433 protein-coding genes, 4 tRNA genes and 6 pseudogenes (1 of these 443 only partly in view) are annotated in these 461373 nt (G+C 64.9%); 249 read left to right on the top strand and 194 right to left on the bottom strand.

The features are described 5' to 3' along the window. Both OG874_RS42095 and OG874_RS42100 read left to right on the top strand, forming a co-directional pair. Positions 1 to 259, top strand: the 3' portion of a protein-coding gene (locus OG874_RS42095; protein ID WP_330252587.1) for a cupin domain-containing protein. Its footprint begins 140 nt before the window's first position; only the last 259 of its 399 coding nucleotides appear in the window; its start codon lies off the left edge, out of view; its stop codon occupies positions 257 to 259. Positions 260 to 270: 11 nt separating this feature from the next. Beyond that, complete coding sequence (locus tag OG874_RS42100) at positions 271 to 1290, top strand: zinc-dependent alcohol dehydrogenase family protein (RefSeq protein ID WP_330252588.1); 1020 nt, start codon at positions 271 to 273, stop codon at positions 1288 to 1290. Between the two features lies 1 nt (position 1291). Here OG874_RS42100 and OG874_RS42105 read toward each other — a convergent pair whose 3' ends face one another. The 3 genes from OG874_RS42105 to OG874_RS42115 are packed head-to-tail and all read right to left on the bottom strand — an operon-like array spanning position 1292 to position 2409. Further along, a complete protein-coding gene (locus OG874_RS42105) occupies positions 1292 to 1432 on the bottom strand; it encodes a hypothetical protein (RefSeq protein WP_330252589.1) in 141 nt (46 codons plus the stop codon). A 3-nt stretch (positions 1433 to 1435) separates the two neighbouring features. After that, entirely contained in the window at positions 1436 to 1660 is a 225-nt protein-coding gene (locus OG874_RS42110; protein ID WP_330252590.1) for a hypothetical protein, read from the bottom strand. 35 nt (positions 1661 to 1695) lie between these two features. Beyond that, positions 1696 to 2409: an HNH endonuclease family protein gene (locus OG874_RS42115; protein WP_330252591.1), complete on the bottom strand. Its 714-nt coding sequence runs from the start codon at positions 2407 to 2409 to the stop codon at positions 1696 to 1698. A 701-nt stretch (positions 2410 to 3110) separates the two neighbouring features. Between OG874_RS42115 and OG874_RS42120 the strand changes: the two genes are divergently transcribed. From OG874_RS42120 to OG874_RS42135, 4 genes and pseudogenes are all read left to right on the top strand, one after another. Next, positions 3111 to 3983, top strand: a complete 873-nt coding sequence (locus tag OG874_RS42120; RefSeq protein WP_330252592.1) for a haloalkane dehalogenase — start codon at positions 3111 to 3113, stop codon at positions 3981 to 3983. A 256-nt stretch (positions 3984 to 4239) separates the two neighbouring features. Next, complete coding sequence (locus OG874_RS42125) at positions 4240 to 4578, top strand: hypothetical protein (protein WP_330252593.1); 339 nt, start codon at positions 4240 to 4242, stop codon at positions 4576 to 4578. Next, positions 4551 to 5384: an RNA polymerase sigma factor gene (locus OG874_RS42130; RefSeq protein WP_330252594.1), complete on the top strand. Its 834-nt coding sequence runs from the start codon at positions 4551 to 4553 to the stop codon at positions 5382 to 5384. The genes OG874_RS42125 and OG874_RS42130 overlap by 28 nt, the downstream gene beginning before the upstream one ends. A gap of 208 nt (positions 5385 to 5592) precedes the next feature. Continuing rightward, a pseudogene (locus tag OG874_RS42135) lies at positions 5593 to 5760 on the top strand (thioesterase family protein); the annotation flags it as partial. 48 nt (positions 5761 to 5808) lie between these two features. Here the strand turns inward: OG874_RS42135 and OG874_RS42140 are convergent. Continuing rightward, positions 5809 to 6477 carry a phosphate signaling complex PhoU family protein gene (locus OG874_RS42140; RefSeq protein WP_330252595.1) on the bottom strand — a complete coding sequence of 223 codons (669 nt, stop codon included), beginning with the start codon at positions 6475 to 6477 and terminating at the stop codon, positions 5809 to 5811. A 92-nt stretch (positions 6478 to 6569) separates the two neighbouring features. Here OG874_RS42140 and OG874_RS42145 point away from each other — a divergent pair, with 92 nt between their 5' ends. From OG874_RS42145 to OG874_RS42165, 5 genes and pseudogenes are all read left to right on the top strand, one after another. Next, positions 6570 to 7373, top strand: a complete 804-nt coding sequence (locus OG874_RS42145; RefSeq protein ID WP_330252596.1) for a transglutaminase-like domain-containing protein — start codon at positions 6570 to 6572, stop codon at positions 7371 to 7373. 122 nt (positions 7374 to 7495) lie between these two features. Further along, positions 7496 to 7891, top strand: a complete 396-nt coding sequence (locus OG874_RS42150; RefSeq protein ID WP_330252597.1) for a nitroreductase/quinone reductase family protein — start codon at positions 7496 to 7498, stop codon at positions 7889 to 7891. Positions 7892 to 7973: 82 nt separating this feature from the next. Beyond that, positions 7974 to 8177, top strand: a pseudogene (locus OG874_RS42155) (ionic transporter y4hA); the annotation flags it as partial. A gap of 225 nt (positions 8178 to 8402) precedes the next feature. Then, the gene (locus OG874_RS42160) at positions 8403 to 9143 is read left to right on the top strand and encodes a hypothetical protein (RefSeq protein WP_330252598.1); all 741 of its coding nucleotides are present in this window, start codon (positions 8403 to 8405) and stop codon (positions 9141 to 9143) included. A gap of 174 nt (positions 9144 to 9317) precedes the next feature. Continuing rightward, positions 9318 to 9527 (top strand): hypothetical protein, encoded by a 210-nt coding sequence (locus OG874_RS42165; protein WP_330252599.1) that lies wholly within the window; start codon positions 9318 to 9320, stop codon positions 9525 to 9527. 318 nt (positions 9528 to 9845) lie between these two features. On the opposite strand, the gene OG874_RS42170 is transcribed toward OG874_RS42165, so the two are convergent. Continuing rightward, a complete protein-coding gene (locus OG874_RS42170; protein WP_442943223.1) occupies positions 9846 to 10151 on the bottom strand; it encodes a DUF5313 family protein in 306 nt (101 codons plus the stop codon). Positions 10152 to 10291: 140 nt separating this feature from the next. On the opposite strand from OG874_RS42170, the gene OG874_RS42175 reads away from it, so the two are divergent. From OG874_RS42175 to OG874_RS42185, 3 genes are all read left to right on the top strand, one after another. Next, positions 10292 to 11317, top strand: a complete 1026-nt coding sequence (locus tag OG874_RS42175; protein ID WP_330252600.1) for a DUF418 domain-containing protein — start codon at positions 10292 to 10294, stop codon at positions 11315 to 11317. Positions 11318 to 11560: 243 nt separating this feature from the next. Continuing rightward, complete coding sequence (locus OG874_RS42180) at positions 11561 to 12040, top strand: hypothetical protein (RefSeq protein WP_330252601.1); 480 nt, start codon at positions 11561 to 11563, stop codon at positions 12038 to 12040. 11 nt (positions 12041 to 12051) lie between these two features. Next, complete coding sequence (locus tag OG874_RS42185; protein ID WP_330252602.1) at positions 12052 to 12207, top strand: DUF6131 family protein; 156 nt, start codon at positions 12052 to 12054, stop codon at positions 12205 to 12207. A 5-nt stretch (positions 12208 to 12212) separates the two neighbouring features. Here the strand turns inward: OG874_RS42185 and OG874_RS42190 are convergent, their stop codons facing one another. The 4 genes from OG874_RS42190 to OG874_RS42205 all read right to left on the bottom strand — a co-directional run bounded on the left by OG874_RS42190 (position 12213) and on the right by OG874_RS42205 (position 15524). After that, positions 12213 to 12941, bottom strand: a complete 729-nt coding sequence (locus OG874_RS42190) for a VIT1/CCC1 transporter family protein (RefSeq protein ID WP_330257649.1) — start codon at positions 12939 to 12941, stop codon at positions 12213 to 12215. Between the two features lie 19 nt (positions 12942 to 12960). Then, entirely contained in the window at positions 12961 to 14553 is a 1593-nt protein-coding gene (locus OG874_RS42195) for a GMC family oxidoreductase (protein WP_330252603.1), read from the bottom strand. A gap of 103 nt (positions 14554 to 14656) precedes the next feature. Then, positions 14657 to 15202: a YdcF family protein gene (locus OG874_RS42200; RefSeq protein WP_442943225.1), complete on the bottom strand. Its 546-nt coding sequence runs from the start codon at positions 15200 to 15202 to the stop codon at positions 14657 to 14659. Between the two features lie 55 nt (positions 15203 to 15257). After that, positions 15258 to 15524 carry an AfsR/SARP family transcriptional regulator gene (locus tag OG874_RS42205; protein ID WP_330252604.1) on the bottom strand — a complete coding sequence of 89 codons (267 nt, stop codon included), beginning with the start codon at positions 15522 to 15524 and terminating at the stop codon, positions 15258 to 15260. A gap of 196 nt (positions 15525 to 15720) precedes the next feature. Here OG874_RS42205 and OG874_RS42210 point away from each other — a divergent pair, with 196 nt between their 5' ends. Beyond that, positions 15721 to 16722: a zinc-binding dehydrogenase gene (locus OG874_RS42210; RefSeq protein WP_330252605.1), complete on the top strand. Its 1002-nt coding sequence runs from the start codon at positions 15721 to 15723 to the stop codon at positions 16720 to 16722. Between the two features lie 119 nt (positions 16723 to 16841). Next, positions 16842 to 17771, top strand: coding sequence for a class A beta-lactamase (gene bla, locus OG874_RS42215; protein ID WP_442943226.1), 930 nt, complete (start codon positions 16842 to 16844; stop codon positions 17769 to 17771). Here the strand turns inward: bla and OG874_RS42220 are convergent, their stop codons facing one another. Continuing rightward, positions 17772 to 18788: an AraC family transcriptional regulator gene (locus tag OG874_RS42220; RefSeq protein WP_330252607.1), complete on the bottom strand. Its 1017-nt coding sequence runs from the start codon at positions 18786 to 18788 to the stop codon at positions 17772 to 17774. It abuts the gene before it with no gap. Positions 18789 to 18884: 96 nt separating this feature from the next. Between OG874_RS42220 and OG874_RS42225 the strand changes: the two genes are divergently transcribed. Then, on the top strand, positions 18885 to 20420 hold the full coding sequence (locus OG874_RS42225; RefSeq protein ID WP_330257651.1) for a flavin-containing monooxygenase: 1536 nt from the start codon (positions 18885 to 18887) through the stop codon (positions 20418 to 20420). On the opposite strand, the gene OG874_RS42230 is transcribed toward OG874_RS42225, so the two are convergent. Beyond that, positions 20410 to 21639 (bottom strand): FAD-dependent oxidoreductase, encoded by a 1230-nt coding sequence (locus OG874_RS42230; RefSeq protein ID WP_330252608.1) that lies wholly within the window; start codon positions 21637 to 21639, stop codon positions 20410 to 20412. The genes OG874_RS42225 and OG874_RS42230 overlap by 11 nt on opposite strands. A 95-nt stretch (positions 21640 to 21734) precedes the next feature. Between OG874_RS42230 and OG874_RS42235 the strand changes: the two genes are divergently transcribed. Continuing rightward, positions 21735 to 22190, top strand: coding sequence for a MarR family winged helix-turn-helix transcriptional regulator (locus tag OG874_RS42235; RefSeq protein ID WP_330252609.1), 456 nt, complete (start codon positions 21735 to 21737; stop codon positions 22188 to 22190). Here OG874_RS42235 and OG874_RS42240 read toward each other — a convergent pair whose 3' ends face one another. Further along, on the bottom strand, positions 22191 to 22604 hold the full coding sequence (locus OG874_RS42240) for a VOC family protein (protein ID WP_330252610.1): 414 nt from the start codon (positions 22602 to 22604) through the stop codon (positions 22191 to 22193). It lies immediately after the preceding gene. Positions 22605 to 22697: 93 nt separating this feature from the next. On the opposite strand from OG874_RS42240, the gene OG874_RS42245 reads away from it, so the two are divergent. The 3 genes from OG874_RS42245 (at position 22698) to OG874_RS42255 (ending at position 26220) form a co-directional block, all read left to right on the top strand. Continuing rightward, a tRNA-Met gene (locus OG874_RS42245) sits at positions 22698 to 22771 on the top strand. 500 nt (positions 22772 to 23271) lie between these two features. Further along, complete coding sequence (locus OG874_RS42250) at positions 23272 to 24669, top strand: nucleobase:cation symporter-2 family protein (protein ID WP_330252611.1); 1398 nt, start codon at positions 23272 to 23274, stop codon at positions 24667 to 24669. Between the two features lie 408 nt (positions 24670 to 25077). Next, entirely contained in the window at positions 25078 to 26220 is a 1143-nt protein-coding gene (locus OG874_RS42255; protein ID WP_330252612.1) for an alpha/beta hydrolase, read from the top strand. A 7-nt stretch (positions 26221 to 26227) separates the two neighbouring features. On the opposite strand, the gene OG874_RS42260 is transcribed toward OG874_RS42255, so the two are convergent. The 5 genes from OG874_RS42260 to OG874_RS42280 all read right to left on the bottom strand — a co-directional run bounded on the left by OG874_RS42260 (position 26228) and on the right by OG874_RS42280 (position 31053). Continuing rightward, positions 26228 to 26968: a TetR/AcrR family transcriptional regulator gene (locus OG874_RS42260; RefSeq protein WP_330252613.1), complete on the bottom strand. Its 741-nt coding sequence runs from the start codon at positions 26966 to 26968 to the stop codon at positions 26228 to 26230. A 218-nt stretch (positions 26969 to 27186) separates the two neighbouring features. Continuing rightward, positions 27187 to 28098 carry a cutinase family protein gene (locus OG874_RS42265; RefSeq protein ID WP_330252614.1) on the bottom strand — a complete coding sequence of 304 codons (912 nt, stop codon included), beginning with the start codon at positions 28096 to 28098 and terminating at the stop codon, positions 27187 to 27189. Positions 28099 to 28540: 442 nt separating this feature from the next. Beyond that, on the bottom strand, positions 28541 to 29044 hold the full coding sequence (locus OG874_RS42270) for a hypothetical protein (protein ID WP_330252615.1): 504 nt from the start codon (positions 29042 to 29044) through the stop codon (positions 28541 to 28543). Then, a complete protein-coding gene (locus tag OG874_RS42275) occupies positions 29041 to 30084 on the bottom strand; it encodes a DNA polymerase III subunit beta family protein (protein WP_330252616.1) in 1044 nt (347 codons plus the stop codon). The genes OG874_RS42270 and OG874_RS42275 overlap by 4 nt, the downstream gene beginning before the upstream one ends. 60 nt (positions 30085 to 30144) lie before the next feature. Next, entirely contained in the window at positions 30145 to 31053 is a 909-nt protein-coding gene (locus tag OG874_RS42280; RefSeq protein WP_442943479.1) for a cation diffusion facilitator family transporter, read from the bottom strand. 433 nt (positions 31054 to 31486) lie between these two features. Here OG874_RS42280 and OG874_RS42285 point away from each other — a divergent pair, with 433 nt between their 5' ends. Continuing rightward, complete coding sequence (locus tag OG874_RS42285; RefSeq protein ID WP_330252618.1) at positions 31487 to 32782, top strand: sensor domain-containing diguanylate cyclase; 1296 nt, start codon at positions 31487 to 31489, stop codon at positions 32780 to 32782. 15 nt (positions 32783 to 32797) lie between these two features. Here the strand turns inward: OG874_RS42285 and OG874_RS42290 are convergent, their stop codons facing one another. Further along, a complete protein-coding gene (locus OG874_RS42290) occupies positions 32798 to 32971 on the bottom strand; it encodes a hypothetical protein (protein ID WP_330252619.1) in 174 nt (57 codons plus the stop codon). A gap of 25 nt (positions 32972 to 32996) precedes the next feature. Here OG874_RS42290 and OG874_RS42295 point away from each other — a divergent pair, with 25 nt between their 5' ends. From OG874_RS42295 to OG874_RS42330, 8 genes are all read left to right on the top strand, one after another. Continuing rightward, positions 32997 to 33497, top strand: a complete 501-nt coding sequence (locus OG874_RS42295) for a CGNR zinc finger domain-containing protein (RefSeq protein WP_330252620.1) — start codon at positions 32997 to 32999, stop codon at positions 33495 to 33497. 184 nt (positions 33498 to 33681) lie between these two features. After that, a complete protein-coding gene (locus OG874_RS42300; RefSeq protein WP_330252621.1) occupies positions 33682 to 34761 on the top strand; it encodes a sugar ABC transporter substrate-binding protein in 1080 nt (359 codons plus the stop codon). Positions 34762 to 34915: 154 nt separating this feature from the next. Next, positions 34916 to 35686: an ATP-binding cassette domain-containing protein gene (locus tag OG874_RS42305; protein ID WP_330252622.1), complete on the top strand. Its 771-nt coding sequence runs from the start codon at positions 34916 to 34918 to the stop codon at positions 35684 to 35686. Positions 35687 to 35759: 73 nt separating this feature from the next. Beyond that, positions 35760 to 37001, top strand: coding sequence for a sugar ABC transporter permease (locus OG874_RS42310; RefSeq protein WP_330252623.1), 1242 nt, complete (start codon positions 35760 to 35762; stop codon positions 36999 to 37001). 27 nt (positions 37002 to 37028) lie between these two features. Continuing rightward, positions 37029 to 38225 (top strand): ROK family protein, encoded by a 1197-nt coding sequence (locus tag OG874_RS42315; protein ID WP_330252624.1) that lies wholly within the window; start codon positions 37029 to 37031, stop codon positions 38223 to 38225. Between the two features lie 23 nt (positions 38226 to 38248). Then, positions 38249 to 39034, top strand: coding sequence for a maleylpyruvate isomerase N-terminal domain-containing protein (locus OG874_RS42320; RefSeq protein WP_330252625.1), 786 nt, complete (start codon positions 38249 to 38251; stop codon positions 39032 to 39034). A 383-nt stretch (positions 39035 to 39417) separates the two neighbouring features. Then, complete coding sequence (locus OG874_RS42325; protein WP_330252626.1) at positions 39418 to 39744, top strand: Rv3235 family protein; 327 nt, start codon at positions 39418 to 39420, stop codon at positions 39742 to 39744. 56 nt (positions 39745 to 39800) lie between these two features. After that, positions 39801 to 40439, top strand: coding sequence for a class I SAM-dependent methyltransferase (locus OG874_RS42330; RefSeq protein WP_330252627.1), 639 nt, complete (start codon positions 39801 to 39803; stop codon positions 40437 to 40439). A 194-nt stretch (positions 40440 to 40633) separates the two neighbouring features. Here OG874_RS42330 and OG874_RS42335 read toward each other — a convergent pair whose 3' ends face one another. The 3 genes from OG874_RS42335 to OG874_RS42345 form a co-directional block, all read right to left on the bottom strand. Beyond that, positions 40634 to 41497, bottom strand: coding sequence for a class I SAM-dependent methyltransferase (locus OG874_RS42335; RefSeq protein WP_330252628.1), 864 nt, complete (start codon positions 41495 to 41497; stop codon positions 40634 to 40636). 44 nt (positions 41498 to 41541) lie between these two features. Continuing rightward, positions 41542 to 41832 (bottom strand): hypothetical protein, encoded by a 291-nt coding sequence (locus OG874_RS42340; RefSeq protein WP_330252629.1) that lies wholly within the window; start codon positions 41830 to 41832, stop codon positions 41542 to 41544. Between the two features lie 379 nt (positions 41833 to 42211). Beyond that, positions 42212 to 42676 carry a nuclear transport factor 2 family protein gene (locus OG874_RS42345; RefSeq protein WP_330252630.1) on the bottom strand — a complete coding sequence of 155 codons (465 nt, stop codon included), beginning with the start codon at positions 42674 to 42676 and terminating at the stop codon, positions 42212 to 42214. 110 nt (positions 42677 to 42786) lie between these two features. Between OG874_RS42345 and OG874_RS42350 the strand changes: the two genes are divergently transcribed. Continuing rightward, positions 42787 to 43797, top strand: coding sequence for a helix-turn-helix domain-containing protein (locus OG874_RS42350; protein ID WP_330252631.1), 1011 nt, complete (start codon positions 42787 to 42789; stop codon positions 43795 to 43797). 310 nt (positions 43798 to 44107) lie between these two features. Here the strand turns inward: OG874_RS42350 and OG874_RS42355 are convergent, their stop codons facing one another. The 3 genes from OG874_RS42355 to OG874_RS42365 all read right to left on the bottom strand — a co-directional run bounded on the left by OG874_RS42355 (position 44108) and on the right by OG874_RS42365 (position 48282). After that, a complete protein-coding gene (locus OG874_RS42355) occupies positions 44108 to 46573 on the bottom strand; it encodes a beta-glucosidase family protein (RefSeq protein ID WP_330252632.1) in 2466 nt (821 codons plus the stop codon). A 93-nt stretch (positions 46574 to 46666) separates the two neighbouring features. Then, positions 46667 to 47272, bottom strand: coding sequence for a TetR/AcrR family transcriptional regulator (locus OG874_RS42360; protein ID WP_330252633.1), 606 nt, complete (start codon positions 47270 to 47272; stop codon positions 46667 to 46669). A gap of 107 nt (positions 47273 to 47379) precedes the next feature. Further along, positions 47380 to 48282: an SGNH/GDSL hydrolase family protein gene (locus OG874_RS42365; protein ID WP_330252634.1), complete on the bottom strand. Its 903-nt coding sequence runs from the start codon at positions 48280 to 48282 to the stop codon at positions 47380 to 47382. Positions 48283 to 48921: 639 nt separating this feature from the next. Here OG874_RS42365 and OG874_RS42370 point away from each other — a divergent pair. Together OG874_RS42370 and OG874_RS42375 are read left to right on the top strand one after the other, a co-directional pair. Continuing rightward, on the top strand, positions 48922 to 50301 hold the full coding sequence (locus OG874_RS42370; protein WP_330257652.1) for a cytochrome P450: 1380 nt from the start codon (positions 48922 to 48924) through the stop codon (positions 50299 to 50301). Between the two features lie 311 nt (positions 50302 to 50612). Beyond that, a complete protein-coding gene (locus OG874_RS42375; RefSeq protein WP_330252635.1) occupies positions 50613 to 51131 on the top strand; it encodes a phosphatase PAP2 family protein in 519 nt (172 codons plus the stop codon). A gap of 22 nt (positions 51132 to 51153) precedes the next feature. On the opposite strand, the gene OG874_RS42380 is transcribed toward OG874_RS42375, so the two are convergent. Further along, positions 51154 to 52083 carry a glycoside hydrolase gene (locus tag OG874_RS42380; RefSeq protein ID WP_330252636.1) on the bottom strand — a complete coding sequence of 310 codons (930 nt, stop codon included), beginning with the start codon at positions 52081 to 52083 and terminating at the stop codon, positions 51154 to 51156. Between the two features lie 36 nt (positions 52084 to 52119). Here OG874_RS42380 and OG874_RS42385 point away from each other — a divergent pair, with 36 nt between their 5' ends. The 3 genes from OG874_RS42385 to OG874_RS42395 all read left to right on the top strand — a co-directional run bounded on the left by OG874_RS42385 (position 52120) and on the right by OG874_RS42395 (position 53758). Further along, complete coding sequence (locus OG874_RS42385; RefSeq protein ID WP_330252637.1) at positions 52120 to 52290, top strand: alpha/beta fold hydrolase; 171 nt, start codon at positions 52120 to 52122, stop codon at positions 52288 to 52290. A 148-nt stretch (positions 52291 to 52438) separates the two neighbouring features. Then, positions 52439 to 53263: an alpha/beta fold hydrolase gene (locus tag OG874_RS42390; protein WP_330252638.1), complete on the top strand. Its 825-nt coding sequence runs from the start codon at positions 52439 to 52441 to the stop codon at positions 53261 to 53263. Between the two features lie 87 nt (positions 53264 to 53350). Next, positions 53351 to 53758, top strand: a complete 408-nt coding sequence (locus OG874_RS42395) for a hypothetical protein (RefSeq protein WP_330252639.1) — start codon at positions 53351 to 53353, stop codon at positions 53756 to 53758. On the opposite strand, the gene OG874_RS45005 is transcribed toward OG874_RS42395, so the two are convergent. Beyond that, positions 53745 to 54185 carry a peptide deformylase gene (locus tag OG874_RS45005; RefSeq protein WP_442943480.1) on the bottom strand — a complete coding sequence of 147 codons (441 nt, stop codon included), beginning with the start codon at positions 54183 to 54185 and terminating at the stop codon, positions 53745 to 53747. The genes OG874_RS42395 and OG874_RS45005 overlap by 14 nt on opposite strands. A 581-nt stretch (positions 54186 to 54766) precedes the next feature. Further along, positions 54767 to 55138: a DUF6188 family protein gene (locus OG874_RS42400; RefSeq protein ID WP_330252640.1), complete on the bottom strand. Its 372-nt coding sequence runs from the start codon at positions 55136 to 55138 to the stop codon at positions 54767 to 54769. Positions 55139 to 55227: 89 nt separating this feature from the next. Here OG874_RS42400 and OG874_RS42405 point away from each other — a divergent pair, with 89 nt between their 5' ends. Then, positions 55228 to 56013, top strand: a complete 786-nt coding sequence (locus tag OG874_RS42405; protein ID WP_330252641.1) for an alpha/beta hydrolase family protein — start codon at positions 55228 to 55230, stop codon at positions 56011 to 56013. Positions 56014 to 56152: 139 nt separating this feature from the next. Here OG874_RS42405 and OG874_RS42410 read toward each other — a convergent pair whose 3' ends face one another. Together OG874_RS42410 and OG874_RS42415 are read right to left on the bottom strand one after the other, a co-directional pair. After that, complete coding sequence (locus tag OG874_RS42410) at positions 56153 to 56368, bottom strand: DUF397 domain-containing protein (RefSeq protein WP_330252642.1); 216 nt, start codon at positions 56366 to 56368, stop codon at positions 56153 to 56155. Then, positions 56365 to 57240, bottom strand: a complete 876-nt coding sequence (locus OG874_RS42415) for a helix-turn-helix domain-containing protein (protein ID WP_330252643.1) — start codon at positions 57238 to 57240, stop codon at positions 56365 to 56367. Before OG874_RS42415 ends, OG874_RS42410 begins: the two co-directional genes overlap by 4 nt. Positions 57241 to 57558: 318 nt before the next feature. Between OG874_RS42415 and OG874_RS42420 the strand changes: the two genes are divergently transcribed. The 5 genes from OG874_RS42420 (at position 57559) to OG874_RS42440 (ending at position 60913) form a co-directional block, all read left to right on the top strand. Beyond that, on the top strand, positions 57559 to 57864 hold the full coding sequence (locus OG874_RS42420; RefSeq protein WP_330252644.1) for a hypothetical protein: 306 nt from the start codon (positions 57559 to 57561) through the stop codon (positions 57862 to 57864). Beyond that, positions 57864 to 58202, top strand: a complete 339-nt coding sequence (locus OG874_RS42425; RefSeq protein ID WP_330252645.1) for a hypothetical protein — start codon at positions 57864 to 57866, stop codon at positions 58200 to 58202. The genes OG874_RS42420 and OG874_RS42425 overlap by 1 nt, the downstream gene beginning before the upstream one ends. Positions 58203 to 58288: 86 nt before the next feature. Continuing rightward, entirely contained in the window at positions 58289 to 58474 is a 186-nt protein-coding gene (locus tag OG874_RS42430) for a hypothetical protein (RefSeq protein ID WP_330252646.1), read from the top strand. Then, positions 58471 to 58653, top strand: coding sequence for a hypothetical protein (locus OG874_RS42435; RefSeq protein ID WP_330252647.1), 183 nt, complete (start codon positions 58471 to 58473; stop codon positions 58651 to 58653). Before OG874_RS42430 ends, OG874_RS42435 begins: the two co-directional genes overlap by 4 nt. 229 nt (positions 58654 to 58882) lie before the next feature. Then, positions 58883 to 60913 (top strand): CocE/NonD family hydrolase, encoded by a 2031-nt coding sequence (locus tag OG874_RS42440; RefSeq protein WP_442943227.1) that lies wholly within the window; start codon positions 58883 to 58885, stop codon positions 60911 to 60913. Position 60914: 1 nt separating this feature from the next. Here the strand turns inward: OG874_RS42440 and OG874_RS42445 are convergent, their stop codons facing one another. From OG874_RS42445 to OG874_RS42455, 3 genes are all read right to left on the bottom strand, one after another. Beyond that, on the bottom strand, positions 60915 to 61490 hold the full coding sequence (locus OG874_RS42445; RefSeq protein WP_330252649.1) for a TetR/AcrR family transcriptional regulator: 576 nt from the start codon (positions 61488 to 61490) through the stop codon (positions 60915 to 60917). A 204-nt stretch (positions 61491 to 61694) separates the two neighbouring features. Further along, positions 61695 to 62912, bottom strand: coding sequence for a L,D-transpeptidase (locus OG874_RS42450; RefSeq protein WP_330252650.1), 1218 nt, complete (start codon positions 62910 to 62912; stop codon positions 61695 to 61697). Between the two features lie 131 nt (positions 62913 to 63043). Then, the gene (locus tag OG874_RS42455) at positions 63044 to 64591 is read right to left on the bottom strand and encodes an LCP family protein (protein ID WP_330252651.1); all 1548 of its coding nucleotides are present in this window, start codon (positions 64589 to 64591) and stop codon (positions 63044 to 63046) included. A 194-nt stretch (positions 64592 to 64785) separates the two neighbouring features. Between OG874_RS42455 and OG874_RS42460 the strand changes: the two genes are divergently transcribed. Then, positions 64786 to 65442 carry an SDR family NAD(P)-dependent oxidoreductase gene (locus OG874_RS42460; protein ID WP_330252652.1) on the top strand — a complete coding sequence of 219 codons (657 nt, stop codon included), beginning with the start codon at positions 64786 to 64788 and terminating at the stop codon, positions 65440 to 65442. 149 nt (positions 65443 to 65591) lie between these two features. Then, on the top strand, positions 65592 to 66689 hold the full coding sequence (locus OG874_RS42465) for a serine hydrolase domain-containing protein (protein ID WP_330252653.1): 1098 nt from the start codon (positions 65592 to 65594) through the stop codon (positions 66687 to 66689). 6 nt (positions 66690 to 66695) lie between these two features. Here OG874_RS42465 and OG874_RS42470 read toward each other — a convergent pair whose 3' ends face one another. The 3 genes from OG874_RS42470 to OG874_RS42480 form a co-directional block, all read right to left on the bottom strand. Beyond that, positions 66696 to 67244 carry a YceI family protein gene (locus OG874_RS42470; RefSeq protein ID WP_330252654.1) on the bottom strand — a complete coding sequence of 183 codons (549 nt, stop codon included), beginning with the start codon at positions 67242 to 67244 and terminating at the stop codon, positions 66696 to 66698. Between the two features lie 97 nt (positions 67245 to 67341). Next, positions 67342 to 68478: an LLM class flavin-dependent oxidoreductase gene (locus tag OG874_RS42475; protein WP_330252655.1), complete on the bottom strand. Its 1137-nt coding sequence runs from the start codon at positions 68476 to 68478 to the stop codon at positions 67342 to 67344. A 99-nt stretch (positions 68479 to 68577) separates the two neighbouring features. Continuing rightward, positions 68578 to 69288 (bottom strand): TetR/AcrR family transcriptional regulator C-terminal domain-containing protein, encoded by a 711-nt coding sequence (locus OG874_RS42480; protein WP_330252656.1) that lies wholly within the window; start codon positions 69286 to 69288, stop codon positions 68578 to 68580. 53 nt (positions 69289 to 69341) lie between these two features. Here OG874_RS42480 and OG874_RS42485 point away from each other — a divergent pair, with 53 nt between their 5' ends. Both OG874_RS42485 and OG874_RS42490 read left to right on the top strand, forming a co-directional pair. Further along, entirely contained in the window at positions 69342 to 70799 is a 1458-nt protein-coding gene (locus OG874_RS42485; RefSeq protein WP_330252657.1) for an MFS transporter, read from the top strand. A gap of 183 nt (positions 70800 to 70982) precedes the next feature. Then, complete coding sequence (locus OG874_RS42490; RefSeq protein ID WP_330252658.1) at positions 70983 to 71783, top strand: hypothetical protein; 801 nt, start codon at positions 70983 to 70985, stop codon at positions 71781 to 71783. Here OG874_RS42490 and OG874_RS42495 read toward each other — a convergent pair whose 3' ends face one another. Next, positions 71784 to 72362: a TetR/AcrR family transcriptional regulator gene (locus OG874_RS42495; protein WP_330252659.1), complete on the bottom strand. Its 579-nt coding sequence runs from the start codon at positions 72360 to 72362 to the stop codon at positions 71784 to 71786. Between the two features lie 54 nt (positions 72363 to 72416). Between OG874_RS42495 and OG874_RS42500 the strand changes: the two genes are divergently transcribed. From OG874_RS42500 to OG874_RS42520, 5 genes are all read left to right on the top strand, one after another. Continuing rightward, positions 72417 to 73289: an alpha/beta fold hydrolase gene (locus tag OG874_RS42500; RefSeq protein WP_330252660.1), complete on the top strand. Its 873-nt coding sequence runs from the start codon at positions 72417 to 72419 to the stop codon at positions 73287 to 73289. 278 nt (positions 73290 to 73567) lie between these two features. Then, positions 73568 to 74437, top strand: coding sequence for an NAD-dependent protein deacetylase (locus OG874_RS42505; RefSeq protein ID WP_330252661.1), 870 nt, complete (start codon positions 73568 to 73570; stop codon positions 74435 to 74437). Positions 74438 to 74505: 68 nt separating this feature from the next. After that, entirely contained in the window at positions 74506 to 75345 is an 840-nt protein-coding gene (locus OG874_RS42510) for a DUF72 domain-containing protein (RefSeq protein ID WP_330252662.1), read from the top strand. An 83-nt stretch (positions 75346 to 75428) separates the two neighbouring features. Then, positions 75429 to 76268 carry an alpha/beta fold hydrolase gene (locus OG874_RS42515; protein ID WP_330252663.1) on the top strand — a complete coding sequence of 280 codons (840 nt, stop codon included), beginning with the start codon at positions 75429 to 75431 and terminating at the stop codon, positions 76266 to 76268. Positions 76269 to 76651: 383 nt separating this feature from the next. Next, positions 76652 to 77110, top strand: coding sequence for an SRPBCC family protein (locus OG874_RS42520; protein ID WP_330252664.1), 459 nt, complete (start codon positions 76652 to 76654; stop codon positions 77108 to 77110). 287 nt (positions 77111 to 77397) lie between these two features. Here the strand turns inward: OG874_RS42520 and OG874_RS42525 are convergent, their stop codons facing one another. Together OG874_RS42525 and OG874_RS42530 are read right to left on the bottom strand one after the other, a co-directional pair. Further along, the gene (locus OG874_RS42525; RefSeq protein ID WP_442943481.1) at positions 77398 to 78027 is read right to left on the bottom strand and encodes an MBL fold metallo-hydrolase; all 630 of its coding nucleotides are present in this window, start codon (positions 78025 to 78027) and stop codon (positions 77398 to 77400) included. Next, positions 78021 to 79106, bottom strand: a complete 1086-nt coding sequence (locus tag OG874_RS42530; protein WP_330252666.1) for an S-(hydroxymethyl)mycothiol dehydrogenase — start codon at positions 79104 to 79106, stop codon at positions 78021 to 78023. Before OG874_RS42530 ends, OG874_RS42525 begins: the two co-directional genes overlap by 7 nt. 296 nt (positions 79107 to 79402) lie before the next feature. Here OG874_RS42530 and OG874_RS42535 point away from each other — a divergent pair, with 296 nt between their 5' ends. Then, the gene (locus OG874_RS42535) at positions 79403 to 81091 is read left to right on the top strand and encodes a tetratricopeptide repeat protein (protein ID WP_330252667.1); all 1689 of its coding nucleotides are present in this window, start codon (positions 79403 to 79405) and stop codon (positions 81089 to 81091) included. Positions 81092 to 81213: 122 nt separating this feature from the next. On the opposite strand, the gene OG874_RS42540 is transcribed toward OG874_RS42535, so the two are convergent. Together OG874_RS42540 and OG874_RS42545 are read right to left on the bottom strand one after the other, a co-directional pair. Beyond that, the gene (locus OG874_RS42540) at positions 81214 to 82542 is read right to left on the bottom strand and encodes an MFS transporter (protein WP_330252668.1); all 1329 of its coding nucleotides are present in this window, start codon (positions 82540 to 82542) and stop codon (positions 81214 to 81216) included. A gap of 55 nt (positions 82543 to 82597) precedes the next feature. Then, entirely contained in the window at positions 82598 to 84031 is a 1434-nt protein-coding gene (locus OG874_RS42545) for a metallophosphoesterase (protein ID WP_330252669.1), read from the bottom strand. Positions 84032 to 84134: 103 nt separating this feature from the next. Here OG874_RS42545 and OG874_RS42550 point away from each other — a divergent pair, with 103 nt between their 5' ends. From OG874_RS42550 to OG874_RS42570, 5 genes and pseudogenes are all read left to right on the top strand, one after another. Next, positions 84135 to 84596, top strand: a complete 462-nt coding sequence (locus tag OG874_RS42550; protein WP_330252670.1) for a hypothetical protein — start codon at positions 84135 to 84137, stop codon at positions 84594 to 84596. A 66-nt stretch (positions 84597 to 84662) separates the two neighbouring features. After that, complete coding sequence (locus OG874_RS42555; protein ID WP_330252671.1) at positions 84663 to 86294, top strand: hypothetical protein; 1632 nt, start codon at positions 84663 to 84665, stop codon at positions 86292 to 86294. Positions 86295 to 86490: 196 nt separating this feature from the next. Continuing rightward, on the top strand, positions 86491 to 87789 hold the full coding sequence (locus OG874_RS42560; RefSeq protein ID WP_330252672.1) for a glycosyltransferase 87 family protein: 1299 nt from the start codon (positions 86491 to 86493) through the stop codon (positions 87787 to 87789). A gap of 221 nt (positions 87790 to 88010) precedes the next feature. After that, positions 88011 to 88340 (top strand): hypothetical protein, encoded by a 330-nt coding sequence (locus OG874_RS42565; RefSeq protein ID WP_330252673.1) that lies wholly within the window; start codon positions 88011 to 88013, stop codon positions 88338 to 88340. Positions 88341 to 88465: 125 nt separating this feature from the next. Continuing rightward, positions 88466 to 88741: pseudogene (locus OG874_RS42570) on the top strand (UTRA domain-containing protein); the annotation flags it as partial. Here OG874_RS42570 and OG874_RS45010 read toward each other — a convergent pair. From OG874_RS45010 to OG874_RS42600, 7 genes are all read right to left on the bottom strand, one after another. Beyond that, on the bottom strand, positions 88637 to 88984 hold the full coding sequence (locus OG874_RS45010; RefSeq protein ID WP_442943229.1) for a hypothetical protein: 348 nt from the start codon (positions 88982 to 88984) through the stop codon (positions 88637 to 88639). The pseudogene OG874_RS42570 and the gene OG874_RS45010 overlap by 105 nt on opposite strands. Beyond that, a complete protein-coding gene (locus tag OG874_RS42575; protein WP_330252674.1) occupies positions 88981 to 89571 on the bottom strand; it encodes a F0F1 ATP synthase subunit B family protein in 591 nt (196 codons plus the stop codon). The genes OG874_RS45010 and OG874_RS42575 overlap by 4 nt, the downstream gene beginning before the upstream one ends. A gap of 4 nt (positions 89572 to 89575) precedes the next feature. Next, entirely contained in the window at positions 89576 to 90079 is a 504-nt protein-coding gene (locus OG874_RS42580; RefSeq protein WP_330252675.1) for a F0F1 ATP synthase subunit B, read from the bottom strand. 6 nt (positions 90080 to 90085) lie between these two features. Beyond that, on the bottom strand, positions 90086 to 90343 hold the full coding sequence (locus tag OG874_RS42585) for a F0F1 ATP synthase subunit C (protein ID WP_330252676.1): 258 nt from the start codon (positions 90341 to 90343) through the stop codon (positions 90086 to 90088). A gap of 54 nt (positions 90344 to 90397) precedes the next feature. Further along, on the bottom strand, positions 90398 to 91072 hold the full coding sequence (atpB, locus tag OG874_RS42590; protein WP_330257654.1) for a F0F1 ATP synthase subunit A: 675 nt from the start codon (positions 91070 to 91072) through the stop codon (positions 90398 to 90400). A 110-nt stretch (positions 91073 to 91182) separates the two neighbouring features. Next, positions 91183 to 91587: a hypothetical protein gene (locus OG874_RS42595; protein ID WP_330252677.1), complete on the bottom strand. Its 405-nt coding sequence runs from the start codon at positions 91585 to 91587 to the stop codon at positions 91183 to 91185. 536 nt (positions 91588 to 92123) lie between these two features. Continuing rightward, the gene (locus tag OG874_RS42600; protein WP_330252678.1) at positions 92124 to 93626 is read right to left on the bottom strand and encodes an FAD-dependent monooxygenase; all 1503 of its coding nucleotides are present in this window, start codon (positions 93624 to 93626) and stop codon (positions 92124 to 92126) included. A 92-nt stretch (positions 93627 to 93718) separates the two neighbouring features. Here OG874_RS42600 and OG874_RS42605 point away from each other — a divergent pair, with 92 nt between their 5' ends. Then, complete coding sequence (locus OG874_RS42605) at positions 93719 to 94372, top strand: TetR/AcrR family transcriptional regulator C-terminal domain-containing protein (RefSeq protein WP_330252679.1); 654 nt, start codon at positions 93719 to 93721, stop codon at positions 94370 to 94372. A 223-nt stretch (positions 94373 to 94595) separates the two neighbouring features. Here the strand turns inward: OG874_RS42605 and OG874_RS42610 are convergent, their stop codons facing one another. After that, positions 94596 to 95849 (bottom strand): serine hydrolase, encoded by a 1254-nt coding sequence (locus tag OG874_RS42610; protein WP_330252680.1) that lies wholly within the window; start codon positions 95847 to 95849, stop codon positions 94596 to 94598. A 110-nt stretch (positions 95850 to 95959) separates the two neighbouring features. Here OG874_RS42610 and OG874_RS42615 point away from each other — a divergent pair, with 110 nt between their 5' ends. The 3 genes from OG874_RS42615 (at position 95960) to OG874_RS42625 (ending at position 97576) form a co-directional block, all read left to right on the top strand. Further along, the gene (locus OG874_RS42615) at positions 95960 to 96235 is read left to right on the top strand and encodes a DUF2277 domain-containing protein (protein ID WP_330252681.1); all 276 of its coding nucleotides are present in this window, start codon (positions 95960 to 95962) and stop codon (positions 96233 to 96235) included. Positions 96236 to 96380: 145 nt separating this feature from the next. After that, positions 96381 to 96986: a ClpP family protease gene (locus OG874_RS42620; protein ID WP_330252682.1), complete on the top strand. Its 606-nt coding sequence runs from the start codon at positions 96381 to 96383 to the stop codon at positions 96984 to 96986. After that, positions 96983 to 97576, top strand: coding sequence for a ClpP family protease (locus OG874_RS42625; RefSeq protein ID WP_330252683.1), 594 nt, complete (start codon positions 96983 to 96985; stop codon positions 97574 to 97576). Before OG874_RS42620 ends, OG874_RS42625 begins: the two co-directional genes overlap by 4 nt. On the opposite strand, the gene OG874_RS42630 is transcribed toward OG874_RS42625, so the two are convergent. Both OG874_RS42630 and OG874_RS42635 read right to left on the bottom strand, forming a co-directional pair. Beyond that, positions 97573 to 97959, bottom strand: a complete 387-nt coding sequence (locus tag OG874_RS42630) for a helix-turn-helix domain-containing protein (protein ID WP_330252684.1) — start codon at positions 97957 to 97959, stop codon at positions 97573 to 97575. The two genes, OG874_RS42625 and OG874_RS42630, sit on opposite strands and share 4 nt — an antisense overlap. A 121-nt stretch (positions 97960 to 98080) precedes the next feature. Further along, positions 98081 to 98317, bottom strand: a complete 237-nt coding sequence (locus OG874_RS42635) for a hypothetical protein (RefSeq protein WP_330252685.1) — start codon at positions 98315 to 98317, stop codon at positions 98081 to 98083. Between the two features lie 120 nt (positions 98318 to 98437). On the opposite strand from OG874_RS42635, the gene OG874_RS42640 reads away from it, so the two are divergent. Next, a complete protein-coding gene (locus OG874_RS42640; protein WP_330252686.1) occupies positions 98438 to 98593 on the top strand; it encodes a hypothetical protein in 156 nt (51 codons plus the stop codon). 74 nt (positions 98594 to 98667) lie between these two features. Further along, entirely contained in the window at positions 98668 to 99528 is an 861-nt protein-coding gene (locus OG874_RS42645; RefSeq protein WP_330252687.1) for a 3-hydroxyacyl-CoA dehydrogenase, read from the top strand. Between the two features lie 44 nt (positions 99529 to 99572). Here OG874_RS42645 and OG874_RS42650 read toward each other — a convergent pair whose 3' ends face one another. The 3 genes from OG874_RS42650 to OG874_RS42660 form a co-directional block, all read right to left on the bottom strand. Further along, complete coding sequence (locus tag OG874_RS42650; RefSeq protein WP_330252688.1) at positions 99573 to 100721, bottom strand: AI-2E family transporter; 1149 nt, start codon at positions 100719 to 100721, stop codon at positions 99573 to 99575. 150 nt (positions 100722 to 100871) lie between these two features. Further along, positions 100872 to 102197 carry a phosphatase PAP2 family protein gene (locus OG874_RS42655; RefSeq protein WP_330252689.1) on the bottom strand — a complete coding sequence of 442 codons (1326 nt, stop codon included), beginning with the start codon at positions 102195 to 102197 and terminating at the stop codon, positions 100872 to 100874. A gap of 65 nt (positions 102198 to 102262) precedes the next feature. After that, the gene (locus OG874_RS42660) at positions 102263 to 104002 is read right to left on the bottom strand and encodes a sensor histidine kinase (protein ID WP_330252690.1); all 1740 of its coding nucleotides are present in this window, start codon (positions 104000 to 104002) and stop codon (positions 102263 to 102265) included. A gap of 307 nt (positions 104003 to 104309) precedes the next feature. Between OG874_RS42660 and OG874_RS42665 the strand changes: the two genes are divergently transcribed. After that, positions 104310 to 105182 (top strand): NAD(P)H nitroreductase, encoded by an 873-nt coding sequence (locus OG874_RS42665; RefSeq protein ID WP_330252691.1) that lies wholly within the window; start codon positions 104310 to 104312, stop codon positions 105180 to 105182. Between the two features lie 280 nt (positions 105183 to 105462). Here OG874_RS42665 and OG874_RS42670 read toward each other — a convergent pair whose 3' ends face one another. The 3 genes from OG874_RS42670 to OG874_RS42680 all read right to left on the bottom strand — a co-directional run bounded on the left by OG874_RS42670 (position 105463) and on the right by OG874_RS42680 (position 107878). Beyond that, a complete protein-coding gene (locus OG874_RS42670) occupies positions 105463 to 106272 on the bottom strand; it encodes a DUF1460 domain-containing protein (protein WP_330252692.1) in 810 nt (269 codons plus the stop codon). A 92-nt stretch (positions 106273 to 106364) separates the two neighbouring features. After that, positions 106365 to 107657 carry a hypothetical protein gene (locus OG874_RS42675; RefSeq protein ID WP_330252693.1) on the bottom strand — a complete coding sequence of 431 codons (1293 nt, stop codon included), beginning with the start codon at positions 107655 to 107657 and terminating at the stop codon, positions 106365 to 106367. Then, on the bottom strand, positions 107657 to 107878 hold the full coding sequence (locus OG874_RS42680; protein WP_330252694.1) for a hypothetical protein: 222 nt from the start codon (positions 107876 to 107878) through the stop codon (positions 107657 to 107659). The genes OG874_RS42675 and OG874_RS42680 overlap by 1 nt, the downstream gene beginning before the upstream one ends. A 275-nt stretch (positions 107879 to 108153) precedes the next feature. Here OG874_RS42680 and OG874_RS42685 point away from each other — a divergent pair, with 275 nt between their 5' ends. Genes OG874_RS42685 through OG874_RS42700 form a run of 4 tightly spaced genes read left to right on the top strand, consistent with a single transcriptional unit; the run spans position 108154 to position 112261 of the window. After that, positions 108154 to 109461, top strand: coding sequence for an ABC transporter substrate-binding protein (locus tag OG874_RS42685; protein ID WP_330252695.1), 1308 nt, complete (start codon positions 108154 to 108156; stop codon positions 109459 to 109461). A 2-nt stretch (positions 109462 to 109463) separates the two neighbouring features. After that, positions 109464 to 110309, top strand: a complete 846-nt coding sequence (locus tag OG874_RS42690) for a carbohydrate ABC transporter permease (protein ID WP_330252696.1) — start codon at positions 109464 to 109466, stop codon at positions 110307 to 110309. After that, the gene (locus tag OG874_RS42695) at positions 110306 to 111160 is read left to right on the top strand and encodes a carbohydrate ABC transporter permease (RefSeq protein WP_330252697.1); all 855 of its coding nucleotides are present in this window, start codon (positions 110306 to 110308) and stop codon (positions 111158 to 111160) included. The genes OG874_RS42690 and OG874_RS42695 overlap by 4 nt, the downstream gene beginning before the upstream one ends. Before the next feature lie 12 nt (positions 111161 to 111172). Beyond that, the gene (locus tag OG874_RS42700; RefSeq protein WP_330252698.1) at positions 111173 to 112261 is read left to right on the top strand and encodes an ABC transporter ATP-binding protein; all 1089 of its coding nucleotides are present in this window, start codon (positions 111173 to 111175) and stop codon (positions 112259 to 112261) included. A 264-nt stretch (positions 112262 to 112525) separates the two neighbouring features. Here OG874_RS42700 and OG874_RS42705 read toward each other — a convergent pair whose 3' ends face one another. Both OG874_RS42705 and OG874_RS42710 read right to left on the bottom strand, forming a co-directional pair. Next, positions 112526 to 113155 (bottom strand): hypothetical protein, encoded by a 630-nt coding sequence (locus tag OG874_RS42705; protein WP_330252699.1) that lies wholly within the window; start codon positions 113153 to 113155, stop codon positions 112526 to 112528. A 285-nt stretch (positions 113156 to 113440) separates the two neighbouring features. After that, complete coding sequence (locus OG874_RS42710; protein WP_330252700.1) at positions 113441 to 114208, bottom strand: helix-turn-helix domain-containing protein; 768 nt, start codon at positions 114206 to 114208, stop codon at positions 113441 to 113443. A gap of 104 nt (positions 114209 to 114312) precedes the next feature. On the opposite strand from OG874_RS42710, the gene OG874_RS42715 reads away from it, so the two are divergent. Together OG874_RS42715 and OG874_RS42720 are read left to right on the top strand one after the other, a co-directional pair. Further along, entirely contained in the window at positions 114313 to 115263 is a 951-nt protein-coding gene (locus OG874_RS42715; RefSeq protein WP_330252701.1) for an alpha/beta hydrolase, read from the top strand. A 98-nt stretch (positions 115264 to 115361) separates the two neighbouring features. Further along, positions 115362 to 115547, top strand: coding sequence for a hypothetical protein (locus OG874_RS42720; protein ID WP_330252702.1), 186 nt, complete (start codon positions 115362 to 115364; stop codon positions 115545 to 115547). Positions 115548 to 115860: 313 nt separating this feature from the next. Here OG874_RS42720 and OG874_RS42725 read toward each other — a convergent pair whose 3' ends face one another. Both OG874_RS42725 and OG874_RS42730 read right to left on the bottom strand, forming a co-directional pair. Beyond that, complete coding sequence (locus OG874_RS42725; protein WP_330252703.1) at positions 115861 to 117081, bottom strand: NADH:flavin oxidoreductase; 1221 nt, start codon at positions 117079 to 117081, stop codon at positions 115861 to 115863. After that, positions 117078 to 117656: a TetR/AcrR family transcriptional regulator gene (locus OG874_RS42730; protein ID WP_330252704.1), complete on the bottom strand. Its 579-nt coding sequence runs from the start codon at positions 117654 to 117656 to the stop codon at positions 117078 to 117080. The genes OG874_RS42725 and OG874_RS42730 overlap by 4 nt, the downstream gene beginning before the upstream one ends. A gap of 174 nt (positions 117657 to 117830) precedes the next feature. On the opposite strand from OG874_RS42730, the gene OG874_RS42735 reads away from it, so the two are divergent. Next, complete coding sequence (locus tag OG874_RS42735) at positions 117831 to 118463, top strand: glyoxalase (RefSeq protein ID WP_330252705.1); 633 nt, start codon at positions 117831 to 117833, stop codon at positions 118461 to 118463. A 96-nt stretch (positions 118464 to 118559) separates the two neighbouring features. On the opposite strand, the gene OG874_RS42740 is transcribed toward OG874_RS42735, so the two are convergent. Further along, positions 118560 to 119051, bottom strand: coding sequence for a lipase family protein (locus OG874_RS42740; RefSeq protein WP_330257655.1), 492 nt, complete (start codon positions 119049 to 119051; stop codon positions 118560 to 118562). A 179-nt stretch (positions 119052 to 119230) separates the two neighbouring features. Then, complete coding sequence (locus OG874_RS42745; protein WP_330252706.1) at positions 119231 to 119869, bottom strand: TetR/AcrR family transcriptional regulator; 639 nt, start codon at positions 119867 to 119869, stop codon at positions 119231 to 119233. A gap of 161 nt (positions 119870 to 120030) precedes the next feature. Here OG874_RS42745 and fabG point away from each other — a divergent pair, with 161 nt between their 5' ends. Continuing rightward, positions 120031 to 120786 carry a 3-oxoacyl-ACP reductase FabG gene (gene fabG / locus OG874_RS42750; protein ID WP_330252707.1) on the top strand — a complete coding sequence of 252 codons (756 nt, stop codon included), beginning with the start codon at positions 120031 to 120033 and terminating at the stop codon, positions 120784 to 120786. Positions 120787 to 120815: 29 nt separating this feature from the next. On the opposite strand, the gene OG874_RS42755 is transcribed toward fabG, so the two are convergent. After that, entirely contained in the window at positions 120816 to 120995 is a 180-nt protein-coding gene (locus OG874_RS42755; RefSeq protein WP_330252708.1) for a hypothetical protein, read from the bottom strand. A 130-nt stretch (positions 120996 to 121125) separates the two neighbouring features. On the opposite strand from OG874_RS42755, the gene OG874_RS42760 reads away from it, so the two are divergent. Beyond that, positions 121126 to 121584, top strand: a complete 459-nt coding sequence (locus OG874_RS42760; RefSeq protein WP_330252709.1) for a MarR family winged helix-turn-helix transcriptional regulator — start codon at positions 121126 to 121128, stop codon at positions 121582 to 121584. Between the two features lie 177 nt (positions 121585 to 121761). Here OG874_RS42760 and OG874_RS42765 read toward each other — a convergent pair whose 3' ends face one another. Genes OG874_RS42765 through OG874_RS42775 form a run of 3 tightly spaced genes read right to left on the bottom strand, consistent with a single transcriptional unit; the run spans position 121762 to position 125701 of the window. Further along, positions 121762 to 123183 (bottom strand): aspartate ammonia-lyase, encoded by a 1422-nt coding sequence (locus tag OG874_RS42765; RefSeq protein WP_330252710.1) that lies wholly within the window; start codon positions 123181 to 123183, stop codon positions 121762 to 121764. Further along, positions 123183 to 124238: an asparaginase domain-containing protein gene (locus tag OG874_RS42770; RefSeq protein ID WP_330252711.1), complete on the bottom strand. Its 1056-nt coding sequence runs from the start codon at positions 124236 to 124238 to the stop codon at positions 123183 to 123185. The genes OG874_RS42765 and OG874_RS42770 overlap by 1 nt, the downstream gene beginning before the upstream one ends. Continuing rightward, on the bottom strand, positions 124235 to 125701 hold the full coding sequence (locus OG874_RS42775; RefSeq protein WP_330252712.1) for an amino acid permease: 1467 nt from the start codon (positions 125699 to 125701) through the stop codon (positions 124235 to 124237). Before OG874_RS42775 ends, OG874_RS42770 begins: the two co-directional genes overlap by 4 nt. A gap of 159 nt (positions 125702 to 125860) precedes the next feature. Here OG874_RS42775 and OG874_RS42780 point away from each other — a divergent pair, with 159 nt between their 5' ends. The 6 genes from OG874_RS42780 (at position 125861) to OG874_RS42805 (ending at position 131154) form a co-directional block, all read left to right on the top strand. After that, positions 125861 to 126538: a FadR/GntR family transcriptional regulator gene (locus OG874_RS42780; RefSeq protein ID WP_330252713.1), complete on the top strand. Its 678-nt coding sequence runs from the start codon at positions 125861 to 125863 to the stop codon at positions 126536 to 126538. Between the two features lie 147 nt (positions 126539 to 126685). Beyond that, positions 126686 to 126895 (top strand): hypothetical protein, encoded by a 210-nt coding sequence (locus OG874_RS42785; protein WP_330252714.1) that lies wholly within the window; start codon positions 126686 to 126688, stop codon positions 126893 to 126895. Between the two features lie 85 nt (positions 126896 to 126980). Continuing rightward, a complete protein-coding gene (locus OG874_RS42790) occupies positions 126981 to 127259 on the top strand; it encodes a hypothetical protein (protein ID WP_330252715.1) in 279 nt (92 codons plus the stop codon). 82 nt (positions 127260 to 127341) lie between these two features. Further along, positions 127342 to 127587, top strand: coding sequence for a hypothetical protein (locus tag OG874_RS42795; protein ID WP_330252716.1), 246 nt, complete (start codon positions 127342 to 127344; stop codon positions 127585 to 127587). Then, entirely contained in the window at positions 127584 to 129926 is a 2343-nt protein-coding gene (locus OG874_RS42800) for a linalool dehydratase/isomerase domain-containing protein (protein WP_330252717.1), read from the top strand. The genes OG874_RS42795 and OG874_RS42800 overlap by 4 nt, the downstream gene beginning before the upstream one ends. Before the next feature lie 121 nt (positions 129927 to 130047). Further along, on the top strand, positions 130048 to 131154 hold the full coding sequence (locus OG874_RS42805; protein WP_330252718.1) for a GAF domain-containing protein: 1107 nt from the start codon (positions 130048 to 130050) through the stop codon (positions 131152 to 131154). Between the two features lie 109 nt (positions 131155 to 131263). Here OG874_RS42805 and OG874_RS42810 read toward each other — a convergent pair whose 3' ends face one another. Beyond that, complete coding sequence (locus tag OG874_RS42810) at positions 131264 to 131437, bottom strand: hypothetical protein (protein ID WP_330252719.1); 174 nt, start codon at positions 131435 to 131437, stop codon at positions 131264 to 131266. 242 nt (positions 131438 to 131679) lie between these two features. Between OG874_RS42810 and OG874_RS42815 the strand changes: the two genes are divergently transcribed. After that, a complete protein-coding gene (locus OG874_RS42815) occupies positions 131680 to 132930 on the top strand; it encodes a cytochrome P450 (protein WP_442943230.1) in 1251 nt (416 codons plus the stop codon). 154 nt (positions 132931 to 133084) lie between these two features. Here OG874_RS42815 and OG874_RS42820 read toward each other — a convergent pair whose 3' ends face one another. Together OG874_RS42820 and OG874_RS42825 are read right to left on the bottom strand one after the other, a co-directional pair. Further along, positions 133085 to 134326: a styrene monooxygenase/indole monooxygenase family protein gene (locus OG874_RS42820; RefSeq protein ID WP_330252720.1), complete on the bottom strand. Its 1242-nt coding sequence runs from the start codon at positions 134324 to 134326 to the stop codon at positions 133085 to 133087. Between the two features lie 78 nt (positions 134327 to 134404). Continuing rightward, entirely contained in the window at positions 134405 to 134545 is a 141-nt protein-coding gene (locus tag OG874_RS42825; protein WP_330252721.1) for a hypothetical protein, read from the bottom strand. 279 nt (positions 134546 to 134824) lie between these two features. On the opposite strand from OG874_RS42825, the gene OG874_RS42830 reads away from it, so the two are divergent. Together OG874_RS42830 and OG874_RS42835 are read left to right on the top strand one after the other, a co-directional pair. After that, positions 134825 to 137425: an AAA family ATPase gene (locus OG874_RS42830; protein WP_330252722.1), complete on the top strand. Its 2601-nt coding sequence runs from the start codon at positions 134825 to 134827 to the stop codon at positions 137423 to 137425. 129 nt (positions 137426 to 137554) lie between these two features. Continuing rightward, positions 137555 to 137707 (top strand): hypothetical protein, encoded by a 153-nt coding sequence (locus OG874_RS42835; RefSeq protein ID WP_330252723.1) that lies wholly within the window; start codon positions 137555 to 137557, stop codon positions 137705 to 137707. Between the two features lie 91 nt (positions 137708 to 137798). On the opposite strand, the gene OG874_RS42840 is transcribed toward OG874_RS42835, so the two are convergent. Continuing rightward, positions 137799 to 138461 (bottom strand): TetR/AcrR family transcriptional regulator, encoded by a 663-nt coding sequence (locus OG874_RS42840; RefSeq protein ID WP_330252724.1) that lies wholly within the window; start codon positions 138459 to 138461, stop codon positions 137799 to 137801. A gap of 137 nt (positions 138462 to 138598) precedes the next feature. Here OG874_RS42840 and OG874_RS42845 point away from each other — a divergent pair, with 137 nt between their 5' ends. From OG874_RS42845 to mhpA, 5 genes are all read left to right on the top strand, one after another. Continuing rightward, a complete protein-coding gene (locus tag OG874_RS42845) occupies positions 138599 to 139732 on the top strand; it encodes a VOC family protein (RefSeq protein WP_330252725.1) in 1134 nt (377 codons plus the stop codon). Beyond that, positions 139729 to 140664 (top strand): fumarylacetoacetate hydrolase family protein, encoded by a 936-nt coding sequence (locus tag OG874_RS42850; RefSeq protein WP_330252726.1) that lies wholly within the window; start codon positions 139729 to 139731, stop codon positions 140662 to 140664. Before OG874_RS42845 ends, OG874_RS42850 begins: the two co-directional genes overlap by 4 nt. An 11-nt stretch (positions 140665 to 140675) precedes the next feature. Then, entirely contained in the window at positions 140676 to 142565 is a 1890-nt protein-coding gene (locus OG874_RS42855; protein WP_330257657.1) for an acyl-CoA synthetase, read from the top strand. Continuing rightward, the gene (locus tag OG874_RS42860) at positions 142562 to 142918 is read left to right on the top strand and encodes a DoxX family protein (protein WP_330252727.1); all 357 of its coding nucleotides are present in this window, start codon (positions 142562 to 142564) and stop codon (positions 142916 to 142918) included. The genes OG874_RS42855 and OG874_RS42860 overlap by 4 nt, the downstream gene beginning before the upstream one ends. Positions 142919 to 142980: 62 nt before the next feature. Then, complete coding sequence (gene mhpA / locus OG874_RS42865) at positions 142981 to 144486, top strand: bifunctional 3-(3-hydroxy-phenyl)propionate/3-hydroxycinnamic acid hydroxylase MhpA (protein WP_330257658.1); 1506 nt, start codon at positions 142981 to 142983, stop codon at positions 144484 to 144486. A 166-nt stretch (positions 144487 to 144652) separates the two neighbouring features. Here the strand turns inward: mhpA and OG874_RS42870 are convergent, their stop codons facing one another. The 4 genes from OG874_RS42870 to OG874_RS42885 form a co-directional block, all read right to left on the bottom strand. Next, positions 144653 to 145750 (bottom strand): hypothetical protein, encoded by a 1098-nt coding sequence (locus tag OG874_RS42870; RefSeq protein WP_330252728.1) that lies wholly within the window; start codon positions 145748 to 145750, stop codon positions 144653 to 144655. Between the two features lie 59 nt (positions 145751 to 145809). Further along, entirely contained in the window at positions 145810 to 146244 is a 435-nt protein-coding gene (locus OG874_RS42875) for a hypothetical protein (RefSeq protein ID WP_330252729.1), read from the bottom strand. A 142-nt stretch (positions 146245 to 146386) separates the two neighbouring features. Continuing rightward, positions 146387 to 146605, bottom strand: coding sequence for a hypothetical protein (locus OG874_RS42880; protein ID WP_330252730.1), 219 nt, complete (start codon positions 146603 to 146605; stop codon positions 146387 to 146389). A gap of 1202 nt (positions 146606 to 147807) precedes the next feature. Continuing rightward, the gene (locus OG874_RS42885) at positions 147808 to 148080 is read right to left on the bottom strand and encodes a hypothetical protein (RefSeq protein WP_330252731.1); all 273 of its coding nucleotides are present in this window, start codon (positions 148078 to 148080) and stop codon (positions 147808 to 147810) included. Between the two features lie 87 nt (positions 148081 to 148167). On the opposite strand from OG874_RS42885, the gene OG874_RS42890 reads away from it, so the two are divergent. The 3 genes from OG874_RS42890 to OG874_RS42900 all read left to right on the top strand — a co-directional run bounded on the left by OG874_RS42890 (position 148168) and on the right by OG874_RS42900 (position 152557). After that, positions 148168 to 149454, top strand: coding sequence for a hypothetical protein (locus tag OG874_RS42890; protein WP_330252732.1), 1287 nt, complete (start codon positions 148168 to 148170; stop codon positions 149452 to 149454). Positions 149455 to 149970: 516 nt separating this feature from the next. Then, positions 149971 to 151083, top strand: a complete 1113-nt coding sequence (locus OG874_RS42895) for an IS630 family transposase (RefSeq protein ID WP_330252733.1) — start codon at positions 149971 to 149973, stop codon at positions 151081 to 151083. A gap of 142 nt (positions 151084 to 151225) precedes the next feature. Further along, positions 151226 to 152557: a hypothetical protein gene (locus OG874_RS42900; RefSeq protein ID WP_330252734.1), complete on the top strand. Its 1332-nt coding sequence runs from the start codon at positions 151226 to 151228 to the stop codon at positions 152555 to 152557. A gap of 642 nt (positions 152558 to 153199) precedes the next feature. Here the strand turns inward: OG874_RS42900 and galE are convergent. Both galE and OG874_RS42910 read right to left on the bottom strand, forming a co-directional pair. After that, a complete protein-coding gene (gene galE / locus OG874_RS42905; protein ID WP_330252735.1) occupies positions 153200 to 154168 on the bottom strand; it encodes a UDP-glucose 4-epimerase GalE in 969 nt (322 codons plus the stop codon). Beyond that, positions 154169 to 154372, bottom strand: coding sequence for a hypothetical protein (locus tag OG874_RS42910; protein WP_330252736.1), 204 nt, complete (start codon positions 154370 to 154372; stop codon positions 154169 to 154171). Between the two features lie 9 nt (positions 154373 to 154381). On the opposite strand from OG874_RS42910, the gene OG874_RS42915 reads away from it, so the two are divergent. The 3 genes from OG874_RS42915 (at position 154382) to OG874_RS42925 (ending at position 157697) form a co-directional block, all read left to right on the top strand. Next, positions 154382 to 154576: a hypothetical protein gene (locus tag OG874_RS42915; RefSeq protein ID WP_330252737.1), complete on the top strand. Its 195-nt coding sequence runs from the start codon at positions 154382 to 154384 to the stop codon at positions 154574 to 154576. Continuing rightward, a complete protein-coding gene (locus OG874_RS42920; RefSeq protein WP_330252738.1) occupies positions 154573 to 155028 on the top strand; it encodes a deaminase in 456 nt (151 codons plus the stop codon). Before OG874_RS42915 ends, OG874_RS42920 begins: the two co-directional genes overlap by 4 nt. Before the next feature lie 449 nt (positions 155029 to 155477). Then, entirely contained in the window at positions 155478 to 157697 is a 2220-nt protein-coding gene (locus OG874_RS42925; protein ID WP_330252739.1) for an MMPL family transporter, read from the top strand. 469 nt (positions 157698 to 158166) lie between these two features. On the opposite strand, the gene OG874_RS42930 is transcribed toward OG874_RS42925, so the two are convergent. Further along, positions 158167 to 158826, bottom strand: coding sequence for a TetR/AcrR family transcriptional regulator (locus tag OG874_RS42930; RefSeq protein WP_330252740.1), 660 nt, complete (start codon positions 158824 to 158826; stop codon positions 158167 to 158169). A gap of 114 nt (positions 158827 to 158940) precedes the next feature. Between OG874_RS42930 and OG874_RS42935 the strand changes: the two genes are divergently transcribed. After that, the gene (locus OG874_RS42935) at positions 158941 to 160530 is read left to right on the top strand and encodes an MFS transporter (RefSeq protein WP_330252741.1); all 1590 of its coding nucleotides are present in this window, start codon (positions 158941 to 158943) and stop codon (positions 160528 to 160530) included. A gap of 143 nt (positions 160531 to 160673) precedes the next feature. On the opposite strand, the gene OG874_RS45015 is transcribed toward OG874_RS42935, so the two are convergent. Next, positions 160674 to 160799, bottom strand: a complete 126-nt coding sequence (locus tag OG874_RS45015; RefSeq protein ID WP_442943232.1) for a hypothetical protein — start codon at positions 160797 to 160799, stop codon at positions 160674 to 160676. Between the two features lie 15 nt (positions 160800 to 160814). Then, a pseudogene (locus OG874_RS45020) lies at positions 160815 to 160934 on the bottom strand (alpha/beta hydrolase fold domain-containing protein); the annotation flags it as partial. A 62-nt stretch (positions 160935 to 160996) separates the two neighbouring features. On the opposite strand from OG874_RS45020, the gene OG874_RS42945 reads away from it, so the two are divergent. Next, positions 160997 to 161125: a hypothetical protein gene (locus OG874_RS42945; protein ID WP_330257659.1), complete on the top strand. Its 129-nt coding sequence runs from the start codon at positions 160997 to 160999 to the stop codon at positions 161123 to 161125. Between the two features lie 4 nt (positions 161126 to 161129). On the opposite strand, the gene OG874_RS42950 is transcribed toward OG874_RS42945, so the two are convergent. Continuing rightward, entirely contained in the window at positions 161130 to 162134 is a 1005-nt protein-coding gene (locus OG874_RS42950; protein ID WP_330252742.1) for a LacI family DNA-binding transcriptional regulator, read from the bottom strand. Between the two features lie 138 nt (positions 162135 to 162272). Between OG874_RS42950 and OG874_RS42955 the strand changes: the two genes are divergently transcribed. The 8 genes from OG874_RS42955 (at position 162273) to OG874_RS42990 (ending at position 169584) form a co-directional block, all read left to right on the top strand. After that, complete coding sequence (locus OG874_RS42955; RefSeq protein ID WP_330252743.1) at positions 162273 to 163298, top strand: sugar ABC transporter substrate-binding protein; 1026 nt, start codon at positions 162273 to 162275, stop codon at positions 163296 to 163298. Then, the gene (locus OG874_RS42960) at positions 163295 to 164269 is read left to right on the top strand and encodes an ABC transporter permease (protein WP_330252744.1); all 975 of its coding nucleotides are present in this window, start codon (positions 163295 to 163297) and stop codon (positions 164267 to 164269) included. Before OG874_RS42955 ends, OG874_RS42960 begins: the two co-directional genes overlap by 4 nt. A 10-nt stretch (positions 164270 to 164279) precedes the next feature. After that, a complete protein-coding gene (locus OG874_RS42965; protein WP_330252745.1) occupies positions 164280 to 165053 on the top strand; it encodes an ATP-binding cassette domain-containing protein in 774 nt (257 codons plus the stop codon). Positions 165054 to 165146: 93 nt separating this feature from the next. Continuing rightward, complete coding sequence (locus OG874_RS42970; RefSeq protein ID WP_330252746.1) at positions 165147 to 165368, top strand: hypothetical protein; 222 nt, start codon at positions 165147 to 165149, stop codon at positions 165366 to 165368. Positions 165369 to 165441: 73 nt separating this feature from the next. Next, on the top strand, positions 165442 to 165834 hold the full coding sequence (gene rbsD, locus OG874_RS42975) for a D-ribose pyranase (RefSeq protein ID WP_330252747.1): 393 nt from the start codon (positions 165442 to 165444) through the stop codon (positions 165832 to 165834). A gap of 113 nt (positions 165835 to 165947) precedes the next feature. Further along, positions 165948 to 169013: an alpha-mannosidase gene (locus OG874_RS42980; protein WP_330252748.1), complete on the top strand. Its 3066-nt coding sequence runs from the start codon at positions 165948 to 165950 to the stop codon at positions 169011 to 169013. 2 nt (positions 169014 to 169015) lie between these two features. Beyond that, positions 169016 to 169264, top strand: a complete 249-nt coding sequence (locus OG874_RS42985) for a hypothetical protein (RefSeq protein ID WP_330257708.1) — start codon at positions 169016 to 169018, stop codon at positions 169262 to 169264. After that, the gene (locus OG874_RS42990; protein ID WP_330257660.1) at positions 169219 to 169584 is read left to right on the top strand and encodes an IclR family transcriptional regulator domain-containing protein; all 366 of its coding nucleotides are present in this window, start codon (positions 169219 to 169221) and stop codon (positions 169582 to 169584) included. The genes OG874_RS42985 and OG874_RS42990 overlap by 46 nt, the downstream gene beginning before the upstream one ends. A gap of 136 nt (positions 169585 to 169720) precedes the next feature. Here the strand turns inward: OG874_RS42990 and OG874_RS42995 are convergent, their stop codons facing one another. Further along, positions 169721 to 170251, bottom strand: a complete 531-nt coding sequence (locus OG874_RS42995; protein ID WP_330252749.1) for a class IV adenylate cyclase — start codon at positions 170249 to 170251, stop codon at positions 169721 to 169723. Here OG874_RS42995 and OG874_RS43000 point away from each other — a divergent pair. After that, positions 170237 to 170989: a hypothetical protein gene (locus OG874_RS43000; RefSeq protein WP_330252750.1), complete on the top strand. Its 753-nt coding sequence runs from the start codon at positions 170237 to 170239 to the stop codon at positions 170987 to 170989. The genes OG874_RS42995 and OG874_RS43000 overlap by 15 nt on opposite strands. On the opposite strand, the gene OG874_RS43005 is transcribed toward OG874_RS43000, so the two are convergent. Further along, on the bottom strand, positions 170973 to 171509 hold the full coding sequence (locus OG874_RS43005; RefSeq protein ID WP_330252751.1) for an NUDIX hydrolase: 537 nt from the start codon (positions 171507 to 171509) through the stop codon (positions 170973 to 170975). The two genes, OG874_RS43000 and OG874_RS43005, sit on opposite strands and share 17 nt — an antisense overlap. A 353-nt stretch (positions 171510 to 171862) precedes the next feature. Further along, positions 171863 to 174415, bottom strand: a complete 2553-nt coding sequence (locus OG874_RS43010; protein ID WP_330252752.1) for a cytochrome P450 — start codon at positions 174413 to 174415, stop codon at positions 171863 to 171865. A gap of 132 nt (positions 174416 to 174547) precedes the next feature. Between OG874_RS43010 and OG874_RS43015 the strand changes: the two genes are divergently transcribed. Together OG874_RS43015 and OG874_RS43020 are read left to right on the top strand one after the other, a co-directional pair. Beyond that, the gene (locus OG874_RS43015) at positions 174548 to 175825 is read left to right on the top strand and encodes a glycosyltransferase (protein ID WP_330252753.1); all 1278 of its coding nucleotides are present in this window, start codon (positions 174548 to 174550) and stop codon (positions 175823 to 175825) included. Then, a complete protein-coding gene (locus tag OG874_RS43020; RefSeq protein WP_330252754.1) occupies positions 175822 to 176583 on the top strand; it encodes an ABC transporter permease in 762 nt (253 codons plus the stop codon). Before OG874_RS43015 ends, OG874_RS43020 begins: the two co-directional genes overlap by 4 nt. Positions 176584 to 176600: 17 nt before the next feature. Here OG874_RS43020 and OG874_RS43025 read toward each other — a convergent pair whose 3' ends face one another. Further along, entirely contained in the window at positions 176601 to 177491 is an 891-nt protein-coding gene (locus OG874_RS43025; RefSeq protein WP_330252755.1) for an AraC family transcriptional regulator, read from the bottom strand. 153 nt (positions 177492 to 177644) lie between these two features. On the opposite strand from OG874_RS43025, the gene OG874_RS43030 reads away from it, so the two are divergent. The 12 genes from OG874_RS43030 to OG874_RS43085 all read left to right on the top strand — a co-directional run bounded on the left by OG874_RS43030 (position 177645) and on the right by OG874_RS43085 (position 193214). Next, a complete protein-coding gene (locus tag OG874_RS43030; protein ID WP_330252756.1) occupies positions 177645 to 178493 on the top strand; it encodes an SDR family NAD(P)-dependent oxidoreductase in 849 nt (282 codons plus the stop codon). Between the two features lie 59 nt (positions 178494 to 178552). Continuing rightward, on the top strand, positions 178553 to 178747 hold the full coding sequence (locus tag OG874_RS43035) for a ferredoxin (RefSeq protein WP_330252757.1): 195 nt from the start codon (positions 178553 to 178555) through the stop codon (positions 178745 to 178747). A 9-nt stretch (positions 178748 to 178756) separates the two neighbouring features. Beyond that, positions 178757 to 180001: a cytochrome P450 gene (locus OG874_RS43040; RefSeq protein WP_330252758.1), complete on the top strand. Its 1245-nt coding sequence runs from the start codon at positions 178757 to 178759 to the stop codon at positions 179999 to 180001. A 39-nt stretch (positions 180002 to 180040) separates the two neighbouring features. Then, positions 180041 to 181213: an amidohydrolase family protein gene (locus OG874_RS43045; RefSeq protein WP_330252759.1), complete on the top strand. Its 1173-nt coding sequence runs from the start codon at positions 180041 to 180043 to the stop codon at positions 181211 to 181213. Then, complete coding sequence (locus tag OG874_RS43050; protein ID WP_330252760.1) at positions 181210 to 182445, top strand: M24 family metallopeptidase; 1236 nt, start codon at positions 181210 to 181212, stop codon at positions 182443 to 182445. The genes OG874_RS43045 and OG874_RS43050 overlap by 4 nt, the downstream gene beginning before the upstream one ends. Beyond that, positions 182435 to 183607 (top strand): M24 family metallopeptidase, encoded by a 1173-nt coding sequence (locus OG874_RS43055; RefSeq protein ID WP_330252761.1) that lies wholly within the window; start codon positions 182435 to 182437, stop codon positions 183605 to 183607. The genes OG874_RS43050 and OG874_RS43055 overlap by 11 nt, the downstream gene beginning before the upstream one ends. Beyond that, positions 183600 to 184556, top strand: a complete 957-nt coding sequence (locus tag OG874_RS43060) for an enoyl-CoA hydratase/isomerase family protein (protein WP_330252762.1) — start codon at positions 183600 to 183602, stop codon at positions 184554 to 184556. Before OG874_RS43055 ends, OG874_RS43060 begins: the two co-directional genes overlap by 8 nt. Further along, positions 184517 to 186979, top strand: coding sequence for a CaiB/BaiF CoA transferase family protein (locus OG874_RS43065; protein WP_442943234.1), 2463 nt, complete (start codon positions 184517 to 184519; stop codon positions 186977 to 186979). The genes OG874_RS43060 and OG874_RS43065 overlap by 40 nt, the downstream gene beginning before the upstream one ends. A gap of 143 nt (positions 186980 to 187122) precedes the next feature. Further along, positions 187123 to 188772 carry an MFS transporter gene (locus OG874_RS43070; protein WP_330252764.1) on the top strand — a complete coding sequence of 550 codons (1650 nt, stop codon included), beginning with the start codon at positions 187123 to 187125 and terminating at the stop codon, positions 188770 to 188772. Positions 188773 to 188798: 26 nt separating this feature from the next. Beyond that, positions 188799 to 190472, top strand: a complete 1674-nt coding sequence (locus OG874_RS43075; protein ID WP_330252765.1) for an FAD-binding protein — start codon at positions 188799 to 188801, stop codon at positions 190470 to 190472. 236 nt (positions 190473 to 190708) lie between these two features. Further along, the gene (locus tag OG874_RS43080) at positions 190709 to 191815 is read left to right on the top strand and encodes a terpene synthase family protein (RefSeq protein ID WP_330252766.1); all 1107 of its coding nucleotides are present in this window, start codon (positions 190709 to 190711) and stop codon (positions 191813 to 191815) included. A gap of 118 nt (positions 191816 to 191933) precedes the next feature. Then, the gene (locus OG874_RS43085) at positions 191934 to 193214 is read left to right on the top strand and encodes a diguanylate cyclase domain-containing protein (RefSeq protein WP_330252767.1); all 1281 of its coding nucleotides are present in this window, start codon (positions 191934 to 191936) and stop codon (positions 193212 to 193214) included. 33 nt (positions 193215 to 193247) lie between these two features. Here OG874_RS43085 and OG874_RS43090 read toward each other — a convergent pair whose 3' ends face one another. Together OG874_RS43090 and OG874_RS43095 are read right to left on the bottom strand one after the other, a co-directional pair. Next, positions 193248 to 193649 (bottom strand): DUF302 domain-containing protein, encoded by a 402-nt coding sequence (locus tag OG874_RS43090; RefSeq protein WP_330252768.1) that lies wholly within the window; start codon positions 193647 to 193649, stop codon positions 193248 to 193250. 14 nt (positions 193650 to 193663) lie between these two features. Beyond that, positions 193664 to 193933 carry a metal-sensitive transcriptional regulator gene (locus OG874_RS43095; protein ID WP_330252769.1) on the bottom strand — a complete coding sequence of 90 codons (270 nt, stop codon included), beginning with the start codon at positions 193931 to 193933 and terminating at the stop codon, positions 193664 to 193666. A gap of 237 nt (positions 193934 to 194170) precedes the next feature. Here OG874_RS43095 and OG874_RS43100 point away from each other — a divergent pair, with 237 nt between their 5' ends. The 12 genes from OG874_RS43100 (at position 194171) to OG874_RS43155 (ending at position 205406) form a co-directional block, all read left to right on the top strand. Continuing rightward, positions 194171 to 194827, top strand: a complete 657-nt coding sequence (locus OG874_RS43100; protein ID WP_330252770.1) for a GntR family transcriptional regulator — start codon at positions 194171 to 194173, stop codon at positions 194825 to 194827. 160 nt (positions 194828 to 194987) lie between these two features. Next, a complete protein-coding gene (locus OG874_RS43105; protein WP_330252771.1) occupies positions 194988 to 195725 on the top strand; it encodes a PIG-L deacetylase family protein in 738 nt (245 codons plus the stop codon). Further along, positions 195722 to 196510: an NAD(P)-dependent oxidoreductase gene (locus OG874_RS43110; protein WP_330252772.1), complete on the top strand. Its 789-nt coding sequence runs from the start codon at positions 195722 to 195724 to the stop codon at positions 196508 to 196510. Before OG874_RS43105 ends, OG874_RS43110 begins: the two co-directional genes overlap by 4 nt. Further along, positions 196507 to 197214 (top strand): 4-carboxy-4-hydroxy-2-oxoadipate aldolase/oxaloacetate decarboxylase, encoded by a 708-nt coding sequence (locus OG874_RS43115; RefSeq protein WP_330252773.1) that lies wholly within the window; start codon positions 196507 to 196509, stop codon positions 197212 to 197214. Before OG874_RS43110 ends, OG874_RS43115 begins: the two co-directional genes overlap by 4 nt. Next, the gene (locus OG874_RS43120; RefSeq protein ID WP_330252774.1) at positions 197211 to 198302 is read left to right on the top strand and encodes a 4-oxalomesaconate tautomerase; all 1092 of its coding nucleotides are present in this window, start codon (positions 197211 to 197213) and stop codon (positions 198300 to 198302) included. The genes OG874_RS43115 and OG874_RS43120 overlap by 4 nt, the downstream gene beginning before the upstream one ends. 24 nt (positions 198303 to 198326) lie before the next feature. Further along, positions 198327 to 199292, top strand: coding sequence for a VOC family protein (locus OG874_RS43125; protein ID WP_330252775.1), 966 nt, complete (start codon positions 198327 to 198329; stop codon positions 199290 to 199292). A gap of 139 nt (positions 199293 to 199431) precedes the next feature. Beyond that, the gene (locus OG874_RS43130; protein ID WP_330252776.1) at positions 199432 to 200766 is read left to right on the top strand and encodes an MFS transporter; all 1335 of its coding nucleotides are present in this window, start codon (positions 199432 to 199434) and stop codon (positions 200764 to 200766) included. A gap of 40 nt (positions 200767 to 200806) precedes the next feature. Then, entirely contained in the window at positions 200807 to 201724 is a 918-nt protein-coding gene (locus OG874_RS43135) for an amidohydrolase family protein (RefSeq protein ID WP_330252777.1), read from the top strand. A 7-nt stretch (positions 201725 to 201731) separates the two neighbouring features. Next, positions 201732 to 203090: an MFS transporter gene (locus OG874_RS43140; protein ID WP_330252778.1), complete on the top strand. Its 1359-nt coding sequence runs from the start codon at positions 201732 to 201734 to the stop codon at positions 203088 to 203090. A 365-nt stretch (positions 203091 to 203455) separates the two neighbouring features. After that, positions 203456 to 203827, top strand: coding sequence for a type II toxin-antitoxin system RelE/ParE family toxin (locus OG874_RS43145; RefSeq protein WP_330252779.1), 372 nt, complete (start codon positions 203456 to 203458; stop codon positions 203825 to 203827). Continuing rightward, positions 203824 to 204153, top strand: a complete 330-nt coding sequence (locus OG874_RS43150; protein ID WP_330252780.1) for a helix-turn-helix domain-containing protein — start codon at positions 203824 to 203826, stop codon at positions 204151 to 204153. The genes OG874_RS43145 and OG874_RS43150 overlap by 4 nt, the downstream gene beginning before the upstream one ends. A 74-nt stretch (positions 204154 to 204227) precedes the next feature. After that, the gene (locus OG874_RS43155; protein WP_442943482.1) at positions 204228 to 205406 is read left to right on the top strand and encodes an IS701 family transposase; all 1179 of its coding nucleotides are present in this window, start codon (positions 204228 to 204230) and stop codon (positions 205404 to 205406) included. A 1066-nt stretch (positions 205407 to 206472) separates the two neighbouring features. Here the strand turns inward: OG874_RS43155 and OG874_RS43160 are convergent. Next, a complete protein-coding gene (locus OG874_RS43160; protein ID WP_330252781.1) occupies positions 206473 to 207441 on the bottom strand; it encodes an acyl-ACP desaturase in 969 nt (322 codons plus the stop codon). Positions 207442 to 207636: 195 nt separating this feature from the next. Here OG874_RS43160 and OG874_RS43165 point away from each other — a divergent pair, with 195 nt between their 5' ends. The 8 genes from OG874_RS43165 (at position 207637) to OG874_RS43200 (ending at position 217041) form a co-directional block, all read left to right on the top strand. After that, positions 207637 to 208731 (top strand): radical SAM protein, encoded by a 1095-nt coding sequence (locus OG874_RS43165; RefSeq protein ID WP_330252782.1) that lies wholly within the window; start codon positions 207637 to 207639, stop codon positions 208729 to 208731. Continuing rightward, entirely contained in the window at positions 208728 to 209990 is a 1263-nt protein-coding gene (locus OG874_RS43170) for an ATP-grasp domain-containing protein (protein ID WP_330252783.1), read from the top strand. Before OG874_RS43165 ends, OG874_RS43170 begins: the two co-directional genes overlap by 4 nt. Positions 209991 to 210016: 26 nt before the next feature. Beyond that, positions 210017 to 211270, top strand: a complete 1254-nt coding sequence (locus OG874_RS43175; RefSeq protein WP_330252784.1) for an ATP-grasp domain-containing protein — start codon at positions 210017 to 210019, stop codon at positions 211268 to 211270. After that, on the top strand, positions 211261 to 212049 hold the full coding sequence (locus OG874_RS43180; protein ID WP_330252785.1) for an SDR family oxidoreductase: 789 nt from the start codon (positions 211261 to 211263) through the stop codon (positions 212047 to 212049). The genes OG874_RS43175 and OG874_RS43180 overlap by 10 nt, the downstream gene beginning before the upstream one ends. Then, positions 212036 to 212614, top strand: coding sequence for a histidine phosphatase family protein (locus tag OG874_RS43185; RefSeq protein ID WP_330252786.1), 579 nt, complete (start codon positions 212036 to 212038; stop codon positions 212612 to 212614). The genes OG874_RS43180 and OG874_RS43185 overlap by 14 nt, the downstream gene beginning before the upstream one ends. Continuing rightward, entirely contained in the window at positions 212563 to 213813 is a 1251-nt protein-coding gene (locus tag OG874_RS43190) for an MFS transporter (RefSeq protein WP_330252787.1), read from the top strand. Before OG874_RS43185 ends, OG874_RS43190 begins: the two co-directional genes overlap by 52 nt. 368 nt (positions 213814 to 214181) lie before the next feature. Next, positions 214182 to 215642, top strand: coding sequence for an amino acid permease (locus tag OG874_RS43195; protein ID WP_330252788.1), 1461 nt, complete (start codon positions 214182 to 214184; stop codon positions 215640 to 215642). Next, a complete protein-coding gene (locus OG874_RS43200) occupies positions 215632 to 217041 on the top strand; it encodes an FAD-binding oxidoreductase (RefSeq protein ID WP_330252789.1) in 1410 nt (469 codons plus the stop codon). Before OG874_RS43195 ends, OG874_RS43200 begins: the two co-directional genes overlap by 11 nt. 34 nt (positions 217042 to 217075) lie before the next feature. On the opposite strand, the gene mgrA is transcribed toward OG874_RS43200, so the two are convergent. After that, entirely contained in the window at positions 217076 to 218119 is a 1044-nt protein-coding gene (gene mgrA, locus OG874_RS43205; RefSeq protein WP_330252790.1) for an L-glyceraldehyde 3-phosphate reductase, read from the bottom strand. 217 nt (positions 218120 to 218336) lie between these two features. Between mgrA and OG874_RS43210 the strand changes: the two genes are divergently transcribed. From OG874_RS43210 to OG874_RS43225, 4 genes are all read left to right on the top strand, one after another. Further along, positions 218337 to 218639 carry a DUF1330 domain-containing protein gene (locus OG874_RS43210; protein ID WP_330252791.1) on the top strand — a complete coding sequence of 101 codons (303 nt, stop codon included), beginning with the start codon at positions 218337 to 218339 and terminating at the stop codon, positions 218637 to 218639. A 1-nt stretch (position 218640) separates the two neighbouring features. After that, on the top strand, positions 218641 to 219624 hold the full coding sequence (locus OG874_RS43215) for an LLM class flavin-dependent oxidoreductase (RefSeq protein ID WP_330252792.1): 984 nt from the start codon (positions 218641 to 218643) through the stop codon (positions 219622 to 219624). A 144-nt stretch (positions 219625 to 219768) separates the two neighbouring features. Next, positions 219769 to 221064: a cytochrome P450 gene (locus OG874_RS43220; protein ID WP_330252793.1), complete on the top strand. Its 1296-nt coding sequence runs from the start codon at positions 219769 to 219771 to the stop codon at positions 221062 to 221064. Beyond that, positions 221064 to 221255, top strand: a complete 192-nt coding sequence (locus OG874_RS43225) for a ferredoxin (protein WP_330257662.1) — start codon at positions 221064 to 221066, stop codon at positions 221253 to 221255. Before OG874_RS43220 ends, OG874_RS43225 begins: the two co-directional genes overlap by 1 nt. Positions 221256 to 221312: 57 nt before the next feature. Here OG874_RS43225 and OG874_RS43230 read toward each other — a convergent pair whose 3' ends face one another. Together OG874_RS43230 and OG874_RS43235 are read right to left on the bottom strand one after the other, a co-directional pair. Then, positions 221313 to 221492, bottom strand: a complete 180-nt coding sequence (locus OG874_RS43230; protein WP_330252794.1) for a zinc-binding dehydrogenase — start codon at positions 221490 to 221492, stop codon at positions 221313 to 221315. Between the two features lie 95 nt (positions 221493 to 221587). Next, the gene (locus tag OG874_RS43235) at positions 221588 to 221740 is read right to left on the bottom strand and encodes a hypothetical protein (protein WP_330257709.1); all 153 of its coding nucleotides are present in this window, start codon (positions 221738 to 221740) and stop codon (positions 221588 to 221590) included. Here OG874_RS43235 and OG874_RS43240 point away from each other — a divergent pair. From OG874_RS43240 to OG874_RS43250, 3 genes are all read left to right on the top strand, one after another. Beyond that, positions 221711 to 222136 carry a sugar phosphate isomerase/epimerase family protein gene (locus OG874_RS43240; RefSeq protein ID WP_330252795.1) on the top strand — a complete coding sequence of 142 codons (426 nt, stop codon included), beginning with the start codon at positions 221711 to 221713 and terminating at the stop codon, positions 222134 to 222136. The two genes, OG874_RS43235 and OG874_RS43240, sit on opposite strands and share 30 nt — an antisense overlap. A 134-nt stretch (positions 222137 to 222270) precedes the next feature. Next, a complete protein-coding gene (locus OG874_RS43245; protein ID WP_330252796.1) occupies positions 222271 to 222732 on the top strand; it encodes a VOC family protein in 462 nt (153 codons plus the stop codon). Between the two features lie 33 nt (positions 222733 to 222765). After that, a complete protein-coding gene (locus OG874_RS43250; RefSeq protein ID WP_330252797.1) occupies positions 222766 to 223596 on the top strand; it encodes an SDR family oxidoreductase in 831 nt (276 codons plus the stop codon). 114 nt (positions 223597 to 223710) lie between these two features. Here the strand turns inward: OG874_RS43250 and OG874_RS43255 are convergent, their stop codons facing one another. From OG874_RS43255 to OG874_RS43290, 8 genes are all read right to left on the bottom strand, one after another. Beyond that, complete coding sequence (locus tag OG874_RS43255) at positions 223711 to 224478, bottom strand: MerR family transcriptional regulator (protein ID WP_330252798.1); 768 nt, start codon at positions 224476 to 224478, stop codon at positions 223711 to 223713. A 90-nt stretch (positions 224479 to 224568) separates the two neighbouring features. After that, positions 224569 to 225471, bottom strand: coding sequence for an alpha/beta fold hydrolase (locus tag OG874_RS43260; RefSeq protein ID WP_330252799.1), 903 nt, complete (start codon positions 225469 to 225471; stop codon positions 224569 to 224571). Beyond that, a complete protein-coding gene (locus OG874_RS43265; protein ID WP_330252800.1) occupies positions 225468 to 225662 on the bottom strand; it encodes a hypothetical protein in 195 nt (64 codons plus the stop codon). Before OG874_RS43265 ends, OG874_RS43260 begins: the two co-directional genes overlap by 4 nt. Positions 225663 to 225730: 68 nt before the next feature. Next, entirely contained in the window at positions 225731 to 226990 is a 1260-nt protein-coding gene (locus OG874_RS43270) for a cytochrome P450 family protein (protein ID WP_330252801.1), read from the bottom strand. 23 nt (positions 226991 to 227013) lie between these two features. Then, positions 227014 to 228279: a cytochrome P450 gene (locus OG874_RS43275; RefSeq protein ID WP_442943235.1), complete on the bottom strand. Its 1266-nt coding sequence runs from the start codon at positions 228277 to 228279 to the stop codon at positions 227014 to 227016. A 751-nt stretch (positions 228280 to 229030) separates the two neighbouring features. Beyond that, on the bottom strand, positions 229031 to 229930 hold the full coding sequence (locus OG874_RS43280) for a formylglycine-generating enzyme family protein (RefSeq protein WP_330252802.1): 900 nt from the start codon (positions 229928 to 229930) through the stop codon (positions 229031 to 229033). 441 nt (positions 229931 to 230371) lie between these two features. After that, positions 230372 to 230698 (bottom strand): hypothetical protein, encoded by a 327-nt coding sequence (locus OG874_RS43285; RefSeq protein ID WP_330252803.1) that lies wholly within the window; start codon positions 230696 to 230698, stop codon positions 230372 to 230374. Between the two features lie 17 nt (positions 230699 to 230715). After that, positions 230716 to 232581 carry a hypothetical protein gene (locus tag OG874_RS43290; RefSeq protein WP_330252804.1) on the bottom strand — a complete coding sequence of 622 codons (1866 nt, stop codon included), beginning with the start codon at positions 232579 to 232581 and terminating at the stop codon, positions 230716 to 230718. Positions 232582 to 233465: 884 nt separating this feature from the next. On the opposite strand from OG874_RS43290, the gene OG874_RS43295 reads away from it, so the two are divergent. From OG874_RS43295 to OG874_RS43305, 3 genes are all read left to right on the top strand, one after another. Continuing rightward, positions 233466 to 235040: a DUF2235 domain-containing protein gene (locus OG874_RS43295; protein WP_330252805.1), complete on the top strand. Its 1575-nt coding sequence runs from the start codon at positions 233466 to 233468 to the stop codon at positions 235038 to 235040. Between the two features lie 477 nt (positions 235041 to 235517). Beyond that, complete coding sequence (locus OG874_RS43300) at positions 235518 to 236120, top strand: hypothetical protein (RefSeq protein ID WP_330252806.1); 603 nt, start codon at positions 235518 to 235520, stop codon at positions 236118 to 236120. 879 nt (positions 236121 to 236999) lie between these two features. Next, the gene (locus OG874_RS43305; protein WP_330252807.1) at positions 237000 to 237344 is read left to right on the top strand and encodes a hypothetical protein; all 345 of its coding nucleotides are present in this window, start codon (positions 237000 to 237002) and stop codon (positions 237342 to 237344) included. Between the two features lie 698 nt (positions 237345 to 238042). Here OG874_RS43305 and OG874_RS43310 read toward each other — a convergent pair. The 4 genes from OG874_RS43310 to OG874_RS43325 all read right to left on the bottom strand — a co-directional run bounded on the left by OG874_RS43310 (position 238043) and on the right by OG874_RS43325 (position 242878). Continuing rightward, complete coding sequence (locus OG874_RS43310; RefSeq protein WP_330252808.1) at positions 238043 to 239080, bottom strand: AraC family transcriptional regulator; 1038 nt, start codon at positions 239078 to 239080, stop codon at positions 238043 to 238045. 23 nt (positions 239081 to 239103) lie between these two features. Next, positions 239104 to 240186 carry an alpha/beta fold hydrolase gene (locus tag OG874_RS43315; RefSeq protein WP_330252809.1) on the bottom strand — a complete coding sequence of 361 codons (1083 nt, stop codon included), beginning with the start codon at positions 240184 to 240186 and terminating at the stop codon, positions 239104 to 239106. 48 nt (positions 240187 to 240234) lie between these two features. Next, the gene (locus tag OG874_RS43320) at positions 240235 to 241293 is read right to left on the bottom strand and encodes an alpha/beta hydrolase (protein WP_330252810.1); all 1059 of its coding nucleotides are present in this window, start codon (positions 241291 to 241293) and stop codon (positions 240235 to 240237) included. A gap of 106 nt (positions 241294 to 241399) precedes the next feature. After that, complete coding sequence (locus tag OG874_RS43325) at positions 241400 to 242878, bottom strand: flavin-containing monooxygenase (RefSeq protein ID WP_330252811.1); 1479 nt, start codon at positions 242876 to 242878, stop codon at positions 241400 to 241402. 163 nt (positions 242879 to 243041) lie between these two features. On the opposite strand from OG874_RS43325, the gene OG874_RS43330 reads away from it, so the two are divergent. The 5 genes from OG874_RS43330 to OG874_RS43350 all read left to right on the top strand — a co-directional run bounded on the left by OG874_RS43330 (position 243042) and on the right by OG874_RS43350 (position 248254). After that, positions 243042 to 243317 carry an AraC family transcriptional regulator ligand-binding domain-containing protein gene (locus OG874_RS43330; protein ID WP_330252812.1) on the top strand — a complete coding sequence of 92 codons (276 nt, stop codon included), beginning with the start codon at positions 243042 to 243044 and terminating at the stop codon, positions 243315 to 243317. A gap of 379 nt (positions 243318 to 243696) precedes the next feature. Further along, a complete protein-coding gene (locus tag OG874_RS43335) occupies positions 243697 to 244578 on the top strand; it encodes an alpha/beta fold hydrolase (RefSeq protein ID WP_330252813.1) in 882 nt (293 codons plus the stop codon). Between the two features lie 344 nt (positions 244579 to 244922). Continuing rightward, positions 244923 to 246878: an acetate--CoA ligase gene (gene acs / locus OG874_RS43340; RefSeq protein WP_330252814.1), complete on the top strand. Its 1956-nt coding sequence runs from the start codon at positions 244923 to 244925 to the stop codon at positions 246876 to 246878. A 198-nt stretch (positions 246879 to 247076) separates the two neighbouring features. Beyond that, the gene (locus OG874_RS43345; RefSeq protein ID WP_330252815.1) at positions 247077 to 247622 is read left to right on the top strand and encodes an RNA polymerase sigma factor; all 546 of its coding nucleotides are present in this window, start codon (positions 247077 to 247079) and stop codon (positions 247620 to 247622) included. Then, entirely contained in the window at positions 247619 to 248254 is a 636-nt protein-coding gene (locus OG874_RS43350) for a hypothetical protein (RefSeq protein WP_330252816.1), read from the top strand. The genes OG874_RS43345 and OG874_RS43350 overlap by 4 nt, the downstream gene beginning before the upstream one ends. Positions 248255 to 248663: 409 nt before the next feature. Here the strand turns inward: OG874_RS43350 and OG874_RS43355 are convergent, their stop codons facing one another. The 5 genes from OG874_RS43355 to OG874_RS43375 all read right to left on the bottom strand — a co-directional run bounded on the left by OG874_RS43355 (position 248664) and on the right by OG874_RS43375 (position 253499). After that, positions 248664 to 249605: an alpha/beta hydrolase gene (locus OG874_RS43355; RefSeq protein WP_330252817.1), complete on the bottom strand. Its 942-nt coding sequence runs from the start codon at positions 249603 to 249605 to the stop codon at positions 248664 to 248666. Then, positions 249602 to 250492: a flavin-containing monooxygenase gene (locus tag OG874_RS43360; protein ID WP_330252818.1), complete on the bottom strand. Its 891-nt coding sequence runs from the start codon at positions 250490 to 250492 to the stop codon at positions 249602 to 249604. Before OG874_RS43360 ends, OG874_RS43355 begins: the two co-directional genes overlap by 4 nt. 187 nt (positions 250493 to 250679) lie before the next feature. Then, positions 250680 to 251837: a saccharopine dehydrogenase family protein gene (locus OG874_RS43365; protein WP_330252819.1), complete on the bottom strand. Its 1158-nt coding sequence runs from the start codon at positions 251835 to 251837 to the stop codon at positions 250680 to 250682. 75 nt (positions 251838 to 251912) lie between these two features. After that, positions 251913 to 252929 (bottom strand): AraC family transcriptional regulator, encoded by a 1017-nt coding sequence (locus tag OG874_RS43370; RefSeq protein WP_330252820.1) that lies wholly within the window; start codon positions 252927 to 252929, stop codon positions 251913 to 251915. A 78-nt stretch (positions 252930 to 253007) separates the two neighbouring features. Next, positions 253008 to 253499, bottom strand: a complete 492-nt coding sequence (locus tag OG874_RS43375) for a VOC family protein (protein ID WP_330252821.1) — start codon at positions 253497 to 253499, stop codon at positions 253008 to 253010. 555 nt (positions 253500 to 254054) lie between these two features. Here OG874_RS43375 and OG874_RS43380 point away from each other — a divergent pair. The 5 genes from OG874_RS43380 (at position 254055) to OG874_RS43400 (ending at position 258199) form a co-directional block, all read left to right on the top strand. After that, positions 254055 to 255263 (top strand): cytochrome P450, encoded by a 1209-nt coding sequence (locus OG874_RS43380; protein ID WP_330252822.1) that lies wholly within the window; start codon positions 254055 to 254057, stop codon positions 255261 to 255263. 240 nt (positions 255264 to 255503) lie between these two features. After that, positions 255504 to 255920, top strand: coding sequence for a phenolic acid decarboxylase (locus tag OG874_RS43385; protein ID WP_330252823.1), 417 nt, complete (start codon positions 255504 to 255506; stop codon positions 255918 to 255920). Positions 255921 to 256162: 242 nt separating this feature from the next. Beyond that, positions 256163 to 256621 carry a class I SAM-dependent methyltransferase gene (locus OG874_RS45025; RefSeq protein WP_442943237.1) on the top strand — a complete coding sequence of 153 codons (459 nt, stop codon included), beginning with the start codon at positions 256163 to 256165 and terminating at the stop codon, positions 256619 to 256621. A 445-nt stretch (positions 256622 to 257066) separates the two neighbouring features. Then, entirely contained in the window at positions 257067 to 257201 is a 135-nt protein-coding gene (locus tag OG874_RS43395) for a hypothetical protein (RefSeq protein WP_330252824.1), read from the top strand. 353 nt (positions 257202 to 257554) lie between these two features. Then, on the top strand, positions 257555 to 258199 hold the full coding sequence (locus OG874_RS43400) for a nuclear transport factor 2 family protein (RefSeq protein ID WP_330252825.1): 645 nt from the start codon (positions 257555 to 257557) through the stop codon (positions 258197 to 258199). A gap of 309 nt (positions 258200 to 258508) precedes the next feature. On the opposite strand, the gene OG874_RS43405 is transcribed toward OG874_RS43400, so the two are convergent. Genes OG874_RS43405 through OG874_RS43420 form a run of 4 tightly spaced genes read right to left on the bottom strand, consistent with a single transcriptional unit; the run spans position 258509 to position 260002 of the window. Then, the gene (locus OG874_RS43405) at positions 258509 to 259501 is read right to left on the bottom strand and encodes an NAD-dependent epimerase/dehydratase family protein (RefSeq protein ID WP_330252826.1); all 993 of its coding nucleotides are present in this window, start codon (positions 259499 to 259501) and stop codon (positions 258509 to 258511) included. Next, entirely contained in the window at positions 259498 to 259710 is a 213-nt protein-coding gene (locus tag OG874_RS43410) for a nuclear transport factor 2 family protein (protein ID WP_330252827.1), read from the bottom strand. Before OG874_RS43410 ends, OG874_RS43405 begins: the two co-directional genes overlap by 4 nt. A 34-nt stretch (positions 259711 to 259744) precedes the next feature. Then, the gene (locus OG874_RS43415; RefSeq protein ID WP_330252828.1) at positions 259745 to 259870 is read right to left on the bottom strand and encodes an SDR family oxidoreductase; all 126 of its coding nucleotides are present in this window, start codon (positions 259868 to 259870) and stop codon (positions 259745 to 259747) included. A 3-nt stretch (positions 259871 to 259873) separates the two neighbouring features. Continuing rightward, complete coding sequence (locus OG874_RS43420; protein ID WP_330252829.1) at positions 259874 to 260002, bottom strand: hypothetical protein; 129 nt, start codon at positions 260000 to 260002, stop codon at positions 259874 to 259876. A 520-nt stretch (positions 260003 to 260522) separates the two neighbouring features. Here OG874_RS43420 and OG874_RS43425 point away from each other — a divergent pair. After that, on the top strand, positions 260523 to 260939 hold the full coding sequence (locus tag OG874_RS43425; protein WP_330252830.1) for a nuclear transport factor 2 family protein: 417 nt from the start codon (positions 260523 to 260525) through the stop codon (positions 260937 to 260939). Beyond that, the gene (locus OG874_RS43430) at positions 260936 to 261484 is read left to right on the top strand and encodes a nuclear transport factor 2 family protein (RefSeq protein WP_330252831.1); all 549 of its coding nucleotides are present in this window, start codon (positions 260936 to 260938) and stop codon (positions 261482 to 261484) included. Before OG874_RS43425 ends, OG874_RS43430 begins: the two co-directional genes overlap by 4 nt. Positions 261485 to 261513: 29 nt before the next feature. Here OG874_RS43430 and OG874_RS43435 read toward each other — a convergent pair whose 3' ends face one another. Next, positions 261514 to 262392: a helix-turn-helix domain-containing protein gene (locus tag OG874_RS43435; protein ID WP_330252832.1), complete on the bottom strand. Its 879-nt coding sequence runs from the start codon at positions 262390 to 262392 to the stop codon at positions 261514 to 261516. Positions 262393 to 262650: 258 nt separating this feature from the next. Between OG874_RS43435 and OG874_RS43440 the strand changes: the two genes are divergently transcribed. The 16 genes from OG874_RS43440 (at position 262651) to OG874_RS43515 (ending at position 282051) form a co-directional block, all read left to right on the top strand. Further along, complete coding sequence (locus OG874_RS43440; protein WP_330252833.1) at positions 262651 to 263082, top strand: nuclear transport factor 2 family protein; 432 nt, start codon at positions 262651 to 262653, stop codon at positions 263080 to 263082. A 15-nt stretch (positions 263083 to 263097) separates the two neighbouring features. Then, entirely contained in the window at positions 263098 to 263970 is an 873-nt protein-coding gene (locus OG874_RS43445; RefSeq protein ID WP_330257664.1) for an MlaE family ABC transporter permease, read from the top strand. After that, positions 263970 to 264824, top strand: a complete 855-nt coding sequence (locus OG874_RS43450; RefSeq protein WP_330252834.1) for an ABC transporter permease — start codon at positions 263970 to 263972, stop codon at positions 264822 to 264824. Before OG874_RS43445 ends, OG874_RS43450 begins: the two co-directional genes overlap by 1 nt. A 3-nt stretch (positions 264825 to 264827) precedes the next feature. Then, entirely contained in the window at positions 264828 to 266144 is a 1317-nt protein-coding gene (locus tag OG874_RS43455) for an MlaD family protein (protein ID WP_330252835.1), read from the top strand. Continuing rightward, positions 266141 to 267178 (top strand): MCE family protein, encoded by a 1038-nt coding sequence (locus OG874_RS43460; RefSeq protein ID WP_330252836.1) that lies wholly within the window; start codon positions 266141 to 266143, stop codon positions 267176 to 267178. The genes OG874_RS43455 and OG874_RS43460 overlap by 4 nt, the downstream gene beginning before the upstream one ends. Positions 267179 to 267185: 7 nt before the next feature. Beyond that, positions 267186 to 268238: an MCE family protein gene (locus tag OG874_RS43465; protein WP_330252837.1), complete on the top strand. Its 1053-nt coding sequence runs from the start codon at positions 267186 to 267188 to the stop codon at positions 268236 to 268238. Continuing rightward, the gene (locus OG874_RS43470; protein ID WP_330252838.1) at positions 268235 to 269350 is read left to right on the top strand and encodes an MCE family protein; all 1116 of its coding nucleotides are present in this window, start codon (positions 268235 to 268237) and stop codon (positions 269348 to 269350) included. Before OG874_RS43465 ends, OG874_RS43470 begins: the two co-directional genes overlap by 4 nt. A gap of 16 nt (positions 269351 to 269366) precedes the next feature. Continuing rightward, positions 269367 to 270488: an MCE family protein gene (locus tag OG874_RS43475; RefSeq protein ID WP_442943238.1), complete on the top strand. Its 1122-nt coding sequence runs from the start codon at positions 269367 to 269369 to the stop codon at positions 270486 to 270488. 23 nt (positions 270489 to 270511) lie between these two features. After that, entirely contained in the window at positions 270512 to 271759 is a 1248-nt protein-coding gene (locus tag OG874_RS43480) for an MlaD family protein (RefSeq protein WP_330252840.1), read from the top strand. Between the two features lie 45 nt (positions 271760 to 271804). Beyond that, positions 271805 to 272482, top strand: coding sequence for a hypothetical protein (locus OG874_RS43485; RefSeq protein ID WP_330252841.1), 678 nt, complete (start codon positions 271805 to 271807; stop codon positions 272480 to 272482). Positions 272483 to 272614: 132 nt separating this feature from the next. Further along, the gene (locus OG874_RS43490; RefSeq protein ID WP_442943483.1) at positions 272615 to 273745 is read left to right on the top strand and encodes a cytochrome P450; all 1131 of its coding nucleotides are present in this window, start codon (positions 272615 to 272617) and stop codon (positions 273743 to 273745) included. A gap of 53 nt (positions 273746 to 273798) precedes the next feature. After that, on the top strand, positions 273799 to 274635 hold the full coding sequence (locus OG874_RS43495; RefSeq protein WP_330257665.1) for a mycofactocin-coupled SDR family oxidoreductase: 837 nt from the start codon (positions 273799 to 273801) through the stop codon (positions 274633 to 274635). Between the two features lie 14 nt (positions 274636 to 274649). Next, the gene (locus tag OG874_RS43500; protein WP_330252843.1) at positions 274650 to 275654 is read left to right on the top strand and encodes an NAD-dependent epimerase/dehydratase family protein; all 1005 of its coding nucleotides are present in this window, start codon (positions 274650 to 274652) and stop codon (positions 275652 to 275654) included. Between the two features lie 36 nt (positions 275655 to 275690). Continuing rightward, entirely contained in the window at positions 275691 to 276695 is a 1005-nt protein-coding gene (locus OG874_RS43505; RefSeq protein ID WP_330252844.1) for a LacI family DNA-binding transcriptional regulator, read from the top strand. A 176-nt stretch (positions 276696 to 276871) separates the two neighbouring features. After that, complete coding sequence (locus tag OG874_RS43510; RefSeq protein WP_330252845.1) at positions 276872 to 278329, top strand: aldehyde dehydrogenase family protein; 1458 nt, start codon at positions 276872 to 276874, stop codon at positions 278327 to 278329. A 446-nt stretch (positions 278330 to 278775) separates the two neighbouring features. Continuing rightward, complete coding sequence (locus OG874_RS43515) at positions 278776 to 282051, top strand: protein kinase domain-containing protein (RefSeq protein ID WP_330252846.1); 3276 nt, start codon at positions 278776 to 278778, stop codon at positions 282049 to 282051. Between the two features lie 233 nt (positions 282052 to 282284). Here OG874_RS43515 and OG874_RS43520 read toward each other — a convergent pair whose 3' ends face one another. Beyond that, positions 282285 to 285752 (bottom strand): D-arabinono-1,4-lactone oxidase, encoded by a 3468-nt coding sequence (locus OG874_RS43520; protein ID WP_330252847.1) that lies wholly within the window; start codon positions 285750 to 285752, stop codon positions 282285 to 282287. Between the two features lie 526 nt (positions 285753 to 286278). On the opposite strand from OG874_RS43520, the gene OG874_RS43525 reads away from it, so the two are divergent. Together OG874_RS43525 and OG874_RS43530 are read left to right on the top strand one after the other, a co-directional pair. Beyond that, positions 286279 to 290643 carry an nSTAND1 domain-containing NTPase gene (locus OG874_RS43525; RefSeq protein WP_330252848.1) on the top strand — a complete coding sequence of 1455 codons (4365 nt, stop codon included), beginning with the start codon at positions 286279 to 286281 and terminating at the stop codon, positions 290641 to 290643. Between the two features lie 91 nt (positions 290644 to 290734). Next, positions 290735 to 291160 (top strand): DUF4231 domain-containing protein, encoded by a 426-nt coding sequence (locus tag OG874_RS43530; protein WP_330252849.1) that lies wholly within the window; start codon positions 290735 to 290737, stop codon positions 291158 to 291160. A gap of 94 nt (positions 291161 to 291254) precedes the next feature. On the opposite strand, the gene OG874_RS43535 is transcribed toward OG874_RS43530, so the two are convergent. From OG874_RS43535 to OG874_RS43545, 3 genes are all read right to left on the bottom strand, one after another. Next, positions 291255 to 292346 carry a serine/threonine-protein kinase gene (locus tag OG874_RS43535; RefSeq protein WP_442943239.1) on the bottom strand — a complete coding sequence of 364 codons (1092 nt, stop codon included), beginning with the start codon at positions 292344 to 292346 and terminating at the stop codon, positions 291255 to 291257. Between the two features lie 821 nt (positions 292347 to 293167). Continuing rightward, positions 293168 to 293542: a fluoride efflux transporter CrcB gene (gene crcB, locus OG874_RS43540; protein WP_330252850.1), complete on the bottom strand. Its 375-nt coding sequence runs from the start codon at positions 293540 to 293542 to the stop codon at positions 293168 to 293170. Continuing rightward, a complete protein-coding gene (locus OG874_RS43545) occupies positions 293539 to 294060 on the bottom strand; it encodes a fluoride efflux transporter FluC (protein WP_330252851.1) in 522 nt (173 codons plus the stop codon). The genes crcB and OG874_RS43545 overlap by 4 nt, the downstream gene beginning before the upstream one ends. A gap of 417 nt (positions 294061 to 294477) precedes the next feature. Between OG874_RS43545 and OG874_RS43550 the strand changes: the two genes are divergently transcribed. The 4 genes from OG874_RS43550 (at position 294478) to OG874_RS43565 (ending at position 297746) form a co-directional block, all read left to right on the top strand. Next, positions 294478 to 295380: a hypothetical protein gene (locus OG874_RS43550; protein WP_330252852.1), complete on the top strand. Its 903-nt coding sequence runs from the start codon at positions 294478 to 294480 to the stop codon at positions 295378 to 295380. 363 nt (positions 295381 to 295743) lie between these two features. Then, complete coding sequence (locus OG874_RS43555; protein WP_330252853.1) at positions 295744 to 296229, top strand: GlcG/HbpS family heme-binding protein; 486 nt, start codon at positions 295744 to 295746, stop codon at positions 296227 to 296229. 21 nt (positions 296230 to 296250) lie between these two features. After that, entirely contained in the window at positions 296251 to 297021 is a 771-nt protein-coding gene (locus OG874_RS43560; RefSeq protein WP_330257666.1) for an endonuclease/exonuclease/phosphatase family protein, read from the top strand. After that, entirely contained in the window at positions 297018 to 297746 is a 729-nt protein-coding gene (locus tag OG874_RS43565) for a deoxynucleoside kinase (protein WP_330252854.1), read from the top strand. The genes OG874_RS43560 and OG874_RS43565 overlap by 4 nt, the downstream gene beginning before the upstream one ends. Before the next feature lie 8 nt (positions 297747 to 297754). Here OG874_RS43565 and OG874_RS43570 read toward each other — a convergent pair whose 3' ends face one another. From OG874_RS43570 to OG874_RS43590, 5 genes are all read right to left on the bottom strand, one after another. Then, positions 297755 to 298594, bottom strand: coding sequence for a hypothetical protein (locus tag OG874_RS43570; RefSeq protein ID WP_330252855.1), 840 nt, complete (start codon positions 298592 to 298594; stop codon positions 297755 to 297757). Further along, positions 298591 to 299346 (bottom strand): hypothetical protein, encoded by a 756-nt coding sequence (locus tag OG874_RS43575; RefSeq protein ID WP_330252856.1) that lies wholly within the window; start codon positions 299344 to 299346, stop codon positions 298591 to 298593. Before OG874_RS43575 ends, OG874_RS43570 begins: the two co-directional genes overlap by 4 nt. A gap of 479 nt (positions 299347 to 299825) precedes the next feature. Next, complete coding sequence (locus tag OG874_RS43580) at positions 299826 to 300353, bottom strand: NUDIX hydrolase (protein WP_330252857.1); 528 nt, start codon at positions 300351 to 300353, stop codon at positions 299826 to 299828. 29 nt (positions 300354 to 300382) lie between these two features. Continuing rightward, complete coding sequence (locus OG874_RS43585) at positions 300383 to 302422, bottom strand: hypothetical protein (RefSeq protein WP_330252858.1); 2040 nt, start codon at positions 302420 to 302422, stop codon at positions 300383 to 300385. Between the two features lie 374 nt (positions 302423 to 302796). After that, the gene (locus tag OG874_RS43590; protein WP_330252859.1) at positions 302797 to 303648 is read right to left on the bottom strand and encodes a hypothetical protein; all 852 of its coding nucleotides are present in this window, start codon (positions 303646 to 303648) and stop codon (positions 302797 to 302799) included. A gap of 549 nt (positions 303649 to 304197) precedes the next feature. On the opposite strand from OG874_RS43590, the gene OG874_RS43595 reads away from it, so the two are divergent. The 3 genes from OG874_RS43595 to OG874_RS43605 all read left to right on the top strand — a co-directional run bounded on the left by OG874_RS43595 (position 304198) and on the right by OG874_RS43605 (position 308626). Next, positions 304198 to 304731: a universal stress protein gene (locus OG874_RS43595; protein WP_330252860.1), complete on the top strand. Its 534-nt coding sequence runs from the start codon at positions 304198 to 304200 to the stop codon at positions 304729 to 304731. A gap of 290 nt (positions 304732 to 305021) precedes the next feature. Then, positions 305022 to 305477, top strand: coding sequence for a hypothetical protein (locus OG874_RS43600; protein ID WP_330252861.1), 456 nt, complete (start codon positions 305022 to 305024; stop codon positions 305475 to 305477). A gap of 152 nt (positions 305478 to 305629) precedes the next feature. Further along, on the top strand, positions 305630 to 308626 hold the full coding sequence (locus OG874_RS43605) for a tetratricopeptide repeat protein (protein WP_330252862.1): 2997 nt from the start codon (positions 305630 to 305632) through the stop codon (positions 308624 to 308626). Between the two features lie 90 nt (positions 308627 to 308716). Here OG874_RS43605 and OG874_RS43610 read toward each other — a convergent pair whose 3' ends face one another. The 3 genes from OG874_RS43610 to OG874_RS43620 all read right to left on the bottom strand — a co-directional run bounded on the left by OG874_RS43610 (position 308717) and on the right by OG874_RS43620 (position 312318). After that, positions 308717 to 308878 (bottom strand): hypothetical protein, encoded by a 162-nt coding sequence (locus OG874_RS43610; RefSeq protein ID WP_330252863.1) that lies wholly within the window; start codon positions 308876 to 308878, stop codon positions 308717 to 308719. Positions 308879 to 308952: 74 nt separating this feature from the next. Then, entirely contained in the window at positions 308953 to 310692 is a 1740-nt protein-coding gene (locus OG874_RS43615) for an esterase/lipase family protein (RefSeq protein ID WP_330252864.1), read from the bottom strand. Between the two features lie 975 nt (positions 310693 to 311667). Next, positions 311668 to 312318: a fatty acid desaturase gene (locus tag OG874_RS43620; protein WP_330252865.1), complete on the bottom strand. Its 651-nt coding sequence runs from the start codon at positions 312316 to 312318 to the stop codon at positions 311668 to 311670. 1139 nt (positions 312319 to 313457) lie between these two features. Here OG874_RS43620 and OG874_RS43625 point away from each other — a divergent pair. Genes OG874_RS43625 through OG874_RS43640 form a run of 4 tightly spaced genes read left to right on the top strand, consistent with a single transcriptional unit; the run spans position 313458 to position 317083 of the window. Then, positions 313458 to 313937 (top strand): XRE family transcriptional regulator, encoded by a 480-nt coding sequence (locus tag OG874_RS43625; RefSeq protein WP_330252866.1) that lies wholly within the window; start codon positions 313458 to 313460, stop codon positions 313935 to 313937. Beyond that, positions 313934 to 314431 carry a regulator gene (locus OG874_RS43630; protein WP_330252867.1) on the top strand — a complete coding sequence of 166 codons (498 nt, stop codon included), beginning with the start codon at positions 313934 to 313936 and terminating at the stop codon, positions 314429 to 314431. Before OG874_RS43625 ends, OG874_RS43630 begins: the two co-directional genes overlap by 4 nt. After that, positions 314428 to 315633 carry an MAB_1171c family putative transporter gene (locus OG874_RS43635; RefSeq protein ID WP_330252868.1) on the top strand — a complete coding sequence of 402 codons (1206 nt, stop codon included), beginning with the start codon at positions 314428 to 314430 and terminating at the stop codon, positions 315631 to 315633. Before OG874_RS43630 ends, OG874_RS43635 begins: the two co-directional genes overlap by 4 nt. A gap of 22 nt (positions 315634 to 315655) precedes the next feature. Beyond that, complete coding sequence (locus tag OG874_RS43640) at positions 315656 to 317083, top strand: cytochrome P450 (protein WP_330252869.1); 1428 nt, start codon at positions 315656 to 315658, stop codon at positions 317081 to 317083. Between the two features lie 816 nt (positions 317084 to 317899). Here OG874_RS43640 and OG874_RS43645 read toward each other — a convergent pair. Next, positions 317900 to 317981 (bottom strand) — tRNA-Leu (locus tag OG874_RS43645). A 385-nt stretch (positions 317982 to 318366) separates the two neighbouring features. On the opposite strand from OG874_RS43645, the gene OG874_RS43650 reads away from it, so the two are divergent. Continuing rightward, the gene (locus OG874_RS43650; RefSeq protein WP_330252870.1) at positions 318367 to 327726 is read left to right on the top strand and encodes a fatty acid synthase subunit beta domain-containing protein; all 9360 of its coding nucleotides are present in this window, start codon (positions 318367 to 318369) and stop codon (positions 327724 to 327726) included. A 92-nt stretch (positions 327727 to 327818) separates the two neighbouring features. Next, positions 327819 to 328259: a holo-ACP synthase AcpS gene (acpS, locus tag OG874_RS43655; RefSeq protein ID WP_330252871.1), complete on the top strand. Its 441-nt coding sequence runs from the start codon at positions 327819 to 327821 to the stop codon at positions 328257 to 328259. Between the two features lie 67 nt (positions 328260 to 328326). Here acpS and OG874_RS43660 read toward each other — a convergent pair whose 3' ends face one another. Both OG874_RS43660 and OG874_RS43665 read right to left on the bottom strand, forming a co-directional pair. Then, positions 328327 to 328569, bottom strand: coding sequence for a hypothetical protein (locus OG874_RS43660; protein ID WP_330252872.1), 243 nt, complete (start codon positions 328567 to 328569; stop codon positions 328327 to 328329). Between the two features lie 43 nt (positions 328570 to 328612). Further along, complete coding sequence (locus tag OG874_RS43665) at positions 328613 to 329299, bottom strand: TetR/AcrR family transcriptional regulator (protein WP_330257667.1); 687 nt, start codon at positions 329297 to 329299, stop codon at positions 328613 to 328615. Between the two features lie 245 nt (positions 329300 to 329544). On the opposite strand from OG874_RS43665, the gene OG874_RS43670 reads away from it, so the two are divergent. After that, complete coding sequence (locus tag OG874_RS43670; RefSeq protein ID WP_330252873.1) at positions 329545 to 330795, top strand: hypothetical protein; 1251 nt, start codon at positions 329545 to 329547, stop codon at positions 330793 to 330795. Between the two features lie 512 nt (positions 330796 to 331307). On the opposite strand, the gene bcp is transcribed toward OG874_RS43670, so the two are convergent. Beyond that, positions 331308 to 331778 carry a thioredoxin-dependent thiol peroxidase gene (bcp, locus tag OG874_RS43680; RefSeq protein ID WP_330252874.1) on the bottom strand — a complete coding sequence of 157 codons (471 nt, stop codon included), beginning with the start codon at positions 331776 to 331778 and terminating at the stop codon, positions 331308 to 331310. A gap of 94 nt (positions 331779 to 331872) precedes the next feature. On the opposite strand from bcp, the gene OG874_RS43685 reads away from it, so the two are divergent. Beyond that, positions 331873 to 332094 carry a DUF3618 domain-containing protein gene (locus tag OG874_RS43685; protein WP_330252875.1) on the top strand — a complete coding sequence of 74 codons (222 nt, stop codon included), beginning with the start codon at positions 331873 to 331875 and terminating at the stop codon, positions 332092 to 332094. A 58-nt stretch (positions 332095 to 332152) separates the two neighbouring features. Here OG874_RS43685 and OG874_RS43690 read toward each other — a convergent pair whose 3' ends face one another. Together OG874_RS43690 and OG874_RS43695 are read right to left on the bottom strand one after the other, a co-directional pair. Further along, a complete protein-coding gene (locus OG874_RS43690) occupies positions 332153 to 332449 on the bottom strand; it encodes an excalibur calcium-binding domain-containing protein (protein ID WP_330252876.1) in 297 nt (98 codons plus the stop codon). 164 nt (positions 332450 to 332613) lie between these two features. Next, entirely contained in the window at positions 332614 to 333591 is a 978-nt protein-coding gene (locus OG874_RS43695; RefSeq protein ID WP_330252877.1) for a pirin family protein, read from the bottom strand. A 57-nt stretch (positions 333592 to 333648) separates the two neighbouring features. Between OG874_RS43695 and OG874_RS43700 the strand changes: the two genes are divergently transcribed. Next, positions 333649 to 334113 (top strand): MarR family winged helix-turn-helix transcriptional regulator, encoded by a 465-nt coding sequence (locus OG874_RS43700; RefSeq protein ID WP_330252878.1) that lies wholly within the window; start codon positions 333649 to 333651, stop codon positions 334111 to 334113. Between the two features lies 1 nt (position 334114). Here the strand turns inward: OG874_RS43700 and OG874_RS43705 are convergent, their stop codons facing one another. From OG874_RS43705 to OG874_RS43715, 3 genes are all read right to left on the bottom strand, one after another. Continuing rightward, on the bottom strand, positions 334115 to 334426 hold the full coding sequence (locus OG874_RS43705; protein WP_330252879.1) for a hypothetical protein: 312 nt from the start codon (positions 334424 to 334426) through the stop codon (positions 334115 to 334117). Positions 334427 to 334526: 100 nt separating this feature from the next. Next, entirely contained in the window at positions 334527 to 335141 is a 615-nt protein-coding gene (locus OG874_RS43710; protein WP_330252880.1) for a transglycosylase SLT domain-containing protein, read from the bottom strand. 557 nt (positions 335142 to 335698) lie between these two features. Continuing rightward, on the bottom strand, positions 335699 to 336169 hold the full coding sequence (locus tag OG874_RS43715) for a MarR family winged helix-turn-helix transcriptional regulator (RefSeq protein WP_330252881.1): 471 nt from the start codon (positions 336167 to 336169) through the stop codon (positions 335699 to 335701). A 76-nt stretch (positions 336170 to 336245) separates the two neighbouring features. On the opposite strand from OG874_RS43715, the gene OG874_RS43720 reads away from it, so the two are divergent. After that, on the top strand, positions 336246 to 336620 hold the full coding sequence (locus OG874_RS43720) for a cupin domain-containing protein (protein WP_330252882.1): 375 nt from the start codon (positions 336246 to 336248) through the stop codon (positions 336618 to 336620). 143 nt (positions 336621 to 336763) lie between these two features. Here the strand turns inward: OG874_RS43720 and car are convergent, their stop codons facing one another. The 3 genes and pseudogenes from car to OG874_RS43735 all read right to left on the bottom strand — a co-directional run bounded on the left by car (position 336764) and on the right by OG874_RS43735 (position 341462). Continuing rightward, positions 336764 to 340276, bottom strand: coding sequence for a carboxylic acid reductase (car, locus tag OG874_RS43725; protein WP_330252883.1), 3513 nt, complete (start codon positions 340274 to 340276; stop codon positions 336764 to 336766). A gap of 144 nt (positions 340277 to 340420) precedes the next feature. Continuing rightward, positions 340421 to 340647, bottom strand: a pseudogene (locus OG874_RS43730) (VOC family protein); the annotation flags it as partial. 47 nt (positions 340648 to 340694) lie between these two features. Next, a complete protein-coding gene (locus OG874_RS43735; RefSeq protein ID WP_330252884.1) occupies positions 340695 to 341462 on the bottom strand; it encodes a pirin family protein in 768 nt (255 codons plus the stop codon). A gap of 418 nt (positions 341463 to 341880) precedes the next feature. Between OG874_RS43735 and OG874_RS43740 the strand changes: the two genes are divergently transcribed. Continuing rightward, entirely contained in the window at positions 341881 to 345189 is a 3309-nt protein-coding gene (locus OG874_RS43740) for a protein kinase domain-containing protein (protein WP_330252885.1), read from the top strand. Positions 345190 to 345345: 156 nt separating this feature from the next. Beyond that, positions 345346 to 345690 (top strand): DoxX family protein, encoded by a 345-nt coding sequence (locus OG874_RS43745; protein ID WP_330257668.1) that lies wholly within the window; start codon positions 345346 to 345348, stop codon positions 345688 to 345690. A gap of 166 nt (positions 345691 to 345856) precedes the next feature. Here the strand turns inward: OG874_RS43745 and OG874_RS43750 are convergent, their stop codons facing one another. Both OG874_RS43750 and OG874_RS43755 read right to left on the bottom strand, forming a co-directional pair. Further along, complete coding sequence (locus OG874_RS43750) at positions 345857 to 346408, bottom strand: dihydrofolate reductase family protein (RefSeq protein ID WP_330252886.1); 552 nt, start codon at positions 346406 to 346408, stop codon at positions 345857 to 345859. Between the two features lie 212 nt (positions 346409 to 346620). Then, positions 346621 to 346872 carry a hypothetical protein gene (locus OG874_RS43755; protein ID WP_330252887.1) on the bottom strand — a complete coding sequence of 84 codons (252 nt, stop codon included), beginning with the start codon at positions 346870 to 346872 and terminating at the stop codon, positions 346621 to 346623. Between the two features lie 104 nt (positions 346873 to 346976). Between OG874_RS43755 and OG874_RS43760 the strand changes: the two genes are divergently transcribed. After that, positions 346977 to 347162, top strand: coding sequence for a hypothetical protein (locus tag OG874_RS43760; protein ID WP_330252888.1), 186 nt, complete (start codon positions 346977 to 346979; stop codon positions 347160 to 347162). A gap of 98 nt (positions 347163 to 347260) precedes the next feature. Here the strand turns inward: OG874_RS43760 and OG874_RS43765 are convergent. Next, positions 347261 to 347333, bottom strand: a tRNA-Lys gene (locus OG874_RS43765). A gap of 349 nt (positions 347334 to 347682) precedes the next feature. On the opposite strand from OG874_RS43765, the gene OG874_RS43770 reads away from it, so the two are divergent. Continuing rightward, positions 347683 to 348864 (top strand): L,D-transpeptidase, encoded by a 1182-nt coding sequence (locus tag OG874_RS43770; protein WP_330257669.1) that lies wholly within the window; start codon positions 347683 to 347685, stop codon positions 348862 to 348864. 49 nt (positions 348865 to 348913) lie between these two features. Here OG874_RS43770 and OG874_RS43775 read toward each other — a convergent pair whose 3' ends face one another. The 14 genes from OG874_RS43775 to OG874_RS43840 all read right to left on the bottom strand — a co-directional run bounded on the left by OG874_RS43775 (position 348914) and on the right by OG874_RS43840 (position 365653). Continuing rightward, positions 348914 to 349216, bottom strand: a complete 303-nt coding sequence (locus OG874_RS43775; RefSeq protein ID WP_330252889.1) for a hypothetical protein — start codon at positions 349214 to 349216, stop codon at positions 348914 to 348916. A gap of 261 nt (positions 349217 to 349477) precedes the next feature. Further along, complete coding sequence (gene idsB, locus OG874_RS43780; protein ID WP_330252890.1) at positions 349478 to 350509, bottom strand: geranylgeranyl diphosphate synthase IdsB; 1032 nt, start codon at positions 350507 to 350509, stop codon at positions 349478 to 349480. A 17-nt stretch (positions 350510 to 350526) separates the two neighbouring features. Then, a complete protein-coding gene (locus OG874_RS43785) occupies positions 350527 to 351873 on the bottom strand; it encodes a cytochrome P450 (protein ID WP_330252891.1) in 1347 nt (448 codons plus the stop codon). A 13-nt stretch (positions 351874 to 351886) separates the two neighbouring features. Then, entirely contained in the window at positions 351887 to 352930 is a 1044-nt protein-coding gene (locus OG874_RS43790; protein WP_330257670.1) for a terpene synthase family protein, read from the bottom strand. Between the two features lie 49 nt (positions 352931 to 352979). After that, positions 352980 to 355202 (bottom strand): cytochrome P450, encoded by a 2223-nt coding sequence (locus OG874_RS43795; protein ID WP_330252892.1) that lies wholly within the window; start codon positions 355200 to 355202, stop codon positions 352980 to 352982. A gap of 335 nt (positions 355203 to 355537) precedes the next feature. Continuing rightward, on the bottom strand, positions 355538 to 356374 hold the full coding sequence (locus OG874_RS43800; protein WP_330252893.1) for an alpha/beta fold hydrolase: 837 nt from the start codon (positions 356372 to 356374) through the stop codon (positions 355538 to 355540). A gap of 310 nt (positions 356375 to 356684) precedes the next feature. Beyond that, the gene (locus tag OG874_RS43805; protein ID WP_330252894.1) at positions 356685 to 358082 is read right to left on the bottom strand and encodes a hypothetical protein; all 1398 of its coding nucleotides are present in this window, start codon (positions 358080 to 358082) and stop codon (positions 356685 to 356687) included. Between the two features lie 199 nt (positions 358083 to 358281). Beyond that, positions 358282 to 359418, bottom strand: a complete 1137-nt coding sequence (locus OG874_RS43810) for an FAD-dependent oxidoreductase (protein WP_330252895.1) — start codon at positions 359416 to 359418, stop codon at positions 358282 to 358284. A gap of 3 nt (positions 359419 to 359421) precedes the next feature. Beyond that, positions 359422 to 360210: an amino acid ABC transporter ATP-binding protein gene (locus tag OG874_RS43815; RefSeq protein WP_330252896.1), complete on the bottom strand. Its 789-nt coding sequence runs from the start codon at positions 360208 to 360210 to the stop codon at positions 359422 to 359424. After that, positions 360207 to 361118, bottom strand: coding sequence for an amino acid ABC transporter permease (locus OG874_RS43820; RefSeq protein WP_330252897.1), 912 nt, complete (start codon positions 361116 to 361118; stop codon positions 360207 to 360209). The genes OG874_RS43815 and OG874_RS43820 overlap by 4 nt, the downstream gene beginning before the upstream one ends. After that, entirely contained in the window at positions 361118 to 362056 is a 939-nt protein-coding gene (locus tag OG874_RS43825) for an ABC transporter substrate-binding protein (protein ID WP_330252898.1), read from the bottom strand. Before OG874_RS43825 ends, OG874_RS43820 begins: the two co-directional genes overlap by 1 nt. A gap of 91 nt (positions 362057 to 362147) precedes the next feature. Next, entirely contained in the window at positions 362148 to 363647 is a 1500-nt protein-coding gene (locus tag OG874_RS43830) for an aldehyde dehydrogenase family protein (RefSeq protein WP_330252899.1), read from the bottom strand. A 56-nt stretch (positions 363648 to 363703) separates the two neighbouring features. Continuing rightward, positions 363704 to 364978, bottom strand: coding sequence for an NAD(P)/FAD-dependent oxidoreductase (locus OG874_RS43835; protein WP_330252900.1), 1275 nt, complete (start codon positions 364976 to 364978; stop codon positions 363704 to 363706). Further along, complete coding sequence (locus tag OG874_RS43840) at positions 364979 to 365653, bottom strand: haloacid dehalogenase type II (RefSeq protein WP_330252901.1); 675 nt, start codon at positions 365651 to 365653, stop codon at positions 364979 to 364981. It lies immediately after the preceding gene. A gap of 164 nt (positions 365654 to 365817) precedes the next feature. Between OG874_RS43840 and OG874_RS43845 the strand changes: the two genes are divergently transcribed. Beyond that, positions 365818 to 366471, top strand: a complete 654-nt coding sequence (locus OG874_RS43845; RefSeq protein ID WP_330252902.1) for a GntR family transcriptional regulator — start codon at positions 365818 to 365820, stop codon at positions 366469 to 366471. A gap of 79 nt (positions 366472 to 366550) precedes the next feature. Here the strand turns inward: OG874_RS43845 and OG874_RS43850 are convergent, their stop codons facing one another. Continuing rightward, positions 366551 to 367342 (bottom strand): DeoR/GlpR family DNA-binding transcription regulator, encoded by a 792-nt coding sequence (locus tag OG874_RS43850; RefSeq protein WP_330252903.1) that lies wholly within the window; start codon positions 367340 to 367342, stop codon positions 366551 to 366553. A 79-nt stretch (positions 367343 to 367421) separates the two neighbouring features. Here OG874_RS43850 and OG874_RS43855 point away from each other — a divergent pair, with 79 nt between their 5' ends. Genes OG874_RS43855 through OG874_RS43865 form a run of 3 tightly spaced genes read left to right on the top strand, consistent with a single transcriptional unit; the run spans position 367422 to position 370050 of the window. Further along, positions 367422 to 368072: a hypothetical protein gene (locus OG874_RS43855; RefSeq protein WP_330252904.1), complete on the top strand. Its 651-nt coding sequence runs from the start codon at positions 367422 to 367424 to the stop codon at positions 368070 to 368072. A 57-nt stretch (positions 368073 to 368129) separates the two neighbouring features. Further along, on the top strand, positions 368130 to 369434 hold the full coding sequence (locus OG874_RS43860) for an MFS transporter (protein WP_330252905.1): 1305 nt from the start codon (positions 368130 to 368132) through the stop codon (positions 369432 to 369434). 37 nt (positions 369435 to 369471) lie between these two features. Continuing rightward, positions 369472 to 370050 (top strand): AAA family ATPase, encoded by a 579-nt coding sequence (locus OG874_RS43865; RefSeq protein WP_330252906.1) that lies wholly within the window; start codon positions 369472 to 369474, stop codon positions 370048 to 370050. A gap of 279 nt (positions 370051 to 370329) precedes the next feature. On the opposite strand, the gene OG874_RS43870 is transcribed toward OG874_RS43865, so the two are convergent. From OG874_RS43870 to OG874_RS43880, 3 genes are all read right to left on the bottom strand, one after another. Next, positions 370330 to 372165, bottom strand: coding sequence for a recombinase family protein (locus tag OG874_RS43870; protein WP_330252907.1), 1836 nt, complete (start codon positions 372163 to 372165; stop codon positions 370330 to 370332). A gap of 83 nt (positions 372166 to 372248) precedes the next feature. Next, positions 372249 to 372416, bottom strand: coding sequence for a hypothetical protein (locus tag OG874_RS43875; RefSeq protein WP_330252908.1), 168 nt, complete (start codon positions 372414 to 372416; stop codon positions 372249 to 372251). Positions 372417 to 373790: 1374 nt separating this feature from the next. Next, a complete protein-coding gene (locus tag OG874_RS43880; RefSeq protein ID WP_330252909.1) occupies positions 373791 to 373976 on the bottom strand; it encodes a hypothetical protein in 186 nt (61 codons plus the stop codon). A gap of 203 nt (positions 373977 to 374179) precedes the next feature. Between OG874_RS43880 and OG874_RS43885 the strand changes: the two genes are divergently transcribed. Together OG874_RS43885 and OG874_RS43890 are read left to right on the top strand one after the other, a co-directional pair. Further along, positions 374180 to 374647, top strand: a complete 468-nt coding sequence (locus tag OG874_RS43885) for an NUDIX hydrolase (RefSeq protein ID WP_330252910.1) — start codon at positions 374180 to 374182, stop codon at positions 374645 to 374647. Positions 374648 to 374788: 141 nt separating this feature from the next. Then, positions 374789 to 375577 carry a carbohydrate kinase family protein gene (locus tag OG874_RS43890; protein ID WP_330252911.1) on the top strand — a complete coding sequence of 263 codons (789 nt, stop codon included), beginning with the start codon at positions 374789 to 374791 and terminating at the stop codon, positions 375575 to 375577. Here the strand turns inward: OG874_RS43890 and OG874_RS43895 are convergent. The 3 genes from OG874_RS43895 to OG874_RS43905 are packed head-to-tail and all read right to left on the bottom strand — an operon-like array spanning position 375574 to position 378058. Continuing rightward, a complete protein-coding gene (locus OG874_RS43895; RefSeq protein ID WP_330252912.1) occupies positions 375574 to 376227 on the bottom strand; it encodes a hypothetical protein in 654 nt (217 codons plus the stop codon). The two genes, OG874_RS43890 and OG874_RS43895, sit on opposite strands and share 4 nt — an antisense overlap. 5 nt (positions 376228 to 376232) lie before the next feature. Further along, complete coding sequence (locus OG874_RS43900; protein ID WP_330252913.1) at positions 376233 to 377378, bottom strand: radical SAM protein; 1146 nt, start codon at positions 377376 to 377378, stop codon at positions 376233 to 376235. After that, positions 377375 to 378058 carry a hypothetical protein gene (locus OG874_RS43905; protein WP_330252914.1) on the bottom strand — a complete coding sequence of 228 codons (684 nt, stop codon included), beginning with the start codon at positions 378056 to 378058 and terminating at the stop codon, positions 377375 to 377377. The genes OG874_RS43900 and OG874_RS43905 overlap by 4 nt, the downstream gene beginning before the upstream one ends. 196 nt (positions 378059 to 378254) lie before the next feature. Here OG874_RS43905 and OG874_RS43910 point away from each other — a divergent pair, with 196 nt between their 5' ends. Further along, a complete protein-coding gene (locus tag OG874_RS43910) occupies positions 378255 to 379697 on the top strand; it encodes an XRE family transcriptional regulator (RefSeq protein ID WP_330252915.1) in 1443 nt (480 codons plus the stop codon). On the opposite strand, the gene OG874_RS43915 is transcribed toward OG874_RS43910, so the two are convergent. Next, positions 379694 to 380512, bottom strand: coding sequence for an alpha/beta hydrolase (locus tag OG874_RS43915; protein ID WP_330252916.1), 819 nt, complete (start codon positions 380510 to 380512; stop codon positions 379694 to 379696). The two genes, OG874_RS43910 and OG874_RS43915, sit on opposite strands and share 4 nt — an antisense overlap. Before the next feature lie 499 nt (positions 380513 to 381011). On the opposite strand from OG874_RS43915, the gene OG874_RS43920 reads away from it, so the two are divergent. From OG874_RS43920 to OG874_RS43935, 4 genes are all read left to right on the top strand, one after another. Next, positions 381012 to 381836: a DNA adenine methylase gene (locus tag OG874_RS43920; protein ID WP_330252917.1), complete on the top strand. Its 825-nt coding sequence runs from the start codon at positions 381012 to 381014 to the stop codon at positions 381834 to 381836. Further along, the gene (locus OG874_RS43925; RefSeq protein WP_330252918.1) at positions 381833 to 384142 is read left to right on the top strand and encodes a DGQHR domain-containing protein; all 2310 of its coding nucleotides are present in this window, start codon (positions 381833 to 381835) and stop codon (positions 384140 to 384142) included. The genes OG874_RS43920 and OG874_RS43925 overlap by 4 nt, the downstream gene beginning before the upstream one ends. Before the next feature lie 574 nt (positions 384143 to 384716). Next, on the top strand, positions 384717 to 385520 hold the full coding sequence (locus OG874_RS43930; RefSeq protein ID WP_330252919.1) for a hypothetical protein: 804 nt from the start codon (positions 384717 to 384719) through the stop codon (positions 385518 to 385520). 9 nt (positions 385521 to 385529) lie between these two features. Further along, positions 385530 to 386021 (top strand): hypothetical protein, encoded by a 492-nt coding sequence (locus tag OG874_RS43935; protein ID WP_330252920.1) that lies wholly within the window; start codon positions 385530 to 385532, stop codon positions 386019 to 386021. Positions 386022 to 386504: 483 nt separating this feature from the next. On the opposite strand, the gene OG874_RS43940 is transcribed toward OG874_RS43935, so the two are convergent. Further along, entirely contained in the window at positions 386505 to 387299 is a 795-nt protein-coding gene (locus tag OG874_RS43940; protein WP_330252921.1) for an SDR family NAD(P)-dependent oxidoreductase, read from the bottom strand. A gap of 245 nt (positions 387300 to 387544) precedes the next feature. On the opposite strand from OG874_RS43940, the gene OG874_RS43945 reads away from it, so the two are divergent. From OG874_RS43945 to OG874_RS43965, 5 genes are all read left to right on the top strand, one after another. Further along, entirely contained in the window at positions 387545 to 388738 is a 1194-nt protein-coding gene (locus OG874_RS43945; RefSeq protein ID WP_330252922.1) for an NAD(P)/FAD-dependent oxidoreductase, read from the top strand. Then, positions 388735 to 389655, top strand: coding sequence for an RNA polymerase sigma factor SigJ (gene sigJ / locus OG874_RS43950; RefSeq protein ID WP_330252923.1), 921 nt, complete (start codon positions 388735 to 388737; stop codon positions 389653 to 389655). Before OG874_RS43945 ends, sigJ begins: the two co-directional genes overlap by 4 nt. 674 nt (positions 389656 to 390329) lie before the next feature. Beyond that, positions 390330 to 391427 carry a PIN domain-containing protein gene (locus OG874_RS43955; protein ID WP_330252924.1) on the top strand — a complete coding sequence of 366 codons (1098 nt, stop codon included), beginning with the start codon at positions 390330 to 390332 and terminating at the stop codon, positions 391425 to 391427. Between the two features lie 548 nt (positions 391428 to 391975). Beyond that, positions 391976 to 392284, top strand: coding sequence for a hypothetical protein (locus OG874_RS43960; protein ID WP_330252925.1), 309 nt, complete (start codon positions 391976 to 391978; stop codon positions 392282 to 392284). After that, positions 392271 to 392810, top strand: a complete 540-nt coding sequence (locus OG874_RS43965) for a type II toxin-antitoxin system RelE family toxin (protein WP_330252926.1) — start codon at positions 392271 to 392273, stop codon at positions 392808 to 392810. The genes OG874_RS43960 and OG874_RS43965 overlap by 14 nt, the downstream gene beginning before the upstream one ends. A gap of 176 nt (positions 392811 to 392986) precedes the next feature. Here the strand turns inward: OG874_RS43965 and OG874_RS43970 are convergent, their stop codons facing one another. Continuing rightward, positions 392987 to 393652, bottom strand: coding sequence for an epimerase (locus OG874_RS43970; protein ID WP_330252927.1), 666 nt, complete (start codon positions 393650 to 393652; stop codon positions 392987 to 392989). Between the two features lie 291 nt (positions 393653 to 393943). On the opposite strand from OG874_RS43970, the gene OG874_RS43975 reads away from it, so the two are divergent. Then, complete coding sequence (locus OG874_RS43975) at positions 393944 to 394525, top strand: hypothetical protein (protein ID WP_330252928.1); 582 nt, start codon at positions 393944 to 393946, stop codon at positions 394523 to 394525. Positions 394526 to 394845: 320 nt separating this feature from the next. Then, positions 394846 to 395151: a hypothetical protein gene (locus OG874_RS43980; protein ID WP_330252929.1), complete on the top strand. Its 306-nt coding sequence runs from the start codon at positions 394846 to 394848 to the stop codon at positions 395149 to 395151. 575 nt (positions 395152 to 395726) lie between these two features. Here OG874_RS43980 and OG874_RS43985 read toward each other — a convergent pair. The 3 genes from OG874_RS43985 to OG874_RS43995 form a co-directional block, all read right to left on the bottom strand. Then, positions 395727 to 397247 (bottom strand): serine hydrolase domain-containing protein, encoded by a 1521-nt coding sequence (locus tag OG874_RS43985; RefSeq protein ID WP_330252930.1) that lies wholly within the window; start codon positions 397245 to 397247, stop codon positions 395727 to 395729. A gap of 266 nt (positions 397248 to 397513) precedes the next feature. Beyond that, the gene (locus tag OG874_RS43990) at positions 397514 to 397870 is read right to left on the bottom strand and encodes a nuclear transport factor 2 family protein (protein ID WP_330252931.1); all 357 of its coding nucleotides are present in this window, start codon (positions 397868 to 397870) and stop codon (positions 397514 to 397516) included. A gap of 9 nt (positions 397871 to 397879) precedes the next feature. Next, complete coding sequence (locus OG874_RS43995; RefSeq protein WP_330252932.1) at positions 397880 to 398611, bottom strand: SDR family oxidoreductase; 732 nt, start codon at positions 398609 to 398611, stop codon at positions 397880 to 397882. A 135-nt stretch (positions 398612 to 398746) separates the two neighbouring features. Between OG874_RS43995 and OG874_RS44000 the strand changes: the two genes are divergently transcribed. Next, positions 398747 to 399568, top strand: a complete 822-nt coding sequence (locus tag OG874_RS44000) for a helix-turn-helix transcriptional regulator (RefSeq protein WP_330252933.1) — start codon at positions 398747 to 398749, stop codon at positions 399566 to 399568. A 125-nt stretch (positions 399569 to 399693) separates the two neighbouring features. On the opposite strand, the gene OG874_RS44005 is transcribed toward OG874_RS44000, so the two are convergent. Beyond that, positions 399694 to 400371: a hypothetical protein gene (locus tag OG874_RS44005; RefSeq protein ID WP_330252934.1), complete on the bottom strand. Its 678-nt coding sequence runs from the start codon at positions 400369 to 400371 to the stop codon at positions 399694 to 399696. A 213-nt stretch (positions 400372 to 400584) separates the two neighbouring features. On the opposite strand from OG874_RS44005, the gene OG874_RS44010 reads away from it, so the two are divergent. After that, complete coding sequence (locus OG874_RS44010; protein WP_330252935.1) at positions 400585 to 402588, top strand: hypothetical protein; 2004 nt, start codon at positions 400585 to 400587, stop codon at positions 402586 to 402588. Between the two features lie 163 nt (positions 402589 to 402751). Here the strand turns inward: OG874_RS44010 and OG874_RS44015 are convergent, their stop codons facing one another. After that, positions 402752 to 403018: a hypothetical protein gene (locus OG874_RS44015; RefSeq protein WP_330252936.1), complete on the bottom strand. Its 267-nt coding sequence runs from the start codon at positions 403016 to 403018 to the stop codon at positions 402752 to 402754. Here OG874_RS44015 and OG874_RS44020 point away from each other — a divergent pair. Next, a pseudogene (locus tag OG874_RS44020) lies at positions 403002 to 403316 on the top strand (aromatic-ring hydroxylase C-terminal domain-containing protein); the annotation flags it as partial. The gene OG874_RS44015 and the pseudogene OG874_RS44020 overlap by 17 nt on opposite strands. Positions 403317 to 403476: 160 nt before the next feature. Here OG874_RS44020 and dmpG read toward each other — a convergent pair. The 3 genes from dmpG to OG874_RS44035 are packed head-to-tail and all read right to left on the bottom strand — an operon-like array spanning position 403477 to position 406262. Next, positions 403477 to 404487, bottom strand: coding sequence for a 4-hydroxy-2-oxovalerate aldolase (gene dmpG, locus OG874_RS44025; protein WP_330252937.1), 1011 nt, complete (start codon positions 404485 to 404487; stop codon positions 403477 to 403479). Then, positions 404484 to 405446 (bottom strand): acetaldehyde dehydrogenase (acetylating), encoded by a 963-nt coding sequence (locus OG874_RS44030; RefSeq protein ID WP_330252938.1) that lies wholly within the window; start codon positions 405444 to 405446, stop codon positions 404484 to 404486. The genes dmpG and OG874_RS44030 overlap by 4 nt, the downstream gene beginning before the upstream one ends. A gap of 9 nt (positions 405447 to 405455) precedes the next feature. Next, positions 405456 to 406262 (bottom strand): 2-keto-4-pentenoate hydratase, encoded by an 807-nt coding sequence (locus OG874_RS44035; protein WP_330252939.1) that lies wholly within the window; start codon positions 406260 to 406262, stop codon positions 405456 to 405458. 71 nt (positions 406263 to 406333) lie between these two features. On the opposite strand from OG874_RS44035, the gene OG874_RS44040 reads away from it, so the two are divergent. Beyond that, on the top strand, positions 406334 to 407083 hold the full coding sequence (locus OG874_RS44040) for an IclR family transcriptional regulator (RefSeq protein WP_330252940.1): 750 nt from the start codon (positions 406334 to 406336) through the stop codon (positions 407081 to 407083). Positions 407084 to 407128: 45 nt separating this feature from the next. Here OG874_RS44040 and OG874_RS44045 read toward each other — a convergent pair whose 3' ends face one another. The 3 genes from OG874_RS44045 to orn form a co-directional block, all read right to left on the bottom strand. Continuing rightward, positions 407129 to 407464, bottom strand: a complete 336-nt coding sequence (locus OG874_RS44045) for an alpha/beta fold hydrolase (protein ID WP_330252941.1) — start codon at positions 407462 to 407464, stop codon at positions 407129 to 407131. 213 nt (positions 407465 to 407677) lie between these two features. Next, positions 407678 to 407753, bottom strand: a tRNA-His gene (locus OG874_RS44050). Between the two features lie 78 nt (positions 407754 to 407831). Then, on the bottom strand, positions 407832 to 408449 hold the full coding sequence (gene orn, locus OG874_RS44055) for an oligoribonuclease (RefSeq protein WP_330252942.1): 618 nt from the start codon (positions 408447 to 408449) through the stop codon (positions 407832 to 407834). 477 nt (positions 408450 to 408926) lie between these two features. Here orn and OG874_RS44060 point away from each other — a divergent pair, with 477 nt between their 5' ends. After that, positions 408927 to 410729 carry a helicase HerA-like domain-containing protein gene (locus OG874_RS44060; protein WP_330252943.1) on the top strand — a complete coding sequence of 601 codons (1803 nt, stop codon included), beginning with the start codon at positions 408927 to 408929 and terminating at the stop codon, positions 410727 to 410729. A gap of 137 nt (positions 410730 to 410866) precedes the next feature. Further along, complete coding sequence (locus tag OG874_RS44065; protein ID WP_330252944.1) at positions 410867 to 412510, top strand: S8 family peptidase; 1644 nt, start codon at positions 410867 to 410869, stop codon at positions 412508 to 412510. A gap of 4 nt (positions 412511 to 412514) precedes the next feature. Here the strand turns inward: OG874_RS44065 and OG874_RS44070 are convergent, their stop codons facing one another. After that, positions 412515 to 413609: an FAD-dependent oxidoreductase gene (locus OG874_RS44070; protein WP_330252945.1), complete on the bottom strand. Its 1095-nt coding sequence runs from the start codon at positions 413607 to 413609 to the stop codon at positions 412515 to 412517. Positions 413610 to 413662: 53 nt separating this feature from the next. Here OG874_RS44070 and OG874_RS44075 point away from each other — a divergent pair, with 53 nt between their 5' ends. Beyond that, positions 413663 to 414106, top strand: a complete 444-nt coding sequence (locus tag OG874_RS44075; RefSeq protein ID WP_330252946.1) for a MarR family winged helix-turn-helix transcriptional regulator — start codon at positions 413663 to 413665, stop codon at positions 414104 to 414106. Between the two features lie 23 nt (positions 414107 to 414129). Here the strand turns inward: OG874_RS44075 and lysA are convergent, their stop codons facing one another. From lysA to OG874_RS44095, 4 genes are all read right to left on the bottom strand, one after another. Next, positions 414130 to 415473 carry a diaminopimelate decarboxylase gene (gene lysA, locus OG874_RS44080; RefSeq protein ID WP_330252947.1) on the bottom strand — a complete coding sequence of 448 codons (1344 nt, stop codon included), beginning with the start codon at positions 415471 to 415473 and terminating at the stop codon, positions 414130 to 414132. Between the two features lie 239 nt (positions 415474 to 415712). Further along, positions 415713 to 416516, bottom strand: a complete 804-nt coding sequence (gene cmrA / locus OG874_RS44085) for a mycolate reductase (RefSeq protein ID WP_330252948.1) — start codon at positions 416514 to 416516, stop codon at positions 415713 to 415715. A gap of 317 nt (positions 416517 to 416833) precedes the next feature. After that, positions 416834 to 418864 carry an NADPH-dependent 2,4-dienoyl-CoA reductase gene (locus tag OG874_RS44090; RefSeq protein ID WP_330252949.1) on the bottom strand — a complete coding sequence of 677 codons (2031 nt, stop codon included), beginning with the start codon at positions 418862 to 418864 and terminating at the stop codon, positions 416834 to 416836. A 51-nt stretch (positions 418865 to 418915) separates the two neighbouring features. Next, complete coding sequence (locus OG874_RS44095) at positions 418916 to 419458, bottom strand: PadR family transcriptional regulator (protein ID WP_330252950.1); 543 nt, start codon at positions 419456 to 419458, stop codon at positions 418916 to 418918. A gap of 285 nt (positions 419459 to 419743) precedes the next feature. Between OG874_RS44095 and OG874_RS44100 the strand changes: the two genes are divergently transcribed. Further along, positions 419744 to 421072: an MFS transporter gene (locus OG874_RS44100; RefSeq protein ID WP_330252951.1), complete on the top strand. Its 1329-nt coding sequence runs from the start codon at positions 419744 to 419746 to the stop codon at positions 421070 to 421072. A 36-nt stretch (positions 421073 to 421108) separates the two neighbouring features. Here the strand turns inward: OG874_RS44100 and OG874_RS44105 are convergent, their stop codons facing one another. Beyond that, complete coding sequence (locus OG874_RS44105; protein ID WP_330252952.1) at positions 421109 to 421927, bottom strand: thioesterase family protein; 819 nt, start codon at positions 421925 to 421927, stop codon at positions 421109 to 421111. A 234-nt stretch (positions 421928 to 422161) separates the two neighbouring features. Here OG874_RS44105 and OG874_RS44110 point away from each other — a divergent pair, with 234 nt between their 5' ends. After that, the gene (locus OG874_RS44110; RefSeq protein WP_330252953.1) at positions 422162 to 422641 is read left to right on the top strand and encodes a hypothetical protein; all 480 of its coding nucleotides are present in this window, start codon (positions 422162 to 422164) and stop codon (positions 422639 to 422641) included. Positions 422642 to 422699: 58 nt separating this feature from the next. Here the strand turns inward: OG874_RS44110 and OG874_RS44115 are convergent, their stop codons facing one another. Both OG874_RS44115 and OG874_RS44120 read right to left on the bottom strand, forming a co-directional pair. Beyond that, positions 422700 to 423368, bottom strand: a complete 669-nt coding sequence (locus OG874_RS44115) for a hypothetical protein (protein WP_330257671.1) — start codon at positions 423366 to 423368, stop codon at positions 422700 to 422702. Positions 423369 to 423491: 123 nt separating this feature from the next. After that, positions 423492 to 424112, bottom strand: coding sequence for a TetR family transcriptional regulator (locus tag OG874_RS44120; RefSeq protein WP_330252954.1), 621 nt, complete (start codon positions 424110 to 424112; stop codon positions 423492 to 423494). 256 nt (positions 424113 to 424368) lie between these two features. Between OG874_RS44120 and OG874_RS44125 the strand changes: the two genes are divergently transcribed. From OG874_RS44125 to OG874_RS44135, 3 genes are read left to right on the top strand one after another with little or no spacing between them, the layout of a single operon-like run. Continuing rightward, complete coding sequence (locus OG874_RS44125) at positions 424369 to 425427, top strand: ferredoxin reductase (protein ID WP_330252955.1); 1059 nt, start codon at positions 424369 to 424371, stop codon at positions 425425 to 425427. Positions 425428 to 425447: 20 nt separating this feature from the next. After that, positions 425448 to 426632: a fatty acid desaturase family protein gene (locus tag OG874_RS44130; protein WP_330252956.1), complete on the top strand. Its 1185-nt coding sequence runs from the start codon at positions 425448 to 425450 to the stop codon at positions 426630 to 426632. A 42-nt stretch (positions 426633 to 426674) separates the two neighbouring features. Next, complete coding sequence (locus OG874_RS44135) at positions 426675 to 426953, top strand: hypothetical protein (protein ID WP_330252957.1); 279 nt, start codon at positions 426675 to 426677, stop codon at positions 426951 to 426953. Here OG874_RS44135 and OG874_RS44140 read toward each other — a convergent pair whose 3' ends face one another. Further along, a complete protein-coding gene (locus tag OG874_RS44140) occupies positions 426954 to 427490 on the bottom strand; it encodes a DUF4254 domain-containing protein (RefSeq protein ID WP_330252958.1) in 537 nt (178 codons plus the stop codon). Between the two features lie 438 nt (positions 427491 to 427928). On the opposite strand from OG874_RS44140, the gene OG874_RS44145 reads away from it, so the two are divergent. Then, on the top strand, positions 427929 to 428207 hold the full coding sequence (locus OG874_RS44145; RefSeq protein ID WP_330252959.1) for a hypothetical protein: 279 nt from the start codon (positions 427929 to 427931) through the stop codon (positions 428205 to 428207). Positions 428208 to 428676: 469 nt separating this feature from the next. Here OG874_RS44145 and OG874_RS44150 read toward each other — a convergent pair whose 3' ends face one another. Beyond that, the gene (locus OG874_RS44150) at positions 428677 to 429849 is read right to left on the bottom strand and encodes an epoxide hydrolase family protein (RefSeq protein WP_330252960.1); all 1173 of its coding nucleotides are present in this window, start codon (positions 429847 to 429849) and stop codon (positions 428677 to 428679) included. Positions 429850 to 429952: 103 nt separating this feature from the next. Here OG874_RS44150 and OG874_RS44155 point away from each other — a divergent pair, with 103 nt between their 5' ends. Further along, positions 429953 to 430528 carry a CGNR zinc finger domain-containing protein gene (locus tag OG874_RS44155; protein WP_330252961.1) on the top strand — a complete coding sequence of 192 codons (576 nt, stop codon included), beginning with the start codon at positions 429953 to 429955 and terminating at the stop codon, positions 430526 to 430528. A 670-nt stretch (positions 430529 to 431198) separates the two neighbouring features. Here OG874_RS44155 and OG874_RS44160 read toward each other — a convergent pair. Beyond that, positions 431199 to 432053 carry an MBL fold metallo-hydrolase gene (locus OG874_RS44160; RefSeq protein ID WP_330252962.1) on the bottom strand — a complete coding sequence of 285 codons (855 nt, stop codon included), beginning with the start codon at positions 432051 to 432053 and terminating at the stop codon, positions 431199 to 431201. Positions 432054 to 432128: 75 nt separating this feature from the next. Next, entirely contained in the window at positions 432129 to 432743 is a 615-nt protein-coding gene (locus OG874_RS44165; RefSeq protein ID WP_330252963.1) for a nuclear transport factor 2 family protein, read from the bottom strand. Between the two features lie 171 nt (positions 432744 to 432914). Here OG874_RS44165 and OG874_RS44170 point away from each other — a divergent pair, with 171 nt between their 5' ends. Then, on the top strand, positions 432915 to 433337 hold the full coding sequence (locus OG874_RS44170; RefSeq protein ID WP_330252964.1) for a winged helix-turn-helix transcriptional regulator: 423 nt from the start codon (positions 432915 to 432917) through the stop codon (positions 433335 to 433337). Between the two features lie 66 nt (positions 433338 to 433403). Here the strand turns inward: OG874_RS44170 and OG874_RS44175 are convergent, their stop codons facing one another. Continuing rightward, a complete protein-coding gene (locus tag OG874_RS44175; protein WP_330252965.1) occupies positions 433404 to 434492 on the bottom strand; it encodes a GlxA family transcriptional regulator in 1089 nt (362 codons plus the stop codon). A 94-nt stretch (positions 434493 to 434586) separates the two neighbouring features. Here OG874_RS44175 and OG874_RS44180 point away from each other — a divergent pair, with 94 nt between their 5' ends. The 3 genes from OG874_RS44180 (at position 434587) to OG874_RS44190 (ending at position 436189) form a co-directional block, all read left to right on the top strand. Continuing rightward, complete coding sequence (locus tag OG874_RS44180) at positions 434587 to 434988, top strand: YybH family protein (protein WP_330252966.1); 402 nt, start codon at positions 434587 to 434589, stop codon at positions 434986 to 434988. Between the two features lie 83 nt (positions 434989 to 435071). Beyond that, positions 435072 to 435752 carry an HD domain-containing protein gene (locus OG874_RS44185; protein WP_330252967.1) on the top strand — a complete coding sequence of 227 codons (681 nt, stop codon included), beginning with the start codon at positions 435072 to 435074 and terminating at the stop codon, positions 435750 to 435752. 242 nt (positions 435753 to 435994) lie between these two features. Then, positions 435995 to 436189: a hypothetical protein gene (locus OG874_RS44190; RefSeq protein WP_330252968.1), complete on the top strand. Its 195-nt coding sequence runs from the start codon at positions 435995 to 435997 to the stop codon at positions 436187 to 436189. Positions 436190 to 436597: 408 nt separating this feature from the next. On the opposite strand, the gene OG874_RS44195 is transcribed toward OG874_RS44190, so the two are convergent. Continuing rightward, on the bottom strand, positions 436598 to 436909 hold the full coding sequence (locus OG874_RS44195) for a hypothetical protein (protein ID WP_330252969.1): 312 nt from the start codon (positions 436907 to 436909) through the stop codon (positions 436598 to 436600). 456 nt (positions 436910 to 437365) lie between these two features. Between OG874_RS44195 and OG874_RS44200 the strand changes: the two genes are divergently transcribed. From OG874_RS44200 to OG874_RS44210, 3 genes are all read left to right on the top strand, one after another. After that, positions 437366 to 438319, top strand: a complete 954-nt coding sequence (locus OG874_RS44200; RefSeq protein ID WP_330252970.1) for a helix-turn-helix domain-containing protein — start codon at positions 437366 to 437368, stop codon at positions 438317 to 438319. Beyond that, positions 438309 to 438515 (top strand): DUF397 domain-containing protein, encoded by a 207-nt coding sequence (locus OG874_RS44205; protein WP_330252971.1) that lies wholly within the window; start codon positions 438309 to 438311, stop codon positions 438513 to 438515. The genes OG874_RS44200 and OG874_RS44205 overlap by 11 nt, the downstream gene beginning before the upstream one ends. Before the next feature lie 209 nt (positions 438516 to 438724). Then, positions 438725 to 439396, top strand: coding sequence for a DUF4389 domain-containing protein (locus OG874_RS44210; protein WP_330252972.1), 672 nt, complete (start codon positions 438725 to 438727; stop codon positions 439394 to 439396). Between the two features lie 37 nt (positions 439397 to 439433). Here the strand turns inward: OG874_RS44210 and OG874_RS44215 are convergent, their stop codons facing one another. From OG874_RS44215 to OG874_RS44225, 3 genes are all read right to left on the bottom strand, one after another. After that, the gene (locus tag OG874_RS44215; RefSeq protein WP_442943484.1) at positions 439434 to 440297 is read right to left on the bottom strand and encodes an ABC transporter ATP-binding protein; all 864 of its coding nucleotides are present in this window, start codon (positions 440295 to 440297) and stop codon (positions 439434 to 439436) included. Between the two features lie 127 nt (positions 440298 to 440424). Further along, the gene (locus OG874_RS44220; protein ID WP_330252974.1) at positions 440425 to 441258 is read right to left on the bottom strand and encodes an ABC transporter permease; all 834 of its coding nucleotides are present in this window, start codon (positions 441256 to 441258) and stop codon (positions 440425 to 440427) included. Next, the gene (locus OG874_RS44225; protein WP_330252975.1) at positions 441251 to 442078 is read right to left on the bottom strand and encodes an ABC transporter permease; all 828 of its coding nucleotides are present in this window, start codon (positions 442076 to 442078) and stop codon (positions 441251 to 441253) included. Before OG874_RS44225 ends, OG874_RS44220 begins: the two co-directional genes overlap by 8 nt. Before the next feature lie 196 nt (positions 442079 to 442274). On the opposite strand from OG874_RS44225, the gene ectB reads away from it, so the two are divergent. Next, the gene (gene ectB, locus OG874_RS44230; RefSeq protein ID WP_330252976.1) at positions 442275 to 443531 is read left to right on the top strand and encodes a diaminobutyrate--2-oxoglutarate transaminase; all 1257 of its coding nucleotides are present in this window, start codon (positions 442275 to 442277) and stop codon (positions 443529 to 443531) included. Here ectB and OG874_RS44235 read toward each other — a convergent pair whose 3' ends face one another. Next, positions 443532 to 444200 (bottom strand): L,D-transpeptidase family protein, encoded by a 669-nt coding sequence (locus OG874_RS44235; RefSeq protein WP_330252977.1) that lies wholly within the window; start codon positions 444198 to 444200, stop codon positions 443532 to 443534. It abuts the gene before it with no gap. A gap of 238 nt (positions 444201 to 444438) precedes the next feature. Here OG874_RS44235 and OG874_RS44240 point away from each other — a divergent pair, with 238 nt between their 5' ends. Continuing rightward, positions 444439 to 445032: an Rv1733c family protein gene (locus OG874_RS44240; protein WP_330252978.1), complete on the top strand. Its 594-nt coding sequence runs from the start codon at positions 444439 to 444441 to the stop codon at positions 445030 to 445032. A 135-nt stretch (positions 445033 to 445167) separates the two neighbouring features. Beyond that, positions 445168 to 445371, top strand: a complete 204-nt coding sequence (locus tag OG874_RS44245; protein WP_327099590.1) for a cold-shock protein — start codon at positions 445168 to 445170, stop codon at positions 445369 to 445371. Positions 445372 to 445434: 63 nt separating this feature from the next. Here OG874_RS44245 and OG874_RS44250 read toward each other — a convergent pair whose 3' ends face one another. Further along, a complete protein-coding gene (locus OG874_RS44250; RefSeq protein WP_330252979.1) occupies positions 445435 to 446070 on the bottom strand; it encodes a hypothetical protein in 636 nt (211 codons plus the stop codon). Between the two features lie 227 nt (positions 446071 to 446297). Here OG874_RS44250 and OG874_RS44255 point away from each other — a divergent pair, with 227 nt between their 5' ends. The 5 genes from OG874_RS44255 to OG874_RS44275 all read left to right on the top strand — a co-directional run bounded on the left by OG874_RS44255 (position 446298) and on the right by OG874_RS44275 (position 453887). Continuing rightward, positions 446298 to 447002 carry a response regulator transcription factor gene (locus OG874_RS44255; protein WP_330257672.1) on the top strand — a complete coding sequence of 235 codons (705 nt, stop codon included), beginning with the start codon at positions 446298 to 446300 and terminating at the stop codon, positions 447000 to 447002. Further along, the gene (locus OG874_RS44260) at positions 446980 to 448500 is read left to right on the top strand and encodes a sensor histidine kinase (protein ID WP_330252980.1); all 1521 of its coding nucleotides are present in this window, start codon (positions 446980 to 446982) and stop codon (positions 448498 to 448500) included. Before OG874_RS44255 ends, OG874_RS44260 begins: the two co-directional genes overlap by 23 nt. Positions 448501 to 448563: 63 nt before the next feature. After that, on the top strand, positions 448564 to 450558 hold the full coding sequence (locus OG874_RS44265; RefSeq protein WP_442943242.1) for a glycosyltransferase family 39 protein: 1995 nt from the start codon (positions 448564 to 448566) through the stop codon (positions 450556 to 450558). Between the two features lie 26 nt (positions 450559 to 450584). Beyond that, the gene (locus OG874_RS44270; protein WP_330252981.1) at positions 450585 to 451523 is read left to right on the top strand and encodes a UTP--glucose-1-phosphate uridylyltransferase; all 939 of its coding nucleotides are present in this window, start codon (positions 450585 to 450587) and stop codon (positions 451521 to 451523) included. A gap of 327 nt (positions 451524 to 451850) precedes the next feature. Next, complete coding sequence (locus tag OG874_RS44275) at positions 451851 to 453887, top strand: ArnT family glycosyltransferase (protein WP_330252982.1); 2037 nt, start codon at positions 451851 to 451853, stop codon at positions 453885 to 453887. Positions 453888 to 453926: 39 nt separating this feature from the next. On the opposite strand, the gene OG874_RS44280 is transcribed toward OG874_RS44275, so the two are convergent. Beyond that, a complete protein-coding gene (locus tag OG874_RS44280; RefSeq protein ID WP_330252983.1) occupies positions 453927 to 454373 on the bottom strand; it encodes a hypothetical protein in 447 nt (148 codons plus the stop codon). Between the two features lie 239 nt (positions 454374 to 454612). On the opposite strand from OG874_RS44280, the gene OG874_RS44285 reads away from it, so the two are divergent. From OG874_RS44285 to OG874_RS44295, 3 genes are all read left to right on the top strand, one after another. After that, positions 454613 to 455773, top strand: coding sequence for an ROK family transcriptional regulator (locus tag OG874_RS44285; RefSeq protein ID WP_330252984.1), 1161 nt, complete (start codon positions 454613 to 454615; stop codon positions 455771 to 455773). Positions 455774 to 456074: 301 nt separating this feature from the next. After that, positions 456075 to 457418 carry an LLM class flavin-dependent oxidoreductase gene (locus tag OG874_RS44290; protein ID WP_330252985.1) on the top strand — a complete coding sequence of 448 codons (1344 nt, stop codon included), beginning with the start codon at positions 456075 to 456077 and terminating at the stop codon, positions 457416 to 457418. Further along, positions 457415 to 461248, top strand: coding sequence for an ABC transporter ATP-binding protein (locus tag OG874_RS44295; protein ID WP_330252986.1), 3834 nt, complete (start codon positions 457415 to 457417; stop codon positions 461246 to 461248). The genes OG874_RS44290 and OG874_RS44295 overlap by 4 nt, the downstream gene beginning before the upstream one ends. Positions 461249 to 461373: the final 125 nt, after the last annotated feature.

Consider the following 461373-nt stretch of genomic DNA (forward strand, 5'->3'; position numbering starts at 1 on the left):
CGGGTTGTCGTCGGCCGTGACCTATTTGCGCAGTGCGCAATTCGACAGCGACCCGCATCCGGCCCCGGCCGAGCAATGGGTCGTGATGCTGCGGGGCGTGATCGAGGTGACGACGAGTGACGGTCGCCAGCGGCGCTTCGGCCCCGGCGATCTCGTCCACGTCGCGGACACCGACGGGCATGGGCACGTCACCGTCGGTGTCGGGGATGCGCCCTTCGAAGCGCTGTTCGTGCCCGCCACAGTTACTGCCGATCACTGAGAGAGCAGATCATGAATGCCGTTGCCTACCACCTCGATCCAGCGCACGGTCTGGATGGGTTGACCGTTCGCGGGCAGGATGTGCCCCAGCCCGGGCCGAATCAGGTTGTCATCAAGGTGCGGGCGGCTTCGCTCAACCGGCGTGACCTGATGCTGATGGACGGTAGCTATCCGCTGCCGGCTACCCCGGGCATCATTCCGCTGTCCGATGGTGTGGGGGAGGTTATCGCTATCGGCGACAATGTGACTCGCGCCGTGCTCGGCGATCGGGTGAGTGCGGCGTACTTTGTGCGCTTCATCAATGGGCCGCAGCGGCTGGCGCACGTCGCCGAGCAGTACGGTGCCAACTACAACGGCATGCTCGCCACTTACGCACTGGTCGAACAGGATTCGGTGGTGCATGTCCCCGAACATCTCACCGATATCGAGGCGGCCACGCTGACCTGCGCTGGAGTCGTCGCCTGGGCCGCGCTGACCGCACCGGTATCGGTGGCACAGGGCGAGACCGTATTGACCGTCGGCACCGGAAATGTCGCGCTGTTCGCCGTGCAGCACGCGAAAATGCTGGGTGCCCGGGTTATTTCGATCACCTCCGGCCCGGAGAAGGCCGAGCGGCTGCGCAAGCTCGGTGCGGATGAGACTGTCGACCGCAGCGAGACGCCCGACTGGGACGAGAAGGTTCTCGAACTCACCGACGGCCTCGGCGTCGAACATGTGGTGGAGGCCGTCGGGCTGCCCACGCTGTCGAAATCGGTGCGCTCGGCCGGGTACAACGCGATGATCACCATGATCGGCGCATCGCAGCTGCCCAAGGGACAGCCGCTCGAGAACCCGTTCGTCGGACCGTATCTCGCGATCCGCCGGATCGCCGTCGGCAGCCGCGACCAGTACGAGGCGATGAACCGGGCCATCACCGAACACCGCATGCGCCCGGTCATCGATCGGATGTTTCCGCTCGACCATGCGGTGGCGGCGTACCGCTACTTCCGCGATGACAATCCGTTCGGCAAAGTCGTCATCACGATGCCCTGATTCAGGGGCAGCCGCTGAGTTGCCGCGTCATGGTGTCCTTTTCGGCCTGGGTGTCCCAGAGCCGATAGGCCGCCTCGACCTGGATCTGCCTGGTCACGTAGGTGCAGCGGTACGCATTGCTGGGCCTGGCCGAATTGGTCACGGGTCAGGCCTCGAAGGGCACGATATTGCCCGTCACGTCACGGATTCCGGCGGCGGCTTCGATCGCGGCCGCCAGCTCACCGACATCGGCCCAGGTGCGCGGCGGTTCCGCCTCGATATTGCCGATGGTGTACCAGGTCTGGGTCTCGCGGTAGCGGACCAGGCCCTTGCCCGTCTCGTCGACGGTGACATCGAGCTCGCCGGAGACCGTTCCTTCCTCTGCGGTCATGACGGCTGCTCTGGCGGAAAGCTCGATGATGTCGGTTATTTGAACTCTCCTCGACGGACGCAGTCATCGACTGCGGTGCGCAGTGCGGTGTGTTCGGCGGGATCAACGGTCAGCGCATACTTTACTTTGATCTTGACGTAGTGCTCGAGATAGCCACACCGGAAATTTCCCGGCGGCAGGTAGTTCGCGGCGTCCTGGTCACCCTTGGATCGGTTGGCCGAGGGGTCGGAGGCGATCAGGTTGACGGCGTCGTTGGCGATGTTGCGGCGGGTATTTTCGTCGAGCTTGGCCGCGCCCGAGCGCCATGCCTCGGCGAGTGGGACGATGTGCTCGGCATCGACGGTGGCCGGGTCGGTCATCCACTTGTAGGGCTTGAGTTTTCCGGTCTTCGAATCGAGGAATCCGTACTGGTCGCGCCAGCCGCCGTCCTTGCCGACGGTGAGTTGGCAGGTCTTCGGGTCGAGCTTGACCGAGCCGCTCGCGTCCCGAAGCATCATCACGTCTCGGGTGGTGCATTTGCTGTACTGGGTGTACTCGGTGCCGAAGCCGTGTTCGGGCGTGTTGGTGTCCCAGTGTGGGAATTTCTCCCGGCTGTAGCCGTCCATCGATGCCTCCGGCGCGTCGACCAGTTGGCCGAGCAACGCGGTGATGTCCTTACCGGAAATCGTTGCGGCACTTGCCGAACCGGGTGGTTGGCCGCCGTTCTTGCCGGTCCATTCGTCGAAGAAGGAATAAGCGACTGCGGCCACTACGGCCAGGACAACGGGCGCACAAACAGCGAAAACGCGACGCGTGGTGCGGGACGAAAACCACTTCACAGAGATCGAACTTCCTAGCCTCGCACCGATGAATTTGTCGGGCGTCAAGCTACCTGCGGCTGATCGTCCCGTATCTGATTGTGGCGTATGACGTTCAGCACATCCAGTGGAACGACGTTATGTGTGGCAACGGGTTCGTGCCCGGCACACGCAAAACCACCCCTGAGTCGCCGTGCCGGCGCCGACTCAGGGGTGGTCGTGTCACGAGGAGCTTTCCGCGGTCGAGTGAACGGGCCGGGTGTCCAGTCCGGTTTATCCGTTCGCACGGCACCACGAGACTGATGAGGGGAGTCTCGTCAAGCCGTTTCGTGCCGCGGGTGACTTCTCGTGACGGTCTGTGGGAACTTCATTGTTCTTACGTAGACAGACAGTAGATGAAGCTGGATTCCTTTGCAAACGCTTTACCTAAGTCTGAGAATCTCCTGAATGGTGGAAGATGCTGGTGGAATAAGTACTATTGATCTACGCAAAAAAGTTGACCTGCGGTTGTGTGCCGGTCGGTCGGGGGAGGTCGCGGAAACTGGCCGCGCGGACAGTGGCGAGCGTCACATCGAATGGCGGTCACAGCGGGTCCCGAGCCTGTGTCGAAACCGGGTGAAGGCAGAAAGCCGGACCACGGAAGGACACCCATCATGGCTACCGTCGACGTTCTCGACTCGTTCATCAACTACACCGATACCGGCGCTGGTCCGGTGCCGGTGGTGTTCCTGCACGGCAACCCCACCTCATCGCACCTGTGGCGCAACGTGATCCCGCACGTCGCCGCGCAAACCCGGGTGCTCGCACCGGATCTGATCGGCATGGGCGCGTCCGGAAAGCCGGACAGCGACTACCGCCTCGCCGACCAGGCTCGCTATCTGGATGCCTGGTTCGACGCGCTCGGCCTCGATCAGGTCGTCATCGTCGGCCACGACTGGGGCGGAACGCTCGGCATGCACTGGGCCGCACGGCATCCCGACCGCATCCGGGGCATCGCGCTGATCGAGACCTTCCTGCGGCCGATGCGCTGGGACGAACTCCCGCCGCTGGGTGCCGAGCTGTTCCGCAAGTTCCGGACGGCCGAGGGGGAGCGCATGGTGCTGGCGGAGAACATGTTCATCGAGTTCAACCTGCCGAGGGGGGTTGCCGATCTGTCGCCGGAAGATCACGACGTTTACCGTGCACCATTCCCGACGCCGGAATCGCGCAAGCCGATGCTGGCCTGGTCGCGTGAGTTTCCGCTCGACGGAGATCCCGCTGATGTGGTTGTGCTGGTGCAGAACTATGACCAATGGGCCGCGCGGACGCCGGAGGTCCCGAAGCTCATCATGGCGCTCGACAACGGCGTCGGTCTCGGTTCGCCGGAGGTGATCGCCTGGGCCGCCGACACTTTCGCCAGTGCGGAGGTCGTGTCGGTCGGCGAAGGTGGACACCACGCGCCGGAGGACCAGCCCGATGCGATCGGGACGGCCGTGGCGACCTGGTTGCGCGCGCACTCGCTGACGACGGCGGCCGCGGCGGTGTGAGTGGGCGCGGTCGGTGCGGGTGTCGAGGTCCGCGGCGCTGGGGCCTTCCGCGAGCCCCACGGATCCGCGCTGTCACCGATCGGGCGTGGTCGCCGCACCCGCGGCTGATCCGAGGCCGCGCACCACGCCCCACCCCGCGCGCTTGCGCGTGATCGGATCACGCCGAAGGATTGAGCGGTGGAATCCGAGCTACCGATGTCCGAGGCAGCCTCCGCGCTCGAAGCGCTCGAAGCGCTCGAAGCGCTCGATGTGGACGGTGCTGTCGACGAGCATGCTGGCGCTGACGAGTCAGCTCGCACGCAGGGTGGTGCCGTCGCTAATAGATCGGCTGGTTCGCGGGGTGGTGCCCGCATTGACGGATCGGCTGGCGCGCGGGACGGTGCCGTCGCTGATGGATCGGCTGGCGCGCAGGGTGGTGCCGTCGCTGATGGATCGGCTGGTTCGCGGGGTGGGGCCGTGGTTGATGGATCGGCTGGCGGGCAGGGCAGTGCCGCAGCCGACGAGTCAGCTGGTGTGGAAGGTGGTGCCGCCGCAGACGGATCGGCTGGTGTCGAGGGTGGCGCGGCGGTGCGGGCTGTCGAGCGGGAGCTGGTAGATCGGGCTGTTGCCGGTGATGCGGTAGCGATCTCGGATGTGGTTCGGCAGCTGCAGGATCCGCTGTATCGGTTGGCGTTGCGGATGGTGTGGCGGCCAGCGGAGGCCGAGGATGCGACGCAGGAGATCCTGTTGCGGGTGGTCGGCAATCTGGCGACCTGGCGTGCTGAGGCGAAGCTGCTGACCTGGGCCTATCGGATCGGGGTCAACTATCTGCTGAACCTGCAGCGGCAGACGCCGCAGGAGGCGGCGCAACTCAGCCTCGATGCCTATCGGGACGGATTGGCGGACGGACTCGCGGCCGAGGACTATCGCGGACCTGAGGCCGAGGTGCTCTCGCACGAGGTGCGGCTCAACTGCACCCAGGCCATGCTGCAGTGCCTGGCCCGCGACGAGCGGGTGGCCTTCGTACTCGGCGAGGTCTTCGAACTCGGCTCCGCCGATGCGGCGTGGATTCTGGAAATCACCGCACCCGCGTATCGAAAGCGGTTGGAGCGGGCCAAGAAACGCATCGGCACCTTCCTGAATTCGACGTGCGGGGTGACAAATCCGGAGGCGTTCTGCCGCTGCTCCCGGCGGGTGGACAAGGCGTTGGCGCTCGGGCGCGTCGATCCGAAGCGGCCCGCGTTCGCCCGACATGCGGTCAGTCCGGGTGGTCGCAGTGTCAGCGAGGCCGAGGAGCAGATGATCCGCTTGCACGACGCCGCCGCGGTGATCCGGATCCATCCCGACTACGCGGCACCCCGGGCCAAGATGGCCGCGATCGCGGGGCTGCTGAGTTCGGGTCGCTTTCCGCTACTCGACTGAACAGCTTCTCGGCCGGATCAGGCGTTGGCGGTGAATCGCACGCCGCTCAGTCCTTCGGACAACGTCTACAGCCGAGCGGCGAGGCCTGCATCGTTGGCTACCTTCATCGGGTCTTGATTCATCGACGAGGAGCGGACACCGACGATCACACAGCTGACGCCGGCCTGTGCCCTCGCGCCTACAGACCCGCATATCGAGGAGATCGCCCATGACTTCGACCGTCACCGCATGCCATGCGTTCGACAGCGCCATCGCCCTGACTCCGGACGGCGACGGAAACTTCGGCGGGCGTACGACTCCGGAGTACGCCAACATGGTCGGCCCGTTTGGTGGCATCACCGCGGCCACCATGGTGAGCGCGGTGCGACAACATCCGTAATGCCTCGGTGACCCGATCTCGATCACCGTCAACTAAGGTCGCAGCCTATTCGGTGTTCGAAGGTTGGGCGGTGGGTGGGATTCCGGTGTCCAGGAAGCGGATCAGGCGGTCGATGCGGGCGGTGTGGTCGATGCAGCGTTCGAAGTGGTTGCCGACCATGGCGATATCGATGGCGGCTTCGGTGTGGTGGGTCAGGGTTGGGTTGGCCAGGGCGGAATGCAGTTGCTGGTGCAGTTGATCCATCGCGGGGCCGCTGGATTCGGGGGTGGGGGATTGGTGTCCGGTGGCGACCGATTCGCCCGCGAGAGCGGTGCAGTGTGCGGCCAGGCGGCCCATGGTGGTGAGAATGTCCATGAGGGGTTGGGGTGCAACGGGTTCGGGATGGCACTTGTAGACCTGGTCGGCGACCCGGCTGATCAGCCAGCCGATCCGGGACAACTCGCTGGCGATCTGGGTCGCGGTGACGACGTGGCGCAGGTCGCGCGCGACCGGCGCCTGCAGCGCGAGCAGCACCACGGTCCTGGCCTCGCAGGCCGAGTACATCTTCTGTAGCTGCTCGTCGAGCGCGAAGGCCTCATAGGTGGCGGCGAGGTCGGCGTCGCCGAGCGCGGCGGTGACGCGCTCGGCGGCATCGTGGGCGAGCCGACACATCAGCGTCAAATCATTGGTCAACGCGATGAGCTCGCGAGTGAACTGGGTCCGCACTCGGCACATTGTCGCCTATCGAGGCGCCGTCGAGTACACAAATCTCGAGTCGTTCACACGGTTGGCCGGAATGTGTGGCCTTCGGCTGGCACGATTATGAGGTGCAGCGCGATGTCTCGGCCCACCTCGACATCGGTATCGCCGCGCCGACCACCCTCGAGTTCCAGGTCGCCGCCGCCAGGCAGCCGGGGCTCGAGCTCAACGAGTCGCTGGTGTTCGAACTGGACGGTCGCACGATCTGGCCGCAGGAGATTTCCGGTCCGCACGGCTCCCGCATCCACAAATTCGATTCCGGCACAGGCAATCTGCAGGTGCACTACCGCGCCACCGTGCTCGGCACCGCGCATCCGGAACCGGTCTCCGACTACGATCTCGCGCTCTATCTGCGCCCGAGTCGTTTCGCCGAGTCCGACAAGCTCTTCGGCTTCGCCGCCGCCGAATTCGACAGTGCCGCAGCGCCTGCCGAACTCGCCGCCGCGGTGACCGCCTGGGCCCGCCGCCGCATCCGCTACATCGCGGGCAGCAGCGACCCCACCGACGGCGCGGTGGAGACCCTCCTATCCGGCGCGGGCGTCTGCCGCGACTACACCCACCTGATCGTGGCCCTGTTACGCGCGCTGAAAGTGCCCGCCCGAATGGTGGCCGTATACGCGCCGGGCCTGTTTCCGATGGATTTCCATGCCGTCGCCGAGGCCTACGTCGATGGGATGTGGCGTGCATTCGACGCCACCGGCCTCGCCCCGCGCTCATCACTGGTCCGAATCGCCACGGGCAGAGACGCTTCCGACGCCGCGTTCATGGACAACCACGGTGGCGAGGTCTTCGTGAACAACATCTGGGTCAACGCGATCATCGAGGGCTTCCTGCCATTCGACAATGGCGTCGACCCGGTCTCGATCGTCTGACCCAGACCTGGCCCGACCGCAACGCTCAGGGTCCCATTGCCCACCGCGCACCGAGTCCGACACCGCGCCGACTCGTACCGTGGATGCTGGCGGTCGCACCCCCAGCGGTCTAGCGTCGAAGTATGCCGAATGCGCGAGATACCAAGCATCGACTGGTCTCGACAATGCAGCGACGTGTGGGGAATCCCATACTGCGCAGGCTGCCCACCCAGCAGTTGCTAGAGACCATCGGACGCAAGAGTGGTCAGCCACGCATCACGCCGATCGGCGGCCGCCGGGTCGGCAACGAATTCTGGCTCGTCTCCGAATTCGGCGAGCGCTCGCAGTACATCCGAAATATCAAGGCGAACAACCGAGTTCGACTTCGCCTGCGTGGCCACTGGCACACCGGCACCGCGCATTTGGTGCCGGATGATGATCCGCGCGCCCGCTTACGGTCCTTGCCCAAGGCCAATAGCGCTGCCGTCGCCCTGTTCGGTACAGATCTGCTCACCGTTCGGATCGATCTGGACGACTGACCGTAATCGAATGCGGACCCGCTGACGCGATGGAGTCATGATCGGTGCGTCGACTTCCCGCTGGACCGTATTCGTTCCTCTCCTAGCCGCGATCGCCCTGGCCGCCACCTGGGGGCGATCTCTGCCGGGTGCCGGGGTGGTCGTGGTGGTAGCGGCGCCGATGTTGCTCGCGCTGACGGTCGTCGTCGGTGTGCTCACCGTGGTGCCGGGTCGGGCGACCTTGCTGCAGGGCGGTGTCCACTTGGCCCTGTTCTCCGCCTTTGTGTTTCTCGCCGCCAGTCCATAGCCGTTGTGATCGCGGGCCAGACCCCGCGACGACGACCAGCGCGCCCAGTCCGGTGCGGTTCGGTCAGGTGCTCGATGATCTCGTCGAGGCGGTCGGGCGGCGTCGAATGAGCCGCTACCTGGGCGAACACGCGCCGCGAAAGCTGATCTTTCGCAACCCGACTTCGGTAGCCTGCCAGCAGAGCTTTTCGTGAAGGTAGGACCTACTCGGAACGAAGGCGGTGCGATGGTGGAATCCGGCGGCGGTACACCCGGGGGTAATCGCGGTACCGACAACACGCTCGTCATAACTATCGCGGCCGTCATCGCCGCCGTGCTCGCGCTGGTGGTCGCGACTGCCTTGCTGCTGCGCTCGAATCAGGATTCGCAGAACGACACACCGAAGCCGTCGGCCACATCCACCGCGAAATCCACCTCGGTGACCACTGTCCGGCTCGCCCCCGCGCCCCCGATCGTGCCGCCCAGCAATCGTTCGACGACCTCTGCGGCGCAGCCGGCGCGCAAGCGTGGTGACGACTGCTCGCACGACAACATCATCGCCCGATGGGACCTGCGCAACGAGCAATGGGTGTGCGTCCCCCAAGGGCAGGGCGGCGATCCGCACCGGGTCGGCGACGACTGCTCCCATGACGGCATCGTGGCGCAGTGGGGTCTGGCCTCGGACGGTCGCTGGATCTGCATCCCACAGGAGCAGGGCCGTGACGAACATCAGATCGGCGACGACTGCTCGCACGGCGGCATCGTGGCCCAGTGGGGCTTGACTTCTGATGGTCACTGGATCTGTATCGCGCAGGACCGGGGCTTCCCGGAGACCTCAGTGGTTCCGCAGAACCCGGTGCCCAGCACCGTCCCGGAGAGCGCGGTGCCCAACCCGCCACCGGTCCCGGAGAATCCGTTGCCCGAATTGCCGCAGCTGCCCGCCCTGCCCGGCCTGCCGGGCCTGCCCGCCCTACCCGGCCTGCCGTGATTGCGCAGGTGCGGCGGTGAAATTCGTTCGACACAGCTGAGATGCTCGGTTGGTGATTGTTGTCCCCGAATTCTTCGCCGATCGTCTCGCCAGGATGGAGCCCGCGGCCCGGGCCTGGCTGGACGGTCTGCCCGAACTCGCGGCCCGCTGGCGGGCGACATCGAATTCACCACCTTGTCTCTGCTCTGGAACCGTCGATCGGAATCCACCCTCGACGACCGCTTCGCCACGGTCGTCGATATCGCCGGACTCGATCCGGACCGTGCCCAGGCTTGGACCCTGGTGCGCGCGGTCCAGAACTGGCTCTGGTTCGTCGAGGACGAAGACACCGAAGACTTCGGCTGGCCCGCCGTCCAGGCCATCGCTCCGTGGGCCCTGCGCTGACATCCGCGATGCACCGAAAACGACTCCGCCAACTGACCCGCCCAGCAGACGCGCCCTGGCGAAACTGCCTGCGCGCCAAGCCGACCGAGACCAGACCGCCCAACTTCCCAACTACTCGCCGCCCGGCCCCTCGCCGCTACCGGTGAACGTGGCAGCCCGGCCCGACGGCGGTCGCTCGATATCGGTCTGAGCTTGCAGTTCCAGCCGAACCCGGCGATTTCGAGCTGTGTCACGATTGTCGCGGATTTTGGCTGCAACGCAGCGGACGCCCGCTGCCGCGCACTCGCACTCGTCGGCCAAGGGTGCGGCGGCGCCGGCCTATCCAGCGAAGGCCGGCAAGACGTAGCGCTGGACGAGCGCGCGTTCGGCGGCGGGATCGGTTGCGGGCCAGTACAACAGCGCGAGCAGCACCGCCAGCAGCACCATCGACCCGCGCAACCACAATTCCCCTGGAAAGAAAAGGAATACGGCGAACAGCGGCGTGAACGGCACCAGGCCACGCACGATATGCCGTGGCGTCGCGTACTTGCCGGTGAGGTCGTTGCGCACCCACTCGCGCAACGAATCCGGCAGCCGACGCCCGACGGCGTAGCCGATCCACTGGATGGGATCGGGTCTCCTCATGCGTGCACTCCTCGTGATGTAGCCGGGTCGCTCGCTCGCCGTGCGGCCTCGTTGACCCGGGTCAGTACTTCGCGCAACTCCTCCGCGACACCGCATCCGATGAGCGGGATCCGGGACGGGGTCCTCGATAGCGTGGATGCATGAATCGCGACGGTGCGCACCGGCGCATCCACGAGCTCGACGCCGCGCGCGGCTTCGCGCTGTGCGGGATTCTGGTGGTCGATATCTGGCAGCTCACCGATATGCGGGCGACCATCGGGCCCGGCACCGTCGATCCGGCTCGGCATGTGCTGTCGGTGCTGTTCGAGGGCCGGTTCTTCCCGATCTTCTCGTTCCTGTTCGGACTGAGCTTCTCGCTGTTCCTCGACCGCGCCGCGCAACTCACCGCGCGTCCGCGCGTAGTGCTGGTCCGCAGGCTCGTCGCACTCGGCATATTCGGTCTGATCCACCACGTGTTCCGGCCGGGTGAGGCGCTGTTCCCGTACGCGATCGTCGGGTTGGTGATTCTGCTGCCCGCCTCGGGTCTGCCGCGCTGGGTGCTGTTGTTGGCCGGGCTGGTCGGCACGATCGGGGTGGCCGTCGCCCTCGGTGGCGGACTAGGGCTGGTACCCGGCCTTTTTCTGCTCGGCTTCGCCGCCGATCGCTTCGGCCTTGCCGACAACCTGCGCGAGCACGGCTGGTGGCTCGCCGTAGTGTTCGCGCTGGCCCTGCCCGCTGCCCTGGTGGCGGGAGTCTGGGAGTACCGCACGCCCTATACAAACCTGTGGACCGGCAGCGCGGCACCGGTGGCCGGACTGCTCGGCGCGCTCGCGTATCTGACCGGACTGCTGCTGTTCCTGCGTACCGAAACCGGCGAGCTTTTCGCGGAGGTGCTCGAGCCGATGGGTCGCATGGCGCTGACCAATTACGTCTCGGCGACCACCCTGATCCTCGCCGCTGATCCCTGGCTCGGCCTGTCCGATTCGAACCATTACGGCACACTGCTCGGCTTGGCCGCCGCGATCATCGCGGTACAGGCCACCGTCAGCTACTACTGGCTGCGCTGGTTGCGCTACGGTCCGCTCGAATGGGTCTGGCGGTGTGTGACCTGGTGGCAGCTGGTGCCCAATCGCCTGACGCGCCAGCAGCGCTGGGAACTCTCACAGCCCTATGGGCGCAGCCGCTAGGGAAATCTGTTTCGGATTGATCGGCTGGAACTCGGTGTCGCACTGGACGATGCGGGCGCCGACTGGCCGCGACTGCTCGACGGCGCGAGTGTCGTTGTCGCCGTGGTGGTCGGGCTGCGGCAGCTCGCCTCGACCTCGGGCGACGCTGGGCAAATGTCCGAACCGCCGCGCCGGGTGCGTGTTTAACTGTCGAATTACCGGGCATAGCGAAGTTGTAATGTAAACCAGCGCAACGGGATTGTCATGATCATTATCATCGGGCTCGTCGTCCTCATCGGCGCGGTAGTTATCGGCGTCGCTGGAGTGGCGGCCAATACGGGCGAAGTTCGTACGTCAACCAGCGATTTCGGAGTATTCGACTATCACTTCACCGCCTCCGCGGGGGAACTTTTCCTCTACGGAATGGCGATCGGGGCGATCGGGATGCTCGGACTCAGCCTGCTGCTGGCAGGTGTCTGGCGCAGTTCCCGCCGCAATAGTGTGGTCCGCCGCGAGCTGCGGCAGTCGCGCCGCGAGATGGCGGCCAAGGATAAGGCGGCGCAACGGCCACCCGCCGGAGCACCACCCGCTGCCAAACCGTCTGTCACCAAACCATCCGGCCCGACGGCGACCACGCCGCCGAGCGGAAAGTCGGTGTGGAGCTGGAATCGGTTCATGCGCCGGCCCACCGGAACGGCGCCGGTCGAAACATCCGGCCGCACCACGGTGAAGACGACCAAGTAAGGAAAACGACCATGATCGTCCTCGGATTGATACTCCTCATTGTCGGCTATCTGCTGGGTATTTCACTGCTCACCACCGCAGGAATCATCCTGCTGCTGATCGGCGCGATTCTCGCGCTGGTCGGATCGGTGGGCCGCCCGGTCGGCGGCCGGCGGCACTATTACTGAATGAGTCACACCCCGGCGACGTCCGCCAGCTGTCCGATGCCGTAGGTCACCGCCATCGCCAGCGCACCACCGATCACCACGCGCAACACCGCGCGTGCGCGGTTACCGCCACCGAGGCGGGCGCTGATCGACCCGGTGATCGCCAACGCCGCCAGCACGGCCGCGAACGTCACCGGGATGCGGGCGGTGGTGGGCGGCAGGATGATTGCCAATAGCGGCAGCAGTGCGCCGAGGGTGAACGAGATGGCCGAGGAGATGGCCGCCTGCCACGGATTGGTCAGATCCCGCGGATCCAAACCGAGTTCGGCCTCGGCGTGGGCGCGGAACGCGTCGTAGGCGGTCAACTCCTCGGCCACTTGACGCGCTGTCTCCGGTGACAGCCCCTTCGCTTTATAGATGTCGGCCAGTTCGGCCAACTCGTACTCCGGTTCTTCCTTGAGTTCCCTGCGCTCCTTGGCGAGCAGCGCACGCTCCGAATCCCGCTGCGTGCTGACCGAAACGTATTCGCCGACCGCCATCGAGAGCGCGCCGGCGGTCAGTCCGGCGATGCCGGCGGTGAAGATGGCCGAGGCGCTGGTCGTCGCCGCGGCGACACCGACGACCAGACCCGCGGTCGAAACGATGCCGTCGTTCGCGCCGAGCACCCCCGCGCGCAACCAGTTCAGCCGGGACGCGAAGCCTTTGACATGCGGTTCGTGCGGATGCGACGCACCGCTTCCGGAACCGCCGCTCATCTCGTCCATGAGGCGCAGACTATGCCAAACTCCGCAAAGTATCAGCTAGTCGAATGGCCAGCGCCACGATCGTCAGGGTCGGATTGGCATGGCCGGTGGTCGGGAATACCGAGCTGCCCGCGACGAACAGATTCGCCATCCCGTGCACCCGGCAGTCGGGGTCGACCACGCCCGTACTCGGGTCCGCCGACATCCGGGTGGTCCCGGTCGGATGCGCCCAGTCGGTGAGCAACGGCGCCTGCGTGCTGTCCGCGCGGGCCCACTCGTACAGCGCGGGTGCCGGATATCCCAGCCGCGCGAATTCCTCGACCGCCAGCGTCGCCGCCCGGCGCACGGTGTGATCCTCCTGTGGATTGACGCGCCAGTTCACCCGCGCCAGCGGTACGCCGAGCCGATCCGTGCGCTCGGCCAGGGTGACCCGGCTGCGCGGATTCGGCAGCTGTTCGACCATGCAGCGCAACTCGATTCGATCGAGTTTGTGCGGCAGCCCCGTGTGCTGGATGAGTCTGCGCCGCGCGCCGGCCAGCAGCAATCCGGGATTGGTCATCGCGACTCGCGCGTCATGCCGGTCGCCGCGACCGCGCAGCAACTGCTTCACCGACTCCCACGGATCGTCCTCGGCGGGGACCTCCTGCAGCCACAGCGCGCAATTGAGCAGCCCCTCGGCCTCCTGGATCTTCGGTGACAATGCCACGCCGTGCAGAAAAGTGTGCTTGCCGTGCGGGTTCTTCACCACGTATTTGCCGAAGCGCTCCAACGCACTGTCGGCCACGGCTGGATTCAGCTCACCGACCGCGCCGCAGCGGTGGTCCATCAGATAGCGACCGACCATATCGTGCCGATTGCCGATGCCCTCGGGCACGATGCGCCGAGAAGCCAGCAGCAGTCGTGGATTTCCGATACCGCCGGTGGCCAGCACGAAAGTCGTCGCGCGTACCGTTCGCGGTCGCGGATCGGTTCCGGCGACCTGGAGCGAAACCACCCGCGAGCCTTCGGGATCGGTGTCGATATGGGTGACGGTGGCATCGACCAGCACCCGGACATTCGGTGCGACAAGATCTTTCACATGCGCGCCGAACCGCTTGCAATCGAACGGATCCGCCGGATCCCGGCTGATCTGCCAGAAGTACGGGCGCAATCGGGTCGGGTCGAGGGCGTGCGCGGGCCGGGTGCGACCGGCCAGCTCCCAGAACGCGTCATCGGTGAATCCGCTGCCATAGCCGATCCCGATATGGTCGGCCGCGCGCGCCAGCACCGGCTCCAGCGCCACCGCGTCGATCGGCCAGCCGGAGCCGGAAACCCAAGGGCGGCTGCGGAAATCGAGGTCGTCGAGCAGGCCACAGCGTCCGCTCCAGGTATGGGAGGCGCCGCCGAGGATCCGGTCGCCCGCGGCCCGATCCGACTGCGCCCGGCGCGCGCCCACATTCTCGATATCGGCGAGTGCGTCGACCTCCTCGGTCGCGGTCCGACCGCCGCTCTCCAAAACCAGTACGCGCAGGGGTGATCCGGCCAGCTCGGTCGCGATGGTCAGCCCGGCGGGCCCGGATCCGATAATGACAACATCGGCGGCCAGGTCGTCGTCACCGACCGCTCGCAGCTCATCGATTCGCACGGCGGTCCTCTCCCAACAACCGTATCCACCCCGCTGTCGCGTCCGTTACGACGCGCGCGGGGCTCATCAACTGTAGGAGACCGGGCAGCCGTTCGTTTCCGCTTCAGCAGCCTCGGCTGAAGAATGCCCGCACATAGCCCGCGGACTGCCGGATGTACATCCAGGTCCAGAATTTCACGCCGCTCTCGCTCGGGCTGGCCACCATGGTCAACTCGCCGTCGAAGCATTTGCTCACGATGTACCTGGCCCGGGACACATGCGGGGTGTAGGTCACCACGATGATGTGGTGCCAACCGTAAAGCCGTGCCCGTCGCCTGATCTCACGCGCCTCGCCGTCGGTCGTCCAGGGATCCGGTACGAAACAGCTGACGGTGAACTCGAATCGGGGCGCGCAGTACCGGTCCATCACCGAATCGTCTTCGCCGGTGGATCGTGATATCAGCAGCTGCGGCGCGTAGCCGCGCTCGGCGAGATCGAGGCCGAGTTCGAAACGTTCATACGCGGTGCCGCCCAACACCACGATCGCGTCGGCCGGACGCAACGGATCGGTCTGCGGATACACATACACCGGCAGACCCGCCACACCGAGGACTGCGACCAGGGCGAGCAGTGCACCGAATAGCAAACCAGCTCGTCGTAGGCCGGGCACGATTCCGACGATACCGAAATCCGCCCGGAGCAGCGCGCACTCCTCGACGCGTACATCACCGCATTCCAGAACGCCGACGCCGCCGCCATCGAGCGGCTACTGCCAATCGCCACTGCTCGAGCCGGGTGCGCTGCCGGTCGGCGAACGGACCGGCCAAACCGCTCAGCGCAGGGCCACGCCAGCGGGCCAGCGCGTCGATCAAAGCCGTGCGGGCCGCGTCCGGGGTTTCGGCGCGTTCGGCGGTCGCCACCAGGGCTTCGACCGCCTCGATATCGGTGGCGCCCGGTGCGATCCGCAGCGCGTAACCGTCGCCGACCGACACCAGCAGCCGGGAAGTCGGTCACCGCCGCGGAATTGATCGAAGGGATCTGGGGCGAGGATCCGGTGCCACGTGCGATCGCCGCGCTGCGCCCGGCGCTGATTCGGACCGGTTACCGATTACCCGCGAAAGATCGGGCGGGGATATTTGAGCACTCGCGCTCGGTGCTGTCCAGCCGCCGCCGATAGGGTAGCCGAATGTGCCGGATTCGGCACGGACAGTGCGGCTGTCGGGCCGGACCTGCGGATGGCTCGGCCTGGTCGAAAAGGACGGTGTCATGCGCGGTTTCATCACCGACCCGGCGGCGCGCGGCGGATTGCGGCTGGCGGACGACTTGCCCGAACCGGATCCGGCGGCCGACGAGGTGGTCGTAGCGGTTCGCGCATACGCCGTGAACCATGATGAAGCCAATCTGATCGCTCGCCGTCCCGACGGCTGGCGGCCCGGTCAGGATGTCGCTGGTGTAGTTGTCCGAGCGGCCGCCAGTGGTAAGGGGCCGGCCGTTGGCGATCGAGTGGTCTGCTATCTCGATTGGGAGGGTTGGGCCGAGCGCGTTGCGGTGCCGGTGCACTGTACGGCCGTGCTCGACGACCGCGTCTCCTTCGAGGCCGCCGCGGCCCTGCCCATCGCCGGCCTGACCGCATTGCGGGCATTGCGGGTCGGCGGCGCTGTGCTCGGCCGACAGGTCCTGATCACCGGCGCGACCGGTGGCGTCGGCCAGTACGCGGTGCAGTTGGCCGCTGCCGCGGGAGCCAGGGTGACCGCTTTGGTCAGCAGCCCGGAACGGGAGGCCGAGGCGCGTGCCCTGGGTGCACGGCATATCGTAACTTCCCTGGATGACGCAGGATTGGGCCCCTTCCATCTGATCCTGGATGGCATCGGCGGCCCCATCACCGCGCAGGCCATCCGCCGGATAGCCCCCGGCGGACACCTGGCCTGGTACGGAAATATCGGTGGCGCAGCCGAATTGAACCTGGCCGACTTCTACGCCCAGGGCTGGAACGCGCATATCGTCGGCTTCATCAGCCCGGTCCCCGAGGAGACCAAGGGTGAAGACCTCGGCATACTCGCCGATCTGGTCGCCGATGGTCGTCTCACGCCACTCATCGGCCTGACGCTCGACTGGGCGCAGACCGCGGACGCGTTCGAAGCCTTGGCCGCGCGCACCTTGCGCGGCAAGGCGGTACTGCGAGTGACGTAGTTCGCCGGACTCGTCAATGCGGCCTCGGGGCTCTACGCTGCGACGATATCGGTGGGGATATCGACTTTCGGCCGCGTCGGTCTTGGACAGTCGTGCCAGGACTGTGCTGTCGTGTCGCCATGACAAAGATCGGTAGGAGCGGATGGACCTCGACGCGCGTGAGATCCGTCGTGCTGACCATGGTGACGTTGCCCTTGATCGGCGCGTGCGGGTCCGAAGCGAATGATCCGGCTCCGGTAGCGCCGACCATGGCGGCCGCTTCGGCCCAGTTCACCGGTATCGAGCAGCAGCATCAGGCCCGGCTCGGTGTGTTCGCGGTCGACACCGCTTCGGGAAAGACTGTCGGTTACCGCCAAGACGAGCGGTTCGCGATGATGTCGACGTTCAAGACGCTCGCGTGCGCCGCGCTGCTGCGCGAACATCCGCTCGCCACTGGCTATTTCGAGCAGATCATCCACTTCACCCAGGCCGATGTCGCGGCCGCGGGTGGCTCGGCGGTCACCGGCACCCGGATCGAGACCGGTATGTCGGTGTCCGAGTTGTGCGATGCCGCGATCACCCGCAGCGATAACGCCGCGGGCAATGAACTGCTGAAACTGCTCGGCGGCCCGCAGAGCCTGACGCAGTTCCTGCGGTCCATCGGCGACCAGGTCTCCCGGCTGGATCGCTGGGAGCCGACGCTCAATACCGCCATTCCCGGTGACGAGCAGGACACCACCACGCCCGCGGCGATCGCGGCCGACTATCGGGCACTGACCGTCGGTGACGCACTCGGCGCGCCGGAGCGCGCACAGCTGACGGCGTGGCTGGTCGCCAACACCACCGGCGACAGTCGCATTCGCGCCGGCCTGCCCGCCGGATGGAAGACCGGCGACAAAACCGGCACCGGCGACTACGGTTCGGCCAACGATGTGGCCGTCACCTGGCCCGCCGATAGCGCCGCACCGATCGTGATCGCCGTGCTGACCACCCATACCGCGCCAGATGCCAAGGCGGACAACGCATTGGTCGCGGAGGCGACCAAAGAGGTTGTGGGACAGCTGCGATAGCTACGGCCGATGGTGCGCGCCTTCGCGGCGAACCGCAGTAGGTGTTGTGCCCCACCATCTTCGGCAGCACCGGGTGAACGTGGCCTGCTCGGACAGGCCGATCAGCGAGGCGACCTGACTCATCGGCATATCGGTGGTGGTCAGGTAGCGGCGGGCCTCATCGCGGCGCACGGTGTCCAGGATGCCGGCGAACGAGCTGCCCTCGGCGGCGAGGCGACGTTGCAACGTGCGCGGGTGGATCGTCAAAAGCCTTGCGACGGCGGCGATTTCCGGGGGAGTCGTGCCAAGTAGCTGTTGGGCGGCGGCGCGCACCTTCGGCACGATCGAGGCGTCCGCGCCGCCGGACTGTTCGGCCAGAAACGCCATGGCCAAGCGGTGCAGATTCTCATCGCCGCCGCTCAGCGGGCGGGTGACCAGATTGCCCGGCACCCGCAGCACCGCCGCGGGACGTTCGATCCGTACCGGCGCGCCGAAGCATTCCTCGTAGACGGCGATCGATGCGGCCGGGCGGTACGGCAACTCGACCGAGCGCAGCCCGTAGCGATCGTCCGCCAGCCGCTGGATGGTGCGGTGCACGAAGGCCAGCCCCAGGTCGGTGCCCTGGACGGGTGTCGGCAGGCCGGGCTGGACGCCGTAGCGCACTGCGACGACGCCGCGATCGCCATACGGGTCGGGCTGCAGCGTCAGGCTGAGGGAGCGCGCGTGCAGGAACAAGTAGCGCGACGAGCATTCGAAGACGTCGGTCAGTGTCGGTGAATTCCGGATGGCCAGCGCCAGCGACCCCAGCATGTCGAGGTCTTGACGCTGCGAAATGCGCAGCCCCAGATCCGCACAGTCGAGCCGATGGGCCGCCAACTCCAGTACTGCGGCGACCGCCTGATCCGGCACCAGCAGATCGTCGGCGTCGAGCGCCGCGATCGGCAGCCCAACGGCGGTGGCGAACTCCTCCGCGTTCCCGCCGAGCTCGGCCACCGTCGCGCGAAACCCACGCAGCCCTGCGGACCGAATCACCGACATGTCGCTCAGAATCAAATACTTGTCGTGCAAAGTCAAGAATTCAGTCCTAGGTCCTCGCAGACTGGAGCAATGAGACCAGCATCGCGCAGCGATTCGATGAGGGGTGGTGGCCGGGTGGCAGGTGGGCCGGAGACTGCCGTAGTTCCGGAGCACCTCGATGTCGTGATCGTCGGCGCTGGGCTATCCGGCATCGGCGCCGCGTATCGCCTGCAGACCGAATGCCCCGGCCAGACCTATGCCGTGCTGGAGGCGCGCGAGTCGCTGGGCGGGACCTGGGATCTGTTCCGCTACCCCGGAATTCGCTCGGATTCGGATATGTTCACCCTCGGCTACCCGTTCAAGCCGTGGCGGGATGCGAAGTCGATCGCCGACGGTCCGTCGATCCTGCGCTATGTCGAGGAGGCGGCCGCGGAGTTCGGTATCGACCGGCACATCCGGTACGGCAGCAAGGTCATCGGTGCCGACTGGTCCACCGAGTCGGCGCGCTGGACGCTCACGCTCGAACAGCGCGCCGGGGACGACCTGGTACATCGCACCCTGACCTGCAATTTCCTGTATGCCTGCGCCGGGTACTACAACTACGACCAAGGTCACGCGCCGGAGTTTCCCGGAATTGATTCGTTCACCGGGCAGGTCGTCCATCCGCAGTTCTGGCCCGAAGAACTCGACTACGCAGGCAAGCGCGTCGTCGTCATCGGCAGCGGCGCCACCGCCGTGACGCTGGTGCCCGCCATGGCCGATCAGGCCGAGTCGGTGACCATGCTGCAGCGCACGCCGACCTGGATCAGTGCCGTCCCCGGTCGTGACAAGCAAGCCGACAAGATCCGCGAGTTGCTGCCACCGAAGTTGGCGCACCGGGTGATTCGCACCAAGAAGATCCTGTTCAGCATCGGCTTCTACCAGTACTGCCGCCGCCGTCCGCAGGCGGCTCGCAAATTGCTCACCGGCTTGACGACCCGAATCCTCAAGGATGAGCAGGCCGTTGCCGAACACTTCACCCCGACCTACGACCCGTGGGACCAGCGCCTGTGCGCCGTTCCCGACGCCGACTTCTTCAAGGCGATGAAGAAGGGTAAGGCGCAGGTCGTCACCGATCACATCGAAACCTTTGTGCCCGAAGGGATCCGGCTCAAGTCCGGCCGAGTCCTGCCGGCCGATATCGTCGTCACCGCGACCGGGCTGCGGCTGCTGGCCTTCGGCGGCATCGCATTGCGGGTCGACGGTCGGGCGGTGAACCTGTCGGAGCAGTTCGTCTGGCAGGGGGCCATGCTCACCGGCGTGCCCAACTTCGCCGTCTGCATCGGCTACACCAATTCCTCCTGGACCCTGCGTGCCGACCTGACTTCCCGGCTGGTGTGCAAAGTCCTGAACCATATGGACCGCAAAGCTTATGCCGCGGTAGTGCCGAAGCCGGACGGCAAGCTCGACGAGCGTCCGCTACTGGATCTGGCCGCCGGCTATGTGCAGCGCTCGATCGCGGACTTTCCCCGGCAGGGCGACCGGCATCCGTGGAAGGTACGGCAGAACTACCTGCTCGACTCCGCCACCACGATGCGCACCAGTCTGTCGAAGACGCTGGCGTCGACACCGAAGTCTGCGGTGCGTCAGCGTGATCTGACGGTCAGTCGCTGAATTGCCGTGCCACCGGCTGGGTCTCCCAGCCGACGCGGTAGTCGAACATCCAATTCAACGGGGCAACACCAGATTTGGCCGCCTTCTTCAGGAAGTACGGGGTCAGCAGCCGAACTATGAGTCGGCCCAGGCCATTCGACGCTTTGTCGCCGCTGGTCTGCGCGCCATAGGCGACGACCCGCTCCACCCGCGCCCTGCGGCGGTCTTCGTAGGCCGCTAGGGCCGCGGCGGTGTCCGGGATATCGCGCAGGCAGATCGCCAGTGTCACAGCATCTTCCACGGCCATCGATACGCCCTGACCGGAAGAGGAGGCCACGGCGTGCGCGGCATCGCCGACGATCACCATGTTGTCGTTGTGCCACTGCCGGACCGTCGGCATGTCGTACTGGTTGAACGCTGGGACGAAGGTGTCGTCCGAGGTGGCGGCGACGATGCGGGCCGCCGGGCCGCGATCGGCCGATAGCAACGCGACGAGCTGTTCGCGCCACTGTGCCGACGTGGTGTGCGCGGTGCCTGAAAGTTCCTGTGCACTGGGCATATTGGCGAACCACCAGATCTCGCCGTCCGGTGCGACGAAGCAGCCGAAGAACGCCTTCTTGCCGAAGACCATGTTGTAGATGCCGGGACGCAGGCCGAGTTCGCGGTGCAGTCCCCGATCGGTGACGAAGCCGCCGAGCCCGTAGATGCCGAGGAAATGCGCCTTCGGTGCGGCCGGATCGATGATTTCCCTGGTGCGGGAGCGGATTCCGTCCGCGCCGATCAACACGTCGGCCTCGATCGTGGTGCCGTCGGCGAAGCTCGCGCGTACGCCGTCGGCGGTCGCGGTGGCGTCCACCAGCCGCTTGTCGTACTCGAATCGCACCCCGCGCCGGGTCGCCTCGGCATTGAGTGCCCGGTACATATCGCGCCGCTTGATGCTGTGGGTGACCGTGCCATCGGGGAGTGTGCCGCCGATCGGCATATCGGTGATGTGCTTGCCCGCGCTGGTCGAGAACGACAGCGTGGCGGTCGGATATCCGATATCGGTCACCACGTGCTGCGCGTCGAGCAGGGCCAGCGCCGACAGCCCGTTCACCGCCACCGTCAGGAATGCGCCGATCTGTTCGGCCGCGGCCTCCTGGTAGGCCTCGCACACGATCGGCTCCACTCCCGCCCGCTGCAACGCCATCGCGGTGACCGGGCCGGCGATCCCGCCGCCGATGATCAGTGCCTTCTTCATGGTGTGTCTCCCGAATCTCTCTCGACTCCGATGTATCTTGATTGTCAAGACATAGGTAGTTTGACTATCGAGAGGTTTGAATGTCAAGAGAAAATTTGAGCGAGCTGGTCGAGCAGGCCGGACGTGCGGCGCAAGCGCTACAGGCGGCCGTGGACGGGGTCGATCAGGCCGCCGCCGCGGTACTCGGCGTCAACCGCACCGACCTGCGCTGCCTGGAGATTCTCTGGCAGGGGGAGTCGACCCCCGGTGAACTCGCCGCCGAACTCGGCCTCACCAGCGGCAGCGTCACCACCATGCTGGACCGCCTGGCGAAACTCGACTACGTCGCGCGCCACCCCGAACCCGGCGACCGGCGCAAGGTCAAGATCCGCATCACCGACGCCGCGACCGCCGAGGTCATGCAGATCTACGGCCCGATCGCCCAAGAGGGCGCGACCGAGGTGGCCCGCTACAGCGACGCCGAACTCCGCACCGTCATCGACTACCTCCGCCGCGCCCGCGAACTCCAGGAACGCCACCGAACCCGAATCGCGGATCTCCCCAAACGCTGACTACTTGCGAACAATCAGCTCCAGCGCGATATTGTCCGGATCCCGGAACTCCAGGATGTAGCTGACCCCGATGTCCTTGATCTCCTCCCGCGCCACCCCGCATGCGTCGAGATGTGCTGCGGCAGCCTCCAATTCGGCCAGCGACCCCAGCGGAAACGCGAGGTGATCCAGCCCAACCCGATTCTCGTCGAAGATGTCGTTCCCCACCGGCCGCAACCCGATCATCCCGTGCTCCATCCGATAGATCACCCCACCGAACAAGAACCCCAACCGCTCCCGAGTCGCCGCATCCGCGTCCGTGGGCACCTCGAGCGCCACCGGCCACCCGAACACCTTCTCGTAGAACGCCCGCGACCTCCCGATATCGCAAACCGTAAGTCGGACATGAGCAATGGCGCCGGTAGTAATCGTCATGCCCCCATGCTGGCACCACACCCCCGTTACCCGCCGGTCCCAACGCCCGTTTAGGTGATCCGCCCACGCATGCTGTAGCGTTGCTCCTACCGACGCGGGGTGGAGCAGCTCGGTAGCTCGCTGGGCTCATAACCCAGAGGTCGCAGGTTCAAATCCTGTCCCCGCTACAAGCGGCCCAGGCCAGAGGGTTTTCGAACTCTCTGGCCTGGGCCATTTTTCGGTCCACTAGACCTTTACTCGACTTTTTGGCCTGGGAACACGGCGTCCTGGATGGTCGCGGCCAGCGTTTACTCGGCCGCCCTCTTGTGGCGTAGGTGTTCAGGGTTTCGGTCGGATTTGCGTGTCCGACCTGATCGGCGACCATGACGGCCGACAATCCGGCGTCCAGGCCGAGGTCGATCAGCAGCTTGTGCAAGGAGTGGCCGGTGATGGAGTCAACCAAACCGGGGGCCGTCCCGCGGGTGGATGGAGCGTCACATGGTTGCATCACGTCGACTCGCAATAAGCGTGGGGCGACAGTAGAGAAAGAGGCAATTAGCCGAACCAACAATGTGGTGTAGCGACGAGGGACCGAAGACTGGGCATACCTACGGTAGTCACACTCGAGTGAGGCCTGTCACATTTCCGTGTAGCGGAACATCATTTCCGCGGTCGGAGAGGATGAGGTATGGGGATGTTGACTTGGCGTCGCGGCCGGGCGGACAGTGGACGACCGGAGGATGCAAGACACTCGCCGGGACAGTTGGCCGCCTACGGAGCCCAGCACATTCTGACGATGTACGGGGGTGTGATCGCGCCACCGCTCATCGTCGGCGGCGCGGCCGGGCTATCCGCCGCCGACATCGGATTACTGGTGACGGCGGCCCTATTCGTATCGGGCCTCGCCACGCTGCTGCAAACCCTCGGAATCGGACCGTTCGGCAGCCGATTGCCCATCGTGCAGGGGGTTTCCTTCGCCGGCGTATCGACCATGGTGGCGATTGCCACCACCGGCGGGTTACGTCCGGTATTCGGCTCCATCATCGTCGCCGGGGTAATCGGCCTGGTGCTGTCATCGTTCTTCGCGCAACTGGTGCGATTGTTCCCCGCGGTGGTGACGGGCACGATCATCACCGTGATCGGCCTTTCACTGATGCCGGTCGCCTTCAACTGGGCAATGGGCAACAGCTCCGCCGCACCCGACTACGGTTCCCTGGCCAACATCGGATTCGCCGGCCTGACGCTGCTGATCATTCTGGTGATCAGTCGCCTGTTCCAGGGCGCGTTGTCGCGACTGTCGATTCTTATCGGGCTGGTGCTCGGTACCGTCATCGCGGGGTGCGCAGGCAAGGCCGATTTCTCCGACGTGGGCGACGCCCGCCTGGTCGCGCCGCCGCAACTGCTGCACTTCGGGGCGCCGACCTTCGAAGTCGGGGCCATCGTCGCGATGACAATCGTGATCCTGGTGACCCTGATCGAAACCACGGCCGACATCCTCACGATCGGTGAAATCGTCGGAACCGACGTCGATGCCAGGCGCGTGGCGGACGGGTTGCGAGCCGACATGCTGTCGACGACGGTTGCGCCGGTCTTCGGATCCTTCACCTGCAGCGCATTCGCACAAAACGTCGGCCTGGTCGCACTGACCGGAATCAAAAGCAGGTTCGTAGTGGCGACCGGCGGCCTGATTCTCCTGCTGCTCGGCCTGCTCCCGGTGGTCGGCGCGATAGTCGCCGGAATTCCGTACCCGGTACTCGGCGGCGCCGGACTCGTGCTCTTCGGATCGGTTGCGGCGAGCGGGATTCGCACCCTGTCCCGGGTGGACTACCAGGACAATCTCAACATGATCATCGTCGCGGTCGGCATCGGCTTCGGCCTCATACCCGTTGCGGCACCGGAATTCTGGGACGCCCTCCCCGAAAGAATCGCCGTGGTCCTGAACTCCGGAATCAGCGCCGCCGCAGTCGCCGCCGTCCTGCTCAACCTGGCCTTCAACGAATGGAAATTCGGCAAACGACCGGGTTCCTCCGTCCTCGCCGCAGCGGTCGACGAACGGGACCGGCTCGACAACGACGTCAAGCCATAAGCACCCGGTCCGCACACGGTGACGCGATGGGCACAGTTAACTCAACATTCAGTGTTCCCTGATCGAACCGGCGATTAGGCCGAAAAATGGGGTGCTGGTGGAAGGCGCAGAGACAGTCAAGCAGGTGTTCCGGAGCATTTCTACACGTCTCCGGACCTTCCTGAGGGATACCCGCACACCAACATGTGCTTGGCCAGGCGCGGCGCTTGTGGTTTGAGACCTTGCTGGAACAGATTGCCCTGAGTGCCAACAGAACGTGCGCCAATGATGGTGTCAGACAACGAGATCGGACTGGCAGACGGTTCCTGAAGGAACGGATTCAGGAACCGTATCCGGATCGATCGCCCGTGGCTCCGGCGCTCACGTATGCTATGCGGAATAGTAGTTCCGTTTGTAGGGAGTCCACCGATGCGCCACATTCGAGCGGCCTTGCTCGTCGCCGCCATCATGATCGTTCCAACGACCGTCGCGTGTGGCGGCACCAGCGACACCGCCGCGCCCGAGGCACCCGCGGTCGCGAAGGACTGCCCGAGCAGTCCGATGCCGGCCAACCCTGCCGGCGGCAACGGCCCGGCTGCGGCAGTCGCGACCCCCACGATCGTCGTACCGGTCGATACGAGCACCAGTACCGTCCTCAGGCCGGGCACGGCTGCGCAGATCCAATGCGGACGCACGCCGGTCACCACCCACTCCGACCTCACATATGCCACGGTGCCCTTGGTCGATGGGCAGGGCAAGCAGCTGGCGATGGACATCCAGGTCCCGCAAACGGCCGGCCCGAAGCCGCTGGTCGTGTACGTGCCCGGCGGCGGGTTCGTCATGGCCGACAAGGGCGGAAACCTCGCCCTGCGCACCTTCGTCGCCGAGGCCGGGTACGTCGTCGCGAGCATCCAGTACCGGGTCCAGCCCGATGGTGCGACCTACGCCGACAGCATCTCCGACGTCAAGGCCGCCATCCGTTATCTGCGGGCACACGCCGCCGAATACGACATCAACCCTGGCTCGGTCGGCGTCTGGGGCGACTCCGCCGGTGGCTATCTGGCCGCCATGACCGGCGTCAGCAACGGCGACAAACGCTACGACATCGGCGCCGATCTGGACCAAAGTAGCGACGTGCAGGCAGTGATCGACAAGTTCGGTGCCGCCGACCTGTCACGAGTCCAGGCCGATTTCGACCCTGATACCCAGCGGGCCATGGCCCCGCTACTCGCCTCGACTGCCAGGTATGTCAACGGGCCTACCAGCACAGCATCTCTGGCAGATGACCCGGCGGCCGTCGCGCGTGCGAACCCGATCACCTACATCAAGCCGAACGACCCGCCGTTTGTGATATTCCATGGCAGCGTGGACACCACCATCTCGCCGAGCCAGACCCTCGAACTCCACAACGCGCTGCGTGCCGCAGGCGTCGACAGCACCCGTTATGTGGTCGAAGGTGCCGCCCATGGTGATGTGGCGTTCACCGGAAGCCCGCAGAACTCCCTGCAGTGGACCACGCAGGACGTCGCCGGTCGGCTCGTGGACTTTCTCAACCAGCACCTCGAACGATAAGCCGCGGTCAATTTCCTGGGGAGCCGGACATTCGCTCGCGCCGTTGTCGCTCCAGAGCGGCAATCTGCTGATTGGTCAGTCCGGGCTCTGGTAGCGGGGTCGGCGCCGCCCGCGCAGGTTGCAGACTGTCCATCAAGAAGCCGATCATCCGTCGATACAACCGGGGATGACTCGGCCCACCGAATTCGACCGAGGTCTGCACAGTCATCGACAACAGGAGCAGATCTCCGGCGACGAGATCCGCGCGCACCAGGCCGGCATCGCGGGCTCGTTGCACGAGCCGCTCGAGATGCTCACCGGTGCGATTGTGGCTGTCCTCCACCAACTTCGCCAGACGATGCGGCGTGCGAGGACGCGACCAGCCCAGGGTCTCGCTGTAGGACCCGCTCAGCAGCTCCCGAAGGCCACGATCGGGAGCCAGCGTCATGACCGACTTTTCCAGGAACCCAGCGATGCCGGCCCAAGGGTCGGGATCGAGGCTGGCGTCGAGTGCCTGCTGTTCGGCGCGCGCGAACTGCGGCTCGTACACCACATAGATCAAGTCGTCCTTTGTCGCGAAGGTCCGGTAGACCGTCCCCACGCCCACCTCGGCCGCCTTGGCGACGTCGGCCAGCGCGGCGTTGCAGCCATGTTCGGCGAAAACGTCCGCGGCGGCAGTGAGAATTCGCGCGAGATTGGCTTGTGCGTCGCGCCGCAGCGGCCCCGTGCGGGCGGTGCTCCCGGGACCAGCAGCGCGCGACGGGCTCATCCGCCCGATGCTACCGGTTGCTCGGTAAACCGATGATGCTAGATCCGTCGCCACCAGCTACTTCCGATGCAAGGTTTCCGGTGAAAGGGGAACGGCCCGGAACGTGGTGTTCCGGGCCGTTTTTCGCTGCTGTTCGGAATCTTGGCTGGGCTCAGGATTTCGAGCCCGGTCAGTGGTGCGTTCGGGTCTGCGCCACCCAGTAGGTGGGCGGCGGGTGATCAGTCCCCGGCTGCCTCGATCAGGTGTTGGTGCAGCCAGGTCAGGGGGGTGGTGCCGCCGGGGCCGATCGTGTATTGCGGGTAGCTCTGGTGGATTCCGGACTTCAGGAAGTCGTCGATTTGTTGTTTGCGTTGTTCGTAGGCGGAGTTGTTGAGTTGGTCATGTAGCAGGCCGAGACCGCCTGCGGCGAGGGCATCGGCGATGAGGTTGCCCGCCTGCTGCTGGTAGGAACCGAACTGGGCGGGGTCGGGGTTGGAGATCTGGGCGAAGAATCCGGCGATGCGAGCGGCGAAGTCGCCGTCGGGGGTCGCGCAGTACAGATCTCCTGCGGCGCAGAAGGTGTAGGTCTTCGAGGCGAGCCAGCCGAAGCCGCCGATGCGCGGACCACCGGCGCCGGAGCCCACGACGGGCGGGCCGATCAGGTTGTCGGCGGGGGAGCGGCGGGGGTCGGAGATCAGCCCGACCAATGCCACGCGGTTCGGTGATACCACACCGAGCCCGGTACCGATCTCGGCTGCGAGATCACCGGCGGCGTCCGCGCCCTGGCTATAGCCCACCAGCGCGAATCGTGTTGCGCCACAGCGCTGGGCCATCGCACTCACCAGGCCGCGGGCGTTGTCGAGGGCTTCGCGTTTGGAGCGCCCGTACACCTCGCCTTCCCAGGGGAACGCGGTCGCGGTGTAAGCGACGTAATCGGTCCAGACGTCTCCCGGCAAGCCGTCGGCGACCGAGGCGAGCATCCCTTGGCCCGGGTCGGACTTCGACGTTTCCCAGGTGCCGGGAACCGCCACGACATACATGTCGGGGCACTGCTGCGGGGCAGCGTGCGCGGTCGATGTCACGCCGATCGGAAGGACGGCGGTCACCAATACCGCCGCGCATGCGGCGGTGTTCTTCCATCGAGAAAGCATCCTGTACTCCTGGGTGTCACGGCCGAGCGCGGGGTACCAGTCGGCGAAGGCTACTTCGCGAGTGTAAATGGCGGGTCGGCGTAGCGCTGGCGTTGCCAGTGGTCGGCGTGTACAACAGGAGTCCGATCGGGCCATTCGCCGGCGGGGACTTCGGGTGCGGCTCGACCAGATCTGGCCGCCATGCAGGGGGTCGTGTGGATTCACTCCACGGCACACTTTTCGAGCGAAGTTGTCGGCCTGCCGCGCCACTGTTCTCTGCACTGAGAATATGCCGGCACCGCCGTGCTGGCGTTGGAACTCCGGAACCGGACCCGCTCTATGGGCGTGAAGCGTCCCGACTCGCGGAGATGTCCAGCAGCCGAACCGCATCGGGCAGGGGTGCGGCGGCCGCGGACACCGATCCCTGCCGCGCTGAATAGCTGAATTCGCCGCAGCAGAACCGTCAGCTACGGCCATCCGGAGCCGACGCTCGGCGTTCGGTCGACCGCGCCCGAATCGCGGCCGCGACTTCCTCCACCGCCTGCCGTACGATCGCGGCGTAGGCGTCCTCGCCGAGGGTGTCCGAACAGGCACGGGCCGAATCGATCTCACGCTGAGCGGCCTCGAAAGAACTCAGCCGCCGATAGTTGTCGGCGAGGTTCAGGTGTAGCGACGGGTAGAACCCGCGAACGTCGATCCCCGGCGAGTACCGCTGTGCGCGGTCGTTCGAGAGTGAGTCCGCGGCATCCAGCGCTCGGATATCCCAGGCGAGCGCCTGCGCCGCATCGTCATACAGATCGGCCAAATAATGTGCCAATGTGCACCGATGCAGCGGATCACCTTGCGGCCCAATAGATTTCCAGATCGCCAACAGCGCATCCCGTGCCGCGGCCGCAGACCCTGCGCGTCCGAGCTCGACCGCGCGAGTGATAGCGGCCATCGTCTCGTCCGAGGTAGAGCCGGTCATGAACTGTGCTCCTTCGTATCAACCATGGCTGTCGGCATGACGAGCGTGGTGAGATCCCCATCGGTCGCCGACCGAACGACAACGGGCTGATCCGGCCCGGCGATATCGAGCATGATCTCCGGCCCCACCGACCCGACGAGCGCGGGTCGCAATGTGGCGGACGAAAAGGCAAGTGCGACAGCCGATCCGGTCACTCGCGCCGGGAGCCGCGCACCCGGACCGGCCGCGACCCCGGTCTGATCGATCGAGCAGGCGAGCACCGCGTCGCCCTCGAAGGCATCGAGCAGCAAGTCTCGCGCCATCACAACCCGCGTCCGAACCGGTGCCAGGCCCGTCAACACAGTCCGATAGTTCGGAAATACCTCGTCTATCGTGCGGCACCGCCGCTCCACGCCTCCGCCCGCAAGCATCAGCGCGCCAGCGCCGGGCTCGACCTCCACCTCATGAACCTCACGCAGCCACGAACTCACTTCCCCGAGCCCGCCCGCGTCGACAACCACCGACCACTCGGGACCTGCCCGCACCGGCACCACACTCCGTGTCGACAACCGATACCGATCTGTCGCGGTCAACGTCACCGCCCCCGCGGCCGCCTCCACTAAAACCCCACCGAGCACCGGTATTTCACCCCCGACAGCCGCCGCGACCCGCACCTGCTCGACCGCCTCCGCAAATACCGCCCCCGAAAGCACAACGCGCCCTCCGAGCACCTGCCGCACCGCCCGCGCGACCACCGCCGCCTCCCGAGCCCGCGCCTCCAACTCCACCACATGCGCATCGAGCAACCGCCTCGCCCGATCGGTATCACCCGACAAGATCTCCGAAATCACCTCGAGCGACACCCCGATCCCCCGCAGCCGCCGGATCAACACCGCCCGATCACCCTGCGCCGGGCGGTAATACCGATACCCGGTCACTTCATCGACGCGAGCCGGAACCAACAGCCCGCAATCGTCATAGAACCGCAGCGCACTGGGGGTGAGCCCACACGCCCGCGCCAACACCCCGATCGTCATCAACTCACCATCGAAACCTGTCACCAGGCCATCATGGAGCCTCAGGTAACTCGAAGGTCAACACCGCGATCGCGCGGACCTCGCTCAGGACCGATGGACAGGTCCGTGGGATTCGGCGCAGTGCAGGTCGGCGCTGTGAGCGTCGGCGTCGGCGCTGTGGTCGACCTGCAATGTGGTGTGTTCCAAGGCGAATTCGTCGTGCAGGGTGGTTTCGATGTTGGAGCGGACCGCGTGGCAGTCGGCGTTGTCGTCGACGAGGACGTGGGCCGATAGCGACGGCTGGCCGGAGGTGATCTGCCAGACGTGCAGGTCGTGGACCTCGGCCACCTGGGGGATCATGACGATGCGGGCGCCGATGGTGTCGGGGTTCAGATGCGCGGGCGCGGCTTCGAGGAAGATGCGGCCGGATTCGCGGACCAGATTCCAACCGGCCTTGGCCATCAGGGCGGCGACGACCAGTGCGGCGATGGCGTCGGCGCGGGCGAAACCGGCGAGCCAGACGACCGCGCCCGCGATGGCGGTGCCGATGAAGGCGTAGAGGTCGTTGAGGATGTGCTGGAAGGCGCCTTCGACGTTCAGGCTGGTGCGGTTCGCGCGGCTGATGCTCCAGGCGGCGGCGATATTGACGACGATGCCGAGCAGTGCGGTGACCAGCACGAGCGGGCCGGAGACGTCCGGGGGATGGATGAGGCGCTTGATGCCTTCGTAGGTGAACCAGGCCGAAAGCAGCAGCAGTGTAATGCCGTTGGCTTGCGCGGACAGGATTTCCGCGCGCTTGAAGCCGTAGGTGTATTGGCCTTGCGCTGGGCGTTTGGCGAGGCGGATCGCGATCAGGGCCAGGACGATGGATGCGGCGTCGGTGAGCATATGCGCGGCATCGGAGATCAGGGCCAGCGAGTGGGCGAGGATGCCGACGGTGACCTCGGCCGCCATGAACACCACGATCAGGCCGAGCGCGATGGTCAGCCAGCGGGGGTCGGAGTCCGCGGACACGCCGTGGTCGTGATTGTGCGCATGTCCGCCGCCGGTGCCGTGATCATGGGAGTGGTCGTGGTCGGCTGCGGCCGGCGGAACGGTCGGCTGCGCCGATTTGCTCGACGGCACGCACTGATCTCCCATGGTCGAACGTCCTCTCCGCTTGAACTAGCTGCCGCTGCATAGAGTAGCTCATTGTGCAGACATGCGCATGTCTGCATGTCGGCTCATCGAAGATCGGCCACGAGAGCGGGATGATCACACACGCCCGAGACCGATCACCCCGGCTACTATGCGGACTGCACCTTTCGGGTGATCGACAACAGCACATCCGGCGGGGCGGGCTGGCGACCCGAGTCCGAGCGCGACCAGTACGAGATGCTGGGTCGGTCGCTCGGCTTGGCGGGGCGTGGGCCGGAAGGTCTGATCGCGGCGGCGGCAGGGGGTTCGAGTGGGGTTGCGTGAGCTGGCGGTGCGCTGGGCGGATGCGCTCGATGGCGTCGTGGCACCGACCCGTACTCGGAACCAGATCGAAGGCCTGCTCGCCGAACTCGCCGATGTGCTTCTCGCCGCGGTGCGCGGGACGATCGATGGGAAGGTCGCCAAGGACGCCGCCGCGGTGCTCGTCGCGGCGAATTACCGTGACCCGATTGCCCTCAGCCGATCCGTGCAGGTTATCTGCTGGGATATGGTGCGTGAAATCTGTCCCACTGGAACCGAATCCGAGTACGGGGCGGTCCGCGAGCGTGCCATAGTGGTCGCCGCCGACTTCGCCGCGGGTTTCACCTCAGCGCTGCGGAGCGCGGTGCTAGCGGAGCAGGAAACCACACTCGCAGCGGCACTTTCGGCCGCGCAGGAGGCTGAGGTGCGAAGGCAGTTGTCGGAGGCCAGGTTCGAGGCGGTCTTCGCGGGAGCATCGGTGGGTATCGGCACCATCGACGCCACCGGTCGGGTGCTCGACGTGAATGCGGCGCTTGCCGAAATGCTGGGTCAGCCGGCATCTGTCATGCCCGGACGCTCGGTCGCCGAGATCTTGGGACCCGCGAATATCGGTGACGCCTATGCCGAATTCGAACGGCTGCTCAACGGCGGCGCCGACCGCTTCCGGCTGGAGACCGACCACCTGCGGCCCGATGGCACCATCGCCAGCATCGACCTATCGATGTCGGCGGTGCGCGACAGCGGCGGTCGGGTCCACTTCCTGATAGGCATCGCCGTCGACGTGACCGAACGCAAGAAACTCGCCGATCGGCTGTGGCACGACGCCAACCACGACAGCCTGACCGGGTTGCCGAATCGGGTGCTGTTCTTCGATCGGCTCGCCAATGCGACTCCGCCAGTGGGGCTTTGCTACCTGGACCTCGACGGGTTCAAGGAAGTCAACGACGTATGGGGACACACCGTAGGTGATCGGGTGTTGCGCGATGTCGCGCAGCGGCTGCGGGAATCCGTCGAGCCGGCCGGTGGGCTGGTCGCGCGGATCGGTGGTGACGAGTTCATCGTGCTGGTCGAAAGGTGTACCGGCGCAGACCAATTGGCATTGATCTCCGGTCTGCTCCTCGATGCTCTTGCCGCGCCGATCCAGCTTGCCGGGCGGGCGGTGGTAGTGGGCGCGAGCATCGGAACGGTTTTCGTTTTGGGCCGGCCGACCGCGATCGATGAACTGATGCACGCCGCCGACACCGCGATGTACCGCAACAAGTCGGCGGGTGCCAGATCCGCGCGCGGCCCTCGCGGTCGCGACTGAACGCGGCGAGCGCCGTCAATCGCAGTGGGTTCCGCAGGCGGTCAAAGTGCTGGTGCCCGCGGTCGCGACTACTGAGCCGTGCTCGCTGACCAGCCATTGGCCGCAGACGCAGCGCAGGTAGCGAACGGAGCCGTGCGCGGACACCACGGTGGGGGACGGCCAGGAGCAGGAGGGGCAGATAGCGATCATGCGACCAGCCTGATGTAATGACTTAGTGCATTTCAACCCTTACGGAGGCGCGGCGGCCGAAATCGCCGCGCGACTGGTGAACGCGGACCCGAACCGGGATCTGCTGCAGCTGCTCGCCGAATCCGGCTACCAGCCGCTCGGCGCGCTCGATGCCAGTCAGACCGCCGAACTGCGTCGGTGGATCGCTCGGCTCGACGAGGTCTTCACCGCCCCCACGGTCGACCTGCTCAACGCCCTGCTGGCCGAGACGACCAGCCAGCCTTACATCTCCACCCACGATGGCCGATCGCCACACCTGCACTACGCCCGGGAAACCGCGCCCATCGACGAGCGGGTCAAGGCATACACCGCCGCTGGGCTGGCCGAACTGTTCTGCGAGGATCCGGGCCGGATCGGCCGCTGTGCTCGCGATGGCTGTGACCTGGTCTTCGTCGATACCTCGCGCAATGGCAGGCGTCGCTTCTGCTCGACACGGTGCTCGAACCGAGTGCATGTAGCGGAGCATCGAATTCGCCACTCGGCCTGAACGATTCGGACCGCCCAGAACCGGGGCCGAGCCTGCTGTGGCCGGATTGTTATCGCAAACAACAAATATCTTCGCGAATCCGCTGTGCGCCGCGTCACAGTGGAATATGTTGCATCGAACAACATTCGCTCAAGCTCGACTGCCCGGCACGTTCGGGCGGTGGTTCCACGAAAGGCTCACCCTGATGCGTAAGGGGATCCTCGGCATCGCGGCCGTATCGGTCGCGCTTCTCACCTCGCTCACTGCCTGCGGGGATGACAACAAAGACTCCGGTGGGGGCGCCAAGATCGGCGTGATCCTGCCGGACAGCAAGACCTCCGCACGGTGGGAGACGGCGGACCGCAAGTATCTGCAGGCGGCGTTCGACGCGGCGGGCATCAAGGCGGACATCCAGAACGCGCAGGGGGATAAGAACGCCTTCCAGACCATCGCGGATCAGATGATCACCAATGGGGCCTCGGTCCTGATGATCACCAACCTGGACAGCGGCACCGGTAAAGCGGTGATCCAGAAGGCGAAGTCGCAGGGCGTGACCGTCATCGATTACGACCGGCTGACGCTCGGCGGCGGCGCCCCGTTCTACGTGTCCTTCGACAATGTGAAGGTCGGCAAGCTGATGGGGGACGGGCTGGCCAGATGCCTCACCGATAAGAAGGCGGTCAACCCGGTCGTCGCCTACCTCAACGGCGGACCCACCGACAACAACGCGACGCTGTTCAAGAACGGTTACGACAGCGTGCTGAAGCCGAAGTTCGACGCGGGCGAATATGTGAAGGGCCCGGACCAGGCCGTCCCGGAGTGGGATAACACCAAGGCGGGCACCATCTTCGAGCAGATGCTCACCGGCACACCGAATCTCGGTGGCGTGGTCGCGGCCAACGACGGCCTCGGCAATGCCGCGATCGCGGTGCTGAAGAAGCAGAAGCTCAACGGCCAGATCCCGGTCACCGGCCAGGATGCCACGGTGCAGGGCCTGCAGAATGTGCTCGCGGGCGATCAGTGCATGACCGTCTACAAGGCCATCAAGCTGGAGGCCGACGCGGGTGCGAAGCTGGCGATCGCGCTCGCGAAGGGTGAGAAGGGCGAGGCCAACAGCACCGTCGACGATCCCGAGGCCAACGCGAAAGTGCCCGCGGTACTGCTGGAGCCGAAGGCGATCTTCAAGGAGAACGTGAACGACGTCGTCGCGGACGGCTATGTCAGCAAGAGCGAGCTGTGCACCGGTGAATTCGCCAAGCTCTGCGCGGATAACGGGGTCCGCTAGCGACTGCTTGCAGGTCGCTCGAAAGGGTCCGCTAGCGACTGCTTGCAGGTCGCTCGAAAGGGCCAGCTAGCTAGCTGATCGTGTTGCCCCGCCCCTTCCGCGTTCGATGAGGGGACCGCGGAAGGGGCGCCCCAATTGTTGAGGAGCTCCACCCATGCCGGATACCCCGGTCATCGAATTACGCGGGATAGAAAAGAGTTTCGGTCCCGTCCACGTCTTGCACGATGTCGCGTTCGCCGTGTACTCGGGCGAGGTGACGGCGCTGGTTGGCGATAACGGCGCCGGCAAGTCGACCCTGGTCAAGTGCATCGGCGGCACCCATCCGATCGACTCGGGTGAATTCCTGTTCGAGGGCAAGCCGGTGCATGTGCACAACCCGCGCGAGGCCGCCGATCTCGGCATCGAGATCGTGTACCAGGATCTCGCGCTCTGCGACAACCTCGACATCGTGCAGAACATGTTCCTCGGCCGGGAGAAGAAGCACGGTCTCGTCCTCGACGAGTACGGGATGGAGGAATTGGCCGGAAAGACGTTGGCGGGCTTATCGGTCCGCACGGTCAAATCGGTGCGTCAGCAGGTGGCGAGCCTGTCCGGCGGCCAGCGCCAGACCGTCGCGATCGCGAAAGCCGTGCTGTGGAACAGCAAAGTGGTGATCCTGGACGAGCCGACGGCAGCGCTCGGCGTCGCGCAGACGCAGCAGGTGCTCGAGCTGGTCCGCCGGCTCGCCGACAAAGGCCTTGCGGTGGTGTTGATCTCGCACAATATGAACGATGTCTTCGCGGTCTCCGATCGAATCGCCGCGCTCTACCTCGGCCGGATGGCGGCCCAGGTGCGTACCTCCGACGTGACGCACGCGCAGGTCGTCGAACTGATCACGGCGGGCCGCAGCGGAAGTCTCGGCCTCGGAAACGGAGTAAGCGCATGAGCGAACGAAGTGAGCGAATCATGTGTCAGCGTGCCTCGCGCATGCTGGAGCCGAGTGCTAGCGAGGCGCAGGCATGAGCGACGTGGTGATGGATAAGGTCGAGGCCACGTCCTCGCCGGTGACCGAACTGGTCAATTCCTATGTCGGCCGGGTGCGCGGCGGCAATATGGGCGCACTGCCCTCGATCATCGCGCTCGCCGTGCTGTCGGTGGTGTTCTGGATCGCGCGCCCGGTCTTCATGACCCAGGGCAACTTCGCGAATCTGTTCACCCAGGGCGCGGCCATCGCGGTCATCGCCATGGGGCTGATCTTCGTGCTGCTGCTCGGCGAGATCGACCTGTCGGCCGGATTCACCAGCGGTGTCTGCGCGGCGGTGCTCGCGGTGCTGCTCACCGATAAGGGATGGCCCTGGTATGCGGCGGTGCTGGTCGCGCTGCTCACCGGCGTCGCCATCGGCCTGACCATCGGGACGATCGTGGTGAAGATCGGCATCCCGTCCTTCGTGGTGACGTTGGCCGCGTTCCTGGCCTTGCAGGGCGTCGCGCTGAAGATCATGGACAACGGCCGCAATATCTCCATCCACGACGAGACCATCGTCGCCATCGCCAATAAGAATGTGCCGCCACTGCTCGGCTGGGTCATCTACGCGGTGCTGCTCGCGGGATTCGCGGTAATCCAGTTCCGAAAGCTACGGGCCCGCACCAAACTCGGGCTCACCGGTGAGACCGGACCGGTGATCGCGCTGCGCATCGCGGCGGTGGCGATCGTGGGCGGTGCGGCCGTGCTGATCCTCAACGACGAACGCAGCCGCAACCCGGCGCTGCACTCACTCAAGGGCATGCCCATCGTGGTGCCGTTGATCATCGCGCTGCTGCTGCTGTGGACGTTCGTACTCAACCGCACGTCCTTCGGCAGACATATCTACGCGGTCGGCGGCAGCACCGAGGCGGCGCGGCGCGCGGGCATCCCGGTCGATCGGATCAAGATCGCGGCGTTCGTGCTGTGTTCGACGATGGCCGCGGTCGGTGGGCTGATCGCGGCCTCGCGCGCCAACTCCGTCGACCCGAATACCGGTGGCAGCGATGTGTTGCTGACCGCTGTCGGAGCGGCGGTGATCGGTGGCACCAGTCTGTTCGGCGGACGCGGGCGCATGCTCGACGCGGTGCTCGGTGCGGCAGTGGTCGCGGTGATCAATAACGGAATGGGCCTGATGGGCTACAGCGCGGGCACCAAATTCGTTGTGACAGGATTCGTCCTGCTGCTGGCGGCGGGGGTGGACGCCCTGTCGCGTAAGCGTGCGTTGCCAGGTAGTTGACCGAGGACCGGGAGGAGGTTCGCCCGAATGAGAGCTGCACCTTCCCCGGACGAGATCCGGCGGCAGAACCTTGCCGTGCTACTGCGGCATGTGCACCTGAGCGGACCGGTGTCGCGCGCGGTGCTCGCGGAGCGAATGGGGCTCAACCGCAGCACCATTCTGGCGTTGACCGCCGACCTCGCCGCGGCCGGTCTGGTCAGCGAGGAGCTGCCCGGCCAGACGGGTAAGGCCGGGCGGCCATCGTTGGTGGTGCGTCCCGAATCGGAACGGGTGTACGGGCTGGCGTTGGATGTGGGCGCGGACCGGCTCGCGGTTGCCAGGGTCGGGTTGGGTGGGGTGATTCTCGATCGTCGGGAAACACCCCGTCCCAGCGGCACATTCGATCCGAATGACGTGATCACCGCATTGGCCGCCTTGGCGGAGAACATGATTCGCGAATCCGGGCCCGAGACCGTATGTGTGGGTGTGGGAGTCGCGTTCTGCGGGATGGTGCGCGAGCAGGACGGTGTCGTCCGGTACGGCCCGAATATCGGCTGGGTCGATGTGCCGGTCGGTGCGCTGCTGTCCGAGCGGCTCGGTCTGCGCGTCGCGGTCGGCAACAATGCCAACCTCGGCGCGCTCGCCGAATGCGAACGCGGCGTTGGGGTCGGCATCGCGGACATGATCTACCTGCACGGCGAGGTGGGCATCGGCGGCGGCATCATCATGGGCGGCAAGATGCTCGGTGGTGAGGGCGGTTACGGCGGCGAGGTCGGGCACATGATCGTCAATCCTGGTGGGCGGGCCTGCACCTGCGGTTCGCGCGGCTGTCTGGAAGCCGAGGCGGGCGAACTCGCGTTGATCGCGGCCGCCGGGCGCACCGATCTCACCGGCCGCGCGGCGGTCGAGGCGATTGTGGATGCCGCCGCCCGCGGCGACGCCACCGCCCGAGACGCATTGCACCAGATCGGTGATTGGCTCGGCTACGGCGTCGCCAACCTGGTCAACATCTTCAATCCCACCATGGTCATCTTCGGTGGTGTGCTGCGCGAGATCTACCTCGCCTCCGCCGCCCAGGTTCGCAGCCGACTGGCGGTGAACGGCCTGCTCGCCGTCCGCGAGCGCGTCCGGTTGCGTACGTCCGCCCTCGCCGACGACGCCCCCCTGGTCGGCGCCGCCGAACTCGCCTTCGCCGATGTCCTCACCGACCCACTCCAAACCTTGGCCCGCATCTCGCGTCGCTGATCGTCGCTTGGCAGGATCAGGAGATGACCGACCTCATCGCCGCGTTCCGTCGCGAACGGGACGCCGTTCTGGACTTCTGTGCCGGGCTCACGCCGCAGGAGTGGGTGGAGCCGAGCCGGGCCGAGGGCTGGCGGGTGCGTGATGTGATCGCGCATCTCGGCGCGGAGTGTCACCTGAACTTCACCGCGGATGTGCTGGCGGTCGTGCGCTCCCGAAATATCGAGCGGCTCAACGATGATTTCGTTGCCCGACGGGCCGACTGGGAGATCGATCGAGTGGTTGGGGAATTCGCGACGTGGAGTTCGCGGGTCGCCACGGTGGCGCGCGCGACCGGGCGGCGGCCGCTCGCAGCGATCCGTATCCCGATCGGCGAACTCGGTTCCTACCCACTGCGTTTGCTGCCGTCGATCCTTACCTTCGACTTCCATGTCCACCTTCGCCATGACATCGCACCCGCGCTCGGCAAGGAGATCCCATCGACCGATGCGGGGCGGATGGGATCGGTACTGGAGTGGATGCTGCCCCTATTGGCGAACTTCGGGGCGCGTGATCGGATCTGGTTCGATCGGCCGATCGGGTTGAGGCTGACCGGAGACGGCGGCGGTGCATGGCGACTCGAACCGGCCGAGGGCGGACGTTTGTACGTGATTGCCGGTTCCGATGACGATTCCGCGACGCAAATCACCAGTGCCGCAATCAATTTCCCATCCTGGGCGACAACGCGGACCTCGTGGCGATCGCACGAGGTGAACATCGCGGGGGATTTCGAGTACGCCGAACGCTTCCTCGATTCGATCAACCTGGTCTGATCTACGCCCGAGGCACCCGGCCGCCGGGTCCCCGATCCGGGTTCGGCGGTGCAGGTCCAGCCGGTTGCCGAGCGGTCGCTTGGGTGGTTTACCTGCGGAGATATCCGTGCGATGCTTTCGCGGTCGAGCGTGGGGGTTGTGGTTCGAATTCGGGGGGCTGCATGGAGAGACATCCGTCGGGGCTTTCGTATGCGCCGAGGACAGAGCCGCCGTTGTTGCCATATCGGCCGGGCGGGCGTAGTGCGCGGAGAGTGGATTTGCCGCGGGCGGCACCGTGTCGGACCGGGATTACGGGGCGGCATGATCAGACCGGGCGGTCCGGGCCGCCGGGGGTGCGGCGGGCGCTCGGCGCGGGGCATGCCGCAGCGCCTCCGGTTGTCGAATTGGATTCGACTGCACAGCAATTCGTCGAGCGGGCGCTGCGGCTGGCATTGGAGACACTCGACCACCGACGGCCGGTCGCCCACCTCGCCACCATGGCTACGCCCGGTGTGGTCGCCGCGGTGCGGACGCTGGTCCGAGCCGACCTCGCGCCCGGCCGCACGCTAGGCGCCGCGGTGCTGTTCCGGGTGGATCTGATGATGGTCGACGCCGCGACTGCGGAGGTTTGCGCCTCCTATGACCGCGGCCGACAGCATTTCGCCATTGCCGCCCGGATCGCTCACACCCGCGCGACGGGTTGGCGGCTCACCGTCTTTCGCGTGCGCTGAGTCGCTCACCGATTCCCGGTTGTAAAAAGAATACGTACGTCCGTATGCTGACTGAGGTGGGCGACATCAGACACGGCTATGACCAAGTGGCAGATCACTACACCGACGAACTCGCGGATGAATTGCGGCACAAACCACTCGACCGCGGCCTGCTCGACGTGGTCGCCGAATTCGCCACGGACGGGGTGGTCGCCGATATCGGTTGCGGCCCTGCACATGTGGCCGCATATCTTGCCGCCCGCGGTGTGCGCACCATCGGGATGGACCTCTCGCCCGCCATGTGCGCGGCGGCGTGCCGAACCACCTCGGTGCCGGTCGGCGCGGCCGATATGACCGCACTGCCGGTGCGCTCCCAATCGCTGGCAGGCTTGGTCTGCCTGTACGCGGTCATCCACTTGAACGATGACCAGCGTGCCACTGCCTACGCGGAGTTCGCCCGGGTGCTGCGTCCGGGCGCGCACGCCCTCATCGCATTTCACACCAGCGACCCGGACATCCCGGTCGGTGGCGTCAAGACGATCACCGACTGGTGGGGCCACGAGGTCGACCTCACATTCCACTATCTCGACCCGTCCGCCGAGACCGAGGCCATGTCTGCGGCCGGTCTCGTCCTCGGGGCCCGCCTCGACCGCGAACCGCATCGCGACACCGAGCGTCCGAGCCGAGGTAGCTACCTGCTGGTTCAGCGGCTCTGATGCGTCGGCGGTAGGCCGGTTCGGTCGAACCGCATTCGGGCGGAGAGGCGGATTGTGCCGCGAGCATTGCTACTCGATGTGCAGGGTACGGCGACGGATTGTCGCGCGACCCTCTACGGGAGGCGCGCTGTATCGAGACGGGAGGCGCGCTGTATCGAGACCAACTCGACTGCTGAGCGTTTCGGGCGAAATCGCTATGCGGTTCGGGTGGCGCACAGCACGTGGGGTGGGATGGTTGCCGATTGCGGTGTCGGGATGCCGAGATACCCTGCGATGAGATGCGGTGCGCCGCGGTCGTTGATTTGGTCGAACCCGTTCTCCCGCAAGATGTTCGCGATCTCGTCGGCCGTGAAGAAGCTGAGCCAGGGCTCGCCGATGGCGGCGACGCGGTCGGCTCTGGCCGTGCGCTGGACCGTATCCTCGGGCCCGGAAGCCGCAGCGGGATACAGGTAGTCGAATATCAACTGCGTCGGAGTGGCCTGGCCCGCGACGAAACGCAATGTGTCGAGGATCGTCTCCTCGGTCAGGTACATGATGACGCCGAGCCAGACGAAGACGGCCGGTCGACTCCGGTCGAAGTCGGCGGCGGCCAATCCCGCTGCGAGCGTTTGACTTTCGAAGTCGACGGGTGCGAAGGTCAGCGACACCGGGATCTCGATGCCCGCCGACTCGAGCCGTTCGCGCTTCCACGCCTGGGTATCGGGATGGTCGACCTCGAACACGCGCACATCCGGGTACGGGTTGCGGTAGGCGAAGGTATCCAGTCCGGCACCGAGGACCACCACCTGCCGGGTGCCTGCGGCGACGGCATCGGCAATGGTCTCCTCGGCGAAGCGGGCGCGGGCGGCGAGGAACATGCGGCGGCGCCGTCGCAGCGCGCCGTCGGTGTCGTGCTCCTGGATGATCGCGGTATGGAGATCGGCGAGTTCGTCGGGCGTTACGCCCGCGATGCGGATGGCCAGCGGATCGGTGAAGATCCGTGGTTCGCTCGCGATCTGGTGGTAGGCGCGCGCATAAGCGGTGGCGAGGGCGGTGCGACTGGGCTGACCGAGTTGCATACCGCCGAACCTACGTCGGCTTCGTGCGCCGCGCCACCACGGAACTATGCCTCGGTGATGATCAGCGAGGTGGCGATCGGAGCCAGCACCTCGACCAGGTGCGTGATCGGCGGACGGAGATCGGCCAGAATCCATTCGTGTGTGACGCCGTTCACCGCACCGATGAGTGCGCTTGCCGCCCAATTGATTCCGCCATGCACGCGGATGCCGGGGCCCGCGATGGAAAGGAGCAATACCTCGATCACCGCCGCCCAACGGTGGCGGCGTTCGCGGCGGTGCTGTTCCATGCGTTCGCTGACGGCGCGGCCACCGTACTGCCTATCCGCGATGGTCATCGCACCACGGTATCGGTCAGCCCATGATGGCGTTTCCGCCGAACGCGTCCTGCGCGCCGTAGAAGAGCATGAAGACGTAGTACAGAACCGTCGAGATCGGTTCGTTCTGAACGGACATATTCACTCGGTGCTTTCCTGCAACTGCCCGGCGCCAACCGGCCGGTTCGGTATTTCTCGGAAGTTACGGCATATGACGCCTCTCGGCACCCGTAGTCACCGTTCTTCTCGCTCAGCGGCACGACTGTGGTCGCATCGAAGCCTGGTTGCGACCGACGTCACATATGTGCGGCGGTCCCAATTATGTGAGACGGGGTGGTCTCACAGTAGGCGAAGGGGCTGTGAATTGATCAATCCGCTGACGGGTCGCGCCCGGCGAACATCATTCTTCGGCAAGCCGATCGGCGTGAAGTAGTCGATCGGTGGCAGTGCCCGCCGCGAACATTTTCTCGGCGCGGCGGGTGTCCATGTATTCGCGTACGCGGTGGATTAGGCCGGCGCGCAGTTCGAAGATGAAGCAGTAGTTGTTGTCGTAGTGGTTGCCGTTCATCAGGGTTGCGCGCATGCGCTCTTCTAACACGACCGTTGTGTCGGTGGCGGTGATGGCGGTGAAGTCGACGCTGCGGTCGGCGACGAAGATGGTGGGGAATTCGGTGGCCAGGAAGTGCACGATGCGATCTCGGCCGATGAGGTGACTGGTTCCGTCGAGGGCGCGGGCGGTCGGATTATCTGGTGGCGCAAGCCATTCGGCGTCCGGGGTGAATACCGCGGCGATGCGGTCGGGGTCCTGGGTCGCGAATTCGCGCCAGGCTCGCATGATCAGGTCTGTGCTCGTCTGTGCGTCCATGTGGCCAATCCTGGGTGGTCGGCCGCCGTCGATCGCGCCATATCCGGACATGCTGGTGACATGTCCGGATATGTCTCGTCGGTGGGCTGTCCCGGGTGCAGACTCGTGGGATGGGATCGTTCCAGGGCGTCATCACGACCGGCATCTATTGCTTGCCGCCGTGCCCTGGGCGGCCACGGTCGGAGAACGTCGTCACCTTCACGTCGGCGGCGGGCGCCGAGGCGGCAGGCTTTCGGGCCTGTCACCGCTGCCGGCCCTACCGGGGTGAACGAAGGCCGGTCAGCGCATCCGAATTGGTCTGCCGGGCTGTCGATCTCATTGCCGCAGGCGCGCTGGACGACGGTAACGAGGCGGAACTGGCCGCGCGGCTCGCGGTTTCGGAACGTCACCTGCGTCGGATGTTCCACGAGCAGGTCGGGGCGACGCCGGATCAGCTGGCGCGTTCTCGGCGTGCGCATTTCGCGCGGCGGCTGCTGGACGACACCGATCTGTCGGTCACCGATATCGCCTTCGCCGCCGGATTCGGGAGTCTGCGTCAGTGCAACCGAGTGATGGTCGCGACGTTCCGGGCCACACCGCTGGAATTGCGCAAGCGGCGGCGCAAGGCCGATCGCCTGGTCGCCGATGGGGGTCTCGCACTCAGGGTGCCGCTGATCGAGGGCACGAATATCGATCGGCGATTGGCGCAACTTGCCCGTGATGCCGTCGGCGGCATCGAGCACGCCACCACGACGCGCTACCGGCGGACCGTTGAGATGGACGGCAATCCGGGCGTGATCGAAATCAGTTCGGCCGCAACCGATAGCGCGCGACTCATCGTGCACGTGCCGCGGATCGAAGGGTTGATCCACCTCGTAGCCCAGGTCCAACGACTGCTCGCCGGTCACCCATGGGATCCGTATGAGGCCGCCATACGCGATATCGTGGGGGCCGCCGATGTCCTCGACGAGATCGTCACCACATACGGGACACCGGTAGCCGGGCTCGGACAGTTCGGGTTGGCCTATCTCTTCCCGACACCGAACATCCTCGCCACCGCCGACCTCAGCGCCACCGGTCTCGATACCGCTGGCGCACAAGCGATCCGGGCCTATCGGAACCGGCTCGCAGTCGCGAACTAGCCGGTGGTGTCCTCCTGGCACGGGATAGGGCGCACCGTCGAGCGGTCGAGGTCCACAAGGCCAAGACAGCCAAGCAGATCGCCGGACCGATATCGATGCAAGGCGACTCGGAATGCCCCGGCGCGACATGGGGTCGACCAGGACGACCCGAAGATTTACCAAACTCCGTCGAGCAGGCAGATCCTGAACGAGCTACGCCCCTGCGTCGAGGGGGGTGACAACCGTCGGTGCGGGCAACGAGGCACTGTGTATGCCCGGACCATGGCGACGGAGGAGAACCCCGAGGCAGGCCGAGTTTCCGGACGCGTCCTCAGAGCTGAATGGCGGTGGTGAGGCGGAGATCGGCGACCGATCGACCGGTCAACAGGTTGTAGGCCGTGGTGGGCAGCACCCAGTTTTCTGTTGTCTCGTCCCAGGATTCGGCGGCTCTGCGGGGGACGAGGATTCTCGCCTCGATGGTCTCGCCCGGCTCGGCTTCGACGACCGCGAAGGCGGCCAGTCGCCGATCCGGTGCCGGGTCCTGGTCGGCGAAGAGTTCGGTGCGCGCGGCGATATACGTCTGGATTGTCTCGCGGCCGCGACGTTCGCCGGTGTTACGCACGTGGACGGTCAGCGTGCCGAGGAGCTCGCCGGTCGAATCAGGGGTGAAGGCGGCGGACTCGTACTGCCATGTCGTGTAGCCGAGTCCATGCCCGAACCAATAGCCCGGCGCGGTCGAAAGCCGTTGCCAGGCACGGTATCCGATGTAGATGTCCTCTTCGTAGGCAAGGGCCCCATCGGTGGGTGTGACATTCAGGACCGGCGAATCATCTTGGGACGCAGGCCAAGTGGTAGGCAGCCGCCCGCCGGGTTCGGCCCGCCCCAGGAGCACATCGGCGAGTGCCGCACCGCCTTCCTGGCCGGGGAACCAGGTCAGCAGGATCGCCGCCGCGTCCTGGGCCCACGGCATCTGCACGGGCGAACCGGTATTCACCACAACCACGGTGTGTGGATTGGCCGCGATGACCCGTGCGACGAGTTCATCCTGACGGCCGGGCAGAGAAAGCGATGTGCGGTCGAAGCTTTCGCTCTCCACCTCCGGGGTCGTGGCCACGACCACCACCGCCACATCTGCCGAAGCCGCCGCCGCGACAGCTTCGTCGAAGAGCGCATCCGGATCGATATTGGGCTCCTGGTGGCCGAGCGCGAACTTCTCGAAGGCGATGGGCATCTCGGGCAGCATCGTCACGGTATGGGTGAGACTCACCGAAACCGGCTGTCCCGCAGTGAGTTCGACCTCGATCAGCGTCTCGGGCGGTGCGAGGAAGGCGGCCAGTGGATCACCGTCGGGGACGATGGCCTCGTCGAAGTAGGTCTTATTGCCGACGGTCAGCCGGAACGGCCCGATGCCCGCGATGGCCAGGGTGTGGGTTCCGGTCGCCCGAGGCTTGAATGTGCCGGTGACAACGACCGACTCGAGTTCCCCGACCGCGATCCCATCCGGGAATTCCCCGACCCATTCGATAGTGCCCTCCGGCAGTGGATGTTCGCCGAGCAGGCGGCCACCCGCGCCGTGCAGCCGAACCCGCAGGTCGAAGCCATCCTTGGCGGCGGGAATCTTGATCCGTGGATCTGCGCCGAGGGCGTAGACCAGTTCGGTTCGGTCGTCGAACAATGCCCGCAGCCCCGCCAGTGGCGATACCGTGTGCGGCGGGAAAACCTGGGCGCTACCGCCGCCGAGCGCTCTGGCCTGATCGGCGGCGTGGCCGATCAGGGCGATGCGCCTCGGCCGTCGCAGCGGCAGGATGTCGTTCTCGTTGCGCAGCAACACGATCGAGCGCTGCGCGATCTCGTGCGCCAGCGCCTCGCCATCGATCGGCGCGGGCAGTGCGGCTGCGGCGACCACCGGCGGCGCGTCGGTCAGCACTCCGACGCGAGCGGCCAGCCGAAGCATATGCCGTGTCATGCGCTCGACCGTCTCCGCTGGAACCTGTCCGGCGCGAACGGCTTCGGCCAAGGCCGGTCCGAAGACGGTCCGCGGCCCCGGCATCGCGATATCGAGTCCGCCGTTCGCCGCGCCGACGGTGTCGCGGGCGGCGGTCCAGTCGGAGACGATCGCACCGTCGAATCCCCATCGCTCACGCAAGATCTCGTTCTGCAGTGGGCCGTGTTCGGTCATCGTGGTGCCATTGACACTGTTGTACGCCGCCATCAACGCCCACGGCTTCGTCCGCTCGACCACGGCCTCGAATGGTGCGAGATACAGTTCGTGCAAGGCGCGCTGGGATACCCGCACGTCGACGGTGAAGCGGTCGGTCTCGGAATCATTGGCCACGAAATGCTTCGGCGTCGCGGCCACGCCGCCCTCCTGCACACCGGTGACGTAGGCCGCGCCGATCTCCCCGGTCAGCAGCGGATCCTCCGAATAGCACTCGAAGTGCCTACCGCCCAACGGACTTCGGTGCAGATTGAGTGTCGGTGCCAGCAGCATGTGTACACCCTTGCGCCGCGCCTCCTGCGCGAGCAGCCGCCCGGCCCGCCGCGCTAGCGCCGGGTCCCACGTCGCGGCCAGCGCCGTCGGGCTCGGCAGGGCGATCGAGGGATCCTCCGGACTCCAGTGCACGCCGCGCACGCCGATCGGGCCGTCGGACATCACCAGCGAATCCAGGCCGATTTCGGCGATCGCGGGCAACGTCCACATGTCCTGCCCCGCGAGCAGACGGCATCGGGCATCCAGATCCAGTGCGGCCAAAGCCTTTTCGACCGTTGCCTCGCGGTCGGCATGGTGGTTCACCATGATGGTCGACTCCCTTGTCTCGTATGACGCGCGGCATCTACCTCGAAGTATGCTGGAATGACCTAATGCTCGGTAGGTAATGTTATCAATGCGTTATTTGAGGTTCTCTGGGCGAATCAATCGCAGGAAGGTGCGCAGTAGTGCCGGCATGTCTACCTCGTCCGGCGACAGCAACCATTGCTGCTGCAATCCGTCCAGGACGGCGATGAGCAGCGTGGCAGCCTCTTGATGGGAGACGCCGCGCGGCGGGTCACCATCCAGATCGCGTTCGAGCATGGTGGTCAGCATCCGTCGGGTCTGCGCGTAGCGATCGATGAAGTAGTCGCGCGCGGGATGGTCCTGGGTGACGCTCTCGGCCGCCAGCACGGTGAACGACTGCACGATGCCGGGGCGCTCGGCATTGCGCTCCACCAGGTCGGCGAGGAAATCCAGGGTCGTCGCGCTGCCCTGTGCGGTGGCCAGCAGGACGTCGAGATCGTTCTGGTCACGCAGCGCCAGCACATTCGCCAGCAGGTCCTGTTTATTGGGGAAGTAGTGCAGCACGCCCTGCTGGCTGAGTCCGACCCGCTCGGCGACGATCGCGATGGTCGCCCCCTGGTAGCCGCGTTCGGCGAAGACCTCGAGGGCCGCCTGCAGGATCGCCGCGCGCCGATCCTCATGACCGGCACGACCCTGCGGGCGACCGGCGGCCCGTGTCATGCGCTGCGCTCTTCTACGTCCATCATTTGCAGGGTAGCGAACCGCCGTTGACATCAGTGTGAAGCGCCGACGCGCGTGCCGTGCCGACGGTGACCGGACGCGCCGCGTTATCGCAGTGCGGCGACAACCTGTTTCGCGATGTTCTCCTCACCAAAGGTGTTGGGGTGCAAGGGAACGAACGATGGAGTCGATAGCGACGGGATCAGGCCGTTGATCCACTGCTCCTCGGGTGCCGCGCACATATCGTGGCCGATGCTGGAGGTCGCGGTATCGACGAAAATCGCGCCGTGCTCGGCGGATACCTTGCGCAACAGTGCATTGAGGTTGACCAGCACGGCCTGGAGGTAGTCGGCGTCGCGCGGCCAGGCGGGCTGTTGTGCGGGGCAGGCGCCCGGCTGCGAGGCGGTGGGGTATCCGACGATCACCACGGTTGCTTGCGGTGCGCGCGAACGGATTTCGTCGATGGCGGTGCCGTATACGGGTGCCAGCGCGGTGGTCCGTTCCGCGAAGGTGTCGACGCCGTCCGCGGTGAAGGCGTCCGCGCAGGATGTGCCGTTGGGCTCCGGCAGGAGATTGCCGCACAGCAGCGCCTGCTTCGCCAGGCCGATGTCGTTGCCACCCATCGTCATGGTGACCAGCGTGGTGTCGGGCGTGAGGGCATCGAACTGCGGCGCTGCGGCTCCGCTGACAATGCCGCGCTGTGGTTCGGTGAGTTCATCCAGTGTGGCCCCGCCGCAGGTCACGTCCTTGAAGGTCGCGACGCCCAGCTCCTTCGCGACCAGCGACGGATAGTTGACCGCCGAGCGTAAACATGTGGTGATGTCGGCTTGTGGAAACACCCCCGCGCCCGCGGCGAAGGAATCACCCAGGGCGACATAGTGGACGCCCTCGGCCGGATCGGCGGTGGCTTGCCCGGCAATTGCCACGCTCGCCCCGAGCGTCATCGTGGTGGCGATGACCGCCGGTCCCACCTTTACGAGCAGGTGCTTCCAGCTGTCAAGAACTTGCATTGTGTCTCCTCGTGAACCCATGACCGGATGAATTCGGGGCGAAGCCCGGGAAGTAACTCACCCCGAGGTTCGGACCCGGTATCACGTCCGGCCTATGCGGGCAGAGTCTAGCCATGATCCGGTAATTGTGAATAACTTCTCGCGAACTTCTTGGACGGCCGCCCAGGTTGTCTGCGTGCCGTGGGCCCCGGAACCTCGGGGCATGTTGGGAGGTGGGGGATTTCGCCGCCCAGGGGGCGAGCGCCTCGCGTTCAGTGGCCATACGTCTAGATGGGGCACTGTTGAGTTCCTCACTATTCGGCCGCTACCTGCGAAAAGCCCGGCGGCGCCGGGCATTCGGGTTGACACCACCCGGTCCCGTTGTCTACCGTCGCTATTGTTCGCGCTGAGTCATCGCCCGCCTCGGCATTCGTGGTGGACCGCCGTTCATGCGGCTTCGCCATATGTTTCGACTGCGGGGAGGCTGTCGTTATTGCCGCACATTCGTCGACGTTCGTCGCATTCACGGAGAAATACGGCGCACCGTTCTTCGCGCCTCGGGAATAAGACCCCTGCGCCCTTTCGTGAACGCCAAGACTCCACCAGTTCATTTCGACGTTAGGCGCCAGGTTGTCCGTCTCGATCTCACCCGCCAAGTCCGTGGACGAGCTCCCGGGTCCGAGCCGATGGCCGTTGCTGGGGAATCTCCCGCAGATGCGCCCATCGCTGCTGCACCACCAGTTCGACGAGTGGTGCGATGAATACGGCCCGCTCTACCAGCTGCGGATGCCGGGGCGACGGATCGTTGTCGTCAGCGATCCCGACCTGAATCGGGAGATCCTGCGCGACCGCCCCGGTGGGTTCCGGCGGCAGTCGGCGATCGAATCGGTCATGGACGAGATGGGATCCAACGGATTGTTCTCGCTGGAGGGTGACGCGTGGCGGCTACGCCGTCGGCTGGCCATGCCCGCCTTCAACGCCGCGCATCTGCGCAGCTTCCATCCCACCCTGGAGACGATCACCGGACGGCTGCGCCGACGCTGGGAACAGCACTCGCCCAAGGACATTCGCGGCGATCTGACGCGATACACGGTAGATGTCACCGCCAAGCTGACCTTCGACTACGACATCAACACCATCGAGCAGTCCGGCGACATCATCCAGCGGCACCTGGAACTGATCTTCCCGCTCATCAACCGGCGGATCAACAGCCCGGTCCCGTACTGGCGCTACGTCAAGCTCCCCGGCGACCGGGCACTGGAGCGCGCGTTGGCCGCACTGCGCACCGACCTGGCCGCCGTCATCGGTCGAGCGCGCGCGAATTCGCCGCAGCAGCCGACCAATTTCATCGAGGCATTCCTGCTGGCGCAGGACGACAGTGCCTCCTTCACCGATGACGAGCTGTTCGCCGAGGCGCTCACCATCCTCATCGCCGGTCAGGACACCACCAGCAATGCGATGGCCTGGCTGCTCTACCACCTTGCGGGCAATCCCGCTGTGCAGGAACGGATTCGGGATGAGGTCACCGAGATTCCCTCGGCGCTGGGCCGTCAGCCCTACCTGGAAGCCGTAGTCGTGGAGTCGATGCGGCTGCGCCCGACAACCCCCATCGTCGGCCTGGAGGCCGTCAAGTACTACATCCGGGCCGCGAAGCAGCATATGGGGGAGATGGCCCCGAACGAGGTCATCGGCTACGGACTCGCGGTCACCCTGCCATGGATCCTGGGCCTCAGCTTCGGCCGCACCAACACCGCCGCATCCCACCCCATGGGCATCTCCAATGTGCCGGGACCCCGAAACCCGCTGTACTGGAACGGTGCTCGGCTCGAGACGATCTACCCGATCTCGCTCCTGATGCACGGCAACCCGCTGAACTTCACTTGCATCGGCTATCAGGGCGGGCTGCATTTCGGCGTCCTCGGCGTCCAGGACAAGCTGCCCCCGATGGCGTACCTCACCGCCGCCATGGATGTCGCAGTCGATGAACTCGCCGATCTGCTCCTGCCGGACGAGGTTCGCACACCGCTCGCTGCGGGGTGAGGTGATGTCGAACTACGCCGTGGCGATCATCGGCTCAGAATTCAGCTGGGCCCCAGTCGATTACGCACCGGACTGAGGCCGTTGACCGTGGTCAGTCGGGCAGACGGTTACTCGGTGGGCCGGGTGAACTCGCCGTCTTGCATGCCTGCTGTGAAGGCATCCCGCTCGCCGTGTACGAACACCAGTGCAGCGCCAGGTATCCGGTGCGAGTTCGGGGCTGGCCTGCCCAACTATGGACTGCTGCAACACTTTCCGGGAACAGGTGCCGATCACGGTGCAGTCCCCGATGGCGTCGAGGCAGAATGGGCGCGGTGGACCTGGATATCCTGAGATTGCTCGCCCGGCATCGAACGCCGGTGTTGACCACGATCGCGCAGTGGGCAATGGACATCGGGACCAACGACTTGATTCTACTGCTCGCGGGACTGGCGATGCTCGGTGTGGTGATCGCCGGACGCTGGTGGCAGCAGGGGATCGCGATCGGCGCCTCGGTATTGGTGGCGCAGGCGTTGGCCAGAGGATTGAAGGGCATAATCGCGCGGGCGCGGCCTCCTGCGGACCTCGCGGTGGTCCAGGTCGGGGCGTTTTCGATGCCGTCGACAGTAGCTGCGATGACCGCAGCCCTCGCGGTGGCCCTGTACTCCATCGTGCCCTGGCGAGTAGGTCATCGGCGCCCGGCAGCGGGACTGCTCGTGACGTTTGTCGTGCTGATCGGATTCGCGATGGTCTATCTCGGGGCGCATTGGCCGACCGACGTGCTGGCCGGATGGAGCGTGGGGATGGTCGTCGGCGTCGCCGTCGTCCGGCTGACGCGAACGATGAGTCGCTAGGACGTCGGGGGCGATGTCGATTTCAGGGGGCGGATTGTGGGTCGTGTTCGCTGAAGATGGTGGCGTGACGGAGAGTTCCCGACAGGCCGGGTAGTTCGCGAGGTGTGGTCCAGGTGCGGAAGGTGTCGCGGCTGTCGCTGTAGAAGTACTTGCCTTCGGTGTAGGCGTCGAAAAAGATGCGCCAGCCACCATCGGGGAGTTGTATCAGCGACTGCCCTTCCCTCGGCGCGCCCCACCCGGCCCAATCACCTATTCCGACAAACACATACGGCCCCAGCGGGTTGTCGGCGACCGCCAATTCGATGTATTTGGTGGTTTCGTTCTTCGTGAACGCGAAGTAGCGGCCGTCCACGACCACCACGGTTGTGTCGATATAGCCGATCGCGGTCGTATCGAGCGGGTTCGGCGCCAGACCTGCCATCCGGGCCGGCGCACCCCACGACCGCAACGACACATCGGTGGCCGTCATCAGGAATGGGGTGAAACGCAGCCCGTTGGACATGGACACGATCACGTTGACGCGCCCATAGACGTCGACGAACCACTCCGGAGCCCAGCACGCTTCCACACCGAGCATCGGAATCGTGTAGTCGTACAAGTACGTCCAGGTGACACGGTCAGTACTGCGGGCGAATCCGATAGTGTGGCCGTCCCCGGACGCGGTGTAGGTCAGGTAGTAGTCGTCATCGACATTGCGGAAGATGCTCGGGTCACGCATGATCCCCGACGGCGGTCGGTAGGCGGGACCGCGTAACAGCCGGAATTTCGTCGCATCAGTCGATTCGTAGACATACAGGTCGGTTTCGCTACCGTTGGTGAAACCGGTCATCGTGTACCGCACCGCCGACGACGACGGCGCGGCGGCCGCGTTGCGACTCGCCCACCCTAGGCTCAGAGGCAGATTCGCCGACAGCACCAGCAAGGACCGGCGGCACATCTTCGGCGTCGTCATCGCAGCGATTATCCCTGCTTGTTCGCTCTCGATTCGATGACACGCCACAAAGCGGCCCTGCACTTCCCCGGCCACACCGATCTGCTCACCAGCCTGGCCGACACGGCAGCCACCTTCCGCGGCGTCGAAATCCCCGACACCGGCCACTATCTGGCCGAGGAACAACCCGGCCGAGTCGCCACCGCCCTGCTGGACTTTTTCGATTGACCCGCAGGCCCGACAATCGACGCGCTCTAGTGGTCGTCACTAGGCCGCGCAGCGCCCTGGCCTGGCGCGACCAGGTGGAACACCGTGTCAGTGGCCGTGTCAGACCGGCGTCAGGGTGGTGTCAGGTCAGGCGCTGATAGTTGCTGCCATGACGAAGAACAGCACTTCCTCGAACAGTTCGAAGTGGACCGGCATGGTGGCGGTCGACGATACGGCCCTGGCCGTCACCGACACCGGCGGTCCCGGTATCCCCGTGGTCTACCTCAATGGCCAGTTCGCCACTCAGGGGTACTGGCGCAAGGTCATCGCCGACCTCGGTCCCGGTTTTCGGCACATCACCTTCGACGAGCGGGCCCGCGGCAAATCGGAGAAGTCGGCCGACTATTCCTTCGCCACGTGCGTGCGCGACGTCGATGCCGTGCTGGCGGCCAGGGGGGTGGACCGGGCGCTGGTGGTGGGCTGGTCCTACGGGGCGTACGTCGCGGCGCACTGGGCCAGCCGGAATCCGGACCGTGCCTTGGCTGCGGTCTTGGTCGACGGCGCGTGCCCGTACGACTGGCTCGACGAGGCCATGGAACAGCGGATCCGCAAGCTGTTCAAGCGGTTGAGCTGGATCCTGCCGCTGCTGCGCCCGACAGGCCTGACCCCGCGGCTGACCGCCGAACAGCAGGCGAACAGCAACATCGAGCTCGGCAGGATCTCCCGCGAGCGCGAGCTGGGCCCCGTGCTGGACAACATCACCGTCCCGGTGCGGTACGTGGTTGCTTCGGGGACGTCCTTCGGAAGCCGCGGTGATGAGCAAGAACGGATACGCACCAGCCTCGATGCGGTGACCGCCCGCAACTCGAACATCCAGATCAGCGCGAAGGTCGCCAGCAACCACGGTGCCATCCTGCGCAAGGACTTCCGCGCCGTCGCCGAGGCCGTACGTGAGACGGCAGCGGCCCATGACCAGGAGGTTTCGCCGAGCTGAGCAATCTAGATACCACCCCCGACCGTATTTCACCATCCGTCCGTTCAATTGAATTGCACCACAACAGATTTGAAGGAGCACACCACCATGTCCAGCACCCTTACCGACCAGGACAAGAGCACCCTGCGGACCGCCGCGTACGGTGCCGTGTCGCTGATGGCCGCCGCTGATGCCACCGGCAAGCCCCACAAGGTCGCCACGAACGGTTCCATCGCCCTGTACTCCGCGACCGGCCCGATCGGGCACGTGCTCGCCGCGAAGTCGAAGGACATCAAACTGAAGGGCAAGTCCGTCGCCGAACTCGCCGATCACGTACTGCCGGCCCTGACCGCCGCCATGAGCCTGCTCGAAAAGCAGGACCCGGCAGAAGCCGACAACTTCCGCAGCACCGTCCTCGTCGCCATCGAAGCAGCCACCCGGACCCACCACGGCCAGCCCAGCCCCACCCTGGCCGAGATGTCCCGCAAAATCACCGAAGCCCTCAACGCCGCCTGATCGGACGCCCGGTAAGTCCGGAGACGTCGAGCCCATACCGTTCAGCTCCAACGGGACCGAGACGGACGAACCGCCGTCGGAATTCATGGGCAACTCGGCATCGCAAACCGCCCAAGTGCTCTCGAAACTCACGAACATAGCTCCAGGTTTGGCCGGTCTGTCGGTATTGCTCGACTGGGATGGGTTTGATACCGGCGCGCATTCGCGAGGTGTACAGGATGTCGTCGAGGTGGTCGATCTCGTGTTGGATCAGCCTCGCGATCGCGTCTCGGTATTCACGGGTAATCAGTTCCCCTGTGAGAGTGGTTGATTCGACGACTATGCGCAGTGGTCGTGGTACCAGACCACGGACGTCGAAAAAGCTCAGGCAGCCCTCGTACCGCTCGTCCTGTTCATCGGAGCGGGCCACGATCTGCGGGTTCAGCAGAACCTGACCCGGAAGTTCCCTGTGACCGACAGACCGGTCTCATGGCCGCCCTGGCACGCAGCTTGCTGATCACCTCCTGATTCGTCGGGTCGTTCGACGAGCTGGCCAGTTGGCGGACAGCTCGGGGTCGATCACATTCCGGAAACCGTTGCGTCGCTTCTCACTTTGCGGCTCGGGTGAGAAGATCTTCGCTGCGTCCCCCACCATCGTGAACTGCGACCGATAAGAATCACTATGGGTCTGCCGAGCGCATCAAGTGGTAGCGGTGTGTGGTCAGTTGGAGACGGCATCATCATCCGCGGTGGCCCAGACCCACTCGCGCCCCTCCGCCTGGTGAACACTCAGGCCGGAGCAGGGCCGGCACTGACCACAACTCATCGAACAATGGGAAGAACACCACACCGATCGCGGCAAAGCTCCCGCCAACATCAAGGGCTGGCTGAAGACGAAGAATATTCTTCCGCAAGACAACTCGGCACTGGATGAACGTATTCGAGATGCTTCGGTGAAGGCAGGCGAGAGCGACGACGTCTCGCTGCACGAGGATCTGCGGAAACTCGCATCGGTACTCGGGAGGCCGATCAGTCGGCCGTCCAAATTGCCAGCTCACCATTCGGCATACATACGACCCGATAACCGTTCGGACCTACGAGTGTCCATGCCTCGTATTCCTTATCTGCCGGGACCACGAGCCGGTTCCCGGAGTCCAAGTCGATGGTCAGAGTTCCTGAAGAATTCACGACAGCGGAAGTGATCGCGCCGCGAAGGATGGGTTCGAGATCGCTCTGCGAACCGCCCCCGTTCGCGAGCGCAACAGACCATCGGTCGCCTCGGCTGGATTCGATCTCCATATCTCCCTCGATCTGGAGTTCGAATCCGCCGCCGGTCGAGACCTCGACCATGTACTCGCTGGCAGCGACCGAGACGCGCTGTCCGGTTATCGGCAATTCCATTACCATCCTTGTGGCTTGGGGAAAATGTCGCACGAGACGATGGACAGCCTGTGGTCGACGCCAGGGGCTGGGTGAAGGGGAGCTGACCGGTGCAACGCCTCGAATTGAGTTCTGTGGACGGTATCCGGCTGGACTTCGCGGTCCACCACTCCACGGTCGAGCCCCCACTAGGAGTGGTGCTGTTAGTGCATGGCATCACGGTGGACATGGACGAGGGCGGGGGCATGTTCGTCCGGTTGGCGCAGCAGTTGGTGTCGCAGGGGTTCGATGTCGTGCGGTTCTCCTTCCGAGGGCACGGTGCGAGCGGTGGAACTCAGCAGGGTGTGACGATCGCCGGTGAATGCCTGGATCTGCAGGCCGCAGTGACCGCGGTCCGCGAGCGATTCGCTCGGCAGCAAATGTCGATTGTGGCGGCGAGCTTCGGTGCCGTGTCGACGGCACTGTCGCTGTCGTGGCTCGACGATCTCTATCGGTTGGTGCTGTGGAATCCGGTGCTGGATCTGCGGCGCACGTTTCTGGTTCCGGAGTTGGCGTGGGGCGAGGAGAATTTCGGCGCTGTTGGGCGGAAATATCTGGCCGACAATGGTTTTCTGCTTGTCGACGGTGAGTTCCAGCTCGGCCGTGTCCTGTTCACTGAGTTCGCGCTTTACCAGCCGCTGGACGACTTCCTCGCAGCAGACGTGTCGACGCTGATCGTGCACGGCGACCACGACACGGCAGTGTCGTATGACGTCGCTGCCCAGGCCGCGCGATCACGATCACATACCACGCTGTGCACGATTGCCGGGTCGGACCACGGATTCGACTCGCGGGCGCGCGAAGACCAAGCGATCAGCACGACCGTCGACTGGCTGCTCGAACAGTCGATGTCGTGACGAGCGTGAAGCTCTCGCAACTGTATGCGCCGATCCGAGCCATGGGGCAAGAACGCGGCGCGCACTCTATGTAATGGACACGGCCCCAGTCCATTACGTATTGGACTGAGGCCGTTGGCCGTGGTCAGTCTGGAAACTGCTACGTGGTGGGCCGGGTGAATTCACCGTCTTGCATGCCTGCTGTGAAGGCATCCCACTCGCCGGGGGTGAACACCAATGCCGGGCCGTTGGGGTTCTTCGAGTCTCGGATGCCGACGTGCCCGGCTTGAAGCCAAGCTACCTCGACGCATTCGTTTCCCCCGCCGCCGCTGTGCGACGACTTGAACCACTGCTTGCCGGATAGGTCGATGGTCATTGTTCGTGTCTCCTTGCTATCTTTCTCATTCGATCCCTGGACTGTTGCTCGTCCAGCGCCGCGTGCCGGAGGGTTTCGTGGAGTGCGCGAAAGTGCTTCACATCGTCGCCGTCTTCGAAGAACATCGAAGTCACAACAGCTTCGGTGTAGACCACGGATGGCTCGTTGTCCGGGAAATTGAGGATGATATGGGGCGTTACCACACTCCCGGTTGGGATACCGGCCGTGAACGGCACGACACGCACCGACACGTTGTCGCGGGTACTCAGATCGGCTATGTGCCGCAGCTGAGCACCCATTATCTGGCCAGAGCCGACGAGGGAATACAGAACATTCTCGTGCAACAAGAATTCGGCACGAACCGCCAGGTGCGGACGAGTGAGTATCCTCGCCCGCTGTATTCGGAGATCCACCCGGTTGTTGATCTCGTCCATTGAGTCATCCGGCTGGTGAAGCCGTTCCACGGTCCGGGCATAGTCTTCTGTTTGCAGCAAACCAGGTACGATAATCGGTTGATAGAACCAGGATTCCGACGCGAATGACTCCAGCTCGAGGTACGTCTTGAACACTGGCAACATCAAATCTCGATAGTCCTGATACCACACCTTCGTATTGAATTGGCCCGCAAGAGCTTTCAAGTACTGGGTCCGAGCGTCGGGCAGGCAGTAGTACCGGCACAGGTAATCGACTTCCATATCCCTGACCTTCGTATACTGCCCCAGTTCGATCCGACTCAGCGTGGCGCGGCTGATCCCAGTCGCCGCCGCTACCTGGTCGAGCGTCAAACCTCGCGCCTGGCGCGCGTCTCGCAGCGCCCGCCCCAACTGACGACGCGGCAGTGTCGTGCCGCGGAGGTCTGCTTTGCTCGGCATAGTTGCCCCCTGCTTTCTCAACCAATGCACCTGTTGTTTCTCAGTCTGAGAATCAGCCTTGATGGCCCTCGAGAATCATGCTGGGCGTTTGCGCCTCTTCTCTGAACGTCTCACACAGAGTCTCCACGCACCGACCGACGCGCGCAACCATATCGGCACAGCCAAGCAACGCGGAAGCCAACAGCCCGAACGGGTTCGGGCAGGCGGCGTTGGACTGCGAGGTTATTCCCGACGAGCGAAGGCATCAGAACGATGACTAACAAGCAAGTGGCAGAACCAATTACAGGGCAATCCCAGAGGCCGAAGGCAATCGGATTCGTGCGTGGTGACGTGTCCGGACTGGCGGCACCCAGGCACGCGAGCGCCGTCACGAAGCATGCCCGGCTGCTGGGCTATGAGTACGTTTACACGGTGCGGCCTTCCCGGGGCACCCCCGATCCGATCGGTTACGCGCTCGGTATTGCGGCGGGGCCGGATGTGGTGGCGATCGTGGTCTTCGACTTGGCCCACGTCGACAACCAACCGGCGCGAGTCTGCGAGGACTTCGACCTCGAAACCGTTTGCCCCGCAACCACATGGCCACGCGCCACGCGCCCGGTCGCAGTCGAGGCGGGGGCGGCGTGATGCGCGAGGAGAGCACGATCGTGACGCCGCCCGGGGTGTGCGGGCACGCCGATATCGAGTTGGCGCATGAGCAGATGCGCAAGCACCGCGCCTGCCGCCTCGGGCGGTGCGTGTGGAAGGCGGCGGCTTATTACACGCTGGTGGATGCGGGTCGACTCGCGCCGCAGTCGCTGACTCCGCGTGAGCGGGCGGCTGCGCGGGGGATCGAGTTCCCGCCGTTGGGCGGCGAGCCGCTCGCACTCGGCGGGCCGACGCAGCGAACTCTGCGCGAGGTGCTGGACCGGCTCTCGGAGTTGGCGTTACCGGTTCCCGGTGCGAATGTCGGCGGCCACGGGTAGCGCCGGTGTCCGGGACGGGCGAGCGTCATACGGAGGTGGACGGCTGGCTGGCGACCTGGCGGCTCGAGCGCCACTGCATTCGAATAATGCTGGTACGCAATGCATCCGAACTGCTGATATCGGTCACCACCCCGGCCACCGCGCCGGACCTGGTGCAGATGCGCGAGCAGTTCCCGAAGCTGTCGCGATTGTGGGATGCGATACGACACGAGTATTGGCTGGAATCGCTTGCACCCCAAGAGCATTCACAGGGCGGAAAGGCAGTCTGGTGACATCGGATCCGGTCTCGCCCCGGGCGCGGCTGCTCACGAAGCGGGCCGCGCGAGCGGGCTACTGCTTGATGCGCGATCCCCGGTCACCGTATGCGTGGACCTTGCTGGACGCCGAGGACGGTACCTGCGTCCACTCGGCGGCGACGCTCGACCTGATCGAACAATGGCTCTCCGAGTAAGGAACCTGCTCGACAGCCTTGATCTGAAATCGGGTCCGCATGCCGCGCAGTCTGTTCGGCAGTACGCGGGGAGAATGCCTGGCAACTTATCTGCGGTTGACCGGCCTTGGTCTGCTGCACAGCGCGTTGTGATGTGTCACGGTTGCACACCAACAGTGATGCACGTTACTGTACCGACTCGTTGATGGGAACGAAGTAGTTCCTCATTGCCGGGAGGGTTTGGGCAAGCATGATCCGACGTCGACGTCCGATTAAGGCAGTCGCTGCCGCGATAGCCACGTTCACCGTGTTTGCCGGGGCCGTGGTCGCGGCGGCGCCGACGCAGGCGACGCAGGGGCTCGACGCCCAGTTCACCGCCACTCATGCAGGGCCGCAACAGTATCCGAATGTCTACATCGATTGGGACGTCCCGATCACGATGAGCGACGGCACGGTGCTGAAGGCGAATGTCTACCACCCGGCGGACGCGGCCGGACGCCCGATCGCCGAGCCGACGCCGACCATAGTGAACCTGACGCCCTACACCAAGCTGATGGCGAATATCGCCGACTCCGTACTGGCCATCCCGGGACTGGCGGATCCGCTGATGCAGGCGCTGCACGGCTTCGATCTCTCGGCCTACGGTCTGAGCGGAATCAGTGATGTGGCACAGGCATTGGCGGGCGGCACCGCGCGCACCTTCGCGGTGGATCGCAAGCTGGTGCAGAGCGGCTACACCCAGGTGGTCGTCGATGTTCGCGGCACGGGTTTCTCGCAGGGCACCTGGCAGGTGTTCGGCGAGCGCGAGCAGGAGGACGGCGTCGAGGTCGTCGACTGGGCGGCGGCGCAGCCCTGGTCCAACGGCAGGATCGGGATGAGCGGCATCTCCTACTCGGCGATCAACCAGTTGCATACCGCCGAGCGCAAACCAGCTGCGCTGCAGGCGATCTTCCCGATCGTGCCGGGCAGCGATCTGATCCGCGACGTGGCCGCGCCGGGTGGCGCGCTCGGCATCGGATTCATCCCCGAATGGCTGCTCGCGGTCGACGGCACGAAGTTGATTCCCGATGTGGTGTCGATGCTGGCCGGAAAATTCGACTGGACCTGGCTGGCCGATCGCGTCCGTGACCCGTTCACCTTCTTCAACATGATCATCATGGCGCTCGGCACACAGAGCGTGGATCAGATTCCGGCGGAGCTGAACTCGGTGCTCGACGACCAGAGTCCGTTGCGCACGGCGTGGATCGGACATCCCGAGCGCATCGATGTGCCGACCTTCGTCTACGGCGGCTGGCAGGATATCTTCGCCTACTCCTCGCCCCGGGTCTACAACGCGATCAAGGTCCCGGACAGCCAGAAGAAGCTGGTGATGGACAACAACTATCACGTCACCACCGGTTCGGGCATGGGTGACGACGGTGGGCCCGCCGCGCTGGACGTGCTGCAGCGCGCGTGGTTCGACAAGTGGCTCAAGGGCATCGACAACGGCATCGATGGCTACGACCAGGTGACCCTGTGGCAGCAGGGCGGCGGATGGACCCACAGCTCGGCGTTCCCGCGACCCGATTCGGATTACCACCGTATGTATTTGAACGCGGCGGCCTCGGGTACCGCACCGGGCAGCGCCTACGACGGCAGCCTCACCACGGAACCGGGCAACCCGGCACGGATTTCGATCGCACCCGGCTTGACCACACTCTGCTCGCGCGACGGTGCGCAGGGCACGGCGGGCATCCTGCCGCTACCCGATATCTGCACGAAGGATTCGCGGATCGCCGAGTCCAACGGGCTGACCTTCACCAGCGCACCGGTGAACGTCGCGACACCGATCTCCGGTCCGATCGCCATCCACCTGAACACGGTCCTGGACGCGACCGACGGCTACTGGACGGTGACGCTGAACGATGTTGCGCCGGACGGACGTTCGACCCAATGGACGCACGGCCAGCGCACAGCGTCGCTGCGCGCGGTGGACGAGAGCAAGGCCACCCGCTCGGCCAACGGCGACTACACCGATCCGTATCCGTATCTGACGCTGGACACCCGCGAGCCGATCGTGCCGGGCCAGCCGACGGTCATCGATATCGGGCTGGTCGCCACCGACGGTGTGCTGCAACCGGGACACCGGCTGCGCGTCGATGTCTACGCGGGGAACTTCCCGAGCAGTCTGCCGTTGCGGCCCTTGCTGAACGAGAGCGGGCTGCAGCCCCAGCACATCGAGCTGGATCCGAATCAGCCGAGCTGGGTGAATATTCCGGTAGACGGCGATCCGGGCTGGTGAGTCAGGAGCCGAGCAGTACGAGCGCGGCGCGAGTCAGGGTGGGAGCCAAGGCCGGTAGATCCTGCGGGCCCGATTCGATCAGGGTGGCCCGGACCCGATCGTCGATACCGCCGAGCAGCACGTCGAGCAGTCCGGGATCGGGTTCGGCGTGAACTTCGCCCGCGCGCATGCCGATTCGCGCGGCGGCGATCATCCGGTAGCCGAACATGCGATGGGTGCGGGCCCGGCGCGCGATGAGTCCCGGTCCGGCGGCGAGGGTTTCGATGTGCAGTGCGCGCGCCGCCGCAGGTTCGGCCGCCAGGAATTCCAGATAGGTCTCCAGCGTCGTGCGCACCAGTTCGACGAAGGTGTCCGCGCCCGACTCGGTGACCACGCGGTCGAGCTCACGGGTGATGACCTCCACCGCGAAATCGAATGCGGCGGTGAAGCATTCCTCTTTGCTCTCGAACAGCACGTAGAAGGTTCGCCGGGCGACCCTGGCCCGGCCGACGATATCGGTGATGGTGGTGGGGCCGTAGCCCAGCTCCGCGACCGCTTCCAGCGCGGCGATGTAGAGCCGCTCGCGCTGTGACGTCACGACCTCGTCCCGGCTCAATCGGTGCGGCCCTCGAGGAAGGCGGCCGGGAGAAGCGCTGGTCAAGACGGTCATAGTGTCGATGATTCTGCCACACGGGGCACTTTCGCCCGGAAATTCCGGTGAGACGCAGAAGGTGAACCGCTGCTACCACCCGCGGCTGCACGAAACCATGGTCGTCGCACCGTAACTCAGGCGCTGGGTTGCTCAGTGCAGCGCGCTGCCCTGCAGCCACTCGTCCCACGGCACGCCCCAGTCGCCGTTCTGCCAGACCTGGAGTGGCGCGCCGCCGGTGTTGCGGACTTCCACGACGTCGCCGGGGACCGCGAAATTGAAGAACCACTGGGCATTGGCCGGACTGAGATTGAGGCAGCCGTGCGAGGTATTCGTATTGCCCTGGGCCCAGACGCTGGAGGCCAGCTCGTGCAGGTAGATGCCATCGGTGCTGATCTTGGTCGCCCAGTTGATGGACTCCTTGTAGCCGAGCCGGGAGTTGACCGGCAGACCGAAGGTCGAGGAGTCCATGATCACCGGGTTGGCCTTGTCCATCACCGTGTAGATGCCGGGCTGGGTCCAGAAGGTGATCGTTTTACCCCCCACGACCTCGCTGCCGCCCATGCCCATCGAGGTGGGCATGGTGCGGATCAGGTTGCCGTTCTCGAAGACCTGCACCTGTTTGGTGTTGTCGTCGGAGATCGAGACGTGCGACGGGCCGATGGTGAAGGTGGTCTTGCTGTCCTCCTGGCCATAGAGGCCGCCGCCGAGGTCGGCGCCGTAGATATTGGCCGCGACGGTCACCTTGGTGCCCGGCGCGTAGTACTGCTGCGGCCGCCAGTGCGCGTTGCGCTTGTCGAGCCAGTACCACGAACCCTCGACCGGTGGGTTGGTCGTCACCGAAAGACGCTTCTCGGCGATCGCCTTATCCGGAACGTCCTCGTCGAAGTGCGCGACGACCACGGTGCCGACGCCGAAGGTGCCACCGTCGATCAGGGGGTTGCCCGCGGTGGTGGTCAGATACGCCTTGGTCTGGTTGTGCGGCGCCAGTGTGGTGAAGGTCGAGGTGATCGGGCCGACGCGGCCGGTGATCGTGAGGGCTTGCGCGGTGATCGTGTAGGTGTGTCCGTAGCCGAGCGAGTCGGTGGGCTTCCACGCCGTCTTGTCGGGGGTGTAGATGCCCTCGATCGACTTGCCCGTCTCGTTCGTCAGGCTCACCGCGGTCAGCACGCCGTCGCCTGCGGTCACATCAACAGGCGAGAGCGGATCGACATCGTCGCCGCCGGTCGTCGGTGTGATGGAGATCGCAGGGGGCAGTGGCCCGGCTGGGCTGGTGGCGGGTTCCGACTTGGACGAACACCCGGCCGCAACGAGCGCCGTAACCAACATAAAACCCGCAGCGGCTCTCAACCGGAAGCGGCGACTCGACATGATTCTCCTGCTGTTTCGCCGTGCGTTCCCTGCGGCGCATCTAACGACGTACTGGCCCGTGCCGTAGTTTACCGGCCATTTCGCGGGTATTTCGCCGCTGACCGTGTGACCTGCGCCGATCCCGCCCGCACTCAGTTGACGCAGGGCACAGTGCTGCCGATGGTGGTCGCGACCGGCTTGCCGGAGTCCGGCACTGGCTCGGCCGAGGTCGTCGTCGCGGTCGATGACGTGGTCGGGGTGAGTCCGGCGGGCATAGTGAAGTCGCTGCCGATGACCACGGTGATGTGACCGGGTTGAATATTCGGCGATGCCGTGGCGGTGAGGCCGAGGGTGTCGGCCAGCTGCGCGGCGTCGGCGTCCGCGCCGGAACCATAGGTGATCGCGGAGGTCGCGCCCTCGGTGTAGGTGCCGGTGCCCACGGTGCCCTTCGGATAGCCGCGCTTGGTGAGTGCGGTGGAGAGCTGGGCGGCCCGGCCGCCATAACCGCTCGCGTTCTGGACATCGACGATGCTGGTCGGGGTGTGGACCGGGGTGGTCGGCGGTGCCTCGACGCCGAATGCGGCGCGGACTTCCTTCTTGATGGCGGCCGGATCGACGATATTGACGTCCTGACCGTCGATAGTGTCGTAGCGCAGCACCGGCAGGGTCCGGAACTCGACCGAGATCGAGCCCGCCGAGCCGAGGTCGCGGGCGAAGTCGAGCAGATTCCAGCCGTCGGACAGCACGATATCGCGGTGCGCCACATCCATCAGGCCCGAGAGCGTGCCGATATTGGTCAGGGTGCCGGTGTCCTTCAACGATTTGGCGACCGAGGTGAGGAAGGCCTGCTGGCGGTGGGTTCGGTCGAGGTCGCCGTTCTCCAGGCCGTGGCGCTGGCGTACGAACGACAGCGCGTTGGCGGCATCGAGGTGCTGTGGACCCGCCGGGAAGACCGCGCCGGAGTAGAAGCTGTCGTTGACGGCGTGGTTGAGGCAGACATCGACGCCGCCCAGCTTGTCCGCCAGGTCATAGAAGCCGACGAGCGATATCTCGGCGAAGCGGTCGATGGGAACGCCGACCAGGTTGCGCACCGTCTGCACGATCGACGCGCGGCCGGCCTCGCGGCCCGCGCGTTCCAGGGCGACCTTGTCCTTTTGGCCCGCGTTCTCCAACTTGGTCTCGGTGGCGGCCTTCTTCAGGCCGTAGGCCTCCTTGATCTTGGCGTGGTCGTAGCCGGGGATGCCGGAGACCGCGACGTAGTCGTCGCGCGGAATGGAGAAGGCGACGATTTTGTGCATATCCGCCGGAATGTGCAGCAGGATGAGCGAGTTCGCGTTGTATCCGCCGTTGTCGCCGTCGCCCGCGTGCAACTGGTCCAGGATGTCCTTCGGCAGGTCCTTGCCGTCGAGATCCTTTCGGGTGTCCAGGCCGATCAGCAGGATATTCAGGTCGCCACCGAGGGAGTGTGGCGCGTCCTTGCCGATCGCATCGGTGTGGGTGAAGCCGTTGTCGAATTCGTTCTTGGCCGACCAGGCGAATCCGGTGCCGGATAGGACGGCGAGCGCGGATATCGAGGCGAGGACGCGGACCGCGATCTTCGCCGCTCGGCGGCCGCGATGGGGTGCCGGAGCCGCGCGCCGATGCTTGACAGGACGGGCCTGGGCCGTGATCTTGGGGAGTTCGACGGTGTCGTCATCCATGGCGACGGCCCTCGTCCCGGATCATTTTCGCCGCCTCAACATTCGTCTCGACTAGTTCGGTACCGCGCACGTCCGGGTCCTAACCGCTAACCGGCTGGTTGCCACGTCAGCTGATCCAGTGTTACCGGCTCGGCGTGGGTGAGGCAAGAATCGGACATTGTGACCTGCGCTGATTCACCTCTAGGGTCATGATCATGACTGCTCCCGTACTTCTCGTTCTCGGTGCCGGCCCCGGTGTCGGGCTATCGGTCGGCCGTCTTTTCGCGCATGATGGATACGTGGTTGTGCTGGCCTGCCGACTGCTCGAGGAGGCCGAGCCGTTGGCGGAGCAACTCAGGACGGAAGGCTTCGATGCCCATGGTGTCGATGTCGATTTGGCAGATCCCGCTGATGTCAATCGTATTGTGACCGAGGCGGGGGAGCGGCACGGTCGGATCGACGTGCTGCACTTCAATCCGAGCATCTTCCGGCAGTCGGATCCGTTGCGGTTGACCGTCGCGGAGTTGATCGAGGACTTCACCATCGGTGCCGCGGCCCTGCTGCCGGCGGTACAGGCCGCCCGGCCGTTCTTCGCCGCTGGCGCCCGTGTGCTCGTCACCGGAAGCGCTGCGGCCGACAAGCCGTGGAATCAGGCCGCGTCGCTCGGTGTCCAGAAGGCGGCGGTGCGCAATCTCGTCACCAGCCTGGACACCACCCTGGCGCCCGAGGGTTTTCGCGCGGTCGCGGTGCAGATCAACGGCGTCCTCGCCGAGGAGGGCGCGTTCACTCGGGGCCGTGTTGCGGAGGCTTTGCACGCCGCCGCCGTACGTCCCCTTGACGAATGGACACCACACGTGACCTATGACGGCTGATGCCGCGAAACGCGCCGATCGGCAACGACACGCCGGTTCCGAATTCCCTTCGAGCCGAACGGGTTGCGCACGGGTATCTCCGTGCGCACCGAAGGGGCGGCCGAGCGGGCCGTGGCGATGCAGGATTGCTGCGGTGGCTCGCGGTAGCGATGGCATTGGTTGCGGCACTGGCGATTTCGCTGTTGCCGAATTTCGCGACGTGCTCCGCGGCCCCCGTCGAGGTGTTGCAGACCCGGCTGGATGATCTGGTCCGATCGACCGCCGTTCCCGGTGCGCAGCTGGTGCTGACCGCCGATGGCAGTGATACCCAGATCGACAGCGGCGTCGGCGATCTCGGGACGGGTACTGCCTTTCCGGATAATGCGCAGGTCAGGATCGCCAGTAATACCAAGACATTCGTCGCGACGGTGGTGCTGCAGCTGGTGGGGGAGGGCCGAGTGCAGCTCGACGCCCCGATCGAGCGTTATCTGCCCGGCGTGGTGCGCGGTCCCGGTGGGGATGGGAATCTGATAACCGTCCGAAATCTGTTGCAGCACACCAGCGGTATTCCCAACTACCTCCCCCGGTTGGACATGGATTCCGTTGCGGCGTTGCGGCAGTACCAGACCGCGGATCAGCTGATCCGGCTCGGCTTGGATGCGCCCGCGGAGTTCGCGCCCGGTTCGCACTTCAAATACTCCAATACCAACTATCTGCTGGTCGGGAAGCTGATCGAGCAGGTGACCGGCAGGCCGGTGGGTGTCGAGGTGACCAAGCGCATCCTGGTGCCGCTGGATCTGCGCAACACGTACTGGCCCGCGTTCCCAGTGGAGAACGTCATTCGGGGCCCGCACCCGCGTGGATATCAGTACTTCGACGGAAACCGGGTCGATATCACCGATATCGACCCGGGCTGGGGCCTATCCGACGGCGCACTGGTCTCCACGGGCGCGGACCTGAACCACTTCTTCGCGGCCCTGCTGGCAGGAAGGCTGCTGCCCCCGGCGGAACTCGCCGAGATGCAAGGAACCATCCCGACCGACAACCCGGCCCTCGGCGACGGTGTCGGCCTCGGCCTGTTCCATCGCACCAACCCCTGCGGCATCGCTATCTGGAGCCACGGCGGTGTGATGGACGGCTTCTTCGTCTTCGGCGGCTACACCCCCGACCGCGCGATCACGGTCAGCCTCAACCAAGTTCCGCCGCTGTTCGGGTTGGTCCACAAGGCGCAAATGGACGACTTGGTGGACGCCGCGTTCTGTGGGTAGTGCCGATCAGGCCTGCAGGCCGACCTCGATCTCCAGGGTGAGGGTGATCTTGTCGCCGATGACCGCGCCGCCGTCGGGGAGCGGCATATCGATGGTGATACCGAAGTCGCGGCGATTGATGACGGTCTTGACCTCGAAACCGGCGACCGGGCCCTGGCCCATGCCGGGGTTGACGCCGAGGAACTCCACGTCGAGGGAGACCGGGCGGGTGGTGCCGCGGATGGTGAACTCACCGTCGACGACGAAATCCTGGCCGTTGACCCGGAATCCGGTCGACTTGAAGGTGGCGATCGGGAAGTCGGCCGCGTGGAAGAAGTCGGCGGTGCGCAGGTGCGCGTCGCGCTGCTCGTTGTCGGTGGTCACCGAGTCGACCAGGATCTCGGCTTCGGCCGAGGCGCTGCCGTCCTCGTTGATGACCAGCTTGCCGGAGAAGTCGGCGAAGCGGCCGCGAACCTTGCTGACCATCAGGTGACGCACGGTGAACCCGAGGTTGGAGTGGGCGGGATCGATGGCCCAGGTGCCGGCGGTCAGAGCCTTTGCGGTGGTGGTCGACATTGTCGGTCTCCTCAGATAGTTGATATTTCAATTACTTGGATGTGAGCGGGTATTCAGTTCTGGCACTACATGATCGGTGCGCCATTGCACCGAATGATCAGCCTCCGAGCGATTGCGCGAAAGGCGCGGGATCGTCGCGATCCGACGGATGGTCGCGCCGGCTTGTCTTATCAGCGACCAGCGACGCGTGCGTCGGAGCATCCGGGACATGGGCCGGTCGCAATGCGTCGAACTCCTTGCGCAGCACCGGAACTACCTCTGCGCCGAGCAGATCGAGTTGCTCCAGCACCGTCTGCAACGGTAGACCCGCGTGGTCCATCAGGAACAGCTGTCGCTGATAGTCGCCGAAGGTTTCGCGGAAGGTCATGGTCTTCTCGATGACCTCTTGCGGACTGCCGACGGTCAGCGGTGTCTGCTCGGTGAACTCCTCGAGTGACGGGCCGTGGCCGTAGACCGGTGCGTTGTCGAAGTAGGGGCGGAACTCACGCACCGCGTCCTGAGAGTTCTTGCGCATGAACACCTGTCCGCCCAGTCCGACGATCGCCTGGTCCGCGGTGCCGTGGCCGTAGTGTTCGAAGCGCCGCCGGTACAGCTCGATGAGCCGCTGGAAGTGCTGCTTGGGCCAGAAGATGTTGTTGGCGAAGAAGCCGTCGCCGTAATACGCGGCCTGCTCGGCGATTTCGGGGCTGCGGATCGATCCGTGCCATACGAACGGCGGTACGCCGTCGAGCGGACGCGGCGTTGCGGTGAACGACTGCAACGGAGTTCGGTACTGTCCCTCCCAGTCGAGGACATCCTCGCGCCAAAGCCGGTGCAGCAGATGGTAGTTCTCGATGGCCAACGGGATGCCGTCGCGAATGTCCTTGCCGAACCAGGGGTAGACCGGACCGGTATTGCCGCGGCCGAGCATCAGATCGACCCGGCCGTCGGCCAGGTGCTGCAACATCGCGAAGTCCTCGGCGATCTTCACCGGGTCGTTCGTGGTGATGAGCGTGGTCGCGGTGGACAGTTGCAGCCGCTCGGTCTGCGCGGCGATGAAGCCGAGCATCGTGGTCGGGGACGACGGCACGAACGGCGGATTGTGGTGCTCACCGGTGGCGAAGACATCGAGGCCGACTTCCTCGGCCTTGCGTGCGATCGTCACCATCGCCTTGATGCGCTCGTGCTCGGTCGGGGCACGACCGGTCGTCGGGTCGACCGTCACATCGCCGACGGTGAAGATTCCGAACTGCACGACGCCTCCTCTCGGGAAAGTCTGACACCTATTTGGTGGATATGGCAACCAACAGGGCCGTGTAGTCATCTATTCCCGAGGCCGCGCATATGACGGTGATCACTTGTGCGGCTGGTGTAGCCGCGACTCCAGGCCATCCAGCACGCACAGCAAACCGAAATCGAAGGCCAACGCGCGGGCGGTCTGCTGGTCGGCGGGGATGGTTTCGCGATAGTCCGCGAGCATTTCGGGGTAGTCGGCGCCCAATTCGTCCATGGCCTCGATCACGATCTCGGGGTCGATACCCTTCTCGCCGAATGCCTTCGTGGCCGTGATCTCCGGAATGACCTGGCCGAGTACGTAACTCGTCAGAGTGCTGCTGGCGAGGTAGACGTCGACGCCGGTGAACCCGGCTCCGATGAACGTGCGGCGCAGTTGGTCACTGAGCGCGAAGGCCTTCGGGCCGACGCTCGGCATGGTGCCGATCAAGCTGGTGACCCACGGGTGGTCGAGCATGGTGGCGCGGAAGTTGTAGGCGAAGGTGGTTGCCACCTCGCGCCACGAGGTCTGTTCCGGATCCGGGATTCCCATCAGCCCCCAGATCTCGTCGAGGGCGAGTTCCAGCAGTTCATCCTTGTTTCGGACGTGCCAGTAGAGACTGGTCGCGCCCGCGTCGAGTTTCGCGCCGAGCTTGCGCATGCTCAGCGCGCCCATGCCCTCGCTGTCCAGTAGCTCCAAGGCGGCGGCGACGATCTGGTCGCGGCGCAGTCCGGCCGCCTTGGGCTGGCGCGGCTCGCGGATCCACACCGAGGAGAACTGCTGCTGTGTCACGGGCTCAGCATAATTCTCTCGCACACTGTGCGATTCTATCGTACGGTGTTCTAGTGGAATCGAACGTTGTGCGAGACCCTCGCCGCTGGTGGATCCTGGGGGTCCTCTGTCTGTCCCTGCTGGTGCTGATGATCGACGGCACCGTGCTCAATATCGCTATCCCGTCGCTGATCCGCGAACTCGACGCGACGCCGTCGGACGTCCAGTGGATCCTCGACGCCTACGTGCTCGTCTTCGCTGGACTGTTGCTCACCGCGGGCAGCCTCTCCGACCGGTTCGGGCGGCGGCGCATGCTGATCCTTGGCCTCGCGCTGTTCGGCGCGGCCTCGCTGGCGGCCGTGCTGGCCACCGAACCGTGGCAGGTGGTCGCGGCCCGCGCGGCGATGGGTGTCGGCGGTTCGCTGCTGATGCCCTCGACCCTGTCCATCCTGATGACCACCTTCGCCGAGGACGAGCGGCGCAAGGCGATGGCGGGCTGGTCCACCGTGGCCATGGTCGGCATCGTCCTCGGACCGACGCTGGGTGGCTTTCTGCTGCAACACTTTTGGTGGGGCTCGGTGTTCCTGCTCAATATTCCGGTCGCGGTCCTCGCAATTGTCGCCGCACTGGTGTTGATGCCGGAATCCACCGGTGAGCAGCGGCCGGTCGACCTCGTCGGGGTGGTGCTGTCCATCGTCGCGCTCGGCTCGACGGTCTACGTGATCATCGAACGTGAGTGGAATATCCCGATGATCGGGCTCGCCGTTGTCGCGGCGCTGGCGTTCGTGGTCTGGGAGAGCCGGTCCGCGCATCCGATGCTGCCGCTGGCGGTATTCCGCAATCGCGACTTCACCGGAACCTGCTTGACGTTGTTGCTGATGGTGTTCGGCATGGGCGCGATCATGCTGATGCTCACCCAATACCTGCAGTTCGTGCTCGGCTACGGGCCGATGAAGGCGGGTCTGGCGCTGCTGCCGTACGCCGTGGCCGCCGCGGTGTGCAACGGTCTCGGCGCGACCCTGGGCAAGAAGTTGAGCAATAAGACGCTCATTGTCTCGGGTCTGCTCGTCATGGGCGTCTCCTTCGCCATCCTCGCGGTCGGCTCCGGCTACGGGGTGGTCCTGATCAGCATGCTGGTCATGGGAATCGGCGGTGGTCTCGCGGGTCCGGCTGCCTACGCCGCGATCATGAGCGCGATTCCGCTCGAGCACGCGGGCGTCGGCTCGGCCATGAACGACACCCTGCAGCAAGTCGGCATGGCGATCAGCATCGCGATCCTGGGCAGCGTCCTGGCCGGTGTCTTCACCTCGCACATGCCCGACGACGCGCCGACCGCCGCACGCGAATCCATCGGCGCTGCTTTCCAACTGGGTTACGCCGAACCGGCCAAGGAGGCGTTCACCGCCGCCATGTCCACCGGTGCCTGGATCAGTGCGGGATTCAGCATCGCCGCGGCGTTGCTGGGACTGGCGCTGCTGCGGACGCGCCCCGCGCCGCAGGTCGACACGCCGGAGGAGGTAACCGTGTCGTAGCTCGTTCTCGATTTCCGTCTCGAATCCACTCGCCTGAGGCCGTCGGCTCGGCTAGGCTCCCCTCGATCTCCTTGCCGCGCATATGAGTAGATTGCACAGGGAGCATCTCGAGCGCGGGGAGAGTCGAGCCTCGGCGCGGGTGGCGCGGAGGGCGAAAACCCTGATGACGGAATGGAATACCGAATGAAGCTTTGCGATAGCACTGCGGCGGCGATCCTTGTCATCGGTGCCGTGACCCTGGGCGCCGGAGTCTCGCATGCCGAGCCGGTCGACACACCCGCGCGGCAGGACATCACCTACTCGGTCAAGCTGGTCGACAAGACGGTCGTCGCCAGCTTGCGCGGCGGCACCTTCACCCTGTCCAAGGCGGTGGGCAGTGAGCTGACGGCAGGCGGCGACGGTCGACTGGTCGACAAGGACGGCACGCTGGTCGACAAAGACGGCAAGGCCGCCGATATCGCCGACGTGGTCGACGTGGTCGACCTCGCCGATAGCGACGGCCACGTCGTCGTGACGCTGCCGCTGCAGTTCCGGGTGGCCGATACCGAAATCCCGGTCACGCCGGTGCTGCAGAAGGACGGCACGGTGCTGGAACTGGCGCCGCAGAAGCCCGCGGGGCTCGACATCTCCCAACCGCTGGCCGTCAAGCCGGTGGCCTCGGTGGTCGAAAACCAGCGCGCCCGTGACGAATTCGCCACTCAGTTCGGTCTGGCCACGGCGGTCGGTACTTTCGTCGGCACCGCCATCGGCGCGGTTGTCGGCTGCGTCATCACCATTGTCGCCGGGTGCATCGGCGGGTTCACTGTCGGCGCGGCCATCGGCGGGATCATCGGCACGGTGATCGGCGGTAGTCCCATCCTGGTCACCTCCGGTGTGGATTACGTCAACACGATGTTCGCGCCGGACGGCACCACCCGGTTCGCGGACAAGCCGACGACGACCAAGCCCGCGCCGACTCCGACCCTGACGCCCGCGCCGAAGTAGTCACACCTTGTCGCTGGCCAGTTGGCAGGTCAGCGTCTGGCCCACGGCGTGCAGCGGTGCGGTCGAGCGGAGGGTGCGGCTGAGGATGAACGCGCCCTCGAGTGCACTCAACAGCGCGAGGGTGAATCGGTGTGCCTCGGCCGCATCCAGTCCGCGGCGGGTGAAGTAGTCGGTGCACTCGCGCACCCATGAGTCGATGACCTCGGCCGCGACCGCGCGCAGCGCGGGTTCGCTATCAGCGATCTCGCCCGCGATCGTGACGACCGGGCACATATTGATCCACCCGGCCTGCTCCATCTGCTCGGCCGCCGCGACGAACGCGGCAGGCACCGCCGCGCGCAGATCCTCGTGCGGATCCATCAGCAGCGGCAGCAACTGGATATACGCCGCGCCCGCGGCGCGCAGGGCCTCGGCCGCGATCTGCTGTTTGCCTTCCGGAAAGTGGTGATACAGCGAGCCCATCGGCGCGCGCGCCAGTTCGCTCACTTGCTTCACCGTCGTCGCGCCGTAACCCTGTCGGCGCATCAACTCGGCCATCGCGGTGCGAATCCGGTCCCTGGTTGACAGCTCTGCGTCCACAACGTAAGACTAGAGCACACGCTCTAGAGCGACTACTCTAGTGGAGGTTCGCTGATGCCAACTGTCGATATCGCCACCGGTCGAATCCATTACGTCGAACGCGGCGACGGGCCCGCGGTGGTGCTGCTGCATGGGCTGTTGATGAACCACACACAGTGGGATCAGGTGATCGACCTGCTGCCCAGTGGTTTTCGCTACGTCCTGCCGGACCTGCCACTCGGCGCGCATCCGATACCGATGCATCCCGACGCTGACCTCTCGCTGCGCGGACTGAACCAGATCATCGCGGATTTCCTTACCGCGCTCGACCTGCGCGAGGTCACCCTGGTGCACAGCGACTGGGGTGGCGGATTGTTCCTCACCGCATATGGCTTGGATGAACGTGTCGGCAGGATCATCGCGTTGCCGTGCGAAGCGTTCGGCAACTTTCCACCCGGGTTACCGGGGAAGATGGTTGCCGTCGCGGTGGCATTGCCGGGCGGGATCCCACTTGCCCTGCGGCAGTTGCGAATTCGCTGGTTGCGTAACTCGCCGCTGATGATGGGTTGGATGGCGCGGCGGCCGCTAGCGGATGAGGTTATGCACGGCTGGACCGAACCGGCGTTGCGCGACAAGGCGATTCGACGTGACCTGCTGAAGTACGCGAAGTCGGGGTTCCCGAAGTCCGAGCTGATCGCGAACACCGAAGCACTGCAACGCTTCTCCGGTGACGCGTTGATCCTGTGGTCGTCCGCGGGCAAGGTCATGCCGCGCGAACACGGACGTAGGCTCGCGGAACTGCTCCCCAAGGGCAAGCTGGTCGAGATCGACGACGCCTATGTGCTGTCCATGCTCGACCGTCCGGACGCGGTCGCCGCCGCGATGTCGTCATTCCTGACCGGCGCCGATTCCTCACCCGACCCGCGCCACCGCGTCGTCGAAAGCTGAATCGAATCCTGGCCTCCCAACGGGCTACCGGTCCCGCGAAGGGCGCGAGACCGACCGCCTGACCGGTGGCCGCCTGGCGTCATTCCTGATCCGCCGATTCCTCGGCTGGTCACGAAGTCGGTGAGGTCCGATAGCGCCACACGGTTCCGGTGCTGCACCGAGGCGAGTCAGATGGTGGCTGTTCGGCGGGGTGGTGACTGGTTCCTCGAAGGGGTGGGTGGGCGACTGACGGGTGGTGGGCGGGGTGTCGGTTGGGGAGTGCGCTTAGTCTGAATCGCATGTCCGTTTCGAATCTCGGCCCGTCTGCCGCGGGCGCAAGTGATGAGCGGCTGCGTGACTTGGTCGGTGGGCGGCGGGTGGCGGTTTTGACCGGGGCCGGGGTATCGACTGATAGTGGGATTCCGGATTATCGGGGGCCGGATTCGCCGCAGCGGACGCCGATGACTTACCAGCAGTTCGTGGGGGATGCGGGGTTCCGGCAGCGGTATTGGGCGCGTAACCATATCGGGTGGCGGGCCATGGACGGGTCTCGGCCGAATGCCGCGCATCGGGCGTTGGCGCGGCTGGAGCGGGCGGGTGTCGTCAGCGGGTTGATCACGCAGAACGTTGATTTGCTGCATACCAAGGCGGGTCATCGGCGAGTCATCGATCTGCATGGGACCTATGCGCGAGTGCGGTGTCTCGGCTGTGCAGCGCTCATCTCGCGGATGACCTTGGCCGAGCGGTTGGAGGCCGCGAATCCCGGGTTCGCGGCGTCGGCAACGGCGACCGGGGTGGAGGTGGCGCCGGATGCCGACGCGGTGGTCGCCGATACCGCGAGCTTCCGGATGGTGGACTGTGCGCGTTGCGGCGGCATGCTCAAACCGGACATCGTGTACTTCGGGGAGAACGTGCCCAAGGAGCGCGTCGCCGCATCGTTCGACGTGGTCGACGCGGCGGACGCGCTGTTGGTCGCGGGGTCGTCGCTGACAGTGATGTCCGGGCTGCGGTTCGTGCGGCACGCGGCGAAACAGGGCAAGCCGGTGGCTATCGTGAACCGCGGCCGCACCCGAGGCGACGAACTCGCCACGCTCACCGTCGACGCTGGATGCGCGGGCACGCTGACCACGCTGGCGGACGCCCTCGGCGCGATGCGCATTCCCGCCTGATCAGCTCACCCGAAGTGGCGGGTCCACTGCCGGGACGCCCGGGCGGCGGGTGCGTTAGCGTCGCTGGCATGCGGCTTCACGTGGGATGTGCGATGTGGACGCACGCGGCATGGCAGGAACAGCAACCGGCGCCGGGGGAGCGGCTGCGACATTACGCCTCGTGGTGCACTGCGGTAGAAGGCAATACGACGTTCTACGCGACACCGACGCGCGGCACTGTCGAATCGTGGGCGAAGCAGACCGGCACGGAATTCCGGTTCGTCATCAAGCTGCCCAAGCCGATCACGCATGAACGCAGGCTGCACGGCGCCGAGGCCGAGCTGCGGACCTTCCTGGACGCGATGGAGCCGCTCGGCCCGCGAATCCATGCGCTGTGGGTGCAATTGCCCGGCTCGTTCGGCCCGACCGACCTCGGGACGCTCGCCGGATTCCTGCGCGCGCTGCCCGAGTCGTACCGATCCGCCGTCGAGGTCCGGCATCCCGCATTCTTCGAGAATGAAAGCGCCGCACGGCAATTGGAGCATGTGCTCGCCCGCGTCGGCGCCGAATGGGTGCCCTTCGACACCACCACGCTCTTCGACGGACCGGCCGAGAGCGCCGCCGAGGCCGAGGCGCGCGCGAAGAAGCCGCGAGTGCCGCGCCGGACCGGAGCCCTGACCGAGTTCCCGATCGTGCGCTATCACGGCCGCGACTCGACCGAGCGCACCGTCGCGGGCTGGCAGCCCTGGCTCGGCATCGTCACCGAGTGGCTGCGCGAAGGCCGCTCGCCGACGGTGTTCCTCCACACCCCGGACAACGCCGCCGCCCTGCATCTTGCCCGTCGCTTCCACGATGAGGTCAGGGCGCGGCTGCCGGAACTCGAGCCGCTACCCGAGCCGATTCCGACGGAGCCGATGACTTTATTCTGAATATCTCAGATAGGTAACAACGCCTAGCTTCCACTCGGTTACCCTGGAGGGTGTTGCCCCACTCGTACCGAGGAAGGAAACCGATGAAGCAGGCCACCGAGTACGCCACTGACATCGTTACCCTGCGCGGTGGGGCGGGCAAGCTGGCCGCCTGGGAATCCACTCCGCCGGACGGTGTCGACACCCGCGACACAGTGCTCTTGGTCCCCGGCTTCACCGGCTCCAAAGAGGACTTCGAGGCCATGCTGCCGATTCTGGCGGCGGCTGGATTCCGTTGCGTCGCTTACGATCAGCGCGGTCAATGGCAGTCCGACGGTCCCGATGATGTGTCGGGATACACGATGGACAGCTTCGCCGAGGACCTGATCGCCGTCGTCGACCAGATCTCACACGGCACGCCAATTCACTTGCTGGGCCACTCATTCGGCGGCTACGTCGCGCGCGCCGCCGTGGCCGCCCAGCCCGATCGTTTCCGGAGTCTCACCCTACTAGCCTCCGGTCCCTCCTCGACGTCCGATATCAATTTCGCCCCACCGCAATTGGTCGCCCAACTCATCGAAAGCGGTGGCCAGCAAGCACTCTGGGAGCAGATGAGCCAGAGCATGGCGGCCTTGGTGCCACCGGCCGAACTCGAATTCCTGCGGAACCGGATCTTCGCCACCAGGAAGGCGAATATGGTCGGCATCATGCGCGTCATGGAAGGCTGGACCGACTACACCGCCGCGCTGCGCGCCACCGGCCTCCCGATCCTGATCGCCTACGGTAGCTCCGGCGATCTCTGGCCCCCGAGCGTGCACGAACGCTACGCCGAGGAACTCGGCGCTCGCACAGCGGTTTACGACGGTGTCGGCCATCTCCCGAACGAGGAACGCCCGGCCCGAGTGTGCGCGGATCTGGTCGCTTTCTGGACCGATTCCCACTGATTCTCAGCCGCCTGCGCGGCCCGCGCCGGCCAGGATCGGATCGGCTGGTTGCTCGGCGGTGCTGTCACCATCGGCGGCACCGGAGTGTCGGCCAGCGCAGTTGTTGCGCGGTCGGCAGGGTTGGTTCTGGCGATGTGGTCAGTAGGAAGCTCACGTCGTCGGCGGTTCGGTGATGTCGGCGATAGTGCGCGCCGGGCGAGTGTCAGCCAGCTCTGGTCTTCGCCCCGGAGAACGGGGTGCCTTCGTCTGTGGCGCTCGGGATGGCGAATTCGACAGCTCGCTAGCTTGATTGGGTTGTCGCACACCTAGTGGGCTTCGCGCACTGGGTACAGCCTGTGTCCTGGGACGTGCCTGTCTCAGAAGGCGCCTGCTAGCGTGCAGGCATGCAAGATAGCGTGACGGTTCGAATGGCGGCGCCTGCGGATGAGATCTGGGGGCTGATCAGCGATATCACGAATACCGGGAAGTTCTCGCCGGAGACCTTCGACACCGAATGGCTCGGCGGGGCAACGGCTCCCGCTGTCGGGGTCAAGTTCCGCGGGCACGTCAACCGCAATGGCTGGGGGCTGAAGTATTGGACGGTCTGCCGGATCGTCGCCTGTGAAGCGGGCCGCGAGTTCGCGTTCACCGTGCTCGGACCCGGCGGGGTGGATGTGAACACCTGGCGCTACCGGCTCGAACCGGTCGAGGGTGGCACCGACGTCACCGAATCGTTCCACCTGAACCCCAAACTCCTGCCGCTGCGGCTGTACTGGCTGGTCGCCGGCCGAGCCCGCGGCAAGACGAACCGCAACGGCATGCGCGAAACCCTCGACCGCATCAAGGCCCACGTCGAGCAGTAGCCCACATACAGCCGCACCCTCTCTCTCGACCTTCGCATGCCTTTGGCTCATACAAGGGGCGCGAAGCCCGACACTGAGTGCGAACCTTGCTCGGTGCTGCCCTGGTCGGCCGCCGCCCGTGTCCGCCCTCCAGCTGACGGCTGAGGCATCCCGAAGCGAACAGGCCCGTCTCTATCGAGGGTGGTGGGTCCGCCGGAACCGACAGACCACCCCCATTGGCGTGCGGCGTTCCGCAGCGGCAAGGGTTGGGTTCGGGGCCAGCGGCGGCGGGGCTGGGTGCGGGGGAGTCAGTGGCCGCGGGCGATCCAATCGGCCAGGGATGGCTTTTCGGTGCCGATGGTGGTGCCGTCGCCGTGGCCGGTGTGGACTGTTGTTTCCTCGGGGAGGGTCAGTAGGCGGTTTCGGATGGAATCGATGATGGTGTCGAAGTCGGAGTAGGAGCGGCCGGTGGCGCCGGGGCCGCCGGAGAACAGGGTGTCGCCGGTGAACAGGGCCTTGGCTTCGGGTAGGTGCAGGGAGACCGAGCCAGGGGAGTGGCCCGGGGTGTGCAGGATATCGATGTCGGTGCCCGCCACCGTGATTCGTTCGGCATCGGCCAGGGACGTGTAGTCGACGTTCGGGTGGGTCATGCGCCAGAGGGGGTCGTCGCCGGGGTGCAGCAGGATGGGGGCGTCGAGTCGCTCGGCGAGTTCGGGTGCGACGGTGACGTGGTCGTTGTGACCGTGGGTGCAGACGACCGCGAGCACATTGCGGCCGCCGACCGCATCGATGATGGCGTCGGCGTCATGTGCCGCGTCGACGACGACCACATCGGTGTCGTCGCCGATCAGCCAGACGTTGTTGTCGACGTCCCAGGTGCCGCCGTCGAGGGAGAAGGTGCCGGAGGTGACGACTCGATCGATGCGCAGGCTCACCAGACCACCACCGAGCGCAGCACTTCGCCCGCATGCATCGCGCTGAAGGCCTTTTCGACCTGATCCAGGGCGATGCGTTCGGTTACGAAGCGTTCCAACGGAAGTCGGCCCTGCAGGTACAGGTCGATCAGCATCGGGAAGTCGCGCTCGGGCAGACTGTCGCCGTACCAGGAGGATTTCAGTGCGCCGCCGCGGGAGAACAGGTCGATCAGCGGCATGTCGATGGTCATATCCGGCGTCGGGACGCCCACCAGCACCACCGTGCCGGCGAGGTCGCGGCCGTAGAAGGCCTGCTTCCAGGTTTCCGGGCGGCCGACCGCGTCGATGACGACGTCGGCGCCGAAACCTTCGGTGAATTCCTGGATCTGCTCGACGACATCGGTGCTGGTCGCGTCGATGGTGTGGGTCGCGCCGAATTCCGTTGCCCAGCTGAGCTTCTGGGGATCGCGGTCGATGGCGATGATGGTCCGTGCACCGGCCAGCCGCGCACCCGCGATGGCGGCATCGCCCACACCGCCGCAGCCGATCACCGCGACGGTGTCGCCGCGCGAGATATTGCCGGTGTTCATCGCCGCGCCGATGCCCGCCATCACACCGCAGCCGAGCAGTCCGGCGACGGCCGGATCGGCGTTCGGATCGACCTTGGTGCACTGTCCTTCGTGCACCAGCGTTTTGTCCACGAACGCCCCGATGCCGAGTGCCGGACTGAGTTCGGTGCCGTCGGTGAGGGTCATCTTCTTGCTCGCATTGTGGCTGGCGAAGCAGTACCACGGGCGGCCGCGCTTACACGCGCGACATTCACCGCAGACCGCGCGCCAGTTCAGGATAACGAAATCGCCTGCGACGACATGGGTTACGGCATCGCCCACGGTCTCCACGATGCCCGCGGCCTCGTGTCCGAGCAGGAACGGGAACTCATCGTTGATGCCGCCCTCGCGATAGTGCAGATCGGTGTGGCACACCCCGCAGGACTGGATGCGCACGACAACATCGTGCGGCCCGGGGTCCGGGATGACGATATCGACGATCTCGACCGGTGCGCCCTTGCTACGGGCGATGACGCCACGCACGGTTTCGGACACGAATCCTCCTTGGAGATGGTGCTCGGGGTGAGCCGCTCGATGCGGTGCCGGGTGAACAGGCGGGGGTTATCGATGGCGAACACCGGTGCGCGCTCGTAACCGACGGTGAACGACTCGATGGACGGGTCGTCGTCGAGGAAGCGCACCGCGTCGGTCGCTCGGCTGTGGCCTGCGAAATGCGGCATTCGTCGCCATCGGTCAATTGAACCGCGCGGACCCGCTCCGCGCCTACGAATCGACGGGGACGCCGGTCATCAGCCGGACGTCTTACCGCCACGCGTGGCACGATCGTCAGCATGACCGTGGACTATTACGACCTCGGCAAATACACACGTCCAGTGACCGCCACACCCGCCGCGCAGGTGTGGTTCGATCGCGGGCTGATCTGGACATATGCCTTCAACCACGAGGAGGCCGTGCGCTGTTTCGCGCGGGCGCTGGAACAGGATCCGGGGTGCGCGATGGCCAGTTGGGGGCTGGCGTACGCGCTGGGCCCGAATTACAACAAGCCGTGGGAATTCTTCGACGAGACGGAGTTGGCCGATACCGTCGCGCGCGCGCATGTCGCGGCGCGGCGGGCGGTCGAATTCGCGGATGCGGCGGCGCCGGTCGAGCGCGCCCTGTCCGACGCGCTGACCGCCAGGTATCCGCGCAACGCGCCCGAGGGCGACGGTTCGGTATGGAATGCCGACTATGCCGCGGCGATGCGCGGAGTCTACGAACGTTTTCCGGATGATCTCGACGTGGCGACGCTGTTCGCCGACGCGCTGATGAATCTGACACCGTGGGCACTGTGGGATCAGCGCACCGGTGCGCCCGCCGTAGGGGCGAGCACGATCGAAGCCGAGGCCGTGCTGGAGCGGGCGTTGGCGAGTCCGCGGGGCCGGACGCATCCGGGTGTACTGCACCTGTACATCCATCTGATGGAGATGTCACCGACACCGGAAGCCGCGCTGACGGTGGCCGACCGACTGCGCGGCCTGGTGCCCGATGCGGGCCATCTCGAGCACATGCCATCGCATCTCGACGTGCTGTGCGGCGACTATCGCGCGGTCGTCGCGGCCAATTCGGCCGCGATCGCCGCGGACGAGAAGTACGTGCGCGAAGCAGGGGAGATCAACTTCTACACCATTTACCGCGCGCACAATTATCACTTCAAGATCTACGGCGCGATGTTCCTCGGTCAGTCGGCGACGGCATTGGAAACCGTTGCACAGCTGGAGAATTCCATTTCCGAGGAGCTGCTGCGGGTCGAGTCGCCGCCGATGGCGGACTGGCTGGAGAGTTTTCTGTCCATGCGCGTGCATGCCCTGATCCGTTTCGGAAGATGGGCTCAGATCATCGACCTGCCGGTGCCGAAAGACCAAGCGCTGTACTGCGTTACCACCGCGATGCTGCACTACGCCAGGGGTGTCGCATACTCCGCCACCGGAAATCTGGAGCGCGCGGTCGAGCAACAACAGCTGTTCCGCGCGGCACTCGACCGAGTCCCGGAATCGCGGACCCTGTTCAACAACACCTGCCGCGATATCCTCGCCGTCGCCGCGGCCATGCTGGACGGCGAACTCGAATACCGAAAAGGCAACTACGACAACGCCTTCGAAGCCTTCCGTCGCTCCATCGACCTCGACGACAACCTACCCTACGACGAACCATGGGGCTGGATGCAGCCGACCCGCCACGCCTACGGCGCCCTGCTCCTCGAACAAGGCCATATCGCCGAGGCGGAGGCCGTCTACCGCGCCGACCTCGGACTCGACGACACCCTGCCCCGCGCCTCCCAACACCCCGGCAATGTCTGGAGTCTGCACGGATACCACGAATGCCTGGTGCGCCTCGGCAAGACCGGCGAGGCCCGCATCATCGCCCAGCAACTGAAACTGGCCGCCGCCGTAGCGGATGTGCCGATCGAGGCATCCTGCTTCTGCCGTTTGTCGGCGGTGGCGAGCGATCATTGCTGCGCGGTTCCCACTCAGGAAAGTTGATTCCCGAAAGGGTCGAATGGCTACGCTCGATCGGATGATCCTTTGCCACGTGACCCGTTGATTGCGCCGATCCGCACGCGCTCGCGACCTTCTGCGTCGAGCGCGAACGCGGAATCTGACGGTCAGCGAGTAGCTTCAGTCACTGAATCCATTGGCGCCGTGCGGATCCGGGACCGCAAGGCCAACACGCCGAGCGCCGAGCCGATCATGGCGAGACCGACGACCCACAGTCCGGCACGCTGCGTGCCGGTGAGGTCTTTCAGCCCGCCGGTGACGTACGGCGCGACGAACCCGCTGATATTGCCGATCGAGTTGATCAGCGCGATACCGCCCGCGGCCGCCGCACCGGTGAGAAATGTGCTCGGCAGCGCCCAGAACGTCGGCAGCGCGGCGAGCACTCCGACCGCGCACACGGTGACGGCGACCATGGCGGCCAACGGGTTACCTAGATACAGCGCCACTGGAATCGCGAGCCCACCGATCAGCGCGGGCAGCGCCACATGCCAGACCCGCTCGCCGGTCCGATCACCATGTCTGCTCCACACCACCATCACGACGGCGCCGATCGCATAGGGCACCGCGTTGATCAGACCGCGCTGCACCACCGAATAGTGTGTGCCGTACTGCTGTTGGAATCCGTTGATAATGGTCGGCAGGAAGAATCCGAGCGCGTACAGACCGTAGACGATGCCGCCGTAGATCAGGGCCAACCCGAGTATCCGCCGATGAGTCAGCGCTTTGCGCACCGTCCAATGTTCCACCTGCGCCGCCTGCTCGGCTTCGAGTTCCGTGGTCAGCCAATCGCTTTCCGCAGGCGTCAGCCACTTCGCCTGCGCCGGACGGTCGGTGAGAAAGAACCAGGTGACAACCGCGAGCACGATCGCGGGCAGCCCCTCGACCAGGAACATGAATCGCCAACCGCTGAGCCCGAATACGCCGTGGCCGTACTGGATGATCAGACTCGATACCGTCGAGCCCAACGCGGTCGAAATCGGCACCGCCGTCATGAACAACGCGACGATCTTCGCGCGCTGAGTCTGCGGAAACCAATACGTCAGATACAGCAGGATGCCGGGAAAGAATCCGGCCTCGACCACGCCGAGAGTGAATCGCAAGACATAGAGCCACGTTTCATTGGGCACGAACGCCATCGCGGTGGCGACCACACCCCAGCTCACCATGATCCTGGCGATCCACCGGCGCGCCCCGAACCGGTGCAGGGCCAGATTGCTCGGCACCTCGAGCACGAGATAGCCGATGAAGAAGATGCCGGAGGCGAAGCCGAACGCCGTCTCGGTCAGTCCCAGATCCGTCTTCATACCGCTGGGCCCGGCGAACCCGATATTGACCCGGTCCAGGTAGTTGATGAAATACAACAGCCCGAGAAACGGCACAAGTCGAATCGTGACCTTGCGCAACGTCGCGCGGGACACCTCGGTCGTTCCAGCCATTCGCGAACTCTCGACCCCCACCCGCCCCGGAGTCAAATTCCGCTGCTGGGAATGCCTAGCCGAGTTCGCGCTCGGCGGCGGTGGTCCGAGATGCGCAAAGGCCGGAGAAGTCGCGAAGCACAACGTGATTGCGGTCCGCGCAGCTGCCGAGAGCATGATCGGGGTGCAGTCCGAGATACTGACGCCGGGTGCGAGTGCTCCAGCGTCGGGCGGATTCGGAGCGGGTCTTGTAGAAGTTCACCGTGTAACCGCCCTCGTAGATGCGCAGCAGCATATAGCCGCCCGGATACTCCTTGGTCGCGGCGACTTCGAGGAATTCCACATCGATGCCGAGATCGGGACGGCCGCGCCGATTTCGGTGGGTATGGCCGCTGTGTTGCAGAAATACGCCAGGGGCGTCGCGATAGAGGGCGTGCAGCGCGGCCGCGTTCGCGCGATCGAGGACGAAACCCGGTCCGCCCGGATTGCTCACCGCCGCATACGAAGTCACCGGATGATGCCCGAAGATCAGGGTGGGGCGGTCCGGATCCGCGGCCAGGAGTTCACGCAGATGCGCCAGCTGTGGGGCCACGATGGTGCCGCCCGAGCCGCGCAATCGGGTGGTGTCGAGGCCGATCAATCGCAGGCCGCCGGCGTAGTACTCGACCAGCCGCTGGCGGGCGTGGAATACCGCACCCCAATGGTCGAGCCGCTGCCCGTCCCGCTCGTGCGGTTGATCGTGGTTGCCGCGGCAGACGAAGTAGTCCCGGCCCAGGTCACCCCAGGTATCCAGATGCGCACGCACCGCTAGTGACTGCTCGCGTGTGCCGGTATCGGTGAGGTCGCCCGCGACGATCAGCTGATCGGCCGCGCGATCGGGGCTGCGCAGGTCGTCCAAGAGCGCGCCGAGCATCAGCTCCGGATAATGCGCGGTGTCGTGGCGCAGCCCGGTGGGCAGCCCGGCCAGCACCAACCCGCTGATGTGCTCGCCGTAGTGCACGTCGTTGGCCAGCGCGATGGTGCGTAACAGCCGACCCGGCGGCGGTGTCGCGGTGGTGAATTGGCCGGTGGATTCCGGTGTGCCGGATCGCCTCGTGACCAGCGTGCGAGCCGTGACCGCACGGCAGCCGTTCGAGTAGGCCTCGAACCGGTAGGTGCGCCCGGGCTCGAGCCCATCGACCTCCGCGTAGTGGTACGCGGTGGGGCGGGAGTCCAGGTAGCGGGGCCTGGGCGTCGCGCGGCTGTCGGCCGCGGCGATGCGCACCTCGGTATCGGTTTCGATGGGCCGCAACCGCCCGTGGCGATCGCGTATCCGCGTGGTCCAGGTCATGATCACCGACCGATCGGTCACGGTGACCACCTCGAGATCGGTCGCCAGCACCGAATCGCGCTGCGGGCGTGGAATATCGGCGCCGCGCGGTCGGGCATACCGCGGCGTCAGCACGGCCGCCGCCGCGGCCCCGGCCGTCACATTGGCCAGCCATACGGTTCGAAGTCGTGGTTCCAGCATGGCGACCTCCGTCCACCGGTACAGCCGAACAGTACGGTCGCCAGCTGAACGCCCAGGTCCACCGACATGACGAGTCAGCCTCCGATAGCCGGACATTGGACAAATGGCGGCGGATTCGGAGGATCATGACGCCATGTCATCGGATCTCACCGCGTTCGTTCGCGGGCTGCCCAAGGCCGAGTTACATCTGCATCTGGAGGGGACACTGGAGCCGGCGTTGAAGTTCCGGTTGGCCCAGCGCAATGGGATAGAGCTGGCCGAGAAGACGGTCGAGGAAGTCAAGCAGACCTACAAGTTCCACGATCGACCAGTTGGCCGACGCGGACACATCTGTCGACGCCCCTTGAGCGAACCGACTGGTCGCCTGTTTGCTGACATCGACTCGTCGCGCCACAGCAACCTCGACGGCCGAACAGGGTGGTCACCGCGTCACGCGGCCGCGTTGGCGGGTTACTACATCGTCGTTAAATCGAAACCACATTGCGTGTGTCGCGAGCGGCGCGCCGGGTGTATACCCTCCAATGGCAAATTGAGAGTTTCGCTGGCAACGGTCTATCGACTATGAATGTCTGGTGCCGTTCCCACGCGTGATCACTTGTCTGCCGTCGAATCTCTCCCGTGGGGAGTCGATTTGACCATCCAACATCCTATTGAGGACGAGGTCGGGCAGCTCGCGAGACGGGTCGAAAAAGCCCGAGGACGACTGGCCTACCAGTTCGATCCCGCGCTGACCGAAGCTCTCTCCGAGGACGAACTGGTCGCCGAACGTGAGCTTGCCGAAAAGATTCGCGGTGAGGATCGCGCGCAGCGGTGGAAACAGGTTCAGGCCGCGGCCTCCGCGGCCGACCGCGCCAGGCAGACCACGGAAGCGATCGAGAAGGCCGACATCAGAGATCTATTGGTAGCCCGCAAGGCAATTGCGGCGCAGCGACGGGAGTCCAGCCCACACGCCAAGCTGGCGTCGCTGTACCGGCACCGAGGATGGTCACTGCGCGCGCTGGCGGGCGTGGTAGCGGCGGGCATGCTGTGGTCCGCGGTCAACGTACAGCACAACATCGCGCCGGGCGGGCCGGGCGATCCGCTGTACTGGTTCAGCTACCTCATCGAGGCGATGATCAGCGTCTGCCTGATCATCATCATGGTCGGCACCAACAAGGTGGCCGAGTGGGGTGTCATCGATAACCGCAGGCAGGTCGCCTCGGCCGAAATCGCCCTGCTGACGCTGACCGTCACGCTCAACACCTACCCGTACCTGCGCGCCGGCGAATGGTACGACACCGGTGTGCACGCCGTCGCCCCGGTGATGATCGGCGTCGCCCTGCTCATCCACGACGCCGCGAGCGCACGCTACGGCCTGGCCATCTACCGGGCCACCGAGCAGGTTCGCGAGCTGCCCGATCCGGCCGAGCAGATCCGGAGCAAGCTGCCCACGATCACGACCTATCGCGCGAACGCGCTTGCCGCCCTGGTGTCCTCGGAGTCGGACCGGGAGTCCGCGGAGCCGGGCGACGAGGCCGCGGCGGCCGCGGCTGATGCGGAACACGACGCCGAGGTCGAAGGAATCGTCGAGGCCGAAGAGGTCGAGGTCGAGGAGTCGACGGACGGTGTCGCGGCGGGGGACGCTGTCACGCAGGAATATTCCAACGAACCCCGCCCCGAGAAGCCGAGTAATACCAATGGCCGTCCCGTGGCCGAAAGCGGTCGCGCGCCGGGCAATCCGGGCGCGGCACCGGAGCCGCGGCCGGCCCCGGCCAAGGCCGTCCCCCGTCCCGTGGTCGCCAAGGAACCGGCCGCGCCAGTGGTCGCGAAGAACAACCCTTTCGCACCGGCGGTTACCGATAAGCCGGTCGCACCCGCCGCGGAGACCAAACCGGTGGCCAAGATCGAGAATCGACCCGCGAGCCCGCAGGCGGCCAAGCCGCCCGCCCGCAAGGCGGCTCCGGCGCCCGCCGAGAAGCCAGCGCCGCCCGCCGAGAGCAAGCCGGCCGCGGTGTCGCCGCTACGCCGGTCCGCCGGGTCCAGCGCGCCGGTCACCGCGGTGACGCGCAAGCCGAGCCCGCTCGACGGCAAGAAGGACAGCAGGACGACCGAGAACGCTCGGGGTAAGGTCAACCCGCCGTCCGAACCGGATTCGCACCTGCAGGTCGTTCGCACGCCGGATATCCACGACACCGGTCAGTTCCGAATCGCCGAGATGCTCGAACAAGAACTTGCCGAACTGCAGGCCGAGCGCAGGCGGGCCAGGGCGAGCAGACAACGCTGATGTCCGCGCTTGCCTGCCCCGAAACTTCGGGGCATGATGCAGGCTCGGTCATTAGATACGGTAATAATTGGCGATCGCTGTGTTGCGTCAGGTGTGGGAACGAAGGGATGAATCGGTCCAGTGATGAGGTCTTACCGCCCAGCAGGATCCGGCACCACATGTTGGGCCACGGCGCTGACCCGTTCGTAGCGCGTCGGTGCGAGACACCCGGAAGCTGGAGTTTCCGCGTACGGGCCCAGCACTAGTCATCCTCGCCGGAAGCGCCCTGCTGTCGGTGATCCTGTTGTTCACCACGATCGACCCCTTCCTCGACAAGGGCGGTTTCCTGGCCGGTGGGCTCGACGTGCACATCTATCGCGACGGCGCGTTTCGCATCGTGCACCACATCCCGCTGTACACCGAACCGACGATGCGTGGGCTGCTCTATACGTACACGCCGTTTTCCACCATCGCGTTCGTACCCATCTACCTGGTTCCCTGGGGGGCCGTCACGAACACCTGGCTGGTGTTCAACCTCTGCGTGCTCATTGCCAACGTGCTGGTCAGCTGGCGGTTGCTGGGTTATCGGATCAACGCTCGGCTGGCGCTGATCAGCGTTCTGCTGGCGACCACCTGCGTCTTCATCGAGCCGGTCCGTCAGACGCTGTACTTCGGGCAGATCAACCTGGTGCTGATGCTGCTGGTGCTGTTGGACGCGTCCCGGGAGGACGGCGGCAAGCTGCGCGGCCTCGGCGTCGGCATCTCGGCGGGCATCAAACTCACGCCGATCTACTTCGTCGCGTATTTCGTGGCGCTGCGGCAGTGGCGTTCGGCGATCACCGCGTGCGTCACCTTCCTCGGCTCGGTCCTCTTCGCCGGGATCATCCTGCCCGTCGATTCCCGCGAGTATTGGACCGCGACGTTCTTTCAATCCAACCGGATCGCGGTGGACAACCACCCGGCCAACCAATCCATCCGCGGCTTCATCGCGCACGTGCTGGGCGGGCCGGCGCCGATGTGGTTGTGGCTGCTCATCGCGGGCTCGATCGCGATCGCGAGCCTGATCGTCACCACGGCGCTATATCAACGCGGTGAGCGGCTGCTGTCGATCACGATCGCCGGTCTCACCGCCTGCGCGGTATCGCCGTTCTCCTGGGGACACCACTGGGTGTGGTTCGTGCCGCTGCTGGTCTTCCTGGTGCACAAGGCGCAGGACCGGCGACGCTGGTGGGTCGCCGCGGCGATTCTGTTCACCGCGACCGCCGCGTGGACCTACCACTGGAGCGCCAGCTGGGTGTCGATCGGAGTGTTCCTGCTGCCGCCCTGGTGGCCGATCACCAAGGTGATGATCAATGGCTACGTCATCGCCTATCTCGCGGTGCTGATCGGCGCGTGGATTCACCTGCGCCGAGACGGCTGGTCCATCGGCGAGCGTACGGCCGAGCGCTCGATCCGGTTCCCGCTGCTGCGACGGCGCACCCCCGAGACACCCTCCTGCCCGACGCCTTGTCCATGACCAATATCAGAACCCGGCTTTACCAGCGCTTTAGCTGCCACGACCCGCGGAAATAAGACGCTTGCCGGGCCGGTCGGCCGGAGTTACGGTTGGCTCTTGCGAAACGAAGCAATATCGGTCACCAGAAAGTTGCCGCACCTACCCTTCGAGTCATTCGACGGAGCGGCGCCACTTCGATGTCGCAGGCATATTTCGTTCGCTCGGGCCGGAGGTTTCCCATCATGACGAAGAAGAGGTCCCAGACCGCGCCCATGTTCACGGTGACCATGGTCAACGCTATCCATCAGGACATCGACGGCTATGGCGACAGATGGGTCGCCACTATCGACCACGGAAATATGCGCGCCGACTGGATCGCCGCGGCGGTTGCCAAGGATGCGCGGACCGTCCGGATCTGGTGCGACGACTGCGGAGCCAGCGTGCATCTGTGCCCGGAGATCCGCGACCACCTCCCCGACGACGTGCGCAAGGCACTCGCCGCGGCCTGGGAGCACTACCACCCGACGCACCACGCGTGGTCGGCATCGGATCAGGCGAACTCGAGGACCTGACACAACGGGCGGGCGCAGTGCGCGCACCGTCGCTCGCCCGGCGTACCCGAGCCGGAACAAGCAGCACTTCGGCATGGTCCGGCTCGGTCTCGAATATCGACGTGAACCGGGCTCATACCGGCGCGGTGGCCCCCACCGCCGCCCCCGGCTACCTCGACCAGAACTTCGCCACCATCACCCCCAATCACTACCTCAGCGAGGTCGCCCCCCTGGTCCGCGGCGAACACGTCGTCGAGGCAGTACAGGGCACCCGCGACGACTGCAAACTGCTCCATATCCGCCGTACCGAACCCTGCCTACAAATCCGCCGCCGCACCTGGTCCGCCCACGCGCTGGTAAGCGTCGCGCGCCTCGTACACCCCGGCTCCCGCAGCCGCCTCGAAGGCGCGTTCGGGGCTTAATCCAGCTGGGCGAGAAAGGTTTCGGCGTCGTTGGATGACCCGCTGCGCCTGGGACTCCACGACGTGCCCGAGCGTCGAGACGCTGTCGATCCGCACGGCCGATCGACCGTCGCGGTGCGCGGCGGTGACGAACAGCCGTAGTTCGGGGGCGAACTCGACCGTGATCTGTGCAGTGGTCACACCCTCAGCATGGCAGTGCTCGAGGTTTGACCACCGAGATTCACTTTGACCACCGAGATTCACAGAGCCCAGGGTTGGGCGCGGCGTCGGACCGGCGGCTCCGCGTTCGCCATCGCCTCGAGGTCTTCGAGGAATTTATCGATGCTGTCGGCGGCGACGTGGGTGGAGCCGATCTCGAGGCGGACCTTTTCCTCGGTGCTGTCGAGGACGGAGGCGGTGAGATCAGCCTTCAGGTCGCGGATCAGTTGGGTGCGCATCTGCGCGATCTGATCGCGGCCCTGGCTGCGGACCCTGGCGACTTCGGAGTCGGCGAATTCACGCATTTTCGCGATGATGCGTTCGGCGTCGGTGCGCGCGTCCTCGCGGATGTGCTCGAGTTCGGCCTGGGCATCGGAGACCGCGTTGTCGTAGGCGCGCTTGGCCTCGACCAGTCGCGTCGCCGCCGCTTCGTTGTCGTCGATCTGTTTCTGAATGTTGTTCTGCGCCTTGGCCATCAGCCGCCCGACCGGCGGCGCGACATATTTGACGATGACGAAGACGATAACGGCGAAACCGAAGAGCTGGCTGAAGAAGATCGGCCAATCGAAGCTGATGTGAAAGATGCCGGAGTCTTCGGTCCCCGCGGCGACGATGCCGGTGGTGAGGTTCATATGTCTACGCTCGCTCTGAATGGTGGCCCGCGCTGGAACCGGCGCGTCGATCCTTGATGCCGAGCACTCGACCGGCCAATGTTTCGGCGAGTGGTTCGACGGCCTCGCGCAGCTCCGCGGCAACCTGATCCGCCTGCGCCCGCAGTTCCGTCGCGGACTCCGCGACGATCCTGTCGGCCTCTTCCTGTGCCTCGCTTCGCAACTGATCGAGGATCACTCGACCCTCGGCCCGTGCCTGATTCCTGATCACGACCGCTTCACCGCGCGCCTGCGCGACGGCCGCTTGATATTTGGCTTCGGCATCGGCGAACAAGGCTTTTGCTTCCTTGTTGTCGACCACGGTCTCCGCGACTCTCGCCTCGCGTTCCGCCAATACCTTGCGTATCGGCGGAACGACGAACAGCCACATGACTCCGAGCACGATCAGGAAGATCAGCAGCTCGGCGAAGAATGTGCCGTTGGGAATGAGGAAATTCCCCTCGGCAACAACATCCTCATCCGGAGTCATGCTGTATTACTTACCGGGAGTGGCGAAGACGAACAGCGCCATGAAGGCCAGATTGATGAAGTACGCCGCCTCGACCAGACCGACGGTCAGGAAGAAGTTAACGCGGAGGCGACCCTCGGCTTCCGGCTGACGGGCAACGCCGTTGATCAACGCGGCACCGGCGAGTCCGTCACCGATACCCGCGCCGATGGCGCCGCCGCCCATGATGATGCCGCCGCCGATGAGCGCGCCCTGGACGATGGCCGCCGTTGTTGCGTCTGCCATGTTTCACTTCCTGTTCTCTTACCTGAATACCTGAGGTCGATCGGCGGCGCCGATCTAGTGGTGTTCGTTCTCCAGCGACATCGACTGGCTGAAGTAGAGGACGGTCAGCAGCGAGAAGATGAATGCCTGGATCGCTCCGACGAAGAGGTCGAAGAGTTTCCAGACGGCATTCGGACCCCAGCTGATCCAAAATGGGAACAACGCGATCACCGAGACCATCACGCCGCCCGCGAACATGTTGCCGAACAATCGCAACGACAGCGAGAGCGGTTTGGCGACTTCCTCGATGACATTGATGAAGACCATCGGGCCCCAGCCGGTGTGGCCCTTCAGCAGTGCCTTCGCGTGACCACCGGGACCGCGCCGATATACACCGGCGCCCTGGTACATGATGAACACGAACAAGGCGAGCGCGTAGACGAAATTGACATCCGATGCGGGCGGCGCGATCAATTCGCCGTGCCCGTACTGCACCGGCAGGATCGACAGCCAGTTCGACAGCAGGATGTAGATGAACAGCGTGACGGCCAACGGCAGCGCGAACGGCGCGACCTTCATGCCGATGGCGGTTTCCACCTGGTTGCGCATCTGGATGGTGACGGTCTCGAAGAACAGCTGCACACCGTTGGGGACGCCCGCGGTCAGCTTGGCCCGCAGGTAGAACGCCAGGGCGAGCACGATCGCGGCCGCGATGGCGGTCGAGATGATCGTGTCGACATTGAAGTCCATTCCCCACAGATGTGCGACCGCATGTTCGCCGACCTTGATTTTCGGCTCTTCGGGCTGTTCCTGTGCGAGGACGGGAACGGTCAGTTGCGCTAGGGCAGCAAGTTGATTCGTCATGACTGCTGGCGAAGCTCCTTCACTTCGGGCAGGACCGTAACCAGCACCAGAATCACTTGAAAGACGGCCAAGCCGAAGAAGATTCCGATGCCATTGGGTCGCGCCAGGAAAGCCAATAACAGCGAACCTGCCGTTATGCCGATCAACCGGACGGCGGAGGACAGGAACAGCCCTTGCTTCTTCGGTTTTTCCGCATCGGCGACCAGGTTGACAGTTACTCTGGTGAGTTGGGCATTGATCCAGCCGAGCGCCAGCCCGATGCCGATGAACATGCCGAGCAGCAGTCGATCGAGCATCCCGGTGGCCGCCAGTGTCAGCACCGCGACGCCGATTGCGAAGACAGCCGCACGGCGCGTTCGGAGTGCATTGACATCCACTGCGACACCGCCTTCGCCGGTCATCCCACCTCGGTGTGGGGTCTTAATTGATCGATAGCATACACATTAACAACCCTTTTGGAAGGCAACGTTTTTGATCTTTCTCCGGCGAGATTTCGAACGATGTCCATCGGACGACAGTGTCACATCGGAGACCACAAGATCAACCAACGGCCCTGGCTCGTGTCGAGATAAATCGGACAAAACGGTCACTCCAACCGCTTTCCGCTATTCCTCGGCTTATTCAAGCTTGATACCTAATTTCGGTCATGTTTTCGTAAAGGAATACCAAAGCGACGGCCATTTCGCCGAGTTGGAGTCGGCTCGCGACATCGAAGCGTGCGATCGCCGCGATATCTGCATACCGCATCCGGGTCGGACCTGTTGATAGCTGGCGCGCTGCCCCTCGGGCGGCGTTGTGCGGGTACCGGGCCAGCCGCAGGACGAGGGCGCCGGGCCGTTGGCTCGGCGCCCTCGTGGCGGTGGTTCGGGTGACGTCGAGGCCGGTGGTGGTGGGGGATGCGTGGTAGGTCGAGTTGGTGGGGCAGGGGCCGGGGTGATTATCGAACAGTTGGTTGACCTGTGGATTCGGTGGCGCCGACCCAGGTGGTGAGTGCTTCGGCCAAGCCTGCGGTGGTGGGTTCATCGGTTGCCCATGCGATGTAGCCGTCGGGGCGCAGCAGGACGGCGCCGGGCGCTGGGATCGCACCGAAACCGGGGATGGTCCAATGCTCGGCGCGGCCGACGGCGCTGATGATCTCGACCCGGTCGTGCCATTCCGGGAGCGCCGCAACGTCGTTTCCATCCAGCACCAGCAGGACCGGGCGGCCCGCGCGCAGCAGCTCGTGGACCCGAGTGTCGCCGTCCGCGGTGGTGAGGTCGGCATCGGGGACGCGGCGGCCGATGAGCGGGTGCTCGCCCTTGATGTCATAGCGGATGTCGAGGGCGGTGATCATGAGGCCGAGGCGCTGGCGCACCTGGTCCATATCGATCAGGTCGCTCATGATGTCGCGCAGCGCGTCGGTGTGCGGGCCGGAGCGCGACAGCGCGGTCTGGGCGCGGGTGTTGTTCAGGACGCGCGCCGCGATGGGGTGGCGTTCGGTCTCATAGGTGTCCAGCAGTTCGTCGGATGCGTTGCCGTGCAAGGTGGCGGCGAGCTTCCAGCCGAGATTCATGGCGTCCTGCAGGCCCATATTCTGGCCCTGGCCGCCTGCCGGGTAGTGGATGTGCGCGGCGTCCCCGGCCAGGAAGACCCGGCCGACGCGGTAGCGGTCGGCTTGGCGGGCGGCGTCGCCGTAGTGTGTGACCCAGCGTGGGCTGTGCATGCCGAAGTCGGTGCCCGCGATCTCCGTGAAGTTGGCGCGGAAGTCCTCGAAGGTGAGTTCGGTGCCGCGTTCGAGGACGAGGTCGTGCCGCTGCACGACGAGTCGGAACCAGCCGGGTTCGAATTGCACCGCGGAGAAATCGCCCGCACCACGGCGGTGTCCGAAGAAGGGCTGTGCGGGCGGATCGCTCAGCTCGACATCGGCGATCATGCCGGTCATGGTCGTATCGGTGCCGACGAAGTCGATGCCGGCGAGCTTGCGCACCGCGCTGCGGCCGCCATCACAGCCGACCAGGTAGGCGGCCCGGATACGGCGGGGATTCGGGCCGCCGATCTCCACCTCGACACCCGACGCGTCCTGCCGGAAGCCGACGACCGGCGAGGCCCACTGCACGGGCGCGCCGAGTTCGGTTGCGTGCCCTTCGAGTTCGCGCTCGACCACCGACTGCAGGACGGCGAGCGTGTACGGGTAGCGGGTATCGAAGTCGGCGAAATCCAGTGGCAGCCCACCGAAGTGCCCGGCCTGCATGGGGCGGCCCTGCAGGAGCAAGCCGTCGAGCAGGCCGCGCTGGTCGAGGACCTCCATGGTGCGGGCGTGGATGCCGCCCGCGCGGGATTCACCGGTGCGCGCCGGAAGTCCATCGACCAGCGCGACGTCCACCCCGGCCAGGCGCAGTTCGTAGGCCAGCATCAGTCCGGTCGGTCCGCCACCGGCGATCACCACATCGGTCGTTTCCATATCCGTCTCCTTAACAGCGTTAAGCGGCTTAACGTTGTTAAGGAGACCAGAACATTGTTAAGCTGTCAAGGAGTCGAACGAAGGAGGTGGAAGTGAAGATCGATGCCAAGGTGATCGCCGAGGCCGCGTTGGGGTTGCTCGACGAGGTCGGTCTCGACGGACTGACCATGCGCAAGGTGGCCGCGGCCCTGGATGTGCAGGCGCCCGCGTTGTATTGGCACGTCAAGAACAAGCGCGAACTGCTCGATGTGATGGCTCAGCGTGTGTTCGTCACCGCGGTCGACGGAGTCGAAGCGCCACGGCGCGGGGAAGACTGGCAGGACTGGGTCATGGCGCTGGCCGGGCGGTTACGCCGATCGATGCTGCGTTATCGGGACGGCGCCAAGGTACTGGCCGGGACCTACGTCAGCGACGAAGCCATGTGGCGGACGGTGGAATTGACATTGCGCACGCTGGAAGATGTGGGTTTCGCGCTGGTCGACGCCCAGCGCGTCTTCCCGATCCTGCTGCATTACACGGTCGGGTTCGTGATAGAGGAGCAGGCCCAGTCCGGCGCGGAGTACGCCGACGGTAATCCCTACGATCGCGCGCGACTCGAGCAGGCTGTCGATGCCGAGCGTTACCCGCGAACCGCTCGCATGGTGGCCGAACTCTTCGACGCCGATGCCGACGCGGAGTTCGAGCACGGCCTGCGCGTCATCCTCGCCGGAATCCTCGCCACCCGAACGGTTTCCGAGCCTTCGTGACGCGGTCGCTCAATGGCCGAAGCGGGCAAGGCCGTCGGCGAGGTTGGTGATATCCATGCGTCGAGGACCTGCTGGCGGACATCAGGGCATTCAGTGGTGGTGATGCGGTCGACGATCGCGCGGTCTTTGAGGACGGTGTCGTTGAGCCCGCCGTTGCGCGCGGCCCAGTCGTGCACGGTGGCGTTGAAGCCGACCTCGGCGCGCGTGGGTTCCTGCGCGGCGACTACGGGCGGAACAGTTGGTCGGTGGGGGCGAGGGGGTCGATGGTGTTGGAGATCTGGGCTACCAAGTTCCATGGGCGGTTGGTGTCGGTGGTGGCCTTGCCGTTGGTCAGGATGGCTCCGGAGAGTCCGCGTGCGGGGTCGGCCCAGCCGTATTGCGTGGTCAAACCGCTTCGACCGAAATGGGATCGGGTGTTTCGGCCGAATTTCGATCTGCGGGCGCCGAGTTCGAAGCCCGCTCGGCTTACCCGGCCCGCCAGGCCGGGGAGCCGGTTCGCGGGCTGGATGGCTGCGCGCAGGGTGTCGGGTTCGATGATCCGGATGCCGTTCGATTCGCCACCGCGGGTGAGGATTTCGTAGAAGCGGGACAGTTCGCAGGCGGTGGTGACCAGGTTGCCCGAGGGGAGTTCGGCGGTCAGGAAGGCCTGGTTGGAGGATTGCGAGGCAGCTCCGCCTATCCGGCTGCCGAGTGCCTTGCGGGCCAAGAAGGTCGACATGCGCGATGGCGCGGGGCCGGTCTGCACGCTGGGGACGACCTTGTCGACATCCTCGGGTCGGACCCCGAAGTTGGTCCAGCGGAAGTCCAAGGGTTCGAGTACCTGCTCGGCGAGGTGGTCGCGCATCCGCTTGCCGGTCGCCCGCTGCACCAGCAGGCGTTGAATCAGCCCGCCGGTCAACGCGTGGTAGACGCGGAACCGGTCCGGCGGCCAACTCGGCGCCAGGTCCGCCAGCGCTCGAACTGCCGACTCTTCGTCGACGATCGCCTTGAATCCCTTGTGCGGCGCGGTAATAAACGGCACACCGGCCGAATGCGAGAGCACCTGGCCGATCGTAATCGTCGCCTTACCGTTCGCCGCGAACTCCGGAATGTAGTCGCACACCGGATCATTCAGCGCGAACGCACCCTGCTCGACGAGCATGAACATCAGCGTCGCGGCGACGCCCTTCGCGGTGGAGAACCCGCAGAACGGCGTCTCCGGGGTGGCAGGCACCTTCACCGCATCCGGATCGTCGCCCGGCGCATTGCCCCAACCGTGCCCGATGGTCCGGTTCAACACGATCTTCCCGTTGCGTCGCACACAGGTCTGAATCGCCGGAGTCGTCCCCAGCCGATACCACGCCTGCACCGAGGCCCACAGCGACTCGACGTCCCCGCGGGTCAACCCGGCATCGCCCGGATCGTCCTCATGTCCGACCGTCGTCACCGCGTCCAGATCCGCGGCGACCGTCACCAACGTGCCAGGGGGTACCTTCACTCGGCCAGCATATCGACGCGGAATTTTCGCCGGCCGGCCTGCGGACCCGGGTGGCATTCCTGGACCTCAGACGAGGTGGCCATCGGCGGTAGCCGCGCTAGCCTCGGAATATGTGCCGAAATATCACCGCTCTACGCGGGCTGGAGCCCGCGGCAACGCCGGAAGAAGTGCATGCGGCGGCCCTGCAGTACGTCCGCAAGGTTGGCGGGCTGTCGAGCATCTCCGAGGCCACCCGCCCGGCCATCGATGCCGCCGTCGCTGACATCGCGGCCGCGACGATGCGCCTGCTCGACCAGTTGCCGGACCGCAAGGTTCCGCCCAAGACCATCCCGCCGCTGCGCCGCCCCGAGGTCCAGGCCCGGATCCACGCCCACACGCACGACTGAGGCTGGTTCGCGCACACCGATCGGGCACCTCGCAGGTTGCGCCGTGTGCGCGGCGGCCAATAGGTCTGCGCTCGGCTGCTGTCAGCAGATCTGCTGAGGGCAGCGTGGGGGGATTTCGCGGGGGTGTGCGGTGCACGGTGGAGTCATGGCTCACGATGACAAGACACCGATGTTCAGTTGGCGCGCCAGGGAGCAGCTGCTCAGCAGGCGGATCCTGGTGCTGGACGGCGCCCTCGACGACGACAACGGGACGCTGCTGATGACGCAGCTGCTCACGCTGGCGGCCGAGGACGCCGATGCCGGGATCTCGTTGTGGATCCATTCCCCCGGTGGTTCGGTGCCCGCGATGCTCGCCATTCGCGATGTGATGCGGCTGGTGCCGTGCGAGGTGTCTACCCTGGCGCTCGGATTAGCGTGCAGCGCAGGGCAATTCCTTTTATCCGCGGGTACTCCGGGGCGGCGGTTCGCGCTGCCGCACGCCAGGGTGCTGATGCATCAGGGATCGGCCGGAATCGGCGGCAGCGCGGTCGATGTCGAAGTGCAGGCCGATGACCTGCGCTACACCGTGGCGACGGTACTCGGCATCATCGCCGGCGATACCGGGCAGCCCTACGACCGGATCTATGAGGATTCGCTGCACGACCGCTGGTTCAGCGCGACGCAGGCCAAGGAGTACGGCTTCATCGACCACATTGTCGACTCGTTCGGGCAGATCGTGCCCCAGCGCCAGCGGATAGGGATCTCGGCATGACCTACACCATTCCCAATGTGATCGCCCAGCATCCGCGCGGCGGCGAGCGGATCACCGATATCTACTCGCATCTGCTCGCCGAGCGGATCGTCTACCTGGGCACTCCGATCGACGCGGGCGTGGCCAACGCGCTCATCGCGCAATTGCTGCATCTGGAGTCGGAGAGCCCGGAGCAGGAGATCAATCTGTACATCAACTGCGAGGGTGGCGATCTGTCCGCGATGCTCGCGGTGTACGACACCATGCAGTTCATCAAAGCGCCGGTGCTGACGACCTGCGTCGGCCAGGCCATCGCGGTCGGTGCGGTCTTGCTGGCCGGCGGCGCACCCGGTCGGCGAGCCTTGCTGCCGCACGCCAGGGTGGTGTTGCATCAGCCGGCCGCGCGCGGTCAGGGTGCGATTCCCGACCTGATCCTGCAGGCCGATGAGCTGGTGCGGATGCGCGCGGAGATCGAGTCGATCCTGGCGCGGCACACCGGACAGTCGGCGCAGCGACTGCGCCACGACACCGACCGGGATCGGGTCTTCACCGCGCAGGCGGCGGTCGACTACGGTCTCGTCGACCACGTGCTCGGATCGCGCGCGATCTAGGCCGCCACTGCCATGAGCGTGGGCGTGGCACCGGCCCGCGGCGCGGACGGCCGAGCGAACAGGGGGCGAGGATGGGCGCGCAATTCGTCGGCCACCTGTTCGGTCAGGCCGAACAGTGTGGTGCCGAGGGCTCCGGCCAATGCGGCGATCATCTCGCTGGACGGCTCCTTGCGGCCGCGCTCCACCTCTGAGAGGTACTGCGGCGAAATGCCCGCTCGCCCAGCGGTTTCGACGAGCGTCTCGCGTTGTTCCCGGCGCAGCGTGCGCAACCGTTCGCCGAGTACCTCACGCCACAGCGGCTCCGGTTGAGCCGCCGGCTCGGTGTGCCGAGGCCGGTCGTCGCGTCCGCCGGGGATCGAGTGCAGTCTCGGATGCTCGGTCATATCCAGAGCGTACGACCGCGGCCACCGATCCTGCCGATCATTACGCTCTGGGCGGACAAGCGCCGCGCATGGCAAAGGCCCTATGTCCGGTGGACATAGGGCCTTTCGCGTCAAGTGTAGATCAGGGCAGCGGGATCCACTGGCCGAACAGCCAGAATCCGTGTCCGGCGGGCTGCTGATCACGCTGATCCTGATGCTGGTCGGAGCGCTGATCATGGCCGTTCTGCTGTTGCTGGGGCACCGGGCGCTGCTGATCCTGGCCCGGGTCGGCGCTCGCCACACCGGCGCCCACACCCAGCAACCCGACCAGAACGCCGCCCGCGATCGCACCCTTGGCCAGCTTCGACTTGATCTTCATCCACGTTCCTCCTGTTGTCGGGCCTCGATCCGAGACCATCGACCCGTTCGAACCGGACCGACAGGACCCATCCTCTAAGCCGAACATTTGCCTACCCTCGATCGTCGCTGTGAGTTAGCTATGTTCGACCACGCGGGGTATCCATGGCTGGGCGGCAGCCATGCGACGATGCAGGCCATCGAGATTCGCGCCCTCGGCAACCCGCGCAAGGCGGTGCCGGGCAGCCTGCCCGGTGAGGTCCTGCGCCAACGCCATCCGGAGTTCCCGTATATATGACCGTGGACGTGATGCTCGACGCCAGCGGCTGGTACGACTAGGACCGTGTTGCGGGATCGACAGGAAGGAAAGCAATGACCATCGAGATCCGCCGGGTGATGGTCCTCGGGACCGGGGTGCTCGGTTCGCAGATCGCATTCCAGAGCGCGTTTCACGGGTTCGACGTCACGGCATACGACATCAGCGACGAGGCCCTCGCCGGTGCCCGCGACCGTATCGCCAAGCTCGCGGCGACCTATCGCGACGAGGTGCCCGGTGCGGGTGACGGCAAGGCCGAGCAGACCGAGGCGGGCATCGTGCTGACCGCCGATCTCGCCGCCGCGGTGCAGGATGCCGACCTGGTGATCGAGGCGGTGCCGGAGGTCCTCGCCATCAAGGAGCAGACCTACCGGCAACTGGGCAAACTCGCGCCGGAGCGGACCATCTTCGCCACGAATTCATCGACGCTGCTGCCCAGCGATATCAAGGACTTCACCGGCCGCCCGGACAAATTCCTGGCCCTGCACTTCGCGAACCTGGTGTGGAAGTTCAACACCGCCGAGGTGATGGGCACGCCCGACACCGATCCCCAGGTGTATCAGGCGGTCGTCGATTTCGCCGCCGCGATCGGCATGGTGCCGATCGAATTGCACAGGGAGAAGGCGGGCTACGTACTCAACTCACTGCTCGTGCCGCTGCTCAACGCCGCGATGGCGCTGAGCGCGGGCGGCTACGCCGAACCCGAGGCGGTCGACAAGACCTGGCGGATCGGCACCGGCGCACCGGTCGGCCCGTTCCAGATGCTCGACATCATCGGACTCACCACCCCGTACAACATCCTCGCCAACGGCGACGAGGACGCACAGCGCCTGGCCGCCTGGCTCAAGACGACCTACCTCGACAAGGGCAAGCTGGGCATCGCCACCGGCGAGGGCTTCTATCGCTACTCCGCCTAGATCAGCGGGGCACGACCACGGAATGCGTACCGCCGCCCCGGGGACTACTCCGGGGCGGGTTCGGCCTTGTCGGAAACCTTGGGCGGCGCGGTGATCACGTCGATCTGCTCGCCGATGTAGCGCAGCACCACCGCGGCGACGGCGGCCACCGGGACCGCGAGGAAGGCGCCGACGATGCCGTAGAGCGCGCTGCCCGCGGTGACCGCCACCAGCACCACCACGGCATGCAGCTGCATGCTGCGACTCTGCAGAACCGGTTGCAGCACATTGCCTTCCAGCTGCTGTACCGCGATGATGATGCCGAGCACGATCAGTGCCGTGGTGAGGCCATTGGCGACCAGTGCGACCAGCACCGCGAGCGCCCCGGCGACGAACGCGCCGACGATCGGCACGAATCCGCCGATGAAGGTCAGCACTGCGAGCACGAATGCCAGTGGGACATCGAGGATTACCAGTCCGGTGCCGATGCACACCGCATCGATCAGACTCACCAGCGCCTGAGTGCGGATGAAGCCGCCGAGGGTGGCCCAGATCCGATTCAGCACCTGCTCGAGGTGCCGGCCGCTGCGGCTGCCGAGCACGGCATGCATCCAGGGCAGCAGCCGCGGGCCGTCCTTGACGAAGAAGAACACCAGCACCAGCACCAGGAACAACGTCACCAGTGTCGAGGTCGCGGTGCTCACGCCGCTGAAGACGCCGGAGGCGATCTGCTCCGAACTGGACTTGAGCCGCTGCACGATCGCGTCCACCGCGGATTCGAGCTGCTCGTCGCGCACCCGCAGCGGCGGGCCCTGCAGCCAGTCGCGCACCCGGTTGACACCCGCGGTCGACTTGTCGGCCAGCTCCGGTGCCTGGTCCACGACCGAGGGGACGATCACGGCGATGACACCGGCGAGTAGTCCGAGGAATCCGAGCACGGTGACCGACGCCGCCGCGCCCGGCGGGAAGCGATGCTCGGTGAGCCAGCGGGTCGGCGGCCACAGTACGGTCGCGATGATCAGTGCCAGCGCGACCGGCAGCAGCACCACCCAGAGTTTGGCGATCAGGAGTCCGAGTACCCAGGCCCCGGCCGCGATCGCCACGATGCACAGCGACCACTTGGCCAGCCACATGACCCCGGCGCCGATCACGTCGCCGCGGTCGCGGGCCTTCTTGCCGGAGTGGATCTTCTCGATGTCGTCCTGCTCGCTCACGCCGCAAGTCTGGCACGGGAGCCGCCCTCGAGCGGGGATTGTGCGGCCGCTTTCCCGAATCAGGCATCAACGCGGTGGTTCGCGGACCGGGTTCATCGTCACTGGGGCACAACGGGTTTCGGCACCGGTGCGCGGCTTCGAAAGCGATGGCTAGCGGCTCAACACCTTTTCGGGCACATCCTGGTCGGCGAACCAAGTCCGGTAGAACGTGAACGCCAGTGCGCCGAAGACGCCGAGCAGCGCGACGCCGAACGGAAACGGGTAATTCGCCATCGGCACTGCGAGATAGCGCACGCACAGCAGCACACCCGCGAACGTGGCGATACCGAAGGCCACCACCTGCGCGCGGCCGCGGTCCCAGCCCCGGTCCGGATCGCGCAGAACGGACTCGACGGTCAGGCACAGCGTCGCGCCCGCAACGAGATCGACGCCGTAGTGCGCGCCGAGGCCCAGCGTCGCGATGAGAGTGCAGACCAGCCAGAACGCGCCGCCCCAGCGCAACCACAGCGGACCGCGCCGGGAATGGATGAATAGCGACAACGCCCACGCGGTATGCAGTGACGGCATGCAGTTACGCGGTGTGATGCCGTCGAACGGCATCGACTCGACCGAGAATGGCAGTGCCGGAACGATATTCGGCCAGACCTCCGCCAGTTCGAAGCCCTGCCCCTCCGGCCCGAATGCGAGCACCGGCCCCACCACCGGGAAGACCACATAGCACAGTGGGCCGACAACGCCGAGCGTCAGGAACGTGCGCACCAGGTAGTGCCGCGGCCACAAACCCGCGGTCACCCCACGCAATTGCCATGCGGCGACCACGATCGCCGCGACCGGCAGCTCGAAATACACCCACCGCACCACACCCAACGGCACCGGCCCCGCCGCGTCCAGCGCCTGTCCGACCAGCCACGACGGATTGCCGAGCGCCCGATCCGCCAGTTCCGCATACGGATCCAGCACCATCGGGCAGGCCCACGCGGTGATGTCCAACCAGATCTCGCCGACCTTCGTCGCCAGGATCAGCAGCGCACCGAGTGCTATTGTCCGCAAGGCCGTTTCGCGTCGCTCGCCGCTCCACCGCACCGCAGCGATCACCGCCAGCGCGGTCAGCACGATGGTCGGACCATTGCCGACGGTGAACGGCCGCCCCTCGATCGCCCGAATGACCACAAAGATCAGATCGATGCCGATCGCCGCCGCGAGAGCGTTCACCCGCACCTGCGCCGAGACCCCGATCAACGCGAGCAGAAATCCGGCCCACGGCGTGGTCGCCGACTTGGGCCGCCCGAAATAATCCCAGGCAAGACTGGTCAGCGGCCCCAACGCGTCGATGTGCACGGACATGAGCTGCCCAGCGATCAGCACGGTCACCGCAACGGCGATGCTGCCCCAAATCAACAACGATCGATCCCGGCGCGCGCCCCCCATTTGATCCGGAGGTGAGACCGAACTTTCCTGCGCGTCGTGAATCAACATTCAGACATCGTAAACACCATGTGAACACAACCGTGCGGGCCGATTAACGGATGCCTACGGCGGTATCACGGCAACGGCGCTGACCACCGCAAGACCGTGCCACCGAATTCGCCCTTGTCCACGCTGAAGCTGCCGCCCGACTGCTCGGCGCGCATCGCCAGATTCGCCAGCCCGCCCATCCGCGCGACGTCATCGGGCACGCCGATACCGTCGTCGGTCACCTCGATGGTGACGTCGTCGCGGACCCGGAGCTGGATCGACACCGTGGTCGCCAAGGCATGGCGTACCGCGTTGCTGACGGCCTCGCGCAGTACCGCTTCGACGTCCTCGGATAGCGGCGGCGCGAGCACCGAGACCGGCCCGGCGAGTCGAATTGTGGTGCGCAGCCCGCTGTCTCCGATCATGTCGGCGATGACGCCGTGCAGGCGCTTGCGCAGCGTCGCGGCATCTGCGGTGGTGCTGCTGCCGTGCAGGTCGAAGATCGAGTGCCGGATGTCCTGCACGATCGACTGGATGTCCTGAATGGTCTCGGTGAGCCGAGATTTCACCTCGGGGACGCGGGCACGCTGGGCGGTGCCCTGCAGCGAGAGCCCGACCGCGAAGAGTCGCTGGATGACGTGGTCGTGCAGATCGCGCGCGATCCGGTCGCGGTCGGAGAGCACATCCAGTTCGCGCATCCGCCGCTGGGTGGTCGCCTGCCGCAAGGCCAGTGCGGCTTGATCGGAGAAGACGGCCATCATCGACTGCCCGGCCTCGTCCAATTGTTGCGCGCCCGGGGGTTGCACGGTGGCGAGCACGCCGATGACGGTGTCCTCGGCGCGTAGCGGCAGGATCAGCGCGGGCCCGAATTTCGATGGCTCATAGAAGACTGGCCGGAAGCGCAGTTCGTCGACCGCGACGACCTGGCCGGATCGGAAGGCTTCACCGGAATTCGATTCGCCCATCGGGATGCGCTCGCCGAGCAGTTCCTCGGCGCCGACGCCCGTGGCGGCGACCACCACCAGTTCGGTGATGTCCTCGGTGGGGATGTCGGGGTCTTCGGGCAGGGCGAGGAACGTGCAAGCCGACTGGGTGAGGGTCAGGGCCCGATCGGCGACCAACTCGAGTGCGGCGCCCGGTTCGCCGCCCGCGAGCAGTTCGGTAGCGACATCACGGTTGGCCTCGAGCCATTGCTGGCGGATCCGGGATTGTTCGTAGAGGCGGGCGTTGGCGATGGCGATGCCCGCAGCGGCGGCCAGGGCTTGGACCACGACCTCGTCGTCCTCGGTGAATTCCTGGCCGCCGGATTTCTCGGTGAGGTAGAGGTTGCCGAACACTTCGTCGCGGACCTTGACCGGAACGCCGAGGAAGGTGTGCATCGGCGGATGGTGGGCGGGGAAGCCGACCGAGGACGGATGGTTCGAAAGGTTGGTCAGCCGAATGGGTTTCGGCTGTTCGATGAGCAGGCCGAGCACACCATGACCGCGCGGCAGATCGCCGATCATGACTCGGGTCCGGTCGTCGATGCCCTCGTAGACGAATTCGGCGAGCAGGTCGCTGGTCTTATCGGTTTCGCGCACGCCGAGTGCCCCGTATTCGGCGTCGACGAGTTCGATGGCGGTGTGCACGATCGAGCGCAGGGTGTTGTCGAGGTCGAGTCCGGCGGTCACCACCAGCATCGCCTCGATCAAACGGTCCATCTGATCGCGCACACCGACGATCTGGGCGATGCGGTCCTGGACCTCACCGAGTAGCTCGCGCAACCGCAGCTGCGACAGAGTTTCGGTGACGGGGGTCTGGTCGGGCAGCGCCGACGCACCTTCCATATCCTGTATTTTCGCATGTCCGGGGGTGCGCCGACGCGATCTCGGATTGCCTGGGTATCTCATTCCCGCTTCGCGGGCGTGTCGAGTTTCGAGGCGAGCACCGCGCCACACGGTTGTCGAGCAGTGACTTGCCCGCGCCGACTTCGCGAATGGCCTGGACCAGTTCCGCCAGCCTACTGAGCGGACCGGGGCGGCGTGGGGGACTTGTTCGATCGGCGTCGGAAGTCCCGCCAAATGGGGTCGTCGTGCCCTTACCGGTGGCATCGCGTCGGTGGGAGCGTGTGCCGAAAGGGAAGGGACGACGACAATGGACCGCGGAAAGTCCGATGATCACATCGTGAAGGCGGCGTTGGCGTTGGCGGTGCGGGCGCCGTCGGTGCGCAACAGTCAGCCGTGGCGGTGGCGGATCGGGGATCGCTGTGTGCACCTGTACTCGGATCCGACGCGAGCGACCGATTCCGATCAGCGTGACCTCGTATTGAGTTGTGGTGCGGCGCTGCATCATTTGCGTATCGCGTTGGCGGCACGTGGTTGGTCGGCGGTGGTGCGTCGGCTGCCGGATCCGGCGCAACCGGACCATCTGGCTTCGATCGAGCTGGTCCGGCATCGGCCGACTCCCTACGATGTCGCGCTGAGTGATGCCATCACCCGCCGACGGACCGATCGCAGGCATTTCAGCTCCTGTCCGGTGCCGCCGGGATACCTCGGGCTGGTCACCGAGCGCGCCGCGGTACTCGGGGCGATCGTGCGGCACGCGACCGACTGGCCGCGCGACCGCCTGGTGCAAACGATGAGTGCCGGGGCCCAGCGGCATGCGGGGAACCCGGACCATCGACCCGAGCCGACCGACGAGACATCCGAACCCGATTTCGCCGAACTGCTCGTGCTCGGCACCGCGAGCGACGATCGGCTCGCCCGACTGTGCGCCGGCGAGGCGTTGAGCGCAGTGCTGCTGACCGCGACCAACATCGGCTTGGCCACCTGCCTACTGACCGAACCACTAGAGCTCCCGGCGCTGCGCCACCGGGGCCGCGTCGGCGTCCTCGACGGAGGCTATCCCCAGGCCGTGATCAGAATCGGTTGGGCGCCAACAGGTGCCGAGCCGCTGCCCGCGACGCCGCGTCGGGCAATCGAGGATGTGCTCGATCCCTTCGACGCCACCGAGGCGACGGTCTACTGAAACGAGGTCCATCGACCCCGAGGACAGGTGCAGCCGGACGCCGTCGAACACCCAGTGCCACGGCTGGATGTCGCGCACCAACGGCGCCCGGCTGTCCCGGCGCACGACCGCCGACACCGTCGCATGGTTCGGCACGGAACCTATGGAGGTGGGCTGTTGCCGGTCACGTCGTCGAGTGTCGTCCGGCGATGCGCCGATCGATATGGGCCTTACGCCTGTCTTCGAAGGTCCATCGTCGCGAACCAGACTCGGGCACCGGACCATCGGCGACGCGGAGCGGCTATTGCGGGCGCAGGACGGTGATGCCGGGGGTGGAGCGGACGTAGTCGGTGAAGGGGGAGTCGACGACCTTGTTGTTGGTGGCGAGGGAGGAGGCGTTGCGGAAGACCGGGCCGTTGGGGGTCATGACGAAGATGCCGACGTGGGTTACGTCCAGGCCGGGCTGGTCGGTGTATGCGCCGATGTAGTCGCCGGTGCGCAGTTGGGCGATGACGGTGTCGTCGACCGCGGCACTCGGGAGGTAGGTGATATCGCGATCGACCACCGGTAGGCCGGGAAGATACTGTCCGCCATCGGCTTTCGCGTTGAGGTGTTTGGTGACGGTTACGGCGGCGGGGCTCAGTAGCGCGGTGATGTCGGTGGCGGCGATGCGCCCGGTATGTGACCAATCGCTGAAGAAGTGTTTGCGCTGGCGGAAATCGACGCGGCCGTCGGTGTAGCGCGTCTCGATCAGGTTCGCCACGAACTGGTCACGATCGGTGGACCTGCTGAGCGCTTCGACATAGTCGAGGTAGGTGAAGCAATCCACCCGCCGCAGATCGATGACCAGCTGTTCGGGCTGGTTCGCCGAGCCGACGAGCATATCGGCCCCATACGGTGTCCCGAGGAAACGCCCCGACAGCAGTTCGATCAACTCGCCCTTGCTCCGCGCGCCCGGTGTCGCGGCCCGCAACGCCAGCAGCTCATCGATCTTCGCCACGCTGACGTCATCGATATTCGCACTCGGCGCACCGAGCGCCGCGGGCAGCGTAGGCGCGGCGACGCCGATGAGCGCCGACAGGACGAGCAGCACGCGAGCGATGATGCGCAAGAAACCTCCAGCGGGGTGCATGGTCACTGCCACCGTAGTCCCAGCCCGGCGCTCCCGGTACCGAACCGGTGCGGTGTCGGGCCGACTCGAAGTCAGTCCCAGGTCTGCACGGCGTCGTACCGACGGCGCATCTTACGTCGGCGGTAGAACACCTCGTCGATCGATAGCGATGCCGTGTGGGGCGTGACGACCCGCAGGCGGATGTCCAGTCCGAGATCCTTGATGCGGTGCTCCAGATCGATGCGACGCTCCATGGGCAAGGTGGACCACATGGTTTCGAAGCGCACGCGGACGTCGGTGTCGCCGGCCGCGACCAGCCGCAGCATTACGGGCCAGAAGTGGGTGTCGGTGGCGATACCGGGCAATGCGGCGACCATCGCGTCACTCAGCTGGGCGAGCATTGATACGGCTCGTTGCTGGATTCCGGCGTCGGCATGCTCGACCAGGTTGAACAGTCCGCGCCACAACTCGGATTCGATGCGGCCGTTGACGCTGCCGACGAGCCCGGCGATCGCCGCATCGTTCGCGATGATCGGATTCGCGGCCAAAGTGTCCAGGGCCCAGGGGCTCAGGTGCCCGACGAAGGTCAGCAACTCCGGCGCCGCGCCGGCCCGGAGATAGGTCGCGACGAGATTGCCGATCAATTCAGTGGATCCGACGCTGAACAGAATGTCGCCGATCGCGGCGATCAAATCCGGTTCACAGCGCGCGAACACCGACAGCGCCGCCAGTTGCAGGGCGGTCGAACCGACGAGTACGGAGTGCAGCATCCGGGGCGCCCGTTGCTGCTGGCCGACCAGCAGGTGGCGCAGGATGGCGCTCACGCCCGTGACGGAATAGGCATAGGCGGAGGAGAAGATCAGGCCCTCGTCATCGAGTACGCCCTGCTCGATGGCCGCGACGATTTCTGGGGTGGCGAAGGCCGCGAGGAACGGCCCGGCGGTGATGTAGTCCTTGCGGCGCAACATCTCGTTGAGGATGCGCACGATGGGTTCCGGCGGCGCCACCGCGGCGAGCTGGCCGACGGTGCGCGGATCCATGTACTGCGCGCAGTTCGCCACGTAGGCGGGCGCGAGCATGACGACCGTCTCGGCCGCCTTCTTCGGGTGGTCGACGCCGACCGCGCCCGCGGCGCGGCCGGTCATCATCGGCGGCACGAGGCGCTGCACCAGCGGCATCGAGATGCGCAGCGGAATGAGCGGCACCAGTTTGCTGATCCGCTGAAAGGTCTCGTTGTGCTGATCGAAGATCAGGCCGGCCATCCGGTCCTGCAATTCGTGCAGGTTCTCACCCCCCAGCCGCTCCAGGTGGGCCAGGCGTTCCAGTGGGGCGTGCAATGTCCGGGACAGCAGGACGATCTGGGCGCCGGTTACCAGGTCCGTCATCAGCTGAGCCGACTACCGAACATGATCCGCTTCGTCACCGCGCGAAACGGCCGGGGCAGGGCACCGACCATCTCATCGATGGCCTCGGTGAGCGCGGCCGTCTCGAGCTGCTTGGCCGCGTGGAACATCGCGAGCAGCTCGGCGGCCTCTGGCTCGGTGATCAGGGCCAGCGCCGCCAGCGGCCCGTGTAGTTCGCGTTCTAGATCGGATCTGGCGGTCATACAACTACTCGATTCTTCATCTGTCGCAGCGTCGATCACATAGGAAAGCCACGAGCTTAGGTGCGGCGGTCGCACGACTTGCCAACCGTAAAGAATTCGTTATCCAAAGATCTTTACAATATTTTTCAGAGGGGTGAATTCCTTTTTATTTGTGGCACAAGACAACTCGCGCACTTCCCGGTGTCGGGAAGCGTGCGTTCGATCTGCTTCCCGGTGAGGGCATGATGGACCAGGTGTCGGCGTATCCACACCTGTTCCCACGCAGGGAATCTCGCATGCCGACATCCGGCCTGACGCGCAGGTCCTTCCTCGGCGCGGCGGGCCTCGGCGCGGTCGCGCTCACCGCGGCATGCACCGGCTTCGCCACCACCGGAAGTGGCGGCATGCTCTTCCTGTCCACGCAATTCCGGCCCGCCGACGAGGCCGAACGGTTCCGCGATCTGCTCGGCAGAACGGCGCCCGGCGTCAGCTACGTGACCATCGAGGAAAGCCCATTCGCGAGCCAGGTGCGCAGCCAGGTCGGGGCGGGCTCGACGCAGGTCGGCCTGCTCGGCGGTCTGCACGGCGATATCGCGCCGCTGGCCGACGGCTACCTGCAAGATCTCACCGGATTGCTCGCCGACCTCGGCAACCGCGGCTGGCCCGCCGCCTACCTGCAACTCGCGCGGGCCGGTACCGACCGGACGTGGTACATCCCTTGGGCCACAGCAAGTTACGTGCTCGCCGCGCACGCCGATGCGCTACAGCACCTGCCCTCCGGCGCGGACGCCGCGGCACTGACCTATGACCAGTTCCTCGACTGGGCGATCGCCGCGCGCCGCGCCAACGGCAACCGGCCGATGCTCGGCCTGCCCGCTGGTCCGAAAGGCCTGCTGCACCGTTTCACCCAGGGCTATCTGCTGCCCTCGTTCACCGGCGGTCAGATCACCACGTTCCGGTCGGACGCGGCAGTGACGGCATGGCAGTACTTCCGTGAACTGTGGGCCAATTGCGCGCAGGCGAGTACGAACTACGACTTCATGCAGGAGCCGCTCGGTAGCGGCGAGGTGCGCATGGCGTGGGACCACGTCGTGCGCCTCGTGCACGCGCCCGAGCGTGACCCGCAGGACTGGCGCATGCTGCCCGCACCGCGCGGCGGGCACGGCCTCGGCTATATGGCCGTGGTCGCCGGGCTCGCGATTCCCAAGGGCGGCACCGATCCCGAGCTCGCGCAGCGCACGATCAGCGCGCTCACCAAGCCGCAGACCCAGATCGAGCTGCTGCGCTCCAACGGGTTCTTCCCATCCGTCGATACCGTCATCCCGGACGATCTGCCACCGGCGACCAAGCTCGAGGCCGACGCCGTACACCGGCAGCAGCAGGCGCCGGGCGCGATCCTGTCGCTGCCGCCGGTCGGGCTCGGCCAGCGCGAAGGTGAGGTGAGCAAGGTGTTCAAGGACAGTTTCCGCTCGATCGTGCTCGACGGAGCCGATATTCGAGCCACCCTCGACCAGCAGGCTCGGGTGCTGCAGGGCATCCTCGACGAGTTGAAGGTGCCGTGCTGGGCGCCCGATCCCGTCGCCGACTTCTGCCGAGTGGGGTAGGTATGCGCGCGCGATTCGGTTCCCCCTGGCTGTTGCTGCTGCCTTCGATCGTGCTGCTGGCGGCGCTGTTCGGCTGGCCGCTGGTGCGGGCGGTCGTCGACGCGTTCAGTAACGATCAAGGCTTCACCCTCGACCACTGGCGGCGCTTGTTCGATGACCCGTATTTCCTTACGGCGCTGCGCAATACGCTGCTGCTGATCGTCATCGTGGTGCCGATCCAGTTGGTGCTCGCGGTCGGGATGGCACTGTTGATGCAGGCGCGGCCGCGATTCGCGAGCGGGCATTTCTATCTGTGGTGTGTGCCGCTGGCGATCTCCGAACTGGCCGCGGGTCTGGTGTGGCTGTCGATCTTCGGCAATCGCGGGTATCTGAATTCGCTGCTGGTCTGGCTCGGACTGTCGCAGGACGGTGTGCAGTGGCTCAACTACCAGCACACCGGCACGATGCTGCTCGCCGTGGCGATCGCCGAGATCTGGCGGGCGACCTCGCTGGTCTTCGTCATCGTGGTGGCGGGCGTGCAGATGATTCCGCGGGACTATGACGAGGCCGCGCAGGTGTTCGGCGCCAACTTCTGGCAGCGGCTGCGGCATGTGACGCTGCCGCAGCTCGGGCCGAGCCTGCAGGTGGCGCTGATCCTGCGCACCATCCTCGCGCTGCAGGCCTTCGCCGTCGCGCAGGCACTCACCGGACGCGACTTCCCGCTGCTGGTCGGCGAGACCTACGAGTGGTACTCGAACCTGCAGAATCCGGCGGTGGCCAGCGCCGTTTCACTGGTGGTACTGGCGATCTCGCTCGGCACCGCGGTGTTCTATCTGCGGACGGTCCGGGCGCCGGAGGGGTCGCGATGAGTGAGCGGGTCGTGTTACCGCCGATCGACCGTGCGCCGCTGCGCAGGCGGCGGTGGCGGGCCATCGGCGTGCAGGTGGCGTGCATCGCGGTGACGCTGTTCATGGCGCTGCCGATCGTCCTCATCGGCCTGGCCGCGGTGTCCTCGCGCGACGCGCTCAACGACTTCCCGAAGCCGCTGCTGCCCGGCGAATTCTCCACCGAGACACTGCATTCGTTCTTTCGAGCCACCGGAACCATGCCGGCGCTGGGCAACTCGGTGCTCGTCGGCATCTATACGGTGTTCTGGTCGCTGGTCATCGGCGCGCCCGCCGGATATGCGTTGGCCCGCAATGCCTTCCGCGGCAAGGACACCTACCAGGTGTTCATCCTCTTCGTGCGCGCACTGCCGATCGTGGTGCTCTCGGTGCCGCTGGCCACGATGTTCCTGCGCCTCGACGTCTACGACACGGTCTTCGCGGTGACACTCGTGCACACCACGCTCGCACTGCCGACGACCGTACTCATCACGGCGAGCATCTTCGTCGCGGTACCGGCCGATCTGGAGGAGGCCGCCCGGGTCTTCGGCTGCACGCGCTGGCAGGCGGCCCGCAAAGTCGTTGTGCCGATGGCGCTTCCGGGACTCGCGGCGTCGTCGATCTTCACCTTCGTATTGTCGTGGAACGAGATCCTCGGCGCGACGATCGTGACGCTCGGGCACCGCACGCTGCCCGCTCAGGTGCTCACCACACTCGGCGAGGCGTCGACCGCGTACCGCTTCGCGGGCGGGTTCGCGCTGATCATCCCGGCGCTGGTGTTCATCTTCGTGATGCGGCGCTACCTGGTGAACATGTGGGGAACGACGTTGAGATGACAGGGGTTTGTGATGGCTGAGGTGTTTCTGCGGGATCTGGTGAAGACCTATCCCGGCGGTACGGCACGCGCCACCGACGAGGTCTCGCTCGAGGTCGACGACGGCGAATTCATGGTGCTGCTCGGACCGTCCGGCTGCGGCAAGACGACCCTGTTGCGCATGATCGCGGGATTGGAACTGCCGGATTCGGGGCAGATCGTGATCGGCGGCAAAGACGTCACCTACCTCGAACCACGACGGCGCAACCTGTCGATGGTGTTCCAGTCCTACGCCGTATTCCCCAATAAGAAGGTCGCCGACAACATCGGCTTCGGCCTGCGCGTACACGGCGTGCCCGCCGAAGAGATCCGCCGCAAGATCGCATGGGCCGCGGATCTGCTGCAGCTGACCCCGTACCTCGATCGGTATCCGGCGAAGCTGTCCGGCGGACAGCGCCAGCGCGTCGCGGTGGCGCGGGCTATCGTGATGGACGCCGATGTCCTGCTCATGGACGAGCCGCTGTCCAATCTGGATGCGCTGCTGCGGCTTTCGTTCCGCGCCGAATTGAAGAAGCTCGTCGGCGAACTCGGCACCACCACGATCTACGTCACGCACGACCAGGTCGAGGCGCTGTCACTGGGTGACCGTGTCGCGGTGATGCGGGACGGGGTGATCGTGCAATGCGGTCCGCCCACAGCGGTATACGACGGTCCGGCAACCGAATTCGTCGGTGGGTTTCTCGGTAGCCCACCGATGAACTTCCTCACCGGGACCGTCGAGGTGGGCGATGCCGGAGCGCGCATCGACCTCGGCGGGCAGTGGGTGCCCGTCCCGGCTTCGTTCTCGTCGTTCGACGGTAAGAAGCTCAACCTCGGCATCCGCCCCGAAGCCATTGCCGTGGGCGAGGAACACCCCGACGCGGTACGTGGCGAGCTCCAAGTCCTGGAACCGCTCGGCTCATCGACCCTGCTGACGACCGAAGTCAGCGGACAGACCGTCAAGATTCAGGCGCAGCCGAGTTTCCGGGCCGACCAGGGCGACACACTGAACCTGCGCCTGCCACCGCAGGCGTGCCGCTGGTACGACCCGGAAACCGGCTTATTGCTGGAGACTTCAGCGTAGATATCCGGTACAGACTTCGCCGTGACTGATCAATTGGACGGCCGAATATAGGCGGCTTTCGCCGCCCCGCTCTGCGGACATTATTTCGGTCGAAGAATTATCTCGACCCACTGCTTCCAGCGCGCGTTTGGCTTGTCGCAGAATAAGGCAGTTCGGCGAACAAATACTGTGAATGGCGAGCGCGCGCTGAGCCTGCCCCGGGGTGAGTTCACCGGGGTCGGTGAAACAGTCGCCTATGTTGGAGATGATCGGTCGCATGATCGGCTAACCAACTCTTGCGGGAACAACAGCTGCGTCGGCCAACCTACCCCGACCGACGGTAAGTGCCACCAGACCGACATTGCCCACCATGGTAATCAGCGGACCCGCGACAGAGGAGAATTGATACCCGCTGGCCAAGAGCACGCCGAACACGCCGAGGAAGCCCGCGAAGGCATTGGCGGCGAACATTTGCCAGGTCTCTTCCTGGGGTTTCGACCATGCGTGCCGCAGCGTGGGTATGGTGGCGATCACATTTGCGCACACGGCGAGCAGCGCGCCGAAAGCCTTCTCGGTCACACCCACGGTGACCAGCACACATGCGATCGACGAGAGCAGACACGCCACATCGATGGCGTCACCGGGCCGCAAGCTGACCCCACGCATTATGGCAACGGCGATGACCGCGGCATTCATGATTGCCGCCGCGGCATTGATACCGGCGGCGAGATGGGCGCCCTCGAGATAGGCGACCACCGCGAATACGGTATTGGCCGTGCACCACGCCGCCCACGACGCAAAACGCGGCCGCGTATCACCGTCCAGAATTCCCGCCAGATATGCGACGACACCATACATCGAGATGCCGACACTGATAAAAGCCACCGACGAGCTCAGATTCCACAACTCACTCACGTGCAACATCCCTCACACTTTTACGCAGACATGCGTAAGACAGCCCAGAATTGGTTATTCGATCCGTATGCGAACACACCGAAGGAGACAAGTCCGGTGCGACGGTGGGAGCCGGGATCTGCCTGGGGCAAACGCTTCGGGATCAATTGTTCGTGCGCGGTCGCCCGTATCATCACATGACGGTTGCGCCGTCACAAATCCAGAACGCACGCCGCAACGAATATTAACCTCGGTAAACTGCCACTTAACAGGCCCAACACAAACGGAGACCGGTGTGACTAGCGCTTAACCCAGATCGAAGCGGGGGCCGGTGCGCAGCAGCGTGGTGACGGACGCTCCGAACATGCGATGGAAGGTTTCGCTGAGGTGGGACGGGGTCGCGAAACCGGCGTCGGCGGCACACCGGGTGAGATCGCGGCCGCCTGCGACGTCCCGGAGTGCGTGCATGACGCGGGTCCACCGCTGATAGCCGCGGAATGTGGTGCCGCACTGCTGGGCGAACAAGCGCAGGAAATGGGAAGTGGACAGGCCCAGGTTCGCGGCGATCGTCTCGGCCCGGAAGGTGCGATTCGGGTCCCGGCGAATCGCGGCGGCGACCGACTCGATCCGCGGATCGGCGGCCGGTGCGCGACCACCGATGGCCCGCGCGAAGATTCGGTCCGGATCCACGTCGGCTCGACGGCACTGCTCGACGAGCTCCCGTTCCCGTCGGTGGCCGAGACCGTACGGCCCGGCGATAGCCGTCATCTCCTCCGCGATGGCTGCCGCGGGCGCACCCGCGGGGTCGACGAACAGCAGCAGGATCCACTCCTCGGGCGCGTTGACACGGTGCACCGCGCGAGCGGGAGCGAACGAGCTGCCGGTGCGTATCTCCCCGTGTGTCGCGGTATCCAGGACGAACGGCCCGTCCAGACCGACGCTGAGCACCGGAACCGAGACCGAATGCAGGTCGACGCCGAGTTCCGGGCCGATATACCCGGCATGACCGGGTCGCAGCCACACCATCGGCGATGTTGCCGGACCGCATATTTCTGAAAGCGCACCCACGGTCACACCTGCCAGGGTATCGCTACGCCGCTCGCAGGACAGCGGCCGAGGAGTATCACGAGTAGCCCGGAGGGCACATCATGCGAGGCAAACTTCCACGGAGAGTCCGGTTGCTGGCCGCACTCACGCCCGATCCGGACTGGGATTCGATCACCGCGGATCAGCTCATCGAATTGCGCGAAGTAGGTAACCGCAAACGGCGGTCCGCGCTCGGCAGGCTCGCCACCGGCCGGCCCGATCGTGGTGCGCGAATCACCACACACGCACTCGATCTCCCGGGGCGTCGGCTGGACGTCCGTGTGTACCAGCCCGATCGGGGAGGTTCGGCGCTGCCGCTGATCATCGCCTTCCACGGTGGTGGATTCATCGGCGGCGCACCGGACCAGGACGACTGGCTGCTCAGTCACCTGGCGGCCAACTGTCCGGCCGTGGTCGCATCGGTCGACTATCGACTGGCGCCCGAGCACCGCGTGCCCGCACAGGTCCAGGACGCCTACGATGCCGCACGTTGCCTCGTCGAGTTGGCCCCGGTGTGGGAAGCCGATCCCAGTCGGATCGCTCTGCTGGGTTCCAGCGCGGGAGCCACGCTCGCGGCTCTCACCGCGATCGAGGCGGACGAACTCGGGCTGCCGGTGCGCGCCCAGGTACTGATCAATCCGCAGCTCGACTGGACCGACCAGGTCTTCGAGTACCCCTCGTTCACCGAGAACGCGGACAGCCCCACCGCGACACCGGCCAATTGCCGTGCCGTGCAGCGCTTCGCGCTTCCCGAATCGTTCGACGCCCGTGTGATTTCACCGGTGGCAAGCGACAACCTCGGGGGACTCGCCCCGGTCCTCATTCACGCCGCGGGTCTGGATCCGCTGGAAGATCAGGCTCCGGCCTACGCCGAGCGCCTGCGACAGGCGGGAGTCGAGGTGACGCTGACCCGCTACCCGGAAGCGGTGCATTCCTTCCTGAGCATGCCGGGACTGGTGCCCGCGGCCCGGCCCGCACGCGCCGAGATCCTCGCCCATCTGCACAGCCACCTGCTGGTGCGCTCGGACACACCGACGCGGTAGGAACCGCTGGGCCACAACGAGATCGACGAATACAGGAGCGCCATGACCAACTGGACCCGGTCAATGAGGCGGCCGTTCACGAGGGCATCGACCGCCTGATGGCGGGCCGCACGGTGGTGCTGGTCGCGCACCGTCTACGCACCGTCCAACGCGCTGACCGTGTCGTCTTCCTGGATGGCGGCCGGATCGTGGAGGAAGGCAGCCACGACGACCTGCTCCGCCGCGGCGGCGGACGCTACGCCGATTTCTGGGACATCTCCATGACACCGGTAGCGAGTGAATGATTCGGTAACCCGCGCCGGGCGCGAAATGCATGGTTGCTTACACACGGAGACCCCAGCCGTAGCTGGGGTCTCTCGTGGTCACGCCGACCGGTGTCCGAGTCGCTTACCTCTGCACCCCGGCCTCGATGAGAGAGCCTGTCACATTCGCCGGGAATCGGCCAACCGAGCGAGATCCATACCATGCACGTGCATCTGTACGACCGGAGTCACGGCACGTAACCAGGCAAAATGATCTCCCTGTGCTATTTCATATAACGAAATGGTAACATTGAAACCGGTCCGTGACCGAACCGTTCGACTCCAGCCGACCCCGTCACTCGCTCACCCGGGCGCCGAGGTCGCTCGGCGACACCTGCAGCGGTTCATGCGGCTGGTCGGGACGAAATACGCAGCGGGTGCCGGTGTAGATCGTCGGCATGCACTCGTTGCAGTGGGTGCATGCCGAGCGGGTGGACTCCTCGGATTGGATGCGGCGCAAGAGATTCGGCTCGCGCAGTAGGGCCCGGCCCATGGCGACGTAGTCGAAGCCCTCGGTCATCGCCAGCCGCATGGTGTCGAGGTTGGTGATGCCGCCCAACAGAATCAGCGGCATCGACAGCTCCCGGCGGAACTGACGCGCGCGCTCCAGCAGGTAGGCCTCCCGATACGGATACTCCTTCAGGAAGGCCCGCCCGACCACGCGGAAGCCCCATCGGGCCGGAACGGGAAGGACTTTCGCGAATTCCCGCCGGGGCGCGTCGCCGTGGAACAGCAGCATCGGGTTCAACAGTGAACTGCCCGCGGTCAATTCGAGGGCGTCGAGTGCGCCATCGGCCTCCAGCCACGCGGCCACCTGCACCGACTCGGGCACCGTCAGACCGCCGGGGACGCCGTCCTCCATGTTCAGCTTCGCAATCACCGCGAGCCGGTCCCCGACGGCTTCCCGTACCGCGCAGGCGATCTCGCGGGCCAGTCGGGCGCGTCCGGTCGTCGAGGCGCCGTAGCGATCGGTGCGGCGGTTCAGTCGCGGACTCAGAAACGAGCTCACCAGATAGTTGTGCCCGAAGTGGATTTCGACCGCATCGAATCCGCTCTGTTCGGCCAGCCGGGCGGCATTCGCGTGCGCGGCGACGAGCTCCCGAATCTCGGCCTCGTCGGGGACCTTCATCATGCGCATGCCGAGCGGACTGAACATGCGGCTCGGCGCGAGCGCGGGGGCTCGGTTGGAGGCCGCGTTCGCGACCGGCCCGGCATGACCGATCTGTGCGCTGACCGCCGCGCCCTCGGCATGCACCGCATCGGTCAATTTCCGCAGTCCCGCAACGGCTTCCGGTCGCATCCAGATCTGATGCCGGTCGGTGCGGCCGCCCGGCGCGACGGCGCAGTAGGCAACGGTTGTCATCGCGACCCCGCCAGCCGCCACCTCCCGATGGAATTCGATCAGCTCATCGGTGACCAGCGCGTCCGGTGTGCGGCCCTCGAATGTCGCTGCCTTGATCACCTTGTTGCGCAACGTGATCGGGCCCAGTTCGGCAGGGGCGAATACATCCTTCACTTCTTGCCTCCGAACGGCGCGGTCAATCCGGCGACCACGAAATCGCGCAGTGATGCCACCGCCCGCCCCGATAGGTCGCGTTCCTCGGTCTCGGCTCCGCCGAACCGGGTGATGATCAGGTCGAAGGCCAGCATCCACCGGCGACGACTCTCGTCCTCGGGCAGTTCGGGGAGCAGGCCGACCCACGAGTCCATGCGGAACCACGGCCGACGCCACGACGTCATATGCCGCCCGAGCACGAACTGCGCGAGCAACCGCAGATGCAACCGCCCCACCGGATCGCCCGCCAACGCCACGAACGGTTCGATCACCGCGTCGACAACCTCGGACACCGCACCGCGCTCCGCGGTCACCGCGGTCAGCCGATCCGCCCACAGCGGCCCGATCCGATCCTCGAGCAACGCCGCAACCAGCGCATCCTTCGACCCGAAGTGATAATGCACCGCCGCCGGATTAGCCCCAGCCTCGCCACAGATCCCCCGCACCGAAACCTCGTCATAAGGCCGCGTCAACAACAACCGCTCCGCCGCCGCCAACAGCCGCTCTCGAGTATCCGCCGAGATCTTCCCTGCCATGCATCGAGTGAACCACACCTCAATCACTGATTCAATCATTGATTGAACGGAAGATCGCGCAGGTATCCGCCTCGCGCGGAAGTGAGGGTTCGGCGGATGCCCTCTACTACCGCTGCGTAGACCGATCAGGAATCGAGAAGCGCTGGTCACCGCATAGCGCTTAGCGTTACTGCCATGAACATCACCACTGATCAGACCACTATCGAGTCCGTCATCCTCGAGGTTTCCGACCCCGCGGCCGCCGCGGCCTTCTACGACGCCGCATTCGGCCTTGGCGACAAGGTGCGCGTGCGTGCCTCCGAGGCGCCGACGACCGGGTTTCGTGGCTTCACCCTGTCGCTCGTGGTGTCTCAGCCGAGCACCGTCGACAGCCTCATCGGCACCGCTCTCGAGGCGGGCGCGACGACGCTGAAGCCGGCCAAGAAGAGCTTCTGGGGCTATGGCGGCGTCGTCCAGGCTCCGGACGGGGCGATCTGGAAGATCGCGACGTCGTCGAAGAAGGACACCGGCCCGGCCACCCGGGAGGTCGACGATTTCGTGGTGCTCCTCGGGGTCGATGACGTGAAGGCGACCAAGCAGTTCTATGTCGACCGCGGCCTGGCCGTGGCGAAGAGCTTCGGCAGCAAGTATGTCGAGTTCGACACCCCGCCGTCTTCGATCAAGCTGGCTCTCTACGGGCGCCGCGCCGCCGCCAAGGACGCCGGCGTCGCACCGGAGGGCACCGGGTCGCACCGGATCGTCATTGGCGGCGATATCGGGCCCTTCGCCGACCCGGACGGGTTCGCGTGGGAGGTCGCCCCGGTCTGAGCCAGGCGTTCGGAGGCCGGTTCTGTTCGAACCGTTGCTCCGCAACTGTCACGGCTGCGGTGGTGGTTTCGACAGAGCGCTGGGTTCGGGGCTCCGTCAATTTCCGGGAAGCTGGAAGTCTGCCTTGAAGCGCGGACCGGGTGGGAGGCCGCGCAAGACGGCGCTGGTCCAGGCGACGGCCGGGGGCCAGCCTGCGGCTGCGTTGGTGATGTGTTCGGGGAGCGGCATGGTGTAGAAGCGGAGGTCGGCGCCGCGGGTCCAGTAGTCGTTGACTACCGGTAGGACGACGGAGGCGGGGATGAGTTCGTCCCAGATTCCGTGCCACCAGAAGATCGGGGTAGCCGGGATGTGCTGGCCCAGGCTCTGCTCCCGCAGGACCTGCATGACCGCGGGGCTGTTCTCCAGGGATTTGCCGGGTTGGAAGTAGTCGCTGATCGGTCGGTACATGCCGGTCAATGCCACCGTGTAGACGCAGCGGCTCTGAAAATCCTGGAGGATGCGTTGCCCGTCCTCGGTCAGTAGTGCCTCGGCGTCGAACGCCTCGGGGAACTCCCGGGACAGGGCTGTCTTCTGGGCATATGCACAAATCGGGAGGCCATGACCGAGCCGACCGTCCGGACCGAACGTGGACGGACCGACCTGCTATTTCATCGCTGGGCGTAGTCGGCGACGCCATCCGCGGCGAAGATCGCCAATGCCGCGACATGCATTGATGTTTCAGGTGAATCGGAGCCGCTGAGCTTGCCGCCCAACCAGCGGAAGGGCGGTTACAGCTGCGGTTGTGATGGCAGCGGGCTGGAGGTCAGCTTCTGTGCGGAGCGTTTGTTCATGCCGAACATGCGCAGCACGTGGCAGGTCATTTCGTCCGACAGTGCGTCGGCGTCGGCGTCCGGCCGTGCGTCCAACAGTTGCAGCAGACCCAGTAGCGCCCCGCCGGCGGCCATGATCGCCACATCCGGGTCCATCGGCTCGAACCGTCCGGCCTCTTGGGCGGCGATGATGTCGCGGCGGGCGCGTGGGGCCAGGCCCTCGTCGCGCAGCATGATCGACATGCCGGAATTCAGCACCACCCGCACCATCTCTGGGATCTGGCGCTGCAAGCGGCCGGTCATGCGGAAACTGACCGCGAACACCTCCGCGGGATCGTCGTAGAGTTCCACGATCGCATCGCGCATCTCGCTGTAGACCTGCAGCGCCGAGCGCACCGCCTCGTCGAACAACTGATCCTTGGACTCGAAATGGTTGTAGAAGGAACCGAATCCGACATCGGCGGCGTCGGTGATCTCCTGAATGCTGACCGCCGAGCGTCCCTCGGACAGGAACTTGCGTGCGGCCCCGAGCAGCGCGTTGCGGGTGCGCTCGCGACGGCGGTCGATGCGGTTGCCCACTACGGGTTCGGCTGCCATCGGACCTTCTTCCACTCGAAACGTCACCGGAATCGTATCTGAGGAAACAATCAGATGCGATTTCGATGCCAGCCTGTCCGCCGATGTACGTTGTGTGACGCGGGCCGGTCTCGTCCTTGTGGTTGGTCACGGCGCGCTCGACGACAAAGGAGACAGAACCGATGAGCACAACTCGTACCGCCATTGTCACCGGTGCCGCGCGCGGGATCGGTGCCGAGACCGCGCGACGGCTGGCCGCGGACGGATTCGCCGTCGCGGTGCTGGATCTGGACGAGTCGGCAGGCAAGCCGGTGGTCGCGGAGATCGAGACGGCGGGCGGCCGGGCACTGGCGGTGGGCGTGGATGTCGCCGACGAGCAGGCCGTCGAGGCGGCGGTCGCCCGGGTCGCCGCCGAATTGGGCGCGCCGACGGTGCTGGTGAACAACGCCGGTATCACCCGGGACAACCTGCTGTTCAAAATGACTGTCGCGGAGTGGGATTCGGTGCTGAACGTGCACCTGCGCGGTTCGTTCCTGATGAGCCGCGCCGTGCAGAAGCATATGATCGAGGCCAAATGGGGCCGCATCGTCAACCTGTCGAGCACCTCCGCGCTGGGCAACCGCGGTCAGGCCAACTACTCGGCGGCCAAGGCGGGGCTGCAAGGTTTCACCAAGACATTGGCGATCGAACTCGGGAAATTCGGAGTGACCGTGAACGCGGTCGCGCCCGGCTTCATCGAAACCGATATGACCGCCGCGACCGCCGCCCGGGTCGGCGTGAACTTCGAGGATTACCGCGCAGCGGCCGCGGCGCAGATTCCGGTACAGCGCATCGGTCAGCCCGCCGATATCGCCAATGCCGTGTCCTTCTTCGTCGGTGCAGCCGCGGGCTTCGTCTCCGGCCAGGTGCTCTACGTCGCGGGCGGCCCGAAGGACTGAACAGCCGCTGGCGACGCACCGGCTCACCGCTAGTCGAAGGTGACGACTACTTTTTCGGCTGCGCCTGGGGTGAGGGTGAGGTCGAAGGCGTGTTCGATGTCGGTGAAGGGGATGCGGTGGCTGATGAGTTGGGCGAATCGGTCGGCGTGTTGGGCGTTCTCGATGAGCAGGTATTCGGTCATCCCGGGCACCGCAATCTCCATCATCACGGATATGCATTATGCATCTTACATGCATCATGCACCATTACTGCATGATGCACAATAGCTGTGTTATGCACATCGCATGTGATATACCGAGACCAGGCACGATGCGGTATCTCGACAAAGGAAGGACGGCATGGACAAACCGATTGATCTGGTCGAATTCGAGTCCATGCTGCTGGGCCGCTACACGCTCAACCCGCACTACCCGCAAGAGACCGGAATGCTGGACCGCAGCGCCTACTTGCTGCTCAGCCGGCTCGGCGTGGAGGGTCCGATGTCGGTCGGACAGCTCAGTGACGCCTTCGGCCTGAACGCCTCGACCGTCATTCGCCAGACCGCCGCCCTGCTCCGCGACGGGCTCGTCGAACGGATTCTGGACCCCGAGGGCGGCGTCGCCCGCATGTTCCGCATCACCCGGAAGGGGCAGACCCGTCTCGACGCCGATCGCACCGCCAAGGTCGAGGGCATTGCCGACATCATGCGGGACTGGTCGCCGGAGGAGGTCGCCGCCTTCGCCGGATACCTGCGGCGATTCAACGGCGACATCGAGGAACGCCGCGGCCAGCCGTGGCCACGACCCGAGAACGCGTAGGTGGAGGTCAGCGGCTCGCGCCAGCGGCCGATGGACTCGGGCTTACGCCGCACGGGAATGTCGAGAGTCGGTGGGTAGAGATCGGTGGCCGTCCGAACCGAGCCAGGCATCGAGCCGCGGATTCCATTGAGCAGGCCAGGAAGCGGGCCACGCCGCGGGGCAGGTCGTCGTCGTGTGCTAGTGCGGTAGCGGGCTCGATGGACTCGCCAGGCCGGCGAGGCGGTGTGGCGCGAGGATGTCCGCTACCGCCTCGGGGGTGAGGAAGCCGAGTTCGGTCGCGATATCGCCGACGAATTGCCCGGTGCGCAAAGCCTGTTTGGCGATCGCGGCACTGGCCTCGTACCCGATGTGCGGCGTCAGCGCGGTGACGATGCCGATCGACCGTCGGACACCTTGCTCGAGATGTTCGCGGTTGGGGGTGATGCCGGCAACGCACTTGGTCGCCAAGGCGTCGACCGCCGCGATCAGATGCGCGGTGGTTTTCAGCATGCTGTAGGCGATGATCGGCTCGAAGGCGTTGAGTTGAAGTTGTCCGGCCTCGGCGGCCATCGTGACGGTCAGATCGTTGCCGATGGCCTCGAAGGCGACCTGGTTGACCAGTTCCGGGACGACCGGGTTGACCTTGCCCGGCATGATCGACGATCCGGCCTGCATCGGCGGGAGATTGATCTCACCGAAACCCGTTATCGGACCGGAGGACATCAGGCGCAGGTCATTGCAGGTCTTCGACAGCTTCACCGCGACCCGCTTGATGATGCCGGATACCTGGACGAAGGCGCCGCAATCCTGGGTCGCTTCGATGAGGTTCTCCGCCGGTGTCACCGCTTCGCCGGTGAGTTCGCTCAGGTAGGCGCAGGCCAGCGCGGGATAGTTGGGATGGCCATTGATTCCGGTGCCGATCGCGGTGCCGCCGAGGTTGCTTTCGCGCAGCAGGGCGATGCCTTCCGCGAGCCGGGTGCAGTCCTCGCGCAGCATGACCGCGAAGGTACCGAATTCCTGGCCGAGGGTCATGGGTACGGCGTCCTGCAGCTGGGTCCGGCCCATTTTGATGACGTCGGCGAATTCGATTGACTTGCGGTCGAATTCGTCCGCGAGGCGGCCGAGTGCGGCGGCCAGCAGCCGGATGTGTCGGACGACGGCCAGTCGGATGGCGGTCGGATAGACGTCGTTGGTGGATTGGCCGAGGTTGACGTGGTCGATCGGATCGAGTTCGGCGTAGGCGCCCCGGTCGTAGCCGAGCGATTCCAGCGCGCGGTTGGCGATGACCTCGTTGGCGTTCATATTCGTCGAGGTGCCCGCGCCGCCCTGGATCGGGTCGATCGGGAACTGATCGTGCAATGCGCCGCCGCGGATTTCGGCACAGGCGGCTTCGATCGCGGCGGCACGGCGGTCGTCGAGAATGCCCAACTCGCGATTGGCGTGGCACGCGGCCTGTTTGACCGCGGCGAGTGCGGCGATGAGCGCGGGGTAGTGGCCGATGCGGTCACCGGTGACGGCGAAGTTGTTCAATGCGCGCGCGGTGTGGATGCCCCAATACGCGCCGCTGGGTACGGGCAGCGCGCCGAGCGAGTCGCGCTCGATGCGGGTGCTTTCGGTCATCATCGGCTCCAGGTCAGGTAGGTGTCTTGGATGGGTATGGAGTTCGGCGGTGCCGCAACGGGATTCGCCAGTTCGCCGAGTAGGTTCGTCGATAGCCAGTGCCGCAGTTCGCGACCCGCGAATCCGGCGTCGACGAGGTGGGCGAGTTTGGCGAGCGCCGCCTCCCTGGTCATATCGCCCCCGCTGATCGCGCCCGCGTCGAGTAGCGCTCGTCCCGGTAGATATCGCGCGAGATCGATTGCGCCGCTGCCACATTGGGTGATAACGAGCACCGGTGTGCCGCGTAGCGTCGCCTGCCGGACGACCTCGATGGTGGCGGATCCGTGCTGCGGCAGGGTGCCGGATCCGTAGCATTCGAGCACGATGCCGCCGCGGTAGTGCCGCAGTGCCGCGTCGAGCAGGTCGGCATGCATGCCGGGAAATACCGTGAACAGCCCGACCGGCCGGCTCGCGTCCGCGCGCGGTCGCGCGATCGGGAGTACCGGCGGCGTCGGCGGTGGTGTCAGTTCGCGGACAGTGGCGAATCCGTCGTAGTCGTCACAGGCGCGCTTGCTGGCGCGTACGGCCGGATGTAGGGCCGAGCCGAATGCGATGTAGGTCCCCGGAACTGGTTCTGCGGCAATCGAATTCAGTGCCAGACGGAGGTTGTCGCGGGCATCGCTACCGGCGTGCCCGAGGGGAATCTGGGCTCCGGTCAGCACCACCGGAACAGCGAACTCCCGCAGTTCGAACGCGATCCGCGCGCCGCTATAGGCCATCGTGTCGGTGCCGTGAATAACGATGACACCGTCCGGGCGGGCCGATCCGATATCGGATCGCACCCGTTCGGCGATCCGGCAGGCCGTGCCGGGATCGGCGTCGGCGCTGTCGATCACGCGGTCGAGTTCGGCATACCGGAACTCGACCGACATCCCTTCGTCATCCTCGAATTGCGCTATGACATCGGCGATTTCGGCACCGATACCCGATCGAGGCCGCATGCCCGCGCCGTGATCCACCATTCCGAAGGTGCCGCCGGTGTACAGAATGTGCACCGCGAGGCTGCGCCGGCTCATGCGTCCAGCGCTCCACCGGTCGCCGTCTCGGGGCGCTGCATCGGTGCGAGGACGTCCGCGTCGAGCCGACCGCGCACTCGGTACCAGCCCGCGACCATTGCGGCGACCACGGCCAGGAATGCGACGAGGGTGATCCGCCCGATCTCGTCGTCGAAGAACATCAGCGCGACGACGCCGGCCAGGAAGCCGAGGGTCAGCACATTGAGGACCGGGGCGAAAGGCAGCCGGAACGTCGGCCGCACGTACGTGCCGCGCTCGCACCTGCGCACGAAGATCCAGTGGCAGATCATGATCGAAGCCCAGGTTCCGACGATGCCGAGTCCGGCCAGGTTCAGCACGATCTCGAATGCCTTCTTCGGCACCAGCAGATTCAGCACCACTCCGGCGATGCCGACGACACTGGTGATCAGCACGCCGCCATAGGGCACGCCCTGGCGATTCAGCCGCGCGGCGAAACGAGGCGCCGCACCGGCCACCGCCATGGATCGCAGCGTGCGGCCGGTGGCGTAGAGGCCCGCGTTCAGGCTGGACATGGCGGCGGTCAACACCACCACATTCATCACATCGCCCGCGTGTGGAATGCCGATCGAGCTCATCACTGTGACGAAAGGACTCTCGCTGGACGAGTACGCCGTCCACGGCAGCAGCAGCGTGAACAGCACGACCGACCCGGCGTAGAACAGGATGATCCGCCACATGATCGAGTTGACCGCCTTCGGCACGACGGCCCGTGGGTTATCGGATTCACCCGCCGCGACGCCGATCGTCTCCGTGCCGCCGAATGCGAACACCACGCCGAGGGCGATGGTGAGCATCGGGGCCAGACCGCGCGGGAAGAGGCCGCCGTTGTCGGTGATCGTCGAGATGCCGGGAGTGTGTCCGGCCAGCGGCGTGCCAGTGACGATGAAGAACACGGCCAGGATCATGAATACAACGATCGTGCCCACCTTGACCAGCGCGAACCAGAACTCCAACTCACCGAACAGCCGCACCGATACGACATTGAGCGCGACGACCACCGCCAACGCGATCAGCGCGAGCGCCCACTGCGGTATCGGGACGAACGGCGACCAGAAGTGTGCGTACAGTGCGACTGCGGTGATATCGGCGACCAGCGTCGTCGACCAGTTCAAGAAGTACAGCCAGCCCACCGAGTAGGCGCCGCGCTCGCCGAGGAATTCGCGGGCGTAGGAGACGAATGCCCCGGACGAGGGCCGGTGCATCACCAGCTCGCCGAGCGCCCGCACGACCATGAACGTGAAGATGCCGCACACGATGTAGACGATGGCCAGCGAGGGACCGGCCAGTGCCATGCGGCCGCTCGCGCCGAGAAATAGTCCGGTCCCGATCGATCCGCCGATCGCGATCATCTGCATATGGCGCTTGCGCAGGCGTTTCTGATAGCCGACATCGCTGATATCGACCTGCGGCGCGGTGGCCGACAGTTCGTCGTGTTGCTGCATGGGGACCTTCCTCAGGCGAATCCAGCCTCCGTGGTGGCCACCGAATGGCAGCTGTCAGGCTGTAAGGCTGTAAGACAGGTTGAAGGTAACGTGCGTCACAGTCGCTGTCAATGCCGACGCGTTTTGACGCCGTATCGGCCAAGTCTCCATACTGGTCGCGTGACGGTCGAAGAGGGACAGGTGCAGCGCATCGGCGCCACCGAGGCGGTCTTTCGTCGGCTGAAGAGCCTGATCCAGAGCGGTGAGTACGCGGTCGGTGACCGCCTGCCTGCCGAACTCGCCCTGGCCAAACAGTTCGGCGTGAGCCGACCGGTGGTCCGTGAGGCGCTGCATGCCTGCGCCACTCTCGGCCTCACCGAAACCCAAACCGGCCGAGGCACTTTCGTCATTTCCAAGAAGGAGAGCCCGCGGCTGACCTTCGCCGGCGTGGATGCGAGTGATCTGATCGAGGCGCGGCGGCTGATCGAAATACCCACCGCCGGATACGCCGCCGAGCGCCGCACGCCCGATCAACTGCGACATCTGTTCGAACTGCTCGCCAAACTGGCCGCCGCCGCCGACGTCCACGACTGGGTTCGCTACGACGGCGAGTTGCATACGGCGATCGCTGCCGCCAGCGGAAACAAGATGTTGACGACCCTGGTCGCCGACACCCGTCGCGCCCTGGACCCGCAGTCGGAATTCCTGAACCTGACCCAGGACCGCCGCAGCGATTCCGACCACGAGCACGAGGCCATCGTCCGCGCCATCGAGGCGCGCTCGCCGGAGCAGGCGCGCAGCGCGATGGCCGACCATCTCGCGCGGGTAGCCGAGACGATCGCCCGAATCGGCGATTGAGTCTTATGGCGTTGATCGGTTATGCGGTGGGGCCGGGACGGTCATAGTCGCGCTCTCACGTGCGGCAACATAGGCGGTTCGCAGTCGCTCGGCGAGGTCTGTGCGACTGCCGGGTTCGGGTTGAAAGGTCCACGCTTCGAGCGCGCAGTGGAACGCGGCGATGATCTGGTCGAGGATCAGCCGTGGCCGCGGGTCGTGCGGGTCGAGTCCGAATCGGTCGTGCTCGCCAACGCCGTGGCCACCCAACGCCTCGACACCCACATCGCCTGGCGTGGCTCCTGGGATAAAGCAACCGAAGCCACGACTGCTCTACTCGACCGCCGACTGCACGGCAAGGCCGTCCTCGACCTCACCTAGCGGTCCGCCTGTTGGCGGGTGGGTCGAGTTCGAATGCGGCGAGAACCGTCGAGGTGTTTTCGGAAGTCGAATTCGACTGCTGGCCGTGGCGGCGCGGTCGGCGAAAGTGCTTGCTCCGCTGACCATCTCGGCCGAGGTCGCGGTCGTCTGCACGCTGGTCGTCGAACCGGCCGCACGCCTCGGACTCGTGCTGGCGGCAGTGCTGATGGTGTGTTTTCGATGGCATTGCTCGGGTGGGTGGTCCTCGATCTCGCTGGGCGCTCGCCCGTACGAATTGGCCGGAATCGCGGTCATCGTGCCCGCCGTCGCGGCGTGCGTGCGCCTCACCGAGCGGCTCGACGACCTGGTGGATCTGCTGCGGTAGTGCTCGGCGGCGTTGGACATTCGAGCGCTGCGCCCGCGCCGCAGGGGCGCCACCTGATGCGCGACCGCTACCTAGACGACGAATGTCGAGTTCGACGGGACCGGCTGCGGAAGGCGCGGACATGGTGTGTTGTGTGCTATTAGGTGGGTTGCTGCTGTTGGGTCCGCATGCGGTGACCGTTGCCCGGCTGCTGCGCGGTCGGCATGAAACAGCCGCTCCGGTCCGGCGATCGACGGAGACCGTGGTCGACGGTCACCTCGTCGTCTTCACCTCGGATCGGCTGGATACCGAATCGGTGCGCCGCCTCGAATCGGGAGTGGCATCGTGACCGCGCGATCCAGTATCGAGTCAGCCCCGGTCGAGCTGCGTGGGCCGATCACCGCGCGAGCGTGGCGGCGCACACTGACCTTGGCGGTCTCCGGCTGGATCCTGCTGGCCGCCGGACCGCAATTACTCGGTCTATCCGCTCCTTGGCGTGCCTTCGCTGCCGGACTGAGCTTTCCAGGAGCCGGGCTGCTGTACGCGATCCCACCGGTACATCACGGGGTCGAGACGTCAATGGTCGTCGGCCATGCGGTCCTGATCACAGTGGAGGTCGGGGCGGTGGCATGGCTGCTGCGCCGCAAGGGTTTTCTTGCCGCGACGGTCGTGCTCGTCGCCATCGTCGCATTGGGCGCGGCGCTGGCGACGGCACCGGGGATCGTCGTGGTGGCCGGGCATGTGGCGGCATTCTGCGGTGTGGTGTCGGCTGCGGTGTGGGCGTTGATCTTTCGTGCCATCGCGCGCTCGGATCACGTGACACTGCCCGCGATCATTGTTGTTTCGGCGGCCGCGGCCGCCGTGGTGGTGGTCGTCCACGGGCCCGGTCGCGGCCCGGCCGACTGGGTATCGTGGGCCGCTCCCGTTGTCGCACTGGGCATTACCGTGCTGATCGTTGCGCGTGAAGCCGTACGCCACCGTGCGGCGCGCCGGGTCGGTGCCGAACGTGACCGTTACCTGGATGAGCGCCGCGCGGAGTCGGCTCGCACCGACGTGGTCGCCCTGGCGCGCGGCTCGGGTACCGACCAGGTCACCGAGGCCGACCTCGATCAGCTACGGCTGCTCCGATATCTGATGAGTGTGGCCATCCGGGGACAATCGGAGGACTGGGCCGGTTTCGACGCCGAGGGACCAGGCCCGTTGCAGCAGTACCGCTATCAACTCAACGCGCTCGGCTGGGCGTTGTCGATATTCGGTTACGCGCACACCCCCGCCTATCGAGGTGCGCTGCACCAGGCGCAACTCGATCTGTTCGCGCGCATCGAGGATCCGCGCGCGTGGGGCTACTGGTATCGGCAGAATCTGTTGGGCAACTGGGACTTTCGGCAACGTCGGGCCGATCCGATCGATGTGGCGCAGAACATCATGTTCACCGGATACCTGAATCTGCAGCTCGGCATGTTCGGTCAGGCCACCGGCGATACCCGGTTCGACGAACCCGGTGCGCTGCGCCTGCGGCGGTCCGCGACCGAATCGTTCGACTATGACCAGCACACGATCAACGACATCGTGGTCCGCAACTTCGGCGGCGATCTATGTCTATGGCCGTGCGAACCGCTCCCGATCGGGCGCGGGCGTCGCCACGGCTTGGTCTTCCCCTATTGCAACGCCGTCAGCGCCGCCGGGGTCGCGGTGCTGGACGCCAGGCACGGCACGAAGTACGCCGCGGATATCGCCGCGCGACTCGAGCGGCAACTGCGCGCCGAATTCACCGCCGGCGACGGCGATCTCGTCGCCTTCCTCACCTCCGGCCTCGGCGTGGTCGCACGGAGCTTTCGTGGCCCGACCGCCACGGCCGCGATCGCGGCCTTCCTCGCTCCGCTGCTGCCGGACCTGGCCTGGCGCGCATGGGAGATTCTGCGCCGCGAATGGTTGGAGACCGGGAAATACCGATCGCCGGGTTCGGGCGGCGCGGAGGCGCCGACGACCCAGGACTGGGCCACCGCGGCCGTGACCAACACCCAGCCGCTGGCTGGGGCATTGCTGCTCGCCCAGGAATGCGGGCACCGCGAATGGCATGCCGAGCTGTGGGCCGAAGCCCGCAGGCAGCTGGACTTCGCGCCGGACGAAATCGGCTCCGGGATATGGCGTTTCGAGCGCGCGTCGATGCACGGCAACGGAATGCTCGGCCTCGGTGGTCTCGGACGGGCAAAGGCGTTGACGGACATGATGTCTCGGCCCCGGCCAGCCGAATGGTCGACCGGTCCGCGCATCGGCCGCGCACCGCACCCGCATGTGCTCGTTGCCAGAGCGGTGTCCGACGGGATCGGCCTGGACCTGGTTCTCTATCCGGGCGAGCGGCCCGGTCGATTCGTGGTATGCCTCGACCAGTTGGTGCCGGGGCGTTGCGCGATGATCCGAATCTACCTAGTCGGTCAGGCTATTGGGATCCGGGCTCGCTCGGCGAAACCCATCAAGAAGCCGGACCGACGCCCACAAGCGCGGCTCGCCTTCCCGCAGGTGCGAATACCGGTCGAGCATCCGGGAGGCTGTCTTCGGCAGAATAGGGATCGCCGGAGGGTTCTGCGGAAGCCGTCGCCGGACCGCATCGGAGGCCGGGACCTGCCTTCGAGGTCTGGATCCTGTGCTCGACGCCCGTTCACGTCTGCGGTGCGCCCGCACGCGTAGGTAATGAACTCGGCTGCTTACGTGGCAGTACCCGATGTCGACACCTCCCCTATCTGGGAATACTGAACCGACGTGCAGATAAGGCGCATGTGTCGGCAGGGAACGGGGCGAGGGAGGTGTGATGATTCCGTGGGTGACGGTGGAGACGTTGGCGCCGGAGGTCATGTCGGTGGCTTCGGTGGGCGATGTGTCGCGCAATTTCACCAGTTGCGACCGTGTTGTGCAGCGATTGCTGGCGAAGACTCGGGTGCTCTATGACACTCTCACGACCCGCGATATCACCGGAATGATCCGCTTGGTGCACCTTCGGGGCGAGGATATGGATCTGACGATCCCGACCGGGGCTGGGCCGCACAAGCTGGTACTGCGGCCGGTGCTGGGTCCGGTCGGCGATGTGCACGCGGTGCGGGTGTGGCTCGGTCCCGTCGCCGCCCCGATTCCCCCCTTGCGTCCGGCGGTCGGTCTGATCTGGGAACTCGATACGCAGTTGATCCACCAGCCCGCCGGCATTCGGCGGTTATGCGGTGTCGAGGCCGAAGAGTATGTGCCGCGACGTTCCATTGCCGAACTGTTCCATCGGATTTCGAAATTCGATCGGCATGTGGAGGTGCTCGATCTGCTCTACGGTCCGGTGCCGGGGCAGAAGCTCCAGTTCGACGTGATCGCGACCAGTGGTTCCGCCCGTCGAGGGCATTGGCGGATCACCATGCGGGCTCGCGATGATGAACGGACCCGCGGCGCCTGGTGGTTGATCGAAGACGTGACCTCGGACACCATGCCGTCGATGGCGCCGACCCTCGATCACATCGGGCTGCGGGAAGCCCACCGCCGTGCCGGAACCCATTTGGCTATCGTGCAACTCGAGCACGCCACCATCTCCCACTGGCTCACCGAGCCTGCCCCCTGGGTTCGGTGGGATTACCTGTTCCGGCCGGTCGATGTATTCCATCCCGGTGATCGTGCTCGATTGGTCGACCTCGGCGGCAGGCTCGCATCCGGCGATGCGGCGGAAGTCAACGTACGGACACTGAACTACGGCGGCGGATACACACCGACATCATTGTTGCTCTATCCGTATCCCGGATATTCGGTACGCCAGCTCACCATCGCCCAACTCGTCCACGTCGGCGACGACCTCCCGATAGCGCAACCGAGCAAACCCATCGGCTACGACGAGCAACTGCGGCGCTGCCGCTCCAACCGAATGGAACATATTCCGGCTCGCTGAATGGGCGCGTTCAGTATTGTATGAACAATTATCGACAGCTGCGATCGCCTCGGGGACCGGCACTTCGCGGTATTCGGTGTGAACCCCGCTTTCGAGCCTGAGCGCGCCGCTAAAGATCGAGTTCCGTCATCTCGTTCTCGATCGCTTTGGCTGCGAAATTCAGCCCCATTGCACGCAATTCGTAGACGCGTTGATGTAGCGCATGGATTCCGCCTGATTGTGCTGCGATATCAGCCAGGCTGATCGGCTTCGTGCGAAACGTTGTCGCCGACCGAGTATTCATGCCATCTTACCTTCCTGCATCTCTGTTCGGGCGAGCCTGTCGACTTATAAAACCGAACGCCCCACTGTGATGATGCACCGTTGGGTAGGGGCCGGGCATCGGTAGCGACCGACCGATGCCCGCGGGACGGTAGTGCCGAGATCCCCGTGGATCTACCGATGTTCGGGACATACCTATTGCGCAATCGTTACCGCGACCCACCACTTGCCTGCGCGACATGGCCAGCGTCTGGAGTTTCGCTTTTGACCACGCAACAGCCCCCAGTCGAGCCCGATACTCGTCCGGTTCCACACCACGTTTCGCCCGCCGGCGGCGATGGTGACTACGTCCCGATGTACTCCCCGGAGTTCGCCGCCGATCCACACGCCGCTTATCGGGAGATGCGTAGCCGCTACGGCGCGATGGCGCCGGTGGAACTCGCGCCGGGAGTGCCCGCGAGCCTGGTGCTCGACTACTACACCGCAGTGCGCATCTTGAACGATCCGGACCATTTCCCCGCTGATCCGCGCGGTTGGCAGCAGAAGATTCCCGCCGAATGTCCGGTGCGGCCGATACTCGAGTGGCGTCCGAACGCATTGCGCAGTGCCGGTAACGAACACACCCGCTATCGGCAGGTCATCGCCGCGGCCATCGATGGGACCGATCTCCATGCCCTGCATGCCACCGTGGAGTCCATTGCCGTACCGCTGATCGAGGCCTTCAGCGCGTCCGGCACGGCGGACCTGATCAGCCAATACGCGTTACCGCTTGCATTCAGCGCGATCAACGCGATGCTGGGCTGCCCACCCGAGATCGGGCAGCAGGTCGCGCAGGCCACTGCCGCGATCTTCGAGGGGGTCGACGCCGAACAAGGCAATAAAATGCTCAGCGAGGCATTGCTGGGCCTGATCGCCTTGAAACGAGCCGAACCCGGCGATGACGTCACGACGCGACTACTCGAACATCCCACCGGGCTCGACGAGTCGGAGTTGATTCATCAGCTCGTCATCCTGTACGGCGCGGGAATCGAACCGCAACAGAATCTGATCGGCAACACGCTACTGCTGATGCTCACCGATGAGCGATTCGCGGGAAATGTGTTGGGCGGCAGCCTATCGACCCGGGACGCACTCGATGAGGTCTTGTTCGCCGACCCGCCGATGGCGAATTTCTGTGTCACCTATCCGCGACAACCGATTCTGTCCAACAATATCTGGCTACCCGCCAACGAACCGGTCGTCATCAGCATGGCCGCCTGCAACAACGATCCAACGATCAGCGGCGGTGAGCATTTCGGCAATCGCTCGCACTTGGCATGGGGCGCTGGACCGCACGCATGTCCGGCGCGAACGGCGGCCTACCTGATCGCTCAGGACGCCATCGATCAACTCCTGGACGCCCTGCCCGATCTGACGCTGGCAGTGCCGGTCGACGACCTGAACTGGCGGCCCGGACCGTTCCACCGCGCTCTTGTTTCCCTACCGGTGGCATTCCCGGCGTCGATGACCCGCTGACCGCCGCGGTGCGCGCCGACTGGAGGCCTCGGACGGCACCGACCCGATCCGTACGCATGCATTGCCGATGCGGGAAAACTACCTAACCGTGTCCAACTCCGCATCGCGTCCGATGAAGCCGCTGACGACAACCGGATCGGCGACCCGCACGCCGTCAGTGGGGTGTGGTTTCGACATAGGCATCGGGGTCGGGGTACTCGACTGGCGCGTCAGCGGCGAATTTCGCCATATTCGCTGGGCGCACGAAGGTTTCGGCAAAGGCGTCGGCCAGCGCGGTGTCATCCTGTGCGGCCAGCATCAGTTCCCGCACGGCCGGCGGCGGGTCGAGCACGGCCATTGTCCAGCTTGCCGCGGGATGGGCGATCGCGGTCAGCCATGGCTGTGCTGCCGATGCCATCCAGGCCCGGTCGAACGGGCCGGTGGGATGGCCCAGAATCGCCGCGCTGTACTGGGCGGCGCAATGCGCGGCGCTGTTGGCGCCCTGCGCGCCGCCGGGATCCATCCGGCACACGACATCGCCGCCGCCCAGTACGAGGGCGCCGGAGGGCAATGTGCCGATCGGCTCGCGCATGGTCGGCGGTACGGCGCCGACCAGAGTCGCGCCACCGTCGGTCAAATCGGCGTTGCGATACCGATCGGCAAGTGCCGCAGGCAGATACCGTTGCAAGAGTTGTACGGCCCGCGGCAGTCGCTCGGCCGGGACGGTGTCCGCGAAAGCGTCCAGTCCGCCGCCGGGCAGTCCCTCGAAAAGCAGTATCTCGCAACGTCTTTCCTGTCCGGGAGGACCGGTCAGTCCCGGATAGGAGATGATTTCGCCGAGGCCGGGCAGGGCTATGTAGGTTCCGAGGCCGTCCGGATCGGGCTCGACCCCGTCGAGGTACAGCACCGCCAGTCGACGCATCGGCTCGGTCGGACCCGACCACCTCGGGTCGGCGGGGAAGTATGCGGCGAGATCACGCGATGCTCGAGTGACGACGGTCAGATCGTATTTGGTGGCCCGCCGATCCAGCTGCGGCACAGATAGTTCGGCGATCTCCAGATCGCCGCCCGCGGCCGCGAAGTCGGCCAGCCAGCGCGCGAACACCGTCCGCTGGTCGACACTCTGCGCTGGTTCGCTGAAGCGTCCGGACCACCCGGACACCAGGTCGCGGTCGATGACCAGGCTGAAACGGATGCCTTGGATCCGGGGCGCGATCGAGCGCCAAATACCCAGCCCCGCTCGGGATTCGAGTTCCAACGTGGGCTGGAATTTCACCTGTGTGCTGGTCACCGAGCCGGACAGCACCGCGGCCGCGTCGCGATCGGTGACCAGGGTGACCGGGATGCCGCTGTGCCGCAGCCGCAGTGCCAGCGGTAGACCACACTCGCCGGCGCCGACTATCTGAATTCCGCGCACGTGAAATCCTTCCGATGGTGAATTCGCTGGTGGCAGTGCAGAAATCGTCGATGGATGGTGCGTCGGTGCTCGCGGATCTCACGTCCACAACCTCCGGCATGGCAACGGCGGGTCATCGTGCTGGAGATTGCCGTCGATGGTCACGATCGCGCCGATCCGGCCCGCTGCCGCGGCGAATCGGTGGGCGATCGCGCGGTCGTCCAGGTAGTTCAGCTCCATCGGCGGACTGTCGAATCGCACATGTATGTGACACGAGTCCGCAGCCCGTCGCGGCTCGTTGGCCCCTGGATTGCGGTGTGCGTACATCTCGAGCTTCCCGTCATGCCTACTTGTCGTCCCATGGCGGTCTGCCCAGGGACGGCGGTTATCGCAGTACCAGAATTGTTCGATAGGTAGGTTGCGTACATCGGGTGCCACCGCGAACGTTTCAGATGTCGCCTGCGACGCAACGGTGTATTCGGGCTGCTCGGCGACGACCGGCTGACTACTGTTCTCACCATGGCCGGGCGATATTCATCGAGCGTCGGATCACTGCCGATGGCCGTCAGCGATTTCGTCGGACGCGAACGGGAGCTGGACAAGATCGCGACGTTGCTGCTGGATTCGGCGCGCCTGGTCACCTTGATCGGTTCGGGCGGTATCGGCAAGACTCGCCTCGCCACCGAGGCGGTGCACCGCTACCACAAGGCTCGTCGGGTCCCTGTCCATTGGGTTCGGCTGGCCCGGCTGGCCAGCGGTGCCGACACATCGGCGGTCGAGGACGAGGTCGCGCAGGCGATCGTCGACGCCGACTTCTCCGATCGATCGGTATGGGCCGCTCTGGTCGATACCCTCACTCGCTCCGACGCCGTTGGCCATCGGCTGCAGACGATCCTGGTGATGGACAACTGCGAGCACGTCCTGGACGGGGCCGGGCGATTGATCGCCGAACTGCTCGACGCGGTGCCGGGGCTCACGGTGCTGGCCACCAGTCGCGAGGCGGTCGGCTGGGTCGATGAGCAGTTGGTGCCGGTCGGTTCCTTGCCTCGGGAGCAGGCGCTGGGACTGTTCCGCAAGCGCGCGGAGCTCACCGGGCGTGCCATCGCCGATGATCAACTCGCGCTGGCCGATTCGATCTGTCGGCATGTGCACAACCACCCGCTCTACATCCGGCTGGCCGCCGCCCGCCTGCTGCGCCAACCGTTGCCGATGATCCTGCGTGACCTCAGCGGCGAAGCCGGCGATCGGCGGCTGCGGTGGTCGCACGGTCCGCGCGTCGGCGCCGAGGAGCGGCATCAGGGCATCCGCGATGTCATCGCGTGGTCCTACGATCTGTGCACGGACCAGGAACGACTGCTCTTCGAGCGGATGTCGGTCTTCGCCGCGGGCTACGACGTGGATCCGGACGATGAAGCCGATACATCCGTTCTCGACGTCGGTGCGGAACTGGACGCGATCGAGGGCGTCTGCGCCGATCTCGACATCTTCGCCGGCGATCCGCGAGTCAGCATCGCGAAGGACAAGGTCGAGGGGCTCTTGGAGCGTTTGGCGGATCAGTCCCTGGTCTCGGTCCACCTGACCTCCGATACCGTCCGTTATTCACTGTTGGAGAGCTTCCGCGTATTCGCTCAGCAGCGATTGCGCGAGCGCGAGGCCGGCGCTGAATGGGAACGACTGACCGCCCGGCACCGGCGCTACTACCGCGACAAAATCATGCGGGCCTGCGCCGAATGGTTCAGCCCGGCCGAGCAGGATCTGCTCGATTGGGCACGTGCGGCCTGGGACAACCTGCTCTGCGCGATCGATGGAAGTCTCACCACCCCAGGTGAATCGGTGATCGGGCTGGAAATCGCCATCGGCTTGATCACGTTGCGTGTTCCCTTCACCAAGGGGTCACTGCGCGAATCCCGGCGTTGGGCCGAGCGAACTCTGGCGGCGACCCGCGACCTCGACCCACAGCCCGTCGAACTCCAGATATCAGCAATGGCGCTGATCGGCTGGATCAGCATGTGCCAGGGTGTGCACGACGACGCCGAGCGGATGCTCGAGGAATGCGTCACCGCCTGCGTTACCGATCCAACGGCAAGGGCGAACTGGCGTCATGCCCCCGAGCGTGATTTCGGTCTGCCCGCACCCGTCGAGTTCACCCGCGGTAGCGAACTCATGCTGGTGCAGAGTGACGCGCGTGCGGTAGCGGTACTGGGGTGCGCTCGCGAGAAATTCACCGCTGGCGGCGATCTCGGTGGTGCGGCCATGAGCGAGCTGTTCGAGGCACTGGCCGCCGGCTTCTGCGGCACCGCGACCCAGGCCATGGAGATTGCCCGGCGTCATCTCGACAGCGCCACCGCGGCGCAGGCGCGCTGGGCGAAATCCTGGGCCGAATTGGCGTGGGCGATTGCCCTGACCAAATATGGCGATCCCGAGGAAGCGCTCACCGTCGGGCGCAGCGCGTTGGCGGATCAGGTCGCGATGCGCGACCAATGGGGTGCCCTCTGGGCGGTGCACATCCGGATGTGGACGCTTGCGCGCATGGCCGCCGATGCGCGGACCACGGGCCGCGCTGCCGCGGACCAGGTGATGGCCGGAGCCACCGAAATCGCACTGCTCAGCGGCGGGGTCGCCACATGGCGGCAGCGCTTGGGCGTGCACCTCGCGAACCTGGGTCCATTCGAAACCGAAAACGACATCGCTATCGACATCGCACGGGATGTGCTCGGCCACAAGCTGTTCGAAGCCACCCAGCGCGAGGGGGCCATGCTGCGGCCGGAGCACGGTGAGGTGACGCGGCTGGCGTTGGGCACGTTGTCGATGGACAAGCTCGAGGTGGATCATCCCGTTCGGCGCGACCGCCCGTCGCCCTGGCAGGAACTGTCGAGCGCCGAACAGGAGGTGGCCACGCTCGCGGCGGCGGGCTGGACCAATACGGCGATCGCGGCCCGTCGCGGTAATTCGTTCAAAACCGTAGACGCACAGATGGTCTCGATCTTCCAGAAGCTGATGATCACATCGCGAGCCGACATCATCACCTTCGTGCCCGCCGACCGGCAAGCCGACGTCACGAACGCCGCCGCGCGCCGACCGAAACGCGCACAGCGCAGGCCGACGCCGCGGCGACCTTGAGATCGGAGGCCGCGAGCCCCGGCCGACGCGGTGCGCGAGGTGATCCCGCGGTGTTGTCGAATACGCAGGCCAGCAGCTCGGTACTCGAGCTGCTCCGTCGAAGACGTGCCATCGCGGGCGGTGGCACGGGTGGGAGTCGACGCACTCGATGGTGATCGCGGTCTGGTCGTCGTCGGGCTGCCCACGCGGATCGCCACCCACGTCTTACAACTCGTGCCGCGGCGAATCCTGCTGCCGGTACTCGCTCGACAGAATCCGGGTCTGCGGCGCACTCACGACTAGGGCCGGGTTATGGGCCAGCTTCGGAGGCATCGGCTGGGACCGGTCCGGAAACGGGCTGTCCGACCGTGATCCGGCAGGCGATGGCGCTGGTTCAGGCGGCGGTGTCGTTTTGTGGCGGTGCGTTGAAGGACGGCAGGGGGCGCCGGCAGATTTCGTGCGCTTCGTCGGCGGGGAGGCCGAACATGCGTAGCAGGTCCTCGGCGACTTGATCCGTGGCCGCGGCGTCGTCGCGTTCGGGCTGGTCGTGCAGGAGTTGGCCGAGGCAGATCGCGGCCCCGGCCACGACGGTCATGGCCAGTTCCGGGTCGCTGACCTGGAATCGTCCGGTGCGGGCGGCCGTCTCGATATCGCGGTGAGCGCGGGGTGCGAGGCCTCTGTCGGAACCGGCGAGGGTGAGTCCGTTGTTGAGCAGGACCTTGCTGAGGGTCGGGTTGCGGCGGTGCAGGCGACCGGTCAGCCGGAAGCTCTGCGCGAACACTTGGGCCGGGTCGTCCATGCCCTCGCACAGTAGATCGAGGACGACGCCGTGCTGGTCGAGTGCTTCTTCGACCGCGGTCTGGAACAACTCCTCCCGGCTTTGGAAGTGGTTGTAGAACGACCCCATGCCGACATCGGCGGCCTGGGTGATCTCCAGGATCGGGACATTCAGTTTTCCTTCGGCGATGAGCGCCTGCGCCGCGCTCACCAGCGCGGCGCGGGTACGCGCTTTGCGGCGCTCCAGGCGGTTGGGTTCCGAACCGGTCGGCAGGGCCATCGCTGTCCACCTCTCACTGGCATGACTCGAGCGCCATCCTAGCTTCTCGGGTCAGCATTGACGAATTCCTCAGAACCCCTTGACTGACTACCTGTTCGTGAGTGACGATATCGTCAGTAATTGGAAGGGAGTGGTCGATGAGCGGCCATCACGACGTGCACACCGGTCTGCACAGCGAGCGGGGTGCGCTAGCGGGTGAGCATCCCGGCCGGGCGCGTAATCCGGTGGTGAAGGTGCTCGATCTGGCGTGGCTGGAGTTCCAGAAACCCGATCTGGAGCGGGCCGAAACCTTCGCGCACGCGTTCGGTTTCACGACGGCGGCGCGCACCGCGGACGAGTTGCAGTTGCGTGGCACGGATCCGGGCGCGCCGTGTGTGCTCATCCGTCGTGGCGCGGGTTCGCGATTCATCGGACCGGCCTTCCGCACCGCCGACCACGCCGACCTGCTCCGATTGGCGGAGGCCACGGGTATCGGGCCTACGCCGTTACCTGCGGCTGTCGGCGGGGCGACCGTCGATTTGACCGACCCGAGCGGCCTGCGCGTGCGGGTGGTCGCCGATCCCCACGAACTGCCCGCGCTGCCCGCGCAACAGCCGCATATTTTCAATGTCGGGCACGAGGTGGTACGCGCCAATGCCATGCAGCGACCGCCGCGTGAACCGGCGCGGGTGCAGCGGCTCGGACATGTCGTCGTGCAGACGACCAAGTACCGCGAGACCTTGGACTGGTACCTGCAGAACCTGGGCATGATCGTCAGCGACTTCCTCTTCTACCCGAGGCAGCGCCAGCGCGGACCGGCAATGAGCTTCATCCGCTGCGACCGTGGGTCCACACCGGCCGACCATCACACGCTGGCGCTGACGCTCGGCCCGTCCAATCGCTATGTGCACTCGGCATACCAGGTCGCCGACCTGGACGCCCTGGCCGCGGGCGGTGAGTATCTACTCGATCACGGCTATCGCCGCTCGTGGGGGATCGGCCGGCACATCCAGGGCAGTCAGATCTTCGATTACTGGCGCGACCCGGACGGATTCATGGTCGAACACTTCAGCGACGGCGACATGTTCGACTGCACCCTCGAACCGGGCTGGGCCCCGATGAGCGCATCCGGGCTGGCGCAGTGGGGTCCGCCCGCCACCAAAGACTTCCTCGGCATCGCTCCCGGTCGGGAATCGCTGCACGAACTGCGCGCGATCGTCGACGCGCTACGCGAGGACAACGAATTCGATCTACGCCGCCTGCGCGGCCTGTTGAAAGTAGCCAGCTCATGACCATTTCCATCCTTCGCACCGCCGATGCCTGGTGGGTGCAGACACCTACCGGTGCGGCTCGCATCGATACCGCCGCCACCACGACTCGTGAGCTGCTGGATGATCGGGCGGCGATCGTCGCGGCGGCTAGCTCGGATACCGTTGCGGTCGAGAGCCTTTCGCTGATCTCGCCGGTGACCGCGCCGTGTCGGGTGGTCGCGCAGATGACGAATTTCGTCTCCCACGTCAAGGATTCGGGTATGGATCCGGAGACGGTGCCGCTGACGTTCTTCCGTAAGACCTCCGGATCGATCAGCGGCCCGAACGACGACGTGATCCGGCCCGCGCATGTGCGGCTGCTGGACTACGAGGTCGAGATCGGCCTCGTCTTCGCCCGCGAGATGCCGGTCGGCTCGGATATCACCGCGGATAACCTCGCCGACTACATCGCGGGCCTGGTGGTGACCAACGATGTCTCCGCCCGCGATGTACAGCTGCCGAAAACCCAGTTCTACGAGGCGAAGTCGTATCCGACGTTCACTCCGGTCGGACCGGCGCTGGTGCTGTTGGAGGAAGGTGAGTTGAAGCGGTTCGACGATCTGCGGCTGCGGCTGTGGGTCAACGGCGCGGTGCGTCAGGATATGACGGTCGCCGACATGATCTATCGACCTGTCGAAACCCTGCGCGCGCTCACCAGGTTTCAGCGGATGGATGCCGGAGATCTGCTGCTCACCGGTACACCGGTGGGGACGGCGATCAGCGCGCCGCCCAAGCCCGTCGAGATCATCGGCTCGCTGCTGCCGCCGAAGGTGAAGTGGCAGCTGTTCTTCAAGGGGCAGGCCAAGAATCCGAAGTATCTGCAGGACGGCGATGTGATGGAGGTGGCGATCGGCACCGACGATGGGGCGATCGATCTGGGCCGCCAGCGCACGGTCGTGCGGTACGCCCGGTGACCGACAACCTGATGACCGAAGATCTGCTGTGGCCCCGTTACGCCGATCCGAGTGATCTGCCCGAGATCGAATCCGTGCCCTTGGTCGAACGGGGCCTGCCCGAATCGACCTACGCACTGCTCGAGCGAGCGGCGACACGCTGGCCGGACCGGACCGCCGTCACGATACTGCCCGAGGCCGCGCGCTGGCGGGAACCGGTGCGGCGCAGCTACTCTCAGCTACTAGCCGAGGTGCATCGGTATGCGAACCTGCTCCATTCGCTCGGGGTGCGTCGCGATGACGCGGTCGCCTTGATCGCGCCGAATTGCGCGGACCTGATCCCGGCCACCCTCGCCGCCCAGGTGGCGGGCATCGCCGCGCCGATCAACGGCGGTCTGTCCCGGCAGCACATCGCCGAATTGCTGCGGCGCTCGGGTGCCCGCGTGCTGATCGCGGCCGGCCCCGAACTCGCCCCCGACATCTGGGATTCGGTGCGCGAGTTGGCCGAAGGCGGACTATTGGACGCGCTGCTCGTGCTGCGGCCGACCGTCGCGGCGGGTGCGCCGGCGTGGTTGTCCGAGATCGACAATGTCCGCATCGGATATCTCGAAGACCTTGCGGTCGAACAGGATTCGTCCAGCTTCGCCGGGCAGCCGCCCGCCGCATCGGATCTGTCGGCACTGTTCCACACCGGCGGGACCACCGGTATCCCGAAGCTGGCCGCGCACCGCCATGTCGGCGAGGTCGCCAACGCCTGGATGATCGCCGCCAACTCGATGCTCGACGAGGATGCGGTGGTGTTCGCCGCGCTGCCGCTGTTCCATGTCAACGCCCTCGTCGTCACCTTGCTCGCGCCGATGTTCAAGGGCCAGCAGGTGGTGTGGGCCGGACCGCTCGGCTACCGGGACTTCGCGCTCTACGGGGAGTTCTGGAATATCGTGGCGCACTACGAGATTGCCGCGATGAGTGCGGTGCCGACCGTGTACGCGGTGTTGGCGCAGTGCCCGATCGCCGCCGATATCTCCAGCCTGCGGTTTGCGATGGTGGGTGCTTCCCCGCTGCCGCCCGCGGTGCGCGAAAGCTTTCAGGTCCACACCAGTGTCACGCTGGTGGAGGGGTACGGACTCACCGAGGCGACGTGCGCCACGGCCCGCAGCTTCCCGGAGCGGCCGCGCCCGGGTGCGGTCGGCCAGCGCATGCCCTACCAGAACGTGAAAGTCGTTCGTATCGCGGCAGATTCGACCTGGATGGAATTGCCCAGCGGTGCGACGGGTGTGCTGGTCATCAGTGGGCCAACGGTTTTCGGCGGATACGTGACCGGTCGTGATGAGCGCGGACATGTGCTCGACGGGCTCGGCACGCTGACCGACGGCTGGCTGAACACCGGCGACCTCGCCCATATCGACGACGACGGCTTCATCCACCTGCACGGTCGCGCCAAGGACCTCATCATCCGCGGCGGGCACAATATCGACCCGGCGGTCATCGAGGACGCACTGCTGACCCACCCGCAGGTCACCGCTGCGGGCGCGGTCGGCCGCCCCAACGTGCACGCGGGTGAGGTGCCCGTTGCCTATGTCGCGCTCGCACCCGGTGCCGATGTGACCGAGCCGGAACTGCTCGTCTGGGCGAGCGAGCATGTGCACGAACGTGCCGCCGCGCCCAAAACCGTCACGGTCCTGGATGCTTTGCCGGTCACCGACGTCGGCAAGCCGTACAAGCTCGGCCTGCGTGCCGACGCCACCCGCCGCGAACTGCTCGAGGCGCTCGCCGTGGTCGACACGGTGCGCAGTGTCAGCGCTGCGGTCGAGGACGGCATGGTCGTCGCATCCGTCGAACTCGACCCGTCCGCCGACGAACAGGCGGTCGAGGGGATCCTCGGCCGTTATGCGATCACCTGGAAAGTTGTGGTGTGCCAATGAAAATCGCCTCGATTGTGCTCGCGGCAGTGTTGGCGGCGGAGTTCGTATCCTTCGGGACGGCGAAGCTGGTCGCGGTCGCTTCGATGCGTAAACGCGCCGCGCACCTCGGTTACTCCACCGCCGCCTACCGTGGCATCGGTGCACTCGAAATCGCCGCGGCGGGTGGCGTGCTGGTCGGTTTGGCCCAGCCGCCGGTCGGTGTGGCAGCGGGAATCGGGTCGGCGCTGTTGATGGCCGGGGCCGTGGTCGTCCATGTGCGCAACGGTGACGGTGTAGCGGAATTCGTGCCCGCGGCCGGCACCGGGCTCGTCGCCCTCGGGTACCTCGCGACGCTGTCCGGGGTCTCCCCGTGAGCGAAGCATCGCTTAGCGATTCGTTGAGCGGCGGCGGTCGGGTGACGGGTGGGCCTGCATCGATGCTTCCGGTCGTGATCGTCGGGGCGGGCCCGGCCGGACTCACCGCGGCGACGTTGCTCGCACAGCACGGCATCGAGTCGCTGATCCTGGAGCGGTGGGAAGGCGTGTATCCGCAGCCGCGCGCGGTCCACCTGGACGGTGAAATCCGCCGGATCCTGCAACGCCTCGGTGTCGGCGACGAATTCGACGCCATCGTTCGCCCGGCGCTCGGTCTGCGTCTGCTCGACCGCGATATGCGGGTCCTCGCGCAGTTCGACCGCGACCCGGCCGGCGGTCGCAACGGGTATCCGGAGGCGAACCTGTTCGACCAACCGGAACTGGAAGCGATCCTGCGCGCCAACCTGAAACGTCATCCGGCCGCCGGGCTGCGCGGCAATGCCGAAGTCACCGCCGTCGCCGAGGAAACCGACTGCGCGCGAGTCGATTTCACCGACCGCACGACCGGCCGCGCCCAAACCGTCCGTGCGCGATATCTACTGGGTTGCGACGGTGCCAATAGCCTCGTCCGCGGCGCGATCGGCGCGCGCATGCGCGATCTACGGTTCGAGCAGCGGTGGCTGGTCGTGGATATCGCCACCACCGCGGACCTGAGCCATTGGGAAGGCGTGCATCAGGTTTGCGACCTGGCGCGTGCAGCAACCTATATGCGTATCGGAAAGACCCGATACCGCTGGGAATTTCGGCTGCGCTCCGGCGAGACCGCCGACGACTACCCTGATATGGCCCGGCTCCGGCCACTGATCCACCCCTGGATCCAGGAAATCGCGGCCGAAGAGCTCGAACTGGTGCGGGTCGCCGAATACACCTTCCGTGCCCAGCTCGCCGATCGCTGGCGCAAAGGTCGGCTGTTCTTGCTCGGGGACGCCGCCCATCTCACACCGCCGTTCATCGGCCAGGGCATGGGCGCCGGTCTGCGCGACGCCGCCAATCTCGCCTGGAAGCTGGCCGGTGTCCTGCGCGACGAGCTACCCGACAGTGTGCTCGACACCTACGAGACCGAACGAAAACCGCACGCGCAGGCCATGATCCGGCTGGCCAAGCTCACCGGCATGACCATGACCGAAGGCGGCGAACTGAGCAACCGCCTGCGCGGCCTGATCGCACCCCACCTGCACCGTGTGCCCGGTCTCACCCACATGGTCACCAGCGGCGAATCCCCGGCCCTGCACCGCAGCGACCTCGTCGCCGCCCCCCGCCTGCGCCGCGGCCTCGCCGGCCGACTGACCCCGAACAGCGCCCTGGCCGACGGCCGCCGCGTCGACGACATCATCGGCGGCAGATTCGCGATCATCACCGCGATCGACCCGACACCACCGGACCGGACACTGATCGAACAACGCGGCGGTGTCGTGCTCGCGGCCGTGCCGGGCACAGACCTACACCGCTGGCTGCGTCGCGGCCACGCACCCGCGGTCCTGGTCCGCCCGGACGGCACCGTACAGTGCCGCGGCAAATCTTTGCCAGCCTTGTGCGCGGTATTGCCGCAGTTCACGCCAGGTATCTGACGCAGGCGGAGTCCGGCCGTTGCGCTTGGGCTGCTCGCCGCGCGTGCTGCCAATCGCGTAGGTGGCCTTGGCCGCTCGCGCGGGGGCCCTGTCGCTTCCAGTCGTCTAGTCGCGAGGGCACCGCCCGTCGTCACAGGCCGTGCCGCAGGCTTTGGGCTGGTGGGTGCTAGTCGCCTCGGTATCGGCTGTTGCGTTCGCGTTCCTTGCGTGCCCGTTCGCGTTCGCGTGTTGCGTTCTTCATCCGAGCGGCTTCTGACTCCGCGTGCAGTCGCGCCTGATCGATGTCGATCGTCGGGTGCGGGTTGTTGGTGTTCAGCCCGAGGATTCCGGTGATTTCCGGTGACAGGCCGGCCTCTTTCGCTATCGCGCGGGCGTTTTCGCGTTCCTGCTCCGGCGTCCGATGCGGTGTGGCTGGTGGTGCCGGGGGCTGTTGGCCGCGCCCGGCTTCGATCTCGCGTACAGGGTCCTTGCGTTGATTCTCTCGACCCTCGCGCAAGATGGTTTGCACTTGCTCTCTCTGTTCTTTGCTGAGGTTGAGGCCGAGACTTTCGACCATTGCCCGCGCTTGCGCCTCTTCCCGCTCGCGGACATCTTTGGTTTGCGCGGTTGGTCCGGCGCGTTCCTTGGCGACGGCAGGTGGTTTGCCTTTGTCGCGCTCGTCTTCTCGGGTGCGTGTTTGATCCGTGGGTTCCCGTTCGCGCGATCGGTCTTCTCTTTCGCGCTCTCTCTCCTGTTGTCGGGCTTCCCGCTGCTTTGCCTTCTGCTGGCGCGCTTGCTCGCCAACGCCGGGCAATTCGAGCTGCGGACTCGGCTCCCGTTCCAGACCTCGCGCCCAAATCTCGCGGGCATCACTTCGCGAGATGATCTGGTGCGTGAACTTTTCCGGGAAATCGCGCTGTAGATCCTGGATCAGGTGCTGTGCAGTCCTCGATATCGTCTCCCCCTCCACCGACCGCAACAGCAGATGATCGACCTTGCCGTCGCGGATCAGGTCGTAGTCGCGTTTCAACTGGCTGTGGTCTTTGTTCCCGTCGATCGCCCCCGACTTGTCCTCGATGGCCCGAACAGGCCCTTTTCGAGGGTCGCCGCGCTGCTTGTCGTACCGTCGAGCCTCGCCGGGAGTCGGTAATTCCTGTTCCCGCGACGGCTTCGAATAGCCGTTCTCACAGTCACGGAAGTATCGGTCGGAGCCGTTCTCCCAGATTCGCCCGCGCGCATTGTTGTCGTACGGTTCTCGGTCTCTGTCGTAGCCGTCGCCGGACATGGCTCCGCCCACACCCGAATGCCTGATTGATCAGATGAAAGACGTTGCTGGACAACAAGTCATGTGACGGTGTGCCCTGTGCGGCGGGCATAGTCGTTGCGGAGGTCATAGGCCACCGACGAGAAACCCTCTTCGTATTTCGAAGACATGGCAACGCTTTCCATAAGGCTCCACGCGGTAACCTCTTCGTCGGCATCGTTCCCGCCGTCGTCGAACCGCCATCGAAGCGCCGGATTCACGTGGTCGTAGAAGGAATGCTCACGGCCGCGCCATTCGTAGTCGAACCACTGCGCCCGCGCGAACTTGATGTAGCACTCACCGAGAAAGCAGATGAATGCATCGGCTATATCGGCGTTCTCGGAATTCATGGCAGTCGCCATATCCGGAAACAGTTCGGCCACAAGGACATCGAGCCGTTTCACGTCCGGCGAATCGGCAGGCCACGGCATCGCCGGAACGGCGCGCAATCCAGCACGCTCGAGAAACTTCTTCACTTGTGCCGATCGCCGGTCCGGGTCGACCCACTTACCCCATTCGGTCCGCTCGACATCGAAATCGAGACCCAGTTGTTCGTCATTCCCCACGCCGATCCCTCCGTCATTCTCGTCGCTGCTCGTTGTCGGTCAGTCTCTCATCTCATGGGCCGAGGTATAGGCGCTCGCAAGGTAGGCGCGGATAGCAGCTGGTATCGCCGAGGTCGATTGCGACCGCATCGGCGTAGTGCCGCGCCTGGTGCTCGTGCACGAAAGTCAATGCGGCGGTGAGGCAGGCGGTGAAGTCGAACCGGGCACCGTGCAGGAACACTGACAGATGCACATCAGGATCGTCCGGGCGCGGGGAAGCCTGTTCACTCATGACTCGGGCTCCGTAATCGGTCGGTGCCGGTGCAGGCCACGAACTTGGTTGGCGTGATCAGGTCACACGCCAAAGCGATAGCACGTACGCGGCTGTTGAAGTGGGCCATGCTCGGCGCGATAACCGCTGCCGCTTCTTTGCTGCGCGCTGTCGCGACGATGAGTGTGGTCGGCATGAAAGTGTCATCGCCGATGGTGTGACCAGCCCGCTCAAGATGTAGCCGCGTCGCTGTGCCAACTCGGTGATGACTCGTTCATCCCGCAACAGATGCGGACCGCTCACGTCGCGCGAGAGAACACCAACTGTCCTGAGAACCAGGGTATTTGCGTTCATGACTGCCGAGCCTGCGTCGGGGGATCCGGTACGAAGTCGGCGGTGTCATCAATTACCCGCACACCGATCCACGGACACGGCAATAGTGACAGCATGGCCACGACGCCGTCATGGTCGCCGATTCGGCCATCGACCAGCGGAGCCATGGTCATGCAGAACCGGGACGGATATGTTACCGACAGTAACTCCCCGGTCTTGCTACTGAATGTCCCGATCCCGTACATGGACAGTTTTATCCATGGCCCACAGTCACATTCAGGCATGAGCGGCCCTCCGCCGTACGGGCCGATATGGACCGGAGCATGCACGTATCGCGTCGACCACTGCAAGGCCTGAGGGCCGGAAGGTGCAGCGGGGTGGTTCGATCCAGCGTCGGAACTGCGTACCTTTGTCGGCGGGCGAGGGTAACGCCACGGTGCCACCTGTGCGCACCACCGAGACATCGAGCCGGTACATCTCAGCGAACAGGCTCACGTCATCGGGGATGTCCGGCCTGATCAAGTATGTCCACCGGTTCGCGCGTGGATGCGAGGACACCGGCCCAAGGTCCGAACCGCGCTGCTGCATATGGATTTTCACGGCTTGGCCGAGATGAGCGGGCATGGTCAACGCCCACACATGTTCGACCTTCATGACGATTCGACCGAGGTGAGGTGGGTCGATGTTCGCGGGCAGATCGCACACCCGCCGGTAGAAGTGACAGCGGGACCGTGGTGTGTCCCCGAAAGGTATGTGCTCCACTGAGTTCAATCCCTTGGGCCGCGGTCGGTGCTGTGGTCGGTGGCTGAGACCGGGACGTCGGCAGACTGCCGCAGTGTGCTGGAGTCCCATTCGCGTAAGCCGTCCGCAACGAGTTCGGCGGGCGGGGTTCATTGCGCCGCCTCGGTTGGCGTCACTGGCACCGGTGACGGGGGACATGGCACCCCGCCACCGGGCCGCATTGGGTTCGCCCATTCGGCGAGTGCGTTGCCGATACGGGCCATTTCATCGCTGGATAGTTCACAGGAGTTCGGTTCGGGTGTGGCGTCCCAATTGGTGAGGGCGTCGCGGTAGAGGGCGATCACCTCACACGGCACGTCACAGAAGACTGGACGGCGCGGCCCGAATGGACCGGCGCGCTTCGGCAGTTTTCGGCTCGGCATCGCAGACCTCCCCAGATTTGGATTCTTATCGGGTGCGCGTATCCGGAAAAGTGCTGTGCCAGTGCGATTCCGGGTACACAACAAGGGTTGCCGGAGGAGGATGTTCGGCGGAAGGTAAAGAGCACGCAGGTCTTAGCAATCCGTAGCAATGACTACCGGCAGGCAGGGGGCATCGTGGGGAACGTGACGGCGTGGACGGGGGCTCACGTCAAGGGATTGCGCGCCGCGCTGCGGCTGACTCAACGCCAGTTGGCCGACCAACTCCAGTGTGGCCAGCGAACCGTAAGCTTTTGGGAGAGCCGACTCGACGTCACCGTCGGGATAGCGTTCCAATCCGGCCTGGACAGTTTGCTCAGGGACGCGGACTATGGGGCGCAAGATCGGTTTCGCGAACTGATGGGAGACCCTGACGTGAATCGGCGAGATTTCATTGCCGCGACCGGGGCGGTAGTCGCAACGATGCCAACGCTGCGTCGGACCGGTGCGCCCACCGTCACCACGAAGGGCATCGGCCATCTGCGTAGCTCTCTTCACTCCGCGATGTTGCTGGATGATCAGATGGGGTCCGATGCTGCGCAGCCGCTCATCGAGGCGGCTAAACGAACGTGCGAGACGCTGCTGGGGGATTGCCCACAACCTCTGCGGCCCGAACTCCAGTCGCTGACCAGCGAGGCCACAGCAAGCAGCGCTTGGGCAGCTTGGGACCAGGGGCTGTACGAGACCTCCGACAGGCTGTTCCTCGAGGCGTTCGACTTGGCTGCCCGAGTGCAGAGTGATGACATCGCGGTCGGTATGGTCTGCCACCGCACACAGCTCGCTATCTGGACCGACCGCTACAACGACGCCGCGGACTTCGCGGACGTGGCGCTCAGGCTTCCAGTTCACGATCCCCGGATGGCCGACTACGTGCTTCTGCAGGCGGCGCAGGCGTACGCCTATGCCGGGCGCGCGAAAGAGGCGTGGCCGCTGCTGGATCGGATTTCAGGAGAGCACGCGGAACCTACGACACCCGACAAGTCGTATGCGTACTACATGAGCGACTGGCTAACTGGTCTGCTCAGCAGCAAGAGCTTGGAGAAGGCAGGCGAGGCGCGCGCCGCGGTGGACACGATGGAATCGTCGATCGACCGCATTCCCGCTACGGATGTGCGGGATAAGGCGCTGGCTCTGCTGCATCTGACCAAACTCACCGTGCAAGACGACCTGGACCGCGCGTGCGATTCAGCGGCGGAAGCGTTGCGGCTGGCTACGGTGAATACTTCACCGCGCCTGCGTGAGGTCTATCTGGATACACGGGCGATGCTGGCACCGCGGTCGAAGTCCAGCGCCGTTCGTCAGCTGGATGAGGCCGCTTCGCGAGTTCTCGCTATCTGAACGGCCCAGACTGGCCGGGACTTCGCTCAATTGCGGTTCCGATAGGGCGCGCGCTGTGCACCACCGGCGGCATCGACGTGGCTGTGCTTGTCGGGATCGAGAAGGCGACGAGGCCGAGCCAGCTGCCGTCGGTGGTGCGCGCCCGTACAGCTGGCCCGGCACGGTTTGGGTCAGGTCGACGCCCGCGACTTTGACGTATAGGGATATTCCTCGGCTGGACAGTGTGAGTACGGACCGACGGCCGTTCAACGGTCTCCTGCATCGCATCGGTTACACCGATGGCCTACGGCCACCCTTGAGCAACCGCCGATCCGTACTCGTTAAGCCTTCGGAGGAAGGGCCAGGGAGAGCAGTCAGGAGGCCAGAACCTCCGGTCGCCGACGCCGGATTAAGCTACACGCGCCCGCCATCAGTTTCGCGAGAGGACGGGCCGCCCCGCAGAGCTAGTGCCTTGTCCGGGAAGGTTGATGCGGTAACTGTCGGGGTGGCGGGTTGATCGCGGGGCGGTGAGCGGTGATGCTGCCGGTGGAGGTGGTGCTGGTGGCTCGGAAGCCGGATGTGTTTGTCAGAGCGGTGTCCCCGGAGGAGGGGCGGAAGTTGCAGCAGATCGCGCGGCGCAGTAAGCAGCCGGTGCGGATGCGGCGGGCAGTGGTGGTGATGGCCTCGGCGCAGCATCAGCCGGTGCCGCTGATCGCGAAGCTGATGCAGGTGTCGGAATCGTATGTGCGGCAAGTGATCCACGACTTCAACGAGAAGGGGTTCGACGCACTGGACCCAAAATGGAAAGGGGGCAGGCCGGCGAAGACCGATCAGACGACGCGTGATCGGATCTGTCAGATCGCCCGGTGCTGCCCCCTGGACTTGGGCTGGCCGTTTTCGGTATGGAGCTTGTCGAAACTTGCGGATGTGTTGCGTATCAACGGGATCGCGGACATCAGCCGCGAGACCCTGCGGCAGATCCTGAAATCCGGCGGGGTGTCCTGGCAGACCACCAAGACCTGGAAAGCCAGCAACGACCCCGAGTTCACGACCAAGATGACCCGCGTGCTCGACCTCTACGACTATCCGCCCGCCGATGGCCGCGTGGTCTGTGTGGACGAATTCGGGCCACTCAACCTGCAGCCTCGGCCCGGTCGCGGCTGGTTCCCGAAACGTCGACCGGCGCGGCTGCGTGCGACGTATCACCGTACCCAGGGCGTGCGGCACATGTTCGGCGCGCTGGACCTGGCCACCGGCCAGCTCTACTACCGCATCCGCGACCGGAAACGATGGACCGAGTTCCTGGCTTTCCTCAAGTCCCTGCGAGCTCGCTGGCCGGAAGGAAAGCTGTACCTGATCCTGGACAACTACTCCGTCCACAAGCGCCGCGAAGTGCGGGAATGGTGCGCTGCCAACGAGATCGAGCAGGTGTTCCTGCCCACCTACTCATCCTGGCTGAACCGCATCGAGTGCGAGTTCGCCGCGCTGCGCTACTTTGCACTCAACGGCACCGACCACCGCAGCCACGGTGAACAAGACGACGCGATCGGCGGCTACATCCGGTGGCGTAACCAGCACGCCGGACCCGTTCGCGACTTCGCCGTCAACTCGAAGATCCGGCACCCGGATTACCTACCGAAGGTTGCTTGATGAGGCACTAGACAAGTTTCACCCCTGTGAGATTGCCTGTCGTCAACGAACCCCGGGAGTATCGTGGCAGTGGGTCGGGCCTCATACAGCTAGCAGGGCAAAATGAGTATCGGAACTGTCGCGGTATTCGTACAATCGCTACGTGGACGGTAATAGGGAACTCATCCAGGAGATCTGGGATACGTATATCCGTTTTGTCTATACGATTGAGCTATCTTTGGAGTGGGTGAACTCGCCACTATTCACTAGCGATCGACCAGATTCCAAACTCCACTCTGTGAGGAAATACCTCAACGTGGAGCAAAACAATGAGCTGGATGACTACCTAAAGGAAATCACGTCAGCATTATTCGAAGTAGCCGAGAAATCAGACGGCGAGACCGCGAAAAAAAAGTCCAGAGTGATTCAGTTTTCCAATAGCGAGGCGGCGCGTGCCGCCCTCTTTATTACTCAATCAGTAACGACTGGAACCACGCGTCCGAAAAGTCGGGATTATATGCTTTCGGCCGCGATTGTATCCATATACTCCTCGTTTGAGACGTTCGCAGGCGCACTGCTAGAAACTATCTACTTTAGACAGCCAAAGGCGATTTCAGGAAATCCATCAATATCTTTGAATGAAATAGTCGACCTGTCCGATCGCAGATCGATACTGAAGAAGATAGCGAGTCGACAGGCCGAGAGTGAGTTGCAGGAGCCAATTACGGCTTGGCTAGAGAAATTGACTAGGCACAGCGGTAATCCGCTACCTCGCAAGCGATGGGACTGGCACGAACCGTGGCGTCACATATGTGCCCTATCTGCCATCAGAAACTGCGTAGTGCACTCTGGTGGCAGAGTCGACCGGAAGCTTATCGACCGCATGTCAGAGATCGGTCAAAAGTCAGCTATGAAATCCGAAGGCGAATTGATTGAGCTCCGCGAGGAGGATATCCTCAGGGGCATTGAATCCTGCTTGAACGCAGCTACGCGTCTGTGCATAGGGCTGTCGGTCAACCAAACCACATCGGAACCATCGAGTATTGGTCCCCGCGCTGAATCAAGTACAGAGTCGAAAGTGCTGCATTGGATTACTACATTGCAGTGGGACTTAATCGATCGGAAACAATACCGAATTGCCCGTATCATAGGGTCATGTCGACCACCGCTGAGCGATGAGTTTGTCCGTGGCGTCGATGTTGCAACATGGTCATCTTTAACACTGGAAGGAATAGATTACTCGCAGGACGGACTGGAGGCTCTGCAATGGAACCACAGACTAGCGTCGCCCCTTCATAAATATGCGCTGTTGAATCGATGTGATGAGCTTCATGAGGCTGTACTGGAGGCGATAACAGAGGGGTACATATCCAAGATAGACTTGCTATTTTCGCCGGAATATATCCTGATCAGAGAATGCCTCGACGACAGATTGGAGGATCTCCGTCAGGAATGGGAGATAAACGCTCAGCAGAACGACAAGGGTGCCGTCTAAGATATTGGTTGATGCCTACACATTTGGGCCTCGAAAGCTGGCGGACCTGTGACGGCATTACCATGGTTCTCACCCTTGAGGAGGTGAGAACCACGGCCAGACGCGTACGCACAGAGTACGCAGCAGGCTCGCGACGAGCCAACCACCGACTTCTTTTACCAACACGGAATCCGCAGCTCAGAATGCTCCACCAATGCTACTAGTGCGCGCAAACTCCAGAGAAAGAATATCCCTTTCGCTGCAGTGATTGCAGGATGGCAATATTGCGCCGCAAAGGAGGGGTTAACTTTCCAAGAATTCATTGACAAGAAAGGGCTCGGACGAGCCCTCTCGCGACATATATTTAAGACAAGCGATGCCTTCAGTAAAATGATTAGCGAGGGCAGATAGACACTCTGCAGAAGTATGAACCGCACACCTACTGCTTATATTTTTTTTACCTACCTGTTTCCGTGCAGTGTGAGTAACGCGCGTTGGTGCATAGGCATCAACTCCGCCCCGGCTGACTCTATCTTGTGGTCCACAACCCCCGCCGTCACTCGCGCTCTGCACTGCCAGCGTCGCGTTCCTCGTCGCAGGCAGCCCGGGCCGTTTGCGTATGGGCCCCGGTTCGTCGCATCCAGCCGGAGCCTTTCACAAGCGTTATTGCTGATGAAATCGCCAGGCGTCACGGACGATATCGACGATGTCCGGCTTCTCGGGTGCCCATCCGAGCTCGCGCTGCGCCAGCTCGGATGAGGCGTACAGGGTCGCGGGATCACCCGGCCGCCGCGGCGCGGCCTCCACCTCGAACGGCATGCCGGTGACCCCTCGGATCGCCTCGATGACCTGGAGATTCGAGAAGCCGATGCCGTTACCGAGGTTGTAGATCTTGTGCTCACCGGGGTGGATGGCCTCGAGGGCGAGCAGGTGGGCGCGGGCGAGGTCGGTGATGTGGATGTAGTCGCGTACGCAGGTGCCGTCGGGGGTGGGGTAGTCGTCGCCGAACAGCGAGAACTTGTCGGCTCGGCCGATCGCGGCATCCAGGGCGAGTGGGATCAGGTGGGTTTCGGGATAGTGGCGTTCGCCGATCATGGTGCCGTCGCCGCAGTCGTGGGCGCCCGCGACGTTGAAGTAGCGCAGCGAGATCGCGCCGAACGGAAAGGCGCGGGTGAATGTGGTGATCGCCCGGTCGACCGCCAGCTTGGTGTCGCCGTAGGTGTTGACGGGGTTCGTCGGTGAGGTTTCGACCAGCGGCAGCTCGGTCGGCTCGCCGTACACGGCCGCGGTGGAGGAGAACACGAGCTTGCCGACGTCGGCGGCGCGCATCGCATCCAGCAGCGCGAGCGATGCGCGGGTGTTGTTGTCCCAATGCCATTCGGGATGATGCATCGACTCACCGGCCGCGATGAGTCCGGCGAAGTGAAGCACGGCGTCGAACCCGGCACCGGGGGTGAGGACTTCCGCCACGTCGTGGACGCGCAGTTGGATGAACTTCGCGCCGTCGGGAATCTGCCGGTCGTCGTTGCGGGAGAGGTCGTCGACCACGACTACCTCGTGTCCGGCGTCGATCAGCATCCTCGTGACGGTGGCGCCGACGAAACCCGCACCCCCGGTGACCAGCAGCTTCACTTATCTGACCTGCACTTTCATGGCGAGTAGATGATCGTGGATTTCCTGCTTGTGCGTCAGGAAGTAGTCCTCCGGGCTGCGTTGGCGTGTACTACCGGTCCAGCCCGTGATCCGTTCCCAGGCACGACGCTTCACCGTAGCCAACGCGGCAGGGTCCGGTGTGGGGTCGAGCAGCTGATGGTCGAAGGCGGCAGCCACATACACACCGAATTCTTGTCGGCGGGGCTCGCCGATGAACTACAGATCGCGATCGGGCCCACACTCGTGGGCGACCCGGAAGCACCGCGTTTCACAAACCCGGCGACCTTCCCCAGCAGGTCTACGCGCAGGATGCATCTGCTGGACGTCACCCAGATCGGTGACGTCGCGCTGTTGCGCTACCAACCACTGAAGGAGACCGACAGGTGACCGAGCTCGACCACACTCACTGGATGAACCGGGCCATCGAGCTCGCCGAGCTGTGCCCGGTCGTGGAAGGCGCGTTCTCTGTCGGCGCGGTGATCGTCGCCGACGGCGCGGAGATCTCGACCGGCTACTCCCGCGAGACCGACGATAAGGTGCACGCCGAGGAATCCGCGCTCGACAAGCTCGACGCGGACGATCCGCGGCTGAAGCGTGCGACGATCTACAGCACGCTGGAGCCATGCTCGGAGCGGGCCACCAAGACACGAGTGCCGTGCACGGATCGCATTCTGCAGGCTGGTATTCCAGTGGTCGTGATCGCTTGGCGTGAACCGTCGACGTTCGTGGAGGACTGCATCGGTGTCGAGAAGTTGAAGGAGAACGGCGTCAGCGTGATCGAACTGCCTGAGCTGGCCGACGCTGCGATGTCGATGAACAAGCACCTCGACCTGTCGTAGCCGGTCGCGGCTGTTGGGGGGAATGCGGTATTCGGTTGCGGCGGTATGTGATCGAACAAGGTTATCGGTCGCGGCGTCGACAGCGGCAGTGACGGTCGTTCCGGTGTGCTCATCGGCGGGGCGAGAGGGCGCGTTGGGCACCGTCTTGTTCGGCGTTGCGACCGTGTGGTCGCGCGTCTGAGTCGACCCGAAGTTCTGCCCGGGCGTCTTCGCCGCGCGTCTGCTGATCTCCTGCAGCACCCTCACTCCCGGTCCTGGGGGTTCGACCGCTTCCAGCGACTGACCGGGGCGGCACCGATGAAGCGTTGCGGGGTGCGGCGGCCGCTGAAGTAGAGTTGCTGACCATTGCACCGTTTATGACGAAATCGTCATCTAGCGTGCTATCGTACCGGCATCGCGCGTGATCGCGTTGGTGAGATCTCGGTTGGTGGCTCGACGAGAGGACCCGCATGTCTCGGTATCTGTTCGCTCTTGGTCAGTTCGTGGTGCGTCGTCGCTGGTGGGTGCTGGCGGTGTGGGTGGTGCTGCTGGCCGGTGCGATCGGGTTCGCGGTCGGTACGGGCGGTAAGACGTCCGATAATTTCACCGTTCCCGGCACCGAGTCGCAGGATGCTGTTTCGTTGCTGCAGCAACGAATGCCCGCCTTCAGTGGTGCGCAGATGCAGGTGGTTTTCGCCACGCCCGGTATGGCCAAGGTGACCGACGCGCAGCCGAACGCACAGATCGAGCAGGTGCTGGCCGAGTTCAAGGGGCTGTCGCAGGTCGCTGCCGTTATCGATCCGTTCCAGTCCCAAGCGGTATCGCCGGATCAGCGGGTCGCGTTGGGCAGTGTGCAGTTCTCGGTTGCGGCGGGGGAGGTCACCGAGCAGACCTTGGACGATGTCGACCGGATCGCGGGTCCGGCGCGGGACGCCGGTATCGAGGTGGAGTTCGCCGGTGCGGTGTATCCCGGCTTCACGGCCGAATTGCCGGAAACCCCGGAGATCATCGGTATCGTCGCCGCGTTCATCGTGCTGCTGATCACCTTCGGTGCCGTGGTCGCCGCGGGCCTGCCCATCATCACCGCACTGATCGGCGTTGGCATCGGGCTCACCGGGATTCTGGGCGTTGCGGCTTCGGTCGATGTGCCCTCGGCGGCGACCTCGCTGGCGCTGATGCTGGGTCTGTCGTGCGGAATCGACTACGCGCTGTTCATCCTGTCGCGGCACCGGCACAACATCGTGCTGGGAATGTCTGCGGCGGAATCGATTCCGCTGGCCGTGGGGACCGCGGGCAGTTCGGTGGTATTCGCGGCAGTCACCGTGATCATCGCGCTGTGCGGGCTCGCGGTCGCCGGCATCCCGTTCCTGACCGTGATGGGGCTGACCGCGGCGGGTGCTGTGCTGGTGGCGATGCTCGTCGCGTTGACGCTGTTGCCCGCGCTGCTCGGCTTCGCCGGTCGCACGGTCGCCCGGTTCATCTCGCCGCCGCTGCACCCGGGCCGGGCCGAGGAAGTGGCGCGGATCGCCGCGTACGAACCCGAACGTACGGCCGGGCACGCGTGGGGGCGGTTCGTGACCCGATTCCGAATCCCGGTGCTGGTGCTCGGTATTGCCGTGCTTGCGGTTCTTGCCGTCCCGGTCACGGGCATCCATCTCGGGCTGCCGAGCGGGGAGTCGCAACCGGAATCGAGTACCGCGCACAAGGCATACGACCTGGTCAGCAAGGAGTTCGGCCCGGGATTCAACGGCCCGCTGCTGGTGGTGACCGACCTGACCGACGCGACAAGCCCGGATGCCGCGCAAACGCTGATGGGCCGGTTGCGGCAGGAGCCGAATGTCGCCGTGGTGCAGCCCGCCGGGACCGCGGACGGTCTGGTGCTGATCCAGGTCGTACCGAAGACCGGTCCCGATGACACCGCGACGGCCGATCTGGTGAACCGGCTGCGCGACGACCGTGCGGAGATCGAAAATGGCACCGGAGCAAGCTATTTGGTCGGCGGCACCACGGCGGCCAATATCGATACCTCGGACCGGCTCGCCGGCGCGCTGCCGGTCTTCCTCGCCGTCGTCGTCGGTTTGGCGCTGGTGTTGTTGACTATCGCGTTCCGCACCGTGCTGGTGCCGCTGTCGTCGATCGTCGGATTCATCCTGTCGGTCTTCGCGGCGCTCGGCACCCAGGTCGCGGTGTTCCAATGGGGCTGGGGTGCAAGCCTTTTCGGTGCGACCAAGACGCAGACGCTGAGCTTCCTGCCGATCATCATCCTGGCCATCATCTTCGGCCTGTCCAGCGACTACCAGATCTTCGTCGTGTCCCGGATCAAAGAGGAACACACCCGCACCGGCGACGCGATCACCTCGGTACAGAACGGCGTCGCTCACTCGGCGCGTGTCGTGACCGCCGCCGCGCTGATCATGTTCGCCGTCTTCGTCGCCTTCACCACCGTCGACAACCCGATCGTCAAACCGCTGGCGTTCACCCTCGCCGTCGGCGTTCTGCTCGACGCCTTCGTCGTCCGCCTGACCCTGGTGCCCGCCGTCATGGCCTTGATCGGCAACCGCATGTGGTACCACCCTGGCTGGTTCGCCCGCTACGTCCCCGACCTCGATATCGAAGGCGCCGAACTCGAACGGCGAATCGCACAAGGCACGGAAGCCGAAGTACCACAAGCTATTACGACCGAATCATGACACCCGGTCGATGCGGCACTGGGCTTCTCGCTGCCCATCGTCAACAACATCGGCGATATCAGCCACGAACTCGCCTACGCCCAAGTGCATTCCGGCATCTCGGGGCTACGGCTGGTGCTCGGTACCGAACCGTTCGAATCCAACCGCTGAGGAAGCACGATGACTATCACGACACGAACAAAACACTGGGGACTGTCGCAGCCGTGAGCGCGGTGCTACCCGGCGCCGCGAACGGCGTCGGCGCCCTCGCCTACCACACCACTTCCAGTCGAGTGCCGCCGACAAGTCCGTCACGACCAGCTCGTATACCGGACACGCGGTAGTCGGCGGCACGACTGTCGCTGTGCATGCGGAGAATCCGACCGGCGCGGCCGACCGGACAACCTTCGACGACCTATTCGGCGCCGCCGTGCGGAAGGTTCGCGACGCGATCTGAGACGGCCGATTCAGCGGCGAGGCCCGTCGCCGGCTACAGCTGCTCGGCCGCCGCCTGGGTGTTCTCCAATTCCGCTGCTGCTCTGGAGATCTCATCGGCTTCGGCGGGGGGCACGCCCGAGGTGATGAGGCAGAGGCGGGCGGCTGCTACGGCGGGATCGGGCTCGGTCCAGATGCCGTCGTGGCGTGCCTCGAGCAGGGCGAGGACCAGTCCGGAGAGGGCGCGCGAAAGTACTTCGGCGGGCAGGTGATCGGAGTAGATCCCGAGGCGCTGCCCCTGGCGCAATATGGCGGAGCCGTGCGCGTGCACCGGGGCCAGTCGCTCCTCGATCCGCGGCCCCAGATTCGTATCCGTCATTTTGAACAGCAGTCGGTATTTGTCGCCGACCCGCCAGAGTGCGATCGTGCACCGGGCCGAGGTGACCGCCACCGGCTCATCGGTTTCCAGTGTGCGCAGCGTGTGGGCGATGTCCTCCGACGCGAGGTCGAGGATGCCGTCTATCAGCGCGTCGCGGGTGGGGAAATGGCCGTACAGGGTCCGGCGTACGACACCTGCGGCAGTGGCGATCTCTTCCATGCTGGCCGCCGGATTGCGTGCCAGCTCACCGGCGGCGACATCGAGAATTCGCCGCCGATTGGCCTGTGCGCGTGCGCCCGCCGGTGCGGATGAAGTCATGGTTCTGGTGGTTGGCATGTGAGTCCCTTCACGGAGCAGGGTCGCACGGTTGCACGTTGCTGTGCAAATCTCGTAGATTGCACATCGACGTGAAATTGCACAACGGTGTGAATCTTAGTGAGAGGGCCGAACATGTCACTGCTAGTAACCACGCCGGTGGAACCGGGCCACGTATACAGCCGACGATGGGCCGCGCTCGCTGTGCTGTGCCTGAGCGTTTTGATCGGCGTCATGACCAATACCTCGCTGATCGTCGCGGCCCCCGATATGACCCGCGACCTGGGATTGTCCAGCCAGGACCTGCAGTGGGTCATCGACGCCTACACCATCCCCTACGCCGCCCTCATGCTGCTCATGGGCGCGATCGGCGACAAGTACAGCCGCCGCGGCACGCTGATTCTGGGCCTCGCGGTGTTCGCGGCCGGCGCGGTGCTTGGGTCGGTCGTGGACAGCGCGGGCTGGGTGATCGCGGCGCGCGCGATCATGGGCATCGCCGCCGCGATGATCATGCCGGCGACGCTCTCACTGCTCGTGGCGACCTTTCCGAAACGCGAACGCGCCGTGGCCATTACGATCTGGTCGGCGACCACCGGCCTGGCCATCGCGATCGGTCCGCTGGTGGCGGGTTGGTTGCTCACCGACCACGGCTGGGCGTCGACCTTCCTGATCAACGTCCCCATCGCGGTGCTCGCGATCGCCGCGGCGCTGGCGGTGGTTCCCCCGTCGCGAGCCCACACCCCGCAGCGACTCGACCTGCCCGGCGGTGCGCTGTCCGTGGTCGCCGTTGCGGCGCTCGTCTACATGATCATCGAAGGCCCGCGCAACGGCTGGCATGCCGCCGCGATCGTCGCCGGTCTCATTGCGGCCGTCGCGACCGCCGCATTCATCGCCTGGGAACTGCGCCACCCCAACCCGATGCTCGATATCCGCAAGTTCCGCATCCGTGCGTTCGCCGGTGCGAATCTGGCCGTGCTGCTGTTCTTCCTGGCCGCCTTCGGCTCGATCTACTACATCACCCAGCATCTGCAGTTCGTGCTCGGATTCGACGCGCTCGACACCGGCATCCGGCTGCTGCCGCTGGCCGGTGCGGTCTTCGCGGGCGCGGCGATCACCGGTGTGCTGACTCCTCGCCTCGGCCTGCGGACCATGGTCGTGGCGGGCATGCTGCTCGGCATCGTGGCACTGGCATTGCTGGTCAGCGTCGATGCCGATTCCGGATACGCGACATTTGTCGGGCCGCTGGTTCTGCTCGGGCTCGCGATCGGTCTCAGTGTCTCCCCGGCCACCGACACCATCATGGACGCCTTCCCCGAACGACTGCTCGGCGTCGGCGGCGCCGTCAACGACACCTCCGTCGAACTCGGTGGCACGCTGGGCATCGCGATCCTCGGGTCCCTGCTCTCGAGCGCCTACCGCTCGGAAATCGCGCCGGCCGTCACCGGCCTCCCGGCGCAAGCAGCCGATGCCGTCCAGGACTCCATCGGCGGCGCGCTGATCGTCGCCCAGCATGGGGACGCGGCCGGGGCGCATGATCAGGCCGCGCAACTCGTGTCCGCCGCCGATGCGGCTTTCGCCCATGCCGTTTCGCATACCAGCCTCATCGCGGCAATCGTGCTCGCCGTCGGCACTGTCGCCGTCGCGGTCATCCTCCCGGCACGGCGTAGGTCGACTCCCGTCGTCTCACACGTCGAGCTGACCAAGGATGTGGTGGCAGTCGGCTGAGCCGCTTGACTGCGGAATCTGGCAGCGTAGGCACGCCTCGACAGGCGTGCCTACGTTCCGTTGTCGTGATCCGAGGAGCCGTTGAACTGGTGAGTCTCCCCGGTAGCCTCGATCGGTTGCCGGGGGATTCACTGATTAGCACCTCACTCGGCAAGTGCGCGGTGCAGGGCTGCGGCGAGTTCGGCGATCTGCCGCTGCGACACCTCGGCGGACAGAATCGCCTGCGAGCCATGGAATGTGCCGGGCCACTGGTGCAGCTCGACCGACACTCCCGCCTGCAGCAGCCGCAGCGCATAGTCGATGTCTTCGTCCCGGTAGGGACAGAACTCCGCGGTGGCGATATAGGCCGGTGGCAGTCCGGACAGATCAGTGGCGCGAGCCGGGGCGGCGTACGGTGAGATGATCTGGACACGCTGGACGCTACTGCACCACCGGCTCCCTACGCCGCGCTGCCGACCTGCTCCACCTGCACCACAGCAGCGTCGCCCGCCGACTCGAACAACTCGGAAAGACGCTGGGCATCGAACTCACCGAGCCCACCGGACTGATCCGCGCCAGGCTCGCCCTCACCGCATGGCGACTACTCGACGACTGATCGTCTAGAAATCGTCGGCGCAACCGCAGGAACCGCGGGTCCGCAATGTTGCCTCGAGCCTGTGCACGCCTATCTCGGTGGAGTCGGTGTCGATCTGTTCCAGCAGCAGTTCCACCGCGAGTTCCCCCATTCGCCGGGTCGGTTGGACCATGGTGGTCAGTCCTGGCCGGGTGTAGCGGGAGTACTCGATGCCGTCGAAGGCGACGATCGCGAGATCTTCGGGGACGCGCAGGCCTGCGTCGTATGCGGCGCGCAGCATGCCCATTGCCTGGAGGTCGCTGGTCACGAAGACCGCGGTCGGTCGAGGTGTGCCGTTCATGATTTCGGCGAGGGCTCGATAGCCCGCGGCGCCGCCGAATTCGGCACGCACGATGACGTTTTCAGGTAATCCGGCGTGTTGCAGCGCCTGGCGGTAACCCGCGACCCGCTCATCGGCGGTCGACACATGTGGTCCGCTGAGGCAGGCGATATGGCGGTGCCCGTGGGAGATCAGGTGGTTCACGGCGGTGCTGGCTCCGGTAAGCGAATCGCAGATGACGTGCGTGCAGCGGGCCGGGTCGATGATCCGGTCCACCGCGATCAGTGCCATACCCGCGGCCGCGCACTCGTCGGCGATGCCCGACTTCCAGGTTGACGAAATCGCGAGCAGCCCTTCGATCCGACGGTCGATGAATGCGCTGACGTACGCGCGTTCCCTGGCCTCGTCGCCCGCGGCATTGCCGATGATGATCGGATACCCCTTGGCGAAGGCCGCCGCCTCGACCACCGCGGACAGTTCGGCGAAGAATGGGTTGGCCCCGTCGGGGATGACCATGCCGAGTGCGTGGCCGCGGTTCATCCGCAGGCTGCGCGCCGCCATGTTGGGCCGGTAGCCGAGCTCCTTGATGGCGGCTTCGATTCGGGCGCGCGTCGCCGGTGCGACCTGGCGCGGGCCGCCATTGAGGACATAGCTCACCAGGGCGGGAGAGGTGCCCGCGAGCCGGGCGACATCGGCTCGGGTAACTGCCATCGGATCTCCTGTCGTCGGAGGTAATTCTCGCCAACTGCGCCATGAACTCTTGACAGCACGTGATACACGTCACACACTACACATCAACTCGTGTTGTCAACACGAGTTGAATCGCTTTCAGAATAGGTCGAACAGCACATGAACTCTCGATCCAGGTACGTGCTCGCCGTTATGGCCCTGCTCAGCACGATCGCGCTCACCACCGGCTGTGGACGCGGCGACACTGCCGCCGCCGACTTCAAGATCGCGGTGGTCACCCGCAACTTCACCAACCCGTACTGGGCCGCGCTGCGTGACGGCGCGCTGGCCGAGGGATCGCGACTCGGCGTCGACGTGTCGGTGCAGGCCGGGCAGTCCGAGACCGATGCCGACGGCGAGAACGCGCAGATCTCCACACTGGCCGGGCAAGGCTACGACTGTTTCGCCGTCGTACCGGTGAACGGCACCAACGTGATCACGCCACTGGTTCCGGTGGCGCGCAAGAAGACACCCATCCTCAACCTGGACACTCAGATCGACGCGAACGCCTCGAAGCAGGCCGGGGTCGACTACGCCAGTTTCATCGGCTCCGACAACCTGGCCGCGGGCCGGATCGCGGGGGAGAAGCTGCTCGAGGCACTCGGCGGGACCGGGAAAGTGATTGTGCTGCAAGGCATCGCCGGGGAGCAGAACGGGATCAACCGGGACAAGGGATTCACCGATACCGTCGCGGGCAAATTGGAGATCGTGCAGCGCGCGCCCGCCGATTACGAGCAGGACAAAGCACTGTCGGTCACCGAGGCGATCCTGAAGGCACATCCCGATGTCACCGGTATCTTCGCGGCCAACGACACCATGGGCCTTGGCGCCGCGCAGGCGATCAAGAACGCGGGCCGCACCGGCCAGATCAAGGTGATCTCGGTGGACGGCATCCAGGCTGCTCTCGCCGCGGTCAAGGCGGGCACCCTGTACGGCACGGTGACCCAATATCCCTATGCCGAAGGCGAACTCGCGGTCCAGGGCTGCCTGGCACTGCATCAGGGCAAGAGCATTCCGGACCGGGTGGTGGCGCCGATCGCGTTCATCGGCCAGGACAATGTTGATCAGCAGATCACCGCGTTCCCCCGGCCCATCGCCACGTTCGACAATCCACTGGTGGGGCTGGTGGGGTTGGTGAACAAGTGAGCAGCGCAGTGGCGGTCGCACGGATCGCGCCCGAGCGGCGCGGAGACCGGCGCATCCCGGCCAAATTGGCCGAATACGCCGCGCCCATCGCTCTGGTCATCGTGTGGCTGGCATTCTTCATCGCCACGCCGAACTTCTTGACCGCGAGCAATATCGACGACCTGCTGGTCGCTTCGACGATCCTGACCGTCCTGGCGCTCGGCCAGCAGTTCGCGGTCGTGGTGGGCGGAATCGACTTGTCGGTCGGCGCGACGCTGCCGTGGTCGGCGGCCTTACTCGGCTACCTGACCAGCCACGGATATCCGGTGTCGGCGGGCATCGTGGTGGCGATTCTGGGCGGCGCGGCGGTCGGTGTGGTCAACGGCCTGCTGATCGGACGCTTCCAGATGACCGATTTCGTGGTCACGCTGGGTTCGCTGAGCGTGCTCAGCGGCTGCACATTGCTGCTCACCAGTGGCAACAGCGTCGCGGTGAACTCATCATTCCTGCAGAGTCTCGCGCTCGATGGCGCCGGGCCGATCCGGTGGTTCTGGCTGCTGGCCGTCGTAGCGGCGCTCGGTGTGGCGGGCGTCCTGTTCCGGACCAGGGTCGGGACGCATCTGCTCGCCACCGGCGGCAGTATCGACTCGGCGCGCGAGACCGGTATTCCGGTGCGCCGCATCCGATTGCTGGCCTACAGCGCGTGCGGCCTGCTGTGCGGCGTCGCCGGAGTCATGCTGGTCGCTCGCAACGGCGGGGCCGATCCCTCCCTGCAGACCACCTATCTGCTGAGTTCGATCGCGGCGGTAGTGCTCGGCGGTTCGTCGCTCAGCGGCGGCAAGGCGTCGGTACTCGGCACGGTGTGCGGCGCGGTCCTGTTCACCTCGCTGATCAACGGCTTCACCATCCTCGGTATCTCGCAGTACTACCAACCCATCGCGGTGGGCGCGGTACTGCTGCTCGCCGCGGCGATCTCGCGATTTCGGAAGTAGCTGATGCGTTATGACCAAGCCGATGCTCGAGGCACGTGATCTCCAGAAGTCGTTCGACTCCGTCCGCGCGCTGGATGGTGTCACCCTGACCATCCCCGAGGGCGAGGTCACCGCGCTGGTCGGAGACAACGGGGCAGGCAAGTCCACGCTGGTGCGTTGTCTCACCGGCGTTCAGCCGCCGGATTCCGGGCAGATCCTGTTCCGGGGTGAGCCGGTGCGGCTGGGATCGCCGGAGGACGCCCGAAGGTTGGGTGTGGAGACCGTGTATCAGGATCTCGCCCTCATCAACGATCTGACCGTCTGGCAGAACCTGTTCCTGAACCGGGAACTCGTCTACCCGTTCTGGCCGATCAAGGTGGTCAACCGCAAGGCGATGATCGCCGAGAGCGCAGCGATCCTGCGTGATCTCGATGTCGATGTGCCCTCCGTGCGGACCACCGTGCGGCGGATGAGCGGTGGTCAGCGCCAGAGTATCGCCATCGCCCGCGCGGTCGCCTGGGGCAAGTCGATGGTGATCATGGACGAGCCGACCGCCGCGCTGGGAGTGCGGGAGACCGCGGCGGTGGAGAAGTTGGTCCGGGGTCTGCGCGACCGCGGGGTGACCGTCTTGATCATCAGTCACGACCTGGCGCAGGTCATGCGCATCTGCGACAACGTGGTCGTGCTGCGCCGTGGCCGCTCGGTGGCGGCGCACAAGGTGGGTGCGGTCGACGGCGACCGGTTGGTCGCCTTGATCACCGGAGCCGCGCCCGGCAACCTCGAGGCGGTGTCCAGTGCCATCTGATTGCTCGATCTCAACGCGTCCTGCGCCAGTGCCGGACGAATGCCGGAAGCTGAAAGATTACTTACCATGCGTTGCCTGAGAAGGAACTAAGCCATGTCCGCCGAAGGGTGGTTGCCACCCGAAGGTGATCTGCACCTGCGGATCTGGGTGTCCGGTGTGGTCTTCGACTACGCCGCCGCCGCGGCGGCGGTACGCAATTTGATCCACGATTGGAGGCGAAAGCACTGGTACACAATCGAATTGATTCGCGAAAGCATCGAGGACTGCCAGCTGCTGCCGCGCCTGCCGTGCGAACGCTTGTTCCTCGGGCCGTAACCAGCAGCGCGATCCGATTACCGAATCAGCCTTTCCGGACGAGGCACCAGCACACTATGAAATGGAGCCCGCGTTGCGCACAAGCGGACTGATCCACGCCGAACTGTTGTCGGCACTCGTCGCCCTCCGGCACACCGACACCTTCGCCGTGAGCGATTCGGGCCTACCGGTGCCGGCGGGCGTGCGCGTCATCGATCTCGGCATCAGCTATGGATTTCCCAGGTTCGTGCCGGTGGTCGAGTTGATCCTCGACGAAGTGACGCTGGAGGCCGCTTGGGGCAGTGCCGATGTCGCCGCCGCGAACCCGGAGGCGACCGAGCTGCTCACCAACCGCCTCGACGCCGAGCTGATCGACCACGAAGAGTTCAAGCGGCGAATCGGTCAGTGTCGCTTCGTTGTTCGCACGGGTGAGGCGACACCCTATGCCAACGTGCTGTTGCGCGCCGGCGTGCCATGGCTGCGCTGATGGCTGGTGTCGCGACGGATCGCTGAACACGCAGTGCGGCCGGTGTATCGGAGAATTCACCACGCTGTCGGAGAATGGGTTGATCACGCCCCGGTCCGATGGGAGCCACCGCTATGCACGATGACCGTCGGTTGGTCGAGAACCGCCTCGGGCGGGTCCTCACAGAGCGGATCATGCCGGCCATCTACCCGGAATCGGTGCCGCTGACGGCCTCCATCTGGGTCGCTCCGGATGAGCCGGTGCCGGTCGCTGAGGGCTTGGCCGCGCCCCGGACACCCATCGAATCCGGGGCCAGGTGGGGCGCGCCGTGGGGGACGAGTTGGCTCACGGTCGAGGCGACGGTGCCCGCCGAATGGGCGGGCAAGACCGTCGAGGCGATCATCGATCTCGGTTTCGACCAGAACATGACAGGTTTCCAATGCGAGGGCCTGGTCTATCGGCCGGACGGATCGCCGGTCAAGGGTTTGCACCCGCGTAACCAGTGGGTGCGGGTGGCGTCCCCGGCGGTCGGCGGCGAGCAGGTGGTGCTGCATGTCGAGGCGGCTTCGAACCCGATCATTCCGTTCTTCGGGCCGACCGTGCTCGGCGACAAGGCCACCGCCGGTGCCGAGCCGCAATACCGGCTGGGCCGGCTGGACCTCGCGGTCTTCGACGACGAGGTCTGGCAGCTGATGCAGGATCTCGAGGTGCTCGGCGAGCTGATGCACGAGATGCCGGAGGAGCCCGCCCGCCGCTACGACATCGTGCGGGCGATCGAGCGCGCGCTCGACGCCGTCGATCTGCGGGACGTGAACTCCACCGCCGCGGCGGCGCGCGCGTGCCTTGTCGAGGTGCTGGCCGCGCCTGCGGTGGCGTCCGCGCATACGGTCTGCGCGGTCGGGCACGCGCATATCGACACGGCCTGGCTGTGGCCGTTGCGCGAGACGGTGCGCAAGGTGGCGCGCACCACCGCGAATATGACCGCGTTGCTGGCCGAGGAGCCCGAGTTCATCTACGCGATGTCCCAAGCCGCGCAATACGATTTCATAAAGCGGCACCGTCCCGAGGTCTACGAGCTGGTCGAGAAGGCGGTGTCGGAGGGACGGTTCGTGCCGGTCGGCGGCATGTGGGTCGAGTCGGATACGAATATGCCGGGCTCCGAGGCGATGGCGCGGCAGTTCGTGCACGGCAAGCGGTTCTTCCTGGCGGAGTTCGGTGTCGAGAGCCAGGAGGTATGGCTGCCCGATACGTTCGGATTCGCCGCCGGGCTGCCCCAGATCATCAAGGCCGCCGGGTCCAAATGGCTACTGACACAAAAGATCTCCTGGAGCCAGACCAACCAGTTCCCACATCACACCTTCCTGTGGGAGGGCATCGATGGAACCCGGATCTTCACCCATTTTCCGCCGGTCGACACCTACAACTGCTCGATGCACGGCCGCGAGATCGCGCACGCCGCAAGGAATTTCGAGGAAAAGGGCCGTGCATCGATGTCTCTGGCGCCGACCGGCTGGGGTGACGGCGGTGGCGGGACGACGCGCGAGATGGTCGCCAAGGCCGCCAGGATGACGAACCTCGAGGGCTCGCCGAAGGTGGTGTGGGACGCACCCGCCGATTTCTTCGCCAAGGCCGAGGCCGAGTATCAGAACCCGCCGGTGTGGGTGGGGGAGCTGTATCTCGAATTGCACCGCGCCACGCTGACCAGTCAAGCGAAGACCAAGCAGGGCAACCGGCGCAGCGAGCATCTGCTGCGCGAAGCCGAGCTATGGGCGGCCACGGCGGCGGTGCGGAAGGACTTCGAGTATCCCTACGCGGCACTGGACCGGATCTGGAAGACGGTGCTGCTGCACCAGTTTCACGACATCCTGCCGGGCTCGTCGATCGCCTGGGTGCACCGCGAGGCGGAGCGGACGTACGCGGCGGTGGCCGAGGAGCTGACGACGCTCATCGAGCGAGCGCAATGGGTGCTCGGCGGTGCGCGGACGGGACCGAATATCTTCAACTCGACGCCGCATACCTGGCGAGCGGTTCCCGCCGGTGCGGCGGCTCCGGTGGAGCCAAGTCACTCGTGCTCGGTGGCCGAGCGCGCGGGTGGCGGGTTTGTCCTCGACAACAGTCTGCTGCGGGTCGAAGTGGATATCCGCGGCCTCGTCGTGTCGGTGTTCGATCTGGAGAATCAGCGCGAGACGCTGCCGCCGGGTTCGGCCGCGAATCTGCTGCAGTTGCATCCGGATCTGCCGAACTCCTGGGACGCTTGGGATGTCGATCTCTTCTACCGGAACCGGGTTACCGACCTCACCGAAGTGGACTTCATTGTGGCAGAACCGGATTCGGGTGCGGTGCGGGTTGCCCGATCGTTCGGATCGTCCACGGTCGAGCAGACCCTGACGCTGCGGGCAGGTGCGCGGGGTCTGGATATCGATACCAGCGTCGACTGGTACGAGACGGAGAAGTTCCTCAAACTGGCCTTCCCCCTGGACATCCACGCCGATCGCTACGCCTGCGAGACCCAGTTCGGGCATCTGTTCCGGCCGACCCACACCAACACCAGCTGGGAGTATGCCAAGTTCGAAGCCTGTAACCACCGGTTCGTCCACTTCGCCGAGCCGGGCTGGGGTGTGGCGCTCGTCAACGATTCGACCTACGGACACGACGTCACCCGCACGGTCCGGGCCGATGGCGGAACGACGACGACACTGCGGGTTTCGCTGTTGCGGGCGCCGCGATTTCCCGATCCAGAGACCGACCACGGCGCACACCATTTCCGACATTCGCTGATCCCGGGCGCCGCGATCGGGGATGCGGTGTGCGAGGGCTACCGCATCAACCTCACGCCGTCGACGCCTGGTGTCGGTGCGGCCGTCGAGCCGCTGTTCACCATCGACAACGACGCCGTGGTGACCAGTGCTGTCAAACTCGCCGACGACGGCAGCGGCGATGTGGTGCTGCGGGTCTACGAGGCGCACGGCGGTCGTGCCTCGGCGCTGGTGGTTCCCGGCTTCGATGTGGCAGGGTTCCAGGTCTGCGATTTGCTGGAGCGACCGCTACCGGGAGACACCCCCGCGACCCCGGAGGGTACGGGAGTTCGCCTGCGGCTGAGACCTTTTCAGCTCGTCACGCTCCGGTTCGCCCGCTCCCCGGAATCCCGCGGGGTGAACAGCCTTCCGGCTCAGCGGCGCAGGCCGACGTCGAGTTGGTAGTGGTGACTAGTGCTGTCAAACTCGCTGACGACGGCAGCGGCGATGTCGCCACCGGCAATACCGCCGCGCTGCGCGCCGATCAGGACCGCAATCGCGCTATCGCCGAACGCATTCCGGCCGGACGGTGGGCCGAGCCCGACGATATTTCCGGTGCGGTGGTCTTCCGCTGTACAGCACGGCCATCGGCAAGGCGATTCTCGCCGGTCTGTCCCGACCGGAGCAGCGCGCCTTCATCGCCCGAAATAGGTTGACCGCCATGACATCTCGGACGATTATCGATCCTGATCTGCTGATCGCCCATCTCGATTCGGTCGCCGAGCGCGGCTACTCCGTCGATGACGAGGAGAACGAGGAGCACACCCGCTGCCTCGGCGCCGCGGTGCTGGACCACCACGGGGCTCCGATCGGCGGTATCAGCGTTTCGGCGCTCACCTTCGATTTGGACCGCGCGAAGGTTCGCACCTGTGCGCCGCTGCTGCTCACGGCCGCCCGCGACGCCTCGCAAGCCCTGGGCCTACCGACCTCGCGATCGACCCGGCAGCCGCCCGCCACCCCCGGCAGCCGGCGATAGCGCCACAGACTACGAACGCCGACGAGTAGTCCCGAAGAGCGAAGACCCCCACGCTCATAACTTGGGTTCTTGGGTTCACACGGTCGTCGCAACACTCTCGATTTGAGAGGTTGCGGCGTCGTACCGGACGACTCGATCAGAAACGTAGTTCGCGGATGGTGTTGAGGTCGATGCCGTGCCGCGCATAGATCTTGATCGTATTTTCGCCGGTGAGGTCGGATTCGGTGTAGCCGAGCAGTTCGGCGACCCGGATCACCTCATTCTTGCTTGCCGCTTCGATCTCCACATACGGAGGGATCTGCGGCCATGTGTCGACCTCGATCTGTGCACGATCGAGTTCGAAGCTGACCCTCTTGGTTTCCTGGTACGACTTCGCGGTGAAGCCCAGCATCCCGAGCAAGGCGTTGGTGGCGGCGAAGTCGTCGACGCCTACCTCTGTCTCGTGGGTGCCGTCGATGGCGTCGCTAGTGATCTCCTTGACAGCGAGCGTGGTCCCGTTCCCGTTGTCGCGCAACCGGATCCACTTGCCGTCGACGCCGGGGGTGATGTCGTAGACGTAGCGGCGCATGAATCGTTCGCCGAGCTTCCTGCCGCCCTTGTCCAGTATGGGTTGCTCGATGGTGTCGGGGTCGATGTCGAGAATCTTGGCTTCGTGCTCGATGGGCACAGGGCCTCCTATGGGTTGGTCTATGAGCTGACGTTATCCGGCGCGGCGGGTGGTGAGCCGGAGGAACATGGGCTAGCCCAGCGATACCTGATCCAAGCGCTACGGCTGGCCCGCGCGGCCAGTGATCCCGGCCTGGGGGCGGAGATTCTCGCAGCGATGAGTCACCAGGCCACCTACGTCGGTCGGCCCGGCGATGCTGTTGATCTAGCGCGCGCAGCCCGGATATCTGCCCGTAGCGCCGGACTGGCGGCTCTGGAGGCGGAATGCCACATGGTGGAGGCGCACGGCCACGCCGCACGTCTGGACGACTCGATGTGCACCACGTCCATCACAGCGGCCGAACGCACGTTCTCCAAGGCTGAGTCGTCCGATCGGCCGGAATGGCTGACCTATTTCGACGGCGCGTACATGTCCGCCAAGGTCGCCCACTGCTTCCGGGCGTTGGGCGACGACGGACGCACCGCGCGGTTCGCCGAGCAATCACTGAACATGTCCGACGGCTACCTCCGCGGACGCGCCTTCAACTTGTCGCTTCTGGCTTCCGCCCGCGCGAGTGAAGACCCGCGCGAGGCTGTGCGCGTTGGACAGCAGGCGCTCGACATCGTGGCCTGCCTGTCATCGCGTCGCAGCTACGCCTACTTGCGTGACCTGCGCCAGCGATTGACCCCCTACGCTGCAATCCCAGATGTTGAGAATTTTCGGCAACAGGTACGCGAGCTGACTACACGTCGAGACTGACCGCGCGATAGATCGCGACCACCGTGGCCGCGCCGACGATTTCACCACGGTCGATCATGGCCACCGCCTCTTCGAGCGGTATCCACCGAATATCTTCGGCCTCGTTGATATCGGGCACCGTGTCGGTGAGGTCGGCGCCGCGCGCCAGGTAGATCTCCTGGGGTTGGTCCAGACTGCCGATCGATGGCTGATAGGTGACCAGGTGCTCCATCGACCGTGGCCGCCAGCCGGTCTCCTCCTCCACCTCGCGCTCAGCGGCCGCAGCAATGTCTTCGGCGTGGTCGACATAGCCCCCGGGCAACTCCCACACCCACCTGTCGATGATGAACCGGTGCCGGAACATCAACAAGGCTTCGCGGTTCTCGTTGAGTACCAGCGTCATCGCGCAGCGCGGCATCCGTGCTACATACTGTGTGAACTTCACGCCGTCCGGCAGCTCGATATCGACAGTCGACAACCGGATGTGGCGGTTCTCGTCAACCAGCTTCTCGCCGTGAATCTTCCACTGGGTGCGCTTCACGGCTCGACCTTACGCCCGCCACTTCCGCCCAGCCCCAGGCCGCCAAGGTCTCCGAACAACATACGTTGCCGAGGCGTGCCGGTCTTCACCACCAGCGGTGGTGTCTGCTGGTAGTTGTAGGGCTGCACGAACGACTTGCTGTCGGACAGGATCAGGCGCGCGTATGGGCTGAGCGTGCCGGGATTGCGCCCGAGGTTATTCGGGCTGGCGGGATTTATGGTTCAGGGCCTGCCGCCGCTGTCAGTCACGCCCACGGGACCGATCGTCGAGGAAGATACCACCCGGCGGGCGCGGGAGGCGGCCCGCGAACGAGACTGCGCCGGCGAGCATGAACGTGGAAGAGGGCGAGGTGACTAGCGCGGACGCAGCGTGACCGGCAGTGCCGAGGGGGACAGTACGAAATCTCGATTTGATGCGCGCACAACGTATTTCGGGTCGGGGATCGGTCGCCAGCGGTTGAGGAACGCGGCCGAGGCCAGGGTGATCTCGAGGAGGGCGAAGTGATCGCCCAGGCAGCGGCGGCGGCCGACGCCGAAGGAGAGATTGGCCTTCTTGTCGATCTCGTCGGCGCGCTCGGGCGACCAGCGGTCGGGGTCGAAGGATTCCGGGTTGGCGAAATAGCGCTTGTCGTGCTGAACCATATAGGGGCTGAACATGATCGCGGTGCCGTCGGGAATGGTGAGCCCGCCGACGGTGACGTCGCCGTCCGCGGTGCCCGCGCTGATCCACGGCCCCCAGAAGCGCAGTGTTTCCGACACCACCTGTTTGAGGTAGGGGAGCGTGTTGATGTGTTCGGCGCGAACGGGTCCCGATCCGACGACGGTGTCGAGTTCCGCGTAAACCCGCTCGGCGATATGCGGGCGGCGCATGACCTCGTGCCACAGCCAGCCTGCCAGCGACGCCATGGATCCGACTCCGCCCGCCAGCATCAGGATCGCCTCGTCGATGATGTGTTCGTTGGATAGCGTGGCACCGGTTTCGGGATCGGTGTGCCGGATGAGCGCGGACACCACATCGTTGAAATCCTCGTCGCGGCGGCGGTATTCGGCTACCGCGGCACCGATGGCGCCGCGCAGCCGGCGCGCTTTCGTGCGCCATCGCCAGTTCGCGATGAGCCGCAGGCGGCGCACCTGCGGCGGTAGCGCGGTGCGCATGATGACCTGGCTGAGCAGCCAGGGCACATTGTCCCGGATCTCCCGTCGCACCGCAGCGCTGAACTCGGCCGTGAACAGTGTCGAGGTGACCGTATCGAGCACCAGACCGTGGGCCTCGTCCATCAGATTCACCCGACCGCCCGAAGGCAGTCCCGCCGACCAGGTTTCGGCGATCTCGGCGGCCGCCTTCGTATATTCGGCGAGGCGGCTCTGTCGCAATGCGGGTGCGATCATCCGGCGCCGCAGCTTGTGTTCCTCGCCGCGCAGCACATTGACCGATCCGCCCGCGACATCTTCGATCGCCTCGCGCAGGTCGTCGCGGTTGAGTTCGGCATCGCCCAGTCCCACCTCGCGGACCAGATCGGGCGTGGTGAGCAGGTAGCCGATCTTCTGGTCGAAGTGGATTCGCACGATCGGACCGAGTTCGGAAAGCGATGTAACGAAGCCGGGGGCATCACGCAGCGCCCGCAGGCTGTGTCCCAGCAGCGGTAGGTGTCCCGGCGCGGTGGGAACCTCGGAAAGGTCCTGTGGCATAACCAGTTCCGGACTCTGCGCGGATTGCTCGGCAGCCTGTCGGTAGATCTCCAAGACCGCCCCTGTCTGACGTGACTGCAGCACCGAGTCGCCGAACTTGTCGAGCACCGTACGCATTTCGGCGAGCGTAGCGCGATCGGCGGCGAGTTCGGTGATGGTTTCGGCAATCCCGGCCGCCGACGGATCTCCGGTGCGGATTCCGCCATCGGCGGGCACCGACTCATCGAGATCGGGATCGCAATAGATGATCGGCAGCCGCACCGCCACCGCCTCGAGCAGCACCATGCCCTGGGTGTCGAAACCGAGCGAAGGAAATAGCAGCGCATCGGATTCGGCCATGGCGGCGATATTCTCGGCCTGAGTGACCCTGCCGTGCACGCGGATTCGATCCGCGAGCCGGTGTTCGGCGATCACGGCGGCGGCCGCGGCGCGCAGATCGCCCTCACCATAGATATCGAGCGTGCAGTTCTCGGCGCGTCGCACCGCCTCGATCGATTCCAGCAGGCGCTTCTCAGCGGAGAGTCGTCCGCTCCAGATCAGCCGGAGCGGTCCGTTCGCCGGATGTTCGGCAGTGCCGCGCCCGTCGAGCAGTTCGTCGTCGACGCCGTTGGATACGACCCGGATCGGTCGGGTCAGCCCGTGCGCGAGCAGTAGTTCGGCGAAATGGTGGGTCGGCGCGATCACCTGGTCGGCGGCCTGCGCCTGGCCGACAATCGTCCACCAGGCATGGCGGGCCGCGCGGCTTTCGGGTCGGCGCGGCATATGCCGGCGGTGCGGCACGAACCGGCCGTGTAGCGCGCGCATGGCCAGCGCCGCCGGATACGGGGCCGGCGCGGTGTGCTCGATGAATGCGTCATCGCGGCTCTGCGCCGTGTGTACCAGCGGAAGCCGGTGTCGCCGTGCGGCTTTCATCCCGGCGATGGCGACACCGTAGGTGGTGTGGGTATGCACCAGGTCGATCGGGCCGCGGGCGGCGAAGGCGGCGTCGATCAACCCGTCATTGCGCTTGCCGGGCAGTACGACCGGGAAACCGTTCACCGCGAGCGCGGCGGCGTGCAGTTCCACTACATCCGGGACGGCCGCGGCTCCTGGCTGTGGCGCGACGAACAGCGTGACGCGGTGGCCGGCGCGCTCGAGTCCACGACACAGCGCGCGGACCGCGGTCTGGACCCCACCGAGCGTGGTCGGGTGGTAATCCATGAACATCGCGATGTGCACCAATGGCACTGTACCGCCGCACGGTGTTTGCGGTAGACCCGAAAATTGTGTGGACTCACCATTTTGGTCAGTGGCCCTAGATTGGTCACCGAGCACACCGCCCCGGACGACGATTGCACCGAAAGAAGCGCCTTGAGAATTGCGATACCGCTGACCGGAACCCGTGGTGACGTACAGCCGGTAGTGGCACTGGGCCTCGAGCTGCGGCGGCGCGGTCACGACGTGCTGCTCGGCGCGCCGCCCAACCTGGTCGAGTTCGTCACCGCGACGGGACTACCGGCCCGTGCCTGCGGCCCGGACGTGCAGCAGCTCTACAGCTCGGAGGCCGGGCAGCGGGCGCTGGCGGCGGGCAGCACCTTCCGCCTGATGCAGCTCGTGGCCCGGCAGATGGCCGATTACGCGGACCAGATGAACCGCGAGGTCATCGAGGTGTGCGCGGACGCCGATCTGATCGTGGCGAGCACTGTCACCGAGGACCGGGCCGCGTCTGTTGCCGAAGCCATGGGGGTTGGGCTGGTCAGCCTGCACTATTTCCCCTGCCGAACCAATAGCGCATATCCATTTCCAGGGGCGTTGCCGCCGCACTGGCATCCGCCCGCACTCGTCAATCGCGCCACCTGGGCATTCGCCGAGAACCTGCGTCGCGTCGTCTTCATGCGCTACCTCAACGCCTTGCGAGCCGAACTGGGTCTGGCGAAGTCGCGGGCGAGTACAGCCGCGGTGCTGGCTCGCGCGAATGTTCCGGAAGTACAGATCTACGATCCGGCGCTGGTGCCGGGGCTGCCCGAGCAATGGGATGAGCGCCGGCCGTTCACCGGATTCCTGACCCTCGATCACGCCGCGCGCGACGCCGTCGGCGATCTCGCGGGCGATCATGCGGGCATCCTGTCCTGGATCGATGCGGGAGAGCCGCCGGTGTTCTTCGGATTCGGCAGCATGCCGATCCGGGACACCGCCGCGGTGCTCGCCATGGTCACCGAGGTATCCGCCCGGCTGGGCGTGCGCGCACTCGTCAGCGCGGGCTGGAGCGATCTGGATATCGCGAACGCGGAGGTCGGCCGGCATGTCAAGGTCGTCGGCCCGTTCGCGCACGATCTGGTTTTCCCGCACTGCGCCGCCGCGGTGCATCACGGCGGCATCGGGACGCTGTTCGAGAGCCTGCGCGCCGGACTGCCGACGCTGGTGTGCTCGGTATCGTTCGAGCAGCCCATGTGGGGCGGACAGGTCGAGCGGCTCGGCGTGGGCGCGCACCTGAAGTTCACCCAGCTCACCGCGGCCCGTCTCGAGCCCAAGGTGGCCGCGCTGCTCACCCCGGAAATGCGTTTGCGCGCAGCGGAATTCGCGAAGACCCTCAGTGCCGAGGACGCCAGCGCCCGCACCGCGGACATCGTCGAGGCCGCTGCCCGGTGACGGCCCATATTTTCGCGGATACGGCCGTCATGTTCCGGCGCTGCGCCCGGCACACCCTGCGCAGCCGGGACACGCTGATCATCTCGCTGTGCATGCCGATCCTGGTCATGATGCTGTTCACCTACGTCTTCGGCGGTGCCATCAACGTCGGCGGGCCCTATCTGGACTACGTGGTGCCGGGAATCATGTTGCTGTGTACCGGTTTCGGCTCCTCGATCACCGCTACCGCGGTCTCGACCGATATGACCAGGGGCAGTATCGACCGGTTCCGCACGCTGCCGATGTTCCGGCAGGCCGTGCTGGCCGGACACGTCGCCGAAAGTGTCGTCCGCAATCTGGCGGCCATCGCGATCGCGATCGGGGTGGCGCTGGTCCTCGGCTACCGACCGCAGGCCGGTCCGGTCGGCTGGCTCGCGGCGCTCGCGGTGATCGCCCTGTTCGTGCTGGCGATCTCCTGGATCGGCGTCGCGCTGGGGCTGGTCGCCAAGAATCCCGAGGCGGCGGGTGGACTCACCTACGCGATCATGTTCATCCCGTACATCAGCAGTGCCTTCGTGCAGACCGCCACCATGCCCGGTTGGCTGCGCGGTTTCGCCGACTACCAACCGGCCACACCCGTCGTGGAAACCATTCGCGGACTGCTCAATTCGACCGGCACCGGTCATCATGCCGGTCCGGCCCTGCTCTGGTGCGCCGGGCTCGCTGTGGTCGGGTTCGCCGGTGCGAGTGTGGTATTCGGTCGACTGTCGCACCGATAGACAGGTGGTTCCCGGTCTTACTGGGAGGTGGCGCGTGATTCGCGCAAGCGCGCGGCGTCCTGGCCCGGCGGTGCGCCGAAGAGGCGACGGTACTCGCGGCTGAACTGCGACGGGCTGTCGTAGCCGACCAGGTAGCCGGTGGTCGCTACGTCATGAGCCTCGCTGAGCAGTAGCTGACGGGCCTCGTGCAGGCGGATCTGCTTCTGGAACTGGACAGGTGTCATCGCGGTGACCGCGCGGAAGTGCCGGTGGAAGGAGGCAGTGCTCATCCCGGCAATTCGGGCCAGATCCTCGATATGCAGTGTTTCGGTGTGGTGCTCCCGTATCCACTGGATTGCCCGCCTGACGTGGGTCAATCTACTGTCGGCCAGCCCGAGTTGGCGGACCGTCGCGCCCTGTTCGCCGGTGATCAGCCGCCAAAGGATCTCCTTCTTGACGATGGGTGCCAGGACCGGCAGATCGGTTCTGTGGTCGAGCAATCGCAACAACCGGACGGCGGAGTCGAGTAGTTCGCTGGAGACGTCACTTACCGCCAGCCCGGGCCGGGGCCCGGCCGCCAGGTCGCGGCGGTTCTGGGTGTCGGATCCGGCCTCCAGCAGCAGGGCGGCGATCTCCTCCGGCTCGAACGTCAGCCCGAAACCTACGAAGGGTTCCGACAGACTTGCCTGCACGTAGTGACCGATGACCGGGAGATCGATCGAGGCAACCAGGTACTGACCGGCGCAGTATTCGTAAGTCCGATCGCCGAACACCACGCGGATGACCCCCTCGGCGACGATCATCAGGACGGGTCCGGGGATCGGCGCTATCGGCTCGTCGCGCGATGACAAGAGCAAGCCATCGATCGCGAGGTCGGCGCATCCCGCATGGGAAACGATCAACTTACGCAGTTCGTCGAGAGACACCATCCAGGAAATCATCCCACTCTCGGCCGGTGTGCACGATTCCGCTGAGATTGACAGGATCGTGCAGTCGGCTGGCGGTATTGTTCTAACGCCTGCGCACCCCACGGCGGTTCAATCGGAATGTCAACTTTCCGTGCAACGCCAGTGAGGGTGTATATGCCGCTCGATTCCTATGCCGGACCTCAATTGGCGGGAAAGATCGCCATTGTCACCGGCGGTGCGTCCGGAATCGGTCAAGCCATTGTCGAGAGGTTCGTCGCCGAGGGCGCCGTGGTCGCCATCGCCGACCGCGACAGTGACCGCGGCGAGGCGTTGGCCGCGAGCTGCGGCGCCGACACCGTCTTCATGAAGACCGACGTCGCCGATCCCGAACAGGTCGGCCGGCTCGTCGTCACCACGCTGGAAACGTTCGGTGGCCTGGACATCATGGTCAACAACGCCGGCATCTCCGGAACTATGCATGCCAGCTTCCTGGACGACGATTTGGGCGACTTCCACCGAGTGTTGTCAGTGAACCTACTGGGTGTCATGGCGGGTACGCGGGATGCGGCACGACACATGTCAACCAATGGCGGCGGTTCCATCATCAACCTGTCCTCGATCGGCGGAATCCAAGCCGGTGGTGGGGTGATGACGTATCGGGGCTCGAAGGCGGCGGTCATCCATTTCACCAAGTCGGCCGCGGCTGATCTGGCGGCCTATGACATTCGGGTCAATTGCATCGCACCCGGCAATATCCCGACATCCTTGCTCACCTCGTCCACGGCGAATATGACCGCGGAAGATAGCGAACGTTTCGTCAATGCGGTGCGTGAGCATATGCGAAACAGTAAGCCGCTGAAACGCGACGGAACCCCCGAGGATGTCGCGGAGGCCGCGGTGTATTTCGGCTGCGATCGGTCCGCGTATGTGACGGGAACGATCTTGCCGATCGACGGCGGAACCGTCGCGGGCATACCCACGAAACGCCCTGAGGTCACCGCGGGTGCCACGCCGAGCCCGTAACGAAGCATCGCGGGCCGTTGGCTCGCACCCATCACGTCGCGGTCGAGAAAGGAGCGTCGATGAAAGTGACTGTCGAACAAGGTAAGTGCGTCGGCTCCGGTCAGTGTGTGCTGCATGCAGGCGACGTATTCGATCAACGCGACAACGACGGGGTTGTCGTATTACTCAACGAGAATCCGCCGGCCGAGCAGGCCGAGAGCGTTCGCGAGGCCGCTACCTTCTGCCCCGCGATGGCGATCCAGATCGAGGAATGACGGAGACCAATGTCTGAAACGCTGAGCGATACCGTTGCCGACACGGCTGCCGACGTACCCGAGTACCCGATGACCAGGTCGGCGAGCTGCCCGTTCGCGCCGCCGCCGCGCGTTCTCGACCTCGCCGCGGCGAAACCGCTTACCAGAGTGCGTATTTGGGATGGCAGTACACCGTGGTTGATCACCGGGTACGCCGCGGCGCGGGCACTTTTCTACGATTCCCGAGTCAGTGTCGATGACCGGCGCGACGGATTTCCGCACTGGAACGCCGGCATGAAGGCAATGGTGCACACGCGTCCACCGTCGGTCTTCACCAGGGATGCCGAGGAACACGCCCGATACCGGCGGATGTTGACCAAGCCGTTCACCTTCAAGCGGATGGAAGCGCTGCGGCCCGCGATTCAGCAGCTCACCGACGAGCATATCGACGCTATGCTCGCCGGACCCCAGCCTGCCGATATCGTCACGGCACTGGCGCTGCCCGTACCGTCGCTGGTCATCAGCGAGCTACTCGGCGTGCCCTATGACGATCACGAATTCTTTCAGCAGCAGACGACCATCGGACTCGCCAAGAACGCGACCGCCGAGGAATCCGGAAAGGGCATCCTCAGCCTGCTGCAGTACTTGGGCGGGCTGGTCGACGCCAAAATCGAGTACCCCGCCGAGGACGCGGTGTCCGATCTGGCGGAACGGGTCAAGGCCGGGGAGCTTGATCGGGCCGAGGCCGCGATGATGGGTATCGGCCTCCTGTTCGCGGGACACGAGACCACCGCCAACATGATCGGTCTCGGCACCCTCGTTCTTTTGGAGAACCCCGAACAGCTGGCGGTGATCCGTGACACCGAGGACCCGAAGGTCCTCGCCAACGCGATCGAGGAGTTGCTGAGGTACCTCAGCATCATCCAGAACGGACAGCGGCGCGTCGCCATCGAGGACATCGAGGTCGGTGACCAGGTGATCCGCGCAGGCGAGGGCATCATCATCGATCTGGCCCCGGCGAACTGGGATCCGAACACCTTTCCGGAACCGGAGCGGCTCGACATCGACCGCGCGAATGCCAACCAGCACGTGGCATTCGGCTACGGCCGGCATCAATGCGTCGGCCAGCAACTCGGCCGCGCGGAACTGCAGATCGTCTTCCGCACGCTGTTCCGTCGCATCCCCACGCTGCGCCTGGCAACCCCGATCGATCAGATCGAATTCAAACATGACCGACTGGCCTATGGCGTCTATGCACTGCCGGTCGCATGGTGATCCATTCCGAGAAGATATAAGGAAGTAAAGAGGCCAATGATGTCCAGCCCGATGAGCAGTATCTCGCTTTATCCGCCTGAGGGGTTCGGTGCGCCCAAAGACCGGCAGGGTCATGCCACAGAGGACGTCGGTCTTCCGCCGGGGACAGTGGTGTTCTCGGCCGACAATCACATCTCTCTCGCGGACGATATCTTTTATCAGCAGCTGCCCGATGATTTGAAGGAGCAGGCGCCGCGTATCTGGTACGAAGACGGCGCCTATCAAGTCGGGCACAGCGGACAGTCGTTCTTGCCCCCGGAGTTCAGTGCCGTATTGATGCAGTACGACGACTTGGTCGGCGCGGGCAGCGGAAACCTCGAAGCCCGGATCGAAGAGTTGGCCGGCGACGGCGTCCGGCAGGAGCTGGCGTTCCCGAACGCCGTCCTGGCGCTGTTCCATCATCCCGACAAGGAGATGCGTGAGCGCTTGTTCCGGATCTACAACCAGTACATCGCGGGCTTGCAGGAGCGTTCCAAGGGACGCTTCTACGGTGTGGGCCTGATCAATTGGTGGGATCCGGCCGGTGCTCGGCGGACGTTGGCGGAGCTGAAGTCGCTGGGGCTCAAGACATTTCTGATGCCGCTGAACCCGGGCACGGATCTCGAGGGCCAGCCGATCGACTACGCGAGCAAGGCGATGGATCCGGTGTGGGACGAGATCGAGGCGGCGGGCGTGCCGCTGACCCACCACATCGGGGAAACTCCGCTGAAGAGCCCGTGCGAATTCAACGGCATCGTGGTCGGCATGATGGTCAATGTCGACTCGTTCCGGGAAGTGTTCGGTAAGTACATCTTCGCCGGAATTCTCGACCGGCACCCGAAACTGCGTATCGGCTGGTTCGAGGGCGGGATTGCCTGGGTTCCGTCGGCACTGCAGGACGCCGAGCATCTGCACGCGTCGTATCGGCACATGTTCAATCACGAATTGCAGCATGACATTCGGTACTACTGGGACACCCACATGAGCGCGTCGTTCATGGTCGATCCGCTCGGCTTGCGGCTGATCGATCAGATCGGTGTGGACAAGGTGATGTGGTCCTCGGACTACCCGCACAACGAAAGCACATTCGGCTATTCGGAGAAGTCACTGGCGGCGGTCGTCGACGCGGTGGGTCCGGAGGATGCAGTCAAGATCGTCAGCGGCAATATCAAGAAATTCCTGGGCATCGAATGACGAATTCTCTGACACCGGAAAAGACTTCGATCCACATTCCGGAGCGGCCGGACCGTGCCCGGATGCGGCGTGAAACCGGGGCACGGTTGCGGGCGGCGATGGCCGAACAAGGCGTCGGTGCGCTGGTGCTGCTCGAGGATCAGTCAGTGATGTATGCGACCGGGGCGAGCTGGCCGCTCCCCGACGCCGGTTTGACGCATGTGGAGTCTCCGGTCGCGGTCGTTGTGCCCGACGATGAATGGCCGCACCTGTTCCTGCCCTTCCGCGCGGGCGCGGCCACTGATTCCGAGCTGCCCGCCGACCATGTCCATGGGCCGGTCTATCTCGAATTCGACGAGGGCGTCGAGATTTTCGCGAAAATCCTGGCCGATCTGATCCCCAGCGGCGCCACCGTGGCGGTCGACCAGCTGACCGGAGCGATGCGCCGGGCGCACCCGAAGTTGTTCCCGTCCGGGCCACCCAGCGACGCCGCGTTGGTCCTGAGCGCGGCCAAGATCGTCAAGACACAGGACGAGCTCGCGTGCATTCGCACGGCGGTCCGGATCACCGACACCGCGATGGTCGATGTCCAGGCGGCGCTGGCGCCCGGGATCCGCCAGATCGACCTGTCGGCGGCCTTTGTGCGCCGCGCGTTCGAGTTGGGCGCCACCGCCAATATCCTCGACCCGATCTGGCAGGTCATGCCGAACAGCAAAGCCGAGGGCGTCTGGACTACGCACAATGATCTGGCGCTGCCGCTGTTGACGACCGAGCGCGAGCTGACGGCGGGTGACGTGCTGTGGACCGATGTCAGTATCACCTACGGCGGCTACTGCTCCGATTTCGGCCGCACGTGGGTGGTGGGCCAGGACCCGTCCCCTCGACAGCAGGCGCAATTCGCCAAGTGGCGCGAGATCATGGACGCCGTTCTCGCGGTGACCCGCGCCGGCGCCACGGCGGCCGAGCTGGGCGCGGCGGCCACCGTCGCCAACGATGGCAAGAAGCCCTGGCTGCCCCACTTCTACCTGGGCCACGGCATCGGCGTGGGTCCCGCCGAGATGCCCATGATCGGCACCGACCTGGGGGAGGACTTCGACAAGAATCTCGTCCTCGCCCCCGGCACGGTGCTCGTACTGGAGCCGGTGGTGTGGGAAGACGGCACCGGCGGCTACCGGGCCGAAGAGATCATCGTGATCACCGAGGAAGGCTTCATTCCGTTGACCGACTACCCCTACGCTCCCTATGGCAACTGAGATCCTGGCCGATGAACGCGCTCTCCGCTCAGGGCGGCGGGAGCGGGTGCTGGCCCAGATGCAAGCCCACGACCTCGACATCCTCGTACTCGGACGACAGGCCAATATCCGCTATGTCAGCGGTGCGCCGCAACTGTGGACGGCGGGTACCAGGCCGTTCGGTCCGGGGTGCGTGGTGGTCCGCGAATCCGGTGACATCCACCTGCTGAGCGTTTGGGACGAAGGCGTCCCCGACGACATTCCGCACGATCACCTGTACGGCATCATGTGGAACCCGCTCAATATCATCGCGGTGCTGCAGAAGATCGACGGCGCGGCAACCGCCCGCAGGGTGGGCACCGACGCGCTGTCCCCGCTGTTCGGCCAATTCCTTCCGATGGCGTTTCCCCAGGCGGAAGTGGTCGACGGGGAACCGGCCATACGCGCTGCCCGTCGTATCAAGACACCCGACGAGATCGTGGTGCTTCGGGATTCGATCCGCATCGCGGAGGCCGGCCTGGCGGCGGCCGTCGCCGAGTTGCGGCCCGGGATCTCGGAGAAGAACCTCACCGGAGTCATGTTGCAAGCCATGGCAGCCGGTGGTGTCAGCACACCAGCCACCCAGGATGCCGCGTGGGTGACCTCGCCTGAGCACCCGTGGCGGCGGGTGGGCGATGCGGGACGCGCACAGCCCGGTGATCGGATACAGGCCGGTGATCTGGTGGCCTTCTCTTCAGGGGTCATCGCCAATGGCTATATCGCCGAGGTCGGCCGGACCTGGCCGGTCGGCGCGCCGAGTAACGGCACCGATGCCCTCTACCAGCGATGGGACCGGCTGTGGTCACACCTGCTGACCGCCTGTAGGCCCGGTCAATCCGCCGCTGGGTTCCTCACTGCCTACGAGGACGCGGGCGAATCGCTGCCGCCGATGCCTGTGGTCCATGCGCTGGGTCTGGGGTTCGACGCGCCAGTGGTGTCGTCGCAGCTCCCCGCCACAGCCGCCGAGGAGCAACTGGAACCCGGGATGGTGCTCGCCGTCACCGGCTACGTCTGGGAGCAGGGCATCGGCGCCGTCTTCGGGCGAGAAATGGTGTTGATCACCGCCGACGGACCCGAGGTGCTGACCTCCGCCCCGGCGTGGAGCAGCAACTCGGACACAGTGATCGGCGCATCGAATGGCTGACTCTGTGCCCTCCGCAGAGGAGATCATCCTTTACGAGAAGGATCCCAAGACCAGGATCGCGACGATCACCCTCAACCGGCCCGACCACCTCAATGCGCCGACGATCGCGGCGCGGGTGCGCTACGCCGATCTGTTGCACCGCGCGAACGTCGACGACGAGGTCAAGGTGCTGGTGATTCGCGGCGTGGGCGACGATCTCGGCACCGGCGCCGACCTGCCGGAATTCATGGCAGCGCAGAATTCCGAGGATCCGGGGCCGCGGCTGGCGGAATACCGGATCGGTGCTGACGAAGTCACCTATCCCCCCGAAGGGTCGTTCCGGCACGGCGCGACGCTCGGCCAGTGGTATGCCGCCCCGCACTCCGGTATTCGTGGTCTGCAGGATTTCAAGAAGATCAGCATCCTCGAGGTGAAGGGCTACTGCTACGGCTGGCATTTCTACCAGGCGGCCGACGCCGACCTGGTGATCTCCTCCGATGACGCACTGTTCGGCCATCCGGCATTCCGCTACATCGGGTGGGCACCGCGCATGTGGTGGTGGGCCCAGACAATGGGAATTCGCAAATTCCAAGAGATGGTCTTCACCGGCAGGCCCTTCACTGCCGACGAAATGTACGAGTGCAACTTCCTCAACAGCGTCGTCCCGAGGGGAGAACTCGAGGCGGAAGTCGACAAGTACGCACAGGCCTGCGCCCGCAACCGTCCGACGGATACCGTCTTCATGCAGAAGACCTTCTTCGAATTCATGAAGCAGTACCAGGGCGAGTACCTGGGCAGCATGATCAGCGGCCTTTTCGAGTCCATCGGCGGCACCGCCCGGCCCGATACCGATGACCTGATGTTCGACGAGGTCATGGGACGCGGTCTCAGCAATACGGTCAAGGACAACGACAGCAAATTCCCGCCGGAATGGCGCTTGAGCAAAAAAGCTCGAAATCGGAAGGACTAGCCGTGGAACCGCTCCATGATTACCTGGTGGTGGACCTGTCCACGGGCATCGCGGGTGCCTACTGCACCAAACTGCTGGCCGACGCCGGTGCGGAAGTCGTCAAAGTCGAACCGCCCGAGGGGGATCGGCTGCGCGCGTGGTCTGCCTCGAACGCCGACATCCCCCCAGGCGCCGACGGTGCATTGTTCAGCTTCTTGTCGTGCTCCAAGCGCAGCGTCGTTACCGATCTCGACGATGCCAGTGAAATCGACTTCCTGAACGGCTTATTGGCATCGGCGGACGCGGTGGTGTGGAGCCGTGGTTCGCGGGTCGCGGAGCATCCGTCCTTCACCCCGGAGGCCATCCATCGCTCCCATCCACACCTCACCGTCACCTCGATCACGCCATTCGGTCTGGATGGGCCGTGGCGGGACTGTCCGGCGACCGAGTTCACCCTGCAGGCGTGGTCGGGCGGGGTAGTCGGGCTGGGGCGCGGCGCGCCGGATCGTGCGCCGGTCTTCGTCGGCGGGCAGGTCGGCGAATGGCTGGCCGGCGCCTACGCGGCTGCCGGGACCATGACCTCGCGGATGCGGACCCTCGACACCGGGGTGGGCGAGTTGGTCGACCTTTCCATGCTCGAGACGCAAATCCTCTGTCTCACTTACTATTCGGTCACTTTCTTCGAGGCGCTCGGTCGACCGTTCCGGGCGGAACGTGCGCTGATGGTGCCCGGAGTGTCCGCCGCCAAGGATGGCTTGGTGGCTGTCGGGTGCGGCACCGCGCAGCAGTGGTTCGACCTGTGCGCGATGGTCGGCCACCCCGAGTGGATTGATGAGAGTGCGCCGTTTTCGATCACGGGGCGAGCCAATGACCTGGTGGGCGATATCCGCGCGTGGTTCAAGGAACGTACCGTCGATGAAATCCGGGAACTGGCGTCGGCATTCCGGATCCCCAACGCCCTGGTGGCCAACGGCGCGAACGCCGCCGCGATGGACCACTACGAGGCGCGCGAGTCATTCGTCGCAAACCCCCGTGACGGATACATCCAGCCCGGTCCGCCCTACCGCTTCGAGCCCGGGCTGCTTCGGGCCCCGCAGCCCGCACCGCGATTGGGTGAGCACGCGGACGAATATCGCACCGCACCCCCGGCCCCCAGCCGAGCGAGCACCGCCAACACTGCCGAGGCTCGGCTGCCTTTCAGCGGTCTTCGGGTGCTGGATATGACCAGCTACTGGGCCGGACCGTCCTGCACGCATTTCCTTGCCATGCTGGGTGCCGAAGTAATCCACGTCGAATCCGCCTCCCGGCCGGATGGCACCCGACTGATCGCCGGTGTGCCGATGACCGAAGAACAGTGGTGGGAGAAGTCGCCGATTTTCTCGGGGCTCAATACCAATAAGAAGAGCGTGGCGCTGGACTTCCGCAGCGAGCGCGGACGCGATGTATTGCGCCGGCTGATCAAGACCTGCGATGTGGTCGTCGAGAACTACACGCCGCGGGTGCTCGAACAGATCGGACTGGACTACGCGAATGTGCGGGCCCTGCGCCCCGACGTGATCATGGTCCGAATGCCGGGCTTCGGGCTCGACGGTCCGTGGCGCGACAATCCTGCCTTCGCCTACATCATCGAGGATGCGTCCGGGCTCACCTGGTTGACCGGCCATCCCGACCAGAACCCGGTCGAGCCCTATTCGATCGGTGACCCCAATGCCGGCCTGCACGGCCTCAACGCATTGCTGTTGGCGCTGGAGAACCGGCGTCGCACCGGTGCGGGAACATTGGTCGAAGCCGCCATGGTGGATGCCGCGGTCAATATCGCCGCCGAGCAAGTGGTCGAGTATTCCGCATACGGGTCGCTCCTTATGCGCGATGGCAACCGGGGACCTGCCGCGGCTCCCCAGAACCTCTACCGGACCGCCGATATCGACGAGTTCGGCCGTAAGGACTGCTGGGTCGCGGTGGCCGTCGCCACCGATGCGCAATGGGTAGGACTGCGCGAAGCGATCGACCGGCCCGATTGGGCGATGGACCCGGAATTGTCCACCGCCGACGGACGTCGTCGACAGCACGACGTCGTCGACGAGCACCTCGCCGCGTGGTGTGCGCAGCGGGGTGGGGACGAGATCGTCCGACTCCTGTGGGACGCCGGAGTTCCGGTGGGCAAAGTGATGCAGCCCCATCGCGTCGCCGATCTGCCGCAGCTGGTAGCGCGCGGCTTCTACGAATACGTCGATCATCCGGTCAACCCGTCGGCCAGGCACAGCACCGTGCCATTCAAGCTTTCCCACGGCCCCAACCAGTTCCACGTGCGCCACGCGCCCCTATTAGGTGAACACAATCATGAAGTGTTGGCACAGCTCGGGCTGACCGAGCCCGAAATCGCCGCCCTGGAAACCGATGGCATCATCGGCCGCGCGCCCGCTTTCGCGTCGAAGTCGGGATGAATTCCATTCGGAATTTCGTAACCCCACTTCGTCATATGTTTTCAGTTTCATAGTGATTTTTCTCAGCTGCCTACCATTAGTTCTCCAGCGCGCTTTGTGTCATGGTGGATTTCGCGCAGCGTGAATAAAGGAGAAGTGCCCCCATGACAACAACACCGGTCGGTGTCGAAGATCCCGGTGAAATCGATACAGGTCGCCTGGAAAACATCTCACGGCGGCGCGTCATCTGGATTGTCATCGCGATTGTCGCGAGCACCGAGATCGTCCCATTCCATTTCGCGTTCATCGGATTGGCCGCCCGCCTTATCGGGGCTTCCTTTCCGGAGCAGACCGCGGGCGATCTGACCTGGATGACCACGGTGTACGCGATCGTCGGAGGCGTGGCGATGCCGGTTCTCGGCAAGCTGTCCGACGTGATCGGCAAGAAGAAGGTGATCCTGGCGTGCCTCGTCACGTCCATGATCGGGTGCGTGATCTGCGCGGTCACGTCGTCTTGGCCGGTCATGCTCGTCGGCCGCGGACTCCAGGGGCTGGCCTTTCCGGCGCTCTTCGTCTCCTATGGTCTGATTCGCGACCTGATGCCGCGCCGTCATCTGAATATGGCCATCGCGCTTGCCGGTGGCGGCACCGGTATCGGCGCCGTGCTCGGCCCGCTGGCCGGCGGCTTCCTCACCGACCACTACAGCTGGCGATCGCTGTTCTGGTTCTGCGTGGTCTGGACCGCGGTCACCGTCGCGCCCCTGGTGTTCTTCGTGCCGGAGACGAAGCTGCGGGTGCAGGCCAAGATCGACCTGGTAGGCGCTGCTCTGCTGGGGGCAGGTATCGGCGGCGTGCTGATCTACCTCAGCGAAGGTGGCAACTGGGGCTGGGGTCGCACCACGACACTGCTGTGGCTGATCGGCGGCGTGGTGCTGCTCGTACTGTTCTATATCTGGGAGTCGTTCATCCCTGAGCCGATCATGGACCCGAAGCTGCTGCGCGCCCCTCGCTTCCTCGGCATCCTGTCGGCGGCCTTCCTGTCCGTCGGCACCCTGCAAGGTCTGTCGTACGTGCTCGGCTACCTGTCCGAGAGCCCGGGCGGCGCCGCCGGCGACGCGATCAAACAGCAGGTCGTCGCAGGCGCCGCCACCCAGGCCGCCGCACAGGCGTCCGAGCAAATGCATATGCCGATCACTGCGCAGATGGTCACGCCGTACTTTTCGGTCAACGGCCACCTGCCGGGACTGAACCTGACGCTGCTGCAGTTCACCGTTCAGACGCTGCTGGCAATGTCGGTGGTGTACGTGGTCGTGGCACCGCTGTGCGGCTGGTTGTCCACCCGAATCGGGCTGCAGAAGCCGTATATCGTCTCGACGATCGCCTTCATCGTGGCCGCTCTGCTCTACGCCAATTTCCATAACAGTGTGTGGCAGGTGGCTTTGATCATCTTGATAGTCGGCCTCGGCGCAGGCGCCTACCTCGGCACGCTGCCGAATATGGTGGTCGAAGCGGTGCCCGAGAAACAGCAAGGCATCAGCGCCGGCATGTTCGGGGCTTTCAACAGCTTCGGTACAGCTGCGGCGACCGCGGCCACCGGCGCCATCATGGCCGCGAATCCGCTGATCCTGCACATCAACGCACCCGGGCACATCGAGGACCGGCCGCTCAATGTCGGGCCGATGGCGCAGTTGCCGGACGAGGCCGCGTATACGAACTCGTTCTACATGTTCGCGGGCACCTCGGTCGTCGCGTTCATCGTGGCGCTGTGCCTGCGGCACTTCAATCGGCCGTCCACCGGCGGCACGGCATTCTGAGCCGGGCGAGGGATAGGTGTAGGTAGATGACCGATTGGGACTACACGACTGATTTCTTGGTCGTCGGGAGTGGCGCCGGTGTGGTCGGGGCGTTACGTGCGCGCGCATTGGGCCGAGAGGTTCTCGTCGTCGAGAAGACCGACCAAGTCGGCGGGTCGACCTGCATGTCGGGTGGCGTGATGTGGCTCCCCGACAACCCACTCATGCGGCGTGCCGGAATCTCCGACTCGATCGACGCCGCACTCAGGTATTTCGACACCGTCGTCGGTGACGCGGGGCCGGCATCGTCGGATGCCCGCAGGCTGGCCTATATCGAAGCCGGTTCCGAGATGGTCGAATTCCTCGAATCCGAAGGTCTGCAATTCCAGCGTTGCGATGGCTACAGCGACTACTACTCCGGCGTGCGAGGCTGCGAAGGCGGATCGGCCCGGGGCAGATCGATCGAGCCGAAGGTTTTCGACAAGAGGAAACTCGGCACCTGGCGGGACAAGATCCGCCCCGGTTTCGCGGTCGACATGGTTGTCTACACCGCCGAGGCGGCACCGATGTCGCTCATGCGGACGCGAATCGGACTGGCCGTGCTCACCAGGGTCGGGTGGCGCACGGTGCTCGGGCGCATCCGACGGCAACAGTTGGTGGCCAATGGTGCGGCACTGATCGCTCGGCTGCTCGACGCGCTGCTGCGGCGACAGGTCCCGGTCTGGCGTGAGTCCGCGCTCGCGGATCTGGTCGTCGAGGGCGACCGGGTCGTCGGTGCCGTCATCCACCGGGATGGTGTGGCTGTGCGCGTGCGTGCGCGTGCGGGCATCCTGCTCGCCGCGGGTGGCTTCGCCCGCAACGAGACGATGCGCAAGGAGTATTCGGGCGGGCGGCCCACCGGCACCGAATGGACCTCGGCCAACCCGGGGGACACTGGGGATGCCATACAGATCGCGATGGCGCTCGGCGCCGCGACCGACATGCTGGACGAAGCCTGGTGGATGCCCTCGTGGATCATGCCCGACGGAACCCCAGGAATGTGTCTTTCCGAGCGCTGCAAGCCGGGATCGCTCATCGTCGACGCACAGGGCCGACGGTATTTCAACGAGGCGTGTTCCTATCAGGAGGCCGGTCAGCAGATCTACGCCCGCCACCAGGAGTGCGGCGGTGCGATCCCCTCATGGCTCATCATCGACGCCCGCCACCGCGGGCACTACCCGTTCGGGATGGCCCCCGCGGGCTGGACACCGAAGCAGATGATCACCAGCGGCGTACTGAAGCGCAGTGACACCCTGGAGGATCTCGCGCGTCAGTGCGGTATCGACGCGGACGGACTACTCGAGACGGTCGGTCGCTTCAACCGGTTCGCCGAGACGGGTGTCGATGAGGATTTCCATCGAGGCGAGGGGGACCACGAGAGGTTCTACGGCGACCGCACCCACCAACCGAACGCCTGCCTGGGGCCGATCTCGAAGGCGCCGTTCTACGCGATCGCCCTGTACCCCGGAGACATCGGTACGAGCGGAGGACTGCTCTGTGACGAGTTCGCACGGGTGCTGAACGCCGAAGGGCAGCCGATCGACGGCCTCTACGCCACCGGCAACTGCACCGCGTCGGTGATGGGCCGCAAGTACCTTGGTGCGGGCGCAAGTATCGCCGCCTCGGCCGTGTTCGGATTTGTGGCGGCGAATCACGCATCCCTGGGGCCCGGAGCACCCTAGCCGGGATGGTCGCGGCGCAGCGGGGCCGGACGGGGCCCGCTGCGCCGCTGGCGGCTGCTGATCGTCGACGAGGTCGGCGACATTCCCTTCGAACAGGACTGTCGAACCTGTTCTACCGATCTAGTGGCCGATCTGGCTTGTGGTCATTTATCATTAAATGACCGAGTGACGGCCAGCGGCCCGAATCGGTCCGGCACGCTGTTGGTTCGGTGGAGCGTGTTGGGGGAGGGAGTGTTGTGGTTGGCGAGTACACGTCGGTGGTCGAGGCGAAGCTCGCCACGATGCGGGCGGAATATGAAGCGTTGGTCCGGGACGGGCGGGGGTGGTCGTTGCGGGCGCTGTTCAGTACCGACGACTGCGACATCGTCGATTTCTGTACGGGTTTCGCGCCGAACAGGTTCGGGGCGCAGGCGTGTGCGGAGGTGGAGCAGTTCTGTCGCGGGTACGGGATCTGGCTGGAGACCGGCGGCGCGCACTACAACAGCATGACTCCGTATCTGCATCCACACGCCGCCACCGCCGAGCGGATGACGATTATCGGGATCTACAACGCAATCCTGTTCTGGCTCAACGATACTGTCGGTCGGGAGAAGTTCGCCCACTTGACCGATGCCGAACGGCGACAGGCCGGCGTGACGGTCGAAAGTCTCGCCACATTGCTCGAAACGCGGAGTGCCGTAACGGATCCGACCCCGGTCGAGGCCGCTACCGCCGATTTTCTGGAGCTCGTGGGTAGGCACGGGGACCCGGAATGGCTGGCTCTGTTCCTGCATTCGACCATCGCGCATCTGATCCCGGCGATCCGGGATCAGAACGCACGGGCTCGCGGTGAACTGTTGACCGTCGCGGAGTACATAGACCTGCGGTCGCACGTTTCGGGGATGTACCCCGCGATCGCGTTGTGCGAGTTCGGCCGCGACGTGTACCTACCGTGGGAGCGGATTCGTGCCGCCGGACTCGATGTCGATCTGCTGGGTTTGCGGCGGTTGACGGTGGAAATCGGGGCGCTGATGAACGATGTGTTCTCCTTCGAGAAGGAATGGGTCCACGACCGTGCCGATTTCAACTTGATCCCGGTCTGCTTGCTGAACACCCCTGGTGCCACCCTGTCCGACGCGGTGCGCGACGCCGCGCGGATCGTCCGCGACCGGCTGACCGAATTCCGCCGGGTCCGAGCCAGGATCGGCGGGATCTGCGGCGAGATCACCGATAGGTCTGTCGCTGAAGCGGTTTCGGACCATGTCGAGGATCTGCTCGCTTGCGTGCAAGCCACCTGGGTATGGCAGAACACGACCCTCAGATATAAAGGGACGTCGATCTTCGACGAAAACCGTCTCGCGTGATTGCACTTTTACTCGGAAACTTCCACACCATAGTTTGCTGAACGGTCTATCGTCGGATGAACACATCACCGTCCTCGGCATGGGGTTGTCGAGCGGCGCGAGGTATCGAAGGGTTGTGGTGGACGACACCCAGTATGCGGCACTGGCTCGAACTTGGTGGCACACGCTTGCCGCCACCGGCCACATGTCCCTACCCGATGAGCTAGGACATCAACAGTTGGCCGGTCTGATCGCTGATCTCGCATCAGCCCTCGAGGCCGATCCCTTCGATGTCACCGTGGGAGGACGGGTCGGTGCGGTGCTGGCTGTGCACCTGGCCGATCCGCTGGTGCCGGTGGTATCGGCGCAGGTGTTGTACGGGTTGGTCGGTGACAATAGTCGACCAGACGCCGGACAGCGGCTCACCGGCCTGCTGACCGCCCTCGGACAAGGCCACCAGGAAGAGTTGGACCGGTCCCGCTATGCGCCGTACCGTCCAGGGGAGTTGCGAACCGAGCAGAGCGAACGGGATGCCAGGTTTCGGGTTCTGTTCGACAGTACGAACGTCGCGATCGCCATCGGCGACACCGACGGCATCTTACTGGAAGCGAATCGGGGTCTGGCCGACATGATCGGCGTGCCTGTCGAGGCATTGCGTGGGATATCGGTCTACGACTTCGCCCATCCCGACGATCGAGAAGATATTCGAGCCCTGCTCTACGACAAACTGGTTCCGGCCGGGGAAGGAACGGTCACGCTCGATCGTCGACTGGTGCGTGCCGACGGCAGCGTGGGGTGGATGTCGTTCGCTATCTCTTTTGTCAAAGGAATCGACGGACAACCGGATTACCTACTCGCCATCGGTGGCGATATGACCGAGCAACACCGGCTCCAGCAGGAACTTCGCCGCCAGGCCCGACACGATCCCCTCACCGGTCTCCCGAACCGGCGTTACCTGCTCGAGCGGATCGAAGAACTCATCGCGACCGCCGACGTAGGTGACCGAGCCGGATTGTGCTTCGCCGATGTCGACCACTTCAAACACATCAACGACCGCTTCGGTCACGGCACGGGTGACAAGGTCCTCTGCGCGATAGCGACCCGCCTGCAGGACAAACTGCAGGAGCACAACTGCCTCATCTCCCGACTAGGTGGCGATGAGTTCGTCGTCCTGATCCCGCCACCGGCGACCGCTGAGCAGATAACACAGATCGCCGACCAACTACTATCGGTGTTTCCCGAACCGATCAACATCGGCGGCCATCAGTTGCAAGTAGCGGTCAGCATCGGGGCGGTGGTCACACCGGTCGCCGGTGCCAATGCCGAAGCCCTCCTCGATGCCGCCGACGCCAGCCTGTACTACGCCAAAACCAACGGGAAAGGTCACTGGGTCCTGCACACCCTCCAGGCATTGACCTGAGCTGATCGCACGCGGCCGAATCCGACTGCGAGATCAGAGGTTTCGCAGCGATTCCAGGGCCGCGTGCAACCTGACGGTGGCCTCCGCGGCAATGGGTTCGAGTGCCTGCTCGCCGGTGACCTGGACCATCAGTTCCGGGTTCATGGCTTCGACCATGATGGCGTCCTCGGCCGCGGTATCGCGGCGGACGATCACGTTGCAGGGCAACAACAGTCCGATCTGGCGGTGCACATCGACGGCACGGTGGGCCAGTGCCGGATTGCAGGCGCCCAGAATTAAGTAGTCCTCCATGTCCACGCCGAGTTTCGCCCGCAGCGTCGATTGCATGTCGATTTCGGTGAGTATGCCGAATCCCTGTTCGGACAGGGCCTTTCGGGTCAGCTCGACGGCCTCGTCGAAGCTCGTGTGGAGTGTCGTGGATAGGGCAAGGTTCATAGCGTGGCCTGCTTTCAGGCGAGGGCGAGGAAGAGTTTCTCGAGTTCGGCTTCGGTCATGGGCTCGGATCCGTCGGCGGTATCGCCGGTGAGGCATTCGCGCAGTCCGGTGGCCACGATCTTGAATCCGGCCCGATCCAGTGCGCGGGACACGGCCGCGAGCTGGGTGACGACATCTTTGCAATCGCGCCCCTGCTCGATCATGGAGATCACCCCGGCAAGTTGGCCGTGCGCGCGGCGCAGCCGGTTGAGCACCTGGGTAATAGTCTCCTCGTTACCGACCACGGTCTGTGTCCCTTCATCGAATACCTCATTCGATTATACCCCTGGGGGTATCTCTGGGACCGATTCCAGCCGGTCTCAGGGCAGTGTGGTGTCGTGAGCCGGGGATGGGTGAGCGCGCTGTGGTTGCCGGATGTCGAGGTCGATGCGGGCAGGCCGGCCGCGCAGAAATTGTTGCCAATAGTTTTGGCATAATTGCGCATAATACGGTTGCCAAGTCTAACGCCAGGACGGTGGTCAGTGTCGGAGAATCAGGAGCTCGAACGCGGAACGCAGGGTAAAGCCGTTGCGGTGGAACAACTTCGCCGGGCGGTTCGGCAGGGTGATGTGGCGCCGGGGCAGCGGCTGGTCGAGTCGGAACTGGTCGAGCAGTTCGGGGTGACGCGCGGGAGCGTGCGGGCCGCGATCGATGAACTGGTCGCCGAGGGGCTGATCGAGCGGATCCACAATCGGGGCGCCCGGGTGCGGATGGTCTCGCGGCAGCAGGCGATCGAGATCCTGGAATGCCGCAAGGCGCTCGAGGGGCTGATCGCGGCCAAGGCGGCCGAGCGCGTGCAGCCGGCCGATATCGTGCGGCTGCGCGGCTATGCCGACCAGCTCACGGCGGCCGTACGGGACGGTGAGCCGTTGAAGTACTCGAGCCTGAACCATGAGCTGCACGCGGCACTCGCCGATATCGCCGGACAGCTGACCGCGGCGGATCTGATCGGCAAGCTCAACGCCCAGATCGTGCGGCATCAGTTCCAGCTGTCGTTGCGGGCGGGCCGTCCGCAGGTCTCCCTCGGCGAACATCTCGCGGTGGCGGAGGCGGTGATCGCGGGTGATCCGGTCGAGGCCGAACGGGCCATGCGCGCGCACCTCGACAGTGTGATCGCTGCGCTGAGCGAATCCGACTGAGCGAATCCGACTGCGTGCGAACGCCGCCACCTGCACCGTCCATGTGTTGACGAAATTGTTGACATTTATGCCGACAACAACTTACGGTCGATAACGGACGTGCGATACGTCCTCGAACCGCGACGACGCGCGGTCGACCGTGAGTAGGTGAGGTGAGGCGATGCCTGAGTACACGTCCGAATCGCTATTGGTCGTGAGCGCCCATGCGGGTGACTTCGTCTGGCGTGCGGGTGGTGCCATCGCGCTGGCCACGGCACGGGGGGAGCGGGCCACGGTGGTGTGCGTGAGCTTCGGTGAGCGTGGTGAGTCGGCGAAGGCTTGGCGCGAGGGCAAGCGGCTCGACGAGATCAAGGCGTTGCGCCGGGACGAGGCCGAACAGGCCGCGACGGTGCTCGGCGCGCAGATCCGCTTCCTGGACGCCGGCGACTATCCACTGCTCGAATCGCCGGAACTGGTCGACCAATTGGTGCACGTCTACCGCGAGACCATGCCGACGGTGGTGCTCACCCACACCCTGGTCGATCCCTACAACGGCGACCATCCGGCCGCCGCCCGGATGGCGATACAGGCACGAATCCTCGCCCAGGCGGTCGGCTACGACGCGCCGGGCGACCCGCTGGGCGCGCCGCCGGTCTTCAGCTTCGAACCGCATCAGTCGGAGATGTCGGAATTCCGCCCGGATGTGTTGCTGGACATCACCGAAGTGTTCGAGTCCAAGCAAAAGGCAATGCGCTGCCTCGGTGCACAACCGCATATGTGGGCGTATTACGAGGACCTCGCCACGCGTCGCGGCGTGCAGTTGAAGCGCAACGCCGGGCCGAATCTCGGTGTGCAGCACGACACCAAGGCCGAGGCATTCGTGCGGCACTACCCGCACGTGACCGACCGGTTGTCGTGACCGCTACCCCGCTGCGGGTCGCAGTGCTCGGATTCGGCGAAGCCGGTGGCGCATTCGCCCGCGATCTCGTCGCGGCGGGTGCCGACGTGCGCGGTTTCGATCCGAAAGTCGCTGCCCCACCTGGTGTTCAGCAGCGCAACGGAGAGATCGACGCGGTCCGCGACGCCGAGTTGGTCTTCAGTCTCACCACCACCGCCGAGGCGGAAGCTGCGTTGCGCGCGAGTCTGCCCGGGTTGCGGCCCGCAGTGGTGTGGGCGGAGGCGAATACGGCCGCGCCCGCACTGAAGGTGCGACTGGCCGAACTGGCCGCGGAGGTGGGTGCGGATCTGGTCGACGTCGCGATCATGGCACCCGTGCCCGGCCTGGGTTTGCGCACGCCCATGTACGTATCCGGCTCGGCTGCACCGCATTTCGTCGAGTTGCTGGCCGAGATCGGTGTTTCGGTCGAGGAAGTGCCGGGTCCGGTCGGGGCGGCGAGTGCGCGCAAGCTGCTGCGCAGTGTGGTCTACAAAGGGTTGGCCGCGGCCGTGGTCGAGGCGCTGGCCGGTGCGGAGGCGGCTGGGTGTGCCGACTGGTTCCGCGAGCATATGACCACGGAATTTCCGAATTTCGACGCGCACACGATGGAGCGGTTGATCACCGGCACGTATGCACACGCGGCGCGGCGCACCGAGGAGATGGAGGCCGCGGCACGGCAACTGGCCGATCTCGGCGTCACCCCGCGGATCGCGGGCGCCACCCGGGATGCCCTGCGCGCCATCGCAGAATCAGGAGAAGGCAGATGAAATCCGTTGTCGTAACCGATCCGCCGCGCGCCTCGATCGAGGATGCCGCGCGGCTCGGCGAATACGGTGTCGCCACGGTGCACGAGGCGGCCGGGCGGGTCGGATATCTCGGCCCGCGCCTGCGTCCGGCCTGGCCGGGCGCGCGCATCGGCGGCACCGCGGTCACCGCGCTGTGCTGGCCGGGTGACAACCTGATGATCCACGTCGCGGTCGAACAGTGCCGCCCCGGCGATGTGCTGGTGGTGGCGACGAATTCGCCGTCCACCGACGGGCTGTTCGGCGAGCTGTTCGCCACCGCATTGCACCGTCGCGGCGTGCGCGGCGTGGTGTTGGCGTGCGGGGTAAGGGATATCGCGGAACTGCGGGAGATGGGATTCCCCGCCTGGTCGACGGCAGTCAGTGCCCAGGGCTCGGTGAAGGCGACGGCCGGGGCGATCAACGTGCCGGTGGTGATCGAGGGCCAACTGATCCGGCCCGGGGATGTGATCGTCGCCGACGATGACGGTGTCGCCTGCGTACCGCGTGCGGATGTGCCTGCGGTGCTGGAACTTTCGGCGGCGCGCAGCGCCAAGGAAGAAGCGACCAGGCAGGCGTTCGGTGACGGCGAGCTGGGTCTGGACCGTTACGGACTGCGCGAGCGGCTCGATGAGTTCGGTATCGGCTACGTCTCCTACGAGGACTACGTCGAACAGGAGCAGCCGTGAGCACGACCGAAGCGACTGCCGCGGCGGGCATTCCGTGTACGTGGATGCGGGGCGGAACATCCAAGGGCGCATTCTTTCTCGCCGACGATCTGCCCACCGACCCCGCGGCCCGCGACGATCTGCTGCTGCGGATCATGGGCACACCGGATCCGCGCCAGATCGATGGACTCGGCGGTGCCACCTCACTGACCAGCAAGGTGGCCGTGGTGTCGCCGTCGGACCGGCCCGGGATCGACGTCGACTACCTCTTCCTGCAGCTGGGTGTTGCCGAACCGACCGTGTCGGACAAGCAGAACTGCGGCAATATCCTTGCCGCAGTGGGACAGTTCGCGCTCGAGGCCGGACTGGTCGACGCCACCGGCGACAGCTGCCGAGTGCGCGTCCACCTGGTCAACTCCGGCAGTGTCGCCACCGCGACCTTCCCCGTCCGCCACGGTCGCCCGGTGTACGACGGTGACACTCGCATCGACGGCGTGCCCGGGACCGCCGCACCGGTGCTACTGGCCTTCAGGGACACCGCTGGATCGGCCACGTCCGGGCTGTTTCCGACCGGCGCGGTTTCCGACACCATCGACGGTGTCGAGGTCACTTGCGTGGACAACGGCATGCCGGTCGTGGTGGCCGAGGCGAGCGGCTTCGGGCTGACCGGCTATGAAACGCAGGCCGAGCTGGCCGCCGATGCCGCGCTGCTGGATCGTATCGATCAGCTGCGCCGCAAGGCGGGACGGCTGATGGGCATGGGTGAGGTATCGGAATCCTCGGTGCCGAAGACGGTGCTGGTCGCGCCCGGCCGCGACGGCGGCCAGGTCTGTACCCGCTCCTTCATTCCGATTCAGCCGCACACCTCGGTCGGCGTGTTCGGCGCGATCAGCGCGGTGACCGCCATCATGCGGCCGGGCGCGGTCGGTCACTACCTCACCGCGGACTGGCCGACCGGCCTGTCCCGGGTGGATGTCGAGCATCCGTCCGGGCATCTGCTGGTCGACATAGCTATCGACGACACCGTCGTCCCGCCGCTGGTGCGGACCGCGGGTGTCGTGCGAACCGCTCGAAAACTATTCGCGGGCAAGGCTTTTCCCAAATTCTGATCCGACCGCTCTAGGAGGATGTCCATGGCACCCGGTCACGAGATCGCGCATCTGGCGCATCTACAGCTGTTCACTCCGAAGCTCGACGAGAGCGTCGAGTTCTTCACCGATTTCCTCGGCCTGCGGGTCGTCGACTCCGACGGACCCGACGTATACCTGCGCACCTGGGACGACTATGAGCATCATACGATCACGCTCAGCGCACGCAAACGCGCCGGCATCGGCCGCACCCACCTGCGGGCCGCGAGCCCGGAAGCGTTGCGGCGCAGGGTGGCGGCGCTGGAGGCAGCCGGGTGTGGTGTCGGCTGGGTCGACGGTGAACCGGGATACGGGCCGACCTATGTGTGCACCGATCCGGACGGTCACGAGTTCGGCATCTACTACGAATCGGACTGGTTCACGGCCGGCGACGACACCCGTCCGGCGCTCAAGAACCAGGCCGAGGCCTACCCGGGCGTCGGGGTGGGGGTCCGGCGGCTGGATCACGTGAATTTCCTCGGGCGCTCGGTCGAGGAGAACCGCGACTTCCTCGTCGACATGCTCGGCGGGCAGGTGACCGAGCAGATCGTGCTCGACGATGGCACCGTCCCCGGCAGTTGGACCACCTTCACCAACAAGAGCTATGACGTCGTCTACACCCGCGACGCGCTGGGGCTGTCGGGTCGCCTGCACCACATCGCCTTCGCCACCGATACCCGCGCGGATATCCTGCGTGCCTGCGATATCGCCCTCGAACAGGGGGTGTTCATCGAGACCGGCCCGCATAAGCACGCCATCCAGCAGACGTTCTTCCTCTATGTCTACGAACCTGGCGGCAATCGGATCGAGCTGTGCAACGCGGGTGCTCGGCTGATCCTTGCCCCTGATTGGCAGCGTGTCGACTGGACCGCCGCGGAGCGCGCGAAGGGCCAAGCCTGGGGCATGAAAACTATCGAATCGTTCCACACCCACGGCACTCCCACCGTGGATGAACTGGCGCTCGAAGACTGACAACGGGCGCTGTGCCGCCTCGTGGGCAGCACGCCTTGCTAAATTGTTAACAATTATGCTGGAACTATTGTGGGCGATATCTCGGTCAATGTAGCGTCGTATCCACTGTGACGTACACCTCCGGACGAAAGGGACAAGGTTGTCCTCCCTTGACGTGAGCGGCGGCGCGACTGCCGCCGCCGGCCGACTGTCGATACGCGTAACCGCACTCTGCTGGTTCCTGGTCCTGCTCGACGGGTTGGACCTGTTCGTGTACGGCGCGAGCCTGCCCGGAGTACTGGCCGATAAGGGCTTCGGCCTGACCCCGGCTATCGCAGGCGATATCGGCAGCCTCAATACCTTCGGCATGCTGCTCGGCGCGCTGACCTCCGGCTTGATCACCGACCGTGTCGGCCGCCGCCGGATCATCATCACGAGCGTGCTGATTTTCAGTGCCGCCGCGGCCGTCTGCGGTATGGCACCCACGGTCGTCGTATTCGGCGCGGCCCGTTTCGTCGCCGGTGTCGGTCTCGGCGGACTGCTGCCCACCGCCATCTCGATGGTCATGGAATACGCGCCGGCACACCGGAAGAACCTCAGCGTGACCGTGCTGATGACGGCACATCAAGCCGGTGGAGCGCTCGCGGGCGCCCTCGCCATGTCCATCGTGGAGTCGCTCGGCTGGCGCGCGGTGTACTGGCTCGGCGCGCTGCCGGTCCTGGTGGCCCTGCCCGCCGCGTTCTTGCTACTGCCCGAATCGATTACCTATCTGCTGGGTGCGGGCCGCACCGACAAGGCCAAGGCGATCGCGGACAAGTTCGGCGTTCCGCTCGCGACGTTCGCGCCGGGGCCGGTGACCCGGCGGCGCTGGGGCAATGTCGCGGCCCTGTACACGCCATCGCTGTGGCGCACCACCCTGCTGTTCTGGATTGCCTCCTTCTTCGGCCTGCTGCTGGTGTACGGGGTGAACACCTGGCTGCCGACGATGATGCGCGGTCACGGCTACCACCTCGGCTCCGCCATCAGCTTCCTGCTGGTCATCAACCTCGGCGGCATCGTCGGGATGCTGGTCGCCGGACGCCTCGCCGACCGATTCGGTCCGCGGCCGGTCACGATCACGTGGTTCGCCATCACCACGGTGGGTATCGGCCTGCTCTCGATCCACATGCCGCTGGCGATCACCTATGTCGATGTCTTCCTCACCGGTGGCTTCCTGTTCAGTGCGCAGACGCTGATCTATGCCTCGGTCGGCACCTACTACCCGATCGGCGACCGGGCCACCGCACTCGGCTGGGTCTCGGGCATGGGGCGCTTCGGCGCGGTCTTCGGGCCGTGGTTCGGCGGCGTGCTGGTAGCCCACCAATTGTCCACCTGGGGCTTTGCCGTCTTCGCCGTGGCGAGCGTCATCGCAGCCACGATGATCGGTTTCATCCCACGCCGACCGGTCGCCGCGGCACCGTCGCTCTCGCCGAGCGCGGAACCGCAGCTCTCTTGAACCGCGGCGCTCTTGAATCGAAACTCCCACAGGAGGTTTCATGAACGCACTCGCGTCCAAGACCCCCGGATGGTTGGACTGGTATCCGAACCCGTCCGTACCCGCCTTCGAATTACCGGCGAGGACCGTCGATACCCATTGCCACGTCTTCGGTCCCCAGGCTGAATTCCCCTTCGCCCCCGAACGGAAGTACACGCCATGTGACGCGAGCAAGGACCAGCTCTTCGCGCTGCACGACCACCTGGGGATCAGTCGCAGCGTGATCGTCCAGGCCACCTGCCACGGTGCGGACAACAGCGCGATGGTCGACGCCGTCGCATCGGCGGGCGGCCGGGCCCGGGGGATCGCCACGGTTCGTTCGGACATCAGCGACGCCGAATTGCGCAGGCTCGACGCGGCAGGTGTGCGCGGCGTGCGCTTCAACTTCCTCAAACGCCTGGTCGATACCTCGCCCGCGGATGAGTTGTCCGCCATCGCCGCGCGGATCGCGCCCATGGGCTGGCATATCGTCCTCTACTTCGAAAGTGCCGATCTGCCGGAGCTGGCCGACTTCTTCGGCGCCCTGCCCACCCCGCTGGTGGTGGACCACATGGGACGGCCGGACGTCACCGAACCGGTGGACGGCGCGCAGTTCGGCCGGTTCCTGCGATTCGTCGAACACCACGACGTATGGGTGAAAGTAACCTGCCCCGAACGCATCAGCGTCACCGGGCCCGCCGCGCTGGACGGCGAACAACACGCCTATACCGATGTCGTGCCCTTTGCCCGCCGGGTCGTCGAAGAGTTCCCGGACCGGGTGCTGTGGGGCACCGACTGGCCCCACCCCAACCTCACCGACCACATGCCCGACGACGGGCTGCTGGTCGACTTTCTGCCACACCTGGCGCTCACCACCGAACAGCAGCACAAGCTGCTCGTCGACAACCCGATGCGGCTCTACTGGCCCGGCGAAGATTAGGCGTTGCATGCACCACCCCAATGCGGTGAACCGGCTGGACCGGCTGCCGATCTCGCGGTTCCACAAGCTCACCCTGCTGGCCGTTTCCTTCGCCTACTTCTTCGAGTTCGCCGATATCAACAGCTTCGCGACCACCGCGCCCAAGCTCATCCGCCTGTGGGACATCACGATCAACCAGGTCGCCTATGTCACGTCGCTGTCGTTCGTCGGCATGTTCTTCGGTTCGGTGATCGCCAGCGCCATCGCCGACCGGTGGGGACGTAAGCGGGCACTGACCTGGACCACGGCGTTCTTCGGAGTCTTCTCCTTCGCCGCGGTCTTCTCCTGGGATATCGTCTCGCTCGGCGTATTTCGGATTCTCACCTCGGCGGGACTGTCCGCGATGACCGTGGTGGCGGTCATCTACGTCAACGAGATGTATCCGGCCGCCGTGCGCGGCAAATATCAGGCCTACGCCATCGTCATCGGCATCTGCGGCACACCGGCCACCAATCTCATTGCCAGCGCGGTCGTTCCGCTCACCGACTGGTCGTGGCGGCTGGTCTTCCTCTGGGGTTCGCTCGGGATCGTCTTCATATTCTTCGCGCGCCACCTCGCCGAGTCGCCGCGCTGGTACGAAAGCCGAGGCGACTACCGCGCGGCGAATGCGGTGCTCGACGATATCGAAGCCCGGGTCAGCGCCGAGATGGGGCCGCTGCCCGAACCCGCGCCCGCCGTCGAAGCGGTCGAAACCACCAAAGCGCCACTGCGCCTGCTGCTTCAGAAGAAATACCTGCTGCCGACATTGCTACTCACGGTGCTGTGGGTGACGCAGACCATCGGCTTCTTCGGTTACTCGAGCTGGGCGCCCACCCTGCTGGCCAAGGAAGGTTTCAGCGTCGAGAAGTCGGTCTTCTACGTGGCCCTCACGACGGTCGGCGCACCGCTCGGCTCCTACCTGGCCTCCCTGGTCACCGACCGGTTCGAGCGCAAATGGTGCCTGGTTGCCTTCGGCTCGGTCATCGCGCTGTGTGGCCTGTTCTACGGACTCACCTTCAACCCGATCCTGATCGTCGTCTTCGGCTTCCTCGTCAACCTGTTCGAGCGCGGATACACGGCCCTGGGCTATGCCTACTCACCCGAACTATTCGACACCCGCAGCCGCTCCCTCGGCACCGGCATCTCCTACGGCCTCGGCCGACTGTCGAACGCCGCGGGCCCCCTGATCGTCGCGGCCTTGTACAACCACACCGGCTACCAGAGCGTCTTCTATTTCATCGCCGGCACTTGGCTATTGGGCGCCATCGTCCTGGCCGTCTTCGGCCCGAAAACCCGCCAGACCCGGCACGCCGGGCAAAAGATCGGGCAACCCGCGGCAGCGGTCTGAACGAAAGAAGATCACTGCTGCCTTCACATGAAGGACAGCCTCCTCGGGGGTCAGCTGCTTCTTCGGTCCACCAGACGCCCGCCGCCGTGGTGGCTGTGAGCACGGTCCGCTTTGGTCGAGCCGTTCACGCAGCTCGGAGAAGTCTTGGAGCAGATCGGTCCGGTTCGAGTAAGTTCCCGCCATGTCCACTTCACGGAAACCCACAGGTCAACGACCTGCGGGTTTTCTATTGCCGGTGACCGGATCGAGTCGCAGGGTGAATGGTGCTTGTACCTGCGGATTTGTAGACGGCGGTTCGATTCCCAGCATGTCCATGACGCTGCATCGAACCCCCGACCGGCATAAGGATTAGTTATAATCGTTCGGTGCGATGGAGCATCCTGCTGCTTGAGCCAGTCAACGACTGGTTCCTCGACCTGGTGAAGAACGAGCCGATGATCGCCGACAAGATTGAGGAGGCGCTGGACGAACTGGCCGAGCGTGGACCGGAGCTGGGAAGACCGTTGGTCGACCGGATCCAGTCCAGCAAGGCGATGCACAACCTCAAAGAGCTTCGCCCTCGAACCCCGGCGGGTTCCGAGATCAGGATGCTGTTCGTCTTCGACCCAACGCGGGAGGCGATCGTCTTGGTCGCCGGGGACAAGTCCGGCCAGTGGAATCGTTGGTACCGAGATGCGATCCCCCTCGCCGAACAGCGCTATAAGGACTACCGAGCAACGAAGGAGGAGGAGTCATGAAGGGTGTGTCTTGGGAAGAGACCAAGCGTCGAGCTCGTGAAATCGACCCGACATGGGATTCCCCTGAGCGCGTCGCAGCGCGAGATGAGAGCCGTGAGCAGATGCGCGCGGAGCAGCGCGGGCACCAGCTCGCCGAACTGCGCAAGCAGTGCGGGGCGACGCAGGCCCAGGTCGCTGAGCTGATGGGGGTTTCTCAGGCCAGGGTGTCGCAGGTCGAACACGGCAAGATCACGTCCATGGATCTGGTTCGTGACTACATCGTCGCGCTCGGAGGAACCCTGGATGTTGTTGCTCACGTTGGTGATTGGAGCGTCAAAGTCGCCTAGCACGACAGTTGTATTTCGTTGTGCTGCAAGCGAGTTGGTTCTGGGGTAGTTTGGCGCGGGTGCTGGATGATGTTGTGGCCGAGGATGTTTCGGCTTGGCGAGTGGGTTTCGATGAGGTGTTCGCGCGGGTAGCGGGGGTGTTCTATCGGACTGAGCCGCGGCGGTGGGCGCGGGCGTATCTGACGGGGTTGTTGGCGCCGGTGGAGCGCAAGAACTCCTGGCAGTTGGCCGATGCCGCCGGCGTGGTGGAGCCGGACGGTTTGCAGCATTTCCTGAACAGGTCCAGGTGGAGTGCTGATGATCTGCGTGATCATGTGCGCTCGTATGTGGCCGAGTCATTGGCCTGCCCGGACGGTGTCCTGGTGCCGGATGAGACCGGGTTCGTCAAGAAGGGCACGAAGTCGGCCGGGGTTCAACGCCAGTATTCCGGCACCGCGGGCAGGGTGGAGAACAGTCAGTTGGGGGTGTTTTTGGCCTACTCCGGCCGCGCTGGGCGTGCATTGATCGACCGGGAGCTGTATATACCCGAATCATGGATCAGCGACCGAGACCGCTGTAGCGAAGCGGGAATACCCGAAAAGCGTTGCAGTGAAGGTGTTTTGACCAAGCCGCGACTGGCCGAGGCCATGATCGAGCGGACACTGAGGGCCGGGGTGGTCGCGGGGTGGGTGGCCGCTGACTCCGCCTACGGCCGTGACGGGAAGTTCCGGGCATTCCTGGAGGCTCGTCGGATGTCCTATGTCCTCGAGGTGCCGGTCAAACAGACCGTCACCGATATCGACGGGCGTCGTCGGGTCGACACTCTCATCGGCCGTGCTCCCGCCGAGGCATGGCACCGGGTTTCGTGCGGACCTGGGGTTCGAGGCGAGCGCGTCTACGACTTCGCGTGGGCCACCCTGCCCGGCTTCGGTGACCTCCCGGCCGGGTTCGTGCGCACCCTACTCGCCCGCCGATCGGTCGAGGACCCCGCCGATATTGCCTACTACCTGTGCTTTCACCCCGACACCGTGACTCGTGAGCAGATCGTCGCCGTCGCTGGAGCCCGGTGGGCGATCGAGGAATGCTTCCAAGCCGCCAAAGACCAATGCGGCCTCGACCACTACCAGGTACGCCGATGGGACCCCTGGTACCGCCACATCACCCTGGCCATGCTCGCCCACGCCTTCCTCGCAGTCACCGCCGCCACCGACCCAAAAGCCCACGCGGGCTGGGCCCGATCACAGTCGCCGAAATCCGCCGTCTCCTGGCGATAGTGCTCCACCCAGCCCGCACCCTCACCCACGCACTCGCCGCCTCCCGCTGGCGCCGACGCCACCAAACCCGCGTCCGACAAACCAGATACCATCGACAACGACTGTGACACAACGAAATACAACTGTCGTGCTAGTACTCCAGCCGGACTTCAGCTCCGGGTGATTTGGGTTGATCGTCGCTGGTAGTGGCTGGTGCGGGCGCGGTGTTGATGTCGGCGACGCCAGGTCGACCATGCCGTCGCAGGAGAGACGCGCGAAATCTTGACCACCTACGTTCACACCAAGTAGCGAACTGTCGCCCATCGATAGCGGAGCTGGCGACGGTCGAGTGGTACGGCGGCCATATCCGGCTAGGCGGTGCTCGAACAGGCCGGAGCTGTCGAATTGTGTTTTCGGAGTGAGGATTTCATCGCACAGTTGACGGTGGGCTGACCTCGCGGTTTCAACGTCGATGCCGCGATGTACTGGGATGCCGGTCACGGATCCAATGAGGATGCCTCGGACTTCATCACCTGGATCGGCAAGGTGACCGGGTACGCCAAGTAGTGCGCACATGCCCTACCGGATGCATGAATCATGCCGTCCGGCAGGGCATTCCAGTGCAGGTCAGTGCTGCACTGCGGATGCGCATGCGAGACGTTGCGCGCGGGCCTTCCCGGTCACCAGTCGTGCCGCGGCGGCCAAATGCTGGTCAGCAACGGCAGCCAGCTACCTGTTGGCGGCAGCCAGCTACCCGTTGGTGGCAGCAAGAAACCAAAAGACATCGGTGGAACCTCTCGATACTCGGCAATTCGCTCAACTGGGCGAAATGTCTGGGCGGGCATCGCCCAACCCGAAGGCCGGGACGCGGCGGCAGCGAAAATGCCCGACAACCGAGTCGAATTCCGAAGCAACGCAACGACACAACTCGGATCGGGCATTTCCACCAGCGCACACGCTAACCGCCTGCCCGGTGCGCGGCCAGATCCCGAGCGGAACTCATAAGTGATACATAGCTGGCTGCTAGGTTCCGCACATCGAACAGCAACTGTGCGCTGCGGGCGCCGCCGTGCCTGTTCGGTTCGATCTAGCAGACTGCTGTGGTGCCGGCTGTTTCGCGTCGCTTGGCTTCGCGGGCGAGCATGCGGTCGCGTTGTTCTTCGAATTTGAGTACGTCTTGGGCGAGTCTGTCGAGGAACAGGGCGAGTCGTTCGCGGACGGCTTCGCCGCGTGGGGTGAAGTCGGTGCGGTCGAAGATGTTCCATTTCTTGAGGACGGGTTGGATGACTTCTTCGAGGTGTTGGCGCAGGTCGTAGATGCCGTGTTTGGCCATGAGTACGCCGTTGCGGCGGAAGTTGGGCATGCCGGCGCCGGGCATCTGGAAGTTTTCCAGGATGAGGGTGATGGCTTCGATGGCCTGGTCGGGGGACAGGTCCAGGGCGGCGCTGCACATGTTGCGGTAGAAGATCATGTGCAGGTTTTCATCGGCGGCGACGCGTTGGAGCATGCGGTCGGCGGTGGGGTCGTCGCAGACGCGGCCGGTGTTGCGGTGGCTGACGCGGGTGGCGAGTTCTTGGAAGGTGACGTAGGCGACCGAGTGCAGGAATCCGGCGTCGGCCTCGGTCGGGGAGGCGAAGCCGTTGGTCATGTGGATCATGCGTGCTTGTTCGAGGGCGACCGGGTCCACGCTGCGGGTGACTACGAGGTAGTCGCGCATGACGATGCCGTGGCGGTTTTCCTCGGCGGTCCAGCGGCCGACCCAGGTGCCCCAGGCGCCGTCCTGGGAGAAGTTTTCGGCGATCTCGCGGTGGTAGGAGGGCAGGTTGTCTTCGGTGAGCAGGTTGGTGATCATGGCCGCTTTGGCGACTTCGTTGAGTCGGGACTGCTGCGGGTCCCAGTCCACGCCGCCGAGCGCGGCGAAGTTGCGGCCTTGGTCCCACGGGACGTAGTCGTGGGGATGCCATTCCTTTGCCAGGGAGAGGTGCCGGTTGACGTTTCCTTCGGCAACCGGCTCCAACTCCGTGAGCAGCTCGAGCTGAGTCAGATCCCTTGCCATACCTGTCCTTACGTCGTTTCGATCAATTCTGCCCGCAGAAGCCTAAGACCCCTTCCTATCCTGAACCTCTGCCGCAGCTGTGAATACGCTGTGCGCCGCCCTGTTCTCACCACCGGGAGCACGCGGCCGCGCTTGTACTGTGGCCCTTGCGGCGGCCTTGGAGCCGAAAGTCATTCCGGGAGAGGAGATGTCGTCATGGCCGACGTTCAGGAGGCGGACCCGTACCGCAAATTCCGGGTCGAGAACTTCCCGCAGACCGACCTGGCCGGATACCTCCCCACCGACGGTGTCGAAGTGAAATTCCTCGACGGATGCAATCGGTCGTGCATCTTCTGTGTGAACGAAGACCATATCGGGAAACGGTTGAATCCGTTGGACACCGGCCGTTTCACACAATCGCTGTTCGACTGGATCGATTCCCCCACCGAGCCGGAGAAACCGGAGGTGGTCTACGGGACCGGCGGTGAGCCGCTCATGGCGCTCGACCTCGTCGAGGACGTCTTTCGCCCGCTGGGCGAACGCGGCTTGACCACCAGGCTGGTCACCAACGGCACCCTGCTGGACGAGAAGCGGATCGCCCGACTGGTCGATATGAAACTGTCCGGGGTCAAGGTCACCTACAACACTGCCGACGCCGCACGGCTCGCCGCATTGATGAAGGGGTCGAAATCCGGTGACGCGGAACTGATCCTGCGCAACATCCGGCTGGCCAAGGCGGCCGGTCTGTGGGTCTTCGTGCGAATCGGATTGGGCAAGCACAACATCGACGAAGTGCCGACGATCTATCGCATCATGCGCGAGATCGGCGTCGATGTCGTACAGATCAAGCCGTGGATCCCATCCGGGCTGGCGGCGGTCAACCAGACCGAGCTCAGCCTGCGCCCCGCCCCGCTGTTCGATCGATTCACCGCAATCATGGAAGAGCTGTACGACGAGATCACCCAGCCGGGCGGCCCCGAGGTCACCGTCTCCTGCTATCCACCCGCCCGGAATCTGGGATTCACGGTCAAGGACTGCGCCAATATCGCCAAGATCTACTGTGAGCCGTGCGGCCACGCGCTGGTCTGCAATTTCTCGGACGAATACCTCGGCAGCTGGTTCCCAGAGGATGGCGGTCTACTTGCCTGCGTCCAACGACGGCGGGAGCTGTATCCGGAGATCATGGACTCCCACGGGGTCGCGTCGTGCCCGGCCCGGCTGAACTGGTCGTCCCCGAGCCGGGTTATCAGCCCCGCGCCCGAGTGGAAACCGGCACGTCTACTGCCGCTCGATATCGTCGGCGTCGATTGAACGCATTCGCCGAACCGGCTGTGCCGCACCGGTTTTTGCTGTTGTCGCGCAAGCCGCTCACCGAACGTCCGATACACGAGTGGCTCGCGGAGGTCGTGGCCAGCACGGTGCTGGTCACCACATCGGCGGCGGTGGCCGGCATCGGCGACGATATCCGAGACCGGTTCCTCGATTACCGGATCGTGCCGGACTATCAGTCGTGGTCCACGGAGTGGACGGCCGAACGCGCGGCGCGTGCGCACCGCGTCGATCGCATTGTCAGTTCGAGTGAAGACGATGTGCTGCGCTGTGCCCGGCTGCGCGGTCGGCTCGGGCTGCCGGGGCAGACGGTGGAATCCGCGTGCGCCTATCGCGACAAGCTCGCGATGAAGCAGGCCGCGGCGCGCGCCGGCGTGAACGTGCCACGGCTGCGGGCGATCGACCGGCCCACCGACCTGATCGAGTTCGTTGCCGAGACGGGACTCCCGGCAGTCGTCAAGCCGCGGCGCGGTTCGGCATCCATCGGGGTGCGCCTGCTGCGCACCGAGGCAGCTGTCACGGCATATTTGGCGTCGGGCGAATTGCCTGCGGCGCCACAGCGTTCGGGTCGCTGGATCGCCGAGGAATACATCGACGGCCCGTTCTTCCACGTGGATGGGATCATGTCCGGCGCAAAGGTGTTGCATTGCTGGCCCAGCCAGTACAACAGCGGCAATGCCGAAGCGGCACAAGCGGAGTCGGAGCTGTCGAGCGTCCTGCTCGCCCCCGAGGACCCGCGAACGGAGGTGCTGCGGCGCTTCGCCGCCGATGTCGTGCAGGCGCTGCCCTCCCCGCCCTTCCCGACGAGCTTTCACCTGGAGGCGTGGCTACCCGAGCCCGATAGGGCGGTGCTGTGCGAAGTCGCCGCCAGGACCGGCGGCGGCCCGATCGCCCGCACATATCAGGACGCGTTCGGTGTGCATCTGTCCCGCGAGAGCATGCGCGGCCAGTGCGGCCTCGACCTTGCCCTGACGCGACAACCAGCGGCACCGCGACGCGCCGGCGGCTGGATTCTCTTTCCACCCGGCCGGGGCCGATTCGCACCACCTTCCGGCCCGTGCCCGGTCTCCGGCACGGAGCTGGAATTGCATATGGCCCCAGGCATTTTCGCCGATGGGCCCGAGTACGCCGCACACTCGGTGGCGGCGGTTACCATCCATGCGGATACCGCCGAGCAGGTACGGCAGCGTATCCGGGACGCGACCCTATGGTGGGCGCAGACGTGCCGGTGGCTGGCTTGAGCGGGAACCGGCACGGTGGCAGCAGGGTGGCGGTGCTGTCGAAGAAGCCGCTGCGCACTCACCGCTATGACCGCTGGCTCTCCGAATTCGGTGCGGAGGCGGTGCTTTTCGCCGAAGATGCGCCCGAAAGCCGCGCCTTCGCCGGGACACACCACGGGTATCCCGATGCGCCCAGATTCTTTCCCGACTGGAAGCGAAACCGGGCCGTCGACGCCGCGGTGATCGCGGAGTACGCCGTTCGCTCCTTCGACCGGATCGTGGCGCTGAGCGAATGCGATCTGGTTCGGGCCGCCGAGCTGCGTGAGCACTTGGGCCTTCCCGGTCAGAGCCTGGCTTCGGCGACCGCCTTCCGGAACAAGTTCATCATGAAATCGCTTGCGGCCCAGGCAGGTCTGCTAGTTCCGGAGCACCGGCTCGTCGAATCGATAGCCGATCTGACGGATTTCGCCGACGCGCACCCCGGCGCGGTGGTGGTCAAGCCACTGGACGGGTCGGGCGCGGTGGACGTCACTGTGCTCGGCGACCGGGCCGCGATCGAGTCCTGGGCACACGCCCGCGCGGTAACGGGCGACGATCCGGCCGACTATCTCGTCGAGGAATGGGTGCAGGCCCCCATGCTCTCACTGGACGGTTTGATGCGTGCCGGGCAAGTCCAGGCCGTGATGGTCGGCGCCTACACCCGAACCTGTCTGCGGTCACTGATCGACTTGCGCCCGCACGGCATCCTGTTGCTCGACCACGACGACCCGCGAGTGGCCTCGGCCCGCGCATACCTCGCCCGGTTGCTGCGTGCGCTGCCGACCGCCGAGGAGACGATGAGCTTCCACTGTGAACTCTTCGATCACCCCGCGCACGGCCCGATGCTCTGCGAGATCGCCTGCCGCACCGGGGGCGGGAACCTGAACCCGATCGCCCGCGGCGCACTCGGCATCGACTTGGAGCAGGCTGCCTGCCTCGGCCAAGCGGGCTTCCCCGTCCCGATCCCGCAGCCGGCGCCGGGCCGTTGCTACGGCGACATCGTGGTTCCTCGCTCGCCCCGGCGGCTCGCCCCCGGCCTGGTCTGCGATCTCCCCGGCGTACTGCATTTCGCGGCACACGACGACCAGACCGGCGACCGGCCACAGCGTGCCGCCAAGGTGTCAGACTATGTGGTCGACGCGCTGCTGGCGGGCGACGATCACGCCGGAGTGCGCCGCGTCTACGACTCCGTCGTCGCGTGGCTGGATCAGCACCTGCCACCCGAATCCCCGAAGGGAGGTGCCGACTCACGGTGGATCTAGGACTGGCTGGCCGCGCCTACTACGTGACCGGCGGTAGCCGCGGCATCGGACGAGCGATCGTCGCGCTGCTGCTCACCGAGGGCGCTTCGGTCGCCACCTGTGCTCGGCACGCCGCCGCATTGCGCGAGATGACCGCTACCGTGCCATCGGAGCACGGCACCCGACTGCTGACCCACGTCGCCGACGTTCGGGATGCGGCGGCTCTCGACCGGGCCGTCGGCGCCGCGGCGGACCGGTTCGGACGACTCGACGGCGTAGTGGCCAATGCGGGCGCCGGTGTGTCCGGCGGCGTGCTGACCACGCCGGATCCGGAGTGGGACAACCAGTTTCGGGTGAAGGTGGGATCGGTACTGAACCTGGTCACGCCCGCACTCCCGGCGCTACGCCGCTCTGATGCCGGGCGGGTTGTGGTGGTCAACGGCGTCACCGCGCACCAGCCGGAGGCGAGTATGGCCGCCGTCAGCGCGGCGCGTGCGGCCGTCGCCAACCTGGCCCGGTCGCTCGCCGTCGAGCTGGCGCCGTCCGGCGTGCTCGTCAACACGATCAGCCTCGGTGCGATCGCGACCGAGCGCCAGCGTGCCCGATACGCCGCCGCCGATTCCGGCGAGTCCTTCGCCGACTGGTCCGCGGCCGAGGCGAACCGCCGCGGCGTGCTGCTGGGCCGTTTCGGATCACCACAGGAGGTGGCTCCCATTGCGGCGCTGTTGCTTTCGCCGCTGTGCTCCTACGTGACCGGCAGTTCCATCGACGTGTCCGGAGGTTCGGGTGGCCGCACCTGACTGGGAGATCGTCATCGTGCGCCACGGTGCCACCGAATGGTCACGCACGGCACGATTCACCGGTCACATCGATATCCCGCTCTCGGCGCGCGGGCGTGGCCAGGCGACCGAACTCGGCCTGGCATTGCGGGTGCGACCGCCGGAGATCATCCTCAGCAGTGACCTGCGCCGGGCCCGGCAGACCGCCGAGACCATCGCCCGCGTCGTCGGGATCGACCCGAAGCAGGTGCGGATCAGCACTGGTCTGCGGGAGGAGTTCCTCGGCTGCTGGCAGGGACGCACCCGGGCCGAGGTCGCCCGCACCAGCCCGGACGGCTATGCCCGCTGGCGAACCGGCGATATCGGCGCGTTCGACGGGCGAGAAGGACTGATCGCGGTGGCGCGGCGGGCCGTTCCCGTATTGCTCGCCCACGTCGCGGAGCGGCCCAGGTCCACCGGTCGACTGGTGGTGGTCACCCACGCCAATACGGCACTGGCACTGGCGGGTTCGCTCACCGAGATACCGCCCGGACGGTGGACGAGCCTGCCGTGTCCGGCCCCGGCGCAGGCCATGGTGCTGTGCTGAACAGTCCCGAAACCCGGTGGCTCGCGTGCGCGATCCTGATCACGGCGATGGGCAACGGGCTCTATCTCGCCGGAGCTGTCCTGTTCCTGACTCGTTCGGTCGGGTTGACCGCGACGGAGGTGGGGGCCGGACTGACCATCGCGGGCCTGCTCGGGCTCGGCGCGGGGCCCGTAGCGGGACACCTCGCCGACCGTATCGGCGCGCGCGAGGTGTACCTGATCACGCTGACCGCCGAAGGTCTGGCCACCGGTGCTCTCGCCCTAGTCCACGGTTTCACCGCATTCGTCGTGATCGCGGTGGCGGTCGGGATCGCCGAGCAGGGCAGCAGGGCCGCGCGCGGCGCGCTGATCGCCCGAGTCGGCGGTCGGCGCCGAGCTCATCTTCGCGGATACTTGCGGTCGGTGACCAATATCGGGGTTGCGGTGGGCGTCGGCGGTGCGGGACTGGCCATCCTGCACGACACCCATGCGGCGTATCTGATCCTGATACTCGCCGATGCGGCCAGCTTCCTGCTCACCGCGCTGCTCATCGCGCGCATTCCCCGGCAGCCACCGCTCCCGAAACCCGCCGACGACAACGCCGGCCGGTTGGATCTGCCCTACCTCGGGGTTACCGCGGTGTACGGCGTGTTGTCGCTGCACTATGCGGTGCTCACCGTGGTTCTTCCACTCTGGATCGTTACGCACACCTCCGCGCCCGCCTGGCTGGTTTCGCCCCTATTGCTGACCAACACCCTGCTGGTCGTCTTTCTGCAGGTCCGCGCGGGCCGACGCGTCGACTCGATAGCCGACGGCGCCGCGATCACTCGCCGCGCCGCCATTCTGCTCGCGTCCGGCTGCCTGCTGTTCACCATGACCGCCGCAGCGCCACCACTGCTCGCCGGTCTGCTCCTGACACTTACCGTCGTCGTGTACACGATGGGCGAAATCGGCCAAGCCGCCGGTGAATTCGAGTTGAGCTTCGCGCTGGCGCCCGATCACGCGCAAGGTCGCTATCAGGGGATCTTCGGCATGGGCACCGGGATCTGCGTCGCCGCGGCACCGGCGCTACTCAGCCTGCTCTGCATCGACTGGGGCCGCGTCGGCTGGATCCTGTTCGGCGCGATCCTGCTGGCGGCAGGGCTTGCCGTCGAGCCGATGGCACGCTGGGCGCAGTCGCCCGCTCGATCACCGGCCCCACCCGGTCCGAATGTTCGGTAGTGCCGCGGTCGGCTCATCCGCGCCTGGTGACGATCGCTCCCGGGCTAGGTGAGCGCGGTGATCCGGAGACTGCTGGCCGAGCCGACGACGCTTTGGGCGACATCGCTATGTTCACCCCATCGGGCGGAGCAGGCTCAGCCTGACGGATGTGAGTGATTGGCTGCCCGGTGCGGTGGCTGTGCCAGATGCTCGGCCCGCGTCGAGAAACACGTTGTCTTGCGATGTCAGTTGCCGTGAACTTGCCGGGGTCCACTGCTCGAAGAAGCCTGTGTGAACGGAGACGTCCGAATCTGCACCCCTATTGATCGTGCCAATATTCGACGGTACATTGATTGGCGATATATTCCCGTCACCGCAGGAGACCACCGATGGCGACAGTTCGTCCCAATCCTGAGGTGTCGGCCCCCGCGGACGCGTTGCACGCCGAGGATGCGGGCTATCACAAGGCGTTGCGCCCGCGTCAGCTGCAGATGATCGCGATCGGCGGCGCGATCGGCACCGGCCTGTTCCTCGGCGCGGGTGGTCGGCTGGCCAGTGCCGGTCCGGGTCTGTTCCTGGTGTACGCCGTGTGTGGCATTTTCGTGTTCTTCATCCTGCGGGCGCTGGGCGAGCTGGTGTTGCATCGTCCGTCCTCCGGATCGTTCGTGTCCTATGCGCGTGAGTTCTATGGTGAGAAGCTGGCTTTCACGATCGGGTGGATGTACTTCTTCCACTGGTGCATGAGCGGGATCGTGGACATCACCGCCATCGCCACCTACGTCCACTACTGGGGAACATTTCACGTAGTTCCCCAGTGGTTCATCGCGCTCATTGCCTTGGCGCTCGTTGTCTCGATCAACTTGGTGTCGGTGCGCTGGTTCGGTGAGCTCGAGTTCTGGGCGGCGTTGATCAAGGTCGTCGCGCTGGTCACCTTCCTGATCATCGGAACCGTCTTCCTCACCGGCCGATTCACCCTCCAAGGTCAGTCCACTGGATTCAGCGTGCTCACCGACCACGGCGGGTTGTTCCCGACCGGTTTGCTGCCGCTGGTCATCGTCACCACGGGCGTCGTATTCGCCTACTCCGGAGTGGAATTGGTCGGTACGGCGGCGGGCGAGGCGGAGAATCCGGAGAAGATCATGCCGCGGGCTATCAACTCGGTGATCGCTCGTATCGCCCTGTTCTACGTCGGCTCGCTGGTGCTGCTCGGACTGCTGCTGCCCTACACGGCCTTCAAATCCGGTGAGAGCCCTTTCGTCACCTTCTTCTCGAAACTCGGTGTGGGCGGCGCAGACTCGATCATGAACCTGGTTGTCATGACGGCGGCTTTCTCCAGTCTGAACGCGGGCCTGTACTCGACCGGCCGGATCCTGCGATCGATGTCGATGAACGGCAGCGCGCCCAAGGCGGCCGCGCGGATGTCGAGCGGCGGCGTGCCCTACGTCGGTATCCTCGCCACCGGTGCCATCGCGCTGAGCGGCGTCGGATTGAACGCCGTGGTACCCGAGCGTGCCTACGAGATCGTGCTCAACATGTCCGCGCTGGGCACGATCACCTCCTGGACCGCGATCATCCTGTGCCAGCTGAAACTGTGGCATTGGTGGCGCAAGGGTTTGGCCGAGCGTCCGTCGTTCCGGTTGATCGGTGCGCCGTATACGAGTATCGCGACGCTGGTGTTCCTAGCCGGGGTGGTCACGTTGATGGCGTCCAGCGACGACAGCGTGCAGCGTGGCGCGGTGATCGCGGCGGGAGTGATCATGGTGCCGGCATTGGTCGGCGGATGGTTCCTGACCCGCAAACGAGTGTTCGCCATTGTGCGGGAACGCGAGGTCGGCCGCGATGCCCGATAGTACCGCGCACGTCGAAAGGATGCGTCCCGAGGCGACGGCACGTCTTGTCCGCGAGCTGTCCGATATTGTCGGAAAGGCGCACGTCTTCACCGATCCCGAGATGACCGCTCGCTATGTCACCGACTGGACCGGTCGCTGGCACGGTGGCACCACCGCGGTGGTGCGTCCTGGTTGCACCGACGAAGTAGCCCGGGTCATGCGACTGTGCCATGCGTCCCGGATCGGGGTCGTCACGCAAGGCGGCAATACCGGACTGGTCGGTGGTTCCATCCCGATGCACGGCGAGATCGTCTTGAGCTCGGAACGTCTCGACGCGATCGAGGCGGTCGATCCGATCGCCCGCACACTCGCGGCCGGGGCGGGCACCACCGTCGCCGCGGCGCATACGGCCGCACAACGGGCGGGCCTGACTTTCGGTATCGATCTCGCCTCCCGGGACTCGGCCACGCTGGGCGGAATCGTGGCAACGAATGCCGGCGGCGTTCGCGTGATCAAGTACGGCGACACCCGAGCCCAGTTGCTCGGCATCGAGGCCGTGCTGTCGGACGGCAGTGTGCTCACCCGGTGGAAGAACTTCACCAAAGACAATGTGGGCTACCACCTGCCGGGACTGCTCGCGGGATCGGAGGGCACGCTGGCGGTCGTCACCAGGGTCCTGATGAAGCTGCACGTACCGCCGACGCACACCGAGGTGGTGCTGGCCGGGGTCGAAACCGTCGAATCGGCACTGGCATTGACGGATGCGTTCCGACGGGCCGGGCTCACCATCGAAGCCGCGGAGCTCATGACGGACGACGGGATGACGCTGGTCCTGCAGCACCGAAACCTCCGCCATCCCCTCGGTGAGAGCGCGCCGTACTATCTGCTCGTCGAGGCATCCGGATCGCCGGAGGTCGCCACGGTGCTGCTCGAAACACTCGAACAGGCAGGCGATCTCGTCGTCGACGCGACGCTCGGGCGCGGTCGGCGGCTCTGGGAGTTCCGGGAAAGCCACACCGAATCCGTCAACGCCGCCTCCGCGACCCCTCCGGTGAAACTGGATGTCACGACGCCGCTCGCGGAGTTGGAGTCCTTCATAGGTGTGCTCCGCCGTGAGATCGACTCGGTATTTCCGTCCGTCCGGCTGATCGTGTTCGGCCATATCGCCGACGGCAATGTCCATGTAAATCTGTTGGATGTGGCTCCCGAAGCCGCCCAGCGGATTACCGAGTTGGTATTCGAGTTGGTCGCGGCCCACGACGGAAGTATCAGCGCCGAGCACGGAGTCGGCCGTTCGAAAGCCCCATGGATCCATCTCGGCAGATCCTCGGTCGATATCGACCTGATGAAAGCGATTCGGCACGGCATGGACCCCGCGCTCATCCTCAACCCCCATATTCTGCCGGCGCAACACCGATAACCGTGGCGTTGGGGGATAAGCGAAAAGTGCCGTTTCAGAGGGTGCCTCGGCGCGCCGACTGCCACAGATCGACTGCGCCGTCGTTATCGAGGATGGTGTCGATATCGGCGAGTTCGTCGGCGTCGAAATCGAGCTTGTCCAGCGCCGCGACATTCTGATCGAGTTGGTCGGTGGTGGACGCGCCGATCACCAGCGAGGTCACGCGGTCGTCGCGCAGCGCCCAGGACAGGGCCAGTTGTGCCAGCGTTTGTCCGCGCTGATCCGCGATCGTGTTCAGCTTGCGTAACCGCTCGATCATATCGGGGGTGAGCAATTCGGTTTGGAACGACTTGCCTTGTGTGGCACGTGAATTCGCCGGAATGCCGTCGAGGTACTTCGAGGTGAGCAGGCCCTGTGCGAGCGCGGTGAACCCGATGACGCCGAACCCTGCTTCGGCGGCGGCGTCGAGCAGTCCTTCGGTCTCGATCCAGCGGTTGAGCATCGAGTAGGACGGCTGGTGGATGAGCAGCGGTGTGCCGAGCTCACGCAAGATCCTCGCCATCGCGACGGAATCCTGCGCGGTGTACGACGAAATCCCCACGTAGAGCGCTTTCCCTTGGCGGACAGCGGTATTCAGTGCCGCCGCGGTTTCCTCGAGCGGGGTCGTCGGGTCGAACCGGTGCGAATAGAAGATGTCGACGTAGTCGAGCCCGAGCCGGGTCAGCGACTGATCGAGGGAGGCGAGCAGGTATTTGCGCGACCCGCCGCCCTGCCCGTACGGCCCGGGCCACATATCCCATCCCGCTTTGGTGGAGATGACGAGTTCGTCGCGGTACGGCGCGAGATCCGCACTCAGGATTCGTCCGGCGGTGATCTCGGCCGATCCGTACGGCGGGCCGTAGTTGTTGGCCAGGTCGAAATGGGTGATGCCGAGGTCGAAGGCGCGCAGGGCGATCTCGCGCTGGACGAGGTAGGGACGATCGTCGCCGAAGTTGTGCCAGAAGCCGAGCGAGAGCAGCGGTAGATCCAGGCCGGACCGGCCCGAACGGCGATAGCGCATGGCGCTGTCGTACCTGGTGGGCTCGGGAACGTATGTCATTCGGACCTTCCTCGTCACCTGTGCGGACAGTCCCATAGTGCCGCAACGATGATCGGCGTCGGTTGTGTGATCCGGGCATTCCTGTTGCTCTGGGTCGCATCCCGCTCTAGTCTCATATACCGACCGGTCGAAATATCTTTGAGCTATGCATCGAAGTGGAGCCCGGCGCACGCGACGGTGCTGCTGCCGTCCAGCTGGCCAGTTCAAAGGAGAACCCATGTCCAAGGGATACGTCATCGTGACCGAATCCATCAATGACCCGGCCGGGCTGGAAGCCTATATGCGAGCGGCCGCACCATCGATGATCGCCAGCGGCGCGAAGGTTCTGGTAGTGGACCCGAAACCTGCTGTGCTGGAAGGTGATTGGCACGGCGACCGAACAATTGTGCTGGAGTTCGAATCCGTCGAAGCGGCCCGCGCCTGGTATGACTCGGCCGAATATCAGCAGGTGATGCCGCTGCGGCACGCCGCGGCCGACGCCAATGTGGTGATCGTCGCCGGCTTCGAGATGCCGTCCTGAAATGGCGGGCGATTTAACCGATCTCGAGCTGTCCTGCGGGCTCCCGCCGGGCCCGGACTTCGCCGACCTGGTCGTACTCGCCGAGGAACTCGGCTATTCCAGGGCCTGGATCTTCGACTCGGCGCCACTGTGGGAAGACCCCTTCGTTCATCTCGCCCTCGCCGCGGTACGGACGACTCGCATAGGTCTGGGCTCCGCGGTCTTCGTTCCCGACCAACGATCGCCGATGGCCATGGCGAGCGGGATCGCCACCATCGCCCGCATCTCCCGAGGGCGATTCCGGGCCTGCTTCGGCACCGGCTTCACTGCCCAGTTGGCGGTGGGGCAGCGTCCCATGACCTTGCGCGCACTCGGCGATTATGTTGCGGCCCTGCGGCTCCTACTGTCCGGCGAAACCGCGGTCGTCGACGGTGCGCCGACCCGAATGTTGCACGCGGACGGTTTGGCCGCGCCGCGGCCGATCGACGTGCCGCTGTGGCTCAGTGTCATGGGCCCCAAGGGAGCCGTGCTCGCCGCCGAAGTCGCCGACGGGATCATCGGACCTGTGCACCCAGAACTGCCGTCCGCGGAGCTGTTCTCCGGCACCGTCCTCGACCCCGGCGAAGACTCCGGGTCGGACCGGGTTCGTGAGGCCATCGGACCGCGGCGGGTCACGGATTGGCACGCCACCTACGCCATGGGCGGTGCCGCTGCGGTCGATGCCATGCCCGGTGGCCGAGTCTGGCGCGAGGCCATCGAGGCGCTTGCCCCGGCCGGTGAACGCCACCTGTTGACCTTCGAAGGTCACTTCACCCATTTGACCGACCGTGATCGCCTGCTGCTCGACCATATGGATACCCACACCATGGTCGGTGACGAAAAGCGTATTGCCGCAGAACTCTCCCAGCTCGCTGAAATGGGCTTCCGTGAGGCGATCTACACCCCGACCGGCCCCGACATCGCTCGTGAGCTGCGTACTTTCCGGGCGGCGCATGAACGCCGTTGAAGTGGTGGATCTTCGCTGACTCTGGACAGATAGGCGGGGCGGGCATCGGTCGTCCTCCGGTTGACCGCATGCCAAGGGCGTGAAAATATCATTCTCGTATACTGAGAGTCAAATTTTCAAGCGAGCCGCCGAAGGGGACCGCGCGTGGTGAACAACTTCCAGAACGTCGACTTTTTTCTGAGTGACGAGCTCGTCGTCGATCCATACCCGTACTTCGACGCGTTGCGGGCGCAATGCCCGGTGTTGCGCGAGGAGCACCACGACGTCGTCATGGTGACCGGGTACGACGAGGCGCTCGAGGTGTACAACGACCCGGAGACATTTTCCTCGTGCCTCTCGGTCAGCGGTCCGTTCCCCGGGTTCCCGGTCCCGCTCGAGGGTGACGATGTCAGCGGGCTGATCGAACAGCACCGCGACTCGCTGCCGCTGAGCGATCAACTGCCGACGCTCGACCCGCCGACGCACACCGATCACCGTGCGCTGCTGATGCGGTTGATCACCCCGAAGCGCCTCAAGGAGAACGAGGACGCCATGTGGACGATCGCCGATCGGGTGCTGGACGGTTATCTCGCGTCCGGCGAGGGCGATGTGGTCGGCGAATTCGCCGGGCCGTTCACCTTGTACGTCATCGCCGACCTGCTCGGGGTGCCAGCGGCCGACCAGGAGGAGTTCCTCGACGCACTCCAGCGCAACCCGCATAGTGCGGGCGCTGGGGTCGGCAGCACCGAGGGGGAGGCCATCGCGCACAATCCGCTCGAATTCCTGTACGGGAAGTTCTCCACCTACATCGAGGACCGCCGCCGCGAACCGCGCGGTGATGTGCTCACCAGTATGGCCGCGGCCACCTTCCCCGATGGCTCGCAGCCCTCGGTTCTCGACGTCGTCCGGGTCGCGGCCAATCTTTTCTCCGCAGGCCAGGAGACCACGGTCCGGCTCCTCGGCACCGCGCTCAAGATCATCGCCGAGCGCCCCGATATTCAGCAGTTGCTGCGCGCCGAACCCAACCGTATCCCCAATTTCATCGAGGAGGTGCTGCGCACCGAAAGCCCGGTGAAGGGCGACTTCCGGCTCTCGCGGGTGCCGACCACCGTGGGCGAGGTCGACCTCCCGGCCGGTAGCACGGTCATGGTCGTCAATGGAGCGGCCAATCGGGATCCGCGCCGTTTCGAGGATCCGGCGACCTTCGATCCCGCGCGTTCGAACGCTCGCTCGCATATCGCCTTCGGCCGCGGCATCCACACCTGCCCCGGTGCACCGCTGGCGCGCGCCGAGGCGCGGGTCGCTATCGAGCGGTTGTTCGGCCGCACCACCGATATCCGGATCAGTGAGCGTGTGCACGGGCCGGCGGATGCCAGGAGTTACCAGTACATGCCGACCTTCATCCTGCGCGGGCTGATGGAGTTGCACCTGGAGTTCACCCTCGCGCCGAGCGAGGCATGATGAAAGTTACGGTCGATTCGGATCGCTGCCGAGGCCACGGGATCTGTCTGACCCTCTGCTCCGAGGTGTTCGCGCTGACCGACGACGGCTACGCCGAGGTGCAGGTGCCGGAGGTGCTCGCGGAGTTCGAGGCGCCGGTGCGCGATGCTGCCGCTGCCTGCCCTGAACGTGCGATCGAAGTGACCGGCTGACCAAGCAGAGCGACGCCGGGAGCAGCGTTCCGCCGCTCCCGGCGCCGAAACGTCTTGTCAGCTGGTCACATTGCTCCCGGATGCGGCGTCGATCACGACGTCGGCCATCCGGCCGTCGGTCAGGTCCCATACCCGCTCGATCGGGTCCTCGCTCTCGACCACGATGGCGTGGTCGGCGCCGACCCGTAATGCGCAATCCAGGCGGAACCGGTCCTTCGCGGTCCCGGTGACGACCAACGGGCCTTTCCGCTGCGATGCGGCGCCGTACGTGTACAAGTGCGATTACGGCAAGGCGCTGACCCTCGCCGACGTCGGCAAGAGCATGAGCGACGTCAAGTAATACCGTATGGCTTACTTGCGCATTCGAGCCCGAAGCGAATCTGCGGCAGAGTCCAGATTACATCGAAGATCTCCTTGGCGAGTTCTGCCGGATTGCTCGAGCCGCTCAGGTCGACGTGCTGCTCGAGTTCACACCGCTCTCGCATGTGCCATCCCTCGCGGCAGCGGTTGATCTGGTGAAACGGCTCGACCAACCAAACCTGAAGATCCTGCTGGATACGCTCCATCTCGCGCGAGCGGGGGAAGGGCCCGATGATATCCGGAAGATAGATCAGCAGCTCATTGGATATTGTCAGCTCAGCGACGGCCCACGTGAGTCCGACAGCCTTTCGGCCTATATGGATGAAGCAATGTATGAGCGAGCCATTCCCGGCCAGGGCGAGTTGCCACTGGAGGAAGTGCTGTCGCTGCTGTCCCGAGATGTGACTATCAGCGCTGAAGTTCCGCTACGCAGTCTCGCGCAGGCCGGGATCGCTCCAGCAGAGCGCGCCCGGTGGATCCTCGACGGTAGTCGCCGCCTCTTGGCTCGCGCTTGGATGTGAGTGGCCCGATGGTGTAGCCCGCTACACCACGGATTGGGATGCTGCTCCCTGGTAGCGGCGCACCGACAGCGAGATGGTTGAGGGGAGAAGTTCGCCGTCGGAAACGGTCGAGGCCGTTGCGCTAGGAGGTAGCGATGAAGGCAGTGGATCAGTTCCATATCGGTATCGTCGCCGCGGATTTCGACGCGACCGTCGCCACGCTTACGTCGGTGTTCGGATATGAGTGGGGCGCGGAAACCGGCGGACCGGTATCGGTGACGCTGCCGTCGGGGGACGCGGTGCTGGACATGCGGTGTGTGTTCTCGACGACGGTGCCGCGGCTGGAGATCGTCCGCAGTATTCCCGACACGCTGTGGGAGCCAGCGGCCGGCGTCGGTGTGCACCACCTCGGGTTTTGGTCGGATGATGTGGCCGCCGACACGGCCGAGTTGCAGCGGCACGGGTACACGATCGAGGCGACGCGCACGGTATCCGGTGCGCCATTCTTCGCATTCTTGACCGGTGCGACCGGCTTCCGAATCGAATTGGTGACCCGAGCCGCGCGGGAGGGCCTGCAGCGGTGCTGGGCTGAACCGGAAACCCTTGGCAGACAGTAGAGTTCCGAAGTTTTCGATAGAAGGAGGAATGTGGTGACGACGGTTGGTGTGGTGACCGGTGCTGGTCGTGGGATGGGTTTGGCGTGTGCGCGGGAGCTTGTCGGGCAAGTGGATACGGTGTTGATGGTCGATCGTGATCCGGAGACGGTGACTGCCGCGGCGGCGGAGTTGTCGGCGGGTGGTGGTGTGGTGGCCGAGCCGTTCGTGCTGGATGTCACCGATGACGACGGGCTGGCGCGGTTGGCGAAGCGGGTCGCTGAGCTGGGCACGTTGCGGTCGATAGCACATGCCGCGGGTGTTTCCCCGACAATGGCGGATTGGCGGCGGATCTTCACTGTCGATCTGGTGGCGACGGCACGGCTGGCGGAAACGTTGCGGCCGTTGGCGGTTGAGGGGACGGCGATGGTGGTGTTCGCGTCGATGTCGCCGATGGTGTATCCGAAGACGCCGGATGTGGCGGCGTTGGCGGTGCTGGATGATCCGTTGCACGAGGAGTTCCTCGACCATATCCGCGCTGCCGTCGGACCCGATATCGAGGACACCGGTATGGCGTACACGCTGGCGAAGCTCGGTGTGCATCGGTTCGTGTGGCAGGAGGCGGTGCGGCTCGGGCCTGCCGGGGCGCGCATCTGCTCGGTCTCGCCCGGTGTGATCGATACTCCGCAGGGGGAGCAGGAGGCCGAGGCGCATCCGATCATGGCTCGGTTGGTGGAGCAGACGCCGTTGCGGCGTAAGGGTCATGCCGAGGAGGTGGCTACCGTGGTCGCGTTCGCGTTGTCGGATCGAGCCGGCTTCCTCAACGGTATCGACCTGCTCGTCGATGGCGGATGCTATGCCGCCCTCCGCACACAAACCGGCCGATAGCCAGGGCAAGGGTCGCGGATGATCCGGAGCAGGCAATCGCGACATCGGGAGATATCGGACTCCTCCGCAGAATCCGTGTGGACGAGAGTCGCGGACATCCCCGATGTGCGTGCATCAACTGTCGGACGTGACCACGGTGGCGGCTTCAGCGTCGTGCCCGGCGGTTCGGCGCCGCAGGGCACGGTGGGCGAGCGCATCGAGGATGCGTTGCCATGCCGGTGATGCCTCGGAGATCCGGGAAGAGACCAGCTTCAGATACCCCGGCTGGCCGTTGTCTCGTTCGTATTTGATCTCCCATGCGTCCAGGTCATCGATGAGCCGGTCCAGGCGTGGATCGTGCGGATCCCAGTCGACTGCTTGATCACAGGCGAGGTACAGGCGCGTCGTCTCGGGGTCGTCGAAGCCGGCGTTCTTGTCCCGTATCCGTTGCGGCATGGCGCGCGGATCGAGTGCCTGCATCAGAATCCACGAGTCGCGCTCGAGTCGCACCCGCAGTTCGCTGACTCCGAGACTGCGCATCCGGTTCAGGATGGCGACCACCTCCGGGGGCAGGACAAGCCTTTCGCCGCTGGCCAATTCAGCGATCCGGTGGCGGTATTCGGTGAGCTGGTCGATCTTGCGCTGCAATTCGGCGTCGATGTCGGTGATGGCCGAGGCGAACTCGGTCGGCTGTGCATGCAGCAGCGCGTCGATACGGGCCAGCGGAACACCGGCATCGGCGAGGGTCCTGATCCGGATGAGATCCACCGCCGCTTGCGCGCTGTAGCGGCGGTAGCCGGAGGCATCGCGCTCGGGCTCGGGCAACAGGCCGACGTGGTGGTAATGGCGAATGGTGCGCACGGTCACGCCGGCGGTCGCCGCCAGTTGGCTGATCGTGAGCACCGTCCTCCTCGTCTTTGTGAAACGTGATCGTGCCGAGTCTAGGGGGATGGCACGCCGGCGGAGCTTGCGTTGCCGGCGTGGTGGGTGAACTCAGCGGCGAGCCGCCCGGTCGACAACGTCGCGGATCGCCTGGACCACGGCGTCCGGGCGATCGAAGCAGAGCCGGTGGTGGAGGGTGTCGGAGAGGATACGTTGCTCCCCGTGCGAGACCGCGCTCACCAGGGCCGCATCCATTCTCGTCTTGCCGTCGTGCATCTCTTGCAACGTCCGCGCCTGCTGCGCGGGGTCGATGCCCAACACGGTGAGAGCGACCACCGGGACGTCGGGAATGTTCGGCCCGGCCCGCAGTTCGGTGGCGAGTTCGACCAACGTGCTGCGCTCGGCGATGCCGACGTGCATCCATTCGTCACTCACCTTGGCATCGCTCAGCGGTTGCCGCATGTGCTCCGGGTAGTCCGCGAGCAACTCGGCGTGCATCTCACGCAGGGCCGGGCGCATCTGTTCGAGCTGCTCGAGATCAGGTGCCATCTGCTCGGCCGCGGCCAGCTGCATCGCGGGCGGCATGAAGTCGTCCCAGTCGCGGTGCAGGCCGTCCAACCAGACCAGTCCGGCCACGTCCTGCGGGTACAACTGCGCGAACCGATGCGCGTAGAAGCCGCCGAGCGAGTGTGGCGCGAGAACGTATGGGGCGGCGATGTTCTGGGCGCGCAGCAGCTCGTGCAGTTCCGTGGCGACCTCGGTGGCGGTGCGCGGCAGCGGGACGGGATCGCTGTAGCCCGTGCCGCCACGGTCATACACCACGGCGGTGGTGAACTGCGAAACCTCTTGCTGGACAACGAAATAGTCCAGGCCGACCGCGCTGGCGCCCGGCAGGAATACGACGGCTGGTCCGCCGCTGCCCGCCCGATGCACGAAAACACGGCGGCCGTCGATCTCCTGGAACCCTCCGATCGGCGGAGCGAGCCGAGCCGAGGAAGTGCTGTTATTCGTCATGTGACAAGGCTCCAACCCTGACGCAGGGTCAGGGTCAATCCCTTCCGCCGCAGTACCCGAAACGTGCGCAGCTGTTCGACGCGCTGCCGTCCGGCTGATCGGAAGTTCATCGCGACGCTCATGCCGCGTGGCGCGCGATGTGAGCCGGGTTCGTGGATATCGCGGCGCGGCCACGACGTGCCCGGGTCCATCTCCAGCACGTTGGCGTGCGCACCGGACGGCCCCTTCCACAATGGACGTAGCGGCTCTGAAGTCGAGCTCAGCCGATCGCGCCCGCACCACCTGTGAGATACACCGGGAGGTGTCGGTGTCCGTTGGAGATGAAACTCGCGACGGTACCCAAATCCTCCGTCGAATCGGCGGCCAGCCGCATATCCGGGAAGCGTTCGAAGATCGCGGGCAGCGCGACCATCGCTTCCAGCCGGGCCAGCGGTGCGCCCAGGCACAGGTGCACGCCATAGCCGAAGGACAGATGCCTCTTGTCGGTTCGGGCTGTGTCGAATTGGTCGGCGGTGTCGCCGTGCCACCTCGGGTGACGGTTGGCCGCGGCGTAGGAGGCGAGGATGGCATCGCCCTTGCCGATCTGGACGCCGTCGATGTCGATATCGTCCACCGCGTAGCGCAGGGGCAGATGCGCGACCGGCGCCTCGAACCGTAGTGTCTCCTCGACCACGTCAGCCCACGTCGCCCGCCCTTCGACCACGGCGGCCCGCTGCTCCGGGTGGGTCAGCAGCGCGTGGACAGCCTGATCGAGCAGGTTGACGGTGGTTTCGTGACCAGCGCTGATGACGAGCAGGAGGGTGCCGATGAGTTCGTTCTCGGAGAGCGCGGCTTTGTCACCCTCCTGCTCGTCATCTCGATGCGTAATCAGCACGCTGGTGATGTCATCGCCCGGTGTCGCGCGGCGGTACTCCACGAGTTCGCCGAGTATCCGGTACATCTCGAGATAGTTGGCTTGGGACGCCTCCGGGGTGAGCGAGGTGTCGAAGATTCCGTCGACGCACGTGCGCAGGCCGGGACCGAGGTGGTCGGGCACCCCCATCAGCTCGGAAATCACCTGAATCGGCAGGGGATACGCGAAACCCTCACGCAGGTCGACCGATTCACCTGCCGGGGTCTTCTCGAGTCCGGTCAGCAGATCCGAGGTGATTCGCTCGATCTGTCCGCGCATCGCCTCGGTGCGGCGGTGCGTGAACGCGGGCTGGATCAGCTTGCGCAGGCGTTTGTGATTGTCGCCGTACGCGGTGAACATATTGTCGACCGCGACCCAGAGATACAGCGGCCAATTCTCCGGGATCTCCCCGTTCCTGAACTTGGGCCAGTGCGCGCGTGCATCCTTCGATACGCGCTTGTCGACGAGCAACTGCTCGAGCACCTCGGGATCGGTCACCGACCAGGCCCGCACACCACCCGGCAGCTCAACCGATGTCACCGGACCACGTTCCCGCAGGAGCTTCGACTGGCCTTGGATGTCATGCCCGGTGGGATCGAGGACCAGCGGGGCGGGAATTGTCTCCATCGGAATTCCTAACTCGACACTGACTAACTGAAGTTGACACGAAGAGGAGGGGACGGTGGAAATGTGACCGGCAACTCGGCGAGTGCCCGGTGGAAGGGGCCCGGTCGCCAGGTCAAGTCACTGGGCGAACCGGCAAGGCGGATTTCAGGAAGACCGTCGAGTAGTTGATCGATGGCGTCCTGGGCGATCAGATAGGCAATCTGCTGTGCCGGGCAGGTGTGTGGCCCGGCACTGAAGGCCAGGTGCGAACGGTTGCCGGTGATGTTCATGGAACGGACACTCGGATCGGTGTTGCAGGCCGCCATGCTGATCAGCACCGGCTGGTCGGCAGGCAACCAGACGTGATCGATCAGAATCGGCTGACGCGGATATGTCACGCAATAGTTGGCCAGCGGCGGATCAGTGAACAGCACCTCGTCCAGAGCATCCCGTGTCGACAGGTTCCCGCCGAGCACGTCGCTGGCGAACCGGTCGTCGGTCAGCATGAGTCGCAGGGCATTCCCGATCAGGTGCACCTGGGGCTCGATTCCGGCCCCGTACAACGTCACCAGCTGATGGACCATCTCCGAGTCGGACAACACTTCAGGATGTGCGATCAGCCGGGAGGTGATGTCATCGCCGGGGATCGAACGCTTGCGGCCGGTGTGCTCCAACAACGCCGCGGCCAACATCGCGCCACCCTCTTGGGCGCTTTCGTTCGAGTCGAACATGGCGGCCATACCAGTCGCCACCTGCTCGCCGATGTCGGCCGAACACCCCAATATCGTATTCAGTGCCTGGAATACGAGCGGGAACGCATACTGACCGATCAGATCCGCCGAACCGGCTTGGCAGAAGGCGTTGATCAGCGGGATAGCGATCTCTTCGACCGCCGCGTGCATGGCGTTGAGATCCACACCGCCGATGGCCGCGCTATTGGCCGCGCGGTAACGCTCGTGTTCGGGCCCGTCGCTGCGCAGGGCGTTGGGCCGCCACTCCAACATCGGCAGTATCGGACATCCCGATGGCACCTTCTTCTGCCACGCCCGCGGATCCGCGCGAAAATGGTCGGGATCGTTGAGGATTCGCAATGCGGTGCGATAGCTGACCACCAGCGTGGCTGGTATCCCCGGCGCGATCTCCACCGGGACCATCGACCCCCACCTGGACCGCATCTCCCGGTACGCCTGGTGCGGATCGGTGGCGAAGTCCTCGGTATACATCGGATAGCGCGGCCCGGCGGTGTCGATCGGTGAGCCGTGCGCGACCGGGCTGGACGACCACGACGTCTCCGGCGGATGAGGTGTCACAGATGAACTCCGAACAATCAACGATAAGCGACGACGAATGGCTAGACAGGAAACGGAACGTGAAGCCGCATCCCTGGTGAAACATCCTCCAGGAGTCGTGCATTCGCAAGTCAACGCCTACTGCGAGGGACCGCCACGGTCTGGTCTCTCGGTGGTCGCCGCACGTCGTCGGCACCGAGCTCGCCAGAGGGATCATCATGAACGCGAGTCGACCCCACCGGCTGAGGTCGAGACCGAATCGTTCAGGCGGTACGGTTTTGACATCTTCTGAACTCCCGTCGAGCACGCCGTGATGCGATCGTCGAACATCCTGCCGGAGCGCCCGCTATGCGCCAAATCTGTTGCCCCAGAGCAGCTTTTGAGTAACGCGTTGCATAGTACTCATCCGCGCATATCCGCGCAGCATAACGGGACTCGCTTGTGCGATGTTGCTCAGCGGGGCAATGTGCAATGCCGGATGCCGGGCAGCCTCCCGTCGAACCGCCTGCAGTGAACTCGACCGAAGCAAGGGAGATCGCCCGAGGCAGCGCGACGGCATGGCGTATTCGCAACCGTTTCGGCTTGGGCGAGCGCCAGCACGATCAAGAACAAGGGCAAGGACGCGATGGTCGAGATATCCCACGAACCATGTCATCCTTTCTCCTCGTCGATACCGTTCGTCGGCCGTACCAGGCGTCCGGCTCGGGCTCTATCCTCGGATGTCGAGTGCGTACCCGAGTGACGCGGAACCGGTTCGCCGATCCGGATCGATTCACCGTCGAACGATCAACCGGAATCCCAGGTGGGAGGTCGATGTGTCGACAGCCTGGGCCATTCGGGCGGCCGGCCGGTATCGCTGGCAGTAGTTCGGGGCACACAGATGCGAGCCACCCTTGATGACGCGGCGGCCGATGTGCGGCTGTGCACGGTCGCGGCTGTCTTCTTCCGGGCCGCCCCGCGGATCGACGGCGACGCAGCAGCCATGCGCTTGGCCCTGGTGGGCGGTGTACCAGTCCTGGGTCCACTCCCACGCATTGCCGACCATATCCATCAGGCCGTATCCATTCGCCGGGAAGGACCCCACCGGTGACGTTCCTTCGAATCGGTCCACCCGCGTGTTGTGGTGTGGGAATTCGCCATGCCAGGTATTGGCCATCACCGTGTTTCCCGGCTCGAATTCGTCGCCCCACGCGAACTCGGCGCGATCCAAACCCCCTCGGCAGGCGTACTCCCACTCGGCCTCCGTCGGCACGTCCTTACCCGCCCAGTCGGCGTATGCCGCGACGTCGTCCCAGGCGATGTGCACCACCGGGTGATCGGGTCGCTTCCGGATGGAGGTACCCGGGCCCTGTGGATGTCGCCAATCCGCACCGGGAACCCAATGCCACCACTGATAGGGCCGGTCCAGGCGCACCGGACGATCCGGCTTGATGAACACCGATGACCCCGCGACCAGCCGGGTCGGATCGGCGTCGGGATATTCGGCGGCAGTCGGTATGCGCTCGGCGGCAGTGACGTAGCGGGTGCGGGAGACGAACAGAGCGAATTCGGTATTCGTCACCGGATGCGGGTCGATCCAGAATCCGGCGACCGACACCCGGTGGGTCGGTGCCTCCTCGGGGTAGTGGCTGTCCGAACCCATGGTGAACGTGCCGCCCTCGATCCACACCATCTGCTCGTGTCCGCCTGGTGCTGATGGCTCGATCGGCGATTTGCTGGCACCGGGGTCGGATGTGCGGTTCGAATCCGGACCATGATCACTGTGTAGCTCGTTCGCCGCTCCGCTCATACCGTCCCACTTTCCAGCGCTGACGAAGGTTCAGGTCTGCGATCCGAGTGTGACCCCCGCAACGCCGGAATTCCTCATCCGGCGGGCGCTCCTGTCTGCTCACCGGCCGCAACCACACCACCAACGGCATGGCCTGCATCAGCGAGTGCGCGGTCGGATTCCCGGGAGCCAACGGCCACATCCCGCCGGAGTGCGCCACCCTCGCCGAGGTCTTGGTCGAGCAGGGCTTTAGCACGGCGCTTGGTCGCGACTGGTTCCTGGCGACTCTGGATGAACTGGCACGCTGACGGAATGTGGTGCTGAATACCAGATCTGGGACGAACTTCAGAACAAGGGCGCCGTCGGAGCGGGACCTAGTTCGAGGTGCTCGCTGGTCGGATCGAGCTGGCACCGCAGCCGAATTCCGGTCCCGGCGGTGAGGTCGACACTGTACGAAGCCGACCCGCCGCGGCGCGACAACACCTCGACAGAGACAGGTCCGGTCTTTTCGACCGGCACGTCGACAACGTCGGCCAGACCGACCGAGTAGTTGGTCGTGAGGCCGGCTCCGTGCCAGACCTCACGACCGTCCACCAGAACCCGCAGGTTGTCGTCCTCGAATCCTTCGCCGATCTCGAGTTTCAGACCTTGATCGGATTCTTTGGGTTGCACCGGATCCTCACCTCAATTCACTTCTTCAGTCCGTCGGCGATGTGCGCGGGTAGATGCTTCGAGCGAGCGAGCTTGACCGCATCCTCGCTTGTCCGGTTTGCGGCAGCAGTATCGCCCTCGATGCGATAGCTCGCGGCGAGCCGCGACATGACATCCAGGACCGTGAGGTCGTCGATGCCCTTGTCGCCCTTGGACGCGCTGATGACCGCCGACAGATGCTTCTCCGCGCGCTCCATGTCGCGGGGCCGCACATCGACGGTGCCGTCGGGTGCAACCCGTGTGAACTCCCGTGCCGCGTTGATGCCGAGCGCAAAGTCCGCGTAGACGGCGTTGGGATTCTTGGGGTGTTTTTCGAGAACCGTTTCGAGGGCCGCCGTTCCGGCGGCGAGGTACTCGGAGTCGGTGCCCTTCAGGGTGAGCACCATGCCCACATCGTTGGTGAGCAGGAGTTCGGCAACGTCGTCCTCCTCGCGAGTGCGGGGTGCACCGATCCGGATGGTCTGTCGCGGCGAGACCACCTCGTTGCCATCGGGCGTCGCGTATACCGCCTGCACGTGATACGTGCCCGGATCCTCGAATACCTGCCCGACCACGGCGTCATAGCCGACGTAGGCGCTCACCGCCACGTTGTCACCAGCGTGCACGGGCACCAGTTCCGGCTCTGCGCACGCCGACACCGGTGGCCGGTGCACGAAGCGATCGCCGCGAGGACGGTCGATCAACACTGTGACAACACCGAACTTGGGGTGCAGTTGTTCGGAGGTGTGGACGTACTGCTCGGACTGGGACGTGAGCCGGATCTCCAAGACCACGGGCGTCCCGAGCATGGGATGGGCGGGCACTGCTGCGATGTCGAGCCGCAAACTCGTGGACGTGGGCTCGCCGATCGCCAAATTCTGGTTCTCCATGGCAGCGCCGGTGCCGAACGGGTTGCCGCCCATGATGACTTCGTTTCGGAAGCCGTGCCGCAGATGCGCCAGTTCGAGCCTGTCGAACTGGAACGGGAAGGCGCCCCAGAATGCGGCTTCGCCTCCGGGGGCGGATCCTCCCGGCTGGTAATTGCCCGGGTAGTTCATCCAAGACAGAGCGCCCAGCCGCTTCGGGAGCGGGGGACTCATGCTGTCTTTGTGGAAGGAATGGAAAAGGTTGAAACAATGCCCGAGCTCATGGACGTTGACATAGAGCTGTTCGCGCAAATTCTGCGCGGTCGATGCCGAGATCGCCTGGTAGAAACTGGCACACCCTTGCCGTTGCGGGCCCTGCTGGTCGAACATGATTCCGCGAAGGCCGGTGCCGAATGAGTGCCTCATTGCGTGCAATAACCACACCTTGAACTGGGGGACGTCACGGAACCGTGAAAAATGTGTCTCCATCGCGTGGTGCAGGCTTGCATTGTTCCAGACATGGTTCGCCGGTGTCGCGATGATGTTGTCGCGGCCGGTCCCGAGGATTTGGATACCGGCCTCCAGGTAGGCGCCCGCGGTGGAGAGCGCCCGAGCCGGTCCACCGCTGGGCAGCGAACCGGTGTTGTAGCTGGTGAACGAAGGCACTCCGGACTCGATGTCCTGTTCCAGTGCCACCGTCCGGAACGCGGACGACTCGTGGCCGCAGACATATGTTGCTCCGATTGCCCCGCTGGGGGTGCTCCAGCGCAGGGTCGCTGGAGCCGGCGGCTGGAGGATCGTGGTTCGGGGAATGCTGACTGTGGCCACCGTGAACGTCGTGGACCAAGTCTGGCGAGCGGTGCCCCTGATGATGACCTGTGTTGGAGTGGCCGAAATGGTGGTGGCATCGACGGTCCATGAACCGAAGTACGAGGTCACGCCGCCGGAAATGGTGTAGTAGTCACCACTCAACTTGCCGAGCGGTGTGTTGCCGTCCACGTCGACTCGCAGTTCGAGCTGGAAACCTGTGATCGGCGAACGATATCGACCGCTGACCTTTTGAACGAGAAGGCCGGCTCGTTGCTCTGTGCGCCTCGCAGCTTCGTCGCGCTCGAGTGTCGTAGGCGGCTCTTGCTCTGCCTCCGGTTCGAGGAGGGCGACCCCGGCGCCGGCCGGGTCGGTCGCAGACGACAGCCCTGCCTCGACAGCCCATTTCGACCGTGCGGCGTCGAGCTTCGCTGAATCGATGTCGACCGTATTCTCTTCTGCCGGCACTGCATTCGGATCGATCACAGAGGTCATATCTGTCGCTCCTTGCGTGCTCAGAGGGTGAGTGATTGCTCGCTGGTTTCGTGAGCGCGTCGTCGCCCGCCGGTGGAAGTCCGGTGTGGGTAGCTATCAGGAGGACCGGCGATTCAACCGCTCGGGAACCGGCAGAGCCAAGGCCTACCGTTAGTGATCACGCTCCTCCAGTTCGCGACTCAACGCGGTGGGTGTGACGCGATGCGGAAAAAACGTTTCCGGGTGGCTCGGTTTTCACATCCAGGTGGGGCTGGGCGCTCGTCACAGATCTGTCCGCAAATATCGGACAGGCAGGGAATGTGGCCACGTCATCATAGATATTGCAGCTCGAGCTAGCGGATTGATGCTACCCAGCTATCGTCGCGGAGTCACCGTTTGTCGCTGAGATGGGATGAGCCGATCGCAGCGCAAGCTGTTTCGATGCTTAACGACCAGTGACAACCGCGCATTCGTCAGAGCAGGATGAACAGACCGGTCTTTCGGGTTTGTCGCCAATAGATGGGGATCCAACAGTGGCGGCGGCAAGGATCCACAACCGTTCACACCACTCCACCGGAATCATCTGCGTACCAGGAGGTGCAATGATGCGTCGGCTCGTCATGTGCTGCGATGGCACTTGGAACACGCTGGGCCAGTTGGCGGTGACGAATGTGCGCCGTTTCTACAACGCCCTCGCCGATACCACGAAGGACGGGGAGGAACAGCTGAGGCGGTACCGGCCCGGAGTCGGGACCGAGAGCGGTGGTCTGGCCGGCTGGCTGTTGGGAGGAGTCGCCGGGGTCGGGTTGTCGAGCAACGTGATGGACGCCTACCACTGGCTCACCACCACCTACCGGCCTGGGGACAGAATCGCGCTGTTCGGTTTCAGTCGCGGCGCCTACACCGCACGCAGCCTCGCCGGGCTGATCGCGGCGTGCGGGCTGATCGATACCACGTGCTCGGACGAAGACGAGGTCTGGCGTCAGATCCGGCATGTGTACCAGCGGCGTTACCGCCAGCGGCGGGACGCCGATCGAGGGTGGCGCGACACTCTCCGATTCACCTACGACCCGGAGCAGGCCGATGCGATTCCGGTGGACTTCATCGGAGTGTGGGACACCGTCGGAGCGCTGGGTATCCCGGACAACCTGGGCTGGCTCAACCTGTTGGACCCCGCCCGCCGGCATGCCTTCCACGATGTGCGGCTCAATCCGGCTGTGCGCCACGGTCGCCACGCGGTGGCGCTCGACGAGCAGCGGGGGCCGTTCACTCCGACGTTGTGGTCGGACCCGGCGCCGAACCAGGACATCAAGCAAGTGTGGTTCCCGGGCAGCCACCTGGATGTGGGTGGCGGCCACCCGGAGACGGGCCTGAGCGACGGCGCGCTGAAATGGATGATCGACGAGTCACGCGCCGCGATCGGACTCGAATTCAGCAAGGAGGTCGAGGACCAGATACGGCCCGACGCGCTCGGCACGCTGCACGATGACAACCAAGGCGTCTACGGCTTGCTCGAGCCGTTGTACGAACCCCTTGTCCGCCCGCTACTGGAGTCTATTTGCGAGCCGCGACCCCGCGCCGCCCCGGTGATCGACAAGGACGGGAACAACACCTTGCTGCACCGGTCGGTGTATAAGCGTCACCAGACTCCACCGATCACCAGCGGCCCGTACCGGCGCACGCGGACACTCGCACCAGGTGAGTCCAGCACGGTCAGCGTGTCCGCCCGTGATCCGTGGAACTGGACGGGCCTCTACCTCGAAGCCGGTGACTACACCTTCGCTGCGGCGGGTCGGTGGACGGATCTCAACATCGCGTCCGGGCCCGCCGGCACCACCGGCTGGCACCGCTTCCGACCCGGCGAGGTTTTGCGCTTGGCCGCCACGCTGGTCGGTCAGGGCGAGCGGTTGTTCCAGCGCGTGACCCGCAACCCGAGGGCCAACTTCCTGCTGACCCGCCGGGACGAAGGCATGCCATGGATGTCGCTGATCGGCGTCGTCGCCAATGACGCGATCCCGCTCGACGGTGCGCAGGCCCTCCACCAGCGCATCGCCATCGGCGCGGGAACCAACCAGCGGATATGCCACTCCGGGTACCTGTACGCCTTCGCCAACGACGCCTGGAGCTTCTACGACAACAACCGGGGCAGTGTAGAACTCGAGGTGACCAGGAATTAGGAAGGAGTGACGGCGGGGATCCCGCACGGTGCCGCCCCAGCCGGACGTCGAGCAGTCCCCCGGTCCGCGCGGCCTAACCCGCCCGAGCGTGTCCGTGCGCTGCGGCCGAACTCATTCGGTCGTCGGGGCGCCGCCCGGTTCCGAGCAACCGGGCACTGTGATCAGTCTGCTCTGCAGAATGCGCGAGGGTTCTCATTCGATGCTTGTGCGGTCGCTCAGCAAGACGGCGTCACGGTGACAGTGTTCGCGTTTGACGTCAGAGGTGGACGGATCAGGCACATCTGGGTGGTGCGCAACCCAGAGAAACTCCGTTGCTGGGCAACGGGCTGACGTGTGCCTTCCTATCGGCTCCACTTGACCGTGCCGTACATCGGGGTCCGCCTGGGCGAGTTCCGGATGGGCGTGTGCATGATGCGGTCGGCGAATGGAGCGGATTTTCGGGCAGCACGATCCGGTTATGTCGATAGTCTGATCGGTGTGACCGCTCCAGGGAGTTTCGATGCGCTCGAATTCGCACGCGCTCAGCTACATTCGGCTGCCCGCGACCTGGAAGGTAGCGACATCGCGCCCGAGTTGCGAGTTCAGCTCGGATTACTTGCCGCCCAAGTAGCGCTCGCCGAGCGACTCGCGCCCGGAGTTGCCGCTGCCGCTGCTGCCGACGACGAGAGCGAGGCGCCACCACTTCCTGGGTCTGATCCGCTGACGGCGCGGGTCAACGTCGGGTGGGGGCGTGAGGTCGAATGGGTTGTCTGGGACGTCGACCTGATCGTCGGGATCCTTCAAGGTGCGACTTCTGCGTCGCTCGGTCTGGTGCGAGCACTTGCCGCCGAGGGCGGCACAGCAACCGTTAACCGGCTGTGCGAGCTCACCGGCCGAGAGACTTTGCACGACATGACCCAGTCCCTGAACGTCGCGGGCCAGCGCGAGACGCGGCTCCCCGAGAAACGGCTCATCCAAGCCCAGCGCTACCCCCATAGCGCCTCCAAGGTCGTCGGGTACTCGTTTCCGGAAGGCACGACACCGTTGTTCGCGGCAGCTCTGGAGCGCTTCGATGCATGGGAAATCAGTGTCGATGGGTGAGTGAGCCGAGCGCGGGATCGAGGAGGATGGCGAGATCCTCGTATTTGGTTGCGCTCTAACGGTTTTGGCTTGTGCGGGCTGAATAGCTGAATGAAGCGGTGGCGTGGAGGGTCGACTGCCGTGTCTGTTCGGGTGCCGCGCCTTCTCGGCGACTGCTGTTGCGGTGTGTGGATCATCTAGTCGTGGGTGTTGTTTGCCGTGCCGGGTTGTGACCGGACCGCGGGTGCGCACCGATACCGACGAGCCCGTGTGACCCGAGGTGCGCGGCGGTGTTCTGCGGCATCTGGTTCCACTGCAACGGCGCCGCGAGCCGCCACGTCTCTGGCGGTTGCTGCGCCTACACCTGCTGCACAGGCCACTTCTCGTCTGCTCGGACTCCGACACCGGGCCGCAAACTCCCTGGATGAGTGGCGAAATGCAGGCGCACCTGCGATTTCCTATGAAATTTCCGCGTTTCCTCTATGCACCGTTAACTGATCGTGCGTAAACTGTGACCAAACTGAAATGAAAATGGACGGCCGGAAGGTCGGTAGCCCTGCGGATACTCGGTCGAAGCGACCGTACATCCGGCAATCTGCCCGCGAGGTCAGCAAGCAGAAAATCCGCAATCGACTCGCGATCTGCAGTCTTCCGTCCGTCACCGCAACGAGGACGTTGAGACCCCTGCGACATCGCGGTCCGTCACGATAGCCGCGCGATTGCGTGACGTCGCCGCAGAGCTGAGCGTCCCCATAACACCAGAACTGTTGCATCGGCGAGCCTCAGCGGCTCTTGGCCCCAGGGCCGTGCTGTCCGGCCGCGCTGCCGGAACCCGAACCCCATCTTCCTAGATCAAGAAACCGATCCACAAGATAACTACCGTCACCAAAGGAGCTGGCAATGCACAAGACAGTCGAAAACGCACTACATCAGGATTTCAATCGCTGGACCGAACTGGTCGACCGCGCCGCACACGGTGAGAACGAAGTCGAGAGGGAGAAACCGGCTTTGGCTGCGGCGGAGCTGGAAGAGAGGTGGATCCACACCGCCGCCGAAGACTGGAGAATCCTGCACGACCAATGGTGCGAAAGAATCGACCGGATGCGAACAAGTGTGAAGTCTGAAATACGCTCTGCTTCGATGCGGATCGCCGAAGCGAACTGCGCATGTGAACATCGAGGCACCTACGAGCTCGAGCGGTTTGGTACCGGTGACGTCGCAGGTGGGTGTGCACCGGCTCGTTGACGAGTCGCCGTCTCACACATGCAGCGGAGAGTTCGGCGAGCAGCGCACGACCGACGCGCAACAGCGTCTCCAGAATGCCGACCGCGTCCGATCCAGTAGCCTCGCGTTGACCAATTCGCCAACACATAAAGGTAGGCGAGTTCACCATCGGCCCAGTTGCCGCCGGCTTCGGTGTGGCGCATCCGCAGACTACGAGCAGGCAGCTCATTCCCTCACCGATCAGGTCAGGCGCGCCAGTGCAACCAACTTCGTCGAAGGGCCTCGAGCGATTCTGGTGCCGACGCGCCGAGCCGAGGAGAGCATCGTTATCTTCCGGAGGCTATTGGAAGAGTTGCTCCTGCAGCCCCCGTAGGAGCGGAACTCCATGGAGGCCGCGGGTGTGTGTCTCGGCTTGGAGGCGCAGATTCGGATTGATCTGGACCGTCCGATCCTCTCGGGGTGTGGTGGTTACCTACGAGATGCGAAGCGGGCGGCAAAGTTCGAACGGCAACCTACGTTCCGGGGGTAAGGGAGTCGGCCGGCTCGGTGACAAGCGCCTTCGCCCTCGATCAGAAGTCCGACGATGTCGGAGCAATCGGTGCCTCCACCATTGCGGACACTGCCAATGTGGCGAAATCTAGCCGCGTGCCACGTGCCTAGACGACCGCTAGCAGCGGGTTTGTCCTTCGGAGGCGGGTTCGGCCCCGGTATCTCGAGGGTCAGCGTCTTGCCGACGCGCGTTCGGTGCTGGGGGACTTCCCGGTCCAGCGTTGGTACGCGCGGCGGAACTGGCGGCTGTCGCTGAATCCGACCTCGGTGGCGACAGTGGCGACCGGGATGTTGGATTCACGCAACAGTACCGTCGCACGCTGCATACGGACCCGGTCACGAATCTCACCGAACTTCAGACCGGCCTCGGTCAGCCGCCGGTGCAAAGTACGCTCACTGATCGCCAGCCGGTCGGCGGTTTGCGCCATTGTCACCGGGTGTCGCAGATTCTCCCGTAGTACGCCTACGACAGCGGCCACCGTGTCGGGGCCATGGCCTTCCGCGTCGGCCAACTGACGTGCCGCCTCGACGGCGATCGCGAATTGGGCGGGGTTGGCGGTCGGAATCGGGCGGTCCAGTAGTTCGGTGTCGAACCACATGCGCACGTGTTGCGCGCCGAACTGAATCGGACATTGGAAGTACCGACGGTAGACGTCGGCGTATGTGGGCGCCGGGTAGGCGAATTCCATCCGCTTCGGCCGGAGTTGGCTGCCGAACGCCGCACGCAGCAACGCGACGATCGACGCGCAGGCCTCTTCGCTCAAGAAGGGCAGCAGCTCGGCATCCGGGCTGCGCTCTAACAGCCTTATTTCGAATTCGTCTGTGCTGTATTCGATTTCGTAGTTCACCAGGCTCCCAGCCGCCTGGTGTAGGCGTACGCCGACCGCCATCGCCTCTGCGCCGGAGCTGGAGGATCGAACGGCGAAGCCGACCAGGCCCCAGGACAACAGCACGTCACGGGTGCCGACGCGCATTCCGACGGGCCCTGCGGGCAAGGCACGCAGGGCCCGTCGCAGAATGGTCGTTGCCTGACGGAACGACAATCGCGTCCCCGGCAGATCGATCTGGCCACGGGTCAATCCGGTGCCGGCAAGCCAGGGCTCGGTATTGGTGCCGCGCTGCTCGGCGATGTCCAAGACTCCCGCGACAATAGTCGGCGGGATCCGCGCGTCTTGCAGTGGATCATCGGCAAGACGGTGTGCCGGCACGGCAGACGCAAGAAAAATCGAGGTCAACTGTCTGAATTGATTCGGACCCATGATCTGATCAGGTTTGCGATCTGGTCGTTGGCTGTAGTTGCAATTCCCCAGTGGCCGGCGTTGTAGAGACGCCTCTCGATGGGAATTCCAAATGAATCCATCGAAGCTTGAAACTCGTTGGAGAAGAACCGATCGTAGACACCTTCCAGGGTCTGCACGGGAGGGGTTCCCGCTGGGAGGCTGGTGTACCGCGGGTTCATCACACGATCTGAGAAATTGGCGGTGTACGCGAGTCCGGCATGATAGCCGTCATCGTTGGGGTGATTGGCTTCACGCGGCTCGTTCGACATCTTGTGGAGCCATCTGACGGCCTGATCGAAGATGCTCGTAGAGCGCGGTATGCGTGCCCACGTTGCGGCGACGACCGGCTTGGCTGCGAACCCCCAGAACTCTGGGATCCGTATCATCTGATTGAGGATATCCAGCAATCCGAACGGCTGATCTGCAAACGCTACATGCCTCCTGAACCAGGCGCCGAACATGTCGAACGACGGAGCCCCGAATGTGGTGAAGGATGCTATCCGCGAGGCCAATTCCGGCTTCGTCAGCAGGTCCCACCCGATGACGCCACCGAAATCATGCCCGATGTAGTGGACCCGCTCATCCGGGGCAAAGTTGTCGACCACCGCGCTGAAATCTTCGTCGAGCCGGTCGAGAACATACGAGTCCACGTCGTCTGGTTTTCCAGAATTACCCACACCGCGCATGTCGTAGGTGAGCACATGAAACTCGTCAACGAGCCACGGCAGGATCGGGAACCACACCGCGTGACTGTTGGGGTACCCGTGCAGCATGACCAACGTCGGTGCCGTCCCGCGCGGTTGCCCGTATTCCTGCACCGCGATCGGAGTCCCATCCGCACTCTTCACGACGTGTTCGACCACCGGAACCGGAGGACTTGCCCGGTCGAACTGAATCGGCTCCCAGGGCGTCCGCTTGTCGCTCGGAATTGCCGGAGCGCTCGAGCGCATACGAACTGCAAGGAATGCGGCCAGCGCACTGGTGGTGGTTCCAACGAGGAGCCGTCGGCGTGTCAGCGACGGGGGATAACGCATTGAAGTTCCTTCCTCACGGATCGATGGGTTCGAGACGTTCTGCCCGGCCTACGGAGCGTCGAGTGCCGCGACGATCGCCGCGGCCGCATGAAGTGTCGATGCTCGTGCGCCGGGGCTGAGTGCGGTGACATAGATGTAGGCGTGGATGAGCCCGGGGGCGCGATGCAGGGTGACGGGCACGCCGGCCTCTTTGAGTCGTGCGGCGTAGGCGATGCCTTCGTCACGTAACGGGTCGAATCCCGCGACGGCGATATAGGCGGGCGGAAGGCCGGTGAGGTCATCGCAGAGCAGGGGTGAGGCCCGGTGGTCCAGGGCATCGTCCGGCTTGGCGAGGTAGTGGTCCTTGAACCAGCGCATTTTCTTGCGAGTGAGGTAGTAACCGTCGGCGAACTCCTCATACGAGGGGTGCTCGGTCGACAGGTCCAGCGCCGGGAAGAGAAGTGCCTGCATGCGGGGCGGGTGGGCGTGACCGCGGAGCAATTGGCTGAGAGTCGCGCTGATGTTGCCACCCGCACTGTCTCCGGCAACGACGATGCGGTCGGGGTCGATTCCCCAGCCGGCGGCATGCTCGACCGCGAAGTCCCAGGCAGCCAGTCCGTCGTCGATCGCGGCAGGGAACGGATGCTCGGGGGCGAGGCGGTAGTCGACCGAGAGCACGTCCGCCCCGGTGTGCACCGCCAGGAAGCGGACCGCGGAGTCGATATAGGCGCGGCTGCCGAGGACCCAACCGCCACCGTGGAAGAAGACGATGAGTCCGCGGGGTGCCCCGGCGTGCGCGCGGTAGCGCGTGGCGGGGATGGATCCGGCGAAACTGGGAATATGGAGGTCTTCTACGACGGCGAACGGCGCGAAGGTGTCGGCGAAGACGGCTGCCTCGTCTTCTACCTGCTCGCGGGCCTGCTCGATGGGCTTGTCGGAGAAGTCGGCGCCAGGGAGCCTGTTCAGAATACGCAGGACCCCTGCTGCCTCGGACGCAAGTCGGTCACCGTCGGCATTGATGGGCGAATTCCGTCCGAGCAACCCGAAAGCGCGGTGCGGGATCGCCAGAGCGATTGCCCGTTCGATCCTTTGCAGTCGGGTCAGGCGTCTGTGGGTCGCTAGGCTCATCGGTCGTTTCTCTCTGTCTTTCGCCGCTCGGCGTTCACGAATCGGGCCGGTTCTGGTGCTGAGGCCGTCGTAGTTGCGAAGGCCCTGCTGTGGTTCAGCGACGAAGTCATATTGGATCGCCCGCGCCGACAACGACGGGGTTGGCGGTGGGCTCGATGAGGTAGTCGTCCAGATTCAAGCGACGAGTGCGGGCGAAGTAGGAAAAGGTGAAGCCGGGCCAGGTCGTGGGATTCTTACCGGATTCGGTTTTCAACCAGCTCGTGCAGCCTTGGTCCCAGACACTCGCCTGGATACGCTCCTGAATCTCCTCATTGAAGCGTTGCTGAACGTCGCCCCGCACCTCGAGCGCACCGACGTCGCCTTTTGCGAGCATTGCGATGGCCTGTATCACATAGTTGATCTGGGCTTCATGCATCAAGATGACCGAGGTGTGCCCCAAACCCGTATTGGGGCCATAGAGAATGAAAAGGTTCGGGAACTGGGCAACCGAGATGCCGAGATAGGCTTCGGCGCCCTCGGCCCACTCGTCGCGCAGTGCGCGGCCACCGCGGCCGGTGATATGCATGGGCGCGAGCATGTCTGTCGCTTGGAAGCCGGTACCCAGGATGATGGCGTCGACCTCGTGGACCCGTCCCTCAGCCGTGACCACCCCCCCTGGGCGGATCTCGGTGATCGCCGAGGTGACCACCTCCACGTTCGCACGGACTGTCGCGTCGTAGTAGTCGTTGGAGATCAGAATGCGCTTGCAGCCGATCGGGTCCGCGGGGGTGAGCTTTTCCAGCAGCGCCTGATCGGTGATCTGGCGGCGAAGGCGCTTACGGAACTGGTATTCCGTTGGCGCCATCAGCTGGGGAAACTTGGTGAAGGCCAGAGCGCGCGGCTCCAGTTGCCAGTAGGTTGCCAAGCGCGAGAGTCGTTGTAGCGCGGGGATGCGATTGAAGACCGCACGAATCAAGCGGGGGTAGCTGTAATCCGGCTTGGGGAGAACGTGCGGGGCGGCGCGTTGGAAGAGGGTGAGCTCGGCGACCCGGGGAGCGATCTGCGGCACGAACTGAATGGCTGACGCTCCGGTGCCGACCACTGCAACGCGCTTGCCGGTCAGATCGTAGTCGTGGTTCCACCTGGCCGAGTGAAACATTTCCCCGGCAAACGTGTCGATGCCGGGGATGCGAGGGTAAGCCGGTCGGTTCAGTTGACCGGTGGCTGGGATGAGCAGCGTCGACGTGTGCGTACTACCATCGGACAGCTCGACGGTCCACTGGCTCGACAGCTCATCGAAGGTGGCTCCGACGACCTCGGTGTTGAAGCGGATGTGGGGCAGTACATCGTATTTGCGGGCGCAGTGCCGGAGGTACTCGAGTATCTCCGACTGCGGAGCGAACCGGCGCGACCAGTTGGATTTCGGCTCGAACGAGAACGAGTACAGGTGCGAAGGCACGTCGCAGGCGGCACCGGGGTAGGTGTTGTCTCTCCAACAGCCCCCGACGTCGTCGGCCTTCTCGAAAATCGTGATGTCGTGGTAGCCGGCCTCTTTGAGCTTGATGGCCATGCCAAGGCCAGCGAAGCCGGAGCCGATGATCGTCACTGACGGACCGGCAGGCGGTTTGCTGTGTCCCATGGTTCTTCTTCCGTTCTGGTCAGGTTTGATTCAATTTAGGAGTCTGTAAACCGTGGGAACAGGTGACTCTCGGCAGAAGATTTACTAGATTCGGCAATGGCGTCGGTCGTCGTTCGAATGGAGTCGCGCAGTGCATCGGGATGTCCCGCGCACGCCCACGGGCACGCTCTACCTGATCCGCCAAGGTGCTGACCACGGCGTCTCGGCCGAAGTGTGTCTTCGCGGCACAGGGCTACGAGCTGAGCAGCTCGTCGACCCCGCCTTCGAGGTGAGGGCCGACCAGGAGCTGGCGGTCATCGCCAACCTCACCGCGGCACTGGGCAATCCCGTCGGCTTGGGCCTCGCCTTCCGTCGCTGGAAGGGCGTCAGTCCTCGGGCTTACCGGTCACTGCGGCTCGCCCGCTGACGGTTGCCGCGATTGAGGATTGCCGAATCTAGTAAGTCTTTTGCCAACGGCCACCTGTGCTACCGACTCGTCTCTCCTTACCTTTATGGCAGGCGTTCGGAGGAGAGGACATGCCGTTGAGATGTTGCGGCCTCTACCCTCGCGGCGCTGGAACTGCTCGAAGAAGCTGTCCGGGGTTCCGTCAGCGAACTCCGGGCCAAGAGAACGGAGATCGCATTGGGGCCGATCGCCGTTCACCTGCACCTGGTAGGCGGTTCCACGCCGCATCGCCTCGACATGCGGTAGTTCATCGGCGCCGGTCCCGACACGACGGCGGATTCATCACCGGACGGCGTAGAGCAACCGCTCCGTCACCGACTCGAAAGAAAGAAGGGCCCCGATGGTGGAAAATTTTGCCCCGGTAAACGGAATCGATATCTGCTACGAGACATTCGGTGACGCGAACAGCCAGCCGTTGCTGCTCGTACACGGCATCCACGGCCAAATGATCTCGTGGAACGAGACATTCTGCGAACAGCTCGCCGGTCGCGGATTTTATGTCATCAGGTTCGACAACCGTGATAGCGGACGTTCCACGAAGTTGACCGAACCCAAGAGTCCGGTCCGGGTCGCCCTCCGGCTGCAACGGCCCGCCTACCTATTACGAGACCTCGCCGCGGACGCGATCGGGCTCCTAGACCACCTCAACGTCTCGGCGGCGCACGTGATGGGAATGTCTATGGGCGGCATGATCGCCCAAACGATCGCGATCGAATACCCGGGCCGGGTCCGATCGCTCACCTCGATCATGTCGACCACCGGCAACCTGTGCGCAGGCTATCCCCGCAAACCGGCCGCCGTTTCCTATGTCATCCAACGATTCCCCGCCGATCGCGACGCCAATACCACCCGCTTGACGAAGATGCTGTGCACATTGTCCTCACCCGGCTTTCCCCTCGATGAGAGCGCCCTCCACGAGTTCGCCGCCCGCAGCGTCGCCCGCGGCACCAGTCCAGATGGCGCACTTCGACAGGCCGCTGCCGTCTTCGCGGCGTCGGATCGCACCAAAGACCTTGGCCGGTTGACTATCCCGGCATTCGTCGTGCATGGCCTGTCAGATCCATTGATCGATGTGTCAGGCGGACGCGCAACGGCCGCGGCAATCCTAGGCGCTGAGTTGTTCCTGATCCCCGGCATGGGCCACGACCTTCCGCCACAGACATGGGTTGACCTCGTCGACGGGTTCGTGCGAACCGCCGGTCGACGCGAGCTGAGCAAGTGAATTCCTTTGCCGCACCGCGGCAATCGACGTCGGCATACGCGCTGACCAGTAGGAGTAGATGGCTCTGACACGGGTCATGACCCGATTCGACAACTACCCCGGTATCTGGTGCCAAGGTGACTGGACCACCAGCACCGACCGCGGGTCGGCGCTCATCAGTGGACGCTCCGACGCAAGCACCCGCTCCGCCTGCACACCAGGGCGCAGTCGGTAGGTGTAGCGCATCACCTCCTCTACGCCCGTCAACCTAACCGGCACCACCGAAATAACCCGCGATTCAACCTATGAAAGGAGGACGGCGCTTCCTCTCGCGTGAGCGGGGGAGTATCCGCGCCACACCCCCTATGACCGATACCACCGCCGACCACCGGGAGTCGTACCCGCCGTCCGCGGAGTTCGCGGCCGCGGCGAACGCCGATGCCACGCTGTACCAGCGGGCCGCGGCCGAGCGCGACGTGTTCTGGGCCGAGCAGGCCGGACGGCTGCACTGGGATCAGCCATGGACGCAGGTGCTGGATTGGAGCGACGCGCCGGTGGCGAAGTGGTTCGTCGACGGCAAGCTCAATGTCGCCTACAACTGTGTGGACCGGCATGTGCTGGACGGGCACGGTGATCAGGTCGCCATCCATTGGGAGGGCGAGCCGGGCGATTCCCGCGATATCACCTATACCGAACTGCTGGCCGAGGTGTCGCGCGCCGCGAACTATCTCACTGTGCTCGGGCTCGAGGCGGGCGATCGAGTCGCGATCTATATGCCGATGGTGCCCGAGGCGATCGTGTCGATGCTGGCCTGTGCGCGATTGGGTTTGACGCATTCGGTGGTCTTCGCGGGCTTCTCCCCCACCGCGCTGCGTCAGCGGGTCGACGACGCGAGCGCCCGGCTGATCATCACTACCGACGGTCAGTGGCGCCGTGGTAAGGCCGCCCCGCTCAAGGAGGCGGTCGATGAGGCGCTGTACGCGAACGGGGATGTGCCACACAGCGTTGAGCATGTGCTGGTGGTGCGGCGCACCGATATCGAGGTGCCGTGGACCGAGGGCCGGGACCTGTGGTGGCACGAGACCGTCGCCCGAGCGAGCCCAGAACATGCGCCACGGGCTTTCGATGCCGAGCATCCGCTGTTCATCCTCTACACCTCGGGCACCACCGGGAAACCCAAGGGCATCCTGCACACCACCGGCGGCTACCTGACCCAGGCCGCCTACACCCACCACAACGTCTTCGATCACAAAGCGGGACAAGACGTCTACTGGTGCACCGCCGATATCGGCTGGGTCACCGGGCACACCTATATCGTGTACGGGCCGCTGTCCAACCGCGTGACCCAGGTGGTCTACGAGGGCACCCCGAACTTCCCCGACGAGCACCGGCACTGGCAGATCGTCGAAAAGTACGGTGTCAGCATCTATTACACGGCACCCACGCTGGTGCGTACGTTCATGAAGTGGGGCCGCGAGATCCCGGCCGCACACGACCTGTCCAGCATTCGGTTGCTCGGCTCGGTGGGTGAGCCGATCAACCCCGAGGCCTGGCGCTGGTATCGGGAGGTGATCGGCGCGAGCACCGCGCCCATCGTGGACACCTGGTGGCAGACCGAGACCGGCGCGATCATGATCTCCCCGCTGCCGGGCGTCACCGCCGCCAAGCCCGGTGCCGCGATGACGCCGCTGCCCGGCATCTCCGCGCTCGTCGTGGACGAGGAAGGAAAGCCGGTGCGGCTCGGGGAGACCGAGGCCAACGGCTATCTGGTGCTCGATCAGCCGTGGCCGTCGATGCTGCGCGGCATCTGGGGCGATATGCAGCGCTACCGGGCCACCTACTGGCAGCGTTACGCCGAGCAGGGCTGGTACTTCGCCGGTGACGGCGCCAAACTCGACGCCGACGGTGATCTGTGGGTGCTGGGCCGCGTCGATGACGTGATGAACGTGTCGGGTCACCGCATCTCCACCGCCGAGGTGGAGTCCGCGCTGGTCGGGCACTCCGGTGTCGCCGAGGCCGCGGTGGTCGGTGCCAGTGACGACACCACCGGGCAGGGCATCGTCGCGTTCGTGATCCTGACCGCCGAGGCCAAGGACACCGGCGCGGCGCTGGTCGGCGAACTGAAGGCGGAGGTGTCGCGCGAGATCAGCCCGATCGCGCGGCCACGCGAGATCCACGTGGTGCCCGAACTGCCCAAGACCCGCAGCGGCAAGATCATGCGCCGGCTGCTGCGCGACGTCGCCGAGGGCCGGGATCTCGGTGACACCTCGACGCTGGTCGATCCCAACGTCTTCGAGGCGATCCGGGCGGGCCGCAGCTGAGTCGACACCCGTGCGGCGGCACGCTTCAGGGCCGGTGACGTTTCGTCACCGGCCCAACCAGAGCAGCGATGGTCACCTCGCTGACGGTAGCCAGTCCTCAGCGACATCCAAGGCCGAGGAACCGAGCAAAATCGGCCGCCAGCATTGCGCGAAGCGAAATTTCTGTCTGGACGCCGGACATAGGCCAAGGTGACGTACATGGATCCCGGCCTGGATGCTGACCAGCGCCGCGAGAGTTTCGAGCACCTCGCAGCCGAGGTCGTCGAGCCGCTGCGCCGCTACCTCGCCCGGCGTACGGATCCGACCACGGCCGAGGACGTGCTCGCCGATGTACTGCTCGTGCTGTGGCGCCGGTTGAACGCGGTGCCGGCCGAGGCACTGCCCTACGCCTACGGCGTCGCCCACAACTGTCTGGCGAACGCACAGCGCAGCGCGCGTCGCCAGCAGCGGGTGGCGGCCCGGATCGCGGCGATCGATCCTCCTGCAGCATCGCTCGCGCAGGACGAAGACCCCGACGAGCGGGTGACGGCAGCCTTGGAAACACTCCGCCCGGCCGAGGCCGAGCTTCTGCGGCTCTGGGCCTGGGAGGACCTGGGTCCGACCGAGATAGCCACGGTCCTCGACATCACCGTGAACGCTGCGACGATCCGGCTCCACCGGGCAAAGAAAAAACTCGAGGACGCGATCCGAAAGGTTCCAGGCGGCACCGGACATGAGCAAGCAGATGAAGGGAGAAGGCCATGACGAACAGCGACAACGGCTTCGACGCTGACGAGCAGACTCGTCAGCAGCTGCGCGCGCTAGACCCGGCCCGCTCCCTGCCACCGGCCGACGCGGACGCCTTGGCTTCCCTTCTGGAGGACACCATGAACCAGCCCCACACCGACCCGACCACCACTCGTCTCCATCGCGGCGGACCGCCCAGGACAGTCCTGATCGCCGCTGCCGCAGCCGCTGCCGTCCTCGCCATTGCCACTGTGGTGACCCACGGGGACGACAAGCCCGCCGGCCACCCGGACACGAGCACGGCGAAGCAGACCGTGACCGCGCTCAGCGTCGGGCCTGGAGTCGCCGCCAAGTGCATGCCACCTTCAGCCGAGATCGTGGCCCGTCAGGCGATCGCCTTCGAGGGCAAGGTGACCAATGTGACCGACAACCTGGTAACCCTGGAGGCGACCCACTTCTACAGCGGCACGGCCACCGACCTGGTCACCGTGACCAAGCCAGACCTCGGCATGAGCGAGCTGCCGGTCGACTTCCAGCTCGGGCAGACCTACGTCGTCGGCGCCACCGACGGCCACGTCTCGATCTGCGGCCTGAGCGGTCTGGCCACCGATGACCTACGGGCACTCTACGAAGAGGCCTTCGGCAAGTAGGGGACCCCCACGCGATACAGGCACACAGATTCAGCGCGCCCGATTGCTACATCCTCATGTACGGACACGGCACATCCGATCCTCGAGCCCCGGCGCTCAGTCGGATGCGAAAGAGGCCACCCCGACGCCGTAGGCGCGCCATCGAGCGCAGCATCCGCTGGTACTGGTCAATCCAGGTCTCCTCGAGTATTTCGGTAAATGCTTAGCCAGATTGCGATCGCAGCGAATGTTTGTGCATAGTGACCAGTGGCGAGCAACCGCTGTGCGGGCGCGTTCGAGGCCGATGAGCGGGGTATCTGGCCCGGCCCGATTCGGTTGGCTCGGACCGGGTTTCCGGCTTCGGCTCGGTGCATGCGGCAGTTACCGGGCACCGCGTCCGAGGCTGTCGATGAAGATACCGCTCCAAGGTTCAGTCTGCCTGTTGCGACGGCGGTTGATCAGGCGTCCGACCAGCCAGGGAGGTGAGACCTAGACGCAGAGCTCCGGCCGCGTCGATGAGTGCTTCCCTGGCAGCAGAAGAAATGCCGGTCGCGTTGATCATGCTGTGGACCATGCTGCGCTGGCGGCGCAACGCTACCGGTACTCCCGCGTCGGCGAGCTTGCGTGCATACGCCTCGCCTTCGTCGCGCAGGACATCGAAACCGGCAGTAACGACGTAGGCCGGTGCGACATCGGACACGTCTTCGGCCAGCAGGGGTGAAACACGGGGATCTTTTACCAACGTCGGGTCGGTGAGGTAGTGGTCGCGGTACCAGTCCATGTCACCCGCGGTCAAGAACAACCCATCGCCGAAGGGCCCGTAGGAGTCGTGACGGGTGGACAGGTCGGTCACCGGCATAAACAGGAGTTGGAATGCGGGCGTGGGTGTCGGTTCGGAACGGGCGGCCAGGGCCGTTTGCTGTGCGATGACGGCGGTGAGGTTACCGCCGGCGCTTTCTCCGCCGACTCCCACCGCATTCGGGTCGATGTTGTAGTCGGTGGGATGCGTGGCGACGTGGTTGAACGCAGCGAGCGCGTCCTGGAGTCCCGCGGGGAAGGGGTGCTCGGGTGCCAGGCGGTAGTCGATCGAGATCACCGTCAAGGCTGCGTGGTGGGCGAGGAATCGGGACACCGTATCGGCGGTGGCGAGGTCGCCGAGTACCCATCCGCCGCCGTGGAAGTACACCAGAGCCGCCGACGGGCCTTCGATACCCGCGGGGCGGTAAAGGCGAGCAGGGATGTCGCCGACCCCGCCGGGGATGGTGATGTCGCGGACGGTTTCGATCGGATGTTGTTTTCCGAAGATCCTGGCTTCCGCGGAGATGAGTGCGCGGCCCTGTTGGACGGGCAGTTCGCAGTAGGGCTTGTTCATGCGGTTGAGCAGCCGCAGGCCCAGCTGGGCTTCCAGGTGGAGCTGCCGTGCTGCAGGTAGTGCAGGAGTTGGCTGTTCAGTAGCGGATGTGATTCGAACAGTTTGTGATCCGGCTTCGGCAGGCCGTACTTGGTGAGATCGCCCTGGATCATGCGCAACAACGTTTGCATCAGCGGCCGCTCGAGCTTGACAGGCAGGTCCGGGCCGCGGTTACCGAACTCGTCGGAGGGAATCCCGAAGATGTGCTTGGGGATTACGTGATAACCCCGGCGCACACTGACGAACGCGGTGTCGGCATTGGCGGCCGCGTCGCAGGCGATGTCGGCACCCGAGTTGCCTAGGCCGACGACGAGCACACGCTTACCGCGGAACTCCTCGGGATCCCGATAGGTCGAGGAATGCCGAATCTCACCCTTGAAGGTGCCTGGGTGCTCCGGGCTGCGCGGGGCCCAGGTGACGCCGGTGGCGCAAATGACGGCGCGGTATTGCTTGACGGTGCCGTCGGGCAAAGTGACGCTCCAGATATCGCCGACCTGTTCGACATGCTGAACCGCACAGTTGAACCGGATCGCATCACGTAGACCGTAGGCTGCGGCGAAACCCCTTGTGTACCGGAGAATATCGCGGTTGCTCGGATAGTCCGCGTAAGTGTCGGGCATCGGGAAGTCGAAGAAGCCAGAGGTACCGCGAGACGAAATGAAGTGGGCCGACTTGTACATCGGGGTTCCCGGATTATCGAGATCCCAGATTCCGCCGACGTCGGAGTGCCGCTCGTACTGGTCATAGGGGATGCCCAGCCGTTTCAGGGCACGGGCCGCCGACAGTCCGGCCGGCCCGGCCCCCACGATACAAACACGCCCGCCAGTGACATCGGTGGTGTCGGTCATCAATCCTCCTGTGGTCATTGCCCTGGGTCAGATTCAACGCTCAGGGAGCCAATAGCGGGAGGGGTGATCCAGCAAATATGGGGCGCAATCCGGCCAGAATCGCGGATCGTCCGACGGACTGGTCGGTTTTGCAATGTGTGTTGCCCAGCGTCCAACTCGCCCGCTGGCGGACGTACTGTCAGGTCCTTCACTTGGCCGGTCGTTCCTCGACGAGTTCAAACGTGATCCCAGCCTTGACCAAGCGGTCGATCAGTGCGTCGCCCATGGCAGCGGCCGGCGTAACCGGACCGGCCGTCTGCGGCAGGTCATCGAAGGCAAGGCTCATGGCGGCTTCGCCGAGGATTTTGCTCGTTTCGGTATAGCCGGGGTCGCCGCCGGACACTCGGCAGATCACGTGTCGGTCGCCACCGGTGCCGTGGAAGGTGACGGTGAACGTGCTCTTCGCGCGGGCCGCCTCGGTCGGCCCCTTACCCGGATCCTTCAACTCGAGCAGTACCGACCGCAGCGGCTTTATTTGCGCACCGACCAGCAACGTGCTGACCAAGCCGATGATCCCGGCCGCAGCCGCAAAGTGGCGGGTTCCGATCCAGTGGCGGTACGTGAAGTCCGGTCCATACCGGTCGAGCAGCCGACCCGAGTAAGCGACGTTTTGGCCGTCGACACCGGGAAACGGAACAAGCCAGAATCCGAACCGGCGGGTCGGCCGTGCGCTGGGGTTCTGCGAGACGCGCCCCGCCGGCTGCCCTTCAATGGAGGCACGGGCACGGGCCGCGGCACGCCACTGGCGCAGACGCGAAAGGTAATTGACGACCGTGTGGTAGGTGCCGCCCGAGATACCCGCAGAGACCTGGACCACCCCGTCGACGGTGATCGGCACGTCCTCAGGAAGGTACTTGACGGTGAAGTAGGTGCCGAGGTCATGCGGTACTGAATCGAAGCCTGCCGAGTGCACGATCCGGGCGCCGCTGGCGGTGGCGGTGTCGCGGTACTTCACAAACATGGTGTCGAGGAACTCCTGCTCGCCTGCGAGATCGAGGTAGTCGGTGCCGGCTTCCGCACAGGCCTTCACAAGTTCCTCGCCGTACTTCAGTAAGGGGCCTACGGTCGTGATCAGGACCCGGGTAGACGCAGCGACCTTCGCGAGTGCAACCGGATCGGACGAGTCGGCGACGAGGATCGGCAAGTCGGGCCGACCCAGACCGTCGCGGACGCCTTCCAGTTTCTGCGCACTTCGGCCCGCAATGGCCCAGCTGGCCTCGGCTGGCAGATGTTCAGCCAAGTATTCAGCAGCGAGCCGACCGGTGAAGCCGGTCGCTCCGAAGATAACGATGTCGTAGTTACGCATGGCCAAGACTCTTGGCCATTGCCCAGCCGCCGGGCAGGTGCCGGTCGGCGCAAGACTTGTGAATTTCGGCGGCCGTCAGTCAGGCCCCAGCAGGGCGGTCCGGTACGCGCGAGGTCCCATCCCCTTCCAGCGACGAAATGCATGCGAGAAGCTCGACACTTCTTGATAGCCGAGCCGTTCAGCGGCTTGGGCGACCGTGAGGCCTCCTACCAGCATCTCCTCGGCGAGATGCTCCCGGATCTCGTCCAGCAGCTCACGGTAGGAAGTCCGCTCGGCAGCCAGGCGTTCACGCAGATTGCGGGAACTCATCATCAATTCGCGGGCGACGCGCTCGGCCGTCGGAGGGTCGACCGGTCGCGCCAGCAGCAGGTCGCGCACGCGGCCTGCTAGACCGGTGCGGGCGCTACTGCGTTCGAGCAACTCCCGGCATTGCTCCTGCGCGAGCGCTTGGGCGTGAGCGTTGGCCTGTGGCATCGGAAGGTCGAGCAGAGCGGCATCCAGGGCAAGGACTGTCTCGTCGCCGGCGAACTCCGGTGTGATTCCCAGGATCTGTTCGTAGCGCTGCGGGTCCGCGGGCGGAAATGCGAGTACCACCCGCCGGGCCAGGATCTGGTCAGCGAAGAGCTCACGTTGAAGCGTGGCGATGACCGCGAGATCACGTTCGATGGCGAAGCGCCTCAATGGCTCCGGCACATCCGGAGCATCGAGTACCAACTGGACCTCGTCACCGATGCGACGGAGCTCGAAGTGGGACCACGCATACGTAAGGTCGAGGAACTGAAGTGCGACATCGAGCGCGCCGCCGAGCGTTGGGCTGCTCAACAGTGCAAAACCCCAGAAGCCGAAGGACGTGAGGTGGAAGCGGCTGCCGACCTCGAGCCCGAGAAGGTCCCGACCATCCGTCGCTGCCATCAAGTTGCCGACCACCGACTGTTCCTGTCGCGCAGTCACCTCGGTACCGCCTTCACGCAGCGCCGCTTCAGTGAGTCCGGTGCCAGCCAAGCATGCAGCTGTGGGCACACCGAGATCAACGCCGAGGTCAACCAGCGCCGAGACACTGGTCGGCGGTCGAGGAATCTCCCACTGAACCATCTACGCCTCCGTTCAAGCTCCCGCCGAATCTAACAACTCTGGCGCCGCCCTTGAGCGCAGGCCTACTGCAGCGGGCAGTCAGTTGTCAATTGACAGCGAAGCACCCCGTTTGACCAGATCTATCACTGTCGAGTCGGCAAGTGTGGTGACGTCGCCGACCTCGCGGTTCTCGGCGACGTCGCGCAGCGCATGATCTTGCCTGAGCGGGGTCTTCCGGCCGGCTCCTAGCGCCTCGAGGCGATGCACCTCGGCTTCCACGTCGTTCGTCTCGATATCGGTGTGCAACCGTTCCTTCGAGGCTTTGTCGTCGGCGGTCGCTTGCAGCAGAATCCGAATATCGGAATCGGGCAGACGCAGACGCCGGTAGATATCGCGGGCGCTGGGGTTTGCAGCTTCTGCATGAAGTGCCCGCGCGGCAACCGATCCTGAAGAATGGAACATGGCTGCCGCAGGATCAGCCCGTGCGATCGGTGTGTCCCGCCAGCCGGATCGGTCAGCACCGGAGAGGTATCTCGCGAAGTGAACCTCGTCACCGCGCCGCTTCACGGCGGACCTGAGTGCTTGCGCCACACGAGTTTTCCCGACTCCGGGTGGCGCTGCTGGACAAGTTCGTTGCTGGACCTGCTCACGCGAAACGACGACCCACGCGCTGGCCCGCTCTCGGGATTGCGGTGCGGCTCGACTTTCCGCGACCGTGTGCGCTTTCCCGGGGGCCGGGGTCGGCTCGGCTGGCCACCGGGCACCACGGATTGCGAACTTCATCGTAGGGACTATAGTTCTGGATCGACCTGACGAGAGGCGCGCGCATGAATCAGTATGTCGCTGAGGCGATTTCATCGACCAGACCGCTCACCGCGATGGTCCGCGTCCACGGTGAAACGCGCGATTCAACGCCATCCGTCGGCCTATCGACCCGTGCATGAACGCAGAAGAGAAAAGTCGTCGCCGATACCGGCATCGAACAGGAGCCTGTTTCTTCCAATCTGCACGTAATTCGAATCTGCGTCCGTTATCGCGATCCGCGTCCTAGTCCTAATTCAATCCATCTGGAGCCACATTTTGATCTCGCAGTCGTCCCCGGCCCACCCGACCACCCCCGTCCACCAAGCATCCCACCGGTTTCCGATGTACGACCCCAATTTCGCCGCCGACCCGCACAGCGCCTACGCTGAGATGCGGCACCGTTATCATCCTTCGCTGGTTCCGGTCGATCTGGCGCCGCATGTACCGGCCACTCTGGTGATAAGCCACGCGACCGCGGTGCGAATTCTCAACGATCCCGAACACTTCCCGTCGGACCCCCGAGAATGGCAGGTCACCGTTCCTGCGGATACGCCCGTCCTGGCGATGATGGCATGGTTCCCCGCAGCGCGGTACAACACCGGTGCCGCACACGATCGCTATCGAAGTGCCTCCGTCGCAAGCATCGACGGAGTCGACACGAACAACATAAACGCGCTGGTCGAGGATATCGCTATCCCGCTGATCAATAAGTTCTGTGGCAAAGGTGCAGCCGATCTGATGGCCGACTACGCATTCGGCCTGGTATTGGAGGTCCTCAACCGGATATGCGGTTGCCCGGCGGAGATCGGGAAACAGGTCGCGACCGGTATGGCGGCACGTTTCGATCAGCGTAGTACGCTCACCGCCCAGCAGGGCATGACGATGATCAAAGACGCCCTGATGGAGTTGATCCAGCTCAAGCGCGCAAACCCCGAACCGGAAAAGGACGCCACCTCGCGACTGGTGATCCACCCCAGCGCGCTCGACGATGTCGAGGTATTCGCTCAGCTGATGAGCTTTTACGGTGCCGGTTTCGAACTGGAACGTAATCTGATCACCAACACGCTGGAGTTGATGCTCCGCGATCCCCGGTACGGAGCGTTCGGCGGCGACTACGGTCGGAATTTGTCGACCGTGACCGCCCTCGACGAGGTCTTGTTCAACGACCCGCCGATGGCGAACTTCTGCTTCAGATACCCGAAACAGCCGATTATGGTCGACAGTATGTGGCTGGATGCCAACCAGCCGGTCGTTGTCAGCCTCGCTGCCTGCAACAACGACCCGGCGATCCGCGTTGCCGTCGACCCTGGCGGCAGCCACATCGGCAACCGGGCACATGTGGCGTTTGGCGGCGGACCACACGCCTGCCCAGCAAAACCCCTGGCGTACGAGATCGCGCAGCATGGCATCGATCAACTATTCGCGGCGGTGCCCGACATGACGCCAGCCGTGCCTGTAGAACAACTGGAATGGCGGCCGGGACCGTTCCACAGAGCCCTCAAGGAATTTCCGGTCGTCTTCGACAAACTGCCTCCGATGCGTGTGAGGTAGTCACTGCTCATCGAGCGCCGAAGCCGACCCGGCGGTCCACCATGGCTGTGACCACGCGTCGCCAACACCGCAGCCATGCCGTGGAATTCGTTGCGCCACTAGGAAAATCGACACCGAAGCTTTGCTCAATAGACAACCAAGATCTGCGGCGTTATGGTCATGATGATCATCGAATATCGTTCGCAGGAACTCGCTTGAAAGGGGGAACGGGAATCGGTTTCGGCCGACCCGGACTGCCGAATGTTGAAATCTATCGTCGGACAACGCTTGCACCTGTACTTGCCCAACGGCTGGGAATTCGACCCCTGGATCACCGGTGCCGGTTTTATCGAATACACGCTGACCGCGGGTCCGCACACGGGACGCCACGCCGTCCAGAAACCTACGTACCGTCGACTGGCAGACAACGTAGAGTTCCTCGGCTGGTACGAGGAAACCGGAACCGTCGTGACCCTCGTCTGGCACCTCGACACCCAGACAGTGGACCGGTTCGCGGCGGTGCCTCGATGGTTGGCCGATGGCGATATGGCCGCAAGCACAGGTGACAATCAAGATCCGGTGTTCCGCGAGGAGATGGCGCGGCGCGCCGCAGCCGGACCAGATATGCCGCGGCACATTTACGCGGACCACGGCTACTTCGAGCTCAGCGAAAAATAACCCGCACGAGACGGTGCAGCTGCCGCAACAGCCCACCAAATACGCCGGCCTCCGTGACGTCGGCTGCGTGACCGCATCACCTTCGGTCGCGTCGTTTGAAGGTGCCACCGGGGTTTCCCCTTCCCGGTGGCATCGTCACCTCGAACGTAGAACCCGAATGGCTTGCCAGCACGGCCGGTTCGCTTGTAGCCCTATGGGTTTTGCGATCAGCAGCGGCCCGTCGCAGAGGTGTTCTGTAACAAGTGGACGCGCCTGCTGCCACCATGACCGGCGCGACCACCTTGCAGGTAGTGATCCTCGGCGCGGGACTGGACACCACCGCCTACCGCCATGGCGGCACCCACGCGCGGATATTCGAGGTCGACCACCCCGACACCCAGGAGTGGAAGCGGGATCGACTGGCCAGGGCTGAGATCGCGATACCAGCGTCGCTGACCTTCGCGCCCATCGTCGAGTGTAGTAGCTGCGCCTGGTGTGGACTGCGCTTGGTGTCAGCCTTGCGGTTTGATGACCGTTCGGGTGATATCGCCTACGGGACATGGGTTCTCGGATTGGTGCGAATGAATGGCCAGCGCTCGTTGATGTGCTGTAGCAGTCCGGCTGTCGGCGGGGATGTGCGAATGGCAAGGCGCGCAGTCGGGCTCGGGAGATGCTGGTCATCGCAGCCGACGCGTCTGAACGTCTACTGGTGGGGTGGCTGACCGGCTATCGCCGGCTTTGGAAGGACGTTCCTCCCGCGCGAAATAGGCTGCGGCCTTGCGCAGTATCTCATTCTCGAGCTCGAGCCGACGGACCTTGCGCCGCAGTTCCACCAACTCGGCGCGTTCGCTGCTGGTCAAGCAATCGCGTCTGCCGTCGTCGATATCGGTGCGGGCCAGCCAGTTTCGCAGACGGGACTGGGAAATCCTGAGGCTCTTGGCGACTGCGTCACGCAGGGTGATCTGTCCGAGTTGCGCCACATGGGGTGATTTGTCCGCGTTGCGACGCGTGGGGCTTGACGTGTATGCACCGCCTGCTTAAGGTTCTGCCAACTATTCGATATATATTATCGAATAGTCGACAAGATGGTTGCAGGTTCTGCCGCTGAAATTTCTTCATGACGGCCGCAGGTTGCGAGCGTCGACAACGAGGAAGAGCGGTACCCCGGTGGATCCGGACACATTGCAGGCGATCAACGCGATCGAGTCGCTCAAAGCGCGCTATTTCCGCAGTCTCGACACCAAGAACTGGTCGACATTCAGCTCAGCTCAGCTCTCGCCGATGACGTCGACGTGGACATGACGCCCGTAGGTGGTGTCCGTGTCAGCGGAGCGTCGATCTATATGTCTGCGCTGCAAAGCAATTGCGGCACCACGGTGACTGTCCATCACGGGCACATGCCCGAAATCGCGATCACCGGTGTGGCCGCGGCGACCGGAACGTGGGCAGTCGGAGGTCTCCGGCAGTAGCTCCCCCCGGTACGACCGCAACACCACTACCGACGGCGTCATCGCCGATGACTCCCTCGACAAGGCCGCCATCGCCACTAATCGGGTTCTGCATGGACCAAAGCACCTGAGCCGCTTGGTCCTGCGGATCATCCGCCACTGACCACACGTCATTCGAGATATCCGCACTCAAAGAGGAGAAGAGATATGTCCGTAGAAAATCATCGTCGGTTCCTGGCCGGACCGGGCGAGCGACGCGCACTGCGCACCGCTATGGCGTTGGGCACGGCGACAATGCTTGGTGCCGTCGGCATCTCGATGGCCAACGCCGAGCCGCCGGCGCCCCCGGGCGTCTTCTCGGCGACCGACGCGGCCGCTGATATCGCAGCGGTCAAGCAGCTCAAGACGGACTACTTCCACAACATCGATACGAAAAACTGGGCCGCCCTGCGCGAACTCCTCGCTCCCGACGTCGTCGTGGACACCACGGGCAGCGGCGGCCCCATCCTTGTCGGCAGGGATCCTTTCATCGCCTTCCTGAAGCTCACGATCGGTAGCGCCAATACGCACCATCAGGGCTTCGACCCGCAGATCAACCTGACGTCCGCGACGACTGCCGAAGTCGGGTGGAGGATGGAGGATGTGCTTATCTTCGGCGGGACTCTCGGGGTGCACGGCTATGGCAACTACCAGGATCGCTACACAAAGGTCAACGGTAAGTGGATTATCAAGTACTCCAAGCTCACCCGCACCCGCCTGGATCTGATCAACCCCGACGACGGCACCGTGATCGAGGCGGACGCTCCACTCGAGGAAGTCGTTGCGAAGGTCAATGAGCTCCTTGGGCTGTAGCAATTAGGGCAAAGGCGGGAGACCACACCGTGGTCTCCCGCCTTTCGGGAACCGATCGAATCCGCCGTTTGCGGTCGGCGAAACGCACCATGCGAGCTCCTCGCGGCACGGCCCCACGCCCCGTGCCCGGGATCTGCGCCGGAACGGGAAAAGTCGCTGAACACAGTTGGTCTGCGGGATCCGCTGGGGCCCTTGGCCGGTCGACGGTGGCGTGGGCACACCCGACCCGGTTGAGGCTCGCAACAGCCGAGGTGAGCATACCGCCGCACTTCGGTGCCGAAGGCCATTCGTGCCCATCGGAGGTGTGAGTTAACGGTGGATCTGGTGTTGTGTGAAGAAATGGGCGGCGCGGCGGATGGAGTTCTCTACGGGTTCGGGTATCCAGCCGAGTTCGTATTCGGCTTTGCTGTGGTCCAGCGGCGACATCAATTCGGCCATGCGTAGACCGACGGCGGCAAAGCGGAGGTCGCGGCGCAAGAGGCGGGCGGCGAGGTCGTTGCCGTGGGCGGCGAGGTACAGAAGGGGCATCGGAAGTCGCCGGCGTGGTGGGCGGACACCGGCAGCGTCGGCGGCGATTTCGTGTACTTCGCGGGTGCTGAGGTAGCGGTCGGAGATGATGTAGCGCTGTCCGGCGCGGCCGTAGCGGGCGGCGCGGGTCATGGCGCGCGCGGCGTCTTCGATACCGACGGCTTCGGCGGAGAAGTCGAAGTAGAAGGGGAATCGTCCGGCGGCGACTCGGGCGATCAGTGATCCGTGGGGTGTGGGTGCCCAGTCGCCGGGGCCGTAGGTGGTGGAGATGCACATTGCGACGGCTTGGAGATCGTGTTCTCGGGCGTAGCGCAGGACGAGGTTTTCGGCGGCGACGCGAGCGGCGATGTAGGGGCCGCCGCCGTCCCAGTTGTGGGGATCGTTTTCGGTGACCGGCCGCTGGGTGTCAACGGCCATCGTGCCGGTGGTGCTGGTGAACACGAATTTGTCGGGTTCGGCGCCGAGCGCGGCGTCGAGGACGTGGCGCAGTCCGTCGACGTTGGTGCGGTACAACGGTTCCGGATCGCGTAGCCACATCCGGGCGTCGACCACGCAGTAGTAGATGACGTCGCATCCGGCCATCGCCGAGCGTAGTGCGGTGTCGTCGAAGATTTCGCCGTAGTGGCGTTCGACGTCGAGGTCGTCGATGCCTCGGGTCGAACTGGTGGTGCGAAGCAGCACTCGGACGTCTTCGCCGTCGGTGACCAGCCGCCGGGTGACGTGGCTTCCGAGGAACCCGCTGGCGCCGATGACCAGTTTCTTCGCCCGCGTCATCGGGTACTCCGCGTGCGGATCAGCTCGATGGCGTTGTCTCGTTCGCGGATGACGGGGACGCCGGTGTCGTCGGCGCGCACGTCGAGTTCGATATCGGGATCCATCAGGTCGGCGAGGGCTTTCCAGTCCTTGGTGTCGAGGGCAAGGCAGTAGCGCGCTTTGGCCTGCGACAGTTCGTGTGCGGTGCCGAGAAGGTCCGGTGTGGTCATGGATGTCCTGTGGGTTCGGATGTGGGAGGTGCGCTCAGGTGATGCTGAATCCGCCGTCGACGGTGATCACCTGATTGGTGACCCGCGCCGCGGCCGGCGTGGCGAAAAACGCGACGACGGCGCCGATCTCGTGGGGCTCGACCAGCCCCAGCGGTGGCATGCGTCAGGATGCCGGGCCATGCGGGGCATGCCCTTTGGCGGTGATCGCTGCGGGGGTGATGACCCCGCCGGGCATCACGGTGTCGACCGTGCTGGCGTGTTCGGCCAATTCCATTGCCGCAGCACGACTCACGGCGAGTAGTGCGCCCGTGCATCCGGCGTATGCGAACCCACCGCCACCCGGTCGTCGAGCGCTGTCATCGACATGGCCCTTTCCTGTCTGCGAGGACCCTGAGGTCGGTGGGCTGCGATGGCCGGGCCGTCGCGGGCTCACGTTTCCACGGACCGAGTCGCTTCGACGTGCATGTATCGAACTAACTTGTATGTGTCGAATATTCGATAGATTCTATCGAATATTCGGTGAACCGACCGTAAAGCAGGGGAGGGAGGGAGTCAAATTGCGTGCCGGAATATCGGGGACCGACCGCGCGGGGCGCCGCTCTTCGCCGCCGCCGTGTCGTGTTCTCGGCGTTCCTTGGCAACGCCGGGTTGCGCGGCGTCGGCTTGACGCGCGTTCGCCGCCATCTTAAAGTTCCGTCAGATATTCGATGCAATTTATCGAATAGTCGATAGATGGTTGCAGACTGTGCCGCTGAAATTTCTTCACGACGGCCGCAGGTCGCGATTGTCGACAACCAGGAAGAGTGGGAACCGTGGTGGATCCGGATACATTGCAGGCGATCAATGCGATCGAGTCGCTGAAGGCGCGTTATTTCCGCAGTCTCGACACCAAGGACTGGTCGGCATTCGGCTCCGTTCTCGCCGATGACGTCGACGTGGACATGACGCCCGTAGGTGGTGTCCGTGTCAACGGAGCGTCGAACTATGTGTCTGCGCTGCAACACGATTACGGCACCACGGTGACGGTCCATCACGGGCACATGCCCGAAATCGCGATCACCGGTGTTGGCGCGGCGACCGGAACATGGGCAGTGCAGGTGCTGCTGGTCCGGCCGGATGGCGGACGCTTGCTGTCGTTCGGACACGATCGCGATACCTATGGCATTCGCGATGGCCGGTGGGTGATTACGGGGACGAAATCGACTCGCCTGCAGTCGGACCAGTCATGACCTACTCGCGGCGAACCTTCATGATCGGGACCGGGGCGGCCGCCTTCGGTCTGGCTGGAGCGGTGTCGGCACGTGTATCCGCAGACCCGGGTGACGCGGCGGCGCTGGACCCTGCGACTGCGGTAGCGGCTGTCTATGCGATCAAGCAGGTCAAGGCGCGCTATTTCCGGGCGGTAGATACCAAGGACTGGGATCTACTCAAGCAACAAGTAACGCCCGACGTCGTGATCGACACGACAGGCTCGGCCGGCATCATCACAGTCGGCGATGATGCCTTCATCGCCTATCTCAGGCTCACCATCGGTTCCGCTACGACCGTCCATCAGGGGCACATGCCCGAAATCGAGGTGCAGACAGCGAGCACCGCGACCGGGGTGTGGGCATTGCAGGATCTGCTGATCTGGCCCGGCAACGTGCGAGTGCTCGGATTCGGGCACTATCACGAAACCTACGTACGCGATGGTGACCACTGGCGCATCAAGAGCAACAAACTTACTCGGCTCTATCTCGACCCGATCGCAGAGCAGAAATTGTTCGGCGTGTGAGATGCCGACCGCGTCAGCCGCTCGCCCGGTCAGAGCTCGGTGCGTGCGCCGGACCGGGCAGCGCCGGTGATCGCGGTCGTCGTCCGGACCAGGTGGTGGCCGATGGTGTCGATCTGTTCCGGCGGGATTTCGCCCAGGGGGTGGACCGAGAGCAGCAGCGCCACATGTCCTTGCGCGTCGAGTACCGGCGCGGTGATGGCGGCGACCGGTTGAGGCCGGCTGGAGGTGGCGTCCGGAAATCCGAGCGTGGTGAATTCCACGCGCAGCCGGTCGAGGGTCTCCTGGATATTCGATGGGAGTGCGATCGTGCCGGTGTCGAGCGTGCCGATGAGGCTCGCGGCTCGCCCGATGGCAGGCGAGGTGTAGTCCACATCGAATCCGCGGTCGCGAATCCGGGCCAGCGTCAGCTCCAGGCGCTCGGCGATCGCCGTACTCGTAGCTGCGGCCCGTTGGATCCAGGTGCGGCGTTCTTCGGCGGTGTCCCAGGCTGCGAATACGGCCCCGAACGGCGGCGCGTAGGGGATGCGATCACCGGGCCACGCTCGCTCGCCGCCTTCGAATGCGGTGATCACCAAAGAGTCGGCGACCTTCTCGGTTACCGATGCGGCGTAACCGAATTCGGCCGCGAGCTCGACTGCGGCGGCCCGGGCGGCCTCGACGAACGGACGCGTATTCACCGCCGCTGCCACGACAGCGAGCCCCGGTCCGAGCGTGTAAGCCTTGCCGGCCGGATCGCGGGTGACCCACCCGCGATCGCACAGGGTTTTCAAGATCGTATGCGTGGTGGCCAGGGTCAGGTCCAACTCGCGCGCGATGTCGCTGTAGCGAAGCCGCACGTTGCCGCGACGCGCCAGCAACTCCACGACATCAACGACGCGCGCGGTCGGTGCCGATATCGCACCACGCATCTTGACTCCCTTCCTTCACTGCCTTACGGTCAAGTCATCGAATAGTTGATAGATATTATCGAATATTCGATAACAGTACCCGAGGGCGTCTCGCGACGCAAACGGAGAGCGAGCCGAAGATAGCGCGACCACCGATGTCGGCCACCGCCTCCGGGGTGCTCGAAGCCGGAAAGGGCCATGTCGATGACAACGACGCTCGACAATCATGTCGCGGTGGTGACCGGTAATACCCCGAAAATCACACGCACAGGAACTTCCATGGCCACACAGGACATACTCACCACCGTCCACGAACTGACGCAGGCAAAAGCGCGCTACTGCCTGGCCGTCGATACCAAGGACTGGGAAGCCCTCACCGACCTGATGACCCCGGACATCGAACTGGACGTCAGCGACAGCAACGCCGACGTCCCTGTCATCACCGGGCGAGACAACGCCGTGGCGATGATCCGCACGGCGCTGACCGGCGCCGGCACCGCCCACCACGTCCACACACCGTTGATCGACGCCGACGGCGACGAGGCCTTCGTTATCTGGGCCATGCAGGACCGTGTCGTGTGGGACCACGGGTCGTCACTGACCGGATACGGGCAATACCACGAACGCTGGGTACGTCGCCACGGTGACTGGAAACTGGCCTCGCTCACATTGACTCGACTGATCACTGAACAAGTCCGGCACCACACATAGATCGAGGCACACATGATGACAGGGGCAACGATGCCGGTGGCTTCGGGCGAGATCGTTGAGCGGTCCGCGGTCGGAGAGATCAGGCTGTGGGCACGCGGATATCTACGCCGTCATCCCGGTGCATCCCTGGAAACCGTCGGCGGGCAGGTCGTCCTGGCCGCCCGGGCCGTCCAGTACCTGTTCGTCGATATCGCCCGAGGCCGGTTTCCCTTCCGCGAATTCGTGCAGCAGGCCGTGTTCATGGCCAAGACCGCGTTCGTGCCGACCATTGCCGTGGCGATCCCGATCAGCGCGACGATGTCGATCCAGTTCGGCCTGCTGGCCGGTCAGGTCGGGGCCACCTCGCTGGCCGGTGCCGCCGGCGGCCTGGCGGTGATCCGACAGGCCGCACCGATGGTCACGGCGATCCTGATGGCCGCGGCCGTCGGATCGGCCATCTGCTCGGACCTCGGTGCGCGGACGATCCGCGAAGAGATCGACGCGATGCAGGTCATGGGCGTTTCGCCGCTGCGGCTGCTGGTGGTGCCTCGCTTGGCCGCGGGAATCGTGGTCGCCCTCGGGCTGACCGGCCTGAGTTGCTTCGTCGGATTCGTGGCCGGATATCTGTTCAATGTCTATGTCCAAGGCGGGACCCCGGGAAGCTATCTGGCTACCTTCTCCTCCTTCGCCAGGCTCGGTGACCTCTACCTGGCGATGGTGAAGGCCGTGGTATTCGCCGTCATCGTCACTGTTGTCTCGTGTGAAAAAGGGTTGAGCACCAAGGGCGGTCCGGGAGGCGTCGCGAACTCCGTCAATGCCGCCGTGGTCGCGTCCATCATCATGCTGATGCTGGTGAATGCGGGGTTCACCGAGTTGTACACGCTCCTCTTCCCGAGGACGACACTCTGATGGCGTCGCGCTACTATCCGCCACGGCTCCGGCCAATCATGGTCGCTGGGGCCACAGTGTCGGTTCCCGTCATGCGGCTCGGGCATATGGCCACCTTCTTCGTCCGTGTGCTCGGCGGCATTCCGGTGGTGCTGCGGCACTATCGCGCGGAGTTCCTGAGAATTTTGTCGAATGTGACCTGGGGAAACGGCTCCATCGTCGTCGGCGGCGGAACCGGGCAGGTCATTCTGGTACTCGGTGCCTCGGCGGGAGCCATCGTCGGCATCGAGGCCTTCAGCGCGCTGAAACTGCTGGGGATGGCGCCGGCGACCGGGATGATCGCCTCAACGGCGGTAACCCGCGAGCTGGCGCCCATCATGGCCTCGATCGCCTTCGCCGCGCAGGCCGGCTGCCGCTTCACCGCACAGCTGGGATCCATGCGGATCGCGGAGGAGATCGACGCTCTCGACGCGATCGCGATTCGACCGATACCGTATCTGGTCACCACGAGGATGCTGGCCTCGATCGTCGCGATGATTCCGCTGTACCTGGCCTGTCTGGGGATCAGCTACCTGACCGTCCAAGTCGTCGTCGGTCTGTCCGGTGGGCAGTCGCCAGGTACGTACGAACACTATTTCCGCTTGGTGCTCAGCGGCACAGACATGGTCTATTCCCTGTTGAAGGCAGTCATCTTCGTCGTCCTCACCACGACGATCCAAACCTATTTCGGTTTCTACGCCAAGGGCGGGCCCCAAGGTGTCGGAGTGGCGGCGGGGCATGCGATGCGCGCGAGCATCACCGCGATGATCTTCGTGAATCTGCTGATGACGATGACCCTGTGGGGCTTCGACGCCGGCGCGAGGATCAGTGGGTAGCACATGCCTATTGGATTCGAATCCGACGGCAAGGTCCTGCCCGACTGGCAGCTGCTCCTGCGGGGGACCGCCATCCTTGTGGTCCTCGCGGTGGCCACGGTGGTGATGGTCGCCAGATCCCAAGGTGCTTTCCGAGAAACCGTGCGGGTCACGGCCGTACTCGTCGATGTGGGTGATGGCCTGCCTGCGAAATCGGATGTGAAGTTTCAGGGCATTGTGGTCGGTCAGGTCGACAGCGTGACGCCGTCGAGTGATGGCGGCCCGAACTACGTGCAGATCGCCCTGAAACCCGAATACCTGGCCGGAATTCCGGCGACGGTGACCGCACGTGTCGTGCCGAGCAATGTGTTCGCGGTGCCGTCGGTCCAATTGGTTGGCAAGGGCCGGAGTGCGCCGCTCGCCGCGGGTGCGCGTATTCCGCAGGACGACAGCCTGGAGACGGTCCGCCTGCAGACATCTTTGACCGCGCTGAGCCGAATCGTCGCCGCCGCAGGGCGTTCCGGATCGGATCCGACGCTCGGCATCCTGGCCGTCGTCGAACGCGCAACCAGTGGCCACGGTGCCGAGGCTGTGCGGGCGGGTGCCGAACTGGCCCGGATCTCGCAGGCACTCAACGCGGCGATGGCTCCCGACGGGACGCCCGCCACACTCGACGCGCTGTCGGATGCGCTTGCCGGACTTCGGTCCTCGGCGCCCGACCTGCTGGGGGCGGTCCACAATGCGGTGGGCCCGATGCGTGCGGTAGCAGAGCGTAAAGACCAGTTGGTGACCTTGCTGACCGGCGGTCTGACCACCTCCGCAACGGTCGCCACGGCGCTGGAGAACAACACCGGGACGATCACCGACATCACCGGCAAAATGTCCCCGGCACTCGACACGATTGCCGACGGGAGTCGCAACTTCACCCAGATGACGATGTCGCTGACCCGGCTGGCCGGGACATTCCACAAGCTGTGGGATGTCGAGGATCAGAGCATCACCGGCAAGATCATCATCGAGCTCACTCCGCATCGCCAGTACACGCGCGCTGACTGCCCTCGCTATGGCGATCTCCAAGGTCCCAGTTGCGCCACCGGTCCGATCGGCGGACCCACCATCATCGGCCCGAATGCGGCTCCTGCGCCGGCGAGTTATTCGGCTCCGATCGGTGGAAACGTGGGGCCGGTCGGCAGCGCGCAAGAGCAGCAGGCGATCGCCTCGATCCTCGGCGGCAAGCCCAACACCGCGGCCGACATCCTGTTCGGCCCGCTGTTCAGGGGCAATGACGTGCAGCTGACTCCGGCACCGGAAGCCCCCGCCCCGACAGGAGAGCCTCGATGAGCTACCGCAAGCCGTTGCTGGGCCTGATTCTGTTCGTGGTGGTCTCGGTCGCGTTGACCTGGACGATGTATGTCACGTTGGCGCGCGACATCAGCGGCAAGACCGATACGTACTCGGCGATATTCACCGACGTGTCGGGGCTGCATGCCAGTGACGATGTGCGCATGGCCGGGGTGCGAGTCGGCCGGGTGAAAGCCGTCGAACTCGAGGGTGTCCGCGCGAAGGTGACCTTCGAAATCCAGCGCGGCCAGGTGGTGTATGGCAATACGGCAGCGACGGTCACCTATCAGAATCTCATCGGGCAACGCTATGTCGGACTGTCGCTGCGTGAATTCGGTGATCCGAGGGTCGTGGCGCCGGGTGGGCAGATCCCGGTCGAGCACACCGAGCCGTCGTTCGATATCTCCAAGTTGCTCAACGGATTCGAGCCGCTGTTCAGCATGCTCGATCCGCAGCAGGTCGACAATATCAGTGCGGCGGTGGTCCGGGCGCTGCAGGGCGACGATGGCGCGATTACCACCCTCATCGCCGAAACCGCCTCGCTTGCAAAGGCATTCGCGGGGCCGGATCAGGTTCTGGGCCAGGTGATCGACAATCTCGGTACGGTACTTGGCGACCTGTCGAAGCAAAGCGGCAACCTGCAGACGGTGTTGCAGCAGACGCGCAGGATCTTCGATGCGCTGGCCGAACACCGCGATGTGCTGTTCCAACAAGTCGATTCGATCTCCGGCGTGCTGGGCCGGGCCGCGGATGTGGTGAGCGGTGCGAGTCCATCGCTGGCTGCGTTCGTCGGTCGCCAACCAGGATTCGCCCAGCACTTCATGGACAACCGGGAGAAGTTCACTTACCTGGGTTTCAATTTGCCGTACCTGCTGAAAGGTATGGGCCGCATTGCCGACAGCGGTGCCCAGCTGGATGCGTACGTCTGCGACGTGACGGTGAGCATGCTCCCCGGATTCGATCCGTTGCTCGCGGCGATTCTGGGGGCGAGCAACCCCAGCGGCAAGGTCGAGAACTCGGCGATCTGCAGGTGAGGCAGAGATGATGAGACGACTGAAAACAGTGTGGCAGCGGATGCGCAGCCGCCCACTGGAGGACCACAGCAAACTCCGGATCGGCCTGGTCGCGGTCACCGTTGTCGCGGCTGTCGTCGGGCTGACGGTATTCGTGAATTCGCTGCACCTCGGCGAGGAGACCTATCGGGCGGATTTCGCACAGGCGGCCGGTGTCAGCTCCGGCGATGGGGTGACCCTTGCCGGTATCCAGGTCGGTACCGTCACCGGGACCAGGCTGGCCGGGGACCACGTGGTGGTAACCATGAAGCTGCAGCGTGGCCTGCCGCTGGGATCCGATACCGGAGCTGCCATCAAACTGACGACGATGTTGGGGTCGCGCTACATCGAACTCCGTCCCGCCGGGTCGGGGCACCTACCCGGTAATTCGATCGCGCTGTCTCATACCGAAGTGCCCTACGACCTGCAAACCGCGCTGCAGAACGCCACCACGACCTTCAGCAGCATCGACGCCGATCGGGTCGCGCAGACAATGAACGCCTTGACCGAGCAATTGCGCGGTACGCCGGCTTTGATGCCTGACGTCCTACGGAATATCAGGTCTCTCGCCGTCGTGATCGCCGATCGGCGCACCCAGCTCGGCTCGCTGCTGAGCAGTACCGATCAGGTGATCACCGTGCTTCACGATCAGCAGGCAGAACTGGGGGCGATGGTCGGTCAGGGCCGGAACGTGCTGCAGCAGATCATTTCTCGGCAGCAGGCCATCGAAGGGTTGTTGAGGGCCGCCACCACGCTGGTCCATCAGTTGAAGCCCATTGCGGTGGACGACGCGCCGGAAATCCAGCAAATGCTCACCAATCTGACGCAGATGACGGGAATGATCGCCGGCCACGACGACCTGCTGCGCAACATCCTGCAAGTCCTGCCGGTGCCGTGGCGGTTGTTCGCGAATGCCACCGGTACCGGTCAAGAAATGGTGGGCAACGCGACCGACGGCGCCTTCATCGATTCGTTCATGTGCGCACTGAGCGAATATGCGAAACAAGTCAACCGGCCGCCGTACTTCGAGGACTGCAAATGAACAGCGTGATCCGAGGAGTGAAGCTGGCGGTAGTCGCTCTCATCGGCGCCGTCCTCGCGGGATGTTCCAGTGGCCCGATCGGCGGGCTGACCGATACGTCGATCACGATCGTCGCACAGTTCGCGAATGCGAACGGCTTGTACAACGGCAATGCCGTCTCGGTGCTCGGCATGCGGGTCGGCAAGGTCGTCGACATTCAGGCGCGGGCGACGCACGTCGACGTCACCATCGAAATCGACAAGTGGGTCGAGATTCCGGCGGACGCCCAGGCGGTCGTCGTATCGGATTCGGTCCTGACCGACCGGCATGTGGAATTGACTCCGGTGTATCGCGGCGGCCCCGTGCTGGCCGACCACACTGTCCTGACCACCGACCGCACCAGAACACCGGTGGAATTCGACAGCCTGCTGTCGATGGCCGACAAGCTGTCCACTTCGCTGGGTGGGGACGGCAAGGGCCAGGGACCGGTTGGCGGCCTGCTCGACATCGGCTCACAGATCGTGGCAGGCAATGGGAACGACCTGCGCGATGCGATGAGTGAACTGTCGCGCGCCATGCAACTCGGCCCGGACGACGGGGCCGCGACCCGTGCCGCGGTGACCAAGGTCGTCCAAAATCTCGACGCCTTGACCGCGGCCGCCGCCCGCAACGATCAGGCACTGCGAGGATTCGGTTCTGGTGTGCGGACCCTGAGCGACATCCTCGCCGACTTGAATCTGGGAGCGGGGGATACCGGAGCCCAACTGAATCAGATCATCATCCAATTGACCGATCTCCTGCAGCGTAATCAAGGCAATCTGCGGGCGCTGGCTTCGAATTCGAACACCATCACTAAATCTATGGCCGACTACAACGACAATCTGGCCGAATTTCTCGATGTCTTCCCGCTGGTAACGGACAATGCGTACAACGCCATCGACCAGAATATCGGCGCACTGCGCGCCACCGTCGACCTGAACAGGTTCCTCCTGGACGGCCAGATGCTCAAATCGGTGTGCAATCTGTTGGGTCTCAAGGATCTCGGCTGTGCGACCGGAACCGCACGGGATATGGGACCCGATTTCGGTGTCGGCCAGATACTCGCGGCAATCGCGGGAATGCCGGCGAAATAGCAGGAATGACGGGAACATGAAAAAATTCGGCTCGCGACATCGCCTCCTCCGCATCACTGCTGCGGTGGCTGTATCGACTGCTGCCTGTTCTGCTACCGCATGTTCGGTGAGCCTGGACAAGCTCCCATTGCCGGCGCCGGGTATCGGCGGCGACAGCTATTCATTGACGGCCACCTTCGCCAACGCGCTCAACCTGCCTGCCAAAGCGAAGGTCCGGCTCAACGGCGCCGATATCGGTGAGGTCGAGTCGATGCAGTCCCAGAACTACACGGCCGTGGTGATGATGCGGATCAAATCCGTTGTGCGGCTGCCCATGGGGACCACCGCTGAATTGCGTTCGGCCACACCGATGGGTGACGTCTTCGTCGCACTGACCCCGCCGGCCCATCCGGATCCCGCGGCTCCCGATCTGGGCGACGGCGCGCGCATTCCGCTGGAGTCGACCTCGGCAGCGGCCACCATCGAGGAAGTACTGACCAGGGCCGCGTTATTCGTCAACGGTGGTGCCATCGAGAACTTCACAAGCCTGGCCAACAGCCTCGGCGCGGCCGTGGGCGGGCGCGGTGACCGGCTGGCCGAGATGATCGAGCAGACCAAGCAATTGGTGAACAACCTCGCGGCCCGGTCCGACCGGATCCGCGAAATCCTTGCGGCGACCGGCGATCTGAGCGCGACGATGGCAGCGCGGCACGCCGATGTCAGCGACGCTCTTGCCGCGGCCGGACCGGCCCTGCAAGTCATCGGCGACAACACCAGCAGCATGGTCGATTTGATCGGGCAAGTGAACCGGATTACTCAGCAGATTGCCCGATTCCCGTCGGTGAACGGCACGAACGATCGCAGCCTGATGGAAGCGGTCAATAAGCTTGCCGACGGCACGAACGCCTCGGCGAACAATCCCGATTCGAATCTCAACGCACTCCTCGGGATCTTTCCGCTCATCATGAAGGTGACGAGTGCGTCGTCGGCGCACGTGAATGCCGACATTGTCCGGCTCGCAATCGGCGCGCTGCCGGATCCGCATACCCCCGCAGATTCCGGCGCCAGACTGCCGGACGCTACGGATTGGGTCAATTTTGTCGGATCGCTGGAATACACCCTCAATCGCTTGAAAAACAGAGTCGAGCCTGGGCGATGAACACAGCTGTCATTCGAAACGTAATGCTGGAGCCACCCGCGCGGGCGTTGGTGGCCACGGTGCGGGGACTGTCGCGCCGCCGCCTGCTGACCTCTTGCCTCAGCCTGCTGCTGGTACTGCTCGTGGGGGTCGGATACCTGCTGTTGGGCTCGTTGCAGCTCGATCCGTTCCGTTCGCAGTACCAGGTGCGGATCGAATTGACGCAATCGGGCGGTCTGCTGCCCAATCAGGACGTCACACTGCGCGGCGTCCGGGTGGGGAGCGTTCGGTCGGTCGCCGTGGACGCCGACAAGGTCATCGCCGTCGCTACCATCCGGTCCGGCGTGCGGATCCCGGTGGGAGGGGACGTGCGGGTCGCCTCGCTGTCGGCGGCCGGCGAACAGTTCCTGGACTTCCTGCCCTCCACCGAAAGCGGGCCCTATTTGGCCGACGGCGACGTCGTCAGCCAGGACCACACTTCCACTCCGGTCACTCTGGCCACCATGCTCGCCAGCATGAGCGGCACGTTGGTGCAGCTGGATCCGGCCGACATCGAGGCCATGATGCACGAACTCGGCGCGAGTTCGGCAGCTCCCGAGAAACTGGCCGCCATCGTCGACGGCGGCATGTTTCTGCTTTCGACACTGGATTCGGTTCTGCCGCAGACGGTTTCGCTGCTGCACAATAGTAGGGCGGTGCTCGTCACACTGGGGGACGTCGCTCCAGGGTTGCAGGCGACCGCCGCGAACCTGTCACAGACGATGGCGGGTGTCGGATCGATGACCGGCGGTTACGAGACCCTGGTCGACAACGCACCGGGTGCGCTGACCGCGCTGGACAAGATCATCGCCGACAACTCGCCGACCATGGTGCAGCTGCTCGGCAACCTGACCACCACATCACAGATGGCCTACCTGCACGTGCCGGCGCTGCGGGAATTCTTCTTCCCGCAGCAGCGCACCGGCTCGGCGCTCGATGCCATCACCTCCGCCATGCACGATGGCGGCGTCTGGGCCATGGTGAATCCCTACCCGCGGTACTCGTGCGACTACGACCTGCCGCGTGACGCGGGTTCCATTCCGGATTTCCCGGAGCCGTATCTGCACGCGCGGTGCACCAATCCCGATCCGTCGGTCCTGCCGCGCGGCGCGGCGAACGCGCCGCGGCCGCCGGGCGACAACACGGCGACCATTCCGCCCGGAGTGGATCCGCTGCAGCGCGCGGATCCGACCCCGACCGGGCCCTACACCATTCCGCAGAACTACGGCGGCCCGTTCGTGCCCGGGGGGTAGCGGCACCGGCGCGAGTACGCACGAGATCGTGAATAGGAGACAAGGATGAACAAAAGTTCGGTGATGGTAGCGGAAAAGCTCGACGATTCGGTCTGGTCCGATGCCGAAGATGCGGACCAGGTCGACCAGGTGTCGGCCGCGAATGCCGATGGGGTGAGCGGCGACGCTTCGGCGTCGCCGACCGCCGGTGCGCAAGTGTCCGATGCCGCCGAGGACGCCGGGAAATCCGGGCGGTCGTGGCGCCGGTGGTTGCCACGGCCGCTGACAGGGATCCTGATGCTGCTCGTAGTGGTGTCGGTCGTGCTCGCGGCGGTGTTCGGCTGGAAACTCGAGACCCGCAACGATCGCCAAGCCGCGGGCATGGCGGCGTTGGCGGCCGCTCGGGACTACGCGGTGGCCCTGACCAGTATCGACTCATCGCATATCGACAGCGATATCGCGACCGTGCTGACCGGGGCTACCGGGGAATTCAAGACCATGTACAGCCAGTCGGCCGAACAGCTCAAGCCGATGCTGGTGCAGGCCAAGTCGGTCAGCAAGGGGCACGTCGTCGCCGCGAGTGTGCAGTCGGCCTCGGACAACCAGGCCGTGATCATGCTGTTCGTCGACCTCGAGATCACGAACGTGACGAACCCGACGCCCCGCGTCGACCGCAACCGCGTCCTGATGACCATGGACCGCGTCGACGGTCACTGGCTGGCCAGCAAGGTCGAGCTCCCATAGGCCGTCGGCCATCCAACAAGAAATGCAATGTCGGAATTCGAGAAGGAGAGGTGAATCTCCGTGACCACCAGTGCAATCAGAGACATCTACTACGACCCATACGATGTCCAACTCAATGCTGATCCCTACCCGATGTTCAAGCGGCTCCGCGAAGCAATGCCCCTCTATTACAACGAGCAGCACGACTTCTACGCGATCAGCCGGTGGGCAGACGTGAATGCGGGACTGCTCGACACGCTCACCTACAGCTCCGCACGCGGGGCCATCCTCGAGCTGATCAAGGCTGGAATCGAGATGCCGCCGGGGATTCTGATCTTCGAGGATCCACCGGTCCACGACATCCACCGCAAGCTCCTGTCCCGCATGTTCACTCCGCGCAAGATCCGGGAACTCGAGGACAAGATTCGTCAGTTCTGCGTCCGCAGCCTCGATCCGTTGGTCGGCACCGGCCGGCTGGATTTCATCGCCGACATCGGCGCGCAGATGCCGATGCGCACGATCGGCATGCTGCTCGGCATTCCCGAGCAGGACCAGGAAGCCATCCGAGACTTCGCGAACGACCAGATGCGGACCGAGGAAGGCCAGCCGATGAAGGCCGCCTCGGAGGGGCTTGCCACCGGCGAAATCTTTGCCGCGTATATCGATTGGCGTGCGGAGCACCCGTCCGACGACATCATGACCGAACTGCTCAATGTGCAATTCGAGGACGAGACCGGAACCGTGCGGCGACTGACCCGCGACGAGTTGCTGATCTACGTCAACGTAGTAGCCGGTGCCGGTAACGAGACCACGACCAGGCTGATCGGCTGGGCGGGCAAGGTGCTCGCCGAACATCCCGACCAACGGCGCGAGCTGGTCGAGAATCCGCAGCTCATTCCGAACGCGGTCGAGGAATTACTCCGGTTCGAACCACCCGCACCACACGTCGCGCGTTATGTAACCCGGGATGTCGAACTGCACGGCCGGACGGTTCCGGAGGGCAGCGTCATGATGATGCTCATCGGGGCAGCGAATCGCGACCACCGGCAATTCGCGCCGGATGGCGATGTTTTCGACATCCATCGGGATACCCGCCAACACCTGACCTTCAGCGTGGGCACGCACTACTGCCTGGGGTCGGCGCTGGCTCGGTTGGAAGGGCGCATCGCGCTGGAGGAGATCCTGGCGCGGTTCCCCGAGTGGGAGGTCGACATGGCCAATACCAAGCTCTCGCCCACATCGACCGTCCGAGGGTGGGAGACGTTGCCCGCCTTCACTTCCTGAACCCACCCGCACTTCCTGAAGACAACGAATCACGACAACGAATAGAGGTAGCCATGACTGGACGGGTCGAAGGAAAGGTTGCATTCATCACCGGCGCTGCGCGCGGCCAGGGTCGCAGCCACGCCGTGCGGCTGGCGCAGGAGGGCGCCGACATCATTGCCATCGACGTGTGCAAACAGCTGGACAGGGTGCCCTTTCCGATGCCGACGTCGGAAGATCTGGCGACCACCGCCGATCTCGTCAAGGCCGAAGGCCGGCGCGTCGTCACTGCCGAGGTCGACGTGCGTGACTACGCGGCGATGAAGGCGGCGGTGGATAGTGGCGTCGAGCAGTTGGGCCGACTGGACATCATCGTCGCGAACGCGGGCCTCGCCAACGAAGGTGGTCAGCTGGTCGATCTCGAGGAAGACCTCTGGGAGGACATGATCGGAGTGAACCTCGGCGGGGTGTGGAAGAGCGTGAAAGCTGCTGTGCCGCATATGATCGCGGCCGGCCGTGGCGGCTCGATCATCCTCACCAGCTCGGTCGGCGGTCTCAAGGCGTACCCGCAGGTCGGGCACTACGTCGCGGCCAAGCACGGTGTGGTCGGCCTCATGCGAACCTTCGCCGTCGAGTTGGGGCAGCATTCAATACGGGTCAATTCGGTGCATCCCACGCACGTGAACACGCCGATGCTCTTGAACGAGGGAACTTTCAAGCTGTTCCGCCCCGACCTGGAGAACCCGGGGCCGAAGGATCTCGAGCCGATCTGCCAGATGTTCCACACCCTGCCGGTGCCGTGGGTGGAGCCGATCGACATCAGCAATGCGGTGCTCTACCTGGCATCGGACGAATCTCGCTATGTGACCGGCGTACCTTTGCCGATCGACGCGGGCAGCATGCTGAAGTAGGTATGTAGGCGGCTATGACACAGTCCAAGAAGCTGGTTATCGGGGCCAGCGGGTTCTTAGGAAGCCACGTGACCCGTCGGTTGGCGGCCGACGGTGCGGACGTGCGGGTGATGCTGCGCCCCACCAGTTCGACACGGGGGATCGACGACCTCGATGTCGAACGCGTGTACGGCGACATCTTCGACGACAGCGCGCTGTGCTCGGCGATGAACGGATGTGACGTCGTCTACTACTGTGTCGTGGACGCACGGATGTGGTTGCGCGATCCGGCGCCCCTGGTCCGCACCAATGTCGAGGGTTTGCGGCATGTGCTGGACGCCGCCGTCGCGGCTGGACCGGACAGATTCGTCTTCACCAGTACCACCGGAACGCTGGCCATCAGCAACCATCGCCCGGTCACCGAGACCGATCCACACAATTGGGACGACGGCGGTCCGTACATCGCGACCAGGGTCGCGGCCGAGGACCTCGTGCAGCGCTACGTCCGGGAGATGTCCCTCCCGGCCGTGGCGATGTGCATCTCCACGACCTATGGCCCCGGTGACTGGGCGCCGACACCGCACGGTTCGGTGATCGCCCGGGTCGCCGCCGGACGGTTCCCCTTCTACTTCGACTTCTCCTCAGAGGTAGTCGGTATCGAGGACGCCGCGCGTGCAATGGTCCTCGGGGGCGCCCACGGCCGCCCCGGCGAGCGGTACATCATTTCCGACCGCTACATGAGCTGCCGCGAGGTCCACGAGATCGCCGCTGATGCCGCGGGCGTCCGCGCACCGCGCGTCGGCCTACCCCTGCGACTGCTCTACCTCGCTGCCCGCGGCAACGACCTCGCCGCCCATTTGGTGAACCGCGACCTCCCATTCGCCACAGTCGGGCTGCGCATGGCCGAGTTGATGTCGCCGCTGGACCACGGCAAGGCCGAGCGTGAACTCGGCTGGAAGCCCGAGCCGGTGGAGAATTCGATCCGCCGCGCCGCGGAGTTCTTCAAGCACCGTGATGGGGGCCGCCCACAGGGATGGTGACCGGGTGTGGTGGGCGCGGCGTGCCATTATGAGGCCATGGTCGCTCGTGAGGGTGACGCGTCGAGCGTCGAGGACAGGGTCGCGCGGCCTACGAATGCCGATGTGGCGCGGCTGGCGAAGGTTTCGACCGCGACGGTCAGCTATGTCCTGAACAATGCCGAGGGTTCCCGGATTTCGGCGCGAACCCGGGAAGCGGTCTACGCCGCTGCCGAACAGTTGGGGTATCGGCCGAATGTCGCCGCGCGGAATCTGGCTCGCGGTAAGGGTGGTGTGGTGCTGTACGTGGTGCCGCGGGTGGCGGTCGGTGACATGCCGATCGAGGCCGGTAACCGGATGACCACCGAACTCGCCCGCCACGGTTTGTTGCAGGTGCAGATCTTCGAGACCGAGGACGATCAGCAGGTCGTCGATGCCATCGGCAATCTCGATCCGACAGCGGTCGTCAGCATGTTTCCGCTGAGCAGCCGCGTACGCGCGGCGGTGGGAGCGGCGAAGGTGCCGCATATCGAGATCGGGCTGCTGCCCGCGCTCGGGGATCCGCTGCTGTCGGTCGGCACGTTGCGGGTCGGGCATCTGGTCTCGCGTGGGCACCACAGGATCGCGTTCGCCTATACCGGGATCGCGAAATGGCGTGCCCTTGGCGACTATTGGTTCGAGGGTGTCGCTCGGGCGGCTCGCCTGCACGATCTGCCGTCGATCAGCGTGGGTGAGGTCACTCCGGATAATGTCGCGGCTGTGGTGGCCGGGTGGGTGCGCGAAGGGGTGACCGCGGTGTGCGCGCAGAGCGACGAGATCGCGGGCCTGGTGCTGTTCGGCATCCGCGAAGCCGGACTCCGCTGCCCCGAGGACCTCGCCGTCATCGGCGTAGACGCCAACCCCATGGGAGCGTTCAGTTCACCTCCCTTGACCACCGTGGAGTTCGATCCGACCGCGCTCGCCACCGTCGCGATCGCGGCAGTACTCACCGAACTGGGGTATCCGGTTCCATCGGCTCCTGAGCCAACCGAGATCGCCCGGCTCGTCGTCCGCGCCTCGACCTAGACCGCATACTCCGTCGAACATCGCCCACCGGTAACTCTTGCGGCAGGGCCACCTACCGATGCTCGATGAAGGCCCTGGACAAGGGGTGGTTAAGCGCTTAATCTACGGTGACGGACGGTTGATGAGGCCAGGCCATCCCGATCGAACAAGTCGTAGACGCGCGAGGAGCGATACCCATGACAGTGCAGTCAGTGTTGGACGAGATCCGTGAACGCCCCGGAACCGGTGAGGTGATTCCGATCATCGATCCGGTCACCGAGGAGCAGATCACCGAGTTCACCGACGGCGGAGCCGAGGCCGTGGATACCGCCGTGGCCCAGGCGAAGGCCGCGTCCGAGTCGGGGGTATGGAAGAACCTGGCGGGCAGCCAGAAGGCCAAGGTGCTCTGGCGTATCGCGGACCTGATCGACGAGAACGCCACCGTCCTGGCCGAACTCGAATCACTCAACGCCGGTATCCCGCAGAATCAGGCCGAGGTCATCGTGGCCGTAGGTTCGGAATGGTTCCGCTACTACGCGGGCTGGTGCACCAAGATCGACGGCATCGCCCACGACGTGAACACGGGCGGGCTCACCGGTGTGGAATCCCATCAGCACGCCTACACCCTCAAAGAGCCCTACCCCGTTATGGGGCTGATCTTCCCGTGGAACGGCCCGGTCTTCAACTACTGCGCCAAGCTCGCGCCCTCGCTCGCGGCCGGGTGCAGCAGTGTCGTCAAACCCGCCGAGGAGACCCCGCTCTCGGCGCTGGTGCTGGACAGAATCCTGGCCGAGGCCGGCGTGCCCGACGGTGTGGTCAACCTGATCACCGGCTACGGGCACACGACCGGCGCGGCGATCACCGCCCACCCGGACGTGGACAAGGTCGCCTTCACCGGCTCCACCGAAGTCGGCCGGGAGATCGTGAAGGCGTCGGCGTTGAGCAACCTCAACAAGGTCACCCTCGAGCTCGGCGGCAAGTCGCCGGTGGTGATCTTCGACGACGCCGACCTGAACATGGCCATCACCATGGCCGGATTCGGCACCTTCGTGCACTCCGGCCAAGCGTGTGTATGCGGCTCGCGCATTATCGTCCAGCGCGGCGTCTACGAACAGGTCGTGGAAGGCATCGCGAACATCGCGAACAACCTCAAACTGGGCGGGCCGAAGGAAGAGGGCAGCATGATCGGCCCGCTGATCAGCGCCAAACAGCTCACCCGCGTCATGGGCTACATCGACCAGGGCAAGTCCGACGGCGTCGAGATCATCACCGGCGGACAGCGTCTGGATCGACGCGGCTATTTCGTGCACCCTACTGTGGTCACCAACGTCGATCCCGCCACCAGCCGCCTGTTCCAGGAGGAGATCTTCGGTCCCGTGGTCACCATCCTGCCGTTCGACACCGAGGAAGAGGCGATGGCGCTGGCCAACGACAGCACCTACGGTCTGGCCGCCACCGTGTGGACCAAGGACCTCGGCCGCGCACACCGGCTGGCCAAAGAACTGCAAGCCGGCACCGTGTCGCTGAACTGCCAGATGGTCTTCGACCACTCCATGCCCTTCGGCGGATACAAGCAGTCCGGGTGGGGCTACGAGTCCGGCAAGGCGGGCCTGGAAACCTACCTGCAGACCAAGATCGTTTGGGCGCAGATGTAGTGCTCATAGGGAAAACGCAGTCAGTTGCTCCTCCGGCGATCCCGGAGGAGCGACCCGGTCCCATCGAGATGACCGCACCGCACACAGGATCGACGGCAGCAGATCCGCACGGTTGCCCAGCGCAAATCAACCCGCAATGGATGGGGCAGTACTACGTGCAGTGGGGCCTCGGGCTGCAAGTCGAAGCGAGGGCATGCCCTCGAAGATCCTGGCGCCGCTATCACATCCCGCGACAGCGACGACTTCCACGGCAAATTCGAGGTCAAGGTTGGTCCGGTCGGGCTTAGTTACAGAGGGGTCCTTCCTAGCCGCTCAACGGGATTATCGCGTAGTCGATGCGGACGGGCGGACCGTTCACCTTCGTTGGGGATACGCTGGGCATTAGCGAAAGGTGAGCGCATGGTGCCCGGTGCTCGCGTATATGCCGAGTGGATTGCCTGCCGCTGATGACAGCTGATGATCCGCTCCGGACCCGCCGCGATGTGATGACACCCGTCACGGCTGATTTGAGTGTGTCCGGGTTCGAGGACGCCGAAGAGGTCGGGCACGGTGGTTTTGGTGCGGTGTATCGCTGCAGGCAGGTGGTGTTGGATCGCACGGTGGCGGTGAAGGTGCTGACCGCCGAGCTGGACGAGGACAACCAGGCGCGGTTCTTGCGCGAGCAGCGGGCGATGGGCCGGCTGACCGGGCATCCGAACATCGTGCCTGTGCTGCAGGTGGGTGTCACCGCGAGTGGGCGGCCGTATCTGGTGATGCCGTATTACCCGTTGGATTCGCTGGATGCGTGGATCCGCCGGCAGGGCCCGTTGCCGGTGGAGACCGTGTTGTGGATCGGGGTGAGGATCGCTGGTGCGCTCGAGAACGCGCACCAGTTCGGAATTGTGCATCGCGATGTGAAGCCGGGAAATATTCTGCTCACCGATTATGGCGAGCCGGCGTTGACCGATTTCGGTATCGCGCGTATCGCCGACGCATTCCAGACGAGTGCGGGCACCCTGACCGGGTCCCCGGCATTCACCGCACCCGAGGCACTCGACGGCGATACCCCCACACCGGCCGCTGATGTCTACGGGCTGGGTGCGACCCTGTTCGCCGCGCTCACCGGGCATGCCGCGTTCGAACGCGGCAGCGGTGAGCAGGTGGTGGCTCAGTTCCTGCGGATCACCAGCCAGCCGGTGCCGGATCTGCGGGAAAGCGGCATTCCCGATGACGTGTCGGCCGTGGTGGAATCGGCGATGAGCCGGGACCCGCGGCAGCGGCCGTCGGCGGCCGCGGTGGGCGAGGCCATCGGGCAGGTACAGCTGCGCCACGGATACCCGGTCGGTGAGATGGCGCTGCACGTGACACCGGCCCGCGGGCTGCTGGACCACCTGTCACCGATGCGGGTATCGGCCCCGTCGCCGAGGGCGGGAGGTCGCGGCAACACCGGCGATCTGCCGCTCGAGCTGACCAGTTTCGTCGACCGCCGCACCGAGACGTCGGAGGTGAGGAATCTGTTGTCCACCTCCCGGTTGGTGACGTTGACCGGGATCGGTGGTGTCGGTAAGACCCGGCTGGCGCTGCGGGCGGCGGGGCATGCTCGGCGCGATTTCGCCGATGGGGTGTGGGTAATCGAGCTGGCCGACGTGCGCGACCCATTGCTGGTCGACGTCATCGCGGCCACCCTCGGACTGCGGGACGATTCGGCCCGACCGATGCAGGAAGTGCTGGTCCAGTTCCTGCAGTCCCAGAAAACGTTGCTCGTTCTGGACAACTGCGAGCAGGTGGTAGAGCCAGTGGCGAACCTGGTGGAGAAATTGTTGGTGGCTTGTTCGAGTCTGCGGATTCTCGTCACCAGCCGCGAGCCGCTGGACATCGCCGGGGAAGTAATGGTGCGGGTGTTGCCACTGACCGTTCCGGACCCCGACGGTGAGCCGACACTGCGGGAACTGCCCAAGTACGACGCTGTGACTTTGTTCGCCGACCGCGCCGCAGCAGTGGTGCCGGGCTTCGAACTCTCCGACAACAATAGAGCGCCTGTGGCGGGTATTTGTTCCCGGCTGGACGGGTTGCCGCTGGCGATCGAACTCGCGGCGGCGCGGATGCGCGCCATGTCACCCGATCAGATCCTGCAGCGGCTCACCGACCGGTACGCGCTGCTCACTCGCAGTAGTCGCACCGCGCCGGCGCGGCAACAGACGCTGCGGTGGTGTATCGACTGGAGCTATGAGTTGTGCACGCCGGTCGAGCAGCGGATGTGGGCCCGGTTATCGGTGTTCGCCGGCGGCTTCGAGCTCGATGCCGCCGAGCAGGTATGCGGTGCCGACCTGGCGCCGGAGAATCTGCTCGATGCACTGTCCTCCCTGGTGGACAAGTCGGTCGTGAACCGAGAGGAACCCGATGGCGTCGTGCGCTTCCGGATGCTCGAGATCATGCGCGACTACGGGCGGGAGAAGCTGCAAGAAACCGGCGAAGACCGGGATCTGCGTCGACGACACCGCGACTGGTACCAGCGATTGGCCACGGATGCGGAGGCCGGGTGGATCAGCGACCGACAACTCGACTGGCTCGCTCGGCTCGAGCGCGAACAACCGAATCTGCGGGATGCGCTCGAGTTCTGCGTGTCCGACGGGACCACGGAGTCGGCCGAGGCCGGGCTACGCACCGCCGCCGCGTTGTTTGTGTTCTGGAACTTTCGGGGGCGGTTTGGTGAAGGCCGACGCTGGCTCGACCGTGTCCTCGCCCACCCCGCCGCGCACTCGATACCCGATCGCGTCAAAGCACTGCATTCCAGCACGATCATGGCGGCGGTACAGGGCGACCTGCAGTACGCGGCCGACCTCGTGGAGCAGGCACGCACCCTTGCCGAACAGGACTCCGCTCCCACAACCACAGCGCTGGCCGCGTCCGCCGAGGGCGCCCTGGCACTGTATCGAGGTGAACTCGATCGGGCGGTAACCGCGCTCGAGCCTGCCCTCGCGGTATTCGAATCGAACACGCGAGGACATCTGTATATCTCCGCGTTGTCCATGCTCGGTTGGGCACACGCACTCGCGCGAGATACCAAGCGGGCGACCGAATATCACGAGCAGATACTTTCCATCACCGAAGCGTGCGGCGAATCGCTCTTTCGGTCGACCACGCTATGGAGCATCGGCATTACCGTATGGCAGCAAAACGAGGCGTCGCACCCACAAGAGTTGCTAATGGAATCGCTACGAGTCAACCGGCACGTGCGCAGTCCTATCGTCGCGGCACTCGACCTCGAGGGACTGGCCTGGACCGCCGCCGCCGACAATGGTAAGCGCGCGGCCATTCTGATGGGTGCGGCGGAACATCTGTTGCGCTCCGCCTCAGGTGTCACGACTTTCTTCACCGAGCTATCCCACTACCACGACGAATCCGAGCGCACGGTGCGTCGCGCGCTCGGTGACCGCGGGTTCGATGCGGCCTTCCGGCGCGGCCAGGCCATGGGAATGGACGCTGCGGTGGCCTACGCCCTCGGGGAGGAACCGCCAACCGTCACGCCGCCCGCCGCAGGACTGAAATTGACCAAGCGTGAACGGCAGGTCGCCGATCTTGTCGCCCAAGGACTCACCAACAAGCAGATCGCCGCGAAACTGGTGCTCTCGCAACGCACCGCACAGCACCACGTCGAACACATCCTGAGCAAACTCGGATTCACCTCCCGCACCCAGATCGCCGCCTGGATCGTAAACGCGGCGCAGCACGAGAGTTCATGACCGCACGGTTTCCGCGCGCGGAGCTCTTGTGGCGGTTGGAATCCGAGAGTAGGGCGCGCGTGCTTCCTGATCTCGAACCCGAAGGCTGGACATCAACGACACGTGGGTGGACCCACCCAGACGACCGCGGGCCGGAGCCGGGCAGACAAGTGAGTACAAGAAAAGAGGAAGCCCTCGAACACTCGGCTGGCTCAGGTGTGTGTCGTTGCCGGCGCTATTTGAGCTGTTCGAAGTCAGATGGGATGGGTGGCGGCGGCTTTCCTGTCGTGGAGATTTAGGTCGGCCCAGGACAGGCTGTCGTGGTATGCGGGGTTGTCGGGGTATTCGGTAACTAGTTGCTGGTAGACCTGTACGGCACAGGTGGTGACGGCGACAGCTTCGTCTCCGGCGGGTAGGTAGGCGCCGATGTAGACGAGGTTGGAGGCGACGTCTGCGCGAATTTTCGGACTTGCGGAGGTGCGGTCGAATGTCGTTGGTAGTTGGGCGGCTTCGGTGCCCAACCCTGCTGCGTCTTGGGGGTGGCCAGCGGAGTTGTGGCGTGCGGTCAGATTGTGCAGCGCCCACGACAAGCTGCCCGTGTAGTCCGCGTTGTCGGGAAAGGTGGCGATCAGTTGCCGATAGATCTGGACTCCTGCGGTGGTGACGGTGACCGCTTCGTTTCCCGCTGGGAGGTAGGCGCCGATATACACGAGGTTGGAGGCGACGTCGGCGCGGATCTTCGGTGTTGCGGCCGTCGTGTCGAATCGTGGTGGGAGTTGGGCGGCTTCGGTGCCCAGGCCGTCGGCGTCGTGCGGGTGTCCGGCGCTGTTGTGGCGGGCGGTGAGGTTGTGCAGCGCCCACGACAGGCTGCCTAGATAGGTCGGGTCGTTGGGGGCGAGGGTGTTCAGATGGCGGTAGACCTGTACTCCGGCGGTCGTGACGGCGGTGGCTTCCTCACCGGTGGGGAGGTAGGCGCCGATATACACGAGGTTGGAGGCGACGTCGGCGCGGATCTTCGGTGTTGCGGCTGTCGTGTTGAATCGTGGTGGGAGTTGGGCGGCTTCGGTGCCGAGCCCGTCGGCGTTGTGAGGATGGCCAGCGCCGTTGTGGCGGGCGGTGAGGTTGTGCAGCGCCCATGACAGGCTGCCGAGGTAGTCGGCGTTCTGTGGGTGAGACGCATTCAAGTCCCGATACACCTGTGTGCCAGCGGAAGTGACCGTGACGGCTTCGTCTCCGGTGGGCAGGTAGGCGCCGATGTAGACGAGGTTGGAGGCGACGTCGGCGCGGACGCCTGCTGTTGCGGCGGTGATGTCGAATTGTGTTGGTAGTTGGGCGGCTTCGGTGCCGATTCCGTCGGCGTTGTGTGGGTGTCCGGCGCTGTTGTGGCGGGCGGTGAGGTTGTGCAGCGCCCATGACAGGCTGCCGAGGTAGCTGGCGTCGTGGGGGTATGTGGTGGTGAGGTCGCGAAGGATTTGCGTTCCGGCGGCGGTCGCTGCGACGGCTTCGTCTCCGGCGGGTAGGTAGGCGCCGATATAGACGAGGTTGCCGGCGATATCGGCCTGGTCGGCGGGTGGGGCGGCGAGTCCGTTGATCTCGGTGGCTGTGTGGACCGCGTCGTAGCCGCTGCCTGCGGATTCGTTTTGGTGCCCGGATGCCTGTAGGTCTCGTGCGCGCTCGTTGAGGGTGCGTATGCGGGCGCGAATCGCCTTGACTGACAAGGGCTCCAGCCGCACGGATCGGGTGAACGGGGTGGCGAACGCGTCGGGTTGGTGGTTGTCGGTGATGGTGGCCGCGGTGGTGCGCCAGGTGCGGAAGTTGGTGCCGTACAGGTCGGCGATGTCGTCGGCGGGGATCCGGAATTCCTGGCCCCAGTGCGGGATCGCGCCGAAGTCTTGGGCGGTGCGGTGCACGTCGTCCCAGAATCGGGCGTAGATGTCGTCTTGGCGGGCGCGGCCGGTCGCGATCTCCACCGACACGCTCAGCTCGTACTGTTGCATGGCGATCAACGCCGAGGAGCGGGGTGTGAAGCGGATCCCCATGTAGCCGAATACCGGTCGCCCCGTAGCGAGTTGGGCGCGGGCGAGGTCGAGGATGGCGTCGATGAACGACTGGTAGCTCAGGCGGGCGTCGAAGAAGAACTCCGCGGAGTTGCCGCTCTGGGCGCCGTCGAGGGCGTAGTTATGGGTGTCGAGCATGTCGCAGGCGTGCCCGACACGCACGACGGGGCTGAAGCTGTTGGCCAGCAGTTGGGAGACCGCGGCGATGACTTTCGGGCGGCCCTGCGGACCGAGTACCGGGTTGGTGGCCAGCCGGTAGAGGACCAGAACGATCGCTTCGCCACTGGTGGTGCTGGATTCGAGGATGCGTTGCACTTGCGGCAGGAAGTTGTCGACCAGTTCTTCGGCGTTGTCGCAGCCGATCGCGTGACCGAGCGCGATCGCCAGATCGGAGTATTCGCCTTTGATTTCGTCCCACAGGACCTGCCGGATCGCGGTGGGTGTTCGCGGATGCTCGATGACGGCTTTGGCGACACCGCTCGGTGGTGGCGGGGTCAGGTTGGCTTGTCCTGTTCCGATGGGGACCGCCCAGCGGCGGGTGATCCAGCATTGGTCCGGGCGAGACAGGTTCACCCCGATATTGAGGTGCCGCAACGGTGTCGGTGCGCTGCCGTGGAGGCGTTCGGCGATGCGATGCAACCCGAGGTGATCGATCCACGCTTGGCGGGAGGCGAGTTCAGGAAAAATGTCGCCGACGGTCCAGGTCGGGGTGAGCGCGAGTCCCGGGTTGTCGAGGATGAACTGTTCGGCGCGGCGCGTGAGTTCCTCGAAGGCGTGCACAAAGTATCCGCCCGCGAGATCGGTGAACGCTGCATCGAACAGGCCAGTCGGGGCTCCTGGCCGTACGTCGCTGTTTTGCAGGGTTGCGCGGATTGCGGGCCATTGGTGTTCGAGGTTGATCTCGAACAGCGCGTAATCGGGTACGACTTCCAGGATGACCGCGTAGACGACACCGAGTCGCCCGACACTGACACGGGCGGTGTCGAATACGGCGTCATCGGCGATGATACGAGTGTCGGGGCACCAACCGGGGAGGTGCTCGCGGACCCGCTCGCCGGGAAAGTCGGTCACCGACGGGGTGATCCACCATTCCTGCCCGCCGCCGCCCACCAGCAGGATCGCCCGGATCCACTCGGTCAACGGTGCGGTCTCGAAGTCGCCGCCGTGAGTCGCGGTCGACAGCGCCCCTAGCAACGTCTGACCGCCCCCGGCGCCCATCGTGGGCAGCGCCAACCCACATCGTTTGAGATCGGTGAGCAGTTGCTTGATTTGGATACCGGCTTCGACGAACACGAAATGGCGGCCGACAAGCTCTTCCGAGGGGCGCGTGCAGATCCGCGACAACACCAGTTCGTCCGCACCGGCCAGCAACCGCTGCGGGGTCAGTTGGCCGCGGGGACGCGGAAACGGTTGCGACAGATGCTGTTGCAGGAAAACGGTGGCCAGCAGATCCTCGGCCACATGGTTGGGCGACAGCGAGTACAGGGACCCGGCCGCACGCAGACTTCGCCCCTCAGCTTCGGCCGCCAGCACCGCCGCGACCAGAGATGCCCGGCTACGTGGGGAGTACAACTTGGCCTGGAACGGATGCAGCTCCAGCAGATCAGTGATCGGTACCGGGTTTTCGGTTACTTCGTCATCGGAGAGAGGACCCTGGCACGGCATGACCGCACCTCCGTTCGTTCATCCCGACCCCGGCGTGCAAGCCGGATCATGCGAGCGCACAACAGGCTTCGCCGACCGCGACGAATCACAGTATGGATCCACCGGCCACCCCGACGTCAGCGGTATGCAGAAAGTGAACACCTACCGGCTCCGCTGGGCTGGCAGACGAGTGGGCCGTCACCGGGCGCGATGACCGTCCATCGGTCTGTTGTCGAAGAGTTGCAGAGTCGAACGTGCGCTCAGATCCGTTGCCGCTCAGGAATCCTCGTCGCAGAGATAACGGCAGAGGAACTGGACGCCGCGAATGTAGCCGTGCGCGCCGCGATGGATGCGGTCTATGACGCAGAGAGCGTGCTGATCGCCGAGGCCAGGCGGGCGATGCGTTTGGATGGACTGCTCGGGATGGTTCACCTCGTATCTCACTGCGCGCACGGCACTTCAGGTCTCATCTGGACCGCGCTTAGCGGAGAATAGGGCCCGACACATTCTGGGTCGACCGGCGGTGGTGGGGATGTACCGGGTATTCATGAGCTACTCCAGTCGAGATAGAGGCTGGGCAGTCGCCGTGCGTCAGTGGCTGATCGAGCACGACCCAGGGCTGGAGGGCGAGATATTCCTGGATGTGGATCCACAGACGGGAATCGCGCCAGGTGTTCGGTGGAAGGCCGAGCTTGCTCGGGCTGTCGACCGCTGTGAGGCCGTCATCTGCCTGATCTCGCCGCACTGGGAGAAGTCGCATGAGTGTGCGACAGAGTTCCGGCTCGCAGAAGCTTTGAACAAGCGCATCTTCTGCGCTCGATTGGATCCACAGGCCGGTGGGACAATCGCACGGGAGTGGCAGTTCTGTGACCTGTACGCCGACGACGGTCGGCTTGACGAGGACGGGTTGCGGCGGCTGTCGAGAGGTTTGCGGGAAGCTGGCATCAGTGCCGAGTACTTTCCGTGGCCGCCTCCTGATGACCCGGAGCGAGCGCCGTACCGCGGTTGGGAGCCGATGCAGGAGTCCGACGCCGCCGTCTTCTTCGGCCGGGACACCCCGATCCTGCGAGCGATGGATGTGCTGCGCGGCATACGACACTCCGGCACCGAGAATCTGTTCGTTGTGCTCGGTCCGTCCGGAGCGGGCAAATCGTCCTTTATGCGCGCCGGACTCATTCCCCGGTTGCGCCGCGACAGCGCGAGTTTCCTGGTCAGCGGTGTCATGCGACCCGAACGCGCAGCGCTCACCGGGGACCACGGCTTGGCCGCATCGATCCACGAGCTGCGCACTCGGCTCGGACTGAGCCTGCCTGTACTCGGCGATATCAAAGCCGCGTGCGTCGGCGCCGCGGCGAGCACGATCCTGATATGGCTACAGGAAGCCCAGAACGTCGCTGCGGGAACCGATCCCACCAGCGCCCCGACACTGGTGCTGCCCATCGATCAGTCCGAGGAGCTGTTCGCACCCGATGCCGGACCGGAAGCCGCCATCCTGTTGACGCTGCTGTCGGCACTCGCGGCTCCGGGTGACAGCGCCGAACGCCTCGCCCTGATCGTGCTGGTGACTATCCGCGCCGACCGCTACGAGTCTCTGCAGACAGCACCCGAAATCAGCGGACTCCGGGCTCGCGAGTTCGGCGATCTGAAGCCGATGCCCGCGACTCAGTTCAAGGAAGTCATCACCGGTCCAGCGGCCCGCGCGAGCGCGGCAGGTCACCGGGTTCGGTTCTCGGCCGATCTCGTCGAAGCACTGCTGGCGGACGCGGCTGGCGGTGCCGACACTCTCCCGCTGCTCGCGTTGACACTTTCTCGTCTGCACCTCGACTACGGCGCGGCGGGCGATCTCAGTCTCGCCAACTACCAGGCGATGGGGGGTATTCGCCACGTCGTCCAAGGGGAGATCGATGCGCTGCTGTCCGCGGACCCGGCGACCCGGGATATCGAACTCGCCACGTTGCGTGGCGCATTCGTTCCGTGGCTCGCGACCATCGATCCGCACACCGACCAACCGTTGCGGCGGGTGGCGCGCTGGGCGGAATTGCCGTCCGCATCCCACGCCCTGCTCGATGCGTTCGTCGCTCGGCGGTTGCTCGTCAAAGATGAACGCGGCGGCGAGGTCGTTGTCGAGGTGGCAACGGAAAGTTTATTGCGCCAATGGAATTCGCTGTCCGAATGGTTGCGCGAGCAAGCTGATGACCTCAAAGAGGCCGACGGTATCGAGCGGGCGGCGCTGGCATGGGAACAGCACCTCCGCGACGACGCATGGCTCTTCGAGGGACTGCGGCTGGCCTCGGCGCAACGATTGGCCGAGAGCCCCGAATTGGGGGACCGCTTGCGCCGCACCGCCGATTTTCTGAGTGCATCCCGCACCAGGGAGCAAGCCGAAGCTCTAGCCGAGGAACAACGCGGACAAGTCGAACTTCGGACGGCGCAAGCGCATGCCGAGACACTGCGCAAACGCGCCCGTACCCTGCGAGCCGTTCTGGTTGTCACCGTGATCGTGGCGGTGGTCGCGGCCTTCGGTCTGGTCCGAACCGTGCTCAGTCAACGCGAAGTCACCGCTCGCTTCCGCGAGGCGACCTCGGCCAGGCTCGCCGCGGAAGTCCAGTCGTTGTTCTCGGGGGCAGCCAATCGAGACGACATCCGGTCGATCATGCAGACGCTCGCGGCCCAGCGGCTATCGGCAACGGCCGATGTCGGACTGCAATTGACTGCCCTCAGTAACCTGTCGACCACGTATCGGATCATCGACACCGGTCGCAGCGTGATACGAGCCGCCCCCAGCCCCGACGGTCATCGGGCGCTGGTTATCCAGCAGGACGCGCGGCCCGAACAAACGAAAACCTATGTCGAGCTATGGGATATCGACGCCGCACGGCGGCTGTACTCGATCGACACCGGGCCGGATCAACTGGCGGATATCGCATTCAGCCCGGACGGGCGCAGATTTGTCACCGCGGGTGCGGACGACAAGGATGGACATATCCAATCGTGGGATACCGAGACGGGGCGGCCGATAGATGAGCCGCTGACGGTGTTCCGCTCGGCGTATCGGATCGCGCTCAGCGCGAACGGCGCTCATGTGGTCGCGGCTGGATTTGTCGGAGCGGATTCGATAGATGCGGTAGAGGCTGTGTTCCAAATATGGGATTTGGCGTCACGACGGCCGGTTGGTGAGGTCAGGTCGCTCGGTAATCAGATAGTTCGGAATATCACGATCAGCCCGGACGGCCAGATGGTCATCACCGGCGGCATGACAGCCCAATCGGCAGCAAACCGCGGCCGAATCCAGTTGTGGGACGCCACTGGCGGACAGCCGATCGGTGACGTCATCGAGACGCAGGGGCCCGTCGAAAGCGTCGCGTTCAGCCCGGACAGTGCTCGCTTCGTCACCGGCACCGGCGGATTGGCCAAATCCGCGGTCTTCGCCGCGATTCTCCCGGAAGGTATCCCGGCTATGCAGCAATGGGATGCGCACACCCGGCTCCCGATCGGAAAGCCGATGGCGGGCCACAACGGGGGTGTGGAGACCGTCGCGTACAGCCCGCACGGCAATGTGATCGTCTCGGGCGGCACGGATCGGACAGTGCGGCTGTGGAATTCGGCTACCCAGGATCCCGTCGGCGAACCGCTGGCTGGCCACGGCAACATCGTGGTCAGCGTGTCGTTCCTGCCCAACACTGCACGTTTCTTGTCCGCTGGCACCGACGGCACGCTGCGCCTCTGGAACTACGTGACGTCCGCGTCGGTCGGTCACACTCTGTTGGATGTTCCCGGCCGACTCGACACCAGCGGCAGACAAGTGTGGCCACAAGCTTTCGCGTTCGGACCCGATGCCCATCACGCCGCGATGGGCACGGGCGAAGGGGGTGTCTTCCTGCTCGACCCCGCTACCGGCAATGGCGACGAAACCATCGGCACCGGGCCTGGCGATGGTTCCATCGGGAGCGTCGCGGTCAGTCCGGACGGCCACCGCGTCGCGTCCGGTGGCGACGGCGGGTGGGTGCGCCTCTGGGACACCGCCACCCGCCGAGCCGTCGGCAATCCGCCTATCGGTCATGACGATCGTGTCAACGAAGTGCGGTTCAGCCCCGATGGCCGCCGAGTCTTGTCCCGATCCGATAAGTCTGCCCGAGTATGGAACACCGAAACAGGGCTTCCCATCGGACAGCCGCTGACTGGATGCCCCGGCAAGATCGAGACATTCGCATTCAGCCCCGACAGTCGCCGAATCGCCGGTGGCTGCGACGACGCGACCGTGCGGCTGTGGGATACAGAAACCGGTTCCCCGATCGGGGAACCTATGCGTGGGCACAAATTCTCGGCGGGCACGGTGCTCTACAGCCCGGACGGCGACCGGATGATCTCGGTCAGTTCGGACTCGCTGCGGATATGGGACGCCCATACCCGACAGTTGATTGCCGAGCGGGGCCCCGGATCTCAATCCTCGTTCGGTTCCGCGGCCGTCAGCCCGGACGGCCGCTACATCGTGACCGGAGGAACCGCGGGAATCCTTCGACGGGATGCCAGGACCGGCGAGGCCATTGGTGAACTGATGATCGGATCAGAGATCGAAAGCTACCACGTCGCCTTCACTCGCGACGGCCGCTACATCATTGCGAATGGCTACCAGACGCTGCGGGTTTGGGACACCGACTCGGGTCGAGCGATCGGCGGACCACTGCGGGGCCCGATCTTCCAGATCGTCGCGATCGAGACCAGCCCCGACAACCAACTCATCGCCACTTACGGAATCGACGGATACTGGCTATGGCCCGCACCGTCGACCTGGACCCGCGAACTGTGCGCCAAACTTTCCTCGAACATGAGCCACGAGGAGTGGGATAAATGGGTGTCCCCGGACATCGAATACATCGAGCTCTGTCCTGGGCTACCGGTTCCGAACACATGACCGCCCGAGGTGTGGAAATTCTGAAATCGTCGACCGCCCGGTCCCGCGATCAGGCATGCTGTGGGCGAAGCCAGGCGCGAGGGGAGGCCCAATGGCAGAAACCGATCCGGTGTGGGAGCGACTTACCGAGCAGCTACAGTGGTATAGCTCGAAAGGTGCTGCAGCGCAACGGACTTACAAGAGGGTCAAGTTCGCGCAGATCGCCGTCGGCGCGTCGGTGCCTGTTGTAGCCGCCCTCTCGGCACCCGCAGCGGTAACAGCGACTATTGCGGCCGCAGTCGTCGTCGCGGAAGGCGCCCAGCAACTGTTTCAATGGCACACCAGCTGGCTGCAGTACCGTTCAACAGCAGAATCACTCAAACACGAAAAGTACCTCTACCTCGCGCAAAGTGGCCCGTATCGCGCCAACGACCGTCGCGCCTTGCTTGCCGAACGCGTGGAAGCGTTGACATCGAGCGAGCACACCACCTGGATGACCGAGCACCAGCGCCACTCGGAACCAGCAGCGTCCCCATGACGACAAGCCGTCGGTGGTGTGGCAGAGGCGGGCAGTCGGCACAGGGTGAAAGGTCCACGGTGGTTGAGTCGGCCCGCAGCGCGGTGCCGGAAGCTCAGCGCGCACACGAACCGGACGGCGAGCCCAGCGCAGGTGCGGTGGGGACGCCCGGGATACTCGCCGATGTCGGTGCCGCTGAGACGCAGGTGACCGACGTCGGGCTCGCGGGGGGTGAGTCGTGGTGCGTACGATCGCTGATCACCCACCAGGTGGTGGCGGCCACGACGACGACGAGGACGACGATCCACGTCGATCCGGGCCGGATGCGGGCTCGTGGTTGCGATGCCGGATTGATTCGAGTTGTGGCCAGCCTGGACGGTGCGGGTGTCGCTGTGGGTGTGGCGTCGAGCGCGGCTCGCGCCGCCGTGGCCAAGTCCCCGGCCGTGCGATAACGGTCGTCCGGGTTCTTCGCCATTCCCCGCCCGATGACCGCGTCGAATGTGGCTGGCACCGCTGCCGGTGCGGACGGTCGTGGCGGTGGCGTGTTCAAGTGTGCGGTGATTTGCTGCTCGACGCTGTCACCGGGGAATGGTTGGGAGCCCGTCAAGCATTGGTACAGAACACAAGTCAGGGAGTACACGTCCGAGCGGGCGTCGTAGGTGCCGTGCAGGAGTCGTTCCGGTGCCGTGTAGGCGAAACTGCCGATTGCCGCACCGGTGGTGGTCAAGCTGGAGTCGCTGCTGCTGACGGCGATCCCGAAATCGATGAGGTACGCGAAATCGCCTGCGGTGACGAGGATGTTCGAGGGCTTCACATCGCGGTGCACGAGCCCGGCCCGATGCGCTGCATCGAGGGCCGAGCCGATCTGCCGGATGTACTCCACCGCAGTGTCTTTCGCTATCGGCCCGGTGCCGAGCAGGGCGGCGATGTCGTGCCCCTCGACCAGCCGCATGTCCAGATACAGGCGCCCGTCGATCTCACCGTAGTTGTGGATCGGGATGACATGCGGTTCGTTCAACCGCGCCGCAGCGTGCGCCTCCCGCTGGAACCGCTCGCGATATTTGGGGTCGTGCGCAAGATGTTGCGCCAGCACTTTGAGCGCCACCACCCGATCGGTCCCGGTGTCGTAGGCCCGATAGACCTGCCCCATTCCACCCGCGCCGAGCAACTCGAGCAGCCGGTACCGCCCGAATGGAGTCCCATCCACCCTGTACGACTACCACATCGGAGCCCGGATCTCTGCCCGAATCATCCCTACCGCAGCAATGCTCGCGGACTTCGCCGGAAATTATCCGGCACCGCACCGAGTGCGGCGTCAGGACGCCGTACGGCCGGGGACGGTAGCGGCGGTGGACGCTACTGTGCGACGGCGTCGTCGGCGTACAGGCATTCGCGCGATCGGTTCGGACGACCGCCGTGTGGGCGAGGCGCGCACCGCCGATGCAGCCGGGTGTTCGACCCATTCGGTGCCGTCGTCCACGATGTACTCACCGCAGTCCGAACAAGCCCCGATCGGCGACGAAGTCGCTGGGTTGCCGACGCCGCAGCCGCGATCGCGCAGCTCGAGGAGGAACTGCGCGACCGATCGGCGGTTGTCCGTGCACGCACACGACGTCCTGGGTCTCTACCGCGCCTTGCTTCAGGCGGATGTGCCGGTGTGGATCGACGGGGGATAGTGCGTCGCTGCCCTGCTGGGCCAGCGGATCTTCTGCGGAAATGAATCCTGTTGAGCGACTGAGCAACCCGACCGACCGAATCACCAAATTTGTGCCTGATCCAGTTCTTCCGTGCCGCCGAAATCAAATAAGAGCGTTGCCAACCCTCGCAGGGGCGATGAGGACATGCTCGTTAGTGCACCGGGTAGGGAGGCCCTGTCGGGTGACAGCCTTGGTGTGATCGAGGGTGCTTGACCACACGGCCGCAATCGAGGAGCGAACAGGAGCCGCACGGCCAGGTGGGGAGGGATTGAACCGTCCCCACTTTCCTGGGACAGGCCCACAGACCCGCCTCTGAGGAATCCCCCGGAACTCAGGTGAGTAGCGCGTGGGCCAAGATCGTGGCGAGGTAGGCGGTGACAAGCCCGGTGGTGATGCTTGCGGCCGCGTAGGTTGCGGCGGTGAGGTGTTTGCCGGTCTGGGTCAGTCTCAGGGTTTCGAAGGTGAATGTCGAATAGGTGCTTAGTGTCGCGCACAGCCCAGGGCCGATGAGGTGCTGGAAGGTCTCGGGGACCGCGGTGACATTGGTTGCGCCGGTGAGCAGTCCGAGCAGCGCGCAGGCGATGAGGTTAACGGTGAATGTGCCGGCTGGGAAAGTGCTGGCGAGGCGCGTTTGTACGTATCGGTCCACGAGGTAGCGGGCGGGGGCGCCGATCGAGGCGCCGATGATGACCATGATCCAATTCATGGTCGGCTCCTTCCTTGCGGGCGAGGCCCTAGTACTGCGTGGGTGAGAGTTGTGGTGACCCGCATCGCGGCCAGCGCCGTGAGCGGGGTGGTGAGCAGATACAGCAGCGCAGTCATGGCGCGGTCGTGATCGAGAAGGCGTTGAGCGTCGATGGTGGCGGTGGAGAAGGTGGTGTAGCCGCCCAAAACACCTGTGCCGAGCAGTGGCCGGATCAATGGGTGGACGGTGAACCGTTCAGTGATGGTCACCATCAGTACGCCCATGGCGGCGCAGCCGGTGATGTTGATCCACCACGTGATCCAGGGGAACGCGGTGCTGGCGGTGGGCCAGGCCAGCGTGGTGCCGTAGCGGGCACAGGCACCGATCACTCCGCCCACTGCGATCGCGACCACGATCCATACTTGCTGGCGACGCGGCTGTGGTGGCGCCCAGGAATCGACGGCGGTATCGGGGTCGATCGGCTCGAGTTCCGGACCGGTGGCCGGTGGAACCGGGTCGGTGGAGTCGTGGGAGGTCATAGGGTGCGCTCCTACCTGATCGGGATCATCCGAGCCGCGCGCATCCACGCACGACGCTGTTCAGGTAGGGACCGTTGGCGGCGTTTGACGCCGCGGTTCGGGTCCGGCGGGCCCCACCGCCGAGCGGCCACCGAAAGGCGCGACCGCGCAACCAGATTAGCGCGGCCGCGCACCCCTCGCAGTCCGAGGCGGGCCGACCGATGTGTCGCAGCGCCGAGTGCAGTTGTTGTTGACCCGGCACGGCGTCAGCGACGGGTATCCGTGGATTGATCCGAACGACCCGCAGCTGCTGCGCCGCTGATCCCTTGTGCCGCGAGGCCCAAAGCGGCTGTGGCGCTGAGGATGAAGTCAAACCCGACGTCACGCATATCGACGGATCGGCGGCCCCGTTCCCGATGGCTCGGCGACAATGCTTTGGTGATGCTTCCCAACAACCCTGCGGATCGGCTCGCGACGATCATGAGCATCCTGCGTACGCAGGATGCGAACCAGCAAGTCAAAGTCTCCTTTCTCAATGTTCTCGGTTTTCCAGCGAGCGAGCGGCCTGAGACCTTTTTCCGCGCGTTCGGGCAGCTGCAAGAGTTGCCGTCGGTAGTCGAAGTCGCCGTGCGGGCACATGCTCATCCCGATCACCACGATCTGGATCTGTACCTGTCGTGGCTAGGTCCGATCACGTCAGCTCTTCAACAAGGGCAGGGGTTGAACGGCAAGACTCTCGAAGTACTCAGCGCCTACGGCGACGATGACGTTCGTGCGCTGCGGTTCTGCGGTTCGCTTCTGAGCGCGGCAGGACACGAGGAACGAGTCGATCAGGGACTGATTGACGAGCTACAGCAGAAAGTTGATTTTCTAGAGAACGAGGTAACTGCTGCGGATAGTCTTCCTTCTGACCTCAAGTCCTTCATCCTCGATCAACTCGACTGCATCAGGTATGCGCTGCGCGAGTTCAATATTCGAGGACCACACGCGATGGCCGATGTTCTCGAGCGGATCGTTGGAGCTGCTTCCGCACACAGTGATCTCGGCGGTGATGCGAACGACGAGTCTCAGTCGTTCCTCCAAAAGTTTGGCCAGGTGATTGATCTAGCAGATCGCATAGGTAAGGCGGCGCAGTCGATCAGCGGCGGAATCCTCTCAATCGCTGGGGCCGCCGTAGTGGTCTCCGCACTCATGCGTGGTGATGTGCCGCCTGCCGACCTCCCGCTGCCCGCCCTGCCACCGGCAGTTGTGCAGTCGGTCGACGGTGCCTCTCCTAACAGCGAGCCGCCGAGCGGTACACCAGATTCCCCTATGGATGTGCAGTCCTTTTCTCTGGAGTAGCCAACTGCTCCATCTGTATATCGGGTGAGGGGCACGTCTGAACGGTTCGCGTGCAGGGTGATTGGCTGCACCGCTTCACCTACAGGCGGCTGCCCCGTGCACATATCCCATCGATCCTGATGCGGGTCTGCGGTCGTGGTTGCGCTCCTACTCTGGGAGTTGCCCGCGTCCGCCGGCTCTGGCGGGAGGGATACCTGCAGCCGCACCCATCGCCCCAGTGACCTGCGGCATCAACTCGATCAGAATCAAATCAACCCCGGCTCTACTACCGGGCGGAACTGGTGTCCGAAAGATCTGGGGGCGACCCTCATTTGCACTATGAGCCTGTCTCGAGATGGACCGCGATGCCCATAGTCTGTGTGCATGCCAAAACCTTTCACCGGCGATGACGCTGCGGCCTTAGTTGACTGCGCCGTCTCCATCGCTAAGACGACGGCCACGGACGAGCGTGGACCGCACCCACTGGCCATCTGCTGCATGGTTGCCGCGCCGGATGTGCTCGCTGTGCCGACCGCATTGCGTCGGATGGACGGAACGAAAGCGGTGAGCGTTGTTTTCGCCACTAATAAGGCGTTCACTGTCCTCGCCTACAAAGCCGACACTAAGAAGCACGCGGACCGACTCAAGAGCGGACTGTGGACCGAGGCCGACATGATGCTCCTGCAAAGCAGTGTCCCGCAATTCTCGCCCTGGGACGGCGGCATCATGGTCATGGATACCGAGGGCGAGCTGCTGTGCGGTCTGGCCGCTGCTGGCCGCACCTCCGAAGGGGATCGCAGAGTGGTGGTGCTGGCTGCCCACGCAATGGGGTACAAGACCAACTTTGACGAGAAGGGAGAACCGCTCTGACACAGTAACATTCATGATGTGATGAGCATCGGCATAGCGACATGGAATATTCTCGCTGACCATCACATCCAACCCGATCTATACCCGCGCAGTCCGGTGCACATCCTCCGGCCCGGTGCGCGACGATGGCCAATCGCCGAACGGGTACATCGGCTTGCGCGCAGTCCAGAAATAGACTTCGTCTTCCTGCAAGAAGTAGACGGCTATATGGCGAGGCAATTCACCGATATGGCGACGTCGAACCGCTGGACTGTCTACTATGCGCTCACCCGATCCGATGGAGCCGAGGGATGTCTGGCGCTGGCCTGCGGCGGGTGGCGAGTCCATGAGATCGAGGTTCTCCCGTATCAGTCCGCTGCGGGCAACAACGCTCAGCATCTCCTTGTCGGTCGCGGCCCCGACAGTTCGATCGACCTGTACCACACCCACATACGTTGGGGATCCGAAGAGACCTTTATTCTCCAGCGCCAAGTAACCGAGCTCATCGGCTGGGCGGGAGAACAGACGCGGCCAACGGTCATCCTCGGTGATCTGAACATCACGCCCACGACGACGATGCTTGCTGACCTCGTAAATTCCGGATTCGACGACACTCACCGCAACGAGGATGTCTGCACAGCGCTGCTCTTCAACGCTACAAGGCTGCGCCTGGACTACATCTTGACGCGAGCGATGTCTGGCGTCCCGATTGTCCTGGGGGACAATGCTATCGACGATGGCCAGCCCATACCGACGCCAACGAACCCCTCGGACCACTTGCCGATTGCCGCGACGTTATCGGCTCTACGATGAAGGTGCACGCAATGCCTGTCGTTCGACTTTCGACTCCAGCAGACCTCGAGCGAACTGCCGTTCCACAGGTCGATAGCGAGCCTCCAGTCCTGATTTCCATCAGCGGTCAGACCGGTGCCGGAAAGAGCACTATTCTGAATGGCATCGCAGATTTTCTGCAGCGCCATCGAAGCGATGTGGCAATAGTGGATGAGAAGGCCCTGCACCATCCCTACCTCGATCGTTACTTCCATGATCCCGACAGATTCGGGTTCGAGCTCCAGCTCCGATTCATGCTGGACAGGGTGATCTTGGTTGAAAGATGGCTCACTGCTGGCTTCTCCGTCGTGATGGAGCGATCCCATCTCGAGGATCCCGTTTTCATCCGGACTCTGAGGGCGATGTCTTATGTGACGAACGACGAGTTCGATCTCTACATGGGCTTGTGGACGCGGCTGAACGATCGGGTGCGGCCGCCCAACGCGCTCGTCTTCCTCGACGTCGCGTCGTCGATCTCGCAGGCGCGGTTGGCCGGACGCGTGGATCAGACCACACCGGGCCACCTGGTATTCCCCGACGAAAAGACGCAGCGGCGCTGGATCGATTCATGGCATCAGCAGTATCAGCGGCGTTTCGCCGAAATCGCTGCGGACGCGAGATACGGCGACAAGTTGCTGCGTCATACCCCTGGCGTGACCGTGGATACCATCACGCAGGACATTGCACGTGTGGTGAAACTGGATTAGAGCCCGTTCTATCGACGGATTTCGAGTTCCTCCGCCGCGCGCTGATACTTGTTCTGCACCGTCAGCACGCCGTCCAGCCCTCGGATGGCCTCGGAGGCCAGGGTGTCGATCAGCCTCAGCGTGCGCGGATCACTGGCAACGTCGGGACTGATCCTCGGATATATCGGCAACTCCAGTTCCAGGAATTCCGCCCCGGCGGCATCGTGGCGTAGATCTGTTACTGCGGCCCGGTCCATGACACATCGCAAGGCATCCTTGCCGTCGAGCCACACGAAGAACGGATGTCGCAGCTGAGCGATTTGGATGGACGGTGTCAAGGTCGTCGGATCGATACCGTAAGCGGCGCGCAGGTGGACACCAGGGTGCTCGATATCAGTGCGCGCTAAGAGATTCTTTACGATTCCCACAGCGGCTGCGGAGGTGGGGTTGTTCTGAATGGTTTCCTTTTCTGCTCCAGAGAAGACGTGTCGATGATCGCGGCGCACACCTGCCGCGTCAGCGGGCTGCTTGAAGGCGCAGAAAGCGTGTGTGATCTTGTTACAGGTAGTTCGCAGAACGGCGCCGACGGCCAGCAGATCGCGGTCGGGCGTGTCATAGTAGACACCGGTATTCAGCCGCGGCGTGGTTCGAGCATATGGCTTCTCCGCAATCTCACCACCTGGGACCAGTGTGTCAATTTTCGACTTCATGTCGTCGAGCCATTCGAAATAATTCTCGCTCGCAAGCGTCATCGGCAGCATCAGTTTGACCCCGAGCTGATTAAATACGATGGCATTACCCGATCGTAAGAAAATGGGCTCCGTCGACGGCACCCGCAACTCGCTGGTCGACATATCCTCGGGTTTCATGGCAGGTTCTCTCCGATGAAGTGTAGGCGTTCTCTCAGTTGATCGACAGTCAACGGCTGCATCTCCGCAGTCGGGGCATACACTGTTGTATTGCTGAAGACACTGCTCATTTCGCGGGTGTGTGGGCCCCGCACCAGTATGGTCGCGGTCGGAATACGAATAGAGATCCTAATGCGATGAATACAGTAGTCTGGCAGATGGTAGGTAGTACCGGCCGGTCGTCGTATATATCTAGCGTCTGCTAGTGTCGCGTCGCCGACAGTGGTGTAGACATTGATCTTCGCGCCGGTATCGGAATATTCCGCTCCGTAGGTCACCTCGGTGAACGTCGTCCCAGTATCCGATCTGCAGTACTCAAGACTGTCCAGCGCACCAAAAAGCACATTCGACCAGAATTCGCATCGATGCGAGTGAATCTGGTCATCGCCGACTTCGTCGCTTGTATACGGCGGACGCCAGAGGTGGATCGCCAATCGGAATCCATTTTCGGCCTCGTCGTCGACCAGAATTATTTTGTCGAAATGGTTCGCATGGTGATAGGAGCGCGCAGCCACGACAGCGAGGTAATCCGGGTTGGCGTACATGGAATCGATGAGCTTCGCAATGACCGCCGGCGCAGAAAAGCGCGCAACATCGACAAGAATACTTTGTCGAATTGTTTCTTTCGGGTACGCGGAATATCCGCGCATACCGTCGATCAAGGCGGCGATCGGAGAATCTGCTGCCTTATCCGGCGTAAGATCATGTCGCATCTGGCCGACCGTGCCTTCGCAAGAGCCCGTGATAGCCGGTCGGCCAGGCGGTCATCGTTTGATCCTCCACCGGTGACGGTCGAGTCGTTCGCTGAACTTGCGGGGCGATGCGCCTCCTGGCCATACCGTATCGCCACCGCAGTTCAGCATTCCCGTATGTCTTGTCTGCGTGCAGTTTTCCCGGTCGGCACCGACTCCGACCGTGCGGTGCCCGCACCGCGCGGCCCGCTCGCACCACTGGGTATAACATCTCGATGTCATGGCTGTTGGTCATCGAGATCTCCACGGCCAGAAAGATTCCCCGTGCGATCGGGTAGCACGCGCAGCTTCGAGTCCGGCTTACCCCAGTCGACCGTGCTCAGCCTGATCAAATCGCCCCCTTTTTTCGCCCGGCACTCGCGCCGCGCCGACCACCATGCGCGACGAGTCTGCAGGCCTCTGAGTGCGTCAGGCTCCCGGAATGGCTCGGGGTCGTGGCGTCACACCGGAATCATACGCTCCAGGGCCAGTGTTAGATCGTCGAAATAGCCTGCGACAAAGGATGTCCCGTCATCGACCAACGTGGCGAGCTCGTCTGATGATGCGAGGAAGACGCGGGAGACCTCCGATTCGTTGACGACCGTGGGCTGCCCGCTGTACCTCGCCACCGCGAGGGTGCGATGGCGCTGATAGCAGTTCACTCCCGCGGTCACGAGCGTCAGGTCGACCAGTTCCACCCCGATTTCCTCGGCCGCTTCGCGGTGCGCTGCCTGCATCCACGTCTCGCCCGCGGAGATGACGCCGCAGACATGGTCGATTTCCCCCTGCCCGTCAATGCCTTTCGACTTGCCGCGCACGTGGGCGACGACGCGACCGTCGTCATCGAGTACCACCACAATCACGATGGGTTGATACAAGCCTTGCGCGATCAACTCTTCTTTACGCTCGCGCACCTCCGCGCGAGAAATCCCCGGGTACTTGACAGTGCCTGAGCTATCGACCAAATCGACTATTTCGTCGACCTTCATAGGATTACCTTTCCGAAGCCGGGCTCTTACTATGGGTGAGTACGTTCCAACTTCAGCCGATCTACTGCCGACTCCAAGAGCACAGCATAGGGATTGGGTCCGGCGCGGTGGTCATCATGGTTCAACAAGCGAAGATCGCCGGCTTTGGCGCGCCGAAGCACTTCGTCGAGAAGCGTTTTGGTCGCTGTGTCCCCATAGTGCGGATGCTCACGGGCCGCTGCCTCGAGCCGCCGGGACAATCCGTCGATGTCGAACTCCCGACTACGAGTGAAGACATCCGATGTCGGGATCGCCTCCTTCACCGATTCCCAGGCTAGGCCGCAGCTGCGGTAAATCTGCGCCAGCGGCCGTCGAAACGTGAAGCGCGGCTCGAGCAGCCTGGTGTTGTCCACCACCACACCATCGACCAAGACCTCGAACAGCGCGTTCTGCGCCTGTTCGTCCTCGAAATATTGCCGGACGAGACCTGTGTAGCCCTCGTAGGGCTGATACGTCAAGACCGTGGCGAGAACGCCGTCGTCGCGCGGGCTGGCCTCCGATAGCGCCGCACGACCAGCGGCTGACGTCTGGGGACCAAACGCCGCCGGATCGATCACCCGGAGGTTCTCGGCGAGAAAGTATGCCCACCCGGGCGATATCTGCGAAACCGCCCGGACCAACTCTGCGGCGTTGTCGTCGCTATCGGCGCTGATGGCGGAATGATGGAATGAGCGGCAGAGATACTCCTGAGGGAGCCAGGGCTGATGCGCCAGTTGCGCACGCGCCCTGCACTGATGGACGAAATGCCATTGGACCAGCCACAGCGCGAGTTCGGCCTGGCGAGGCGTCCATTCGCGTCCCTTGTCGATGTCGACGGCGCGGCGCAGCGCTGGTATTGCCTGCGTCATTGATGCCAGACCGGCGCTGTGATACCCCCGGAGAAACTTGATCAGCGCCCAACCGTCGTCAGCAGGGGTCAAGGATTCGTAGAACTGAGTCGTCCACCGTGCCGCTGGCCGCCAGTCCGGTGGGAATCTCCAAGCGAAGGCATCGGCCGCCAACAACAGTTCCCGGCTCCAGGGCGGGCCAGCCGAAACCTGCTGCTGAAACGCTCTATCGACGGCGTGCCACAGTTCAGCCGTTTCCTGTCCCCGCACATATAGAAGGGCTTCCAACAGTGCGTAGGCGCCATCGGCTTGGCGGTCGGCCGCAAGCTGCTCGACGAGCGCGTGAGCGCGTGGGATATGAGAATAGCGAGTCCACCCTGCTGCAAGTTCGTAGGCGACATCCTGCGCAGTCCAGGGATCCATGTCGAGGCGAGCCACGATGTCCACCGCGTCGTCGGTGCCGCCCGAGGCGGAGAGAATCTGCGCGGCGATGGCGGTGCGGGTCTGCATCGGGCACTCGCGCAGCCATGCCCAGTTGTGGGTCGCGGCGGCGCGCTCGGCGTTCCAGAGTTCTACCGCACGTGCCAGCCATGTCGAGCGTCCTGAATCGATCAACTCTGCAATGCGCGGAAGACCGTCGGCGACCTCGCGGTTCAGCAGCAGCTCGGCCGCCTCGCGGGTCGTCGAATGTTCGAATCGCAGCCTCAACTCCTCGTCGAACACGAACGTCGACGCGACCAGTCCCAAGTTGTCGATCCGATCGAATGGAAGGCCGGCGATGTGCGCGACCTCATCGGCGGTGGGCAGCGAGAATGCGTACTCCTGCAATCGCAGCACCATCGCGATGAGTCCCAGTGTGGGGCGACTCTCCAGAACGCGAAGCTTGTCGAGGGTGACGTCGTCGGATGCCTCACCGTATCGACGGCGCGTGGCCTCGCGCTGCGACCGTGACGAGGGACCGATGCTGTGATCGCGGTATTGGATGATTGCGGACGGACACGCAAACGCCCCCCGATCGGCCGCGGCAATGTCGACACTTCTGTATCGGCGAGCGAGATCATCTATGTCATACCAGTATTCGAACGTCATCTCTGTCCGGCAGTCGAGACCGCGTGACCGGATGAGGGGTTCGGCCTGCAGGTATGGCGCGACGCGACTCGTCAGCACGATCGCGATGTCGGAGCGGCGGTCGCGCAGCGTCACCAGCCGATCGAGAAATGCAGAAGAGTCCCGCGTTTCGGTGATACCGAGTGGATCATCGAAGATGGCGGCCGCCGCCGGGCCGACACCGGTCTCGAGTATGAGATCGATTCCACGCGCGGAGTCTGCCGGCCCATCGAAGGCGAGTATGAGATCGTCGTCTAGCTCGGAAATATGGTTGATCGCATGAAAGTATGCGAGATAGTAAGCGAAAAGGGTCTTTCCGACCTTCGGCGGCCCGACCAGCCAGATCAGGTCTTGGGCGAGAGCCCGCCGGACGACAGCGGGTCGAGGCAGCACGATCTGGTCCAGCGTCGGCAGATTCAACATATTTCCCTTGTGCCAAGTCAGGCGTCTCCACATTGACGCAGGAGTATTCACTTCGGTGCTCCTCCCGAGATGAGAGCCAGTGCCCTGTCGACCATCAAAGTCGCAACCTCATCGAAATCGATGTCCGTATCGCTGATGTAGGTCAGCGACGAGGCGCGCGTCAACGCCTGCCGAAGACGATCGTTCGCGTCGAAGTTCGCTGCGCCCCGAACGAAATACCAATGCTGCGAAGTGGGTCGCATCGGATCACTCCTGATCAGATGCTGTCGGAACAGACCCGGCAGGTCGTTCTCGCCGTTGATCGACGCCCCAAGACACACAGTGGTCTGCCGTAACCCGTTCTCCACCAAGAAGCGCTCGGTTTCCGAAGGGAAAGACAATGTCTCTAGCGTGCCGAATCTGCACTCCTCGCCGACAATCCCATGCAAATGAATGTCCACCACTCCCGTTTCGGACTGGGTGGCTGACACCCAAGTTCCGGGGTCTGAGGCGATGTCGAAGGCGGCGACTGCAGCACCGACCCTATGGCACGCCTGGATGAACATATCGTCCCAGTTGAGATTCAGGACGATCACACGCCGATACTGCGCCAACGTTGCCAGCGCCAGATAGCCCGAACTGGGCACCGCATCAGCGAACAACGGGCGCAGACAGTCCTGTCGCTCGTGTTCTGGGATCGTCTGGATCGCGCGCATCAAGTCCATGCCGTCGAACCGGGCCTGCGTCGCCTCTTCGAACGTGGCGAAAACCTCACCGGTAGTAGGGCATCCAGACGACAAAGAGGCCCCGGCGCCAAGTAGCAAACACACCGGTCGGTTCGATCGCCCGATGACACCACCCAACTCGACGGCGAGCTTGCGCCAGCGTTTCGCTGTATCGAACTCCGTCGAAGTCGACATTTCCTGCTCCCCCGGATGGTCCTAGCCTGTGCCGGTCAATCTTCCCTGAGGCTGCACTCGGACGCAGGGATTTCCGTCGCGCCGGTGCCTGATTTTTCCCGCTCACGCCAATTGCTCAGCGCTATGGGCGATCTGGCACCTCTGGCGGCGTTTGTGTCGAGTATGCCGCACTGGTCTGAATCGCCTGCAATTGATCTTTCACCACCGACGTTGCGCCACAGAATCGGCAGCGGCCTCCCAGACCAGCCATGCGTATTTTCGTCAACGACCGTCCGCGGTGTGTCCGGACAAGGCCATCAACGTCGGTGAGGACGCACTGTCCTCGGCTGCGTGGGGCAACCGCTAGTGCCGCATGGTGAATGGCCTGCCCAGCATGTCTGTGGTGTGGTCTCAGGGTGCCGCCCAGGTCGATATCGGCAACGGCCACATACGGTTTCGCTCTCCGGCCGCTGGGCTCACCTACGCCGTCGGATCAGCACTTGCCGGTATGATCGCCACCATTGCAGCTATCGCGGCCGCGGTAGCCCGTGGCGGGGCGGAGGCACGGCGATGAGCGACCACGAGTCCCGCTTCCCCGCGTCACAGAGACCGAATTCGTGGTTGCCGCGACGGGTCGATGGCCCGCCGGGGGCCGTCAGCCCCCGCTGTCATATGGTCGTCGGCTGCCAACGCCACCCTGTCAGCCGCGCAGCGCTGAACTATGCGATCGATCTCGCGCCGCGGTTGAACGCGTTCGTGCACGTCGTGCACGTCGTCGACATCGTGGACACCCCTATCAATCCCGATTCCGCCGATTGGGAACAGCGCGTGGCCGAGACCCTGGACATCGGACGCCGCGACGCCTGCGCTCAGCTTGCGGCCTTGTCGGGCAACTGGGCCTACTACACCCTCACCGGCGACCCCGCACACGAGCTTGCCCGAATCGCCGACAACCATGATGCGACGATGATCGTGCTGGGTGCTGCCCGAAGCGGTGCGGCGGCCGTACTGGGCCGACTGCTCGGTCGATCGGTCGCGGCCAGGCTGATCCGCCGCGCCCACCGCCCCGTCCTAGTCGTCCCCGCACCCCTCGAAAACCCATGAGAAACCGATGGCGCGACCGGCCGACCCGACCGGCAGCACCACCGACCAGAAGTATTGTCCCCCCAGCACGACGGCGTCGACGTCAAGCAGTTTCACCGACAAGGCAGGCGGCAAAACTCCGTCCAGTTGGCCACCAGAGTTAGCGAACGGATCTGGTGACAGGGTCTTTCGCGTGAGGAGTTCTGAATTCGGGTGGTGTGGGTGTGTTTTCGGCTAGCGTGAACATCACACCTGCCCGGGTGAGAATGGTCCGGTTCGAAGTGGGAGGTTCGCGGGTGGATCCGGCGATCATGGCGGCAGCGACAGCCGCCGCGTCCGCAGTATCAGCGGGTGTGGTTACGGGATTGACCGAGACCGCGAAACTAGCGGTCGCCGACGCCTACCAGAAAGTCAAAGGGGTTCTCGTCGGTAAGTATCCATCGGTGGATGTCGCGGTGGTCGAAGCCCGTCCGCATGCCACGTCGCGGCAGTTGGTGCTGGCCGAGGAACTCACTGAGGCTGGCGCGGCTGAAGATGCCGAACTCGCCACGCTAGTGCAGCAGTTGTGGCAGGTCATCGCAGAACATTCTCCGAAGGCCGCCGACCTCGTCGGTGTGAAACTCACGCGGGTAGGGGCCGGGGAACTCGAGATCCACGGCATCAAGGCGGCCGGTGCTAGCGGGGTGGTCGCCGAAGATGTGCAGGTCGACGGGAAATTTTCGGTCACCGATGTCCAAGTCGCCTCGGAGCTGCCGCACCCTCGGTAGGCGCGGCGGTACCCGGGCCCGCACCCACCGCGCCACCGGTTTTCACGGCCGCCGGTGTCGCGGTCGACGGGAACTTCGCCACCCACATCGACAACTCCACCCACGTCATCCACCACAACTACAGTCCTTCTGGCCTGCCGGTGGTGGCGGGGGTGGGGCGTGTGGTGGTGGGCCGGATCCCGAGGCGGGCCCCGCATTTCATCGTCCGGGCCCAAGTGCGGGAGCTGCGGGAGACATTGGTGGATTCGCCGGTGGCGGTGGTGGTGACTGGGATGCGGGGTACGGGTAAGACCCAGGTCGCGGCCGCGTATGCCCGGGAGGCCATCGCTGCGGGGGTGGGTTTGGTGGGGTGGGTCAACGCCGAAACCTCCGATACCCTGCTTGCGGGTTTGGGTGAGGTCGCCGCGCGGGTGGGGGTTGCTGACCCCGGGGGCGACTCCGCGGTGTCGGCGCAGCGATTGCGTGATCACCTGTCCGAGCGACGCGAATCTGCGTTGCTGGTGTTCGACAATGCCACCGACCCTGACTTCGTCGACACCCTATTGCCGACCGGTGACATGATTCGGGTGGTGGTGACCAGCACCGACCGCGCCTTCACGCAGCTCGGTGAGATCGTCGACGCCGGTGAGGGATTCGCCCGACCAGAGTCGCTGCGCTACCTCGCCGAAGCGACCGGTTTGGACGATCCGGCAGGTGCTGTTCTGGTCGCCGATGATGTGGGTGATCTGCCGTTGGCGTTGTCGGCCGCCGCGGCCACCATCACCGGGCGCCGTTTGGAATACACCCGTTATCGGCAACTGCTGGCCGCCCAGCCGCTGCCCTCGGTGTTGCCGCGCCGCAAGGGAAGCGACCATCCGTTGTCGGTGGATCAGGCGTTGTTGTTGTCGATCCAAACCACCGAAACCGCCACAGACGACCCGGAACTTGATACGGCGGTGCGCTGGTTGTTGGGGGTGATGGGGATGTTGGCCGCCGATGGTGTCGACTACACGATGCTGCCCGACCATGATGGCCGGTTGGATGCCGCGTTGCAGCGGTGTGTTGAGGGGTCGTTGTTGTCGTGGTCGGCCACCGGGCAGGTGGTGGTCATGCACCGCCTGCTCGCCCGGGTTCTGCGGGAACGCGCCCACGCTGATGGCACCACCGGTGAGGTCGCCGCTGACGCGGTCACCATGATTACACCGTTGCTGTTCGAAGAGTCTCAGGCGTTTCAGCGTCGGGAGGAGGGCTCACGCCTGGTCGACCACATCGAAGCCTTGTGGGAGGTGATCAGCCAGGCACTCGACCTCGATACCGAAGCCCGCTCCCCGGTACTGGCCGCGCGGCGGTGGGCTACCCGGCAACTGATCAAAGCAGCCGACACCACTCGATCCATCAGCCTGGCCTACCACAGCCTCACTGATACTGAGCGGTTGCTGGGTGTCGATCACCCCGACACCCTGTCCGCCCGCAACAACCTCGCCTACGCCTATGAGTCGGCGGGACGGTTGGTAGAGGCGATCAGCCTGTACGAGCAGACCCTCGCCGATCGCGAGCGGCTATTGGGTCTCGATCACCCCGACACCTCGACCTCCCGCCACAATCTCGCCGGTGCCTATGAGTCGGCGGGACGACTAGTCGAGGCGATCGGCCTGTTCGAGCGGACCCTCGCTGATCGCGGGCGGCTGTTGGGTGTCGATCACCCCGACACCTTGACCTCCCGCAACAACCTTGCCGGTGCCTATGAGTCGGCCGGGCGGTTGGTCGAGGCGATCGGCCTGTTCGAGCGGAATCTCGCTGATCGCGGGCGGCTGTTGGGTGTCGATCACCCCCACACTCTGTCCGCTCGCAACAACCTTGCTGGTGCCTATGAGTCGGCGGGGCGGTTGGTCGAGGCGATCGGCCTGTTCGAGCGGAATCTCGCTGATCGCGAGCGCTTGCTGGGTGTCGATCACCCCCACACCCTGTCCGCCCGTAACAACCTCGCCTACGTCTACGGGTCGGCGGGACGGTTGGCCGAGGCGATCGGCCTGTTCGAGCGGAATCTCGCTGATCGCGAGCGTTTGCTGGGTGTCGATCACCCCGACACCTTGACCTCCCGCGGCAACCTCGCTATCACCTACCAGTCGGCGGGGCGGCTAGTCGAGGCGATCACATTGCACGAGCGGAATCTCGCCGATCGCGAGCGGTTACTGGGTATCGGTCACCCCGACACCCTGTCCGCCCGCGGCAACCTCGCCTACGTCTACGGGTTGGCTGGACGGTTGGCCGAGGCGATCGAGCTGTGCGAGCAGACCATGGCCGATACCGAGCGGCTGTTGGGTGTCGATCACCCCGACACCCTGTCCGCTCGCAACAACCTTGCCGGTGCCTATGAGTCGGCGGGGCGGTTGGTCGAGGCGATCGGCCTGTTCGAGTGGAATCTCGCTGATCGCGAGCGGTTGCTGGGTATTGATCACCCCCACACCTTCACCTCTCGCGGCAACCTCGCCAGCGCCTACCGGTTGGCGGGGCGGCTAGTTGAGGCGATCACATTCCACGAGCGGAACCTCGCCGATACCCAGCGGCTGTTTGGTGTCGATCACCCAGACACCCTGTCCGCCTGCGGCAACCTCGCTATCACCTACGAGTCGGCGGGGCGGTTGGTCGAGGCGATCGAGCTGTTCGAGCGGAACCTCGCTGATCGCGAGCGGCTGTTGGGTATTGATCACCCCGACACCCTGTCCGCTCGCGGCAACCTCGCTGGCGCCTATGAGTCGGCGGGGCGGTTGGTCGAGGCGATCGGTCTGTACGAGCGGAACCTCGCTGATCGCGAGCGGCTGTTGGGTATTGATCACCCCGACACCTTGACCTCCCGCCACAACCTCGCCTACGTCTACGGGGTGGCGGGGCGGCTGGGCGAGGCGATCACACTGCACGAGCAGAACCTCGCCGATACCGAGCGGCTGTTGGGTATTGATCACCCCGACACCTTGACCTCCCGCCACAACCTCGCCTACGTCTACGAGTTGGCTGGACGGTTGGTCGAGGCGATCGAGTGGTACGAGCGGACCCTCACTGACTACGAGCGGGTGCTGGGGTCGGACCATCCAGCCGCCGCGGTTGTCCGCGGCAATTTGACTGCGGCACGGCAACCGAAGGAAGGCATGCTGTCGAACGACAGCGAGTAGTAAGTCGTCGGCGATGGTTCAGGTCCAGGACGTGACCAAGGAACCGGATCTGCGATCTGGTTCCGGTCGCGGGGATGGTGTGGTCTTCGCTCATCTCTTCGCTGCCCGCCACCGAGCCCGCCGCGCGAACCACCGCATGGGCCGCGGGTGGTGTCTTGTGGTGATCGCCGCTGGGAGGGCGTCGGCGACCTCGGGGACCAGATCGGCGTAGCGCCAATCGATGGCGGGGTTGTCGGCGTCGCGGATCAGCACCCGGGCACGGTGGCCGTCGGTGCTGGCGATACTCCTCCCGTCGGGGCGCTGATACAAATTCGCCCGCCGCTGCTTCAAGCCGGTGCTACGACATTCAGCCTTGCGCTTTCCTCGACTCGACCAACGCTGCGGTCCGTGATCGTTATGTCGAGCGCTGCCGAATCACCGAAGATCTGCAGCTTCCGTGCAGCCTCCGGTAGTGCGAAGCTACATTTCCATTTCCCGTCATTGGTGTAGGTAGGCTGGACTGGGTGGTGGTCGTTTTCGTTACTCAGGCCAGCTGTAATGGGGTTGAAACTGTCGATCTCGCCGGCAATGTTGCTCTTCCATGCCATCCACGCCTGCAATCCAGTTCCGGAATTCTGTGGGCCGACGTCAACGATCAATGAGTCCATCCAGTCGAAGAATTGCTCGATGTGGTCCATGAAGTCGAAACCGTGTGCGCGCTCTTTCAGCTTTTTTACGCGCAGAGTGATGGTGTATCTGGCTCTCCCGTCGTGCTGCGCTGCGGATTTCTCGTCTTGGGGGGAATGTAGGTCGGCGGGATCGAACAGAAAGGTCGTGAGTAGCGGCACTGGGCGGTCGGGGGTGTCGAGGTTGTTGGCTCCGTTTCGGTTCAACTCTTCATTTAGTTGGATGGGGCAGTACTGGTCTGCTCGTTGCTCGCTGATGACCACCGGAAGGCCTCGGACGGATAGCCGCACGTCGGCTTGCCAGGTGGGCCATTGCTCCGTCGTAGGTAGTTCATCCATGTTGACTGGATATGTCGGTAACCCCGTGAAGTCGATTCGAACCTTCCACTTTGCGAAGAGGAAGCGTCGCAAATTCTGGTAGCCCTCCTCGGAGTTCACCTCGCCGTATCGGCCGGAGTGTGACTTATACACAAACGCACGGTGCGCCCCTCGAACATAGGCATTTTCAATGCGTACGAGCCCGTCGCTTTTGGGTCCGACAACCACTTTGGAAGGACCATAGTCTTTTGGGTCTGTACCGACGAGACAGAAAACATCATCCAAATTGAGGACGCCGTTTGGAATTGCCCGTGGATCCCATCCTGGTGGCGACGTATCACCGAATTTAGCTTGAGGAGTTAGATACCCGTACATCTTCTCCGGAGCGAAAATGTCCGAACCTGCTGGACCGACCACTTCCTCGAACCAGTTCAATACGTTGCCCTGAAAGACGATGCCGCCGTGTGGCGTCCCGTAGGTGAAGAATTTGTCGACTAGCTCATTCGCTGGCCGTCGCAACTTAACGTGGTCAGGACCGCTTCTCGCATCGGGTGTCCGGCAGACCTTTTGCATCATGCAACGAGCGACCAATCCGCCCATGGAATGCGCAACCAAAATCACCTTCTTAGACTCTGCCACTCCTCCGGGCGGTTTAGTCTTGCGTAAGACGAGCTCAATCAAATCATAGAGTCCTTCGGCAGCCTCTTCGATATCGAAGCCACCGGCGCGGAAATGCCGCTGAACTCGCTGCCAGGCATTTTGGTGCCGTGGGGCGGCGAAGGTTGTCGCAGCCTGGTCGTAAAACCGGTACACCCAGATCGATGCAGCGTCGAGGTCGTCGTCCTTGGCGTTATCGAGGTAAGCGTGTTGATCACCTTGGACGATTAATTTGTAGTCCTCGTCGATCATCAGCCGAAGCATCGGGCCCTCGAACTGATAGAAGATCGGGTCTCCATCGCCCCCTCCGACTCGAATATGGGTAGCGCCTTCGTTGAATCCGTAGAAGGGGTCATCAACTTGGGTGTCAATGCCACTCGTGGCACCGGCGTACCCGCGGATATAGATGATGGGAAGACGGTTCATTTGCTCTCACCTACCTGGATGGACGCGTAAAGACGTTGAGCGATCCCGCTCAGGGTGTCGCCTGGATCAACGGTGTGTGTTCTGGGCATTTCGACTCCCTATAAGAATCGGCAGTGGGTACGCACGCGAACGTATGCGCCTACGTCGACGCACACACGAGTACCGAACTACCTCAATTCGCCATGTGGTTGCCAACGTTGGTTGAATCGTGGATCAGACACAGAGTCCGTGATTGACCTGGCTCGAAATGTGAACGGGGCCTTGATGATCGATCACGCTGCCGGTGTTCTGATCTCGGACCGATGGGGTCTCGTTCCCTGCACTTGGCTGGGCTGAAGATCGACGGCGTGCAGTCGGTCGGACTGTGCGGGCAGATCGACGTCGGTACCTGCGACGAGCCAGCGGCCTGACTGGCTGCGCGATGGTGTCGCGCCGAGTCCACAGTCTATGAACGACGAGTGTCCGACACCGCAACCACCAGCCGCGAGGTTCTGATCGCAGCAGGTCAGTTCAGGAGGGTTTTGAGAAGAGGCGGAGTGGATCCAGTTGGAGTACGGATGTAGCTGGTCGAGGGCTTGCTGGTGATCGAAGTGGAAGTTGTGTGTCTGGCGTAGTTCGGTGACAGCATGTTCGGTGAGGTTGGTCCAGAGGTCTAGAAATGCGGGCGGGATTCCTGGACCGGGGTCTTTCGCTCGTCGGGTATCGACATAGTCCTGACCTCGCCAGCAGGATGGTTGCGACAACTCGATGCGGCACATGAGCGTGTGTTAGGTACGCGTGCGTTGGGGTCGGTGGGCGTCACTGCATCCGGGATGTGACGGCAGACACCCGACAGATGCGGCAACAGCAACCCGAACAGCGACTCCAACACGCCACGCACGACCACGAGCAGGGTCTATATCCGAATCTGCTGTGTCCCAAGGGGTTCGACACACCCAAGATCATCGAAAGTGCGCCAGAGCCGCCGTGGTGTGGTCAGGGGAGGGCATTGCCGGTGCGCGATCGGTGGCGCAGGCGCTCGACGATGTCGTCGAGGACGCTGGGGACTTCCGGGGTGGCGCGGCGGCGGAAGAAGAATCCGCTGCACCACGGAACCTCGGGCCAGCGGTCGAATTCGGCGCGCAGGATCTCGGCTGCTGCGGGCAGGTCGCGCCAGGCGAGGTTGGGAAACCAGTGGTGCAGCGGGTGGAACATGTCGTCGTTGTGCCCGCCGAGCAGATGCCGGGTCAGCGCGTGGGAGGTCCAGCCGCGGGTTTGGTTCAGCGGGTCGCTGTTGTGGATGAGTCCGGCGTGGTTGCCCAGATCGGTCAGCCAGGTGACGATGGGGCGGACCACGATCAACGGTGCCGCCCAGAACAGCACGAAGTGCCCCAGATGCCCGACCGCGGCGGCGACACCGGCGGCGGTGAGCCAGGCCGTCCACCGCGCGGTGGCCGCTGTCCAGGTCTCGTCGCCGGATTTGGCTGCGAGCGATTCCCGAGTATGGGAAGGCGTATTGTAGCTCCCCCGCTGTCGCCGCTTGCTCAGGTCGAAACGCGCCGACCAACGAGTGACACTCCCGCATCGACACCTCAGAGTTGGAGATTGCCCTTCTGATTGGTAGAGATTGACAGTTGCTACCAGCACCCCACGAGTTCGAGACAAAGCCGCACTGCCGTCCCTCCGACCTCAACGCGAGCCGGTCAGGCCGCGCCATGTCGCGACGGTGCCGATGGATTTGGCCGCGGCGAACGGATCCCGCAGCGTGGGGGACCGACACCTTCGTGACGAAGTGCAGACGGGTGGTGCACTGGGCCAGGCTCCCGATGAGCACCCATGGGATGCGGCCACTCGGAGGACGACGGCCATCTGTGTTGCCCGTTGACGCTGTAGCGGTAGGCAGTGGTCGGTTCGGTGGGTTGACCACGTATTCGGGGACGGTCAGCCTGTCATAGCCCCAAGGCATCGGCGGTGCGGGCCAGTGTCACGATTTCGGCGATGGCGCAGATACGCGGTGCTGGTGTAGAACTTCATGTTCTCGGTCCCGGATTGTGGTTGTCGAGTCTCGCAGTTCATTCGGTGAGTGCGGCGCGTAACAACGAAGTGACCCGAGCCCAACCGGCCGAGCTACCTGTTCCTGGCGTGTGCCGCACCAGCTCCTCCGCCACCGGCCGCCAACGGCGACCTACAACCGGCGACCAGCGGGGGACTCTGTCATGGCCACGGACAACGGCCTTTCGCGCGGCCACGTGGATCAGGGAGCCTACTTCGAACTGCGCAGCTGCGAGAATATCGAACAGCACTGGCAGGTCGGTATTTCTCAAGTTGCGCCGGTAGCCGTGTCTGTGCATACCAGCTTGGGGAGAACACGACGCGCTCGTTTCTCTGTACTGGGTGGTGCCCACGACAGTCGCCAAACCCTTTTGTATTTGCAGATCAGCTCCTGGTATCGGAAAGCGTGTAACCGGATCTCCCGAGATGCCGGGGCCTGCTCGACCGGTTGTGCATCACGTACGAGGCAAGTTTCGATGGCGCTACCCAGAGAGGGAAGGGCGCCCCACGCGCAGTCGGTCGGTTGGACCGGCTGCCAGAGACGGCTCGTGAGATCGCCGAGCGATGACCCTCGAGAAAGCTTGCGCTGGTTGGTTATTCGTACGATGCGAGGCCGGTGTCAATCTTCGCGCAGGACGTGGACGGGACAACTTCGCCATACATGCCAGTACGTGCGGATCGTCGCCTGATGTACTCTCGTTCGGCACCTGCTGTGCCGTCCCGGACGGAGGATCGTGGACGACGAGTCGATGCTCGCCGAGACCAATAGTGTCCCAACCGAATCTGCCAAGAGGATCAACCGCTTGTTCGAGTTGATGCGCGATCCTGCTATGCCGCTGCTATCCAATGCTCTTGCGGTGGAGGCAATCTCGAAGTCTTCGAAAACATCGTTCAGTCCGGTTGATCTCTGGCAGCTGCGGAACGCTCCGAAGAACAACCCACAGTGTGTACAGGCGATTGCTCAGTTCTGTGCCGTCCCAGCCCCATATCTACTCGACAGCGGGGCGGACAAGGCAATCGACTCGCAGTTGAGTTTGTCAGAGGCCATGAATGACGCCGATGTGCGAAACCTGGCGACGCGCGCGCGAGCCGTGACTCCCGAGATGCTCGAGAGTGTCGACCGTGCGCGCGAGTCGGAGGATTTGCCTGCGGTGGATCCGAAGAAGCAGCAGCGCGGACCCCGGGACAGCGACCCGTCGCGGGACGAATCATGACGGAGAGCTCTGTCAGACGGATCAAGAAGGCGATTGCCCAGCTTCCGGTTCCGGACCCGTGGGACCGCAGGCGATTTGTGGAGGGTGTGGCTGAGATGCGTGGCCGTCCGATCACCTTGTTGCCGGTGGGTATGCGCGGTGGGCTCGCGAGTCCGTGTGGCCTATGGCTTGTCCGTGAGCACGATGATGTGATCATTTACGAGGATGCGACCTCGGAGTATCACATGGACCAAATAGTGTGCCACGAGATCGGCCATATGGTGCTCGGACATGATCGCGCGCAGTCATCCGACACCGGAGTCACGTCCGATCCGATGTTCCGGTCGGTGTTTCCCGATATCGATCCGTTGACGGTACGGACCGTGCTCGGCCGCTCGGATTATGGGAACGCGCTGGAACGCGAGGCGGAGATGTTCGCCACGATGGTCATGGTCTCCGGAGGACGCGGGCAGCGCGACCAGAACTTCCGCAACGTTCTGTTCAAGCGGCAGTGACGTCCTCGATATCCGCGGTTATCGCGTGGCCGCTCATCGGCGCGATGCTGCTGGTGGTGGCGGCGCGGTGGCGATGGTTCAACGGCACCTCGGCCGAGCGCTACCTCAATGCCACGCTTACGATCATCGTCACCACTCAACTGTTGCGGGAGCACATAGTTGAGCGTTTCATCGCTGACTGGTCGCCGCTGACCGAAACGGCCGTCCAGCAGGTGTCGCTGTGCACCATCGTTGCTTCGATCGCTCCGTTCCTTTGCGTGATCAGTCTGCTGTCTGGAAGAGATCCGAAAGTCGTTCGGCGGCAGCAGTTCTTGTTCTATCTTGTCGCGGGTGTGCTCGCGCTCGGGATACTCGCCGCGGGGACGCGGGCGCGACGTGGTGAACAGCCGCTGGAGATCTCCGGTGGCTGGGATGGTGTGCTGGCTTGGGTAGCGTTCTCAGTTCTGCCGCTGTTCTTGGCGTTCGAGATGGTCCGCCGATGTGCGGCCGAGTACCGACAGTCCGGGGTGACCGCCGGTGAAAAGCTGGTTCTGGTCGGGATTGCTGTCGCGGGCGCGACCATTGGAGTGACGACGATGATCGCGGCTGTCCTTGCCGTGCTGCAGGAACTGCATCTTGTCGACTCGGTCGAGTATCGGTTGGCCACGCACTCGCGCAACTTCTTCTGGATCGCCACGACGATCGGGGCCGTATCCGCCGCTCCGTTGGTGAAAGAATTAGCCGGGTATCTCGGCTACGACTCGACAAGCAAGCGGTGGCGGCGACTGCAACCAATGTGGCAGTCGATGGTGTCGATGTTTCCGGACAGCCGACTTCCGCTCGACTCGAGTGAATCCGGACGCCGGGTCAGCAAGGTGCAGTTGCATCGCACGACTGTCGAGATCCGTGACGCCATTCTGCGGCTGCGCCCACACTGTCGTGCGGTCGACCCATCCCAGTTAGCCAGCTTTGTTGCCAGCGAACGTGTGCCAGGTCGAGAGCGGGAATCGGCCGAGTTGGCGCTGCAACTCGCCGCCGCGGCACAAGACAGGTCGGGTACGGCAAACCCGCCCGGTGATGCCGCCGGGATGACGGCCCCGTCGCCGTCTGCCAGTCTGGACGACGAGGTCGGGGAACTTCTCCCGCTGGCCAAGTGGTGGGTGGCGGCCTGTCGGTTCGTCGCGACCCGGCACAGTTCAGACTTCGAATCCAGTTCCGAATAAACACGATGAGCAGGGAGACGGTATGACCGAGGCGTCGACGATCGAGGTAGGGGCCGACTCCGGCACGCTTCCGCATCCACCTTTTCGGCTGCCGTTGCTCGGTGATGTGCTGACTACCGATTTCGCCAAACCTTGCCAGCGGTTGGCCGAGCAGGCGCGTGAACTCGGTCCGGTATTCGGACAGAAGCTCTTCGGTTATCCGGCTGTCATCGTGACCGGCACTCGGGCGGTCGATGAGGTGAACGACGAGTCGGTATGGGAGAAACATGTCGGGCACGCGCTGATGAAGCTTCGGCCGCTCGCAGACGACGGGCTGTTCACCGCATTCAGCCGGGAACCGAACTGGGAGAAGGCGCACAACGTCCTGATGCCCGCCTTCACCAAGGCTGCGATGGCCAACTACCACGCAACGATCACCGCCACGGTGCGCGAGTTGACCGATGCTTGGTCGGCGCAAGCCACGAACACTTGGATCGACGTCCCCGAGCACTCGAATGCGTTGACCTTCGAGATCATCGCGCGGGCCGGGTTCTCGCATTCGTTCCGTTCGATGGCCGAGCAGCGTTCGGATCCGTTCGTGGAGGCGATGGTTCGTGAGCTCACCTACGCCAACCGGCGCACCGACGTCTTACCCGTATTCGAGCGGATCTTCCGCCGCGGCCGAGCCCGTCAGCACCAGGAGGACCTGACGCATGCACACAGCGTCGTCGACAGCATCATCGCCGCTCGCCGAACCCAGCCCGGCACAGAGCATCACGACATCCTCGACCTCATGCTCAGCAGTGCCGATCCCGCATCCGGAGAATCGCTGGACCCCACCAACATTCGCAACCAGATCCTGACCTTCCTCGTCGCGGGCAGCGAGACATCGGCGAACACCATCGCCTTCGCTCTGCACTATCTGTCCATTCACCCCGAGATCGCCGACGGTGTCCGGGCCGAGCTCGACGAGCGTTGGCCGACACGAGATTTCCCTGATTTCCGCTTCGAGGATGTGGCCAAACTACGGGGCTTGCGACGGGTGGTCGATGAGACACTGCGGCTGTGGCCGACCGGACCGGGCTACTTTCGGCGCGCACGACAGGACACGACTCTCTGCGACGGCAGATACCGCTTCCGGCAGAAGGATTGGGTGCTGGTCCTGCTCCTGGCCGCGCACCGTGACCCGGCTTGGGGTCCCGACGCCGACGAGTTCAACCCGGACCGGTTCCTTCCCGACAACATCCGGAATCTGCCACCGCACATTTTCAAACCGTTCGGCACGGGTCCACGCGCCTGCATTGGCCGGCAGTTCGCCCAGCATGAGATCACCGTCGCGTTGGCCGCGATCCTGCATCAGTTCGACCTCGAACCCGACCCGCACTACCGGCTCGACGTCCGCGAAACCCTCACCCTCAAACCCACGGGCCTACGACTGCGGCCTCACCCGCGAACCAGCCACAGGATGTGAGCCAGATGTAACACCGCGTGCGTGGTTATCGCGCGCTAATGGTGTGTCCCCGAGCCAGAAGGGGATCGGCTCGGGGACACTGATCCAAACGTACAGGGAAGCTCCGGCTATCAGCGGACGATTTCAATCGATAGGGCGCGCTGTCGTCTATCAGCAGCTGGGGACGAGCTGAGCTCATCCAGGGACGTTACCTCGGTCTGACGATGCTGGTGCTCAACGCCCAGACGGGGGTGATCTTGGAGTTTCCCAACCTGCGGGTGGACGTCGTGGTGGAAACCTACCTGCGGCGCTTAGGGAAGGCGCCCGGATGCCCGGCGGGGCAGATCTACGTAGTACAGGGCCACTGCGGATGGCCGTCGAGTGTCTGCAAATGGGCTGGGTGTGATGCTGGGTGCAGTAGGTGGCGTCCGGGAGGCATTCGAAGAGACAGGTTTAGACGGACGCACCCTCTCGTGTGACTTCCGTTCAACTTGGATCAGTGGCCATCTTGCTGCTTGATCGGTGGGCTCGATCAGGACCTGGGTGGGTCCTGGACGCTGTCCGGCAAACATTCGGTGTGGCTCAACTGTGCAATGCCCGCGTGTCAGAGGGAGCCCTCGTGCACGCGATCGTCTCAGTTGTGCCGTTGCCGTGTGTTAGAGGGGCGAGCGAACTTCTACGCACGCAGAGGTGTCACCGGTGACGGAACTGTGTGCTGCGAGCGGCTTCGCTGTCGCATTGGGCCAGGTCTGACTGCCCGAGCGAGGGGGAACGTGCGCGAGGAGGTGATCGAACACGTATTTGCGTCAAATTTGACGCAAATACGTGCTCGAGTAATGCGCGAGAGGGGACTTGAACCCCTACGTCCGTGGACACCAGAACCTAAATCTGGCGCGTCTGCCAATTTCGCCACTCGCGCTTGATGGTACGACCGTCCAAACTCTACCGGGCTTGACCGACATCGCGAAGCTCCCCCCGGGCATGTCGTACTCACCGGTAACCCCACCTGGGATTATAACGATTCTGTAACGCTCAACATGAGGAGTGCTCATGTTTCGTACGCGTTAGTAACCGGTGGACCAGCGGCTTTGAACATGAGGGAGGGTCATGTTTCTGGGCATTCTGGTACGGCGGTACGTAAATACTCGGCGGTAAGACGGGCGTGGAGAGGCAAACGTGAGGATTTCCTCATGATTTTCTGGAATCCTTGCGGACATCAGGGCTCATTGGTGAGGAACACCTGCGCACCGGAGGGAGCGGCGTGTCTCGACGGCATGTCGCCACGAGTAGGAAGTCGAAGCGTCTTGACGATCAATGAGAGCACTGCGGCCGGAACCGGACAGAGCCCGAAGGTGGTTGGGGCGCCACAACAAGGGGGATCGCGGTCCCCGCTGGTGGATCGACTGCTGGGCGGAACGCCCTACGCGCTGGCCTTCGGTGGGCAGGGTGCACGCTGGCTCGGTGAGTTGGAGGAGATCGGCCGCGACGCCGCGCTGGAGCCGGAGCTGACCGCATTGGTCAACGAGGCGGCCGCGCTGCTGGAACCCGTTGCGGCGCAGCTGCTCGTGGTGCGACCGGTCGGCTTCGACCCGATCGGCTGGATGCTCGAGAACGAGCTCGCCGATGGTGACGAGGCAGAGGTGTCGGGCGCGCCCTCCGATCACGTGCTCAGGTCTGCCGCGGTGTCGATGCCGGGTGTCTTCCTGACACAGGTGGCCGCGCTGCGCGCGCTGCGACTGCAGGGGCTGGATGCCAACGAGCACGCGCCGGTCGCGATCGCCGGTCATTCGCAGGGGCGGCTGGCCGCGACCTCGGTGGAGGCCGGGGGCCAGCGCGATGCCGAACTCCTTGCCATCGCCCAAATGATCGGTGCCGCAGCTGGTTTGGTGGCCCGGCGGCGCGGGCTGATGCCGGTGGGCGAGCGCTCCTCGATGGTCGCGGTGTCGAATGTCGATCCCGAGCAGCTGCGCGCGGTGGTGACCGAGGTGTCCGCGGGCGTGGATCCGGCTGCGGCCGCGGTGATTTCGATTCGTAACGGTCGTCGGCGCGTGGTGCTCTCCGGCACGCCGACGCAGCTGGAGCGCGTGCGGCAGCGGTGCGCCCAGATCCATGACGAGCAGACGCGCGAGCGGGACGCGAAGTCGCGCGGCGGCGCGGTGTTCGCGCCGGTCTTCGAGGATCTGGCCGTCGATGTCGCCTTCCATCACCCCGCGCTCGCCGACACGGTGGACATCGTGAGCGGCTGGGCGTCGCAGTGCGGTCTGGACGCGGCGCTGGCGGGCTCGCTGGCGCAGGAGATCCTCGTCGATCCGATCGACTGGGTCGAGGCGGTGGACGGCGTTGTCGCGGCGGGCGCGCAGTGGATTCTCGATATGGGCCCCGGCGATCTGCTCAGCAGGCTCACCGGCGGCTCGCTGAAGGGCACCGGCGTCGGCATCATCGCGGCCGCGACCCGCACGGGTCAGCGCAGCCTGCTGACCCCGGGCGCCGCACCCGAGGTCGCCAAGCCATGGACGGCGTTCGCGCCGCGCCCGGTGCGCCTGCCGAATGGCCGCATCGTGGTGGAGACCGCGTTCACCAAGCTGACGGGCCGCTCGCCGATCCTGCTCGCGGGCATGACCCCGACCACCGTTGACGCGAAAATCGTGGCGGCGGCGGCGAATGCGGGCCACTGGGCGGAGCTGGCCGGCGGCGGTCAGGTGACCGAGCAGATCTTCGCCGACCGAGTGGCCGAGCTGAAGACGCTGCTGCACCCGGGCCGCACGGTGCAGTTCAACTCGCTGTTCCTCGACCCGTACCTGTGGAAGCTGCAGCTGGGCGGTAAGCGCCTGGTGCAGAAGGCCCGTATCGCGGGCGCGCCGTTCGACGGTGTCATCGTCACCGCGGGCATTCCGGAGCTGGAAGAGGCCGTCGCGCTGATCGCGGAGCTGACCGAGGCCGGCATCACGCATGTGGCGTTCAAGCCGGGCACCGTGGCCCAGATCCGCGCGGTGCTGCGCATCGCCGACGAGGTGCCGGACTACCCGGTGATCATGCATATCGAGGGCGGCCGGGCCGGTGGGCACCACTCTTGGGAAGACCTCGACGATCTGCTGCTCGAGACCTACGCCGAGCTGCGCAACCGCGACAATGTGGTGGTCTGCGTCGGCGGCGGCATCGGCACTCCCGAGCGCGCCACCGAATACCTGACCGGCGAATGGGCTGTGCCGCACGGCTATCCGGTGATGCCGCTGGACGGCGTGCTGGTCGGCACCGCAGCCATGGCGACGCTCGAGGCCACCACCGCGCCCGAGGTCAAGCAGCTGCTCGTCGACACCCCCGGTACCGAGGGCTGGGTCGGCGCGGGCACCGCGACCGGTGGAATGGCTTCCGGCCGTAGCCAATTGGGCGCCGACATCCACGAGATCGACAACGCGGCCTCGCGCACCGGCCGCCTGCTCGACGAGGTCGCCGGTGACGCCGACGCGGTCGCCGAGCGCCGCGACGAGATCATCGCCGCGCTGAACGCCACGGCCAAGCCGTATTTCGGCGATGTGGCCACCATGACCTACCTCGAGTGGCTGGAGCGCTACGTCGAGCTGGCCGTCGGTCTGGACCGCCGTAAGGATTTCGACTGCGGCAGCGATCTCGGCGACGCCTTCCTCGACGCCACCCGCTCGCTGTGGCTGGACATCACCTGGCGCGACCGGTTCGCGGAGATGATGCGCCGCACCGAATCCCGGCTCAACCCGGCCGACCGCGGCGAGATCCCGACGCTGTTCGAATCCGACGAGGCATTCGAGCACCCGGTCGAGGCGTTGTGCACGCTGAAGCAGCAGTACCCGGCCGCCGAGCAGACCCTGCTGCACCCGGCGGATGTGCCGTTCTTCGTCAGCCTGTGCAAGATCCCGGGCAAGCCGGTGAACTTCGTACCCGTGGTGGACGGCGATGTGCGCCGCTGGTGGCGCTCGGATTCGCTGTGGCAGGCCCATGATCCGCGCTACTCGGCCGATCAGGTCTGCGTCATCCCCGGCACCGTATCGGTCGCCGGTATCACCCGCGTCGACGAGCCCGTGGGCGAGCTGCTGGACCGCTTCGAGCAGGACACGGCGTACTCGCTGGTCCGTGCGGGCGTGGTGCCGGTCGCCATCGACGCGCGCCGGGCCGCCGGCGTCATCACCGGTCCGATCGATGCCGTGCTGGCCGCGCCGGATATCGAATGGGCGGGACGCACCACCATCAACCCGGTGCACCGCCTCGGCGATGTCGACAAATGGGCCGTCGACGGCAAGGGCGCGGTGCACCCGCCGACCGGTGCGACGATCACCGAAACCACCGGCCCCGAGGCCGACCACGCCTACGTCGAGCTGACGGTTCCGCTGTTGGGCCGCAACGTCGTTCGGATCCGGATCACCGTGCCGGCCGCCAGCTACAACGGTGGCGCGCCGGTCATCACCGAAGCCGATGCCGACGTCGCCATGTCCGCGCTGCTCGGGGTGGCCGCGGGGCAGGTGCTGCCGGAGGTCAAGGCCAAGGTCGCGCACCTCAATGTGGCGTGGACCCCGGACCTGATCGCCGACCACGCGGGCGTCAGCGGATCGGGTCTGCCCGCGGCCCTGAGCACCCTGGGGCGCACCGTGCCCGATGTGCTCGTCGGCGCCTGCTGGCCCGCCGTATTCGCGGTGCTCGGTGCCGCGCGTACCACGGCCGGTGACAGCGTCATCGAGGGCATGCTCGACTTGGTCCACCTCGACCACCAGATCGCGCTGTTCGGCGAACTGCCCACCGACACCAGTGTGCTGGTGGTGCGGGCGAAGGCAGGCGAGACCGTCGACACCGACCTCGGCCGTGTCGTCGAGGTACGCGTGAAGATCACCGGCATGCTCGACAAGCCCGAAACCGGGCTGTCGATGCCGACGCTCGCGACGCTGACCGAACGCTTCGCCATCCGCGGTCGCAATGGTGCGGGCGAGCTGACCGATCCGCCGCGCGCGGCCGGTGTCGTATCCGACGCGGCCACCGACACCCCGCGCCGCCGTCGCCGCGACGTCACGATGGTGGCGCCGCGCACCATGAACGCCTTCGCCGCGGTCTCCGGTGACCACAACCCCATCCACACCAGCGATTCCGCCGCCAAACTGGCCGGACTCGGCAGCCCGATCGTGCACGGCATGTGGCTCTCGGCCGCCGCCCAGCACGCGGTATCCGCAGTGGATCCCGAAAGTTCCGTTCCAGCACGGACTTTGACCGCGTGGACCACCCGCTTCCTCGGTATGGTCCGCCCCGGTGCGGAGATCGATGTGCGGATCGAGCGGATCGCGATCGACGCGGGCAGCGAGATCGTCGAGGTCTCCTGCCGGACCGAGGGCGATCTGGTGATGACCGCGACCGGTCGCACCGCCGCCCCGAAGACCGTCTACGCCTTCCCGGGGCAGGGCATTCAGCGCAAGGGCATGGGTCTGGACGCCCGCGCCCGCTCGAAGGCCGCCAAGGAGATCTGGGAGCGCGCCGACAAGCACACCCGTGCGGCGCTGGGCTTTTCGATCCTCGCGGTGGTGCGCGACAACCCGACCTACCTCAAGGCGCGCGGTGTCGAACACCGGCACCCGGACGGTGTGCTGCACCTGACCCAGTTCACCCAGGTCGCCATGGCGGTGCTCGGTGTCGCCCAGGTCGCCGAGCTGCGCGAATCCGGTGCGTTCGTCGAAGGCGCGATGCTGGCCGGACACTCGGTCGGTGAGTACAACGCGCTCGCGGCCGTCGCCGGTGTGCTGCCGCTGGAGGCCGTACTGGAGGTCGTCTTCCAGCGCGGCTCGGCCATGCACGAGCTGGTGCCCCGTGATGCCAAGGGCCGCAGCGACTATCGAATGGCCGCCATCCGGCCCTCGCAGATCGGGCTGCCCGATGATGAGGTCATCGGCTTCGTGACGGGTGTGGGCGAGAGCGTCGGTGAGTTCCTCGAGGTCGTCAACCTGAACCTGCGCGGTTCGCAGTACGCGATCGCGGGCACGGTCGCCGGACTCGAGGCGCTGGAGACCGAAATCGACCGTCGCCGTGCCGAATTCGGTGGTAAGCGGGCGTTCATCCTGGTCCCCGGCATCGACGTGCCGTTCCACTCCACCGTGCTGCGCGAGGGTGTGCCGGAGTTCCGGCACAAGCTCGAGCAGTTGCTGCCCGCGGATCTGCATCCGGAAATCCTGGTCGGACGCTACATTCCGAACCTGGTGCCCAAGCCGTTCTCGCTGGAGCGCGAATTCATCGCCGAGATCGCCGATCTGGTGCCCTCGGAGCCGCTGGCCGCGGTGCTCGCCGACTTCGAGAACTGGGCCGCGCGCCCGACCGAGCTGTGCCGGGTGGTGCTGGTCGAGCTGCTCGCCTGGCAGTTCGCCAGCCCGGTGCGCTGGATCGAGACCCAGGACCTGCTGTTCACCGATACCGCGCACGGCGGACTCGGGATGGAGCGGTTCGTCGAAATCGGTTTGGGCGCAACCCCGACCGTGGCGAACCTGGCCAGCCAGACACTGAAGCTGCCCACCTTCGGCACCGTCACCGTCGAGGTACTGAATATCGAGCGTGAGGCCGCGGTCGTCTACTCGACCGACACCGATCCCGCGCCGGCCGACGAGCCCGCCGACGAGCCGGTCGAAACCGCCACGGCCGCAGCGCCGGTCGCGGCGGCGGCCCCGGTCGCCGCGCCGGTCGCGAGCTCGGGTGGACCGCGTCCGGACGACATCGCGTTCACCGCCGCCGACGCCACCCGCGTGCTGATCGCGCTGTGGACCAAGCTGCGGCTGGATCAGATCGGCCCGGTGGACACCATCGAGGGACTCTGCGACGGCGTCTCCTCCCGGCGCAACCAGCTGCTTGTCGACCTCGGCTCCGAGCTGTCGCTCGGCGCGATCGACGGTGCGGCCGATGCCGATATGGGTGCGCTCTCGGCGACGGTCGAGCGACTCGCCCGCACCTACAAGCCGTTCGGCTCGGTGCTCTCCGATGCCATCGGCGACCACCTGCGCAAGGTGTTCGGCCCGTCCGGCAAGCGGCCCGCCGCGATCGCCGAACGCGTCAAGAAGGTCTGGGAACTCGGTGACGGCTGGGCCAACCACGTCACCGCCGAGGTTTCGCTCGGCACCCGCGAGGGTGTCAGCGTGCGCGGCGGCGATCTCGGTGGCCTGGTCGCCGGTGTGAGCGACGCCGCCTCGGTCGACGCGGCCATCGACGCCGCCGTGCAGGCCGTCGCGGCCCGGCGTGGTGTCGCGGTCGCACTGCCGAGTGCGGGCGGCGGTGGCGGTGCCACCGTGGACGCCGCGGCGCTGGGTGAGTTCACCGAGCAGATCACCGGTCGCGACGGCGTGCTGGCCACGGCCGCTCGGGTGGTGCTCGAGCAGCTCGGCCTGGCCGAGCGGATCTCCGCGCCGGAGGCCGCCGACGACACCCTGGTCGACCTGGTTTCGGCCGAATTGGGTTCGGACTGGCCGCGTTTGGTAGCGCCCGCCTTCGACGCACGCAAGGCGGTGCTGATCGACGACCGCTGGGCGACCGCGCGCGAGGATCTGGCCAAGCTCTGGCTGCTCGACGATATCGGCTCCGGCGACGGCCCGGTGGACGGTTTCCTCGGCGCTGGCGAAGCCGTTGCCGCGCAAGCCAATTGGTGGCGCGAGAAAGCCAAGCACGAGGCCCGCTCGGTGCTGGCCGGACTGTACGAGCGCATCGCCGAGGCCGCGCTCGGCACCGATGAGCCCGGCATCTGGTCCGAGGATATCGCGGTGATCACCGGTGCCAGTAAGGGTTCCATCGCGGCGGCGGCCACCGGGCAACTGCTCGGCGGCGGCGCCACGGTCGTGGTCACCACCTCGAGCCTCAACGACGAACGGCTCGGCTTCTACCGCAAGCTCTACCGCGAGAATGCTCGCCACGGCGCCGCCCTGTGGGTGGTCCCCGCGAATATGGCCTCCTACCAGGATGTCGACGCGCTGATCGACTGGGTCGGCAGCGAGCAGGTCGACAATGCGGGCGGTGCGAAGGTCAAGGTCAAGGACGCGATGACGCCGACCCTGCTGCTGCCGTTCGCGGCGCCGCGGGTCGCCGGTGACCTCACTGACGCGGGTGCCCGCGCCGAAATGGAAATGCGGGTCCTGCTCTGGTCGGTCGAACGGCTGATCGGTGGTCTGTCCAAGATCGGCGCCGATCACGACGTCGACGCGAAACTGCATGTGGTGCTTCCGGGTTCGCCCAACCGCGGCATGTTCGGCGGCGACGGCGCCTACGGTGAGTCCAAGGCCGCGCTCGACGCCGTGGTCGCCAAGTGGCGGGCCGAGAAGTCCTGGTCGAGCCGAGTCACGTTGGTGCACGCCATGATCGGCTGGGTACGCGGCACCGGGCTGATGGGCCACAACGATCCGATGGTGGCCGCGGTCGAGGAGGCCGGTGTGCAGACCTGGTCCACCACCGAGATGGCCGATGAGCTGCTCAAGTGGTGCACTTCGCGGGCCCGTCAGGTGACCTCGACCGGACCGCAGCAGATCGACCTCACCGGCGGACTCGCCCGGGCCAAGCTCGACCTGCCCGCGCTGGCCAAACAGGCTCAGGAGGCCGGCGAGGCGGCGACCGAGGACGCCGAATCCACGGCCACCATCGCCGCACTGCCCGCGCCGCCGACCATGAGCTCGGCGCTGCCGGTGCCCGAATGGGGCGCGGTCACCGCCGATCTCGCCGAGATGGTCGTCATCGTCGGCGCCGGTGAACTCGGCCCGTATGGGTCGGCGCGCACTCGGTTCGAGATGGAGGTCGAAGACGAGCTCTCGGCCGCGGGCGTGCTGGAGCTCGCATGGAGCACCGGCTTGGTGACCTGGGAGAACGATCCCAAGCCCGGCTGGTACGACGCCGAATCCGGCGATTACGTCCCCGAACACGAGTTGGCCGAGAAGTACCACGACGCCGTGGTCGCCCGCTGCGGTGTGCGCCGCTACGCCGACGACGGCGCCATGATCGACAATGCCGCGCCGCTGATGACTTCGGTCTTCCTTGACCAGGATCTGACCTTCACGGTCGGCGGCGAGGCCGAGGCGCGTGCCTTCTACGCCGCCGATCCGGAGCACACGGTGATCGCGTCGGTCGCGGACGCCGCCGACTGGCAGGTGATCCGCAAGGCGGGCACCGAAATTCGGGTGCCGCGCAAGGCGAAGCTGTCGCGTACCGTCGGCGGTCAGATCCCGACCGGCTGGGATCCCACCATCTGGGGCATCTCCGCCGATATGGCCGCCTCGGTGGACCGGGTCGCGCTGTGGAACATCGTCTGCACCGTGGACGCGTTCATCAGCTCCGGGTTCAGCCCGGCCGAGCTGATGAGCTGGGTGCATCCGAGCCTGGTCGCCAACACCCAGGGCACCGGTATGGGCGGCATGTCCTCGATGCGCTCGCTCTACATCGACAACCTGCTCGGTGAGCCGCGCCCGAACGACATCCTGCAGGAGGCGCTGCCGAACGTGGCGCTCGCGCATGTGGTGCAGTCCTACGTCGGCAGCTACGGCGCGATGGTGCATCCGGTGGCGGCCTGCGCCACGGCCGCGGTGTCGGTGGAAGAGGGCGTCGACAAGATCCGTTTGGGCAAGGCCGAATTGGTGGTCGCCGGTGGCTTCGACGATCTCGGCATCGAGGGCATCGTCGGCTTCGGTGACATGTCGGCCACCGCGGACTCGGCGGCCATGAGCGCCAAGGGCATCAGCGACCGGTACTTCTCCCGCGCCAACGACCGCCGTCGCGGCGGGTTCGTGGAATCGCAGGGCGGTGGCACCGTACTGCTGGCCCGCGGCGATATCGCCGTCGAGATGGGCCTGCCGGTGCTCGGTGTGGTCGCCTTCGCACAGTCCTTCGCCGATGGCGTGCACACCTCCATCCCGGCGCCCGGTCTCGGCGCGCTCGGTGCGGGGCGTGGCGGCCGGGAATCCAAGTTCGCCGCCGACCTGCGCAAACTCGGTGTGGCGCCGGACGATATCGCGGTCATCTCCAAGCACGACACCTCGACCGCGGCCAACGATCCGAACGAGTCCGAACTGCACGAGCGGCTGGCCACGGCCGTCGGACGCTCCGCGGGCGCGCCGCTGTTCGTGGTTTCGCAGAAGAGCCTGACCGGACATGCCAAGGGCGGTGCGGCCGCGTTCCAGTTGATCGGCCTGTGCCAGGTGCTGGAAAACGGTGTGGTCCCGCCGAACCGGAGCCTGGACTGCGTCGATGAGAAGATGCAGGCCTACCCGCATCTGGTCTGGGCACGCGAACCGCTGCGCTTCGGTGATCGGTTCCCGCTCAAGGCCGGTCTGCTGACCTCGCTCGGCTTCGGCCACGTGTCGGGTCTGCTCGCGGTGGTGCATCCGGAGGCGTTCATCCGGGCGATCGAGCCGGGACGGCGCGAGGAGTACCAGCGCCGGGCGCAGCAGCGTCAGCTCGCCGGACGGCAGCGGTTCACCGAGGCCATGTGCGGCGGAGCCCCGCTGTACGAGAAGCCGGCGGATCGGCGGCTCGGCGGCGATGGCGCGCCGTCGGAGCAGAAGCGGCAGCTGGAGGCGGATGTGCTGCTCTCGCCCGAGGCACGCCTGTCCGGCAACGGCATCTACCGGGCCGACGGCGCGGGGTGCGGCACCGGCGCGGTGATCCTCGGGCAACTCGACGCCGGTGGACCTGTGGCATAGCGGCTTCGGCCACTACGGTGCAGAGTGCGGCCGCTACGGCGGCCGCACTCTTACTTTTTTATTGAGCTCGAAGGCTGAGGAGCGGTGACGCATTGACCATCCTGGGGATCGGCTTGGACTTGGTAACCATCTCCGAGTTCTCCGAACAGTTGCAACGGTCCGGAACCACCATGCTCCGGGAGAGTTTCACCGCCGGTGAGCGGCGTTACTGTCAGAGCAAGGGCACCGACCCGGCGCGTAGTTACGCGGTCCGCTGGGCGGCCAAAGAGGCGGTCCTCAAAGCGTGGGCGACATCCCGCTTCGCCCGCCGCCCGCAAATCGGCGACAACCCGTACCCCCTCATCGAGGTGGTCAACGACGCCTGGGGCAGGCCGAGCATCAAACTGCACGGACTGGCCGCCGAATTCCTGCCCCGCGTAAGGGTTCACCTGTCGCTGACACATGACGGGGATACGGCTGCGGCCATGGTGGTGCTCGAAGACCCGGGCGAACTAGCCGACCTCATCGAGGGCCGCGAAGCATCCAGCAGCTGATCCGGCCGAACATTTGACGGCATGCCGATTCGTTTCGGCGAACATTGTGACGACGGGTGCCTCGATCTCAGTGTTCGCCAATCGAATTGGGCCCCGTAGTTGGATCACAGTTCGAGATCGGCCCAGCGTTCGACATGGCACGGCGTCCGGCAGTCTCCAGTGCACTGGTAAGCCGTCGACTGGCGGTCTGATGCTCCATGAGCCCGTGCCGCGCCATGATCTCGTCAGCGATCCACAACGGGCGTCCATCGCGCAGTTCGATGAAGTCGGCGATCTCCTCCGGCAACTGCTGCAGCGCTTCCCGGGTCATGGACTCGGGAAGATCCGGCGGCTCTATGGGCGGTGGCCGAATGCTAGCGCTGGCCGCCGGTGCGGGATTCCTTCTCGGCGACCATCAGATACGCCACCATCAGGCGCTTGAGTTCGGATACCGCTTCGGTGTTGCTCTGCTCGTCCTGGACGGAGAAGTTGAGCATCGAGTAGACGACGTGCACCAGCACCTCGGCCATCATGGTGCGGCGGGCGCGCGGCGTACGCGGGGTCAGTGGCCGCAGCATCTGCGAGACGACCTCGGCGAATTCCTTTTCATGGATCGCGCCGGTGGCCCGAGTGGATGGGGTGGACTGCATTGCCAGCCACACCTCACGCCGGGACGGGTCGGTCATCCACAGATTCGCCAGGTGGTCGACGAACTGGTTCATATGCCGCAGCCAGTCCAGGGACGGAATCCCGCCGTGGAAATCGGCGAGCTCCTGGGAAACGGCAACGAGGTCTTGGCGATTCAGCTCACAGACAATGACGTACTTGTTGGCGAAGAACTGATACAGCGTGCCGATCGGCACCTCGGCCCGCGCCGCCACCTCTTCGCAGGTGAACGATTCGAACCCGACCTCGACGAGCAACTCCCGGGACGCCTGCAACAGGGCATCGAACTTGCGTTTACTGCGTTCCTGAGTAGGCCTGCGCCGCGGCATGAGCTCCTGCGGGTCGTCCTGCAGGTCCAACGCAGGGTCCAGACGTCGCTTAGACCTGGCCTCCATGCGTACATCCACCCATCAAGGCTAGCGGTATCGACACACGTGCGACACGCGCACGGTAGCTGTGTATTCAGGACTATCACAATTCATCACCCATCCAGGCCGGATATGGCGTCGAACACATTACCGAGCGTGCGTGCATCACAACGCTCGTTTCGGGCCGGGGAATCCAAGGGGCTCAGGGGTTTCGGCAAGCTCGTGAGCTCGGTCAATGCACTGGGAAGGCGTGATCCGTGGTAGCTCGATCCGTGGTAACACTAGGCGTTTCCACCGAACGCGGCACCGTTCACGCGGTAGCCCTCGCCGAAAGCGGCGAGAAGCTACCCGAGCGCGTGCTGCTGCAACGGGTCGTGAAGACCCGTGGCGACTCCAAGGCGGACCTCGCGGTCGCGGTCGAAACGGCGATGAATTCCCTCGCCGCCGAGATCGGGCCGGATCAGGAGATCGGGGGCACGGCGGTCGTCTACCGCGATGCCGCCGAGCGCCGCGCGGTCGTCACCAGGTTGGCCTCCGGGCCGTGGCATACCGCCTCGCTGGTGTCGGTGAAGTCCGCACATCTGAGCGTGGCCGGCGTCATGACCTGGCTGAAGGAATTCGACGACCTACTGATCTGCGAGGTCGTCCGCGGGTATCAGTCGTTCACGCTGGTCGATCGCAGGCGCAGTCGGGTGCTGGCCGCGACGAGCCAGGCGGGTGGTGCGACGGCGGAGGCGCTCGACGTCGCGGTGGCGACGGCCTGGGATCAATTCGAGGCGGCCGCCGCCCGGCCGGATGCCGTGGTGCTGATCGGTTCCGGTGCGGAAGGATCGGTGGTGGCCACGGCGATGGACGGATTCGGTGCGCCGGTGATTCCGTGCAAGATCGCGACATCCGCCACCGCGGTCGGTGCGGCGCTGTGCGCACTGGCGGAGGCGGCGGGTGTGGATGAGCCGATCGAACGGGCCGCCCGGAGCCCGCGCGGCAGCGCCGTACTGTTCGCCGCGGCCAGTGTGCTGGTGGGCGGACTGGTGGCGGGCGGGGTATACGTGACCAACAATTCCTCGCGGAACACGGTCGTCGCGGACGCGCGGGTCGCTGCGGACGCCCGCGTGGTCGACAGGGGCACCGGAGGCTCCAGCGCGGGCTCCTCGGTGCAGCCGAACCTCTACCCGTTCGATCGACCGGAAGCGCGTCGGCCAGCGGCCGTCGTCCCCGACTCGACCGTGGTCCAGCTCGACGTGGGCGATTCAGCGCAGTACACCGTCCAACGTTGGGGACCTCCGCTCCCACTGTCCCCCTCCGACACCGTGCACGAGAACGAGGCGTCGGTGCCGACGCCGCAGATGCCTGGCGCCGCCATCCCCGGCCCCACCGCAAGGGTCGGCGCCCCCAATGGCTCCATGCTGTTCCCGGGTGAATCCCCGCCCCCCGCGGCCTTCACCCCCGAGTCCTACCGCTGGTGGGACAACCACTTCCGCCTGCTCCTGCAATGGGCGGCGCAGCAGATACTGCCGATCTAGGCGACCGCATCGCAGACCATTGAAAGGTCCGGCGCCCTTGCGGCACCGGACCTTTCGCCATATCGGATCGCTCCGTCCATGGCCCGATGCCGGAACAGCACACCGGCCCGCGATGTACCCGACCGCCGCGATACCCCGCGCACCGGCCGACGGTCGGCAGCGCACTGTCGCCGATCGGCGTGCCGAGCAGCAACCGCGCATGGTCTCGGTCACCGGCTGGTTTTCGGCGAACCAGTGCAGCCGGCTCGGCATCGACTGCGGCGGCAGGAACGCACTGCCGACATAAGGCAGGAACATGAAGACGAAGGTGAACCCGGTGCCGGGTACGACGACTACGCGATACAGCTCGGTCGGGTGATCACCCCGCAGCGCTACCCGGCACTGGCGCGCGATGTCCGCGCAAGCCTTCGACCAGGACGAAGCCCTAGCTCACCCACCCCGGCGATTCAGCGGCAACGGGCCGAAACCACTGCCCGGCAACGCATCCACCGCCGTCGTGCGGTCGTCGATTCCTACACCGACAGGTCGCGACGCAGTTTGGCGACGTGGCCGGTGGCGCGGACGTTGTATTGGGCGACTTCGATCTTGCCCTTCTCATCCACCAGGAAGGTGGAGCGGATGACGCCGGTGACGGTCTTGCCGTACATCATCTTCTCGCCGAAGGCGCCCCAGGTGGTGAGCACCGACCTGTCCGGATCGGACAGCAGCGGGAAGGTGAGTTTCTCGGCATCGCGGAATTTGGCCAGCTTCGCGGGCTTGTCGGGGGAGATGCCGACGACCTCGATGCCTGCGCCCTCGAGTTCGGCGAGGTTGTCGCGGAAGTCGCAGGCCTGCTTGGTGCAGCCCGGCGTACTCGCGGCGGGGTAGAAGTAGACGATCACCTTGCGGCCGCGGTAGTCGGACAGCGACACATCCTTGCCGTCGGCATCGGGCAGGGTGAAATCGGGGGCGGGATCACCAGGGGAGAGTCGTTTGTCGGTCACGCCTTGCACGGTAACCGAACGCCCCGACACCGAGTACATCTATAGACTCGTCGGCGGGCGCGGTTCGCGGCACATCGGACACAGGAGGACATACGTGGCTAGGGATACCGAGCGGATCGAGCGGGAGATCGAGGCCGCACGGACACGGCTCGCGAGCACGCTCGACGAAATCGCCGTGCGCGCCGATCCACAGCGCATCGCCGACAACACCAAGCATGTGGTGCTGGCGAAGCTGAACCAGCCGAAGGTGAAGTACAGCCTGATCGGCGCGGCCGCGGTGGTCGTCGGGCTGGTGCTGCTCAAGATCTTCCGCTGAGCCGAAACGAAAACACCCGGTATGGCCAGCCATACCGGGTGTTCTGCGTTACGGGCAATCAGACCGTCGGGCAGGCGAAGCCGTCGCCGTCCGGATCGAGATGCGGGCCGTAGCCCGGTTCTCCGCGGAACAGCGGTGCCCGACCGGCCGCGCGGGCCTCATCGCAGTTGGCGAAAGCGCCGCCGGCCGAGCCGGTCTGGGACAGGCCGGCCGAACCGGTGGCCGCCGAACCGGTATCGACGGCGGAAGAGCCCGTTCCTGCGGAACCGGAGGGGACATCGGCCAGGGCTGCGGGCGCGGCCAGGAAGGTCAGTCCCGCGATGGCAACGCTGACGGTGAGTCGGCGAACGTTCATACATTCCTCTGTTGTCTGCTGCGGTGGATTGCGCCCAGGGGGAGACGCCGCATCCACTGTTGTGACGGGCCGCGTACTTGTCAACTGCGTGGTAGCACAATTAGGGGCATCGAGGCCCAACAATAGGGACATTGCGGCGTGCTCTCAGCGATTGCGGCCGGTCGCTACTCGCCCAAACGTTTGCCCGCCGAGTGTTCGGCCGGGATATTTCCCATGCGTCCGGCCTGGTAGTCATCCATCGCCTGGATGATTTCGGCGCGGGTGTTCATGACGAACGGGCCGTACTGCACCACAGGCTCTTTGATCGGTTGGCCGCCGAGCAGCAGCACCTCGAGATCGCCGGTTCGATTGTGCTGCACCGGATCCGCGCTGACGGTGATCGAGTCGCCCGGACCGAAGACGGCCAGTTGTCCTTCGCTGACCGGCCGGCGCTCGGCGCCCACCGTTCCGCTGCCGGACAATACGTACGCCATCGCCGTAAACCGTTGCGGCCATGGAGTTTCCAGTTGGCCGCCCGGGGTGATCGAGGCGTGCGCGTAGGAGATCGGCGTATAGGTCGAGCCGGGGCCCTCGAAGCCGCCCATCTCACCCGCGATGATGCGCACCAGCGCGCCGCCGTCGTACGAGCTGACCAGTGTCAGCTCGCCGCCGCGCAGATCCTGGTAGCGCGGGGCGGCCATTTTCTGGGCGCGCGGCAGGTTGACCCACAGCTGGATGCCGTGGAACCAGCCACCCGCGATAACCAGGTCCTCGGCGGGCAACTCATCGTGCAGGATGCCGGAACCGGCCGTCATCCACTGGGTGTCGCCCTCGCTGATGACGCCACCGCCGCCGTTCGAGTCGTGGTGCACCATGGTGCCGTCCATGACGTAGGTCACGGTCTCGAAGCCGCGATGCGGATGCCACGGCGCGCCCTTGGCCTCGTACGGCTCGTAGGCCACCGGGCCCATCTGGTCGAGCAGGATGAACGGATCGGCCGAGCGCAGATCCATGCTGGGGAATGGTCTGCGCACTTCGAAGCCCGCGCCCTCGCGCTGCTTGTGGGCGGTGCTGATACCGCTGACCTTGCGTGCGCGGGTCGAGTCGGTGGGGCGGGGCAGTCGTGGCAGCACCATGATGTCGGGGACGGTGATGGCTGGCATGGGCACCTCCTGATGCTTGGTGTCCATGTCAACCAAAGACTGGCTAGGATCATTCCCGTGGTCCGATGGCTGAACGATGACGAGCAGGAGACCTGGCAGGCCTTCATCCGGCTACGCCAGCGGCTGGACGCGGTGCTAGCGGCCGGGCTGGCCCAGGACGGGCTGTCCGCCGCCGATTACGAACTCCTGGTGCCGCTGTCGGCCGCGCCCGGCGGCTGCCTGCGTGCCAAGGAGTTGGCCGCGGAGGTCTGCTGGGAGAAGAGCAGACTCTCGAAACACTTGGCGCGCATGGCCGCTCGCGGACTCGTCGACCGTCGCCCGGCGGAGGAGGACGCCAGGGGGATTCTGGTCGAACTCACCCCCGAAGGGCGCAAGGTGCTGGAAAAGGCCGCGCCGAACCATGTCGAGCTGGTGCGCCGGATCTTCGTCGATCCGATGACGCCCGCGGAGGCGCGGGCGCTGCGCGCACTGGCCGACAAGGTGATCGCCGAGGCCGAGCACGGCACCGAACTCGGTTACTGAATCACCACGGCGTAATCGGCGGTTTCACCCACAGCAGCTTTTCGTCGGCGTGATTACGGTGCGCCGCAGGATGATTCGGATGCCGAGCGGCCCAGGTGTCCTTGTCGTCGAGGAGTTGGGCAACATTCGTCCAGGTCTCGTCGGTGCTCGGCGGATTCGTCGCGGCCGCGCGCGCCAGTTTCCGCCGGAGCGCCGCGGACATGTCCAGCAGTTCGGCCCCGGTGATGCCGCGATCCCAGATATAGGTCGCGAGGCGGCGCGCCTTCTCGGCACGGCTCTTCGACGCGTGGTCGGAGTGGGCGTAATCGGTCATGGCGGGAGTCCACATCGGTGGTGGTCGGTCCTGGTCGACCCTAATGGAAACAACAACGCCTCCCTGCCGTCGGGCAGGGAGGCGTCGAGTGGTTCGTGGATCAGTACGCGCTGTTGACGTTGTCCATCGAGCCGTAGCGGTGCGCCGCGTAGTTGCAGGCCGCGGTGATATTGGCGACCGGTTCCCAGATGTCCCAGGCGGTGCCCTCGACGTGATAGGAGTTGAAGGTCGGGTCGATCACCTGCAGCAGGCCCTTGGACGGGATGCCTGCGGCGGCGTTGGAGTCCCAGAGGTTGATGGCCTGCGGGTTGCCGCCGGACTCGCGCATGATGTTGCGGTAGATGCCGTCGTAGCTGCCGGGGATGCCGTTCGCGCCCATGATGTCGAGGGCGTGGTGGATCCAGCCGTCGAGGTTGTCCTCGTAGACCGGGGCCGGCGGGGCCGGGATGGGCAGCTGCGGGAGCTCGGGCAGTGCGGGCAAGGCCGGCAGCGCGGGCAAGGCCGGCAGCGCGGCGTCGACCGGCGTGGCCTCGGCGGCGGGGGCGGGGGCGGGCTGCTGCTCGGCAACCATGGCAATGCGGGACGGCACGCTGTCGTCGGCCAAGGCCACCACCGAGGAGGTGCCGACGGCAATGACGCCCGCAGCGGCCACCGCGAGGGCGACACCATCACGAAGCGATGGCAGTCGGAAAGAAGAAAGGCGTAGGTCAGGCATTGCGAATCAGTTCCTTGATCGTGTCCACGGGCGATCTGGCTCGCTGCGGACAGTGCGAATCTCCAACGGGCACCCCGGTGGGCGGCCCGCCTGAATTGGTTCCTATGCTGTTTTCGGGTTTTGTTGTGAAGCCAGGCGGATTCCTGGCGCGCGATGCGGGTGAAAGCCACCCGGGGTCGGTGCCCGGCGGGTGCCGCTATCGCGCGGTGGAGAATCGGTCACGGGCTGTGGTGCCGCTGATATCTCCAGCGACCGCGGCGGGTGAACATGTCTGCCGTTGCGGTCGTTTTCCGAATGTGTGTGGATTACTCCTCGGTCTAACCAAACTTCAGGTCTGTTCGTGACCTGGTCTCAGCTTGGTCACGACTGGTTAACGCAGAGTGAACGAAGAGTGAATGAAGGATGTTGCCGATCTTGGAAAGCCCTGGTCATCCTTCTGGAAACGCCGTGTATGCGGGGAGTTTGCCTCTAAACAGGATGTGACGCAGGTCACGTAAATTCCAGGGTAACGGAGACCACTTCATTGCGATTCGGTGTCGTTTTGCCGTTTGCGCGGCTCACCAGGAGGCGGGTCGGACCCGTCCGGGTGCCACTACTCGGGTCAAAACGTTACGTAATTCGGCGACTGTGGAATCACCCAAAACGGACGCCCACTGGTCTGCGAAGTTCGCCGCCGCGGTATCGGCCGCGCGCGTGCAGGCCCATCCCTTGTCGGTCAGTGTGATCAGACGTGCGCGCGCGTCGTCCGGGTGCGCGTTGCGTTCGGCGTAGCCCTTGCGCACCAGCTCGTCCACCAACTGACTCGCGGCCTGTTTGGTAACCCCCAGATGCTCGGCCAGCTCGCTGACCGTCGCGCCGCCCGGCGCCAGCCGCACGAACGCGAACCCGTGCGTCGGCCGGACATCGGTGAACCCGGCCGCGACCACGCCGGCGTGGATGGCGTCGGTGGCGGCCGCGCCCGCGGCCAGTAGCAGCAGCGCGAGATCCTGGCCGGGCCGCAAGGTGGCGGCGGGTTTCAGGTCGGACATGAACTCCATCTTGACACAGATAGGCAAGTTGCTTGACTATATAGTCAATCTGCTTGACCAAATGAAGGAGCAAGACATGCCTGTGACCCGTGCCGCCGAGGCCGAAGTCCACGAAATGCACGGCACCCGATTCACTTCCTACATCCGCCCTGGCACGGGCAGCTCGGAACTCTGCGTCTGGCAGATCCGGATGCCCGCGGGCTTGAAAGGCGTGCCGCACAAGGTTTTACGCGAGGAGGCGTTCGTCATCATCCAGGGTGGCGTCACCTTGACCATCGACGGTGCGGCGGAGGCGCTCGCGGCGGGCGACGCGGCCGTCGCACCCGCCGGTTCGACCATCAGCCTGAGCAACCCGGGTGCCGAACCCGCCACCGTCCTGGTGACGGTCCCGGTCGGTTTCCGGGGTGAGCTCGCCGATGGCACCATCATCACCCCGCCCTGGGTGAGCTGACGGGCTGACGTCGGCCGTGTCGAACGACACACCCGGCGTTGCCGCGTCGACACCAACGAAAAATCCCCCGCCGACGTCGGACCAGCCCTGCAGCCCCTCCCGATCGAATTCCAGGCCGGAACCGAGAACCTCCTCTGCTCGGGTCAGAGGAGCTTCAGCAGGTGCAGGTCCTCGACGTACTTGTGGACAAGGGCGGGGGAAATGTGGGGGATGTCGGCGTCGGGGCCGAGCTTGGCCTGCTGCACGGCGGCGCGGAAGAGGTCGGCGGGGAGGACGGAGCCTCGTGTGGGTTCTCCGGGGGTTCGGTAGGCGTCCAGAAGCGGGAGGACGGATTGCTGGCGTTGCTGCTGGGGTAGGGCCAGCAGGGCGGCCTCGAAGCGGGACAGCCATTCGCCGTAGTCGTCGATGCGCTGGATGGTGTGGCCCTCGTCGATGAGCCAGTCGACGATCTCGTCCAGGGAGATGCCGTCGTCGTAGGGGTTCAGGACGTCGAAGCTCTGATAGCCGCTGGTGGCGCGGCCGCCGAGGGTGACGATCGCGTCGGCGGTGAAGTCGGCGGGCAGGCCGTCGTAGTGGGCCCGCTGCCGGTGGCCGTCGGAGTCGGTGCGGTAAAACGACTTCGGCGCCATACCGGTCGCCAGGATGCTGAGGAGCAGTCGGGTGAACATGTCGATCACGTTGAGCTGCCCGGGGTAATGGGTGTGCGCGAGGATCATATCGGAGCGGAATACCGCCGCTGGCAGCCCGAACTGCTCCTGGGCGTCCCGCAGCAGCACCTCGCCGGCCCACTTACTGTTGCCATAACCGTTGGCGTAGCTGTTGTCGAGTATCCGCTCCGGGCTCATCTCGCGGATGTCGCCGTCCTCGGCGAACCTCCCGGACGGCACCTGGCCGGCCACCGCCACCGAGGACAGGTACGTGACCGGCTTGCGCCTGCCGGTGAGGGCCAGCCGGATCACCTCCGCGGTGCCGACGACGTTGGGGCCGAACAGCTGATCGTAGGGCAGCACGTGGTTCACCAGCGCAGCCGGATGCACAACCATGTCGGCGGTGTCCGCCAGCCGCTGCCAATCCTCCTGCGTAAGACCGAGATTCGGGTAACCGATATCGCCGGGTAGCACTTGCAGCCGGCGTTCGGACAGCTCCTGGTAGTGCCGCAACAGCGCCGGATCGCCCGAGTCGAACACCGCGTCCAGCCGCGCACGCGCTGCGTCTGCGTCTTTGCCGCGGATGATGCAGATCAGGGTGCCCTCGACAGCGTCCAGCCGCTCCATCCACCGCAGGCACAGGAACCGGCCCAGGTATCCGTTGGCGCCGGTGAGCAGCACGGTCCGCGGCGACGTGGCCGCCGCAGGCAGCGCGGTCGCGGCCGCCAGAGTGCCGGCATCGATGAACTTCTCCAGGGTGAGGTCGGCGGCGCGGATCCGATCGCCGGTGCCGTGCACCGAGACCGCGGTCGGGCGCCGCCCCGCGGTAACCTGCTCCTGCTCGATGTATCTGGCCAGCTGTTGCAGATCGACCGCGGGACTGACGATCACGCCGACGGGCACCTGCATCCCGAAGATCTCCTGCAGCAGGTTGGACAGCGACAGTGCCGAGAGCGAATCGCCGCCGAGATCGCCGAAGTGCGAGTCGGGCCGGATATCGGCGTCGGCGCAGCCCAGTAGCGCCCGCACCGCCCGGTGCACGATCTCCGGCACCGGCCGGTCACCGATACCGCTTCGCAACGCGGTCAATTCGTCGGTCTGCTGCCGCTCCAGCTCCCGGTAGAGTTCCTCCAGCCGCTCCCCGTAGCGCTGCTTCAGCTTGGGCCGCAACAGTTTTCCGACACCGGACAGTAGTCCTTCGGCGCGGGTGAACGGGCGCGTCTCGATGATGATGTCGCGCGGTATCTCGTAGGAGGCCAGCCCGGCATCCTGCGCGATCTTCTGCAGCGACTGCAGTACGGCGGCCTTCAGATCGTCCGGATGCGCGTGCAGCGCCTCGTCGGTGGGCACCACCACCGCGAGCACGTAGGCGCGCTCGCTGGAGCCGTACACGTAGATCTGCCGGACCAGCGCGCTGATCGCGTACACGGCCTCCAGTTGGGACACGGCGACGAATTCGCCCTGCGACAGCTTCAGCACGTTGTTCCGCCGGTCCACATACACCAGTTCGTCGGGGCCGGTCTCGGCCATGATGTCGCCGGTGCGGTAGAAGCCATCGGTGTCGAACATCTCCGCGCTGAGTTCGGGCCGCTTGTAGTACCCGGGGAACATCGTCATCGTCTTCACCAGCAACTCGCCGCGCGGATGCGGCTGGTCGTCGTGGTGGTAGCCGAGTTCGGGCACGTCGGCGAGCTTGTAGTCCAGCACCTGGGGCCGGGCAATGTGGTTGTCCCGCATGATGCCTCCGGCCTCGGTGGAACCGTACCCGTCATGCAGCGGCAGTTCGAATACGGACTCGATGAAGGCCCGCGTGTCCGCGGACAGCGGCGCAGTCCCGCAGCTCATCGCAAGCACGCGGCCACCGAACTGCCGCTCCCGCAGGTCGATTCGTACCTCACGCTCGGCGGTGGTGCGATCGGCGCCGTCCGCTACGCGCTGTTGCACCTCACTGACGAACTCCTGGAACACCAGATCGCACACCCGCGGCACGAAGCCCACCTCGGTGGGCCGCACCAGCGCGAAATCCTCGAACAGGGTGGACATGTGGCTGCCGGCGGTGAAATACGCGGTGCCACCACGCATTAGCGTGCTGACCACCTGCATCCGCCCCGCCAGGTGGCTCTGTGGCATGTAGTTGAGCTCGATCGCGGGCAGCGAAGCGCCATCGGCTTCGTAGCGGGTACGCCACATCGCGGCCAGCATCTCCTCGGTATACATCGCGCCCTTCGGGGTGCCGGTGCTGCCGGAGGTATAGATGAGTAGGGCCAGCGGGTTTTCGTCGGCGGCGGGCACGAACAACGGGGCGGGGGGCAGGCTGCTGCCTCGGTCGAGCACGGTGTTCAGCTCGGCCACCACGATGGGACTGTCGGCCTGCGCCAAGCGTTCGCGGGCGCCCTCCATGGCGGCACGGTGGCTGTCGTCCTCGGGCTCGTAATCGAAGACCAGCAGTTGCTGCGGGGCGGCGGTGCCGGCGAGCACCGCGTCCACGGCCCCGTCGAGCATCTCCAGGCTACTGGCGAGCACCCGCGGGGAGGTCTCGGCGAGGACCGCCGCCCACTGCGCGGGCGTCGCGCTCACCTGCAGTGGCACCGATACCGCGCCCTGCCGGGTGCAGGCGAAGTCGACCGTGATGTAGCCGGGGCTGGTGAACCCGAGGATCGCGACGAAGTCACCGGCACGGACCGGATGCTGCGGGTCTCGGTGCCATGCGGAGGCCAGCGCACCCACCCGCGACCACAATTCCCGGTAGGTCATCGTGTCGAAGTGCGGCAACAGCCGTCGGACCCGGCGCCCGGCGGAGTCGGTGCCGAGTTCCGTACCGCGCATGCCCAACGCCGACCTGTCGGCATACCCGTCCGCGAGGGTGTCGACCATCTGGGCCAGTCGCAGGCCGGGCCGCACGGCGGCGGCGATGATCTCCTCCGACGGCATGGCATCGTGCACCTGCTGGTCGGTGAAGACCCGGTCGATGCGGTGCTGCTGTTCGGTTTCCCATGTATGCGTCGCCATGGCCGTTCTCCCTGGGGCATTCGACGGACTACAACTAGAGAAAACTTCTGGCAAACTAAAAGTTTACGTCCGTGCCTGCGGCGCGCGCCACGATCACGATGATTACTGTGCGGGCGATGTGCCAGCACTCGATGGTCAACCGGTCGACGAGCCGGCGTAGTCGCGGTTCTCGATCAATTCGGTGAGTGGGAATCCGAGCAGGTCCTGATAGAAGCGGTCGTTCGTTCAACGTCACTGCTGATCAGCGCGGTGTGATGCAGGCCGCGTCCGGTGGGTTCGGCGCGCTGGCCCGGTGAGGCGGAGGTAGGTCTGGCGGAACCGCCGTGGCAGCGGCTGCGTCGGTCGATGAATCTGTCGTCGCGGGCTCCGATGGTGTACTGCGCGGAACGGTCCCCTGACGGTGGATGGGCACCGAGGGTCAGAACTGGACGCTGGCGTGCATTTCCCAGACCAGGATCTCGGCGGGCTCGCTCGCGGTGACCTGCTGGCCGCCAGTAGCGGTAAAGCGCACCGCGTCGCCGGTATGCAGCGGGCCGGCACCCTCCAGTGTCACCGCGCCGCGGGCCACGAACAGGTGCAGGAACGGCGCGTCGGGCAGGTGCTCCGACTGTCCTGGGGCGAGCCGCGCGGCGTACAGGGCCGCGTGCGAGTTCCGGATCCGGATCGCGGCGTGGCCGTCATGTTTGCGCATACCCGAGGCGACCGGCAGCAGACTACCGGACAGCAGTTCCGCCTCGATCTCCAGCTGCTCGTAACCGGGGGTGATACCGGCCTCGTCGGGCACCACCCACATCTGCACGAAGTGCACCGGGTCCTGGTGGACGTCGCCGCTGAGCCGCCACGAGTCGTTCTTCTCCGAGTGCAAGATGCCGGTGCCGGCGCTCATGCGCTGGGCCAGGCCGGGGTAGATCACGCCGTTGTGGCCGGTGGAGTCCTGGTGGACCAGCGAGCCCTCCAGCACCCACGTGACGATCTCCATGTCGCGGTGTGGATGGGTGTCGAACCCCGTACCGGGATCGACGATGTCGTCGTTGTTGACCAGCAGCAGCCCATGATGAGTGTTGGCCTGGTCGAAATGGTGGCCGAAGGAGAACGAGTGCTTGGAATCCAGCCAGCCGAAGTCGGACTTGAACCGGTCCTCGGCGCGGCGGATGTCGACGGTGGGAGTCAAGTCGATGGTGCTCATGAGGTGCCCTCCTCCAAGATCGGTGCCGGCCTGATCGCCGACCCGCAATTTGGTTTCCATGGAAACTAACCCGCGTCGGAGCGGAACTATTTCCGCCAGCGATCACGCCGCATCTGGTTGTCGTCATCAACGACGACGGCTCCACGGCTGGATCGGCATCAGGATCGCCAGGACCTCGAGCGCGATCGAGACCGTTGACCTCCGGATCAGGACATGCGCGGACGGCGCCCAGGCACGGCGGCATGCACCGAAGCGATGTCGGCGCGACCTTCCTGGGTTTCGCCTCAACCGCATAGGACAGACCGGCGTTGCTGTGCGGCCTGCCGACATTGTTTCGGCGATATTCTTGGGATAAGTCTTTGAGAGGTGAGCAGTGGTGCTTTGCCATGGGCTTGGATGGGATGAATCGGTGTAGTCGATGACCGATGCCGATCCCTTCGCGACGCAACGCGACGTGTCAGGTTCGGTCGTGGCGGAGCTGGCGGCGGCCGGGTTCGACGACGCCGTGGAGATCGGCCGTGGCGGTTTCGGTGCTGTCTATCGCTGCACGCAGGCCTCGCTCGACCGCGTGGTGGCGGTCAAGGTGCTCACCGCCGATCTCGACGAGGACAATCGGGCGCGGTTCTTCCGCGAGCAGCGCGCAGCGGGCAGGCTGACCGGACATCCCAATATCGTGCATGTCCTGCAGGCCGGTGCCACCGGCAACGGTCGACCTTTCATCGTGATGCCGTACTACCCGCAGGGCTCTCTCGACGCGCGGATCCGCTGTGACGGGCCGCTGGAACTGGAGGAAGCGCTGCGGCTGGGTGTGAAGATGGCCGGGGCTCTCGAGACGGCGCGTCGCTTCGGGGTTCTCCATCGCGACGTCAAACCTGCGAATATTCTTTTCACCGATTACGACGAGCCGACGCTGGTGGACTTCGGAATCGCTCATATCGCGGGCGGGTTCGTCACCGGTACCGGCATCATCACCGGTACACCGGCCTTCACCGCTCCGGAAGTGATCGCCGGCGAGGCGCCGGGTCCCGCCGCGGATGTCTACGGCCTGGGCGCGACGTTGTTCGCCGCGATCACCGGCCATGCTGCCTTCGAACGTCGTAGCGGTGAGCAGTTGGTGGCCCAGTTCCTCAGGATCACCTCCGAGCCGGTTCCGGACCTGCGGGAGCACGGCATTTCCGAGGGTGTCGGTGCCATCATCGAAGGCGCCATGTCCAGCGACCCGGGCACCCGCCCTTCTGCCCTGGAACTGGGTGAACAACTGCGAGCATCCCAGCGCCGCCATGGTTTCGCTGTCGATGACCTGGCCGTTTACACCCCGCCCTCAGCCGAGCACGGGCCCATGCCACCCAAACCTAGGAAGTCCTCCTCGACCGGATCGCATCGACGCTGGCCGTCGGAGACTTCTTCGGGTTCGGGCCGACTGGGCAGGCTTCCGTTGGAACTGACCAGTTTCGTCGATCGGCGCACGGAGCTGACCGAAGCGACGAACTCGTTGTCGGCTTCGCGGTTGGTGACGTTGACCGGGATCGGCGGGGTGGGTAAGACGCGGCTGGCGGTGCGGGTCGCGACCAGTGCGCAGCGGAATTTCGCCGACGGTGTGGCTTTTGTGGAGCTGGGCGAGCTGCGTGACGAGTCGTTGCTGGTGGGCCTCGTGGCGGGTGCGCTGGGATTGCAGGACCGGTCGGTGCGGCCGATACGCGAGGTACTCGTCGAGTTCCTTACCGATCGGGAATTGCTGCTTGTGCTGGACAATTGCGAGCAAATGGTGGCCGCAGTAGCGGAGCTCGCCGAATCGCTGCTTCGCGCATGTCCTGGGTTCCGGATTCTCGCGACGAGTCGTGAGCCGATCGGCCTCGACGGGGAAGTGGTATTGCCGCTTCACCCGCTCGCCGTGCCCGATCCGGATCGGCTACCGAGGAGCCTGTCCCGCAACGACGCGATGAGGTTGTTCGCCGAACGGGCTGCCACGGCTGTCGCGGGGTTCGAGATCACTGAGGACAACAAGGTCACCATCGCACGGATCTGTCGGCGGCTGGACGGCTTGCCGTTGCCGATCGAGCTGGCGACGGCCCGGTTGCGGGCGATGTCGCCCGAGCAGATACTGCAGCGATTGACCGACCGGTTCGCATTGCTGACCCGCGGCACCAGGAGCGCCCCGCCCCGGCAACAGACGTTGCGTATGTGTATCGACTGGAGCCACGACCTGTGTACACCGGCCGAACAACGATTGTGGGCCCAGCTGTCGGTGTTCGCCGGCAGCTTCGAGCTCGATGCCGCCCAATTCGTCTGTGGCGAGGATCTTGCGGCGGCGGAGCTTCTCGATACAGTCGGCTTCCTCATCGACAAGTCGATCCTGATACGGGAGGAGTCGGGTACCGCAGTGCGCTTCCGAATGCTCGACACTGTGCGCGAGTACGGCCGCGAAAAGGCTCGGCAGACCGGCGAATACCTCGAAATTTGCCGCCGCCACCGCGACTGGTATGAACGGCTGGCGCTCGAAGCGAACGCCGACTGGACCAGTCCCCGAGCCCTCGAGTGGATCACCAGGTTGCGTCGGGAGCAACCAAACCTGCGACAAGCACTCGAATTCTGCCTATCCGACAACCCCGAAGCCGGAATCCGGATCGCCGCCGCTCTTTTGCCCTTCTGGTCGTCCCACGGCTCACTCAGTGAGGGGCGCTACTGGCTGGACCGCCTTCTGGCACGCCGCACCGGCAAGGTCACGGTCGACCAAGCCGCAGCGATATACGCCGCCTGCAACGCTGCAGCAGTACAGGCCGACCTTCCCGCAGTGGCCGCGCTGGTGCGCGAAGGGCGAGCGCTCGTCGAGCAGACGACCGACCCCCTAGCCCGCGCGCACATCGACTACGCGGAAGGACTCCTCGCCCTCTACAGCGGGAACCCTTCCGACGCCCACCCAAATCTGGAGAAAGCCATTCAGGTGTATGCCGAACGCGGCAACCTCCTCTTCCGAGTCAGCGCCTTGACATACCTGGGTTTCTCCTACGAACTGCGCAACAACACCTCCCGGGCAATCGAGGTTTATGAGGACGCGCTCGCGATCACCAAAAGGCACGGAGAAACGGTGTACCAGTCATACCTGCTGTGGTCGCTTGCCGTTGCGTTGTGGCGGCAGGGCGACCCCGCACGGGCGACTCGACTACTCGCCCAGGCACTGCGGGTGAGCCGGACGATGGACGACCGCATCAACATCAGCATGTGCCTACAGACACTGGCATGGATTGCCGCCGAAGAAGAGAACCCTGAGCGTGCGGTCGTGTTGACCGCGGCCGCGGAGCAGATCGGCCGATCAGTGGGCACTGCACCAATAGTGTTCTCGGAGTTGCTCGTCCATCAAGAGGAAAGCGAGCGCCGGATTCGACGGGCAGTAAAAGAGCAGACCTACGCCGCAGCCCAGCGGGAGGGGGCCGCGCTCAGTCTCGACGCCGCGATCGCCTATGCCCTGGGGGAACACGTCTCGTCTGCGCAAGTGGACACTGCTGGTAGCAAACTGACCAAACGCGAGCGTGAAGTCGCCGAACTGGTTGCCGAAGGACTGACCAACAGACAGATCGCCGCTCGTCTGGTGATCTCGCCACGCACCGCAGATGGACACCTCGAACACCTGCTGACCAAATTGGGGTTCACCTCGCGGGCACAGATCGCGGCATGGATCGCGGCATCGCGACACAACCCCCCGGAAATACCCCGGGCTATCGATCAGTGAGATCTCTCATCGCTTCGAACGAGTTGCCTTCACGATCGGCCGCGAGGTTCGGCGAAACACATTGGCTCACAACCGGGCTGCTACGAAGCCGACTGCCCCAGCGGCGAATGGACCGGCGGCTGGACCCGCAACCGCGCCCTGTGGACCCTGCAGATCCTGCTCGGCCTGTTCTTCATCATCGCCTCCGGCGGGCCGAAGCTCGTTATGCCCAACGCCCTGACCGACAACGCCCCCGAGAATCTGACCATCCCCCTCGGGCTGCTCATCTTCATCGGAGTTGCGGAGGTCGCGGGCGGTATCGGCCTGATGGTGCCACGGCTCAGTGCCCTGGCTGCCGCGGGTCTGTCCGTTCTCACCGTGCTCGCCGCCGGGACGCAGGCTTTCATCGCCGACAAGCCCTTGATGGGGATCTTCCCACTGGTGCTCGCCGCGATCTTCGCCTGGATCGCCTACGAGCGCCGCGCCACCATCACCGATCTGCGCAACTCGCTCTCGCGATGACAAATCCATACCTACGACCGGCGATCGGTGGCTCACCCACCGATCGCCGGTCGTGCGTTCTCGGATCGATCGCCCGTCGGGTTGGCGGCGATCGATCCAGCGGCCATCTGGTCCGCGCGGCGGTGACGGTCGCACTCGAGCGCGGGCTGGGGCGGTTGACGGGGCGTTAGTCGGCCACGTAGCGCAGCATCACCACCTTGTTGAAGTGCTTCGTCTCGGCCAGCCGGAGCTGGATTCGCTTGTCCAGCAACGGAAACAGCGGCGTGCCGCCGCCGACGAGCACCGGATAGAGGAACAGCCAGTACTCGTCGATGAGCCCGTGCGGCATCAGCGAGGCCCCGAGGTTCGCGCCGCCGACCTCCATCACGCCGTCGCCTCCGGCCTTGAGCCTGCGGACCTCATCGACCGCGTTCTCACTGACCAGGGTGCTGTTCCAGTGGACCTCGGTGAGCGTCCGGGAGAAGACGACCTTGGGCTTGTCGGTCCAGAGCCGACCGAACTCGCGCTCGATGCGCGGCGCGTCCTCGGGCACGTGCGGCCAGTACTCGGCCATCAGCTCGTACAGGCGACGACCGTGCAGCGAGACTTCGATCTCGCGGTACCTGTCGTTATGGAACTGGTGCAGCTCCTCGTCCGGGATCGTCCAGTCGATGCTGCCGTCGCGGTCGTTGACGTAGCCGTCCACCGACACGCCGAACGAGTAGATCAGTTTCCTCATGACTGAGTAGACTTCCCGGCCGCGGAGAACTCATCGGACAAGGACGAATGAACCGTCACGGGTTTGGGGCGGTTTGGGGCCGCTTCCTTTCTCGAGGAAGATGGTCATCGTATCGAAGCGTTACCCCCTCGCGTGCCTGCTTGCCGCTGCGGCCACCGCGAATTCAGTTGTTTCACACGCAAACTCAGCAGAATCGTGCGGTGGCTGCTCCACTACCAGCAGCCACGCCGAATACCCGGATCGCGGAGTGGATGGATGCGGTAGTTGCGGTGCGGCGCACCGAATTCCAGGCCGTTCTCATCGAGGGCGTTGCTGATCGTCAGCCGTCTGCCAGCAAAAACGAAACTGACCGCGACCATGCCATCGGCGACATCGCCACCCGCCCATTCAAGCAGCTCGACAGCTGTCAGCTGCTGGCCTTCGAAGACCGCCAACTCGGGCAGAGCGTCGTGCCGCCAACCCAAAGGACAAGGTTCCGCTCGTGTTTCCCGGCCGGGGTGGAGTGCTCCGCGATCCGTACAACTTCAACAGGACATGGCGGGACGCACGCGGCACTCTGTACAAGGATGTGACTCAGTACACATTCCGGAAGACAGTCGCGACGCTGATCGCTGAGGTGTCGGATTCGAAAACGGCCGCGAAGCAGTTGGGGCAGTCTCGTGAGGGCATCACGGAGCGGCATTACATCGTCTCGCCGGAGCAGGCACCGGACTCATCGGCCGTGCTGGAGCTGGGGCTAGGCACGGCCAGCTGAGGAACCATCGGTGGTCACTTTTTGGTGTTCTTTTGGTGACGGTCCGGCAGAGCGGAACAAGCCCGAGCATAGTATCGGGCCTGACCTGCTAATTTGAGTGCGCCATCAGGGACTCGAACCCCGAACCCGCTGATTAAGAGTCAGCTGCTCTGCCAATTGAGCTAATGGCGCTTGTCTTGCGGTGCTCCGTGTTCCGGTGCGGGACAGACATTAACAGGCCGAGCGGCCAGAAGTGAAATCGATATCTGAGTGGTCGTGATGGCGAGTCGATCGGCGGTGTTAACGCGGGGCGGGGCGGAAGTGATCTAACCCCTGGAACTCGCCTGTGGCGGAGTGGTGTTCGCGTTTGACCGGGCCTGCCGAGCTGGCAGAATAGGTCAAGCGTGGTCTTGCTACCCAACTCCGTCAGCGCTGCGGGAGGAGCGTGGTCGGTTGGATCCGAAGCCATCGGTGCGCTGGTGCGGCATCGGGACTTGAAACGGGGTTGGAAATGAGCGTTCGTCAGGGTCGACATCGGTTGATGTGCAAGATCACCGGACCTGTAGTCGTAATCGCGGTGTTCGCGCTGGCCTTGACGGCGTGCTCGTCGTCGGCCGCCGAAACCTCATCGGTCGCCATCGACCGCAATCCGATCACCGAATTGATGAAGCCCAAGCTGTTGTCCCCGGTCAGGAATGGTGACATGGGGGTTTCGCCGGGCGTTCCGATGACCTTCAAGGTCGATGACGGCAAGTTCACGAATGTGACGTTGACCAGCCCGCAGGGCGTTTCGATCGGCGGCAAGCTGGCCGCCGACGGGCGCTCCTGGGAGACCACCGAGGTGCTCGGCTACGGCAAGACCTACCAGCTCAAGGCCGATGCGATCGGTCTCGGCGGGGCGAATTCCACCGTGCTGAGCTTCACCACCAGCTCGCCGGACAGTCAGACCAAGCCGTTCCTGCTGCCCGGCGAGGGAGAAGTGGTCGGCATCGGTCAGCCGGTGGCGGTGCAGTTCGACGAGAACATCCCGGACCGCAAGGCCGCGCAGAATGCGATCAAGGTCACCACCGAGCCGCCGGTCGAGGGCGCGTTCTACTGGGTGAACAACCGTGAGGTCCGGTGGCGGCCGGAGCACTTCTGGGCGCCGGGCACCAAGGTCACCATCGACGTGAACGTCTACGGTCGTGATCTCGGCAACGGACTGTTCGGCCAGGACAACATCCATTCCTTCTTCACCGTCGGCGACGCGACGATCTTCACCGCGGACGACGACACCAAAGAGGTGACGGTGGAGATGAACGGCCAGGTCGTGCGGACCATGCCGACCTCGATGGGCAAGGACAGCACGCCCACCGATAACGGCATCTACATCGTCGGCGACCGCTTCGACCGCATCATCATGGACTCCTCGACCTACGGCGTCGCGGTGAACTCGCCGAACGGCTACAAGACGCCGGTCGACTACGCGACCCGAATCTCCTACTCCGGCATCTTCTTTCACTCCGCGCCGTGGTCGGTCGGTGCGCAGGGCTACTCGAACACCAGCCACGGCTGCCTGAATCTGAGCCCGGCGAACGCGCTGTGGGTATTGCAGAACGCCAAGCGCGGCGACATCACCATCGTCAAGAACACGGTGGGCGGCACCTTGTCGGGTGTGGACGGTTTGGGCGACTGGAACATTCCGTGGCCGGAATGGAAGACGGGCAACGCCGACAACAGCTGAGTGGTCGGATAGTGAGAAAAGGCCCCAGCTTTGCCGCTAGGGCCTTTTCTCAAGGAATGACCGGCCCTGCCGTGCCCGCGCAGCTGAGCGTCCCGCCGACCGCGCTGCCGATCGCGGCGCACAACAACGGGCCGCCGAACAGCAGCGACTCGAAGCCCGCCATCGCCGCGCCGGCCGAACCCGTGCCCGAGGAGCCGGTGGTGGTGACCCCGCCCGCCGATCCGGTGGTGAGGTTGCTCGAGCCCGTGCTGGATCCGGTGCCGGGCTCGACCGCGATATCCGCGGTCGCGGTACCGGTGGCGCCGGTGAGCAGAGTTGCGCCGACAAAAGCTGCGATTACCGCGGAACGCATCACGAACTTGGTGTCTTTCTGATCAGTCGGGGTGGTGTCCTTGCGATACCGCCCTTGTGCCCGCAGTCTACGGAGTGAAACGAGGGTATGTCACATAATCGGCCGAGTCTTCCGCAGCCGTGGATGCGGAGTCCCGACAGTCAAGAAATCGACTGCCGCACAAAAGAAACGGGCCCGAGAGGTCCGATGTGATCGGGACGGTTGGCACTGTTCAGCGCTAATAGCCTGGATCACGCCATCCTGAGCGGTCTCCAGTCCGGTTCACCGATTCCGGTGTGCCACAACGTCGGCCAATGCGATCAGATCGCCGGCGCGCCCCCGATCGCGCAGTACGCCGATCGCCTCCGCCATCTTCTGGTCGGCGTACTGCTGCGCCGAGCGCCGTCCACCCGCTGCCTCGACCAAATCCATCGCTCGACCGATATCCGCAGGGCTCATCGGGATATCGGAGTCGTACAGCTGGGCCAACTCCACAGCAGCGTCCGTGCCCGATGCCAATGCGGCCACCACGGGCAGGGATCGCTTGCGGCGGGCCAGGTCGTTGCCTGCGGGTTTGCCGGTCACGGCCGGGTCACCCCAGATTCCGATCAGGTCGTCGGCGAACTGGAACGCCAACCCGAGCTGCCGTCCGAAGCGATCCATCGCCGCCACCGTCGCCTCATCTGCTCCGGCGCACAGGGCGCCCAGTGCACCCGCGCTTCCCATCAGCGCTCCGGTCTTGCCCTCCGCCATCCGCAGGTACTGCTCCACCGAGACTGTCCTGCGAGTTTCGAATGAGCAATCCTCGTGTTGGCCGCGACACATCTCGATCACCGCCGCCGCCAACCGGACCAGTGCGTCATCCAGCACGGTCTTCGGCATCCCGGTTACCAGCACCGGGATCGCCAGCGCGTGCAGGGCCGCACCAAGCAGGATCGCGTCCGCAGTCCCCCACACTTTCCAGATGGTCGCGCGCCCCCGCCGCACGGGATCGGCGTCCATCACGTCGTCGTGAATCAGGGAGAAGTTGTGCACCAACTCGACCGCGGCCGCCGCGTGCACGGCCGTTGCCGGGCGAGCGCCAGTTGCGGTGGACGCGGCGATCACTATTGCCGCTCGCAACGACTTTCCGGGATCACCCGTCGCCGGGGCCCCGGTGACATCCCACCATCCGAAGTGATAGCCCGCCATCCGGCGCAGCGGCTCCGGTAGCGAACCGACCGACTCCCGCAGCACCGGCTCGCACATCTGGCGAGCCAGCGTCAATAGTTCGGCGGCCCGGTTGTAACCCGTCGTCGAAACACCGGTCACCATCGACGAATCCGCTGTTCTCAGTGCCGTGCCGTGACCCGCATACGCAGGTCTCGGGGCCGCAGCACTGTGCTGATGACCGGGCGCACGTCCCCGCCGGGAACGGGCTGCAGCCGCCAGCGGGCGGTGATGGTGGCCAGCGCGATGGTGGCTTCGGCGAGACCGAAGACATCACCGATGCATTTGCGGGCGGCCGCGCTGAACGGGATAAACGCGGTGCGGGGTATTGCGGCGCGTTCGTCGCTCCAGCGGTCGGGATCGAAACGTTCCGGATTCTCGTAGAGATCGCCGCGGTGGTGGATGAGGTAGGGACTGTAGATGACGGTGGTGCCGCTCGGCAGGAAATATCCGCCGAGCCAGGTATCGGCGGATACGGTGCGGGTGAGTATCCAGACGGGCGGATACAACCGAAGAGCCTCGGAGACAATGTGCCCTGTCAGCTCTAGTTGGGATAACTGCTCGTAGCGGGCGGGGCCGCCTGCCAGGACTCGGTCGACCTCACTGTGCAGCCGCCGCTCGATATCGGGATGCTCGGCGATCAAGTGCAGCGCCCAGGTCAATGCGTTGCCCGTGGTCTCCGCTCCGGCAATGAAGAAGATCATGAGCTGATCGCTGATTTCGGTTTCGCTCAACACCCCTTCTCCGTCGTCGCGGGTAGCCATGAGCGCCGACAGCAGATCGCCGTAATCGGTGGTGTCCGTGCGGCGGCGCACGACGAGATCGTCGAGCGCCGCCCGCATACGCCGACCCGCAAGGGCGTAGCGGCGGTTGCCCGCGGTCGGCAGGCGGCTCAATGCGGATGGCAGGACCGTCCTGCTCAGAATCCCATCGGCGATGACGGGAACATCGGTCAGGGTTTCTTCCATGACCGACGGTGCGAGCTCGCCGGAGAACATGGTCTTCATGACAATTTTGATGGTGAGCTCCGACATTTTCACCGGCAGATCGAAGATCTGCCCGTTGCTCCACTGCCTCGTCATGTTGTCGACCTGATCGGTCATGACATTCCCGTAGCCCGCGAGGCGGGTGCGGGCAAATGTCGGCTGGGTCATGCGCCGTTGGCGGCGATGCTCGTTATGCGGGCAGGTGACCAGGTTATTACCTATTATCCGCCGCCCGCTCGTGAACACGGGCCCGCCTTTGTCGAAGATTTGATCTTGTTGCAGAACTTGCGCGGTCAATTCCGGATCGCATATCACCACCGCGCGTAGCGGACCTATGCGGATTTCCGCCAGGTCGCTGTCGCCATTGGCCAGTGTGGTCAGGAATGCGAGTGGATCACGCAGCAGCGATACGGCGTGTCCGAGCAGCGGCAGCGCTGCGGCCGCACGGGGAATCGGCTGCGCGGCAGCCTGGTCTAGTGCCATGGATCAGCTCTTTCTATGCGGTGATTATGAAAGTTTCCCAGGCGCGCCAGTATCTGGGCGTCACGATATGCCACTCGTAACTTCCCGACATCCACCGGTCGAGCCCGTGAATGAATGCTCGGCAGGCGGGACTGCGTTCCTGCATAAGCCTTTCGGCGAGCAGCCAGAAATCGTCGTAGGCCTGCTGCGTGCGCTTGCCGGTTTCGGTGATCGCCTCCGGCAGCGTCATGCCCTGCGCCTGCAGTATCAAGGGATAGTTCCAGAACACCGGCTCCTGCGCGAGTTCCATCGGTAGGCTGAAAATATCGTTGACCCAGGAGATGATGTCGTTCGCCTGCTCGGCGAGCCGTTGGACGTCTTCGCGCTGCCATTCCGCATCCGACATGTGGATGCCGATGCTGGGTTCTATGAAGGCGACAGCCATTGGCACACCGGAAATTCCGCGGCGCAGGATCTCATACTCATGGAGTGTGGGAACGGTGTCGCTCGCACGCATGACGCTCTGCGGGATCAAAGCCTCCAGAAATCTGACCCCTGCCGCCGCGAATCGCCTACCAGATTGTGCCCCGTGATCTGCTACGAGCCGTCGGGCCAGGTCGACATATGCCCGTTCCGGGGCGCTCGTCGCCACCGTTTCCCCGCGCACGACGGATACGAAATGGTCGATGAGCGGTGTGATGATCTCCGGTCCGCTGGCCGTCTTATCGACAACGAGATCGTCGACGAGCCATAGCCAATGAAAGAAATCCGATATCAACCGTAGGGTCTCCAGAGGTGTCTGCGGATCGTGTGTCAGTCCGCCGAAGGTCCCGAATTGTGCGGCGGCTGCCGCTCTGCGGATATCGTCGTCGGTGATCAGTTGAAATTCTTCGGCCCACAGCAGCGATCCGGAATTGAGAGCGTCGGATCGGGGTTGCTGCTGCGCCGCAGTGCGATAGTGGAATTGTGGAAGGAGCACGGTTGCCTCATCGAGATCGAACGAAGAATCAGGTGCAATGACAGAGAATAATCCGCGCGAATGGAGCCCTCTGGCGATGCAGGGCCCTCCTGGCGGCATATTGATCAACCGATAGTTTCACCCCGAACGTGCCAATAGTCGGTGCATGTCAGTTCTGCACCAGCAACGACTCGGGAGAGCGCAACAGCAGGCCGGTCTCTTTCGGCGTGAAGCCCTCGGCCCATCGCAGCCGAGCAAAGGTGTCGAGCAGGACCTTGGTGCCGGTTTCGGCTATCGCGCGCGCCAAGTGGGAACCGAGGCAGAAATGTCGGCCTGCGCCGAAGGACACGTGGGTAGCGGCGGCGTTGAATTCTCGGTCGACAGCGCCGTCGGTGCGTCCTGGTGAAAACAGGTCGGGGTCGGTGAACCGGCGTGGGTCGCGGTTGGCTGCACCGAGCAGGCATATCACCGTTGCGTTCGCCGGGATCACCCCGGAGGGCAGCGCGATTTCGGTGGTGGTCTGGCGGGTCGCGGAGTGGAAAGGCGGGTTGCGCCGGAGCGATTCGGCCCATGCCGCCGAGATGAGGTGCGGGTCGGTGCGGGCTGCTGCCAGGTGATCGGGATGGTCGATCAGGTTGGCCAGTAGTGATGCCATTGCCTTGTCGGTGGTCTCTCCGCCGGCGAGCAGGGTGCCGCAGTATCCCTTGATCGTATCGTCGGACAGCAGCTGACCGTCGATTCGATACTGACAGAGGATCGACAACAGGTCGTCCCCCGGCTGGTCGCGACGTGCCGCGATGTGCGGGGCGAGGTAGGCGAACAACGCTGCGCCCGCGGCCATTCCGGCAGCCAGGATGGTCGGCTCCTGGCGGGCATTGGTCACATAGGCGAACCCGGTCTCGTACCATTCCTGCAACTGGGCCGCGTCTTGCGCGGGCAGACCGAGAGCGGCCACCACGACGTCGCGCGTCAGCTGCTTGCAGTAATCCTGCACCAAGTCGGCTCGGCCCCGCTGGTCGAGTTGGACACGAACGCGGGCGGCCAAGTCATGAGCGGCGGTGTGAATGGTGCGATCCAGTGTGGCCAATCCACGGCCGCGCAGCGCCGGTATCACTGCCGTCCGATGGGCGGTGTGTTCACGTCCTTCCATCTGAAAGACAGTGCGCCCGAGCATCGGAGCCAATTGCCAGGAATAGTTGCGTGAGCTGAACCGTGGGTCGCACAGGGCGAATCGCACATCCTCGTACCGGCTGAGCAACCAGGCGTCGACGGGTTCGTCATGGACAACGGGAAACTCGTCTCGCAGGAGGCGGTACATCGTGTAGGGGTCACGTTCGAACCCGGCCATCAGCAGGCTGGGCGGGGTGGACCGGGTACTGATCCTCTCTCGTGTCGTCGCCGATGCCCCGGTCGCGTGCTGCCAGTGGTAGCGGCTGGTCGTCCGGTGCCAGTCCAGACACAGCTGCATGGTGGCCTGCAGGCGATCGGCGAAGCTTTCCAGCGACCGAGCTTGCGCAACGGAGGCGATGCGCGATAATTCACCGCGTATCGTGATGAATTCGGCGATCCGATCGTGGATCATTGCCCCGGCGGTGTCGAGGGCATCCTGCCAGGAGCCACCACGGTCCCGGCGTAACAGGATGGCCAGATTGGCGGGTTCTTCTAGTGCCAGGTCCTTCTCGACCGAGAACACATCGTTGGTCCAGGCTGCGACATCCCCCGCGCAGGCCCGCAACCGCGTCACAAGGGCGCCGGTGGCCCCCGCCGTCGGTAGCCAGAGACCATCGACGATCTCGATCAGGTCGAAAAACACGTCGGCGCCGAACAGATCGCGACGCAGCTCGAGGTAGTCATTAAGGTCGAGATCGCGCTCACCGCGATGATGGGCCTGCATGGCACACTGCGCATCCAGGTGTCGGATGACATGTCCGGCGAGCCGTCCGCTCGCGGCGGAACCGGCGGGCCCGCCGGTTCGTGGCCACAGATCGTCGGCCAACGTCCGAAGCATCGGATCGGTGGCGATGGTGCTGACAACTCTGGGCTCGACGATCGCCCTGACCGACCTGGCGAACTCTTCGAGTACGCCGTCGGAAGCCCAGGGGCCGTTGTCGATGCGGTCGTCCAACAGCAACATCCACAGGAACCAGTCGAGCAGCACCGAGGCATGTTCCGCGTCCGCGCTTCCCGTCATGCCGATGCCGAGGTCGAGTAGATCGGAGTTCTGCAGCCGGGCGGCGCCACGGAGTCCGACGATCCCCTGCCGTTGCGCCCATGCGCAAGTCCCGGCTCGCAGTTCCGCGGCGTCCGCCCGCACCTGCGCCGCTCGAAACGGGAACACCAGTGACGGCAGTTCGAATTCGGCGATTTCGGAAACGTTCGCGTTGACGCTCATGCGGTGGTCCTAGGGCTACGTGGAGGCGTTTTGGCGCGCCATGCCAGGAAGTTTGTCAAATTATTGCATTTGCCATGACTATGCCCAGCTGTCAAATACTCCCATGGGCGGGAATGGACTGGATCAAAAGTGTTACGGCTAAATTAAGTCTTAACATTCAGATAGATTTCCCATCGGTGTTATCCACGCAAACGACCGAGGTGAGGTTGACGACGAGGCGCGTACGGCGCCGTGAGCATGGCCCAGATGCCATCCGAAACCACTTGGAAACATTAACGTCGCACCGAGGGGCGGGAATTGCGGCGGGTACCTGCCTCGGGGACCATTGGTCCTGGCTATCGCCGACCGTTGCGGTGATCCGACATCGCAATGCGGATCGCGGCGGCGAAGGCATCCGGGGCCTCGATGTGTACAAGGTGGCCCGCATCGGGAATCATCTCGGTGCGGATCGACGGCACGGCGAGGGTGATCCGCTGATGCACCTTATGGAAGAAGACATCGCTGTTCGCGCCGATCAGGAACGTGACGGGAACTTCGATGTCGCTGATCCTGCGGATCGGGAAGTGCTCGAACATTGCACCGAACGGGTGTGGGTCGAGCTCGGCCAGGATGTTGCTCGCGTGGGCACGGATCATGTTCTGCTCGTGCTCGGGCAGCGCCTGGAACGACTCATCGCCGGCCACGAAGCGGAAGAAGATCTCGGCGCTCTTTTCGGGCTTACCGCGTAGCTGGGCCCATTTGGCCCTTCCGATCATGCGCAGCGTACCGGCCGTCGGATGCCGCAGACCGTGCAGCGGAGGCTCCACCACAATCAGTCGCTGCACCAAATCGGGATGGTCGGCGGTCAGTGCCAGCGCGATATTGGCGCCCGAGCTCCAACCGACAACGGTGGCCGGTCTCGCGGCCACCTGCTCGAGCATGAATACCGCATCGGCCACATGTTGGCGGTAGTCGCGCACCGGCGAGTGCGTCGACGCGCCGTAACCGCGGCGATCGTAGGCGATGACGCGGTGTCCGTCCGCCGCCAGGTCAGCGATCGTCCGACCCCAGATCGCGGCCGGTACGCCGGACCCGTGGATCAGCAGCAACGGTTCTCCGGATCCGCGTACTTCGTAGGAAAGGTCTACCCCTTCATGGGCGAGCAGCATATGCGCCGAGTCCTTTCCGGTCATTTTGGTTCGAGGTGACAGTGGTCTGCGCGACCTCAGATGTGGTGGCAGCCTATTCAGGGCTTCCGATCTCTCTATTGCCTCAGCTGGGAAGTTGCTCTCGTAATGCCTTCCATCGAGGCATCGAGGGAGTTCTGCGCTGATGTTCACCTGGAAAGAATGGATGACACATTGCTCGAGATATATGGAGATCTCGATGAGGCGCTGTACGCCGACGGTATTTCGCTTGACGTCGTTCTCTGCGCGCGCCGGGGAATTCCGCTGGAGTTCTCTAACAGCCGAAAGTTCCGGTTCGTATGGATACGCGAGCTACTTATCGCCGCTGGAAGTGTTCCGCATCGGCCGCGACGGCGGGTGATCTCGCGCCGGGCGCGAACAACTCGAGGGCCTCGGGCATCGAGATATCGGGCTGGACGGCCGCCCCGCACAACGTAGCGATTTCGCCTGCGCGCCATCGGCCGATGCCGGCCATGGCATGTTGGCGGCGGGCCCGGTTGAGCATGTCGAGAGCGGACTCGGTCAACTCCGTGATGCCCTTGTCGTTCGGAACGGGGGCCGGGACGGCCGCTCCGGCCTCGTCTCGCTGTCGGCTGGGCTTGTAGAGATACTTCTTCGCAACCATCAAGTGGGCCGCCGACAAGCGCGCGTTGAGCTCCAGTAGCAAGTAGCACTCGCCGAGAGCTGGATGCCGACGTAGGGTCGCCGCCAACTCGTGGTCGGGCAGGGTGTTCAGATCGGCGGTGGACAGTCCGGCCTCGTCCAGCAAGACCCTGGGCAGCGAACGTCGTGCCGCGGCCTGGGTGACTATCGCTCGCTCGCTCGCCAGCAACCCGGCGTGTATCCGCTCGATGTGGCGCGTGTAGCCGGGCATCTGGATGCCGGTCATCAGGTCGCGCAGGATGAACTGAACGTCCTGTGGTCCGCTCGGCGGGACGTCACCGTGGTCCCAGTGCACCGCGTACTGGCGAAAAACATCCATGAAGTGAGCCACTGACAGAAATCCGCGCTCGTCGCCTCGATGGAAGTCCAGCAATAGCCGCCGAACACCCGCCAGCATCAGCCGTGCCGTGGCGAATCGATCGGCGACCTCACCGTGGCCCATGGTGGATGTCCCGCCGGTCCATATCGGTTGCAGGGCCGCGTTGGCGGCCAGCTCGAGCGTCTCGCAGCGCTTGAACAGCTCGATGATCAGCGTTTCGCCGATCTCCGCGGTGTAGGTGCGGATACGGCCGTCATCGAACACGCTGGGTTCTGTGCAGATGCGGCTGCCGCCCGAATACGCACTCATCTCCGGCGCGTTCCAGCGGATCAGGGACGCATAGGCATCCCGGTTCGGGTGACCGGTACCCGAACCGGTGACGAGGGCGTTGAAGTAGGCCCGGAACGGTGTCGCGTTTTCGCCGACGCGGAGTCCTCGTAGGCTGTGGCCCGGATCGTGCCGTGCCAGGTCCAAATCCTGCTGCTGGCTATAGCAGGCGACCGAGGATCCGATAATGCCCAACTCGACGATCAGTCGTCGGGCCGCGCCGGCATCGATGCTGGCCGCCGTCGGCAAATGGGCAAGTGCCTGGTTAGCGAGACTGGTGAAGGTGAAGGCGTCCAATGAGCCTGCGATGACACGAGATCCGAGAGTGGGGAGCACGTCGAGTAGCCAGGCCGAGAACTCACCGCCTGGCTTCAGGGCAGAGTGTTCGTAGACCGCTTGTGCCACGGTGGTATTCCTGTCGCCTATGCATAAACGACCTTGTCGCTGTCGTGGCTTGTGGTAAGTCAGCGCGCCGATACCGACGGCAAGATCCTGATCTTCGTCGGCTCATCCTGCTCCTACCAAAACAAACCGCCCTCCCCGTATGTGGGAAGGCGTCCTGCCTGTGTGCGCCGCCCCCGCCATCGCGACTGTTACCGCTCGATCAGTGCGGCACTTGCGCGAAACGCTCCGGCAGCAGTGCGGGGTGCTGCCCGGTGTCCTGCCCGTGGGCGATCGCTACCGCTCGTGCTCCCGCCGCGGGGGCCATCTTGAAGCCGACGCCGGAGAACCCGGTGGCCAGGATCGTGCGGGGGCGGCCCGGCAGGGTGCCCAGCAGGGGTGCCTTGTCCTCGGTGTACAGGTCCGGGTAGGCGTCCGAGCGCACGATGCTGGGGATCAGGTCGGGGAGGAATTCGCTGACGGTGTCGAGACTTTCGGCGATTTCGCCCTCGGTGAGCTCGCGGATCAGGCGGTCCGGATGCGCGGCGGGTTCGGATCGTCCGTCGAGGGTGACCTTGACGGTGACGCCGTCGGTGCTGGGCGCCCCGTAGAGCGTGCGGTCGTCCTCGAGCCGGCTGAACACCGGAAACCGTTCCGGTGCAAAGAGTTCCGGATGGCGGGCCGGGTACCAGGTCAGGTAGATACGGCGCGGGTGCACGGCGGCGGCGATCTGCTCCGGTAGCAGCGCCCCGGACCAGCTGCCCGCGGCCAGGATCACCCGACCGAACCGCCAGCTGTTTCCGCCCGCCCGCACCACGACCGCATCGGATTCCTCGTGGATCTCCTCGACAGCGGTCTGGTCGAGCACCTGCGCGCCGTGGTCCCGGGCGACCTCGCGCGCGGCCAGCACGGCCAGATCGGTGCGCAGATATCCGGCATTCGGATCGAAGATCGCACAGTTGTCGGGGCGCAGCCCGTGCTGCGGATAGCGGGCTGCCAGCTCGTCGTGGTCGAGCAGGATGTGCTCGGTGCCGTTGGCCCGCGCGGTGGCCAGCACCTTCGGGATGTAGTTGCCCTCGCGCGCGCCGATCGACAGCCCGCCGCAGCGGTTGAGGATCGCCAGGCCCGATTCGGCTTCGAGGGTTTCCCACAGCCGGCTCGACTCGATCAGCAAGGGGGAGTAGTTGACGCCGTCGCGATAGGTCATCCGGAACAGCCGGGTGTCACCGCCCACCGCACTGCGCGAATGCCCGGTGGTCTGTGCCTCGAAGCCGACCACCGAGGTGGACTGCCGGGCGGCCTGCCACAGCGCCATGCTGCCGATGCTGCCGAGGCCGATTACTGCGAGTTCAGCATCCATGTCCTACAACACTTTCTCCAGGAACGCCCTGGTCCTCGATTCTGTGGGGTTGGTAAGGACCTCGCGGGCGTCGCCGCGCTCGACCGCAATCCCCTCGTCCATGAACAGCACATCCTTGGCGACCTCGCGGGCGAACCCCATCTCGTGCGTGACCACGAGCATCGTCATGCCCTTTCCCGCCAGATCGCGCATCACCTCGAGCACCTCGCCGACCCGCTCGGGGTCCAGGGCGCTGGTCGGCTCGTCGAACAGCAGGATGCTCGGTTCCATCGCCAGCGCCCGGGCGATCGCGACGCGCTGCTGCTGCCCGCCCGAGAGCTGCGCCGGATAGTGCCGCTCGTGCCCAGCCAGCCCGACGCTGGCCAGCAGTTGCGCGGCCTGTTCCCGGGCCGCCTTCTTTCCGGCCTTCTTCACCAGCACCGGTCCCGACATCACGTTGGCCTCGGCGGTCATATTCGGAAAGAGGTTGAACTGCTGGAACACCATGCCGATCTTGGTGCGCTGCTCGGCAAGCCGGCGCGCGCTGACCGCGCGGTAGGCGTCGGGATGTTCGACGTATCCGAAATCCTCGCCGTTGACGCGCAGCACGCCCCGGTCGATCGTCTCGAGGCCGTTGATGCAGCGCAGCAGCGTGGATTTGCCCGATCCGCTGGGGCCGATGATGCAGGAGATCTCACCCGCCGCCACGGTCAGGTCGATCTCGCGCAGCACCTGCCTGCGGCCGAAGCTCTTGCACAACTTGCGGGCGACAATCGTCCCGTCCGTCGGCGTAGCGGTCGCGGGGGTGCTCACACCGCCTCCTTCATGGGCACGTATCCGAGCTCGAGCTCCGCCGCCACCGGGGCGTGCCCGCCGGCCGCCCGTCGCGACGAGCGGGAGAAGCGGCGCTCGATCATCGACTGCGGGACGCTGAGCGTCAGGGTCATGACCAGATACCAGATGCTGGCCACGATCAGCAGCGGAATGGTTTCGAAGGTGCGCGCGTAGATCGTCTGCGCGCTCTGCAGCAGATCCGCCACGCCGAGCACGCTGACCAGCGAGGTCTCCTTCAGCATGCTGATGACCTGGTTGCCGGTCGCCGGGATGACCGCGGGCATGGTCTGCGGGATGAGCACGCGCCGCAGCATGGTGAACCGGCTCATCCCCAGCGAGGCCGCGGCCTCGGTCTGGCCGGGCGGGACCGAGGCGAAACCGCCGCGGATGATCTCGGCCATATAGGCGCCCTGGTTCAGCGTCAGCGCGACGATCGCCGCCGTCAGCGGGGTCATCAGCTTGTTCATGTCGATCGGCTCGGAGATCCCGGTGAACGGAATGCCAACGGACAGATGCGGATACAGGGCGGCCACGTTGAACCAGAAGATCAGCTGGACCAGCACCGGGGTGCCCCGGAAGAAGGTGATGTACAGCCGGGCCAGCCCGGAGATCGGGATCAGCGGGGACATCCGCATCAACGCCAGCACCAGCCCGAGCAGCGTGCCGAGCACCATGCTGACCACCGTCAGCCACAGTGTAGTGACGATGCCGTCGAGGATCGAGGTGGTGGTGAGATAGCGGAACACCACCGGCCAGCGGTAGTTCTCGTTGGTGACCAACGTGTAGACCAGGGCGGCGACGATGACGATCGCAACCGCCCAGGCCAGATAGTCCCCGGCGTGCCGGGCGCGGATGCGCTTCTTGTGTTCGGCGGGAAGGTCTTTCACTAGTCCTGTGCCTTCGAACGAATCGCCTCTTTCACACCCAGATCGTCGAATCCCCAGCGGTGCAGGGCCTTGTTGTACTCGGGGCTGTCGATGATCGACTGCATCGCCTTCTGCACCGCCGGGGTGAGCGGGGAATTCTTGTTCAGCGCCAGTGCCACCGGCACGGTGTCCAGGACGGGCTGCAGCACCTCGAAGGTCTTGGGCTGCTGCATCGCGGCCCAGGACAGTGAGGTCGAGTCGTAGAAGACGCCGTCGATGCGCTTGGAGGCGACCTGGGTCAGCGCATCGTTCACACTCGGCAGGCTGACCGCCTTGATCGCGGGCTTGCTCTTGCTCTCACAGTTGGTCTTCGACAGCTGCGGCAGCTCGTGGATCTCCTGCGTGGTTCCGGACTGTACCCCGATCGTGTTGCCGCACAACGAATCCATGGACAGATGCTGCGGGTTCCCGGCGGGTACGAGGACGCCCGTGCCGTTGGCGAAGTAGTCGATCATGTCCAGCACTTCCAGCCGGTCGCTGGTCGGGCCCATGGTGGAGGCGGTGAAGTCATATCGCCCGGCCTGCAGACCCGGAATTACGGTGGCGAATTTGACGTTGTCGATCTTCAGGTCGAGGCCGAGCTTCTTGGCGATCAGCCGGGCGATATCGGGATTGAAACCGATCGGGGTCTTGTTGTCCGAGGCCATGAAGGTGGTCGGGGGACTGGTCAGATCCATCGGAACCTCCAGGGTCCCTTTGGCTTTCACCGCATCCGGCAGCAGCGCCACGGCGGCCGGATCGGGCTGGATGCCGACGGAGATGTCGTCGGTGTGCTCGGCGCTGGTCGAACCGGCCGAACTCCCTGGATCGGTGCCGGTCGAGCAGGCGGTAGCGCCTGCGAGCGCGAGCACGGTGGCTACCGCCGCTGTGATGGTCCGGAAGTGTGTTTTCACCCGCATGTCTATCTCCTTAGAACGGGCGACCAAGGGTCTGAGAGGGTCCCTATCGAGAGCCAACCATGGTTATTAGTAGACTGTCGACAGTTTTCAGTTAACAGTGCGTGACGGTCCTGCGGTGGATAATCGTGCATTTCGGTTCGCTCATCGCCTCGACGGCAAATCGCACGCCCTCGCGGCCGATTCCCGAGCCCTTGAAACCGCCGAAGGGCATCGAATCGATCCGCAGGTCACTGGTGCCGTTGATGACGACCGCGCCGGCATGCAGCCGGTCGGCCAGATCCAGGGCGTCGTCGAGCACCCCGGTGAACACACCGGCCTGCAGGGCGTAGGCGGTGTCGTTGGCGGCAGCGACCGCCTCGTCGTCCGTCCGGTACGGCGCAAGGATCACCACCGGCCCGAAGATCTCCTGGGTGAGCACCTCGGCGTCCGCGGGCACCCCGGTCAGCACGGTGGGGTGATGGAACGCCCCGTTGCGCTGTCCGCCGGTGTGCAGCACCGCCCCGGCCGCGACCGCCCGGTCCACCCACGCCTGCACGCGCGCGGCTTCGGCCTCGGTGATCATCGGCCCGATATCGGCGTCGCGCTCGGCCGCCGATCCCATCCGCAGCCGCAGGGTGGCCGCGACCACCCGCTCCAGCAGTTCTGCGTAGATCGCCTCGTGCGCGTAGATGCGCTGTACCGACAGGCAGTTCTGCCCGGCGCAGCCGAAGGCGCCGTCGACCAGCGCCGCCGCGGCGACCTCGAGATCGGCATCGGCGCGCACGATCGTCGGATTGTTGCCGCCCAGCTCCATGAGCAGTTTCTTCGGTCCCGCGTTCGCGGTGATCCGCGCGGCCGTCACGGGCCCGCCGGTGAACGAGATCAGGTCCACGTCCGGGTGGGTGGCCAGGGCCGCACCCGTGGCCGCGGCACCGCAGACCACCGCGATGCGCTCGGCCGGAACACCGGCGGCCAGCAGCAGATCCACGAGCGCCAGCGCCGACAGCGGTGTGGTCTGCGCGGGTTTGAGCACCACGCCGTTACCGGCCAGCAGGGCCGGGCCGATCTTGTGCGCCACCAGGTTCAGCGGATCGTTGAACGGGGTGATCGCCGCGACCACGCCGATCGGGCGGCGGACGAACCAGCCGCGGTGGCCCTGGCCGCGGGCGCTGTCGTCGAATTCCAGGACCTCCCCGCGCAGCACGCCGGTCGCCGCACCGCACAGGCTCAGCGTCTCGGCGCAGCGGCTGACCTCGCGGCGCGCATCGCTCAGGGTCTTGCCGCTCTCGGCGTTGATGATCGCGGCCAGCCGCTCGGTGTTCTCCACGACCAGCCGTGCGGCCTGCGCCAGCGCCTCGCGGCGCCGCCACACCGGCCACGGCTCGGATCTCGGTGTGGCGGAATCGGATATGGCCGCGGCGACGGCCGTTACGGCGGCGTGCACCTCGGCGGCATCGTTGTCGGCGACCGCGGCGATGACGGTACCGTCGTGCGGATCGTGCACGGCCAGTGTCAGCCCCTCACGCTGCCACTGTCCCGCGATCAGCGCGCCGCCGGGCAGTCCGAATGCGTCCGGGGATGGTGTTTCCGTTGCCTTTGCCTGTGCTGTCATTGTTCCCACAGCCTTCGTCTCCGGTGCCGAGGCCCGCTCGGTCACCATGCCCGCGTTCACCGGACCGCATCCAATACTCGGGCCCCCGCGCCGATCAGCGGCAGGAACCAGGGCGGACCGAAATGTCCTGGAACAGCGGGGAATGCGAGCTCGCCCCAGATGTGGGCCGACCGGTCGCCGGCCATGTAGCGGGCCATGCGCTCGCCCATGTACGTCGCCATCTGCACGCCGTGCCCGCTGTAGCACAGCGAGTAGTGGATCCCGTTGTGCTCGCCGGCGTGCACCATCTGATCCATGGACAGATCCACCAGCCCGCCCCAGGTGTAGTCGACTCGGGTGCCGGCCAGATACGGGAACAGCTCGACCATGGCCCGCTGCAGGATCCGGCCGCTCTTCAGGTCCGAATCCGGGCGCGACATCGCGAATTTCGCGCGCCCGCCGAACAGCAGCCGGTTGTCGGGGGTGATCCGGAAGTAGTAGATCAGGTTCTTGGTGTCGGAGGCCTGGCGCCGATGCGGCAGAATCCGGTCCACCACATCCTGGGCCAACGGTTCGGTGACGATGATGAAGCTGCCCACCGGGATCACCCTGCGCTGCAGCCACGGCGTCGCCTTGCCGGTGTAGCCGCTGGTCGCGATCAGGACCTGATCGGCGTGCAGGGTACCCCGGCTGGTCTGCACCAGATGTCCGCCGCCCCGCCGGGCCAGGGTGGTGACCTCGGCGTTCTCGCAGACCGCGGCGCCCAGATCGGTTGCGGCACGGGCCAGTCCGTGCACGAACTTGCCCACGTGCAGTCCGGCCGCGAGCGGATCGACGGTCGCGCCGTGGTAGTGGTCCGAGCCGATCTCGTCGTGGATCTGCGCCTCGGGCACCGTGACGACCTGGTAGTCGGCCAGGTCCTGTAGCTGCTGCTGGGTGCGCAGCATGGCCTCGTAGTGCGCGGGGCGGCAGGCGAGGGTCAGCTTGCCGGATCGTTCGAAGTCGCAATCGATTCCGTATTCGGCCACCAGTTTTTCGATGTGGTCGATGGCGTCGTTGTAGGCGCCGAACATCCGCACCGCGCGGTCGGCGCCGTAGCGCCGGACCGCGGTGCCGAATCCGATCGCCAGGCCCGTGGTGGCCATGCCGCCGTTGCGGCCCGAAGCGCCCCAGCCGATGGTGTGCTGTTCGAGCAGGGCGACACTGGCGCCCTGCTTGCGCAGGGCGACTGCGGCGGAGGTGCCGGTGAGACCGCCGCCGACGACCGCCACGTCGACACGCTCGGGAACCGGCGTGTTCCGGTAGTCCGTCGTCGGCCCGGCGGTGTCCTGCCAGTAGGAGATCAACTTCATCTACAGGCCCAGCAGGGTGTTGAGCTCGTCGAGCGATTCGACCCGGGTGTAGCCGTAGACCGGGGCCGGCGGATCGTAGCCGCGGTCGAGCAGCACGGTGTTGGTGAAGCCGAGGTCGTAGGCCGGCATCAGGTCGTAGCGGGTGTGTGAGGACACGTGCAGTACCTCCTCGGGGGTCGCGCCGAGCTGGTCGAGCATGTACTCGAACGCGCCGTACCGCGGCTTGTAGAACCCGGCCTGCTCGGCGGTGTAGACGGCGTGGAAGTCCGCGCCGAGTCGGGGGACGCTCACATCGAGGAAGTTCGTATTGGCGTTGGACAGGATGACCAGCGGGAAGTTCGCACCCATCTGCTTCAGCGGATCGGGTACGTCTGCATGCGCGCCCCAGCTCAGCACCGCATCGGCAAAGCGCTGTCCGGCGTCCGGCGCGACCGGCAGATTCCACTTCGCGCAGGTGCGGGCATAGGCGTCGTGCAGCACCTGGCGATATTCGTAGAACACCCCGCAGACCTGGTCGTAGCGGTAGTTGCGGAAGTCGATCACGAACTGCTCGAACTGCTCGGGGGTCAGCAGGTCGGCCACCAGCTCCCGGGTGACCGGGGTGATCTGGTAGTTGATCAGGGTGCCGTAGCAGTCGAAGGAGATGTACTTCGGACGGAAGGTGGGATCTGGCACGAACCTCTGCCTTTCGGGGAGGGGTTTGAGGTGAGTGCGATCACGCTAAATCTGCTCTTGTAAACTGTCAACAGTTTGCGGTTAACTCTAGGAGACGGCGATACGCGGTGTATCGTCCCTGGTTGTCAACGAGGGCCGTGTGGATGCGGACTGCGAGGGGTGTTGTGACAGATCTGAACCTGAGCGCGATCGACTATCCGTCGATCTCGACCACCATCGCCGATCAGATCCGCGGCATCATTCGTAGCGGCTCGCTGCGCCCGGCGCAGCCCCTGTCCGAATCGAAGATCGCTGCGCAGCTGAATGTTTCGCGCGGGCCGGTGCGCGAGGCGCTGCAGCTGCTCGTGCAGGAGCGGTTGCTGGTGCGCATACCCAACCGGGGGGTGTTCGTCGCCGACATCACCCCGGAGGACGTGGTCGAGATCTACGAGGTGCGCCACGCGCTCGAAGCCCGTTGCGGGGTCAAGCTGCTGGCCGGTGACGAAGGGCTGCTGCGCCAGACCGTGCTGCGATTGCGGGTGATCGTGGACCGGATGGGCACCGCCGAACAGGCCAGGCAGTGGGGTGAGGTCATCGAACAGGACCTTGCTTTCCACACCACGCTCGTGGACGCCGCCGGCAATTCGCGCATCAAGCGTGCCTATTCCACCCTGATGGTGGAGTCCTCGCTCTCGATCAACCGGCTCGAGCGCTGGTATCCGGACGACGCCTCGCTCGTGGACGAGCATCTGCGCATTATCGAGGCACTCGCCGCGCGGGACGAGGCCGCCTTCGCCGAGGCGCTCGAGTTCCACTATTCGTCCACCTTCGACGAGTAGCCACGCGCCGGCGGCCGCCGCACATCTCGATCGCGGCGGCCCGGTCCACGTTCCGATCAGCCAGACGACTCGGCGTGTATCAGCCACGCAGCGGCACGCGATCCACCAGCGTCCCGGCATCGTCGATGCTCCGGGCGACGGAGGCGGGAAGTTCGGCATCAGTGATGATCCGGCTGAGCCGATGCAGCGGCGCTACCTTGAATCGCTCGAAGGTGCCGAACTTCGTGCTGTCCGCCAACAGCACGGTGTCGGTGGCGTTGGCCATCGCCGTCTGCTTCAGTGTCACCTTGTCGGTCTGCGGGGTGGTCACCCCATGCTCGATATCCCAGGTTCCCGTGCTCAGGAACGTGAGGTCGAGGTTGACCGAGTGCACGGTCGCCGCCGCAAGGGGTCCGCTGCTGGACCCGCTGGAGATGTCGACGGATCCCCCGGTGTGAATGGTCTCGATCGACGGATGCTCGAAAAGCGCCTTCACCGTGAAGAAGTCATTGGTGACCACGGTGAGGTCGCTACGTGCGGCGAGGAATGGGACGACCGATTCGCAGGTCGTTCCCGCGTCGAGGAAGATGGCCATCCCGTCTTCGATCAGCGTCGCGGCTTCTTCCGCGATCGCCCGCTTGCGAGGGAGTTCCAAGTGGGCGCGTGATTCGCGCTCCCGCGGCGGCGAGATCTGGCTCCATTCCGCGAGCCGCACTCCGCCCTGCACCGAGATGACCTGCCCCGCATCTTCGAGGCTCGCGATATCCCGTCGCACGGTCATGTGCGAGACGTCCATCAGTTCGGTCAAGGTTCGGATGCTGAGCACGCCCGCACTGCGCAAGAGGCGCATCAACTCCTGCTGGCGTTGCTCAGGGATGAGAGGGGTGCTCACCGGGCCAGTGTATCCACCCCGCACAATATGTCACAGAAAATCACACGACCTGTGAATGTGCGTGATAGTGTGGGCGATCATGTTAACCAAGTTCGAAGTCCTCGACAGCATCGTCCACACTGGGGCGCTGCTTATCGTGCGACTGGACAGCGCGGCGGAAGCGCTCGCCGTATCACGCGCCGCCATCGCCGGCGGAATGCGGGCACTCGAGATCACCCTCTCTGTGCCGGGCGCGCTCGACGTGATCCGAACTCTCTCCGACGAGTACGAAGAGCAGGGTGTGGCGATCGGGGCAGGCACCGTGCTGGACTCTGCCGCCGCATTCGCTTGCATCCAGGCCGGCGCACGCATCCTGGTGAGCCCCAACCTCAACCGCGACATGATCGCCGCAGCCAACCGCTACGGCGCCGTCTCTGTCAGCGGCGCATTCACGCCCACCGAGATCGTCGACACGATGACGGCCGGCGCCGACATCGTCAAACTGTTCCCGACCGAGATCGCGGGACCGTCGTACGTACGGACCATCAAGGCCCCATTGCCGCAGGCTCCGATCCTCCCCGCCGGCGGCGTGACCCTCGGCAACGTCGCAGACTGGTTCGACGCGGGCGTCACCGCGGTCGGCGTGGGCAGTTTCGTCACCAAAGCCGCCCGCGAAGACGGTGACTACCACCGCGTGACCGCGGCGGCGGCGGCGTTCCTCGCGGCAATCGATAACGCAAAAAAGAAGTAACCGCGACCACGGTCGCACGGCACCCGCCAGCGTGCCAGCTCACAAAGGAGTGCAGCAATGACCCGACAAGAAGCCGTTCGCAGGGTCGTCGCAGACGAGCCACCGAGGACTGTCCGGATCCGATGGTTCCTCGTAGCCCTGCTCGTCATCGGCGGGGTCGTCAACTACCTCGATCGCAGCAATCTCAGCGTCGCCAATACCACGATCGCCGCGGAGTTCGACCTGAGCGCCATCCAAATGGGTCTGCTCCTGTCCGCGTTCTCCTGGCCATACGCGATCGCGAACCTGCCTGCCGGATATCTGGTCGACAGGTTCGGCCCCAAAAAGATGTACGCCTGGGCTGCCGGTCTCTGGTCCCTGGTCTCGATGATCTCGGCCACCGCCAACTCCTTCGGCTTCCTCTATGCCGCTCGAGTGGCGCTAGGTGTGGCCGAGTCGCCGTTCTTCACCTCGAGTCTGAAGGTCACCGAACGCTGGTACAACCAAACCGAGCGCGCGCTGCCGGTGTCGGTCGTGAACACCGGTTCGCAGATCGCCAACGCCATCGCACCGCCGCTGCTTACCTTCCTGCTGATCACGATGACCTGGCGCGGCATGTTCCTCTTCATCGGCGCGCTCGGCATCGTCGTGGTGCTGATCTGGCTGCGGGTGTATCGCGACCCGAATATCCGGGAGCAAATACTCATCAATGGGACGGCGCGCGAAGACGAGGCCGACGAGCCGAAGGTCGAGCAGGTCGGTTGGGGCGAACTGTTCAAGCACCGCAACACCTGGTTCATGATCCTCGGCGCGTTCGGCATCTTCTACACGGTGTGGGTGTACCTCACCTGGCTACCCAGCTATCTGCAGACCGCGCGCGGGTTCAGCCTGAAGGACAGCAGCTGGCTCGCCGCCCTGCCGTTCCTGTGTGGCATTGTCGGCGTGCTCTTCGGAGGCTATCTGTCCAGCAGGTTCGTGAAATCGGGCATGAACGCCGTGCTCGCCCGCAAGGTCCCGATCGTCGGCGGTGCGGTGCTCGCTGCGGCAGCCGTGCTGCCCGTTGCGTACGTCGATAGCACTCCGCTGGCGATAACACTGCTATCGATCGGATACTTCGCGTCGCAGGTTCCGATCGGGTGCCTGTGGACCCTCGCGGCCGACATCGCCAAGCCGAACCAGGTCGCCTCGCTCGGCGCCATCCAGAACTTCGGCGGATTCCTCGGCGCGGCCGTCGCCCCCGTAGTGACGGGCGCGATCCTCACCGCCACCGACGGAAGCTACACCTTCGTCTTCCTCGTCGGCGGCGTGCTGCTACTGGTCGGGGCCGCGGCGTACGCGTTCTTCGTGAAGGACCGAAGGCACGCGAGTGAGGCAATGGCGTGACCGCGATGACGGCTCCCGGACGGGCGACAATCCCCTCATGACCACGAAACTCTTCTTTGTGATCGGGCCTGCCGGCTCGGGCAAGTCGACGACGAGCGCTCTCATCGCGCAACGAATCGGCGCCGCCTACATCGACAAGGACAGTGTGGCAACGGCATTCACCGAAGCCCTGCTCGAAGCGGCGGGGACCGATAAAAACGAGCGCGACAACAACGAGTACTACCAGCGCGTCGTTATGGACCTGGAGTATGCGACGCTCCTGCGCATCGCGGGCGACAACCTCCGGCTCGGCATCTCCGTCGTGCTCGACGCCCCGTTCGTGAGGTACTTCCCGTGCGCGGACTATCTGGAACGGGCTGCCATCGACCACGACTGGCCCCCGGACGCCGAGAAGATCGTCGTACACGTCACCGCCGACGGCAACCGGGTGCGAACCCGCATCAGCCATCGCGGGTACGAGCGCGACGCGTGGAAACTCGATCATTGGGACGAGTTCTGGACGAGAACACAGACCGCAGAATGCCGCTGGAGAGGAGCACGCCATGTGTTCTTCGACAACAGCGCTGAGGGTGTGTCGTGCGACGCGCTCGACCGAGCCATTACCACGCCCGACTAGCGTCGACGCAGTCGCGAAGAATCCCCGGTCGTAGCATGCGAACCGCCCCCGGAAGCGGCGGTTCGCACACTGCGACATTTGGGGTCCCGGATGTCCGGCATACGAACCGGGAAATCCTGGTCAAGGGACAACAGATCGTGATCCGGCAGGTCGGGACTGATGTGCGGTAAGTGCTGCGATCCGATGCTGGTCATGGCAGCGGGCAGCCCGCCTGGCCGACGCGCGCCAGGTGGTCGGATCTGGTGCGTTGGGTCCCCCGTTTCGCGCCCACGTGCGTGATCAGGTGTCGTAGGTTCGTGCCCCCGGCGGGACACCATAAGGATGGGACCGGCGTTGAACAGCGATTCTCCTGGGGAACGTTGGAAATCCAGAGAACGTTCGCGCACTTGGGATGACGGGATCGTTCTGTTGTTCGAGGTAGTGGGACCTAGCGGGAATCACGAGACAACTCGAACTCCTGAGTGGGGGCAGGGGTTCGAGTCCCCTTAGCCCCACCGAGTTTGCCATTGCGCGAACACCCGTTTCTGAGGCCCTGACCGGCGGTTTTCCTCCGGTCGGGGCCTTGTTCGTATGTGGGGTGTGGGGGTCGGCGGGTGGTTGGGGGATGCGGAAGACGGGGACGATGGTGTCGGGGCCGGTGATCTTGATTTCGGCGATGAGGGTTTCGATCAGGGTTTTGCGGGCGTGGTCGGTGCCGGTGGTGATCAGTTCGGTGATGTGGTCGGCGATGTCGGTGAGGGTGGCGGGGTCGGGGCCTGTGGGGGCACTGTCGAGGGTGGCGGTCAGCTCGTCGCGGCGGTGGGTGAGTTGGCGGCTGTTCGCGCGGAGTTGGGCCAGGCGGTCGCCGATGAGTTGTTCGTCCATGGTGCCGTTCTCGAACGCGGTGAGGTAGCGATCGATCTTCGTGTCGATGTCAGCGATCTTGGTGTGGATGGCGGCGAGTTCGGCGTGGTGGGCGTCGTGTCCGGCATGGTGTTGGCGTTGGGCCTCGGTGACGGCGTCGGCGATGAGGGTGTGATGGTCGCGGTAGAAGCGTGCGAGGGCGTCGAGGACGGCGGTTTCGACGTAGTCGGCGTTGAGGCGGTAGCCGTCGCACCGGGTGCTGTCGTAGCGGTTGCGGGTGTGGCAGGTGTAGTAGCGGTAGACCTTGGTTTTGCCGTGGGCGCGGGTGCCGATCATGGCTGTGTGGCATTTGGGGCAGCGCATGCGTCCGGTAAGGGTGTAGTCGGAGGCGTTGGCGCGGCGGTGGGCGCGGTCGTCGCCGCGTTCGGTGAGTATCCGCCCGGCTTCGGCGAAGAGGTCGGTGTCGATGAGTGGCGGGTGGCAGTTGTGCGTGGTGATGTCGCGGAAGGACAGTTCGCCGATGTAGACGGGGTTGGACAGGGTGCGTAGGACTTGGTGGCCCGACCAGGTTCCGCTGGTGGTGGTGCGGTGCCCGCGTTCGTTGAGGAGACGCGCGATTGCTTTGGAGCCCAACCGGTCTCGGGTGTAGAGGCGGTAGATCAAGCCGACGATCGGGGATTCGTTGGGGTGAGGTGTGAGGCTGTGGCCGGTGGCGTCGGGCAGGTAACCGAAGGGGCGGCGTCCGCCTTTCCAGAGTCCTTTGGCGGCTTTGCGTTCCATGCCCGCGATGACCCGGTCGATGATGGTGTCGCGTTCGAATTGGGCGAACATGCCGAGCATTTGGACCAGCATGCGGCCCATGGGAGTGGAGGTGTCGAAGGGTTCGGTGGCCGAGCGGAACACGACCCCGTGTCGGTCGAGGTCGTCGAGCAGGGTGACCATGTCGCGTAGGTTGCGGGAGAAGCGGTCGACTCGGTAGACGAGCAGGACATCGATCAACCCTGCTTCGGCGGCGCGCATGGCGCGTTGCAGGTCCTCACGCTCGGTGGACGCTCCGGAGGCGTCGTCGGCGAACCGCATGACGATGTGCCATCCGGGTTGGGAGTCCACATACGAGCCCAGGCGGGCATCCTGGGCCTCGATCGAATACGGTTGGTGTTCGTCGTCGGTGGATCGGCGTACATAGATCCCGACTCTGACCGTGTCGAGACTATCGAGGCGGTCAGTCTGAATCCGCGCGGTTTTGTGGCTTTTCTTTCTCGGTCGTGCCATGGCGAGAATTTCCCCTTATTCCGTGAATCCCTTTGGTTTATTTTCCCATATATCCCGGTATAGGAACAGACGCGAAGAGTGGGTTATGCGGCTTTCTCGCTGGATTGTTCCGGATTGTCGGGGCCGTATTTCCATTCGTTGACAAGCACGGCGAGCGCGGCGACGGCACGCCGGTATTGCTCGGGTGTCATGGGTGTGGTTTCGATCCGTTCCACGGTGATCTCGCCATGTCGGCGGCGGGGGCGGCGCAAGGGGGTCACGGTAGCGGGGCGCTCTGTGGTGTGGCGGGTTCGCTGGGGTTCGAGTAATCGTCCTGGGCGCGGTGGGGGATCTCGGTCACGGGGGCGCTCCTGACAGCGAGAGGCGAAAGGTCTACTTACTACTTCCGCCGAAAACGCCGTTTCGGGACAACGCCGATCCGAAAAGTTTTCGAGTTCATTTCGTGAGGGGCCGCGGCAGGGCTCGCCTGCGCATGCGATGTCGGCCCACGCAGCGGGGATTCGCGAGTCCCTGCGGAACCGGCCCGGCGCGGCGCTGGCTCGGCGCGAGCACGATTCGCCCGCGGGATCACAGGCCGCGCGTCCGTTCGCACACCGCGACACCGCCGACCAAGGCGGGGCAAGACAAACATGAACAAAGGCAGAAAGCGGAGATGAGGAGGGGCTCCGCAGGAACGATCGAGCACTAGTCCGGGCGGCCGCGACACCGCGACACCCCCGTGTACGGCGCGACGGCGGATGTCTATATATGAGTGATATATAGACAATCCTGGGTAAGACCCAGCCGGATATGTGCCATCTGACCAGTAGGTTCGCGGGTTCGGGGTGGGGCGATTTGAGCACCGCACCGAAACCACCACGGAATACCACCATGGAACACCCCCTGGAATAGACGCATCAAGATCACCGCACAAAAATCTGTTCTGCCACCGGAGCGCAGCGGTTATCCAGAACGTTTGAAGTGATCTCTCCACCTGGTCCAATGGGTGGGATAATTGCCAATGTCCAGGGTGTCGCCGTTTTCCAGTATACAAATGTATTCGTCCGACACCGCTGGTATCAGAGCTTCATTCCGAGCCATGTTACTAAACTCGAAACGCAGTTTTTCTGGCGTCGCCGAGTTGCCGCGATTCACGCACGCTCGGGGACCGTGGTCGAGCCGGACTGGATCGTGCCTGTACGGCTGCCGCAGTGAAACTCGCGATCGACGTCATGAAGGCTCAAGAACGGCCGTGAAGCCACGGCGGTCGCCGTATTGGCGTCTGCCGCAGCGGCGGCACAATGTCCTGCAGTCGTGGCAGTATCTCCGTATCATTCTCACTGACCCACGACTCTTGGACTGTGTTTATCTTCATCGGCTGCGTATCATTTTCGTCATGCTCGTCGTCACGGTGACAGCTGATGAACTCACCACCACGCCCGTCCGGCGTATGGATTGACTTCCAGCGCTTGCCAATTCGGAAACACGCTACTGCTGTGAAGAACAGCGAACTTGGCCAGAGGATCACCACCAGCGATGAAGTCAACAGCGTGGCCTCGATCGCAGGTGCGTGGTTTCGGTACAAATGCTCGTGACGTGACGTCCGCTATCGTGAGGATGGGGAATCCGTTCGGTCACAGCGAATTTCACTCCCACAACCGCGAGCACGGCAATGTTGGAAGGTCTTCGGTCACGTTGTCATTGACCGTGACAACGACCTCCGGCGATCCGTGGGCCAGCTCATCGGCGACATTCTGGGCCTGTTCGGCCGACCCCTGATAGTCCAATCTCAGCGCACCGGATTCGATCCGGATGTGTCGCGGCCTACGCATGTCCACCACTCCCGTTCCGTTTACAGCTGAATTGCCTGGTAACGAGGGTGAATCCGCATCCGGGACCGATCCATATCGTGACCCGTTGGTCGGTATACGTTCGGTGTATATCGCACCGATGACGGGAGATCTAGGCTCGGTGCGCTCAGGGGCTCAATGCATCAACCAACCAGTTCAACCACTACAAGAGGAGACAACCAACGATGACTGACACAACGACCACACTCGCCCAAGAAGCAAAGCCGCAGCGGCACAAGGTGACTGGTGACGTTCACCTGCTGCTGCGACGAGGGACTGAAGTGCTGTTCGGCCAGCGCCAGAACACCGGCTTCGAGGATGGCGCCTGGCACCTGCCGAGCGGTCATCTCGAAGCCGACGAATCGGTGGTCGACGCCCTGATCCGCGAAGCCAGGGAAGAAATCGGCGTGACCATCGCGCCGGAGGATGTGCACTTCAGCCACATTATGCACAACTCGTCCTCAGGCGGGCGCATAGCGTTCTTCTTCACCGTGGACACATGGCAGGGGGAGCCAACCAACCTGGAACCTGAAAAGTGCAGTGCGCTCGAATGGTTCGCGGCAGATGCACTGCCCGATCACATGATCCCCTACTGCCGCACAGCGATGGAGCGCATCGCGGCTCGCGACTCGTTCTCGGTCTACGGCTGGTAGATCACTGTGCCTCCGTCTGGCCCGGTGATATGCGTCAGCTACCTGGCGCACGCGGAATTATGGACCGTGCCCGTATTCCCCCTCGCCAACCACGGAGCGGAAATCCGCACCATCGAATGGTCGGTAGCGGCTGACGGGCCAATGACAGCGGCGGTGCTCGCATCTCTGGGAGCACCGACCCTGCTGATTGCCAACGACATTGGCGACGATGAGCACGGCCGAGGCATTGCCCGCTGGCTGGAACAACACGAGGTCCAGCGTGCCTTCGCGATCAGGCCGGATGTCGTCACACCACGAATCGTCGTGAGTGGCGACGACCAGCACACCCGCACCTGGTTCGCTCATTTGCCGGGCGTTGTCGCCAGTTTGGAGCGCGCCGAACTGTCGCCGCTGGCGGATGCGGCATTCGTTTACCTGGATTGCTACGAGCTGATCGAATCAGCTGCACTGCGCGTGATCGAGGTCGCCTGTGCCGCCGAGGTGCCCTTGTTGCTAAATCTCGGTGGCTCCGTGCTTTCGCCTGAGGTGGCAGCTGCTGTACGCGGGTACTCCGGCCTGCTGGTGCAAACGAACGTCGATGACACTGCCCACGCCGATGCGCCAGCTCTGGCCCGATCCATCTTGGACCAGACTCGTGCAGCCTGGGTGATCGTGACCGCTGGTGCCCATGGTGCCGTCGGGCTCAGTCGGTCGGAACTGGTCTCGGTGCCAGCGTTTCCGGTGGAGGTTCGACATACGCACTGCGCGGGTGCTGCCTTCTCGGGTGGCCTGTTATATGGCCTCTGGGCTAGCTGGTCCATGGGGCAAACTATGTTGTTCGGATCGGCCAGTGGGGCACTCCGGTGTGCACGACACCAAGGTGCCCCGCTGCCGACCTTGGCCGAACTGCGGGCATTCATCGCCAGTCGCCAACAGTTCGCCGCCAGCTAGAACAACCCCCACTCATCCATCCAGCCAGTTACTTCCGCGAATCGCGTGCGGCTCATCTGTTTCTTCTTGGCCTCCGCTTCGGACTCATTCTTGGCCCCGTACTGCCACCACGCCTCGTTCGTCTGCCGATCCATGACCAAGAACCGACCCTTGACGGCTGGCCCGCGTATCACGAGCGACACCGCGAACGGCTCCGCGACGACTGCATGCACCATCGAGTGGTGCAGCGCGTAATTGGTGCCCACCGGCTCCTCTCGAACGTGCAGCACTGGCAGCTTGTTCGGCTCCACCTGTTCGTCCAGCTCGGCGTTGCCGAACAAGTAGTGCCGGTAGTGCCCGCGCAGAATCTTGCTGGCGTAGGACCAGCGGTGATTGTGCGGGCGGTCGAAGTAGCCCGGCAGGAATACATGCAGCCGTACCCGTACTCCCGGATCGTCCTCGCGGGCCAGCACGATTTTGTCCAGGATGTCGTAGTGCTCGCACAGGTCGAGCAGCTCGGGCCGGTTGGGTAGCTCCTCCAGCCGTGCACGCACAATTCGCGGCTTGGCCGCAAGTTCATTCAATGCCTCACGACAGTTCAGCTCGACATCGTTGATGTCGCCCCAGTTGATCCAGCGCAGATTTTCGGCGATCCGATCCATATCGTCCATTGGGTTCACTCCTCGGGCTTGGCGCTGGACTTCCACAGGCGGCAGACGGGCACAATGTCCTCGTAGGCCGTGCACGAGGACTGGCCCATCACCACCTCTTCGGCCGGACACCCGCCCATGCAGGCACCGGCTTTGCATCCGCCGCATGAGCTTTCGGCGAGGACACTGGTGAACAGCTCGAACTCGTTGGCACTGTGGTTGAGCTGCACTTGCCCGTCGACCATCTGGGCGAAGTGCAGCTCGGTGTCGAACAGGTAGGAGCAGACGTAGCAGCGGCCGTCCGGGAAGATCGAAATCCGGTCCAGTGTTCGGCCGATGCACCCCTGATAGCCCTCGGCGGCGTAGCGCTCCATCTGATCGCGCCGGGCATACGTTGGCTGATACCACACCCTTGTCTTGTACTGGGGCGCAACATCATTGAGCTCGTCGCAGAAACTCACCCATTCCGGCGGTGTCATGGCCATCTCCGCATTGCCGTGCCCGGTGCCGATGGTCGAGAAGACGTGAAACTTCACCAGGCTCACACCCAGGACATCCGCAATGTCGAGGAGTTGGAACACATCTCGTTCGTTGGCCTTGTTGACCGTGCAGATGATGCGAGTGTCGAAGCCGCGTTCGGCCAGCTCCCGCGTGGTTTCCATGGCTTCATCGAACGTGCCCGCACCACGCACGGCATCGTGGGTCTCGCGGCTGCCACCGTCGAGACTCACCTGTACGTAGGCGAAGTCCTCCGGCCCGAGCTGCCGGAAGCGCCGAAGTGCCGGTTTCTGAGCGTTCGTCGTGGTGATGACGTGCTCGTAGCCGAGCTGTTTGCTCAGTCGGATCACCTCGCAGTAGCGGGGGTGGAGCGTCGGCTCCCCACCGAGGATGGTCAATTTGCTCCCGCCCAGCCGCCGCCACGTGGTGAGCGTGTCCACGATCTTGGGCAGCGGCATCTTCAACGCCCGGTCTAGCCGTTCGCCCATGTAGCAGTGCTCGCAGCGAAGTTGGCACGCCTCGGTGATGTAGAGGTACACGTTGCGGAAGCGGCCGTAGGCCACGCGGTCGATCCGGTCCGGCTGAGGAACGGTGGCACCGCGCGGCATGCGGGCGTGGCCGTACTCATCACTACTCGGTTTGAGGCTGGGCATGGGCAATGGAACAGTATTCATCCTGTGGAACTCCGTGAAATAAGGAGCGGGGCAAGCAGATTCGCCGCCCCGTCGATGGTGTTGGTGGTGTCGAGCTGAGTGACGGCAATACCGGAGTCGGTGAAGCCCGCTCGGATACCGGCGGCCGTCTGGTGGTAGCGCTGCAACCTGGCCTTGAATAGCCGGGGCGAGTCGCCGCGCCGTGGATGCAACAAGCCACCGCAGTGGGCGCACTGCCAGGGGTCATCCCGGCTGGGTATGGCTGGAAGTCGGGGATCGCGGATGGGATCACGCTCGCACTGGTGGCACACCTTTCGGTTCTTCGCCCGCTGCTTGAGCGTCTTGGCGTCGGTTACGACTTCGATCGCCTCGATATGACCGGGTGGCGTCAACGCCCAAAGGGTGGTGAGCAGTTGGTCGACCTGGCTCGCAGAACCTGGGAAGTTGTCCAGCAGCACGGTATGCACGTCCGGATCGGCGTGAGCGGCATCGAAGTACGAGCGCAGCGCTTCCCCAACGGTGAACTCGTCGATCCAGCCCAGCCGTTCGCTACTGGTCGCGGTGGCAGCCAGTACGTCTGTCGGCACGTGCTCGCGCAGTCGGAAGATCCGCCGCCCTGGTGCCGATCCGAGGCGCAGTGTGAGAGTGGTTTTGCCTGCGGCCGGTGGACCGAAGATGGGTACAACAAGGGACAGGGCCACGGCCTACTCCTTTCGTTTGAGGGCCTGAATGTGTCTGGTCCCCTAGCGTCGGATTTCGGCCAAAAACCCACCACTACCACGGCGAATACGCGATATACATGGAACGCATACCGATCACGGAAACCAGTGGTAGCGTTCTCTGACCAGGGCAAACGGGGGATAAGGCAACCCGCGTGGACAATCCGGAGCGGTTCACATGACCGAAACGCCGCACTACCAGCGCTATTGCGCGCGCTGCGGCAACCGCTTGAGCCGCTACAACGCCGAATCTGTTTGTGGCGCTTGCGAAGTCATGGCACGGGGGCAGCGGCACCGCCCGCCTACGCTTCCGCCGGACTTCTGGCAGACCGACCAAATGCGCGATGCGCTCGCCACCTGGCACATGGGCCGGGTCTTCTTCGCTTACCGCAACCACCCGTATCACGGACAACAGCAGCCGCAGGAACTGATGGGCAGTTGGCTCGGTATGACACAGGTGCAGATCAGTCGAATCGAAAAGGGTTCAGCGCCAGAGCAACTGTCCAAACTGACGCGGTGGGCGCAGATTCTCCGCATTCCGCCCGAGTTGCTGTGGTTCAAGCTGCCCGACGAGGTGGGCGCGGCAGCCGTATCCATCGAACCTACAAGCACGACAGGTAATAACGCGCTGGCGCTTGCACGCTGGTTGGCTGGCGATGGCACTGGCACCCCACCGATCAGTCACAGTGACGATCTGGAGCGGGTGAGCTTGGCGCTGGAGGACGCTCGCCGGTACTTCGACGGCTCGGTCCTGGAGTTCTTCCGTGCTCAGCTTGCGCGTTGCAAAGCCGATGACGGTTCCCTCGGTCCGGCTGAAGCGTTGCCACTTACGCTCGCCGTGCTCGGCGCAATCCGTCGGCACAGCAAGGATGTTCAGTCGGACGTGCGTCGGCAACTGCTGGCGGTTGGATCGGATGGCGCGGAATTCGCAGGCTGGCTGTACCGCGATCTCCATGACCCGGTAACGGCGACCTTCCTGTACGACCGCGCGATGGAGTGGGCGCAGGCTGCGGGCAGCCTGCCCATGCAGGGATACGTCCTGCTCAAGAAATCCCAGATGGCCTATGACTCGCGCGACGCGGGGACGCTGCTCGGATTGGCGCAAGCCGCTAAAGAGGGGCCGTGGCAGCTTCCGATTCGGGTACAGGCGGAAGTTGTGCAGCAGGAAGCATTGGGGCTCGCCATGATTGGCGGACCAGCCACTGCCGTGGAGCAAAGCCTTGGTCAGGCTCAGCACCTCCTCACCGAGGCCAACGGTGCCGACGACCAAGGGTTGGTGAGCTACTTCAACGAGAGCACGCTTCTGGTTCGCTCAGCCTGCTGCTACACCGAGGCGGGCAAGCCGCAGCGGGCCACTGAACTGTTCGGTCAGGTGCTCGCTGGTGGGGGACTGTCCCGGCGCGATGCTGGTTTCTTCAGTGCTCGACAGGCAAAAGCGCTCGCACTCAGCGGCGAACCAGACGAGGCCGCCGCGGTGGCAACCAAATCGGTCGCGGTGGCGCGCGAGACCCGTTCGGAGCGCACGATGAATGTCGTTGTGGACGTAGTCCGCACACTTGACCCTTGGATTCACCGGCCAAGTGTGCGGCAGCTCCGTCAAGCCTTGATGCCGTCGCGCTAGGCCGTGAGCCAGCCCGCTACGGTGCGGATCACTTCGGCCTGGAACTCTTGGCTCTTGGGGTTGAGGTACTGCGGATCATCGTGCACGGCGAATCCGTGCTGTGATCCCTCGATTTCGACCAGCTCAACGGGTGCCGTGAATTTAGCTACGGCAGCACGGGAACCGTCGATTGGGACCAAGGTGTCTGCGTTGCCGTGGACGATCAGAGTCGATGCTTTGATCTCGCCGAGGACTTCGTTCGGCTTCAGCCAGAACACCTCGTTGAGCAGCGGCCGACCATGCCGGAGTGTCGGCGTGAACTGAATCGCTCCGGTTTCGTTGAGTTCTTCGGCCTTCTCGTCGCTGATGACATCGTTCGTCCAGTAGTCGCGAGTGTCGATGGTGCGCTTCTTATAGTCCAATTGAGGATTCAGCAACACCAACCGAGACAGATCATCTGGGCGTTTGGCAGCGTAGTAGCCACAAATGCCGCCCCCGAAGCTGGCACCGAGCAGCGCCAGGTCACTGGAACCTGTGGCATCCTGCACAGCGGCGAGGCTGACGCGGATGTCGTTGAGGATGGCGGAGAGGGTCAGTTCCTCTTGGCGGCCCTCGCTATCACCGTGGCCGCGAAGGTCAAACCGCAGCGACGCGATACCAGCGTCGGCAAGGCCGGCCGCCAGACGGGCGAAGAAACCGCCCTCCTCACGGGTGACGCCACCACCATGCACCAGCACGACGGCGTGCGTCGTGGGTTGACCGGGAGTGACGAGGGTGGCTGCCAGGTGCAGGCCGTCGAGAGTACGGATGCGGGTGATGGTGCTCGTCGGAACCACGGAGCCAGTCAACCAGAGCGGGCACACCGCTGCCAGACGATGATCACAATGCGAGAACCGCCTCCTCGGCCGCACTGTGTGGCTCATTAGCGCGATGCCGGACGTCGACCACCACCCCGGCCATCTGACGATGAATGCTGTGGTTCGACGCGTTTATGCTTGATAGGTACCAGTTCGCTCGTATTCATATCGAAAACTCGGCGGTGTGCTTCCTGGTGGGAGGCTGTGCGGAGACTGATCGAATGGAGTTCAACACAATAGAACCGACTATTTGGTATTAATCCGCCTTCTTTACTGCCGCCAGATTGCAGGTAGTCCGGTTTCCTCCTAGTGCACGAAAGCCGTCGACGTACCACTTGACGGACGAGAAGCGCCAATCAGTCCGCAGCCTCTTCCTGACTTCAGTTTTCTTGCTAGCCTTTGTGCACGCTATGGCCATGGCCACAGCTAGCGAGATGGCGTCAGCAAGATACGAGCTGGCTAGACATGAGGGGGCAGCGTGCAACAGTCTGCGTACAGTGAACCAATCCTGCGTTGGGCTGGGGGAAAGCGCTGGCTGCTGCCGACTATTAAGTCAATTCTGGGAGACGTCGTCGTGAACAATTATCACGAGCCGTTTCTTGGCGGTGCCGCGGTGTTCTTAGGGACTTCATATTCGGGCAGAGCTTTTCTTTCGGATGTCAATTCGGAATTGATCGAGGTATACGAGTGCATCCGAGACGATTATGAAAGAGTATCCAAAATACTGGCTAGCCACGTAAACACGGCCGAACACTACTATCAAACCCGGGATGAAGTGCCGGGTACTTCTCTTGAGCGGGCCGCGAGATTTATCTACTTGAACCATACGTCGTTCAATGGCATCTACAGAGTGAATCTCTCCGGGAAGTACAATGTGCCCTACGGTCGGCGTGAGAGCATTAATATGCCAACATTGGATATCTTGAAAACTATTTCTGACCGTCTTCAGAATGTGCAGCTCAAGGCTCAGGATTTCGAATGCTGCATTGAAAATATCGAGCCGGGTGATCTGGTATTCCTGGACCCTCCATATACCGTCGCCCACAATAACAATGGATTCGTCAAGTACAACCAGAAGCTATTTTCATGGGACGATCAGCTTCGACTCAGTAACCTGATCGACAAGATTAAGAAGGAGAATTCTTATTACATACTATCCAATGCTGCGCATGATTCGATAGCCGAGCTATTTGAAAAAGGCGACCGGCTAGTAGTTACGCAACGGAAGAATGCCGTTGGCGGAGCATCGTCGGCGAGAGGATATGCGTCGGAGTATCTATTCACCAACGTGGGGCTGGCATGACAAGAGGAACTTCTGGCAGTCGAGACGATATACAGAAATACCTACTGCCTACCAAGAACATACCCGCCGAGGTGCGCCGTAGATTCTCGCCGTATCACACCAAGTCCGCGCAAATTTCCGCAGTTGCGGATCTCGAAAGTGATGGGTGGCTAAAAGAAAAAGCATTGAAAACCACGGTCAAGATGAGAAAACCAAAGAGCGTGCATGAACGCCTTCTTGACCGCACCTGGGCAACATTCGCGAAGCTCGGCTTCACCTATATGAGCAATGATCTAGGGGCCACCCCTTGGCTGGTGGAAAACAGCCAACGCACTATCGAAATATTTGCGGCAGATGACGAGGTTGCACTCATTATCCTCTGTCGCTATTTCGACGAGAATAAAACACAGAACTTTCGAGCCGACATTGAGTTCTTGCAAGATCGCCGCGATAAGATAATCGCCCGCGTGAGGGCGGAATTTCCAGGTCGCAAGATCAGGTTCATCCTGGCTGCCAGCAATTGTGACGTGACGGCCCAGACGCTGACTACTCTAGAAAACTCTCAGATTTCGTATATGGATGAGGATGTTCTGGATTACTATCGAGAGTTGACTGGACATCTCGGAAAGGCGGCCAAGTACCAATTACTCGGTAGTCTGTTTGCGAACCAGAAAATTCCCGAACTCGAGCAGCGCGTCTCTGCGATAGAGGCTCGCATGGGCGGTCATACCTATTACTCTTTTGTAATCGAGCCTGAACGGCTGCTGAAAATCGCCTATATTTTACATCGGACCAAGGCGAATCAAGGCCTGATGCCAACGTATCAGAGACTCATCCGTCGTCCGCGTCTTACGGCTATTTCTAAATCTGTTGAGGATGGAGGGTTCTTTCCCAATTGCTTGATCCTTAATATCGATTCCGGCAGGCGGGGTGGTGTCCGATTTGATATACAAAGCGGCCAGATACCCGGGGCGGCGAGTCGTACCGGGACTTTATATCTGCCTCAAACATATCGTGCGGCCTATGTTATTGACGGGCAACACAGGTTGTACGGATACGCCAACTCGAAGCGGGCCAGGCAGGATCTCGTTCCAGTAGTTGCTTTTGTCGACCTCGACCGCGCAGAGCAGGTGCGGATATTTATGCAGATCAACGAGCATCAGCAGGCTGTGCCGAAGAATCTTCGCAATACTTTGAATGCCGATCTTCTATCCGATTCACCAAATCTTCGAGACAAGGTTCGTTCACTAGTACTTCAGGTAGCTCAACAGCTTGGCGAAACGAAATCATCTCCGTTGTATGGGCGGGTTCTGGTTGGTGAGAGTGTTCGGTCACCAGTTCGATGCATTACTATCGATGCAATCAAGCGAGGTATCGAACGCGCCAGTTATCTCGGCGTCTTCGGCAGATCGGATGTGGTGCGGGCTGGGACCTTCTATCTCGGCACGAATGAACATACCGTTGAACGGCTGGTTGAATTTATTGAAATTTGCCTTGAGTATGTCAAGAATGGGCTCAGAAACCAGTGGGAGCTCGGAAGTGCCGAAGGCGGATTTGTATTCATAAATAATGGAATCGAGTCCTTGTTGAGGATATTTAGTGACGCGGTTGACCATGTAGTTGGCGAACGCGAGACATCGCCGTTCTCGATTGATCCATCGAAGGTGTTCGACGAAATTAAGTTTCTGCTCGACCCGATGATCAACCACCTACAAGGGCTCTCTCCTGAGGAACGATTGGAGTATCGGAAGCAGTACGGTTCAGGTGGCAGTACTCGCTACTGGCGGCGACTGCAAATCGCTATTAACAGTGAAGTTCCAGAATTCAATCCCCCAGGGCTCACTGATTATGTCAAAAACGAAACGAAACAGTTCAACAAAGAATCTGCCGACATGGTGAGAGAGCTTGAATATTTCCTTAAGGGCGACATTCGAAGCCGCCTTGAGGACGAATTCGGCGCCGAATGGTTCAGGCGGGGGGTGCCAAGAGCCGTTCAGGTCGATGCAGGGAAGATGGCTGTCGACAAGAATGTAGAACGGGATGCCGAGGACGAGGTGGAGCCCTGGGACTGCCTGTACCTTCTTGACTACCAGAATATTCTCACGCATGATCACGCCAGGTGGACGAGTTTGTTTGAGAAACGGTACACGAGACCCGGTGACGAGCGGGCTCGTGGATCGTGGAAAGATCGAACGAAGTGGCTACAAAAGCTAAACTCCATTAGGAATGATGTCTTTCACGGAGGATCCGTGAAAGAAAGTGACTATGAATTTCTAATCACGTTGGTGACATGGCTTGTGGAAGGCAAGGTCGACAACGACCTGTAACAGTCAGCGGCAACATGGAATTGCCCCGTTTTGAAACGGGGGCGCTCGTCTGAAGCCAGGGTTCTCATCCACCACCGCGTCCAGATCATCGGTGATCAAGACTGTACGGGTCGAAGGTCGTGGCGGCGTCCTTGTGCCCCAACTGACGCTGGGTCGCTTATCACGTTCGAATCATCAGCAACGCGGCCGTGTGGCGTAGCCGGTGTAGCTTCAGATGCCCAGGGCACTCGGGATCCTTGGCCTGTGCCGCTTCACTGCCTTCGTCGACCAGTAGTGAGTCGTCGGCGTCGGCTGTAGCAGGGTGCCGTCACCGTGCGTCCGCAGCCGATCCGCCTGCCCCGTGCCGATGTGGTCGTTTCGCAACGCCAGACATGTGCTGCTTGAGACTTTGGAATCCGCAGCCCGCCTAGAGTTTCGCGCCGACGTCGTGTTTGAGACCGCAGGCCCGCCACCAAAAAGCGGGCCACGCCATGGGCTGAACTCGCGCAAGACCCGCGGCACCAGTCGCTCCACGTCCAATACAAACTGCGGGGTAGTCCGCGGCAGGAGAGAATCAATGAGCAGCATATGCCCGATGGGCGAAGACATGCCTGCAACCTGCGAGCTGTTACGTTGGGCTGCAAACAATTTCGACGACTCGTGCCGGAGCATCGGCGTCGACCCGGATGACGACGAGCAGGTGCTGTCGGCCGCAGCGGCCGGGCTCGTGCAAATGGTATGGCGCAATGACAGCGAAACCGAGAACATTCATTGTGCTGGCCGCGGCCTCGACGACCTTGTCATGTTCGCCGAATCCACCGACCTGCACCACCACGCTCTCGACGTCATGTACGGGGCCAAGTCTCTGCTGCAGTTCGAAGAGCATCTGCTCGACCGGAAACGTCCCTGGGGCGGCACCGACAAAACACTCGCTCAGATGGGCCGCGGGCACCTCCGCGAATTCGACAAGCAGATCCGCCGCAACATCAACCTCGCGCTTGCACTCACCGAACACACCTGCATCTACGACGTTAACGACGACCTGCCGAGCACGCTCGTGGTGTACATCCTCGCCGACACTCCGCTTTCGACGTCCCGCCCACATAACGACCACTTCGGACTGCCTGGTTGGGAGGTCGTCGTGCAGAGGATCGGCATCCTTCTCGCCGACCCCAACCACCCGAACTGGCCGCAGACTGGAAGCGACTACGGGGCACACGCTATCGCCACCATGCCCGCGGGCACCACTATCACCGAATTGCAGGACACGCTCCGGAGACAACCCTCCCAACTGCCCGCCGACGTCCTCGACTGGGTGTCCAACACCTTCTTCTGGTGCGCCGGACCCGCGTCCAACAGTCTCTGGTGGGACGGCATCAAATCCACCAAAACCGATTGAGAAGAGAACATGAGGAAGAAATCGACCTCTCCGCACATGAGCACCTTCGCCAGCGAATTGCGTACCACCTACGACCGCGCCTTGGCCCGGGGCGAAGAGAACCCGTGGATCGCGGTCGCCGAGTCGGTGCACCTCGCCTGGGGCATGGCGACCCGTGGCACCGGCCCGGTGTGGACCGAATGGACGGTCGCGCAGGAAATGACCGAGCCGGACTATGTGCACTGGGAATCGAATCCGATCACGCTCTCCTACACCAAGGGCGGGAAGCCGCGGAGGGCTCGCGCGGAGATCACCTATTTGAGTCCGGAGTACTGCGACGAGCTCAATGCGAAGTACAACTATCCGGGCAAGATCCCTCATGAGCCCGGCTACGAGGTGGAGGTTCGGATGCCGAATTCCGAGCCCTTGAAGCGGCTTGAGGCAACGTTCGAGGGCGCGAAGCGCGCCGCCGAATACCTGGCGGTTGAGGCTGGATTGAGCGCGGATATGGCGATCGACTGACTCTCCTCTGAATGGAGCAACTCGACATGTGGGAACCAGGCAGGATTGCCCTCCGTTCCCCATCGCACGCGGCCGTCAGCGATCACCACCCACTGACTCGCGGCGGGTACCCACGGGCTTGATCCGAATCTCCGGCCCGTCCGCGGTCAGGGTGTTCGGGTTGTGGAGCGTTAGGCCCACTGAATGACAAATCCGCAGGTCAACGGCCTGCGGATTCTTTGCGTTTGTGTAGTAATCCGAACCATTTCGGTTCTGTAGCGGGCACGGCCCGGGGCAGAGCGGCATGTCGTGTAGAGCTTCCGGATGGGCTTGTGGCTGTCTGCTCGCTATCGATGGTGTCGGCGTCGGCGCAACCGGTGCAGAGGGGTGCTGGTGCAACTGCGTCGTCGGGGGCGGTCAGGCCGTACATGCTCGTCCTGGCGCACTGGCTATACCTGCAACGAGTGAGCGGTAATGCCGATTTCAGGATGCCACTCTGCTTAGCTAAGGGAGGATGGAATCTATGTAGCCGCCGTCGACTCGAAGGGCGCCGCCTGTCGTGGCCGACGCGAATTCCGAGCTCAGGTAAACGATCATGGCCGCGATCTCGGTCGGCTCGATCAGACGTTGGATCAGCGAGTGTGGACGATGGTCCATCATGAATTGGTGTTCGGCCTGATCCCACGGCAATTCCTCGCCCACCAACTCGTGGACGAAATCCTCGACGCCAGGCGTGTGTGTCGGCCCTGCCATCACCGAGTTGACGGTGACGCCGGTGCCCGCCGCCGCTTTCGCGTAACCACGGGTGACCGCCAACAAGGCAGTCTTCGTAGTGCCGTAATGAACCATCTCGATTGGAGTCACGACCGCTGAGTCGCTGGCGATGTTCATCACTCGCCCGAACCCGCGGTCCATCATTCCTGGCAAGTACATTCGGATCAGCCGCACCGCGGACAGGACGTTGACCTCGAAGTAGCGCCGCCATTCGTCGTCCTCGATCTCGAGCACCGGCTTGGCGCCGAAGATGCCGAGGTTGTTGACGAGAATGTCGAGATCGTTGACCTGCTCGCGCAGCGTCGCCGCACCGTCTGCCGAGGCGAGATCGGTTGCCACGGCAGTAACCTCGGCGCCCCGCACTTCGCTCGTGATGCTCGCGCGGGCTCGCTCGGTCTTGTCGCGGTCCCGTCCGTTGACCACCACCGATGCCCCCGCACGGGCCAGTTCTGTCGCAATAGCCAACCCGATACCCTGACTGGATCCTGATACCAATGCGCGTCGTCCGGAAAGGTCTATGTGCATCGCACCATCGTGCCGCAGCTCTCGGATGTGGAGTTTCCGCCACGCCCGAATCGGCAAACTCGACCAGCGGAGAGGGCAAACATGGCGACGCCGAACTGTGCCCGGCGGTGCGGCTCAAGACATCCGGTATTGCCAATTTGCGTGCACTGCGCCTTGTCCCGGTCTGCAACCCTGGCGGTGCGGGCCACGAACATGATGTGTGTCACTTCGTGTCAGATCCGGGGGGTGTGGCGTGTCTTGAGGGCATGACTGATTTCAACGCCATTACCAAGGTGGTCGTGATCGGCGGCGGCTACGCCGGTGCGGTAGCGGCCAATCGGCTGCGTCTGCGTCGCGATATCGAGATCACGCTGGTCAATCCGCGCCCGCAGTTCGTCGAGCGGATGCGGTTGCACCAGTTCGTGGCCGGTACCCACGAGGCCGCTATCGGCTACGACACGCTGCTCGGCGCGGGGGTGCGGTTGGTCGTGGATCGTGCTGTCCGCATCGATATCGCTGCTCGCAGGGTGGAACTGGGTTCGGGGCGCACGCTCGGGTACGACTATGTGGTCTACGCGGTCGGCAGCACCGCCGCGGTGCCCGCGTCGGTGCCCGGTGCCACCGAATTCGCCTATCCGATCGCTGAATTCGAACACGCCCAGCGGCTGCGCGCGGCCTTGGCGGACGTGCCCGCTCAGGCGCCGATTGTCGTCGTCGGCGGCGGGCTCACCGGCATCGAGACCGCCGCCGAACTCGTGGAGCAGGGCCGTACCGTGACACTGGTGGGTGGCGGTAAGTTGGCGGCGAACTTCTCGAATCCGGCCCGGTGGTCGGTGTCGAAGTGGTTGTCCGAGAATGGAGTAGAGGTGCGCGAGCGAGCGCGGGTGCGCGAGGTGCGGCGCGACGGGGTCGTCTTGGCCGACGGCGATGTGCTGCCCGGTGCGATCACGATCTGGACCGCCGGATTCGGGGTGCCCGAGCTGGCTGCACGCAGCGGGCTCCGCACCGACGAGCTCGGCCGGTTGCTGACCGACGAGACGCTGACCAGTATCGACGACGATCGCATCGTCGCGGCCGGGGACGCGGTCGCGCCCTCGGGCCGTCCGTTGCGGATGAGCTGCTATGCCGCCCAACCGTTGGGCGCCCAGGCCGCCGCCAATGTGCTGGCCTGCATCGCTGGGGACGAACCCGCCGTGCTGGACGTGGCCTTCACCGCATGCACCGTCGGTTTGGGGCGCCGCGCGGGTGCGATGCAGTTCAGCCGGCGCGACGACGCACCCGTGCCGATGTACATCGGCGGGCGGGCGGCCGGGTGGATCAAGGAGCGGGTGGGTCTCGCGGGTCCGATCGGGACCATTCGCAAGGAGGCCCGCAAGCCCGGCGCGATCCCGAACTTCATGGGCTTGGGCAGGCGCAAGGATTTGAGCGCAGCCGGGCCGCAGGGGGTCCCGCAGCCATGACCTCGACCGATGAGCCCACCGAGTGTTTCGTCCACCTGCGGCCACTGCTGTTCACCATCGCCTACGAAATCCTGGGCTCGGCAACCGAAGCCGACGACGTGCTCCAGGACAGCTATCTACGGTGGCGGCGGGTGGACCTGGCCACGGTCCGGGACACGAAGTCTTATCTGGCCAAGCTCGTCACGCGGCAGGCGCTGAATACGTTGCGGGCCAGCGCCAGTCGCCGCGAGGATTACGTCGGTCCGTGGCTACCCGAGCCGCTGCTGCTCACCGACGGCGACGCCTCGAGCGATGTGGTACTCACCGAATCGGTCTCGATGGGAATGCTGGTGGTGCTGGAAACGCTCACCCCCACCGAGCGGGCGGTCTTCGTGCTGCGTGAGGTCTTCGGCTTCGACTACGACGAGATCGCATCCGCAACAGGCAAATCCGTCGATACCGTGCATCAGACGGCCCGCCGCGCCCGCAACCACGTGCAAGCCCGGCGCAAGCGGTACGGCCCCGTCGACACCGCCCGAACCGCCGCGGTCACCGAACGATTCATCACCGCCGCGAACACCGGGGACATGGACGGCTTGTTGTCGCTGCTCGCGCCCGATATTACCTGGACCACCGACAGCGGCGGCAAGGTGACCGCGCTGCCGGAACTGGTCATGGTCGGCGCCGAGCGGGTGGGCGCGACTCTCATGGCGGTCTTCCGATACGCGCAGCGGCGACCGCAGGTACGCATCGAGACAATGAACTGCAACAGCCAACCAGCACTCGCGTGCTACGTCGACGACAAACTGGAAGCCCTCCTCGTCTTCGACATCGCCGACGACAAGATCATCAACGGCTACGGCATCCGCAACCCCGACAAACTGGCCGCCGTCGGAATCCCCCGCGCAATCAGTCGCACCGAAACACCCACGGCGTAGCCCCTACCCCGCACGCGGTGCCGACATCCCATAATGCCGCATACCGGGCGAGCTGACGGTTGGGGTGTACGCGGTGGTCTCCGATGTACCAGCGGAGCGCCGATCGCCGACAGTTCGGTGAAATCAGCACTTCAAGCCATGGTTTTCACCTGCCGAGCGCCTACCGGCCTGATCGGAATGGCTGGCCCTTCGACCGTCAGAGTGTTCGGGTTGTGCAGCGTTAGGCCCACGGGAGGGCCTGGTCCTAAAGGACCGGGCCTCTTTTCTATGGAGCCGAGGTGTCGTAGCCATCGGCCTGGGGTGCGATTTCCATTTCGCAGAGGAGTGCGTCGGGTCGAAATTAGCTTCACTGTCCGGTCGGGTGATGAGTACTCTCAGTTCCTGTGACGGTTAACGATCCTGGGGTTTGCAGCCATTCTCTAGTCACAATGCAGGTCAACTTGTTGATCTCATTCGGACATGAGGGTAATTCAGGCTCGCCGGAACGTCAGTTCCGTGAGTGGCTCGCCTTTCGCTCGTTCGATGACCGAAACCAGCAGCAGGCCGCACGTCTTCGGCTCGCGTCGACGAGTGACGATTGGCTCCTGGATTCGCCGCCGTTCCGAGGCGGCACCTGCTGGACTTCATCGACGCAGCCGGTTTGAGTAATTCCCGCATTTCGATTAGGACATAGAATGATAATTCTGGACACAAGCATTCTGCGCGGTCTTGGCCTGAAGAGTAGCACTGCAGAGCTCTTGAGGGCCATAAGAGAGTCGGGTGTACAACGAATCTCGGTACCATGGATGGTGCTGGAGGAATTAGCGGCTCAGCAGGTTCTCAAATACACTGACAGTTATGAGAAAGCATGCGCGGCTCAAGAGCAATTAACGAAGTTGACTCCATGGAGTATATCGCGTCTGGCGCCGCCGAGAGTGGACAAGGTTCGCGATCACTGGAGGGCTGAGTATCAGAAGCTCACAGAGGTCATTGAGATCCAGGCTGAAATCCTCGCTCAGGCGCTCTACCGGGAGGCTAATCTCATACCTCCGGCCAAAAGAGCTGGTGATAGTCCGCAGTCTCCTAAAATCGGTGCACGAGATGCGGTGATCTGGCTTGCTGCAGTCGGATACGCCAGAAGCAACCCGACCGAGAAAGTGTACTTCGTCAGCGGGAACACCAGAGACTTCGGAAACGGGGAGAGCCGGCCCGAGGAGCTCAATGGAGACCTGAAGGGCATTGAGAGCCGATTCGTTCAGATGACTAGAGTCGACGAGGTGGTGCAAGCGTTCGCTGAGGAGGTCAAATTCGATCCTGCTCTGCACGAAGAAATGATGTGGCGAAGTGAGTTCTGCGAGCGTATAGCAAAGGCAGCTTCCGAGAGTCTTGTCAGAGTTTGGTCGGAGTCGTCTATTCCAAATTTCTTCAATGGAGTTAGAGTGCCTCGCCCGTCTAGTCAAATTAGTGGCGCAGATGGTTGGGCAGAGAGGGCGGACGAACTATCCGTGTCATGGGCTGAGTGGACCGCACCGCCCACAGCCGCAAATCTAGTCTCCGTCGAAGATGGAAAATCTTATCGTATTGAAAATAAGATATGGTCGATCGTCACAACGCGATGGTTGCTGATAGGGGACGCATTTTTGGCAAATTACAATACGAGTAAAATTGCATGTTTATGGACTACTAGATTGCTAGTCAGTAACGATAGCTCGCCGGTGGTTTTGGATTATGAGGAGCCGAGAGGACTGCGGCCTGCTGATGCTAAGAGCTTGGTCAACGTACCGCCATTTTAAGTAATGCTCACGTTCAAGCAGCATCGGTATGGTGGCTGGTGAAGTCGCCACCGTTCGCTTGGCCATGTGATGCTCCACCTTCAGCTGAGCCGTGGACGCATCGGCCTCGTACTTGGCCACGATCTCGGCAGCCTCGTCGGATGTCAGTTGCTTCTTCGTCCCGCCGGAGGTTCGCGGCGGCATTTGCATTGAGCTGCGCGGTCCGGTTTGAGAAACCCGTTCCTGTAGTTCAGTGAAGTCTTCCAGCAGATCGGTCCGGTTCGAGTATCTTCTCGCCATGTCTTTCATAGTGAGGCCGCAGGTCATTGACCTGTGGCCGCACTGTTGTGTGGCATTGTGCGAACCCCTTGTGGCGGTTCAGTCATCGACGAGTGCCGTTTGTGTCCGGCCGATCCTGGGCCTCGAGGCGCAACCCGCTCCTGGGGGCACCAGCGGGACCGGCATGGGACACGCTGTGTCTGGAGCTCAGTCGTGCAAGGACGGCGGAGGTGGTTCCCGACAGGCGAGACGGCATCGAGAATCTAGCTAGAATTCTGTACAGTTACGGTATGTCCATCCTGCGCAACACTCATGAGCTCAGCGTTTCCGACGCCGCGCAGCGAGGCGTCGCTGGACTTGTAGCGGATGCCGAAGGTGGTGCCGACCTGGTGGTCACCCGCCATCACCGGCCGGTTGCCGCCGTGGTCAGCATGAATCGGCTCGCTGAACTGGATCGCGCGGAGTCCGACCTGCGTGACCTTGCGCTGGTGCTCGCCCGGGCCGCGACCGACGGCGGGAACCGAACGTCACTCGATGATGTGCTCGGCGCCTTCGGTCACACAAGGGAATCCCTCGCCGAACTCGATGACCACGAGTAAGCCGATGGTCGAAGTCCTCTTCACCGATGCGGCAATCGACGATCTTCGAAAACTCGGCCCCGATGCCGTGCCCAAAGTCCTCAAAAAGGTGCTCCTGCTGCTGGATTCACCGCAAGTCGGCTATCCACTCGGCGGCGAATTGACCGGGTTCCGCAAGCTTGTCGTTGGCCGCAACACCTGGCGGATCGTGTACCGGGTCATCGACCAGCAGACCATCGAGATCTGCGAGATCTGGGCAATCGGAGCACGCGCCGACTCCGAGGTCTACGCGGAAGCAACTGCCCGCATCGTCGCGGCCGCTGGTCGGCTACCAGAATTCAGCAAGCTCGGCGCAGTGGTCGAGCGACTCGGCCGCAGTGCCGAATCGTTCGGAATTCCACCGACACCGATGCGCGAACCTGTCCCCGATTGGCTCGCACAGCGATTGATCCACACGGTCGGCATGGCTCCCGCCGAGGTCGCAGCACTCGGTCTCGAACAGGCCGTCGACCACTGGGCTGAATACACCTCGCGGCCATCGACGTAACCCGGCCGAACACGATCCTGCCCTACCGGCTCCACCCGTCGACCCGGGGCGCGTCCCTCACCGCGTCCCGGCGGCCGTTCGCCTGCCGACCGGCACGATCCAAATCGCTGGTCCTTCGACTGCCATCAGTGACCTCGCGGCGCGGCAACTGGTACGAGCGGATGCTCCACTACCAGCTAGGGCGTAGCTCGCGCGGTGATCTCCCGGGGCGTTAGCACACGAGTGTCCGCCCCAGAGGCCGCGACGGCGATCATGGCGCGACCGATCTCCCGATTGTCGTTGACCGCGTTCGGCGCCAGCCGCTTGAACAGCGGGATCAGCGGCCCAGTGACTGTGTACGCGGCGCGATACAACCGGGTCTTGGAGACCGCACCATCCATCGGCTGTACGAATCCGGGCCGGAACATGTACGCCTGGAAGGGAAGTGCGAGCAGATCGTTCTCGGTCTTCCCCTTCACCCGCCCCCACATCGACCGACCCTGCTCAGTGCTGTCGGTGCCCTGCCCGGAGACATAGATGAACGTCAGCTTCGGGTTCGCGGCCGCCATCGTGCGACCGACCTTCAAGGCCAGGTCGTAGGTGATCCGGCGGTAGTTCTCCTCTTTCATGCCGACAGAGGAGACACCGAGGCAAAAGAAACAGGCGTCGAACTCCGGCAGTTCGCCGGCGATCGCGGAGAGATCGGTCGGATCGGGCTGGACCAGCTCGCGCAGCTTGAGGCTCTCGATACCCACCGAGCTGCGCCCGACGGCGAAGACCTGCTCGACCCGCTCGTCTCGGAGGCACTCGTTGAGAACCCCCTGCCCGATCATGCCGGTCGCGCCGAAGAGGATTACCTTCATGCCAGCATCTTGCCTGAGCGACAAGGGGATTGTGGGCATCCGCCGCTGATGGTGATCCCGAGGTCCGCGCCGTAGGTCATCCGCCTTGGTTGGGTACCGCCCCGATCAATGGGCCGAGATCATCTCGGCCTCGGCAACGTACTGACATGGTTCCGTACGAATGATGGACGGCCTCAACGTTTCGTCGGCAACACAGTGAGCTCTCGCACAGCCAGGCCACGTGGCCTGGCTGTGCGCTGCCAATGACTGAGAATGAGACGGCAAATCCGTTGTCGTGGATAGTATTTGGCAGTGATATCGCAGTTGCTGGGCACGCTGAGCGGGGTGGTGATCGGTGGCGCGATCACCTTCCTTGCTTCCTACGTCAACGAACGGTCCAAGTGGAACCGGAGTCAGTCCACGCGGTGGGACGAACGTCGGCTACAGGCCTATTCGGATTTCCTTATCGTCACCAGGGGTATGCACACCCTGGCCGCACGGTTGGTTCGGATACGAGCAGGTGATCTTGACCAGCAAGGGATGTCCTTACAGGAGGGCATCGTTCAACTCGGCGAGCTCGAGCGTGAACGCATCCAGCGGTGGCAGGAGGTGCAGTTGCTGGGCAGCCCCAAGGCGGTGGCGATCGGCGACGAACTAAACAGATGCACATGGACCTTGGAGTATTTCGCATACGGTGAACTCACCGGTGACGCCGACTGGCTGCTGATCGTCCGAGATGCCTACCGCTTGCGCAAGGATTTCAGTTTCGCGGCTCGCGACGATCTCGGCGTCACCGAGGCTGGAATTGTGGTCCCAGAGTGGAAAGATGCGTGGACACCACGCGACCACATGATCGAGGTCCGCCGACGAGTCCAACCGCTGCCGCCGTCCTAGCAATCGCCCTCATACGGCCGGGAGACGAACTTCTCACCAAGGTTTGCGCCCGTGTTCCAACGTCCGCTGGCCGCTGGCCGCTGGGCGCGCGGTCCGGCCGGCTGCCAGTGGACATGCCGATGTCCGCGCCTCTGGTTCGGACGCAAACGCGTACTCGGTGACCGAAGGTCGACAGCAACCAGTCGCAAGCGTCTGCCCCCCACAACGTTCACGTTCGCTGGTTGCTCTCGTTATCCGGACAGCCAGCATGCAGCAGCCTCAGACTGTTGCTATCGCGGAGTAGTCATCCTCCGCCAATGATGCTGACAGGAGGACTGGATATGACCGAGTCACAACCCGAATCCAACGACATCGAGCTGGTAACAATCCCAGCGACGCAGGTGACACCGGAGGATGTGGGCGCGCTGTCGGTTCGATACACCGACGGTGTACCAGAGTTGGTCCTTACCGGGGGACGCGTCGTTCCGAAGAATCTCGCGGTCACCGATGGGGCAGGGAACGTTCTCGCCTCCTACACTACGGTTTCCATTGCCCGGTCCGCGTCGGTGAGCATGCCCCCCGACACCCAGAATGGGCTCTACACCGCTGACATGACTGTCATCTTTGATGCGGTCCCACGGCCGTAACCTCTCCCTTTGGTCGGACTGGCTGCCGGTAGCACACCGGCTTACCGGCAGCCAGGACTCAAGCTCGTTTGCCCGTAGTAGGGATTGCGGGCAGTCCAGTGTCCGCACATGCCGCATACCGGGCGAGCTGACGGTTGGGGTGTGCGCGGTGTTCTCCGATGTACCAGCGGAGCGCCGATCGCCGATAGTTCGGTGAAATCAGCATTTCAAGCCATGGTTTTCACCTGCGCGAGCGCCTACCGGCCTGATCGGAATCGCTGGCCCTTCGACCGTCAGAGTGTTCGGGTTGTGGAGCGTTAGGCCCACATAATGGCAAAGCCGCAGGTCAACGGCCTGCCGTTTTGTCGCGTTTGTGTAGTTATCCGAACCATTTCCGTGCTGTAGCGTGCACGGCCTGGGGCTGAGCGGCATGTCGTGTACAGCTTCTGGATGGGCTCTTGGCTGTCTGCTCGCTGTCGATGATGATGTCGGCGTCGGCGCAACCGGCGCAGAGGGGTGCTGGTGCACCTGCGTCGTCGCGCACTGGCTATATCTGGAACGAGTGGAGCACTCCTCCCGATGAGCGATAAGCCCGGCTAGGGGCAGGCCGGCGATTGCTGTCCATCGGCGACGATCTGCGTACACACCCAGCCATCGTCCAGCCGCCACGCGTTGCCTGTAGGGACGAGTGGGATGAGCATGGGGACGGTGCCATCCAAGGTGGTGGTGCTGGTGGTGGCGATCAGGCGATTGCGGCCTATGTCGGTGGTTTTGTCGACTGTCACCTCGAGGACGGAATGGGCGTAGGCCCGGGCCAGTTTCGTGACCAGATCAGGGTCTTTGTCATCACCCTCGATCCGTAAGTTCTTGGCGGAGGCGGAGATCGATGGGTTCAAGGCCTGCGCGAGTTCGGCGGTGAGGTCGGCTGGATCGGGAATCGGCGGTTGAGCGGTTGGCAGGTTGTCGAGGCCTGAAATGGTGCCGGGATAGAGCTGGGCCACCAGGTCGGTCCAGATGTAGGTCGCGTCGATGGAGAGCAGGGAGCGGTAGGCGGGGGTGTACTGGTTCACGGCGATAGCGACGCTGACTTTGCGTTCAGGGAGGTACATCGTCCTCGAGGTGTAGCCGAGGACCGCGCCGGAGTGGCCGATCCAGGAGCCGTCACTCATCAGGCCGAGGCCGTAACCGTCGGTGAAAGTTGTTCGTGCCGTATCGGTTCGAGGTTCGAGGAATCGACCCTCACCCAGTGCGGCGGCGTAGGTGGCGAGGTCGGGCACCGAGGCCACCAGCGAGCCCGCGGCTTCCCACAGGGTTGGTGGTGTGCGTGCTGTGACGTCGGTGCGGACGTCTGTGTCGTAGGCGTAGCCCCGGCTATCAGGTGTGGGCAAAGTGGCGTCGGGGGGGTATCGGGTGTCGTGAAGCCCGTAGTCGCTGGCGAGGTCGTTGACAATGTCTCGCACCGGGCGGCCTGTCACCTTTTCCAGGATTAGGCCGAGCAGGAGGTACTCGGAATTCGAGTACGCAGTACGGGAATTGGGTGGCTGTGCCTTGTCAGGGTTGTCCCTGATGATGCGCAGGGCATCGCCAATGGACCACACGCGATCCGGTGTCGCGGTGAGTAATTGGGGAAAAAACTCGGGATTCGTGGCGAAATCGTAGACGCCACCCCGCATACCGAGCAGGTCGCGCACGGTGATGGTGTCGCCATTGGGGATAGCGGCGACGTACTTCCGGAGGGGGTCGTCGAGTGAGAGTTTCTGTGCATCAGCGAGGTGGAGTACGGCGGTCGCGACGAACGTCTTGGTGATACTGCCGACCCGGTAGTGGTCGCTCACTTGGGCTCGGCGGCCGGTGGCGGTGTCCGCCACCCCGTACGCCTGGCTGTAGTTGCCGTGTTCGGGGTCGATGATCGATACCGCTGCGCCCGGAATCAGCCCGGCGTCGATATGGGATTTCATGATCTGGTCGACCTGGCCGGCCAGGTCCGCGGGAAACGCCTGTGCCCGGTCGGAATCGGTGGTGGTACCGCAGCCGGTGGCGAGCAACGCGGCCACCACAGGTAATGCGAGCACCGCCCGGATTCGTCGCGATAGGACGTGGTGATGCGACCCAGACATTGCGGAATCCCTCCCTGCCGGGTCAGTACCGGCGCCCGTTGCCGAGGTTAGCAGCGGGACCGGGCAAGCGAGGCGCAGTTGCGGTGGCACCGGAGGTAGGCGCCTGCCCGTCGCCCGGTGCCGTTCAGGCTACGGCGACGGTCAAATGCCGACGCCAGAGAACGCCCGATCATGCCGCCGATCGCGCGGTCGCCGAGCGCGCTTAAGTAGCCGATGAGCGCGAGTTGATGGCCTGCGAGTTCGGGCTGGGCGCCGAGTCCAGCACTTCACGGAAGCTGGTTGTTCCACATCCGGAACATGGCGCATTTGCCGCGTCGGTCGAAGGTGACAGTCCACAGGTTGGCGAAGTCACCGAGTTCTTTGTAGTGGCCGACGCCCTGGATGGCGGCGGTATCGCCGGTGATCATCAGGATCGACCACTCGAACGTCCAGCCGCCTTCTTGCCACGCTTGGCGTCCGCGCCAGCCTTCGATGATGGCGTCGCGTCCCACCCAATCGGTGGCATATGGCCATTCGTGGTACTCCGCGTTCGGGCTGAACAACGCACCGATGTCCTTGGCCGCGCCGGTGGTCCACGCGTGCACGTAGGCGTCGACCCAGGTGCGCACCTGCTGTTCGCTCATCACCATCGATCAGCCCTGGACCGTGGGACGCACGACGATCTCGTTGACGTCGACTTCTGGGGGCTGGGTGATGGCGTAGTGGATCGCCGCGCCGATCGCGGTCGCGGGAATCGCGGCGCGCATGCTGTCGCGGACCGCTGTGCGGATATCGTTGTCGCCGATGCCGTCGGTCAGTTCGCTGTGGGTCAGGCCGGGGCTGATGATGGTGACGCGGATATCGCGGCTTTCCTGCCGCAAGCCCTCCGAGATCGCCCGCACCGCGTACTTGGTGGCACTGTAGACCGCCGCGGTCGGATCGACCCGATGCCCGGACACCGACGCGAGATTGACGATGTGGCCTTGTCCGCGCTCACGCATCGACGGCAGCACCGCGGCGATACCGTGCAGCACGCCCCGGATGTTGACATCGATCATCCGGTCCCACTCCTCGATCGCGAGCGCGTCCAGACGCGACAGTGGCATCACCCCGGCGTTGTTGACCAGCACATCGATTCGCTCATACCGTTCGAGTGCGTGCGCGGCGAACACGTGCATATCTTCCAGGCTGGTCACATCCAGCGCCTGGTACTCGGCGCTACCGCCCTCGGCCCGAATCTCCTTGGCCAGCGTCTCGATTCGATCCACTCGTCGCGCGCCCAATACCACCCGGTGACCGGCGGCGGCCAGGGTTCGCGCGGTCGCCTCGCCGATTCCGCTGCTGGCCCCGGTGATCAGCACAACCTTGCCGTACGCCTCGCCCACATCGGTCCCTTCTGTCGGTGATCGGTGGCGTCGCTGCGCCTCCACACTCCGAGCATGCGGTCGTTCACCGCGAATACCCAGGTCCCGGCTTCCTGGGTGTGCGGCACCCAGGATCGCCCGACGTAGGCTGTGTTGATGACCGGCAACGAACTCGGTGAGTTTCTGCGCGTATGTCGCTCCCGTCTGACCCCGGCGCAGGTCGGGATGCCCGCCACCGGTCCGCGTCGAGTCGCTGGTCTGCGCCGCGAAGAGGTCGCCGTGCTATCCGGCGTCAGCGCCGACTACTACACCCGGCTCGAACAGGGCCGCGAAACCAACCCGTCCGGGCAGGTGGTCGGTGCCCTCGCACAGGCATTGCGCCTCGATACCGACGCGCACTGGCATCTGTTCCGGCTCGCGGGATTGCTTCCCCGTCCCGAACCCACCGCCGTCCTCGATGAAGTCGACCCGGAATTACGCCGCCTCATGGACGCCTTCCCGACCGCGGTCGCCTACATCGTCAACCGGCGACTGGACATCCTCGCCGCCAACGCCCTCGCGGACGCCTTGCTCGAACCGCTGGCCGACACCCGCAACATGATCTACTCGCTGTTCCACGACCCTGCCGCCCGGACCCTGTTCGCCGACTGGCCGGACGTCGCCCGAGACGCAGTGCAGGCAATGCGGCTGACCGCTGGCCACCATCGCGACGCCCGGACCGTCGCGCTGATCGACCAACTCCGCACCACCAGCACCGAATTCGCTGCACTCTGGCAAGGCAACGACGTGCAGAGCCTCGGCCGTAAAACAAAAGTCTTCGACCACCCGCGCTGCGGCCGAGTCGAGCTGATCTATCAAGCCTTCGACGTGCAACAAGCACCAGGACAGCAACTACTGGTCGGCACTGCCACCCCAGGCAGCGTCGAGGCCCTCGCGACCCTGGTGCAGCGCGTCGGATCGATCCGACTGACCCGCTGATCTTCGGGCCGACCCCACGTTTACCCCTCGTTTTCGCTGAAACGGGGCTGGGGCATGTGTTTTGGTCGGGCCAGTTCGGCGGCCACTCGGCCGCCTATTTCGGGGACGAACCGGCCGGGCCCGCGTCAGCTCCGTGCGGCTGACACTCTGAGCTGCGCCGCCAGTGCGGCGGCGGTTGCGGGGAACCGGTCGAGCAAACCGGTTACCTCGCGGTTTCCGGCCGGTCCGGGCTCCTGCCAGTCGCCCTCGACGCCGAGCAGTCCGGCGAGCGCGTCGCAGGCGGCGGGGTGGGCGGCCAGTAGTTCGGTGACCGGCCCGCGCGGTGCCGCTGCCACCGGCGTTGTGGCCGTGGTGAATTCGACCGACCAGGGCGGCACGAAGGTGTCCACGGCGGGCAGTGCGCCGGGGAAGGTGCGGCCCGCTTCGCGGACCAGTCCCGGGATCAGGCCGCCCGCCTGATCCTTCAGGGTGGTGATGAGCTTCGGCAGCCACGGCAGCAGCACCGTGTCCGGCAGCGTGCCGAAGGCCTTCGACAATAGCTCCACTACAAAGGGTTTCAATGCCGGAGCCGGGTCGATGGCCTGCACGAAACCGCTCACGTACTGCGGAACCGTCGGCAATACCAGGGGATTGGCCAGCATCCCCTCGCACCGCTCGCGCAGCTCGGCCATGGTCAGCAGGCCGAGCTGGAACCGCGCCGCCCACAGCAGGGCCACCTTGGCCGGCGCCTCCGGGTGCGATTGCAGCACCGCCAATTCCAGCTGGGTGTGATCGCAGCCCGACGAACTCAACGAATTCGCCACGGTGCCCGCACCACCCGCGGCCTCCCGAAGTCCCCGATATGAGAAAGCGCACCGCTTCCTGGCATCGGGTCCGCTCGGCCGAGCCACCGGTTGTCCCCCGCGAGCTGGTCAACTCTCGTAGACTTCGCGAGCGAACATCGGTAGCACACGGCCTCGGACACACTCCGCGCGCGATGCATGTCCGGTGTCGTAGGGGAATGGAGAAATCCCGTCGTGGACGATGTGAAGAGCCAGCTGGATGTTCTCCTTCGCGACTACGACCTGGCCCGAAACGACGAACGTAATCTGACAGCCCTCTACTTCACTACCTTCAGTATCGCCATCGCGACGCTCGGCCTGCTGGGTGGTCTCCTGTTCCGCGCTCTGGATTCCAGCAAACCGCCACTCGAAGATTTCGTGCTCGTCGGCGCCCCGCTGATACCGCTGTGCCTGTTCATCCACCTGCTCACTATGGCTCCGGCGGCGGTGGCGCGAGCCTTCTACGCGCGGTTGCTGGAGCGGCAGATCCAAAGCATCGTTGATATGCACGGCCCGTATCCAGGTCTGCGGTTCCCCTCGTTCGTGGAGCTGAACGTCATCTTCAGCCGCTTCACCAGGCGCACCTTCTACCGCACCGTCATCGGCCTACTCGCCACATTGATTCTGATCCTGTTCCTCGGGATGACCATGGTCCTCATACTCAAAACCCACCACGCGGTATCGAAGTTCATCGCGGCACCGTTCTACGCGCTGACCACTTTCCTGGTCGTTTCGAACTGGATCGGGCTGAATCGGAGAGGGCGTGAATTCTTCGCCCAGGTCCTTCACGACTATCCGGAGAACCGCCGCGATTCCTTGCAGCCTTCGGCTTCGGCGACCAAAAGCTCCGGGACACGATCCCTCGTCGGATACCTGCTGCTGCCGAGACCGGCGGATCTGTCGAAGGCCCTCTTCTTTCCCGCCAGTGTCGGCATCAGCTGTCTCTTGACCGACCAAACCGTCCACGGTGGCATCCGATTCGTCGTCATGTGGTTGACCCTGGAACTCCTGATATACGCGGCGCGCTATCAGGTGAACGACATCCGCGGCGCGAGCGAAGACGGCAGAGCGCCCGAGAAGAGAGCCCGCGGTCGCCCTGCCATGACACCGAGCGCGATGAAGCTGTCGGCCGGCGTAATCGCGCTCCGTCTCTACATGGTTTTCCTGATCGCGATCACGCCGAGCCTGGCGCTGAGCTCGAATATCAGGTGGGCACTCGGCGGCGTCGTCGGCACGGCGGCCGTCTACGAATTCGCCCGATCCGTTGAGCGACGCGAGTACGAGAAGAGTGAACATCCGGCGCGCGGCACAATCATGCTGTCGAAACAGAACCGCATCGCCGCCGCATCTGTTCTGCTGCTGGTAGGCCTCGGTTACCCGCTCCGGACGGCACTCGGCCTCTTATTCGTTCCCACCGAGACCATTCCGGTTCAAGTCTTCGTCGGCATGTTGTTCTTCACGTTCTCGTTCGGCATCCTCTTCGTGTCCATGACCTGGGCCTTGGAGGCCGTCAGCTACCTCTCGGAGTTACCGAGGGCGGGCACGCCACCGCAATTCCACTGGTCCCTGCTCGAGAAGCCGCATCTGGTGCTACTGGTGCGGGCATTTCGCTGGCCTGTACTGCACGGCACGACGACGCCTTTGGGCGAAGAGCGGATCGGCGCTCGAAAGAAGATTTTCCACCAGCTCTACGACACCACGGCGGAAGGCGCGACCTCGTCCGCACTGGCGCCGTGGAACGTCGCGTTGGCAGGCTGCGCGGTCGCGGTCGCCGTACTGCTGTCGGGCGCTTCCGTGTCCGGGTGGCGCTGGGTGGCCTTCGGCCTGGCGATAGCGGGCCTCGCGGTCGCGGTAGTTGTCTTGTCGATGCGTGCTGTGGACCGGATCGCTTGTTTGGCAGCGGTATTGCCCGTCGTCGCGAGTATTCCCTTCGCGCTCGGTGCGACCGCCGGAACCGATCTCGAGATCTGCGCGGTCGCGGCTATCGGATGGGTGCTCGCGGCGGGTATGACGTTCTATTTCAAGAACAGTACGTACGCCGACGTCCTCGGCTTCGTCGACGGGCTGTCCAAGCTGTCCATCCTCTGCGCCGGAGCCGTGCTCACCGCCATCTTCGGCAAGAACTTCGCCGATTCGTTCCCGAAGCTGAAAGCGGCCGCGCGCGCCGAAGCCGCCGGGAACGGGCACTACTTGTCGTAGCCGTCCTCGAGGCTGGAAAGCAGTGGGAGTTCCAGTGACGGCACCGACAAGTTCCGTCCCAACCCCGAATCGGCTGGTGAAGAACACTTCCGCGCCGGCTTCCAGGCCCCCGGCGGCGATGGCGACCGTTATGAACTGAGCGCGCGCCGCACACGATGCGGTCCTATTCCCTTTCCCCGCAACGCAATTGCGATGCGAGTGCATCAGCGACCGCGCCGACCGGCTGGTCCACTGGCGGGGGGACGGCAGAGGCAGGATCACAGTCGGGAAAGGCCGAGACAGCGACTTCGCGACGGCGATCCGACTCACCCTGCCGCGCCTGTTCCTGCCGCCGCGCCTCGGCACGTTGCTGCTCGGCACGCTCCCGCAGCCCGCGCAGAAACTCTTCATCTGTCGCCGGATCCTGAGCAACGATCACCGCGATCAGCATCCGCTACGACTTCGGCGAGGGCCCCGACCTGCTCGGCCGGCGGCTGCGCGATATCGACCTGAAACAGGGCCGCCTCTACGACCGACTACGTCGGGGCCGCGGCCTGGTACTCGACCGCACCGAACGTCTGACCGTCGAGGGCTGGTCGGACCGAGTCGACCTCATCGCGGATCCCACTGCGGCACTGGATGTTCCGGCCATCCTGCTACGCCCCGACGGCCACGTCGCCTGGATCGGCGAGAACCAGCAGGACCTGAACGACCACCTCACCCGCTGGTTCGGCAAGCCCGCCAACTGATTTCAACTGAGCAACCGAAAGTGAAGGCGAACACGCCTGTCTCGGGCCGAGATCATGGCTGGTTCGTGTGGTCATCCCGCATATTCGTGGCGAGAATGGCGAGCAGGTCTGCCCGGCCCCGCTGGGGCCTGCGGATGTCGAACGAGCACCGAACGCCGCCCTATCGGCCGGAGGCGAGGGTGAGGGCGATGTCGACGATCATGTCCTCCTGCCCGCCGACCAGACGCCGCTGGCCGCACACCATCAGGATGTCGCGCACGTCGACGTCGTACCGCTGTGAAGCGACCTCCGCGTGCCGCAGGAAGCTGGAGTACACGCCCGCGTAGCCCAGCGTGAGGGTCTCGCGGTCGACTCGGACGGGCCGGTCCTGCAGCGGCCGGACGATGTCGTCCGCCGCGTCCTGCAGCATGAACACATCGCAGTTGTGCTCGAAATCCGACAGGTTCGCGACCGCGACGAACGCCTCGATCGGGCAGTTCCCGGCGCCCGCGCCGTGTCCGGCCAGTGAGGCATCGACGCGGTAGACACCGTTCTCGACCGCGACCACGGAGTTGGCGACCGACAGCGAGAGGTTCTCGTGGGCATGGATGCCGATCTCGGTGGCCGGATCGAGGACATCGCGATACGCGCGCACCCGGGCGGTCACGTCGTTCATCGTCAGCCGTCCGCCGGAGTCGGTGACGTAGACGCAGTGTGCGCCGTAGGACTCCATCAGCTTGGCTTGCCGGGCGAGCTGCTCGGGCTCGGCCATGTGCGACAGCATCAGAAAGCCGGAGACATCCATGCCCAGTTCGCGGGCCGCCGCGATGTGCTGGGCGGAGATGTCGGCCTCGGTGCAGTGAGTGGCCACGCGCACCGAGCGGACGCCGAGGTCGTAGGCGTGCTCGAGCTCGTGAATGGTGCCTACGCCCGGCAGCATCAGGGTGGTCAGGCGAGCTTTGTCGATGACCGAGGCGGCGGCCTCGATCCATTCCCAGTCGGTATGCGAACCGGGGCCGTAGTTGAGCGAGCCGCCTGCGAGGCCGTCACCGTGGGCGACCTCGATCGCGTCGACTCCGGCCTCCTCCAGCGCCGCGACGATGCGCTTGACGTCGTCCGGCGTGATGCGGTGCCGGACAGCGTGCATTCCATCCCGCAGGGTCACGTCCTGCAGGAAGATCGGGGTACTCACTTCGAGATCTCCTTCGCGGCGGCGATCTTCTCGGCCATCTGTACGGCGGCCGAGGTCATGATGTCGAGGTTTCCGGCGTAAGCGGGCAGGTACATGCCCGCGCCCTGGACCTCGAGGAATACCGAAACCTGGTGCGTCGGCCGCCCGCTCGAGTCGTCGGCCAGCAGCGTCTCGACCGGCTGATCCGCCGGAATCTCGCTGATCTGCACGTCATGGACCATCCGGTAGCCTGGGACGTAGCCGGCCACCTCGGCTACCATCTTCTGGACCGATTCGGAGATCTGCGTCTTCGCGGCCTCACCGCCCGTGCCTTCCGGAAGACTCACCAGGGTGAAGACGGTGTCGCGCATCATCAGCGGCGGTTCGGCCGGGTTCAGGATGATGATCGCCTTGCCGCGCTGCGCGCCGCCGACCTTCTCGATGGCCGCCGAGGTGGTCTCGGTGAACTCGTCGATGTTCGCCCGCGTGCCGGGACCGGCCGACTTGCTGGCGATCGAGGCGACGATCTCGGCGTATGCCACCGGGACGACACGGCTGATCGCGGCCACCACCGGGATCGTGGCCTGGCCGCCGCAGGTGACCATGTTGACGTTCGGGGCGTCGATGTGCTCATCGAGGTTGACCGCCGGGACGACGTAGGGCCCGATCGCGGCCGGGGTCAGGTCGATCATCCGGATGCCACGCGGACGCAGCTTCTCGTCGTTGTATTTGTGTGCACCGGCCGACGTGGCGTCGAAGACGATGCCGATCTCGTCGATCTGCGGCGACTTCACCAGCCCGTCCACGCCTTCGGCGGTGGTCTCGAACCCGAAGCGACCGGCGCGGGCAAGGCCGTCGGAGTCCGGGTCTATGCCGACCATGACCCCCATTTCGAGGTGCCGGGCATTGCGCATGATCTTGATCATCAAGTCGGTACCGATGTTGCCCGACCCGATGATGGCGACTTTGGTCTTGGTCATCGTGATTCCTTACTCGGAGAAGGCGAACGACACCGAGCCGAGGCCGGTGACGGAGGCGTGGACGGCGGCACCCGGCCGCACCGGGCGCATCGGGCCGAGGGCCCCCGAGAGGATGACCTGGCCGGCGCGCAGCGGAGCGCCGAATTCGCGGGCCTGCCGGGCCAGCCAGACGACGGCGTTGATCGGGTCACCGAGGCAGGCGGCGCCGCTGCCGGTGGAAACGGTCTCGCTGTCGATCGCCATCGTCATCTCAGCCGCGACCGGGTCGAACGCCGTGAGCGGAACCTGCCGTGTGCCGAGCACGAAGCCACCGGCCGAGGCGTTGTCGGCGACCGTGTCCCCGAAGCTGATGTCCCAGTCGGCCACCCGGCTGCCGCAGATCTCGATGGCCGCCACCGCGTAGTCGATCGCCCTGCGCACCTGCTCGTCGTCCAGCGGTCCGTGGGCCAGGTCGGCCCTCAGTACGAAGGCGATCTCCGCCTCGATTCGCGGCTGCAGCACCGCGTCCGCCGGCACGATCGCGCCGGCACCGTATTCCATGTCGTCGAACAAGACACCGAAGTCGGGCCGGTCGACGCCGAGCTGCTGCTGCACGGCCGGGGAGGTGAGACCGATCTTCCGGCCGACGACCGTGGCACCGGCCTCGATCCGGCTCGTGGTGAGCTGCTGCTGCACGGCGTAGGCCGCCTTGATGTCGTCACGGCCGATCAGGTCGCGCACGGGAGCGACCGGCTTGCCGGTGGCGAGGGCTTCGCGGAGCCGGTCGGCGGCGGCGGTGATGCTGTCGGCGTCGACCGGGGAGTGGTTGTCGAGCATGTCGTCCAATCTCCGGTATCCGGCTGGGGGAACGCCACGACGGCGTTCCACTGAGCGATACGCTCTTAGCTGTGCAGGATCACGACACCGTCTTGGGCAAAGCGTTGGCGATCCTGCGCGCGTTCGGTCCGGCCGATTCGGTGCTGCCGCTGGCCGAGCTGGTGCGGCGCACCGACCTGACCAAGGGCAGCGTGCACCGGGTGGCCGGCGACCTGGTCCACTATCGACTGCTGGACAAGACCGACCGGGGCTACCGGCTGTCGGGCGGCCTGTTCGAACTCGGCCTTCGGGCGGCCGTCGAGCGCACGCTGCTGGAAACGGCCATGCCGTTCCTGCAGGATCTCTACGAGCGCACCCACGAAACGGTGCACCTCGGAGTGCGGGAGGGACACGAGGTCGTCTACCTCGCGAAGATCGGCGGGCATCGACAGGCGAAGGCGCCCTCGCGTACCGGGGGGCGAATGCCGATGCACTGCACCGCGATCGGCAAGGTGCTGCTGTCCCATGCCGGGGAGAAAGAGCAGGTCGCCGTACTGAGCGGCCCTCTCGAGCGCCGCACGCCGCACACCATCGTCGCACCGGGCATCCTGCGCGCACAGCTGTCGAAGGCGGTCGAGACCGGAGTCGCTTACGAATGGGAGGAGTCGGCGCTCGGCCTGGTCTGCGTGGCCGCGCCGGTCCTGCGACCCGACGAGAGCAGGGTGGTGGCCGCGATCAGCCTGGCCGGCCCCACCACACGCTTCCGGCCCGAATCCCATGCCAACGCCGTTCGGGCTGCCGCGGCAGCGCTGGGCTCCACACTGGCGCGCCGCGGTGGATAACACCGGTCACCGCCTTGGGGGCGAGGGCCCGATCACTCCGGGGCTCTATCGGCGCACGTCGTCGCGGGTGGCCAGCGCCAGCCGGGTCCTCGCGATCTCCTCCAGCTTGCCTGCGAAGAGATCGGTGTCGTCGACGAACCGGGTGAGAAGGTCGGCCATCGCCGCGGGCGACGGGTCCTGATAGAAGGTGATCAACTGCATCAGGTCCTCGCTCGGCGGGATCGGCGCCCCACCGCTGCCCATGAGGATCATCTTGTCGATTCGGTCGGCGGCGATCTGGGAGACCCGAAGTGTGATCATGCCGCCCATCGAATTACCGACGAAGTGCGCCTTTTCGACACCGAAAGTATCGAGGAGCGCGAGCAGGCACCGGGCGCTCACTTCGCGGCCATTATGGTGGCTGGTTGCCCGCAGTGGTTCGGCGTCGGTGGCAGCCGCTACGTTGCCTGTCTGGTCGCTCGGGTAACGATTGCTGCCCCAGATGGCTGGTCCCGGTCTTCCGAATACCGGTGGACGATGTCGTAGACAGTGAAGAATCTGCTGGTCATAGTGCGCGAACCGCCCCCGAGGGGACGGTTCGCGCACCGCGACATTTGGGGTGGCTGACGGGACTCGAACCCGCGACACCCAGGATCACAACCTGGTGCTCTACCAGCTGAACTACAGCCACCATGCTGGTTATGCACCAGCGCCGTAGATATTAGCGTGTCAACCCTGTCAGTCCCTAATCGGTTTCTGACGTGCCGTTTTATTCGGGCGCCTCGGTGGTGCCGCTCAGTTCGTTGGCTACGGCGGCGATCTCCGCGGTCGAGGGGCCGGGTGTGGCGACGAAGGCGGTGCGCCGGTAGTACTCCAACTCGCGGATGGATTCCTTGATATCGGCCAGCGCGCGATGGGTGAGGCCCTTCTCGGGCTGGCCGAAGTAGATGCGGGGGTACCAGCGGCGGCACAGCTCCTTGATGGAGCTCACGTCGATCATCCGGTAGTGCAGATGCGAATCCAATGCGGGCATATCCCGGGCGATGAAGCCGCGGTCGGTCGCGATCGAATTGCCGGCCAGCGGGACCGTGCCCGCGGTCGGCGCGTATTCGCGGATGTAGTCGAGGACCTGCTTTTCGGCCTCGGCGAGGGTGACGGTGGAGCGGCGCACCTCATCGGTGAGGCCGGAGCGCGCGTGCATATCGGCGACCACCTGCGGCATGGCGGCTAGGGCCTCGTCATCGGCGTGGATGACGATATCCACGCCCTCACCGAGAATGTTGAGGTCGCTATCGGTCACGAGCGCGGCCACCTCGATCAGCTTGTCGCTGTCCAAGCGCAGGCCGGTCATCTCACAATCCATCCACACCACGTACTTGTCGCTCACTGGAGACACAGTAGCCGTGGTCGTGACCGACCGGGCTCACCTTGCCGCGTTGTCGCAGCGCATTCGTGTATCAAGCGCCAAATTTGACACCACATATTTGTCGGACACTTAGTTGTGTTCATTGGCGATGCCTTCGGCATCGCGTGTTCGCGGCCCCCCGCTGTCTCGCCGACTCTTTCGAGCGACCTGCAAGCAGTCGCTAGCGGCCGAGTGGCCGAGACTCGCGACTGCGTCGCATGCGCTTCGGCCACTCGGCTGCGAGACGGGCCGTGAACGGGCGCATGCTCGCTCTCGCTTCGCTCGAAACCGGTAGTTGTGCCGGTGCTGATGGCGTAGGAGCGCATGTCGCCAATGGATTGAGCCGGATCAGCGGGCGCAGCGGCGATAGAGTTTGCGGGAGATCGGCGTAGGCGTTTTCGGCACGACAGCTAACACTGCGAGAGCAGTTCAGAGTCAGACCCAGACGGAGGACGCGCGATGACGACCCCCCAGGAGAAGGCGGCTGCGGCAAGGAAGGCCGCTGAGGAGGCGGCGCGGGTCGCTGCCGAGGCCGCCGCCGCAGCGGCGGCCGCCGAGCGCGAGTTGGCTGAACAGGAGGCCGCCGCCGCGTCCGCCGATCCGAATGCCGCGAATGCGGTGGCGCAGGCCGAGGCGGCGCAATCGCGGGCGGTCGCGACGGCCGAGACCGCGTCCGCCAGCGCCGCTGCGGCGGAGACCGCGAAGGCGGCGGCGAACGAAACCACGAAGGTTGCGGACCGATCGGTGGCTCAGCAGATCGCGGCCGGGTATGCCTTCGACGGGGTCGCGCTGGAGCTGGGCACCGTTGTCGTCGACGGGGCCGTGGATTCGACTGCGCGCGTGCGGATTCCGATGCGCACCATGAACCGGCACGGTCTGGTCGCCGGTGCGACCGGTACCGGTAAGACGAAGACGCTGCAGGGCATCGCCGAACAACTCTCGCGGGCCGGGGTGCCGGTCGTGCTCGCCGATATCAAGGGCGACCTGTCGGGACTCTCGCAGCCGGGGCAGGCGAACGAGAAGCTGAGTGCCCGGGCGGCCGAGACCGGTGCGGCGGAGTGGGCGCCGACCGGTTATCCGACCGAATTCGTCTCGCTCGGCACCGGCGGGGTCGGAGTGCCGATCCGTGCCACCATCACCGCGTTCGGGCCGGTCTTGCTCAGTAAGGTGTTGGGGCTCAACGAGACTCAGGAATCTACGCTCGGTCTGATCTTCCACTGGGCGGACAAGGCGGGCCTGGGCCTGCTGGATCTGAAGGATCTGCGGGCGGTCATCACCCACCTCACCAGCCCCGAGGGGAAGGAAGACCTCAAGGGTATCGGCGGGGTTTCGGCGGCGACGGCCGGTGTCATCCTGCGCGCGCTGGTGAATCTCGAGGCCGACGGCGGCGATACGTTCTTCGGTGAGCCGGAACTGGATCCGGCGGATCTGCTGCGCACCGCGGGCGGTCAGGGCGTGATCACGCTGTTCGAGCTCGGTGCGCAGGCGGCGCGGCCGGTGATGTTCTCCACCTTCCTGATGTGGGTGCTCGCCGATCTGTTCCAGACCCTGCCCGAGGTCGGCGATATCGAAAAGCCCAAGCTGGTCTTCATTTTCGATGAGGCGCACCTGTTGTTCGCGGACGCGTCGAAGGCCTTCCTCGAGCAGGTGGAGCAGACCGTCAAGCTGATCCGGTCCAAGGGTGTCGGCGTATTCTTTTGCACCCAGCTGCCCACCGATATCCCGAATCCGGTGCTCTCCCAACTGGGTGCGCGTATCCAGCACGCCCTGCGCGCCTTCACTCCCGACGATCAGAAGGCACTGTCCAAAACGGTGCGCACCTACCCGAAGACCGGCGCCTACGATCTGGAGAAAGCGCTGACCTCGCTGGGCACCGGCGAGGCGATCGTGACCGTGCTCTCGGAGCAGGGCGCGCCAACTCCCGTGGCGTGGACCAGGATTCAGCCGCCGCGCTCGCTGATGGACACCATCGGCAATGAGCAGATCAAGTCGCGGGCACTGTCCAGCGCGCTATACCCCAAGTACGGTCAGACCATCGACCGCGAGTCGGCCTATGAGATCCTGGCCGCGAAAGTCGCTGCGGCGCAACCGGAAACGGAGTCGACTCCGGCGCCCGGCCGTTCCTCGAAGGCCGCGCCGGAAGATGAGTCCGCCGCCGAGCGCATCATGAAGAATCCGGCGGTGAAGAGCTTCCTGCGTTCGGCCGCCACGGCTGCCGGTCGCGAGATCAGCCGCAGCATCTTCGGCACGCGCAAGCGCTGATCATAAGTGGAATCCGAATCCGGCGAAGCCCGAGCTAGCGGGTTCCGGTCATTTTCGAGTAGTCGGTACTCGGTACATCATCGCAGGTCAGCGCTATGTTCGCGGTGGTGTTCGGCGGTAATGAGTAAGGAGTCGTAATGCCTACCGCAAACTTCGGGACCAAGGACGATCCCGGTTTCGAATTGGAACAGAGCGCGGATCTGATCGCGGTCCGAACACAGGACCGACGCCCGGTCCCACGCGTGACCGGGTCGGTTCGCACCCCGCTGAGCGGCGAACTGGATGACGCGGCCCTCGTGGTCTCCTATCCCGAGGCGGGCGTGCAGGTGTACCGGGTGCCGCCCGGTTCGCGGTCGGTCGTCGCGCGCAAGACGGTGCTGGCCGCCGCGCCGGAAGTGCGTTTCGCCGGTCACGTACTCGTGGATCCGATGACCGACGAGCCCGTGCTGTACACCGAGAACATCTTCGTGAAGTTCGCCGACGACGCGACGCCCGAGCAATGCCGAGCGGTGCTCGAGGACGCCGGTCTGCGGATCAAGGAGACGGTGACCTACGCCGCCAACGCGTACTTCACCGCCGCCGCCGAAGGGACCGGACAGCAGGTGTTCGATATCGCGAACGGGCTGCTGAGCCGCGAGGACGTCGTGTACTGCCATCCCGAGCTGATCCGGCGGCGTGCGCGCAAGACGATCTTCGCGCAGCAGTGGCATCTGAAGCCGACCACCATCGGCGGCGTCGCGGTCAACGCGCATGCGAATGTGGAAGCGGCCCATGGGATTACGCGTGGTGCGGGAGTGACGATCGCGGTGATCGACGATGGCGTCGATATCGATCACCCCGAATTCGCGGGCGCCGGTAAGGTGGTCGCGCCGCGCGATGCGACCCTGCAGACCAACGATCCGCGCCCGCGGGACTCCGCCGGTACCGGACCCGAGAATGGTGACAATCATGGCACCGCATGCGCGGGCGTGGCCTGCGCCAATGGCACGCTCGGGGCCTCCGGAGTGGCGCCCGAGGCCAAGTTGATGCCGATCCGGCTCGCCTCCGAACTCGGTTCACAAGCCGAGGCGCGCGCCTTCCAGTGGGCCGCCGACCATGGCGCCGATGTCATCTCGTGCAGTTGGGGTCCGGCCGACGGCGTCTGGTTCCGGCCGAACGATCCGGCGCACAATCGGGTGGTACCGCTACCGGCCAGCACCCGATTGGCGATCGAGCACGTGGTGACCAGCGGTCGCAACGGCCGTGGGTGCGTCGTGCTCTTCGCGGCGGGCAACGGGAACGAGTCCGTCGATAACGACGGCTACGCGAGTTTCGCCAAGGTGGTCGCCGTCGCGGCCTGCAATGACACCGGAAAGCGCAGCGTCTACAGCGATTTCGGCAAGGCCGTGTGGTGCGCGTTCCCGAGCAGCGACTTCGGGCATCCGCCGTTCCACCATCCCGACGCCCTGACGCCGGGCATCTGGACCGTCGATCGTCATGGTGCCGACGGGTACAACACCGGCACCACCACCGCGGGCGACGCCGCCGGAAACTTCACCAATAGCTTCGGCGGCACCTCCAGCGCCTGTCCAGGAGCGGCCGGCGTCGTCGCGCTCATGCTGTCGGTGCACCCGGACCTGCGGTCGAACGAGGTCAAGGACCTGTTGAAACAGTCATGCGACATGATCGATCCGCAGGATGGCGGATACGGTGCGGACGGGCACAGTGCCAAGTACGGCTTCGGCCGCCTCAACGCGCTCACCGCGGTCAAGACGGCGGCGAAACTGCGCGGACCGCAGTGAGTTGTCAGGTGGCGCTGCGGAGGGAGTGTTCCACCATGGCGAAGCCGTAGTCGAGCATTTCGGTTTCGTAGGCGCTGACCGCGTCGCGTAGGGAACCGGTCCGCTCGGTGATGCGGCGGCAGAGCAGTGCGGCGTCGCGCAGTGCGGTCGCGGCGCTGCTACCTACCGGGACCATCGTGTGGATGGCGTCGCCCACCAGCGTGACGGGACCGGTTTCCCAGTGCGGCAATGGTTTTGCCGTCCGGATCGTGGTGTTGTGCACGGATTCGGGGTCGGCGAGGCCGACGAGTGCGGCGAGATTCGCGGGCCAGCCGCCGCTGAGTTCCGCCGCGATCTTGCGTAGCCCTTCCTTGTCCAGGGTGGACAGCTCGACCGGAACCAGGGTGGTCGGCACGCCGACCACCCACATCACGTAGTCCTCGCCCACGCCGGAGGCGAATTCGTGGGCCGCCAACGACATGAACCGGCCATCGTCACCGGAGACCACGCTGAACCACTCCAGCGCCGCGTCCGGTGTCAGTGCGCGGACTTCGTTCGTCAGTAATGTCTTGCCATAGATCTCCGACAGACCGGTCTCCATCACCTCGGCATTCGGCAGCCATTGGGTGCGGATCCGGGAATGGGTGCCATCCGCGGCCACCAGCAGATCCGCGTCGGTGACCGAGCCGTCATCGAAGAACGTTCGGACACGATCGTCGTCCAGCAGTTCGAAGCGCTCGAACGACGCACCGTGGTGCACATCGATCCCGGTGAGCAGGATCTTGCGCAGTGTGAGCCGGTCGACCGTGATGTGTCGCCCGACCTCATCCTCGTCCGCCGTCGGCGGCACGAGTATTTCCTGGACGACGCGCAGCTGCGGGTCGAGGAACCGCACCCCCGTGCCGCGTTTGCCCGCGGTGGCGAGCACCTCGGCATACGACTCCGGCGGTAGGCAGGCGCGCAGCGCGAGGTCGCCCTCCGGGTCGAGATGGATGCGATAACCCTGGCTGTGGTGGCCCGCGGCTTCGCGCTCGTAGAGCTCAACGGTGATTCCGGCTCGGGTCAGGCCCTGGGCCAACAAGGGTCCGGCCAGTCCGGCTCCCACGATGACAATCTTCATGTTTCCAAAACTATCTGAATTAAGACGATCTGTCATCGGATATACTTTGAACCGTGGAGAACACTTCCGAGCGACTCGGCGCCCAGATCGGCGGCCAGCTCTATTTGGCGCACCGCTACGCGCGGGCGGCGGCCAACCGGGCATTGCGCGAACAGCACCTCGAGCTGCGCCATCTCGGGGTGCTCGCTTGCATCGCCGAAGTGGGACCGCTGAACCAGCGCGCCTTGGTCGACCGGCTCCAGCTGGACAAGTCGTCGATGGTCTACATCATCGATGAGCTGGAACGGCAGGGGCTGGCGCAACGGCGCAAGGACGAGCGGGACCGCCGCAGCTACGCCGTGCACATCACGCCGGAGGGCCGCAAGCGGCTCGCCGCGGCCAACAACACCGCCGACGAAGTGGTGACCGATCTGCTCGCGCCGTTCTCGGCGGCCGAACGCCGACAGCTGCACGAGCTGCTCGCGCGGTTCATCGAGCACGCCGCCGGACAAAGCTGAGGCTCGACCGACGGCGCTAAGGATCAGTTGCCGATATCGCGCGCGAGCAGATCGGCGGAGGTTTCGCGGCGTACCAACTGGCGCGCTCGACCGTGGTGCACCGCGATGATCGGCGGGCGACCCACGCTGTTGTAGGACGAGGCGAGGCTGTGGTGGTACGCGCCGGTGCACGGAACCGCGAGCACCTCGCCGGGGCGCAGGTCGGCGGGCAGGCGGACATCGATGGCGAGCACATCGCCCGCCTCGCAGTAGCGACCCGCCACCGTGGCGATCATCTGCGGACCGCACGGATGCCGATTGGCAACGACCACTTCGTAATTCGCGCCGTAGAGCGCGACCCGGGCGTTATCGCCCATGCCGCCGTCGACGGTGACGTAGGTGCGCCCGCCGTCGATGTGCTTGACCGACAACACCCGATACAGCGTCACTCCGGCCCGCGCCACGATGGCGCGGCCGGGTTCCATGGCGATATTCGGGCGCGGGAAGTGGTGTCGCGCGCAGCCCGCGTCCAGGGCGTCGTCGATGATGTCGGCGAGTTCGGTCAGATTCATCTCGGCGTCGCCGTTGCGGTAGGCGACCGCATGCCCGCCGCCCAGGTCGAGGTCGGTGAGGACGCAGCCGTAATCCTGGCGGACGCCGGCCATTTCGCCGATCATTCGGCGGATGGCCTCGCCGTAGTGGTCCGGATCGTAGATCTGCGAGCCGAGGTGGCAGTGGAAGCCGATCAGGTCGAGATTCGGCTGACGCATGATGCGCTCGATCGCCTCGGCGGCCATCGGGCTGCCGAGCGGAAAGCCGAATTTCTGGTCCAGCACACCGGTTTTCACGGCCGGATGCCCGTGCACGTCGATACCGGGAGACAGGCGGAGCAGTACCCGCTGCGGCCGGGTGGCCAGTGCGGAGAGCAGGGTGATCTCGGTCAGCGAGTCGACCACGATCCGGCCGACGCCGCAGCGCAGCGCGGCTTCGAGTTCGTCGCAGGACTTTCCGTTGCCGTGCAAGATGATTCGTGCCGGATCGACACCGGCAGCCAGTGCGATGGCCAGCTCGCCCGCCGAGCAGACATCCACCGAAAGTCCTTCTTGGGTAACCCATTGCGCGACCGCGCGGATCATCAGCGCCTTGCCTGCGTAGATGACCTCGGCCTCGGGGAAGGCCTTGCGGTAGGCGCGGCAGCGGGCGCGGACCTCCTGCTCGTCGAGCACGTAGGTCGCGGTGCCGTACTGGTCGGCGATATCGGCGAGGGCCACCCCGCCGAGGGTGATTCTGCCGTCGCCGTCATAGTGGGTATCCCGCGGCCAGACCGCCGCGTCCAAGCGCGAAGGCATTCCCGACCGCAGCGACGGGAAGATTTCGAGCAGCGTCACGTGGTTCTCCTGGGTGCGCCCCCGCTTTCTCGGAATGCGGGGCCGATTTCAGGACTACGCCGCCTCCTATTGATCATGGGCGATGCTGACGGATCCTTGACGCGCCGGATCCGGTTCCTGACGGGTTGCTGACCGACACCCCGGGCTCCGCACTGGAGGTTGGCTCCGCGCCGATCGATGACTCTGCACCGGCCGCAGCCCCGCGGTCGGTTGCGGGCTATGCGTCAGCGTGTGGTTGGTCAGCCGCCGAGTTTCTTGTAGAACGCGCCCGCGATCGGGGCGGTGAACGAGCGTGGGCCGTATTGGCCTGCGACGCTCATACCCTTGCTGATCAGGCCGGGGACCACGCGCATCTTGTTGCGGGCCAGGGCGTCGATGGAGATCTTGGCGGTGTATTCGGAGGTGACCCACATGAAGTCGGGGACCATGCGGTCGACGATGGAAGCCTCGGTGGGGTCCGGGGTTTCGGTGCGGACCGGGCCGGGGGCGAGCAGCGTGACGTGCACGCCCGAGCCCTTCAGTTCGCCGCGCAGCGATTCGGAGAAGGTGTTGGCGAAGGCTTTGCTCGCCGCGTAGGTCGTGTTGTTCGGGATCGGCATATTGCCCGCCGCCGAACCACTGATCAGGATGCCGCCGCCGCCCCTGGCGATCATCCCGGGCAGCACCGCCAGCGTGAGGTCGTGCACCGCGACCGCATTGAGCTCCATCTGGGCGCGCTCATAGGCCGGATCCAGTTCGGCGACCGCGCCGAAGGTGGCGATACCGGCGTTGTTGCACAGGATCGCGATATTGCGGGCCGACAGCTCCTCGACCAGCGGTCCGCGCGCGTCGCGGTCCGCGAGGTCGACCGCGCGCACCTCGGCGGTGATGCCGTGCGCCAGCGTCAGCCGCTGCGCCAGTTCATCGAGCACCGCACCGCGCCGGGCGACCAGGATCAGCGAGTAGCCGCGAGCGGCGAGTTCGGCGGCCAGCGCGGTGCCGATGCCGGAGGAGGCACCGGTGACGACCGCGCGATTCTCGGAGGTAGGGGAGGGCAGGCTCACCAGTGGAGCCTAAGTGAGGGTGCGTACCCACCCCACACCGGATTGGAGTGCCGTCGCCGGTGGGGCTTTCGATACTGATCACCAATCGGCACCAATGGCCTCAGCACCCCTTCCTGACCGGGATCCGGGCTGTTCAAAATTGTCGCGGACTTCGGCCGCGATGCAGGTCACGTGCATGTATGGTTTGCTGTCGCGCAATCGCGCTCGCCACGAGGTCATTTGGACCCCGGTGCGGGACGTCACCATCGCCCATTTGGCGCTTTCTGAAACAGCCCGGATCCCGCTAGATTCGGCAAGAATGGGCGCCAAGTGCTCCGCTACAGCCGGGCCGCCAGCCGCGTACCTTGGTCGATGGCGCGCTTGGCGTCGAGTTCGGCGGCCAGGTCCGCGCCGCCGATCAGGTAGACATTGGCGCCCGCGGCGCGCAGCGGCTCTTCCAGTTCGCGCACGGATTCCTGGCCTGCGCAGATGATCACGTTGTCGACCGGGATCAGTTGCGGGCGTTGGCGTTTCTCGCCGAAGCTGATGTGCAGGCCGTTGTCGTCGATGCGCTCGTAGTTCACGCCGCCGACGTGCTCGACGCCTTTGGCCTTGAGCGCCGCGCGGTGCACCCAGCCGGAGGTCTTGCCCAGGTCCTTGCCGAACGGGGTCGACTTGCGTTGCAGCAGTACGACTTCGCGGGCGGCCGGGGCGGGCTTGGGCGCGGTGAGCTGGCCGCGGACCTGCTCGTCGGCGGAGTCGATGCCCCATTCCTCCTTCCACTCGTCCAACTTGAGCGTGGGATGTCCTTCAACAGTGAGGAATTCGCTGACGTCGTAGCCGATGCCGCCCGCGCCGATGACGGCGACGCGCTTGCCGACGGGCCGTTCCTCGCGCACCAGTTCGGCATAGGACAGCACCATCGGGTGGTCGATGCCGGGGATATTCGGAATGCGCGGGCGCACACCGGTGGCCAGCACGATCTCGTCGTAGTGTGCCTCGATCAGCTCCGCGGCGGTGACCCGCTTGTTCAGGTGCACGGTCACGCCGGTGACCTCGAGCATCCTGGTGTAGTAGCGGATCGACTCGTTGAACTCTTCCTTGCCCGGAATGCGGCGGGCGATATCGAATTGACCGCCGATTTTGTCGTCGGCCTCGAAAAGGTCGACGCGATGGCCTCTTTCGGCGAGATTGACCGCCGCGGACAGTCCGGCCGGGCCCGCGCCGACCACCGCGACGCGCTTGGTGCGCCGGGTCGGCAGCAGCTTCAGCTCGGTCTCGTGACCGGCGCGCGGGTTCAGCAGGCAGGAGACGGTCTTGTGCTGGAAGGCGTGGTCCAGGCAGGCCTGATTGCAGGCGATGCAGGTGTTGATCTCGTCGACCCGGTTCGCCTCGGCCTTGTTCACCCATTCGGGATCGGTGAGGAAGGGCCGGGCCAGCGAAACCAGTTGCGCGTCACCACGAGTGAGGATTTCCTCGGCGATTTCGGGCATATTGATCCGGTTGGACGCGCAGACCGGAATATCGACCTGTTCGGTGATCTTCGCGGTGAATTCGACGAAGGCCGCGCGCGGCACCGAGGTGACGATGGTCGGCACCCGCGCCTCGTGCCAGCCGATATCGGTATTCAGGATGCTGGCGCCCGCGGCTTCGAGTTCCTTTGCCAGCAAGACGATTTCGTCGAAGGTCTGGCCCTTCTCGACCAGTTCGGCCATGGATAGCCGGAATATGATGATGAAGTTCGGGCCGACCGCGGCGCGGGTGCGGCGCACGATCTCCACCGCTAGTCGGCGGCGGTTCTCCGGCGTGCCACCCCACTTGTCGGTGCGCTTATTGGTGCGCGGCGCCAGGAACTGGTTGATGAAATAGCCCTCACCGCCCATGATTTCGCAGCCGTCATAGCCCGCGAACTGGGCCAGCTTCGCGCAGCGGACGTAGTCATCGATGGTCTGCTCGACACCCTTGGCCGAGAGCTTGCGGGGACGGAAGGGATTGATCGGAGCCTTGATCGAGGATGCCGAGACACTGCCCGGCATATACGAGTAGCGGCCCGCGTGCAGGATCTGGATGGCGATCTTGCCGTCTTCTTTGTGCACGGCGCCGGTGATCACCCGGTGCCGGTAGGCCTCGGTCTTATTGGTGAGCTTGGCGCCGAACGGCAGCAGCCAGCCGGTGCGGTTCGGGGCGTAGCCGCCGGTGATGATGAGGCCGACACCGCCGCGGGCGCGTTCGGCGAAGTAGGCGGCCAGGCGGTTGGTATCCCAGGCGCGATCCTCCAGGCCGGTATGCATCGATCCCATGATCACGCGATTGCGCAGTGTGGTGAAGCCGAGGTCGAGGGGCTCGAAAAGATGGGGGAACGAACTCATCGCTGAGTCTCACCTTTCTTCGGGTCCGCGTGCGGGGCTGTGCACGGGTTTTCAGGGCTTATGCGGTTGCAGGGCTTGCAGGACTTCGTCGCACCATTCGACGAATCCGGACTCCGCACGGATACCCGCGCGCAGGACGAGGTACTGGTGCAGCGGGGTGCCGGAGAGCTGATCCGGTGCCGGGAAGTCACGTTTCTCGATGAGGCGGAACAACTCGAGGCGCTGGTTGTGCTGGTCGCGATGGCGGACGACCTCGACGCAGAGCGCGCCGATATCGCCGTGCGCGGCGGCGCGGATCTTCACGCCGAGTTCGTTGCGCGGCATCTCGGTATCGGTCGGCGCGGCGATCCAGCGGGCCAGTTCGGTGCGACCCGCCTCGTTCACCGAATAGACCTTCTTATCCGGCCTGCCCTCCTGGACGACGGCCTCGCTGCTCAGCCAGCCGGATTCCTCCATGCGCTTGAGTACCCGGTAGATCTGCTGGTGGGTGGCGCGCCAGAAGAAGCCGATGGACTTGTCGAAGCGGCGCGCCAGCTCATAACCCGAACCAGCGCGCTCGGTCAGCGATACCAGCAGCGCATGCTCGAGTGCCATGGCGCAAGGTTATCGTTACACCCAGTACTATGCAACTCAGTGCATAGCGTTCCGAGGCGAAACCGCGCTGGCGCGCGGTCTTCGCTCCGGCCCACCGACGTCGGAATGCGTTGGCCCGGCAGCCCTGTATGCCGACGTGGTTGGGTTGTGTCGCCCGTGCCGGCGCGCGCATCCGCCCGGCCTGCGGGCGTTGAGCGGTCGGCCAACGTAGTCGTGCCGCCCAAAGACGTGGGCGGCGTCGAGTGTTGGGCCGCCCAGCGGCGCGATCGCGATTAGGCTGCGCGCATGACCGAGGTAGACGCGCGGGCGACTGTCGGGCAGGCGGCCGGGCGTGGGCAAGTGGTGGCGTGGGGGTTGTGGGATTGGGGGTCCTCGGCGTTCAACGCCGTGATCCTGACCTTCGTCTTCTCGGTGTACCTGACCGATAAGGTCGGTGACGATCTGCCGGGCGGGGTGTCGCCGAGCGCGTGGCTGGGGTGGGCGCTCGGTTTCGCGGGGTTCGTGGTGGCGCTCACCGCGCCGGTCAGCGGGCAGCGCTTCGACGCGAGCGCGAAACGCAAACGCTCCCTTGGGGTTTTGACCGCGCTGACCATCCTGTCGATGACGCTGATGTTCTTCGTCCACGACAACTATCACGACTTCTGGATGGGTCTGGTACTGCTCGGCTTCGGCTCGGCGTTCTTCGAACTCGCGGGTGTGCCGTACAACGCGATGCTGCGCCAGGTCTCCACCCCGGCCGATGTCGGGCGGGTCTCCGGATTCGGCTGGGCCATGGGCTATTTCGGCGGCATCTTCATCCTGCTGATCAGCTATTTCGGTTTCATCTCCGGCCACGGCGACAACCGCGGCCTATTCGGTGTGCCCGTCGATGATGGGACCAACATCAGGTTGGTCGCCATGCTGGCCGCCGTGTGGTTCGCGGCTTTCTCGCTCCCGGTGTTGTTCGCCGTACCCGAATTGCCACGCACCAACGCCGATCCCGGTGCGGAAAAGGCGGGTTTCTTCGGCTCGTACCGGGTGCTGTGGCGGGATCTGCGCGAACTCTGGGTCGTCGATCGCCGCACCGTCGCCTTCCTGATCGCCAGCGCGATATTCCGCGACGGTCTGGCCGGGGTGTTCACCTTCGGCGCGATCCTGGCGGTGCGGGTCTACGGCATCGCCGACTCCGATGTGCTGCTGTTCGGTATCGCCGCGAATGTCGTGGCGGCGCTCGGCGCGGTCACCGCGGGCCGCTTCGACGATCGCGTCGGCCCGAAGATCGTGATCGTCATATCCCTGGTTGCCATGGTGATCTGCGGCATCGCGCTACTGGTCGTCTCGGGTCCGGTGATGTTCTGGATCTTCGGTCTACTCCTGACCATCTTCGTCGGCCCCGCCCAATCCGCCGCCCGATCCTTCCTCACCCGCCTGGCACCACCCGGTCGTGAAGGCCAGATGTTCGGCCTCTATACCACCACCGGCCGCGCCGTATCTTTCCTCGCCCCAGCCCTTTTCGGCTTCTTCGTCTGGGCTTTCGACAGCGACCGCGCCGGCATCATCGGCATCGTGGTCGTCCTGGCCATCGGCCTCGCTGCCTTACTTCCCGTCCGTGGGCCGGATCGTGCCGTGCTCTAACTACTTGTCGGTACCGAGCGGTCATGCTCGCTGTCGTCAGCGTGTGCCGAGCAGCAGCGTCTGGGTGCTGCGCCCGATCGGGCCCTTCTCATCGAATAAGCGGGATTCGGTCAGGCCGATGCCGCTGCGTTCCGGATAGGTGACCGCGTCCAGGCACACCCATTCGCCGACCGGCTCGCGATGCAGGGTGACCGTGAGATCGGTGTTGATGAAGAAGTATCGGCCCCATGGCAGGACGGAGCTGACGCCGTTGCCGAAGTCGGCGGCGGCGAGGGTCCGCTCCAGCGGGCTGGGCGAGGTGCCGGCCACGATCGGATAGCGCAGGCGAATCCAGCACACGGCCGGGCCCGGGTTCCGGAAAGCGCCTGAGACGAAACGGTATTCGACGCCGGTGTGGAATCCGACCGGCTGATCGCTCGGGAAGCTGTGATCCGGGCTCTGCGGCACCGTGTCCGGACCGGGCTGGATACCGGTCGGCAGCACTTCGGCCGGCACGTCCAGTTCCGGCTCGGCCTGCCGCAGCCGCCAGGCGCTGGCCTTCAGCGCCGGTCCCTGGTCGGAACTCAGCGTGGCCTCGATCAGTTCGACACTGCGCCCGGGCTGGGTGACTCGTGCCGCGGCCCGGATGACTCGCGCCTCGGCCCGCAGCGGTGCGATCGGCACCGGCCCGAGAATCTCCACCGCCACCCGTGCGACCCGGCACTCCGGTTCCGGTCGGCACCGCTCGATCACATGCCCCAGCAGCGCCGACGGCGGCCCGGCGTGCTGAGCGTCCGGCGACCATGGCCCCCGAGTGAATTCGGTGGAATGGAACAGATCCGGATCCGAGGAGTCGGGCACGTAGAAGCCATCCATAGTGTCTGGAGCCTAGGCGGCGTTCAAGAATTCGGTGTTCTGGCGAGGGGGATGGCTACCTGGATGGTGGCTTCGTAGCGGACGGCGAGCAGCCCGCGAGCCTGGCCGTTCAGCCGTCGAGGCGCCGGTCGAAACGCCACCTGGCGCCTGAATGCACCGCCGACGCGCATGAGGCCTCTTGCGAGGGCCGTGGCGGTAATGGCGAGAGGTACTTGTCTATGAGACAGTGCCGTCGTGGCCAATCCTCAGCACCTGACCAATCCCGAGGCGCTGTACCAAGCTGTGGCGGAACGGCGTCTTCAATACGAGAACCTGCTCTGGCAGGTGCCCGCCGTCAGTCTGACCGCCCAAGCTTTCTTGTTCAGCGTCGCGCTGACCCAGGACATCGACTCTTTTCCGCAGATTCTGGCCGGTTTGCTCGCGATGACCGTGTCGGTCATCTCGATCATGCTCATGGCTAGCCATAGACGAGCCGAAAGCCGGGATGCTCAATGGCTGGAGCGCTTTGAGCAGCAGGAACTGGGCGCGGGCGCTTGGGGTGCACACGGCGCAGCATTCCGGTCGCAGAAAATCGCGGATCCCGACGCCGGCTGGTTTGCCAACCTGATAAACCTCAGGCTCATGTTCCAGGTGTGGGTCGTCGGTCTCGGAATGTTCGGCCTCGTAGCCATCTTGATGATCGTGAAGACCGTGATAATTATCGCCGTCTCCTGACTCGGGGCCAAGGCGCGGGCTCGTCGGGCTGGGGCATGGTCCTGTTCGTGGGCCCGGCCTACTCTCGGCTTCGACGGGGTGATACGTGTTGACCAGTGGCGAGGATGAACACACTGATCACCAACACCCACGCCGGGAAGACCAGAGTTACCCAGAAACTGAAGCTGAAGACCAGCAGCAAGGCCAGGGCGAGCAGGTAGGTGGTCACCACCAGCCATCGTGGCATCAGGCCGGTGCGCAACCAGATCGTGCCGAGCGAAATCATGAACACCCCGGCCATGCGCAACACGTAGACGTTGTTGATCTGCAGCATCACCTCACGGCCGAAGTAGACGATCTCGCCCTGGGAAGCGTCCGAGTGCCGGGAGATGGCAAGGATACCGCCCGCTATCCCCGTCGAGGCGAAAATCATGGCCAGGAACAGCAGCCCGCTGCCCAGGAATACCGTCGAGAAGAAGCGGTCCTCGAGATCTCCGAGCTGGTCGCGGACCACGCCGATGAACCACAGGAACGCGATGCCCGCGAAGGGCATCAGCACCAAGGCGACGGAGATTCGTGATCCGCTGCGTCCCACCCACGCGGTCTCCGAGAAGGGGTCGTCGGGGAGCGCGGTGTGCACCAGCGCGAGGGTGGACGAGAAGAGCGCGGCGAAGACGATGCCGGCGACCGCCGCCGCACGCGGCGTCCTGAGCTGGTGGAACTGCATCCCGCTCTGCGTATCGGCCATAAACAAATCTAATGCGAACTCGCCTTTCGCCATTGCCGAATCAGCCGAGTCGGTGATCCATCGGCTGTTCAGCAGGAGCCGCGTGGACGCTCCGTGCTGGCGCTCGAGCCGGAGGCCGGCTGGCTAGCGGTCCTTCGAGGGCCGCCAGGCGCTCATGCCGAGGGCGATGAGGCGGACCTGGCGGATGGTGCGGTCGATGATGGCGGGGTGGTCGCGGGGGGTGGCGGCGACGTAGTCGGCGATGCAGTCGGCGACGGTGGAGACGATCAGGTCGGCGGCCAGTTCGAGGTCCTCGGGAGGCCAGGAGTCCAATTCGGGAATGCGGGACAGGTCGACGACCAGTTCGCGGACGATCAGTTGGAGTTCGAGGGCGATGGCCTGCTGTAGGGCCGCCGAGCCGCCGCGGCGTTCGCGGGTGATGAAGCCGAACAGTTCGCGTTTGGTGGCGACCTGCTCGAAGACGAAGCGCACGGTTTCCGAGAGCCGGGCGTCGGGGGTGCGGCGCAATTGCCGCAGGGCCAGGCGCAACGCGCGGATACCCTCGTCGACCAGGGCCGCGCCGAGATCGTCGAGTGAGGCGAAGTGGCGGTAGAACGCGGTCGGCACGATGCCCGCGGAACGGGCGATTTCACGCAGGCTCAGCGCACCGAAGCCGCGCTCGGCGGCGAGCGCAAGCGTGCCGTCGAGCAGGGCCTGCCGGGTGCGCTCCTTGCGTTCCATCCGGGTAGCTGCGGGCTCGCTCATCGCAGTGAGCATACATCCGTTCACCATTCGTCCATTCCATGGATGTAGTTCGGGTCACATCAATTGCTGGTTGACAGTGGACCCGGTCCATCAGTCACACTTGTTGAGTGTACAGGCGTGCACTGAAATCTTCGCCGAAGAAGATCGGGCGCACGCCACCGTCGGACAAGCAGCGGCACCCAGCGGCGTGAGCCCCTGGTCCGGAGGCGGCCGTCACGCAGGACCCGCGCACGCCGCACATTGAACGGAGAACCTCATGGTGGGACTCATCGATCTGGTGCAAACCCTGACCACCCCGCACCCACTCGACCGCTACCTGGAACTCGTCCGCCCCACGCTGACGGCCCGGGAACTGCGCGCGGAGATCACCCATGTCCGCCGCTCGGTACCCGGATCGGTGACGCTCACCCTGCGTCCGACCCGGCAGTGGCGCGGCCACGCCGCCGGGCAATACGTGCAGATCGGGGTCGTGATCGACGGCATCCGCCACATCCGGTGCTACTCGCCGGTGAACCCGGAGGGCCGCCGGGACCGCCATATCCAACTGACCGTCAAGGCGCATCCGGGCGGACTGGTATCGCAGTACCTGTACCGCAACGCCGTGCCCGGCATGGTCGTCAGCCTCGAACCCGCCGCCGGCGTCTTCCGGCTGCCCGAGCCGCGCCCCGAACGGGTGCTACTGATCAGCGGCGGCAGCGGTATCACACCGGTGCTGTCCATGCTGCGCACGCTGGCGGAGGAGGGCTATCCGGGCGAGCTCGCCTTCCTGCACTACGCGAAATCGCCCGAGGCGGTGCCACATCGCGCGGAGCTGGAGGTGATCGCGCAGGCCAACAAGAACTTCCGCATCGAGATGCGCCATCCCGGCGACGGCTCCGGTTATTTCGATTACGACCAGCTCGAACGCGTCGCACCATGGTTCGCCGACGGCGAGACCTACGTCTGCGGGCCGCAGGGCCTGATGGCCGCGGTGCGCAAGATCTTCGAGGCCGAGCAGCTGAGCGATCGGCTGCATGCCGAGGAGTTCACCCTGGCCACCACGCCCGTCGACGCGGACGAGGCATTCGGCACGGTCAGCTTCTCGGCCAGCGGGAAGAACGCCGAAAACAACGGCGCCGTCCTATTGGAGCAGGCCGAGGCCGCCGGTCTGACACCGGAGTACGGCTGCCGCATGGGTATCTGCTTCTCCTGCACCGCGGTTCGGCGCACCGGCTGCACCCGCAACGTGCGCACCGGCGAAACCAATAGCGATCCGGACCAGCCCATCCAGCTCTGCATCAACGCGCCCGTCGGCGACGTCGAGATCGATATCTGAAAAGCTAAGGGGACCAAGCAATGACAATTTTGACCGAAACGAAAGACGGCCCGCTCGTACTGAGCCCGGACCAGGTCGAGGAACTCGGCCGCGCCCTCGACGACCTGCGCGCCCGCATCGTCGCCGATCTCGGCGACAGCGATCGCGAATACATCTACTCGATCATCAAGGCACAGCGCGGTTTCGAGATCGCCGGTCGCAGCCTGATGTACCTGGGCTTCCTGCCGCCGTTCTGGTTGGCCGCGGTCGCCGCGCTGAGTGTGTCGAAGATCCTGGACAATATGGAGATCGGCCACAACGTGATGCACGGCCAGTACGACTGGATGCGTGAGCGCGGCCTGAATTCCCGTGAGTTCGAATGGGATACGGTTTGCCCGGCGGACCAGTGGAAGCATTCGCACAACTACCTGCACCACACATACACCAACATCCACGGCATGGACCGCGATATCGGCTACGGCATCCTGCGCATGGACGAGAGCCAGAAGTGGAATCCGCTGCGCCTGGGCCAGCCGCTCTACGCCTTCGGGCTGATGGTGCTGTTCGAATGGGGCGTGATGGGCCATGACCTGGAGGTGGAGAACATCATTCGGGGCAAGCGCTCCTGGTCCGATATCAAGAAGCTGGTAAAGGGCCAGTGGCGCAAGGCCGGTCGGCAGGTCCTCAAGGACTACGTCGTGTTCCCGGCGCTGACCGGTCCGCTGTTCGTCAGCACGCTCGCCGGAAACGTCACCGCGAACCTGGTGCGCAACCTGTGGGCCTTCTCCATCATCTTCTGCGGCCACTTCCCCACCGGCGTACAGACGTTCACCGAAGCGGAGACCGCGGAGGAGACCCGCGGCGAGTGGTACGTCCGCCAGATGCTCGGCTCGGCAAATATCACTGGCAGCAAGCTGTTCCACATCATGTCCGGTAATTTGTCGCATCAGATCGAACATCACCTGTTCCCGGACCTGCCCGCGAACCGCTATCCGCAGCTGGCGCCGGAGGTACGGGAACTGTGTGAGAAGTACGGTTTGCCGTACAACACCGGTTCGCTGGGTCAGCAAGTCGGCTCGGTCTGGATGAAGATTTTCAAGCTCGCGCTGCCGCCGTTCTTAGTAGGGAAGGAGTCCACGCCCGGTGTTATCGTGATGCGACAGCAGGTCGTTTCGAGCGACCTGCAAGCAGTCGCTAGCGGAAACACAACCGAAGTGGGCGTGTGAATGATCGGGAAATTCGAAAGTAACAAGGATCTAATTCAGGAATTGACTTCCTCGGGCGCGCGGCATGTCGGAAATATTGCGAGCATCATTACCGGCACCGTCGCGGAGGTCACTCGGGAGATCGGTGAGTGGATCACCGACGCCATCGAGATGAACGAGGCCGCGGAGGCCGCCCGTAAGGATGCCGCGGTGCAGCGGGTGGATGACGATCTCGACTATGTCGCGGACGAGGCCGATGTCTCTTATGACGCAGAGGTCGAGCCCGCGACGGAGTTCGTCGAGGCCGAGGTGGTCGAGCCGGAGGCAGAGCGCCCCCGGTGATCACCACACCGGCAGCCTGCGCCGGTGCTCGGCGACATCGGTGATCAGATCCCGGTACCCGTCGGCCAGCTCGGCCAACCGGCTCCACTGCAGCTGGGCGTCATCGTCCAGCTGCAGTGGATGCGGCGGGTCCACGGGTGCCGACATTCCCAATGCGCGTTGTGCCGCAACCCATTTCGATGCCATTCGATCGATGACGGCGCCGAGGGTCTCGGTGTGCAGTGAGGCGCCGGCGCGGTGCTGCACATTCGTGGCGACCCAGCTGTCGATGCAGTGGATCAGCTCCGTGCGGTGCAGATCGAGATCGTCGACGAGTTGCAGGCACTGCGCGACACCCGCGCTCGAGGTGTTCGGCGCATGCGCCGCCTGCAGCGCGTTGTGCCTGCGTTCATGGCATTCGACCAGTTCCCGCGCCACACTGAGGACGCGGTGTCGGTGTCGATTCGGATCGTCGGGCTCACGAAATGCGCGCAATAGCGCTATTGCCGATGGCAGCTCGTCGGTTCCGATACGGTCTGCGGCGTATTCGGTAGGCATGATGCACGCCCCTGCGGTGACGATTGGTGTGTCTGGATACGCCAGGGCCGAGGGGGATTTCGGGGAGGGGCACCCCTCGGCTCCGGCGCAGTCCCGCGGTCGGACGCCAACCCCCATAATCCACCAGCACGGCAAAGTAACCGGGAAATCCGCGACGATGCGATGAGGAAGACACCCGAGAAAATCGGGACACTTTCAGGAAAGCGCGATAGTCGGAACGATGCAATAGAATGGTGTAGAAACAGATAAGCTGCCGGGAAATCGTTATGATCCGTTACGGATCGGTCACATGGGCATCAACCTTCATGCCGTTCTGGAATCTCTGAGCGCATGGGCAGCAACCACTTCCGGCGAGGCGCACGCGCGCGGTCGTTCGATGGACTAGCCTGGATCTTTGTGCCCGCCTATGTGTCTTCGCCCGAGTTGACATTCGGGTTCATGTTCGCGCTGGAAGACCCCGAGCGAATCGCCGAGGTCGTGCGCACACTCATCCTCCGCAAGACGGTGTCGGTATTCCGGCTCGCGCGGCTGTCCGACGATGACGGGCCGCCCGAACGCTATGTCGTGAACTGGGCGGTGATTCCGCAGATTTCGATCACCACCAGCGCACCGGATCCGGACGAGTTGGAAGCCGGCCAGATCATGCTGGTGAACGCCTTCCTCGGTGAGGAGGGCGAGGTGAGCCTGTACTCGGCCCAGGGGCAGACGCCGAGCTAACTCCCCGTTTGGAACGGCAGCTCTTCACAGTCTGCTATCAGTTGACGATCAGTGATCTATCAGAGCGGACCGGCAGGGTGGCTGATATCGGCAACCCCAGAAGGATTGTCGGCGAATTGAATCCAACGTGGAGGTTGTTTCATGATTCCGGTCATCATCGATACTGGTAGCGCCGCTCTGTCCGGCCTGCTCAACACCGGTAGCGTTGCTGCCGCAGGCATTTTCAACACCCTGTTCACCGGGTCCTTCGGCGGATAAGGCTCGCAAGGAACAACTTTCGGACCGCGGTGCTCGACCCTGATAAGGCACCTGATGTCAGACGAAGATCGTATTATTTGCTCCCCCAACAGATTTCGTCACTTCTGACCTGCGTCACTTCGGGCTGATGTTGCACCAGATGCAACAAAATTTCGCCGTCCTGCATCCTCAGATCCTCGGACTAATTTCGAGTCCCGGCACCCAGCCGCGTTCACCGATTAGCGGCCAGCACTGCCGCGAGGCCTTCTTGCAGGTCCTTGACGAAATACTCGGGAACCTCCAGCGACGGGAAATGTCCGCCGGTTTCGGGCGAACTCCATCGGACGATCTGTCGGTACCGCTCCTGTGCCCAGGGGCGCGGATACTTCTCGATGTCGCGGGGATACATGCTGATTGCTGACGGGACGTCGACCCGAAGTTCGGGGTCGAGCGAGTTGTGGCTTTCGTAGTAAATGCGGGCCGACGATGCGCCGGTCCGCGTCAGCCAGTACAGGGTGACGTCGTCAAGAACGCTGTCTCTGGAAATCGTCTCGAACGGGCTATCTTCGGTATCTGTCCACTCAGCGAACTTGTCAAGGATCCAGGCAAGAAGCCCGACCGGTGAGTCGACGAGCGAGTAGCCGATGGTCTGCGGTCGGGTCGCTTGCTGCTTCGCGTACGCCGCGCGGTGGCGCCAGAAATCGCGGGTTTCCTCGGTCCACTTGCGCTCGACCGCCGTCAGCCCGTCCGTTGTCAACCCGGGCGGCGCCTCCGCGAACGTTGTGCGGATGCCGAGAACGTGCGCCGGGAACCTGCCGCCGAGAACCGTGGTGATATTACCTCCCCAGTCGCCGCCGTGGGCTGCGAACTTGCTGTAGCCGAGCCTTCCCATCAGTTCCACCCATGCGGCCGCGATCTTTTCGGTTCCCCACCCGGTGGTGGCCGGCTTGTCGCTGTAACCAAAGCCTGGTAGCGATGGAACCACGACGTGGAACGCTGGCGCGTCTGCATCTTTCGGATCTGCCAGCTCGTCTACTACATCGATGAACTCAGCAATGCTGCCTGGCCAGCCGTGCGTCAAGATCAGAGGAGTGGCATCTGCGCGCGCGGATCGGCGGTGTAGGAAGTGGATTCCCAGATCATCAATGGTCGTGCGGAACTGGCCGATTCGGTTAAGGCGCTCTTCGAACGACCGCCAGTTGTACCCGGTGCGCCAGTAGTTCACGACATCGACGAGGTCGGCGAGAGGAACGCCCTGTTCCCATCGGCGAGGGTCGGGCGCGGCGCGATAGACCGTCTCAGCCTCCGGCAGCCGCGCCGCGGCCAGTCGCGCGCGCAGATCGTCGAGGTCAGCGTCTGTTGCGTGGGCTTCGAATGCTTGCACGTCGCTGGTTGGACGGGGCATGAGACCTCCTGGCCATCGGGGAACCGGCTACGACCTATCGCGAACTGGCTAAGACGGTTCTAACATGTCTTCATGCCAGCGTGCAACCAGCTAAGGTGGTTCCATGCGTGCCGAGTTCCCTGACTTTCGCCTCGGTAACGTGCTAGCGACCAGCTTCACGGCGACTCTGACGGAGCGTCATGGCGACGCTGTGGAGCGCATTCCCACGCCGCAGCGACTCGTCGACTGGCTGGCAGTGAACGGCCTTGCCGTGGAGTCGTGCACCACTGCCCAGCTCGAACTCGCTCGGGAACTGAGGGAATCAATTCACGCCGCCGCGACAGCGGCCGCGATCCAAGACGCTCTCCCTGCGTCTGCTGTCCAAGTCATCAATGACTGCAGCATTCAGGGTCGGGCGGCGGCTATCCTGACGCCCGAGGGCAATCGGCAATGGCGACTTAGCTCGGCTTCCTGCGTAGAAGATGCCCTAGGCGTAATCGCCGCCGACGCGATCAGCATCATCGCAGGCGAACGAGACGGAAAATTGGCCTTGTGTGCATCGCCAACCTGCCAAGCCGCCTTTTTCGACACCAGTCAAAGTCGCACCCGCAAATGGTGTGACATGAACACGTGCGGGAATCGTCAGAAGAAGGCGCGCTTCAATGCCAACCAGCGCAAAAACCCCAGATCAGCGGAGTGATCGTTACCTTCGATACATCGAGGTGGGCCCCATGTCTGCGACACATCTGTCGCGTTGGGTGTACCCCAACGGCATCACGCCAACCCTGCGCGCGGTGGAGCAGGTCCGAACAGATCATGGATATTGGGGATTATCCATGATTTATGCGTAATGCGCTGTCTGACAGTACTATTCGGGCAGAATTACGTCACCGTGACGCATTGGCTTCTGCGCGGCCCGGCCGCACCGCGCGGCAGAGGATAGTTCAGCGGACTACGGACATGGTCGCCAACGCTGCGGTCCGCACCGACTCGACTCGAACTCTCATGTTTTCCAGTCTCGGCGGCAAGACATGACGTGAGCGTGCCGGACGGGCACCGGACGATTTCGCCGGGGCGTTGTCCGCACCATCAACAAGGCCGTTGCGTCTTGCGATTGCCAGAAGGAGGAACAGTGAGCAAGGCGATCAAACACAAGGTCCACACAAGCCGCGTCGGGAAGTGGTGGGAGATCACCATTCCGGACGTGTACGGACAAGATCCATGCGGGCAGGCAGGTGCGACACCTCACCGACGTTGGCTATGAAGCGCGCACCAGTTCACAGGCCCGATCAGTCCGGCTCGTACTGCCTCGTACGGCCGAGATCTGCATGTCTTGGCACACTGTCGGCACACTGAAAGCTGCCGATGACCTACGCGTCCATGAGCGTGGTGGCCGTGAGCCACACGACCGCCCGGTTGAGGCGTTCGGAATGAAGGGAGCACATGGCATCGAAGAATTCGATTTGGCTCGTTGCCTCCTTCAGGAGCCGGTCCGCGTCACGGATATACTGCCGCGTTTCCTCGATTGTGGCCGGACTGTCCGGAAGTGCCTTGTTCTTGTGCCCGCTGACGACGTGGCGCGGTGTGAGGCGTGCGACCGCATCGAGCGCATGGAGCCACTTTTCCCGTCCGCCATCCGCAGATTCGGAGAGGTAGGCGTGCACACCGTTGTATACGACATCGCCAGCGACGACGAGCCCGATCGAGGGAACGTGAAGTACGGTGGTGCCGTCGGTATCGCTGTGCCCGACTTCGACGGAGCGCAGAGTGTTGCCCTCCAGCAGGAACCCTTGTGGTGGGACGGGCCGTGCGAGCACGGGAGTCGGCGGGATTTGGCCGGGGAACAGGTTGTCCCACCGTTCCTTTCTGAATTCGGCAGAACCCTCCTGCCGCATGAGACGGATGCTGTCCTCGCCAGCGAGCACTACGGCGCCAGGGAAGCGCTCGACCAGAGGGCCGGAGCCGAACCAATGATCACCGTGCCCATGCGTGATGTAGATGTGTTCAAGGTGCTTGCCCGACTGTTCGACCCAGTCACCCACCTTCTGGGCCTGCTCGATCGTCAGCGGGGGATCGACCAGTACTGCGTTGTTCTCCCCATAGATCAGCGTGGTCGACATTGGCGACCAGGAGAACAGCTCTCCGTTGGGGATGGGATCCGTGACGCTTGTGGGGATCGGATCGGAAATGAAGACTTCGTACGCCAAATCGGCCTGGGAGACCATCTCTACTACGCCCCTTTTCTGTGTGGTGGTTGCCTGGTGGCACCTCGAGGGGAACGGACAGCTCTGCCGCCCCTCTCACCTCGGGACCATGACGTCCCAGTGCTCGACGGCTCGCCCGTCCGCAACCCGGAACAGGTCGTGGAACACGAAGTCGGCACCCGCGAAGACGCCCACCGAGCGGACGTAGGCGAAATTTCCCTCGGCAACGACGTTCAGCACGTCGGAGTACCTGAGGGACTGTCCGGACTTCGCCAACTCACCCAGTGCTGCGGCCAGTCCGCTGATGCCGTCGGCAAAGCGGGGATTGTGCTGGATGTAGGACTCGCCCGCCAAGTAGTGGTCCAGGTCGGAGAAGTCGTTGTCGACCAGAATCGTGCGCACCGTCTCTTCCGCCACCCTGCGCGTGGCGTCCGTGTCGGCCGCGGCGTTGATGACGGCGACGCCGTCGACCTGGGTGTGACCGTTGGCGGTCGTTTCCACGATCGACTCCTGGTCACCCCAGTGGTCGGCGATCTTTCCGTCCGCGATCTGCCAGAGATCGAAGGCTGCAGCCTGGCCGCCGGGGAACGTGGCGGTGGCGTGAGTCACGACGAAGTCTCCCTGTGCCAGCACGCGGTGCACCTGGTTCTTGCACCCAGTGGTGTCGTCGATGGCCGCGAGGACGACCTGTTTGTTGGCTTCGTTGCTCATGACGTTCGCCTCTTGTCGTTCAAAAGCGGGGTTTGACTGTAGTAGGGCCGCACCGGACCCCGTTGAGGGCGGCGGCTCGACCGGCGAAGTGAGTACAAAAAATGTACTGACTGCTGACGCTAGGCTAGCACAGTGAGTACTGAATTTGTACCGACACCTCGTGTCTGTTCTGTGACTGACGCGATAGCTGTCGTCGGGGAACGCCATTCGCTGCCGATCGTGCGCGAGCTGCTGTACGGCAATCGGCGTTTCTCCGAGATTGCCGACTCCGTCGGGCTTTCCCGGACGCTGCTGTCCGCACGGCTGCGTCGGCTGGAGACGGCCGGCGTCGTGGAACGGCAGCGTTACAGCGAGCATCCGCCGCGCGACGAATACGTCCTCACGGAGGCGGGCCAGGCCCTGCTCCCCGTGCTCGCCGCCCTCAAGGAGTGGGGCGACACGTACTGCCGGGATGGCATCGCCACAGCGGAGTTCCAGCACCGATGTGGCGCCCTCCTGCATACCCGAGCGGACTGCGCCGCGTGCGGCGAGGAGATCCGCTTCCAGGACCTGACCGTGGCGGGAGGCACACACCCGCCGGAGATACGAACCTGAGCCGCCCCGGGTCTCGTACACTCCGGCCCGGAACCTCGCACCATCCGCTGATATTTCCGAAGGCGATCACGCCCAGTGTCCCAGAGGGACTGTCGGAACGTCGATCCGTACACGCCCGCGCACCCGCCGAGTCCATGTGGGGTCCGCGATGATTGGCCGCACGACTGGGTCGGCATCCTGTATCGGCGTCAGACCGGGTGGGTGTGTGGCCCGGAAATTCGCTCGGTAGCTCAGGGGTGGCACACCGGTCTGGCGTACGAAGTGGGGGCGCATGGCGGTGGCGTTCGCGAATCCCGCATGGCGAGCAACGATTTCGACGGTGGTGTCCGTAGTTTCGAGAAGCTCGCGGGCATAGCGTACTCGCGCATTGAGCAGCCATTGCAGCGGCGTGGTCCCGATCTGGGATCGGAAGTGCCGGTTGAGGCTTCGCACGCTGAGTGCAGCGTGGTCGGCGATGTCGGCGAGGGTCAGGGGGCGGTGCAGGTTGGCGTTCATCCATTGCAAGGTGTCGCCGAGCATAACGTCGGTGTCGGGCGGGGCAGGGTGGGTGATGAACTGTGCCTGCCCGCCCTGGCGCTGGGGCGGCATGACGGTGTGGCGTGCGGTATCAGTGGCGACTGCGGCGCCGAGATCGCGGCGTACCAGATGGAGGCATAGGTCGAGTCCGGCAGCCACGCCCGCGGACGTGCACACCGTGCCGTCCTCGATGTAGAGCACCGTCGGATCGACATCGACCTGTGGGTATCGCTTCGCCAATGTGTCGGCGTGCTCCCAATGCGTGGCGGCACGGCGGCCGTCGAGCAGCCCAGCGGCAGCCAAGATGAAGGCGCCGGTACACACCGACGCGATGCGTGCGCCGCGCGCGTGCGCCGCGCGCAATGCGTCCAGCACCTTCGGCGGCGGATCGGCGTGTGTGGGCGCACGGCCGGGGACGACGATGGTGTGTGCGTCGGCGAGCGTGGCCAGATCCCAGTCGGTGCGCAAATCGAGTGCGCCGAAAAGGGAATCGGTGCGCGCCCGACGTCCGGGCGCGACGATACGAACTTCATAGGTGGGTACTGCCGTGAGGAGGTTGGCGGTGCCGAACACCTGGCCGGGGACTGCGAGTTCGAAGCCGACCACCTCGTCGAGCGCGAGAACTGCGACGATCTTCATGGCCAGATCATAGCGGTATTAGTCTTTCTAGCCACTTTCGGGGTGCGTTCGATCCCACCAGAATCGGGGGTGCCGAACGGAATGGAGTCTTCACATGACAGGTCAACCCACCGCGAACAGTGCGGCCCCCGCCAAGTTCGCTGAAACGCCGCAACGGCTCGCGGAGCTTTTCGTCGAACGTCTGGCTGCCGGTGACCTCGACGGCTTGGTCGAGCTTTATGAAGCAGGGGCATTGTTCGCGCCGAACCCGGCGACGGAGGTCAGTGGCAGTGCCGCGATCCGCGAGCAGCTGGTCGGCTACGTGAGTGGCGGTGCTCGGATCACCCTCGATCTGCGCAGGATCGCAGTGATCGAGGACATCGCGCTGATGTCGAGCGACGCCACGGTGGTCGGTTTCGGTGAGCAGCCGCTGGTCACGACGACCACGGAGGTTGCACGCCGCCAGCAGGACGGTCGATGGCTCTACGCAGTCGACCACCCGTTCTTCAATCACTGACCTTGGCGGAACTCGGCGGTACTGTCGCCTATCGAAACGGTGGCGACACGGGTTCGGCCAGCTGCTCCTTGGAAAGGAAAATCATGACCACCGACGCTAACGCGCGATCGGAATTCAGCGTGCCGACGACGGAGTTGGCTGTCGCCGCCGATGAACTGGCCCGATCGGTGTCACCGGAGTTCATCTACAACCACGCTATGCGCGGCTACTTGTTCGGGCGTGAGGTCGCGGCAGCGATGGGTATGCGGGCCGGTGTCGACTACGACGACGAACTCGTGTTCCTGGCGTCCATCTTGCACGACCTGGGCGCGACCGAGCACGCCAACGGCAACCAGCGCTTCGAGGTGGATGGCGCCGATGCCGCCGCTGAGTTCCTTACCAGCCTGGGTCTGGACCAAGATCGTGTGAAGCTGGTGTGGAATGCCATTGCACTGCACACCAGCGACGGTCTGTGTCACCGCTTTGGGCCCACGGAAGCAGTGACCCAGATGGGGATCGGAGTCGACATCATCGGGCGGTTCCGGGACAAGCTCTCACCGGAATTCGCGGACCGGGTGCACGCGGCATATCCACGCTACAACCTGGGGTATGCCCTGTCCGAGACGATTGCCAACCAGGTGCACGCGAACCCCGCGAAGATGGCATCGCCGATGAGCTTCCCCGCGCACGTGTATCAGCTGCAATACCCGGACCACGCCGCCAGGGTCACCTGGCACGACATTCTGGACGCGTCAGGGTGGGCCGATAAGCCGATAGCGCGCTGACCGCTGGTGACGGTGTCGCGATGATATTGCGACACCGTCCGGTCATCGCACCTCGCCGAGTCCTCGGCGAACCTGTGGAACAATCGCACTGAAAGTGTCTTTCCGATCCGGCCTTGATTGTGGTGTGGTAACTCCAATCATCCCAGGTCAGAAGGCACTTTCTTCATTTCGACAACCTCGATGTTCCGCTGTCTCAGGTCGAATCAGAACTTGTTGTGGATGATTTCGGCGATGCTCACGACGTGCAAGTGCGAGCGGCGCGCATCGCCGAACTGAAGGCGGACATCGAGCGAGTGTCGGAACAGCTCGCGCAGGAGCAGCGCGCGCTCGTGAAAGACCTACGGCGCGAGGATGTTCCGGAATCCGACGTCGCGTCGCTCATCGGTGTGAGTCGGCAACGGGTCGGCCAGCTGGCTCAGTCTCCGAAGATGGCCTGAACATCACGTTGGCCGCCAGTGCGTAGCTCAGGGCGGACTGGTATTTGTGACAGCGACCGCGAAATCTTCCCTGGCGCTCCGGACTGTCTCAGGAGCGCCGTCAGCCGTGCCGGCATAGCCCCGCCGATCACCGGGGTCGCACCCACGTTGTCCTCTGTTCTCTCGGTCTCGGTGACCCGCGCAACCTGGAGACAACTGGTGGTGTGGGCTCAAGTGGGTTCGTCGTAGTCTGCCGGCCAGCCGTCTTCGCCCACTTCGGATAGGGAACCGTCCGCGCGTTCGAAAGCATGACGCTATCCACTGGGGCGAGTTCGAGTTTGAACCAAGTGTCTTCATGGAAGGCGGCGAGTAGTGCTTGCACCGATGGTGCGATGTCGCCTCGCTGGGGCTGGATCTCGGACATCCGCCTCACGCTTCCAACGGGTTGGGCAGATTCTTTGGGCTGAGCACAGCTCCCCAATAGTCGTGCTGGACGGCGTCCCACAGATCGGAGTCCCTGGGGAGCAGTTCCCTGGCATCGGCAAGGTCCGGGGACGCGTCGAACAGAATCGTTCCCGGCTGCGCACCCGGAAGCGGCGTGCGTGACGGCAGCCGATGGGCGGTGAACGACTCGCAGGGGAACTGCACCCGCAGAATGCGGGCGGAACTCCGGACCAGCTGCCAAACCGCGACCTTGCGGCCGTCTCGGGTTTGCGTGGTCCGCAACGCATCCCGCCGCATCACGCGACACCTCCGTTGGCACGCCCGATGCCGGGGGAATCGCCACCCCGGCACCGGGACGTTTCTGCGGGCTGATCTGCCCATTCCTGGATGGCATCGGCGAATCGCTCGACCACATCAGCCGGAGCGCCGCTGTAGATAGCTGGTGGCCCGACGAACGGGTCTCGCTGTGGAAGCTCTCCGCTCGGCATCTGCCGACCTCCCGGACCTCGACGACTGTTAGGTGCGCCCGGCCCCGACAACCCCTGGATATCCTCGGGTGGATGCGGACTGCCTGAGGGGCAAGCTGGCCGTTCTCCCTGCCGGGCGCACATCGAGCACACACTGTGCGATCGTCGAGGACGCCCGAAATTGGATGATCCATTGCAAGTCGTCAGAATTCCCTGCGCGAGGTCCGGCGACTGCGGCACGATCATCCGAGAACCGATCCACCGTCATCCAGCCAGGAGGCTCGTGTTGTCCACAAACGACTCAGCGACGACAGGCGAACGGAAATCCAAGGCGCGGTCCAAGCAGCCCGCCAAGCCGACCGCAGAAGTCGGCTCGACCGTTCCCCGGCGGCAGCTCGGCCGACATCTGCGGGAGCTTCGCCAACAGACCGGGATGTCGATCGCCGAGGTCGCCAAACTGATCGAACGCGGGGCGACCACTCTCCAGCGGCTCGAAGCGGGTACCGCTGATCGCATCCGCTTGTGGGATATCGAGGCGCTGTGCCGGGTGCTGGGTGCCGACGAGACGACCACCGACGCGCTGAAGGGACTCGCGCAGCAGGGCAATACCGAGAGTTGGTGGCATGAATACGGGGATCTGATCCCGAAGGACTTCGATGTGTACATCGGCCTGGAATCGGCGGCGAGCAAGCTCACGTCGTTTCAGGAACTCGTCCCGGGACTGTTTCAAACCCCCGGCTACGCCGAGACCCTGATCCGTGCGGTGTTCCCTGAGGAGCCATCCTCTGAAATCACTCGCAGGGTGGAGATGAGGATGCACCGCCAAAGACTCATCACGCGAAAGGGGCGGCCCGCTGCCGTCGATGTCATCCTGGATGAATCAGTCCTGCGCCGAATGGTCGGAAGTCCGCGAATCATGGCCGACCAGCTGCGCCACCTGGCCGATCTCAGCACAAAGCCCAACATCACCGTGCGGGTCTTGCCCTACGTTGCTGGTGTTCCGTTGGGGGACCTGACCGGCCCGTTCACCATCGTCGACTTCGCCCCGGACGCCAAAGGCAAGCATGAACCATCGGTGGTCTACGTCGAGAACTTCACGGGTGCCATGTACCTCGAGGGCCTGGGAAGTGTCAGTCGATATCGTGCGGCCCACGAGACCATAGGTCGGGTAGCGTTGGGTGCGCAGCCAAGTAGGGACCTGCTTCGCAGGGCAGCAAGGGAGTATGAGCGTGAGCGTTGACCTGTCCGGGGCTCGGTGGTTCAAGAGCAGCTTTAGCGGGGGCAGCCAGGACTGTGTGGAGGTCGCCTTCCTTTATGACGGCCACGTCGGCGTGCGGGACTCCAAGAACCCGACCGGTCCCGCGCTGATGTTCACGCCTGGCGAGTGGGAAGCCTTCACGGCTGGTGTAGCCGATGGAGAGTTCAACCGCCCGTAAGGCCTATCGCCCCCAGAACCGAAGCGGCCCCCACATGGGGGCCGCTTTTTCGTGTCCGCGAGGAAATCGCCTTGGGCGGCACAGCGTTTGCGCACCTTTTCGTTGGCATGTCGGTATCTGAACGTGGTGTGAGCGGATGTTCAGTACGGGACAATCGGGACATTCCTCACTTGTTCGAGGCATCGAAGCACCTGGAAGGAGCATCGATTATGGAGCCCGAGAACACTGTCAAATCCGTGAGTGCGGTCAATCCGGTTCGTGTCCGAGGAGATCTCGATCCCGAGTTGTCGCGGTGGATGTGGCTGGTCAAGTGGATCCTGGCCATCCCGCACGCCATTATTCTGATATTTCTCTACATCGCGTATGTGATCGTCTCGGTGATCGCTTTCTTCGCGATCCTGTTCACCGGGCAGTATCCGCGGGCGCTGTTCGACTTCAACGTCGGTGTCATGCGCTGGGGTTGGCGGGTCGGCTTCTACGCCTACTCGGTGCTCGGCACCGATAAGTACCCGCCGTTCAGCCTGGCCGCGGATCCCGACTATCCGGCGGATCTGGAGATCGACTATCCGGAGCAGCTGAGTCGTGGTCTGGTGCTGGTGAAGTGGTGGCTGCTGGCCATCCCGCACTACCTGATCCTCGGCGCGGCCTTCAGTGCGGGCTTCGGTGAGAAGTACTCGGGCGGGCTGAATCTGGGCAACATCCTGGTGCTGATCGCGGTGGTGGCCCTGCTTTTCACGGCGGTCTACCCCAAGGGTCTGTTCGACTTCCTGCTCGGCCTGCACCGGTGGGCGATCCGGGTCGGTGCGTACGCCTCGCTGATGCGAGACGAATACCCGCCGTTCCGGCTCGATCAGGGCGCGCGCGAACCCGAAAACAACTGAATATCAACAGAATCGGGAGCCGGGCAGGCAGGGTCGGTCACCAGTCGGATTCATAGATCCGACGGACCACATCCTCGATGTCCGGCTCCTCTATGGAAAGGTCGCGCACCTCGGCGCGATCGGAGACGGCGGCGAGAACCTGTGCGGCGGTGGTCGCTTCGGCGTCGAAGGCCAAACGCTGCCGCATCCCATCGCCCTCGCTGGTCAGCAGTTCGGTGCGCGGCACGTCATCGAGATTGCGGGTCGGTTCGGCCAGATCGACGACCAGTACCCGCCGGGCGCCGACGCGCACCGCGAGTCCGGTCAGTGAACCGTCGTACACCAGAGTGCCGCGGTCCACGACGAGTACCCGATCGCAGAGTCGTTCGATATCGCCCATATCGTGGGTGGTGAGCAGCAGTGTGGTGCCGCGTTCGGTGCGTTCGGTGCGTAGGAATTCGCGTAGTCGCTGTTTCGACAGCACATCCAGGCCGATGGTCGGCTCGTCGAGGATGATCAGTTCGGGGGAGTGCAGCAGGGCCGCGGCGACCTCGGCGCGCATGCGCTGCCCGAGCGAGAGTTGGCGCACCGGGGTATCCAGCGTCTCGGCCATCTCCAACTGTTCTACCAACTCGTAGGTGCGTTTATGTGCCACATCGGATTCCAGCCGGTGGATCGCGGCCAGGATCGAAAACGATTCGCGCAGTGGCAGATCCCACCACAGCTGTGAGCGCTGCCCGAAGACCACTCCGATGCGGGCGGCGAGTTCGCGCCGCTGGCGAACCGGATCGAGACCGCAGGTGCGCACGGTGCCCGCGGAGGGGACCAGGATGCCGGTCAGCATCTTGATCGTGGTGGACTTGCCCGCACCGTTCGCGCCGATGTAGCCGACCGCCGAGCCACGTTCGATGCGAAAGGTCATTCGGTCGACCGCGGTGAGTGTTTCGCGGGTGCGTCGCCCGCGGTGTCCGTTCTTGCGATGCAGGATGAATTGTCTTGTCAGATTCTCGATATCGATGATCGAGTCCGGTAACGCGCTTTCCGCCACGCTATCCGCCGCCTCCCTGATAGTGCCGAGTTCCTAGTCGCCACAAGCCGAGGGCGAGCAGCCACACCCAGAGCGCTGCCAACGGTGCCAACCAGGCCAGCCAGGACGGCAGCAGCGGCGGGCCGGGCACGTGCAGAAGTGCGATGGTCGGTAGATACGCCGTGAACGCGACCGGTATGGCGAAGCCGAACACCAGCTTCAGCGACGTCGGAAATACCGAAGCGGGTTGCATGGCGGCGAAGGAGCCGCCATAGGTGAAGCTGTTCGTCAGTTCGGCACCGTCGATCAGATAGAACTGCGCGCCTGCCGCGCAGACGAACAGGCCGCCGAATAGCGCGATGCCACTCATCAGCGTAGTCATCAGCAGGCCCAAAGTCGGGAGGCTCCAGTCGATATCGTTGCGCATCAAACCGAGTCCGAGCACGATGATCGCGACCGAGGCGCGGGCGAGCCGGCGCAGCGAGATATCGCTGGTGATGAGTTGCAGCAGCAGTGGCTGGGGTCGCAGGTAGTAGGCGTCCAGCACGCCGAGCCGGATCAGTGTAGGCAGCGAATCGAGGTGCCCGAAAAGCACCTGGGCCAGTGCGAATCCGGTGTTGCTCAGGCCGAACAGCAACAACGCGCCGTTCAGGTCGAGCCCGCCGAGCATTCGGACATTGTGGTAGATGACCCACACCTCGGCGAATTCGACGATGCCGATCAGGAAGGCGCTGAATATTTCACTGGCGAAAGACAATCGGTAGGCGCGCTGAGCCTGCATCCGGGACCGCAACACTGCCGCGTACGGGGTGTACCAAGTACCGACCGGTACGGGCGTATACGGGGGCTCAGCCACCCTGTACCTCCAGCCTGCGGCGTCCGGCCGCCACCAGCACCCGGCCGATCGCACCGACCGCGAGAACCCAGAACACCTGTGTGGCAAGGACCATCACGGATTCCATCCCGGTGACCCGGCCCGACAGGATGTCGATCGGCGATTGCAGAATCGACGGAAACGGGGTGGCGTGCGCGGCGGTGCGCAGCCATGCCGGGAACATGTGGACCGGCACGAACAGCCCGGCCAGAAACGTGCCGCAAATCTGGTATAGCACCCGGATGCCGCGTGTTTCTACTACCCAGAATCCGATCAATCCGACGGCGAACAGGCATAGAAATGACAACGCTACGGCCAGCACCACACTGGTCAGTCCGAGCACATATGGTCCGGGTGTGCCGGGCATGGCGAGCCCGAAAGTGAAGACGCCGACCAGTACGCTTGGCAAGCCACGCGGCAGGATCGTGCAGGCGGCGCGGCCGAGATCGATAGCGAGATAACTGAATTGGACATCGACCGGACGTAAGAAGTCGATCGCGACATCGCCGTTCTTGACCCGATCCACCAATTCCAGTGGTGGTCCCATGAATTGGGTCGCGCCGAGCAGGCCCTGGGACAGCCAGACGTACGCGCCGATCGATCCCGCGTCGTAACCACCGAACTCGCCGGAGCCGCGCACGGCGGCGATCATGACCGCGGCGCGCACGAAACCGAACACGCAGTTTGTGAAGAGTCCGGCGAACATCGCGAGTTTGTACTGGGATTGGCGTCGGAAACCGGCGCGGGCCAGGTAGAGGTACACGCGCGCCGTGCGGAGCGCATGCACTGCGGCAAGCTGCAATCCGTCCCCCTCCGCTATGCCGCGCACAAACGGCTAACTCTACGGCGCGCGAGCGGACGCGCGGAAGGTGTGCGCGCGTTTTTTGGAAAAGTGCGACAAACCCGATACGCCGATGTTAGAAACACAGTCACTTCAGATTTGTTTGCGTTGCTCCGAGTAGGCCCGAGTCGCTCGTGCACGACAGGAAGGATCGTCGATGACTGTCGTCCAGATGACCGTTTTCGAGGCACTCGAATCGAATGTGCGCGGGTACTGCCGGTGCTGGCCGACCGTCTTCGATACCGCCAGCGGCGCTTGGCTACGCGATGAGAACGGCAAGGACTACCTGGACTTCTTCGCGGGCGCGGGCGCGCTGAACTACGGGCACAGCAACCCGATTCTCAAGCGGGCGTTGCTCGACTACATCGCCGGCGATGGGATCATCCACAGTCTGGACATGTCGACGGTGGCCAAGCGGCGGCTGCTGGAGACCCTGCGCGACACGATCTTCGGGCCGCGCGGGCTGGACTACAAGGTGCAGTTTCCGGGGCCGACCGGTGCGAATGCCGTTGAAGCCGCGTTGAAGTTGGCCCGGAAGGTCACCGGTCGCCAGACCGTGCTCAACTTCACGAACGCGTTTCACGGGATGTCGCTCGGCGCTTTGTCGGTGACGGGCAATGCCGCCAAGCGTGCCGGCGCCGGGGTGCCGCTGGTGCACGTGATGCCCATGCCCTATGACGGCTACCTCGACGAGGCCGACGATCTGCGCTGGATGCGGCGCGCATTGGACGATCCCTCCTCCGGTCTGGACAAGCCTGCGGCGGTGATCGTGGAGACGGTGCAGGGTGAGGGCGGGGTGAACGTCGCGCGCGCGGAATGGCTACGGCAATTGGCCGAATTATGTGCGGCGCGCGGCATTTTGCTGATCGTCGACGATGTGCAGATGGGTTGCGGACGGACCGGTGGGTTCTTTTCGTTCGAATCGGCCGGTATCACTCCCGATATCGTGACGCTGTCCAAATCGATCGGCGGCTACGGATTGCCGATGGCGCTGGTGCTTTTCAAGCCCGAACTCGATCAGTGGGCGCCCGGCGAGCACAACGGCACCTTCCGCGGCAACAACCCGGCGTTCGTCACGGGGCGGGTTGCGCTCGAGCACTACTGGTCCGACAGCACACTGGAACTCGCGACGCTGGCCAAAGGCGAACGCACGGCGCGCGCCCTTGCCGAAATCGCGGCGGTGTTTCCCGGTGTGTCGACCCGTGGCCGCGGGCTGGTGCACGGGGTGGTCTTCGAGGACGCGTCCCGAGCGGGCAAGGTATGCCAGCTCGCCTTCGAACGCGGACTACTGATGGAAACCTCGGGCTCCGCCGACGAGGTGGTAAAGCTGTTGCCGCCGTTGACCATTACCGACGACGAACTGGACCATGGTCTCGCCGTACTCGCCGCAGCGATCGAGGTCATTTGCGGATAGTCAGTCGCGGTGCGCGATCCCGATATTGATCACCGGACGCGCGCTCGGATCCAGCCACCGCAGTACGGTCCGCAGATCGGCCGCCGCGATCGCGACGCACCCCGCGGTCGGTCGCCCCGTCTCGACATGCAGGAAGAAGGCCGAGCCCGCACCCGCGACAACAGGTTGGCGGTTGTAGTCGATCACGACCGCGTGCTCATACGCCGGACCGGCCGCCCCGAGGTTCTCACTGGACTGCTCGTCGAAATCGCAAGCGCCCGTTTCGCAATGCGCGTACTGGTTGTAAGTCGGCGCGTCGACATCCGAAACCCACCAGTCCGAGCTGCCCACCTGTCGATACGGAAGTCCGCTCTCGTTGTCCGGCGCGATCCCAAAGGCCTCGCTGAGCGTCCACACACCGGCGGGAGTGTGCGCGGAGCTTTCACTGGCCTGCCCGACCCCATCCCGCCCGACAAACGCCCGCACCGGCCCGATTTCCGCGCGCCACCCATCCGAAAAGTGTTGCCACGCGGTCAGTGTCGCGGTTGTCGCGGAGGCTTTGTCCGCGACAACGGTAATGACCTGTGTCGCGTCACCGCGGTAAGGCAGCGGCATAGCGGGCTTCGAATTGCTGGTGCACGCGCTGACCGCGGCCAGCAGCACGATGACCGCCAACAGCCGTTTCGACAACTGATACCTCCGGAAAAGTGTGGGCGGCAGTGCCAGGCAGGTCGACCCTACTGTGCGCTCGAACTGTTCTCAGGGATGGCGAGAGCGTGGTCGGCTCATGGGATCCAGTGGGCGCTGACCTGCGGATGAATCGGGACTTGTGTCAATCGGTGACGCGGGGGAATGTCTGAAGTAAGGAGTCGCCGAGGTGGCTCTGCCGTAGCAGGCCGTGGCGGCTCTGCCGTAGGAGGTGGTAAAGGTGTCGACGTTGCCGGTGCGGATGTGGCGGGTGCAGCCGTGGAACCCGAGTCCGCTGATGCGGGTATCGGATCGGGTGCAAGGGCTCGTTCGGATCCTGGTCGTATTGGTGCTGCTGCTCGGGGTACCCGCGGCCGCGGCGTCCGGGACGGCGGCCTATAGCTCGGCCGCCGAGCAGATCCGGGCCGAGAATGCGACGAAAACTGCGGTCTCGGCGACGGTCATCGGAACTCCGGTGCGGATGCAGGTGGCCGATCGCAACGGCACCACGGCCGAGCACTACCAGGCGGCGGTCACCTGGGATCGCGACGGAAAATCCGGCAGGGCGACGATCGTCGTCCCGGATACGGCGCAAGCGGGTGCGGCCGTGCCCCTGTGGCTCGGTCCGGACGGGCAGCCGACCGCCGCTCCTCAGCGATCCAGTGCCGCCGCCATCCGCGGTATCGGAGTCGGCGCGACGGTACTGATCGAGATCTGGGTCGGCGCGGCGGCGGTCCTGTGGTCGACCGGGTGGGTGCTCGACCACCGGCGGCATGCGCGCTGGGACCGGGAGTGGCGGCAGATCAGTCACCCGACCGGACACGGCAGTCAGTGACCGTTCGGGGTGCCGAGGGTCGGCTGGCTCACACTCTGCGCTTTTTGCCGCGATTCATGGGATGCTTGTCCAGTGAGATCAGGCTTATCGACGTGATCCGCTTGGCTCATCTACAGAAAAGAATGAAGTAAAGCAATGACTCAAGGCAGTGTGAAGTGGTTCAACGCCGAAAAGGGCTTCGGTTTTATCGCACAGGACGGTGGCGGCCCTGACGTCTTCGTGCACTACTCCGCCGTATCCGGCTCGGGATTCAAGTCCCTTGAAGAAGGACAGCGCGTGGAGTTCGAGGTCGGACAAGGACAGAAGGGCCCGCAGGCCCAGGACGTCCGCGCAATCTGATCGACGCGGCTAGGTAAAGCCCCGCGCCCTCCGGGTGCGGGGCTTTCGCGTGTTCCGGGGTAGCTATGAACTGGGGCGGCGCTGCTGGCCGTCCATCGGTTGACCCATACCCGGTCCGCCCATAGCCGGTCCGCCCATGCCGCCGTTCGCCTGCGGGCCCGCATCGGGGGTGGTGCCCGTGGTTATCGCGGTCGCCGTGGCCGTTCCGTCCTTCTCGGTGCCGCGAATGCTCACCGTGTCGCCGACCTTGACCGAGGCCGACGTGGTCGTCGCGGTGATGGTGTAGGTGTGGGAGTAGTCGTCGGCGCTCTTGGCGGTGACGGAGGTGCTGGATATCGCGGTCACGGTTCCGGTCTGGGTCAGTTCGGTGGTGTAGCCACCGTTGCCGTCGGAGACGACGAACTGGCCGTGCAGCGCTGGTCCGGACATCATGGCGCCGGAACCGGTCGATCCGTTCTGACCGCGGCTGCCCGCGGCGCCGTTCATGCTCATACCGGGTCCGCCGCCCGGACCGCCGAAGCCGCGATCGCTACTGGTGTGGTGCGCGGCGGCGTAGATCGCGCCGCCGCCTGCGACGGCGATCACAGCGGCGATGCCGACGGCTGCCAGGGTCTTCTTCGTCGACCACGCGGGCGCGGACTGTGGTGCGCCCCAGACGTGTTCGCCGTCGGACGGGGGTTGCTGGCCGGGGTTGGTCATTGTGCGGATGCTCCTCTGCGGTACTGACCGGGCGGCTGTGCGCGCCGCCGTTGGATCAACCCTGGTTCGCCGACTTAGGAGCGAGCTGTGGACGAGGTCAGGATCGACTGTGCCGTGGCGCTCACAGCTGGCACATAGACATCGCACAGCTACACCCAAGAACGGGTCGGCATGATGCGAGAATGTCCACGATGACCACCGGAAACAGTCCAGCCGAACGCGCCGTCATGCGCCGTGCCGACGGCAGCGCCATCAGCGTGCTCGTCGTCGACGATGAGCCGGTGCTGGCCGAAATGGTGTCCATGGCGCTGCGGTACGAGGGCTGGGACGTCACCACCGCCGGCGACGGGCGCACGGCCGTCACCAAGGCGCGCGAGACGCGCCCGGACGTGGTGGTGCTCGATGTGATGCTGCCGGATATGACCGGGCTCGAGGTGCTCGGCAAATTGCGTCAGCAGATACCGCACCTGCCGGTGTTGCTGTTGACGGCGAAGGACTCGGTCGAGGATCGCATCGCCGGCTTGACCGCGGGCGGCGACGACTATGTGACCAAGCCGTTCAGCATCGAGGAGGTGGTGCTGCGGCTGCGGGCGCTATTGCGCCGCACCGGGGTGACCACCGAGGACAGTGGCGCCCAGATCGTGGTCGGTGACCTGGTGCTCGATGAGGACAGCCACGAGGTCACCCGGAGCGGTGAGCTCATCACGTTGACCGCTACCGAATTCGAGCTACTGCGCTACTTCATGCGCAACCCCAAGCGGGTCTTGAGCAAGACGCAGATTCTGGATCGGGTCTGGAGCTACGACTTCGGCGGGCGGTCCAATATCGTCGAGCTGTACGTCTCGTATCTGCGCAAGAAGATCGACGGCGGACGTGCGCCGATGATCCACACGCTGCGCGGTGCCGGATATGTCCTCAAGCCCGCGGGCTGACGCGTTGCGATCGCCGCGTCGCTGGTCGCTGCGGGCTCGCCTGCTGGTCGGCCAGGTGTTGTTACTCGTGATCGTGGTCGTCGGTATCGGTGCCGCGACAGAGCTTGCGCTGCAACAGTTCTTGGTGCACCAGCTCGATACCGAACTGATCGATATGCAGCGACGCTCACTGGCGGACGTCGGTGGGGGACCGAGTCTCGGGCCGCCGCCGGGTGGACAGGCACCAACTCCGCCGCCGCGGCCGCCGTCGCAAGGGCCCGGCCCCGATTTCCTGGACCGGCGCGGCATTCAACCCGATACGGTCGGCGCGCTCGTCAACCAGGGCAGCGTCACCGCGGGCAAGATCGGCGCCGACGGCACTCAGACAGCGCTGTCGGATACGGCGCGACAGCAGCTCGCAGCGGTGGCCACCGGAAAATCGGTCACCGTCGATCTCGACGGCCAAGGTCGCTACCGAGTGGTCGCGGACTCGACCTGGGAGGGTAAGACCGTCATCACCGGTTTGCCGTTGGCGTCGGTCGAGGCGACCTTGATGCGGGTGCTGCTGATCCTGGTGATCGGCACCGCGGCCGTCCTGATCGTCGCGATCACGGTGGGGATCTGGCTGATCCGGCGCGCCCTCGCACCGCTGGATCGCGTTGCGGCCATCGCGACCCGAGTCGCCGATCTGCAACTGGATCGCGGCGAAGTGGCGCTGCCCGTTCGGGTTCCGGCCGCGGACGCCGATCCGCGCACCGAGGTCGGTCAGCTCGGCTCCGCGGTCAACCGGATGCTCGATCACATCACCAGCGCGTTGTCGGCGCGGCACGACAGCGAGACCCGGGTCCGGCAATTTCTCGCCGATGCCAGCCATGAGCTGCGCACACCGCTGGCCGCGATCCGCGGCTATGCCGAACTGGCCCAACGCAAGCGGGCCGAGGTGCCCGCCGATGTGGCCAATGCGATGGGCCGAGTGGACTCCGAATCCCGGCGGATGACCGGGCTGGTCGAGGACATGCTGCTGTTGGCGCGACTGGATTCCGGACGCGGGCTCGAGCACGAGCCGGTCGATCTGACCCAGCTGACGGTGGACGCGGTGAGTGACGCGCATATCGCCGGTCCCGAGCAGCAGTGGGATCTGGAACTGCCGGATGAGCCGGTAGTGATCACCGGCGACGCGGCCCGGCTGCATCAGGTACTGGCGAATCTGCTGGCCAACGCGCGCACCCACACCGGGCCCGGTACCACCGTGGTCACCTCGTTGGATTTCGACGGCGACCGGGGTGCGGTGTGGCGGGTGACCGATGACGGGCCCGGCATTCCGGCCGCACTGCAACCGGAGGTCTTCCAGCGCTTCGCCCGGGGCGACTCCTCGCGTTCGCGGCGGGCGGGCAGCACCGGCCTCGGGCTGGCGATCGTCGCCGCGGTGGTGCAGGCCCACGGCGGGGACATCGTGGTGGACAGCGCGCCGGGGCATACCGAATTCACCGTGCGCCTGCCCGGTGACGTAGCGGACTGAGCGCACAGCGACCTCACAGCCACGCCCAAGGTGGCAACCACGTCGGGTCACCAGGATCGAAGTATGACTACGACCTTGCTGGACGTTCGGGCCCCGGCACCACCATCGCCGGTACCGTCGATCGGACGGAGTCAGCGGTGGCAGCGGTTGTCGCTGGTGCTGCTGTTGGCCGCCACCGCGTTGCTGTACATGTGGGATCTCGGTGCGAGCGGCTGGGCCAACGACTTCTACGCCGCGGCCGTGCAGGCCGGATCACAGAGTTGGCAGGCGATGCTCTTCGGATCCAGCGACGCCGCCAATGCGATCACCGTGGACAAGACACCCGCTGCGCTATGGGTGATGGATATCTCGGCGCGACTGTTCGGCTTCAATTCGTGGAGCATGCTGGTGCCGCAGGCGCTGGAAGGTGTTGCGGCCGTCGGGGTCCTGTACGCGGCGGTGCGGCGGGTCGCTGGTCACTGGCCGGGGATCCTGGGCGGTGCGGTACTGGCGTTGACACCGGCGGCGGCTTTGATGTTCCGCTTCAACAATCCCGATTCGCTACTCGTTCTGCTGCTGACCGTCGCCGCCTACTGCGTGCTGCGGGCGATCGAAAAGGACAGCGGCGCTTGGTGGTTGCCCTTGGCGGGAGTGGCGGTCGGGTTCGGCTTCCTGGCCAAGATGATGCAGGCGTTCCTGGTGTTGCCCGCATTCGCGGTGGTGTTCCTGCTCGCCGCACATGTGCCGCTGCGTACGCGGATCATCAGGTCGGTGGTCGCGGTGCTCGCGATGGTGGTGTCCGCGGGCTGGTATCTGGCGCTGGTTGCATTGTGGCCCGCGTCCTCGCGGCCGTACATCGGTGGGTCGCAGCACAACAGCATCCTCGAATTAGCCTTGGGCTACAACGGTTTCGGCCGGTTGACCGGTAACGAGACCGGCGGTCTCGGCAACCTGAACTCCGATGTCGGGTGGGCGCGGCTGTTCGGATCCGAGATGGGCGGCCAGATCGCTTGGTTGCTGCCCGCGGCGCTGATTCTCGGCGTTGCCGGACTGTGGATCACGCGGCGGGCCCCGCGCACCGACCGCACCCGGGCGGCGCTGTTGCTGTGGCTGGGCTGGTTGATCGTCACCGGCGTGGTGTTCAGCTTCGCCAATGGAATTCTGCATCCCTATTACACGGTGGCGCTGGCCCCCGCGATCGCCGCGACGATCGGCATCGGTGCGGCCCTATTCTGGCGGCGCCGCAACGACATTCGGGCGACAGCGGTGCTGTCCGGTGCGCTCGTGGTGACGACTCTGCTGGCGTGCGTCCTGCTTTCCCGAACCAGCGACTGGCTGCCGTGGCTGAGCCCGGTGATCGCCGTGGCCGGTGTCGGATCGGCGGCACTGCTGCTGGTGGCGGGCAGGTTGCCGAAGGCCATCGCGAGCGTTGTGCTGGCGCTCGCGTTGGCCGCGGGGCTGGCGGGGCCGGGCGCGTATGCGCTGGCGACCGCGGCGACGACGCACAGCGGGGCGATCCCGTCGGCGGGGCCTGCCGGGGCAGGTCGGTCGTTCCCCGGCGGCCGACCCAGTGCGGGCACACCGTCCGGCAACAGTGACGGCGGTGGCACAGGGGCACCGACAGGCAGCACGGACGGTGGCACCGGCACCGGCACCGGCACCGGCACCGGGAACGTCGGTGGTGGTCGCGGCCCGATGGGCGGGCTGCTGGGCGGCGTGACGCCGGGTGCGAACCTGACCGCGGCGCTGACCGCGAACGCCGGCGACTACACCTGGGTCGCGGCCACGGTCGGATCCAACAACGCCGCCGGTTACCAGTTGGCCACCGGGGATCCGGTGATGGCCGTCGGCGGTTTCAACGGCACCGATCCGGCCCCCACTCTGGCCGAATTCCAGGATGACGTGGCGCAGCACAAGATCCACTACTTCATCAGCGCCCAAATCATGGGCGGCATGCGCGGATCCTCCAGCGGCAGCCAGGCCGCGACCGAAATCGCCGCCTGGGTCGCGGCCAACTTCACCGCCCAGACCATCGACGGCGTCACCGTCTACGACCTCAGCGGCGGCACGGTCGGCTGAGTCGAGCACAACCAAGGGAGAACGAAATGGATTACGCCACAACGGATATCGTCCGCCCGTTCCGCACCGCGGTGGTGCCCGCCGCAGGCTTGGGCACCCGCTTCCTGCCCGCCACCAAGTCGGTGCCGAAGGAACTGCTGCCGGTGGTCGACACACCGGGCGTCGAGTTGGTGGCCGAGGAGGCCGCCGCCGCGGGCGCCGATCGGCTGGTGCTGGTCACCGCACCCGGGAAACAAGGCGTCGCAGCGCATTTCGCCACGGATCGGGAGCTCGAGCACGCGCTCGCGGAACGCGGGAAATCGGCGCTGCTGGAGAAGGTTCGCAACGCTCCCGGCCTGCTGGCGGTGCGGACCGTGCTCCAGGAACGTCCGCTGGGGCTCGGGCACGCCGTGCTGCAGGCCGAGCGCGTGCTCGCCGCGGACGAGAGTTCGGTCGCCGTTCTGCTGCCAGACGATCTGGTGCTGCCACGCGGCGTGCTGGACACGATGGCGCGCGTGCGGCGTAGGCGGGGCGGCAGCGTACTGTGCGCGATCGACGTTCCGGCGGATCACGTCGGCGCCTACGGCATCTTCGACGTCGAGCCGGTACGTGACGCTGCTGACCCGAATGTGCTGCGGGTCAACGGAATGGTCGAGAAACCGGCGGTGGGACAGGCCCCCTCGACCTACGCCGCGGCGGGCCGCTATCTGCTCGATCGCGCGATCTTCGACGCACTGCGCCGGATCGAACCGGGCGTGGGTGGCGAGCTCCAGCTAACCGATGCCATCGCCCTGCTCATCGCCGAGGGACATCCGGTGCACGTCGTCGTGCACCGCGGCATTCGGCACGACATCGGCAATCCGGCCGGATATCTGCGTGCCGCAGTGGATTTCGCGTTGGCGCGGGAGGAGTACAGCGCGGAGTTACGCGACTGGCTGCTGGACCGGCTCGGCGTGGACCGAACCAGGCAGGCCGGAGCCGCGTGACCAGCCCGCGGAAGGGCCGCCACGCTCCCAGCCACGGGAACGGCTCGAGTACAGCCGTGTCCCGCCGGTCCTGGCCGGCCTGATGACGGCGGCCTGGTTGATCCAGAGAGTGGGTTACCGACCGCTCGAACTGTGCGTGTGAGAGCGGCGCGGGTTCACAGGCGGTGCATAGCTTGGACAAAGAGTCGGCCCACGCCGCAGTCCCAACATTGGACATGACTACCGCGACCCGAGGAGCAAGCGAGGGTTCGCGCGGTACCGCATCCGACGAACGCGCCGGTCGGCACCGTCCCACCCATTGAATCGATAGCCGACAGAGGATTCGATATGACGATCACCGAAGCGCCGCCGCGGCGCACCACCCACCGTGCCGAGCCGGAGAAGCCGGCGCGAGCGACCCGATTGCTGTTCGGCCCACCGGATCAGCCACGCTGGGCCCGACCCGGACTGTGGACGCTGCTGATCGCCACCGCCGTGCTCTACCTGTGGGGACTGAGCAAATCCGGCTGGGCCAACGACTTCTACGCCGCCGCCGTGCAGGCGGGCACACAGAGCTGGAAGGCGCTGCTGTTCGGCTCGCTGGACGCGGGCAACGCCATCACGGTCGACAAGCCACCGGCATCGCTGTGGGTGATGGGCCTGTCCGGCAGGCTCCTCGGGTTCAGTTCGTTCTCGATGCTGTTGCCCCAGGCGCTGATGGGAGTCGCCTCGGTCGGCCTGGTGCACGGTGCGGTGCGGCGCTGGAGCGGTCCGGCGGCCGGTCTGCTGGCCGGTGCGGTGCTGGCGCTGACTCCTGTCGCGGCACTGATGTTCAAGTTCAACAATCCGGACGCGTTGCTGGTGCTGTTGCTCATCGTGGCGGCATATTGCACGGTCCGTGCGACCGAACACGGCAGTGGACGCTGGCTCGCATTGGCCGGTGTGGCAGTGGGTTTCGGCTTTCTCACCAAGATGATGCAGGCGTTCCTGGTGCTGCCCGCGCTCGGTCTGGTGTTCCTGGTCGCCGCGCCGATCGGGTTCTGGCGTCGAATCGTCAAGCTGCTCGGCGCATTCGTGGCCATGGTGATCTCGGGTGGCTGGTTCGTCGCCCTGGTCAGCTTGTGGCCGACGGACTCCCGGCCGTACATCGGCGGATCGACCGATAACAGTCTGCTCGACCTCGCCCTGGGCTACAACGGTCTCGGCCGCGTCCTCGGCGGTGAGGGCAACGGCGGTGGCGGCGGTGGCGGTGGCGGTGGCAACACCGGTTTCGGCGGCAGCACTGGAATCACCCGCATGTTCGGTGACTCGATGGGCACCGAAATCTCCTGGCTGCTGCCCGCGGCGCTGATCGGTCTGGTCGCGGGACTGTGGTTCACCCGCCGTACCCCGCGCACCGGACGCACCCGCGCGGCGCTATTGCTCTGGGGCGGTTGGCTGCTCGTGACCGGTGTCGTGTTCAGCTACATGCAGGGCACCATGCACCCGTACTACACGGTGGCGCTCGCGCCCGCCATCGCCGCGGTAGTGGCGATCTCGGTGACCGAGCTGTGGCGCGGCCGCCAATTCCTGACAGCCCGTATCGCCCTCGGCGCCATCTCCGCGACCACCGGAGTCTGGAACTACATCCTGCTCGACCGCACACCCGACTGGTATCCGGCGCTGCGCTGGATCATCCTGGTCGGCTCGATCGTGATCGCCGCGATCATGATCGTCGGCGCGCACCAACTGCGTAAGTTCACCGCCGTCGTGGTCATCGCCGGTCTGCTGTTCGGGCTGGCGGGAACCACCGCGTACACGATCGAGACCGCCGCGACGGCGCACAGCGGCTCCATCCCTACCTCCGGCCCGAATACCGGTCGCGGATTCGGCGGCGGACCCGGCGGCGGAGGCAACGCGCCGGGCGGAATGTCCACGGAGGCAGGCGCTTCCGCTCGACCGGCGAACGGCGCCACAGACGCGCCGACAACGGCGTCCGGTACGGAGGATCAAGCCGCGGCGGATCCGAGCGGTGCGGGCGGCGGTCCGGGCAACGCGAGTTCCAACAACACGGAGTTGCAAGAAATGCTGAAGAAGACCGACACCCGTTGGGCCGCGGCGACGGTGGGCTCGCAATCGGCCGGCAGCCTCGAACTCGCCACCGCCACCTCGGTCATGGCGATCGGCGGATTCACTGGCAGCGACAATTCACCGACGCTGGCCCAGTTCCAGCAGTACGTCGCCAACGGAGACATCACCTACTTCATCTCCGGCGGCGGCATGGGTGGTGGCCGAGGCGGCGATGCCAGCAGCTCGAGCGAGATCACCGCATGGGTCCAAGCCCACTACACCGCCACCACCGTCGGCGGGAGCACGGTCTACGACCTCACCCAGCCGACCTCCTGAGCTGAGCACGGGGACCTTCCGCTGACTGCGGACCAGGTGTCAGTCGAGGGCCGTGGGTCGGGCGCGCTGAGCGCCCGACTGGCCATCGACTGACACCTTGCTGTGTCCAGAGTTCGCGGAATACGGCGTGGTGGCGGGCGAGTGAAGTGCGGCCTGCTCGGCGTCGCCGACGCCGAGGCCGGCCAGGATGCCGTTGAGCGCGATACTGGCGTAGGACTCCGGGGCGAGCGCCGGCATCGTTCCGGGCGGCAGTCCGAGACGTTGGTCGCCGGCTTGCCGGAACAGTTCTTCGCCGGCCGGGTCGAGCTCGTCGACGACTTTGCGAATATCCCGCCGCTGAGCGAGTTTCTGTAGATCCCGCGCGGTGTAGCTGACTTGATAGCCGGGCGCGTCGATGAAGGCCAGGATGCCGGTCTCGACAGCCGGGGCGAGGTGGACGAGGAAATGCGTGAGTTCGGCAAGGCGGTGGCGTCGGTACGCGAACACCTCCGCGTGGGGGCGCCGAGTTCGAAACAGCGTTCGTCGAATACTCAGGGATGGGGTCGGAGATGGCGACCGCGTCGGCGTAGAGCAGGTGGTGGGTGAGCGCGGCGATATGGGCGTGCGCGGGTTCTCGCGGTCAGGTGTGTGAATCGAGCAACAGAATCGGCTCGAGCGCAACGGTTCCTCGAGGGCCCCACTCGATCGACGATGGGAACGTTCGATCGAGGTGAAGGTGAATTCGGATGGCGGTGGCAGCGGGCAATAGCGCGGGGGCGGTTCTGCGGGCGGTGCTGGAATCGGGCGTGGCGACGCGGACCGCGATCGCACGGGTGGCCGAGCTGTCACCGGCGACGGTGACCACGCAGGTGCGGGCGCTGGTGGCGGCCGGGTTGCTGGTCGAACATCCGGAGACGGCGAGCCCGGCCGGGATGGGGCGGCCACATTCGCCGCTGGGGTTGAACAGCGCTGGCAATGTGGTGATCGGAGTGCATATCGCGGCCGGGCACGTCACTGTCGCGGTGCTCGATATCGCCGGTACAGTACGGCTCTCGCATCGCCTGCCACACTCGAGTCTGGATCCGGACGAGATTCTCGACGCGGCGGCCGCCGAGGTGCGGCGGTTGCGGGCCGAACTCAGCGAGCGGGTGATCGGGCTGGGGGTGGCGATCGGCGGGTGGGTCGACAGTACGGCGGGGGCGGTCGTCGATCATATTTCCCTGCGCTGGCGCAATGTCGCTGTGCGACAGTATCTTTCCGAACGAACCGGACTTCCGGTCAGTCTGGACAGCCATACCAGGGCGCTGCTGCACGCGGAGCAGTTGTTCGGGACGGCGCGTACCGCCGCGGCGACGGTGGCGCTGTTCGCGGGCAATGTGATCGATGTGGCGTTCGCGGTGCACGGGCGGGTGCATTACGGTCCCCGGTCGGCCGCCGGGGCGATTACCCGGCTGGCCGGTGGGGAGGCCGAGGCGGCGCTGGCCGAATGCACCGATCGCGCCCTGGTGGCGCGGGCTCGGCGGGAATCGCTTGCGGTGAACGGTATTTCGGATCTCATCGCCGTCGCCGAGCGGGACGAGGCGGCGCGCGAACTGTTCGCGGATCGGGCCAGGGTGCTCGGCCGGGTGGTCGCGGTGCTGATCGACCTACTCGATCCGGATGCGGTGGTGATCGTGGATCCGGCGCTGATGCGGGTGCCGGGGGTGCGCGCGGCGTATCTCGATGTGGTGCGACGGTTCTCGTCGTGTGAGCGGCCCGAGGAGATCGTCACGGGGTCGTCGTTCATCGGGCGGGCACTGGAAACGGCGGCCGGCACCGTGGTGTTGCAGCAGTTGTTCACCGATCCGCTGGGGGTGGTTGCCGCGGCCGCGCCGGTCCCCGCGATCACGGCCTTTTATTCCGAGTAATTTTAAGTCGAACGAATGTTGCCAGATCGCAACGTCTTACGGGACAGTCGGTGTATGGGAAAGCACGCACCCGCCATCCGGTTCGAAATCCTCGATTGTCGCCGCCGTTCGGATTTCCGTAATGCATTCCGGCGTTTGCCGTAGAGGGTCGAAATTGCGAACCACCATTCGCCGAATAGGACTGGCCGCCGCACCGTCGCCCTTCCCTTCGAACTTCCCGCCGAGCGCGATCCGGGCGCCCCGGAATTACCTACTGACCGCGCTGGGCGTCGTCCCGGCCGGTATCTGAAAGGACTCCCGCATGTCGAAACAACTGCACCTCAACGCATTTCTGATGTCCACCGGGCACCACGAGGCGTCGTGGCGGCTCCCGGAATCGGATCCGCATTCGAACACCAAGATCGAGCACTATGTGCGTCTCGCGCAGATCGCCGAGCGCGGGAAGCTGGATTCCATCTTCTTCGCCGACAGCCCCGTGCTGTTCGGTGACACCGGACGCCGCCCCAGTGGCAAACTCGAGCCCACGGTGCTGCTCACCGCCATTGCCGTGCAGACCTCCCGGATCGGTCTCATCGCCACCGCATCCACCAGCTACAACTCGCCGTTCAACCTGGCGCGCCGGTTCGCCTCCATCGATTGGGTGTCGAATGGACGGGTCGGCTGGAATATCGTCACCACCGCCGGAGGCGACGCGGCCCGCAATTTCGGACTCGACGACGTCCCCGACCACAGGCTGCGCTACGAGAAGGCCGCCGAATTCGTCGAGGTCGCGACGAAGCTGTGGGACAGCTGGGCCGATGACGCGGTGCTTGCCGATAAGGAATCCGGTGTCCACACCGATCCCGACAAGGTGCGCAAGATCGAACACGAGGGCCGGTTCTTCAAGGTGGCGGGGCCGCTGAATCTGCCGCGCTCGCCGCAGGCGTATCCCGTTCTGGTGCAGGCTGGTTCGTCCGAGGATGGTAAGGAGTTCGCGGCGCGCCACGCCGAGGCCGTATTCACCGCGCAGCAGACCCTCGAGGACGGTCTGGCGTTCTACGCCGATGTGAAGCGCCGCGCGATCGCATTCGGCCGGGATCCGGAATCCATCAAGATCCTGCCCGGCATCGTGCCCGTCATCGGTGACACCGAGGAACATGCCCGGGAGCTGGACGCCGAACTGGAGCGGCTGATCTCGCCCGAATACGCGAAGCGTCAACTCGCCCACAACTGGGGCATTCCGGTGGACGATCTCGACCTCGACAGTGAGCTGCCCGACGATCTGCCCACCGAGGACGAGATCCAGGGGGCGAAGAGCCGGTTCACGCTCATCGTGAATCTCGCACGGCGCGAACGGCTTACCCTGCGTCAGCTGATCGGCCGCCTCGGTGGCGGACGCGGTCATCACACCTTCGCGGGCACCGCCGAGCAGGTGGCCGACACCATCGAGGAGTGGTTCACCCGCGGCGCGGCCGACGGATTCAACATCATGCCCGCGGTGCTGCCGTCCGGTCTGGAGCGGTTCGTGGACGAGGTGGTGCCGATCCTGCAGCGGCGCGGGCTGTTCCGCACCGAGTACACCGAGACCACGCTGCGCGGCCACTACGGCCTGGCGCGGCCGGCGAACCAGTTCTCGGGAGCGGATGCGCTGGTGGTCGCCGGATGAGTTCGGACTCCGGCTGTTTCGACGCCGCGGCCTCGGATTCCGGGGCCGCGGAGCCGAATTCCCATCCCTCGAACACACAGTCCACCGGCTGGATTCGGTATCTGCTGCGGCGCTGTGCGGCGCATCGGCGGACGGTGCTCACCGCTGGCATCGGATCGGTGCTGGCGGCGGTGCTGACCGCGGTCCTGCCGCTGATCGTGCGGCATATGGTCGATACCCTCACCACCACCGAGGCATCGGTGCTGCCATGGATCGCGCTGCTGCTCACCGTCGGCGCCGTGCGATTCGCCGCCGGATATCAGCGCCGCACCGGATCCTCGCGACTGTCGCTGGATGTGCAGCACGATCTGCGCCGCGATCTGTTCGCGGCGCTGTTGCGCCTCAATGGGCGGCAGCGCTCCGGCTTGTACACCGGGCAGGTGGTGAGCCGCGCCATTACCGACGTGACGCTGATCCAGATGTTCCTGCAACTGGTTCCGCTGGTCTCCGGAAACGCGATACTGCTCGCGGTGTCGCTGGTACTGATGTCGACGATGTCACCTGCCCTGACGGCGATCGCGCTGCTTGTGGTCCCGGCGCTGTGGCTGATCACGACACGCAGTCAGCGCGAACTGTTCCCGGCCAACTGGGATGCGCAGGCGCGGGCCGCCGAGGTCGCCATGCGGGTGGAGGCCGCGGTGACGGGCGTGCGGGTGGTGAAGGGGTTCGGTCAGGAATCCCATGAGCTGGATCAGCTGGCCGACTCCGCCCGCGACCTGTACCGGTCGCGGTTGCGGATCACTCGGATAACCAGCCGATTCACGCCCACCATGCAGGCGATTCCGGCGGCGGGGCAGGCGCTGGTGCTCATTGTCGGCGGACTGCTCGCGCTGCGGCAATCCATCACCCTGGGCACCTTCCTGGCCTTCATGACCTATCTGGGATCCTTCGTCCCGCCGATCCGGATGTTCGCCATGCTGCTCACCGTCAGTCAGCAGGGGAAGGCGTCGCTGGATCGGGTGCGCGAGGTGATCGAGACTCCGGTCCCGGACCAGGCGCGCGCCGCCACCCCCGCGTCCCCGATCCGGCCGAGCGGTGCGCCGCGTATCGAATTCCAGGGTGTGCGTTTCGGATTCGAGGATCAGCCGCCGGTGCTCGACGGGCTCGACCTAGTGGTCAAACCGGGCGAGACCATGGCGATCGCGGGTGCGGCGGGCTCCGGAAAGTCGATTCTGGTGCAGCTGCTGCCACGGCTGTTCGATCCGGATGCGGGCCGAATCCTGCTCGACGGCAACGATATTCGGGACCTGCCGCAGCTGCGCGGCCAAGTGGCCATGGTCTTCGAGGACACCTCGCTGATGGCGGATACGGTGCGCGCCAATGTGTCCTATGGGCGTCCGGACGCCGACGACGACCAGGTGTGGCACGCATTGCACCTCGCCGCTGCCGACGAATTCGTGGCCGCGCTGCCCGACGGGCTCGACACACTCATCGGTGAACGCGGACAGCGGCTGTCCGGCGGGCAGCGGCAGCGGCTCGCCCTGGCCCGCGCGCTGATCACCGATGCCCCCATCCTGGTGCTCGATGACGCCACCTCCGCCATCGACGCCCAGGTGGAGGAACAGATCTTCGCGCGCATCGCCGCCGAGGTCCGGCGCCGCACCACTATCGTTGTGGCACACCGCATCTCAACGCTTGCGCTGGCCGACCGGGTGGCGGTGCTGGACGGCGGAAGGATCGCCGAACTGGGTTCGCTGCACGAACTGCAAAGCTCCGGCGAGCTGTTCCGGACCCTCTTCACCCCGCCCGATCCGGCCAGTATCGCGGCAGATCTGGATACCGCGGCGGAATCCGTGCCCACCGCCGGACTATGGGTGGACACCGAGACCGACGGCGACGAGACCCGGGCGCTCGAGCAGATGGCGAAGGCCTTCTCGCAACGCGCGGCGAGCTCCCCGGGAGCCGTGGGCGGGCAGCTGGGCGGCGGCATGATGTCGAGCGCACCGCCCAGCGGCGACGTGCGGGCGCTGATCGACAAGCTGCCGCCGGTCACCGGGGAACCCGATGTGCCCGAACACTTTTCGCGCACCCCGGATACCGCATTCGATCTGCGCGGACTGCTGCGGCCGTTCGCGTTGCCGCTGCTGGCCGGGTTGGGGCTGGTGGCGCTGGACGCGCTGGCGCAGATTGTGATTCCGTTCCTGGTGCGCTACGGCATCGACCATGGTGTGCTGACCGGTGCGCGCGATGTGTTGTTGATCGCGGCGGGTCTGGCGCTGCTGGTGGTCGTGGTGGACTGGGCTATCACCGTCGCGCAGGTGCGGGTGACCGGCCGCGCCGGCGAACGGCTGCTATACGGGTTGCGGGTGAAGGTGTTCGCGCAGCTCCAGCGCCTGGGTCTGCAGTTCTACGAGCGAGAACTGGCCGGGCGCATCATGACTCGGATGATCACCGATGTCGACGGTCTGTCCACTTTCCTGCAGACCGGCTTGGCGGTCGCCCTGACCAGCACGCTCACCATCGCCGGGGTGATCGTCGCGCTGGTGGTGATCGACCCCGGGCTGGCGCTGGTGGTCCTGCCCCTGATGCCGGTGCTGGTGGTGGCGACGATCGCGTTCCGCCGGGCCTCGGTGCCCGCGTACAACCTTGCGCGCGAACAGGTCAGCGCCGCCAATGCCTACCTGCAGGAGAACGTCGACACCATCGCGGTGACCCAGGCATACCGCCGGGAGGCGGTCAATCAGCGCGAATTCGACCGCCGCTCTTGGGGCTACCGCGATGCGCGGCTGCGCAGTCAGACGCTGATGGCGGTGTTCTTTCCGTTCATCGAGATCATGTCGGTGCTCGCCACCGCCGCGGTACTCGCGGTCGGTGTGCACCAGGTGCGCGAGAGCGCGCTCACCGCAGGCACTTTGATCGCGTTCCTGCTCTATATCGACCTGCTGTTCGCGCCGATCCAGCAGCTGTCCCAGGTCTTCGACAGCTACCAGCAGGCGGTGGTCGGCGTGCAGCGGCTCGCGGTCCTCATGCGGGAACCGGTCACCACCCCGGATGCGGATCAGGCGCAGCCGGTGCGGCGCCTCGCCGGTGAAATCGAGTTCCGCGGTGTCGGTTTCGCCTACGACCGCGACGGGAAACGAGTCCTTTCCGATATCGATCTGCGCATCGCGCCCGGCCAGAAGGTGGCGGTGGTCGGCGAGACGGGCGCGGGCAAATCCACTCTCGTGAAGCTGCTCGCGCGCCTGTACGACACCACCGACGGTGCCGTCCTCGTCGACGGCGTCGACATTCGGCGCTACCGATTGCGCGACTACCGCAAGCGGCTCGGCGTCGTACCGCAGGAACCGTTCCTGTTCGGCGACACCGTGCACGCGGCCATCGCCTACGGCAAACCCGCCGCCACTCCGGCCGAAATCGAATGGGCCGCAAGGGCGGTCGGCGCACACGAGATGATCGCCGCCCTGGAACACGGCTACCGCCAGCCGATCGGCGCACACGGCGCGAGCCTGTCGGCCGGCCAACGGCAACTGCTCGCGCTGGCCCGCGCCCAACTGGTGGAGCCCGACATCCTCATTCTCGACGAGGCCACCGCATCGCTGGACCTGGCCACCGATGCCAGGGTTCGCGCGGCCGTCGACGTCCTGACGGCCGGACGCACCACCGTCGTGGTCGCCCACCGATTGGCCACCGCCGCCGACGCCGACCTGATCGTCGTGGTCGGCGAGGGCCGTCTACTGCAGACCGGCCGTCACGACGATCTGCTCACCGCGGACGGACCGTACCGGCGGCTCTGGGCGGCATACGTGGGCGAGGAGGTGAGCGCGGCACCGCCGGTGCGATCAGGTCGCTGACGGCGTTCTGACCGATCCGCTGTTTGCCGCTCGGCGGGGATGCGCCTCGTCGAGATGGGCGAAACTGGCCGTCCGTGAAACTACCGTCCGCGTCCCCCACCGGCGTCGATGCACTGTAAACCCTT

This window comes from Nocardia sp. NBC_00565, from assembly GCF_036345915.1.
Lineage (GTDB): Bacteria > Actinomycetota > Actinomycetes > Mycobacteriales > Mycobacteriaceae > Nocardia.

What these genes read in the sequence shown, in the direction of transcription:
- OG874_RS44090 (WP_330252949.1), bottom strand. Translation starts at nt 418,864, where the DNA reads ATGAGTTCGTTCCCCCATCTTTTCGAGCCCCTCGACCTCGGCTTCACC.
- OG874_RS42700 (WP_330252698.1), top strand. Translation starts at nt 111,173, where the DNA reads ATGGCTGAGGTGTTTCTGCGGGATCTGGTGAAGACCTATCCCGGCGGT.
- OG874_RS42500 (WP_330252660.1), top strand. Translation starts at nt 72,417, where the DNA reads ATGCCAACTGTCGATATCGCCACCGGTCGAATCCATTACGTCGAACGC.
- OG874_RS42140 (WP_330252595.1), bottom strand. Translation starts at nt 6,477, where the DNA reads ATGTGCCGAGTGCGGACCCAGTTCACTCGCGAGCTCATCGCGTTGACC.
- OG874_RS42885 (WP_330252731.1), bottom strand. Translation starts at nt 148,080, where the DNA reads ATGCCGAGCCGAAAACTGCCGAAGCGCGCCGGTCCATTCGGGCCGCGC.
- OG874_RS42100 (WP_330252588.1), top strand. Translation starts at nt 271, where the DNA reads ATGAATGCCGTTGCCTACCACCTCGATCCAGCGCACGGTCTGGATGGG.
- OG874_RS42850 (WP_330252726.1), top strand. Translation starts at nt 139,729, where the DNA reads ATGACCATTTCCATCCTTCGCACCGCCGATGCCTGGTGGGTGCAGACA.
- OG874_RS44130 (WP_330252956.1), top strand. Translation starts at nt 425,448, where the DNA reads ATGACAATTTTGACCGAAACGAAAGACGGCCCGCTCGTACTGAGCCCG.
- OG874_RS42580 (WP_330252675.1), bottom strand. Translation starts at nt 90,079, where the DNA reads ATGACTCCGGATGAGGATGTTGTTGCCGAGGGGAATTTCCTCATTCCC.
- OG874_RS43895 (WP_330252912.1), bottom strand. Translation starts at nt 376,227, where the DNA reads ATGGACGATATGGATCGGATCGCCGAAAATCTGCGCTGGATCAACTGG.
- OG874_RS43830 (WP_330252899.1), bottom strand. Translation starts at nt 363,647, where the DNA reads ATGACAGCACAGGCAAAGGCAACGGAAACACCATCCCCGGACGCATTC.
- OG874_RS43245 (WP_330252796.1), top strand. Translation starts at nt 222,271, where the DNA reads ATGAAGGCAGTGGATCAGTTCCATATCGGTATCGTCGCCGCGGATTTC.
- OG874_RS43785 (WP_330252891.1), bottom strand. Translation starts at nt 351,873, where the DNA reads ATGGCACTAGACCAGGCTGCCGCGCAGCCGATTCCCCGTGCGGCCGCA.
- OG874_RS43590 (WP_330252859.1), bottom strand. Translation starts at nt 303,648, where the DNA reads ATGTCGACTTCGACGGAGTTCGATACAGCGAAACGCTGGCGCAAGCTC.
- OG874_RS43475 (WP_442943238.1), top strand. Translation starts at nt 269,367, where the DNA reads ATGAAAAAATTCGGCTCGCGACATCGCCTCCTCCGCATCACTGCTGCG.
- bla (WP_442943226.1), top strand. Translation starts at nt 16,842, where the DNA reads ATGACAAAGATCGGTAGGAGCGGATGGACCTCGACGCGCGTGAGATCC.
- OG874_RS42315 (WP_330252624.1), top strand. Translation starts at nt 37,029, where the DNA reads ATGAGAGCTGCACCTTCCCCGGACGAGATCCGGCGGCAGAACCTTGCC.
- OG874_RS43070 (WP_330252764.1), top strand. Translation starts at nt 187,123, where the DNA reads ATGACAACAACACCGGTCGGTGTCGAAGATCCCGGTGAAATCGATACA.
- OG874_RS43035 (WP_330252757.1), top strand. Translation starts at nt 178,553, where the DNA reads ATGAAAGTGACTGTCGAACAAGGTAAGTGCGTCGGCTCCGGTCAGTGT.
- OG874_RS42660 (WP_330252690.1), bottom strand. Translation starts at nt 104,002, where the DNA reads ATGGAAGGTGCGTCGGCGCTGCCCGACCAGACCCCCGTCACCGAAACT.
- OG874_RS43235 (WP_330257709.1), bottom strand. Translation starts at nt 221,740, where the DNA reads ATGCGAGAGCGGTGTGAACTCGAGCAGCACGTCGACCTGAGCGGCTCG.
- OG874_RS42685 (WP_330252695.1), top strand. Translation starts at nt 108,154, where the DNA reads ATGCCGACATCCGGCCTGACGCGCAGGTCCTTCCTCGGCGCGGCGGGC.
- OG874_RS43405 (WP_330252826.1), bottom strand. Translation starts at nt 259,501, where the DNA reads ATGACGCGGGCGAAGAAACTGGTCATCGGCGCCAGCGGGTTCCTCGGA.
- OG874_RS42490 (WP_330252658.1), top strand. Translation starts at nt 70,983, where the DNA reads ATGAAGCTTTGCGATAGCACTGCGGCGGCGATCCTTGTCATCGGTGCC.
- OG874_RS43315 (WP_330252809.1), bottom strand. Translation starts at nt 240,186, where the DNA reads ATGCGTTATCCCCCGTCGCTGACACGCCGACGGCTCCTCGTTGGAACC.
- OG874_RS42575 (WP_330252674.1), bottom strand. Translation starts at nt 89,571, where the DNA reads ATGAACCTCACCACCGGCATCGTCGCCGCGGGGACCGAAGACTCCGGC.
- OG874_RS42465 (WP_330252653.1), top strand. Translation starts at nt 65,592, where the DNA reads ATGGCATTGGTTGCGGCACTGGCGATTTCGCTGTTGCCGAATTTCGCG.
- OG874_RS43295 (WP_330252805.1), top strand. Translation starts at nt 233,466, where the DNA reads ATGATGCGTCGGCTCGTCATGTGCTGCGATGGCACTTGGAACACGCTG.
- OG874_RS43360 (WP_330252818.1), bottom strand. Translation starts at nt 250,492, where the DNA reads ATGACCGACACCACCGATGTCACTGGCGGGCGTGTTTGTATCGTGGGG.
- OG874_RS42775 (WP_330252712.1), bottom strand. Translation starts at nt 125,701, where the DNA reads ATGCAGCAACACGACGAACTGTCGGCCACCGCGCCGCAGGTCGATATC.
- OG874_RS42230 (WP_330252608.1), bottom strand. Translation starts at nt 21,639, where the DNA reads ATGAAGAAGGCACTGATCATCGGCGGCGGGATCGCCGGCCCGGTCACC.
- OG874_RS43380 (WP_330252822.1), top strand. Translation starts at nt 254,055, where the DNA reads ATGTACGACCCCAATTTCGCCGCCGACCCGCACAGCGCCTACGCTGAG.
- OG874_RS43705 (WP_330252879.1), bottom strand. Translation starts at nt 334,426, where the DNA reads ATGACCGATTACGCCCACTCCGACCACGCGTCGAAGAGCCGTGCCGAG.
- OG874_RS42110 (WP_330252590.1), bottom strand. Translation starts at nt 1,660, where the DNA reads ATGACCGCAGAGGAAGGAACGGTCTCCGGCGAGCTCGATGTCACCGTC.
- OG874_RS44115 (WP_330257671.1), bottom strand. Translation starts at nt 423,368, where the DNA reads ATGGCCGATACGCAGAGCGGGATGCAGTTCCACCAGCTCAGGACGCCG.
- OG874_RS42720 (WP_330252702.1), top strand. Translation starts at nt 115,362, where the DNA reads ATGGCGGGCCGCACGGTGGTGCTGGTCGCGCACCGTCTACGCACCGTC.
- OG874_RS43825 (WP_330252898.1), bottom strand. Translation starts at nt 362,056, where the DNA reads ATGCGGGTGAAAACACACTTCCGGACCATCACAGCGGCGGTAGCCACC.
- OG874_RS43125 (WP_330252775.1), top strand. Translation starts at nt 198,327, where the DNA reads ATGGCACCCGGTCACGAGATCGCGCATCTGGCGCATCTACAGCTGTTC.
- OG874_RS43865 (WP_330252906.1), top strand. Translation starts at nt 369,472, where the DNA reads ATGACCACGAAACTCTTCTTTGTGATCGGGCCTGCCGGCTCGGGCAAG.
- acs (WP_330252814.1), top strand. Translation starts at nt 244,923, where the DNA reads ATGACCGATACCACCGCCGACCACCGGGAGTCGTACCCGCCGTCCGCG.
- OG874_RS44000 (WP_330252933.1), top strand. Translation starts at nt 398,747, where the DNA reads ATGACCGGCAACGAACTCGGTGAGTTTCTGCGCGTATGTCGCTCCCGT.
- OG874_RS42190 (WP_330257649.1), bottom strand. Translation starts at nt 12,941, where the DNA reads ATGAGCGGCGGTTCCGGAAGCGGTGCGTCGCATCCGCACGAACCGCAT.
- OG874_RS44035 (WP_330252939.1), bottom strand. Translation starts at nt 406,262, where the DNA reads ATGCTCGACAACCACTCCCCGGTCGACGCCGACAGCATCACCGCCGCC.
- OG874_RS43365 (WP_330252819.1), bottom strand. Translation starts at nt 251,837, where the DNA reads ATGCGTAACTACGACATCGTTATCTTCGGAGCGACCGGCTTCACCGGT.
- OG874_RS42535 (WP_330252667.1), top strand. Translation starts at nt 79,403, where the DNA reads ATGACCGTGGACTATTACGACCTCGGCAAATACACACGTCCAGTGACC.
- OG874_RS44265 (WP_442943242.1), top strand. Translation starts at nt 448,564, where the DNA reads ATGACTACGACCTTGCTGGACGTTCGGGCCCCGGCACCACCATCGCCG.
- OG874_RS43900 (WP_330252913.1), bottom strand. Translation starts at nt 377,378, where the DNA reads ATGAATACTGTTCCATTGCCCATGCCCAGCCTCAAACCGAGTAGTGAT.
- OG874_RS43790 (WP_330257670.1), bottom strand. Translation starts at nt 352,930, where the DNA reads ATGCCGCCAGGAGGGCCCTGCATCGCCAGAGGGCTCCATTCGCGCGGA.
- OG874_RS44295 (WP_330252986.1), top strand. Translation starts at nt 457,415, where the DNA reads ATGAGTTCGGACTCCGGCTGTTTCGACGCCGCGGCCTCGGATTCCGGG.
- OG874_RS42615 (WP_330252681.1), top strand. Translation starts at nt 95,960, where the DNA reads ATGTGCCGAAATATCACCGCTCTACGCGGGCTGGAGCCCGCGGCAACG.
- OG874_RS42620 (WP_330252682.1), top strand. Translation starts at nt 96,381, where the DNA reads ATGGCTCACGATGACAAGACACCGATGTTCAGTTGGCGCGCCAGGGAG.
- OG874_RS42350 (WP_330252631.1), top strand. Translation starts at nt 42,787, where the DNA reads ATGGGATCGTTCCAGGGCGTCATCACGACCGGCATCTATTGCTTGCCG.
- OG874_RS43510 (WP_330252845.1), top strand. Translation starts at nt 276,872, where the DNA reads ATGACAGTGCAGTCAGTGTTGGACGAGATCCGTGAACGCCCCGGAACC.
- OG874_RS42365 (WP_330252634.1), bottom strand. Translation starts at nt 48,282, where the DNA reads ATGCAAGTTCTTGACAGCTGGAAGCACCTGCTCGTAAAGGTGGGACCG.
- OG874_RS43055 (WP_330252761.1), top strand. Translation starts at nt 182,435, where the DNA reads ATGGCAACTGAGATCCTGGCCGATGAACGCGCTCTCCGCTCAGGGCGG.
- OG874_RS42240 (WP_330252610.1), bottom strand. Translation starts at nt 22,604, where the DNA reads ATGACGATTACTACCGGCGCCATTGCTCATGTCCGACTTACGGTTTGC.
- OG874_RS42385 (WP_330252637.1), top strand. Translation starts at nt 52,120, where the DNA reads ATGACACGCCACAAAGCGGCCCTGCACTTCCCCGGCCACACCGATCTG.
- OG874_RS43515 (WP_330252846.1), top strand. Translation starts at nt 278,776, where the DNA reads ATGACAGCTGATGATCCGCTCCGGACCCGCCGCGATGTGATGACACCC.
- OG874_RS43140 (WP_330252778.1), top strand. Translation starts at nt 201,732, where the DNA reads ATGCACCACCCCAATGCGGTGAACCGGCTGGACCGGCTGCCGATCTCG.
- OG874_RS43105 (WP_330252771.1), top strand. Translation starts at nt 194,988, where the DNA reads ATGCCTGAGTACACGTCCGAATCGCTATTGGTCGTGAGCGCCCATGCG.
- OG874_RS43770 (WP_330257669.1), top strand. Translation starts at nt 347,683, where the DNA reads ATGTGCAAGATCACCGGACCTGTAGTCGTAATCGCGGTGTTCGCGCTG.
- OG874_RS42655 (WP_330252689.1), bottom strand. Translation starts at nt 102,197, where the DNA reads ATGTTGATTCACGACGCGCAGGAAAGTTCGGTCTCACCTCCGGATCAA.
- OG874_RS43630 (WP_330252867.1), top strand. Translation starts at nt 313,934, where the DNA reads ATGACGGAGAGCTCTGTCAGACGGATCAAGAAGGCGATTGCCCAGCTT.
- OG874_RS42520 (WP_330252664.1), top strand. Translation starts at nt 76,652, where the DNA reads ATGCAAGATAGCGTGACGGTTCGAATGGCGGCGCCTGCGGATGAGATC.
- OG874_RS43490 (WP_442943483.1), top strand. Translation starts at nt 272,615, where the DNA reads ATGTTCAAGCGGCTCCGCGAAGCAATGCCCCTCTATTACAACGAGCAG.
- OG874_RS42810 (WP_330252719.1), bottom strand. Translation starts at nt 131,437, where the DNA reads ATGAATACTCGGTCGGCGACAACGTTTCGCACGAAGCCGATCAGCCTG.
- OG874_RS43455 (WP_330252835.1), top strand. Translation starts at nt 264,828, where the DNA reads ATGCCTATTGGATTCGAATCCGACGGCAAGGTCCTGCCCGACTGGCAG.
- OG874_RS43525 (WP_330252848.1), top strand. Translation starts at nt 286,279, where the DNA reads ATGAGCTACTCCAGTCGAGATAGAGGCTGGGCAGTCGCCGTGCGTCAG.
- OG874_RS43320 (WP_330252810.1), bottom strand. Translation starts at nt 241,293, where the DNA reads ATGAGCCTAGCGACCCACAGACGCCTGACCCGACTGCAAAGGATCGAA.
- OG874_RS42760 (WP_330252709.1), top strand. Translation starts at nt 121,126, where the DNA reads ATGGACAAACCGATTGATCTGGTCGAATTCGAGTCCATGCTGCTGGGC.
- OG874_RS44210 (WP_330252972.1), top strand. Translation starts at nt 438,725, where the DNA reads ATGGAGCCCGAGAACACTGTCAAATCCGTGAGTGCGGTCAATCCGGTT.
- OG874_RS44175 (WP_330252965.1), bottom strand. Translation starts at nt 434,492, where the DNA reads ATGAAGATCGTCGCAGTTCTCGCGCTCGACGAGGTGGTCGGCTTCGAA.
- OG874_RS43795 (WP_330252892.1), bottom strand. Translation starts at nt 355,202, where the DNA reads ATGAGCGTCAACGCGAACGTTTCCGAAATCGCCGAATTCGAACTGCCG.
- OG874_RS42265 (WP_330252614.1), bottom strand. Translation starts at nt 28,098, where the DNA reads ATGCTTTCTCGATGGAAGAACACCGCCGCATGCGCGGCGGTATTGGTG.
- OG874_RS43215 (WP_330252792.1), top strand. Translation starts at nt 218,641, where the DNA reads ATGGCGGGCGATTTAACCGATCTCGAGCTGTCCTGCGGGCTCCCGCCG.
- OG874_RS43440 (WP_330252833.1), top strand. Translation starts at nt 262,651, where the DNA reads ATGGCCACACAGGACATACTCACCACCGTCCACGAACTGACGCAGGCA.
- OG874_RS42730 (WP_330252704.1), bottom strand. Translation starts at nt 117,656, where the DNA reads ATGGCAGGGAAGATCTCGGCGGATACTCGAGAGCGGCTGTTGGCGGCG.
- OG874_RS42440 (WP_442943227.1), top strand. Translation starts at nt 58,883, where the DNA reads ATGATCCGACGTCGACGTCCGATTAAGGCAGTCGCTGCCGCGATAGCC.
- ectB (WP_330252976.1), top strand. Translation starts at nt 442,275, where the DNA reads ATGACTGTCGTCCAGATGACCGTTTTCGAGGCACTCGAATCGAATGTG.
- OG874_RS42565 (WP_330252673.1), top strand. Translation starts at nt 88,011, where the DNA reads ATGACGAAGAAGAGGTCCCAGACCGCGCCCATGTTCACGGTGACCATG.
- OG874_RS43960 (WP_330252925.1), top strand. Translation starts at nt 391,976, where the DNA reads ATGTCCATCCTGCGCAACACTCATGAGCTCAGCGTTTCCGACGCCGCG.
- OG874_RS43660 (WP_330252872.1), bottom strand. Translation starts at nt 328,569, where the DNA reads ATGACCCGGGAAGCGCTGCAGCAGTTGCCGGAGGAGATCGCCGACTTC.
- OG874_RS43855 (WP_330252904.1), top strand. Translation starts at nt 367,422, where the DNA reads ATGTTAACCAAGTTCGAAGTCCTCGACAGCATCGTCCACACTGGGGCG.
- OG874_RS43195 (WP_330252788.1), top strand. Translation starts at nt 214,182, where the DNA reads ATGGCGACAGTTCGTCCCAATCCTGAGGTGTCGGCCCCCGCGGACGCG.
- OG874_RS44195 (WP_330252969.1), bottom strand. Translation starts at nt 436,909, where the DNA reads ATGCGGCGGGATGCGTTGCGGACCACGCAAACCCGAGACGGCCGCAAG.
- OG874_RS44060 (WP_330252943.1), top strand. Translation starts at nt 408,927, where the DNA reads ATGACGACCCCCCAGGAGAAGGCGGCTGCGGCAAGGAAGGCCGCTGAG.
- OG874_RS43265 (WP_330252800.1), bottom strand. Translation starts at nt 225,662, where the DNA reads ATGGACCCGGGCACGTCGTGGCCGCGCCGCGATATCCACGAACCCGGC.
- OG874_RS43880 (WP_330252909.1), bottom strand. Translation starts at nt 373,976, where the DNA reads ATGCGTAGGCCGCGACACATCCGGATCGAATCCGGTGCGCTGAGATTG.
- OG874_RS42255 (WP_330252612.1), top strand. Translation starts at nt 25,078, where the DNA reads ATGCGCCACATTCGAGCGGCCTTGCTCGTCGCCGCCATCATGATCGTT.
- OG874_RS42320 (WP_330252625.1), top strand. Translation starts at nt 38,249, where the DNA reads ATGACCGACCTCATCGCCGCGTTCCGTCGCGAACGGGACGCCGTTCTG.
- OG874_RS42640 (WP_330252686.1), top strand. Translation starts at nt 98,438, where the DNA reads ATGTTCGACCACGCGGGGTATCCATGGCTGGGCGGCAGCCATGCGACG.
- OG874_RS43210 (WP_330252791.1), top strand. Translation starts at nt 218,337, where the DNA reads ATGTCCAAGGGATACGTCATCGTGACCGAATCCATCAATGACCCGGCC.
- OG874_RS42550 (WP_330252670.1), top strand. Translation starts at nt 84,135, where the DNA reads ATGGCGGCGGATTCGGAGGATCATGACGCCATGTCATCGGATCTCACC.
- OG874_RS42250 (WP_330252611.1), top strand. Translation starts at nt 23,272, where the DNA reads ATGGGGATGTTGACTTGGCGTCGCGGCCGGGCGGACAGTGGACGACCG.
- OG874_RS43870 (WP_330252907.1), bottom strand. Translation starts at nt 372,165, where the DNA reads ATGGCACGACCGAGAAAGAAAAGCCACAAAACCGCGCGGATTCAGACT.
- OG874_RS42355 (WP_330252632.1), bottom strand. Translation starts at nt 46,573, where the DNA reads ATGGTGAACCACCATGCCGACCGCGAGGCAACGGTCGAAAAGGCTTTG.
- OG874_RS43930 (WP_330252919.1), top strand. Translation starts at nt 384,717, where the DNA reads ATGGGCGAAGACATGCCTGCAACCTGCGAGCTGTTACGTTGGGCTGCA.
- OG874_RS42980 (WP_330252748.1), top strand. Translation starts at nt 165,948, where the DNA reads ATGCACGATGACCGTCGGTTGGTCGAGAACCGCCTCGGGCGGGTCCTC.
- OG874_RS42380 (WP_330252636.1), bottom strand. Translation starts at nt 52,083, where the DNA reads ATGACGACGCCGAAGATGTGCCGCCGGTCCTTGCTGGTGCTGTCGGCG.
- OG874_RS42680 (WP_330252694.1), bottom strand. Translation starts at nt 107,878, where the DNA reads ATGACCGCCAGATCCGATCTAGAACGCGAACTACACGGGCCGCTGGCG.
- OG874_RS42895 (WP_330252733.1), top strand. Translation starts at nt 149,971, where the DNA reads ATGCTGCCGGTGGAGGTGGTGCTGGTGGCTCGGAAGCCGGATGTGTTT.
- OG874_RS42175 (WP_330252600.1), top strand. Translation starts at nt 10,292, where the DNA reads ATGAATCGCGACGGTGCGCACCGGCGCATCCACGAGCTCGACGCCGCG.
- OG874_RS43135 (WP_330252777.1), top strand. Translation starts at nt 200,807, where the DNA reads ATGAACGCACTCGCGTCCAAGACCCCCGGATGGTTGGACTGGTATCCG.
- OG874_RS43990 (WP_330252931.1), bottom strand. Translation starts at nt 397,870, where the DNA reads ATGAGCGAACAGCAGGTGCGCACCTGGGTCGACGCCTACGTGCACGCG.
- OG874_RS42120 (WP_330252592.1), top strand. Translation starts at nt 3,111, where the DNA reads ATGGCTACCGTCGACGTTCTCGACTCGTTCATCAACTACACCGATACC.
- OG874_RS43665 (WP_330257667.1), bottom strand. Translation starts at nt 329,299, where the DNA reads ATGGAGGCCAGGTCTAAGCGACGTCTGGACCCTGCGTTGGACCTGCAG.
- OG874_RS42360 (WP_330252633.1), bottom strand. Translation starts at nt 47,272, where the DNA reads ATGACACGGGCCGCCGGTCGCCCGCAGGGTCGTGCCGGTCATGAGGAT.
- OG874_RS43165 (WP_330252782.1), top strand. Translation starts at nt 207,637, where the DNA reads ATGGCCGACGTTCAGGAGGCGGACCCGTACCGCAAATTCCGGGTCGAG.
- OG874_RS42340 (WP_330252629.1), bottom strand. Translation starts at nt 41,832, where the DNA reads ATGACCATCGCGGATAGGCAGTACGGTGGCCGCGCCGTCAGCGAACGC.
- OG874_RS43810 (WP_330252895.1), bottom strand. Translation starts at nt 359,418, where the DNA reads ATGGATGCTGAACTCGCAGTAATCGGCCTCGGCAGCATCGGCAGCATG.
- OG874_RS42745 (WP_330252706.1), bottom strand. Translation starts at nt 119,869, where the DNA reads ATGGCAGCCGAACCCGTAGTGGGCAACCGCATCGACCGCCGTCGCGAG.
- OG874_RS43640 (WP_330252869.1), top strand. Translation starts at nt 315,656, where the DNA reads ATGACCGAGGCGTCGACGATCGAGGTAGGGGCCGACTCCGGCACGCTT.
- OG874_RS42395 (WP_330252639.1), top strand. Translation starts at nt 53,351, where the DNA reads ATGTCCAGCACCCTTACCGACCAGGACAAGAGCACCCTGCGGACCGCC.
- idsB (WP_330252890.1), bottom strand. Translation starts at nt 350,509, where the DNA reads ATGGTGACCGGTGTTTCGACGACGGGTTACAACCGGGCCGCCGAACTA.
- OG874_RS44155 (WP_330252961.1), top strand. Translation starts at nt 429,953, where the DNA reads ATGCGTGCCGAGTTCCCTGACTTTCGCCTCGGTAACGTGCTAGCGACC.
- OG874_RS42460 (WP_330252652.1), top strand. Translation starts at nt 64,786, where the DNA reads ATGACTGCTCCCGTACTTCTCGTTCTCGGTGCCGGCCCCGGTGTCGGG.
- OG874_RS43400 (WP_330252825.1), top strand. Translation starts at nt 257,555, where the DNA reads ATGTCCGTAGAAAATCATCGTCGGTTCCTGGCCGGACCGGGCGAGCGA.
- OG874_RS42930 (WP_330252740.1), bottom strand. Translation starts at nt 158,826, where the DNA reads ATGCCAACCACCAGAACCATGACTTCATCCGCACCGGCGGGCGCACGC.
- OG874_RS42870 (WP_330252728.1), bottom strand. Translation starts at nt 145,750, where the DNA reads ATGTCCGGCGACGGCTACGACAGAGACCGAGAACCGTACGACAACAAT.
- OG874_RS42260 (WP_330252613.1), bottom strand. Translation starts at nt 26,968, where the DNA reads ATGAGCCCGTCGCGCGCTGCTGGTCCCGGGAGCACCGCCCGCACGGGG.
- OG874_RS43910 (WP_330252915.1), top strand. Translation starts at nt 378,255, where the DNA reads ATGACCGAAACGCCGCACTACCAGCGCTATTGCGCGCGCTGCGGCAAC.
- OG874_RS43710 (WP_330252880.1), bottom strand. Translation starts at nt 335,141, where the DNA reads ATGCCTGACCTACGCCTTTCTTCTTTCCGACTGCCATCGCTTCGTGAT.
- OG874_RS42600 (WP_330252678.1), bottom strand. Translation starts at nt 93,626, where the DNA reads ATGGAAACGACCGATGTGGTGATCGCCGGTGGCGGACCGACCGGACTG.
- OG874_RS43355 (WP_330252817.1), bottom strand. Translation starts at nt 249,605, where the DNA reads ATGAACAAGCCCTACTGCGAACTGCCCGTCCAACAGGGCCGCGCACTC.
- OG874_RS43445 (WP_330257664.1), top strand. Translation starts at nt 263,098, where the DNA reads ATGACAGGGGCAACGATGCCGGTGGCTTCGGGCGAGATCGTTGAGCGG.
- OG874_RS42510 (WP_330252662.1), top strand. Translation starts at nt 74,506, where the DNA reads ATGCGGCTTCACGTGGGATGTGCGATGTGGACGCACGCGGCATGGCAG.
- fabG (WP_330252707.1), top strand. Translation starts at nt 120,031, where the DNA reads ATGAGCACAACTCGTACCGCCATTGTCACCGGTGCCGCGCGCGGGATC.
- OG874_RS43280 (WP_330252802.1), bottom strand. Translation starts at nt 229,930, where the DNA reads ATGGTGTGGATCGAGGGCGGCACGTTCACCATGGGTTCGGACAGCCAC.
- OG874_RS44245 (WP_327099590.1), top strand. Translation starts at nt 445,168, where the DNA reads ATGACTCAAGGCAGTGTGAAGTGGTTCAACGCCGAAAAGGGCTTCGGT.
- OG874_RS44070 (WP_330252945.1), bottom strand. Translation starts at nt 413,609, where the DNA reads ATGAAGATTGTCATCGTGGGAGCCGGACTGGCCGGACCCTTGTTGGCC.
- OG874_RS42845 (WP_330252725.1), top strand. Translation starts at nt 138,599, where the DNA reads ATGAGCGGCCATCACGACGTGCACACCGGTCTGCACAGCGAGCGGGGT.
- OG874_RS42805 (WP_330252718.1), top strand. Translation starts at nt 130,048, where the DNA reads ATGATTCCGTGGGTGACGGTGGAGACGTTGGCGCCGGAGGTCATGTCG.
- OG874_RS42965 (WP_330252745.1), top strand. Translation starts at nt 164,280, where the DNA reads ATGACCAAGCCGATGCTCGAGGCACGTGATCTCCAGAAGTCGTTCGAC.
- OG874_RS43740 (WP_330252885.1), top strand. Translation starts at nt 341,881, where the DNA reads ATGACCGATGCCGATCCCTTCGCGACGCAACGCGACGTGTCAGGTTCG.
- OG874_RS43985 (WP_330252930.1), bottom strand. Translation starts at nt 397,247, where the DNA reads ATGTCTGGGTCGCATCACCACGTCCTATCGCGACGAATCCGGGCGGTG.
- OG874_RS43430 (WP_330252831.1), top strand. Translation starts at nt 260,936, where the DNA reads ATGACCTACTCGCGGCGAACCTTCATGATCGGGACCGGGGCGGCCGCC.
- OG874_RS42310 (WP_330252623.1), top strand. Translation starts at nt 35,760, where the DNA reads ATGAGCGACGTGGTGATGGATAAGGTCGAGGCCACGTCCTCGCCGGTG.
- OG874_RS44260 (WP_330252980.1), top strand. Translation starts at nt 446,980, where the DNA reads ATGTCCTCAAGCCCGCGGGCTGACGCGTTGCGATCGCCGCGTCGCTGG.
- OG874_RS43305 (WP_330252807.1), top strand. Translation starts at nt 237,000, where the DNA reads ATGCACAAGACAGTCGAAAACGCACTACATCAGGATTTCAATCGCTGG.
- OG874_RS42430 (WP_330252646.1), top strand. Translation starts at nt 58,289, where the DNA reads ATGCTGGTACGCAATGCATCCGAACTGCTGATATCGGTCACCACCCCG.
- OG874_RS42290 (WP_330252619.1), bottom strand. Translation starts at nt 32,971, where the DNA reads ATGATCGCTATCTGCCCCTCCTGCTCCTGGCCGTCCCCCACCGTGGTG.
- OG874_RS44275 (WP_330252982.1), top strand. Translation starts at nt 451,851, where the DNA reads ATGACGATCACCGAAGCGCCGCCGCGGCGCACCACCCACCGTGCCGAG.
- OG874_RS43200 (WP_330252789.1), top strand. Translation starts at nt 215,632, where the DNA reads ATGCCCGATAGTACCGCGCACGTCGAAAGGATGCGTCCCGAGGCGACG.
- OG874_RS43410 (WP_330252827.1), bottom strand. Translation starts at nt 259,710, where the DNA reads ATGACCACACCGGACCTTCTCGGCACCGCACACGAACTGTCGCAGGCC.
- OG874_RS42470 (WP_330252654.1), bottom strand. Translation starts at nt 67,244, where the DNA reads ATGTCGACCACCACCGCAAAGGCTCTGACCGCCGGCACCTGGGCCATC.
- OG874_RS42220 (WP_330252607.1), bottom strand. Translation starts at nt 18,788, where the DNA reads ATGTCGGTGATTCGGTCCGCAGGGCTGCGTGGGTTTCGCGCGACGGTG.
- OG874_RS43060 (WP_330252762.1), top strand. Translation starts at nt 183,600, where the DNA reads ATGGCTGACTCTGTGCCCTCCGCAGAGGAGATCATCCTTTACGAGAAG.
- OG874_RS44160 (WP_330252962.1), bottom strand. Translation starts at nt 432,053, where the DNA reads ATGGTCTCCCAGGCCGATTTGGCGTACGAAGTCTTCATTTCCGATCCG.
- OG874_RS43695 (WP_330252877.1), bottom strand. Translation starts at nt 333,591, where the DNA reads ATGCCAGCCATCACCGTCCCCGACATCATGGTGCTGCCACGACTGCCC.
- OG874_RS42840 (WP_330252724.1), bottom strand. Translation starts at nt 138,461, where the DNA reads ATGGCCCTGCCGACCGGTTCGGAACCCAACCGCCTGGAGCGCCGCAAA.
- OG874_RS42415 (WP_330252643.1), bottom strand. Translation starts at nt 57,240, where the DNA reads ATGCCGAGCAAAGCAGACCTCCGCGGCACGACACTGCCGCGTCGTCAG.
- OG874_RS44180 (WP_330252966.1), top strand. Translation starts at nt 434,587, where the DNA reads ATGACAGGTCAACCCACCGCGAACAGTGCGGCCCCCGCCAAGTTCGCT.
- OG874_RS44270 (WP_330252981.1), top strand. Translation starts at nt 450,585, where the DNA reads ATGGATTACGCCACAACGGATATCGTCCGCCCGTTCCGCACCGCGGTG.
- OG874_RS43370 (WP_330252820.1), bottom strand. Translation starts at nt 252,929, where the DNA reads ATGGTTCAGTGGGAGATTCCTCGACCGCCGACCAGTGTCTCGGCGCTG.
- OG874_RS43595 (WP_330252860.1), top strand. Translation starts at nt 304,198, where the DNA reads ATGAGCGACCACGAGTCCCGCTTCCCCGCGTCACAGAGACCGAATTCG.
- OG874_RS43030 (WP_330252756.1), top strand. Translation starts at nt 177,645, where the DNA reads ATGCCGCTCGATTCCTATGCCGGACCTCAATTGGCGGGAAAGATCGCC.
- OG874_RS43065 (WP_442943234.1), top strand. Translation starts at nt 184,517, where the DNA reads ATGGCGCTTGAGCAAAAAAGCTCGAAATCGGAAGGACTAGCCGTGGAA.
- OG874_RS42400 (WP_330252640.1), bottom strand. Translation starts at nt 55,138, where the DNA reads ATGGAATTGCCGATAACCGGACAGCGCGTCTCGGTCGCTGCCAGCGAG.
- OG874_RS43345 (WP_330252815.1), top strand. Translation starts at nt 247,077, where the DNA reads ATGGATCCCGGCCTGGATGCTGACCAGCGCCGCGAGAGTTTCGAGCAC.
- OG874_RS42515 (WP_330252663.1), top strand. Translation starts at nt 75,429, where the DNA reads ATGAAGCAGGCCACCGAGTACGCCACTGACATCGTTACCCTGCGCGGT.
- OG874_RS43860 (WP_330252905.1), top strand. Translation starts at nt 368,130, where the DNA reads ATGACCCGACAAGAAGCCGTTCGCAGGGTCGTCGCAGACGAGCCACCG.
- OG874_RS42690 (WP_330252696.1), top strand. Translation starts at nt 109,464, where the DNA reads ATGCGCGCGCGATTCGGTTCCCCCTGGCTGTTGCTGCTGCCTTCGATC.
- OG874_RS44150 (WP_330252960.1), bottom strand. Translation starts at nt 429,849, where the DNA reads ATGCCCCGTCCAACCAGCGACGTGCAAGCATTCGAAGCCCACGCAACA.
- OG874_RS42450 (WP_330252650.1), bottom strand. Translation starts at nt 62,912, where the DNA reads ATGTCGAGTCGCCGCTTCCGGTTGAGAGCCGCTGCGGGTTTTATGTTG.
- OG874_RS43520 (WP_330252847.1), bottom strand. Translation starts at nt 285,752, where the DNA reads ATGCCGTGCCAGGGTCCTCTCTCCGATGACGAAGTAACCGAAAACCCG.
- mhpA (WP_330257658.1), top strand. Translation starts at nt 142,981, where the DNA reads ATGCTTCCGGTCGTGATCGTCGGGGCGGGCCCGGCCGGACTCACCGCG.
- OG874_RS44140 (WP_330252958.1), bottom strand. Translation starts at nt 427,490, where the DNA reads ATGCCTACCGAATACGCCGCAGACCGTATCGGAACCGACGAGCTGCCA.
- OG874_RS43075 (WP_330252765.1), top strand. Translation starts at nt 188,799, where the DNA reads ATGACCGATTGGGACTACACGACTGATTTCTTGGTCGTCGGGAGTGGC.
- OG874_RS42185 (WP_330252602.1), top strand. Translation starts at nt 12,052, where the DNA reads ATGATCGTCCTCGGATTGATACTCCTCATTGTCGGCTATCTGCTGGGT.
- OG874_RS43470 (WP_330252838.1), top strand. Translation starts at nt 268,235, where the DNA reads ATGAACAGCGTGATCCGAGGAGTGAAGCTGGCGGTAGTCGCTCTCATC.
- OG874_RS44120 (WP_330252954.1), bottom strand. Translation starts at nt 424,112, where the DNA reads ATGAGCGAGCCCGCAGCTACCCGGATGGAACGCAAGGAGCGCACCCGG.
- OG874_RS44065 (WP_330252944.1), top strand. Translation starts at nt 410,867, where the DNA reads ATGCCTACCGCAAACTTCGGGACCAAGGACGATCCCGGTTTCGAATTG.
- OG874_RS44165 (WP_330252963.1), bottom strand. Translation starts at nt 432,743, where the DNA reads ATGAGCAACGAAGCCAACAAACAGGTCGTCCTCGCGGCCATCGACGAC.
- OG874_RS43500 (WP_330252843.1), top strand. Translation starts at nt 274,650, where the DNA reads ATGACACAGTCCAAGAAGCTGGTTATCGGGGCCAGCGGGTTCTTAGGA.
- OG874_RS43485 (WP_330252841.1), top strand. Translation starts at nt 271,805, where the DNA reads ATGAACAAAAGTTCGGTGATGGTAGCGGAAAAGCTCGACGATTCGGTC.
- OG874_RS42955 (WP_330252743.1), top strand. Translation starts at nt 162,273, where the DNA reads ATGAACTCTCGATCCAGGTACGTGCTCGCCGTTATGGCCCTGCTCAGC.
- OG874_RS42300 (WP_330252621.1), top strand. Translation starts at nt 33,682, where the DNA reads ATGCGTAAGGGGATCCTCGGCATCGCGGCCGTATCGGTCGCGCTTCTC.
- OG874_RS43965 (WP_330252926.1), top strand. Translation starts at nt 392,271, where the DNA reads ATGACCACGAGTAAGCCGATGGTCGAAGTCCTCTTCACCGATGCGGCA.
- OG874_RS43115 (WP_330252773.1), top strand. Translation starts at nt 196,507, where the DNA reads ATGAAATCCGTTGTCGTAACCGATCCGCCGCGCGCCTCGATCGAGGAT.
- OG874_RS42630 (WP_330252684.1), bottom strand. Translation starts at nt 97,959, where the DNA reads ATGACCGAGCATCCGAGACTGCACTCGATCCCCGGCGGACGCGACGAC.
- OG874_RS44215 (WP_442943484.1), bottom strand. Translation starts at nt 440,297, where the DNA reads ATGACCTTTCGCATCGAACGTGGCTCGGCGGTCGGCTACATCGGCGCG.
- OG874_RS44095 (WP_330252950.1), bottom strand. Translation starts at nt 419,458, where the DNA reads ATGGCACTCGAGCATGCGCTGCTGGTATCGCTGACCGAGCGCGCTGGT.
- OG874_RS43460 (WP_330252836.1), top strand. Translation starts at nt 266,141, where the DNA reads ATGAGCTACCGCAAGCCGTTGCTGGGCCTGATTCTGTTCGTGGTGGTC.
- OG874_RS42970 (WP_330252746.1), top strand. Translation starts at nt 165,147, where the DNA reads ATGTCCGCCGAAGGGTGGTTGCCACCCGAAGGTGATCTGCACCTGCGG.
- OG874_RS43270 (WP_330252801.1), bottom strand. Translation starts at nt 226,990, where the DNA reads ATGGAGACAATTCCCGCCCCGCTGGTCCTCGATCCCACCGGGCATGAC.
- OG874_RS43955 (WP_330252924.1), top strand. Translation starts at nt 390,330, where the DNA reads ATGATAATTCTGGACACAAGCATTCTGCGCGGTCTTGGCCTGAAGAGT.
- OG874_RS44030 (WP_330252938.1), bottom strand. Translation starts at nt 405,446, where the DNA reads ATGACCAAGACCAAAGTCGCCATCATCGGGTCGGGCAACATCGGTACC.
- OG874_RS42675 (WP_330252693.1), bottom strand. Translation starts at nt 107,657, where the DNA reads ATGACGGACCTGGTAACCGGCGCCCAGATCGTCCTGCTGTCCCGGACA.
- OG874_RS42645 (WP_330252687.1), top strand. Translation starts at nt 98,668, where the DNA reads ATGACCATCGAGATCCGCCGGGTGATGGTCCTCGGGACCGGGGTGCTC.
- OG874_RS43720 (WP_330252882.1), top strand. Translation starts at nt 336,246, where the DNA reads ATGCCTGTGACCCGTGCCGCCGAGGCCGAAGTCCACGAAATGCACGGC.
- OG874_RS42770 (WP_330252711.1), bottom strand. Translation starts at nt 124,238, where the DNA reads ATGAGCCGGCGCAGCCTCGCGGTGCACATTCTGTACACCGGCGGCACC.
- OG874_RS42150 (WP_330252597.1), top strand. Translation starts at nt 7,496, where the DNA reads ATGCCGAATGCGCGAGATACCAAGCATCGACTGGTCTCGACAATGCAG.
- OG874_RS42830 (WP_330252722.1), top strand. Translation starts at nt 134,825, where the DNA reads ATGGCCGGGCGATATTCATCGAGCGTCGGATCACTGCCGATGGCCGTC.
- OG874_RS42180 (WP_330252601.1), top strand. Translation starts at nt 11,561, where the DNA reads ATGATCATTATCATCGGGCTCGTCGTCCTCATCGGCGCGGTAGTTATC.
- OG874_RS42765 (WP_330252710.1), bottom strand. Translation starts at nt 123,183, where the DNA reads ATGACCGAAAGCACCCGCATCGAGCGCGACTCGCTCGGCGCGCTGCCC.
- OG874_RS43970 (WP_330252927.1), bottom strand. Translation starts at nt 393,652, where the DNA reads ATGAAGGTAATCCTCTTCGGCGCGACCGGCATGATCGGGCAGGGGGTT.
- OG874_RS43160 (WP_330252781.1), bottom strand. Translation starts at nt 207,441, where the DNA reads ATGGCAAGGGATCTGACTCAGCTCGAGCTGCTCACGGAGTTGGAGCCG.
- OG874_RS42390 (WP_330252638.1), top strand. Translation starts at nt 52,439, where the DNA reads ATGACGAAGAACAGCACTTCCTCGAACAGTTCGAAGTGGACCGGCATG.
- OG874_RS43615 (WP_330252864.1), bottom strand. Translation starts at nt 310,692, where the DNA reads ATGAACCGTCTTCCCATCATCTATATCCGCGGGTACGCCGGTGCCACG.
- OG874_RS42860 (WP_330252727.1), top strand. Translation starts at nt 142,562, where the DNA reads ATGAAAATCGCCTCGATTGTGCTCGCGGCAGTGTTGGCGGCGGAGTTC.
- OG874_RS43575 (WP_330252856.1), bottom strand. Translation starts at nt 299,346, where the DNA reads ATGCGACATGATCTTACGCCGGATAAGGCAGCAGATTCTCCGATCGCC.
- OG874_RS42270 (WP_330252615.1), bottom strand. Translation starts at nt 29,044, where the DNA reads ATGACCGGCTCTACCTCGGACGAGACGATGGCCGCTATCACTCGCGCG.
- OG874_RS43025 (WP_330252755.1), bottom strand. Translation starts at nt 177,491, where the DNA reads ATGGTGTCTCTCGACGAACTGCGTAAGTTGATCGTTTCCCATGCGGGA.
- OG874_RS43925 (WP_330252918.1), top strand. Translation starts at nt 381,833, where the DNA reads ATGACAAGAGGAACTTCTGGCAGTCGAGACGATATACAGAAATACCTA.
- OG874_RS42425 (WP_330252645.1), top strand. Translation starts at nt 57,864, where the DNA reads ATGCGCGAGGAGAGCACGATCGTGACGCCGCCCGGGGTGTGCGGGCAC.
- OG874_RS43050 (WP_330252760.1), top strand. Translation starts at nt 181,210, where the DNA reads ATGACGAATTCTCTGACACCGGAAAAGACTTCGATCCACATTCCGGAG.
- OG874_RS43750 (WP_330252886.1), bottom strand. Translation starts at nt 346,408, where the DNA reads ATGAGGAAACTGATCTACTCGTTCGGCGTGTCGGTGGACGGCTACGTC.
- OG874_RS42925 (WP_330252739.1), top strand. Translation starts at nt 155,478, where the DNA reads ATGTCTCGGTATCTGTTCGCTCTTGGTCAGTTCGTGGTGCGTCGTCGC.
- OG874_RS43335 (WP_330252813.1), top strand. Translation starts at nt 243,697, where the DNA reads ATGGTGGAAAATTTTGCCCCGGTAAACGGAATCGATATCTGCTACGAG.
- OG874_RS43045 (WP_330252759.1), top strand. Translation starts at nt 180,041, where the DNA reads ATGTCCAGCCCGATGAGCAGTATCTCGCTTTATCCGCCTGAGGGGTTC.
- OG874_RS43735 (WP_330252884.1), bottom strand. Translation starts at nt 341,462, where the DNA reads ATGAGCACCATCGACTTGACTCCCACCGTCGACATCCGCCGCGCCGAG.
- OG874_RS43465 (WP_330252837.1), top strand. Translation starts at nt 267,186, where the DNA reads ATGATGAGACGACTGAAAACAGTGTGGCAGCGGATGCGCAGCCGCCCA.
- OG874_RS43560 (WP_330257666.1), top strand. Translation starts at nt 296,251, where the DNA reads ATGAGCATCGGCATAGCGACATGGAATATTCTCGCTGACCATCACATC.
- OG874_RS43580 (WP_330252857.1), bottom strand. Translation starts at nt 300,353, where the DNA reads ATGAAGGTCGACGAAATAGTCGATTTGGTCGATAGCTCAGGCACTGTC.
- OG874_RS43150 (WP_330252780.1), top strand. Translation starts at nt 203,824, where the DNA reads ATGAAGGGTGTGTCTTGGGAAGAGACCAAGCGTCGAGCTCGTGAAATC.
- OG874_RS43555 (WP_330252853.1), top strand. Translation starts at nt 295,744, where the DNA reads ATGCCAAAACCTTTCACCGGCGATGACGCTGCGGCCTTAGTTGACTGC.
- OG874_RS43260 (WP_330252799.1), bottom strand. Translation starts at nt 225,471, where the DNA reads ATGACGAATAACAGCACTTCCTCGGCTCGGCTCGCTCCGCCGATCGGA.
- OG874_RS42665 (WP_330252691.1), top strand. Translation starts at nt 104,310, where the DNA reads ATGGACCGCGGAAAGTCCGATGATCACATCGTGAAGGCGGCGTTGGCG.
- OG874_RS42635 (WP_330252685.1), bottom strand. Translation starts at nt 98,317, where the DNA reads ATGAAGATCAAGTCGAAGCTGGCCAAGGGTGCGATCGCGGGCGGCGTT.
- OG874_RS43480 (WP_330252840.1), top strand. Translation starts at nt 270,512, where the DNA reads ATGCTGGAGCCACCCGCGCGGGCGTTGGTGGCCACGGTGCGGGGACTG.
- OG874_RS42795 (WP_330252716.1), top strand. Translation starts at nt 127,342, where the DNA reads ATGTCGAGTTCGACGGGACCGGCTGCGGAAGGCGCGGACATGGTGTGT.
- OG874_RS42455 (WP_330252651.1), bottom strand. Translation starts at nt 64,591, where the DNA reads ATGGATGACGACACCGTCGAACTCCCCAAGATCACGGCCCAGGCCCGT.
- OG874_RS42735 (WP_330252705.1), top strand. Translation starts at nt 117,831, where the DNA reads ATGAACATCACCACTGATCAGACCACTATCGAGTCCGTCATCCTCGAG.
- OG874_RS44105 (WP_330252952.1), bottom strand. Translation starts at nt 421,927, where the DNA reads ATGGATGGCTTCTACGTGCCCGACTCCTCGGATCCGGATCTGTTCCAT.
- OG874_RS44250 (WP_330252979.1), bottom strand. Translation starts at nt 446,070, where the DNA reads ATGACCAACCCCGGCCAGCAACCCCCGTCCGACGGCGAACACGTCTGG.
- OG874_RS42345 (WP_330252630.1), bottom strand. Translation starts at nt 42,676, where the DNA reads ATGGACGCACAGACGAGCACAGACCTGATCATGCGAGCCTGGCGCGAA.
- OG874_RS44285 (WP_330252984.1), top strand. Translation starts at nt 454,613, where the DNA reads ATGGCGGTGGCAGCGGGCAATAGCGCGGGGGCGGTTCTGCGGGCGGTG.
- OG874_RS43980 (WP_330252929.1), top strand. Translation starts at nt 394,846, where the DNA reads ATGACCGAGTCACAACCCGAATCCAACGACATCGAGCTGGTAACAATC.
- OG874_RS43800 (WP_330252893.1), bottom strand. Translation starts at nt 356,374, where the DNA reads ATGACCGGAAAGGACTCGGCGCATATGCTGCTCGCCCATGAAGGGGTA.
- OG874_RS43415 (WP_330252828.1), bottom strand. Translation starts at nt 259,870, where the DNA reads ATGCCACCGCTGGGGCTGGTCGAGCCCCACGAGATCGGCGCCGTCGTC.
- OG874_RS43690 (WP_330252876.1), bottom strand. Translation starts at nt 332,449, where the DNA reads ATGAACGTTCGCCGACTCACCGTCAGCGTTGCCATCGCGGGACTGACC.
- OG874_RS43935 (WP_330252920.1), top strand. Translation starts at nt 385,530, where the DNA reads ATGAGGAAGAAATCGACCTCTCCGCACATGAGCACCTTCGCCAGCGAA.
- OG874_RS44100 (WP_330252951.1), top strand. Translation starts at nt 419,744, where the DNA reads ATGACCGAGGTAGACGCGCGGGCGACTGTCGGGCAGGCGGCCGGGCGT.
- OG874_RS42585 (WP_330252676.1), bottom strand. Translation starts at nt 90,343, where the DNA reads ATGGCAGACGCAACAACGGCGGCCATCGTCCAGGGCGCGCTCATCGGC.
- OG874_RS43505 (WP_330252844.1), top strand. Translation starts at nt 275,691, where the DNA reads ATGGTCGCTCGTGAGGGTGACGCGTCGAGCGTCGAGGACAGGGTCGCG.
- OG874_RS42305 (WP_330252622.1), top strand. Translation starts at nt 34,916, where the DNA reads ATGCCGGATACCCCGGTCATCGAATTACGCGGGATAGAAAAGAGTTTC.
- OG874_RS42505 (WP_330252661.1), top strand. Translation starts at nt 73,568, where the DNA reads ATGTCCGTTTCGAATCTCGGCCCGTCTGCCGCGGGCGCAAGTGATGAG.
- car (WP_330252883.1), bottom strand. Translation starts at nt 340,276, where the DNA reads ATGGCGACGCATACATGGGAAACCGAACAGCAGCACCGCATCGACCGG.
- OG874_RS43565 (WP_330252854.1), top strand. Translation starts at nt 297,018, where the DNA reads ATGAAGGTGCACGCAATGCCTGTCGTTCGACTTTCGACTCCAGCAGAC.
- OG874_RS43570 (WP_330252855.1), bottom strand. Translation starts at nt 298,594, where the DNA reads ATGAAACCCGAGGATATGTCGACCAGCGAGTTGCGGGTGCCGTCGACG.
- OG874_RS43545 (WP_330252851.1), bottom strand. Translation starts at nt 294,060, where the DNA reads ATGACCTCCCACGACTCCACCGACCCGGTTCCACCGGCCACCGGTCCG.
- OG874_RS43835 (WP_330252900.1), bottom strand. Translation starts at nt 364,978, where the DNA reads ATGAAGTTGATCTCCTACTGGCAGGACACCGCCGGGCCGACGACGGAC.
- OG874_RS42625 (WP_330252683.1), top strand. Translation starts at nt 96,983, where the DNA reads ATGACCTACACCATTCCCAATGTGATCGCCCAGCATCCGCGCGGCGGC.
- OG874_RS43775 (WP_330252889.1), bottom strand. Translation starts at nt 349,216, where the DNA reads ATGCGTTCCGCGGTAATCGCAGCTTTTGTCGGCGCAACTCTGCTCACC.
- OG874_RS42855 (WP_330257657.1), top strand. Translation starts at nt 140,676, where the DNA reads ATGACCGAAGATCTGCTGTGGCCCCGTTACGCCGATCCGAGTGATCTG.
- OG874_RS43885 (WP_330252910.1), top strand. Translation starts at nt 374,180, where the DNA reads ATGACTGACACAACGACCACACTCGCCCAAGAAGCAAAGCCGCAGCGG.
- OG874_RS44125 (WP_330252955.1), top strand. Translation starts at nt 424,369, where the DNA reads ATGGTGGGACTCATCGATCTGGTGCAAACCCTGACCACCCCGCACCCA.
- OG874_RS43940 (WP_330252921.1), bottom strand. Translation starts at nt 387,299, where the DNA reads ATGCACATAGACCTTTCCGGACGACGCGCATTGGTATCAGGATCCAGT.
- OG874_RS42335 (WP_330252628.1), bottom strand. Translation starts at nt 41,497, where the DNA reads ATGCAACTCGGTCAGCCCAGTCGCACCGCCCTCGCCACCGCTTATGCG.
- OG874_RS42540 (WP_330252668.1), bottom strand. Translation starts at nt 82,542, where the DNA reads ATGGCTGGAACGACCGAGGTGTCCCGCGCGACGTTGCGCAAGGTCACG.
- OG874_RS43530 (WP_330252849.1), top strand. Translation starts at nt 290,735, where the DNA reads ATGGCAGAAACCGATCCGGTGTGGGAGCGACTTACCGAGCAGCTACAG.
- OG874_RS42595 (WP_330252677.1), bottom strand. Translation starts at nt 91,587, where the DNA reads ATGACCGGCGAAGGCGGTGTCGCAGTGGATGTCAATGCACTCCGAACG.
- sigJ (WP_330252923.1), top strand. Translation starts at nt 388,735, where the DNA reads ATGACCTCGACCGATGAGCCCACCGAGTGTTTCGTCCACCTGCGGCCA.
- OG874_RS42950 (WP_330252742.1), bottom strand. Translation starts at nt 162,134, where the DNA reads ATGGCAGTTACCCGAGCCGATGTCGCCCGGCTCGCGGGCACCTCTCCC.
- OG874_RS44255 (WP_330257672.1), top strand. Translation starts at nt 446,298, where the DNA reads ATGCGCCGTGCCGACGGCAGCGCCATCAGCGTGCTCGTCGTCGACGAT.
- OG874_RS42410 (WP_330252642.1), bottom strand. Translation starts at nt 56,368, where the DNA reads ATGACCATCGACCTATCCGGCAAGCAGTGGTTCAAGTCGTCGCACAGC.
- mgrA (WP_330252790.1), bottom strand. Translation starts at nt 218,119, where the DNA reads ATGACATACGTTCCCGAGCCCACCAGGTACGACAGCGCCATGCGCTAT.
- OG874_RS44185 (WP_330252967.1), top strand. Translation starts at nt 435,072, where the DNA reads ATGACCACCGACGCTAACGCGCGATCGGAATTCAGCGTGCCGACGACG.
- crcB (WP_330252850.1), bottom strand. Translation starts at nt 293,542, where the DNA reads ATGAATTGGATCATGGTCATCATCGGCGCCTCGATCGGCGCCCCCGCC.
- OG874_RS43040 (WP_330252758.1), top strand. Translation starts at nt 178,757, where the DNA reads ATGTCTGAAACGCTGAGCGATACCGTTGCCGACACGGCTGCCGACGTA.
- OG874_RS42170 (WP_442943223.1), bottom strand. Translation starts at nt 10,151, where the DNA reads ATGAGGAGACCCGATCCCATCCAGTGGATCGGCTACGCCGTCGGGCGT.
- OG874_RS43450 (WP_330252834.1), top strand. Translation starts at nt 263,970, where the DNA reads ATGGCGTCGCGCTACTATCCGCCACGGCTCCGGCCAATCATGGTCGCT.
- OG874_RS44290 (WP_330252985.1), top strand. Translation starts at nt 456,075, where the DNA reads ATGTCGAAACAACTGCACCTCAACGCATTTCTGATGTCCACCGGGCAC.
- OG874_RS43350 (WP_330252816.1), top strand. Translation starts at nt 247,619, where the DNA reads ATGACGAACAGCGACAACGGCTTCGACGCTGACGAGCAGACTCGTCAG.
- OG874_RS44015 (WP_330252936.1), bottom strand. Translation starts at nt 403,018, where the DNA reads ATGCTGATCGCGGTGATCGTTGCTCAGGATCCGGCGACAGATGAAGAG.
- OG874_RS42545 (WP_330252669.1), bottom strand. Translation starts at nt 84,031, where the DNA reads ATGCTGGAACCACGACTTCGAACCGTATGGCTGGCCAATGTGACGGCC.
- OG874_RS43435 (WP_330252832.1), bottom strand. Translation starts at nt 262,392, where the DNA reads ATGCGTGGTGCGATATCGGCACCGACCGCGCGCGTCGTTGATGTCGTG.
- OG874_RS44145 (WP_330252959.1), top strand. Translation starts at nt 427,929, where the DNA reads ATGTTCGCGCTGGAAGACCCCGAGCGAATCGCCGAGGTCGTGCGCACA.
- OG874_RS43600 (WP_330252861.1), top strand. Translation starts at nt 305,022, where the DNA reads ATGGCGGCAGCGACAGCCGCCGCGTCCGCAGTATCAGCGGGTGTGGTT.
- OG874_RS42935 (WP_330252741.1), top strand. Translation starts at nt 158,941, where the DNA reads ATGTCACTGCTAGTAACCACGCCGGTGGAACCGGGCCACGTATACAGC.
- OG874_RS43495 (WP_330257665.1), top strand. Translation starts at nt 273,799, where the DNA reads ATGACTGGACGGGTCGAAGGAAAGGTTGCATTCATCACCGGCGCTGCG.
- OG874_RS43890 (WP_330252911.1), top strand. Translation starts at nt 374,789, where the DNA reads ATGACAGCGGCGGTGCTCGCATCTCTGGGAGCACCGACCCTGCTGATT.
- OG874_RS42880 (WP_330252730.1), bottom strand. Translation starts at nt 146,605, where the DNA reads ATGAGTGAACAGGCTTCCCCGCGCCCGGACGATCCTGATGTGCATCTG.
- OG874_RS42225 (WP_330257651.1), top strand. Translation starts at nt 18,885, where the DNA reads ATGAGGGGTGGTGGCCGGGTGGCAGGTGGGCCGGAGACTGCCGTAGTT.
- OG874_RS43090 (WP_330252768.1), bottom strand. Translation starts at nt 193,649, where the DNA reads ATGAACCTTGCCCTATCCACGACACTCCACACGAGCTTCGACGAGGCC.
- OG874_RS43385 (WP_330252823.1), top strand. Translation starts at nt 255,504, where the DNA reads ATGTTGAAATCTATCGTCGGACAACGCTTGCACCTGTACTTGCCCAAC.
- OG874_RS42695 (WP_330252697.1), top strand. Translation starts at nt 110,306, where the DNA reads ATGAGTGAGCGGGTCGTGTTACCGCCGATCGACCGTGCGCCGCTGCGC.
- OG874_RS42160 (WP_330252598.1), top strand. Translation starts at nt 8,403, where the DNA reads ATGGTGGAATCCGGCGGCGGTACACCCGGGGGTAATCGCGGTACCGAC.
- OG874_RS43225 (WP_330257662.1), top strand. Translation starts at nt 221,064, where the DNA reads ATGAAAGTTACGGTCGATTCGGATCGCTGCCGAGGCCACGGGATCTGT.
- OG874_RS42825 (WP_330252721.1), bottom strand. Translation starts at nt 134,545, where the DNA reads ATGGAGCTGAACTACCTGGACGACCGCGCGATCGCCCACCGATTCGCC.
- atpB (WP_330257654.1), bottom strand. Translation starts at nt 91,072, where the DNA reads ATGGACTTCAATGTCGACACGATCATCTCGACCGCCATCGCGGCCGCG.
- OG874_RS43715 (WP_330252881.1), bottom strand. Translation starts at nt 336,169, where the DNA reads ATGTCCGACCTGAAACCCGCCGCCACCTTGCGGCCCGGCCAGGATCTC.
- OG874_RS43945 (WP_330252922.1), top strand. Translation starts at nt 387,545, where the DNA reads ATGACTGATTTCAACGCCATTACCAAGGTGGTCGTGATCGGCGGCGGC.